At 69.6% G+C, this 334,989-nt stretch carries 308 protein-coding genes, 1 tRNA gene and 24 pseudogenes; 154 read left to right on the forward strand and 179 right to left on the reverse strand.

Annotated features, from left to right (window positions below; all coding sequences use genetic code 11):
• Positions 1 to 1,387: 1,387 nt before the first annotated feature.
• From ACFZDJ_RS27420 to ACFZDJ_RS27430, 3 genes are all read left to right on the forward strand, one after another.
• Positions 1,388 to 1,942: a hypothetical protein gene (locus tag ACFZDJ_RS27420; RefSeq protein WP_391062566.1), complete on the forward strand. Its 555-nt coding sequence runs from the start codon at positions 1,388 to 1,390 to the stop codon at positions 1,940 to 1,942.
• A gap of 42 nt (positions 1,943 to 1,984) precedes the next feature.
• On the forward strand, positions 1,985 to 4,492 hold the full coding sequence (locus ACFZDJ_RS27425; RefSeq protein WP_391062569.1) for a Helicase associated domain protein: 2,508 nt from the start codon (positions 1,985 to 1,987) through the stop codon (positions 4,490 to 4,492).
• Positions 4,493 to 4,919: 427 nt separating this feature from the next.
• Positions 4,920 to 5,186 carry a hypothetical protein gene (locus ACFZDJ_RS27430; protein WP_391062570.1) on the forward strand — a complete coding sequence of 89 codons (267 nt, stop codon included), beginning with the start codon at positions 4,920 to 4,922 and terminating at the stop codon, positions 5,184 to 5,186.
• A gap of 95 nt (positions 5,187 to 5,281) precedes the next feature.
• Here the strand turns inward: ACFZDJ_RS27430 and ACFZDJ_RS27435 are convergent, their stop codons facing one another.
• Entirely contained in the window at positions 5,282 to 5,797 is a 516-nt protein-coding gene (locus ACFZDJ_RS27435; protein ID WP_391062573.1) for a hypothetical protein, read from the reverse strand.
• Positions 5,798 to 6,139: 342 nt separating this feature from the next.
• On the opposite strand from ACFZDJ_RS27435, the gene ACFZDJ_RS27440 reads away from it, so the two are divergent.
• A complete protein-coding gene (locus tag ACFZDJ_RS27440; protein ID WP_391062575.1) occupies positions 6,140 to 6,340 on the forward strand; it encodes a hypothetical protein in 201 nt (66 codons plus the stop codon).
• Between the two features lie 56 nt (positions 6,341 to 6,396).
• Here ACFZDJ_RS27440 and ACFZDJ_RS27445 read toward each other — a convergent pair whose 3' ends face one another.
• Positions 6,397 to 7,233 carry a hypothetical protein gene (locus ACFZDJ_RS27445; protein ID WP_391062577.1) on the reverse strand — a complete coding sequence of 279 codons (837 nt, stop codon included), beginning with the start codon at positions 7,231 to 7,233 and terminating at the stop codon, positions 6,397 to 6,399.
• Between the two features lie 196 nt (positions 7,234 to 7,429).
• On the opposite strand from ACFZDJ_RS27445, the gene ACFZDJ_RS27450 reads away from it, so the two are divergent.
• The 4 genes from ACFZDJ_RS27450 to ACFZDJ_RS27465 all read left to right on the forward strand — a co-directional run bounded on the left by ACFZDJ_RS27450 (position 7,430) and on the right by ACFZDJ_RS27465 (position 13,744).
• Positions 7,430 to 9,256: an SIR2 family protein gene (locus ACFZDJ_RS27450; RefSeq protein WP_391062580.1), complete on the forward strand. Its 1,827-nt coding sequence runs from the start codon at positions 7,430 to 7,432 to the stop codon at positions 9,254 to 9,256.
• A 173-nt stretch (positions 9,257 to 9,429) separates the two neighbouring features.
• Positions 9,430 to 10,071, forward strand: a complete 642-nt coding sequence (locus tag ACFZDJ_RS27455; RefSeq protein WP_391062583.1) for a hypothetical protein — start codon at positions 9,430 to 9,432, stop codon at positions 10,069 to 10,071.
• A 12-nt stretch (positions 10,072 to 10,083) separates the two neighbouring features.
• Positions 10,084 to 11,280 carry a tyrosine-type recombinase/integrase gene (locus ACFZDJ_RS27460; RefSeq protein ID WP_391062585.1) on the forward strand — a complete coding sequence of 399 codons (1,197 nt, stop codon included), beginning with the start codon at positions 10,084 to 10,086 and terminating at the stop codon, positions 11,278 to 11,280.
• Positions 11,273 to 13,744 (forward strand): tyrosine-type recombinase/integrase, encoded by a 2,472-nt coding sequence (locus tag ACFZDJ_RS27465; RefSeq protein WP_391062588.1) that lies wholly within the window; start codon positions 11,273 to 11,275, stop codon positions 13,742 to 13,744. Before ACFZDJ_RS27460 ends, ACFZDJ_RS27465 begins: the two co-directional genes overlap by 8 nt.
• A gap of 209 nt (positions 13,745 to 13,953) precedes the next feature.
• Here the strand turns inward: ACFZDJ_RS27465 and ACFZDJ_RS27470 are convergent, their stop codons facing one another.
• Both ACFZDJ_RS27470 and ACFZDJ_RS27475 read right to left on the reverse strand, forming a co-directional pair.
• Positions 13,954 to 14,334, reverse strand: a complete 381-nt coding sequence (locus tag ACFZDJ_RS27470) for a hypothetical protein (protein ID WP_391062591.1) — start codon at positions 14,332 to 14,334, stop codon at positions 13,954 to 13,956.
• Positions 14,335 to 14,477: 143 nt separating this feature from the next.
• On the reverse strand, positions 14,478 to 15,404 hold the full coding sequence (locus ACFZDJ_RS27475) for a hypothetical protein (protein WP_391062594.1): 927 nt from the start codon (positions 15,402 to 15,404) through the stop codon (positions 14,478 to 14,480).
• Between the two features lie 812 nt (positions 15,405 to 16,216).
• Between ACFZDJ_RS27475 and ACFZDJ_RS27480 the strand changes: the two genes are divergently transcribed.
• Both ACFZDJ_RS27480 and ACFZDJ_RS27485 read left to right on the forward strand, forming a co-directional pair.
• Entirely contained in the window at positions 16,217 to 17,119 is a 903-nt protein-coding gene (locus ACFZDJ_RS27480; protein ID WP_391063347.1) for a replication-relaxation family protein, read from the forward strand.
• 463 nt (positions 17,120 to 17,582) lie between these two features.
• Complete coding sequence (locus ACFZDJ_RS27485; protein ID WP_391062596.1) at positions 17,583 to 18,356, forward strand: DeoR family transcriptional regulator; 774 nt, start codon at positions 17,583 to 17,585, stop codon at positions 18,354 to 18,356.
• Between the two features lie 44 nt (positions 18,357 to 18,400).
• Here the strand turns inward: ACFZDJ_RS27485 and ACFZDJ_RS27490 are convergent, their stop codons facing one another.
• From ACFZDJ_RS27490 to ACFZDJ_RS27505, 4 genes are all read right to left on the reverse strand, one after another.
• A complete protein-coding gene (locus ACFZDJ_RS27490) occupies positions 18,401 to 19,327 on the reverse strand; it encodes an IS5 family transposase (RefSeq protein ID WP_391063350.1) in 927 nt (308 codons plus the stop codon).
• Positions 19,328 to 19,771: 444 nt separating this feature from the next.
• Positions 19,772 to 20,716: a DUF6192 family protein gene (locus tag ACFZDJ_RS27495; protein WP_391062599.1), complete on the reverse strand. Its 945-nt coding sequence runs from the start codon at positions 20,714 to 20,716 to the stop codon at positions 19,772 to 19,774.
• Positions 20,717 to 21,031: 315 nt separating this feature from the next.
• Complete coding sequence (locus ACFZDJ_RS27500) at positions 21,032 to 21,208, reverse strand: hypothetical protein (RefSeq protein WP_391062602.1); 177 nt, start codon at positions 21,206 to 21,208, stop codon at positions 21,032 to 21,034.
• Complete coding sequence (locus ACFZDJ_RS27505) at positions 21,208 to 21,567, reverse strand: hypothetical protein (protein WP_391062605.1); 360 nt, start codon at positions 21,565 to 21,567, stop codon at positions 21,208 to 21,210. The genes ACFZDJ_RS27500 and ACFZDJ_RS27505 overlap by 1 nt, the downstream gene beginning before the upstream one ends.
• Before the next feature lie 272 nt (positions 21,568 to 21,839).
• Here ACFZDJ_RS27505 and ACFZDJ_RS27510 point away from each other — a divergent pair, with 272 nt between their 5' ends.
• The gene (locus ACFZDJ_RS27510) at positions 21,840 to 22,355 is read left to right on the forward strand and encodes a sigma-70 family RNA polymerase sigma factor (RefSeq protein ID WP_391063353.1); all 516 of its coding nucleotides are present in this window, start codon (positions 21,840 to 21,842) and stop codon (positions 22,353 to 22,355) included.
• A gap of 173 nt (positions 22,356 to 22,528) precedes the next feature.
• Positions 22,529 to 23,320: a hypothetical protein gene (locus ACFZDJ_RS27515; RefSeq protein ID WP_391062607.1), complete on the forward strand. Its 792-nt coding sequence runs from the start codon at positions 22,529 to 22,531 to the stop codon at positions 23,318 to 23,320.
• A gap of 223 nt (positions 23,321 to 23,543) precedes the next feature.
• Here the strand turns inward: ACFZDJ_RS27515 and ACFZDJ_RS27520 are convergent, their stop codons facing one another.
• The 3 genes from ACFZDJ_RS27520 to ACFZDJ_RS27530 form a co-directional block, all read right to left on the reverse strand.
• Positions 23,544 to 23,999, reverse strand: coding sequence for a zeta toxin family protein (locus tag ACFZDJ_RS27520; RefSeq protein ID WP_391062610.1), 456 nt, complete (start codon positions 23,997 to 23,999; stop codon positions 23,544 to 23,546).
• A gap of 167 nt (positions 24,000 to 24,166) precedes the next feature.
• The gene (locus ACFZDJ_RS27525; RefSeq protein ID WP_391062612.1) at positions 24,167 to 24,790 is read right to left on the reverse strand and encodes a histidine phosphatase family protein; all 624 of its coding nucleotides are present in this window, start codon (positions 24,788 to 24,790) and stop codon (positions 24,167 to 24,169) included.
• A gap of 547 nt (positions 24,791 to 25,337) precedes the next feature.
• Positions 25,338 to 25,820 carry an HIT domain-containing protein gene (locus tag ACFZDJ_RS27530; RefSeq protein WP_391062614.1) on the reverse strand — a complete coding sequence of 161 codons (483 nt, stop codon included), beginning with the start codon at positions 25,818 to 25,820 and terminating at the stop codon, positions 25,338 to 25,340.
• 205 nt (positions 25,821 to 26,025) lie between these two features.
• Between ACFZDJ_RS27530 and ACFZDJ_RS27535 the strand changes: the two genes are divergently transcribed.
• Complete coding sequence (locus ACFZDJ_RS27535; RefSeq protein ID WP_391062616.1) at positions 26,026 to 26,547, forward strand: GNAT family N-acetyltransferase; 522 nt, start codon at positions 26,026 to 26,028, stop codon at positions 26,545 to 26,547.
• Positions 26,548 to 26,749: 202 nt separating this feature from the next.
• On the opposite strand, the gene ACFZDJ_RS27540 is transcribed toward ACFZDJ_RS27535, so the two are convergent.
• Together ACFZDJ_RS27540 and ACFZDJ_RS27545 are read right to left on the reverse strand one after the other, a co-directional pair.
• Positions 26,750 to 27,400: a hypothetical protein gene (locus ACFZDJ_RS27540; RefSeq protein WP_391062618.1), complete on the reverse strand. Its 651-nt coding sequence runs from the start codon at positions 27,398 to 27,400 to the stop codon at positions 26,750 to 26,752.
• 56 nt (positions 27,401 to 27,456) lie between these two features.
• Entirely contained in the window at positions 27,457 to 29,001 is a 1,545-nt protein-coding gene (locus tag ACFZDJ_RS27545) for an ISL3 family transposase (RefSeq protein WP_391062621.1), read from the reverse strand.
• Between the two features lie 150 nt (positions 29,002 to 29,151).
• Here ACFZDJ_RS27545 and ACFZDJ_RS27550 point away from each other — a divergent pair.
• Positions 29,152 to 30,362, forward strand: a protein-coding gene (locus tag ACFZDJ_RS27550; protein WP_391062623.1) for an IS3 family transposase whose coding sequence is annotated in 2 segments (ribosomal slippage) — positions 29,152 to 29,398 and positions 29,398 to 30,362 — 1,212 coding nt in all. Because the reading frame shifts where the segments join, the coding sequence is not laid out codon by codon here.
• A gap of 466 nt (positions 30,363 to 30,828) precedes the next feature.
• On the forward strand, positions 30,829 to 31,944 hold the full coding sequence (locus ACFZDJ_RS27555; protein WP_391062626.1) for an arginase family protein: 1,116 nt from the start codon (positions 30,829 to 30,831) through the stop codon (positions 31,942 to 31,944).
• A 356-nt stretch (positions 31,945 to 32,300) separates the two neighbouring features.
• Here the strand turns inward: ACFZDJ_RS27555 and ACFZDJ_RS27560 are convergent, their stop codons facing one another.
• The gene (locus ACFZDJ_RS27560; protein WP_391062629.1) at positions 32,301 to 33,266 is read right to left on the reverse strand and encodes a WYL domain-containing protein; all 966 of its coding nucleotides are present in this window, start codon (positions 33,264 to 33,266) and stop codon (positions 32,301 to 32,303) included.
• Between the two features lie 63 nt (positions 33,267 to 33,329).
• Between ACFZDJ_RS27560 and ACFZDJ_RS27565 the strand changes: the two genes are divergently transcribed.
• From ACFZDJ_RS27565 to ACFZDJ_RS27590, 6 genes and pseudogenes are all read left to right on the forward strand, one after another.
• Positions 33,330 to 33,716, forward strand: coding sequence for a VOC family protein (locus tag ACFZDJ_RS27565; RefSeq protein WP_390941755.1), 387 nt, complete (start codon positions 33,330 to 33,332; stop codon positions 33,714 to 33,716).
• A gap of 422 nt (positions 33,717 to 34,138) precedes the next feature.
• Positions 34,139 to 35,128 (forward strand): TIGR03564 family F420-dependent LLM class oxidoreductase, encoded by a 990-nt coding sequence (locus tag ACFZDJ_RS27570; RefSeq protein WP_391062631.1) that lies wholly within the window; start codon positions 34,139 to 34,141, stop codon positions 35,126 to 35,128.
• A 96-nt stretch (positions 35,129 to 35,224) separates the two neighbouring features.
• Positions 35,225 to 36,139 (forward strand): patatin-like phospholipase family protein, encoded by a 915-nt coding sequence (locus tag ACFZDJ_RS27575; protein WP_391062635.1) that lies wholly within the window; start codon positions 35,225 to 35,227, stop codon positions 36,137 to 36,139.
• Positions 36,140 to 36,531: 392 nt separating this feature from the next.
• The gene (locus ACFZDJ_RS27580; protein ID WP_391062638.1) at positions 36,532 to 37,332 is read left to right on the forward strand and encodes a maleylpyruvate isomerase N-terminal domain-containing protein; all 801 of its coding nucleotides are present in this window, start codon (positions 36,532 to 36,534) and stop codon (positions 37,330 to 37,332) included.
• Positions 37,333 to 37,864: 532 nt separating this feature from the next.
• Complete coding sequence (locus ACFZDJ_RS27585) at positions 37,865 to 38,161, forward strand: transposase (RefSeq protein ID WP_362405013.1); 297 nt, start codon at positions 37,865 to 37,867, stop codon at positions 38,159 to 38,161.
• Positions 38,158 to 38,382, forward strand: a pseudogene (locus tag ACFZDJ_RS27590) (transposase); the annotation flags it as partial. The gene ACFZDJ_RS27585 and the pseudogene ACFZDJ_RS27590, both read left to right, overlap by 4 nt.
• On the opposite strand, the gene ACFZDJ_RS27595 reads toward ACFZDJ_RS27590, so the two are convergent.
• The 3 genes from ACFZDJ_RS27595 to ACFZDJ_RS27605 form a co-directional block, all read right to left on the reverse strand.
• Positions 38,275 to 38,496, reverse strand: a complete 222-nt coding sequence (locus ACFZDJ_RS27595; RefSeq protein WP_391063402.1) for a hypothetical protein — start codon at positions 38,494 to 38,496, stop codon at positions 38,275 to 38,277. The pseudogene ACFZDJ_RS27590 and the gene ACFZDJ_RS27595 overlap by 108 nt on opposite strands.
• A 116-nt stretch (positions 38,497 to 38,612) precedes the next feature.
• Entirely contained in the window at positions 38,613 to 39,158 is a 546-nt protein-coding gene (locus ACFZDJ_RS27600; protein WP_391062642.1) for a hypothetical protein, read from the reverse strand.
• Positions 39,159 to 39,270: 112 nt separating this feature from the next.
• A complete protein-coding gene (locus ACFZDJ_RS27605; RefSeq protein WP_391062645.1) occupies positions 39,271 to 39,777 on the reverse strand; it encodes a winged helix-turn-helix transcriptional regulator in 507 nt (168 codons plus the stop codon).
• A 108-nt stretch (positions 39,778 to 39,885) separates the two neighbouring features.
• Here ACFZDJ_RS27605 and ACFZDJ_RS27610 point away from each other — a divergent pair, with 108 nt between their 5' ends.
• On the forward strand, positions 39,886 to 40,671 hold the full coding sequence (locus tag ACFZDJ_RS27610) for an oxidoreductase (RefSeq protein ID WP_391062648.1): 786 nt from the start codon (positions 39,886 to 39,888) through the stop codon (positions 40,669 to 40,671).
• Between the two features lie 25 nt (positions 40,672 to 40,696).
• Positions 40,697 to 41,056 (forward strand): nuclear transport factor 2 family protein, encoded by a 360-nt coding sequence (locus ACFZDJ_RS27615; RefSeq protein WP_391062650.1) that lies wholly within the window; start codon positions 40,697 to 40,699, stop codon positions 41,054 to 41,056.
• A gap of 9 nt (positions 41,057 to 41,065) precedes the next feature.
• Here the strand turns inward: ACFZDJ_RS27615 and ACFZDJ_RS27620 are convergent.
• Positions 41,066 to 41,458: pseudogene (locus ACFZDJ_RS27620) on the reverse strand (transposase); the annotation flags it as partial.
• A 27-nt stretch (positions 41,459 to 41,485) separates the two neighbouring features.
• Between ACFZDJ_RS27620 and ACFZDJ_RS27625 the strand changes: the two are divergent.
• The 3 genes from ACFZDJ_RS27625 (at position 41,486) to ACFZDJ_RS27635 (ending at position 43,478) form a co-directional block, all read left to right on the forward strand.
• Complete coding sequence (locus ACFZDJ_RS27625) at positions 41,486 to 41,782, forward strand: hypothetical protein (protein ID WP_391062652.1); 297 nt, start codon at positions 41,486 to 41,488, stop codon at positions 41,780 to 41,782.
• 10 nt (positions 41,783 to 41,792) lie between these two features.
• Positions 41,793 to 42,827: an NAD-dependent epimerase/dehydratase family protein gene (locus ACFZDJ_RS27630; RefSeq protein WP_391062655.1), complete on the forward strand. Its 1,035-nt coding sequence runs from the start codon at positions 41,793 to 41,795 to the stop codon at positions 42,825 to 42,827.
• A 336-nt stretch (positions 42,828 to 43,163) separates the two neighbouring features.
• Positions 43,164 to 43,478, forward strand: a complete 315-nt coding sequence (locus ACFZDJ_RS27635; protein WP_391062656.1) for a hypothetical protein — start codon at positions 43,164 to 43,166, stop codon at positions 43,476 to 43,478.
• Here ACFZDJ_RS27635 and ACFZDJ_RS27640 read toward each other — a convergent pair.
• The 4 genes from ACFZDJ_RS27640 to ACFZDJ_RS27655 all read right to left on the reverse strand — a co-directional run bounded on the left by ACFZDJ_RS27640 (position 43,452) and on the right by ACFZDJ_RS27655 (position 48,744).
• The gene (locus ACFZDJ_RS27640; RefSeq protein WP_391063356.1) at positions 43,452 to 45,188 is read right to left on the reverse strand and encodes an Imm49 family immunity protein; all 1,737 of its coding nucleotides are present in this window, start codon (positions 45,186 to 45,188) and stop codon (positions 43,452 to 43,454) included. The genes ACFZDJ_RS27635 and ACFZDJ_RS27640 overlap by 27 nt on opposite strands.
• Positions 45,189 to 45,541: 353 nt before the next feature.
• Positions 45,542 to 46,639, reverse strand: coding sequence for an integrase core domain-containing protein (locus ACFZDJ_RS27645; RefSeq protein WP_391062659.1), 1,098 nt, complete (start codon positions 46,637 to 46,639; stop codon positions 45,542 to 45,544).
• 429 nt (positions 46,640 to 47,068) lie between these two features.
• Positions 47,069 to 47,722, reverse strand: a complete 654-nt coding sequence (locus ACFZDJ_RS27650) for a response regulator (RefSeq protein WP_390941768.1) — start codon at positions 47,720 to 47,722, stop codon at positions 47,069 to 47,071.
• On the reverse strand, positions 47,719 to 48,744 hold the full coding sequence (locus ACFZDJ_RS27655) for a histidine kinase (RefSeq protein WP_391062662.1): 1,026 nt from the start codon (positions 48,742 to 48,744) through the stop codon (positions 47,719 to 47,721). Before ACFZDJ_RS27655 ends, ACFZDJ_RS27650 begins: the two co-directional genes overlap by 4 nt.
• A 96-nt stretch (positions 48,745 to 48,840) precedes the next feature.
• On the opposite strand from ACFZDJ_RS27655, the gene ACFZDJ_RS27660 reads away from it, so the two are divergent.
• The 4 genes from ACFZDJ_RS27660 (at position 48,841) to ACFZDJ_RS27675 (ending at position 51,228) form a co-directional block, all read left to right on the forward strand.
• Positions 48,841 to 49,605, forward strand: coding sequence for an ATP-binding cassette domain-containing protein (locus ACFZDJ_RS27660; protein WP_390941772.1), 765 nt, complete (start codon positions 48,841 to 48,843; stop codon positions 49,603 to 49,605).
• Entirely contained in the window at positions 49,605 to 50,393 is a 789-nt protein-coding gene (locus ACFZDJ_RS27665; protein ID WP_391062665.1) for an ABC transporter permease, read from the forward strand. The genes ACFZDJ_RS27660 and ACFZDJ_RS27665 overlap by 1 nt, the downstream gene beginning before the upstream one ends.
• 339 nt (positions 50,394 to 50,732) lie before the next feature.
• Positions 50,733 to 51,011 carry a DUF6233 domain-containing protein gene (locus tag ACFZDJ_RS27670; RefSeq protein WP_391062667.1) on the forward strand — a complete coding sequence of 93 codons (279 nt, stop codon included), beginning with the start codon at positions 50,733 to 50,735 and terminating at the stop codon, positions 51,009 to 51,011.
• 73 nt (positions 51,012 to 51,084) lie between these two features.
• Positions 51,085 to 51,228 (forward strand): hypothetical protein, encoded by a 144-nt coding sequence (locus ACFZDJ_RS27675; RefSeq protein ID WP_391062670.1) that lies wholly within the window; start codon positions 51,085 to 51,087, stop codon positions 51,226 to 51,228.
• A 222-nt stretch (positions 51,229 to 51,450) separates the two neighbouring features.
• Here the strand turns inward: ACFZDJ_RS27675 and ACFZDJ_RS27680 are convergent, their stop codons facing one another.
• Positions 51,451 to 51,954 (reverse strand): hypothetical protein, encoded by a 504-nt coding sequence (locus tag ACFZDJ_RS27680; protein ID WP_391062672.1) that lies wholly within the window; start codon positions 51,952 to 51,954, stop codon positions 51,451 to 51,453.
• 28 nt (positions 51,955 to 51,982) lie between these two features.
• The gene (locus ACFZDJ_RS27685; protein ID WP_391062675.1) at positions 51,983 to 52,432 is read right to left on the reverse strand and encodes a NucA/NucB deoxyribonuclease domain-containing protein; all 450 of its coding nucleotides are present in this window, start codon (positions 52,430 to 52,432) and stop codon (positions 51,983 to 51,985) included.
• An 800-nt stretch (positions 52,433 to 53,232) separates the two neighbouring features.
• Between ACFZDJ_RS27685 and ACFZDJ_RS27690 the strand changes: the two genes are divergently transcribed.
• On the forward strand, positions 53,233 to 53,796 hold the full coding sequence (locus ACFZDJ_RS27690) for a dihydrofolate reductase family protein (protein WP_391062678.1): 564 nt from the start codon (positions 53,233 to 53,235) through the stop codon (positions 53,794 to 53,796).
• Here ACFZDJ_RS27690 and ACFZDJ_RS27695 read toward each other — a convergent pair.
• The 4 genes from ACFZDJ_RS27695 to ACFZDJ_RS27710 form a co-directional block, all read right to left on the reverse strand.
• Complete coding sequence (locus ACFZDJ_RS27695) at positions 53,793 to 54,116, reverse strand: hypothetical protein (RefSeq protein ID WP_391062681.1); 324 nt, start codon at positions 54,114 to 54,116, stop codon at positions 53,793 to 53,795. The two genes, ACFZDJ_RS27690 and ACFZDJ_RS27695, sit on opposite strands and share 4 nt — an antisense overlap.
• 147 nt (positions 54,117 to 54,263) lie before the next feature.
• Complete coding sequence (locus ACFZDJ_RS27700) at positions 54,264 to 54,557, reverse strand: DUF1330 domain-containing protein (RefSeq protein ID WP_168504335.1); 294 nt, start codon at positions 54,555 to 54,557, stop codon at positions 54,264 to 54,266.
• A 33-nt stretch (positions 54,558 to 54,590) separates the two neighbouring features.
• Entirely contained in the window at positions 54,591 to 56,024 is a 1,434-nt protein-coding gene (locus tag ACFZDJ_RS27705; RefSeq protein ID WP_391062684.1) for an MFS transporter, read from the reverse strand.
• Complete coding sequence (locus tag ACFZDJ_RS27710; RefSeq protein ID WP_168516743.1) at positions 56,021 to 56,383, reverse strand: MarR family winged helix-turn-helix transcriptional regulator; 363 nt, start codon at positions 56,381 to 56,383, stop codon at positions 56,021 to 56,023. Before ACFZDJ_RS27710 ends, ACFZDJ_RS27705 begins: the two co-directional genes overlap by 4 nt.
• 151 nt (positions 56,384 to 56,534) lie before the next feature.
• On the opposite strand from ACFZDJ_RS27710, the pseudogene arsM reads away from it, so the two are divergent.
• A pseudogene (gene arsM / locus ACFZDJ_RS27715) lies at positions 56,535 to 57,224 on the forward strand (arsenite methyltransferase); the annotation flags it as partial.
• A 331-nt stretch (positions 57,225 to 57,555) separates the two neighbouring features.
• Here the strand turns inward: arsM and ACFZDJ_RS27720 are convergent.
• The 5 genes and pseudogenes from ACFZDJ_RS27720 to ACFZDJ_RS27740 all read right to left on the reverse strand — a co-directional run.
• Complete coding sequence (locus ACFZDJ_RS27720; protein WP_391062686.1) at positions 57,556 to 58,716, reverse strand: oxygenase MpaB family protein; 1,161 nt, start codon at positions 58,714 to 58,716, stop codon at positions 57,556 to 57,558.
• 24 nt (positions 58,717 to 58,740) lie between these two features.
• Positions 58,741 to 59,793: a polyprenyl synthetase family protein gene (locus ACFZDJ_RS27725; protein ID WP_390940098.1), complete on the reverse strand. Its 1,053-nt coding sequence runs from the start codon at positions 59,791 to 59,793 to the stop codon at positions 58,741 to 58,743.
• Positions 59,786 to 60,070: a polyprenyl synthetase gene (locus tag ACFZDJ_RS27730; RefSeq protein ID WP_391062689.1), complete on the reverse strand. Its 285-nt coding sequence runs from the start codon at positions 60,068 to 60,070 to the stop codon at positions 59,786 to 59,788. The genes ACFZDJ_RS27725 and ACFZDJ_RS27730 overlap by 8 nt, the downstream gene beginning before the upstream one ends.
• A gap of 315 nt (positions 60,071 to 60,385) precedes the next feature.
• A pseudogene (locus ACFZDJ_RS27735) lies at positions 60,386 to 60,541 on the reverse strand (transcriptional regulator); the annotation flags it as partial.
• Positions 60,542 to 60,554: 13 nt separating this feature from the next.
• A pseudogene (locus tag ACFZDJ_RS27740) lies at positions 60,555 to 61,419 on the reverse strand (RNA-guided endonuclease InsQ/TnpB family protein); the annotation flags it as partial.
• A 6-nt stretch (positions 61,420 to 61,425) separates the two neighbouring features.
• Between ACFZDJ_RS27740 and ACFZDJ_RS27745 the strand changes: the two are divergent.
• Together ACFZDJ_RS27745 and ACFZDJ_RS27750 are read left to right on the forward strand one after the other, a co-directional pair.
• Positions 61,426 to 61,653, forward strand: a complete 228-nt coding sequence (locus ACFZDJ_RS27745) for a hypothetical protein (protein WP_391063405.1) — start codon at positions 61,426 to 61,428, stop codon at positions 61,651 to 61,653.
• The gene (locus ACFZDJ_RS27750) at positions 61,632 to 61,766 is read left to right on the forward strand and encodes a hypothetical protein (RefSeq protein WP_390940102.1); all 135 of its coding nucleotides are present in this window, start codon (positions 61,632 to 61,634) and stop codon (positions 61,764 to 61,766) included. Before ACFZDJ_RS27745 ends, ACFZDJ_RS27750 begins: the two co-directional genes overlap by 22 nt.
• A 76-nt stretch (positions 61,767 to 61,842) precedes the next feature.
• Here the strand turns inward: ACFZDJ_RS27750 and ACFZDJ_RS27755 are convergent, their stop codons facing one another.
• Together ACFZDJ_RS27755 and ACFZDJ_RS27760 are read right to left on the reverse strand one after the other, a co-directional pair.
• Complete coding sequence (locus ACFZDJ_RS27755) at positions 61,843 to 62,187, reverse strand: Imm51 family immunity protein (RefSeq protein WP_391062692.1); 345 nt, start codon at positions 62,185 to 62,187, stop codon at positions 61,843 to 61,845.
• A 91-nt stretch (positions 62,188 to 62,278) separates the two neighbouring features.
• Positions 62,279 to 65,545 (reverse strand): BTAD domain-containing putative transcriptional regulator, encoded by a 3,267-nt coding sequence (locus ACFZDJ_RS27760; RefSeq protein ID WP_391062694.1) that lies wholly within the window; start codon positions 65,543 to 65,545, stop codon positions 62,279 to 62,281.
• A gap of 226 nt (positions 65,546 to 65,771) precedes the next feature.
• Here ACFZDJ_RS27760 and ACFZDJ_RS27765 point away from each other — a divergent pair, with 226 nt between their 5' ends.
• Positions 65,772 to 66,122: a hypothetical protein gene (locus tag ACFZDJ_RS27765; protein WP_391062697.1), complete on the forward strand. Its 351-nt coding sequence runs from the start codon at positions 65,772 to 65,774 to the stop codon at positions 66,120 to 66,122.
• A 13-nt stretch (positions 66,123 to 66,135) separates the two neighbouring features.
• Positions 66,136 to 66,261: a hypothetical protein gene (locus ACFZDJ_RS27770; protein ID WP_390940110.1), complete on the forward strand. Its 126-nt coding sequence runs from the start codon at positions 66,136 to 66,138 to the stop codon at positions 66,259 to 66,261.
• A 32-nt stretch (positions 66,262 to 66,293) separates the two neighbouring features.
• On the opposite strand, the gene ACFZDJ_RS27775 is transcribed toward ACFZDJ_RS27770, so the two are convergent.
• The 4 genes and pseudogenes from ACFZDJ_RS27775 to ACFZDJ_RS27790 all read right to left on the reverse strand — a co-directional run bounded on the left by ACFZDJ_RS27775 (position 66,294) and on the right by ACFZDJ_RS27790 (position 68,514).
• On the reverse strand, positions 66,294 to 66,608 hold the full coding sequence (locus tag ACFZDJ_RS27775; protein ID WP_391063359.1) for a transposase: 315 nt from the start codon (positions 66,606 to 66,608) through the stop codon (positions 66,294 to 66,296).
• 216 nt (positions 66,609 to 66,824) lie between these two features.
• Positions 66,825 to 67,337, reverse strand: a pseudogene (locus ACFZDJ_RS27780) (transposase family protein); the annotation flags it as partial.
• 153 nt (positions 67,338 to 67,490) lie between these two features.
• Positions 67,491 to 67,841 (reverse strand): hypothetical protein, encoded by a 351-nt coding sequence (locus ACFZDJ_RS27785; protein ID WP_391063363.1) that lies wholly within the window; start codon positions 67,839 to 67,841, stop codon positions 67,491 to 67,493.
• 217 nt (positions 67,842 to 68,058) lie between these two features.
• Positions 68,059 to 68,514, reverse strand: coding sequence for a hypothetical protein (locus ACFZDJ_RS27790; protein ID WP_391062700.1), 456 nt, complete (start codon positions 68,512 to 68,514; stop codon positions 68,059 to 68,061).
• 192 nt (positions 68,515 to 68,706) lie between these two features.
• Between ACFZDJ_RS27790 and ACFZDJ_RS27795 the strand changes: the two genes are divergently transcribed.
• Entirely contained in the window at positions 68,707 to 68,868 is a 162-nt protein-coding gene (locus ACFZDJ_RS27795; protein ID WP_168504391.1) for a hypothetical protein, read from the forward strand.
• 36 nt (positions 68,869 to 68,904) lie between these two features.
• On the opposite strand, the gene ACFZDJ_RS27800 is transcribed toward ACFZDJ_RS27795, so the two are convergent.
• Positions 68,905 to 69,456, reverse strand: coding sequence for an HIT domain-containing protein (locus tag ACFZDJ_RS27800; RefSeq protein WP_391062702.1), 552 nt, complete (start codon positions 69,454 to 69,456; stop codon positions 68,905 to 68,907).
• A gap of 440 nt (positions 69,457 to 69,896) precedes the next feature.
• On the opposite strand from ACFZDJ_RS27800, the gene ACFZDJ_RS27805 reads away from it, so the two are divergent.
• A complete protein-coding gene (locus ACFZDJ_RS27805; protein ID WP_390940124.1) occupies positions 69,897 to 71,483 on the forward strand; it encodes a Na+/H+ antiporter in 1,587 nt (528 codons plus the stop codon).
• 18 nt (positions 71,484 to 71,501) lie between these two features.
• Here the strand turns inward: ACFZDJ_RS27805 and ACFZDJ_RS27810 are convergent, their stop codons facing one another.
• On the reverse strand, positions 71,502 to 71,777 hold the full coding sequence (locus tag ACFZDJ_RS27810; protein ID WP_391062705.1) for a hypothetical protein: 276 nt from the start codon (positions 71,775 to 71,777) through the stop codon (positions 71,502 to 71,504).
• A 154-nt stretch (positions 71,778 to 71,931) separates the two neighbouring features.
• Here ACFZDJ_RS27810 and ACFZDJ_RS27815 point away from each other — a divergent pair, with 154 nt between their 5' ends.
• The 3 genes from ACFZDJ_RS27815 (at position 71,932) to ACFZDJ_RS27825 (ending at position 73,386) form a co-directional block, all read left to right on the forward strand.
• Positions 71,932 to 72,120: a hypothetical protein gene (locus ACFZDJ_RS27815; RefSeq protein WP_391062708.1), complete on the forward strand. Its 189-nt coding sequence runs from the start codon at positions 71,932 to 71,934 to the stop codon at positions 72,118 to 72,120.
• 173 nt (positions 72,121 to 72,293) lie between these two features.
• Positions 72,294 to 72,683, forward strand: a complete 390-nt coding sequence (locus tag ACFZDJ_RS27820; RefSeq protein ID WP_391062710.1) for a hypothetical protein — start codon at positions 72,294 to 72,296, stop codon at positions 72,681 to 72,683.
• A gap of 298 nt (positions 72,684 to 72,981) precedes the next feature.
• A complete protein-coding gene (locus tag ACFZDJ_RS27825; RefSeq protein WP_391062713.1) occupies positions 72,982 to 73,386 on the forward strand; it encodes an SsgA family sporulation/cell division regulator in 405 nt (134 codons plus the stop codon).
• 119 nt (positions 73,387 to 73,505) lie between these two features.
• Here ACFZDJ_RS27825 and ACFZDJ_RS27830 read toward each other — a convergent pair whose 3' ends face one another.
• A complete protein-coding gene (locus ACFZDJ_RS27830) occupies positions 73,506 to 74,210 on the reverse strand; it encodes a TetR family transcriptional regulator (RefSeq protein WP_391062715.1) in 705 nt (234 codons plus the stop codon).
• A 240-nt stretch (positions 74,211 to 74,450) separates the two neighbouring features.
• Here ACFZDJ_RS27830 and ACFZDJ_RS27835 point away from each other — a divergent pair, with 240 nt between their 5' ends.
• The 3 genes from ACFZDJ_RS27835 (at position 74,451) to ACFZDJ_RS27845 (ending at position 77,588) form a co-directional block, all read left to right on the forward strand.
• A complete protein-coding gene (locus ACFZDJ_RS27835) occupies positions 74,451 to 75,656 on the forward strand; it encodes an IS256 family transposase (RefSeq protein ID WP_391062718.1) in 1,206 nt (401 codons plus the stop codon).
• A 49-nt stretch (positions 75,657 to 75,705) separates the two neighbouring features.
• Positions 75,706 to 76,266, forward strand: coding sequence for a hypothetical protein (locus tag ACFZDJ_RS27840; protein ID WP_391062721.1), 561 nt, complete (start codon positions 75,706 to 75,708; stop codon positions 76,264 to 76,266).
• Between the two features lie 557 nt (positions 76,267 to 76,823).
• Positions 76,824 to 77,588: a hypothetical protein gene (locus ACFZDJ_RS27845; RefSeq protein ID WP_391062725.1), complete on the forward strand. Its 765-nt coding sequence runs from the start codon at positions 76,824 to 76,826 to the stop codon at positions 77,586 to 77,588.
• Between the two features lie 482 nt (positions 77,589 to 78,070).
• Here ACFZDJ_RS27845 and ACFZDJ_RS27850 read toward each other — a convergent pair whose 3' ends face one another.
• The gene (locus ACFZDJ_RS27850; protein ID WP_391062728.1) at positions 78,071 to 79,369 is read right to left on the reverse strand and encodes a transposase; all 1,299 of its coding nucleotides are present in this window, start codon (positions 79,367 to 79,369) and stop codon (positions 78,071 to 78,073) included.
• A 110-nt stretch (positions 79,370 to 79,479) separates the two neighbouring features.
• Between ACFZDJ_RS27850 and ACFZDJ_RS27855 the strand changes: the two genes are divergently transcribed.
• A complete protein-coding gene (locus tag ACFZDJ_RS27855; protein WP_391062731.1) occupies positions 79,480 to 80,601 on the forward strand; it encodes an IS630 family transposase in 1,122 nt (373 codons plus the stop codon).
• Positions 80,602 to 80,644: 43 nt separating this feature from the next.
• A complete protein-coding gene (locus tag ACFZDJ_RS27860; protein ID WP_391062733.1) occupies positions 80,645 to 81,427 on the forward strand; it encodes a methyltransferase domain-containing protein in 783 nt (260 codons plus the stop codon).
• A 74-nt stretch (positions 81,428 to 81,501) separates the two neighbouring features.
• On the opposite strand, the gene ACFZDJ_RS27865 is transcribed toward ACFZDJ_RS27860, so the two are convergent.
• The gene (locus tag ACFZDJ_RS27865) at positions 81,502 to 82,536 is read right to left on the reverse strand and encodes an RNA polymerase subunit sigma-70 (RefSeq protein WP_391062736.1); all 1,035 of its coding nucleotides are present in this window, start codon (positions 82,534 to 82,536) and stop codon (positions 81,502 to 81,504) included.
• A 242-nt stretch (positions 82,537 to 82,778) separates the two neighbouring features.
• On the opposite strand from ACFZDJ_RS27865, the gene ACFZDJ_RS27870 reads away from it, so the two are divergent.
• Positions 82,779 to 84,218, forward strand: a complete 1,440-nt coding sequence (locus ACFZDJ_RS27870; protein WP_391062739.1) for a DHA2 family efflux MFS transporter permease subunit — start codon at positions 82,779 to 82,781, stop codon at positions 84,216 to 84,218.
• A gap of 515 nt (positions 84,219 to 84,733) precedes the next feature.
• Complete coding sequence (locus tag ACFZDJ_RS27875) at positions 84,734 to 85,318, forward strand: exonuclease domain-containing protein (protein WP_391062741.1); 585 nt, start codon at positions 84,734 to 84,736, stop codon at positions 85,316 to 85,318.
• A 542-nt stretch (positions 85,319 to 85,860) separates the two neighbouring features.
• Here the strand turns inward: ACFZDJ_RS27875 and ACFZDJ_RS27880 are convergent.
• The 3 genes from ACFZDJ_RS27880 to ACFZDJ_RS27890 form a co-directional block, all read right to left on the reverse strand.
• A complete protein-coding gene (locus ACFZDJ_RS27880) occupies positions 85,861 to 86,688 on the reverse strand; it encodes an SAM-dependent methyltransferase (RefSeq protein ID WP_212728154.1) in 828 nt (275 codons plus the stop codon).
• Positions 86,689 to 87,018: 330 nt separating this feature from the next.
• Entirely contained in the window at positions 87,019 to 87,855 is an 837-nt protein-coding gene (locus tag ACFZDJ_RS27885) for a hypothetical protein (protein WP_391062745.1), read from the reverse strand.
• A complete protein-coding gene (locus tag ACFZDJ_RS27890; RefSeq protein ID WP_391062748.1) occupies positions 87,836 to 88,087 on the reverse strand; it encodes a hypothetical protein in 252 nt (83 codons plus the stop codon). Before ACFZDJ_RS27890 ends, ACFZDJ_RS27885 begins: the two co-directional genes overlap by 20 nt.
• A 62-nt stretch (positions 88,088 to 88,149) precedes the next feature.
• Between ACFZDJ_RS27890 and ACFZDJ_RS27895 the strand changes: the two genes are divergently transcribed.
• Positions 88,150 to 88,350 carry a hypothetical protein gene (locus ACFZDJ_RS27895; protein ID WP_391062751.1) on the forward strand — a complete coding sequence of 67 codons (201 nt, stop codon included), beginning with the start codon at positions 88,150 to 88,152 and terminating at the stop codon, positions 88,348 to 88,350.
• A 43-nt stretch (positions 88,351 to 88,393) separates the two neighbouring features.
• Entirely contained in the window at positions 88,394 to 89,089 is a 696-nt protein-coding gene (locus tag ACFZDJ_RS27900; RefSeq protein WP_391062753.1) for a hypothetical protein, read from the forward strand.
• Between the two features lie 705 nt (positions 89,090 to 89,794).
• On the opposite strand, the gene ACFZDJ_RS27905 is transcribed toward ACFZDJ_RS27900, so the two are convergent.
• Positions 89,795 to 89,986, reverse strand: a complete 192-nt coding sequence (locus tag ACFZDJ_RS27905; protein WP_391062755.1) for a hypothetical protein — start codon at positions 89,984 to 89,986, stop codon at positions 89,795 to 89,797.
• Positions 89,987 to 90,318: 332 nt separating this feature from the next.
• On the opposite strand from ACFZDJ_RS27905, the gene ACFZDJ_RS27910 reads away from it, so the two are divergent.
• The 3 genes and pseudogenes from ACFZDJ_RS27910 (at position 90,319) to ACFZDJ_RS27920 (ending at position 95,076) form a co-directional block, all read left to right on the forward strand.
• Positions 90,319 to 92,772, forward strand: coding sequence for an Ig-like domain repeat protein (locus tag ACFZDJ_RS27910; protein WP_391062757.1), 2,454 nt, complete (start codon positions 90,319 to 90,321; stop codon positions 92,770 to 92,772).
• Between the two features lie 358 nt (positions 92,773 to 93,130).
• Positions 93,131 to 93,895 (forward strand): annotated as a pseudogene (locus ACFZDJ_RS27915) (transposase); the annotation flags it as partial.
• Positions 93,896 to 94,350: 455 nt separating this feature from the next.
• Complete coding sequence (locus tag ACFZDJ_RS27920) at positions 94,351 to 95,076, forward strand: hypothetical protein (RefSeq protein ID WP_391062759.1); 726 nt, start codon at positions 94,351 to 94,353, stop codon at positions 95,074 to 95,076.
• 693 nt (positions 95,077 to 95,769) lie between these two features.
• Here ACFZDJ_RS27920 and ACFZDJ_RS27925 read toward each other — a convergent pair.
• From ACFZDJ_RS27925 to ACFZDJ_RS27945, 5 genes are all read right to left on the reverse strand, one after another.
• Positions 95,770 to 97,410, reverse strand: a complete 1,641-nt coding sequence (locus tag ACFZDJ_RS27925; protein ID WP_391062762.1) for a dipeptide ABC transporter ATP-binding protein — start codon at positions 97,408 to 97,410, stop codon at positions 95,770 to 95,772.
• Positions 97,407 to 98,336 carry an ABC transporter permease subunit gene (locus tag ACFZDJ_RS27930; RefSeq protein ID WP_390939922.1) on the reverse strand — a complete coding sequence of 310 codons (930 nt, stop codon included), beginning with the start codon at positions 98,334 to 98,336 and terminating at the stop codon, positions 97,407 to 97,409. The genes ACFZDJ_RS27925 and ACFZDJ_RS27930 overlap by 4 nt, the downstream gene beginning before the upstream one ends.
• A complete protein-coding gene (locus ACFZDJ_RS27935) occupies positions 98,333 to 99,283 on the reverse strand; it encodes an ABC transporter permease subunit (RefSeq protein WP_390939973.1) in 951 nt (316 codons plus the stop codon). The genes ACFZDJ_RS27930 and ACFZDJ_RS27935 overlap by 4 nt, the downstream gene beginning before the upstream one ends.
• 67 nt (positions 99,284 to 99,350) lie before the next feature.
• Positions 99,351 to 100,967 carry an ABC transporter substrate-binding protein gene (locus ACFZDJ_RS27940; RefSeq protein ID WP_391062765.1) on the reverse strand — a complete coding sequence of 539 codons (1,617 nt, stop codon included), beginning with the start codon at positions 100,965 to 100,967 and terminating at the stop codon, positions 99,351 to 99,353.
• Between the two features lie 138 nt (positions 100,968 to 101,105).
• Positions 101,106 to 101,792, reverse strand: coding sequence for a response regulator transcription factor (locus ACFZDJ_RS27945; protein ID WP_099918117.1), 687 nt, complete (start codon positions 101,790 to 101,792; stop codon positions 101,106 to 101,108).
• Between the two features lie 455 nt (positions 101,793 to 102,247).
• Between ACFZDJ_RS27945 and ACFZDJ_RS27950 the strand changes: the two genes are divergently transcribed.
• The 15 genes from ACFZDJ_RS27950 (at position 102,248) to ACFZDJ_RS28020 (ending at position 117,392) form a co-directional block, all read left to right on the forward strand.
• Positions 102,248 to 103,759 (forward strand): FAD-dependent monooxygenase, encoded by a 1,512-nt coding sequence (locus ACFZDJ_RS27950; protein WP_391062768.1) that lies wholly within the window; start codon positions 102,248 to 102,250, stop codon positions 103,757 to 103,759.
• A 44-nt stretch (positions 103,760 to 103,803) separates the two neighbouring features.
• Entirely contained in the window at positions 103,804 to 104,130 is a 327-nt protein-coding gene (locus ACFZDJ_RS27955; protein ID WP_099918119.1) for a TcmI family type II polyketide cyclase, read from the forward strand.
• Positions 104,127 to 105,407, forward strand: coding sequence for a beta-ketoacyl-ACP synthase II (locus ACFZDJ_RS27960; RefSeq protein ID WP_390939928.1), 1,281 nt, complete (start codon positions 104,127 to 104,129; stop codon positions 105,405 to 105,407). Before ACFZDJ_RS27955 ends, ACFZDJ_RS27960 begins: the two co-directional genes overlap by 4 nt.
• A 56-nt stretch (positions 105,408 to 105,463) precedes the next feature.
• Entirely contained in the window at positions 105,464 to 106,684 is a 1,221-nt protein-coding gene (locus tag ACFZDJ_RS27965) for a beta-ketoacyl synthase N-terminal-like domain-containing protein (RefSeq protein WP_390939975.1), read from the forward strand.
• Positions 106,685 to 106,805: 121 nt separating this feature from the next.
• The gene (locus tag ACFZDJ_RS27970) at positions 106,806 to 107,075 is read left to right on the forward strand and encodes an acyl carrier protein (protein ID WP_168516230.1); all 270 of its coding nucleotides are present in this window, start codon (positions 106,806 to 106,808) and stop codon (positions 107,073 to 107,075) included.
• An 11-nt stretch (positions 107,076 to 107,086) separates the two neighbouring features.
• Positions 107,087 to 107,872: a 3-oxoacyl-ACP reductase FabG gene (gene fabG, locus ACFZDJ_RS27975; RefSeq protein WP_099918122.1), complete on the forward strand. Its 786-nt coding sequence runs from the start codon at positions 107,087 to 107,089 to the stop codon at positions 107,870 to 107,872.
• A gap of 43 nt (positions 107,873 to 107,915) precedes the next feature.
• On the forward strand, positions 107,916 to 108,854 hold the full coding sequence (locus tag ACFZDJ_RS27980) for an SRPBCC family protein (RefSeq protein ID WP_391062770.1): 939 nt from the start codon (positions 107,916 to 107,918) through the stop codon (positions 108,852 to 108,854).
• A 2-nt stretch (positions 108,855 to 108,856) separates the two neighbouring features.
• Positions 108,857 to 110,137, forward strand: a complete 1,281-nt coding sequence (locus tag ACFZDJ_RS27985; protein WP_391062773.1) for an FAD-dependent monooxygenase — start codon at positions 108,857 to 108,859, stop codon at positions 110,135 to 110,137.
• Positions 110,134 to 110,901, forward strand: a complete 768-nt coding sequence (locus ACFZDJ_RS27990) for an SDR family oxidoreductase (protein ID WP_391062776.1) — start codon at positions 110,134 to 110,136, stop codon at positions 110,899 to 110,901. Before ACFZDJ_RS27985 ends, ACFZDJ_RS27990 begins: the two co-directional genes overlap by 4 nt.
• Positions 110,902 to 111,037: 136 nt before the next feature.
• A complete protein-coding gene (locus ACFZDJ_RS27995) occupies positions 111,038 to 112,570 on the forward strand; it encodes a carboxyl transferase domain-containing protein (RefSeq protein WP_390939977.1) in 1,533 nt (510 codons plus the stop codon).
• A 58-nt stretch (positions 112,571 to 112,628) separates the two neighbouring features.
• The gene (locus ACFZDJ_RS28000; protein WP_390939937.1) at positions 112,629 to 113,594 is read left to right on the forward strand and encodes an LLM class flavin-dependent oxidoreductase; all 966 of its coding nucleotides are present in this window, start codon (positions 112,629 to 112,631) and stop codon (positions 113,592 to 113,594) included.
• 5 nt (positions 113,595 to 113,599) lie between these two features.
• Complete coding sequence (locus tag ACFZDJ_RS28005; RefSeq protein ID WP_391063366.1) at positions 113,600 to 114,859, forward strand: MFS transporter; 1,260 nt, start codon at positions 113,600 to 113,602, stop codon at positions 114,857 to 114,859.
• Positions 114,856 to 115,449: an NAD(P)H-dependent oxidoreductase gene (locus ACFZDJ_RS28010; RefSeq protein ID WP_391062779.1), complete on the forward strand. Its 594-nt coding sequence runs from the start codon at positions 114,856 to 114,858 to the stop codon at positions 115,447 to 115,449. The genes ACFZDJ_RS28005 and ACFZDJ_RS28010 overlap by 4 nt, the downstream gene beginning before the upstream one ends.
• A gap of 53 nt (positions 115,450 to 115,502) precedes the next feature.
• Positions 115,503 to 116,147 (forward strand): hypothetical protein, encoded by a 645-nt coding sequence (locus ACFZDJ_RS28015; protein WP_390939942.1) that lies wholly within the window; start codon positions 115,503 to 115,505, stop codon positions 116,145 to 116,147.
• Positions 116,148 to 116,210: 63 nt separating this feature from the next.
• Positions 116,211 to 117,392, forward strand: a complete 1,182-nt coding sequence (locus tag ACFZDJ_RS28020) for an acyl-CoA dehydrogenase family protein (RefSeq protein WP_168516213.1) — start codon at positions 116,211 to 116,213, stop codon at positions 117,390 to 117,392.
• 97 nt (positions 117,393 to 117,489) lie between these two features.
• Here ACFZDJ_RS28020 and ACFZDJ_RS28025 read toward each other — a convergent pair whose 3' ends face one another.
• Complete coding sequence (locus ACFZDJ_RS28025) at positions 117,490 to 118,173, reverse strand: response regulator transcription factor (protein ID WP_168516211.1); 684 nt, start codon at positions 118,171 to 118,173, stop codon at positions 117,490 to 117,492.
• A 126-nt stretch (positions 118,174 to 118,299) separates the two neighbouring features.
• The gene (locus ACFZDJ_RS28030) at positions 118,300 to 119,040 is read right to left on the reverse strand and encodes a TetR/AcrR family transcriptional regulator C-terminal domain-containing protein (RefSeq protein WP_390939945.1); all 741 of its coding nucleotides are present in this window, start codon (positions 119,038 to 119,040) and stop codon (positions 118,300 to 118,302) included.
• A gap of 172 nt (positions 119,041 to 119,212) precedes the next feature.
• Here ACFZDJ_RS28030 and ACFZDJ_RS28035 point away from each other — a divergent pair, with 172 nt between their 5' ends.
• The 3 genes from ACFZDJ_RS28035 to ACFZDJ_RS28045 all read left to right on the forward strand — a co-directional run bounded on the left by ACFZDJ_RS28035 (position 119,213) and on the right by ACFZDJ_RS28045 (position 122,421).
• Entirely contained in the window at positions 119,213 to 120,724 is a 1,512-nt protein-coding gene (locus tag ACFZDJ_RS28035; protein ID WP_391062781.1) for a DHA2 family efflux MFS transporter permease subunit, read from the forward strand.
• Positions 120,721 to 121,626 carry an SDR family NAD(P)-dependent oxidoreductase gene (locus tag ACFZDJ_RS28040; protein WP_390939949.1) on the forward strand — a complete coding sequence of 302 codons (906 nt, stop codon included), beginning with the start codon at positions 120,721 to 120,723 and terminating at the stop codon, positions 121,624 to 121,626. Before ACFZDJ_RS28035 ends, ACFZDJ_RS28040 begins: the two co-directional genes overlap by 4 nt.
• Positions 121,627 to 121,785: 159 nt before the next feature.
• Positions 121,786 to 122,421, forward strand: a complete 636-nt coding sequence (locus ACFZDJ_RS28045; RefSeq protein ID WP_391062783.1) for a hypothetical protein — start codon at positions 121,786 to 121,788, stop codon at positions 122,419 to 122,421.
• 49 nt (positions 122,422 to 122,470) lie between these two features.
• On the opposite strand, the gene ACFZDJ_RS28050 is transcribed toward ACFZDJ_RS28045, so the two are convergent.
• Positions 122,471 to 122,695 (reverse strand): acyl-CoA carboxylase epsilon subunit, encoded by a 225-nt coding sequence (locus tag ACFZDJ_RS28050; protein WP_099925054.1) that lies wholly within the window; start codon positions 122,693 to 122,695, stop codon positions 122,471 to 122,473.
• Positions 122,696 to 122,799: 104 nt separating this feature from the next.
• On the opposite strand from ACFZDJ_RS28050, the gene ACFZDJ_RS28055 reads away from it, so the two are divergent.
• Complete coding sequence (locus ACFZDJ_RS28055) at positions 122,800 to 123,192, forward strand: hypothetical protein (RefSeq protein WP_391062786.1); 393 nt, start codon at positions 122,800 to 122,802, stop codon at positions 123,190 to 123,192.
• Between the two features lie 100 nt (positions 123,193 to 123,292).
• Positions 123,293 to 123,550, forward strand: a complete 258-nt coding sequence (locus tag ACFZDJ_RS28060; protein ID WP_391062788.1) for an AAA family ATPase — start codon at positions 123,293 to 123,295, stop codon at positions 123,548 to 123,550.
• A gap of 119 nt (positions 123,551 to 123,669) precedes the next feature.
• Here the strand turns inward: ACFZDJ_RS28060 and ACFZDJ_RS28065 are convergent, their stop codons facing one another.
• The 8 genes from ACFZDJ_RS28065 to ACFZDJ_RS28100 form a co-directional block, all read right to left on the reverse strand.
• Positions 123,670 to 124,131, reverse strand: a complete 462-nt coding sequence (locus tag ACFZDJ_RS28065; RefSeq protein WP_168516191.1) for a nuclear transport factor 2 family protein — start codon at positions 124,129 to 124,131, stop codon at positions 123,670 to 123,672.
• A gap of 47 nt (positions 124,132 to 124,178) precedes the next feature.
• Positions 124,179 to 124,739: a GNAT family N-acetyltransferase gene (locus ACFZDJ_RS28070; protein WP_391062790.1), complete on the reverse strand. Its 561-nt coding sequence runs from the start codon at positions 124,737 to 124,739 to the stop codon at positions 124,179 to 124,181.
• A gap of 41 nt (positions 124,740 to 124,780) precedes the next feature.
• On the reverse strand, positions 124,781 to 125,920 hold the full coding sequence (locus tag ACFZDJ_RS28075; RefSeq protein ID WP_391062795.1) for a M24 family metallopeptidase: 1,140 nt from the start codon (positions 125,918 to 125,920) through the stop codon (positions 124,781 to 124,783).
• Positions 125,921 to 126,121: 201 nt separating this feature from the next.
• Positions 126,122 to 127,069 (reverse strand): oligopeptide/dipeptide ABC transporter ATP-binding protein, encoded by a 948-nt coding sequence (locus ACFZDJ_RS28080; protein ID WP_391062798.1) that lies wholly within the window; start codon positions 127,067 to 127,069, stop codon positions 126,122 to 126,124.
• Positions 127,066 to 127,917 carry an ABC transporter ATP-binding protein gene (locus ACFZDJ_RS28085; RefSeq protein ID WP_168516183.1) on the reverse strand — a complete coding sequence of 284 codons (852 nt, stop codon included), beginning with the start codon at positions 127,915 to 127,917 and terminating at the stop codon, positions 127,066 to 127,068. Before ACFZDJ_RS28085 ends, ACFZDJ_RS28080 begins: the two co-directional genes overlap by 4 nt.
• Positions 127,914 to 128,792: an ABC transporter permease subunit gene (locus tag ACFZDJ_RS28090; protein WP_391062801.1), complete on the reverse strand. Its 879-nt coding sequence runs from the start codon at positions 128,790 to 128,792 to the stop codon at positions 127,914 to 127,916. The genes ACFZDJ_RS28085 and ACFZDJ_RS28090 overlap by 4 nt, the downstream gene beginning before the upstream one ends.
• The gene (locus ACFZDJ_RS28095) at positions 128,789 to 129,871 is read right to left on the reverse strand and encodes an ABC transporter permease subunit (RefSeq protein WP_391062804.1); all 1,083 of its coding nucleotides are present in this window, start codon (positions 129,869 to 129,871) and stop codon (positions 128,789 to 128,791) included. The genes ACFZDJ_RS28090 and ACFZDJ_RS28095 overlap by 4 nt, the downstream gene beginning before the upstream one ends.
• On the reverse strand, positions 129,861 to 131,429 hold the full coding sequence (locus ACFZDJ_RS28100) for an ABC transporter substrate-binding protein (RefSeq protein ID WP_168516179.1): 1,569 nt from the start codon (positions 131,427 to 131,429) through the stop codon (positions 129,861 to 129,863). The genes ACFZDJ_RS28095 and ACFZDJ_RS28100 overlap by 11 nt, the downstream gene beginning before the upstream one ends.
• 243 nt (positions 131,430 to 131,672) lie before the next feature.
• Here ACFZDJ_RS28100 and ACFZDJ_RS28105 point away from each other — a divergent pair, with 243 nt between their 5' ends.
• Together ACFZDJ_RS28105 and ACFZDJ_RS28110 are read left to right on the forward strand one after the other, a co-directional pair.
• Positions 131,673 to 132,242 (forward strand): Lrp/AsnC ligand binding domain-containing protein, encoded by a 570-nt coding sequence (locus ACFZDJ_RS28105; RefSeq protein ID WP_391062808.1) that lies wholly within the window; start codon positions 131,673 to 131,675, stop codon positions 132,240 to 132,242.
• Positions 132,243 to 132,889: 647 nt separating this feature from the next.
• Positions 132,890 to 133,303: pseudogene (locus ACFZDJ_RS28110) on the forward strand (carboxylesterase family protein); the annotation flags it as partial.
• 43 nt (positions 133,304 to 133,346) lie between these two features.
• On the opposite strand, the gene ACFZDJ_RS28115 reads toward ACFZDJ_RS28110, so the two are convergent.
• The 6 genes from ACFZDJ_RS28115 to ACFZDJ_RS28140 form a co-directional block, all read right to left on the reverse strand.
• A complete protein-coding gene (locus tag ACFZDJ_RS28115; protein ID WP_391062811.1) occupies positions 133,347 to 134,606 on the reverse strand; it encodes an FAD-dependent oxidoreductase in 1,260 nt (419 codons plus the stop codon).
• Complete coding sequence (locus ACFZDJ_RS28120; RefSeq protein ID WP_391062813.1) at positions 134,603 to 136,075, reverse strand: FAD-dependent oxidoreductase; 1,473 nt, start codon at positions 136,073 to 136,075, stop codon at positions 134,603 to 134,605. Before ACFZDJ_RS28120 ends, ACFZDJ_RS28115 begins: the two co-directional genes overlap by 4 nt.
• Entirely contained in the window at positions 136,072 to 137,508 is a 1,437-nt protein-coding gene (locus ACFZDJ_RS28125) for an FGGY family carbohydrate kinase (RefSeq protein ID WP_168518489.1), read from the reverse strand. Before ACFZDJ_RS28125 ends, ACFZDJ_RS28120 begins: the two co-directional genes overlap by 4 nt.
• A 142-nt stretch (positions 137,509 to 137,650) precedes the next feature.
• Positions 137,651 to 139,258, reverse strand: a complete 1,608-nt coding sequence (locus ACFZDJ_RS28130) for an amino acid permease (RefSeq protein WP_391062816.1) — start codon at positions 139,256 to 139,258, stop codon at positions 137,651 to 137,653.
• A 267-nt stretch (positions 139,259 to 139,525) separates the two neighbouring features.
• Positions 139,526 to 140,428, reverse strand: a complete 903-nt coding sequence (locus ACFZDJ_RS28135) for an arginase family protein (protein WP_391062819.1) — start codon at positions 140,426 to 140,428, stop codon at positions 139,526 to 139,528.
• Between the two features lie 69 nt (positions 140,429 to 140,497).
• Entirely contained in the window at positions 140,498 to 141,283 is a 786-nt protein-coding gene (locus ACFZDJ_RS28140) for a DeoR family transcriptional regulator (RefSeq protein ID WP_391062822.1), read from the reverse strand.
• Positions 141,284 to 141,737: 454 nt separating this feature from the next.
• On the opposite strand from ACFZDJ_RS28140, the gene ACFZDJ_RS28145 reads away from it, so the two are divergent.
• Both ACFZDJ_RS28145 and ACFZDJ_RS28150 read left to right on the forward strand, forming a co-directional pair.
• Positions 141,738 to 143,381 (forward strand): amino acid permease, encoded by a 1,644-nt coding sequence (locus ACFZDJ_RS28145; RefSeq protein WP_391062825.1) that lies wholly within the window; start codon positions 141,738 to 141,740, stop codon positions 143,379 to 143,381.
• A gap of 145 nt (positions 143,382 to 143,526) precedes the next feature.
• Positions 143,527 to 144,696, forward strand: a complete 1,170-nt coding sequence (locus ACFZDJ_RS28150) for an aminotransferase class I/II-fold pyridoxal phosphate-dependent enzyme (protein WP_391062827.1) — start codon at positions 143,527 to 143,529, stop codon at positions 144,694 to 144,696.
• A gap of 487 nt (positions 144,697 to 145,183) precedes the next feature.
• On the opposite strand, the gene ACFZDJ_RS28155 is transcribed toward ACFZDJ_RS28150, so the two are convergent.
• The 3 genes from ACFZDJ_RS28155 to ACFZDJ_RS28165 are packed head-to-tail and all read right to left on the reverse strand — an operon-like array spanning position 145,184 to position 148,759.
• Positions 145,184 to 146,140 (reverse strand): VOC family protein, encoded by a 957-nt coding sequence (locus ACFZDJ_RS28155; protein WP_391062830.1) that lies wholly within the window; start codon positions 146,138 to 146,140, stop codon positions 145,184 to 145,186.
• A gap of 52 nt (positions 146,141 to 146,192) precedes the next feature.
• Complete coding sequence (locus ACFZDJ_RS28160) at positions 146,193 to 147,911, reverse strand: bifunctional 3-(3-hydroxy-phenyl)propionate/3-hydroxycinnamic acid hydroxylase (RefSeq protein ID WP_391062832.1); 1,719 nt, start codon at positions 147,909 to 147,911, stop codon at positions 146,193 to 146,195.
• Complete coding sequence (locus tag ACFZDJ_RS28165) at positions 147,911 to 148,759, reverse strand: fumarylacetoacetate hydrolase family protein (protein WP_391062835.1); 849 nt, start codon at positions 148,757 to 148,759, stop codon at positions 147,911 to 147,913. Before ACFZDJ_RS28165 ends, ACFZDJ_RS28160 begins: the two co-directional genes overlap by 1 nt.
• On the opposite strand from ACFZDJ_RS28165, the gene ACFZDJ_RS28170 reads away from it, so the two are divergent.
• Entirely contained in the window at positions 148,718 to 150,505 is a 1,788-nt protein-coding gene (locus ACFZDJ_RS28170) for a histidine kinase (RefSeq protein WP_391062838.1), read from the forward strand. The genes ACFZDJ_RS28165 and ACFZDJ_RS28170 overlap by 42 nt on opposite strands.
• On the forward strand, positions 150,502 to 151,173 hold the full coding sequence (locus ACFZDJ_RS28175) for a response regulator (RefSeq protein WP_391062841.1): 672 nt from the start codon (positions 150,502 to 150,504) through the stop codon (positions 151,171 to 151,173). The genes ACFZDJ_RS28170 and ACFZDJ_RS28175 overlap by 4 nt, the downstream gene beginning before the upstream one ends.
• 75 nt (positions 151,174 to 151,248) lie before the next feature.
• On the opposite strand, the gene ACFZDJ_RS28180 is transcribed toward ACFZDJ_RS28175, so the two are convergent.
• From ACFZDJ_RS28180 to ACFZDJ_RS28195, 4 genes are all read right to left on the reverse strand, one after another.
• Positions 151,249 to 152,019 (reverse strand): SDR family NAD(P)-dependent oxidoreductase, encoded by a 771-nt coding sequence (locus ACFZDJ_RS28180; protein ID WP_391062845.1) that lies wholly within the window; start codon positions 152,017 to 152,019, stop codon positions 151,249 to 151,251.
• Positions 152,016 to 153,338 carry a histidinol dehydrogenase gene (gene hisD / locus ACFZDJ_RS28185; RefSeq protein ID WP_391062848.1) on the reverse strand — a complete coding sequence of 441 codons (1,323 nt, stop codon included), beginning with the start codon at positions 153,336 to 153,338 and terminating at the stop codon, positions 152,016 to 152,018. The genes ACFZDJ_RS28180 and hisD overlap by 4 nt, the downstream gene beginning before the upstream one ends.
• Before the next feature lie 68 nt (positions 153,339 to 153,406).
• A complete protein-coding gene (locus tag ACFZDJ_RS28190; protein ID WP_168516154.1) occupies positions 153,407 to 154,285 on the reverse strand; it encodes an SMP-30/gluconolactonase/LRE family protein in 879 nt (292 codons plus the stop codon).
• Positions 154,282 to 154,722, reverse strand: a complete 441-nt coding sequence (locus ACFZDJ_RS28195) for a response regulator (protein WP_391062851.1) — start codon at positions 154,720 to 154,722, stop codon at positions 154,282 to 154,284. Before ACFZDJ_RS28195 ends, ACFZDJ_RS28190 begins: the two co-directional genes overlap by 4 nt.
• A gap of 385 nt (positions 154,723 to 155,107) precedes the next feature.
• Between ACFZDJ_RS28195 and ACFZDJ_RS28200 the strand changes: the two genes are divergently transcribed.
• Positions 155,108 to 157,540, forward strand: a complete 2,433-nt coding sequence (locus ACFZDJ_RS28200; protein WP_391062854.1) for a SpoIIE family protein phosphatase — start codon at positions 155,108 to 155,110, stop codon at positions 157,538 to 157,540.
• A 173-nt stretch (positions 157,541 to 157,713) separates the two neighbouring features.
• Here the strand turns inward: ACFZDJ_RS28200 and ACFZDJ_RS28205 are convergent, their stop codons facing one another.
• The 4 genes and pseudogenes from ACFZDJ_RS28205 to ACFZDJ_RS28220 all read right to left on the reverse strand — a co-directional run.
• Complete coding sequence (locus ACFZDJ_RS28205; RefSeq protein WP_391062857.1) at positions 157,714 to 158,775, reverse strand: ABC transporter permease; 1,062 nt, start codon at positions 158,773 to 158,775, stop codon at positions 157,714 to 157,716.
• 10 nt (positions 158,776 to 158,785) lie between these two features.
• Positions 158,786 to 160,363, reverse strand: a complete 1,578-nt coding sequence (locus ACFZDJ_RS28210) for an ATP-binding cassette domain-containing protein (RefSeq protein WP_391062860.1) — start codon at positions 160,361 to 160,363, stop codon at positions 158,786 to 158,788.
• Positions 160,363 to 161,697 (reverse strand): substrate-binding domain-containing protein, encoded by a 1,335-nt coding sequence (locus ACFZDJ_RS28215; RefSeq protein ID WP_391063370.1) that lies wholly within the window; start codon positions 161,695 to 161,697, stop codon positions 160,363 to 160,365. The genes ACFZDJ_RS28210 and ACFZDJ_RS28215 overlap by 1 nt, the downstream gene beginning before the upstream one ends.
• 195 nt (positions 161,698 to 161,892) lie before the next feature.
• Positions 161,893 to 162,081, reverse strand: a pseudogene (locus tag ACFZDJ_RS28220) (transposase); the annotation flags it as partial.
• Between ACFZDJ_RS28220 and ACFZDJ_RS28225 the strand changes: the two are divergent.
• The gene (locus tag ACFZDJ_RS28225; protein WP_391062863.1) at positions 162,066 to 162,233 is read left to right on the forward strand and encodes a hypothetical protein; all 168 of its coding nucleotides are present in this window, start codon (positions 162,066 to 162,068) and stop codon (positions 162,231 to 162,233) included. The pseudogene ACFZDJ_RS28220 and the gene ACFZDJ_RS28225 sit on opposite strands and share 16 nt — an antisense overlap.
• Before the next feature lie 285 nt (positions 162,234 to 162,518).
• Here the strand turns inward: ACFZDJ_RS28225 and ACFZDJ_RS28230 are convergent, their stop codons facing one another.
• Positions 162,519 to 162,992 carry a MarR family transcriptional regulator gene (locus tag ACFZDJ_RS28230; RefSeq protein ID WP_391062866.1) on the reverse strand — a complete coding sequence of 158 codons (474 nt, stop codon included), beginning with the start codon at positions 162,990 to 162,992 and terminating at the stop codon, positions 162,519 to 162,521.
• A 322-nt stretch (positions 162,993 to 163,314) separates the two neighbouring features.
• On the opposite strand from ACFZDJ_RS28230, the pseudogene ACFZDJ_RS28235 reads away from it, so the two are divergent.
• Positions 163,315 to 163,431, forward strand: a pseudogene (locus ACFZDJ_RS28235) (WhiB family transcriptional regulator); the annotation flags it as partial.
• 216 nt (positions 163,432 to 163,647) lie between these two features.
• Here ACFZDJ_RS28235 and ACFZDJ_RS28240 read toward each other — a convergent pair.
• From ACFZDJ_RS28240 to ACFZDJ_RS28250, 3 genes and pseudogenes are all read right to left on the reverse strand, one after another.
• The gene (locus tag ACFZDJ_RS28240; protein WP_391062869.1) at positions 163,648 to 164,181 is read right to left on the reverse strand and encodes a heme-binding protein; all 534 of its coding nucleotides are present in this window, start codon (positions 164,179 to 164,181) and stop codon (positions 163,648 to 163,650) included.
• Between the two features lie 273 nt (positions 164,182 to 164,454).
• Positions 164,455 to 164,852 (reverse strand): annotated as a pseudogene (locus tag ACFZDJ_RS28245) (transposase); the annotation flags it as partial.
• A gap of 48 nt (positions 164,853 to 164,900) precedes the next feature.
• Positions 164,901 to 165,116, reverse strand: a complete 216-nt coding sequence (locus tag ACFZDJ_RS28250) for a hypothetical protein (RefSeq protein WP_391062872.1) — start codon at positions 165,114 to 165,116, stop codon at positions 164,901 to 164,903.
• 775 nt (positions 165,117 to 165,891) lie between these two features.
• Between ACFZDJ_RS28250 and ACFZDJ_RS28255 the strand changes: the two genes are divergently transcribed.
• From ACFZDJ_RS28255 to ACFZDJ_RS28285, 7 genes are all read left to right on the forward strand, one after another.
• Positions 165,892 to 167,562 carry a hypothetical protein gene (locus ACFZDJ_RS28255; protein WP_384925809.1) on the forward strand — a complete coding sequence of 557 codons (1,671 nt, stop codon included), beginning with the start codon at positions 165,892 to 165,894 and terminating at the stop codon, positions 167,560 to 167,562.
• Complete coding sequence (locus tag ACFZDJ_RS28260) at positions 167,555 to 168,652, forward strand: Gfo/Idh/MocA family oxidoreductase (protein WP_390941155.1); 1,098 nt, start codon at positions 167,555 to 167,557, stop codon at positions 168,650 to 168,652. Before ACFZDJ_RS28255 ends, ACFZDJ_RS28260 begins: the two co-directional genes overlap by 8 nt.
• Entirely contained in the window at positions 168,649 to 169,788 is a 1,140-nt protein-coding gene (locus ACFZDJ_RS28265) for a Gfo/Idh/MocA family protein (protein WP_384925805.1), read from the forward strand. Before ACFZDJ_RS28260 ends, ACFZDJ_RS28265 begins: the two co-directional genes overlap by 4 nt.
• The gene (locus ACFZDJ_RS28270; RefSeq protein WP_391062877.1) at positions 169,785 to 171,047 is read left to right on the forward strand and encodes a radical SAM protein; all 1,263 of its coding nucleotides are present in this window, start codon (positions 169,785 to 169,787) and stop codon (positions 171,045 to 171,047) included. The genes ACFZDJ_RS28265 and ACFZDJ_RS28270 overlap by 4 nt, the downstream gene beginning before the upstream one ends.
• 85 nt (positions 171,048 to 171,132) lie before the next feature.
• The gene (locus ACFZDJ_RS28275) at positions 171,133 to 172,341 is read left to right on the forward strand and encodes an MFS transporter (RefSeq protein WP_391062880.1); all 1,209 of its coding nucleotides are present in this window, start codon (positions 171,133 to 171,135) and stop codon (positions 172,339 to 172,341) included.
• 20 nt (positions 172,342 to 172,361) lie between these two features.
• The gene (locus tag ACFZDJ_RS28280; protein ID WP_391062882.1) at positions 172,362 to 173,654 is read left to right on the forward strand and encodes a hypothetical protein; all 1,293 of its coding nucleotides are present in this window, start codon (positions 172,362 to 172,364) and stop codon (positions 173,652 to 173,654) included.
• Between the two features lie 448 nt (positions 173,655 to 174,102).
• Positions 174,103 to 174,726 carry a hypothetical protein gene (locus tag ACFZDJ_RS28285; RefSeq protein WP_391062885.1) on the forward strand — a complete coding sequence of 208 codons (624 nt, stop codon included), beginning with the start codon at positions 174,103 to 174,105 and terminating at the stop codon, positions 174,724 to 174,726.
• Between the two features lie 66 nt (positions 174,727 to 174,792).
• On the opposite strand, the gene ACFZDJ_RS28290 is transcribed toward ACFZDJ_RS28285, so the two are convergent.
• Positions 174,793 to 175,098 carry a hypothetical protein gene (locus ACFZDJ_RS28290; RefSeq protein WP_391062888.1) on the reverse strand — a complete coding sequence of 102 codons (306 nt, stop codon included), beginning with the start codon at positions 175,096 to 175,098 and terminating at the stop codon, positions 174,793 to 174,795.
• Positions 175,099 to 175,532: 434 nt separating this feature from the next.
• Positions 175,533 to 176,387 (reverse strand): helix-turn-helix domain-containing protein, encoded by an 855-nt coding sequence (locus ACFZDJ_RS28295; RefSeq protein WP_391062890.1) that lies wholly within the window; start codon positions 176,385 to 176,387, stop codon positions 175,533 to 175,535.
• 157 nt (positions 176,388 to 176,544) lie between these two features.
• Between ACFZDJ_RS28295 and ACFZDJ_RS28300 the strand changes: the two genes are divergently transcribed.
• Both ACFZDJ_RS28300 and ACFZDJ_RS28305 read left to right on the forward strand, forming a co-directional pair.
• Positions 176,545 to 177,423, forward strand: coding sequence for an alpha/beta fold hydrolase (locus tag ACFZDJ_RS28300; protein ID WP_391062892.1), 879 nt, complete (start codon positions 176,545 to 176,547; stop codon positions 177,421 to 177,423).
• Positions 177,424 to 177,588: 165 nt separating this feature from the next.
• Complete coding sequence (locus ACFZDJ_RS28305) at positions 177,589 to 177,978, forward strand: PPOX class F420-dependent oxidoreductase (RefSeq protein WP_391062893.1); 390 nt, start codon at positions 177,589 to 177,591, stop codon at positions 177,976 to 177,978.
• A 303-nt stretch (positions 177,979 to 178,281) separates the two neighbouring features.
• Here the strand turns inward: ACFZDJ_RS28305 and ACFZDJ_RS28310 are convergent, their stop codons facing one another.
• Entirely contained in the window at positions 178,282 to 178,728 is a 447-nt protein-coding gene (locus ACFZDJ_RS28310) for a thioesterase family protein (RefSeq protein WP_391062895.1), read from the reverse strand.
• A 450-nt stretch (positions 178,729 to 179,178) separates the two neighbouring features.
• Between ACFZDJ_RS28310 and thpR the strand changes: the two genes are divergently transcribed.
• Positions 179,179 to 179,775: an RNA 2',3'-cyclic phosphodiesterase gene (thpR, locus tag ACFZDJ_RS28315; protein WP_391062897.1), complete on the forward strand. Its 597-nt coding sequence runs from the start codon at positions 179,179 to 179,181 to the stop codon at positions 179,773 to 179,775.
• 104 nt (positions 179,776 to 179,879) lie between these two features.
• Here the strand turns inward: thpR and ACFZDJ_RS28320 are convergent.
• Positions 179,880 to 180,256, reverse strand: a pseudogene (locus ACFZDJ_RS28320) (transcriptional regulator); the annotation flags it as partial.
• A 300-nt stretch (positions 180,257 to 180,556) separates the two neighbouring features.
• Here ACFZDJ_RS28320 and ACFZDJ_RS28325 point away from each other — a divergent pair.
• Positions 180,557 to 181,230: pseudogene (locus ACFZDJ_RS28325) on the forward strand (transposase).
• A 127-nt stretch (positions 181,231 to 181,357) separates the two neighbouring features.
• Here the strand turns inward: ACFZDJ_RS28325 and ACFZDJ_RS28330 are convergent.
• The 3 genes and pseudogenes from ACFZDJ_RS28330 to ACFZDJ_RS28340 form a co-directional block, all read right to left on the reverse strand.
• Entirely contained in the window at positions 181,358 to 182,383 is a 1,026-nt protein-coding gene (locus ACFZDJ_RS28330) for a thaumatin family protein (protein WP_391062900.1), read from the reverse strand.
• A gap of 679 nt (positions 182,384 to 183,062) precedes the next feature.
• Positions 183,063 to 183,412 (reverse strand): annotated as a pseudogene (locus ACFZDJ_RS28335) (heterodisulfide reductase-related iron-sulfur binding cluster); the annotation flags it as partial.
• A 253-nt stretch (positions 183,413 to 183,665) separates the two neighbouring features.
• Complete coding sequence (locus ACFZDJ_RS28340) at positions 183,666 to 184,694, reverse strand: thaumatin family protein (RefSeq protein ID WP_391062903.1); 1,029 nt, start codon at positions 184,692 to 184,694, stop codon at positions 183,666 to 183,668.
• Positions 184,695 to 184,907: 213 nt separating this feature from the next.
• On the opposite strand from ACFZDJ_RS28340, the gene ACFZDJ_RS28345 reads away from it, so the two are divergent.
• From ACFZDJ_RS28345 to ACFZDJ_RS28360, 4 genes and pseudogenes are all read left to right on the forward strand, one after another.
• A complete protein-coding gene (locus ACFZDJ_RS28345; RefSeq protein WP_391062906.1) occupies positions 184,908 to 186,878 on the forward strand; it encodes a sigma-70 family RNA polymerase sigma factor in 1,971 nt (656 codons plus the stop codon).
• Between the two features lie 269 nt (positions 186,879 to 187,147).
• Positions 187,148 to 187,432: pseudogene (locus ACFZDJ_RS28350) on the forward strand (DDE-type integrase/transposase/recombinase); the annotation flags it as partial.
• Between the two features lie 37 nt (positions 187,433 to 187,469).
• Complete coding sequence (locus ACFZDJ_RS28355; RefSeq protein WP_391062909.1) at positions 187,470 to 187,781, forward strand: integrase core domain-containing protein; 312 nt, start codon at positions 187,470 to 187,472, stop codon at positions 187,779 to 187,781.
• Positions 187,782 to 188,209: 428 nt separating this feature from the next.
• Positions 188,210 to 189,610, forward strand: coding sequence for a hypothetical protein (locus ACFZDJ_RS28360; protein ID WP_391062912.1), 1,401 nt, complete (start codon positions 188,210 to 188,212; stop codon positions 189,608 to 189,610).
• Positions 189,611 to 189,714: 104 nt separating this feature from the next.
• Here ACFZDJ_RS28360 and ACFZDJ_RS28365 read toward each other — a convergent pair whose 3' ends face one another.
• The 3 genes from ACFZDJ_RS28365 to ACFZDJ_RS28375 form a co-directional block, all read right to left on the reverse strand.
• Complete coding sequence (locus tag ACFZDJ_RS28365) at positions 189,715 to 190,269, reverse strand: TetR/AcrR family transcriptional regulator (protein WP_248297517.1); 555 nt, start codon at positions 190,267 to 190,269, stop codon at positions 189,715 to 189,717.
• Positions 190,270 to 190,312: 43 nt separating this feature from the next.
• Positions 190,313 to 191,158 (reverse strand): oxidoreductase, encoded by an 846-nt coding sequence (locus ACFZDJ_RS28370; RefSeq protein WP_168516082.1) that lies wholly within the window; start codon positions 191,156 to 191,158, stop codon positions 190,313 to 190,315.
• A 220-nt stretch (positions 191,159 to 191,378) separates the two neighbouring features.
• On the reverse strand, positions 191,379 to 192,206 hold the full coding sequence (locus tag ACFZDJ_RS28375; RefSeq protein ID WP_168516080.1) for an IclR family transcriptional regulator: 828 nt from the start codon (positions 192,204 to 192,206) through the stop codon (positions 191,379 to 191,381).
• Positions 192,207 to 192,331: 125 nt separating this feature from the next.
• Here ACFZDJ_RS28375 and ACFZDJ_RS28380 point away from each other — a divergent pair, with 125 nt between their 5' ends.
• The 3 genes from ACFZDJ_RS28380 to ACFZDJ_RS28390 all read left to right on the forward strand — a co-directional run bounded on the left by ACFZDJ_RS28380 (position 192,332) and on the right by ACFZDJ_RS28390 (position 195,288).
• Complete coding sequence (locus ACFZDJ_RS28380) at positions 192,332 to 193,255, forward strand: alpha/beta fold hydrolase (RefSeq protein WP_391062917.1); 924 nt, start codon at positions 192,332 to 192,334, stop codon at positions 193,253 to 193,255.
• Positions 193,256 to 193,344: 89 nt separating this feature from the next.
• Positions 193,345 to 194,331, forward strand: coding sequence for an amidohydrolase family protein (locus ACFZDJ_RS28385; protein ID WP_391062920.1), 987 nt, complete (start codon positions 193,345 to 193,347; stop codon positions 194,329 to 194,331).
• A 108-nt stretch (positions 194,332 to 194,439) separates the two neighbouring features.
• Positions 194,440 to 195,288, forward strand: coding sequence for an SDR family oxidoreductase (locus tag ACFZDJ_RS28390; protein WP_168516075.1), 849 nt, complete (start codon positions 194,440 to 194,442; stop codon positions 195,286 to 195,288).
• 246 nt (positions 195,289 to 195,534) lie between these two features.
• Here the strand turns inward: ACFZDJ_RS28390 and ACFZDJ_RS28395 are convergent, their stop codons facing one another.
• The 12 genes from ACFZDJ_RS28395 to ACFZDJ_RS28450 form a co-directional block, all read right to left on the reverse strand.
• Positions 195,535 to 198,291: a BTAD domain-containing putative transcriptional regulator gene (locus ACFZDJ_RS28395; protein WP_391062923.1), complete on the reverse strand. Its 2,757-nt coding sequence runs from the start codon at positions 198,289 to 198,291 to the stop codon at positions 195,535 to 195,537.
• A gap of 3 nt (positions 198,292 to 198,294) precedes the next feature.
• Positions 198,295 to 199,239, reverse strand: a complete 945-nt coding sequence (locus ACFZDJ_RS28400) for a hypothetical protein (protein WP_391062927.1) — start codon at positions 199,237 to 199,239, stop codon at positions 198,295 to 198,297.
• Between the two features lie 247 nt (positions 199,240 to 199,486).
• Positions 199,487 to 201,565, reverse strand: a complete 2,079-nt coding sequence (gene tkt, locus ACFZDJ_RS28405; RefSeq protein WP_391062930.1) for a transketolase — start codon at positions 201,563 to 201,565, stop codon at positions 199,487 to 199,489.
• Positions 201,558 to 202,676: a transaldolase gene (gene tal, locus ACFZDJ_RS28410; RefSeq protein ID WP_391062933.1), complete on the reverse strand. Its 1,119-nt coding sequence runs from the start codon at positions 202,674 to 202,676 to the stop codon at positions 201,558 to 201,560. Before tal ends, tkt begins: the two co-directional genes overlap by 8 nt.
• A gap of 94 nt (positions 202,677 to 202,770) precedes the next feature.
• A complete protein-coding gene (locus tag ACFZDJ_RS28415) occupies positions 202,771 to 203,799 on the reverse strand; it encodes a substrate-binding domain-containing protein (RefSeq protein ID WP_391062935.1) in 1,029 nt (342 codons plus the stop codon).
• A gap of 30 nt (positions 203,800 to 203,829) precedes the next feature.
• On the reverse strand, positions 203,830 to 204,855 hold the full coding sequence (locus ACFZDJ_RS28420; protein ID WP_248297516.1) for an ABC transporter permease: 1,026 nt from the start codon (positions 204,853 to 204,855) through the stop codon (positions 203,830 to 203,832).
• Positions 204,852 to 206,396: an ATP-binding cassette domain-containing protein gene (locus tag ACFZDJ_RS28425; protein WP_391062939.1), complete on the reverse strand. Its 1,545-nt coding sequence runs from the start codon at positions 206,394 to 206,396 to the stop codon at positions 204,852 to 204,854. The genes ACFZDJ_RS28420 and ACFZDJ_RS28425 overlap by 4 nt, the downstream gene beginning before the upstream one ends.
• 131 nt (positions 206,397 to 206,527) lie before the next feature.
• A complete protein-coding gene (locus ACFZDJ_RS28430; RefSeq protein ID WP_391062942.1) occupies positions 206,528 to 207,631 on the reverse strand; it encodes an NAD(P)-binding domain-containing protein in 1,104 nt (367 codons plus the stop codon).
• A complete protein-coding gene (locus ACFZDJ_RS28435) occupies positions 207,628 to 208,095 on the reverse strand; it encodes an RpiB/LacA/LacB family sugar-phosphate isomerase (protein ID WP_168516061.1) in 468 nt (155 codons plus the stop codon). The genes ACFZDJ_RS28430 and ACFZDJ_RS28435 overlap by 4 nt, the downstream gene beginning before the upstream one ends.
• Positions 208,096 to 208,177: 82 nt before the next feature.
• The gene (locus ACFZDJ_RS28440) at positions 208,178 to 209,725 is read right to left on the reverse strand and encodes an FGGY family carbohydrate kinase (RefSeq protein ID WP_391062945.1); all 1,548 of its coding nucleotides are present in this window, start codon (positions 209,723 to 209,725) and stop codon (positions 208,178 to 208,180) included.
• Positions 209,726 to 209,843: 118 nt separating this feature from the next.
• Positions 209,844 to 211,571 carry a glycerol-3-phosphate dehydrogenase gene (gene glpD, locus ACFZDJ_RS28445; RefSeq protein ID WP_391062947.1) on the reverse strand — a complete coding sequence of 576 codons (1,728 nt, stop codon included), beginning with the start codon at positions 211,569 to 211,571 and terminating at the stop codon, positions 209,844 to 209,846.
• 438 nt (positions 211,572 to 212,009) lie between these two features.
• Entirely contained in the window at positions 212,010 to 212,483 is a 474-nt protein-coding gene (locus ACFZDJ_RS28450; protein ID WP_391062948.1) for an ATP-binding protein, read from the reverse strand.
• Positions 212,484 to 212,930: 447 nt separating this feature from the next.
• On the opposite strand from ACFZDJ_RS28450, the gene ACFZDJ_RS28455 reads away from it, so the two are divergent.
• The 3 genes from ACFZDJ_RS28455 (at position 212,931) to ACFZDJ_RS28465 (ending at position 216,848) form a co-directional block, all read left to right on the forward strand.
• On the forward strand, positions 212,931 to 213,662 hold the full coding sequence (locus ACFZDJ_RS28455) for an ATP-binding protein (RefSeq protein ID WP_391062950.1): 732 nt from the start codon (positions 212,931 to 212,933) through the stop codon (positions 213,660 to 213,662).
• 279 nt (positions 213,663 to 213,941) lie between these two features.
• Positions 213,942 to 216,200, forward strand: a complete 2,259-nt coding sequence (locus ACFZDJ_RS28460; RefSeq protein WP_391062952.1) for an MMPL family transporter — start codon at positions 213,942 to 213,944, stop codon at positions 216,198 to 216,200.
• 210 nt (positions 216,201 to 216,410) lie between these two features.
• Positions 216,411 to 216,848 (forward strand): hypothetical protein, encoded by a 438-nt coding sequence (locus ACFZDJ_RS28465; RefSeq protein WP_391062955.1) that lies wholly within the window; start codon positions 216,411 to 216,413, stop codon positions 216,846 to 216,848.
• Here the strand turns inward: ACFZDJ_RS28465 and ACFZDJ_RS28470 are convergent.
• Complete coding sequence (locus ACFZDJ_RS28470) at positions 216,812 to 217,504, reverse strand: WHG domain-containing protein (protein WP_391062958.1); 693 nt, start codon at positions 217,502 to 217,504, stop codon at positions 216,812 to 216,814. The genes ACFZDJ_RS28465 and ACFZDJ_RS28470 overlap by 37 nt on opposite strands.
• Positions 217,505 to 217,708: 204 nt before the next feature.
• Between ACFZDJ_RS28470 and ACFZDJ_RS28475 the strand changes: the two genes are divergently transcribed.
• Entirely contained in the window at positions 217,709 to 217,840 is a 132-nt protein-coding gene (locus ACFZDJ_RS28475; RefSeq protein WP_391062961.1) for a hypothetical protein, read from the forward strand.
• A gap of 445 nt (positions 217,841 to 218,285) precedes the next feature.
• Here ACFZDJ_RS28475 and ACFZDJ_RS28480 read toward each other — a convergent pair whose 3' ends face one another.
• A complete protein-coding gene (locus ACFZDJ_RS28480) occupies positions 218,286 to 218,801 on the reverse strand; it encodes a MarR family winged helix-turn-helix transcriptional regulator (RefSeq protein ID WP_168516047.1) in 516 nt (171 codons plus the stop codon).
• A 282-nt stretch (positions 218,802 to 219,083) separates the two neighbouring features.
• Here ACFZDJ_RS28480 and ribB point away from each other — a divergent pair, with 282 nt between their 5' ends.
• From ribB to ACFZDJ_RS28520, 8 genes are all read left to right on the forward strand, one after another.
• Complete coding sequence (gene ribB, locus ACFZDJ_RS28485; protein WP_168516045.1) at positions 219,084 to 219,737, forward strand: 3,4-dihydroxy-2-butanone-4-phosphate synthase; 654 nt, start codon at positions 219,084 to 219,086, stop codon at positions 219,735 to 219,737.
• A 17-nt stretch (positions 219,738 to 219,754) separates the two neighbouring features.
• Positions 219,755 to 220,978: a 1-acyl-sn-glycerol-3-phosphate acyltransferase gene (locus ACFZDJ_RS28490; protein WP_391062965.1), complete on the forward strand. Its 1,224-nt coding sequence runs from the start codon at positions 219,755 to 219,757 to the stop codon at positions 220,976 to 220,978.
• A gap of 7 nt (positions 220,979 to 220,985) precedes the next feature.
• Entirely contained in the window at positions 220,986 to 221,549 is a 564-nt protein-coding gene (locus ACFZDJ_RS28495) for a hypothetical protein (protein ID WP_168516041.1), read from the forward strand.
• Entirely contained in the window at positions 221,546 to 222,319 is a 774-nt protein-coding gene (locus ACFZDJ_RS28500; RefSeq protein ID WP_391062968.1) for an SDR family oxidoreductase, read from the forward strand. Before ACFZDJ_RS28495 ends, ACFZDJ_RS28500 begins: the two co-directional genes overlap by 4 nt.
• Positions 222,320 to 222,322: 3 nt before the next feature.
• Positions 222,323 to 222,742 (forward strand): hypothetical protein, encoded by a 420-nt coding sequence (locus ACFZDJ_RS28505; protein WP_391062970.1) that lies wholly within the window; start codon positions 222,323 to 222,325, stop codon positions 222,740 to 222,742.
• 97 nt (positions 222,743 to 222,839) lie between these two features.
• Complete coding sequence (locus ACFZDJ_RS28510) at positions 222,840 to 223,034, forward strand: hypothetical protein (RefSeq protein ID WP_391062972.1); 195 nt, start codon at positions 222,840 to 222,842, stop codon at positions 223,032 to 223,034.
• A 108-nt stretch (positions 223,035 to 223,142) separates the two neighbouring features.
• Positions 223,143 to 224,144, forward strand: a complete 1,002-nt coding sequence (locus tag ACFZDJ_RS28515; protein ID WP_391063373.1) for a beta-ketoacyl-ACP synthase 3 — start codon at positions 223,143 to 223,145, stop codon at positions 224,142 to 224,144.
• Positions 224,145 to 224,196: 52 nt separating this feature from the next.
• Positions 224,197 to 224,373, forward strand: a complete 177-nt coding sequence (locus ACFZDJ_RS28520) for a hypothetical protein (RefSeq protein ID WP_391062975.1) — start codon at positions 224,197 to 224,199, stop codon at positions 224,371 to 224,373.
• 106 nt (positions 224,374 to 224,479) lie between these two features.
• On the opposite strand, the gene ACFZDJ_RS28525 is transcribed toward ACFZDJ_RS28520, so the two are convergent.
• Positions 224,480 to 225,496 carry a hypothetical protein gene (locus tag ACFZDJ_RS28525; protein WP_391062978.1) on the reverse strand — a complete coding sequence of 339 codons (1,017 nt, stop codon included), beginning with the start codon at positions 225,494 to 225,496 and terminating at the stop codon, positions 224,480 to 224,482.
• Between the two features lie 411 nt (positions 225,497 to 225,907).
• Here ACFZDJ_RS28525 and ACFZDJ_RS28530 point away from each other — a divergent pair, with 411 nt between their 5' ends.
• Entirely contained in the window at positions 225,908 to 226,123 is a 216-nt protein-coding gene (locus ACFZDJ_RS28530) for a hypothetical protein (protein WP_168516031.1), read from the forward strand.
• A 559-nt stretch (positions 226,124 to 226,682) separates the two neighbouring features.
• The gene (locus ACFZDJ_RS28535) at positions 226,683 to 227,504 is read left to right on the forward strand and encodes a DeoR/GlpR family DNA-binding transcription regulator (protein ID WP_229889569.1); all 822 of its coding nucleotides are present in this window, start codon (positions 226,683 to 226,685) and stop codon (positions 227,502 to 227,504) included.
• Positions 227,505 to 227,710: 206 nt separating this feature from the next.
• Here ACFZDJ_RS28535 and ACFZDJ_RS28540 read toward each other — a convergent pair whose 3' ends face one another.
• The 3 genes and pseudogenes from ACFZDJ_RS28540 to ACFZDJ_RS28550 form a co-directional block, all read right to left on the reverse strand.
• Positions 227,711 to 228,091, reverse strand: a complete 381-nt coding sequence (locus tag ACFZDJ_RS28540) for a PPOX class F420-dependent oxidoreductase (RefSeq protein ID WP_391063376.1) — start codon at positions 228,089 to 228,091, stop codon at positions 227,711 to 227,713.
• Between the two features lie 949 nt (positions 228,092 to 229,040).
• A pseudogene (locus tag ACFZDJ_RS28545) lies at positions 229,041 to 229,720 on the reverse strand (RNA-guided endonuclease InsQ/TnpB family protein); the annotation flags it as partial.
• Between the two features lie 103 nt (positions 229,721 to 229,823).
• A complete protein-coding gene (locus ACFZDJ_RS28550; RefSeq protein WP_391062982.1) occupies positions 229,824 to 230,429 on the reverse strand; it encodes a TetR/AcrR family transcriptional regulator C-terminal ligand-binding domain-containing protein in 606 nt (201 codons plus the stop codon).
• Positions 230,430 to 230,541: 112 nt separating this feature from the next.
• Here ACFZDJ_RS28550 and ACFZDJ_RS28555 point away from each other — a divergent pair, with 112 nt between their 5' ends.
• Positions 230,542 to 231,750, forward strand: a complete 1,209-nt coding sequence (locus tag ACFZDJ_RS28555) for an alpha/beta fold hydrolase (RefSeq protein WP_391062985.1) — start codon at positions 230,542 to 230,544, stop codon at positions 231,748 to 231,750.
• A gap of 363 nt (positions 231,751 to 232,113) precedes the next feature.
• Positions 232,114 to 233,022 (forward strand): alcohol dehydrogenase catalytic domain-containing protein, encoded by a 909-nt coding sequence (locus tag ACFZDJ_RS28560; protein WP_391062988.1) that lies wholly within the window; start codon positions 232,114 to 232,116, stop codon positions 233,020 to 233,022.
• Between the two features lie 11 nt (positions 233,023 to 233,033).
• Here the strand turns inward: ACFZDJ_RS28560 and ACFZDJ_RS28565 are convergent, their stop codons facing one another.
• On the reverse strand, positions 233,034 to 233,444 hold the full coding sequence (locus tag ACFZDJ_RS28565) for a MerR family transcriptional regulator (RefSeq protein ID WP_391062990.1): 411 nt from the start codon (positions 233,442 to 233,444) through the stop codon (positions 233,034 to 233,036).
• Here ACFZDJ_RS28565 and ACFZDJ_RS28570 point away from each other — a divergent pair.
• The 3 genes and pseudogenes from ACFZDJ_RS28570 to ACFZDJ_RS28580 form a co-directional block, all read left to right on the forward strand.
• A complete protein-coding gene (locus ACFZDJ_RS28570) occupies positions 233,432 to 234,166 on the forward strand; it encodes an NAD(P)H-dependent oxidoreductase (protein WP_391062992.1) in 735 nt (244 codons plus the stop codon). The two genes, ACFZDJ_RS28565 and ACFZDJ_RS28570, sit on opposite strands and share 13 nt — an antisense overlap.
• Positions 234,167 to 234,251: 85 nt before the next feature.
• A complete protein-coding gene (locus ACFZDJ_RS28575; protein ID WP_168516023.1) occupies positions 234,252 to 235,058 on the forward strand; it encodes a S9 family peptidase in 807 nt (268 codons plus the stop codon).
• 123 nt (positions 235,059 to 235,181) lie between these two features.
• A pseudogene (locus ACFZDJ_RS28580) lies at positions 235,182 to 235,918 on the forward strand (IS200/IS605 family accessory protein TnpB-related protein); the annotation flags it as partial.
• A 563-nt stretch (positions 235,919 to 236,481) separates the two neighbouring features.
• Here ACFZDJ_RS28580 and ACFZDJ_RS28585 read toward each other — a convergent pair.
• A tRNA-Gly gene (locus ACFZDJ_RS28585) sits at positions 236,482 to 236,554 on the reverse strand.
• Positions 236,555 to 236,917: 363 nt separating this feature from the next.
• Between ACFZDJ_RS28585 and ACFZDJ_RS28590 the strand changes: the two genes are divergently transcribed.
• On the forward strand, positions 236,918 to 238,165 hold the full coding sequence (locus ACFZDJ_RS28590; protein WP_391062996.1) for an RNA-guided endonuclease TnpB family protein: 1,248 nt from the start codon (positions 236,918 to 236,920) through the stop codon (positions 238,163 to 238,165).
• Here ACFZDJ_RS28590 and ACFZDJ_RS28595 read toward each other — a convergent pair.
• The gene (locus ACFZDJ_RS28595; protein ID WP_391062999.1) at positions 238,152 to 239,669 is read right to left on the reverse strand and encodes a metallophosphoesterase; all 1,518 of its coding nucleotides are present in this window, start codon (positions 239,667 to 239,669) and stop codon (positions 238,152 to 238,154) included. The genes ACFZDJ_RS28590 and ACFZDJ_RS28595 overlap by 14 nt on opposite strands.
• 57 nt (positions 239,670 to 239,726) lie before the next feature.
• On the reverse strand, positions 239,727 to 239,996 hold the full coding sequence (locus ACFZDJ_RS28600; protein WP_391063001.1) for a hypothetical protein: 270 nt from the start codon (positions 239,994 to 239,996) through the stop codon (positions 239,727 to 239,729).
• Between the two features lie 91 nt (positions 239,997 to 240,087).
• On the opposite strand from ACFZDJ_RS28600, the gene ACFZDJ_RS28605 reads away from it, so the two are divergent.
• On the forward strand, positions 240,088 to 240,708 hold the full coding sequence (locus ACFZDJ_RS28605) for a hypothetical protein (RefSeq protein WP_391063004.1): 621 nt from the start codon (positions 240,088 to 240,090) through the stop codon (positions 240,706 to 240,708).
• Positions 240,705 to 240,959 carry a hypothetical protein gene (locus ACFZDJ_RS28610; protein WP_391063006.1) on the forward strand — a complete coding sequence of 85 codons (255 nt, stop codon included), beginning with the start codon at positions 240,705 to 240,707 and terminating at the stop codon, positions 240,957 to 240,959. The genes ACFZDJ_RS28605 and ACFZDJ_RS28610 overlap by 4 nt, the downstream gene beginning before the upstream one ends.
• A 90-nt stretch (positions 240,960 to 241,049) precedes the next feature.
• Here ACFZDJ_RS28610 and ACFZDJ_RS28615 read toward each other — a convergent pair.
• The 3 genes and pseudogenes from ACFZDJ_RS28615 to ACFZDJ_RS28625 form a co-directional block, all read right to left on the reverse strand.
• Positions 241,050 to 241,250, reverse strand: a pseudogene (locus tag ACFZDJ_RS28615) (transposase family protein); the annotation flags it as partial.
• A 16-nt stretch (positions 241,251 to 241,266) separates the two neighbouring features.
• Positions 241,267 to 241,566, reverse strand: a complete 300-nt coding sequence (locus ACFZDJ_RS28620; RefSeq protein WP_391063009.1) for a hypothetical protein — start codon at positions 241,564 to 241,566, stop codon at positions 241,267 to 241,269.
• Positions 241,567 to 241,769: 203 nt separating this feature from the next.
• Positions 241,770 to 242,651 carry an alpha/beta fold hydrolase gene (locus ACFZDJ_RS28625; RefSeq protein WP_391063012.1) on the reverse strand — a complete coding sequence of 294 codons (882 nt, stop codon included), beginning with the start codon at positions 242,649 to 242,651 and terminating at the stop codon, positions 241,770 to 241,772.
• A 367-nt stretch (positions 242,652 to 243,018) separates the two neighbouring features.
• On the opposite strand from ACFZDJ_RS28625, the pseudogene ACFZDJ_RS28630 reads away from it, so the two are divergent.
• Positions 243,019 to 243,159: pseudogene (locus ACFZDJ_RS28630) on the forward strand (IS5/IS1182 family transposase); the annotation flags it as partial.
• A gap of 5 nt (positions 243,160 to 243,164) precedes the next feature.
• Here the strand turns inward: ACFZDJ_RS28630 and ACFZDJ_RS28635 are convergent.
• Positions 243,165 to 243,302 (reverse strand): annotated as a pseudogene (locus ACFZDJ_RS28635) (transposase family protein); the annotation flags it as partial.
• Between the two features lie 708 nt (positions 243,303 to 244,010).
• Between ACFZDJ_RS28635 and ACFZDJ_RS28640 the strand changes: the two are divergent.
• A complete protein-coding gene (locus ACFZDJ_RS28640) occupies positions 244,011 to 246,128 on the forward strand; it encodes an MFS transporter (protein ID WP_391063016.1) in 2,118 nt (705 codons plus the stop codon).
• Positions 246,129 to 246,265: 137 nt separating this feature from the next.
• Here ACFZDJ_RS28640 and ACFZDJ_RS28645 read toward each other — a convergent pair whose 3' ends face one another.
• Positions 246,266 to 246,664, reverse strand: a complete 399-nt coding sequence (locus ACFZDJ_RS28645; RefSeq protein ID WP_067380163.1) for a DUF6234 family protein — start codon at positions 246,662 to 246,664, stop codon at positions 246,266 to 246,268.
• 506 nt (positions 246,665 to 247,170) lie between these two features.
• On the opposite strand from ACFZDJ_RS28645, the gene ACFZDJ_RS28650 reads away from it, so the two are divergent.
• Positions 247,171 to 247,383, forward strand: a complete 213-nt coding sequence (locus tag ACFZDJ_RS28650; protein ID WP_391063018.1) for a Tn3 family transposase — start codon at positions 247,171 to 247,173, stop codon at positions 247,381 to 247,383.
• 118 nt (positions 247,384 to 247,501) lie between these two features.
• On the opposite strand, the gene ACFZDJ_RS28655 is transcribed toward ACFZDJ_RS28650, so the two are convergent.
• The 3 genes from ACFZDJ_RS28655 to ACFZDJ_RS28665 form a co-directional block, all read right to left on the reverse strand.
• The gene (locus tag ACFZDJ_RS28655) at positions 247,502 to 248,701 is read right to left on the reverse strand and encodes an alpha/beta hydrolase family protein (protein ID WP_391063021.1); all 1,200 of its coding nucleotides are present in this window, start codon (positions 248,699 to 248,701) and stop codon (positions 247,502 to 247,504) included.
• Positions 248,702 to 248,804: 103 nt separating this feature from the next.
• Positions 248,805 to 249,143: a transcriptional regulator gene (locus tag ACFZDJ_RS28660; RefSeq protein ID WP_067380157.1), complete on the reverse strand. Its 339-nt coding sequence runs from the start codon at positions 249,141 to 249,143 to the stop codon at positions 248,805 to 248,807.
• Positions 249,140 to 249,895 carry a hypothetical protein gene (locus ACFZDJ_RS28665; RefSeq protein WP_391063024.1) on the reverse strand — a complete coding sequence of 252 codons (756 nt, stop codon included), beginning with the start codon at positions 249,893 to 249,895 and terminating at the stop codon, positions 249,140 to 249,142. The genes ACFZDJ_RS28660 and ACFZDJ_RS28665 overlap by 4 nt, the downstream gene beginning before the upstream one ends.
• 278 nt (positions 249,896 to 250,173) lie before the next feature.
• Here ACFZDJ_RS28665 and ACFZDJ_RS28670 point away from each other — a divergent pair, with 278 nt between their 5' ends.
• On the forward strand, positions 250,174 to 250,464 hold the full coding sequence (locus ACFZDJ_RS28670; RefSeq protein WP_067380150.1) for a recombinase family protein: 291 nt from the start codon (positions 250,174 to 250,176) through the stop codon (positions 250,462 to 250,464).
• 39 nt (positions 250,465 to 250,503) lie between these two features.
• On the opposite strand, the gene ACFZDJ_RS28675 is transcribed toward ACFZDJ_RS28670, so the two are convergent.
• The 4 genes from ACFZDJ_RS28675 to ACFZDJ_RS28690 all read right to left on the reverse strand — a co-directional run bounded on the left by ACFZDJ_RS28675 (position 250,504) and on the right by ACFZDJ_RS28690 (position 254,217).
• Positions 250,504 to 250,956, reverse strand: coding sequence for a MarR family winged helix-turn-helix transcriptional regulator (locus ACFZDJ_RS28675; protein WP_121413793.1), 453 nt, complete (start codon positions 250,954 to 250,956; stop codon positions 250,504 to 250,506).
• Positions 250,957 to 251,069: 113 nt separating this feature from the next.
• Positions 251,070 to 251,702 (reverse strand): UbiX family flavin prenyltransferase, encoded by a 633-nt coding sequence (locus tag ACFZDJ_RS28680; protein WP_060897432.1) that lies wholly within the window; start codon positions 251,700 to 251,702, stop codon positions 251,070 to 251,072.
• A gap of 413 nt (positions 251,703 to 252,115) precedes the next feature.
• Positions 252,116 to 253,618 (reverse strand): UbiD family decarboxylase, encoded by a 1,503-nt coding sequence (locus tag ACFZDJ_RS28685; protein ID WP_390941196.1) that lies wholly within the window; start codon positions 253,616 to 253,618, stop codon positions 252,116 to 252,118.
• The gene (locus ACFZDJ_RS28690) at positions 253,618 to 254,217 is read right to left on the reverse strand and encodes a non-oxidative hydroxyarylic acid decarboxylases subunit B (protein ID WP_268814651.1); all 600 of its coding nucleotides are present in this window, start codon (positions 254,215 to 254,217) and stop codon (positions 253,618 to 253,620) included. The genes ACFZDJ_RS28685 and ACFZDJ_RS28690 overlap by 1 nt, the downstream gene beginning before the upstream one ends.
• Before the next feature lie 114 nt (positions 254,218 to 254,331).
• Between ACFZDJ_RS28690 and ACFZDJ_RS28695 the strand changes: the two genes are divergently transcribed.
• Complete coding sequence (locus ACFZDJ_RS28695) at positions 254,332 to 254,796, forward strand: MarR family winged helix-turn-helix transcriptional regulator (RefSeq protein WP_164331854.1); 465 nt, start codon at positions 254,332 to 254,334, stop codon at positions 254,794 to 254,796.
• Between the two features lie 178 nt (positions 254,797 to 254,974).
• On the opposite strand, the gene ACFZDJ_RS28700 is transcribed toward ACFZDJ_RS28695, so the two are convergent.
• Positions 254,975 to 255,127 carry a hypothetical protein gene (locus tag ACFZDJ_RS28700; RefSeq protein ID WP_391063027.1) on the reverse strand — a complete coding sequence of 51 codons (153 nt, stop codon included), beginning with the start codon at positions 255,125 to 255,127 and terminating at the stop codon, positions 254,975 to 254,977.
• Between the two features lie 62 nt (positions 255,128 to 255,189).
• On the reverse strand, positions 255,190 to 256,368 hold the full coding sequence (locus ACFZDJ_RS28705) for an alpha-hydroxy-acid oxidizing protein (RefSeq protein ID WP_391063029.1): 1,179 nt from the start codon (positions 256,366 to 256,368) through the stop codon (positions 255,190 to 255,192).
• 211 nt (positions 256,369 to 256,579) lie between these two features.
• Between ACFZDJ_RS28705 and ACFZDJ_RS28710 the strand changes: the two genes are divergently transcribed.
• Positions 256,580 to 257,842 (forward strand): helix-turn-helix domain-containing protein, encoded by a 1,263-nt coding sequence (locus ACFZDJ_RS28710; RefSeq protein WP_390941204.1) that lies wholly within the window; start codon positions 256,580 to 256,582, stop codon positions 257,840 to 257,842.
• Positions 257,843 to 257,907: 65 nt separating this feature from the next.
• Here ACFZDJ_RS28710 and ACFZDJ_RS28715 read toward each other — a convergent pair whose 3' ends face one another.
• Positions 257,908 to 258,717, reverse strand: a complete 810-nt coding sequence (locus tag ACFZDJ_RS28715; protein ID WP_390941206.1) for an SDR family NAD(P)-dependent oxidoreductase — start codon at positions 258,715 to 258,717, stop codon at positions 257,908 to 257,910.
• A 90-nt stretch (positions 258,718 to 258,807) separates the two neighbouring features.
• Between ACFZDJ_RS28715 and ACFZDJ_RS28720 the strand changes: the two genes are divergently transcribed.
• A complete protein-coding gene (locus ACFZDJ_RS28720; protein WP_391063031.1) occupies positions 258,808 to 259,371 on the forward strand; it encodes a TetR family transcriptional regulator in 564 nt (187 codons plus the stop codon).
• 146 nt (positions 259,372 to 259,517) lie between these two features.
• On the opposite strand, the gene ACFZDJ_RS28725 is transcribed toward ACFZDJ_RS28720, so the two are convergent.
• From ACFZDJ_RS28725 to ACFZDJ_RS28735, 3 genes are read right to left on the reverse strand one after another with little or no spacing between them, the layout of a single operon-like run.
• Positions 259,518 to 260,279 (reverse strand): SDR family oxidoreductase, encoded by a 762-nt coding sequence (locus ACFZDJ_RS28725; RefSeq protein WP_391063034.1) that lies wholly within the window; start codon positions 260,277 to 260,279, stop codon positions 259,518 to 259,520.
• A 53-nt stretch (positions 260,280 to 260,332) separates the two neighbouring features.
• Positions 260,333 to 261,943 (reverse strand): benzoylformate decarboxylase, encoded by a 1,611-nt coding sequence (gene mdlC / locus ACFZDJ_RS28730; protein ID WP_391063036.1) that lies wholly within the window; start codon positions 261,941 to 261,943, stop codon positions 260,333 to 260,335.
• 38 nt (positions 261,944 to 261,981) lie between these two features.
• Complete coding sequence (locus ACFZDJ_RS28735) at positions 261,982 to 262,152, reverse strand: hypothetical protein (RefSeq protein ID WP_390941212.1); 171 nt, start codon at positions 262,150 to 262,152, stop codon at positions 261,982 to 261,984.
• Positions 262,153 to 262,425: 273 nt separating this feature from the next.
• Between ACFZDJ_RS28735 and ACFZDJ_RS28740 the strand changes: the two genes are divergently transcribed.
• Complete coding sequence (locus ACFZDJ_RS28740; RefSeq protein ID WP_391063039.1) at positions 262,426 to 263,661, forward strand: alpha/beta fold hydrolase; 1,236 nt, start codon at positions 262,426 to 262,428, stop codon at positions 263,659 to 263,661.
• Between the two features lie 292 nt (positions 263,662 to 263,953).
• Here ACFZDJ_RS28740 and ACFZDJ_RS28745 read toward each other — a convergent pair whose 3' ends face one another.
• The 3 genes from ACFZDJ_RS28745 to ACFZDJ_RS28755 all read right to left on the reverse strand — a co-directional run bounded on the left by ACFZDJ_RS28745 (position 263,954) and on the right by ACFZDJ_RS28755 (position 266,325).
• On the reverse strand, positions 263,954 to 264,463 hold the full coding sequence (locus tag ACFZDJ_RS28745; RefSeq protein WP_391063042.1) for a hypothetical protein: 510 nt from the start codon (positions 264,461 to 264,463) through the stop codon (positions 263,954 to 263,956).
• A 220-nt stretch (positions 264,464 to 264,683) separates the two neighbouring features.
• Positions 264,684 to 265,100, reverse strand: a complete 417-nt coding sequence (locus ACFZDJ_RS28750) for an SgcJ/EcaC family oxidoreductase (protein WP_391063045.1) — start codon at positions 265,098 to 265,100, stop codon at positions 264,684 to 264,686.
• A 259-nt stretch (positions 265,101 to 265,359) separates the two neighbouring features.
• Positions 265,360 to 266,325, reverse strand: coding sequence for an RNA polymerase subunit sigma-70 (locus tag ACFZDJ_RS28755; protein ID WP_391063046.1), 966 nt, complete (start codon positions 266,323 to 266,325; stop codon positions 265,360 to 265,362).
• Between ACFZDJ_RS28755 and ACFZDJ_RS28760 the strand changes: the two genes are divergently transcribed.
• Positions 266,315 to 266,752: a zinc ribbon domain-containing protein gene (locus ACFZDJ_RS28760; RefSeq protein WP_391063049.1), complete on the forward strand. Its 438-nt coding sequence runs from the start codon at positions 266,315 to 266,317 to the stop codon at positions 266,750 to 266,752. The two genes, ACFZDJ_RS28755 and ACFZDJ_RS28760, sit on opposite strands and share 11 nt — an antisense overlap.
• On the opposite strand, the gene ACFZDJ_RS28765 is transcribed toward ACFZDJ_RS28760, so the two are convergent.
• On the reverse strand, positions 266,647 to 267,255 hold the full coding sequence (locus ACFZDJ_RS28765) for a TetR family transcriptional regulator (protein WP_391063052.1): 609 nt from the start codon (positions 267,253 to 267,255) through the stop codon (positions 266,647 to 266,649). The two genes, ACFZDJ_RS28760 and ACFZDJ_RS28765, sit on opposite strands and share 106 nt — an antisense overlap.
• A gap of 111 nt (positions 267,256 to 267,366) precedes the next feature.
• Here ACFZDJ_RS28765 and ACFZDJ_RS28770 point away from each other — a divergent pair, with 111 nt between their 5' ends.
• A complete protein-coding gene (locus ACFZDJ_RS28770; protein ID WP_391063378.1) occupies positions 267,367 to 268,395 on the forward strand; it encodes a zinc-binding dehydrogenase in 1,029 nt (342 codons plus the stop codon).
• A gap of 200 nt (positions 268,396 to 268,595) precedes the next feature.
• Positions 268,596 to 269,432, forward strand: coding sequence for a TIGR03560 family F420-dependent LLM class oxidoreductase (locus ACFZDJ_RS28775; protein ID WP_391063055.1), 837 nt, complete (start codon positions 268,596 to 268,598; stop codon positions 269,430 to 269,432).
• A 94-nt stretch (positions 269,433 to 269,526) separates the two neighbouring features.
• Here ACFZDJ_RS28775 and ACFZDJ_RS28780 read toward each other — a convergent pair whose 3' ends face one another.
• The 9 genes from ACFZDJ_RS28780 to ACFZDJ_RS28820 form a co-directional block, all read right to left on the reverse strand.
• A complete protein-coding gene (locus tag ACFZDJ_RS28780; RefSeq protein WP_391063058.1) occupies positions 269,527 to 270,654 on the reverse strand; it encodes a hypothetical protein in 1,128 nt (375 codons plus the stop codon).
• A 120-nt stretch (positions 270,655 to 270,774) separates the two neighbouring features.
• A complete protein-coding gene (locus ACFZDJ_RS28785) occupies positions 270,775 to 271,137 on the reverse strand; it encodes a DUF1330 domain-containing protein (RefSeq protein WP_168515944.1) in 363 nt (120 codons plus the stop codon).
• Between the two features lie 329 nt (positions 271,138 to 271,466).
• Entirely contained in the window at positions 271,467 to 273,203 is a 1,737-nt protein-coding gene (locus ACFZDJ_RS28790; protein WP_391063381.1) for an RICIN domain-containing protein, read from the reverse strand.
• A 71-nt stretch (positions 273,204 to 273,274) separates the two neighbouring features.
• Positions 273,275 to 275,428, reverse strand: coding sequence for a beta-galactosidase (locus ACFZDJ_RS28795; RefSeq protein ID WP_391063061.1), 2,154 nt, complete (start codon positions 275,426 to 275,428; stop codon positions 273,275 to 273,277).
• A gap of 36 nt (positions 275,429 to 275,464) precedes the next feature.
• Positions 275,465 to 276,397 carry an ABC transporter permease subunit gene (locus tag ACFZDJ_RS28800; RefSeq protein ID WP_391063063.1) on the reverse strand — a complete coding sequence of 311 codons (933 nt, stop codon included), beginning with the start codon at positions 276,395 to 276,397 and terminating at the stop codon, positions 275,465 to 275,467.
• Positions 276,398 to 276,441: 44 nt separating this feature from the next.
• Positions 276,442 to 277,377 carry an ABC transporter permease subunit gene (locus ACFZDJ_RS28805; RefSeq protein ID WP_391063065.1) on the reverse strand — a complete coding sequence of 312 codons (936 nt, stop codon included), beginning with the start codon at positions 277,375 to 277,377 and terminating at the stop codon, positions 276,442 to 276,444.
• A gap of 2 nt (positions 277,378 to 277,379) precedes the next feature.
• Positions 277,380 to 278,777: an extracellular solute-binding protein gene (locus ACFZDJ_RS28810; RefSeq protein ID WP_391063068.1), complete on the reverse strand. Its 1,398-nt coding sequence runs from the start codon at positions 278,775 to 278,777 to the stop codon at positions 277,380 to 277,382.
• Between the two features lie 388 nt (positions 278,778 to 279,165).
• Complete coding sequence (locus ACFZDJ_RS28815; RefSeq protein ID WP_391063071.1) at positions 279,166 to 280,209, reverse strand: substrate-binding domain-containing protein; 1,044 nt, start codon at positions 280,207 to 280,209, stop codon at positions 279,166 to 279,168.
• A gap of 299 nt (positions 280,210 to 280,508) precedes the next feature.
• Positions 280,509 to 280,862, reverse strand: a complete 354-nt coding sequence (locus ACFZDJ_RS28820; RefSeq protein ID WP_391063074.1) for a hypothetical protein — start codon at positions 280,860 to 280,862, stop codon at positions 280,509 to 280,511.
• Between the two features lie 378 nt (positions 280,863 to 281,240).
• Between ACFZDJ_RS28820 and ACFZDJ_RS28825 the strand changes: the two genes are divergently transcribed.
• Positions 281,241 to 281,747: a hypothetical protein gene (locus ACFZDJ_RS28825; RefSeq protein ID WP_391063076.1), complete on the forward strand. Its 507-nt coding sequence runs from the start codon at positions 281,241 to 281,243 to the stop codon at positions 281,745 to 281,747.
• A 106-nt stretch (positions 281,748 to 281,853) separates the two neighbouring features.
• Here the strand turns inward: ACFZDJ_RS28825 and ACFZDJ_RS28830 are convergent, their stop codons facing one another.
• Positions 281,854 to 282,240: a hypothetical protein gene (locus ACFZDJ_RS28830; protein WP_168515926.1), complete on the reverse strand. Its 387-nt coding sequence runs from the start codon at positions 282,238 to 282,240 to the stop codon at positions 281,854 to 281,856.
• 446 nt (positions 282,241 to 282,686) lie between these two features.
• A complete protein-coding gene (locus ACFZDJ_RS28835; protein ID WP_390933047.1) occupies positions 282,687 to 283,634 on the reverse strand; it encodes a DUF5996 family protein in 948 nt (315 codons plus the stop codon).
• Positions 283,635 to 283,842: 208 nt separating this feature from the next.
• Between ACFZDJ_RS28835 and ACFZDJ_RS28840 the strand changes: the two genes are divergently transcribed.
• Together ACFZDJ_RS28840 and ACFZDJ_RS28845 are read left to right on the forward strand one after the other, a co-directional pair.
• Positions 283,843 to 284,697 carry an NmrA family NAD(P)-binding protein gene (locus ACFZDJ_RS28840; RefSeq protein ID WP_391063079.1) on the forward strand — a complete coding sequence of 285 codons (855 nt, stop codon included), beginning with the start codon at positions 283,843 to 283,845 and terminating at the stop codon, positions 284,695 to 284,697.
• 468 nt (positions 284,698 to 285,165) lie between these two features.
• The gene (locus tag ACFZDJ_RS28845) at positions 285,166 to 286,323 is read left to right on the forward strand and encodes an RNA-guided endonuclease TnpB family protein (protein WP_391063082.1); all 1,158 of its coding nucleotides are present in this window, start codon (positions 285,166 to 285,168) and stop codon (positions 286,321 to 286,323) included.
• A 199-nt stretch (positions 286,324 to 286,522) separates the two neighbouring features.
• Here ACFZDJ_RS28845 and ACFZDJ_RS28850 read toward each other — a convergent pair whose 3' ends face one another.
• From ACFZDJ_RS28850 to ACFZDJ_RS28860, 3 genes and pseudogenes are all read right to left on the reverse strand, one after another.
• A complete protein-coding gene (locus tag ACFZDJ_RS28850; protein ID WP_037652668.1) occupies positions 286,523 to 286,693 on the reverse strand; it encodes a hypothetical protein in 171 nt (56 codons plus the stop codon).
• A 161-nt stretch (positions 286,694 to 286,854) separates the two neighbouring features.
• Positions 286,855 to 287,392: pseudogene (locus ACFZDJ_RS28855) on the reverse strand (transcriptional regulator); the annotation flags it as partial.
• A 117-nt stretch (positions 287,393 to 287,509) separates the two neighbouring features.
• Positions 287,510 to 288,453, reverse strand: a pseudogene (locus ACFZDJ_RS28860) (helix-turn-helix domain-containing protein).
• A gap of 224 nt (positions 288,454 to 288,677) precedes the next feature.
• Between ACFZDJ_RS28860 and ACFZDJ_RS28865 the strand changes: the two are divergent.
• Positions 288,678 to 289,412 (forward strand): hypothetical protein, encoded by a 735-nt coding sequence (locus ACFZDJ_RS28865; protein WP_391063086.1) that lies wholly within the window; start codon positions 288,678 to 288,680, stop codon positions 289,410 to 289,412.
• A gap of 96 nt (positions 289,413 to 289,508) precedes the next feature.
• On the opposite strand, the gene ACFZDJ_RS28870 is transcribed toward ACFZDJ_RS28865, so the two are convergent.
• From ACFZDJ_RS28870 to ACFZDJ_RS28885, 4 genes are all read right to left on the reverse strand, one after another.
• Positions 289,509 to 290,432 carry an RNA polymerase sigma-70 factor gene (locus ACFZDJ_RS28870; protein WP_391063088.1) on the reverse strand — a complete coding sequence of 308 codons (924 nt, stop codon included), beginning with the start codon at positions 290,430 to 290,432 and terminating at the stop codon, positions 289,509 to 289,511.
• 83 nt (positions 290,433 to 290,515) lie between these two features.
• Positions 290,516 to 290,899 (reverse strand): DoxX family protein, encoded by a 384-nt coding sequence (locus tag ACFZDJ_RS28875; RefSeq protein ID WP_390933055.1) that lies wholly within the window; start codon positions 290,897 to 290,899, stop codon positions 290,516 to 290,518.
• 40 nt (positions 290,900 to 290,939) lie between these two features.
• The gene (locus tag ACFZDJ_RS28880; protein WP_391063091.1) at positions 290,940 to 291,413 is read right to left on the reverse strand and encodes a carboxymuconolactone decarboxylase family protein; all 474 of its coding nucleotides are present in this window, start codon (positions 291,411 to 291,413) and stop codon (positions 290,940 to 290,942) included.
• A gap of 27 nt (positions 291,414 to 291,440) precedes the next feature.
• Positions 291,441 to 291,932 (reverse strand): hypothetical protein, encoded by a 492-nt coding sequence (locus ACFZDJ_RS28885; RefSeq protein ID WP_390933056.1) that lies wholly within the window; start codon positions 291,930 to 291,932, stop codon positions 291,441 to 291,443.
• Between the two features lie 204 nt (positions 291,933 to 292,136).
• On the opposite strand from ACFZDJ_RS28885, the gene tnpB reads away from it, so the two are divergent.
• Positions 292,137 to 293,450 carry an IS607 family element RNA-guided endonuclease TnpB gene (gene tnpB / locus ACFZDJ_RS28890; RefSeq protein WP_391063093.1) on the forward strand — a complete coding sequence of 438 codons (1,314 nt, stop codon included), beginning with the start codon at positions 292,137 to 292,139 and terminating at the stop codon, positions 293,448 to 293,450.
• 185 nt (positions 293,451 to 293,635) lie between these two features.
• Positions 293,636 to 294,457, forward strand: a complete 822-nt coding sequence (locus tag ACFZDJ_RS28895) for a maleylpyruvate isomerase family mycothiol-dependent enzyme (RefSeq protein WP_391063096.1) — start codon at positions 293,636 to 293,638, stop codon at positions 294,455 to 294,457.
• A gap of 61 nt (positions 294,458 to 294,518) precedes the next feature.
• Here the strand turns inward: ACFZDJ_RS28895 and ACFZDJ_RS28900 are convergent, their stop codons facing one another.
• Both ACFZDJ_RS28900 and ACFZDJ_RS28905 read right to left on the reverse strand, forming a co-directional pair.
• Positions 294,519 to 295,055 (reverse strand): hypothetical protein, encoded by a 537-nt coding sequence (locus ACFZDJ_RS28900; protein ID WP_390933059.1) that lies wholly within the window; start codon positions 295,053 to 295,055, stop codon positions 294,519 to 294,521.
• 260 nt (positions 295,056 to 295,315) lie between these two features.
• On the reverse strand, positions 295,316 to 297,112 hold the full coding sequence (locus ACFZDJ_RS28905; RefSeq protein WP_390933108.1) for a glycoside hydrolase family 15 protein: 1,797 nt from the start codon (positions 297,110 to 297,112) through the stop codon (positions 295,316 to 295,318).
• A gap of 402 nt (positions 297,113 to 297,514) precedes the next feature.
• On the opposite strand from ACFZDJ_RS28905, the gene ACFZDJ_RS28910 reads away from it, so the two are divergent.
• The 3 genes from ACFZDJ_RS28910 to ACFZDJ_RS28920 all read left to right on the forward strand — a co-directional run bounded on the left by ACFZDJ_RS28910 (position 297,515) and on the right by ACFZDJ_RS28920 (position 299,569).
• Complete coding sequence (locus ACFZDJ_RS28910; RefSeq protein WP_391063099.1) at positions 297,515 to 297,721, forward strand: hypothetical protein; 207 nt, start codon at positions 297,515 to 297,517, stop codon at positions 297,719 to 297,721.
• A gap of 622 nt (positions 297,722 to 298,343) precedes the next feature.
• A complete protein-coding gene (locus ACFZDJ_RS28915; protein WP_390933060.1) occupies positions 298,344 to 298,820 on the forward strand; it encodes a hypothetical protein in 477 nt (158 codons plus the stop codon).
• Between the two features lie 2 nt (positions 298,821 to 298,822).
• The gene (locus tag ACFZDJ_RS28920) at positions 298,823 to 299,569 is read left to right on the forward strand and encodes a hypothetical protein (protein ID WP_391063384.1); all 747 of its coding nucleotides are present in this window, start codon (positions 298,823 to 298,825) and stop codon (positions 299,567 to 299,569) included.
• A 202-nt stretch (positions 299,570 to 299,771) separates the two neighbouring features.
• Here the strand turns inward: ACFZDJ_RS28920 and ACFZDJ_RS28925 are convergent, their stop codons facing one another.
• Positions 299,772 to 300,002 carry a response regulator transcription factor gene (locus ACFZDJ_RS28925; RefSeq protein WP_060900198.1) on the reverse strand — a complete coding sequence of 77 codons (231 nt, stop codon included), beginning with the start codon at positions 300,000 to 300,002 and terminating at the stop codon, positions 299,772 to 299,774.
• Between the two features lie 308 nt (positions 300,003 to 300,310).
• Between ACFZDJ_RS28925 and ACFZDJ_RS28930 the strand changes: the two genes are divergently transcribed.
• Positions 300,311 to 302,869, forward strand: a complete 2,559-nt coding sequence (locus ACFZDJ_RS28930; RefSeq protein WP_391063102.1) for a SpoIIE family protein phosphatase — start codon at positions 300,311 to 300,313, stop codon at positions 302,867 to 302,869.
• 109 nt (positions 302,870 to 302,978) lie between these two features.
• On the opposite strand, the gene ACFZDJ_RS28935 is transcribed toward ACFZDJ_RS28930, so the two are convergent.
• The 4 genes from ACFZDJ_RS28935 to ACFZDJ_RS28950 form a co-directional block, all read right to left on the reverse strand.
• Positions 302,979 to 304,214 carry a SpoIIE family protein phosphatase gene (locus ACFZDJ_RS28935; RefSeq protein ID WP_390933062.1) on the reverse strand — a complete coding sequence of 412 codons (1,236 nt, stop codon included), beginning with the start codon at positions 304,212 to 304,214 and terminating at the stop codon, positions 302,979 to 302,981.
• Between the two features lie 320 nt (positions 304,215 to 304,534).
• A complete protein-coding gene (locus ACFZDJ_RS28940; protein ID WP_390933063.1) occupies positions 304,535 to 305,146 on the reverse strand; it encodes a hypothetical protein in 612 nt (203 codons plus the stop codon).
• Positions 305,147 to 305,318: 172 nt separating this feature from the next.
• Positions 305,319 to 305,756 carry a DUF1153 domain-containing protein gene (locus ACFZDJ_RS28945; protein ID WP_384922385.1) on the reverse strand — a complete coding sequence of 146 codons (438 nt, stop codon included), beginning with the start codon at positions 305,754 to 305,756 and terminating at the stop codon, positions 305,319 to 305,321.
• A gap of 149 nt (positions 305,757 to 305,905) precedes the next feature.
• Entirely contained in the window at positions 305,906 to 306,502 is a 597-nt protein-coding gene (locus ACFZDJ_RS28950) for a hypothetical protein (RefSeq protein WP_390933065.1), read from the reverse strand.
• A 602-nt stretch (positions 306,503 to 307,104) separates the two neighbouring features.
• Between ACFZDJ_RS28950 and ACFZDJ_RS28955 the strand changes: the two genes are divergently transcribed.
• Positions 307,105 to 307,449 (forward strand): hypothetical protein, encoded by a 345-nt coding sequence (locus tag ACFZDJ_RS28955; protein WP_391063105.1) that lies wholly within the window; start codon positions 307,105 to 307,107, stop codon positions 307,447 to 307,449.
• 725 nt (positions 307,450 to 308,174) lie between these two features.
• On the opposite strand, the pseudogene ACFZDJ_RS28960 reads toward ACFZDJ_RS28955, so the two are convergent.
• The 3 genes and pseudogenes from ACFZDJ_RS28960 to ACFZDJ_RS28970 all read right to left on the reverse strand — a co-directional run.
• Positions 308,175 to 309,425 (reverse strand): annotated as a pseudogene (locus tag ACFZDJ_RS28960) (DUF6777 domain-containing protein); the annotation flags it as partial.
• Positions 309,426 to 309,696: 271 nt separating this feature from the next.
• Positions 309,697 to 310,704 (reverse strand): protein kinase, encoded by a 1,008-nt coding sequence (locus tag ACFZDJ_RS28965; RefSeq protein WP_391063108.1) that lies wholly within the window; start codon positions 310,702 to 310,704, stop codon positions 309,697 to 309,699.
• A 222-nt stretch (positions 310,705 to 310,926) separates the two neighbouring features.
• Positions 310,927 to 312,291, reverse strand: coding sequence for an aminotransferase class V-fold PLP-dependent enzyme (locus ACFZDJ_RS28970; protein WP_391063112.1), 1,365 nt, complete (start codon positions 312,289 to 312,291; stop codon positions 310,927 to 310,929).
• Positions 312,292 to 312,625: 334 nt separating this feature from the next.
• Here ACFZDJ_RS28970 and ACFZDJ_RS28975 point away from each other — a divergent pair, with 334 nt between their 5' ends.
• A complete protein-coding gene (locus ACFZDJ_RS28975) occupies positions 312,626 to 313,180 on the forward strand; it encodes a hypothetical protein (RefSeq protein WP_391063115.1) in 555 nt (184 codons plus the stop codon).
• Positions 313,181 to 313,459: 279 nt separating this feature from the next.
• Positions 313,460 to 313,783 (forward strand): phosphopantetheine-binding protein, encoded by a 324-nt coding sequence (locus tag ACFZDJ_RS28980; RefSeq protein ID WP_391063118.1) that lies wholly within the window; start codon positions 313,460 to 313,462, stop codon positions 313,781 to 313,783.
• 92 nt (positions 313,784 to 313,875) lie between these two features.
• Here ACFZDJ_RS28980 and ACFZDJ_RS28985 read toward each other — a convergent pair whose 3' ends face one another.
• Together ACFZDJ_RS28985 and ACFZDJ_RS28990 are read right to left on the reverse strand one after the other, a co-directional pair.
• Entirely contained in the window at positions 313,876 to 314,544 is a 669-nt protein-coding gene (locus ACFZDJ_RS28985; protein ID WP_390933072.1) for a nitroreductase family protein, read from the reverse strand.
• 450 nt (positions 314,545 to 314,994) lie between these two features.
• On the reverse strand, positions 314,995 to 315,480 hold the full coding sequence (locus tag ACFZDJ_RS28990; protein ID WP_390933073.1) for a MarR family transcriptional regulator: 486 nt from the start codon (positions 315,478 to 315,480) through the stop codon (positions 314,995 to 314,997).
• 520 nt (positions 315,481 to 316,000) lie between these two features.
• Between ACFZDJ_RS28990 and ACFZDJ_RS28995 the strand changes: the two genes are divergently transcribed.
• Positions 316,001 to 317,515 (forward strand): condensation domain-containing protein, encoded by a 1,515-nt coding sequence (locus tag ACFZDJ_RS28995; protein WP_391063121.1) that lies wholly within the window; start codon positions 316,001 to 316,003, stop codon positions 317,513 to 317,515.
• A 116-nt stretch (positions 317,516 to 317,631) separates the two neighbouring features.
• Here ACFZDJ_RS28995 and ACFZDJ_RS29000 read toward each other — a convergent pair whose 3' ends face one another.
• The 5 genes from ACFZDJ_RS29000 to ACFZDJ_RS29020 form a co-directional block, all read right to left on the reverse strand.
• On the reverse strand, positions 317,632 to 318,510 hold the full coding sequence (locus tag ACFZDJ_RS29000; RefSeq protein WP_391063124.1) for an ABC transporter substrate-binding protein: 879 nt from the start codon (positions 318,508 to 318,510) through the stop codon (positions 317,632 to 317,634).
• Positions 318,511 to 318,560: 50 nt separating this feature from the next.
• Positions 318,561 to 319,325: an SDR family oxidoreductase gene (locus tag ACFZDJ_RS29005; protein ID WP_390933076.1), complete on the reverse strand. Its 765-nt coding sequence runs from the start codon at positions 319,323 to 319,325 to the stop codon at positions 318,561 to 318,563.
• On the reverse strand, positions 319,322 to 319,951 hold the full coding sequence (locus ACFZDJ_RS29010) for a TetR family transcriptional regulator (RefSeq protein ID WP_391063127.1): 630 nt from the start codon (positions 319,949 to 319,951) through the stop codon (positions 319,322 to 319,324). The genes ACFZDJ_RS29005 and ACFZDJ_RS29010 overlap by 4 nt, the downstream gene beginning before the upstream one ends.
• Positions 319,952 to 320,125: 174 nt before the next feature.
• Positions 320,126 to 320,902 carry a hypothetical protein gene (locus tag ACFZDJ_RS29015; protein WP_391063129.1) on the reverse strand — a complete coding sequence of 259 codons (777 nt, stop codon included), beginning with the start codon at positions 320,900 to 320,902 and terminating at the stop codon, positions 320,126 to 320,128.
• Positions 320,903 to 321,150: 248 nt separating this feature from the next.
• Positions 321,151 to 321,288, reverse strand: a complete 138-nt coding sequence (locus ACFZDJ_RS29020; protein WP_159055364.1) for a hypothetical protein — start codon at positions 321,286 to 321,288, stop codon at positions 321,151 to 321,153.
• A gap of 206 nt (positions 321,289 to 321,494) precedes the next feature.
• On the opposite strand from ACFZDJ_RS29020, the gene ACFZDJ_RS29025 reads away from it, so the two are divergent.
• The gene (locus tag ACFZDJ_RS29025) at positions 321,495 to 321,956 is read left to right on the forward strand and encodes a DUF2871 domain-containing protein (protein ID WP_168518441.1); all 462 of its coding nucleotides are present in this window, start codon (positions 321,495 to 321,497) and stop codon (positions 321,954 to 321,956) included.
• 140 nt (positions 321,957 to 322,096) lie between these two features.
• Here the strand turns inward: ACFZDJ_RS29025 and ACFZDJ_RS29030 are convergent, their stop codons facing one another.
• Entirely contained in the window at positions 322,097 to 322,702 is a 606-nt protein-coding gene (locus ACFZDJ_RS29030; RefSeq protein WP_391063133.1) for a WHG domain-containing protein, read from the reverse strand.
• Positions 322,703 to 322,921: 219 nt separating this feature from the next.
• Here ACFZDJ_RS29030 and ACFZDJ_RS29035 point away from each other — a divergent pair, with 219 nt between their 5' ends.
• A complete protein-coding gene (locus tag ACFZDJ_RS29035) occupies positions 322,922 to 324,541 on the forward strand; it encodes a condensation domain-containing protein (protein WP_391063135.1) in 1,620 nt (539 codons plus the stop codon).
• Between the two features lie 566 nt (positions 324,542 to 325,107).
• Here the strand turns inward: ACFZDJ_RS29035 and ACFZDJ_RS29040 are convergent.
• Positions 325,108 to 326,292: a nucleotide disphospho-sugar-binding domain-containing protein gene (locus tag ACFZDJ_RS29040; RefSeq protein ID WP_391063138.1), complete on the reverse strand. Its 1,185-nt coding sequence runs from the start codon at positions 326,290 to 326,292 to the stop codon at positions 325,108 to 325,110.
• A 526-nt stretch (positions 326,293 to 326,818) separates the two neighbouring features.
• On the opposite strand from ACFZDJ_RS29040, the gene ACFZDJ_RS29045 reads away from it, so the two are divergent.
• Both ACFZDJ_RS29045 and ACFZDJ_RS29050 read left to right on the forward strand, forming a co-directional pair.
• Positions 326,819 to 328,219 (forward strand): NDP-hexose 2,3-dehydratase family protein, encoded by a 1,401-nt coding sequence (locus ACFZDJ_RS29045; protein ID WP_391063141.1) that lies wholly within the window; start codon positions 326,819 to 326,821, stop codon positions 328,217 to 328,219.
• A gap of 316 nt (positions 328,220 to 328,535) precedes the next feature.
• Complete coding sequence (locus tag ACFZDJ_RS29050; protein ID WP_391063144.1) at positions 328,536 to 329,564, forward strand: Gfo/Idh/MocA family oxidoreductase; 1,029 nt, start codon at positions 328,536 to 328,538, stop codon at positions 329,562 to 329,564.
• A 313-nt stretch (positions 329,565 to 329,877) separates the two neighbouring features.
• Here ACFZDJ_RS29050 and ACFZDJ_RS29055 read toward each other — a convergent pair whose 3' ends face one another.
• Entirely contained in the window at positions 329,878 to 330,300 is a 423-nt protein-coding gene (locus tag ACFZDJ_RS29055) for an ester cyclase (RefSeq protein ID WP_067383410.1), read from the reverse strand.
• A gap of 166 nt (positions 330,301 to 330,466) precedes the next feature.
• Between ACFZDJ_RS29055 and ACFZDJ_RS29060 the strand changes: the two genes are divergently transcribed.
• Complete coding sequence (locus ACFZDJ_RS29060) at positions 330,467 to 331,534, forward strand: glucose-1-phosphate thymidylyltransferase (protein ID WP_391063147.1); 1,068 nt, start codon at positions 330,467 to 330,469, stop codon at positions 331,532 to 331,534.
• A gap of 44 nt (positions 331,535 to 331,578) precedes the next feature.
• Here the strand turns inward: ACFZDJ_RS29060 and ACFZDJ_RS29065 are convergent.
• Positions 331,579 to 331,698: pseudogene (locus ACFZDJ_RS29065) on the reverse strand (RNA-guided endonuclease TnpB family protein); the annotation flags it as partial.
• A 71-nt stretch (positions 331,699 to 331,769) separates the two neighbouring features.
• On the opposite strand from ACFZDJ_RS29065, the gene rfbB reads away from it, so the two are divergent.
• Positions 331,770 to 332,762: a dTDP-glucose 4,6-dehydratase gene (gene rfbB / locus ACFZDJ_RS29070; protein WP_391063149.1), complete on the forward strand. Its 993-nt coding sequence runs from the start codon at positions 331,770 to 331,772 to the stop codon at positions 332,760 to 332,762.
• A 127-nt stretch (positions 332,763 to 332,889) separates the two neighbouring features.
• A complete protein-coding gene (locus ACFZDJ_RS29075; protein WP_143604905.1) occupies positions 332,890 to 333,363 on the forward strand; it encodes a carboxymuconolactone decarboxylase family protein in 474 nt (157 codons plus the stop codon).
• A gap of 27 nt (positions 333,364 to 333,390) precedes the next feature.
• Here ACFZDJ_RS29075 and ACFZDJ_RS29080 read toward each other — a convergent pair whose 3' ends face one another.
• Complete coding sequence (locus tag ACFZDJ_RS29080; protein WP_391063153.1) at positions 333,391 to 334,722, reverse strand: hypothetical protein; 1,332 nt, start codon at positions 334,720 to 334,722, stop codon at positions 333,391 to 333,393.
• Positions 334,723 to 334,989 lie beyond the last annotated feature (267 nt).

Raw genomic sequence — 334,989 nt, forward strand, 5'->3', positions numbered from 1 at the left:
CCCGCGGAGCGGGTACCATATCGCTTCGCGATATGCAAGCGAACACCTGTGCTGCGCACAGGTGTTGCGCTCCCGCTCCGCGTGAGCGCCCGCCGGGTCACTGCGTGACCCGGCATCAACTCGCGGGCTGCGCCCACGAGTTGGGCGCGGGGCCGCTGCGCGCCCACGCCCGGCACCGGGGCCTCCGCTGCGCTCCAGCCCCACACATAGTGGGCAATGGCGGGAAAAGCGGCAGCAGTGAGGGGGTGACGGTCCGACAGAGGTAGAGGTGAGAGGCTTGCGGCAAAGTAATGCCTCAATCTAAGTTATGGATTAACTCTGGAATGGATTGCGGGCAGCTCCGCGAAAATTCAATTGGTGGTTTCGGAACATGAAGTGCTTCCGGGTCGTGCGGTTTGCTGTCTTCCACTGGTCAATAATCTCACCTGCATTGGGTTGCTTTACGAGCGGTACGAAGATGCTAACCAGCCAAAAGTTAGTGACAGTTCCCCAGATAACTACGGCGATGACGGCCGTGGAGAAAAGAGGCTTCTTGTAATTGTGATAGAGGAAATGGATTCGGGACATGTCTTACGTTCTCCTTGATAGATGGTGAGTACATTTCGAAGAGTTCCCCCTTCGTTGAAGCTTTTGAGCAAAGAAATAACCCCCACTGCTGTGAGGGCATTGAGCAGACAGTAAATGTCAGGTGCCTAATAGCCTTACGCAGATTGCGATTCTCGTTCCTTTTGCTTTGGGTGCCATGGGTCTCTCCATCGACGATTTCGGCCTGCAGCTCGGCAATCTGTGGCTTTGTGTAATGAATTGATTACTCATTGCAACCTCCATTGGGTACAAAGGAGCCGAAGGGGCTTGTGCCCTTCGGCTTTAAGACGGAGTACTGCCGGGGTAAATGCTGATTCTGCCTCGTGGGGTCGTGGTTGATTACGCTTCGATAATACGGAGAGGAGCTCGTCCCGTCAATAGGGGTCGACGTGGGATACGACGTAGTCCACGTCTCTCCTTTACTGCCCTTCAGGGATGGACTGTACACCTCAAGACTATTTCTGGGAAGGGTGAGGGGGTCGCCCTCGATGAGACCTGTGATCTTGTTCTGCTGGTTTGTAACTGGATGCTTCCTTTATAGCAGAGGACCGCTCCGTGCGGTAATGCATCTGGTCCTGAGGTGCAACGTGAGAGGAATTCTCCGGTCGTTGGCGAGGGGAATCTGTTCGGCCGGCTCGTCGGTCGCGCGTGGACGGGTCCGTAGGCCCGGGCAAAGCCTGGGTGGGGGATCTAGTAGGTGGCCGCCTGACGCCTAGTCAGTCCTCTACCAACTATGGATAGTTGCTACATCTCTGGATAGTCAGTGGTAGTATGAGGGAAAGTTGACCTTGAGGGGATCCGAATGAAGCTGACCGTATTCCAGTTCGAGGGCACTCCCGAGGAGCTGGATGCCTCACAGGTGCTGCGGGAGCTCGCAGACCAGCACCACGGCTCAACTTCGGTTGCTGCGCAGGGAGTTCGGGACGGCGTGCTGCCGGCCTGGATCCCAGGAGTGGCCGACGAGGGACAACAACCTGTGCGGCAGCTGCTGGGCCGTAGTCCGGCTCCCGGTCTGTTCGTTCAGTTTCTTGCAGAGACGACCCGCTGGGAGAACGTCAGCGTCCACGGCATCAAGCGCAAGAACGCGCCGTCCGACGCTCCCCTGGACTACAGCCGCTATCTGCGTCTACGCAGGCAGGGGTCCCAGTTCGGCGGCTTCGCCTACGTCTACGCGGAGCACAGCGCCATCAACCTCCGGCTCAACTACACCAAGCAGCAGCTCGACGAACTGGGCGCGATCACAGCTCGTACCCTCACCACCGGGCACCGCGAGTACCGCGTCAGCGTCGACCTCAGCGACGAGACGAGCCTCGCCCATGCCCTGCAGCTGGCCAAACTCGCCTACGACGCCACCTGAACCAGTCACTCGTCAGCCTGAAAACCGAGAGGGAGAGTCGGCGTGGACCTTCGCCCGCATCAGCGAGAAGCAACGGACGCAGTAGTCCGTACTCTCGAACTTCCCGCCCGATCGTTGGTGCCCGAGCACGGGCTGCGCACCCAGGTGGTCATGGCAACGGGAGCGGGGAAGACCTTCGTCGCGGTCCGCAGCGCGATGGAACTCCATGCCGGCCGTGTGCTCGTCCTTGTTCCGTCCCTGGACCTGCTCGCCCAGACCGAGGCCGCGTGGCGCGAGGGAGGGCGCACCGGGCCGATGATCGGGGTGTCCTCACTTCGCGGGGAGGAGGCGGCCTTCCCCAACACCACGGACGTGGACATGCTGGTGGAGTGGACCCGGTACCTGGACAAGGTCACCGTGTTCGCCACGTACGCCTCGCTCGGGCTCGGCACCCTGGAGCGCGCGCACGCTCTCGGCCTTCCGGGCTGGGATCTGATCGTCGTGGACGAGGCGCACCGGACGTCGGGCCGGATCGGGAAGTCGTGGGCGGTCGTGCACGACAACACCCGGATCCCGTCGCTGCGTCGGCTGTACATGACGGCCACGCCGCGGCTGTGGCAGCTCGATGAGGACCAGGAGCAGGGCGGGGCGCCGGGTGAGCTGGTGGCCTCGATGGAGGACAATCCCAACGGGGCGTTCGGTGCCCGCTGTTACACGCTGACGCTGTCGGAGGCGATCGACCGGGGGATCTGCGCGCCGTACCAGGTGGTGTGCGTGGACGTCACAGACACGCAGTTCCAAGCCGCCGTGCTGCTCGGTGCGGAGGGGCGGTCGGACCAGGTGCGCGGGGCCCGGCTCGCCGCGCTCCAGACCGCGCTGGTCAAGGCATCGTCAGAAGAGAATTTCCGCCGCACGCTGGTGTTCCACCATGTCGTCAAGGAAGCCGAGGCGTTCGCGACCGGCCTGTCGGATGTCGCCGCGCAGCTGCACGTGGCCGACCCCGAGCTGTACCCGGCGACGGTCTGGGCGGACTGGCTGTGCGGCGAGCACAAGCCGGGCCACCGACGGCGCGTCCTCACCGAGTTCGCCGACGGGATCGCCGCGGACGGCACGGTCGTGGAGAAGGGCTACCTGGGCTCGGTGAAGGTGCTCGGCGAGGGCGTCGACACCAAGAACTGCGACTCCGTCTACTGGGCAGACGTCCGCGGCTCCATGCCCGACCTGGTCCAGGCCGTCGGCCGCACGCTGCGGATGCAGCCCGGCGAAGGCAAGATGGCATCCCTCGTGGTGCCGGTCCTGCTGGGGCCCGGAGAGACCGCGGACAACATGCTTACTTCCCGGGCGTACGGCGGCTTGGCGAAGCTGCTGGAAGCACTCAGGGCACACGACGCCCGGATCGTGGAGCAGCTGGCCGAGCCACAGGCCCCCAGCCGCTACAAGCCCGTCCAGAAGGATCTGAAGGGCAAGGAGGAGGGCGGGGCGGGTGCGGGCGGCGCTTCCGCCCCGGCCAAGGCGCTGCTGAAGTTCTCCACGCCGCGCGACCCGGCCGCGCTCGCCGCGTTCATCAACCTACGGGTCCTCAACCCGGAACACGAGCACTGGAGGCGGGGCGTGGAGGCCTCCGTCATCTACGCCCGCGAGCACGGGGACCTGAAGGTGCCGTTCACGTACCGCGTGCCGAAGGGTGAGAAAGCTCAGGCTGAGGGGTGGCCGGCCTCACTGGCCAACTTCCCGCTGGGGCAATGGGTGGCCGATGCGAGGCGGTTCTACGCCCGCGGGACGCTGGACGAGGGCCGTGTCGAGCAGCTGGAGAAGCTGGGCATGGTGTGGTCGCACTTCGACGTCGCGTGGGAGGAGGGCCTGGCTGCCGTTCGCGGGTGGGCTGCCGAGAACGGGCACCTCTTGGCGCCGCTGGACGCCACCTTCCAGGGCGCGAAGGTGGGCATCTTTCTGAAGAACGCGCGGGCCGCCGCACGGAAGGCTGCCGAGATCGAGCAGCGGCGTGCCGAGGGGCTGCCCGTGGGGTCGTCGGCCGGCGCCCTGTCGGCGGACCGGCGGGAGCAGTTGGAGGAGATCGACCCGTCGTGGTGCCCCACCTGGCCGGTGGAGTGGCAGAGGGCGTTCCACCTCACCCGGCAGCACCTGGAGCAGGGCGGCGAACTCCCCGCCGAACCGAGCGAGGTGCTGGTGCAGTCTGAGGATCTCGGGCGGTGGGTGCGCGCCCAGCGTCTGGGCTGGGACAAGCTCACCGCCGTGCAGCAGTGGATGTGTGAGCAGGTCCTCGGGATCACCCCCGCGTCCGAGGAGGAAAAGCCGAAGCCGCGCCGTACACAGGCCGACAAGTGGGCACTCAATTTCACCGCCGCCCAGCAGTTCTACGAGCGCGAGGGACACCTGCAGGTGCCCAGGAAGCACGTGGAGACCATCGTGATCGACGGTGACGGTGGCGGGGACCATGTGGAGCGGCAGATCAAGCTGGGCGCCTGGATCGGTAACCAACGTTCCCGGGCTGCGACGCTCACACCGGAGCGGGTGGAGCAGCTGTCCGCGATCGGGATGCGCTGGGCATAGAAGTCGCGCGTCACATTTCCCTGCTGGCGGCCCATAACCGATGTATGGGCAGAGGGCCGGACCAGGTGGTCCGGGCCTTCGCAATGTCTCGCGATTTTCTCCCCAGCCGGTGCTGTCCGTGCCCTGACTCCCGGCCCCAGGGGGTGAAGAAGCCGATAAGACACCGTCACCCGCAGCGGTACCAGACGTGCCGCTGCGGCCGGAAGGGAGCAGGGGCAATGCCACGGGATATCTGTGCCACGCTGATCCTGCACCTCACACAGGTACCCCACCTGGTGAGGGCGGGCCGACCGCGCGGCTTCCCCACGCGGACGACACCACCACAGGTGTCCGCCTCCCAGCCCGCTCTCATATCGCAGAGAACCGCGTGAAGATCCCTACGCCCATAACCGCCTTCGTCTCTGGCCTCGGTACCACCGCCGCCAGCATGCCCTGGCCGATCGTGGTCCTCTGTGTCCTCGCCAGCGTGGTGCCGTCCGTCCTCGGCTACCTGACCAACCAGTACCAGACGCGTCGCCAGTTCGACTTCGCGGACAAGCTTCTGGAAGCGACGAGCAGGATCCCGGCGCGGGACCGTGCCGATCTGGCCCGCCACCTCGCCCAGGTCGTCGCCCAAGGTCCCCGTGCGACCTCACTGGCTGACTCGGATGGGCCTGCCCCAACCGCACCCACCGTCCCCGGTACCCCACCATGACGGCATGGCCGCAATTGGAGTGCGCTGGGCGTAGTCCATCCCGAGGCGTATTCCTCAGCATCGGGGTGCACGCCCTGCCGGGGGAAAGACCCGGTTCAGAAAGGCGGTTCGTCCGGGTACTCCTTGGCGGGAGCGGGTGCCTGCGATGTGGCCCACGGGTCATCCGCAGGCACCGAGGGGTTGCCGCCCCACCCGCCGGAGGATGGCCGCGGCGGCGGGACAGCCGGCGCCTCCTCTGGTTCCACGCCGTCAACGGCGTCGTTCCACAAACGGCGCAAGTACTCCCGGCACGACGCCGGATCGTCCTCGTCAAAGCGGTCCTCAGGCTCCGGCCAACGTCGTCGATCAGGGTCCTGGCCACCGAGCTGGCAGAGAACGCGCAGCACTGCGTCGACCTTCGCCCACGTGCTGACCGTCTGCCCGGTGAGGAGTCGGCGAATGGTCTCCCGGCTCACCGGCACCGGACTCGCCAGACGGCCGGTTGCTTCAGCGATACTGGCGAGTGAGGGGCGCCCAGCTTCCCGGAAGTGGACATGGAGCTCGGCGACGAACGCGCGCGTGGGTCCAGGCGGCAAGGCGTCCTTGCCGGGCATCCGCAGCATCTGAGGCATCCGCCAACTCTCGCACGGCTGAACCCGGTTCGACACATGAAGACACGGCATGGCACGGCATGACGCCACAGGTGAGCTCAGTCAGGCACGTGTTGACCCATGAAAACCCGCATGAACTGACTTTGACCGCTGTCGCCACGGACGAACTTCTTTGAGCAATTCACTGTTTCTGCTGGTCAGAGCGGTTTTCCGGGTGCTTTCTTTGTTGTCGTCCACCCCACGAGACTCCAACCGTCTCAAGGGGTGAACGGCGGCGCGGCCGTCTCCGGAAACGGCGACGGCCCCCTGGTGGGCAGGGAGCCGTCTGCAGATGACCGAACATCCCCAGCGAAGGAGAAGCTCATGTCCAAGGTTGAGCGTAAGGGCAACAGCCCGGACCCGGAACCCCTCGCAACGCCGGATGGCGCGTCCTCGAAAACCCGGTGGGTCCGGCGTGCCCGGCAGCTACGGAACGAGGCGGGGCTGCATCTGCTCCGAGGCGCCGCAACCGCGGTCGGCGGCGCCGTCGTCGCGTACGGCGGCCTCTGGATCCAGTCGCGCTGACAGCGGACGGATGGACCGGAGCATGGCCAACGGCAGCCTGTGCGGTTGTCGGCCCGCTACGGGCGATCCTCAAGCCGGGCGAGCAGGCCGGCAGCCGTGGCGACTGCCGCAACTGCGTCGGCGCGGGTCCAGTTGAAGTTCTCGGTGTTGCCCGCGTCGTCGTGCGGGGCGCCGCTGAAGAGGTGGTAGGCGCTCTGGGTGAGCACCGCCCAGCGCTCCTCCTGGTCCCGGTCGTCCTTCTTCGTCTTCGACAGCGCCCGCGCGTTGACGTTCACGGTGTCGCAGGCGTCGCGTACTGCGTCGAGGGCCTGGCGGGCGAGGGTCACGGCGTGCTCGTAGCGCTGGCCCTGGATGGCGGTCTTGGCCTCGCGGATCCGTCGTGCGGCGATGGCCCGGGCCTCCACGGTGGTGATCGGGATGAGGACGTCGACGAAGGCGCCGGCATCGAGCTGGGTGAGGGCGTTGCTCCACGTCGCGTGCGGGACGCGGATGAGCTCCTGGTCATCGGCGACGGGCCAGTGCTTTGTCTCTGCCAGGGCGGTCAGGGAGAGTTCGGCGCGCAGGGTCAGGTCGTTGCCCGCCCGCGTCTTCTCCAAGCCGTGCAGTTGCCGGTCGGTCACGCTCGTCTCAAGCGTGAGGCTCGTGGCGAAGGACTTCAGTCCGATTGGCCTCGGGGTGTGGAGGACGCCGATCCAGCTCGCGGGGCCTGGCGTCTCGTGCGCCCAGAGGGTGCCGGAGACGAGGAATGGCGCGTCCACGGTGTAGTTGCCGAGTCCGGTCACCTCGAAGGTCAGGGCGAGACGGTGCGTGTCCCAGCCCGGGAAGAAGTTGACGTTGTGCTGTGCCCGGATGTTGACGCTGTAGTCGTTCGAGCCGAATGCGAAGTTGGCCATCGTTCCTCGCCTGGTTGCGCTGTTGCCTGATGATGGCAGGCCAACTGTCCCCGGCGGCAGCGGTTTTCCCCGTCGGCCGCATAGGACGACACCCTACCACCCTTTATCGTCATGACGACGATAAAGGGTGGTAGGGTGTTCCGCGAACGGGCGGTACAACGCGTTCGGAGCGTCGCCCGTGAAAGGAGTTCCTCCCATGGAAACCGACGGCACAGCGCCAGAGCCCCCCGCGCAGGCGCCTCTTTTGGTACCGCCCGGCCGCATCCTGGACGCCAAGACTGCGCTCGCCCTGAACGTCCACGCCAGCCCGGGGGTGTATGCGCTCCTGCTCGGGTCCGGGATCTCCCTGACGTCCGGCGTGAAGACCGGATGGGGCATCGTCGAAGACCTCGTCGGCCGCGTCGCTGCCATGCGGGACCCCAACGACACCGATGCCGCCGAGAAGGCGGTCACCGACCCGGTCGCCTGGTGGGCGCAGCACTACGACGACGTCCTCGGGTACTCGGGCCTTCTGGGCGCTGTGGCCCCCACGGCAGCCGCTCGCCAGGCGCAGCTCGCCCGGTACTTCCAGCCCCAGGAAGACGATGAGCCGGGCGCGAAGGGTCCCACTCCCGCCCACCACGCGATCGCCCAGCTGGTGAAGCGGGGAGGTATCCGCGTCATCCTGACCACCAACTTCGACCGGCTCACCGAGCGGGCTCTGGAAGAGGCGGGTATCTCGCCCCAGGTCATCAGCCGGCCGGGCCAGATCGCGGGGATGATGCCGCTCCCCCACGCCCCGGTGACGGTGATCAAGCTCCATGGCGACTACGCCGCTCTGGACCAGCTCAACACGGTGGACGAGCTGGAGACCTACGAGCCAGAACAACAAGAGCTGCTCAAGCGGGTCCTGGACGAGTACGGGCTGATCATCTGCGGCTGGTCCGCGGACTGGGACACGGCGCTCGTCCGCGCCCTGGAAGGCGTGCGTCCCCGCCGGTATCCGATGTTCTGGTCGTCCTTCAGCACGCTCGGAGAAGCGGCGAAGCGCCTGACCGCCCAGCGCAGCGCCGCCGTCATCGAGGGCATGACGGCGGACGAACTCTTCACCGACCTCCAGCGGCGCGTCGAGGCCCTGGACCGGATGGCGGCCCCGCCCCTCACCCGCGACATTGCCGTCACCCGCCTCAAGCGTGCCCTGCCCGACCCGGTGCGCAGGATCGAGGCCTCCGACCTCGTCCACCAGACCGTCACTGACATCCTCGACAGAACCGCAGCAGCGGCGCGTCCTCTAGGCGGCCCCGTCTTCGACGAGAGCGTGCGCGGCTACCGGGCCGACTGCGACGTCCTGCTGCACCTTCTGGCCCACGGGGTCTTCCACGACGACGGAACCCATGACGCCCTGTGGCTACGCGCAGTCGAACGGCTCACCCGCATGCGCAGCAGCTTCTCCGGCGCCTTCAACGAAGCGCTGGAGGCACTGAGGCACTACCCGGCGCTCTTGGCCACCTGGACCATGGGCGTCACCGCCGTCATCAGCCGTCGCGAAGAGTTCCTGGCGACCATCATGGCCCAGCCCACCTGGAACACCCTGTCGGGCAGGACCCGGACCCAACCGCCGGCCGTCTACCTCAACCCCGTCCGCATCCTGGCAGCCGACCTCAACTCCGTGATGCCCCCGCCGGATAGGCAGACCTGGCGATTCCCGCAGAGCACCTTCCTTCGGCAGGAAGCACGCGAGCCGCTGAAGAGCATCGAACCCGACGACGCGGCATACCAGACCGCCTGCACCCGCTTCGAGTTCCTCGCCTCCCTGATCGCCATGGACGACGACACACAGACCCGCCCCCCATGGATCGGCGAGTTCGTCAACGACGTGCACTGGAAGTACGACACCAGCATCGCCAACACGATCAAAGCCGAGCTCACACCAAACTGGCCGCTGCTCCGAGCAGGCGCGTTCGGCGGCAACGTCGAACGTGCGCAAGCGGCCTACGAACACCTCATCCAATGGCGGGCACAGAACCCGCGGCTCCGCTGGTAGAGAGCCCCGGGTCGAGCACCACAGACCACTTCAGAGCCCGCGCGCGGCACGGCTGGGGTCGGGCCGTGCGGCGACGCGGCCCTACCGCAGCGGCTGCGCCGCCCGGACCGTCTGCTGACGGCGTGGGAGTACGCCAGCAGGCGGCCGGTGTCCCAAGGGCGCAGGCTGATCCTGTGGAGTGGCCTGTAGACGTCGCGCTGGCCCGCCCCGTGACGCAGTTGCCGACGGGACCGTGGGCCTACGAGATCAAGGTCGATGGTCACCGGACCGTGCTGTGGCGGACCGAGGACAGTGTCCGGCTGCAGTCGCGGACCGGCCGCGACGTCACCGCGCTCTGGATGGATCTCGCCCTGGCCGCCATGAGCCTGCCGCCCGGCGTGATCCTGGACGGCGAGGCCGTCGTGTACGTCGCCGACGACGACGGCACCGCCCGGATCAGCTTCGGGGCGGCACAGTCTCGCGCGCTGTCCAGCCCCCGCCGCGCGAGGGAGCTCGCCGACCGGCACCCCGCGACGTACGTGGCGTTCGACGTCCTGGCCCATCCTGCGGCAGGCAACCCGGACCTGCGCCCGCGGCCGTACGTGGAGCGCCGCCAGGTCCTCCTGGACGTGCTCGCCGACGTCGGGCCGCCAATCGAGCCGGTGTGGTCGACCACCGACCTGAGCGAGGCCCTGCTCTGGTACGAGACGCTCGAAGGAACTGGTGTTGAGGGGATCGTGGCGAAGCCGCTCCGATCGGCCTATAAAGCGGGCCGGGTCTGGTGTGTTAACTGCACTAAGCGGCTCGGATCCTGGAGCGAGCTGATCGACGTCTGAAGGAAGTCCCTGTTGTTAGACCTGCGCTACGAGCTGATCGAGGGTCGGGTCGATGTGCCCCGGGTCGGTTCGGTCATCGAGCTGAAAACCATCCCCTGGCACGCCGTCGTCGACGCTGAAGGCACCGTCGTTGCTCCCGTTGTTCCTTACCTCCGTGGTTTGATGCTGGACGACAACCGCCCGGCGACCGCCAAGAGTTACGCTCACGATCTACTTCGCTGGCACCGACTGCTGTGGTTCCTGGGAATCGGCTGGGACCGGGCGACGGAAGCCGAAGCCTCTGTACTGGTCGGATGGCTCCGCATCGCCCCGAATCCGCAACGTCGCCGACGGAACCCCGCAACGCCGCAGCCAGGCTCGGTCAATTCCCGCACGGGAAAGTCCTACCTCAGGGCCGGTTACGCCCCCTCCACGATCAACCATTGCCTGACCGTGGTCAGCGGCTTCTACGCTTATCACCGGCACTACAACCGCGGCCCGTTGGTCAACCCGGTGCCGGACTCGAGGCAACAGCGCCGGGCTCTGGCTCATAGGACTCCTGACGGGGAGGTCCCGAATTTTCGTCGGGCCCGGTTGCGTCAGAGGGAGCGCCGGTCCGATCCGCGCTCGATTCCGGACGGGATGTGGGACGAATTCTTCGGCGCGCTGACCTGTGAACGGGACCGGGCTGCTGTTCTGCTCTACGTCTCCAGCGGATCGCGGGCCAGCGAACTTCTCGGTGTCACGCCGGGATACATCAACTGGCCCAAGCAGCTGATCTGGGTGGTCACGAAGGGCACGGATGATCGCGAGCCTGTACCGGTCAGTCCGCAGGCGTTGACGGTCCTGGCGGTCTATCTCGACCACATCGGGCTGCCGCCGACCGATGAGCCAGTCTTTCGCACGCGGCGGGGCGATGACCGGCCGCTGACGTACTGGGCGATGCGGCGGGTGATCCAGCGGGTGAACGACAAGCTCGGCACGAACTGGACGCTGCACGATCTGCGGCACACCGCGGCGACCCGCATGGCGAACGATCCCAACCTCACGCTCGCTCAGGTCCGCGCGATCCTGCGGCACACGGACCTGGCGACCACGGGCCGCTACCTGAGCGCAAGGGTCGAGGACCTCTTCGATGCCCTTCAGCAGCACTACAGCCGGCCTCGCGTCGAGCGGACCGTCGCCCCCGGCTACGACCCGGAGGACTTCAAGGCGGTGTTCGGTGGTTAACCGGACCACGGTCGAGATCTACACGGCCCGCAACCGGCGACCGAGGCCCCGCCAGAGCGGCCGGGAGGCCGGGCAGACCCGATTCCCGGGGGCCGTCCTCAAAGCAGCACCGGCTCCGCGCCCCGAACATCCGCCGGCGCCGTTCGGAGACCTGACGAGTGCCTCGGTCGATGATCTCTGCGCCCTGGTCGCAGAGATCTTCAACGGGGAGGCGAAATCGGTCGGGGAGAAGCGCCGCCGTGGCATCCGAAGACTCTTCGGCCACCTGGCGGCGCTGCCTGGCGAGACCTGGCAGGAGCGTTGGGAGGCCAGTGGCTTCAACGACGAGAACGCCTTGTCAGTGACCGTCCTGGCCAGGCCGGAGGTTCGCTACGACAGCTCCAACCTGATCTCCGCGTTGAAGACGGCGTTCAGCCTGAGGGTGTTCCAGCCGTCGCTGTCCGGGTTCAGAGCGAACAAGTTCTTGGACTATCCGGAACCTTTCCGCAGGCTTCAGCGCGATCCTCAGCTCGATGAGCTCTTCAGTGCGATCGACTCTCACCCGGAGTGGAACCCCGTGAACCGGCTGCGGGCGAAGTTCGACATTGTCTGCACGCTGACGACCCAGGGCATCGCTCTGGTTGACCTCACGCCGTCCGCGCTCCTGCACTACGCGACGGAGGTCAGGAGGCTGGGAGTCAATCACGGTGGCGGCAGCAGCAATGCTGGCTTCGGCGGCCTCGCAGCCTGGGAGGTGCTGCACAGCACCGGCCACTTCCCTGAGGGCACCCCGCCAACTTTGCGCATGATCATCTACAACGGGCAGAAGACCGTCGAGGAGCTCGTCGACAGTTACCCCGTCAAGAACGCCGGCGTCCGCCAGCTTTTGATCGACTACCTCACCCGGCGCCGGGCAGACACCGACTACAGCACCCTGCGAGCCCTCGCTCGCAACCTGGTCAGCCTGTTCTGGGTGAGCATCGAGAAGATCAATCCCAGTCAGGAGGACCTCGTGCTCAGCCCGCTGGTCTATGAGCAGTGGCGGACGGATCTTCAGTACTGGACGAACGACAAAACAAGGGTCCGCAAGCACTTCGAGACGATCCTGCTGGCCGTCCGCGCCTTCTACGTCGACCTGCACAGTTGGGCCATCGCCGAGCCGGAAAGGTGGGCTCAGTGGGTCGCTCCCTGTCCGGTCCTGCCGCGTGATCTGAAGGGATTCGGCGCACGGCAGCGCGAGAACAATCGGAAGATCGCCGATCGCACACGGGTCCGTCAGCCTCTGCTACCCGTGCTCGTCCAGCATGTCGAGTCACGGCACGAGCACCTCACCGCCTTACTCGAAGCCGGCCGTGGGGTCCCGCTGGGGGAGACGTTCACCCTCAACGGGTGCCGCTTCAGCCGCACCGACTCTCGCGCGGACCGGCGCCAGGCCCGGCTCCTTCAAGACCCCGGCGTCAGGGTCGTCGACCACGGCACGGGCGAGACGATCGACGTGTCCTCGGCGGAGGACACGTCCTTCTGGGAATGGGCGATCGTCGAGCTCCTGCGGCACAGCGGCATCCGGGTGGAAGAGCTGACCGAGCTGTCCCATTTCAGCGTCCGCCAGTATCAGCGGCCAAACGGAGAGGTCATCGCCCTGCTGGTGGTGGCGCCGTCGAAGAGCGACCGCGAACGCGTGATCCCGATGTCCGCCGAGCTCTTCCACGTCGTCGCGCAGGTCATCCGCCGCCAGACCCGTGGCGGGAAGCCGATTCCGCTGGTCAGCCGCTATGACCCTCACGAAAAGACGTGGTCAGAGCCCATGCCGTTCCTCCTTCAACGCAAGATCGGCACCGTCCGGGGTGTCCTGGCCGCGGGCACGGCCCTCAAGATGCTCCGCCGCACCTGCAAGAGGATCGCCGAGACGAATGACGCATTCGACGGGATGACGTTCACCCCACATGACTTCCGCCGGCTCTTCGCCACCGAGGTCGTCAACGGCGGCCTGCCCATCCACATCGGCGCCGCCCTGCTCGGACACGTCAATCTCCAGACGACCCAGGGTTACGTCGCCGTCTTCGCGGAGGATGTCGTCACGTCCTATCAGGAGTTTCTCAACCGCCGCCGGGCCCAGAGACCTGGCGATGAATACGTCGACGTCACCCCGAAGGAGTGGGCGGAGTTCGAGGAGCACTTCGACAGGCGCAAGGTCGAACTCGGGAACTGCGCCCGCCCCTACGGATCTTCCTGCCAGCACGAGCATGCCTGCATCCGATGCCCGATGCTGCAGGTCAACCCGAAGATGCTGCCGCGACTCGCGGAGATCGAGAGGGACTTGCTCCTACGCCGTAAGCGGGCCGAGGAGGAACAGTGGCTCGGCGAGATCGAGGGCATCGAGATGACCTTGACCTTCGTGCGAACCAAGCAGGCCGATGCCGTGCGACTTGCACAACGCCAACCAGTCGACCTCGGCATCCCTGCCCCCCGTCCGCGGACCAACTAGGCGGTGTCTCTCTCCGGTCACGTCTGAGGCGGGCGAAGATCGAGAAAGGCGAGGCGTTCTCATATGGATCTGTGCACACTGGCACTCATGCTGATCGACATCTGGCCGCTCAATACGCTGCGTGTGCGGTCGCCCCGTCTGGAGTTGCGGCTGCCCTCCGAAGAAGAACTCGCGGCGGGCCGCTGAGGCTGACGGCCCTGCGCCCAGGCCTAGCTGCTGCCGTCTCGCTGGGACTCGTGCCAGCGAAGTCGCTCCCGCCGAAGTCGGCGCCGTCTTCGCTCAGTCCTGATCCGCTTGCTGCACTCGGTTCCCACACCCAGGATCAGCAGCAGCGCGAGGAGAACGGCCATGACCGCCTGGGACACACAGGCCACCGGCAATGCGGCCAGAGAGCAGCCGTACCCGATGGAGGCCGAGGAAGCCGCCGCCATGCTCAGCACCAGCACGTCCCGGCCCGTCCGGTCGGGAACCGGTGCTCCCTTGGCAGCCCACTTCTCCATGGCTCCGACGAACCAGACAGCGAGCAGTCCCGCCACTTCGAGCCCTGCCAGCAGGACGGCCAGGCCGACATCGAAAACCCACTTAGCCATGCTTTCCATGTTGGGTGAGCGGGCGGACCGCACGACTGAGTACAGCTACTCAAATACGGTGGCCGGCACGCGAGATCAGGCAGCGCTCTACCTCCCGGGGCCGGACAGGGGCTGGCTACCTTGAGGTCCGAGGCGGGCATGGCTCAGTAGCCCTGGGCGATCACCTTTTCCCTCATCATTGATTCCAGCTCCGCATTCGACAGCGGGTGCAGGGTGTTGAGGAGGCGGCGCAGGCCTGGTTCGCCGAGGGACTTGCTGGTGACCTCAACCTCCGCGTCGTGGTATCGGCGGGTGAGGGTGATGTCGCGGGTGCCGCCGGGGAGGCGACGGATCATGCGCGTCTCGCCGTGCACGTCCACCGTGCAGGTCACACCCTTCCCCACCGGCTCTGGACATCGTGGTGTCTGTGTGAGCGGTGAACGCACCACAAGGCCCACGTACCCCAACTCGTATCCTTCCCGGACGGGGTGGTATTCGACGCCGAAGTAGGCGGGTCCGACCACGGCACGGGATACCCGCATTCCAGGCGGCGCAGCGCCCAGGTACAGCAGTTCTGGATGCTCATGGTAGCGCGCGATCTCCGCCACCTGCCGACCCTGCTGCGCCTGCACCGGGCCGACGAAGCCTCCGTAGGCCACACCAGCCACCAGCGCGGCGACCGCCCCAAGCCGTACCCACCGGTTCGGTACGAAGAACGCCGCGGCGACGGCGTACGGCACCCCCGTCAGCGCGACCCGTGTACTGGCGCTCCCCAGGTCGACGTCCCCGCCGTAGGCGGCCAGGCCCGCCAGGACGCCGAGCGTGCCGAGGACGAAGACCAGGGCCGCCCAGCCGAGCCGCTGGCGCACCGAGCCACACAGCGGCACCACGGCCCTCGCCGGTATGCCCGCTATGGCTAGCAGACCCACCGTCAGCGGTACGCCCAACGCGAGGACCAGCACCGCCGCCCCGGCACTGCCGCCCCAGGCCGTCACCACTAATTCGAAGCCGAGCGCCGGCATCGCAGCCGCCATCGTCACCCAGACCAGGAAGAGATGTAGGGCAGTCAGCGCCCCTCTGCCGCTTGTCATGCGCGAAGCCTGCCAGCTCGCATCCTGACGCACATGAGTTCCCCTACTCAGTGCGTCCTCTCGAGACCTGCCAGGGGGATGGGGCATGCGCGGAGCCAGATGAGAAGCGCGGCGGCGGTGCCAAGGTAGTCGTATCCACCACTGACGAGCCCCACCCAGGTCGACTTGACTTGGTGCAGAGAAGGGGCATGGCTCGGCCGGACCGGTACACGGTGCGCTGCCGCGATGCGGAGGTCAGACTGCGCGCCGCAGGCCCCGAGGCCGCCAGACGACTGCTGGTCTCGGGGCCTGCCTTTCCGTACCGAAGACCTGCTCCATCGGGCCGGTGGCGGCACCCCGCACGCTGGCACCGTGCCCGCCCCGACCTCTCCCCCACCGATGTCGCCCGTCTGACGTCGCCGCTCTGACGGCGGCGCTGCGCGGCGGTCCCGGCCGACGCGCGAGGAGCACCGGCGGCGCCCGATCCCCTCGCCCGCCGCCCGGGACCTGTCCCACCCACCCACTTCCTTGTTCTTCCTGCTGTGGGGCGTGGTCCGGGGGCGTAGAGGGGATGTCGGCCTCCCGAGCACGGCCGCACCAGCGTGGTGACCTGCGGGTTCGCGGGCGGGTGCGGGTGCGGGTGCGGGTGCGGACGGTTGTCGGCCAGGTTGTCGGAGGGGATGTGGGCCTGGTCCACGGAGGTGTTGTCGCTTCGTGACCGTGGTCGGGCCTTCGTGGTCGGGGTTCTGGTGGGAGCCGACTGCTGCTGTGACCGGTACGCGCGGCGCCGGGCAAGACGGCGCCGCACCGTACGGGAAGCGAGCAGATCCGTGATAATCGGCGTGGACGTGGGCAGCGGAGACCGGCTGGCGCTGGCCGTGCTGACGCAGTACCGGATGGCCACCACCGAGCAGATGCACCGGGTGATCGCCCCCGATGTGCGCATCGAGCAGACCCGGCGGCGGCTGGCCCGACTGCGCACCGAGGGGCTGGTCGACCGCATCACCCTGCCGCGGGCCGGACGGACCCGGGTGTGGTTCCCCACCCCCTACGGCGTGCAACTCGCCTCCGAGTGGCCCGAGATGCGCGGGCGCCGTCCCTCCAGGACCGTGTCCGATCCGACCGCCGTGCGGCTGAAGGCCGGCCACACGCTGACCGTGACCGAGACCGCGCTCGTCTTCCTCGAGGACGCCCGCCGCCGCGGCGAACTATGCCGGCCGCTGGACTGGCTGACCGAGGTCCACCATTCGATCGGGAGCGGCGAGGCCGTCATCCCCGACGCACTCCTGTACTACAAGCGCGGCCCCGCCGACGGCGACGACTGGTCGATGCTGCGGGCGTTCGTGGAGGTCGACCGGGCCACCATGGGCCCCGAACGCCTCGCCGCCAAGCTCACCGCGTACGACCGCCTTCACCGCTACGTGCCCGCGGTCCCGGGGCGCCGGCCGACCTTCCAGGAACCGGCGGTGGAGGAGTGGCGGCGGCGCTATCCGCTCTTCCCCCGCGTCCTGTTCGTCCTGGACGGCACCGGACCTGTCGGTGTCGAGAACCGGATCCGTGCCCTGCGCGCGGGGGCCGGACTGCTGGCGCCGTCCCGCTTCCCGTACGACGTCCCCATCCTCGCGGCGCCGCTGGCCGACCTGCTCCACCACGGCCCATCCGCACCCGTGTGGCGCCCCGTCCACGACCCCGATCAGCGAGTCCCCTGGACCGGGCTCGCGTCCCGGGAGACGTAGCACGCGACCAGCCGTGGTCGGGGGTGGGCGCGGCGCGGCTGGCCCCGTGGTCGGCCTCATGGTCGGGGGGGGGTGGCAGAAGTAGGCACGCGAGACGAGTGAGGCGACCGTCGGCTGGACAGACCCGACCGGACAGACATCACCCCCGACAGGTGAGAAGCTGTGTCAGAACCGATGATCTGTGACGCTCTGTAATAGATGCGGTTCTGCCGCATGCCGAAGCGAGGGGTTACAGGGCGAACACCATGAGACGGGCGGCTGCCAGAGCACTCGCTTGTGTATTACTACGAGCAGTTCTGCCGCGACGAGACGACCCGGGCCGGCGTCAGACGGGTGCGTACCGACCGCACCAGGAGCGGGCGACCAGAGTAGAGGTGACTCTGGCGTGGGAACACCTACAGTCTGCAACTGCGGCTAGAAGTCGGCAGGTTGGCGTCGCCAGCAGCGTGTAGTGTCCGGTTGCGTGCTGGCTGAACGACGACACCAACTCATCCTGCAGGCCCTACGCTCCGGCGGTGCCGCCTCCGTAACTGATCTTGCCGAGCAGCTTGATGCCAGCGCGGCAACCATCCGGCGTGACCTTCTCAAGCTGGAGGTGGACGGGCTGCTCACCCGGGTTCATGGCGGAGCCGTGATCGAAGAGGATCAGCCCTCGTTCACTGAGGCCGCCGCAGTTCGGGGGAACGAGAAAGACGTGATCGCCGCCCAAGCGGCCACAATGATCGAGGATGGCCAATCGATCATTCTCGACAGCGGAACCACCGTGCACCGGTTGGCGCTACAACTGCGCGGTCGTCGCCTCACTGTGATCACCAACAACCTCGCAGTTTATGAGGAACTCCGAGACGACGAAAACATCGACCTGATGCTTCTCGGAGGCATGGTCATCCGTGAGTCACGCATGTCGGACGGCTTCATGGCCGAGGACAACCTTCGCCACGTCCACGCCGACTGGCTCTTCATGGGTGCTTGCGGTGTCCGCCCCGGGGGCCAGGTCATGGACACCACCGTGGCCGAGGTGCCCGCCAGGCGCGCCATGATTGCGGCCAGCGACAAGGTGGTCCTCCTAGCCGACAAGAGCAAGTTTCCAGGATCCGGCATGGTGAAAATCTGCGGTCCAGAAGACCTGGATGTGCTCATCACCAACGCAATGGAAGACGACGCGACGTGCACGACCCTGCGTGAGGCCGGTGTACGGGTGATACCAACAACTCCGGCCACGGCCGACGGGACGTGACCCACTCGCAGTGCCTCCGTTTCGGTGGGCTTTCCTGCGCGGGATCAGCGCAAGGTGGTGAGGGCCAGTCGGATCGCCTGTGGCTGCGTACGGAGGCGTATGGGCTTGAGCTTGCCGGCCTCCTTCACGGGCTCGACGGGGTGGGGTGAGGTGCGCGGCGGTCGGGGAGGGCGCGTGAGGCGGCGGACCATGAGGGTGATGAAGGTCCAGGTGATGTGGGCCTCGCTGTGGGAGACGAGTCGCTCGTAGTCGCGAACGTTTCTCCGGGCTCTCGTGATCCACGAGATGGCCCGCTCAACTCGCCACCGCTTGGCGAGGACGGCGAATCCGTCCTGGTCCTTGCGGCGGGGCACCGTCTTGAGCGTGATGCCGAGGAAGGAGTGGGACCAGTCGACGAGGGTTCCGCCGTATGCGGAGTCCGCCCAGGCGACAGCGAGTTCGGGATGAGTCAGACGCAGGCGGAACAGCTGGTCACGGGCGGGGATACTGTCGTGCGGCGAGGCCTTGGTGACCATGACGGCCAGAGCCATGCCGCGCATGTCGACGGCCAGGTGCCGCTTCCTGCCATTGATCAGCTTCCCTCCGTCGAAGCCGCGGGTGTCCTGGCCCACCGTCTCTGCGCCCTTGACGGACTGGGAGTCCAGGATCACCGCGACGGTGCGGGGATTGAGGCCGTCGTGAACACGGACCATCTGGTGCAGCTCGGCATGGATGCGGGCCAGGTCCCCGCTCGCCCGCCACCTTTGAAAAAAGCCGTAGACCGTGCGCCAGGGGATCCCGAAGTCGACGGGAACGGCCCTCCACTTGCAGCCATTGTCATTGACGTACCGGATGGCGTCGACGACGTTGCGGCGCGGGTGCTTCTCCGGGCGCCCGCCCGTCGGTAACGCGCAGGCGGGGACGGGCAGCAGCGGTTCGAGGACGGCCCATTCGGCGTCCATGGTGTCGCTGGGGTAGCGCCGCTTGCGCACGGCCGGCGGCCGGGTCTCGTTGATGCTGGTCATCAGCGTTCCATGCGGGTGAGGACTTCCAGGGTGGCTTTGACTCCGCCGAGCTGGTCCAGGACCAGGCGGATCCATTCGTCGTCCGGGGCCTTCTTGGCGTGCGGGGCAATGATCCCGGTGATGAAGTTGGTGCCCGATGCAGTTCCGCCTGGAAGATCGCCCGCTCGTAGGAGATCCAGACCTCGCTCTCCTCCGACATCTGAAAACCGTCCCGTCTGCTGTAGGTCACCGGAGGAAGCCCTTCCTTGACCGCAACCTTCCGCAGGAACCTCAATCCCGCCCAGACCTGCGACGGCGTGCGCTTGGTCGCCCGGCACAGCTGCGGGAGCGTCAGCCCCGTCGGCCGCGCCTCCTGCAGAGCCTTGCGTACCGCCTGGCCGTGGACGTGGGCGGGCAGACCCGCCCCCATGGCTACTGGCCCCGCAGCAGCTGGGCGAGCTGTTCGTCCAGATCGACCTGACCGGTCGCCGCCGCGGTCTCGATCCAGTCGGCCGTCGCGCGGATCTTCTCCAGGTGGTTTTCCAACACCTTCGTCTGGGTGTCCGTGAACTCGTGCCCCCGCAGCTTCGGAACCAGCCGCGCGGCCCCGGCGATGAACCCCTGACACACGGCGATCAGGTCGTTGAACTCCATCGACTTCCGCCAGCTGTGAACGATGCGGGCCGGGTCCTCGAACGGCTCGCCCTCCTCGGCGAAGGCTTCCTCGTACTCCTCGTCGAACTCGTCGTCGAGCCCGGCCTGCTCGAACTGGGCCTCGTTCACGTTCTCCCGGGCCTCGGCATCGCGCATGGCCTTGAACGCCACCTCCGGCCGGCGCAGGAAGTCGGTGGCCACCTGCGCCGCCACCGCCTCGTCATCGCGCGCCAGTTCCCGGATCGCTTCGACCTTCTCCTGGGCCGTGACCGGGACCTGTATCTCTTCGGTCTTCCAGCCCACCACCTTCTTCGCCACCTCCGCACTCCACCGGCGCCGGCCGGTGCGCTCACTCAGCGGCGGGTTCCCGATCAGCTCGAACCGGTCCGGCGCGGAGGCCAGGATCCGGTGCACCTCGTAGGAGACCCCCGTCTGCCGGTGTTCGGCGGGCCACTGCGCGGCCACCCACCGGTGTGTGCGGACGGTATAGAAGGACAGCCCGATCTCGTCGGCGAATAACCGCAGCGACTCCTCCACACCCTGGTCACCCTCGTCGAGCGGCAGGTGACCGCCGTGCCCACGAAGTGGCTCCAGCTCCAGAGCTGCGTCTCCGAGCGCGAATTGGCAGCGGGTGTCCTCCTCCACCATGTCCAGAGACTCGGTCACCAGCTCGTCGTAACGGCTCCGCGTGACCTTCCCGACCATCTCCACCATTGGGGCCATGGCGCACCACCCGGCGCGGGCCGAAGCGTCGGCGTCCTGCGTCGGCTGCGGAACCCCGGCCCGGCGATGCCGTCCAGACTCCACCTTGCACCACCAACATCACCAGACTCTGAGCCAACATGGCTAATTCCGGCCCCTGTTGCGGCCCGCAGCACCCAGATCGACCAACCGGTACACGAGTCACAGAGCGTCACAGATCATCGGTTCTGACACAGCTTCTGATGCGTGCCATGGGTGCTGCTCCTTGTCGCAGACGAGAGAGCGCCGCGCCCGGCCGGGGAGGCGGGGCGCGGCGCTCGGGGTTGAGGGGGAGGGTTAGAGGGTGTCGGTGACCACGAGGAACTGGTCGCTCTTGAGGTCCATCACGACGTGGGCGTCGATGCCCTGGTCGCGCTGGCCGGTGGCGAACTCTTCCGCCGGCCACGAGCCGCGGGGAGCTCCGGCGGGGAACCGCTCCAGGACGGTGCGGGGCTGTGCGGTGGTCGTGTCCATCACCCGTCGCCGCCGTTCACGCGCTCGTGGATCTCAATCAGCGTGCCGATGGCGTCGGGGCAGTCTGCCGTGCCGACCCACTGCCCGCGTGCGGTGAAGACCGGGACCGTATTGGTGTCTGCGTCGAACACCACGACGTAGTCGCCGTACCTGTCGAGGACCATCTCCTGCAGGGCCCGGGCCGGTGCGGTGGCCAGCACTTCCAGGTCGTCGACGGTGAGCCGGGCGGGCTCCGCCGGGTTGTCGGGTTGGGTGAGGACGCCGGAGACGTGCAGCAGGTCACCGGTCTGGATCTCGGTGAGCAGCGCGTGCGCGATCCGGGGATTGCTGGTGGTGCAGGACCAGATCACGTCGTCCAAGGCGTCGTCTTCCCTGTCAAGTCGTCGTGTTCGATCACCGAAAGCTCCCTTAAACGCAGTGGTGTTGCACAAGGAGGAGCACGACCTCATCTGGATCGCTGGCGACTTCACCGCCCCTCGTGCAGCCCGATCCCCACATCGTCCAACGCTCCGACTGGGGACACTGGCCCACATCCGACAGCACCACCTTGTAAGAAGCAGTAGCCAGCCGGACAAGAAGAAGACATGACCCACTTAGAGGAGTGCCTGTGCCGGACTCGGAGGCGTTCAGAGTGCTGTATGCGACCCACTACGACGCTGTACTGCGATACGCGTATCGGCGCGTAGGCGCGGACGAGGCACCGGATATCGCAGCGGAGGTCTTCGCCGTCGCCTGGCGGCGGATGAATGAAATACCGCCCAAGGTCCTGCCATGGCTGTACGGAGTGGCCCGAAAAGCCGTGGCCAACCATCTGCGGTCGTCTGAGCGGGCGGGTCGTCTCTTGGTTCGGCAGGCCAGTGAGGCGTCTCGGGTGGCACTGGTCCGGGACGTGGGCGATCAAGTGGCCCAGGCGAACTCGGTCCAGCGAGCGTGGCTTCGATTGAGCGCAGAAGATCGTGAACTTCTGGCCCTGATCGGCTGGGAGAGGTTAGGAGTTGGCGAGGCGGCCCGTGTACTCGGCTGTAGCGCTGCCGTGTGCTCTGTTCGGTTGCACCGGGCTCGACGTCGCCTTGAAAACCAGCTGTTGCAAGAAGAGGCCACCGATCGGGCCCTTCTCGGAGAGACGAAACCGGAGGTCAGAACATGAGACTGACTGCGCAGATTCGAGGGACGATGGCTCCGGCTGATCCCGCGGAGAATTGCGTTGTTGACGCACAGCGTGCCAATGCGGATCTACAGCAGATTCTCTCGTCCGCCCCGTTGCCATCACAAGGGTCAGTCCGCCGTGTCGGCTTACGTCGCCGGCCGCTGAGGATCGCGGTGGCAGGCATCGCCATCGCTGCCGCGACGATCGGCACTGTGGTCTTCGGCTTCGGCCTCACGAACTCTTCGACTTCTGCCTACGCCGCCACACCACCACCGTTGCGCTATTCGCAGGCCGCGAAGGCTGCGTCGGCCGCGGTGCTTCTACAGCAGATCGAGAAGCAAGCCGCTAACGGTCGGCCCCCGAGCCCTGCACCCGCAAGCGGGAGGATTCACTGGAAGAGCTGGTCGCTGTTCACCCGCGAGGACACCGGCGGCGATGCGGAGTCGACCCTCGTGCCCCAGGACTATGTGGTGACGGTTCACGCGGACGGCACGGGCACCGAGCAGCAGACTATCCAGGGCCGGTCAGAGACTCACTCACTGGGTGGATCCAGGCTGAGCGGCGTCATTCCGGAAAAACCGAAGGATTTCAGGGCGTGGCTTCAATCCAGGTCCAACGTCTCGCTGTCCGACCCGATGGGTGCCGCTCAGGCTGCAGGTGACCTGCTACAGAGGCAGATTCTGGGGCCACAGCAGCGCGCCGCATTGCTGCAGGTCATCGGACAGCTGCCGGGCCTCACCTTCGACGGGGAGGTCGTGGACCGCGCTGGCCGACAAGGAGAAGCCTTCTCTGCAACCTCTGCAGGCAGTGGCCTGCCCACCCGCTACACCTTCATCGTAGAGGCCCGGTCGGGCCAAGTGCTGGGGTTGGAGGAGACATTGACCGAGACTGCGGGCAAGCTGAACGTTCGGATCCCCGCCGTGATCGACTACCGCACCTATCTCAGCGCCGAATCTGTCGGATGATCCTGGCGCGACACTCGCACCATCAGCTTTGCCCAATTCCCCCGGTCAAATGACATGCGGCAGAAGCAGACAGAAGTAGACCCAATGCGTTGGCACGCCGACGGCCTCTGACGGGCCGTCGGCTGCTGATACGAAAATCCCCCGTCTGTGCCGGTCAGGAGCGTTCATGTGGCTTCCACGGGTTGGAGGTTGACCTGGTAGCCGAGGCGGTTGAGCTGGCTGATCAGGCGGCGGGTGCTGCAATTCCTGCGCGGCGGCGCTCGAAGGCGGAGCCGTCTCCTCTCCTGGGAGGGGGAAGGCCATGATGACGTCTCCGTTGTCCCAGGAGATCTCGTAAGGGCTGATCTGTGTTCCGCCGTATTGGGCGATGGTCGAGTCGATCTGCTGCTGGAGTGTGCGCGGTGTCGGGGCGGACCAGGGCTCCGACCGTACGGACGTCGGCGGCCAGGAGGGCGGGGTAGTGCCGGTGCGCGGGCTTGTACAGGTCGCGGCCGACGCGCACGGCACCGCCGCGGTGGTCCAGCACCGCCTGCACGAGGTCGGCGATCCAGGTCTTTCCTGCCCCGGGCTGTCCGGCTACGACGACCACGACCGGACGGGGCTGGCGCACCGCCCGGCGCGTCGCCGACGGCAGGATGACCTGGTTCAGGACCTCGGTGTTTTCCCGCTCGGACAGCATGGCCGCAGCGTCGTCCGACCTTGCCAACGGTTCCTCCCGGTGCCTGCGCCCTGTCCGCTCTCAGATAAGTCCGGGTGGAGCGGGCCCCTGACCTGCGGTGCCCGGACTTGAGTGAGACGGGTTTCGCAAGGTCGTCTCACTCAAGTCCGGGCAAGCGGCCTTCTTCGTCAGATGTGGAGTTCGGGTGGGAAGCCGGTCCAGCGCAGTTCTGCGGGCAGGTGCCGCATGTCGTTGTGGAACAGCACGGAGGACGGCCTGCCGGGTGCGTATCGGATGGCCGTCAGGGCCGCGTTGCCGTGGTTGAGGCCCATCCAGCGCCACTCGGGCGCGTCGAGGGCGGCTCGGATCAGCCATCCGATGAGGAAGTTGTGGGTGACGACCAGTTCATGGCGGGGGCGATCGCCGTCGACCGGGCCTGTGAATTCTGCGAGTGCCTCCCGGGCCAGTGCAGGACCACGGTTGCGCTCTTCTTCGGGAACCTGAGCGAGGAAGTTGAGCATGGCGTCGGCCGAATCCGGCGGAAGCTCCTCCTTCGCAGGCAGGTAGGGGATGTAGTCGCCGGCCAGTTCCGACTGGTGCAGTGGGACGGCGTCAAGTTGTGCGCTGATCAGCTGGGCCGTCTGCTGCGCCCGGGACAGCGGCCCGTGGTAGATCGCCGAAAGCGGGGTGTTCCGGAGCCGTTCACCGAGGAGAACGGCCTGGCGCCAGCCGCTCTCCGTCAGGGTCGTCTCATCTGCTGACGCTTCACCGTGCCGGGCGAGGTAGAGGTATCGAGTGGCTGTGTCTGTCATGTCCCGGGTCTCCGTCGTCATCCGTGATCTTGTACGTCAGGGATGGACGCTGAGCTCTGTGCGCATAGTTCCGTCGCGACTGCGCTGGCCCAGTTGGCGATGAGTGCGGGGACGCGTTCGGGGTTGCCGAGCCGATACTCGATCTCCGCCGCAGACGACTTCACAGTCTTCGTGAGCCAGACGCGGCTGGTCCCGCGAATCGGTGAGACGTCAACTCAGATGCCCGGAGATCTCCGAGACTGCCCGGACATCACAGAGACAGGACACTTTGCCAGAAAATCGAACATGCGCTCTAATCGATGGTATGGACGCCAACGCTTTCCCCAGTGAACTCGTGGAGGCTCAGACCGCCTGGTACGCCACGTACCAGGAGCTCGCCGACACCTCGTCCGCGCACGGCACCGCCGCTCACCGGCGACGCCTGCAGGAGCTGTCCCGGCGTACCGCCGGACACCCGTACTGGCAGACTGCGGCCGGAACGCCGACGGCCCGGATGGCGCCGAAGGAGCTCGCCCGGGTGGCTTTGTTCACCAGCTTTGGCTCTGGCTCAAGTTCTGTGGTGCTGTCCGGATGCCAGGGCGTCCGCAAGCTCCGCGACGGGATCGCCACTGAGGTGGTGCCCGGACCGCCCGGTCGGCCAGGTCGAGATTCCGTCGTCCACCCACCGCGGAACGACGTGGAAGTGCAGGTGGGGCACTGACTGTTCCGACCCCGGGCCGCTGGCGCTCAGGATGTTCACGCCCGAGGCGTTCAGGCCGGTCCGCATCGCCATGGCGACTTGCTTGACCAGCGCCATTGTTCCGGCCAGCACGTCGGGTGAAGCGTCGAAGAGGTCCGCGTAGTGCGATGTCGGAATCACCAGGGTGTGGCCTGGCGCGAGCGGGTTCAGCGGAGCGAAGGCGCAGGCCATGGGCCTGCGAGCAACCCAGCGCCCGGTGTCTTCACGGATGAGCCGACAGAAGGTGCACCCCATGGGATCAGACCATGCCACATGCCAGACGGGACCCCCACAGAGTTTGGGCCCGGCCATGGATCTCGGTCACGGCCTGCGAGTTTCACAGAACCTGAGCCAGAGCCCCAGCTTTGACAGCACTTGTTCAGCGCTTCGGGAGGCGCTCAAGGCACGTCATGCTCGATGTTCACGAGAAGTGGCAGCACGCCGCCGCGGGCCAGGTCGGCGCCGCGCGCGGTCCCAGGCAGGAGAAAGGCATTGCCATGCCATCGCGTCGGTCGGCATGCTCACAGCTGTGATCACTGCACACGACTCCACCGATGCCACCATCGTCATGCCCGTCAGCGTGCGCGACCTACTGCCCCCAGACCTGCCCGCATGCACCTGGTCGGGCTCGGCCACCCACCTGCGCCAAGTAGAGCGAGAGTTGGCGCGCGCTGCGGCCGGCGAGGTGGACTACCTGGCTGTATGCACCGCGGTGGACCTGCCGGTGGCGATCGGCGGCATCGACTACCAGGTTCGCGAGAAAGCCGGAACCTTGTGGCAGCTCGCCGTACTCCCGGCACTCCAGTCCCGCGGCCTGGGAACGCTGCTGATCCGAGCCGCCCAACAGAGGATCAGGAACCGCGGCCTGCGCAGGGCCGAACTCGCCGTGGAGGAGGACAACCCTCGGGCCCGCGCCCTGTACGAGCGCTTGGGCTACGTCGCGTACGGCCGCGAGCCGGATGCCTGGGACGAGGAAGGACCTGACGGGTTGATCCGTCGCCACGAGACGATGTGCGTTCTCATGCGAAGGGACCTCTGAACCCCCGCCCGGTGGTAGATGCCCGAGGGGGCAGCCGGGCGGTCAGCTGCCGTCCTTCGGGCGCCAGCCAGTGCCCGAGCCCCCCGGTGCAGGCGCTGTCGAAACTCGTGAACGTTCGATTCGCACCTCGTCGCCGCCCGCTTCCCAAAACGGCGAGCAAGTGCCGTCCGTTCTCGGGCTCTGGCACAGATTTCGTGATCGGTTACGGTGCGTGTTGGCCACTGGTACCCGGCAGTGGTGCACTGATGGCCAGATCTTCGTCGAGTCTGGCTGCCAGGTCCTCGGCGAGAGTCGGAACATGGAGAGTGGCCCACTGCTTGGTCAGAGAGAGAAAGCCTTGCAGTCCCTCCTGCACGGTATGCAGGATCCGCGGTAGGTCACCCACCACGATCTCGATGGGCTGCCCGGAAGAACTTTCTTGAGCGTCTACGCTGTCCGGCCACAGCTGCACGACCTCATCGGCATGCTCAAGCCTTGGTGAAGGGTCATGGCCGAGCCACAGGGTCTCTCCGTCTGCGACGCCGAGCCACTCGCGCCAGTCCTCCAGCCCACAACAACATCCTGGCTGGACGGTGACGTTGGTACGGGTGTCGTGGACGCGCAGCCCTCCCGGTGCGATGACTTTGTCTGTCTCCAGCAGGCGGCAAATCGCCTCGCTGGCGTCCATCAAAGGGCGATCGTCGTCACCTGTCCGCGAGTTGTAGTCAGCCAGCATGGCCAGCGCGCTGCCGACTTCGAGCGGGGACATACTGCTCGACAGAGCCATGAACTGGTACGGAGGCAGGTCAGCCACCGGCCAGAAAGAGAAGTCAACGGTGTCTGGGGTTTCCAGGACGGCATTCACGATCAACACCGCGTCATTCTCGCCTGGGGCGGTTCAGCCCGCTTTGCAATTTCTCCCGGGGCTCATCACGCCAAGAGAACGCGCTTCCGGAGGAGGTTGAAGCCGGCGCGGCCGAACATCTGGCGCTTGAACATCTTGATGCGGTTGACGTGCCCTTCCACGACTCCGGAGCTCCAGGGCAGGGTGAGGCCGGCGACGACGGCGTCACGGTCGCGGTCGATGCCTGCGGCGAGGGTGTGGAGACCGGGCAGATCATCTTGGCGGACGGCATCGAGCCACTCGGGCAGCCGTTGGCCCTGTCGCTCGGTGAGGATCTGAGCGAACGAACGGACGTGTCTGGTGAGGGCTTCCAGTTCGGGGCAGTGGGCCAAGACGGCCTTCATCCGGAGCTGTTCGCCCTCGGAGAGGAACTCGGGGTGCCGGAGGATCCAGCCGGCGACCGTGCGGGGTGAGGGCGGGGGTGCGGTGACCGGGTCGGCCGAGAGGCGCTTGGTGCGGAAGTAGGCGCGAACTCGCTGGTAGCTGCCGGTGTAGCCGAGTGGCACGATCTCCTCCCATGCCTTCCAGGCGTTGGTGCAGCCCTGGTTCCAGCGGTCGTCCAGGTAGGGCCTGTACTCGTCGAGGACGGAGGGGCGGCCTTGCCACTGGCCGTGAAAGAGGTCCTCCGGGGTAGTGGCGTCGGCGAGGAGTTTGACCGTGCGGTAGGTCATGCCGAGCTGGCGTTGGATCGCGCGGCGGCTGTGGCCGGCGGCCAGCAAAGCGTGGACAGCGGCGTGGTTGGCCCGGGTTCTGTCGGCGAACCGGTGGCCCGCCGGCCACGGTGAGCCAGTAGGGTCGGCCGGTTCTTCCGGTTCCTTGACCTGCCGGGGCGGCTCGGGCGCAGTGCCACGCAGGCACTCCCGATGGTCGGCGACACACCGTTCAGCGGCTTCGCTGAGGTTGTGCCATAGGTGCCAGCGGTCCGCGACTTGCACCGCTTGAGGTGCCCCAGCGGTGGCACCTTCGGCAAAGAACGGGGCTCGGTCCCTGCAGACGACCTCGATCCCTGGCCTCTCGGCCAGCCAGGCGGCCAGGCTCGATGCCTCCCGGTCCGGCAGCAGGTCAACCGGCCGTCGCGTCTCGACGTCGACCAGCACGGTGCCGTAGTGGCGGCCCTTGCGCGTGGCGTATTCATCGACGCCGACCACCCGCGGGGTCGGTACTTCCGGTTCGGGCAGCGCTTCGATCAGTCGCAGCACGGTGCTGCGGCTGACGGTCACCCCGAACACACCAGCCATCCTGGCGCCCGCCCGACCAGCAAGGGCGAGACCGACCGCCGCCAGCGCCGAACGCAGACGCTCGGTCCACCGGCCGTACCGCCGGGTCAACCCCGGCACCTGCTCAACGAACGTCTGCCGCGAACACGAAGCGACCCGGCAGCCAAACCGGCGGACCCGCAGACACAGCACCACCCGCAGCCCTGCGCTTGGCACATCCGCCGGAAACCGCAGGTAGGAGCTATGAACGCGACTCGACCAATTCCGGCAGCCCGGACACTCCGAACCAGATGCCGTACTGCGGGCCTCGACCCGCACCGTCTCGTTTTCCATGTCCACCGCCACCACCGCCACGTCCGCGATCGACGGGAACAGGAACTCCTCCAGCCGGAGGACCACTTCTTCCACGGCCTCGAACTGTCAGTTACCCGAGATCACTGAGGCTGATCCTTTGGAGTGGACACCCTGACAATGGATCTTGATGGTCCAGGGAGGGATGTCCAGGTGGGACGCAAGTCTCCGTATCCGGAGGAGTTCAGGAAGGACGCTGTCGCGCTCTACCGCGCCGCGGCCGGGCAGCGGACGTACGCGGCGGTAGCGGCGGATCTCGGCATCACCGCAGAGTCGCTTCGGACGTGGGTGCGCAAGGACGAGGCCGGGGCCGTGCCCGAGGGCCGCGATGGCAGCGTGAACACGGCCGAGGAGCTGGCCCGGCTGCGAGCGGAGAACGCTCGGCTACTCAAGGCCGAGCAGGAGTGGCGGCTGGAGCGCGAGATCCTGCGTCGGGCTGCTGCTTATTTCGCCCGGGAGGTGAAGTGAGCCCCCACCGCTGGGACTTCATCTCCGACAACCGCGCCGACTTCGGCGTCAAGCGGATCTGCCGGGTGCTTGGGGCGTCCCGCGCCGGCTACTACCGGCACCTGGCCACCGAGCAGGTCCGCACCGAGCGCCAGGCCGAGGAGAAGCGGACCGTGAGCGAGATCCGCGCCATCCACGCCGAACACCAGGGCGCCTACGGCGCCCCGCGCGTCCATGCTGAACTGCGTGCGAGAGGGCGCAGGATCAACCGCAAGCGCGTCACCCGGCTGATGCGGATCAACCACATCGTTGGCCGTCACCTGCGGAAGAAGAAGCGGACGACGATCGCGGACAGGGCCGCGCCGCCCACGCCGGACCTGGTGATGCGCGACTTCACCGCGGACACGCTGAACACCAGGTGGTGCGGCGACATCACATACATAGCCGTCGGCGCGACGTGGCTCTACCTCGCAACGGTGATCGACATCTGCTCGAGAAAGTTGGTGGGCTGGTCGATCGCCGACCACATGCGCACCTCCCTGGTCACCGACGCGATCGAAATGGCTGTGGCCGCCCGCGGTGGCCGGGTCCACGGCGTCGTGTTCCACACCGACAGGAGCGCCCAGTACAGCGCGGCCGCCTTCGCCGAGGTCCGCCGCCGGCACGGCATCCGCCGCAGCATGGGCCGGGTCGGCTCAAGCTATGACAATGCCCTCGCCGAGTCGTTCTTCCAAGGCCTCAAGCGCGAGTTGCTCCATGGCCGCCGCTGGACCTCGAAGACACAGACCCGACTCGAGCTGTTCCGCTGGCTGTCGTACTACAACCGGCGCCGCCGGCACTCCGCACTCGGCTACCTCACACCAGCCGAGTTCGAACAGCAACTGATCACGTCACATACGCTGTCACTCGTCGCATGAAACCCCGTGTCCACTCCCGGGGATCAGCCTCATGTGACGACCTGAACCCAAGACAAGTACCACCGCTGCAGGTCAGGGGCGCTCTTCGCGTTTCTGGTCACCCATCGGACGCCCAGCCATGTGAACGCGCGGGAGCTGTCCGACGGCAGATGCTTTCCTGGGCTCGTAGGGCGGTGAGGAGGGAGAACCAGCCCACACGGCGCACCCCTTTCCCACCTCCTCGTGTGTCGTCAGCCATCGGCCACTGTCCGCCTGATTCCCGCACGACGGGGTGAACGCGTGGAGAGTGTCCGTCGGGAGCCCATGCGCCACCCCCATTACCAGTCCGAACGACTGACTGTTGCGGTCTGTCTCGCCAAGGTTCGCGGCGAATCACCGCAGGTCGGGTTGAGTGACGGCTGTGTGCGGCCGGCCCGGCGCCATCCGTACCAAAGGGCTGTCCGGACGGGATCGAAAGGAGCCGCTCATGGAGGGTGTACCGCCGGATGCCTGGAAATGGGAACTCGACCGTACGTCCGACCCGAGGCGCGAGCCCGGGCCGATCAACCTGCAGCGGTATGCGTTCGTACCGGCTTACGCCGGGATCGCCACGTTCTTCGGGCTGCCGCTATGCCTCAATCCGGACGACCTGCGTGCCGGCCACGTCGATGTGGCAGTCGTCGGGGCGCCGGTGGACATGTCCACCGGGCACCGGGGGGCGGCCTACGGGCCACGTGCGATCAGGGCCGATGAGCGGATTCTGCCCAACACTCCGCAGATACTGGTCAATCCCAGCACCCGCATCAAACCGTTCGAGGAGTTGACGGTAGTCGACTACGGCGATGCCGCCGTGGACCCGTTCAGCATCGACAACTCCATGGAACCGATCCGTGCTCTGGTCCGCGAGATCGCCGGAACGGGCGCGATCCCGATCGTGCTCGGCGGGGACCACTCGATCCTGTGGCCGGACGCCGCGGCTATGGCCGACGTGTACGGGGCGGGCAAGGTCGGCGTGATCCACTTCGATGCCCATCCGGACTGCTCCCACGACCTGTTCGGCCATCTCACCTCGCACGCCACACCGATCCGCCGGCTGATCGAGGACGAGCATGTCCCCGGGCGCAACTTCATCCAGATCGGCCTGCGCAGCGCGATCGCGCCTGACGACGAACTGTTCGACTGGATGCGCGAGCACGGACTGCGCGCGCACTTCATGGCCGAGATCGACCGACGCGGATTCGACGTGGTCCTCCAACAGGCCATCGACGAGGCGCTGGACGGGCCGGAACATCTTTTCGTGTCGCTGGACATCGACGTGCTGGACCCGGCCTTCGCGCCGGGCACCGGCACCCCGGAGCCTCCCGGCCTGACCAACCGCGAACTGCTGCCGGCCATCCGACGCATCTGTCACGAGACGCCCGTTGTGGGCATGGACATCGTCGAGGTCGCACCCCACCTCGATCCCGGCTACACCACCACCATGAACGCTCGCCGAGCCATCTTCGAGGCGCTGACCGGGATCGCAATGCGCCGCAAAGGTCTGCCCGGTCCCGACTATCTGGACCCGGAGGTCGCCGGACCGCCGCCCGGACAGCAGACATAGCCGTCGCCCTGAACGGCGAGCAACCCGATACGCTTCCTCACCTGAGGGGTGCGTCTCCCCAACCCACGTCCAGGGCCCAAGACAAGTTCATCGTCCCAGGTCAGAGACAGCCTCGCCTCTCCGGCCCTTCCCCCGAACAACTAACTAGATGATCTGCACGCAGAAAGTGCCCTCCTGCTGGTACGACTAGACAAGCCTCATCGTTGCAGCTCAGAAGGCGCTTTCGCTCGTCCGATCATGTTCCGGACGCGACCTCGGATGACACGCGCCGCCGAGCAGCAACGGCGAACAGAAAAAAGCCCCCGTAGACGCTTCCGGCGCCGGTTGAGATCGGCGCTCGCGCTCGGCGTGATCCTTTACGAGGGCAGATTGCCCCCGTTGTCCTCGAACAGTTCTCGGGTGCGGTGCAGGAGTGCCTGCCTCACGTCGTCCGGGGACAGCACTTGTAGCGGGGTGCCCAGGCTGAGCAGGTATGCGGCGAGCTCGTCGGCGTCGTTGCCGCCGATCTCGACGATGGTGCCCTCGAGGCCGTCCGGATGGTGGATGCCGACTATGGGCCGGACCAGTCGCAGTGCTGCGTCCAACGGCAACGGTAGGCGGACCCTCGCGGAAAGCGGGTAGGTGCCGCCGCCGATGCTGCGTGAGACGAGGACCGCCGGGTCGGGTGGGTCGACGAGTTCCACCACCTGCCCCGTCGGTTGTGCGTGCGCCACCCGGTCGGCCCGGAACGTCCGCCACTGGTCGCGCGCCACGTCCCGGGCGACGAAGTACCAGCGGCGCCCGGTGTGCACGAGGCGGTACGGGTCGACGTCGCGGACCGTGGCCTTTCCTTCCCGGTCTCGGTAGGACAGGCGGGTGCGCTCACTCCGGCGGCACAAGATGGCCAGTTCGAGCAGCATGCCCGGCGCGATCTGCTGCTCGTCGTGCCTGAGTGTGTACGCGAACGCGCCGTCCAGTTCGCCGAGCCGGTCCGCGATCCGCGGGGGCAGTCCCTGCCGCAGTTTCAGCAGCGCGGACAGCGATGCCTCGTCGCTGCCGAGGACGCCGCTGAATGCGGCCTCGCGGAGGGCGACGGCCACAGCGAGTGTCTCCTCGTCGTCGAGGATCAGTGGCGGCATGCGGGTACCGCTCCCCAGGCGGTAGCCGCCCCAAGGGCCGGGCTCGGACTCGACGCCGTAGCCCAGCTCCCGCAGCCTGGCGATGTCCCGGCGGACGGTGCGTTCGGTGACCTCCATCCGACCGGCCAGCTCGCCGCAGGTCCACGATGGTCGCGAGGACAGCAGCGAGACCAGTCGCAGCAGACGGGCGGAGGTACTGATCACATCTCGAAGTATCGCCCATGACCAGGACAGAACCTGTCCTGATCCCGGCCTAGTGTCGTTTCCATGAGCACCGGAACCACGTCCGCACCGGCGATCCGCTACGCGTCCGTCACGTTCGACTGCCCGGACCCCGCCGAACTGGCTCGCTTCTACGGCGAGGTCCTCGGCCTGCCCGTGCGCTTCTCCAGCGACGACTTCATCCTGCTCGGCAAGGAGGGCGAGACCGGACTGAGCTTCAACCGGTTGGCCAATTACCAGCGTCCCACCTGGCCGGACCCCGTCCAGGAAAAGCAGGCCCATCTCGAACTGGGCGTCGACGACCTGGACGCCGCCCAGGCACGATTGCTCGCCCTCGGCGCTGTCGAGGCGGCGACTCAGCCTCACCCTGATCTCTGGAGGGTCCTGCTGGACCCCGCCGGCCATCCGTTCTGCATCACCACCCTGGGCTGAGCAGGACCGGCCGACCGGTGGCCTGCCCCCCCGTGTCCGGCGGGAGCCGGTGAAGTCGCGGCAGTCCTGCCCGGCGGACAGCCGAGCGTCCGTACGGCGGGGTGCCTCGCCATGTCCACCAGGCCGTCGAACTCTGCGACGGCCGATGGGGTGCGCTGGGTTCTCAAGGCTTTCGCCCAGCGACCGGGCATTCGGAGCGAGTCCTCAGGTCTTCGGAGGCAGGCCGCCGTTCCGCTGACGACTCCGGACGGTCCGGCCGCTTTCACGGCTGACTGGGCCATTTTGATTGCGGAACTGGAGAAGGTCATGACTGCACAAAACGCTGAACCGAAGCGTGCGTTGGCTTTGGGCGGCCCGATTGACGCCGTCGTACGGATTTCCCACGAGCGGAAGACGATGGCTTCCGAGAATAAGGCAATGGTATGAGCATCGGTGTGGTCCTCGCCACCACCGCCACACGCTCCGGCAACTACGTCGACGCCGTCACGCGCCAGGCCCGCGAGGCAGCGGAGGCCGGTCTGCGGTCGGTCTGGTTCGGCCAGCCGTTCGGCTACGACGCGGCCGCCCTCGCCGGGATCGTGGGTCGTGAGGTCTCGGGCGTCGAGGTCGGCACCTCCGCGATCCCGATCTTCGGCCGCCACCCGCTTCTGGTGGCCGGTCAGGCGCAGACGTCCCAAGCCGCCACCCACGGCCGCTTCCACCTCGGGCTCGCGTTGGGAAGCAAGGCGTTCACCGAAACGGCCTTCGGTATCCCCTACGAGCGGCCGATCGCCCGGTTGCGTGAGTTCCTGACCGCGCTGCGCACCCTCCTGGAGACCGGCGGCGCCGACTTCCACGGCGAACTGCTCAGCACCGCGCCGACGCTGCCCGTCGGCCTGCCCGGGGCCGATCCGCGGGTGCCGCTCCTGATCGGCGCGATGGGGCCGCAGGCGCTGCGGGTCAGCGGGGAACTGGCCGACGGCATCCTGCCCTACCTCGCCGGGCCCAGAGCCCTCAGTGAGCGGATCGTCCCGGCTGTGACCTCGGCCGCGGCCGAAGCCGGCCGTCCCGCGCCCCGCATCGTGGCCTTCGTGGCCGGCGCGCTGACGTCGGACCCAGAGTCGGCACAGGCGGCCGCGGTCCGGCAGATGGCCTTCTACGACCGAATTCCGTCCTACCAACGGGTGATCGCCCTGGAAGGCGCGGAACGGGCCGCTGATCTGGCGGTTATCGGCGACGAGGACACCCTGGCCGCGGCGGTGCGCCGCTACTTCGACGCCGGCGCCACCGACGTGGTATTCACCCAGACCGAAATCGCGGGGGAGACGGACCGCGAGCGCACCGTGCGGTTCCTGGGCACACTCGGCCGGGACCGGCAACCTGCCGGGACACCACAGGCGGGATCTGCCGACAGCAAGGCTTTCGCCCAGTGACCGGGCAATGCCGAGCGAGTCCGCACGTCTTCGGATGCCGTCCGCCGACCCGCTGGCAACGCCGGATGACCTTCCCCCCACAACCAAACTGACCTCTTGATCGCGAAACTGGAGAATGCCATGACGACACAAAACGGTGAACCGACGCGTGCGTTGGTCCTGGGCGGCGGCGGCCTGGTGGGCATCGCCTGGCAGACGGGTTTGCTCACGGGCCTGCGTGAAGCCGGGCTCGACCTGGCCGACGCCGAGGTAATTCTCGGCACCTCGGCCGGTTCGGTCGTGGGGGCCCTGGTGGCCTCCCGCACCGACGTTACGGCCGTGCAGGCCAGAATGGCCGCCGTGGCCGAACTCGTGGGCGCCGAGCAATTGGCTGCGGGCTTCAAGAACTTCATGACCGCGGTCTGGCACGCCGATCTCGAGACCAGTCCCGTCCAGGGGCTGCACTCGATCGCCAAGGCCGCCGAAGGAACGAAGACGATCGATGAGCGGGCATACCTGGGCCTGTACGAAGCGTTTGCCGACCTGCCCTGGCCCAGCGCATACCACTGCACCGCCGTCGACGCCGAAACCGGTGAACTGGTGGTGTGGGGCCCCGAGTCCGGTGTGCCGCTGCAGAACGCGGTGGCGTCAAGTTGCGCCGTTCCGATGATCTATCCGACCGTCACCCTCAAGGGGCGCCGCTACATCGACGGCGGGATTGCCAACCACCTCAACCCGGCTGCTGCACCCCGGACCGACCGCATGATCGCCATCTCCTCCGTCCCGTTGGGCGTCGACGTGCCTGGCATACCCCCCGCGATGGGTAAAAACGCTGACCGCGAACTCGCCGCCGTCGGCGCGGACAGGTGGCTTGCCACGGTCGAGCCGCTCGGCCGCTCGGAGGAAGGCCGGGTGGTCAACGCCATGGATCCGCAGGCGGCCTCTGAGGCCTATGCCCTCGGCCTGCGCCAGGCTGAAGTAGAACTCGACCGTCTCAGCGCCGTCTGGACCGGCCAGCGCCCATCGGTCTGACACGGCCCGGCCCCCCGATGGAATCCAGGGAACGGGCGGTGGTGAGCGGCTGTTGTTGTTCCGAACTTGAGGAGTGCTGGTCGAACGGGAGTCACCTGAACTCCCGACTCGACCGGTCCTCCCCCGCCGTCGTGACCTCCGCGTCCATCACATCGAGCGGCAGCATGACCGCGCGCACCGGGTGGACGTCACGTCGCCGAGGTGCCAGGCCGCACGGCGAGGCCAGAGCACCCACAGGCACGACGCCTGGCGTACCGCCACCACCAGCGTCCTCGCAGCAGTGCGCAGCTTGTCACCCGAGCGGTGGGAGGCGAGGACGTCCGCAATGGCCAACCGGCGGCGACTGTGAAAATCGCTGTCCGATCACCGGAGCACGGTGATAGACATCCGGCGTGGAAAAGAATCTTGAGTTCCCCGACCTGTTGCGACTGATCGATGAACGGTCGACCGCCTTCCGCGCCGTGGTCGCCGCCGCGCCCGGTCTCGACGCGCAGGTGCCGACCTGCCCCGGGTGGACGCTGTTCGATCTGGTGAAGCACCTGGGTGGGGGAGACCGTTTCTGGGCCGCCATCGTCGGCGCGGGGCCTGCCGACGCTCCCCCGGCCGAGGCCGTCGCCGCGCGCGCCGCGCTGGAAGTGCCGCAGGAGCGTGAGGCCCTGCTGGCCTGGCTGGACGCGTCGACGCAGCTTCTGCTGGGCGCCCTGCGCGCGGCGGGACCGGAGAGCGGTTGCTGGACGTGGTGGCCCGCGTCGCAGTCACCGCAGACCGCCGGCGGCACCGCCCGGCACCGGGTCCAGGAGACCGCGGTGCACACCTACGACGCCCAGCTCGCCGGGGGCGCCCCGCAGCCGCTGCCGGTCGAGCTGGCACTCGACGGTGTGGAGGAGTTCCTGTTCACCGTCTGCGCAACGCCGAGTGCCTGGCCGCACAAGCCCACGGCCTTCGACTTCCACGCCGCCGAGGGCCGCTCCTGGCGCCTCACCGTCGACGGCGACGGCGCACGCACCACCCGCATCCCCGCGCCCACCGCCGCGACCGGCGAGGACTCGGACGCAGCCGGCGCCTCCGTCCACGGCACGGCCAGTGAGCTGGTCCTCTACCTGTACGACCGGATCCAGGCCGACTCCTTGCACGTTGACGGAGACGCAGGGCTGCTCGACCTGCTCCGCGCCTGGGAGCCGGAGGAGAAGTAGGACGTAGCGGGGGCGGTTGGCCGCGCCTCGAGCCGGTAGGACACGACTCTTCGCCAGGTTCGTCAGTCGCGCCACCGGGCTCAAACCCGCGAGGCGGCCTCGGGGCGTCACCAAGCCGACCGGGCGGCCACGCTGCACCGCATGTCGCCGCTCTGCCTTGAGGCATCACACGCCAGGGCCTCTTGGGGCATCCGTACGGCGCTCACGTGACCGCCACCACCATGAGCACCAGGACCATGCACGCTGTCTAAAGCGAGGCGTTGCCCGCCCGGCAGCCACGAGGTGTCACGGTCCGGCACTCGAACATCCCGGGAACCAACCGCTTCCTCGGAACGCCCTTAGCAACGGATTAGGGCCTCTTGGTAGCTCGAAGGGTGTCGAAGCCAACGTGCGGTCCAGGAGGCCCTGTTGTCGCATTTCTACGGCAACGCGGGAGTGGGGTCCACTTCGGCCACTCTCGCGTGTGACTGTCTGGCTCACAGGTTCGGGAACGCCAGAGACCACGGGGCGCGAGCGTCGGTATCCCACCGACATGTCGGACGCCGAGTGGGCGGTGGTCCGGCCACTGCTGCCGGTGCCGGGCTGGCTGCGGGGCCGGGGCGGGCAACCGGAGGCTTATTGCCACCGCGCGATGCTGGACGCGATCCGCTACCTGGTCGACAACGGCACGAAGTGGCGGGCCATGCCTGCCACTTCCCACCGTGGGACCGGGTCTACGCGTTCTTCCGGCGCTGGCGCAACCACGATCTGGTCCGCGAGTTCCACGACCGGCTCCGCCGCCTGGTCCGCGAGCGGGCCGGGCGGGACTCGGAGCCGGGCGCGGGCGTGATCGACTCGCAGTCGGTCAAAGCGGACGCGGTCGTCGGCTCTGACAGCCGCGGCTTCGACGGCGGCAAGCTGATCAACGGGCGCAAGCGGCACGTCGTGGTCGACACCCTTGGCCTACTGCTCGCGGTGATGGTCACCGCAGCGGATGTGGGCGACCGCGCCGCGGCCCAGGTCCTGCTCACCCAGGTCACTGCCGCGCACCACCTGCTGGCCCTGGTCTGGGCCGACGGCGGATACACCGGCAGCCTCGTCGAGTACTGCCTCGCGGCCCTCGCCCCCGGTCCTCGCCATCGTCAAACGCAGCGACGACATGCGCAGCTTCGTCGTGCTGCCCAAGCGGTGGATCGTCGAGCGGTTCTTCGCCCACTTGATGCGAAGTCGCCGTCTCGTGCGCGACTTCGAGCGTTCCATCGCCAGCGCGGAGGCGATGGTCTACTGGTCGATGACGATGCTCATGACCCGCCGCGTTGCCCGGCCACGTCCTTCGCGAGCGTGAATCGGCCAGGTGCCGGCTCGATCAGCCAGCCGCGCGCCGTCAGCCGCTTGGCCTTCGATCGCAGTGCCTCCACCTTTCCCGGTACGGGGTCCAGGCCGAAGCAGGCGGCCATCTCCTGGCACGTCAACGCTCCTTGACCGAGTCGGTTACGGTCGCTGAGGGCCTGCAGGATGAGCTGGTAGTCCACCGACAGCGCCGACCAGGCCAGCCCCGCGCGCCACACCGGCACCACTGTTTTCGGCTTCGCCGCCTCCGCCGGTTCGGGCCGCGCCGGTTGCACACCGGGAGCCGGCAGACCCTCGGAGGCAGCGGGGCCGACGACGGCGTCGTTGCCCGGGGCCAGTACCTCGCCAACGCGTGAGCGGGCGATGACCCACTCGTTCCACTCCCGCTCAGCCACGGCCAGCTCCGCCTGGAGGCGGTCGACCTCCTCCCGCAGATCGTCGACACAACGGCGAGCGGTGAGCTCACGCTGTTCCAGCAGTCCCACGACCGACGGCATCCTCGACCTCCACCAAAGCAACGACACGACACGTCACCACTGCCACGAGACCGCCGACCCTATGCCTGACCAGCGAGAACGCAGTCCTCAAGCCCGGAAAGACAACAACCTCTTACGCCTCCGCGGGGGTGGTCGGTCGTGTCGCATATCGGTGGCGCATGGCGTCGCTGGCTGCAGGACCTGCGGTGAAGACGTAGGTGTCGCTGTCGTCGAGCCGGCGGCCCGTCTTGGCGTCGACGACGACGGGCTCGACTTCCTCGCCGCTGTGCGCGTCGATGAGGATCATGCTGCGTTCGGCCGGTGTGAGGCGGGAGTTGCCCCACGCGGCCAGGGCGACGACCACCGGCCGCAGGGAGCGACCCAGTTCGGTGAGGACGTACTCGTGGCGTACGGGGTTGGTCTGGTAGGGCCGGCGCTCCAGCAGCCCGTCCGCGACCAGGGTCTTCAGCCGGGTGGTGAGCATGCTGGAGGAGATACCCAGGCTCTCCTGGAACTGGTCGAAGCGCGTGTAGCCGTCGAACGCGTCGTGGAGGATCAGCAGCGTCCACCACTCGCCCACGTGGTCCACCGTCGTGGACAGCGGGCACTCCCGGTCCTCCAGCCTGATCCGGCTTGCCATGGTGGCCATCCCCTCAGTTACTGCTAAAGTCGAAGTTAGTAGCTTCTATTTTAGCAGTAATGACGGGAGCGGTGCCTTCTGCGCCCGCACCCGGGAACGGAGCACACCGTGACCACATCCATCAGCGAATCCCTCGAAGGCCGACGTGCTCTGGTCACCGGCGGCACCAAGGGCACCGGAGCCGCCATCGCCCGACGTCTCGCCCAGGCCGGCGCGACCGTGCTGGTCACGGCCCGCAGTCGCCCCGACGACGTCGAGGAGAAGGCGTTCATCACCGCCGACCTGTCCACCGCCCAGGGCGCCTCTCACGTGGCCGCCGAGGTGGACGCCCGCGTGGGCGGCGTCGACATCCTGGTCAACACCCTCGGCGGGTCCGAGGCGCCGGCCGGAGGGTTCGCCGCGCTCGGCGAGGACGACTGGGCCAGGGAGCTGAACACGAACCTGCTGGCCGCCGTCCGCCTGGACCGCGCGCTCCTGCCGCGCATGATCGCCACGGGTCAGGGCGTGATCGTCCATGTCACCTCGATCCAGCGCCGCATGCCGCTGTGGAACGGAACCCTGGCCTACGCAGCCGCCAAGGCCGCCCTGACCACCTACAGCAAGGGCCTGGCCAACGAGGTCGCCCCGCACGGCGTCCGCGTCAACACCGTCTCGCCCGGCTTCGTGCAGACCTCGGCCGCCGACAACCTCGTCGCCCGGATCGCCCACGAAGCAGACATCACGCAGGAAGCAGCGCTGGGCCGGCTCATGGACTCCCTGGGCGGCATCCCGCTGGGCCGTCCCAACCGGCCCGAGGAAGTCGCCGAGCTCGTCGCCTTCCTCGTTTCCGACCGCGCATCGGCCATCGTCGGCGCCGAACACGTCATCGACGGCGGCACCACCCCCACCGTCTGAACCCGCCACCACCCCAAGGAGCGTCATGCACGACAACCAGCCCCGAACCAGCACCCCGGACACCCTGCCCGAGGTGATCACCCGCTACCTGACAGCGCACCGCGCCCACGACACCGCAACCGCAATCACGGCGTTCACCCGCGAAGCCACCGTGATCGACGACGGCAACACCTACGAGGGCACCAAGGCGATCGGGAAGTGGCTCGACCGATCGGCCACCGAATTCACCTACACCATCCACCTCACCGGCGCCCAGCAGACCGACGCAACCCGCTACATCGCCACCCACCACCTCGAGGGCGACTTCCCCGGCGGGACCATCGATCTGCGTTACCAGTTCACACTCCGCGACGGCCTCATCGAACGCCTCGTCATCGATTCCTAATGCGGTCTGTCAAGCCGCGAGGACGGTGGGCGGCGTGAGTTCGTAGCACCGTCCGTCGCGCAGAAGGGCCCAGAGGACGTTCACACGGCGTCGGGCGAGAGCGAGGACGGCCTGGGTGTGACGCTTGCCCTCGGCTCGTTTGCGATCGTAGAACCGGCGGGACTCCTCGCACGTTCGGATGCTGAACAAGGCGGAGGTGTAGAAGACGCGTTGGAGCCTGCGGTTGTATCGCTGGGGGCGCCGTAGATTGCCGCTGATCTTCCCGGAATCTCGCGGTGCTGGGGCGACGCCGCCGAAGCCGGCGAGCCGGTCGGGAGTTCCGAAGACGCTCATGTCGCCGCCGGTGGCGGCGAGGAACTCGGCACCGAGGATGATGCCCAGGCCGGGCACGCTGGTGATCACTTCGAAACCTTCGGCGCGCAGGGCGTCATGCTCGCCGGCAACATCATGGCGATCGCCGTCGGAACCAGCGGAACCCGCATCGGCCTCACCAGGGGCCGCTCGATCGCGAGCACCGCGCTCGGCACCGCCGGACTGATCGCGTTCCCCCTCTTCATGACCAACGTGTTCACCGGCTGGATGTGGAACATCGGCCTGTTCGAACGCGCCGTCATCTACCCGATCATGATCGGCCACGCCCTCCTCGGAAGCAGCGTGGCCGCCACCCAGCGCCACCACCGTGCGACGCACCCGCTGGCACCCCTTACCGCACGAGCCGAGAGCTGAGGAGAGACAGATGACACAGGTACTGGTCACCGGAGGAACCGGCTTCATCGGAAGCTGGTGCATCCAGGCCCTGCTGGATGCCGGGCACACCGTCCGCACCACGGTCCGCGACCTGCGGCGCGAACCGGCACTACGGTCCTGGCTGCACGCGGCCACACCGTTCGACGACGACCGTCTCACGGTCGTACGCGCCGACCTCGAACAGCCCGAGGGCTGGGATGCTGCCGTCGCCGGCTGCGAGTTCGTCCTGCACGTCGCCTCGCCGACGCTGCGTCATACGCCGGCGAACGACGACGACCTGGTGGTCCCGGCACGCGAGGGAGTCCTGCGGGTGCTGCGCGCCGCCCGCGACGCCGGTGTGCGCCGGGTCGTCCTGACCAGCGCCTTCGGCGCCATCGGGATCGGGCACCCCCCGCGCTCGACCCCGTTCACCGAGGAGGACTGGACGAACGTCGACAGCGACATCCCGCCCTACCAGCGCTCCAAGACACTCGCCGAACGCGCCGCCTGGCAGTTCATCCAGGACGAAGGCGGCGGTCTGGAACTGGCAGCGGTCCACCCCGTGGGGGTCCTTGGCCCCCTGCTCGGCCTGGACGACCCGCCATCCCTGCGACTGGTCCGCAGAATGCTCGAAGGACAGGTTCCCGCGTGCCCTCCCTTCGCGATGGGCTTCGTCGACGTCCGCGACGTCGCGGATCTGCACCTGCGCGCGATGACCGATCCGGCAGCCGCCGGCGAACGCTTCCTGGCCATCGCCGGGCACAGCCTGCGCGTCATCGACATAGCACGCGTCCTGCACGACCGCCTCGGTGAGCGCGCCGCGAAGGCCCCGACCCATGAACTGCCCGTGTGGCTCGCCCGCACACTGGGCCTCGTGAACCCGGAACTGCGACTGCTCAAGCACCAGCTCGGCCGGGATCTCGACGCCACAAGCACCAAGGCGGAGAAGCTCCTCGGATGGCGAGCGCGCCCCATCGACGACACCATCGAGGACACCGCCGAGAGCCTCCTCGCCCACGGCATCGGGACAAAGACCGGATCCTAGCCGACCGACGCGGCAGTCCTCCGCCGGCCGGGTGCAGCGTCGGCGTCGCGGCCGGACAGCACCTCGCACGAGCTGGAGCCTCCGGCCTCAGCCGTTCACCACAGCCCTCGCACACTCGCCCGGCCGTCCGCCCGGCGCCATCGGACACGCCGTCAGCTTAGTGCCCAAAGCCACACAAAACCGAGGATCGAAAACAGTCACTTACCTCCGGAGGCCGCTTCGTTGCCCGTACCCGGCCTCAATCCTCAGCCTGCCTGCACTTCACGGAACAGCGGCCAGAGCCAGATTCAAATATCGCCATCACCGACGCGCGCGGCCACCAGGAATGAGGACTGCATGCCCACCGACTACCCCGTGACCCTCCCGCCCGTTCCCCAGGACCCCGAGACTGCCTGGCACGCCCAGCGCGTGAGGGACACGGTTTTCGAGCGTCCGGACGAGGGGTGGCCCTGCGCCACCACCACGTTCGCGATTGACGCCTCCACCGCGACGGAGGCCGAGCTTCGCGTGCTGGAGTGGATCCACCACAGCTACGAGGACGACCTTCGCCAGGCGACGACAACCGCAGAGAGCCAGGCCGGGCGGCGGAGAGGCCAGCAGGGCCGTTCCGCCGTGGACCCGCCCCTAGAAGGGTTCGGCGGCGCGCAGTAGACCCTGCGGAAGGTAGGGGGATTCGACGCGGATGTCCCAGCCGCGGCGGCGAGCGTGGCAGGCCAGGGCGAGGACGTCGAGGTTGACGGAAGCATCCGGATCGTCGGCGCGGTCGGCGACCTGGTAGTAGTCGCGGTGGGCTTCGAGCGCGTCGGCCAGGGCCAGGTTGAAGCTCTCCTCGTCGCCTTCCACGAGCTGCGACAGCAGCACGGCCGGCGGCATGGCGAAGCCCCAGTCCTTGGCCTTCTCTGCCTGCTGCAAGGCCCGCTGCGCGGCCGGTTCGGGATCGGTGCCCTTCAGGTAGGCGTGGAGGGCTTCGCGGTACGCGGTGAAGGCGGAGCCGTCCGGGCGGGCGAAGGCAGGGCCGGTGAGGACCAGCGGGGCGAGGTCTTCGCGTGCGCCGGTGATGAGGGCGAAGGTCGTGGCCGTCTGCCAGTTGCCGGCTCCGGCTTCCTCGTCCCGCTGGGCCGGGTAGCGCAGTTTGCGGCCGTCGATGGTCACCTCAACCTCGGTGCCCGGCTCCGCCAGTGCGATGCGGAAAAGGGCCGCCCCCAACTGGGAGGCCAGCCGAAGGTTCGCAAGCTGGGCGTCCGTGACGCCGCCGGGGTTCCCCGCGCGCCACTTGAAGAGGCGCTCCTGGTCGCTCATGACGCTGCCGAGCTGCCGGACAGCGAGGGGTTTGCCGTCGACGGGGGTGAACGCCTCCCGAGCGTGTTCCTCGTAGATGGCCTCGATCTGCGGGCCCACCGTCCAGTCGAGGGCCGGCCGTTCCACCGCCAGTGGGCCTGCGGCGAGCGCGGCCACCGCGTCCGGCCGCCGGTTCCGGCCGAACCCCGCGACCCGCGAGCCTCGGCTCTCGAAGCCGGTGATCAGTGCGTGCGGGAGGTAGTCGGTGTGGACGGCAGGCGCCCAGCCCAGGATCCGGTATGCGAGCGCGGCGAGGGCCATGGGGACAAGCGGGAGAAGGGTACTCGGGGAGGCTGCGGGGCCGTGCAGGGTGGTGTGCCTGACCAGGAGGTCGGCCAGCGCGGCATCGAAGGCCTCCCGGTCTTCGGCGGCCAGGGCGCGCAGCGTGTGCAGCGCTACGCTGTCCGGCCGGTCCAGGAGGGGCTCGCCCGTCTCCCCGGCGCGGGTACGGATGCGGTCCAGGGCCGCGTCAATGGCGGCGAGCTTGACCTGCGCGCTCGGCGGGTACTCCTCGTCGTCACCGGTGTCGTCCAGGACCACGGCCATCAATCCTGTGGCGAGCTCGCCGGCGGGCGTTCCCTGCGCCTGCGCGGCGAACTTCTCCCGGGCGAAGTGGAAGGCCTCGCCGTGCCACTTGGCTTTGTCCCTGAGGACCGACAGGCAGAGCGCGTCGATCCACTCCCCGGGCGTGACGCTCTCCTCGGGGGCATCCTCACCCGGGTCGTAGCTCATGCCGAAGTTCACGTACTCCAGGAAGACTTGGAAGCTGCAGTGCGGGTGGTACGCCGCGTAGGCGACAGCGCCGGCCGCGGCCTCGGAGGCGTCCTTGAGGGCGGCCTTGGCCTCCGAGGTGTCGAGGTCAGGTGTCTCGACGGAGAGGGCGCCCAGGTAGTCGAGGAACTCGTCGGCGATCGACTGCCACTCGTAGGTGGCCATCCGGCCGGCCCGCGACATGGACCGCACCTGACCCCCGATACGGTTCGTGAAGTCCTCGCGTGCTGCCGACACGACGGACCCGCCCACCTGGTGACGCTCTATTCGCACTGCCCTGCTCCTTGATCGAATCTCTGCAGACAGCCTAGGCGCGGGATCTGACAGGCCAGCTGCTGCCGGGTACGGGGCTCTAGCCGGGCCGCGCCGAGAGATTCGTGGCGGGTGGCGGTGCGACTGCCGCGCCGCGCCGGGGGGCTCGCGGGCCCTAGGGTGGCCGGCCGCCCCGGGCCCTGCCGGAAGCCCAAGCCCGCCGCAGAGCAGACCTCCGTGTAGGCGACGGGGAAGGCCAGCCGCGCGTACGACTGTGGCCGACTTCGCCGGGGGCGGGTGCTCCCATCCCGAAGGAAAAGAGGAGTCCTTGCCGAAAACTTCGTCCGTACAGGTCACGCGGCATGTTGGTACTCGTGGAGGATGCCGCCGAGTCGGTCGCGTTTTCGTATGTCGAGGCGGGCGATCTGCCCCGGATCGGTGATCGGTGGGGGCAATGGGTGCAGTGGGCGGGCGTTGGCGATGCCCTGATGCGGTCGATGCCCGTTGTAGAACTGCTCGAACTCCCTCAGCGCGCGGAGCAGGTGGTGATGATTCCAGATCAGGGTGCGGTCCACGAGTTCGTGGCGGCAGGTCTGCACCCACCGTTCCATGATCGAGTTCATGCGCGGTATTCGCACGCCGCTGAGGACTACCTCGATGCCGGCGTTGGTGAGGATGGGGTCGAACAGTGCGGGGAACTTCCCGTCCCGGTCCCGGATCATGAACCTTGCCCGGCAGTCGGCGTCTTCGAGGTCCATGACGAGGTTCTTCGCCGCCTGGGTCACCCAGGCCGCGGTGGGATGCGCAGTGGCGCCCAGGACCCGGATTTGCCGGTTGGCGTGCTCGATCACCGCGAAGACGTACAACCGCGCCCCGGACAAGGTGACGGTCTCGAAGAAGTCACACGCCAGAAGGACGTCCGCTTGGGAGCGCAGGAAGTCCGACCAGGTGCTCGACGCCCGTTCGGGGGCCGGCGGGATGCCGGCGTCCTGGAGGATCTCCCAGACCGTGGACGCGGCTACCTTCACTCCGAGTACCAGCAGTTCGCCGTGCACGCGCCGGTACCCCCAGCTCGGGTTCTCACGGACCAGGCGCAGTACGAGGGCCCGGATGGAGCGGACGGTGCGGGGTCTGCCCCCGCGGTGGGGCCGGGATCGGGCGGCATGCCGGCGGGCGACCAGGTCACGGTGCCAACGCAGGATCGTGTCCGGCCGCACCAGCAACCGCATACGGAACAGCGCCTCCTTCGGGAGGTCATGCAGCAGCGCCGCCAGGAACGCCCGATCCCCCGGTGCGAACTGGACTCGCTGCCCGTTCAGATGCCGTTGCAGCAGGGTGATCTGATGGCGTAGAGCCAGGATCTCTACATCCTTGTCCCGGGTGCTCACCGGCAGCAGTCGCAGCATCGCGAACATGTTGGTCACGCTCAGGTAGGCGAGTTTCAACAGCACGAGCGACCATCATGCCGAGGTGATCGTCATCTCCGCCAGAGCACTGCGTCGGCCTCAGCATCCGACGGAACGAAGATCACGGCACACGGGCTCTGACCAGGGCGGATGAGGTTATCGGCAAGGGCACGGCTATCGATCAGCGCTGGACGCAGCTTCTTCTCGGCAGCTTCAAGGAGGACGGGACGGCCCCCGGAGGTCGACTCCGGCATGGAGCTGCTGCAGCACTACGAGGCGCTGTTCCTGGAGCGTGCGGGAATCGACAGGCCTTCGCCTTTTTACTACAGCCTCGGAACTGGTGAGGTGTAGGGCCTCATTTGGAATGTCCCGTTCCGTCGTGGGGACCTGCGTGTTTATGGTTTGTCTCATTTGTGGGCCAAGGCGTCGTGTCTCACGATCTTGGCTTCTCGGGGACAGTCGAGGGCTGGCGGACTAGCCGGTGAGGCCGCTGCGGTAGGCGTGGATGACGAGTTGGACGCGGTCGCGGGCGTCGAGCTTGGCCAGCAGCCGGGCGACGTGGGTCTTCACCGTGCCCGCGCCGATGTACAGCCGTTCGGCGATCTCGGCGTTGGTGAGTCCTTCGGCGACGAGCAGCAGCACTTCGCGTTCACGCGTGGTGACGCCCTCGGGCAGCCGCGGCGGTTCCTTGACGTGCGGTTGCGCCGGCCTGTTGACGTATGCCGCGATAAGCCGTTTGGTGACGCGTGGCGCGAGCAACGCCTCGCCCTGGGCGACGGTGCGGACGGCGGACAGCAGGTCAAGGGGCGGGGCGTCCTTCAGGAGGAAGCCGCTGGCCCCGGCGCGCAGTGCGCCGAAGACGTATTCGTCGAGGTCGAAGGTGGTGAGCATCAGGACACGGGCGTGGCCGGCGGCGGTGATACGACGGGTGGCTTCGATGCCGTCCATCTCGGGCATCCGCACGTCCATGAGGACGACGTCGGGCCGGTGTTCGGCGGCTGCTGCGACGGCGTCCCGGCCCGTTGCGACGCTGCCGATCGACGCGAGGTCCGGGGCGGTGTCCACGATTCCGGCCAGGCCGATGCGGATCAGCTGCTGGTCGTCGGCGACCAGGACCCGGATGGTCACGGTCGCTCCCGTGCGGCGGCAGTGGGCTGTGGCCTGTCCACGGGGATGCTGGCCCGTACCCGGAAGCCGCCAGTCGCGGCCGGCCCCGCCTGCAGGGTGCCGCCGTAGAGGGCGAGGCGCTCACGCATCCCGGGCAGCCCGCGTCCGGTGCGGCCCGGGGCCGGCCGGATGCTGCCGTCGTTGATCACCGTGAGGGTCAGCTCGCCGGGTCCGTACGCGACGGTGACGTGCGCGGTGCTCGCGTCGGCGTGCTTGACCACGTTGGTCAGCGCTTCCTGGACGATCCGGTACGCGGCTGCCTCCAGCCCTGGGGGCAGGGGCCTGGCGTGCCCGGTGACGGTGAGGTCGATCCGCAGGCCGGGGCGCCGGGTCCGTTCGGTGAGACGGTTCAGGTCGGCGAGTTTTGGGGCGGGGGCCAGGCCCGTGTCGCCTGCGTCGTGGGTGTCGTCGTGCAGCACGCCGAGCATGCGGCGCAGCTCGACGAGGGTCTGCCGGCCGGTGGTCTCGATCGCCTCCAGCGCGCTGCGCGCGTCCTGGGGACGGTCGTCGAGCACCAGGCGGCCGAAGCCTGCCTGGACGGAGATCACGCTCATCGAGTGGGCGATGCTGTCGTGCAGCTCGCGGGCGATTCGCAGCCGTTCCGCGGCCGCCTCCCGATCGGCGCGGTCGCGTTCCTGCCGCACCAGCGCGTGCAGATACCGGCGCCGCTGGCCGACCGCGAAGCCCACCGCCCAGGCGACGGCGAAGAGCAGCGCGAAGGGCACCACGGCCCCGGTGTGTTCGAACCTGGGCAGGCCGGTGGACAGCGCCATCGCCAGGGCCGCGGCCAGGGCGATTCCCGCGGTGCGGGCCGGGCGCAGGGACGTGACGCAGAAGAGCGCGAAGGCGAGCGGCAACCCGCCCCAGAAAATCGCCTGCGGATGCCACGGTGCCAGGCCGCACACCGCCAATGACAGAACAACAAGGGCCTCCGGCCAATAGGGCCGGAACGACTCCGGGGCCGCCTGCGTCTTCCGTTCCACGACCTGAGCCTATGCGTCTCCCGGTCATGCCCACATCGTCCGCGGGCCCTATGCCGTACGGCAGACCCGGGCCCGAAAGGACCTGCCCGCGGGCAGATGAAGAGTCTCGCCCGTCCCGGCATCGTCATGGACGTGATTCGATGCGAACATCTCACCAAACGCTTCGGCCGCAAGGCCGCCGTCGACGACCTCAGCTTCGAGGTCCAGCCCGCCCGCGTGACCGGCTTCCTCGGTCCCAACGGCGCGGGGAAGTCAACCACGATCCGGGCCGTCCTCGGCCTGGACACCCCGGACGCCGGCCGCACCCTGGTGGACGGCGTGCCCTACAGCCAGGCCGAACAGCCGCTGCGCCGTGTCGGCGCGCTCCTCGACGCCGGGGCCGTCCACCGGGGCCGTACGGCGCGGGCGCATCTGGCCGCGCTCGCGGCCACCAACCACATCCGGCGCGGGCGAATCGATGAGGTGCTCGCCCTCACCGGCCTCGCCGACGTCGCCCACCGCAGGATCGGCACCTACTCGCTCGGCATGAAGCAGCGCCTGGGCATCGCCGCCGCCCTGCTCGGCGACCCGCCCGTGCTCATCTTCGACGAACCCGCCAACGGCCTGGACCCGGAAGGCATCCGGTGGATCCGTAACCTCATGCGGTCGCTGGCCGCCGAAGGACGCACCGTCCTTGTCTCCAGCCACCTGATGAGCGAGATGGCCCTCACCGTCGACCACCTTCTCGTCATCGGGCGAGGACGTCTGCTCGCTGACGTCCCGATCACCGACTTCGTTCCTGCCGGCGCCTCACTGGAAGATGCCTACCTCGACCTCTCCGAATCCGCCGTGGAGTACCGGACCGAAGGGACGGAACACTGATGCCCACTGCACTGACAGGTGCCATGGCCAGCGAGGTGATCAAGCTGCGCTCCCTCCGCTCGACCTGGATCACCGCCCTCATCGCCGTGGCATTCGGCCTGGCGCTGAGCGTCATGGACGTCGCGCACACCGCCAACGCCTGGCCCCACATGATGACGGCCGACCGGGCCCAGTTCGACCCGGTGGGCGACTCACTCTCCGGCTTCGCCTTCGCCGTCCTCGCCTTCGGCGTCCTCGGCGTGCTGGGCGTCAGCAGCGAATACACCACCGGACTGATCCGCTCGACGCTGACCGCGACGCCCCGGCGCGTGCTCGCCTACACCGCCAAGACCCTCGTCATCGGCGGATTCGCCCTGCTACTGGGCGAACTGGCCGCGTTCACCAGCTTCTTCATCGGGCAGGCCGTCCTGGCCAAGCAGCACCTTGACGTCGGTCTGGGCACTCCAGGCGTGTTTCGCGCCGTGTCCTGTGCCGGGCTCTACCTGTTCGTCGTCACCGTCGTGGGCTACGGCCTCGGGGCCGTCATCCGGCACACCGCCGGAGCCATCGCCGCGCTCTTCGCCCTGGTCTATCTCGGCTACGGCGCAGCCAAGGCCGCCGAAGGCTGGTCCTATCTGCCCAGCAAGCTCATGCTGAGCAACGCTGCGGACGCCCTCGGCCAGCTCCACCCGCACCCCCTCCACCCGGAACGCACCCCCTCCCTCTCCTTCGCCCTCGTCGACCTTGCCCTCTACCTAGCACTCGCCCTCACCTGCGGAGCCTGGCGCTTCACTCGCGACGCCTCATAGTCGCTCCGCCCGATCCGCGGCAGACGTTTCCGGCCCCCACGGAAGACCATCACTCGGCGGGATCCAGAGCGTGGCACCGGCGCAGAGCAAGATCAGCACTCCGACACGTAATCGATCAAAAGAGAGTGCGTCTCATCGCTCTGTCCCTTGGGCCGGACAAAGGCCATCGTCAAATAAGAAAGGGACATGTGAAATGCGAGCCTACAAGAGGACGCATCTTTGGATGACGCAGAGTGACGGCCGCTGAGCCGTTCTGCGGCGCCTGCTGAACCGGCCCGGCTCGTTACTGAGCCGCGGGCTTGACAAAGCTGATTCCACAGAATGCGGGTGTGGTACGCCATGTGGCTGCAGCGCATCGACACCAAGATCGCCGCCCTCCAGGAGCGGAACGCCGAACAGGAACAGGGCCGGAACAACCGGCCGCAGGAGCCGGACTGGATCGTCGAACTCGGCATCGGCAACGGACGCCCGCCCATCGAAGTGCATGTCGGCGGCTGCTACGCCGCGGGCAAACGACGACGCCCCGTCCCGCGCGACGAAGCACGCCGGCTCCTCACCTCGGGCGTGCGCGCCTGCACGCACTGCAAGCCCGACGCCCAGCTCCGCATCCTCGACTGACAGTGAGGATGTGACGTGGTGACGCCGCGGGTGGGTCTGACTCGCCGACTGACTGACATCTCGACTGTCCTGTGTGGGATTTGTCGGCCCGCCGGACATCACCACGCACGCGGCCGGACGGGCGCTTGTCTGCGCCGGGAAGGTCTCCCTGACGGCCGCGCAGAAGGCCATCGTCACCGACTGGACCACGGCCCTCAGCACCCTCGGTCTCGGGTGAAGAACGGCGCGCGTGCAACTGCCCTGCGGTCCGATCCGAGGCGGCTTCTTCGGAACAGAACGGGGCAGGGCTCGGGGCCTGCGACTGCCGTTGGAGTCAGCCGTGCCTCGTCCGGAACCGCCGGCGACGGTCGTGCTGTGCCCCAGCTCATGCTGAGCTGCCCGCCTGCCCAGGTACGGGCAGGCGGGCAGCGGGCGTGTCGGTGGCGGCCGGGCGCTGGGGTCAGCGCTGGCGGACTGTGGCTCCGTAGCCGTCCGTGAGGCGGAGGGCGGCCGCTTCTTGCCGGGGTGCGGGCCAGGCCTGGATGAGGTACCACTCGGTGACTTCGTCGGGTGCGAGGTCGACGGCGGTGTCCCGGCCGCGGGCGTGGATACGCAGCCGGTAGTCGCCTGGCCCCCTGAAGGACAGCACGGGGAGTTCTTCCTCGAGGTCGGCCATCATGCCGCGGACCATCAAGCCGCCGGCCGCGGAGTGGGCCGAGATCTCCACGATCTCCTGCCAGTTGCCGTCGTCGGGTGACGGTTCGGCCTCGTGGAGCGAGACGGTGACGTCGACGTAGCCGGTGTGGATCCCCGTGCTGACGATGGTGACGCCGTCAGCGGTCCTGACGAGTCCGTTGTGAGTGCGGTCCAGGTCGAGGCCGGTGGGTCCGTCCTCGTCGCTGATGTCGAAATGGTGGTACTCGACCGGGACGTGCTGGCTGTCTCGTTCAACCTCATCGCTCATATTGCAGTCCTCTACCCGCGGTTGGCGGCTACTTGATCCAGACGCGGAACTTGTCCTTCTCAATGATGCGGTTATACCCGTAGAAGTTTTTCAGGGCCCGGCCACCGTCCTCGTTCTGCGTTGCGTTGATCAGGCGCCAGCTGAACTTCCCGCCACCGGTCGAGGCTCCCTGCCAGGTCGAGGCGAAGGGATATTCGTCGCACTGCTTGCCAGGAGGCCGGTGACGGCTGGACGGGCAGGCCTTTTTGCGATTCTGGGTGATCTTGGACTGGTTCGTCAGCCGGGGGAGGTAGCGCTTGGTGCTGTGCTTGCCGGGCAGGTTCTTCGTGTTCTGCGCGTACTCAATGTGCTTGGCCAGCTCCGGGTACGGCCCGTTCTTCGCGTACACCATCTCCGGGATGTTCGGCATGACACAGCCGATCTTGGACGTGCCGGGCAGAGCGTTGTCGCAGCGCACGGGCGGCGTGGGCAGCGTCACCGCGTTTGACGGGGCCGGCCCAGGCGGGGTGGGGGAACTTCCACGAGGCCGACGCCTGGCCTTCGCCCTTGTCGCCCTTGGGCGTGGCTCGGATGGTCGAGTCGAGGAAGAACTCGCCGACTACGTCTTTGGTCTGGCTCATCGGCTGGGACGGGAAGTCTCCGTGGTGCACCTTGCACTTGCCCGCACACGTGCCGCTGCCGCTCGCGCTGCTGCCGGTGGCGGCGCCCGAGCTGGAGACCTGCTCGAGCAGTACCTGGTACGCCCAGCGCTTGTCGTCCCGCACGCTGTAGGCGTAGGCCACGGTCAGGTAGTGCATCCGGCCGACTACTTCCCCAGTACGGGAATCATGCACGGTCAGATCAGCGGGAAAGATGCCGCAGGCCTTGAAACGGGTGACGTACCACTGGGCGCTCGCGCCGTGATCGTCACACCAGTTGGGTGTGGGCCAGGCACTGAGATTCGCCCGGAGTCCAGCGCCGGATGCCGCCGTGTTCCAAGACAGGCACGCCACCGGCTTGTCCGATTCCCCCTGTGTGGTCGAAACAGCGGGTACACACCGTCAACTAACGCATGCCCCCGCCGCGTTCATGTCATCGAAGCACAGCAGTCACACAACTTGCATATGGATATGAGGCGTGTCGGATCGAGGCAGGAGCCGCGTACAGGCGGCCGGCCGGCGTAACCAGAAGATGCAGCCCGGGGGCCGAGCACGCATGCCCAGGGGATCCCGCAAGCCGCGATGAGTCCTGCAGCGTCCGGCGGTCGTACTGTCGAACCCGTTACGAGGAGGACTTCTGATGCGCAGCGTGACCTACTCGATGAACGTCTCACTTGACGGCTACATCGTCGGGCCGGACGGCGACTTCGACTGGACGGCGCCCGACGAGGAGGTCTTTCGCTCCTGGATCGACGAGATTCGAGAGGTCGGCGTCCACCTGTTGGGACGACGGCTGTACGAGACGATGCTGTACTGGGAGACCGCCGACCAGGATCCATCGCTCGACGACTCCATGCTCGAGTGGGCCGCGATCTGGAAGCCGCTCCCCAAGGTGGTGTTCTCCACCACGCTGCCGGCGGTGCAGGGCCATGCCCGGCTGGCCTCCGGCGGCCTGGCGGAGGAGATCGAGCGGTTGCGAGCCGAGCCGGGAGAGGGCGACATCGCGATCGGCGGCGCGACTCTCGCCGCCGAAGCGGCCGCGTTGGGTCTGATCGACGAGTACCGGGCCAGGGTCTACCCGGTGCTGGTCGGCGGTGGCATTCCGTTCTTTCCCCAGCACGAGCGCCGGGTGGATCTCGAACTCGTCGAGACCCGCACCTTCAGCTCAAGAGTCGTCTACCTCCGCTACCGCGTGGCACGCTAGGCGCCCCGCTGCCGCCGGGCCGGCTTCTTCGCCGTCGCGGTCTTCTTGGCAGGCGCCTTCCCCACCGTCTTCCCGGCCGCCTTCTTCTTGGCCGTCGGCATCTCGCGGACCTCGGCCTCGCCGGCGTCCTCGCCTCGCGCAGCCTGGGCCTTGCGGACGCTCTCCTGCAGGGCGGCCATCAGGTCGACGACCTTGCCGCCCGGCTCCTCAGCCTCGGTGCTCGGCTTGGGCGGCTGCCGGCCCTCGGCCTTCGCCTCGATCACCGCTTCCAACGCCTGGCGGTACTCGTCCCGGTAGCCGGAGATGTCGTCCGTCGTCATCGAGTCGACCTCGACCGCTGACAGACGATCAAGACCGAAGACAGCCGCCCACGACCAGCACGAGCACCCACGAACCCCGCCACACAGCAGCCGCACCAGCGAAAACCAAGATGGTGGATCTTCAGTGAAGATCCGACTGGACCTCGGTCAGTCGATGCCTTCGACGATGCGGAAGTCGCGCTCGACGCCGTCGGAGAGGGCGACCAGCGCCTCCTGGTAGGCCGCACTCTCGTGCGCCGCGACGGCCTGCTCGAAGCTGTCGAACTCGATCAGGACGGTGCGCTCGGCGATTCCGGCGTCATGCGCCACGACCCGACCGCCACGGACGAAGGTCCGACCGCCCCCGGCCTCGACGGCCGGACCGGCCAGCTTGTTGTAAGCAGCCAGCTTCTCAGGGTCTGAAATGGTGCGGTAGACGCTGACCCAGTAGCCCTTGGGCATGGAACCTCCAGTGTTGGGATGAGTGCATCTGACTTACGAGTTGGTCTCGGACGAGCGTCGGCGGGCGAGAGCGAGGCTTGTCAGCGTCGTGATCGCCATGGCGCCGATGCCGACCAGCGCCGCGGTGGTGTAGGCGCTGTCGTCGGGGAAGAAGTGGCCGGGGCCGGTGCCCGCGGCGAGGATCAGGCCGCCGATGGCGCTGCCCAGGGAGTACCCGACGCTGCGGACGACGTAGTGGAAGCTCATGGCGCTCGACGTCTCGCTCTTGGGGGTGACGGCCAGAATGACGCCGGGCATCGCGGCCGAGAAGCCGCCGACGCCGAAGCCGAGCACGCCCATCGCCGCGAACAGTTCGGCCAGGTCCGACCGGGCCGCCGCGAACAGGGCGAACCCGCCGCCGACCACGACGGCGCTGCCGGCCAGGAGCAGGGGGTCGGCGATCCGCGTCCGGACCCGCGGCGTGAGCTTGCCGGCGACGAACCCCAGCACCGAGAACGGGATGAGGACCAGCCCGGCGACGAAGGTCGTCAGCCCGAAGCCGTAGCCGGCGCCGTGCGGCGTCTGCGCGTACCGGGTGATGAGCGTGAGCAGGAGGTACATGCCGATCCCGCCGACGAACATGGCGAGGTTCGCCCCGGCGACCGCCGGGTGCCGCACCGCCCGCACATCGACCAGGGGCGTCGTGCTGCGCAGCTCGATGACGGCCCAGACGCAGAGCAGCACCACCGCGACGACGGCGAGGCCCGCCGCCACGGCGAGGTGCCGGCTCCACAGATTCCGTTCGCCGGCGAGGAACAGCACCAGGAGCAGCGCAGCAGCCAGGACGACCGCGCCTGCCACGTCCACGTGGGCGGAGCGGCCTTCGGGGGCTTCGGGCATGGAGCGCCACGCGGTCAGGAGGGCGGCGGCGGTGACGACCAGGCCGAGGCCGTAGGCGGCCCGTACCCCGCCGAGCTCGGCGAGCAGTGCGGCCAGCGGGTAGCCGACGCCGGCCCCGATGATCGAGACCACCGAGATCAGGGCGATCACGGCCGCGCTGCGCTCCTCGGGGAGGTGGTCCCGGGCCACGCCCATCATCAGCGCCGTCAGCCCGAGCCCGACGCCCTGGGCCGCCCTGCCGGCCAGCAGCCACGCGAACGGCAGCGGCAGCACGGTGAGCGCGCTGCCGGCGACGACGACCGCCAGCGTGGCGAGGATCGTGGCCCGCCGGTGCGGGCCGGCTCCGAGCCGGCCCAGGACCGGCGTGGCGACGGCGCCGCTGAGCAGCGCGACGGTCAGCGTCCACTGCGCGCTGCCGAGCGAGACGTGGAACGAGGTCGCCACGCTGGTGATGAGCGGCGTCCCGAGGCTGGCGACCGCCGCCACGACCAGAGCGATGAACATCAGGGCGGGGACCAGCAGCCGCGCCTCGGAACGCGCCACCGGGAACGCCTTCACCGCGACCCCGCCGACCCGCTGCCCGGTCACTGCTTCGGCCCTTCGCGGTCCTGGCTTTCGAGCTCTGCCAGCTGCTTCAGCGCCGGAAGGGCCGCCACCAGCGCCTCGACCTCGTCGCCGGTGAGCTCGCCGATCAACCGCTCGAACGCGTGGACGCCCGCCTGGCGCCGCGTCCGGACATAGGAGGCGCCGGCCTCGGTCAGGCACACCAGCGTGACCCGCTTGTCGGACGCGTCGCCCCGCCGCTCGACCAGGCCGGACTCCTCCATCACCCGGACCAGGGTGGTCATCGCGGGCTGGGTGACGCCCTCGACCGCGGCCAGATCGGTGATGCGCCGCGGGCCGGTCCGGTCCAGGGTGGCCAGGGTGGCGGCGGACGTCAGGCTCATGTCCCGGGGCAGGCGTCTCGCGGCCCTGGTGGCCAGGCCGTAGAGGGCTGCCCCGATGGCGGCGGACGCGCCAGGAGCGGTGTCTTGACGACTCACGCTCGAAGCATAGCATTTTTATATTCATGGTTTATGGAAATGGTCGACTGGCGCAGGCGGCACCGCCTGTTGCGGACCCGAGGCCCTCGAGATCGACGACAACTTCGGCTCCACCCTGTACGCCGAAGACGAGCGCGACACCCTGCCCGCTGAGGCCCTCGCCGCCTCCCTCGGCTGCGGCAACCCGACCGCGGTGGCCGACCTCCACGAAGGCGAACGCGTCCTGGACCTCGGCTCCGGCGGCGGCATCGACGTACTGCTTTCCGCTCGCCGCGTCGGCCCCACCGGCAAGGCGTACGGGCTCGACATGACCGAGGAGATGCTCGCCCTCGCGCTCGAGAATCAGCAGAAGGCCGGCGCTACCAACGTCGAGTTCCTCAAGGGCACCATCGAGGCCATCCCGCTGCCCGCGAACACCATCGACGTCGTCATCTCCAACTGCGTCATCAACCTGTCCACCGACAAGCCCGCCGTCTTCGCCGAGATGATCCGGGTCCTCAAGCCCGGCGGCCGGATCGGAATCTCCGACGTCGTCGCCGACGACACCCTCACCCCCGATCAGCGTGCCGAGCGCGGCGACTACGTCGGCTGTATCGCCGGAGCCCTCTCCTTCGCCGAGTACCGCCAGGGCCTCGAAGCCGCCGGGTTCACCAACATCGAACTCAGCCCCATCCACGCGGTCGCCGACGGCATGCACTCCGCCATCGTCCGCGCCACGAAGCCCACCACCAGCAACAAGGCTGAGGCGAGCACGGGCAGCGACTCCTGCTGCGGCGTCACCGCCTGCTGCACTCCCGCTGAACGGCCGGGGCAGCCAGGAGACGTTGAACATCAGCCGGTGGAACCTGAACTGGTGGGGAAGTCGGCGTCGACGTCGCCCTCGACGCCTCCGGCCGGTGGCGCCACCCCGCACGCTGACATCGCACCTGCCCCCGACCTCTCCCCCGCCGACGTCCCCAAGCGCACCCCGACCCCGGAAGCGTCCGGGCCGCCCACCCCGCCCACTTCACTCCAGCCACGGGTGCGGGCATGGTTTGTCGGCGGCCGCGCCGCGGTGCCCCTGAAGGTTGTTGTCGCTACTGGCTGATGGTTGCCGGCGGCGGGGTCCAGCGGTTTTTGGGCGGGATGGTGCTGCTGACTCCGAAGTCGTTCTTGAGCTGTTCGGGGATGGCGTAGTGCATGACGCGGCCGCGGGTGAGGGAGGACAGTTCGAAGATGCTGGTCAGGTGGCCGAGTCGGTCCAGGGCCCAGCCCGCCAGGGGTGAGCGGTCCTCAATGGTTTCCAGCAGTCCCAGCAAGGTGGGGGCGGCCTTGACGACGGTGTCCCAGGTCGTGCGGGGGACTTGCAACCAGTCGGCGCAGGTGTCGCCGATCAGGTAGCGGATCAGGGCGGAGACGATCGGGTCGAAGAAGGTGCCGGGCACGACTTCTTCGTAGAGGTCGATGAGCTGGCGGGTGAGCCGGGCGCCTTCCTCACTGGGGCCCATGTGGCGGGTCATGTACAGGTCGGAGAACTCGCGGGCTGCCTGCAGGTCCTTGGGGACATGGTCCTGGTCGATGCCGAGGATGGCGCCGACCACCCGCCAGGCGTAGTAGTAGGCCTCGGCGCCTTCGTTGCTCATGTGGATGCCAAGGCGGTGCAGGGCGTCGAGGACCTGGATGGAGAACATCATCTGCCCGCCGATCATGTCCTCCTGACAGATCGGCGTGCCCAGGGTGGCGGTGTCCCAGCGGTCCTCCCGCTTGAGGTGGTGGCGGATGGAGGCATGCAGCAGCCGCACCTTCTGGGCTGCGGGGATGAAACGGCTGCCGGCTTCGAACGCGCCGGGCTGCATGAGGTAGACGGTGAACTGGCCCGTCTCAGCCATCCGTTTGGAGGGGTACTTCAGCGAGTGGGTGGCCGACAGCAGCTTGGCCACGTGGGGCAGGATGTAGCAGGCGGGCATCGAGGCGAACGACAGCGCCGTGGAGATGTGCACGTTGTTGTCTATGAAGAACAGCCGTGCTTTCTCCATCTCACCCCAGTCCACCCAGGCTGGGGGCGTGCTGGTCTCCAGGTACTCGCGGGCGACGTCGGGCAGCCCCTCGGGAAGGTCCTGCCCGACGGTGGAGACGTAGCGCATGAGCGTGTTGAACTTGCCGACCTCTCCGCGCTCGAACAGTGCCGCCACGGTCGCGTCGGCGAGTTCGTCCCCTTCGGTGCGCAGGGCGTCCATGGACGCTTGGGTGTAGGTCATAGTGCTCCTTCGGTGGGGTGGCGGTCAGTGAGTGCGGGTGGCTGAGACGGTCGCCAAGGCCGACAGCGCGCGGCGTGCTTCGGTGGTCAGATCGGCGTCGGCCAGGACGTCGTGTGCTTCACGCAGCCGGGCGTTGATCATGTCTTCGACGCGGGCGACGGCCCCGGTGCGGTGAGCGATCTCCCGGACCCGTTCCACCTGCTGCTCGCTGAGCTTCGCCTGACCGAGCAGGAGGTGCAGCTCGCCGTGTTCCGCCTTGGTGGCGGACGTGAGCGCGTGAGCCATCAAAGCGGTGGGCCGGTTCCCGGCCAGGTCATCGGCCGGATCCTTGCCGGTCTCCTCAGGATCGCCCAACAGGCCCAGCAGGTCATCGCGCAGCTGGAATGCCTCGCCCAGCGGCAGGCCGTAGTCGCTGTACGCCTGCAACAGCCGCGGCGGGGCGCCGGCGAGAAGGCCGCCGATCTGCAAAGGGTGTTCGACGGTGTATTTGGCGGTCTTATAACGGATCACCTTCACCGATGCGTCCGGGTCCGGCTCGGCTCCGGTGCGCAAGACCTCCAGGCACTCACCGGCCACCAGTTCGCGGGCCAGAACCGCCCACACAGGCCGGGCCCTGCTCAGGAAGGCGCCGGGCAGGCCGGAGGTGGTGAACAGCTGCCCGGCCATCGACATCAGCAGATCACCCACCAGCATCGCCAGGGACCGGGCGCCGGCCTTCGGCCGCGCATGACCGGTGAGCACCCCGCGCAGGGCGATGTGCCCGGTGGGTCGGCCGTGCCGGGTGCGGCTGTGGTCGATCAGGTCGTCGTGCACGACGGCGGCCGCATGGACCAGCTCGATCGCGCCGGCGGCGCGTACCAGCGCCTCGCTGTCGGGCTGGCCGGCCCCGCGCCAGCCCCAGTAGCAGAACGCCGCCCTGAGCCGCTTGCCGTGCCCGGTCGCGGCATGAAGTTGCTCTGCAACCGGCGCCAGACAGGCATCGATATCGGCCAGCGCCTGTGCTTCCACGGTAACGAATTCGCCGAGGACTTGATCAATGCGCTTCTTCAGTAAGGCGTGCTCATCCCGTTCACTCACTGCCGCTCTCCGCCTGGGTGCGAGCGGTCACGGTGCGGGCGAGGACCTCCAGGTGAGCCGGCGCCCCGGCCGCATGCCGGTCCAGGAGCAGGCGGCCACGCGCCTTGGTCTCCTCCTGGCCGTCCACCAGAAGGTCCCCGAGATCGGCGCGACGCAGCAGGCCGCTGACGCCGCCCACCGCGCTGCTCAGCCCGCAGACCGCCAGATCGGCAAGGCCGGCCACCAGGGCCACCGTGTCCTCGGTCAGGCCCAGCTTGCGGCCGTCATGGTGTGTCACAGCATGTCCCCCTGCGGCAAAGCCCGCCCCGGCTCCGGCCGGCTGGCACAGAGCAGCACGTAGCAGTGTTCGGCACAACGCGGTTCGAGTCTGGCCACCGAACACACCCCAGGCAGCCCATATGCACTATCGAGTGATCTTCTCCAAAGATCCCAACAGGCAGTAAGCGGCACCTGTTACGGGACAAGAACCTTGCAGCACTGGGGCAGGCACCAAAGGGGCCCTACAGCCGGCGCCTTTCCGCCATTGGAGAGCTGTATGCCTTCTGCGGACTGCGGCACATCGACCACCGTGACGTCCAGGCATAGCCCTACGGCCGTAGAGGTGCACGGATACGTGCTCGCGGTCCTCGGCGTCACCGGCCGTCTTGGCGGCCTTGCCTCGCTCCCGCCAGCGCCGGGCCAGCGCCTCAAGTTCGTCGCTCATCTCGGCGAGTCCGGCCGGGGTGAGGTCGAGCAGCCACTCGGAGGTCAACTACCCGGCGCTAAAGCACCGGGCTTGCACAACGGGCGTCACTGGCGGTGATGCTGCGTTTGCGTCCAGCCCCATCCGGTGCTTCCGGGGTGGGGCGGGGGCCGTTGACGGGGCCCCGCGTCGCCACAACTCCCATGCTCTGGCGCGGATGTTGCGGGAGCCGTTGCGGTCTGCGTGATCAACGAATCCGCAGTTCCGGCACGCGAACCAGGCCTGGGAGACCCGGTTCGCCCTGTCGACGTGGCCGCACTCGGCGCAGGTGCGGGAGGTGTACGCCGGATCGACGTACACCACCGGCACTCCTGCCCGGCGGGCCTTGTATCCGACGAAGCTCCCCAGCTGGGCGAACGACCAGGAGGAGTGGGTGGCCCGTTGGGGCTTGCGAAGCCGTACCCGTTCACGGATGCCCGTCAGGTCTTCCAGGGCGATCCCGCGACCGGTGCGGTGCGTTCTGCCTCGGCCACCACATGCTTCGCGATCTTGTGGTGGATGTCCCGCGCCCGCCGCGCCTCCTTGCGCCTGCGCTTCTTCAGGCGGCGCTTCGCGGACAGGGTGTTCTTCTTCTGCAGTTTGGTACGGAGCTTGCGCTCGCGGACCCGGATCCGGTTGATCTCGCGCCCTGCCATGATCTCGCCGTCGGACGTGGTGGCGATGTTCACGATGCCCAGGTCGATCCCGAGGAAGTCCGACGGCTCGGCGTTGAGCGGAGCCTCGGGCACCTCGCAGGTGGACAGCAGGAACCACATGCCGTCCCAGCACACCAAGTCGGACTCGCCCTTGCGGTACAGGGCGAGGGTGGCCAGCTGCTCCGGGGAGGCGGTGAACGCCACGTCCTCCACCCGCCCGGCAACCGTCCAGACCGACACCCGCCGCTCGGCGCCTTGGCCGTCTCCCTCCGCGACCTGCCGCCGACCTGGCACAAGGACCTGTTCACCAGCAGCCCCCACTCCCCCGCCGCCACCTGCCGGACGGTCTTGGAGCTCCCCGGACCGGAGACCGCGCCGTACGACCCGCTGGACTGGGAGGACTGCCCGGCTGCGCCGAAGCCCAGGACCAGTGCCGCTACCACCGCGGCGTCTTCGACGGCATGGAGTACCAACGCGCCCTGATCAAGACGGCCCTGACCGATAGCACGGTCATAGACCAGCTCCAGCAGCGCCACACCGAACTCGAGGCGACCACTGCCCGGACAGCGGCCGCCGATACGAGCACCTCCTCCTGAACAACCCCCGGCCCCGCCCCAGGCGGGGCCCCTGTCATTGGGCTTCACCTTTGTCGTCTACTACTCAGGGCTGGTGTCAGTAGTCAAAGGAGTCCGGATCGGCCGTGGTCAGGAAGACGCCCAGTTGCTCGGGCGATCGATACAGGTCGCGCATGAGGATGCCCAAGGCTTCAAGAACCTGGCGATTGGACGAGTACACGGCAAACATCCCGGACTCGGAATCGTGCTCTACCTGATCTGCTGCCTCGGGCAGGTGCCGGGCCACGAGGAGTCGCGCAACACCTTCCCAGGTATAGCCGTTCCCCTCCCGCCCCGAAGCCTGGATCGCCGGCATCACCTCGCTCCAGCCCGTGAGCAGAAGGCTGTAGCTGGGATCGAACTCGATGTCTTGGAGCAGAAACGGTGCCAGGTCATGGTCCATGGCGCGACGATAACCATGCTTGGTAGCACGGAGGAGGCTCGCCGACCACACGATCGCTTTCCTGCCATGGGCGAACCTTACGGGGCTTGTTCTACCGGTCGAGGTCTTTGTACTCCTCCGCCGGCACGCCAACGCTCGAGAAGATGTCCAATGCCTGCTGCCTCACCGGTCCAGCGGCAGCGTCTCTACGCTTTTGGAGGGAGCGGCTGAGGGCCATGAGAGTACGGGCTTCGCCGAGCCGGTGGCCGGTCTCACGGTGAATTGCCAGTGCCCCCTGGCCGAGCGTGACGGCTGTGGCGTACGCCGCCTCGGACTCCGCTGTCCCACACAGGACTGTCAACGCCTGGCCCTCGACCACACGGAAACCGTGCTCGCGTGCCAGGCTCAGCGCCTGCTCGGCATGGCAGCGGGCCTGGTCGTGCCGGCCCAGCTCCTTCTGTGTGAGGGAGAGTCCCAGGATGCTGTCCGCCTCGGTACGCCTGAATCTCGCCTCGCGGGCCAAGGTGAGAGCCATCCCGTCAGCCCGAAGCGACTCGTCGAAATGTGCCAGTCGCCGGTGGGCGGCGGCGATCGTGTTGAGGATGCCGGCCTTGATCCAGCGTCGTCCCGTGTCCTTGACCTTGGCAAAGGCACGCTCGGCGTCCATCAGCGCCTCGTCGTGGCGGCCGAGCTCGAGATTGATCTTCGCGACGGCGTCGAGCATCATGGCGCGGGCGTCGCGGTATCCGCCGCTCTCGTCAGCGGTCACCTCGGGGCCGAGGACGTCAAGGCCGTCGGCAAAACGGCCGAGTTCCCAGTACACCCAGCCCAGATTCTGCAGAGCCGGGCTGGTGTCGTACCAGCCGATCTCCTCCTTTCGCCTGATGACCTGTTCGAAGTGATCGGCAGCCTCGCGCAGCCGGCCCAGATCCCGGCAGGTCATACCGAGGCCGACCAACCCCAGCCCTTCAACGTGAAGATTTCCGGCTTCACGGGTGATCCGCACGGCGGTGGTGAGATGCTCGTACGCACTGTCGAGCCGCGCCATGCTCCATTCCACGAGGCCTCTGCCCTCGAGAGCCGCCGCCTCGCCCGTCGCCCAGCCGAGCTCCCGACTGATGTCCAGTACGCGTGCGTGATGTTCCATCGCCTGCCTGGCGTGCCCCCGGTCCCACTGGACCTGTCCGAGGCTGTGGTGCATGGCTGCCTGGCCGTAGAGGTCGCTTTCGGCCTCCGCCGTTTCCAGCACCGTCTGCGCGGTGGCCTGCCACGTCGCACGCGGCAGGTAGTACCAGAAGTAGCCGTACAGGGCGTCGGTCAGATGCCAGGCGACGGGGCGGGGACCATGGCGGCCGGCATGGTTGATGACGGCGAGCAGATTTGCCCGCTCGGCCTCCAGCCACTGCTCGGCTTCGGCGGCGGACGGCATGCTCGGCTGACCGTCCTCGGGGCGGAGCTCAGGGGGCAGCTCCGGGAAGAGGAAGGTTCCCGAGATGGCGCGAATGGCGTTCAGGTACCAGCTCAGGAGTCGTCGCAACGCGGCGTCGCGATCCGCTGTCGTCTCTTCCACCCGCGCACGCTCCTGCGCGTACTCGCGAAGGAGATCATGGAAACGGTATCGGCCCACCGTCGCGGGTTCGATCAGGTGGGCGGCGGCCAAGGCGCTGAGCAGGCGTCGGGTCGGCTGCAGTGGTGCGCCCAAGAGGACTGCCGCGCCTTCGGCGGTGAGCTCCGGTCCGGGGAAGAGGCCGAGCAGGCGGAACACGCGGCGCGCGGCAGGAGCCAGCTCTCGGTACGACGCGGAAAAGGCCGTCCGCAAGGGGGAGTTGTCGTCACCGCCCGGCTCCAGCGCCTCCAGCCGACTGCCCTCGGACAGTTCGGTGACCAGATCAGCCAGGCGCAGGCTTGGATCGCCCGCCATCCTGGCGGCGGCCACGCGCAGCGCCAGCGGAAGGCTGCCGCACAGCCGGATCAGTTCGTCGACCGCGAGTGGTTCGGCGGAGAGCCGGTCCGCGCCGAGTGCCTCGCTCAGCAACGCGTGGGCCTCGGCCGGCCGGAGGAGGTCCAACGGCAGGGCGTGTGCCCCGTCGCGGGCCACGAGATCGCCGAGCCGGTTGCGGCTGGTGACGACGACGCAGCAGGACGGGCTGCCCGGGAGCAGCGGGCGGACCTGCTCCGCCGAAGCCGCGTTGTCCAGCAGGACGAGCAGGCGTCGGCCGGCCAGCAGGGTCCGGTACAAGCGGCCCTGGGCCTCGTGGTTCGCGGGGATCTCCGACGCCGCGAGCCCCAGGCTCCGCAGCAGCAGCTCAAGCACCTCGCCGGGCTCGAGGGGTTGCCGGTCGTGGTCGAATCCGTGCAGGTTCACATACAGCTGGCCGTCCGGGAAGCGGTCACGCACCTGGTGCGCCCAGTGCACTGCCAGAGCCGTCTTGCCGATGCCGGCGGCGCCGCCGATGGCGGAGATGACCACGGTGCTCGTCGGCCCCCGGCCTTGGTCGGGCGGAAGCAGCGCGTGGAGCCTGGCGAGTTCGTCGGTGCGGCCGGCGAATCCTGCGGCGTCGTGCGGCAACTCGGCCGGCGAGGGCGGAGCGCTGTCGCCGGCCGGGCGAGCGGACCGTTGCGGTGACCCGGGTCGTATCGGTGCGGCCGTTGCCGGATGGTTGCGGATGAGCTCGGAGAGCGTCTGCGCGGGAGGAGCTGCCGGACGGAGGAGGTAGGCGTCGTCCTGACGCAGCACCGCTTCGTACACCCGGCGGAGCTCCTCACCGGGATCAACTCCGAGTTCGTCCCGCAGGCGTACGCGCATCTCCTGATAGGCGTTGAGCGCTTCCGCTTGACGTTCGCAGCCGTACAGGACCCGCATGCGCAGCGCCAGCAGCGACTCGTCGAACGGATCGGACGGGGCGGCAAGGTCGTCCAGGGCCTCGCCGAACCGGCCGAGCAGCACCAGGCACTCGAGACTCGTCAGCCGGAGCGTCCGACGCCGCTCCAGCAGCCGCTGCCGCTCGCTCTGCGCGAAGGGTCCCGGAAGGTTGGCCAAGGGCTCTCCGCGGAACAGCGCGAGCGCTGCGGACAACTGGTCCGTCGCGCCGGCCAGATCGCCGGACGCCTTGGTGCGCAGCGCCGCGTCGCCCCGCTCTGTCAGGTCCGCCGTATCGAGCCGGACCCCGTCGACGACGAAGCGGTACCAGCCCTTGCCGCTGCGGATCACCGACTCCGCAGGCCGGGTGCCCAACGCGTCGAGCGTCCTGCGCAGCGGGTTGACATGACTGGCCAGTACCTTGTGACCGGATGCGGGTGTCTCCGCCCCCCACACCCCGTCGAGTAGTAGTTCATGGCTCACCACAGCGTCCGGGCGCAGCAGCAACACGGCCAGCACGGCCTGTCGTTTGACAGGCCCCAGATCCAGTGGTGTTCCGCTCCGCCAGGCCCGTAACGGCCCGAGCACCTCCATCCGAAGCCGCGCAGGAGATCCGCCGTCCACCCCGAAGCCTCCGCTCCCGCACATCATCGGAATTTCATCAGCATTGCAGTGTGCCCCGCCATGGTTGCAGACGCGGCCGAGAACCACGGAGCAGCGTCGCGCAATGGACAGGGAGTCTGAGGTGACCGAAGTGGAGCTGGTGGCCGCCGCGTCGGCCGGGCTGACGGACACCGCACGTGGGGCCGTCCACGACCTTTACACCGCGCTGCGCGAGGTGGTCCGGCGGCGGTTGGCCGGAGGCAGCGGGTACTGCGTGCGTGTACTGGACGCGCACGAGGCGGACCCCGACGTGTGGCAGAGTCGGCTGGTCGAGGTGCTGACGGGCTCCGGGGTGGAGGAGGACGAGGAGATCCTCGCGGCGGCCCGCATCTTGCTCGGCGCCGAGCGCCGGGTCGGCGGGTTCACCGTCGACGCTCGCGGTGCCAACGGTGCGCACTTCGGTGGCGGTGCACGGAACAACACGTTCCATTGACGGCGCCGCGCTCATGACCGTAGGCAATGACCGGCCCCACATCGATGCCGCCGACGCCCAGGGTATGCAGATCGGCGACGGCGGCACACAGAACCAGAACAACAACTGGTTCGTGCGGCAGACGGGGGCGATCCGGTGACGAACCGGATTACTGATTTCGGCGTTTTAGGGTCAGTTCGGTCTGTCGAGAGCGAGGCCTGCCCCGGCAAGGAATCCGTCGAGGATGCTGTGCCAGTACTGCAGTGCCTTGAGTCGCCTGCGGAGCAGGGTCTCCAGCTCGCTGAGGGCGCGGGCGGCGAGGTTGGCCAGGCTCCGCTTGATATGTGCCCACATGCCCTCGACCGGGTTGAGCTCGGGTGCATGCCCGGGCAGCAGGACCACCGTCAGCCAGTCCCGCTCGGCCACGAATGACTTCATCGCCTTGGAGATGTGGGTGCTCAGCTTGCCGTTTGACCTCCCCTGCTGTGACGACGGCGCCGGTGTCAGTCCCGAGAGCTAGGTTGTGTGAACAGATAGGCGAGCATCCCAGGCACTTGCTTGCGAGGGCCGGGTTCTCAAGTGCGGAGGGGAGCCGAGGCAGTGCCATCGATCGAGCAGCGCTTGGAAGCGGTCATGGCGGTGCCTCTCGACACCCTGATCGAATCGGAACATCGATCCCGACCGTCGGGGGAGACGGTGTACTCGTGGCGTCTGCCGGAGGCCGATTGTCGGGAACTGGGCGGAGCCGGACACGAACGCGCAGCGGCCGGGCTGGTGGGCTTTCGGGCGGCGGACCTGAGTCTCGGTGCCATCGATCCGCAGTTTCACGCCCTCCGCCTGCGCGTAGGCGAACACGTCGGCCAGGGTCCGCAGCCGCACCCCGGGGCGGCCCGGGACGGCGAAGCCCCGCTCGGCGAGCAGCGGGCGGATCTCACCGATCGCTCGGGTGATGGTGGACCGTTCCAGTCCGAACAGCTCTGCGAGCGCGGCGTGGGGGAGTTGGGTGCGCAGGTGGACGAGGGCGATCAGCACCCTATCGGTGAAGACCAGGTCGTGCTTCGGTCCGGCGCCCGGCTGCTGTTTGCGCTGGCCACCGCGCCGCTCGTGCAGCGCGGACTCGCACCGCGCGGTCCACGGACCGGCCAACTCCTCGATCAAAGCGCCAAGATGGGCACGGGAGATGCCCGTGAAGGCAGAATGAGACAAGGCCGCACGGGCCCATTCCTTCGTCGTCACACACGAGGAACTCGTGCGGCCGCCTCCACGTCACGCCCGGCGCCCTCACGATCTCCGTTGATCATTGCTGGTGGGTAATGCCATGACCTGGGCGGACGGAATCAAGGGTCCTCACTTTGGGCGCCCACGGCGGTTCAGCCCAAGGGCTGGGCCTCACAGCCACCGCTTGGCTGCCTCGACGCTGTCGCCGCCGCTGGTGTTGAACGTGATCGCGGCCCCTGGTGCATGCCGCCGGACCAGGTTCACGACCTGCTCGAAGAACGTCACAAGGGGTTCAGGCTTGCGTATCCCACCCCCGATGACGACGACGTCCCAGTCTTGTTCGGAAAGTGCCGCGACCACCATGGACTCGGCTGATTCGTCCGGCGCGATCAGCGTCATGGAAGCGTCGATGGCATGTTCGCCAAAACGGGCCAGTTCCTTGTCCAGGACCGCGCGCATGGCGTCCCCGTCCATACCAGGCACTGCGTGAGGGTCGAAACCAAGAATGAGAACGGAAGGCATGCTCTGCATGACGATCAGCCCACGGTGCCGGTTCCCATTGCCCGAAGCTGCCATCCCGGTGGCAACCCCATCGGAGACCCCAGGCGCTACCCGAGTCGGCGGCGACAACACCGCGTGAGACGGCGACTTCGCTCACAACGTCGTTAGCCTCCGTGGCCGAACCCGTCATCCGGTGCAGCCACAACCCGCAATGCCACGGACGCGATCTGCTCCTGCGTCAGATGCAGCCGCCACCGCTTGATCCCGTGGTCGCACGAGGCCGTACGGACCTGCTCCGCCAGCCCGCCGACCGGCGGCACCAGAGCTGATCAGCGAGGCCGACGAACACGCGCAGCGCCGCCATCTGCGACGGAATCAGTTCCACCAGCTGCCGGTTTGCTTCCTCCCCGCCGGGCGGAGGCTCGGCCCGGGGGCGGGACTGGCCGTAGGCGAGGGTGTCATGGCCGTACGGAGTCGGGCGGGCAGCCCACCGCACGGGCCGACCCTCCAGAGCCGACAGCTCCGCGCGGTCCTCCCGGCAGGCAAGCTCCACCAGGCCCTGATTCTCCAAGGCGTTCACCTGCTGCTGGTGTGCCGGGAGGAGCTCCGTGTCCAGCGTCCAGCCGTGCCCGGCCGCCTGCCCGCGCTCGCACAGCGCCTCCAGCACCGACAGCGCCCTCTCCCAACTCCTCATCCCACTCCCCCGCCGTGTGCCCATGTCCGTACGCGTTCGCCGACCTTAGACGTCGATGCGGCGCGGCGTGCGCGGCTGGCTCGCCGGGGCGTACGTCCGGCCCGACGGCCAGGAAGTCCGGGGCCGCGCCTGGGACGCCGACACCCGCTACCGCTACGGCCTCTACCTCGCCGGGATCGAGGTCCCCGCCGGATGGGGCCAGGACTGGTTCGCCACATTGGCGATCTCGTCTGGCACGTCGAACCCCTGCACATCCAGGACTGGGCCTCGAGACTCACCGCCTTCGACGGCACCCCGCTCGCCGCCTCCCGGGCCCGTGCCATCTCAGCCGTCCGCTCCTTCTACGCCCAGTGACCGGCGCAGGCAGCAACTCCGCCTGACCGTCACCGATCAACAGGAACCCGGCGGCCTTCGGCCGCCGGGCAATGCCTTCCGCAGGGCCACAGCGCGCGCACGTCGCACGTCCCATGGTGCTTCGCACGATTGCGGGTCAGGCATGCGAAACCCGTCGTCCTCGAACCGGGGGACGACATGGACATGCACGTGGTGAAGCACCTGACCCGGGATGTAGTTGTTCTGCGTGACGGTGCTTCCGACAGCCCCATAGGCGTCCTTCACCGCAGACGTCACTCTCGCTGTGACCTCGAAGATCTCATGCAGGAGATCAACTGGGACGTCATACAAGCCGGTCACGTGAGACACCGGCAGGACAAGGGCGTGACCGGGGTTGTTCTGCCGCTGCTTGAGAGCGGGGACGACGAAGACGTTCTCCGATCGATAGGCGACCAAGTCGTCATCGATCTCGCCTCGCCCGATCCTGCAGAAGGCGCAGTCACTCACCCTCAAGACCTCCGAAGTCACTTCACGCCAGCCCTGTCCAACTGGAACGACGATTCTGGCAGGCCATGGCCCAGGTGGACATCTCGATTTCCCAGAGCCCATACACCGCGGCAGCCCGCTCCTCTGTGACCACGGACCTGGCCACTCACGCTCTTGCTCCCCACATCGTCCAGTACCAGATCAAGTAAGGCCGAAGAGCAGGTCTGGCCGTTGAAAACGACCGGGGCTACTCCTCGCCTCGCTTGATCAAGTCCTCAAGCGAGGCGGGGAACCTCGGTGAGTGTCTGACGCTGTCGAGGATCTCGGAAAACGGGGTTCCGAGTGTGATCGTTTACTTAGTGTAGCTATTTGACTACTTTGCGTCATGACTGGTCGTGAGTGTCACGACCCCCAGGCACGGAGCTGCCGTGCGCCGCCGCAACGACTGCCGCGCCCTGATGGTCGCGGCTCCATGTCAGCTGCATCACCGCCCGAGGTCGGTTACGTTGATAAAGCACCTGGTCAGAGGGGGGTAACAAGCCGTAACCCACCCGGGACACTCCATGACCGGCCTGACCGTCATCCTGCTGCTCGTGGTTCTGGCCACCGCCGTGGCGACCGGTGCCCGACGCTGGAGCTTGCCCGCCCCCTCGCTCCTCGTAGTTGCCGGTCTGGTCGTGGGGCTGATGCCCTGGGTTCCAGAGGTGCGCCTGCCGCCTCACGTGATCAACGTGCTGGTGCTGCCACCGCTGCTCTACGCCGCGGCTGGGGAAATCTCCGTCCGCGACCTGCGCACCGTGTGGCGGCCTGTGACCGGCCTGGTCTTCGGCCTGGTCCTCGCCTCGGCCATCGCCGTCGGGTACGTGGCCCACGCGATCACCCCGCTCACGGCCGCGACCGCGTTCATCCTCGGCTCTGTCCTGGCCAGCACCGACCCCGTGGCCGTGACCGCGCTTGGCCGGCGCCTGTCTCTCCCACCGCGCGTACAGGCCATGGTGCAGGCGGAAAGCCTGTTCAACGATGCCACCTCACTGGTCCTGTACAAGGTCGCCGTGGCCACCGCGGTGTCCGGCAGCGCCATCAGTGTGCCCGGGACCGTTGAGCAGTTCCTGATCCTTGCAGGCGGAGGAGGCCTCATCGGCGCGGCGGTCGCCGCAGTGGTGGCCCTGATCCGCAGACGGACCGAGGACCCCATGCTGGAGACCGTCATCGCATTGGTCACGCCGTACGCCTCTTATGTCATCGCGGAGCAATCGCACACCTCCGGCGTGACCGCCGTCATCGTGTCCGGGGTCGTCCTCGGCAGCACCGGCCACAAGCTCAGCAACGCCCCCGTCCGCCTCCAGGTCCACGCCGTCTACGACACCGTGACCTTCCTGCTGGAGAGCGTCGTCTTCGCCCTGATCGGCCTCGAGCTCCCCTCGGCCGTCCGTCATCTCGCGCGCGACGAGCACGGCTGGCCACTGTGGGTGCCGGTGATCGCCTTCACTCTGCTGGCGGTCCGCCTGCTGTGGATCTTCCCGCTGTCCGCCCTGATCCACCACCGGCACAGGGAGGTCGACAACCGCCTCTCCTGGCGCGTCCCGGCTGTCCTGTCCTGGGCGGGCACCCGAGGCGTCATGCCGCTGGCAGCCGCGCTCTCCATCCCCCTGGTCACCCACACAGGGGCGCCGCTGCCGCACCGGGCGCTCATTCTCACGCTCACCACCGGGACCATCGCGCTCACTCTGATCTTCCAGGGTTTCACCCTGGTCCCCATCGTCCGCCGCTCCGGCATCGCTCTGGAACCGGAGCGCACCGCCCGCGAGGAGGCCCGGACCCGCCGACACATTGCAAACGCCGCTCTCGAAGAGCTCAAACAGCTTGGCGATCTGGATCAGCTCGCTGATCTGGGTGCCGCCGCCGAGGCCGCCTTGAAACAGGCCCGTCGCCATCTGGAAGCGCGCATCCACCAGGTTGAAGACGCCCACTACAGCGACCCGGACGCCCGTCCTGCCGACGCCTACCGCGAGATACGCCAGACACTCATCGCCATCGAGGCGGCCGAGCTCCAGCGCCTCTACGAAGCGAACAAGATCAGCAACGCCACCCGGCGCCGGATCCAGTACGAACTCGACCTCGAAGAAGCCAGCCTCCGTGACCGCGGCTGACTGCCACTCCCGGTAACCCTAGGTCGAAGCCTGCCGGCGCAGCACCGTGTCCGGACGCACCACCAGCCGAATCCTGCACAGCACCTCCGAGGGCAGGCGGTGCAGCAACGCTGCCAGGAACGTGCCATCGCTTGGAGAGAACCGAATCCTCTCGCCACCGAGTTGGCGCTCCAGCACCGTGATCTGATGGCGCAGGGCGAGGATCTCTGTGTGCTTGCCCCGATCACTCATGGGCAGCAGGCGCAGCACGGCGAACGCATTCGCCACGGTCAGGTAAGCCAGTCGCAGCAGCACGACCGGCCATCATGCCGGGGTGATCGCCGGCCGCGCGCGAGTACCGGTCCGAGCATCCGCGCTCGAGACCCCGCGCATCCCGCACACCGACTTCCACCTGAGCGGATGAGGTTTTCGGCAAGGGCAGCGTCGGCCGCGGAAGAGCCGAGCGGTGATGTTGGACGACATCCCCGATGCGCAGGTCGCGGCGCAGGCGGAGCCTGATCCCGGCGGCTCCCAGCGCGAGCCTGGCGTCGGCGCCCCGGGTCCGGGATGCCCGTTCCTGCACAGGTCGGACCCGTCGCCCGCCGCCTCGGCCACCGTCGCCCTGCTCGTGCCATTCGCCCCCTCCGACGTGCTGTGATGAGCCTCACCGCAAACATGAGGGCCCCCTCGAGTACGCTGGGCAACGTCGAACATGAGGACCCCCTCCGGATGATCCTCACAGTTCGGCACCCGGCCGATCCGGATTCCCCGGATCACGGACAGGACGGCCGCCCGGTCAACGGAGTCGCGGCACATCACAAGGAGATGACCATGAACAAGTGGATCAAGCGCGCCTCGACCGCTGTCGCTTCTACGGCGCTGGCAGGCGGAGCCCTTCTCGGAGTCAGCGGCACGGCCTCGGCGGCGACGGCCTCGGCGCCCGGGGAGCACACGCAGACCGCGATCACCGCCTTCACCACCGGCGGCGACCGCGCGAAGGGATACCAGAGCGCTCACCACGAGGCACAGGACGGCAGCTGGGGCGCACCCCGCGGCTGGTACACGAACGACGACCGCCAGGGCCACTACGGGGAAGAGCGCTGGAACGGTAGCCACCTGTACGTCTGGGACGGGTACCGCTGGGGCGAGGCGACGACGTACCGCGTCAGCGCCGAGCGCTGGTACCTGGACCAGGTCGCGTGGTACGCGGACCAGCGCTGATGCGGCCGCAGGCCAGCACGGTCGGTTTGACCGGCCGCAACGACGTGGCTTTGGGTTGTGCCGTTGCGACTCGTCAAACCGACCGCTCGCCGAGCCGACATCGAGCGCGAGCCGGTGAAATCGCCCCCCGGCTGAACAGGGACAACACGCGGGATCCGTGTGTGCTGCTCCCGTCCACCGGCGCTACTGGTTGCGCCGGCGGTACCGCCACCCCCGCACCTCGAAGCACACAGGGAGCCATCGCAGTGCCGGGCGAGCGGGGACATGGAAGTGAGGGACAGTGAGATCGGTCAGAACCGTGGCACACGAGCTGCCCGTGCGGCTCGTCTTGTCGCACGACCTGTCGGTGTCGATACGCGCAGCACTGCAGTACGACGCGGATGATCCCTATGCCGCGCGTGCCGTCTTCCACACCCTGGACCAGAGCGGAACGGTCGAGTGGTTCCTCAGCCGCGACATGCTGGCTCAGGCTCTGAGCGAGCACACCGGGCACGGAGACGTACACATGTGGCCGACCAGTGACTCGGGACGCGATGCGGTGCGCATGGTTCTCAGTTCGCCTGCGGGATCGGCCCTGCTCGAGTTCCCCGCGCAGGGCGTGGAATCCTTCCTGCGCGAAACATGGTCCGCGGTACCGCCGGGGGCTGAATCCAGCCGGTTCGACCTGGACGCCGAACTGGCACAGCTGCTGGCGGAAAACTGAACGCCTCCCCCTGGATGGTGACGCCCCTCGTGGGACTGAGGGCCCGGATGCCGACCGCGGCACCGGGCCCGCCGCATGTCCCGCCGTATGCCCTGTTGCCCGACGTCGTCAGCCGCGGCTCATGCCTCCTCGCGGCACTCGCGGCACTCCTCTTCGGGGCACTCGAGAGTGGTGAGGGTCTGCTCGACCTGCTGGGGGGTCAGCGGGGGCTCGGGCAGCTCGTGGGCACACTCGGCGCGGAAGGCGTCGAGCAGCAGGTGCAGGTGGCGGCGCCAGGCGTTGGGGGCGACGGCACGGGTGGCCTGGATGATCCCCACTTGGGACCAGATCACGAAAGCGATGTCTTCCGGAGTGACATCGTCACGCAGGACACCCTGCTCCTGGGCGTTGCGGAAGATCTGAGCAAGCCGTTCCTTCGTGCGCTCGAACATTCCCCTGCCGAGCACATGGATCGGCAGGCGGGCCGAGACCAGGTCGTTGAAGGCGCGGTCACAGGCCTGCAGTTCACAGAGCTTTTCCAGGTAGGAGCAGAACCCCTCCCAGGCGTCGTCCATGGCTGCGGCCTCTTCGGCTGCGGCGAGCAGATCCGTGAACTTCGCGGTGAAGAGCTCTTCGACCAGGTCGAGCCGGCGCGGGAAGTGCCGGTAGACCGTGCCGATCGCGACACCCGCCTCGCGGGCAACACCCTCCAGGGAAGCGTCCAGCCCCTGCTCGGCGAAAGCCTTGCGGGCAGCGGCCACGATCGCGTCCCTGTTGCGCTGCGCGTCGCGGCGCAGCGGTTTGGCCGGCGCCTGGGGCGCGGACAGGACGTGCTGGTGACTCATGCATCCAGACTAACATGAGGGGCCCCTCGAATTAGACTGTGATCGTGCTCACGGTACGGACCGCCGCGGCCCCATCTTCCTGCTCCGGCTCAGCCGGAGCAGGAAGATGGGGTGACTGAGGAAAACCGCAGGAGCCCCTGTACCCATCACCAGACCGCACTCCCGAGGCGTCCCGGCCGGAACACCAGCATGCCGGGCCGAGTCGGCGCGCAGCAGCACCGCCGGTCGAGGCCCCATCAAATGAAGGCGAAGTTGGTGGAACGGGCCCGACGGGACGGGCTCCAGTTGGTGGGCGAGAGCGGTCTGCTCACCGGGCTGGTGAAGCTGGTCCTGGAGGGTGCGTTGGAGGCCGAGATGGCCGAGCACCTGGGCTACGAGAAAGCAGACCCGGCCGGCGCGGGGTCGGGCAACCACCGCAACGGCACCAGCCGCAAGACCGTGCTCTCCCAGGTGGGGCCGGTGACCATCGACATCCCCCGCGACCGCGCGGGATCGTTCACGCCACAGATCGTGCCCAAGCACGCCCGCCGCGTCGAGGGCTTCACCGAGACCATCGTCTCCCTGTACGCGAAGGGCCTGACCACCGGGGAGATCCAGGCCCACCTCGCGGAGGTCTACGACGTGGAGGTCTCCCGCGACCTGGTCTCCCGCGCCACTGCCCAGGTCGCCCAGGACCTGGCCGCCTGGCGCACCCGGCCGCTGGACCGCGTCTACGCGGTGCTGCTGATCGACTGCATCTACATCAAGATCCGCGACGGCGCGGTCGCGAACAAGCCGGTCTACATCGCGGTCGGCATCAACCTCGATGGGGACCGCGACGTGCTCGGGATGTGGGTCGGCACCGGCGGCGAGGGCGCCAAGCAGTGGATGACCTGGCTGACCGAACTACGCAACCGCGGCGTTGGGGCCGTCCTGATCGCCTGCTGCGACGGCCTCAAGGGGCTGCCGGAGTCGATCAACGACGTGTGGCCCCAGACCGACGTCCAGCTCTGCGTGGTCCACCTCGTGCGCACCAGCCTGCGCTACTCGGCCAAGCAGCACTGGGCCGCCATCGCCCGCCAGCTTCGCGAGGTCTACACAGCCAAGACCGCCGACGAGGCCGAGCAGCGCTTCGTCCGCTTCGAAGAGGAGTGGGGCCAGCGCTACCCGGCGGTGATCGACACCTGGCGCCACAACTGGGAACACGTGATCGTCTTCATGCGCTTCCCGGCCCCGATCCGCCGCGTCGTCTACACCACCAACATGATCGAGTCCCTCAACTCCCGCTTCCGGCAAGCAACGCGGCGACGCGGCCACTTCCCCGACGACGCGGCATTGAAGGTGCTCTACCTGGTCATCCGCAACCCGATCAAGAACCGGGCCAACGTCACCGGCAAGACACCCGCCTGGAAGCAGGCCATCAACAGCCTCGCCAGCTACTACGGCGACCGCGTCACCAACCACTGACAGGAATCATCCACACCAGACCGCACACAAAGATCCAGACACTCCCTGGTTGGTCGTCTGGCAAGCCAGCCGTGCCAGTGCGCCCGCCCCGTACACAGCCCAGCTCCACCGGCTGCGCAACCCTGCCGACCGCCGCCGGCTGGCTCGCGCTCTCGCGGTCGGACTCGTGCTGGGACTCGCGGCCGGTCTCCTGTTCGGGCTCATGTTCGATCTCGGGTTCGGCCTCACGTTCGGGCTCGCGCTCGGGCTCAGGGCCGGGCTCGCGGAGCCCGTCACCAGCGACGCTACGCCAACAGACCCTCGCCATCCGGTACGGGACGATCTCGCGGTCGGGCTCACATTCGGGCTCGCAGCCGGGCTCACATTCGGGCTCACGTTGGGGCCCCCATTCGGGCTCACATTCGGGCTCGCCGTCGGGCTGTACTTCGTTTCCGGGGCTGGCCGCCGCTACCTGGCCTTCCTTTGCTGCTCCCGGGGCCTGTTGCCCTGGCGGCTTGGCGCCTTCCTCCACTGGGCCTACGAAGCGGGCTTGCTCCGAATCTCCGGCATGGCCTACCAATTCCGCCACCGAGAACTCCAGGACTGGCTCGTCGCCCACCCCCTCCCGTAGTTCCCCACTGTCGCGCGCGCCGGTCCGACTCTCGGCTCGCACGCGGCGCAGCGCCAGGAAGCGGGTGGCCTCGGCTTCGCGGCGGCGCTGAGCGCGGGCCGCCGCCCGCCGCGACGTCACCCCGTACTACCTGGCGCAGGCCGCCTGATCATTCAGCGGACCCTCCGAGACCGCTACGAAGATCGCAAACCGTTCGTGATCTTCGAGAGGAAGACCGTCGTGCGCTTCACCCCTGCCGCCCGTACGGCTGCCGCTGGCTTGTCTGTGGGACGCCAACACCCCACACGAGGCGGATGCCGACGGACTGGCAGGACGAACCGCGGTTGCGGCGTGGTGACATCAAGTTCCCCCCCGTGACGTGATCTGTGGCGGAAGCGTAGCTGTACTGCGATGAACCGCTGAGGAGTTGGGGGGTAAACGTAAGAGCCCGCCGTGGTGGTCAGGGCCCATAGAAGCTGTGTCTCATCACGCATGCCAATTACGAAGGGGTCACCTCAGGAGGGCCCGGTGGCTGGAGCCCGGCGGGAAAACACTGGGGTAATCGTCAAGGGGGTTGAGTGCTTCAGGATCAACAGTCTCAGCAAGGACCGCAACCAGCGGATGACGGAGCATCGGATCAGACTCAAACCAACGACTCCTCCACCCAGCAGCCGCGGCGCATCGACTGGATGCAGATCAGCACTGTGATCGCGGCGCTCGCAGCCTCCGTAGGTCTGGCCTTCTCAGGCTGGACCAGCTACTACAGCGTTCGGACTGCACAGGCCCAGCTCGACCAGTCACGCGAGGACGCCGACCGGGAACTCCGTCAGCAGGCTGTACAGGTCTCGACCTGGACCCAGATCGACGGCACCAACGCGCCACGCGGAGAGCCGGGCAAGATCACTGGTTTCATAATGAACCGCTCATTGGATCCGGTCGCCCAGGTCATCATCGGCATTACCACGGAAGCCGATATCGGTACCGTCAACGAAAAGGCGCACAACTTCACGCTCGACCTGGGAGAACTGCCCCCATGCTCCAAAGTGACCATCCCAGCAGAAGTTGTGCATGCCGTAGGCATCAGAACGGAAGTCAACTACAGGATCGTTGGCGTGTCCCTCGTTGACGTCTACGGTCAGCGGTGGACCCGCCTCTCGTCTGGCCCTCTGCTACCGATCAAGGAGGCGTCAGCCAAAGACACGGATGGGTCCATCCAGTACCAGATGGCGATCAAGGCGCTATTCGGGAACATGGACGTCTCAGGCGCGAGTGGCATCCCAGGAGCGGGCAACTCTCCAGTGGATGCCCCGGAGCCTCTGAAAGACTGCGGGACAGACAAGTAGGCAACCCTTCCGCCCCCGAAAGTCACCTGCCCGTCGTACGGTGCCCGTGCGGGCAGGGACGGCGTGTCGTCACTGCCGTTCGGCTACCCGTCCATCGACACTCACCCGAACGGCAAGCGGTACGCCACCGTGCTTCAAGGCCTGACCTCCGGAAAGAGGCTGTGTAGCAGCTCCCTTAACGGGTGTGGTGTTGTCGGTGGCGGCGTCACCCGGCCCCTCGGTCGCTCCCCTCGGTGCGCTGAGCCGCGACGACCTGGGCTTCAGCGAAGCTCCCGTCGACGGTCTGGGCCATCAACCGCCTCAGCGTCGAGTCGTCGTGGGGCTTCGGGCGGCCAATCGATGAAAGCCACAAGCGGCAGAAGTTTGAAAGCCACACCCGACGCCCCTGGGTGGATGAACCATACGAAGGGCTCACCACGTCCCGCAGGACAACGTAGGGAAGGCTGAGCTTGACTCTGTCGGGGATCTTGGTGCCGCCGAGGTCAGCTGCCCAGGGTTCGCCAGGACTTCGGCCGGGGTATCTCGCGTTGATCGAGGTAGTTCTGGAAGGCAGTCGGTCGGCGGGGCGTGGGTGCTTCTTCGGTTGGTGGCAGTCCGCTGAGGCGCTCGATGTTGACGGCGATGGCTGTCAGGACGTGCTGGATGTGGGCCTTTCCCTGTCCTCGGTAGCGGCAGCGTCGCATGCCATAGCCGTGGGCGAACTCGTTAACCGTGCCCTCCACTCCGGAGCGGACCGCGTAGCGGGTCTTCCACTCGGGCGTCTGTTGCTCGGTGCGGACGCGAAATTGCAGGTCGCGGAGTTCTCGTGGGGGAAAACCCACGGTGCGGGTGCTTTCGCGGGAGGTGGTGCACTGGGTGCGCGCCGGGCAGGGCTGGCACTGGCTTTTGGTGAACCTGGCCACGATCAGCGGGGCCGCTGTGGGTGAGGAGGTCGGGTAAGGGCCGTGCCAGCCCTGGCTGACCTGGCCCTGGGGGCAGGTGACCTGCTGACGGTCGTAGTCGATGTGGAAGTCGTCCCGGGCGAAGCCCTCGTCCCGGCGGTGCTGACGGGTGAGGTTGCTCCGCAGTGGCCCGGAGACGGTGACCTGGTGTTCACGGGTGGCTTGTTCCAGGTGGGGCAGGGAGGTGTAGCCGGCGTCGACCAGGTGCTCGGCGGGCAGCAGTCCGCGGCGGGAGAGGCGGGTGTGGATGCCGGGCAGGACCTGGCTGTCGTGGGTGGTGGCCGCGGTGGTGGCCACGTCCGTGATCACGTTGGGGCCGTCGGGAGCACAGGTCTCGGTCAGGTGAGCGGCGAACCCCTTCCATCTGATGATGTGTCCGTGGCGTGCGTAGCGGGCCGAGGTGTCGTAGGGAGAGACGATCGCCCAGGACGAGGGCGGCAGCCCGGGCCCGTCTTCCGTCTCGGCGGTGCGCCAGCGCAGGTGTCCCGCGGCGTCACGGTGATAGTTCTGCACCATGATCTGGCGCAGGGCCTGGATACGAGGACCGGACGCGCGGTCTGTCCCGTGCCGGTAGAGGTGTTCCAGGAGCCGGACGGCGTCGTTTCCAGTGGCAAGGATCCTGGTCTTGGGCTTGGTGGGGTTCTTACCCAGGCGGACCGGTCGGCCGTAACGGCGCCCCCAGTCCTCATCGACCAGCTCGTCCAGCAGGTGAGGGGAGGTGCCGGCGACTTCTTCCAGTGCGGCGCGGACCGCTTCGGTGATCAGCTCCAGGCGGGTCAGGTCACGCACCGCGGCCAGGACATGGGTGGAGTCGGTGCGCTGAGTGGTGCGCTCGCGCACCAGGCCGGCCTCCTTGAGGCGAGCTAATGCTCTGACCACGTAGGTTCGCCGGGTTGGGTGTCCGAGCGGTGGGGTGAGCGGTGACGTCCGATCTGACCGCTGGGGGTGTGGTGGCTGAGCCTGTCCGTGTGCGCAGGTTGACTGACCAGGAGGGGCAGAAGCTGCAGCAGATCGTGCGCCGGGGCAGCACCAGTGCGGTGCGTTACCGGCGCGCGATGATGTTGCTGGCCTCGGCTGGCGGGAACCGGGTGCCGGTGATCGCGAAGTTGGTGCAGGCCGACGAGGACACGGTCCGGGACGTGATCCACCGGTTCAACGAGATCGGTCTGGCCTGCTTGGACCCTCGGTGGGCGGGAGGCCGTCCCCGCCTGCTCAGTCCTGACGACGAGGACTTCGTCGTCCAGACGGCCACCACCCGCCCGACCAAGCTCGGGCAGCCCTTCACCCGCTGGTCCCTCCGCAAACTCGCCGCCTACCTGCGCCGCGTACACGGCCGTGTGATCCGGATCGGCCGCGAGGCGTTACGGTGCCTGCTCGCCCGCCGTGGCGTCACCTTCCAGCGCACCAAGACCTGGAAGAAATCCCCCGACCCCGAGCGCGACGCCAAGCTCGACCGGATCGAGCACGTGCTGGAGCACTTCCCGGACCGCGTGTTCGCGTTCGACGAGTTCGGCCCGCTCGGCATCAGGCCCACCGCCGGGTCGTGCTGGGCCGAACAGGGTCGGCCCGAGCGGCATCCCGCGACCTATCACCGTACTCACGGGGTGCGCTACTTTCACGGTTGCTACTCGGTCGGCGACGACACGCTCTGGGGCGTCAACCGGCGCAAGAAGGGGGCCGCGAACACCCTGACTGCGCTGAGGTCAATCCGGGCGGCCCGCCCGGACGGCGCCCCGATCTACGTCATCCTGGACAATCTGTCCGCCCACAAGGGCGAGACCATCCGGCGCTGGGCAAAGAAGAACCGGGTCGAGCTGTGCTTCACCCCGACCTACGCGTCCTGGGCCAACCCGATCGAGGCCCACTTCGGGCCGCTGCGGCAGTTCACCATCGCTAACTCCAACCACCGCAACCACACCGCGCAGACTCGAGCCCTCCACGCCTACCTCCGCTGGCGCAATGCGAACGCCCGCCATCCCGACGTGCTGGCCGCCCAACGCCGCGAGCGCGCCCGTATCCGCAGCGAGAAGGGCATCCGCTGGGGCGGCCGAAGTCAGGCAGCCGCTGCCTAAAACTGCCCGCACTCCCCGGCGGCCACGCACTACGGTGGGATACATGTCCGAGCCCTCCGTGCGGGATTTCTACGACGATTTGGCCCACGACTACCACCTGATGTTCCGGGACTGGGACGCGAGTATGGCCTACCAGGCCGAGGTATTGGGCGGGCTCGTCCGCCAATCTCTCGGCGCGGGGCCGCACACCGTCCTGGACTGCTCGTGCGGGATCGGCACCCAGGCCATCGGGCTGGCCCTGGCCGGGCACCATGTCGTCGGCAGCGACCTGAGCCCGGTCGCCGCCGCGCGCGCCGCCGCCGAGGCGGCGGCCCGTGGCAGCCGGCTTCCGGCCACTGCGGCTGACATGCGCCAACTGCCCTTCAAGGAGACGTCATTCGACGTCGTCCTCTGCGCGGACAACTCGCTCACGCACCTACTCTCCGGGCAAGACCTCCGGACGACACTCCGCGGCATGAGACGGGTACTCCGAGACGACGGACTGTTGATGATCACTGTCCGGACCTACGACGAGGCGCGCCAGACCAGACCCACGTCGACACCTCCCCAGGTCTCGCAAGCACGCGACGGCCAAGCGATCACCTTCCAGCTGTGGCACTGGCACGAGGACGGCGAACGCTACGACCTGGAGCACTTCCAGCTCATCCCCGCAAAGACCACCTGGCAGGTCCGAGTCCGCCGGACCACCCACTGGGCGCTGACGCCCCCGCAGTTGACAGAGTTCGTGACTGAAGCCGGATTCACCAACATCGCCTGGCACAGTCCGGCCTCCAGCGGGTACTACCAGCCCGTGCTCACCGCACAGCGCGCTCCCTCAGCGCAGTAGCCCAGACATCGACTCCGCCTTGCCCAACTTTCCGTTCATCCATGGCAAACCGGTGAACGTTGCCGGTCACAGCACTAGGCGCCGGTGGCGCGTAGCGAGCGGGGCAGGCCGAAGCGAGGGAGCAGGCCGTTGTCGACGAAACGGGTCAGCGCCGAGACGCGGTGCCCGGACAGGGTGAGGACGAGCAGACCGTGGGCGTGCGCGATCGGCGTCCTCGGATCGACGAGGTAAACGCCGTACGCGGGCTGGCCGTTGGCGTGCGTGGCCACCAGCCGGAAGCGGCGGCCGTCGCGCAGCGCGACCGTCCTCAGGAAGTGACCGATGGCCTCCAGTCCCTGGTACTCGTACGGCAGCGGCGGCATCGTCAGCCACGCGTCGTCGGTGAGCAGCGCGAGGATCGCGTCGACGTCGGCGCGTTCGAAGGCGAGGGAGAAGTCGTCAACGAGCTTGCGCTCGCGGGGTGAGTACGGCAGCTCCGCCTCGGCGTGGGCGTCCGCGGGCAGCCGGGTCGCGAGCGTGGCGCGGGCCCGTTTCAACGCGCTGGTGACCGAGTCGACGCTGGTGTCGAGCATTCCGGCGACCTCGGCCGCGCGGAAGCCGAGCACGTCCCGCAGGACCAGCACCGCCCGCTGCCGGGGCGGCAGGTGCTGCAGCGCGACGAGGAACGCCAGGGAGACCGCCTCCTTGGTCTCGTAATGGGCCTCCGGTCCGGGCGCGGCGTCCGGCAGCCCGGCGAGCAGCACGTCCGGATAGGGCTCCAGCCAGCTGGGGTCACCGCGGCGGGTGGGTTCGGGCAACGGAACCTCCAAGCGGTACGTCCAGCCCTCGCCGGACCGGCGGCTGCCGTCCCGCAGCGCGTTCAGGCAGCGGTTGGTCGCGATCCGGTACAGCCAGGAGCGCAGCGACGACCGCTCCTCGAACCCGTCGAGCCCGCGCCAGGCCGCGAGCAGGGTCTCCTGCAGCAGGTCCTCGGCGTCCTGCACCGAGCCGAGGATGCGGTAGCAGTGCACCTGCAGCTCGCGCCGGTAGGGCTCGGTGAGCTCACGGAACGCCTGCCCGTCGCCCGCCCGCGCCCGCTCCAGTGTGAGCGTCGACATGGGCATCGGCATCGGCGTCTCCTCGCTCGGCATTACGTCGCCTCCCAGGCTCCGGTTCGTCGAGGGTTTGGGCAGTTCGGGTCCGTCGACAGTTATGACACCCACGGCGGCCGAAACTGGTCGCCGAATCCCGACCGTCCGCGCAATCCACAGCCGATCGCAGAATCCGCGACCGTTCGCCGCCCAGTTTCCGGACCACCCCGTGTCTTCACCACCGACAGCACGACTGCAGACACACGGCGACGGGAGCACCAGTGAACAGCAACGAGAAGTCCGTCACGGCGGCGCAGCGGTGGACGCTCGCGCTGGCGTCGGTGGGTTCGTTCATGGTCGTCCTCGACCTGCTGGTGGTGGCCACGGCGCTGACCGCGATCCAGCGCGACCTGCATGCGTCGATCGAGGACCTGGAGTGGACGATCAACGCGTACACCCTCAGTTTCGCGGCCCTGCTGATGACCGCGTCGTCGCTCGGCGACCGCTTCGGCCGCAGGCGGCTGTTCGTCGCCGGGCTCGCCCTATTCGCCGTGGCGTCGGCCGCATGCGCGCTGGCCCCCAGTACCGGCACTCTGATCGCGGCGCGCGCCGTCCAGGGCATCGGCGCGGCGACCGTCATGCCGCTCGCCCTGGCCCTGCTGAACGCCGCGTTCCCGCCCGAGCGGCGCGGCTGGGCGCTCGGCATCTACGGCAGCGTCACCGGCCTCGCTGTGCTGCTCGGCCCGGTCCTGGGCGGCGTGATCACCGAGGGACTGGCCTGGCAGTGGATTTTCTGGCTGAACGTGCCAGTCGGCCTGGTCGCGATCCCCTTCGTGCTCGCCCGGATCAAGGAGGGCTTCGGCCAGGGCACGGCGGTGGACTTCCCGGGCCTGCTGCTCTTCACCCTGGCCGCGTTCGGGCTCGTCTGGGGCCTGGTCCGGGCGGATGCGGCGGGCTGGGGCAGCGGGGAGGTGACGGGTGCGCTGGCGGGGGGAGCGGTCCTGGTCGTTGTCTTCCTGGTGTGGCAGTCCCGGGCCCGTACGCCGATGCTGCCGCTGCGGCTGTTCCGCTCCCGGGCGTTCTCGGCGGGCAATGCAGTGATGTTCCTGCTCAGCGGCTCGATGTCCGCCTCGGTGTTCTTCATCGCCCAGTATCAGCAAGTCACTCTGGACCAGGGCCCGTTGGGCGCCGGTCTGCGGCTGCTCCCGTGGGGCACCTTCGTGGTCCTGCTCGCCTCGCGCACCGGAGCACTCGCCGACCGCTGGGGCGAACGCTCTCTCGTCGTCGCCGGCCTCGCCCTGCAGACCATCGGCACGGCCTGGATCGCCCTGATCGCAGCCCCGCACCTCTCGTACGCGCCCCAGGTCGTCCCGCTGAGCCTCGCGGGCATCGGCTTCGCCCTGGCGATCCCCGCCGTCACCAAAGCGGTGGTCAGCACCAGCACACCCGCCGACATCGGCAAGGCCTCCGGCGCCTACAGCACGATGCGACAGCTCGGCGGAGCCTTCGGCGTCGCGATCACCGCCGCGGTCTTCGCCGCCACCGGTGGCTACACCTCCGCCGCGGCCTTCAGCGACGGCTTCGGAGCGGCAATGGCGGTGGCCGCCGGCCTCGGCGTCGCCGCAACGCTGGCGGGCACCTTGCTGCCGCCCCCGCGGCGACCGGCTCTGCGCGCCCCGACGGGAGCACCGGCCGAGGCAGACCGGGTGGACATCTCGTAACCGGCGGCCACCGGGGCGCCGGCGACCCCACACGGCCGGGAGGACAGTGCCTGGGCCGGCACGCCCAAGGCCCGGCACCCCGGCCAGGGTTCCCCCGGGTCCTCCCCGCGCAGGCGGGGGTGCGCCGGCCGTGAACGCCTACAGCAGCCTCCCTCCGGAGTCTTCCTCGCGCAGGCGGGGGTGAGCCGCCCTCGTACCAGCTGACGCCCGTGATGCACGGGTTGTGTGTAAGCACATTCTTGGGCTCCAGTGCACGGACCGGAAGTGGCCCCACGACGTGAGAAGTTGATCTGGCTCCACACACGGCGAGGCCATGCCAGAGAGCGTTCTGCGAGTCTTGGGTGGTTCTCGTAGTCCTTGAAGGCGAATTGTTCGTTTCCAGTGCTTCACTGCGGGCCGTCGGCGCGGTGTTCTGGTGGAATCCGACACAGGTGAGGACGGTATAGAGCGGGCCGGCGTCGGGGCAGCCCCGAAAACCAGGTGCCCCAGCCGCCGCCCCTCCCTACGCTCCCGCCATGGACAGCACCTGGACCGAGCACCTCGTCAACGTCGTGGACGTCGAGGCGACCTGCTGGGCCGGTTCCCAGCCGCCTGGCGCGGTCAGCGAGATCATCGAGATCGGACTGACCGTCATCGAACTGGACGCCGGTGAGCGCCTCGCCCGGCACCGGATCCTGGTGAGGCCCGTCCGGTCCACGGTTAGCGAGTTCTGCACGGAGCTGACCGGCCTCACCCCACACGAAGTCGATCAGGGGGTCAGCTTCGCCGAGGCGTGCGAACTGCTGGCGGCTGAGCACCGCGCAGGCACCCGACCGTGGGTCAGTTGGGGCGACTACGACCGACACCAGTTCACCCGGCAGTGCCAGGCCACACGGACGCCCTACCCCTTCGGCCGCCACCACACCAACGCCAAGGCGGTCTTCACCGAGGCGTATGGTCTGCGCAAACGCCCCGGCATGGCACAGGCCCTGGAAATCGCCGGGCGGCGGCTTGAAGGCCGTCACCACCGGGGCGAGGACGATGCCTGGAACATCGCGGCCCTCGTGCTCCACCTGTCCAAAAGGGGCGTCTGGCCAGCCACGGTCGAACACCCCGTCTGACGCACCCACCCGGACCAGCAGAACCACCCGATCGAAGTGGGGCCGAATCACCTTGCTACAGGGGCGCGAATAACCTCCCCGCATGCCCCCTCCAGCTCGCCTATGGAGCCAAAAGAAACTCCGTGCAGTGGAGCCCAAAAAAGTGCCTACAGACACACGGGTCCTCCCCGCGCAGGCGGGGGTGAGCCGCTCGGCGGGGGTGTCCTTCGACACTGAAGTCAGTCGACGTCGTCGCTCTGATCTGGGGCGACTGACTTCACGTCAAGGCGTCTGCCTTGTGGCCACCCGCCACAGGGAGGCGAGGAGTCCTCGGCTTCGCCAGGCACGATGGACCAGCCCGTCGCAACATCAATCCCACCGTTGTGGCAGACGTACTCGGCCCCGGGAAACTCGTGCAGCCACGCGGCCAGGGTCTGGGCGGTACGGTCGAGCAGGACATCAATCCGCTCACTTGCCGACGTCGATGCCGAGGAGCTTCGCCACCCCGGCGACCTGCCGGCCAAAGGCACAGCTGCCCGGCGATCGTCATCCGGGGAACACGTCTAGGCTTTCCGGGCCAGTCCGGCGGCGATGAGGTGTTCCCAGACCGTGAGCTCTCGTCTTTCGCCGCTGTTCCACGGGTTGTCGCTCTCGTCGGGACGCCACAGGGACGCGGGGACGATCCCGGGGTCGAGGATCTCCAGGCCGTCCAGCAGGGAGGCGATCTCCGCGTCGGTGCGCCACCGGCCGCGGCCGAACGTCTGCTGGAGGACCTTCTCGGCCTCCGCGGTCTCCGGGTTGTTGCCGGAGCGGAAGTGGCTGATGAAGAAGTAACTTCCGGAGGGGACGTGGTCTCGCCAGTAGCGGACGATGCCAGCCGGGTCCTCGTCATCGTTGACGTGGTGGAGGATGGCGCTGAGGATGACGGCGACGGGACGAGTGAAGTCGATGATTTCCAGGGTGTCGGGGTGAGTGTGGATGCCTTCGGGGTTGCGCACATCGACCGCGACGACGCGGGTCCGGTCGTTGTTCTCCAGCAGTGCGCGGCCGTGGACCAGCACTTGGGGGTCGATGTCGACGTAGACGACTCGGGACTCGGGGGCGTGCCGTTGCGCGACCTGGTGGACGTTGTCCGCGGTCGGCAGGCCACTGCCCAGGTCGATGAACTGCCGAATGCCGGTGGTCTTCGCGATCTCCCTGACCGCCCGGGTCAGGGCCGCGCGGTTGGCGAAGGCGATGGCCACCGAACCGGGCAGGTCGCGCTTGAACACGTCGCCGATCTCACGGTCCACGGCGTAGTTGTCCTTGCCGCCGAGCAGGTAGTCGTAGACGCGAGCGATGCTGGGCTTGGCCGGGTCGATGGAGGAGCCTTCGTACGTCATGGCGGCCATTCTTTCCCGCAACGTCGCCTGCGGACCATCGTTTTGGGATCCTCCGGCCGGTCGGGGGCGGCGCGAGGGCATGGATGCCTGGGCTCGGTGTCAAACGCCTCGATTGGATGACAGGGCGACTGGCTTCACTGTCCAAGGACACCGGCGTCGGCCGAAGAGGGTGTCGTACAGAAGTAGTCGGCAGTCGCGACCTTCGCTGTCGGCCCCATGCATGCAGGTCAGCGCCTCGTGAGACGGCCCGTGGCAAGGTACTTGAGGCGCCTCGTACGGCGCCTCGTACGGCGCCCTGTAGAGCAACCTCACTGGCCCGGGCCGCGGCTGTTCGGCGGATCAGCGTCGGCGCAGTTCCTCGGACCAGTTCCGCAGCGGGTCGGCCAGATTGAGGTTGTCGCCGCGGCTCACGGTCTGGAGCAGCTGGGCGCACACGGTCGCTTCGGCGGCGAGGCCGGCCGGGCTGCCCAGGACGGGGAAGGTCTCGCGGACGCGGGCGGCGGTGTCCGGCCGGAGCAGCGTGTAGGCGTAGAGCGTGGCGGCATCGAACCCCTCAGGCGCGCGCCCCCATCCCTCCCAGTCCAAGATCCGGAGGGGCGACGCGATGAGGTTCGCCCAGTGAACGTCAGCGTGGGCGGTGCTCAAACGGGTCACGGCGGGTGCCGGGATGCCCACGAACTCAGGGATGGCCCGGTCCATGTACTGCTGTCGTACGGCGACACGGCCGGTGTCGACGGCCGACACCTTCTCCAGCGACCCGGAGAGCTCCTTCCACCAGGAGTCCGGCAGCTGGAGGTCGTGCTGGAGGATCGGATCGTCGGACAGGACCGGCTCATCGACGCGCACCGACAGCTCCGCCCGGTAGGCGGTGCCGTCGTCGACGGCGTCGTGGACGGCCAGGAGGGCGGGCCGGTGGCCGTCGAGGTCGCCGAAGGCGTGCTGGGCATCGAGGGCGCCGTCCCACAGCTTCCCCGCGGCTTTGTCTTCCGGCGCGGACACCAGGCGCAGCCATACGGGCGCGCCCGTAGTGGTGCGGGCCGGGGCACCCAGGGTGCGCCCGGCCCAGCCCCAGAACTCCGCGCCCGGCTCCACCTGGACGTCCAGGGCCTTGGCGGTACGCGCGTGGTGGGTGCGCATGCGCTGTTCGGTGTCCGGGTCAGGGGGAGGCGAGTACACCAGTGATCTCCCGCAACTGGGCGGCGGTCAGGGAGGGTTGGGCGACGGCGTCGGCCGCCTCCTTCCAGTGTGGCGCACCAGAGGCGGCGAGAAGGACGTCCGTCACTCCTGGGCATGACGCCACCGCCAGGACGCACGCCTGTGCGGGGGTCAGGCCCGGCCGGATGAGGTCGGCGAGCTCCTGGCCGACCATGCCGGGGAGCTCACCGCCGTGCAGCGGGGCCGACGCCATCACCCGCAGCCCCGCCCCGGCGGCGGCCAGGAGCGCTCGCGACCAAGCTCGGCCTCGCCACCATGACCGTCGTCGGACAGGCCAGCCTCGCGGTGACCTGGTGGAGCGGCCCGATCGACCAGGCCGTGGGCGGCGGCGGATCCGACTCCTCGGACCCCTTCTTCCCTCGGATCGACCCGATGGTGTTCAGCGCGCGCGGTGTCGTCCCCATCGGCTATGCCGCCCTCGCTCAAACTGCAGGCCGAAGAAACGGCAATTCTTGAGGAGCAGGCTGCCGCCGCTCTGGACGAGGCGACTTCGCCCTCGGTGTCGCCATTCCTCGCCGCCCGCGACGACCTCCACCGCCGACGGGAGCATGTACTCCGCCTCATCGACCAGGCCGAAAGCACCGCAAAACTCCAGGAGGGACTTGCCAAGCGCGCTGCCGCGGTGGAGCGGCACGAGGCGCAGATCGCCCGCCTGAAGGAGGAACTCGCACAGCTCGGTGACGCCGCGTACGACCGAGACCGGATCATCACCAAAGTCAGCCGCCGGTACGGCGACCTCCTGCGAGAGTGGCGCTACCCCAAGCTCAGCCAGCCCTTCATCGAGTCCAACCTCACACCGTTCGTGCGCGGGGAGCCCTACCAGGAGGCGTCCTCTGGCGCCCGCACACTGCTGCCCCTGGCCTGGCAGCTGGCCGTCTTCGAGATCGCCGTCGAGACCGGCGCCGCGCACCCAGGCTTCCTCATGATCGACAGCCCGCAGAAGAACCTCGGCCACGGCGGCGGCACCTTTGATGCCGTGATCGCCGATGCCGTCGCGATCGACGACTTCTACCATCACCTCTCTGTCTGGCTCGCTGCCCGAGGCACCAAAGCGCAGCTCATCATCGCCGACAACAGCCCGCCGCTCCTCGCGGAAGGCGACGTGGTGGCCCGCTACAGCCGCAACGAGGACCAGCCTCCCTACGGGCTGATCGCGGACGAGACCAGCACAGAACCGGAAGAGGTCACACGGTAGAGCTCAGCCTGCGGCGCGCGATCCAGGGCCCAGCGATCCACTCCAGAACGGGGATCCTGACCTCGCACCGCAGCAAGCCGTCTCCGACCCACCCGGACCCGGCGCGCCGCGGGCTCCACGCGGCCGTGAAGTGGGCGGTGTTGCAGTCACCGGCCTCCTTGCTCCGGCCCGGCCGTCCATGGACGGGCCTGGTCGTTCTCCGCCGGGTGGGGCACCAGGGAGACGTTGAACGTCACGCTGGTGAGGCCCGAGCTGGTGGTGGAGAACGGCGTCGACGTCGCCCGCGATGCCTCCGGCCTGCTCCATCCCGCACGCCTGCACCGGCTCGCCCGGAAGCCGCTCGACTCGGACGATGCTCGGCGGGACACCGCGGTCGACGAGCGCCTGATCCGCCACGGTGGCGTACGGCCAGTGCGGCAAGGTGTGGGGCAACAGGCCTGGGAGTCCTGGCGGTTGGAGCAGCACGGGTCTCGCCTCCGCGGCGGGGTCGGACGGGTCAGGAGACGCGCAGGAGTGTGGTGGCGGTGCGGATCGCGCCGGGCCCGAACTTGGCGCGGATGCGGTCGCTGACCTCTTCGGCGACCAGCCGGGCCTCGCGGGCCCGGTCGAAGCTGATCTGCTCGGCAACCTGGTCTGCGGCGATCAGGTCGTCGCCCTTCAGCGTGATTCCGGTGAGGCGTCCTCGCTGGAGTCCTGCCGCATCGATCAGCCGTAGGCCAGCGTGCGCAGGTCGTCATCGTGTGCAGAGGCCTCCGGCAGACGGCAAGTCTTCTCCCACGCGGTGCCTCCGGCGAAGCACAGGGCCAGTGTCAGGCCGCGGGCCGCCTGGCCACGGCGGCGCAGCTGGAGGGCGAGGGTGACGACCAGGTCGAGCAGGGCCACGCGAGTGGTTCGCAAAGGCAAACGCATGGATCGGCAGTGCTGCTGACGTCTACCCGGCCGCAATCGTCGGCACCCTGGCGATCGACCCGTGCGACCGATGAGGGGACCCGCCCGTGCTACCCGGAACAGACGCGCCTGCGCTCCGCCAGGCGCCGACTGTGGCGAGACGAGCTCTTGCTGCCGCCATCTCGCTCTGTTTGACCTCAGTACCCATGGTCCTGCTGCCTTCGCGGGCGTGGGCGGACGGTGCCTCGACGGCTTCGGCGAGTCGCACCGTGCGGGGCGCGCCGTTGGACTTGCGGATTCCGGCCGGGGGGCAGCCGAGGTCGAGGCTGAGCGCCGCCCCGGTGACCGTCGTTGACGCGAGCGCGCTCGCCAGTAGCCCCAATGGCCGCGGCGAGCCGTCCATCGCGATCAACCCGGCCAACCCCGACCAGATCGTCATCACCCGCTTCCACAATATGAAGTGGGGCAGTGGCAGCAGCAGCGCCAACGCCGACCTGCTCTACTCGAAGAATGGCGGCGTGAACTGGGATAACGAGACCAGTATCCCGCCCCCCGGTCTCACCGACCAGGCGAATGGTCCGGCCGACCAGACCGTCGACTACGGCCGCGACGGCACGCTCTACGGTGCCTTCCTGACGTGCCCCAGTAATCCTTGCACCCAGAGCCGAGTGGTGGTCGGATCGACCGGCGATCCCACCAATCCGGCAGCGTGGACCTGGAACGGCACCCCGACCGCGCCCGTCAGCGGCACGAGCACGACCGCCGACCAGCCCTGGCTGCTGGTGAATCGCGACCCGTCCAACGCCAACCAGGACGACGTCTACGTCTCGTACGAGGACACCGCCGCCTCTCCGGCGGCGCAGGTTGCGGTCTCGTCTCCCGCCAAGCCGTTCAACTTCACCGCGCCCGACTCACCGGGCACGGTTGTCACGAACGATGCGACAAGCGGCGGTGTCCGCCTGGCCACCGACCCGCGGAACGGCTGGGTCTACACCCTCTTCCAGACCGGTGCCGGGACCGGCGATCCGCAGAACATCACCTTCCGGATCAACCGGTGGAAGGGTGATGGGACGGGCTGGACGCTGGGTGGCAACCCGCAAGGCATCGCCGTGGCCACGGCCGACACCCACCAGGGCAGAACGTACAAGTTCGGCGGGGTCAACGCCCTGCTCGGCGGTATCGACCACGCCGCCGTCGACCCGTCCGACGGCGATGTGTACGTGGCCTACGGCGCGGACGTCTCGGGCAACAATCAGATCAGGATCCGGCGGCTCACCGACGACGGAGCGGGCGGTCTCGCCGTCGGGGCGGAGCACAACGTATCCACCTCAACTAACGCGGCGCTCCCCTCGGTGGCGGTGCTCGCCGACGGGACCATTGGCGTCCTGTACACCACCTCCGACGGCCCCAATACCGCGGGCTTCCCCATCTTCTCCGCGCATCTCGCCCGGAGCACCGATCACGGCGTCACGTTCACCGACACCGTCCTGCAGTCGTTCTCCTCGCCGGAGACAAGCGACAGTGACGACGCCCAGCGTGTCCTCGGTGACTTCCAGCAGATGAAGGCGGTCGGCAACGTCTTCTATGGTTCCTTCTCCGGCAACGCCGGCGGGCCGAACCCGGCCACGACGCCGCCGGGAGTCGACGCGATGTTCTTCAAGACCACCCCGCAGGACTCCCAGACCTCGCTGGCGTCCTCCGCCAACCCCTCGGTGTACGGCCAGCCGGTGAGCTTCACCGCGATGGTTGCCCCCGTGCCCGACGGCGGCACGGTGAGTTTCAAGGTCGACGGCAACCCGCTCGGCAGCCCGGTGCCGGTGGACACCACGACCGGGCAGGCAATGTCGAGCAGCATCGCCACCCTGAGCCCGGGCCAGCACCACGTGGACGCCGCCTACAGCGGTAACGGCGATCTCAAGCCCAGCACCGCCACAACCTTGGTGCAGACGGTGAACCAGGCGCCGGTCACCACGACCCTGGCGTCCGCCGGCCCGTCGGCGTTCGGCCAGGCCGTCACCTTCACCGACACGGTCTGTGCCACCGGCGCGAGCACCAACCCGCCAGCGCCACCGACCGGAACGGTGGTGTTCCGCGACGGCAGCACGCTCCTGGGCACCGGAACGCTGTCGCTGGGCGGCGGCACCAACTGCAGCCGGACGCAGGTCAGCACCTCGAACCTACTGCCCGGAGCCCATACCATCACGGCCCAGTACAGCGGTGACACCAACTACCTGGCGGGCAGCCTGGAGTCCACGACCCAGACGGTGACCTGCACCCGGACCATCTCCGGATCGGTCGCGAACGCGGTGTTCGCGGGCACCGGCAGCACTTGCATCGTCAACGCCACGATCGGCGGCACCGTACACGGCGCGGCCGGTGGGGCGCTGTTCATCAGCAACTCCACGATCCGGGGCAGCGTCCTGTCCTCGGGCGGCACCCGGCTCGGCGTCTGCGGTAGCACGGTCACCGGATCGGTGAACGTCGCCAGGGCCACCGGATTCGTGGTGCTCGGGGACCCTGGTGACGACGGCTGCGCCGGAAACAGGATTACCGGCCAGCTGGCGCTGTCCGACAACCGCAGCGGTGCGGAGGTCGTCGCCAACCATGTCGGAGGCTCGGTACAGGTGCAGGGCACGACCGGTAGCGGCCCCTTCCCCGAGGACTCCCGGGCCGAAGTCGAGGGGAACACCATCGGCGGATCCCTGATCTGCTCAGGAAACGTCCCAGCGCCCACCAACGACGGGCATCCCAACTCGGTAGCCGGTGCACGGCAGGGGCAGTGCTCAACCCTGTGATCACGAGCTGAAACGATCACGACATCAGACGGGGTGCCTCGGAAGAACCCGGGGTGCCCCGCTGGTGTGTCAGGGGGAGGTACAGCGGTTGCTCGGACACGTCTGGTCGACTACGACAGTCCATTATCTGGCGACGGCCCAGGCCGATCTGGAGCAGGCGGACCGCTGGCGGTCGTCGGGAGCGCGGGCCGGGCAGCGGCTGGTCGCGGACACGGGGAGCTTGCGGTGAAGTGGAATCTGCGCTGGACGGCGGCAAGCTCGACATCTGGCGTCCGGTCGATCTGCAGGCGGCGTTCGCGAAGGTGGGGTTCACGCCATCGCTGAGCAGGGTCGCCGCCTCGTGGGACGGCACCCCGGGGTCGCCGAGGGGGTGGTCGACGACATCAGCCACGAGGGCCTGCGCATCCTGCTCCGCGAGGAAGGCGTCTCCTTTCAACGCCTGAAGACCTGGAAGACCTCCCGCGACCCGGACTACGCCATGAAGAAAGCCCGCGTCGAACACCTCTACGCAATCGCCGACGGCGAGGTCATACCCGAGGACGGCGAACCCGAAGTCATCTTCTGCATGGACGAGTTCGGGCCGCTCAACCTGATGCCCCACCCCGGACGCCTGTGGGCCGAACGCGGCGGCAGGCACAAGGACCCCGACCGCGAACCCCGCCGCAGACGGCGGGCGACCTACCACCGCTACGGCGCAGTGCGGCACCTGTTCGCCGCACTCGACCTGGCCAGGGACAAGCTCTACGGACACATCAAGCCGGTCAAGAAGCGCACCCAGTTCCCGGAGTTCTGCCGCTACCTCCGCAGCCTCTACCCGCCCAAGGTCCGCATCGCGATCGTCTGCGACAACTTCTCCCCGCACCTGACCACGAAGAAATGCCAGCGGGTCGGCACCTGGGCGACGGCGAACAACGTCGAGATCGCCTACACCCCGACCAACAGCTCCTGGCTCAACCGTATCGAGGCCCAGTTCACCGCCCTGCGCCACTTCACCCTCGACGGCACCGACCACGCCGACCACAAGCAACAGGGCAGCATGATCCGCCGCTACATCATCTGGCGAAACCACCACGCCGACGACCAGCGCCTACGCACCGTCCTCGACAGGGCGAACGTTGCCTGATGCGGCACTAGTCCCCCTGAGGATGAGCTGCGTTGCGTCACTGCTGCTGCGAGGCATGTGGCAGTGCCACATGTGTCCCCGGGTAGAGGGGTGGGCCATGGGATTCGGTACCCAGAAGCCGCAGCCCTGGGCGACGATCGCGTCACCCCGGTCGGTGAACCGGTCCCTCGCTGGCGGGTGGGGCCGAGACCTGTCGACGCCCGGACGCCGCCGAGGGGTGTGCGTCGAACGGGAGTCTCGATCGGGTGATCGCAGCTGGCCACGGGCATGAGAACAGGGCCTCTTGGTAGCTCGGGGTTGCGAAGCCAACCGAGATTCAGGAGACCCTGTTGCCGCAGGTGTAGGCGCTCGCGCCGGTGGAGTTCAACTCGGCTGCACCGACGTGTGATTGTGTCGCTCACCGGTTCGGGAATGCGGCCGATCACCCGCAACGTGTTCGGCGGTATCCCTCGGACATGACGGACGCGGAATGGGCCGTGGTCCGGCCGCTACTGCCGGTGCCGGGCTGGATGCGCGGCCAGGGAAGGCAGCCGGAGGGGCCCGACCGGCAATGGCGCAGACGAGGAGCCGGCGTCCTGATGGCGCTGGGGCTTCTCGCGTCCGCGTCGGTGCTCTTCCGCGTGGGCAGCACAGACGCCTTCAACGCGCTGGCGTACGGGGGCCGAGTCATGGGGGTCGCCTTCCTCACTGCGGCACTGGTGGAAGCAGTCGCGACCCTCGCGGTGTGCGACTACTGGGGCAAGAGGGTCCTGCGCTACTCGGGCGCGGCGATCCTGGTGGGCGTGGGCACCGTGACGGTCACGAACCTGATGTTCCTGTTCACACAGATCCAGGGCCGCTCGTACACCCCGTTCCTCTGGCTCTGGATCACCCTGGTGCTGTGGGCTGCTTGGGCGTTCTGGCTGCTGACCCGTCAGAAGGCGCGGCAAGGGGTCCCCCACCCCAAAGGTGTCGCCCTCAGTGTGGTGGTGTCCGGCGTAGCCGGAATCGCGAGCCTGGCCTATTCACAGATGTACGTCCCTTACTCGACGCCCGTAAGTGCGTGCACGCGTACAAGAGAGGCGCAGGTCCCGGTCCGGACACGCACCGCAGAACGCAGGAGGCCCCGTTGCAGCGGGGCACCTCCGCAAGGTGGCAAGGCCCACGGGTCAGGTACTGGACTTCCTTCTGCCCGACGATGACAGCTCTCGCGGGGCCGAAGGGCGTACAGCAAGAGGCAGGGCCCGGCGGAATCCGCCGGGCCCTGCTGCATGGCCTGCAATCACAAGTGGGACCGCCCACTCGCGCCGACCTGACGTCGCACCCAGATCTCTTGCACTTCGATCGGATGGTCGTCCAGCGATGGAGAAGGAGAACCGGCAGCTGCGGGCGCGGGTGAAGGAACTCGAGCTCGAGCGGGAGATCCTGCCGAGGGCCGCGAAGTATTCTGCGGCGGAGACCAGTTGGTGAGCAGCCGCTTCCAGTTCGTCGAGGATCACCGTGGCGCCTTCGGCGTCAAGCGGCTGTGCCGGATACTCGCGGTCTCGCGTTCCGGCTTCTACCGGTGGCCGGCCGGCGCATCCGCGCGGGCCGGCCGGGCGAGGGCGGATGCCGAGCTCGCCGAGCACATCAACCGGATCCATCAGGAATCGGACGGCACCTATGGGGTTCCGATCGCGCCCCAGACGGTTGCGGGTACGAGGCTGCGCGTCGAACAGCGCCAGGTACTGCCTCGACCGCTGGGCTGCGCTCACCGGGTGCGACGTCGGGACCTTCCAGGGACGGGCGACCTCGGTCATCGCCCTGGAGCTCGGTCCCGCCGCCGCAGACCCGGCCCCGATGCCGGGTTGAGAGGCCTTACTCGTACGCCGCAGCCACGCGGGGGCGCGAGTGCGTCAATGCGCGAGGCTTCCTGGTACGGCGATGAGCAGCTCCTGCGTATAGGGGTGGGCGGGCGAGCCGAAGACCTGGTCCACCGGGCCCGTCTCGACGAGCTGCCCCTTGCGCATCACGCCGACGCGGGAGGCGATCCGACGGACCACCGCCAGATCGTGGGAGATGAAGAGATAGCTGAGCCCCAGTTCGTCCTGGAGGTCCGCGAGCAGGTCCAGGATCTGCGCCTGGGACGACATGTCGAGCGCGGAGACCGGCTCGTCGCACACCACCAGGTCCGGGCCAAGCGCCAGCGCTCGGGCGATGGCGACACGCTGCCGCTGGCCGCCGGAGAGTTCGGCGGGCCGCCGGCCCCGGAGCGCGGCGGGCAGGCGCACCTGGTCGATCAGTTCCGTCGCACGCCGCGCACGGTCGGCGCGGGTGCCGATGCGGAAGGCACGCAGCGGCTCGGAGACGATCTCGGCGACCGACAGGCGCGGTGACAGCGAGGCATACGGGCTCTGGTACACGATCTGCATCCGGCGGCGCAGCCGGCGCAGTTCGCTGCCGCCGAGGCGGGTGATGTCGTGGCCGTCGAAGACCACGCGGCCAGAGGTCGGGGCCGTGAGGCGTACAAGCATGCGCGCGGTGGTCGACTTGCCCGAGCCCGACTCGCCGACCAGTGCGAGCGTCTCGCCGCGGCCGATCCGCAGGCTGACGCCGTCGACCGCGCGCGGCGCAGGGTTCCGGTCGCCCCGGCGGGTGGGGTACTCCTTGACCAGGTCGCCTGCTACGACCAGGTCGGCGGGCGGCGTGTCGTCGGTCCGTTTCGGTGGCGCCGGCCGGGAGGGGTGGGCGAGGCTGGGGGCCGCCGCCAGCAGTGCGCGGGTGTAGGGGTGGACGGGTGACTGGAGGACCCGCCGTACCGGGCCGGTCTCCACGACCTCGCCGCGTGACATGACGGCCACGCGGTCCGCGCGGTCCGCGGCGATCCCGAGGTCGTGGGTGATCAGCAGGACCGCGATGCCGCGGTCGCGGGTCAGTGCCGCAATGTGGTCGAGGATCCTGCGCTGGACGGTGACGTCCAGCGCGCTCGTGGGCTCGTCGGCGATGACGAGCCGGGGGCGTGCGGCGAGTGCGACGGCGATCAGCACCCGTTGGCGCATACCGCCGGACAGTTCGTGGGGGTACTCGCGGGCGACGCGGGCAGGGTCGGGCAGGCCCGCCTCGTCGAGCAGTTCCACGGCGCGGCGCGCGGCGGCCGGCCGGTCGGCGAGGCGGTGGACGTGCAGCGCCTCGGCCACCTGGCCGCCGATGCGCTGCACGGGGTTGAGCGAGAGCATCGGGTCCTGCGGGATCAGGCCGATCTCGCGGCCCCTGAGCCCGCGCAGGGCGCGCTCGTCAGCGCGCGCGAGGTCGACGCCGGCGAACAGGATCTCGCCCCCGTCGAGCGAGCCGCCGCGCGGCAGCAGCCCCATGACTGCCTGGGCGGAGGTGCTCTTGCCGGAGCCCGACTCGCCGACGAGCGCCACGACTTCGCCCGGCCGGACGGTCAGGTCGATTCCCCGGACGGCGGGCACCGCGCCGGCCCGGGTGCGGTAGGAGATCCTCAACTGCCGGATGTCCAAAAGCGGTTCGCCGGGAGCTGTGCCTGCGAGTGTCATCGTGTCTCCTCCGTGTCCTCGCCGTCGAGGGCGCGGGCGATGCGGTTCGCGGCGAGCACGGTGGCCGCGATGACGAGTCCGGGCAGGGTGGTCAGCCACCAGGCGGTGGCGAGGTAGTTGCGGCCGTCCGAGACGAGCGAGCCCCACTCGGGGGCGGGCGGCTGCGCGCCGTAGCCGAGGAAGGACAGCGAGGAGACCTGGAGGACGACCGCGCCGAAGTCGACGGCCGCGTAGACCAGTACCGGGCCCGCGGCGTTCGGCAGCACGTGGCGCAGCAGTACGGACGGCCACCGGGTGCCGCAGGCCCGCGCCGCCTCCACATAGGTGGACTGCCCGACCTTGAGCACTTCGGCGCGCATGATCCTGGCGAACGTCGACATGCTGGTCACCCCAACGGCGAGGGCCACCTGGACGGTGCCGAAGCCCAGCGCGGTCACCAGCGCGAGCGAGAGCAGCAGGCCGGGGATGGCGAGCAGGACGTCGGTCAGCCGCATCAGCGCGTCGTCCGTGACTCCCCCGCGGTACCCGGCGGCCAGCCCGGCCAGTGAGCCGACGACGAGACCGACGAGCACCGCGAGTACGGTCGCCTGCAAGGTGAGCAGCGAGCCGTGTACGACCCGGGCAAACAGGTCGCGTCCCAACTGGTCGGTGCCGAAGGGGTGTTCGGCGCGCGGAGTCAGGAGCTTGTCCCGCGGCGCCGCGGCCAGCGGGTCACGCGAGGTGAGCAGGCCCGGGAAGAACGCGGCGAGCAGCACCGCCGCAATCAGCAGCACGGAGAGCACCAGGCCGGGCCGCCGCAGCCAGAACCCGGCGCTGCGGCGGCCGGTCCGGGACCGCGTGCCGTCCCGGACGGGGGCTGCCGCGGCCGCCGGGACGTCCTCGCCGGGGCCGGGCGTTCCGGCGTCAGGGATGGTCAGTTCGGTCATGCCGCCACCGCCGGTCGGGGCGTCGTCGTGGTGATCCGCGGGTCGAGCAGTGGATGAATCAGGTCGACGGCGAGGGTGGTCAGCACGAACGCGACGGCGCCGAGCACGACCACGCCCTGGACGACCGGGATGTCCTGCGCCGTCACGGCGGCCGCCGTCTCGCGTCCGATCCCGGCGCGGGCGAAGACGGTCTCGACGACGACGGCCCCGCCCAGAACGTTGCCCGTCATGACGCCGATGAGGGTCAGGGACGGGAGAGAGGCGTTGCGCAGGGCGTGGCGGAACAGGATCCGCCCCCGGCCCGCGCCCTTGGCCAGCGCCGTCTGGACGTACGGCTCCGCCAGCGCGGTCCGCAGACTCCTGGCGAGGACCTGTGCGATCAGCGCGGCGCCCGGCAGGGCGAGGGTGACGGAGGGCAGGACCAGCGCGTCGAGGCCCTCGTCACCGAAGGCCGGGAAGACCCGCCATCGGAACGACAGCAGCTGGACGAGGACCAGCCCGACCCAGAAAGTGGGCGCCGACACTCCCACCGCGGGCAGTGACAGCAGCAGCCGGCCACTGCGGGTCCAGCTCGCGAGCAGGGCGAGCGCGCCGCCCAGGACCACTGCCAACAGCATGGCGGCGGCGGCCAGTTGAAGGGTCGTCGGGAGCGCCTGCGCGATCAGGTGGGTGACCGGGGTGCCGCTCTGCACGGACCGGCCGAAGTCGCCGTGCGCAGCGTGCAGCAGCCGGGTGCCGTACTGCTCGGCGAGCGGCTGGTCGAGTCCGTACTGGTGGCGCAGCGCCTCGGTCTGCTCCGGGGTGACGGTGCTCGCGTCACCGCCGCCCGCCGCCATGATGGTCGCCGGGTCGCCGGGCAGCAGGTACAGCACGCCGAAGGTCACCGTGTAGGCGGCCCACAGCACGAACACGGCCTGGAAGAGCCGCCGCAGAAGGTAGTTCCTCATCATCGCCTTCGGGATGCCGGAGCGGGACAGTGGCAGGTGGGACAGCACGGCCGGCCGGGAGAGCCGGTCAGGAGAGCCACGCGTCGTAGAACTGGACTTGGGACGAGGAGCCGAGGGTGATCCCGTGCACCCGGGAGCTGAGCGCGTAGACACTGGTCATCTCGAACACCGGTATCTGGTAGGCCTGTTCGAGCACCCTGCGCTGCGCGGTGGCGGCGTACTCGGCGCGCCTGGCCGGGTCGGCCGCGGACGCCTGCTGGTCGAGCAGCTTCTCCAGCTGGGGGTCCTGGATGCGGGAGAGGTTCAGCAGCTTGCTGGAGAAGGCGGTGCGCAGGATGTCCGGGTCGGCGCGGGTGCCGTTGCCCCAGGCGAGGTCGTAGTCGCCGCCCTTCTGGGCCTGCTGGTAGTCGGCGATGGTCAGCACTCTGAGGGTGACGCCGATGCCGACCTTCTTCAGCTGCTGCTGGACGAGTTCGAGGACGGACTGGTTGGGGCCGAAGTTGGGCGCGAGGATGATCTTGAGGTCGAGTTTCACGCCGTTCTTCGCGCGGATGCCGTCGGGGCCGGGCTTCCAGCCGGCTGCGTCCAGGATCCGCTCCGCGCCCGCGGGGTCGTGGGCGAGCAGCGCGGAGTTGTCCCGGTAGTCGTCGGTGGTGCTGGACAGGGAGCTGGTGGCCGGGCGGTAGCTGCTGCTCAGGATGGTGTCGACGACCTCTTTTCGGTCGACGGCAATCTCCAGCGCGCGACGAACCGCGATGTCGCCGGCCTGGGGCCTGGCGGCGTTGGCGCTCAGGGCGACGGGGACGCCGGGGTTCGGCCTGGACAGCAGTTTCTCGCCCTGGCTCTTCAGTCCTGCCTCGTCCTGCGGCGCGACGCCGGCGATGACGTCGACCTGACCGGATTCGAGGCTGCCGGTGCGTACGCCGGACTCGGGGACCACCTTGAAGCTGATTTTGTCCAGGTGGGCGGGCCCGGTGTGTCGCGCCAGGGCGGAGCCGCCCTTGTAGCTTGCGCGCCGGCTCAGCTCCACCGACTTTCCGGGCGTGTAGCCGTTCAGGACGAAGGGTCCGGAGCCGATCAGCGGGCCGGTGCACAGGCTCTCGGCGGCCTTCTTGAGGCTGGCGTCGGCCAGCAGGCCGAGGGTGGTGGTGGACGTGGCCTGCAGGAACTGGGCGTTGGGGTGGTCGAAGGTGACCTTGGCTGTGTGCGCGTCGACGACCTCGGTGCCCTTGTAGCTGCTGAGGTAGCCGGACCCGAAGATCGATTTGGCGCCGAGCTTCACGACGGCGTCGAGGTTCTCCTTGACGGACTGCGCGTCGATGGGCGTGCCGTCGCTGAAGGTCTCGCCGTCGCGCAGGTGGAACGTGAACGCCGTGGCGTTCTGGCCGACTTCCCAGGAGGAGGCGAGCCAGGGGACGATCTTGCCCGTCGCGGGGTCCTGGTCGGTGAGCGAGTCGACCAGCCCGCGGGCCGCGTACACCGCGTCGTTGGTGGCCGCCTGGTGCGGGTCGACGCACAGGGGGTCCGAGCCGAGCGCGAAGGTCAGGTGGCCGCCCGCGTGCAGCTTGGCGTCACCGCCCGAAGAGGACGGGGAGGAAGAAGACGTCGAGGAGCAGGCCGCCAGCGTCACCGACAGGACGACGGCGGAGGCGAGCAGAGCGGCAGGCGGGCGTGAGCCGGGCATGGAGTGGCCTTTCCGGGCGAGGGATGGTGGGGCGTTGAGCAGCCATGCGCTCGGTGCGCGGCGGGGTCGAGTCGTCGTCCGGCGGCCGGCGGCCGTCCGTGCGGGTGGTAGGAGATGTGGCGCTCAGGGGGTGTCCGCTCAGCCGTGTCCCATCCGGAACCCGATCCCGCGGAGCGTCACGATCCAGCTGGGATCGCCCAGCTTCTTGCGCAGCGCGCTGACGTGGGTGTCGATGGTGCGGCTGGCCTTGGCGCTCAGCGGCCGGCCGTCGTACTGGTAGCCCCAGACGTCGGCCATCAGCTGGGCGCGGGAGAACACGGTCTGCGGGTGCGAGGCGAGTTCGTGCAGCAGGCAGTACTCGATGCGGGTGAGGTTGATCAGCCGGCCGTTGATCCGTACCTCCCGGGTGTCCGGGTCGATGCACAGCGAGCCGATCACGATCGGCTCCGACAGCAGGCGGGCCGCCGACCGGGAACCGGAGCGCCGCAGTACGGCCTCGATGCGGGCGAGTAACTCGCGGAAACCAAAAGGCTTGGCCATGCAGTCGTCGCAGCCAGCCTGCAGGCACAGGATCCGGTCCAGGTCGGTACCGGGGTCGGTGAAAGCGATGATGGGTATGTCGCTCGCCGCCCGCAGTAATCGGCAGACCTCCAGGCCGTCAATGTCGGGCAGCGCAAGGTCGATGAGGAAGAAATCGAACTTCGGGTACCTCTCCAGCGCCTCCGCTCCGGTGCCGCACAGCGCGGTGGAAAATCCGTGGCGATGCAACTCGGCGCTCAGACTGTCGGCCCCGATGGCGCCGGAATCCGCTACCAGTACCTGCATGACTCCCAAGCCTCTGTGGCGTTCGCTCGAAATTTATCATGCAGGTTAACCGGCTCCCGTCGCACTTCAAAGGTCCGCCGGCACATTTCATGCCACTGCAAAGTCCCGGCAACCGTCCTGCATTCCAGGCCAGTTGGGAAGACCGGTATCGCGGCGAAGCGTCAAGGAACCTGTAGTTCCCTTGACGCTTTCTTAAGTCTTCCCCGGATCTCAATCCGGAATCTGAAGTAGGGCGCTCCCCCGAAATGCCAGGTTCCGTGTAGCGACTTGACATTCTCCTGACGGGCATTTTCAGATACCCTTGATTTTTTTGCTTGAATGCGACACGACCGATGACGGAAGATATCGATGTCCGGCGAAAATCCGGACCGACGTTTTCGGAACGTCACACACCGCCAAGTAACTAATTCCAGAAAGAGTCCACACGCAATTACCCCTTCAGACGGGAGAGGTGTATGAGCGGCTCGGTCATCATTACGGGAGCCGGTCCGGCCGGGCTTGCACTCGCCGGGGAACTGCGATTGGCGGGCATCGAGGTCACCGTCCTGGAGCGCCTTTCCGGCAGGACGGCGGAATCACGCGGAATCGGTCTGACCCTCCGCACCGTCGAAACGTTCGCCCAGCGCGGACTGTTGCGCCGCCTCGGCGACGTCACCACGAGCGAGCAGGGGCACTTCGGCGGTGTCCCGCTCGACCTCGGTGTCCTGGACGGGGCGTACCGGTCGGCCAAGACCGTGCCGCAGTCCGTCACCGAGACCGTCCTGGAGCAGTGGGCGCGGGAGCTGGGCGCCGACATCCAGCGGGGCCACGAGTTCCGCTCCTACCGGGAGGAGGACGCGTCCGTCGCCGTACGCGTCGGGACCCCGCAGGGCGAACGGACCCTGCGCGCGGACTACTTGGTCGGCGCGGACGGGGGCCGCAGCAGCGTCCGCAAGGCCGGCGGCTTCGACTTCCCCGGCACCGCGGCGACCACCGAACTCCTGCTCGCGGACGTCCGCGGCGTCGAGGTGACGCCACGGATGACCGGTGAGCTGCTGTCCGCCGGGATGGTGATGTCGGCGCCGCTACCCGGCGGCGTCCACCGGGTGATCGTCGGCGAGCGAGGCGCACCGCCGCGCAGGCGCAGCGGTCCGCCGGCCTTCCAGGAGGTCGCCGACACCTGGAAGCGGCTGACCGGGGACGACATCTCGCACGCGGAGCCGGTGTGGGTCAGCGCCTTCACGGACGCGGCGCGCCAGGCCGCCGAGTACCGCCGCGGCCGCGTCCTGCTCACCGGCGACGCCGCGCACATCCACCTGCCGGCCGGCGGCCAGGGCATGAACACCGGCATCCAGGACTCGGTGAACCTCGGCTGGAAGCTCGCAGCGGTCCTGCACGGCACGGCGCCGGAGTCGCTGCTGGACACCTACCACTGCGAACGGCACGCGGTAGGCAAGGAATTGCTCGCCAACACCGCGGCCCAGAGTCAGTTGATCCTCGGCGGCGCGCAGGCCCAGCCGCTCCGCGACGTACTGGCCGAGCTGGTGCGCTACGAGGACGTCACGCGCCATCTCGCGGCCAAGGTCAGCGGGCTGTCGATCAGGTACGACGTGGGACCCGGCCCGAACCCGCTGCTCGGGGTGCGCATGCCGCACCTGGGGCTGACCGTGCGGGGGCGCCGTACCAGCAGCACCGCCCTGCTCCACACCGGACGCGGCGTCCTGCTGGACCTGGCGGACAACCCGCACCTGCGCCGCCGCGCGGCGCCCTGGCGCGAACGGATCGACATCGTCACCGCCACCCACGACACCGAGGTGACCGTCCCACCCGCCCTCCATGCCACCACCGCGGTGCTGATCCGCCCCGACGGCTACGTCGCATGGGCCGGACCCGGCAGCCACCACGACCTTCCCGCGGCGCTGAGCCGCTGGTTCGGCCCCGCCCGACGCGCATTCCCCTCTCCCCGGCCGTCCCAGGCAAACCAGTGAAGCCGGGACAGCCAGGAGATCCAGGACATCCACGAAAGGCAGACATGTACAGCACCCTGATCGTCGCCCGCATGGAACCGGGCTCCGCCGAAGACGTCGCCGAGATCTTCGGCGCCTTCGACGCCACCGAGATGCCCCACCTCATGGGCACGCGCCGCCGCGAGCTGTTCTCGTACCGGGGCCTGTACTTCCACCTCCAGGACTTCGCCGGCGAGAACGGCGGCGAGCACATCCAGGCCGCCAGGACCGACCCCCGGTTCATCCGGATCAGTGAGGACCTCAAGCCGCACATCGAGGCCTACGACCCGGCCACCTGGCGCTCGCCGGCCGATGCGATGGCCCGGCGCTTCTACCACTGGAACGCCTCGTGAGCGGGCCGGGCGGCCGCCAGGTCGTCATCACCGGAGTCGGTGTCACCGCCCCCGGCGGCATCGGTGCCAAGGACTTCTGGCAGCTGCTGACCGACGGGCGCACCGCGACCCGGCGGATCTCGTTCTTCGACCCCTCGCGGTTCCGTTCCCAGATCGCCGCCGAGGCGGACTTCGACGCCGAGCTGTCCGGGCTCACCCCGCAGGAGGTCCGACGGATGGACCGCGCCGCGCAGTTCGCGGTGGTCACCGCCCGCGAGGCGGTCGCTGACAGCGGACTGGACTTCGCCGCCCTGGACCCCCACCGCATCGGTGTGACCATCGGCAGCGCGGTCGGCGCGACCACCGGACTCGACCAGGAGTACCGCGCGGTCAGCGACGGCGGCCGTCTCGACCTGGTCGACTACGAGTACGCCGTGCCCCACCTCTACAACTTTCTGGTGCCCAGCTCATTCGCGAGCGAGGTCGCCTGGGCGGTCGGCGCGGAGGGCCCGGGCACCGTCGTGTCCACCGGGTGCACCTCCGGCCTCGACGCGGTCGGCTACGCAACCGACCTGATCAGGGACGGCGTGGCCGACGTGATCGTGGCCGGGGCGAGCGACGCGCCGATCTCCCCCATCACCGTCGCCTGCTTCGACGCGATCAAGGCCACCACGGCCCGCAACGACGACCCTGAGCACGCCTCGCGGCCGTTCGATGCCAGCCGTACCGGGTTCGTCCTCGGCGAGGGCGCGGCCGTCTTCGTCCTGGAGGAGCTGGAAAGCGCGCGCCGCCGGGGCGCCCACATCTACGCCGAGGTAGCCGGCTACGCGACTCGGTCCAACGCCTTCCACATGACCGGACTGCGCCCGGACGGCGCGGAGATGGCCGAGGCGATCCGGGTGGCGCTCGACGAGGCCCGGCTGATCCCGGAGGACATCGACTACATCAACGCGCACGGCTCCGGCACCAAGCAGAACGACCGGCACGAGACCGCCGCGTTCAAGCGCAGCCTGGGCGACCACGCCTACCGGACACCGGTCAGCTCCATCAAGTCCATGGTGGGCCACTCGCTGGGGGCTATCGGGTCGATCGAGATCGCCGCGTCCGTGCTGGCGATGGAGCACGGCGTGGTGCCGCCGACGGCCAATCTGCACAACCCCGATCCGGAGTGCGACCTCGACTACGTGCCGGTGACCGCGCGCGACTGGCGGACCGACAGCGTGCTCTCGGTCGGCAGCGGCTTCGGCGGGTTCCAGAGCGCTGTGGTGCTCGCCCGGCCCGATCGGAGCGCCCGGTGAACGCGCTTGCGGTGAACGCCCGGGAGGCGAACGCGAGCCCCGCACAGGCGCCGACGGTGAACGCGTCAGCGGTCGTCACCGGCCTCGGTGTGGCCGCGCCGAACGGCCTCGGTGTGGAGGAGTACTGGGCGGCGACGCTCGAAGGTCGCAGCGGCATCCGACGCATCACCCGCTTCGACCCCTCGGACTATCCGTCGCGGCTCGCCGGTGAGATCGACGGCTTCAGCGCCGGGGAGCACCTGCCCAGCAGGCTGCTGCCGCAGACCGACCGGATGACCCAACTGGCCCTGGTGAGCGCCGACTGGTCGCTTCAGGACGCCGGGATCGACCCGGCGGAACTGCCCGCCTACGCGGCCGGCGTGATCACCGCCAGCCACTCCGGCGGCTTCGAGTTCGGCCAGAACGAACTGAAGGCGCTGTGGAGCAAGGGCGGCAAGTACGTTTCGGCGTACCAGTCGTTCGCCTGGTTCTACGCCGTCAACAGCGGGCAGATCTCCATCCGCCACGGCTTGCGCGGCCCCAGCAGCGTGGTCATCAGCGACCAGGCCGGCGGCCTCGACGCGCTCGCCCAGGCCCGCCGCCAGGTGCGCAAGGGCACATCCCTGGTGGTGGCCGGCGCGGTCGACGCGTCGATCTGCTCCTGGGGATGGGTGGCGCAGCTGGCGAGCGGCCGGCTGGCCGGCGGGGACGACGCCGAGCGCGCCTACCTGCCCTTCGACTCCGCCGCGCGCGGCCACGTGCCGGGCGAGGGCGGCGCATTGCTGGTGGTCGAGGACGCCGAGCGGGCCCGGGCGCGCGGCGCCGAGAAGGTCTACGGCGAGCTGGCCGGGCACGCGGCGACCATGGACCCCCGGCCGGGCAGCGGCCGGGCCCCGGGCATCGAACGGGCGATCGACGGTGCACTGCGGGACGCCGGGATCGGCCCCGCCGACGTGGACGTGGTCTTCGCGGACGCTGCCGCGATCCCCGAACTCGACCGCATCGAGGCCGAGGCCATCACCAAGACGTTCGGGCCGCAGGGCGTCCCGGTCACCGCGCCCAAGACCATGACCGGGCGTCTCTACTCGGGGGCCGCGCCACTGGACGTCGCGGCCGCGCTGCTGAGCATCCGCGACGGTGTCGTCCCGCCGACCATCGGCACCTCGCTCGCCGACCGGTACGACATCGACCTGGTGGCCGGCGCCCCGCGGTCCGCGCCAGTGCGCACCGTCCTGGTGCTCGCCCGCGGCCAGGGCGGCTTCAACTCCGCCCTGGTGGTGCGCGCCGCCGCCCGCTGAGAGCGCGGGCACGTCGGCTTCCGCGCGCCGTCGTCGATCCCGCGGGGCGCCACCACCCAGACCCGCCTGCTCCCGCCCCCCTTCCCCTCCTGGACACCACCCATCCACGAAAGGCCCGGACATGTCCACAAGCCCGTTCACCCTCGACGACCTGCGGCGCATCCTGCTGGAGGCCGCCGGCGTCGACGAGAGCGTCGATCTGACTGGCGACATCGTCGACACCGAGTTCCAAGCGCTCGGCTACGAGTCCCTCGCACTGCTGGAGACCGGCGGCCGGATCGAGCGCGAGTTCGGCATCTCGCTGGACGACTCCGCGCTGACCGACGCGGTCACCCCCCGGGGCCTCATTGACATCGTCAACAAGCAGCTCTCCGCTGCTCCGACCGCCTGAGGGGAAAGACCATGGCAGAGACCACCGGACGCGTCGCCCTGGTGACGGGCGCGACCAGCGGCATAGGACTCGCGGTCGCCCGGCTGCTGGCCGGCCAGGGCCACCGGGTGTTCATCGGCGCCCGCAGCGCCGACAACGTCGCGGCAACCGTCAAGGAGCTGCGCGCCGAGGGTCTGGAGGTCGAGGGCGAGGCCGTCGACGTCCGCAGCGACGACGAGGTCAGGGCGTTCGTCCAGGCCGCCGTCGCCCGCTTCGGCCCCATTGACGTCCTGGTCAACAACGCCGGCCGCAGCGGCGGCGGCGTGACCGCCGACATCGCCGACGAGCTCTGGTACGACGTGATCGAGACCAACCTGAACAGCGTTTTCCGGGTCACCCGTGAGGTGCTCAACGGCGGCGGCCTGCGGGTCAAGAGCCGCGGCCGGATCATCAACATCGCCTCCACCGCCGGGAAGCAGGGCGTGGTGCTGGGCGCCCCGTACTCGGCCTCGAAGCACGGCGTCGTCGGCTTCACCAAGGCGCTCGGCAACGAGCTGGCCCCCACCGGGATCACCGTGAACGCTGTCTGCCCCGGCTACGTCGAGACGCCCATGGCCCAGCGCGTGCGGCTGGGCTACGCGGCCGCGTACGACACCAGCGAGGAGGCGATCAAGGAGAAGTTCGAGGCCAAGATCCCGCTCGGCCGCTACTCGTCGCCCGAGGAAGTGGCCGGCCTGGTCGGCTATCTCGCCTCCGACACCGCCGCCTCCATCACCTCCCAGGCGCTCAACGTCTGCGGCGGCCTCGGCAACTTCTGACCGCCCACTTCTCCCCCCTTCCGCACCGATCGGAGCTGCGACCATGACGACCCGCGAGGTCGAACACGAAATCACCGTGCACGCGGACGCCGCCGACGTCTACCGGCTGCTCGCCGAGGTCGAGAACTGGCCCCGGCTCTTCCCGCCGTCGGTCTACGTCGACTACCTCGAACGCGATGGCAACGAAGAGCGCATCCGCGTCTGGGCCACCGCCAACGGCGAGGCGAAGAACTGGAGTTCGCGGCGCACGCTGGACCCCGAGGCGCTGCGCATCCGGTTCTGGCAGGAGGTCTCGGCGCCTCCGGTGGCCGAGATGACCGGCACCTGGATCATCGAGCGGGTCGGCGACCAGGAGTCCCGGGTGCGCCTGCTGCACTCCTACCGAGCGATCGACGACGACCCGGAGGGTCTGAGCTGGATCGACGCGGCGGTGGACCGCAACAGCCGGGCCGAACTGCCGGGCTTGAAAGCCAACTTGGAGCTGTCGGCGCAGAACGCCGAGCTGAGCCTGTCCTTCGAGGACAGCGTCCGGGTCGAGGGCGCAGCCAAGGACGTCTACGACTTCGTCAACGAGGCGCACCTGTGGACGGAGCGGCTGCCGCACGTCGCCAAGGTCGAACTGACTGAGGACACCCCGGGCCTGCAGACCCTGCGGCTGAACACCCTCACCAAGGACGGCTCGACGCACACCACGGAGTCGGTCCGGGTCTGCTTCCCGCACCACAAGATCGCCTACAAGCAGACCACTCTGCCCGCGCTCCTCGACCTGCACACCGGCTACTGGACGTTCGAGGAGGGCGCCGACGGCGTCACCACCGCCACCTCCCAGCACACCGTGGTGCTCAACGCCGAGAGCATCGCCCAAGTGCTCGGCCCGGAGGCGGGCGTCCCCGAGGCTCGCCGGTTCATCCGCGAGGCCCTCGGCGGCAACAGCCGGACCACGCTGAACCACGCCAAGGAGTACGCGGAAGCGCGGCGCTGAGCATGGCGGACTCACTGGACACCGACGTCGTCGTGATCGGGGCCGGCCCCGTCGGGCTCCTGCTCGCCGGTGAGCTGCGTCTGGGCGGCGCGCGGGTGACCGTCCTTGAGCAGCGCACCGAGCCGACCACGGAGTCCCGCGCCTCCACGCTGCACACCCGCAGCATGGAGATTCTCGCCGAGCGCGGGCTACTGGACCGGCTCGGCCCGCTGCAAAGCGGCGGCCCGGGCCACTTCGGCGGCATGCCGCTCGACCTGACCGCGGCTGCTCCCGGCCACCCCTACGCCGGCCAGTGGAAATGCCCGCAGTCGCGCCTGGAGGCCGTGCTGCAGGAGTGGGCGACCGAGTCGGGCGCGCGGGTGCTGCGTGGGCACGTGCTCACGGGCCTGCGCTCGCGCACCGACCGCGTCGAGGCCGGCTTCATCGCCCTCGGTGGGCAGCCGGCCGTCCTGAGCGCCTCGTACCTGGTCGGCTGCGACGGTGAGCGGAGCACCGTACGCCAGCTGGCCGGGTTCGAGGTGACCGGTGAGGACGGCACCCTGGAGATGCTCAGGGCGGACCTCGCGGGCATTGACGTGCCGAACCGGCGCTTCGAGCGGCATCCGCACGGGCTGGCCACTGCCTTCCGCTGGCCCGACGGCACCACCCGGGTCATGGTGCACGTCCACGGCAGCACGCCCGGACGGCGCGCCGGGGCACCCGCACTGGACGAAGTGGTCGACGCCTGGGCCCTGGTGACCGGCGAGGACATCAGCGCCGGGACCCCGGTCTGGCTCAACTCCTTCGACAACACCAGCCTCCAGGCCCGCAGCTACGTGAAGGGCCGCATCCTGCTGGCAGGCGACGCGGCCCATGTGCAGATGCCGGTCGGCGGCCAAGCGCTCAACCTCGGGCTGCAGGACGCCGCGGACCTCGGCAGCAAGCTCGCCCAACAGGTCGCCGGGCCCGACGACTTCGGCGGGCCCGAGGAGGCGGGCGGATTCACGCTGCTCGACAGCTACCACGAAGCCCGCCACCGGATCGGCGCCGCGACGATCACCAACATCCAGGCCCAGGCTCGGCTGCTGCTCGGCGGCCCGGAAGTGGACGGCCTGAGGTCGGTCTTCGGCGAACTGCTGGAGATCGGCCCGGCCCGCCGCCACCTGGCGCGCGCGATCAGCGGACTTCGGCCGCCGGAGCCGGAACTCCCGCTGTCCGGGCCGTTAGAGCCCCTGTCGGCCGAGCGCGACCGCATCTCACCCCATCCGACGTCACCCCCCAAAATCGTAGGAGAGACACCATGAGCAGGCTCGTCGGCAGGACGGCACTCGTCACCGGATCCAGCCGCGGCATCGGCCGCGCCATCGCCGTACGGCTGGCCAGGGAGGGCGCGCTGGTCGCCGTGCACTACACCGCCAACGAGGCGGCCGCCCAGGAGACCGTCGAACGCATCGAGAAAGACGGCGGCCGCGGCTTTGCGGTCCGCGCCGAGCTGGGGGTTCCCGGCGACGTTCACGAACTCTTCCTCGGCCTGGAACAGGGCCTCAAGGAGCGAACCGGCAGCACCAGCCTCGACATCCTGGTGAACAACGCGGGCGCCGCCACCTCGACCGGCATTGCCCCCGAGGACGTCACTCCCGAGGAGTTCGACCGCTTCTACGCGGTGAACGCCAAGGCGCCTTTCTTCATCGTGCAGCGCGCGCTGCCTCAGATCCCCGAGGGCGGCCGCGTCATCAACATCTCATCCGGGCTGACCCGGGTCTCCAACCCCGACCAGGTCGCGTACGCGATGACGAAAGGCGCGATCGAGCAGCTCACCCTGCACCTCGCCCGACAGCTGGCCCCGCGCGGCATCACCATCAACAGCGTCGCACCCGGCATCACCGACAACGGCAGCTCCGTCTTCGACATACCCGAGGCGGTGGAGCAGATGGCCCAGCTGTCGGCCTTCAAGCGGGTGGGCCAGGCCGGCGACGTCGCGGATGTGGTCACCTTCCTGGCCACCGACGAGGCCCGGTGGATCACCGGCGCCTTCATCGACGCCACCGGCGGCACCCTGCTGGGCTGACCCCGCCGCAGGCGACCACCGAACCGAACGCGGCAGACCGAGACGCGACTGCCGAGACGCGCGACTGACCGAACAGGACTGGAGGTGAGGTGACAGCATGCCGACGACAGAGGTCTCCGGCGGTATCGCCGAACGCATGGCACACCTCGGCGCGCTGAAGGAGCTGGTCCACCAGGGGCCGGACCCGAAGGCAACCGAACGACAGCACGCCCGCGGCAAGCTGACCGTCCGGGAGAGGATCGAACTTCTGCTGGACAAGGGCAGTTTCACGGAGATCGAGGGACTGCGACGGCACCGGGCGAGCGGATTCGGCCTGGAGGCCAAGAAGCCGCACACCGACGGTGTGGTGACCGGCTTCGGCACGGTCGACGGCCGCACGGTGTTCGTCTACGCCCACGACTTCCGGATCTTCGGGGGCGCGCTGGGCGAGGCGCACGCCGAGAAGATCCACAAGGTGATGGACCTCGCCGTCGCCGCCGGGGCACCGCTGGTCTCACTCAACGACGGCGCCGGCGCACGGATCCAGGAAGGCGTCCAGGCACTCGCCGGCTACGGCGGGATCTTCCGGCGCAACACGGCCGCCTCGGGGGTCATCCCGCAGATCAGCGTGATGCTCGGCCCGTGCGCGGGAGGCGCCGCCTACAGCCCGGCGCTCACCGATGTGGTGTTCATGGTGCGGGAGACCTCGCAGATGTTCATCACAGGACCCGAGGTGGTCAAGGCGGTCACCGGCGAGGAGATCACGCAGGACGGGCTCGGCGGCGCCGACGTGCACGCCGAGACCTCCGGGGTCGCGCATTTCGTCCACGACGACGAGGAGACCTGCCTGGCCGAGGTCCGCTATCTGCTCTCGCTGCTGCCGCCCAACAACCGTGAGCTGCCGCCCCGGACGGTCACCGCGGACCCGCCGGACCGCGAGTCCGAGGCGCTGCTCGATCTGGTTCCCGCCGAGGGCAACCGCTCCTACGACGTCCGCGGGGTGATCGAGGAGATCGTCGACGAGGGCGAGTACCTGGAGGTGCACGCCGCCTTCGCGCCCAACCTGGTCTGCGCGCTGGCCCGGCTGGAGGGCCGGGTGGTCGGTTTGGTCGCCAACCAGCCCGCGGTGACGGCCGGCGTCCTGGACATCGCGGCCAGCGAGAAGGGCGCACGCTTCGTCCAGTTCTGCGACGCCTTCAACATCCCGCTGGTCACCCTGGTCGACGTCCCCGGCTTCCTGCCCGGTGTGGACCAGGAGCACGACGGCATCATCCGGCGCGGCGCCAAGCTGCTGTACGCCTACTGCAACGCGACCGTGCCGCGAATCTCGCTGATCCTGCGCAAGGCGTACGGAGGCGCGTACATCGTCATGGACTCCCGTTCCATCGGCGCCGACCTGGCCTTCGCCTGGCCCACCAACGAGATCGCGGTGATGGGCGCCGAGGGCGCCGCGAACGTGGTCTTCCGCCGGGAGATCGCAGCGGCCGAGGACCCGGCCGCGATGCGCGCCCGGAAGATCGCCGAGTACCGGGACGAGCTGGTCCACCCGTACTACGCGGCCGAGCGCGGCCTCGTCGACGATGTCATCGACCCGCGCCTGACCAGGCCGGTGCTCTGCCGCGCCCTGGCCATGCTCACCGCCAAGGGCGCCGAGCTGCCGCACCGCAAGCACGGCAACCCGCCTCAGTGACCCCAGTGACAAGGCCCGGTGACGGGCCTCAGCGAACCCCAGTGAAAAGGATCGCGCCATGGACATCGGACTCCTCTTCGACCTGCGCAACCCCGAGCAGTGGCACCGGCCGTGGGCCGACCACTACGCACGGACCCTGGAACTGTGCGAGGAGGCCGACGAGCGCGGAGCCGGCGGCCTGTGGTTCACCGAGCACCACCTCTTCGATGACGGTTACCTGCCGCAACCGCTGACCGTCGCCGCGGCCGTCGCCGCGCGCACCCGCCGGGCCCGGATCGGGACCTCGGTCGTGCTGCCCGCCCTGCACCACCCCGTCGACATCGCGGAACAGGCCGCGCTCGTCGACCTCCTCAGCGGCGGCCGGCTCGAACTCGGCCTCGGCGCGGGCTACCGGCTGCCCGAGTACCAGCTGTTCGGAGCGGACTTCGGCCGCCGGTTCGCCGCCACCGAACAAAACATCCGCGAGATCCTGCGCCTGTGGGAGGAACGGGCCGTGACCCCCCTGCCGATCCAGGACCCGCCGCCGGTGTGGGGCGGCTTCTACGGGCCGCGCGGCGCGCGCATCGCGGGCCGGCTCGGCATCGGCCTGCTGCACATCTCGCGTCCGCTGTTCAAGCACTACCGGCAGGGCCTGGTCGAGGGCGGCCACGACCCGCGGGCGGCACGGGTCGCCGACCTGCTGCCGATCATCCTCGCCGAAGACCCGGAGAAGGCCTGGCACCGTGTGGCACCGCACCTGGCGCACCAGGTGAACTCCTACCGGCAGGGGTCGGTGGAGGGTACCGACCACAGCATCCCGCTGCTCACTGCAGAGGACCTCCGCGCCCCGGACGCAGAGGACACCCGCGGCCTGCTGGACATCCTCACGCCGCAGGAGGCGGCCGTCCGCATCGAGGAGTTGACGAAGGACCTGCCGGTCCGCCACCTCATCTTCTGGGCGAGCATCGCCGGGATGCCGCAGGACGTCGTCGAGGAGAACATCCGGCTCGTCACCGAGACGCTGCCACCGCTGCTGCGGGCGTGACCGCGATGACCGCCTCCTCCCGACCAGCCTCCCCCACGGCCGCACGGTCCGCGCCGGACACACCGTCCGCGGCGGACCCGCCGCGCTGGGACGCACGACTGTGGTCCGTCCTGTTCATCCTCTCGGCCAACATGATCCTCGACGCGATCGAGGTCTCCGTGGTGCTCGTCGCCCTGCCGTCCATCGGCGCCTCGCTCGGTCTCGGCCTGTCGACGGTGCAGTGGCTGATGAGCGGCTTCGCGCTCGGCTTCGCCGCCCTGCTCGTCGTCGGGCCGAAACTCAACGCCGCGCTGGGCCGCAGGAGGGTCTACCTCACCGCGATGCTGGTCTTCGCCGCGGCGTCCGTCGCCGGCGGACTCGCCGACACCGCTGCCCTGCTGATCGCCACCCGAGTGGTCAAGGGGGCCGCCGCGGCGCTCACCGCGCCCACCGGCCTCGCCATCATCGGCGCCACCTTCCCGGAGGGGCCGCAGCGGCGCCGGGCGGTATCCGTCTACTCCCTTTTCGGCGCGGCCGGCTTCACGGCGGGCCTGCTGCTGTCGGGCGCGCTGCTGACCGCGAGCTGGCGCTGGACGCTGCTCTTCCCCGCACCGGTCGCACTGGTGCTGCTCCTGTTCGCGCTGCGGATCGTCCCGGCCGACCGGGGCCGCGCGCCGGTCCCGCGTATTGCCCCGGCGCTGCTGCGCAACGGCCCGCTGCTGCGCTCCGCGGTGGGCGCGGCCACGCTCAACGGCACCTACCAGAGCCTACTGCTCCTGCTCACCTTCCAGACCCAGAGCCAACTCGGCTGGCCCGTCTGGCAATCGGCGCTCGCACTGCTGCCGGCCTGCGTGCCGCTCGCGGTGACCGTGCCCTTCGCCGGGTCCATGACGGCACGCTGGGGCACCAGCCGGCCGATCGCCCTCGGCGCGGCCGCGCCCCTGCTCGGTTACGCCCTCTACCTGTGGCGGCCGGACGCTCGTCCATACGCCGCCGGGATGCTGCCCGCACTGCTCCTGGTCGGCGCCGGCTTCGTGCTCTCCTTCGCCGCCCTCAACATGCAGGCCACCTCGGCCCTCCCCGCCGCCGACCGGGCGGCCGCCGTCCCGCTCTACCAGGCCGCCGTGCAGCTCGGCGCCGTACTGATGCTCCCGACCACCGCCTGGCTGCTCGGCTCGCACTACGGCCACCGGCCGGCGCTGTCGTTCATCACCGCGGTCGGCGCGATCGGCCTGCTGACCGCGCTGACCGGACTCCGAACCCCTCACAGACAGGCCGCACCATGACAGACGACCAGCTCTCGCTCGCCATCATCACCGCCAGCGTCAGGGACGGGCGGCTCGGCCCCGCCGTGGCCGACTGGTTCCTCGAACAGGTCAAAGAACGCCCCGAGTTCGCCGTGCAGAACGTCGACCTCCCCGACTACCCGCTGCCGCTCGCCCTGCCCCGGCCCGGCCGGGGGGTGCCGGTCGAGACCGCCCGGGTACGGGAGGCGCTGCGCGCCGTGCTCGCCTCGGCCGACGCCTACGTTGTGGTCACGCCCGAGTACAACCACAGCTTCCCGGCAGCGCTGAAGAACACCATCGACTGGTTCTACCAGGAGTGGGCGACCAAACCGGTCGGCTTCGTGTCGTACGGCGGCCTCAGCGGCGGCATACGTGCCGTGGAGCAGTTGCGGCAGGTCTTCGCCGAGGTGCACGCGCTGACGGTACGCGAGAACGTCGCCCTGCCCGACGCCGCGAACCGCTTCGACGCGCAGGGCCGGCTGACCGAACCCGAGCTGAACGTCGCCTCGGCCGGACTACTCCTCGACCAACTCAACTGGTGGGGACAAGCGCTGCGCACCGCGCGCAGCGAACGCCCGTATCCCCGCTGACGCCCGTATCCCCCTTCGACCCCTGCGACCAAAGCCCTGGAAAGGGAACGGCCATGCCCCAGCAGCTCACCTCCGCACCTCCGGACATCCAACGCGCCGACTCCACGTCCGTCCACGTCGCCCAGTGGTACGTCCCCGACCGTGATGCGGGCCTCGAAGCCCTGGACGAAGCCGCACGGCAGTGGCGCGCGACGCCCTGGCCGCCCGGCATCCTCTCGTTCAGCGGATACCTGAGCACCGAGCACGACACCGTGCTGACGTACGTCCAGACCTCCGACGCCCGGGCGCTCCGCGTCTTCACGACGGGACTGGGGGGCCTGGCCGGCGCCGAGACCGTCGCGTACACCCTGCACCGCGCGATCGTGCTGGACGACGGGCCGCTGGTACCGGAGAGCTTCGTGGTCGCCAGCTTCGACGTCGACGGGCCGGGCCCCCAGGAGAGCATCGTCGCCTCGATCGCCGGCGCCCTCGCCCAGGCCCCGGCCGGACAGCACCCCGGCATGATCTCGGCGAACTTCCACCTCAGCGCCGACGGCACCCGCGTACTCAACTACGCCGAGTGGACCAGCGACGAGGCGCACGTCGAGTTCCTCGCAGGCGCCACGCGGACGGCGACGCTGCGCGCCACCCACGACACCCCCGGCGTACGGCCGATCGGCTTCAAGCGCTACCACCTCCTGCACGGCCTGCGGGCCTGAGACCACCGTCCCCCGTCCAGATCCCACCCATCCAGAGCTCTCATCCATCGAGAGGAACTGACAATGCCGACCCCCGCACCGAGCCGCGAAGAGCTCGTCGAGACCGCGGCCAAACTGGTCCCGCTGCTGCGCTCCCGCGCGCTCTGGATCGACGAGAACCGCCGACTGCCCCCGGACGTCATCGAGGCAATCGAGGCGTCCGGGCTGCTCAAGATGCAGGTGCCCAACGAGTACGGCGGATACGAGTCGGACGCGCGCGCCTTCGTCGACGTGCTCGCAGAGATCGCCAAGGGCAACAGCTCCGTCGCCTTCTGCCTGTCCATCTACGCCTCGCTGACCTGGATGGTCGGCTTGTGGCCCGACGAGGCCCTCGACGAGGTGTTCGCCGAGCCGCACATCCGGGTGACCGGCACGACGGCCGCCTCGGGGACTGCGACGCGGGTCGACGGCGGCTATCTGATCAACGGGAAGTGGGGGTTCAACAGCGGCATCCTGCACGCCCATTGGAAGATCACCGCCGCGATCCCCGAAGAGGGCCCGGCGGGGCAGACCCTCCCGGTCTTCGCCCTCGTCCCGGTCTCCGAGCTCGAGATCGTCGACGACTGGCACACCAACGGCCTACAGGGCTCGGGCAGTGTGACCACGGTGGCGAAGAACCTCTTCGTGCCGGACCACCGGGTGATCGACGGCGCCGACTTCTACCAGAACGCCTCGAAGTCCCCGGTCATCGCGGCCAAGGGCGGCTACCGGGTGCCGATGCTGGTCACGGCGACGGTGATGCAGACCGGCCAGCTGATCGGCGCGGCCAAGTACGCCCTGTCGAGCTTCCTCGAGCGGCTCCCCGGGCGGCCGCTGACGTACACGAACTACCCCAGTCAACAGGAGGCGCCGGCCACCCATCTCCAGGTCGGCGAGGCGGCGCTGCTGATCGAGGACGCCGAGGCGCGGGCGCACCGGTTCGCCGATCTGCTGGCCGAGAAGATCCGGCGGGACGAGCCGTGGTCCCAGGAGGAACGGGTCTTCTCGCGGGTGCAGATCGGCTGGATCGCCAAGCAGGCCAAGCAGGCCGTGGAGATCCTGGCCTCGGCGAGCGGCGGCTCCTCGATCTTCCGGAGCGTGCCGATCACCCGCATCCAGCGGGATGTCCACGCGGCGTCCCTGCACTCCCTGATCACACCGGGCACCAACATCGAGCTGTACGGCCGGTCGTTGACCGGCCTTGAGCCCAACACGGTCTACTTGTAGGGGCGTTGGCCGCACGGCATTGACTCACGGGGACGTCCCGCCGGCGGGCTGGGCACGGGTGCGCGCACGGAGTGGGACGCCGTGCGCGCCACTGGTGTCAGCCGACGCCGATCCGGAATCCGACACCGCGGACGGTGACGATCCAGCTGCTGCGCCCCAACTTGTTGCGCAGCGAGTTCACATGGGTGTCGACGGTCCGGCTCGCTTGTGAGCCGAGGACCTGCACCATCGGGATCTCCCAGACCTCCGCCATCAGCCGCTGCCGGGTGACGACCATCTCGGAATGGCGGGCAAGGTAGTAGAGGAGGTCGAACTCCTTGCGGGTCAGCGTCACGCGGCGTTCGTGCAACTGCACTTCGCGTGAGGCCGCGTCGATCCGCAGGGGCCCGACGGAGACCGTCGTCTTCGGGGCGGGCGCCGGGCTGCGGGGCTCCCAGCGGCGCATCACCGCTTCCATGCGGGCCGCCAACTCGCGTATCTCATACGGCTTGTCGAGGCAGTCATCGGCGCCGGCCCGCAGTCCGAGAACGCGGTCGAGTTCGGTTCCGCCGCCGGTGAACGCGATCAAGGGGATGCCCGCCGTCTCGCTGAGGCTGCGGCAGACCATCAGCCCGTCGATGTCCGGCAGATCGAGGTCGAGCAGGATGAAGTCCGCCTGCTGGTGGCTCTCCAGCGCGGTCGTCCCAGAGTTGACGGTCGTGACCTCGTGTCCGTACCGCTCCAGATGACGGGTCAGCGTCATCGCTTCGTGCTTCTCCGCCTCCACCAGAAGAATGCGCACGGTGCCTCCCTTGGACTTGCACGGGCCGAGGGTGGATTCAAAGCCGCAAGCGCCATTGCTTGCCTCCCAGTCATCGGGGAACTGCCGTTGTGGGGGTGTTTGGGATGGGGACTGAGGAAGGAAGGTTCAGGAAGCGGCAGCCGACATGGCGGCGCGCGGGCGGTCGGCCTGGAAGGCGCGCAGGAAGGTGCGGACCGCCGCTTCCGCCACAGTGTCGAGTTCAGCCGCCGGGACGTGCCGGGTGCCGAGCTGGGACCGGGCCTCCATGGGTCCGGTGAGCAGGGCGAGGAACTGTTCCGCGGCCTCGACGGGATCGCAGGCGCACAGTCCGCCGGCGAGGGAGAGCCGCGCCATCCGGTCGGCCAGGGTCTGCCTGAGCCGGTCGGCGCCGCGTCCCCAGACCGCTTCGAGCAGTTCGGGGAAGCGGGTGATCTCCGCATAAAGGAGCCGACGCAGCGCCCAGGAGCGGGGGTCGCAACACTGCTGCAGCAGACCGTGCGCCACGTCCTCAAGACAGGACCGGACCGGGTCGGAGCCCTCACCGGCACCGGCCTTCCCGGTCGCGGCACGCCCGGCGCCGTCGGCCGTGAGGCGTTCCGCCACCGCGAGGTTCTCGCCCATCACCGCATTGCCGGTCGCCTCCATCGCGGCGTGGAAGAGGCTCTCCTTGTCACCGAAGTGGTTGTAGACCGTGTGCTTGGCGACACCCGCGGCCTCGGCGATCTCCTCCATACAGGCCCGGGCGTAACCCCGGTTGGCGAACACGGTGAACGCCGCGTCCAGGATCGCCTGCCGCTTGTCGATGCGCCCTCGCGGGGTCGCCCGGTCGGCCGTCGCCGTCGATGAGGATGCCGCAGTTCTAGCCATCCCCAAAGCATAACCGGCCGCACCTTTTTTTGCACGCACAAGTGCATTTCGTTGTCCAGACTGGTTGCAGTCAAACTGGACAGTCCCATAATATGCACTGGCTAGTGCAGATTGCAGATTCCCTCAATGCCACTGCCACCTGACGCCAGTCGATGCCAACGGAGAGAGAGTCATGGCGCACCCCTCGGACCAAGGTTTAGATCCCGCCCTGCGGCGGCTGATCGGCGTGATCCTGCTGGGCGGGATCATGGGGATCCTCGACGGCTCGATGGTCGCCGTCGCCGCGGACACCCTCGTCAAGGACTTCCACACCTCACTCAGCGCGGTGAGTTGGGTGTCCACCAGCTATCTACTCGCGCTGACCGTGAGCATCCCGGTGACCACCTGGGCCGTCGACCGGTTCGGCGGCCGACGCCTGTGGCTGCTCGGCCTGGTCGTCTTCCTGGCCGGCTCGATCTGCTCGGGGCTGGCCTGGAACATCGGCAGCCTGATCGTCTTCCGCGTGGTGCAGGGCCTCGGCGCCGGGCTCCTCGACCCGCTGATGCTGACCCTGCTGGCCCGCTCGGCCGGCCCGAGCCGGATCGGCCGGGTCATGGGCCTGATGGGCGTGGTCGGCTCCAGCGGCCCGGTGTTCGGCCCGGTCCTCGGCGGCCTCATCCTGCAAGGGGCGCCCTGGCGTTGGATGTTCCTGGTGAACATTCCAATCGGGCTGGCCGCCCTGGTGCTCGCACTGCGCGTCGTCCCGGACGACAAGCCGGCCGACGAGCACACCGCCGGCAAGCTCGACGTCGTGGGCCTGGCGCTGATCGGCCCCGGCGTCGCGACCGCCGTGCTGACCCTGTCGCAGTACGCCGAGCGGACCGAGTTCGCCACCTGGCAGGTGCTCGTCCCGCTCGCAGCCGCGGTCGTGCTGCTCGGCGGCTACGCCATCCACGCGCTGCGCGGGCGCCGTGCATCGCCGCTGATCGACCTGCGGCTGTTCACCTCCCGCAGTTTCTCCGCCAGCGTCACGGTCGGCGCCCTCGTCGGCCTCGCCACCTTCGCGAGCCTGTTCGCACTGCCGCTCTACTACCAGCAGGTGCGCGGACACGACACCTTCGAGTCCGCGCTGCTGCTCGCCCCACTCGGCGTGGGCTCGGCCCTCTCGATGCCACTGACCGGTCGGCTGTCCGACCGGATCGGCCCGCGAAACCTGGTGCTGGGCGGCGGGCTCGTGGCCGGGCTGAGCGCAGTGGGGTTCACCCAGCTCGCCGCGGACACCTCCCAAATCTGGTCCGGTGTCCTGGCGTTCACCATCGGACTCGGCCTCGGCAGCGTCGGCGCCCCCACCATCGCCTCGCTCTACCGGACGCTGCCCGGTCAGCTGGTACCGCAGGGCAGTACGGTGCTCTACATGCTCAACCAGCTAGGCGCCGCGATCGGCATCGCGCTGGTCGCGCTGCTGGTCCAAAGCGCCGGCAACGGGGACGCCCTCCACGGCTTCCGGGCCGCGTACTGGGGGGTGACCGGCGCGCTCGCCCTCGTCGTGCTCGCCGCCCCGTTGCTGCCGGGACGCCCGGTGCCGCCGGAGACCACCGGCGAACTGCCCGCGCAGGCAGCCGAGTCCGGCCCCGAGCCGAGCACCGCGTCGAGCCCCGCGGACAAAGCCCCCACTCCCGTCGCGGCCCAAGGAGACGGCACGTGAAGACCATCGTGATCGCCGGCGGCACCGACGGCATCGGCAAGGAGCTGGCCGCCACCCGGCTGGAAGGCGGCGACACCGTCGTCGTCATCGGGCGCAACGAGGTGAAGGGGAAGGCGTTCCTGGACGCCGCCGAGGAATCGGGCGCCCGTGAGCGGGCGTACTTCCTCCCCGCGGACCTCGGTCTGCTCGCCGAGAACCAGCGCGTCCTCGAATCGGTCCGCGCCCGCTTCCCCGTGGTCGACGCCCTGGTGTTCTGCGCCCGGTTCTACCGCAGCGAGCGCACCGAGACGGCCGAGGGGCTGGAGGAGAACTTCGCGCTGTTCTACCTCAGCCGCTACCTGTTCGGCCACGACCTCGCCGACGCGCTGGAGGGCGCCGGGCAGCCGGTGGTGGTGAACGTGGCAGGGCCCGGCGCGGGCCTTGGCCTGGTGCGCTGGGACGACCTGCAACTGGAGCGCGGCTACCACGGCGGCGCCGCGCTCGGGCAGGGCGGCAAGCTCAACGACCTGCTCGGCGTCTCCTTCGCCGAACGTTACGGGGACCGCGGCATCCGCTACGTCCTGATCCACCCCGGCGTCACGTCGACCAGCTTCGCCGGCGAGTACGACGCGGCGACGCTCAGCCAGATCGCGGCGATGCAGGCACAGGCCAAGCCGGTCTCGGCGGCCCTTCCGCCCATCCTCGCGGCCATCGACGCGCCTCCCGCACAGGCGCTCAGCGCCTTCGTGGAGGGTCGGCGGATCTCGGTGGAGAACTCCGGCTTCGACCGGAGCGCGGCCCGGCGGCTGGAGGAGGTCACGGAGCAGCTCCTGCGCGACCACCACGGGGGCCGAACCAGCGGCGGAGCCAGCGGTGGGATCGGTGGCGGACCGGCGTCATACCCGGGAATTGACTATCCCTGAAACGAAATTGATGTTCTTTCCGCAATCCTGATCCAAGGTCCCTGGGCGCGGGTCACAGCGGGTCGGAGAATGTTCCGTACCACGCTGCGGCCCGCGTCTTTCGTGGGGTCGCCCGTCCCGAGGAGCCGAAGAATGTCCGACACATCCACCTTACGGCCCGTGATCGAGAATCCTCAGAGCGACGTCGTCCTGGTCGGCACGACGCCGGTGGGCGGCCGTGTCCAGCAGGACGTCGCGGAGGCCGTCATCGGGCACTGGCAATCCCTCTCCTGGCCAGCGGAGTTGCTCTCGCTCACGGTCTACGTCAGCAGCGACGGCACCTCGGTGCTGACGTATGCGCAGTGGTCCTCACAGGAGGCGCTGGTGCGGTCGCTGAAGGAGACGGGCGGCGTTTCCGACACGGCCGTTATCACGGGGACCGAGTCCCCGGCGCCCGTGCCGTACCGGCTGTACCGCGCGGTGCGCGGCAGCGCGGTCGGCGACCCGGCGCCCGTCGCCGGGTCCTTCCCCGTGGCCTTCTTCGACGCGGAGGACCACCAGGCCGCGCGCGACTTCGTCGACGGCCTCTTCGCCGCGGAGGAGGCCGGCGAGGGGGACGAGCGCGCGTACCCCGGCGGGATATCCGCGAACATGCACATCAGCCTCGACGGCACCAGAATCCTGAGCTTCTCCGAGTGGGTCACGGAGGCCCAGGCGGTCGCCCACATCGAGGCGGTCTGGGAGCCGCTGCTCAAGGAGCTGGGCGGCACAGGCCTGCTCTACCGGCACTACCGCAGCCTCTTCCCGGCGGCCTGAGGGCACGTGCTCCGCTCAGGTCCCGGCCCAACCCGGGCGCCGATTCCGCTCAGGCCGCGACTCGTTCGTAAGCGCGCCAGACGCGGGGAGCGTCGTAGAGGAAGGCCCGCTCCGGGCGGCGCCACCGTATGGCCGGCGCCGGTTCCGCCCGGGCCGACGCGGCTGCGCCGTCGGCCGTACGTGCGAGCAGGACCGCCACGAGCGCGGCCAGTTCCTCCGGCGAGGGGTTGCCACGCTCGACACGGAGCCATCGGGGATCGTGCGACTTGGTCATCATCAGGTCCTCGTGATCGGCGGCCGTCGGCGTCGGATGTCGGGTAGTACGGGGACGCGGAGTACCCCATCCAGGATCCCGACGACCCGACCCCCGCTCAAGGCATGCCGGTTCAGGACTCCGTCAGATTCAGCAAGTCCTCCGCAAAGGTGTCCAGCGACGGCCAAGCCCACGTCAACCAGGTGGCCAGCAGGGCTCCGGCGGTGTACAGCGCCAGACCCCGGCAGTGGCTCGCGATGATGGCAATGTGCGCAGTGGGGCGGTCGACGGAAGCAGAGGGCAATCTCGAAGAGAGTGTCCGTGTCACTGTCCGCTTCACCCGGCCCGCGGAACTCGGCGCCGTTATCGCCGCGTTGGGCGAGGAACTGCTGCAGACCGTCTCAGACAGACGGGTCCGGCCCCTGATCGACAGGTCAGGCCGCGTGCCGTTGGAGCTCGGTGAGGTAGCCGGCGACCGCGTCACGGTTGCGGATCAGGACGCAGGATCGCTCGGATGAGCTGCGTCGACAGTCCGGCGTCCAGCAGTTCGCGGATCTGCAGAACGCGGCCCGGGCTGCTTCGCTGTAGTCGCGATAGTTGTTGGGCCCACGGGTCGAGGTGATCAAGCCCCCCGCCGCGCTGGCCTCCGAGGTCGACGAGCGCGGACGCACCCCCGCGGTCGTCATCGACGAGTCGCACCTCCTCGACCACCACGAGCTGGACGCGATCCGCATGCTCACCAACTACGACATGGACTCCACGACGCCGTTCGCGGTGTTGCTGATCGGGCAGCCCACGCTGCGGAAGCGGATGAAGCACGGCGTCCTGGCGGCCCTGGAGCAGCGGATCTCGATCAGCTACCGATGCCGACCATGACAAGGGAGGAGACCGCCAGCTACATCAAGCACCACCTGACGATCGCCGGACGGTCGGATCCGAAGCGAAGGAGGCAGCGGCCCGGCCACCGTATGCAGGCAACCCACCATGCGCCATGCCTACGTGCCCGCGGCACCGTGGACATCTTCGTGCAGATGGACGATCAGCCATCCGGCGTCGCTGCCGCCGCGTCGCAGGACGGCGGTGTTGCGCGCCAGTTCCGGTGTGGCGGCATGGAAGTCGACGCGCAGCCAGTAGCGGGCCACGGCCAGGTCGGCGAAGACGTCGATGACCTGGCCGTACGCCGTCAGCCCCGCCTCGGCGGTGCCGGCGGCGGCCGCGGTGCGGGCGTCGCGGACACGGTCCAGCTCGGCCTTGCCGCATACGAGTTCGGGGGTGGCGGAGTCCCAGATGGTGGCGTCGGGGTCCAGGAAGGAGTCGATGCGCTCACGGTCGCCTGCGGTGTAGGCCTGGTACGTGCCGGTGATCACCGCCCAGATGGCCGCGAGGTCGGCGGGAGTGCCGCCGGGGCGCCCGCCCACGGGTATCGGCGGGAGGGTGGGGGGCGGTGAAGCGGGCATGACGGTGTCCTTCGGTGCGTAGGCGGGTGCGGGGTGCGGCGCGAAAGTCAGGGGCTGTCGTGTGCCCAGGCCTCCATGGCTAGCGGGCGTCCCTTATTGACCACGGTGAGTGGCGGCGCGTCCGTGAGGTGGAAGCCCGCGGCGCGCGCGACCGCGATGCTGGCGCCGTTCTCGGCCTCGATGCCCAGCGTCACTCGGGGCAGGCCGACGGTGAAGTGGGCGTAGTCCGTCATGACCCTCAGGGCCCGGGACGCCAGGCGCTGACCGCGGTGGGCGGCTCCCACGGTGTAACCGAGGCTGACGGCGGGGTCGTCGGTGCTCTTGCGGATGAGGAGGACTTCGCCCAGCGGGGGGCTGCCGGCGGCGGTGATGGCCAGCCGAAGGCGCAGACCGTCGGCGCGTTCCTGGCGGGCTCTGGCCAGGTAGGCGCGGGCGGCGGCAGCGTCGAAGGGTGAGGCGAGCGGGGTCCAGTACGCGATGTCGGGGTCGTCGAACAGTTCGGCCATGGTGGGCAGGTCGTCGTCGGTCCACTCTCGCAGGACCAGGCCCTCGCCGGTCAGCCGGACCTGCGGTGGGAAGGTGAGGCGGGCGGTGTTGTCACTGGTCATCGACGGCGCCTTTCTGCCGTGTGCGGCGGCGGTGTTGGGTGTCAGGGGAGTACGACCAGGTAGCGGCCGGTGCGGTTGAGGCGATCCCCGCCGTCCTCGGTGCAGATCACGATGTCCTCTATCCGGGCCCCGTACCGGTGAGGGAGGTAAATGCCGGGCTCGACAGAGAACGCCATGCCGGGCTCCAGCGGCAGTCGGTTGCCGGACACGATGTAGGGCTCCTCGTGGCTCTCCAGGCCGATGCCGTGTCCGGTGCGGTGAATGAAGTACTCGCCGTATCCGGCGTCGGCGATGATGTCGCGGCCGACGGCGTCCAGTTGTTCTGCGGTGAGGCCTGGCCGTACCGCATCGGTCTGGGCGATCTGGGCGTGCAGTAGTACGTCATGCAGCTGGCGGAACTCCTCGGGCGGCTCCCCGACCGCGTAGACGCGGGTGGAGTCGGAGCAGTAACCGTCCTGCGTGGTGCCGCCGATGTCGACGACCACCGGGTCGCCGGGCTGGATCACCCGGTCGGACAGCTCGTGGTGCGGGCTGGCGCTGTTGGGCCCGGAGCCGACGATCACGAAGTCGACCCGGACATGACCCTCGGCGATGATCGCGTCCGCGATGTCCCGGCCGACCTCTCTTTCGGTGCGTCCGGCCCGCAGCCACTCGCCCATGCGGGCGTGCACCCGGTCGATGGCCTCCCCCGCCCGGCGCAAGGCCCCCGCCTCCTGCGGGGTCTTGCGCATCCGCAGACCGCTCAGAACGCTGCCGGCGAGTTCCTGCCGGGCGCCCGGCAAAGCGGCGTGGAAGGCGGTGGTCTTCTCCGCCCACATGTGGTTGTCAACGCCGACGCGGGCGACGGAGGACGGCAGCCGGGCCGCGATGACGGCGTAGGGGTCGTCGGTCTCGTTCCAGCCTGTGATCTCCATGTCCAGGCCGCCGGCCGGGGATGCCTGGGCAGCGGGCTCCTCCAGCGCCGGCACCAGGAGGAACGGGTAGCCGTCGACGGGCAGGACCAGGCAGGTCAGCCGCTCCAGTGGCTTGGCGTCGTAGCCGGTCAGGTAGCGCAGATCGGCGCCGGGGGAGATCAGCAGGGCGTCCAGCCCGGCGCGGGCCGCGGCCTCGCGGGCGGTGTGGAGACGGTCGGCCGGATAGAGGTCCTGGCCGGACTCTGTGGCGTGGGTCTGAATGTGCATGCGGTCTCCGTAAGGTGTCGTCCGGCCCGGAAGCGGGAGGCCGCTGACGCGGCGTGGTCGCGGCGCACCGCGGCCGGTTCGGGGCAGCCCCGGATCTCTTTTGGGGCGAGGCTTTGGCAAGGCCGGGTTGTGTGCGCCGGCCAGGCACCGGGGCATGCTGAACCTCCGCGGCCGCGGGCAGGTGGACCGTTGCGGTTCAGGTCACGCCGCGTAGAGGCGGCAGGCGACGCCGCCGGCAAGCAGCTGCGGCTCCTCGCGGTCGCAGCCGTCGAAGGCGCGGGGGCAGCGGGGGTGGAAGCGGCAGCCGCTCGGCGGGGCGGACGGGTCGGGTACGTCGCCGGGGAGTTCGGCGGGCAGCAGTCCGGCGCCGTCGGGCTGCGGGATGGCGGCCAGCAGGGCCTGGGTGTAGGGGTGCCGGGGGTTGTCCCAGACCTCGGTGGTGGGGCCGGTCTCGACGATCCGGCCGAGGTACATCACGGCGATGCGGTCGGCGATGAGCCGTACGACGGACAGGTCGTGGCTGATGAACAGCAGCCCGGCGCCGGACTCGACGGCCAGCGACCGCATCAGGGTGGCCACTTGGAGCTGGGCGGAGGCGTCGAGGGCGGAGATCGGCTCGTCGCCGACCAGCAGGCGGGGCCGGGCGGCGAGGGCGCGGGCGATGGCGATGCGCTGGCGCTGGCCGCCCGAGAACTCCTGCGGGTAGCGCTGCGCGGCGCTTTCCGGTAGTCCAACGCGGGTCAGATACTCCTCCGGGGTGCCCACCTCCCCCTTGTCGCCGCGAGCCGCCGCCGTACGGATGCCGTCGGCGATCTGCGCGCCCACCCGGCGCCGGGGGTTGAGCGATCCATACGGGTCCTGGAACACCATCTGGACAGCGGTCAGCGCGGGGTCCCGGCGGCGCACCTTCAGCGGCCGCACCGGCGTCCCGTCGAAGCTGATCCCGCCCTCCTTGGGCGCCGTGAGGCCGCAGACCGCGCGGGCCAGCGTCGACTTGCCGCAGCCCGACTCGCCGACCAGACCGACGACCTCCCCTGCGCGCACCTCCAGGCTGACCCCGGCGACCGCGCGGGTGGGCGGCGCGCCGGGACGGCGGTACTGGACGACGAGGTCGTCGACGGACAGCAGCGGCGACGGCGGCGGGGTCATGGGGCGCTCCGGAGGTCGGGGGCGGGGTCGGTCGTTGTCCGCGCGCGGGCCGCTGCCGCTCCGGGGAGCGCGTTCAGGAGCGTACGGGTGTACTCGTGCTGCGGAGCGGTGAGCACCTGGCCGCGGGGGCCGGTCTCGACAACGAGGCCGTGGCGCATCACGCTGACCTCGTCGGCGATGGCGGACATCACGCCCAGGTCGTGGGTGACCAGCAGGACGGCAAGGCCCAGGTCGTCACATAGGCCGCGCAGCAGCCGCAGCACTCCGGCCTGGACGGTGACGTCGAGGGCGGTGGTCGGCTCGTCGGCGATCAGCACCTGCGGTTCGCAGGCCAGCGCGATGGCGATGGCGATGCGTTGCCGCATCCCGCCGGAGAACTGGTGCGGGTAACGCCCCAGCGCCTCATCGGGGTTGGGGATGCGGACCTGGCCGAGGAGATCAGCGGCCCTCTCCTTCGCCGCCTTGCGATCCAGCTTCAGGTGGTGGCGGAGGTGGTCGGTGAGCTGGTGCCCGATGCTGAGCATGGGGTGCAGGCTGGTCGACGGGTCCTGGAAGACCATGCTCACTGCCCGGCCGCGCAGCTCGCCCAACTTCCTCGGCGACAGGGCCAGCAGGTCGGTGTCGTGCAGCCGGATCCGCCCTCCGGGGCGGGCGCCGGACGGCAGCAGGCCGAGGACGGCGAGGCCGGTCATGGTCTTGCCGGAACCGCTCTCCCCCGCCAGTCCGTGGATGCGGCCGGGCCGCAGGGCGAGGTCGACGCCGTGCAGGATGCGGTTGATACCGCCTGCCTCAGTGGGCAGGTCGACGGTCAGGCCGGTGATCTCCAGCGCGTTGGTGGTGCCGGTCACGCCACACGCTCCTTCTCCGCGCCGATGGTCCGGGCGGTGCCGGGGTCGAGGGCGTCCCGCAGCGCGTCGCCGAGGAAGTTGAAGGCCAGGACGACGGTGAGGATTGCCAGGCCCGGGAAGACCCCCATCCACCACTTGTCGAACTGCTGCGTACCGTCGGCGACCATCGCCCCCCACTCGGCGGTAGGCGGCTTGGCGCCGAGGCCGAGGAAGGACAGCCCGGACAGCAGCAGTGTCGCGGTCCCGATGTCGAGGGTGGCCAGCACCAGCAGCGGCCCGAGCACGTTGGGCAGGACGTCCACCCGCAGCGACCGCCAGGCGGAGAAGCCCAGCAGCCGTCCGCTGAGGACGAACTCGCGTGACCGCAGCCCCATCACCAGGCCCCGGGTGACGCGGGCGTACGAGGGCCAGGCGACGACCAGCACCGCCAGCACCGCGTTCTGCAGGCTCGCGCCCAGCGCGGCGGCCACGACCATCGCCAGGATGACGGTCGGGAAGGCGAACACCAGGTCCGCGATCCGCATCACGGTCTCGTCCACCCACCGCCCGAAGAACCCCGCGCAGGCCCCGAGGACCCCGCCGATCAGCAACGACAGGCTGACCAGCAGCAGGGCGAGCGGAATGGACACCCGGGCCCCGTACAGCACCCGGCTCAGCACGTCACGGCCCAGCTCGTCGGTGCCGAACCAGTGCCCGGCGCCGGGTGCGGCCAGCCGGGGCAGGTCCTGCGCCAGCGGGTCGTGCGGGGCGAGCAGCGGCGCGGCCAGCACGATCACCAGCCACCCGGCGCTGACCACGCCGCCGGTGACGGCGAGCGGCCTGCGCCAGGCGCGCGGCAGCCGCTTGAGGAGGCTGAAGCCCTTCCACCCGTTCACTGCACCCTCACCCTCGGGTCGATCACGCCGTACAGCACGTCCACGGCGAGGTTGACGGTCAGATACACGATCCCGACCACAAGCCCGACGCCCATCACGGCCGGCAGGTCGAGCGTGGTCGCGCTCCGGTACGCGTACGCGCCCAGGCCCGGCCAGGCGAAGATCGACTCGACGAGGACGGTGCCCGACAGCAGCGCCCCGAAGGCCAGCCCGGCGACCGTGATGACGGGCACGAGGGCCGCCCGGAGCACGTACTGGAACAGCACGGTCCGGCCGGGCAGGCCCTTGGCGTGCGCGGCCCTCACGTAGTCCTGGCCCAGCACCTCCAGAACGGCGGAGCGTGTGAACCGGGTCAGCAGCCCGACGGTGTACGCGGTCAGCACCAGCGCTGGGAGCACCAGGTGGCCGACAGCGCTCCAGAAGACCGGCCACTGCCCGGCGAGGGCGGAGTCCACCGTGTACAGGCCCGTGACATGCGGCGGAGCGCTCAGATCGGGGGCGAGGCGGCCGCTGCCCGGCGCGATGCCCAGCCGGTAGAAGAAGAGGTAGAAGGCGAGCAGCGCCAGCCAGAAGGTCGGTACCGACACCCCCAACAGGCTCACCACCCGCAGCAGTTGGTCGGTGAACCGGTCCCGGCGCAGCGCCGCGACCACCCCGAAGGCCACACCGACGACCAGCGAGACCACGATCGCCGCTCCGGCCAGCTCCAGCGTCGCCGGGACGGCGGTCGACAGGTCCGTCAGCACGGGCTGGTGGCTCTGCTGGGACTCGCCCAGATCGCCCTGGAGCAGGTTGCCGAGATACGTGACGTACTGGACCGGCAGCGGCTTGTCGAGGCCGTAGTGGTGCCGGAACTGGGCGACGATCGCCGGGTCGCCGACCGCCCGCTGGCCGAGGGCGGCCGCCGCGGGGTCGCCGGGGACGAGGTTGGTGAGGATAAACGTCACCAGCGTCACCCCAAAGGCGAGCAGCACGGCCGTCGCGGTGCGCCGGAGCAGGAACCGGGCCAGCGGGTGGCGGGCGAGGAGCCGCCCGCCACCGCTGCGCGCCTTGTCCCTGCCCTGGCCCTTACTTGGCACCCAGCGCGGCGACATCGATCGTCCACACAGGGTTGTACGCGACACCGGTCACCGTGGCGGCCGCCACCGTGTTGCGGCTGGGCTGCATCAGCGGGATGAACGGACCGCCGTCGTTCATCCGGGTCTGGATCTGCTCGTAGAGCGCCTTGCGGGCGTCGTCACCGGTGGTGGTCGCCGCCTTCTCGCCCAGCGCCGTGAGCGTGTCGTCTGCGCCGGCCTTCCAGCCGGCCCGCAGGCCGACCAGGTTGCCGGGCAGGAACGCCAGGTAGTCGCTGGGGTCCGGGTAGTCCGGGCCCCAGTACCAGAGGCCGGCCTGCTCCTTGCCATTGCGGTAGTTGTCCAGCTCGGTGGTGGTCGGTGCGGGGGCCAGCGTGACCGTGATGCCGACCTCCTTCAGCTGCGACTGCACCCGCTCCGCCAGGGTCTGCAGCGACAGTCCGTCGACGGTCAGATCACTGGGGTAGCCGAGCGTCACCGACGGCTTCTTGGTCCCGCCGGCCTTCAGGGCCGCCTTCGCCCCCGCCAGATCCCGGCTGGTCTTCTCGGACGAGGGCAGCGCCCCGAGGAAGGTCGACGGAATGATGCCGGCCGGCTGCACCGAGCCCGCCCCGGCGAGGCTGAGTAGGCTGTCGTAGTCGATTCCCTTGCGCACGGCCTCCGCGAACTTGGCGTTCGCCGTGGTACTGCTGACCTTGCTGCTCCGGTTCAACAGCAGAAAGATCACGTCCGACGACGCCCCGCTGCTCACCTTCAGACCGCCCGTCAGCCCCGTGACCTGGTCCGAGGTCAGGTCAAGGGCTATCTGGCTGTCCCCGCGCTGCACGTTGAGCTTCTGCGTCGGCGCCTGGACGTTCCGGATCACGATCTTGTCGTACGCCGGCTTCTGCGACCCGGTGTACTTCGGGTTCTTCGTCAGCACGACCTGCGTGTTGGTGTTGAAGGACGTCAGTGTGTACGGGCCGGAGCCGGCGGAGGTCGTGTTGAGGTACTTCTCCGAGCCGCCGTGCGCCTTGACCGTCTTGGCGTTCAGGATGCCGAGCGCCGGGTTGGGCAGGATGAACGGCAGTGCCGGGTTCGCCTTCTTCGACGTCAGCGTCACGGTCGAGGCGTCCGTCTTGCTCACGGTCACCCCGTCCAGCAGGAACGACGGATTGCCCTTGAGATCGATCACCCGGTTCAGTGAGTACACGACGTCATCCGCCGTGACCGCGCTCCCGTCCGAGAACTTCGCGCCCTTGCGCAGGTGCAGCGTGAGCGTCCTGCCGTCCGCCGACTGCTCGTACGACGACGCCAGTCCCGCCACTGGCCTCGTGACGTCGCTTCCCTTGAAGGTCAGCAGCGTCTCGTACAGCACCTTGTCCACGATCTGGCCGGTCGGCTCGAATTCCCGGCCTGGGTCGGCGGTCTTCAGGTTGAACGACGTGTCGACCACCAGCGTCCTGCCACCGCCCGACGAGCCGGCCGTGCTGCCGCCGCCCGAGCAGGCGCTGAGGGCAAGCGCTGCGACAGCGATGAGCGGAAGTGCCGCCGGGTACGACCCGGTGCGGGATCTGGACATGGTGCCTCCGAGAGCGGGGAGCGGGGTGCAGCAGAAGGCCAGGCGGGCATCGACGGCCGCCGAGGGAAGGCCCTGGACGTTTCACCGTTAGGGTGGGCTGAAGTTAACCAATGCATCCGGCCATTGGGATCAGTGCGAGACGAAAATCAACGGAGAGGCGCCATCGTGGGAGATCTGTCAGGTCAAGGTTCGTCCGGTGATCGCCGTTCTGGACGGATCGGCATCGGTCTTGCCCTGGATTCGGTGCATTTCAAGATCCTTGACGTCCTCCGTACACAGGGCCGTATCTCCGTCGCAGCGCTCGCCGAACGCGTCGGCGTCTCCCGCGCGAACGCCTACACTCGCTTCGAGGCCCTACGCGCCGACGGTGTGATCAGCGGCTTCAGCGCCCGGGTCGACCCCACCCGCGTCGGCCTCGACATCTGCGCCCTGGTCTTCGTCACCGTCCGCCAGGAACTGTGGAAGCAGTTCCGCGCCACCCTCGCCCAGATGCCCGAGGTGGAGTACTGCGCAATCACCACCGGCCAGCACGACGCCATGATCCAGATCCGCGTCCCCGACGTAGGTGCCGTACACCGCCTGGTCACCGACCAGTTGGCCAACATCCCTGCCGTCCGCGCCACCGAGACCGTCATCATCCTCGACGAGGTGCTCCGCCGCCCCTACGTCCTGCCACTGGCTCCCCGGACCCTCGACTTCCCTCCCGACACGGCCTCCGCCGCCCCCGGCGCGAACCAGTTCGGCATGACCCGCTTCATCCGCGCCGCCGACGGCCGCGCCGACCTCCAACGAGGCACCGACCCGGAAGACTGAGCAGTCCGGGCCGGCTTGAGTTGGGGCGCCTCCGGTCACCGACGCACTGCGCGGCGTCGTAGACCTCGCAGATCAGGGCGTGCTCGACGATGAGGCCCCGCCGGACCGGGCCGGTGGCGTGCCAGGTGGCGTCGTTGACCGGTTCGCTGACGACGAGTTCGATGCTGAAGGCCGACCCGTCCAGGCCACCACGGTCGGATCGGCGGGCCGGACTCAGAAGACGACCCAGTCTGCGCCCAGGCGTCGGGGGCGGGCCATGAGCAGCGCCATGCCGTTGGAACATCAGGTCGATTCCGGGCCTCGCCGGAGGCCGAGGGCTGCCTGGCCCGACGGCTACGAGACGGCTTGCGGCACCTCACCATCGCAGTCGTCTTGAGACTGATCCCCGGGAGCGGACACCGGGTCGCCCCCCTGCCCGACAGCCATCCAGCGTCGCACCCCGTCATCCGGGACTTCTTCACCAAGAACCCGCTGCCCGCCTCCTGACGGCCCCGGCACTCCACACACCCTCTCGGCCCCCGAGGGAGGCCCGACCCCGCACACCCTGGAGCCGCCCCTCCCCCGCCCGCCTTGCCGTCGGCATCCTCACGGCCCTCGCTCTCCTCCTCACCGCCGCCCCCGCCGTCAGCGCACCAGGCGACCCACTCGTGCTGCACACCGCCGAAGGTGCCCTGCTCGGCATCACCCGCGACGGTACCGACCAGCTCCTCGGCGTCCGCTACGCCGCCGCCTCCACCGGGCAACTGCGCTGGCACGAACCCGCTGCACCTCCCCCCTGGACCGGCACCCGCACCGCCGACCGGAAGGGAGCCAGCTGCCCCCAGCAGGGCCGCGACGGCTCCGAGGACTGCCTGTTCGTCAACGTCGTCGTCACCGTCAACTACCGTCTCGGCGCCCTCGGCTTCCTCGCCGCGCCCGCCCTCGCCCCCCGCTCACCGGCCGGGAACTACGGCCTCAGGGACCAACAGGCCGCCCTGCGCCGGGTGAAGGCCAACATCGCCCACTGGGATGGCGACACACGCGTCACCCTCGCCGGCCAGAGCGCGGGCGGCGGCTCCGTCTGCGCCCAACTGCGCGACACAGGTGTCCTCTCAGCCGGCCGGATCAGGTGCGTGCGATGCCCAGGTGCACGGGACCGCCCTCATGGTCAACGGTCGACAGCATGCTCCAAGGCACTCGGAAGACCCGCCCGGGTGAGGCCGGCCAAGGCAGCGTGCGCCGAGTGAGTTCGCGGCCGTTCTGGTGAACGGTCACCCTGGGGAGCCGGACCAGCTCATCCGACCACAGAAGCAGGCGGTGGCGGGGCGGCGCGGGTGCGCCGACGCGCAGGAGGCCCGGTGCGACCCACCGGAACGGCGCGTCGGCGATGATCGGGACCGCAGGCTGGGGTGTGCTTTCCCCGTCGAGCCATGCAAGCACCTGGTGGGCGGCGTGCCGGCCACCCAGGGCGGCGATGTCCGCGGTGTCCACGGCATGGAGCAGGTTCCCTGCGGCGAAGACCCCTGGCCGACTGGTGCGCAGCGCGGTGTCGACGAGGGGGCCGCGGGTGGCTGGGTCCATGTCGAGTCCTGCAGTTCGGGCCACTTCGTGGTCGGGGATCCAGTCGCCGGTCAGGATCAGCGTGTCGCAGGCGACGGTCCTGCGTCTGCCGGTGGCCAGGTCCTCGATCTCGACGGCCTCCAGTCTGCGTTGTCCGATAATCCGGGTGACCCGGGTACGGGTGGCGACCGGTACCCGGAGCAGGAGTCTGCCGGGGAGGTGGAAGGCGGCATACGACTCCGGCGAGGCGTGTCCGGTGGTCATGAGTACCGTTCGGCATCCGGCCTTGCGCAGGGTCAGTACCGCGGACCAACTGACCGGTTCTGCGCCCACGACGACCGCACGGTTGCCGACGCTGCGGTGTTGGAGGTGCACGAGGTTTTGGAGGTGGCCTGTGGTGTAGATGCCTGAGGGACGGGTGCCGGGGATGAATCGGGCCGGCCGCGGGCGTTCGCGGGCGCCTGTGGCGAGCACGATCGCGCGTGGCTCCACGCGGAACAGTCCCTGTGGGCTGGTGACCTCCAGGGAGCGCGTGCCGCTCCAGCCGGTGACGGTGGCACGGGTGCGGATGGTTGCGCCCGCGGCCGTGGCTTCGGCGGCGAGGTGCTGTGCGTATGTGGGGCCGGTCATGACGCGGTGCAGGTCTCGCAGACCGTATCCGGTGTGGTCACTGTGGCGGGGGATGCCGCCTGCGGCCTGCTCCCGGTCCAAGACCAGGACATCGCCGCCCAACCGTCGGGCCAGGGTGGCGGCGGCGGTCAGTCCGGCCGGGCCGGCGCCGACGATGGCGACGGTGGGGGTCAGCACGTGGCGTGCGGCGGTCATCGCGGGCTCTCCCCGGAAGCGTGGGACGGATGGAAGGTGTGCGGTGGCCGGGCCCCGGGGGTGGCGTGGTGTGCGGACGTCAGTCGCTCCACCTCGGCGCCGCAGAAGAAGCCCTGGCAGCGGCCGTTCATGGCCCTGGTCCGGCGGCGCAGGCCGTCCAGTCCTGCTGGGGGCAGGGCCGAGCTCAGTGCGTCGAGGATCTCTCCGGCCGTCACCCGCTCGCAGTGGCAGACGATGTGGCCATATGCGCTGTCTTCGGCGATCCGCTGCGCATCCTGGTAGGGCCGCTCAAATGCCTCGCCGAGGTTGGGCATTCGTGGTGGCTCGGGCAGCGCAGGCTTGGGTTCCAGCTGCAGGCCGGCGCCCTGCAGGAGTTCCCGGGCGTGCTCGCCGACGGCCATGGCCGAGGTGAGCCCGGTGGACCGGATTCCCCCGACCAGGAGGTAGCGCTCGGGTGCGGCCAGGTCGATCAGATAGTCACCGTGATCGATGGCGGCCCGCAGACCGGCATAGCTTGCGGTCACCTCCTCCTCCAGCAGCTGGGGCATCAGTGTCCGTCCCTTGCCGAGCAGGAACTCGAACCCGGCTTCGGAGGTTCCGGTTTCGGTGCGGTCCTGAAGGTCCTCGGCGGTGGGGCCGAGCATGACGTTGCCGTAGATGGTCGGGGAGACCAGGACGCCCTTGCCGCGGGAGCTGGGCACGGGCAAGACGATCCTGTCCACCAGCGGGCGTGCGAGCTTGTCGAACACGAGCAGTTCGCCGCGGCGGGGAGTCACGGTGAAACGGTCGTGCCCGAACAGGGAGTCCACACGGTCGGCGCCGAGGCCTGCGGCGTTGACGACCCAGCGGGCCCGGATGTCCCCTCTGTGGGTGTGCAGGACGGTGCCGCCGTCGCCACCGCGTGTCACACCGGTGACAGCACGGCCGAGCATCAGCTCGGCGCCGCGCGCTGCGGCCTCGGTGGCGAACGCGAGGGTGGTGGTCCAGGGGCAGATGATGGATTCGTCGGGCACGGTCAGGCCGCCCAGTGCGCCTGGGCCGAGCGCGGGCACCTGCCGGTAGACCTCGTCCGCGTCGACGACTTCACAGCGGTCGTAGGAGTTCTTGGCAGCCTTGTCCCGCAGGCCGGCCAGGGCGTCGAGCTCTTCCTGGGTCCACGCCACGAGGAGGGCACCGGTGCGCTCGACGGGGATGCCGGTTTGGGCCGCGTAGTGCGACAGGAGTTCGTAGCCGCGCCGGACGAGGCGCGATTCGAGGGTGCCCGGCGGCGCGTCGAACCCCGTGTGCAGGATCGCCGTGTTGGCCTTGCTTGTCCCATCGCCGACGTCGTCGCGTGCATCGATCAGGGCAACCGAGATCTGGTGGGCCGACAGGTCGCGGGCGATGGCGCACCCGACGACTCCGGCCCCGATCACGGCGACGTCGAACGCGCCGCTGGCGGCTTCATGATCGGTCGGAAAGCCCGTCATACGGGATTCTCATCCTCCTGAGGTAGTGCCGCCTCCACCGCGGCCCGCCACCGTGCTCGGTGGTCCTGGGCGCGGTCGGCGGACCAGTGCGGCTCGTAGCTGATCTGCGCGGTCCAGTCGGACGCCGCCTGCTCCACTGCCAGGTCCGGGTCCAGGGCGAGCCTGGCCATCGCGGCAGCCCCGAGAGCGGTGGCGTGGGGTGAGGAGTAGACGTCGACGGGGATCTGCAAGAGGTCGGCGGTTGCCTGCATCAGCGTCCGGCTGCGGGTCAGGCCGCCGTCCACGCGCAGCCTCTCCAGCGGAGTGCCCAGGTCGCCGCTCACGCAGTCCGCGAGTTCGGCGACCTGTGCGGCGATGCCCTGGAGGACGGCGAGGACAAGGTGCTCCCGGCGGGTCGACAGGGTCACGCCGGTGAATGCCGCCTTCGCGTCGGGACGCCACCACGGGGCCCCGAGTCCTGCCAGTGCGGGGACGCTGAGTACCCCTGCCGCGTCGTCCGCCGCAACGCCGTCGAGGTCCGCGGCCGTCTCGATGAAGCCGAGGTCCGCCAGCCAGCGCACGGCCGAGGCTGCCGTGTACACCTGCCCGTCCAGGCAGTATGAGGTGTGTTCCCTGATCCGCCAGGCCACCGAGGTGGCGAGGCCGGAGCGGGAGCGTGGCGCCCATCGGCCGGTGTTGGCGAGCAGGAACGCGCCGGTGCCGAAGGTGCATTTGGCCGTTCCGGGGGTCAGGCAGCCCTCGGCGAGCAGGGCGGCCTGCTGGTCAACCACGAGCCCGGCGACGGGCAGACGTGGGCCGAACGCCGTGGTGGTGCCGACGGTGTCGTCGCATGCCACGATCTGCGGCATGCGTTCACCTTCGAGGCCGAACAGGTCGGCGAGCTGCGGGTCCCAGGACACCTCGTCGAGATCCGTCAGCAGGGACCGGCTGGCGGTGGCGGCGTCGGTGACGAAGGCGCCGGTGAGGTGGTGGATCAGCCAGGTGTCCGTGGTGGTGACCACGCCTTGGGTGGTGAGGTGTCGGCGCAGCCAGGCCATTTTCGGTGCGGAGAAGTATGGGTCGAGGACGAGGCCCGTGCGCTGTGCGATCAGCTCGGCATGGTCGGAGAGTTGGGCACACAGCGACTCGGCGCGGCGGTCCTGCCAGACAAGGGCAGCCGACAGCGGTCGGCCCGTCGCAGGGTCCCAGGCCAGGACGGTCTCGCCCTGGTTGGCCAGGGCCACGGCCTGCACGGGGCGTCCGGCCTCGGAGAGGGCGCGGGTGCCTGCTGTCAGGACGGAGTCGAGCAGTTTTCCGGGGTCCTGCTCGACTCCGCCGTCAGCCAGGTAGGTGGGCCGCAGCGGGATCTCCGCTACGGCCAGCACGCCGTCGGCCGGGTCGACGACCAGGGCCTTGGTTCCCGAGGTTCCCTGGTCGATGGCGAGGACCGTCATCGAGCGCTCGCTCGGGTTGTCTGCCAACGGGCCAAGCCGGCTCCGTCGGCGGACGGCGCGTCGGTCGAGACGGTCGTCGGCCGGTCGGTGATGCCGTTCACGTGCGTGTCTCCGGTTCTGAGTCGGTGTTCTTCGGTGCCGGTCAGTGTTCTTCGGCGCCGACGGTGTCCGTGGCGAGGTCGGCCGCGGCGCCGTGCGTCTCGGTGTCTGCGGTGGTGAGGGTGCGGATCGGTCCGCGGAACGTCCTGCGGGCCGAGAACAGCCACCAGGCGCCGACGGCGAGGAGAGTTCCGCCGGTTACCAGCGGTGCGTAGTTGACGCTCTCCCAGCTGAAGCCGTCGCGGAAGGGAACGGCTGCGGGGGTGAAGGGCAGGCAGAAGACGACCGCGCAGATGCCGACCCAGACGAAGGCGACCGGGTTCATCCAGCGGTACTTGCGGCCGAGGGTCCACGGGCCCGACTCGTACGCGTCGCCGATCCGCCAGCGCAGGAAGATGGGGATCGCGTAGGCGACGTACATCCCGATCACCGAGATGGAGGTGACGGCGAGGAACGCGACACTCGTACCGGTGCCGTTGCCCTTCAGCGCGGGCAGGGTGATCAGGACGGCCAGCACCGCGACCAGCACCACGGCCCGGGTGGGGGCGCTTTGGGCGTTGAGCTTCGACCAGTGGCGGTGGCCGGGTACGGCCCCGTCACGGGAGAAGGCGTAGGTCATCCGGGACGCGCTCGTGACACAGGCCATGCCGCAGAAGAACTGTCCGATCGTGGAGATAAGGATCACGAACTTGGTCAGTCCCAGGGAGAGCGCACTGGACAGCACGGCGATCGCGGTGCCGCCGCCGCCATCGACGGCCTTGGGGTCGGTGGCGGCGAAGGTGAGGGCCAGCAACAGGACCCAGCCGATCACTGCCGAGTAGAAGATGGAGCGCCACACCCCCTTCGGGGCAGCGGTGGCGGCGTTGTGGGTCTCTTCGGAGATGTGCGCGGACGCGTCGTAGCCGACGATGGTGTACATCGGCAGCAGCATTCCCAGCGGCAGGACGTAGTACCAGTACATTCCGTCGCCGAAGCCCGACATGTTCAGGCGGTGCAGGAAGACGAAGCCGAAGTCCTGATGGCGCGTCGGAGCGAGCACCAGGACGAGGACGATGACCGCGACGCCGATGATGTGCCACCACGCCGAGATCTGGTTGAGCAGGGCGACCAGATGGGACGAGGTGATGTTGATGATCGCGTGCAGCGCCAGGATCACGACGAACAGGCCGAAGGTGTGGTTCAAGGTGGCCTGCGCGTCGCTCGTGCCGAAGTCGACGGGGACCTGGACCCCGTACATGCCCAGCAGTGCGTTGCTGAAGGCGGCGGCCGCGTAGTCCACGGAGGCGACGACCGCGATGAGGCCGACGAGGTTGAACCAGCCGGTGAACCAGCCCCAGGCCGGGCCGCCCAGTTTCGAGGCCCAGTAGTAGATGCCGCCGGCGGTGGGATAGCTGGAGGCCAACTCGGCCATGCAGAAGCCGACGACCAGGATCAGGGCGCTGACCAGCGGCCAGCCGATGGAGATCATCAGCGGTCCGCCGTTGAGCCATGCCTGGCTGAAACTGGTGAACGGTCCGGCAAGGACCGAGATGATGGAGAAGGAGATGGCGAAGTTCTGGAATCCGCTCCAGCCGCGCTTCAGGTCCTGGCTGTAGCCCAGTTCGGACAGGCGTCTGGCGTCGGGGTCGAGCTGGTCGTGCTGTGCTGTCATGGCCATTCCTCTGGCTTGCGTCCTCCTCCGAGCCAGCGGGGACAGCTGGCTCGTGGGTATTGCAGCGCATGGTCCGTGCGGGTCCAGGTGTGCGGCTGCGGGCGTGTAAGGGGGTCCCGGCGTCATGGGTACAGGGATGCCCGGCGGGGTGTGATGAGGTTTGGGCGCCGCGTGGCGCGGCGGGGGTGTCGCCCGCCGGCCGGTACAGGGCACGGTGGTTGTCCGGGGACGCCGGGCCGGGCGGGGTGATGGGGTGCGGCCTGCTGTCTACTGCTTGGCGAACTGACCCAGTGCCTTGCCGACCGTGGCAGCCAGCCCTCGGCCGCTGAGGCCACCCGGGTCCATGTCGGGGTTGTAGATGGTGATCTCGAAGCCGATCGCGCGCGGCGAGCTCATCGCGACGCGCAGCACGGTGGCGAGATCCTCCCAGGAGAAGCCGTCGGGCTGGGGGGCGTCGACGGCCCACATGATGCTCTGGTCCAGCACATCGACGTCCACATGGATCCAGTAGCCGTCCGGGCCGTCGTCGCGGGTCAGGTGGGCCACGGCCTCTTCGGCCGCGGTCTCCGTGCCGAGGACGCGCACCGCGTGGCGGTCGAGGGCCAGCATGTCGGGTGGCAGCAGCTGGCTGCGGTTGTAGTTCTGCGTCGCGCCGTCGCGGTAGCCGAAGGCGACCACGTCCTCGTCGCGCACCAGCGGGCCGCGTCCTTCGATGTCGGCGACCACGGCCGGTCCCCGACCGGTCGCGAAGGCGAGGTCGCTGGCGGAGGCGGCGCCCAGGATGGGGTTGGCCTCGGGCTGGTAGAAGTCGGTGTGTCCGTCTATGTAGAGGAGTCCGTAGCGTCCGCGCCGCCGCAGTGCGAGCATCGCGCCCAGCACGATCGAGCAGTCACCCCCGATGACGACGGGGAACTCGTCCTGGTCGATGACGCCGCCGACCGCGTCGGCCAGCGAGACCGAGTAGTCGTTGATCTCCTGCGGGTTCATGATCCCGGTGTCCGCATCGCGCGGTTCGCGCCAGGTCGGTGACTCGACCCGGCCCGCTCTGCGGGCTCCCAGTCGCCCGGCCAGTCCGGCGTTGAGCAAGGCGTCGGGCATCGCCGCGACACCCAGGTGGGTGGGAATGTGCCCGAGGACGGAAGGCGCCTCGATAATCGCGAAGTTGCGCATGGTTCTGGTTCCTCCTGGATCTGGTGGTGCGGAGTACTGCCGGACAGATCGTCCGGGGTGGGGCAGCCGTCAGCCGGTTTCGGCCACGGAGAGGGCGGGCGGGGTGAGGACTTGCACGTCGGCGTCGCGCAGGGCTTGTGCCAGGACCGCGTCCGGCATGCGGTCCGAGATCAGGCCGTCGAGGTCACGCAGAGGGCACACGGCACGCGCGGACACCACGTCGAACTTGGTCGAGTCGGCGAGGACGAAGGCGCGCGCGGAGTGCTGGATCATGAGCCGGCGGACGTCGACCTCGTCGGAGTAGTAGTCGGTGAGCCCCGCCGTGGCGTCCAGGCCCCCCGAGCCGAGGAAGGCGATGTCCGCGTACAACTCGGAGAGCGCCGCCAGGGTGTGCGGGCCGGAACAGGCCATGTCTCCGCCGCGCATGCGGCCGCCCAGGCTTATCACGTCGAGTCCGGGCCGCTCGGCCAGTTCGGCGCAGACAAGGAGAGAGTTGGTGATCACCGTCCCGGTCCAGTCGGCGGGCAGGGCGCGCGCGGCCTCCAGTGCGGTGGTCCCGACGTCGATCATCACGATCCTGCCGGGCTCGACCAAGGAAGCGGCGACCGCGCCCATGGCGCGCTTCTCCTCCAGGTGCATCGTGCGCCTGCTGCCGAAGGCGGCCTCGCTGGCACGGGGCTTGTCGGCAGGTGTGGCACCACCGTGGACTCGTGCGAGCACCCCGTCCTTCTGAAGCCGGATCAGGTCACGCCGGATGGTCTCCACCGAGACACCGAACTGTGTGGCCAGATCCTCCGTACGCACACCAGCCGTGACAGCCGCTGCGATCGCCTTGCGGCGTTCTGAGGGAAGCATCTCTCTCCATCCCGCTCCATCCCACGTCACCCCACAGAGGCGAGGATTAGTGAACGAATCTGTGGAGCAGTGTGGGGTTCCCCCTTTGCGCTGCACAACCCCTGATTCAAGATTCTTTCCCTGGCACCTACTTCCGAGCCGCGCAGGCGATAACACGCAGGCGATAAAAGGTGCATGGATGAGCAAATTGCGCACCGGTGGTCGCCGCTCCGGACTACGCGCCCCAAGGCCTTGACGACGCATCCACAACAATCCATGCTTTGCCTCACTTCTCCACGGGGCAAGGAGCTGCGCACACCGTCGTACGCCGCCCGGCCTCCACTGGTCCCTCGCCTCCGGCACACGCGTTGAAGACTCCCCGCCCATGCGCGCAGGCGCGCAGACCTGCCAGTGCCGGTCGCGCCGACCGCATCCGTGGCACCCAGGCCCAAAGCAGCAAAGGGAGCGGACCACCATGACAGCCGAACCCGCCGGAACGACCTCTGCGGCGTCGCCCGCCAAGAGCGCCGCCCCGCCGCCGACCGGACTGCGTCGTGACATCGGGCGGCTGAGCCTGCTGTTTGCCGCCGTCGGCAGCATCATCGGATCGGGTTGGCTGCTGGCACCGATGACGGCGGCGCAGATCGCCGGTCCCGCATCCCTGGTCTCCTGGGCGATCGGCGCGGGCGCCATCTTGATCCTGGCCCTGGTCTTCGCCGAGCTGGGAGCGATGCTTCCGCTCGCCGGCGGAGTGGCGCGCTATCCGCACCTGGCCCACGGCAGCCTGGTCGGCTTCGCAGCCGGCTGGCTGGCCTGGCTCGGCTTCGTCACGACCGCGCCGATCGAGGTCCTCACCGCGCTGCAGTATTCGTCGAACTATGCGCCCTGGGTGGCCCACGTCTCCGTGTCGGACCACCACGAGACGGTGGTGCTCTCCGGCGCCGGCTATGTCGTGGCGGCGCTGCTGATGCTCGTTTTCGCGGTCGTCAACGTCACCGGGGTCCGGTGGCTCGCGCGCGCGAACACCGCCGTCGTCTGGTGGAAGATCGCCATCCCGGTGCTCGCGGCGGTCGTACTGATCGCTGCTGCGTTCCACCCGGGCAACCTGCACCAATTCGGCGGCTTCTCGCCGTCCGGCGTCAAGGGAATCCTGACCGCCGTCGCCTCCGGCGGCGTCATCTTCTCCTACACCGGCTTCGAGCAGGGCGTGGTCCTCGCCGGAGAATCCCGCAATCCGGGCCGCAACGTGCCGCGCGCCGTCATCGGCTCGGTGCTCCTCGCGGTCTGTGTCTATGTGCTGCTGGAACTGGCCTTCGTCGGAGCCGTGGACCCGCACAGCCTGGAACACGGATGGGGGGCCGTGGACATCGCCGGAAACTTCGGCCCCTTCGCCGCCATAGCCAGTGGCCTGGGCTTCGGGTGGCTCGCGACACTGCTCTACATCGACTCGACAGTCTCTCCGGGCGCCGAGGGCCTGCTGTACATCGGCACCAGCGCCCGGACCACCTATGCGATGAGCCGCAACGGATATCTGCCATACCGCTTCAGCAAGGTCAACAAGGGCGGCACTCCCGCCTTCAGCATCGGCAGCGCCTTCGTGATCGGGATGATCGCTTTCCTGCCCTTCCCCAGTTGGCAGTCCCTGGTCGGCTTCATCAGCTCCTCCCTGGTCCTGATGTATGCGCTGATGCCGCTGTGCTGGGCCGCGCTGCGGCGCCAACTCCCGGACCTGCCTCGTCCCTTCCGCCTGCCGCTGGGCCAACCGCTGGCGTTCCTCGCCTTCTACGTGGCCAACCTGGTCGTCTATTGGAGCGGCTGGCAGACGAACTGGAAGCTCTTCACCGCCCTGCTCATCGGCTTCGTCCTGCTCACCGTGGTGCGGGCAGGGCAGCGCGGGCCCAGGGGGCCGCTGGACCTGCGCGCCGGCTGGTGGCTCGCCCCGTACTTCGGCGGCCTGGCGCTGCTGTCGTGGCTTGGCACCTTCGGCGGCGGCCGCGGCGTCATCACCTTCGGTCCGGACGCTGTCGCCGTGCTGGTGCTGTCCGGCGCCGTCTGGTGGGTCGCGCTCCGAAGCAGGCTGGACGACGCCGGCGTCACCGTCGACGCCGGCGAAGGATGACGGCGCCTTCGTCGTCTTCAGGAGTCCCGCCACCGTAGATGCCCTCCCCCTACCCTCTGACCACACACATACCTTGCGGTGGCCACCCCGAAGGACCATCGCTTCCCCGTCGGCTAGAGCCGGCGGCCCCCACAAAGGAGATCTGATGGATCAGCACACCGCCCGCCTGACGGTCGAGCCGCTCGAGCAGCTGCGGCTGCGCCGCAGCACGAAATGGCGCACCTACACGCCGGATGTCCTCCCGCTGGGCATCGCCGAGATGGACTTCGCGCTGGCCGAACCCGTCCACGCGGCCCTGCACGAGGCCCTTGAACACTCTGACACCGGCTATGCCGCGCCGACGCCCGATCTCGGCTGCGCCGTGGCCGCCTTCGCCGAGCGGCGATGGAGGTGGAAGATCGACCCGGCGTCGGTGACCGCGGTCACCGACGTCAGCGTCGGCATCGCCCAACTGCTGCGCGTGCTGGCCGCGCCCGGCGACGCGGTGGTCATCAGTCCTCCGGTCTACCCGCCTTTCTACGACCTGGTGAAGGAGGTCGGAGCACACGTTTACGAGGTCCCGCTCGCCCACGACCCGGCCCAGGGCTGGCGACTGGATCTCCCTGCCCTGGAGGACGCCTTCGCCAAGCGCCCGGCCGCCTACGTGCTGTGCAACCCGCACAATCCGGTCGGCCGCGCGCACCAGCCCGGCGAACTGGCCGAACTGGTGGAACTGGCGGCCCGCCACGATGTGCCGATCATCAGCGACGAGATCCATGCTCCGCTCGTTCTGCCCGGTGCGGAGTTCACCCCGTTGCTCAGCGTGCCGGGTGCCGCTGGCGTGGCGGCGTCGGTGGTCTCGGCAAGCAAGGCCTGGAACCTGGCAGGGCTCAAGTGCGCCGCCATCGTCACAGGGTCGAAGCGCATGCAAGAGGCGGTGGAGCAGTTCCCCGCGGACGCCCGCTGGCGCATCGGCCACTTCGGCGTGCTGGCCACGGTGGCCGCGTTCACAAAGGGCGAGGTGTGGCTCGACCGGCTCCTGCTCACCCTGGCCGACAACCGGTCACTGCTCGCCGACCTTGTCGCGGCACAGTTGCCGGGCATCACCTGGACCCCGCCCGAAGCCACCTACCTGGCCTGGCTGGACTGCAGCGCACTCGGCATCGGCGACGGCGCTGCGGCCCAGGAGCGGTTCCTGAAGCACGGGCGGGTCGCGGTCGAAGCCGGCCCGAAGTTCGGCGCGGCGGGCAGTAGTCACGTACGCCTGAACTTTGGCACCGGCCCCCACGTCCTCACCGAAGCCGTCGCCGGGATGGCCAAGGCGCTCGCGGTCTGACCAAGCGGTCCCGGGGGCAAAGTGCTGGGTGTGACGTCCCAGGTGGGGTGGTCCAGCAGTGATGGCGCAACCGTCTGCAGAGCGTACAGATCGTAGCCGTAGGCGAAGAAAACAAGCATGCCCGGCAGCAGGACGGTGCGTGCCCGCCAGCGTCTGCGTGGCATCGACTCGTTGGCAGCCTCAGTGCGCGTTGGCGATGGTGTCATGTCGGCCTTCGGATTCGAGCTGAGTGGGTGGCGGCCGTGGAGGCGGGCCTGGAGGCGCCGGCCGGGTGGTAGCGGGTGTGGACGCTTGTGTCGACGACGTTGAAGGGCGTACCGCAGGACACCGGAAACGGCACGGTCGAGTGTGCTGACGGCATGGCGGCGGCGCTGCAACGTTCAAGGCGTGCCTTGGTCTGCCTACGCGGAAGGCGTGGCGTCCATCAGCCCCGCCCCGGTCCGTTCGCGGGCGCCGTCAAGTCGGTGCTCGACGGCGCCCAGAGGCCTCACGGGTGGCTGGAGATCATCATGTCCGCCAGGTCTTCGGGCCTGATGAAGGACGGAGGGGGCGGAGGACCCCAATGGAAGAGGCCGCGTGCACCTTCGAGTTCCTCTGGGGTCCACAGGGCGTCTTCAGGGATGCAGTCCATGTCGCTGTGGTACTCGGCAAAGTTTCCGGCCGGGTCCTTCAGGTACCAGAAGAAGTTGCTTCCGGCGTAGTGGCGCCCCAGCCCCCACACGTGACGGCCAGGGTCCGTCTCGAGCATGCCCATCGCGCCGCGGCCGATCTCGTCGACGTCGTCGACCTGCCAGCTGGTGTGATGCAGGAAGGGCACCGGAGCTCGCTGGACCAGCAGATTGTGGTGGTCGGTGGAGCACCGCAGAAACACGCCCACGTCCTTGACTATGTCACTGACCTTGAACTCCAATCCGTTGGTGAAGAACGCGCGCGTGGTCTCGAAGTCAGTTGTGCCCAGGACGAAGTGGCCCAGGCGACGCGGCCGGACCGGATCGGAGCGCAGCAGGCTGAGGGACCGCTGGGCGAGGCGGGACGTTCGACCGGGACCGTTGTACACCGGAGCCGGTACGGGCGGTTGCACCAGGCGGGATCGTATGACGACACGGACGCTGACCCCAGTGGCCGGCTCGACTGCGACGCACTCGGTGTCCTTCCCGGTGCCGGTCGTGGTGATCTGCACCGGGAAGTCCAGGTGCTGCAGTCGGCGCGTGATGCGTGCCAGGTCGTCTGTGTCGTCGGCGGCGAACGTGGCCTCGAGCAGCCGGCGCCGGGCGCTGTGCACCAGGCGCAGCTGGTCGCCGCCGTCGGTGGTCCCGAACACAGGGCCGGGTCCAGCATTTCCCGTGGTCCGGCTTCGGACGAGGCCGAAGTCCTCGTAGAAGACGGCGGCAGCGGCGACGTCGGGCACTCCGAGAGTCAGCTGCTCGATCCTGTGCAGTGGCACGGGTTCCTCCCCTGACGGGTGGGCGGGCGGACAGGGTGGGACCAGTCGGTGCTCATGCGTGACCGCGTGACGGGGTTGCCGTGACGGGCTCCCGATGCCGGCTCGCGCCAGAGGGCTGCGCGGCTGCGGTCTGGTCGAGGAAGTCGTCGGCGAGCGCCGTCAGACCGGACATGTCGCTGCCGCCGAAGACGTAGAAGTCCGGCCGGTTGATGACGACCTCGACGCCTCGGGTACGGAAGTAGTCCGCGTAGGTTCCGTCGACATCGACGATGTCGGTATCGACGATGTCGGTGGGGCTCGACGTGCCGGAGGCGGAGGGACGCACCGTGTAGAAGTGACAGCCGAGGCGTTCCAGAGCGGCGGTGCGCTGGGGGCCGAGTGCGGTGCGCGGATCGTCGGTGATGCTGACGACGGTGAAGCCGGTGGTGGGCAGCAGGCGGTCGAACAGGTCGGTCCGGCCTGCGACCTGGACGCGTCCTTGAAGCCCGAGTTCCCCGGCGGGTGCCACGAGGCTGCCGTCGGCCGCCCGGTGCAGGATTCCGTGGATCAGCTGCGGAAAGTCCGGCATGGGCGGGCGGAAGCCGGCGCGGAACATCTCGTCGCGCTTGCGGGCCTCTTCCCGGTCGATGATGCAGGGGATCTTGCCGCTCTCCAAGGAGATGACTGTCCAGTCCCGGACGTGGGGGTCGCGCTCGGCCTGGTAGGTGTCGAGGAGTGTCTCGTCCGCCGCACCGGAAAGGACCAGGTCGAGTTTCCAGGCGAGGTTGCGGGCATCCCGCATGCCCGAGCACATGCCCTGGCCCATGAAGGGCGGCATCGTGTGAGCGGCGTCCCCGGCCAGGAAGACGCGGCCGGAACGCCAGCGACGGGCGATCCTGGCCTCGAAGGTGTAGACGAGTTGCCGGACCGGTTCGACGTCGTCCTCGGTGACGTCGAACGGGGCGAGCAGCTCCCACCCCTTGTCCGGCTGGAGGAAGTCTTCCGGGTTCTCGTCCGGTCGCAGGTGCCACTCCCACCGCCGGTGGTCCTTGCCCAGCGGCAGCACGGTGGTCGGTCGGCGTGGGTCGCAGACCTGGCCGGAGTCGAAGGCCAGCGAGAACGGGCGTTTGATGCGGGCGTCGATGACCAGCCACTTCTCGTTGAAGCCGAGATCGTCGCGGTCGACGCCCAGCATGTGGCGGGTTCGGCTGTTGGCACCGTCGCAGGCGACGACGTATCGGCCGCGGAACCGGCGGTGCTCACCCGTGAGGACGGGGCGCGGTTCGCCCGGGACCATGCGGGTGCGTTCCGCGGTCAGTTCGACGTGGTCGTCGTGCTGGACCAGGTCCACGACCTCCCAGCTCGGCATGTGCTCGACGGTCTCGGATTCAAGGAGCCGGTCGAGCAGGCTGCGCTCCAGGATGGCGGAGTTCTGCATGTAGTCCGAGTGCCAGCCGGAGATGCCATCCTCACCCCAGGGGAACTCCAGCAGGGTCTCGCCCTCGGCGTTGATCCAGGTGTAGCTCTTGGTCGCATAGGCGTCTTCGACGGTTGGGCCTTCGGCACCGAGCTGCTGGAGCATCCGCATGATCTCGTGGTCGATGTGACCGACCCGGGGAAGGCCGTACAACTCCGGCTGACGGTCGAAGACGACGGCGTCGCGGCCGAGCATCGCCCAGGTCGCACCCAGGGTCAGTCCTACAGACCCTCCGCCGATGATCAGAAGGTCGTGGATCTTGTCGCCGTCCGCTTTGACGGAGTCGTCGTCTTGGGATCGCAGGTAGGTGGGCATCAGGCACCTCCGGTGAAGGTCTGCCGGAGGTCGCCCAGGCCAGCGATGTGGCTGTGCAGTGTCTGGCCCGACCGCAGGTAGACCGGCGGGGTCCTACCCGCGCCGACTCCGGCGGGCGTACCTGTGAAGATCAGGTCGCCGGGGTGGAGGGTCACGATGGACGAGAGGTACGCGACCAGCTCCCGGACCGAGAAGATCATCTGGCTGGTGCGTCCATTCTGCAGCACCACGCCGTCGACCTCACAGCTCAGCGCCAGATCCTCGGGATCGTCGAGTTCGTCCGCGGTGACCAGGAACGGGCCGGTCGGCGAGAAGCCGGGAAAGGACTTGGCAAGGCTGAACTGCGGAGCGGGGCCCGCGTGCTGGGAGGTGCGTTCGGAGAGGTCCTGGCCCACGGTGAGGCCGGCGACGTACGACCAACTGTCGTCGGCGGAGACGTTCTGGGCCTCTCGCCCGATCACGGCGACCAGCTCCACCTCCCAGTCGACGGTGTCGGTGGGCAGCTCCACGGTGCTCACCGGCCCGGTGAGTGACGACAGGTACTTGGTGAAGATCAGTGGCGCGGCCGGGCGCACGAAGCCGGATTCACGGGCGTGCTCGTCGTAGTTGAGTCCGACAGCGAACACCTGCCGGGGGGCCGGGACAGGCGGGCCCAGGTCCTCGGGCCGGAACGGGAGCACCTCGGCGGCTTCAAGGCCGACCGTCGCGACCCAGCGGGACAGCTCGTCCCAGCGCTCGAATGCCTGCTGCGGATCGGGGCCGAAACGCCCGCCGCTGAGTCGCTCGATGTCGACCAGACCGTCACCGTGTACGAGGGACAGCCGTCCGCCGAGATTCGCCAACCGCATGGGACGCCTTTCGGAAGTGGAACACAGGAAGAGCCGGCGGGCGCAACGTCGGCGTCACACTGGCGTGACGCGAGTCTCCGGCCTGACCACTACCCGGCACATCCGACAGCTGACGCTCGGCGCACACGCGGACACGGACTTCTGGAGTGGCCGCTCAGGCAGTCTCGGACGGGACATTTGCCCTATGCGAAATGGGTGGACATGCGAGACGCTGCGCACGTGTCCCTGGAGAACATGGGTTTGGCGGTACTCGTCGAGTTGGTGGAGAGCGCAGTCGACGGAATCGCGGTGCTCAGCCCGGACGGCGAGCACTTTCAGCACGTCAACCAGGCAGGTTGCCACATTCTGGGCCGAAGGCTCGAAGAGCTCCGGGCCCTGCCGGCCGCCGACTTCCCACTCCCCATAGTCGATGAGGAACCTGGTGTGATGACCGTCGTGGCTCTCGGGGATCGGGAGATCGAATACATGCCGGCGGAAGTGCGGACGCCTCAAAAGCCCATACGGATCATCCGGTTCCGCGACGTGACCGACGCTCGGCGTCAGGAGCGGCAGCTCAAGGCATTCAGCCGGACCTCTGCGAGCATCGCGTTTGCCGAGTCGCTCACTACAGGCCTCGACTCCCTGGCGCGGGACGTCCGGCATGCGTCTGGCATGGAGGCGTGCACCTTTCTGATCATGGATGATCAGGGCGAACTGCGTCAGGTGGGCACATGCGGCGACTACCCGGGTACACCTGACTACGTAGAGCGTCTCAAGGTCTGCCGGGAACTGGGAGCTCCGTTGCTGTCCGCAGAGGTCTTCGGGACAGGCAAGCCGCTCGTGGTCGAGGGATGGAGGGAGCTCACGCTGGCCGACGAGCGCTTCGCACCGCTGCACAAGATCAGCCTGCGGCAGAACTGGCACACCATTGCGGTGCTCCCGCTCATCGTGCGCGGCACGACCGTCGGGGTTTTCAACGGCTTCTACCTCAAGGGCAGTCAGCCCTCCGACTCCGACCTGGTGTTCCTGTCGGCCATCGCCGACCAGGCGGCCGTGGCCGTCGACAACGCGCGGATGCTGGTTCAGCTCGAGGCGAAGGCCGCCCTGGACGAACGGCACCGACTGGCCCGTGACCTGCACGACTCGGTGAGCCAGGCGCTGTTCTCCATGACGTTGCGCAGCCGTGCGGTGCAGATACTGGCCGAGCAGGCCACACCTCCGATGCCGGAGGTGACGGCCGGCCTCGCCGAGCTCCGCGACCTTGTTCAAGGCGCACTGGCGGAGATGCGGGCGCTGATCTTCCAGCTCCGCCCCGAAGCGCTGCATGAAGAGGGGCTGGTCTCCGCCGTCCGGCGCCATGCCGCGGCCGTCGAGACCCGGCACCATCTCCCCGTCGTGGTGGAGATTCCTCAGCACCCTCTGCCGTTGCTGCCGGAGCAGGAGACCGATCTGTTCCGGATGGTCAGCGAGGCGATGATCAACGCTGTGAAACACGCTCAGGCACAGCAGTTGGAGGTCCACATCCGGTGCGAGGGCATGGACGGGCGGGACCTGCTGATAGAGGTGCGCGACGACGGCCAGGGCTTCGATCCGGACACACCGCATCCGGGCCACCTGGGACTGGTCTCCATGTCCGAGCGCATCATCCGGCTGGGCGGCACGTTCACGGTGTTCTCCGCCCCCGGCGGGCCGACCACCGTACGCGCAGCGATTCCTGGAGTACTGCGTTCCCCGGACGACAGGGCGAAAGAAGGAACAACGCGATGAGCGGGCAAGCGGGATCCGAGCCGATCAGAGTACTCGTCGTGGATGATCACACGGTCGTGCGGCAGGGGATGAGAGCCTTTCTGTCCCTGCAGACCGATATGGAGGTGGTCGGGGAAGCAGGCGACGCACAGGCCGCACTCGACTTTCTCGCAGCAGCCTCGGTGCATGGCGTCATGCCGAACGTGGTGCTGATGGACTTGGTGATGCCCCGGCTCGACGGGGTGTCCGGCATCCAGGCGATCAAGAAACACTACCCCGGCGTCGAGGTGGTGGCCATGACCAGCTTCAGCGAGACCGAGCGGGTCCGTGCCGCGCTGGCCGCCGGGGCATCCGGGTATCTGCTCAAGGACGCCGAGGCCGACGAGGTGGCTACCGCGATCCGGGCAGCGACCGTCGGCGAGACCCATCTGGACACGGCTGTAGCACGCAAGATAACCCGCGCGCTGACCGGAGTGTCCGAAGGCCTGTCATCCCTGAGTCAGCGGGAACGAGAGGTGCTGGTACTGGTCGCTGACGGCTACAGCAACCGGGACATCGCCGACGCCCTGACCATCAGCGAGCGTACGGCCCGCACGCATGTCAGCAGCATCCTGCTGAAGATCGGCGTGACGTCCAGGACGCAGGCGGCTCTCTGGGCGATCCGCCAGGGAATGACGTCGGCTCCGTGAGCCGGCGGCCATGCCTTCAGGGGCATGGCCGCCGGCGCGCGGAGCCGACGTCCTGTCACACCGAGATCCGGCCTCTCAGCGGGCGATCATGCCCGCCGAGAGGTCCACATCGGCACCGGTCATCCCGGGCATTTGCAGCATGGCCACCACGGCGGCGGCGACCTCGTCCTCCTCGACCATCCGGCCCAGGGCGGAACGCGACACGAAGGCCTCTTCCGCGGCAGCGGCGTCGGTGCCCGTCCGCTCGGCCTCCAAGCGGAAGTTGCGTTCCATGCGCGGCCCGCGGACAGGCCCCGGTGAGAGGCTGTTCACGGACACTCCGTGCGGGCCGGCCTCGTAGGCCAGGGTTGCTGTCAGTCCGAGGACTGCCGTCTTCGAGGCGGCGTAGGGGGTCCGGCGGGCCAGGGGACGCTTGCCTGTCACCGAGGCAATGTTGATCACGTCTCCGCGTCCGGCGGCCATCATGGGCGGCAGGAACGCGCGGCAGACAAGGAAGACGCCCCGCACGTTGACGGCGAACACGTCGTCCCAGTCCTCGGGGTCGATGTCGACCAGCGGAGCCACCGGCCCGGCCACGCCGGCGTTGTTGACGAGTGTGCAGATCACTTCGCCGTCGAGTTCCGCGCGCAGCCGTTCCACGGAGGCCGGATCGGAGGTGTCGCAGAGCGCCGTACGGGCGAAGCCTCCGCGCCCGCCGATCTCCTTCGCCACCTGGTCCAGCTTGTCCTGGGTGCGGCCCGTGAGGATCACTCGCGCCCCGGCGCCGGCCAGGGCGAGCGAGATAGCGCGCCCCAGGCCGTTGCCGGCTCCCGTCACCAAGGCCGTACGGCCGTCGAGCACGCTCATGCCGACGCGGCCCGGTAGACGTCCGGGGCCCACGGCAGGTCGGCACCCGCGTACTTCGCCGCCCGGACGTCGCCGGAGCGGGCGTGGCCCTCGAAGGACTCCACACGCGCTGCCCGTCCGCACAGTTCGCCGAGCTCGGCGCTGGAGTCGGTGTTCACGACCTCCTGGTAGGTGACCGTCTTGAGGTACTTGCCGACCCACAGGCCGCCCGTGTACCGGGCCGCGCCCCGGGTGGGCAGGGTGTGATTGGTGCCGATGACCTTGTCGCCGTACGAGACGCAGGTGCCCTCGCCCAAGAAGAGCGCCCCGTACTGACTCATCCGATCCAGCGCCTCCCGAGGCTGCCGAGTGAGGATCTGTACGTGCTCGCTGGCGAAACCGTCGGCGACGGCGTACGCCTCGTCGAGGTGGGCGACCACGATAACCTGTCCGTGGTCCCGCCAGGCGGGGCCCGCGTAGTCCTGGGTGGACATCGTGGGCAACAGGGTGCCGATGTGCTCCAGTGCCTGCCGGGCGACCTGCTCGGACGTGGTGATGAGCACGGCGGGCGAGTCCGGTCCGTGTTCCGCCTGGGAGAGCAGGTCGACCGCGACCACGAAGGGGTCGGCGTACTCGTCGGCGACCACGAGGACCTCGGTGGGGCCGGCGAACAGGTCGATGCCCACCTCGCCGAAGAGCTGGCGCTTGGCCTCGGCGACGTAGGCGTTGCCCGGGCCGGCCAGCAGGTCGACACGCCCGATGGTCTCGGTGCCGACCGCCATGGCGGCCACCGCCTGCACGCCGCCGAGGAGGTAGATCTCGTCGGCGCCCGCCAGGGACATGGCGGCGACGGTGGCGGCCGGGATTTCACCCTTGATGGGCGGGGTACAGGCCACCGTGCGTTCCACTCCGGCGACCTTCGCGGTCACGATGGTCATGTGGGCGGAGGCCACCAGCGGATACCGGCCACCGGGCACGTAGGCGCCGGCCGCGCTGACGGGGATGTTGCGCTGGCCGAGGAAGACCCCCGGCAGGGTCTCCACTTCGAAGTCGCCGATCGAGTCGCGCTGTGCCTTGGCGAACTCGCGCACGTTGCGCTGGACGGTGCGGATGTCGTCCAGCGTTGTCTCGGGCACGCCCGCCGCGATGCGGCGTATCTCGTCCTCGGTGAGCCGGAAGGAGGCGGGCGACCAGTTGTCGAACTTCTCCGAGTAAGCGCGCACCGCCTCGTCTCCCCGGGTGCGGATGTCGCTGATGACGCCCGCGACGGTCTCTCTGACCCGGTCGTCGGTGACGCGGGCAGCTCTGGGCGTGGTCGCGCCCTTGATGATCTGGGGCATGGGAACTCCTTGTCGGTGTGCGGGTGGTGTGTGCGTCGGGTGCGGGGGTGAGGAATTGGGGGCGGCGGTCAGGGCCAGCCGGCGCCGGGCGGCGCCGTGAGGGTGTGGATCAGCCCGGTGCTCACGCCGCGTGCGAGGTCGGCCATGGTGGTGTCGGCCGAGCAGAGGAAGAGCGTGCGCCGGTCGTGGCCGCCGAGCGTGCACGCCACGGCGAGTCGGCCGTCCGCGGACACGACGTCGGTCGTGGTCCCGTCGGCGCCGATGCGTCGGAACTCGCCTCGGCGCAGCAGGGCCACCCACAGGGCGCCGGTCTCGTCGAGGCAGAGGCCGTCGGGCATGTCGGGCAGCTCGGCGACGGTGCACCGTTCCACGAGATCGCCGTCGGGAGTGACGCGGAAGCGGGAGACCCGGTGGGCAGCCGTCTCGGCCACCCAGTACACGCGGCCGTTCGGGGAGACGGCCGCCCCGTTGGGAAAGACCACGTCACGGGTCACGACCCTGGTCCTGAATGCGCGCGTACGGGGATCCTCGGCCGCGAGGATCACCTGACCGGGGCGGGGATCTTCACCGGCCATGAGGTTGAAGCCGGTGTCGCCGACGAACGCCCGTCCGGTGCCGTCGACGACCATGTCGTTGAGGAGGCCGCGGGTCAGACCACTGAGGTCCGCGACCAGGGTCAAGGCCTCCCCGTCCCACGTCCACAGGCACCGGTCGAGGGCGCTGGCTATCAGCAGTCGGCCGTCGGGCAGGAAGCCCAGGCCGGCAGGACGGCCGGATACGCCGACGACCGTGTCCACGGAGCCGTCCGGGGTTATGCGTTTGACGGCATAGTCGTGCACGTCGGAGAACCACAGTGCGCCGTCCCTCCACCGGGGCGACTCCGGGTAGATGATCCGTTCGCCGAGCCGGAGCGGCGCCGGGGCGAAGCCCGGCCGGGTGCCGCTCACGCCGGGTCCGCCCGGATCTCGCCCCGCGGAACCGCCGGCACGCGGCTGCGGGCCCCGGCGACGCTGCGGGCTGCCTCCAGGACCTGGTCGGGTCCACATCCCTTGTCGACGAAGGCTGCGGCTCCTGCCTCCAGGGCCAGAGCGCCGATCCGCTCCCTGGGAGTCAGCGCCAGCACCGCCACTTCGTACCGGCATAGAGCCGTGACCACGTTCAATCCTCTCGATACGTCATCGGCGGTGGACCACAGATCCACGATGCCGATGTCTGGTGCATGACGGGTGGCCTGTTCCACGGCCTCGGCAGGATCGGCGACCGCCGCGACCAGCCGGAATCCGGCCGCTGCGGACAACAGGTCCCTCATCGCCTCACGGACGCGGACGTCATCGACGACGAGCAGCGCGGTCACACTGCCGTCGGAGATCCGGCTGGTCCTCACGGTTGCCCCTTGGACGCTTCAACTCAGCACCTCCGATAGGAGGTCGCTCCAGTCAAGTGGGGGGCAGGCCCGGGCAGATCGTCCTACTGACGGCACATGGCCCGGCTGTTGCGGACACTGCCGACCGGACATTTGTCGTGCGAGCGGCTGGATCAGATGGTCCCCGCACGGCGGCCGTCTGCGCGGCGGCGATCAGGACGCGTCCACCGGCTCCGCGGCACCCGGAGCACCAAGGAGACCGGTCATTTCGGTCACGCATGGATTCATGCGGCCGAGGAGGAGGGGATGGCGCAGGAAGCCTATGCTCTGGATAGACACAGCAGGGAGGCTTCCTACACATGCTCTGCGTGAACGGCGGAAACCCGCCGCGATGCGGCCGGCTCCCATGACATCTCAGCTCTCACCGTCCGAGTCCACGGCGCCGACGTCCCGGTCTGCTCCAGAGGCCACCCTTGTGCTCGACGCCGGCAGCAGGGTCGTCGCCTGGAGTCCGCAGGCGGAGGAACTGCTTGGCCATCGGGCCTGTGACATCCTGAACCGTCCGTTCGAGGAGTTGCTGGCCGGCTCTGCGGCAGGAATCAGTGGCGGATTGCAGCGCGCTACGGGAACAGCCTTCGGACCCTGTCCGGTGGCGCTGTGCCATCGTGACGCCAGCGTCCTGACCGGGCAGTTGTCGGCAACCGTCTTGCTGGGCGCGGACGAGGGACGTCAGTGGCTGGTCCGCCTCACCGTGGATCGCGGACGGGGCGATCCCGACTACCACGCCGCTCTGTTCGACGCACTTCTGCACCGGGCGCCGGTCGCTCTCGCCGTCTATGACGCGGATCTGCGCTGTGTACTGCAGAACAGCGAACTGCAACGCGTCTCAGGCCTGGCCGATGAGCAGCGTCTGGGCCGCACCACCAGTGAGACGCTTTCCGGCATCGAAGGCGAGGCCGTGGAACGGCGGCAGCGCGAAGTGCTGGAATCCGGGCTGCCACGCACAGATGAGGTACGGGGCATGACCCCGGCCGACCCCTCCCACGAGCATGTCTGGGCCGACTCCATGTTCCCCCTGCGCAACCACCACGGTGAGGTCTTCGCGGTGGCGCAAGCGATTCTCGACATCACGGAACGCGTTCACGCTCGTGAGCGGCTGGGGCTCGTGACGGAGGTGGGAAGTCGTCTCGGCAACACCCTGGACCTTCGTCAGACGACGTTGGACCTGGCCTGTGCCACGGTTCCTCTCTTCGCCGACATCACCTGCGTTCACCTCCTGGAGGAGGTGTTCGACGGCGGGACCCCGGCTCCCGGGCGTGTGAGCCCGCATTCCGTCCTGCGCTGTGCCGCCGTACGACCGGAGCTGCCCCGCCCGCGCCCAGGCGTCGCCGCGGTGTGCGGGTGCGGTTTCGGCCCGGTGCAGCAACGGGCGCTCAGCACCGGCGCAACCATGACGAGTGTCGGTGAGCGGGGGGCGGCCGATGAGCCGGGCGGCCACTCACACCTGTACGTACCGATCGTCACGCGAGGAATCACGCTCGGAGTGGTCACCTTTGCCCGCGGCACGACGCGGGAGCAGTTCGAGAAGGACGATTTCCTGCTGGCAGAGGAGATTGTCGCTCGCGCCGCCGTGAGCATCGACAACGCCCGCCGCTACAGCCGCGAGCGCGCCACTGCCCTCGCCTTGCAGCGCAGCCTGCTGGGGCACCCCGAGGCGGGCTCTTCCGCCGTAGACGTGGCCGCCAGCTACCGGCCGGCGGCCTGCGAACTCGGTCTGGGGGGCGACTGGTACGACGTGATCCCGCTCTCCGGAGCACGCGTGGCGCTGGTCACCGGGGACGTGGTGGGACACGATCTGCCCGCCGCGGCCATGATGGGACGGCTGCGTACCGCGGTACGGACGCTGGCGGAACTCGATCTGGAGCCCCCGGAGCTGCTCGCCCATCTCGATGACGCGGTGCGACGTATGGACGACGAGCAGAGCATGTCCCTCGACAGCGAACGGGCCTACTCGCAGGACGCGCCGACGGCCGCAGCGCAAGCGGAGGGCGCGGCGGGGTCCACCTGCCTGTACGCGGTCTACGATCCGGTCTCGCGCCGGTGTACCTTCGCCAGCGCCGGACACATGCCGCCCCTGGTCCTCTCGCCGTCCGGTACGGCGGAGTTCGCGGATCCGCCGGTCGGCCCGCCGCTGGGGCTGGGAGGCCCGCCCTTCGAGTCCGCCGAGGTGACGCTCCCGGAGGGGACCCTCCTGGTGCTGTACACCAACGGCCTGGTCCAGCAGGGCTCCGGCCGTGATCTGTCATCCGGGCTCCGGCAACTACGTCTCCTCGTCAGCCGCCCTCAGCGAGAGCGCACGCTGCAGGAGATGTGCCGGGAGACGGTTGACGCACTGGTCCCCCCCTCCCCCGTGGACGACGCCGTGCTGCTGCTCGCCCGCACCCGTGCACTGAATCCCGACGCATACGCCACGTGGGACATCAGCGAGGATCCTCAGCAGGTCTCACACATGCGTGCCATGGTCGCCGAGCAGCTGGAGCGGTGGGATCTGGACGCTTTGCAGTTTTCGACGGAGCTGGTGGTCAGCGAACTGGTCACCAACGTCCTGCGGTACGGGGCACAACCGGCGCGGCTGCGCCTCATCAAGGACCGGACCCTGATCTGCGAGGTATCCGACAGCAGCAGTACCTCTCCGCATCTGCGCCGTGCCCGGACGACGGACGAGGGGGGCCGTGGGCTGTTCCTGGTCGCCCAGCTGACCCAGGCCTGGGGGACCCGGTACTCGGGCGGCGGCAAGACCATCTGGGCTGAGCAGACCCTGGTCGCGAAGGAAGGCTGATTCGCGTTGCTGTGATTGAGCCGGGGCATGGACGGCAGGCGGGCGAACACCGGACCTGTTCGGCTCACCGGTGTTCGCCCGCTCCCTCGCCCAACAGGCGTGTTCCCCGCCCGTTCGCCTTCCTGCAGGGGGCCGCTGCGGGCGCCCCTTGTGCGGGAGCGGCCTCAGCGGAGTCATGCCTCCTGTGATGCTTTCCGGCGCCGCATGAACCGGGTGATCGCCGAGGTACGGCCCGTGGCGCCCCGCCGCACGGCCATCCCGACGGCGAGGAGCAGCGCCAGCCCGTTGAAGAGGTCCGGAATCCACACCGGGGCTCCGGCCAATTGCAGTCCCTTGACGCCTGTCGCCAGGACGTACACGGCGATGACCGTGCCCCACACGTTGTAGCGTCCGCCACGGAACTGGGTCGATCCCAGGAACGCTGCGGCGAACGCGGGCAGCAGATAGCCAGGGCCGATGCTCGGGTCCCCCGTGGCCAGACGGGAGGAGACCAGAGTGCCTGCGGCGGAGGCGACTACCCCGCAGGCGATCAGCGACAGCACGATCGTGGTGGAGGTCCGCACACCGGCCAGGCGCGCGGCCTCGATGTTCCCGCCGGTGGCGTAGACCCGTCGGCCCGCAGGGGTGCGTTCGAGGACGTACCAGACGGCCAGCGCCACGATCACCAGGAAGTAGACGGGGTAGGTGATGCCGAACAGTTGCCCCGTGGCGAGTTCCTGGTACGCGGCACCGAGATCGAGGATCTGCTGGCCGTCGGAGATCCAGGTCGTGATCGCCAGCAGCACTGAGGACATGCCCAGGGTCGCGATGAAGGAGTCTATCCGCGCGCGCACGATCAGCAGTCCTGTCGCCAGGCCGATGACGGCGCCCGCGACCAGTGTGAGCGTGACCGAGGCGGGAATGGGCAGGTGCCGGGACAGCAGCGACGCCGACAGGATCGAACCGACGGCGACCTGGGACCCGATCGCCAGGTTGAAGACACCCGCGGACAGCGGGATGACAAGGCTGACCGCGGTCAGTGCCGTGATGGCCTGGTCGTCCAGCATGGCTTTCCAGGTGTCCCAGTCGAGGAACGTGTCCGGCACCCACATCGAGAACAGCAGGAACAGCGCGGCGAAGATGTAGACGGCGCTGATGCTGCGGAAGGACAGTGCCTCGCGCAGTCGGTGGCGCGGGCGGGCGCGTTGGGGTGACGGGCGCTCGGTGAGCGTCTCGGTGTCATCAATCACGGTCATGTGGCTCATCTCAATCAAGTGGGTCGCTGGGTGCGGACGTCGCGGGCAGCCCGATGCTTTCGCTGATCAGGCGGACCTCGCTGAGCTCGTGCCGGCCTAGTTCGGCGCTCACCTTGCCCTCACGCAGGATGAGGACCCGGTCGCAGAGATCGAGGATTTCCCCTGTGTCCGTGGAGGAGACGAGGACACTTGTGCCTGCCGCCCGGGCTTCGGCGATCAGCTCGTGGATCGCTGCCTTGGCGGCGACGTCGACGCCCTGGGTGGGCTCGTCCAACAGCAGCACCGCAGGGGCCATGCGCAGCCATTTGGCCATCACGACTTTCTGCTGGTTGCCACCGGAGAACAGGCCCAGCGGCCGGTCCGGCTGCGGTGGGCGCAGCGCGACGCGATCCGTCCAGGCCCTGGTCTCTCCCCGTTCCGCGGCCCGGTTCAGGCGCCCGAGCCCGCTGCGCAGCGGGCGCAGCCAGGGAAGGGTCAGGTTCTCCGTCGCCGTCATGGTCATGACGGCGCCCTGACGCAACCGGTCGGCGGGCACGTAGGCCAGTCCGTGCCGGATGCTGCGAGCGGGGTCGCCGGCCTTCAGGGCACGTTCAGCCACGGTCACCGAACCGGCGTGCCGGTCGATGGCGCCGAACAGCGCACCCGCCACATGCTCGCGCCCTGAGCCGAGCAGCCCACAGACTCCGACGATCTCGCCTTCGTGGAGGTCGAGATCCACTCCGCGCAGGACGTCGGTGACCAGGCCACGTGCCTGCAGGGTGAGACGGCCCCGCTCGTCGGCGTGTTCCATCCGGAATTCGGCCAACTCGCTTCCCGCGATCAGGGCCACCAGCCGGTCGTGGTCGACTTCGTCCGCCGGTACGTCGGCCACAAGCTTGCCGTCCCGGAGTGCGACGACTCGGTCGGACAGCCCGAGCACCTCGTCCAGGTGATGGGAAATGAAGACAACTCCCGCGCCTTCGGCGGCCACCCTGCGCACGGCGTCGAAGAGCAGATCGGCCTCGGCCGCGCCGAGTGCCGCCGTTGGCTCGTCAAGCACCAGGACGTTGCCCGTCGGTGACCAGTCGCTCATCGCACGGGCGATGGCCACGATGGTCCGCTCGGCCGCCGCGATCGCAGCGATCGGCTCGGTGACGTCGAAGTCGCCGCCGAACCGCCGGATCATCTTCTCCGCGGCCTGACGCTCCTCGCGTGCCTTGGCCGGCCGGAAGCCCCTCCGCCCGAGCGGCCGGGCTATGTCCAAGTTCTCTATCGTCGACAGACCGGGCACCAGGCCGAGGTCTTGGTGGATGAACCGTATGTCCTGGTGCTCGATCTCGGCCCCCGGGTCGGGCGTATGGATGCCCGCCAATACCTTGACCAGCGTGGACTTTCCCGAGCCGTTCTGTCCGACGACCGACACGACCTCACCGGGATTCACCTCGAAGCCGACGCTGTCCAGGGCTTTGGTCCCGGCGAAGGACTTCGACAGTCCTTGAACGCGCAGCAGCGGTCGCACACCGTCGGGACGGTCCTTGTTCGCCCCCGAGTCGGTGGTTGCCGGTCCATCCGGCAGGGTGCGGGAGCCCTGCGAAGCGGAGTTGCCCATCAGTGTGCCCTTCTCGCCTTGGCCCACAGCTTGGAGAAGCGCTGCACGAAGTCCGGGTAGGCCGAGAAGCCCTTGCTCACGTCGGCGGGAAGGTCTTCCTTGGTGATCAGCTGCAGGGGTACCTCGCCGGCCTTCTGTGCGTCGGTGAGGGGCTGGTCGGTGGCCAGGCGCACGGCCGCGTCGAGTTGGGTGAAGGCGAGAACGCCCGCGTCCAGGCCGACCGCGGCATCGATGCCGCCGTTCTTCATGTCCTGCAGGTTGGCCGGCACGGGTGCGGAGCCGGCGATCTTCACGTCGGTGATGCCTGCGCTGCGCAGCGCAGGGGCCAGGCCGGTGGCGGTCTCCAGGCTGCTGAAGAGGGCGATGTCAGTGTCCGGATGGGCCTGGAGATCGCTCACCACGCGGCTGGGCGCGGTGGTGCCGATCGCGGACAGGGGGATGTCGGCGTAGCGGACCGTGCATCCCGGGCAGTTCTTCTTGAGCTCCTTCGTGAACGCCTCCGTCGAGACCTTTGTGAAGTCGAGTTCCGGGTTGCCGTACCAGACGATGTTCGTGTCGCCGCCTCCGGTGACGATGGCCCAGTCGGCGAGGATCGTGCCCTGCCGCTCGTAGTTGAGCGGCCCGTTGATCGGTGCGTCGATGCCCTGCTTGGGGCCTCCCATCACGCCAGCGCCGACGACGGGGATGTCCGCCTGCTTGATCTTCTTGATGCTCGTGCCGACCGAGCCGAGGTTGACGGCGGGCAGCAGCAGTGCGACCGGGTCGTCGGCGGTGATCGAGGAGAGTGCGCTCTGCACGGCGTCGGCCGAGCTGCCGCTCTTGACGGTGTCGACCGGCGCTATGCCCATGGTGCTCGTGCCCATGCCGTAGAGCTGGTCCAGCAGCGCGCAGAAGGGGGAAGCGCACTGCATGAAGGAGATACGCTGACCGGGCTTCAGTCCTCGGGCCAGCGGCTGATCAACGGGGAAGGCCGTGGGCTTGGAGTAGGTGTCGACGACCTTCTTCGCCGCAGCCAGGTCGGCGTCGCCCTTCGGCCTCTGGGAGCCGCTGGCGCCGTCGCCGTCTGCGGCGGCACAGCTCGTCACTGTCAGACAGACCGCGACGGCCATGGCCGCCAGAGCGCGAGTCTTCCAGGGGCGCGGCAACACTCTTGACGCTCGGGACGCACGAGCATCGCTGGAGATGGACATGATTGCCTCTTCTCGCCGGTGACTGCGGTCCGCGGCGGGAGCAGCCGCCGATGCTCCGAGCGATGCCCGGAGCCGCCGACCGCGTCGTCGTCCCTGCCGACGGGGTGTATCGGTCAGCTTGGGCGCACCGGCACGTCCTGACATCGTCCACTCGACGCGCCTGAAATGGCTGTTTCGGTGGCAGACCGTGGGATCCCCGGCAGGGTGCACTACGACATTGGTCGCACCAGACCTGGCGATCTTGCGTGCCGCCGCGATGCCGGACAGCACCGTACAGACGTCCTGATCTTCAGCGAAGTAGTCGGGGTCGAGCAGGGGCGGGGCGTACGCCTCATCGGCGAGGCCCTTCTTGAGGAAGCCGGTGTCATCGACGATCAGGACTGCCTCGCGGTCTCCGAGGTGTTCCACGACGTAGTCGCGCACGTCGTTCAGGACCTCGTCGGCATCCCACTCGATCCGGTTCAGCAGCCGGTGGATGCGATCGGGACCCGTGTGCCCGGCTTCTTCCGCGAGTGTCCAGCCGTCACGGCAAGCACCGTTGCAGTACCAAGTTCGGCTGCATTGCGGCGCACCGCGTCTGTCGCATCGACGGTTTCAACTCCCTCATCACCGACCGTGCTCCCAACACCGAACTGCACACCGCCCTCGCTCATGCCGGAGCGAGCCTCCTCGTCACCTGAACGCATGACACCTCAACAAGCCAGGAACGGGTCGCGCGCTCGTGCCCATGGGAGGTTCGCGGAGCGGGATCGCCCGGCGTCTCCCCGCCGCCTCGGCGGGAGACGCCAGCCACGTGCGCCGTCGGACGTGAGGACGGTGCGTAGGGTCGGGCGCGTCGCTGTACGGCAGGCTGAGGACGGCTCTGGTCCGGCCGCACGGGCTCGGGCGAGACCCTCGAACGCGACGCCCGACCGTGCACCGAATGCCCTCTTCCTCCTCAGGACCGGGATACTCGAGGTGACCGGTCAGGAGGGGTGGCCCGTTGAATCCGCCAACCGGGCGACGAGGGCGTTCAGGCCCTTGCTGAGGCCGTCGAACTCCTCATCGGACAGGCTGTCGAGGAACAACTCGCGTACGAGACCGGCGTGTCCGGGTGCGGCAGCGCGGACCCTTTCCATTCCCTCTTCCGTGAGCGAGGCCACGACCCCTCGGTCGTCGCCGGCACAGGAACGGCGGCGCACGAGTCCGGCTTTCTCCAACTGTGTGACCTGATAGGTCAGGCCACTCTTCGAGGTGAGAGCGACATCCGCCAGCGCGGTCATGCGCAGTTCGCCGTCGGGCGCGTCGGCGAGGCGGCTGAGGACCTCGTACTGCTGGTGGGAGAGTTTCGCGTCATCCTTGAGCTGTTGCTCGACCTGGCGCTCGATCAGCGTGTTCACCAGCAAGAAGTTTCTCCACGCGGTCAGCTCGCGCTCGTCCAGCCATTTCGTGTCGGTCATCGGCATCCCTTCCGTTCTCGCTACCCCGAGCCTCCCGTGGTTCCAATTTTAACCACTTGTTTGCGTGTGTGCGGTTTCCAGGTTCCGCCTGCGACGAAGCGGGCTCGGTCGCAGCGAACGCACTGGCGGGCATGCGGTGATGCGAATGGAGCCGACTTTGGCGGTCAGACTCGCTTCATGGCTGTGTGCCACATCGGGCAACCGTCCCAGTGGGGCGCGGTGCGATGGCTTTCGGGCGGGCTCGGTGCCGAGGCGTAGTGCTTGGACGTGGCGGGGAGACGCTGCAGGTGGGCGGGTGCACCGCGCAGGTCACCACGTGCAAGGCACGACCGAGCGCGAGCGCCGCGCCCTGCTGCGGCGTCGACCAACAGCCACTTGCTGGCGATGCCTGTCGGTAACGGCCCGTGCGGAGCACGAGCGCTCTCATGACACCGCCCCGAGGCGAGTTGACACCCTTACATCCCACCGCCGGCGTCCCGTCGGCTGCTTGACCGACTCAGCTGCCGGTGCGCATATGTGCCGCCAGGCTTCTGTGCGCACAGGGCGAGGGGTCACCGCCACTGCCCTGTCCGCGGAGCAGCTGCCTCCTGGTGCGCACATGCCCGTGCCGCCCGGCCGGTGGCGGTCGGGCGGCACGTGGTGGGGTGATCGGTGGTCAGTTGAGGGTCTCGAGCGCTGCGTTGGCGAAGTCGGCGTCGAGTTCGCCGGTGGGGGCGCCGGAGACACCGATGCCGCCGACGATCTTGCCGTCAACCTTGATGGGGACACCGCCGGGCAGAATGCTGAAGCCGGGAATGTAGGTGAAGCCGGGCGAGGTCTTGGCGAAGTTCTGAATGTCGGCGGTCGGAGTCTGGAAGCCGGCCGCGGCGTAGGCCTTCTCGAAGCTGACCTGGACGGTGGCGCCGGTCGCGGTGTCCGCACGCTGCTGGTTGATGACCACGCCGTCACGGTCCACGACGGTCACGGAGACCGGGTAGCCCTTCTCGAGGCCCTTCTGCATCGCGATGTCGGAGACCTTCTTGGCCACCGACAGCGGCAGGTAGGAGGCGGTGCCGAGCTTGGTGCTGGTGGTGGACTGGGAAGCAACCGCGTTCGGCGTGGCGGACGCGCTGGGCAGGGTGGTCAGCACAGCGGCGACGGCACCTGCGGTGGCAATAGCGGCGGCAACGGTGAAGCTCATACGGGGCATGACGTTCTCCCGAGTCGAGGTTGTTTGAATTGGAACTTCCTGACGGGGCAGAACACTAGCCAGGAAGTTCAAACTCAAACAACCTTGGCGGATGTGACCTGCATCACCGGTATCTCGTCGCGCCTCACGCACCTCGGCACACAGCATCGATCGCCGCAGCGGCAGCGGTGCGACCCCTCTACCAGGCCCTCGACACCCTGCTGACCTGCCGCGGTGCTGGACCGGCACCCTGCGCCAAGTGCGGCCGCCCTCGGGCCGGCACCAGCGCCAGCACTACTGGTGTCCTGAGTCAGGAATTCGTTTCAGATAGCCGGCGAGGCGTTCGAGGATCTCGTCGGCGGTCTTCGTCCAGACGCATGGCCTGGGATTGGTGTTCCAGTCGGCGGTCCAGGTCCGCATGTCCTTCTCCAGGACCTGAACACCCTTGTGGACGCCTCGCTTTGTCTGCTCTTGTTCATGAGCTCTGCGAACCAGCGTTCCACCAGGTTGAGCCAAGACGATCCGGCGGGTGTGAAGTGCAGGTGGAAGCGCGGGTGGGCGATCAGCCAGGTCTTGATGGCCTGAGTCTTGTGGGTGGCGTAGTTGTCGAGGACCAGGTGCACGTCGAGACCCGGCGGGATCTCCCGGTCCGGTTTGGCCAGGAACTTCTTGAACTCCTCGGTCCGGCGCCGTGGCCGCACAGGCACCCCCGGCTTCGGCCCGGCCGACCTGCGCGCCGCCTACACGTTGCCCGACGACGGCGGGGAGGGCCTGACCGTCGCCGTGGTCGTCGCTCGCTGGACCGCTTCGTGGCAGCCGTCGAGGCGAGCGTCCACGGCGGACCCGCACCCTCCGCCGTCGCGCAGCTCGGCGGGTTCTCCGACCAGTGGCAGGTGGCTCCCGACCAGGACGGCCTGGTGCTCCTGGCGCAGATAGCCGGAAACGGCGTCGACCACACCCTGTTCACCATGAACCTGGTCGTGGGCGCCCGCGAGGACATCGCCGCGGGACGCTGGGCGAACCTCCGGTACGAGCAGCAGTACCGAGCCGGCCGAGCGGGAGCGCCGGGCAGACCGGCGCCCCGCTTCCCGGACGCCCTTTGCCGGCCAGTCATCGGAATTTCCACTGTTCTGAGGTTTACCGCAGTAATTCGGGGCTCTCGGCGCGTCTGCGCAAGCGGGAGTACGTCAGCCGCTCGGCAGCCTTTCCGCAGGCGTAACGCGCCATGCGAAGAGGCCGCAGAGACTGGAATAGGCCAGAGGGAATTGCGAACTGGCCATTCTGTGGAATGGGGCTCTCCGTTCCCATGGGGCCGTGAAATCCGGGGCGTCCCGCATCCCGGCACCCTGAAATGTCGGAATTGTATTCATGTAGCACACACGGACCGGCCCCGACCCATGGTTGACATTGTTTACCGGGCGACATGATCATGCAGTGCGGATCAAGGCGCATGATCCAACCGGTCCGAAGCAGTGGGCATTCGGGCAGTGCGAAGTCGCTCTCGCTGCCCCGTTACGCCTGCCTGGGAGAAACCGCCAGGCATGAGAAAGGAACCTAGCAGCGCTCCGCGGTCAGCTGTGGCTTTCGGGCCATGAGGACTCGAATCCGCCCGGCGCGGTTGCGTACCGGCCCCCGGCTGAAGGCATTCATTCTTCGCCGCTATATCCGTCACCCCAACCATGACACCCGCCATGCCGGAAACCCGGACGCGAGTGACGAAGGAGTGTGCACATGACGCTTGACGCCCTAATGGGCACATCCCCCAACGGCGACAGACTGTCGCGGACCGGCGCCACCCCGCGGCTCCACGCAGTGATCAGCGGACACTGGCCGTCGGACGTGCTGCTGCGCCTGCGACTGCGGCAATGGCCGGACCCGGCCGAACCGCCTCTGGAAGGCCACGAGGTGGTCGCTCTCGACGACGGCGGCTACGCGCACACCGTGGACACCGGCACCGGTCTCGTCACGGTGCAGTTCACACCCGAGCCGGACTCCGCGCCGCACACGCTGGAACACAGCGACCCGCCCACCCCGCGCTGGCGCGCCGCTGTGCTCACGGAGGGCGGGCGGCCGGATGCTCCGCGGCCGGCCGCGGTCGCGGGGGCACTGGCCGAGGCGCTGGGGAGCGAAGGCGTCGCCTTCAGCGAGACTGAGGTGGCAACGCTGTGGGAGGCGATGCCGCTGCTGCGCCGCTACGCCACCGAGGAGAGCGCTTTCACCGACTGGGCCCTGATCTTCCGCGACCACTACGTGGAGAACAGCGTCGGCTTCCTGCTCGCCGCCGAACGCGCCGGCTTCGCACCGCGGTGGATCTACGCCCTGGACAAGGGCGACAAGACGTTACGCCGGGACCGCGTGCACGCGTGGTTCCTCTCCCGGGGCTACCGCAGCGCCACGCTCGACAACTCCGTCGTGAACGGCACCGCCACCGACGAGGAGGTGGCCCACGCCCGGGCCGTGGGCGCCGACGTCGACGCCTTCGTCCGGACGGCTCGCGCCGAAGGCAGGCGCGTGCTGATCGTCGACGACGGCGGCATCATCGCCCTCGGCGCCGCGCACGACCGGCTGGTCACCGAACAGCCAGACGCCGCACTGGAGTTGACCGTCAGTGGCCTCAAACGCATCTCGACCGCCGACGACATGCACCTGCCCGTCTTCAACATGGCGCGCTCCCAGGTCAAGACGCACCTGGCCTACAACGAGATCGCCGACTCCTGCGTCCGGCGGCTGCGCGCCATAGTGCCGGGGGAGAAGTTCGTGGGACGCCGTGTGCTCTCCCTGGGCTTCGGCACCCTCGGCGCCCGGATCGCCAGGGCACTGCGCGCCACCGGGTGCCGCGTCACCGTCGTGGACACCGACACGCTCGCCCTTGTACGCGCCGCCGAGGAGGGGTTCGACACCAGCCGCTCGGCCCATGAGGCCCTGCTCCACATCCGTCCCTTCCTGATCGTCGGCACCACCGGCGAGGACGCGCTCACCGAGGCCGACCTGGGACTGCTGGCCGACGGCGTGCTGCTGGCCGGCTTCGCCACCCGGGACTTCAGCCTGCTCAGCGAGGGCCGCGTCGCCACCACGGCGACGGACGTCCCCGGCGTGGGCGTCCGTTACGCCCTGCCCGGGAACCGTTCGGCGGTCCTCCTCGGCGACGGCCGGTCCCTGAACCTGTACACGTACGAGGGCATCCCCAACCGCGGCTACGACGCCTACCGCGCCGCCACCCTGATCGCCGCCAAGCACCTGTGCCGCTCCGCGGCGACGCTGTCGTCCGGGATCCACTTGGGGGTCGTCGACGAGGTGGTGCGGGAGGCCGGGCTCTACGACGCCTACTACGAGACGTATCTCGCCGACACCGCCGGGCCGGCCGCCGGTGGCGCCGAGGACGGGGGCGACGCGCATGAATGACCTGCCCCGCGTGTGCGTCGTCGGCTACGGAGTGGCCGGCCGACTGCACCACCGACTGCTGGAAGCCGCTGGCCTGCGCGTCTGCACCGTGGACCCGGCACTGACCGGCGTGCCCGCCGGCGCCTACACCCGCCGCCCCGTCGAGCACTGGGCCGGCGTGGCGGACGTGTCGGCCCCCGTTGACCTGTGGTCGCTCTGCACCCCCACCCAGACGCACGTCGACGCCCTGGCGGCGGTCCTGGAACGCGATCCCCGGGCCCGCGTCATCCTGGAGAAACCGGCCTGCCGGGCGCAGGACATACCCCGCCTCCTGGATCTGCTGGAGCGGCACCCGCAGGCACGGGTGGTGGTGATGAACCAGTACCGGCACGCCCACGCACTGCGCCTGCTGGACGACCTCCGGCGCCGGCACCTGCCGTCCCACCCGGTGACGGCGGTCCACGTCGCCTTCAGCAAGGACCGGCGCGCCGACATGGAGGCAGGCCGGTTCGTCGACCGCGACCACGGTGTCTTCGGCTACGAATGGCCGCACATGCTCGCGGTGTTGAGCCGGCTGTTGCCCACCGACGCCTACCGCGCCTACGTCGATGGCCCGGTCGAGGACGTGCGCGGCGTCGTCCATCACGACTACTTCGTCACGGCCGCCCGGGAGCGGGCCACGGTCGCGGACGGCGTGGAGGTGGAGCTGTACTCCTCGGTCGTCGGCGACCCGCCGGGCGAGACCGACGCCCCCGACTGGGCCGTCGGCTTCGGACACTCCACCGGCGGCCGTCGGCGACTCGCCCAACTCCAGGTCGGTGGCGCGCTGTTCACGGCCGAGATGGACCCCGTCGCCCTCCCCGACGGAGACCGGCTGCCCGCCAACACCCACCGGCTGACGGCCCAACTCCCCACCGGCCGCCAGGAGATACTGGTGAACGACTCCCCCATGGACAACGCCCTGCGCACCGCGGTCGCGCGGCTCCTCGGCGACCTGCCCCTGCCCCCGGTCGACCTGGGGCCCGTGCACCGCATCAGCGCCCTCGCCGGCCACTTCGGGCGCGGTCGGGTCACCGCCGCGGCGGTACAGCTGAGCGGAGGCGCCGCATGAGCAGGCTCCGCTTCGGCGTGGTCGGCTGCGGGGTGATCGGCGGTCTGCACGCCCGGGTGCTCAGCTCCTACCCACCGCTCGCCGCGCGGGCGCGACTTGTCGCCGTCGCCTCGTCCGCACCGGAGCGCGCTCACCGGCTGGCGGCGGAGACCGGGAGCGAGGCGACCGACGTCGACAGCCTCCTGAACCGCTCGGACATCGATGTCATCAGCGTGTGCACACCCAGCGGACTCCACGCCGAACTGGGTCAACTGGCCCTGGCCGCAGGCAAACACGTCGTCGTGGAGAAGCCCGTCGACGTGACCGCCGCGGCGGCGGACCGGCTGATCGACAGCGCACGGAAGGCCGGACGCACCCTCGCCGTCATCAGCCAGCGCCGCTTCGACCCCGCCTCACGGATGCTGCGCTCCGCCCTCGACGCGGGGGAGTTGGGCACGCTGACGTCCGGACTGGTCGAAATCCCCCTGTGGCGCGGCCAGTCGTACTACGACTCGGGCGACTGGCGCGGCAGCCGTGCCCTGGACGGCGGGGGCGCCCTGCTCAACCAGGGTGTGCACGCCGTCGACCTCATCCAGTGGCTGCTGGGCCCGGTCGTGGAGGTCACCGCGCACACCGCCCTGCGGGGCCACCGCGGCATCGAGGTCGAGGACGTCGTCACCGCGAGCCTGCGGCATGCCGGCGGCGCCCTGACCTCCCTGCTGGCGACCACCGCGGCGTACCCGGGGCGCACCACGCGCCTGGCGGTCCACGGCGACCGGGGCAGCGCCGTGATCGACAACGACGAACTCGCCTACTTCCACGCCGCCGCGCCGGGGGACGACACCTCAGCCTACGGCGCCTACGGGGTGGGCAACCAGGCGGCCGAGCGCCGCCCGGTCACCTCCGCGGAGCGGCGGGACGCCAGCGGCCTGCTCCCCTCGCCCCACGGCGACCAGCTCCTCGACTTCTGCGAGGCGGTCGCCGCCGGCCGGGCGCCCGCCGTCGACGGCGAGGAGGGCCGTAGAGCCCTGCTGACCGTCCTCGCCATGTACGAGGCGGCGCGCACTGGCACCGTCACCCGAGTGCCGCCGGCCTCAACTCCCGCCCTCGCCACGGCAGCTGCCCCATCCGCCCCCATGACCCCGGAGCCGGCATGACCACTGTCATCTTCGTCGTCGCCGACGACGAGTTCGAGCGTGACTTCCTGCAACTTCCCCTGGACGTCGCCAACGCGGCGGCCCTGCTGCGGCAGGACGGGGTCCACGTCGCGGTCTGGGACCGCCGTTTGAGTGCCGAGGCACCCCCTGTCGACGCGGACGTGGCCGTCGTCGTCACGGCGATCGCGGACCGCGCCCAGTGCTATCCGCTCGATCTGCACCCGGTGCGTACCGCCGTGGAACAGGTACGGCGCACCTGGCCGGCCGCCAAGGTCGTCGCGGTCGGCCCGCACGCCACCCAACTGCCCGACGCCACACGGCGCGAGCTGGGCGTGGACCACGTGGCGCGGGGCGAGGCGGACGCGGCGGCGGTGCACGGCGTCCGGGACCTGCTGAGCGGCAGACCCGTGCTCGGTGAACTGCCGCTGAGCGGAACGTACCTCCCGCTGGACTTCGACGAGGCACCGCTGCCCGCCTACGACCTCCTGGACCTGACCGCCTACACCGCCGAGACGTTCACCGGCGGCCGTGTAAAGCGCGGGCCCTGCGGCATGGTGCTGGGGGTGCGCGGCTGCACCTACGGCTGCACGTTCTGCCATCTGCCGTTCGGTACGCGGATGCGCCCGCAGGCCGTGGGGCGCACGCTCGCGGAGATCGACGCGATGCGCGAACGCGGCGTGGACTCGCTGTTCTTCCTCGACTACGTCTTCGGTCTGCACCCGACCTTCTACAAGGACCTGTGCACCGAACTCGCCGGCGGCGGCCTCGGCTGGAGCGGTCAGAGCCGGGCAGAGGTGGTCCTGCGGCAGGACGTCGACCTGTGGGCCGCCGCCGGATGCAACGGCATGTGGCTGGGCGCCGAGTCACCGGCCGTCGCCGAGACCGGCGTCGGCAAACGGGTCTCGGCGGAGAAGATCGACGCGGCGATCCGCAGGCTCTCGGGGGCCGGTATCACCCCCTTCGCCTTCATCCTGCTGGGTCTGCCCGGCGACCCGTCCTGCCTGAGCGGCGAAGTCGTCGACTGGGCCGCCTCGCTGCCCGGGTACTTCGGGCTCAACCAGCTCTTCCTGCGCCCCGGCACCCCGCTCTACGACGAGCTGGCGGCCGACTACAACGGCGGTACCCGGCCGACGAGTTGGGCCGAGGTGGAGGCGGTCACCCGACGCTACCGGGAGCGCTATCCGGTCAGCCTGGACGACCTGTGGGACCGGCTCGTCCGGCTGCCGAACTACATCGGCAACGCAATGGCCGCCGTATGAGCGCGGACGCCGAGTAGACCGTCACCGACGAGGGCCCGGCACACCTTGGTGTGCCGGTGCCCGAAACGGAGGAGTCCGTCCCACCGTGACCACCGATACCCAGAGCGAGGCGCGCGAGGCGGCCGCCGCCAGGCCGGCGCTGCCACGCGCGTTCTGGTGGCTGTGGACCGCCACGCTCGTCAACCGACTCGGCGGCTTCGTAGTCGTGTTCCTGTCGCTGTACGTGACGCTGGAACGCGGCTACTCGGCGTCCTTCGCCGGCTTCGTCACCACGCTCTACGGCGTCGGCGGCGCGGTCGGCGCGGTCGGCGGCGGCCTCCTCGCGGACCGGCTGGGCAGGCGAGCCACCCTGCTGGGCGCCCAGCTCCTGAGCGCCCTCACCACGGGGGCGCTGGCGTTCGCCCACGGCCGGGTGGCGCTGGCGGTCACCGCGTGCCTGATCGGCCTGGCGGGCAACGCCTCCCGGCCGGTCGTCCAGGCCGTGGTGGCGGACGTGGTCCCGGCGAAGGCCCGGGTCAGGGCGTTCTCCCTCACCTACTGGGCCGTCAACATCGGTGTCTCCGTCTCCGCCGCGCTCGCCGGGGTACTGGCGCAGCACGGCTACCTCCCGCTCTTCCTCGGCGAGGCGGCGGTGACCGTGCTGTGCGCGCTGACCGTGTACGCCGCGGTGCCCGAGACCCGGCCCGATCCGGTACGGCGGCCGAGCGCCGACCCGGTCGCGGAGGCCGGGGACCGGTCACGGCGGCGTCGGTTCCTGGCCTTCGTGGCCGTGACCTTCCTGGTCGCGCTGCTGATGCAGGAGGTCAGTACCGCGCTCCCGCTCACCATGGCGGGAGCGGGCCACACCGCGCGCGACTACGGCCTGGTCATCAGTCTCAACGCCCTGCTCGTCGTGGCGCTGCAACTCCCCGCGGGCCGGGTCATCGCCCGGTACGGCCCCGCGGGTCCGCTGGTTCTCGGCGCTCTGCTGCTGGGGGGAGGACTGGGCCTGACCGCCGGGGCCGCCTCGCTTCCGGCGTACGCCCTGACCGTGGTGGTCTGGACGGTCGGCGAGATCCTCCTGGCGCCGACCTCCATGGCCGTCGTGGCCGAACTGGTGCCCGGCCATGCGCACGGGCGCCACCAGGGCATGTACAGCTTCGTCTGGGCGGCGGCGGCGTGCGTCGCCCCAGCGGTCTCGGGCTACGCACTGGACACCGTGGGGCAGGCCGCCCTGTGGGGCGCGAGCGCGGCGCTGGGCGCGCTCGCGGCCGCGGGATATTTCCTCATTCTGCGCGGACGGCGCAGCGACTGACGAGTGGAAGGAATGACGGGATGACCGAGAGGATGACGTTCTGGGACTACTCAAGGTCGCAGACGCTCAGCCGTTTCAACGGTTCGGTGATCGACGTGCGTGAATTGGCGGAGCTGTGCGCCATCCGTAAGGAAGCGGACTCGGTCGACCTGCAATTCCCTTCGCCGGACGAGATGACGGGAATTCACCCGCTGGCACTCAAACGGCCGCGCCGGTGGGAGGCGGCGATCGCGGCAGTGATCTACGCCTGCAGCGGCCAGATCGCCGCGCGACAGGAGGTCATCAAGGCGAGAGAGCTGCTGGACCGGCTCGGCAGGCCCGAGCGGAGCGCCCTCACCGTGTCGCGCATGCTGGCACTGGTCCCCGCTATGATCGCCGGCTTCCGCTTCAGCCGGCAGGGCGAGACCTTCAACCCGGAGGCCAACCGCTACCTGGAAGGCGCGCGCTTCCTCTCGGTGCTGCTGGAGGACCGGCCGGCCCTCGACGTGGAGATTGGGCTCTGTGCCCACCGGGCGGGGGTGACCAATCCGGTTCTCCCCGAGCACGTCAGCCCGACGGGCGCCGACCGTATGGTGGCGTTCGTCGGCGCGCTGCTGGACAACTCGCTCGCGAGGAAGCGGACGGTCAACGTGTCGCAGCAGACGGCGACCGACCGGGCGGCGAGCACGGTGAATTCCCTCGTCTTCACGCATTACGCGGCCGAAGGAAGGCTGGAGCACCTTCTCCGCATTCTCGATCAGCACGCGGACGACATGAGAACGGTACTGGCGCGGCACAACACTGTTTCGCGGACGGAATTCCGGTTCACGCCGCTCGATCCCTTCAGCGACTCGGTCGAGCGCGACATGGAGAGAGTCTTCGGCCCGGACTGGTCCGGCGCGCCCGCCGACCCGCGATGGGAGAGCGGGGGGACGCTGGACGCGGCCGTCGAGGAGGCGAAGGGAAAGATGGCCCGGTTCATGCGGAACGAGCCGCTCGACCTCGACCGGCTGCTCACGCTGCACAAGAACTCCGACCACGCCAGCGAGCGCGGTGTGTCGGCGCTGCACTGGTTCGACCGGCATCAGCGGCAGTCGCTTGAGGTCCGGGCCCGCTACGACGTCGCTTTCCACCACCGGCTGGCGCTGACCACCCTGCACAAGGACGGCGTGGGCATCGGCATGGAGCGGGGCTGGGACGCGTACCAGTGGCTCGCCTGGAGCGCCGCGTACGGGTCGACCCGGACGGCGATGCCGCTGCTCTACGCCAGGAGTTCGACCGAGCCCGCGAACCACATCTCGCTGCGCACCTTCAACCTCCGGCAGTTCTGGTGACGCTCAGAGGGGGGTTAGTTATGGAGGTGCTCGCACGTCTGTGCGGCCATTCACCCCACCAGGCCGAGGAGTTCCTGGACCGGCTGGTGGCTTCACGGTCGCTGGCTGCCTGGCACTACTGCCGGGATACCAGCGAAGTCGCCTGGCGCCTGTCTCGCCAGGTCAGGGTGGGTCGCGCGGCGGTTCGGCAGTGACAGCGCAACGGTCAGCAGCTGTGTCACATGCCCCGCGTCGGCCGGCTGCTCACCCTGCAAGGGGAGAGTGAGGCATCACGCGAGAGGAACATCCGGTTGCCCTCGTGCGTACTATCTCTAAACTGCCGCATGCTGCGGCAGTTGTGTCCTGCGGGTGATCCGGTCATCTCAGACGGGACACCCACTTCCATCCGTTCGCGCACATGGCTCCTGCTTTCACCGCCGTGCCCGCGGACTGCAGAAAGGCCCATGCCATGCCCGAAAGCCAGACCCACTCCACAGAACTGACCTCCCAGTACGTCGCCCAGGTGACGGGCGACCTTGAGCGCAACACCAAGGAACAGGAACGTATCGGCCTGGAGATCGAAGCCCTGCAGGAGCAGTTGCGTGCCCTGCAGCACGACCACACCGTGCTGGTGAACATGCAGCAGGCACTCGGCAGTGCAAGTCCCGCCGCCGAGGCAACCCCGGCGGCCGCACCGTCCGTGCCTCACCAGACCTCCGCCGAGCCCAAGCAGAGCAAGCCCAAGAAGCCGACCGCCACCAGCGCGCAGAAGACGGCACCCAAGAAGCCCGCCGCCAAGGCCCCATCCGCGAAGGCACCCACGGCAGCCACCAAGCCGACCCTCGTCGAGCTGATCCGCGGCCACCTGGAGCAGGAGAGCGAGCCGCGCTCCGCTGCCGAGATCGCCGCCGCGCTCACGCAGGCCCACCCCGACCGGAGCGTGAAGACCACGGTCGTGCGCACCACCCTCGAAGGGCTGGTCGCCAAGAGCCATGCTCACCGCACCAAGCAGGGCTCGTCGGTCTTCTACACCGCCACGGCCGCCTCGGAGCCCGCTGCGGCCGAGCCGCAGCAGGAGGCAGTGGCCGGCTGAGCTTCCTCCGGCCGCTCAACCAGCCGCCACCATGCCCACCCCAGTTGACGCGCCCCGGCCGGGAGGTCAGCGCGAAGGGCGCAGCCTGCGCGCGGCGGTGCGGGACTGAGACGGTGCCGAGCAGACCAGGTAGCGGATCTTGCTGGGGTCCTGGCCCATGACTTCGGCGGCCGCGGTGCTGCTGCAGTCGAGCAGGCAGTTCAGTACCAGGGCGTCGTACTGCAGGGGTGGGCAGTCGCTGAGTGGCGGCGGGACGGGGCGCTGGGTGCGGATGTAGGCGCTCAGCAGCGTCCGTGCCCGGGCGACAGGGTTGGAATGGCTGACGATGTCGGGCCACCTGACGGCCAGTTCGCCCAGTGCGCAGCGCACCACGCGGTGCGCATCCTTCTCGGGCAGATGAGCGCGCGCGAAAAAGGCGGCTCTCGTACAACAGTCCTGCTGCAAAACTCCCCGGCTGCTCTTGATACCAGCCCAAAGTCGGCAAGTGGCACGGAGCGCGTCGAGCTCAACGACTGGCAGGGCTGGCAGTCGTAGTGCTCGTCACAGGACGGTAGTCGGCGGCGACGTCATCTGAAGGTGGGCGGGCGTCGATGAGGCATGGTCGGCTCTCAAGGACAATCCACTGGTAATCCAGCCCGACGCTTGATGAGGATGTCGGCCGGAGGAACACCTGCGGCGCACAGAGCCAGGGCAGAACAGTCGCTGGACTGCTGTGTCCCTATGCCGCGGACCACCATGACCAGTTGCTTGGTCAGGGTGACCTCCATGGCGTGATACGGGTCTGGGGCAGTCACCGAGACCGGAGCTCAAGTGTCGGAGTCGGTGGGGGTGGCGCAGGCGAGCCGGCGCAACACGTCCAGGCTGTTGCTCTCTGGCGGCGCGGTCATGACCATGAGCAGTTGCTGTTCGTCGAGGGTGCGCAGGACCTGCCAGTCGAGGGGATAGTCGCCGGTGTCGGGGTGCGTGAGGTGCTTGGTGCCGGTCGTGTCGTAGCTGGTGTGCTGTTCGGCCCACCAGGTACGGAAGTCGGCGTCGGTGAGGGAGAGTTCGCCGATGAGGGAGGAGATTCTGGGTTCGCTGTGTCCGTTGGTGGTGACGCGGACGAAGCCGACACAGATCCGGGCGAGGGGTGCCCAGTCGGTGTAGCGTCCGCGGATCTGGGGGTCGAGGAAGAGCATGCGCAGGAAGTTGCGTTCGCGGTGGGGCACGTGGGCGAAGTCTCGGAAGACGGCGGTGGCCAGCGGGTTCCAGGCCAGGATGTCGAGGTAGCGGCCAAGGACGAGGGCGGGGCTGTCGCGCAGGTTGTCCAGCAGTTGCTGAAGCTGGGGGCGCACTCGTTCAGCCCCTGTCTGCTTGCGGGGGCGCTGGTCGGTTTTGCTGGCGAGTTGGAAGAGGTAGTTGCGTTCGTCCTCGCCCAGGCGCAGGGCGTCGGCCAGGGCGTCCAGGACGACCGGGGAGGCGCCGGCGAGGCGGCCCTGTTCGAGGCGGGTGTAGTAGTCGGTGCTGATCGAGGCCAGTTGGGCGACTTCCTCGCGGCGCAGGCCCGGGACGCGGCGGGATTGCCCGGGCGTGGACAGGCCGACGTCCCCCGGGTCGAGGCGGCTGCGGTGCGCTTTGAGGAACGCGGCGAGTTCCCCGGAACGGTCCGTGCGTGGGCTCATGCCACTCATAGTCTCCCATGGACAGACCGACATGAAGGGGTAGGGCGAACCTAGGAAAGCTCCTTCCCAGGAAGACTCTTTCCCCTGGTCAGAGTGGCGTTACCACCGAATACTCATTGTCGAGCCCGAGAGAACTTCCCCTGAAAGGCAATCAGTCATGCGTCTCGACATCTCCTTCGACAGCCACGGCAACCGCCTCGCCGGCCACCTCTACCTCCCCGAGAACCGCACCGGCGCTCTCCCGGCCGTCGTCGTGGTCGGAGCCGCCTCCGGCACCAAGGAGCAGTCCCCGGCGGCCTACGGCACCCGGCTCGCCGAACTCGGCTATGCGGCCCTGGCGTTCGACCACACCAGCTATGGCGACAGCGAGGGAGTTCCCCGCTTCGACGAGGACCCGTACGCGAAGACCGAGGACATCAAGAACGCGGTGACCTTCCTCGTTGGCCGCGAGGAGGTGGACCGGGAGCGGATCGCGGCGGTCGGCGTGTGCGGCGGAGGCGGCTACGTCCCCTACGCCGCGGTCGCCGACCGGCGGATCAAGGCGGTCGCGACGGTCAGCGGCCTGCCCGACCTGCGCGCCACCATCACCAGCGGCTACGCGGGCGACTGGCGCCAGACCATGGGCGCCGCAGCCCTGGCACGCGAGGTGTACGCGCAGGGCGCGGAAGCGCAGTACGTGCCCTTCATGCCCGATGGCGATGGCGGCGAATGGGTCAACAACGGCAAGAAGTTCTACCTCAGCGACCGCAACCAGGACCCCGCCTGGAACAACAAGATGCTGCTGTGGTCGTACGACAAGATGGCCCAGTTCTCCGCCCTGGACACCATCGAACTCCTCGCGCCCACCCCTCTGCTGCTCATCGCCGGCACCAAGGCCGAGACTCTCCAGCAGAGCCAGGCCGCCTATGACGCCGCCCAGGAACCGAAGGAACTCTTCCTGATCGAGGACGGCACGCACTTCGACTTCTACGACCTCCCCGAGTTCGTCACCCCCGCTGTCACCAAGATCGACAGCTTCTTGCGCAACAACCTCTGACTCCCCCACGGCAGCCGCCGCCCACCCGCTCGCACCCCGCCCCGTCGGGGAACCGGGCCCGGACACGGCGGCGGCTGCCGGCACCGCGCCTCCCCCACTCCCGCCTCTCTCCGCACAACCGCCACCGCCACGCCTTCACCCTCAGGACCAGGAGATCGTTTCGACATGGGCGCCACCGCACTGGAAAGCCTCGGCGCGGGCAAGTACCTGCTCGTCACCAGCTACCGCAAGAACGGAAGCCCCGTCCCCACCCCCGTCTGGGTCGTACGCGACGGCGACACTCTCGGCATCTGGACCCCCGCCGACTCCTACAAGGTCAAGCGCATCCGTGCCCGCGGCGACATCCTCGTCGGCCCCTGCGACCTGCGAGGCAACCCCCTCGGCGACCAGGTCCCTGCCACCGCCGAGATCTGTGATCCCGACACCACCGCCCGCTACCGCAAGCTCATCACCCGCAAATACGGCATCGTCGGCCGCCTGACTCTCCTCAGCAGCCGCCTGCGCAACGGCACGCACGGCTCCACCGGTATCCGCATCGTCCTCGACCAGCAATGAACCCTCACGGGAAGCCGGCTGCGGCCAGGTCTCCTTCACCCGTCCGCAGGCTGTCTCCTGCTGCCGCTCCTCGGCCCGTCCGGCCGGCACCTGGCAGGAGAACCTGTGCCACACCAGCGGGGCTTGTGCGCCCCTTGCACGGTCCAACTCTTGTGGAAGCGGCCGCCGATCACCGTTTTGACCTGCGGCAGCATCCAACGCTGTCCGGCCACCCGTGCGCGGTGGCAGCAACTGGGTGACCACGTTACGGTTCCCGCCGGTCAGCGACACCGCGAGTCTGTCAGCGCAACCATCATGGGACTCTCAGGGCCGGTCGCCGATGACTTCGCAATCATCGGATCGAGCGGCCTCGAAAGTGGCCCGGAGTCCAGACGGTGGTGCGCTGATTTTCCGGGCGCGAACGTCAATCCACGCGCCAAGCGAGCGCACGACAGCGGCTTCGTCCCCATTCTCCCGGGACACCGCATGTTGGATTCGCCACCGCGCACCGTCCGCACTCAGCCCCACGACTTGGCATGACACGCTGACCTGCTCAGCGAGGAAAACCTCACGCAGGTACGTAACTTCCTCGCTGAGCAGGACAGCACCAAAGCCCTCCTTCTGCAGCGCACGAACGTCCCACCCCGACTCCGTGAGGAAGCTCAGGCGCGCAGTGCTCGCATACTCCGAATACCTCGTGCTGCGTAGATGGCCGTTTAGGTCGACGTCGTCCCAGCGGACCTCGAAAGACTTCTTAAAGATCTTGGACATGCCAGAACACTAGCCCACCGAACTCCGGGCAGTTGAGAGCCCCCCACGGAGCCACGGCCGTCCGGGCCATCCACCACGCCGAGAGCAACTGCGGTGAGGGCAGGGCGGGTTGAGAGAATCATCGTGGTCGCGGTCGGCCGGTCGGTCGGTCCAACAGGCAGATCGCGATCAGCGCGGGCGACATGCCAAGATCGCGTTCCGGGCGATCGCGGGTCGTCTCAGGAATGTCTCAGGCGTGTCGTTCGTGGACGGTCGACAGGGACGCGGTCGTGCCGAGTCAGCAGGCAGGAGACCCATGCCGTCCGCTTCCCTGGTCTGTGATCCAGCGGCTCGGGCTCGGCCTTGTCGCCGCCCGCCAGAAGCGGCTTCTTCGGCATCGCGACCGCGAGCGCCTCTCCTGCAGTACCTGGGCTGTCGCATCCACGACCCGGGTGCGGTACGAAGTCCGGTGTGAATGATCAGACTCAGCCCGCGACCTTTCGCGTGTTCATCGCCCTCGCCCCGCCCGACCATGCGAAAGAAGAACTAGCCCGGGAGCTGCGCCCTGCCTATGACACACACCCTCACATGCGGTGGAACCGCATTGAAGACTGGCACATCACCCTGGCGTTCCTGGGGGAGCTCCCGGCCGAGACAATTCCGCTCCTGCGACCGCCTCTTGCCAACCTCGCAGCGGACCACCAACCACTTTGTTTGGCACTGCGCGGCAGCGGAAGCTTCGACGACCGGGTGCTGTGGAGCGGAATCGACGGAGACCTCGATGAGCTGCACATGCTCGCCGCCAACGTGCGTACCGCCGTCAAAAACTGCGGTGTCGCCTTCGAGGATCGACCCCTGCGCCCCCATCTGACGTTGGCCCGTGCCCGCCGAGGAGATCGATCCTCGGCAGGAGAAATCGCCGAAGGGTTCGCCGGCTTCACCGGCCGCCGATGGCCTGCCGAACGTCTGCACCTGGTCGGCAGCAACGTCGGCCGTAGCCGCGGACCGATCCACTACCGCGACATCGAGGCTTGGACCTTCGGCAACGGGAACTCCACTGGATCTTGAACGAACCAACGGCGCCCCAGGGATACGTGATCACCCCGGGGCCTCCCGCAGAACTCGCGCATCAGGCGCTGGCCGATCACAGCACCGTGTTCACCGGTTCTGCCGTCGGCGGGGCCATGGCTGCCCCTGGGCGAAGGGTTCTCGGTGGCGGCCCGGCCGGCAAGGAGCTGCAGGGCGTCGTAGTCGGGGTGCCGGACGTGGCGGTGTACGCGGTGAGGGTAAGGCCAGGCTGCACGGGCAGTTCCATGGCGCCGAAGTCCAGGATGAGGACGCCGATGGCGGGGTGGCGGATGGATTTGCGGCCGGTGTGGTGCAGGCGCACGTTGTGCTTGGCCCAGGCGGTGCGGTATTCCTCGCTGCGCGTGACGAGTTCGCCGATCAGGCCGGTCAGGTCGGTGTTGTGATGAGCGCGGCCGGCTTCGGTGCGTAGCAGGGAGACGGCGGTGTTCAGGGACTCGTCCCAGTCGGGGAAGAAGTCGCGGCACACGCACCACAACAGTGCTGATTTCGAGGGGAGTTGTGACATCCGGCTGCGCAGAGGGCTACGCCACGGGAGTAAGCTGCCGCGTGGTTACAGAGCTGCGATGCAGACGGGCCGACAGGCATGCAGGAGCAGGGGCTCTGCGGTGTGTGCCCGGGGCCCGGAAGCAGGGAGGACATCAGCGGTGATGTCGACCAGCCTGGCCTCGTTGAGCGGTTTGGCCCACACGTGCTCCTAGCAGCATCCACCGGCGCATGGTGGTCGGCTCGCCACCTGCGGTCTTCGCCGGGATGTGTTCGTATGCGCGGCATCGGCTTGGGTGGGGGCGCTCATCAGGTACGTGCTCGTCTGGCCGATGGGCGTGGCCCAGTGCCGACCGCGGCCGTGATCGACTCCCAGACCGTCCGCGCCGCCGACACCGTCCCGACCGCCGGCAGCGGGTACGACGGCGGGAACAAGATCAAGGGCCGCAAGCGGCACGTCGCGGTCGACACGGCGGGCTGCTGTTGACCGTCGTGGTCACGACCGCCTCCTTGCAGGACCGCGACGGTGCGTTCCGCATCACCGCCGCGCTGTGCCAGGCGTTCTCCACGATCACCCCGGCGTGGGCCGACGCCGGGTACACAGGCCGGTTCGTCCGCGACGCGCGCAGCATCCAGGACCTGGCCGTGGCGATCGTCAAGCGCCCCGACCAGGCCAAGGGCTTTGTCCTGCTCCCCCGCCGCTGGGTCGTAGAAAGCTCCGTCGCCTGGCTGACCAGGTTCCGCCACCTCGTACGCGACTACGAGACCCTCCCAGCCACCCACGAAGCCATGATCTGGACAGCCGCCACCTGGCAGCTCAGCAACCGCCTCACCTGCTGGCCCAGTTCACAGACGCTCTCCAAGGCCCCCGTCCAGGTAGCGATGGCATGCCTCGCACGAGTCCAGGCCGGCCTCTGTCACGATGCAGGATTCATGACGGGAAGCCGGTGAAGCCGTGAACGGCCCGTTGGCCGACGCAGATCGTATCGCCGTGACATGACCGAGCTGTCAACGAACGGGGGCCTCATCGGACGTCACTCGATACCAGCCTGTCACTCTCTTCCTCGTTGAAGGCAGGTCATGTACTGGCTCCCCATGTGATGCGGTAGTCGCACTCTCCGGAACAGGTGAGCACGCTCGTCTCGTCGTCATTGACGTACGAATAGGCGAAGGGCTCCGCCTTCTTGAAGACTGCGGCAGAGTTGACGGGCCAGGACGAGGGAACGCACTGCGGCCGGGCGGCGTTGGGGCCCGTGCAGCAGGTTTGGTCCGTCTTGAAGACCAAACAGGCGCTCAGGCAGGCCACGACATGGCCGTCACGGATGCGCTGGAGCTTTGCGGGGCACGTAGCGTTGGCGTCGTGCGTGCAGCCCGCGGCCGAACATCCGTTGGCATCGATCTTGTCGTGCGAGGTGCCGCCGGAACTGTTGATCCACATCGGGAGGTTGTTGCCCTCGACCAGGCTGACGTCGTAGAAGTCCATGCCGGTCCAGGCGTTGAGGTTGAACTCGGCGAGTGTCGAGGGGAACTCGCCCCAGGTCCGCCCGCACTGGAAGTGCCCGCAGTCACCGGTCAGGCAGTGACCGTTACCGGCAGCGTCGAAGTCGCAGCCGGTGCGCGCCCACACCCGTACGTCCCAGTGGTCCGGGATCGTGAAGCTGAGGCTGCCGCCGGGCGGCAGGACCCAGCCCGTTGCCTTGACCGGGTGCACGGGGTCTGCGGCGATGGCGGGCCAGATCGTCTGGTCGAGCCGGTTGACCAGCGTCATGGTCCGTTCGCCGGGCCCGGCCGCCGGCGGCTTCTTGACGGTGGGGGACTTCGAAGCGCGGACCGTGGCGGACGGAAGGGCGTTCGGGGAAGCGGAGGGCCGCGGCGAGGCAGAGGCACTGGCGGAAGCACGGGCGGAGGCACGGGGCAGGGCGGCTCCCCCGGCACCCACCGTGCTCGGCGCGGACGGCCGGTCGGCGGAGACGGTGCCCCCTCTCGGCCCGGTGTCCGTCTGCGTGCGGGCGAACAGCACGCCTGTCATCAATGCGAGGCAGGCGAAGACGGCCACACCGGCCGCGCGTACGCCGCCGCGCGCGGTCAACGGGCGCCGTGACACGCGCCTTCGCCCTCCGGAAGCACCCGTCGGCCGACTCCGTCGGCGCCTCGACGGCGGGGAATGATCCATGTTCACTTCTCCTGTCCTGTCCGCATCCGCGCACCGCCGAGTCATGGCGGGTCGGCTGAGGCCCACATTCAGGAGACGGCGTGTGGGGTCGTGGACAACGAAAACTGGGCCGGCAGCCGGCGGAGGAGCTCGCCCGGCCCTTCCGGCCGATGACCCATGACGCACACAGCCCCGGCGGATTTTGGCCGGGGCTGAACGTGTGCGTGATCGTGAAGGGCGGTCGCCTACGCGGCGAAAGGCTCCATGAGGCTTCAGCCGAACGATCGTCCTCATGGGCTATAGGTGAGGCCCGGGGACACTGTCCCCTCCACGACCACTCCCTCTGCAACCAGAGGGACACGAGGATCATTCCCTCCCCTGTGGTGGGCCCTTCGGGTCCGGTGCGCGCCGTACGAAAGGGCGTTCGTGCCACCGCCAAACGGGTCGCGGTCCGGTGGCACCGCGACCGGAAGATCAACGTTCAGGGGGTTGGCCGGCGAGCGGCGGGACGGGACCGGGACGGTGCCGAGCACACCAGGTAGCGGATTCCGGCCGGCCTTCCTCAGCTGGGCGGGAGAGCCGAACCGTTCGAGCATCAGCAGCACCACCGGGTGCTGGACGCGTGGGCCTGGGGGAAGTAGGCGTCGACGTCGGTCACGCCCAGCATGTCGACCAGGAACTCGGTGAACTCGTGGACCCGGTCGGCCGGCGAACGGGCCTGGTCGCCGACTCGTTGCCTCGCCCCTCAGCGGCGGCGCGTGCGCCGAGCCGCGGACAGTTGTCGCGGACCATGGCCGCGCAGGAGCCCGACGGGGCCACCACGTAGTCGTAGTCGTCGAACGCCTTGGCCATGCGGCGCACCAGCGGCTCGGTCTCCCGGCGGTAGCCGGTGTTGTACTGCGGCTGGCCGCAGCAGGTCTGCTCGAAGGGGAAGTCCACCTCGACGCCGAGCCGGCCCCCTTTCTCAACGGCCTCGGCCAAGACCGCGAGGCAGTCCTGGCCGGGCTCGCTCTCCCCTACGGCAACGGCCCCACCAAGGGCGCCAACACCAAGACGAAGCTGATCGCGCGGCAGATGTACGGTCGAGCCGACTTCCCGATCCCCCGCCACCGCATCCTCTTGGCATGACCTCGCATTCCGTCACCGCCGAAAGTGCGACGGAGCCGAAAGTGCGACAAAGCCGTTTGTTGTGCACACCCCTTCACAGCGGCCTGACCGCCTTGAGGGTGCGGGGCTAGCCGGTGGTGCCGAAGGTGACGCGGTAGTAGCAGGCGCCCTTGCACGGCATCGTCGCCCCGTCGTCGAAGGCGTACGAGTAGGCGTAAGGCGCGGCCTTCTTGAAGACCTGGGTGTAGTCGACCGGCCACTTCGAGGGGACACAGTTTTCGCGGCCCGCCCACTTGTTGAGGCAGCAGTATGTGTCGCCTCCGAACGCTGCGCACGGCGGTTTGCAGCCCACGACCTGGCCGTTGGAGACGGCCTGCATTCGGCTGGGACAGTTGACCTCCGTGGTGCAGACGCCCTTGTAGCATCCCGCGGGGCTGACCGGGTCGGCGGTCGTGGTGTGGGAGATGTTGATGTACATGGGCAGGTTCGAGCCGTCGACCATGCTCACGTCGTAGAAGTCCATGCCGGCGTACGCGTTGAAGGAGAACTCACCCAGGGTGGTGGGCGGGTTGGCGCCGTTGCAGACGCTGGTGCAGTCTCCGGTCGCGCAGAACCCCGCTGCCGTGGAGGTGCATCCCGTCCGGCCCCAGATGCGTCCGCCCCAGTTGTTCGCCACGGTCAGCGACAGGCTCCGGCCCGGCGCCAGCTTGCGGCCTTCCGGGTAGACCGAGGTGTTGGTGACAACCGCCCAGACCGTCTTCTGGGTGCGGTTGACGACCGTGATCAGGCGCTTGCCCGCCGGCGCGGTCGACGGCTGCTGCGCGGACGTGCCCGCCCCGCCCCCTGCCTTGCTCCCACCCCCTGCCTTGCTCCCGCTGTGCGCCGACGCGCTCGCCGTGGCGGAAGGAGAGGGCCTGTGGCTCGGCGATGTCGACGGGGAGGGAGAGCTTCTCGGCGTCCGCAACGGGGACGCGGTGGCCGTGGGTTCTCCGGCGGCGACCTGCCGGTCCGCCGTGGGATTGCCGTTGGTCCCGGACGGTGACCAGACGCTGTAGGTGATCAGGACCGTGGCGGCCGTCGCGAGGGCGGCTGCCCCGGCGTACCACCAGCGGTGTCGCGGAGGTCTCGCGCCGTGTCGACTGCGTCCTCGTGCCATCCTTGTGCCTTCCTCGTGCTCTTCGGGTGCGTGCGCACGTATCGGTGACCGTGTCGGCGGCAGCCTGACAACACAAATTCAAACCCCCCTGCCGAACTTTCTGTTGTCCGCGTGTGCGCCGGCGGTCTCCGTTCAAGGGAGCGTCCTCACGGTCCGGACTGCGGGCCGGGGAAGCTGCCACGGCTGGACCCACACGCAGAGGAATGGACCTACATGCTCAAGATTCACCGGAGTGGACCCGGCACCGGGGTGGTGATGGCGGCGCGCGCCGGTGACCGACAGGCCCTGGATCATCTGGTGGCTCAGTGCCTACCGCTGGTCTACAACATCGTCGGCAGGGCCCTGAAGGGTCACGCCGATGTCGACGACGTCGTACAGGAGACGCTGTTGCGCATGGTGCGAGGACTGCCGGAACTGCAGGAACCCTCCGCGTTCCGGTCCTGGCTTGTAGCCATCACCATCAGGCAGGTACGGGACCGTGAACGTGTCAGGACCACGGCGCGCGCCCGTAATACGCGCCTGGAGGAGGCGGAGGCGATACCCGACCCCGCGCTGGACTTCGCGGGCCTGACCATCCTGCGTCTCGGACTGACCGAGCAGCGCCGTGAGGTTGCCGAGGCCACGCGCTGGCTGGACCCGGACGATCAGGAACTGCTGTCCCTGTGGTGGCTGGAGGAGACGGGCGAGCTGGAGCGGGCCGAACTCGCCTCCGCCCTCGGGCTGTCAGCCCGTCACGCGAGCGTGCGTGTGCAGCGTATGAAGAAGCAGATGGAGGTTTCACGTCTGGTGGTGCGCGGCCTGGGAGCCGCCCCGGGCTGCTCCGAGCTCAACGAAACCGCATCGACGTGGGATGGCACGCCAAGCCCTTTGTGGCGTAAGCGGTTCGCCCGCCACATCCGCGACTGCCCAGTCTGCGCGGGCCTGGACCGGAAGCTGGTCCCCATGGGCCGCCTGCTGAGCGGATTGCCCCTGCTCGCCCTTCCCACCAGCCTCGACCCGGCTCGCGTGCTCTCCGCTGTCACCGGAAGCGGTACGCCCCCCTCGGACCTCGGCACCCACCACGGGCTGTCGTCCAACACCGGCGGCTCCTCGGAGCCCGCGCGTGCGGCGGGAGTCGGGCGCAGCCATCGGGCGAATCGCAGACGCCCGGCGCGCCGGCCCGACCGAAGGGCGACACGTACCATCCCCAAGCCGGTCCTCGGCGGCGCGGCGGTGTCACTGGTCGCGGTGGCCGTACTGGTCGCGGCCCATCTGACGCCTGGTTCTTCTGCCCCGGCCGCGAAGACGACACTGCCCACTCCGCCCACGCCTGCTGTCACTGCGTCCCCGAGCCCTTCCCCCTCGGGTGTCCGGTCCGCCTCACCCAGCACGTCCCCGACGCGGACGGCGGCACCGACTTCCAAGCCGACGCGTACCGCCGGGGCCGCGGCCCCGGTGCAGGTCGCCTCCTCCGCCAAGAAGGGCGTAGGCGTGTGGCCCTTCAACGGAGCGAGCCAGGCGCTCGCCGCATCCGGGGCGAGCTGGTACTACACCTGGGCCACCCAGCATCCGGGCGTCACCACACCGCCGTCGGCGACCTTCGTACCCATGATCTGGGGAGCGGCCTCCGTCACCGACGCCTCCCTCGCCCAGGCCCGCGCGCACGGCCCCTACCTGCTCGGGTTCAACGAGCCCGACATGGCCCAGCAGTCGAACATGACGGTCGAGCAGGCGCTGGAGCTGTGGCCGCGGCTCATGAAGGCCGGCAAGGTCCTGGGCAGCCCGGCGGTAGCGACGGGCGCGGACGTCCCCGGCGGCTGGCTGGACCGCTTCATGTCCGGTGCTGCGGCCAGGGGGTACCAGGTCGACTTCATCACGCTCCACTGGTACGGAGGGGACTTCCGCACCCCACAGGCCGTCGATCAGCTGAGGTCGTACCTGGAGTCCGTCTACCAGCGCTACCACAAGCCGATCTGGCTCACCGAATACGCGCTGATCGACTTCTCCCACGGGACCCGCTTCCCCACTCCGGCGCAGCAGGCAGCCTTCATCACCGCATCCACCGAAGCCCTCGACTCCCTTCCCCACCTCCAGCGCTATGCGTGGTTCGGGCTCGGCGCCGACCCATCGAAGCCGAGCAGCGGCCTCTTCACGAACGGCACGACGACGACCGCAGCGGGCCGGGCCTTCCAGGCCGCGCACTGACCCGGGGCACGACGGACACCCCCCGGCCGGGGCGGCACCTCCCCGGCCGGAAGGAGGGAACGCTCTCCATCCCAGGAACGCAGACACAGCTCGTCGCAGCCCACAGATCGAAAACACGTGGCCTCAACAGCGGACGCGGGCCAGGATGCGGCGGATGGTCGTCTCACACGGCACCGGCCGAGTGCCGGTCAGCGGGCAGCAGCGGGCGCCGATGCGGTCCAAGACGGCCGGTAAGGAGTCACCGCGGCCCGCTGCACATCGAGCGGCTGATGCGCGAGAACGACCTGGAGGGCGTCATCCGCGGCCGGCGACGACGCACCACGGTGCCCGAGTCGACCGCTCCCAGGCCACCGGACCTGGTCAACCGGCTCTTCACCGCGACCCGGCCGAACCAGCTCTGGGTGACGGACCTGACCTATATCCCCACCTGGTCCGGCTGGGTCTACGTCGCATTCGTCCTCGACGTCTACTCGCGGATGATCGTGGGATGGCAGCTCGCGACCCATATGCGCACCGATCTCCCCCTGGATGCCCTGGAGATGGCGCTGTGGCGCCGGGGCATCAAGAAGGGATCGGGGCTGAACCATCACAGTGATCGCGGCAGCCCAATACGTGTCCATCCGCTACAGCGAACGGCTGATGGACGTCGGTGCCGCCGCGTCGGCGGACTCCGTCACGGACTCGTACGACAACGCGATGGCCGAGGCGCTCAACGGCACCCCCAAGGCCGAGGTGATCGAACATCAAGGTCCCTGGCGGGACGCTGGCCAGGTCGAACGCGCCGTCATGCAGTGGGTCGGCTGGTACAACACCGAACGCCTGCACTCCGCACTCGGCCACCTCCCACCCGAGGAGTTCGAAGCGGCTTACCAACGTTCCATGACCACCCCAAACGCCGCCTGAACACATACGATCGGCCGCTACGAAACTCGGGGCGGCTCACACGACAAAACGACAGTTGTGGTGTGTCATCCGGAGGCCTCAATGGGCGGGCTGGAGAAACGGGGGCTTGCAGGTGGTCAACGGCTTCCCAGGAAGGCAGGGCCGTGCCGTGCAGCATGGCGCTGATGTCGCTGGAGTTGAGTGGGTGTGACTGCGTACGGCCGCGGGCTCGGGCCGGCCGGCTGAGAGATGCAGGCCGCGGGTCAGCGCATTGCTGAGCGAACACTATGAACATAATGATCAAGAGCGTGGCCCCTCGACTGCAGCCTTCTTAGCATCACAACTCGCGGCGCAACGGTGCGCCCACGAGGACAGGAAGCCGCACCTTGGACAGGTCCAGAACGCTCGCACGCATCCCCAGATGGTTCCGATCCGGTAAGCAGCGCCGCGTGGGGCTGGCCGCCTGTCTTGCCGGGGTGGTCATCGGCGCACTCACGAGCACACCTTCCGCCCACGCGGACGCGGGCCATCCGGCATCCGTCGCATGCCCGTCAAGCCTGGCGGAAAGGGCCACGTGTTACACCGGCCAGGATGCGAACGGCGCCTACTACGCGATCGCCATCCCCAAGACATGGAACGGCTCGCTCGTCGTGCACGCCCACGGCGGTCCCGACCTCGGCGAAGGCTCCGACCCTGCCCGCAGCATCAATGATCTGGACCGCTGGTCGGTCATGGTGGACGAGGGCTACGCCTGGGCCGGCTCGTCCTATCGCCGCGGTGGTTACGGCACCCGGATGGCGGCCGCCGACACCGAGAACCTGCGCCGCCTGTTCGTCCAGGAGTTCGGCAAGCCGAAGCGAACCTACGTGCACGGCCAGTCCTGGGGCGGGAACGTCGCCGCCAAGGTCGTGGAACTCTACGGCAAGAAAGACGGCCCCTACGACGGAGCCCTGCTCACCAGCGGCGTCCTCGGCGGCGGCTCACGCGGATACGACTACCGGGTCGACCTGCGTGTGGTCTACCAGTACTACTGCCGGAACCACCCCCGTCCCAGCGAGCCTCAGTACCCGCTGTGGGAAGGGCTGCGCGCCGGCTCGACCATGACAGCCGCCGGGCTCCGCGCCCGCCTGCAGGAATGCACGGGATACGCTTCCGCCCCGCAGGATCGGACCGCGCTGCAGCAGCGCAACCTCGACGACATCCTCGCCGTCACAAAGATCCCCGAGCGCACCCTGGAGTCACATCTGCAGTTCGCGACCTTCACCTTCCGTGACATCGTGCACAACCGGCTCGGCGACCGCAATCCGTTCAGCAACCAGGGCGTGCGGTACTCCGGTTCACATGACGACAAGGCGCTCAACGCCGGCGTCGAGCGGTTCTCTGCCGACCCGACCGCTGTACGGGACCTGTCCTATGACAGCGACCTCACCGGCAAGGTCGACATCCCGGTCCTCACCCTCCACGCGATCGACGACCCAACGGCGTTCGTCGAACACGAGGCGGCCTACCGAGCCACCCTCCAAGGCGCGCACCGGGCAAAGTACTTGGTGCAGACCTTCACCAAGGAGAGCGAGCACAGCGCACTGAGCAACTCCGAGTACGCCAACTCCATCTCCACCCTGGACAGGTGGGTGCGCACCGGAAAGAAGCCGACGCCCCAGTCGATCGCGGCATCCTGCGCGCGGTTCGACCGTACATACGGCACCGGCTGCCTCTACGACCCGAGCTTCCACCCGAGCTCCTACGCCTCACGGGTCAATGCACGGTCGGGCGGACTCGTCTGGCCGGCCATGACCGCCGCCCAGGAGAAGTCCTGGAGCCTCATCGACGGCGTCGGTATCGCTCCCTGAGGTCTCCGGCTCACCACACCAGCCAGAGAGGTGGGCGATGTTCACCGCACTCGCCGACATCGGCACCGAGGGCAGGATCCGGAGGCACTGCGCACCGCCACCGCCTACGTGTCGGGGCCGATCAGTCCGTTCAGAGCCGCCATGGAAATCTCGTCGGCCTGTTCCTCGTCGAGCGGGGCGTGCCCGCTCATCAGGCGGAAGATGAGTGGGCCGAAGAGGATGTCAGTCGCCGTCTCCGCACTGACGCCGGCACGGGCCTTTCCCTGTGTGGCAAGCCGGTCCCACAGCAGGGCGATGGCTTCGCGGCGGGCTTGGAGGAAGTAGGTGCGAAAGTACGGGGCCGCTTCGGGATCGGTGGCGCACGCGGCCAGCAGCTGCCGGAAGACCTGGCCTGTGTCGCTGGCGTAGAAGGCGCTCACGCGGCGCACCTGTTCACGCAGGTCGGCGGCTGCGTCCCCGGTGTCCGGCAACGGGATCGCATCGGCCATCCGGCGGCCGAACGCCTCGGCCGCAACGGCGGTGCGGGACGGCCAATGCTTGTAGATGGTCATCTTGCTCACACCCGACCGCGCGCTGATGGCGTCGACCGTCGCCCCCGCGATTCCGCCCTCGGCGAGCAGCTCAGCGGCCGCGGCCAGGACCGCTTCTCTCGCACGCACGCTGCGGGGGTGGACCGCCGGCGCGGGCACCGCGGAGGGCGGCTCAGCCGGCAGCGACATCGTCGTGATCCGTGCTCATGGCCACCTCGCGCCACTGGTCCAACTCGCTCTGCACGAATCGGAGCTTGTCCTCCACCCGGGCCACGCAGTCTGCCCCCAGTTGCAGGCGCAGCGGGGCCTTCTCGCTGCCTCCGAGGCCGACGATGATGCGGGCCGCCTTGGCGGGGTCGCCCGGCTGGCCATGGTTGCGGTCCGTGGCGAAGGTCCGGGTGCCGCCCGCGGTGGCCTGGTAGTCGTCGATGACGTTCGTCTCGGTGTGGAGGCTGGAGCCGTCGAGGAAGTCGGTGCGGAAGAGGCCGGGTTCGACCACGGTCACCTTGATACCCAGCGGCGCGGTCTCGGCCGCGAGCGCTTCGGACAGGCCCTCCACGGCGAACTTGGTGGAGGCGTAGACGCCCCAGCCGGGAGCGCCGGTGAAACCGCCGACGGAACTTATGTTGAAGATGTGGCCCGAGCGGCGTTCGCGCATGCCCGGCAGGACAGCGCGCAGCATGTTGAGGGTGCCGAAGACATTCGTCTCGTACACCCCCCTGGCCGCCTCGTCCGAAACTTCCTCGACCGCACCGAGCAGGCCTCGGCCCGCATTGTTGACGAGGACGTCGATGCCGCCGAACCGTTGGGTCGCCGCGGCGGTGACCGCCCGCGCCTGGTCCTCGTCTGTGACATCCAGGGGCAGAGCGAGCAGCGCGTCGCCCGCGTCGGGAAAGTGAGCGCTGACCACCCGCGGATCGCGGGCGGTGGCCACGACGTCGTGCCCGGCCTCGAGGGCGGCTCGCGTGATCCGCGCGCCGAATCCGCGGGAGGCTCCAGTAACCATCCAAGTACTCATTGCCTGTGGCTTCTTTCATGCAGTGAGGAGTGGGCTTTCCCGCTCAGCCGACGGAACGACAGGTCACCGCCGAGGAGGGACGCGCCAGGCACGGACACAGCTGCCTGCGCCGAGCGACGCCACGACGCCTCTCATTTACTGTACGTACAGTACACGAAGGGGTTCGCAGCCAGCGGGGCTCCGGCAGGCTTCCACGGACCTCGGGCGACGGCTGCCCGTTTCAACCGGTGAAGGGGTGGGGTTTGTCTTCGCAAGGTGTGCTGCACAGCTCGCGTGAAATCGCCCGCGCGCAGGTACGGACGGCGGGTGTCACGATTTTGTGGTCTGCGGTCGCGCTGGGTATGACGACGGACAGGGCGGCGCAGACCGTGCCGTCGGGACCGTGGAGGGGTGCGGCTACGGAGGTTCGTGGCCACGGGGTGGTCAGTGTCACGGTGGCGAATCCGCCGCGGCGCACCTCGGCCAGGACCCGGCGCAGTTCTGCCGGTCCTTGCGTGCGCCGATCAGCCCCCTCAGCGGGGAGATTGTCCAGAACCCGGTCCTGCACGGATGGCGGTGCGCCGGCGAGCAGGACGAGGCCGACGCCTGTGGAGTGCAGTGGCATACGTCCGCCGACGCGGTACAGCACCGGGTCGGCGTCGTGGGCGGACAGCCGCTCGACCAGCAGTGCCTCGTCGCCGTCGCGTACGGCCAGAAGGACGTGCTGACGGGTGACATGGAAGAGGTCTTCCATGAACGGCATGGCGACGGCGCGCAGGCCGTGGCCGCGCGGCGCCAGCGAGGCGATCTCCAGGAGCCGCAGGCCGATGGTGTACCGGCCGTCCTCGCGGCGTTCCAGCGCGCCGGTGCCGGTCAGTTTCCTGGCCAGGCGCAGCGTGGTACTGCGTGGCATGCCGGTCAGGCGCGTCAGGTCGGCCAGGGACAGGACCCGGTGTGCGGGGTCGAAGGCGCCCAGCAGCGCGAAGGCCCTGTCGATGACCGCGTCCCCCTGCGGGGGCCTGCGGCCCCGTAGGGGGGATGGTTCGCTGGGCGAGGTCCTGTCAGGCACGTTCTTGCTCCTTTGTTCCACTCAATGGCATACCTGATGCCTCTGTATGGCACGTGCTCTTAGGTTAGGGCCATGTTCGCGGGCGGTGCCCGCGCGGCGCCGTCCCCCCCACTCAGGAGTTCTCCATGCATGTTCTGACCAGCGACGTCTCGTTGCTCAAGGGAAAAACGACCGGGGTCGCCGCACTGCCTGACGAAACAACGGACATGCCCGTGCTGGTGTTCGTGCACGGCGGGGGAGCCACCGCGAAGAGCTTCGACATTCCCGGGCACTCCCAGATCCTGCGGGCCGCGCATCACGGATTCCCTTCCTACGCGCTCAATCGTCCCGGCTACGGCGGCAACGAGACGCTCGGTTTCCCGCCCGACACCGACACGGGCGGGATGAGGGCCCACGCGGAGCGCCTCGACCTGGCTATCGCCGAATTGTGGGAACGTCACCGCGAGACCGCACCTGGTGTCGTCGTGGTCGGGTGTTCCATCGGCGCCGCCATCAGCCTGCATCTGGCCTCCCTGTGGAGTGAGCAGGACCAGCCCGGCTGGCCGCTGCTCGGTCTGGCCGCCGCGGACATCGGCCAGCTTCCGCGGGAGAACGTGGTGAACGCCTGGCGCTCCAGCGCCGTCGAAGAACGCACCGACATGACGAAGCTGCAGGCCCAGCTGACCATGCCGCCCCTGTGGGCCCTGGCCCCCTATCAGTTCGGCCTCCACGCCATGCCCGGCATTCTGGAGCCCGTGCTGCGGGCCGAGGGGATGGAGGTCGTCGGCGGCTGGGTGCGGGAGTGGCAGCGCATCGCTTCCTCGATCACCGTTCCCGTCCACTACCGCCTGGGCGAGTTCGACACCATGTGGACCGTCCGGCAGGACCTCGTCGACGAGTTCGCCGCCGCGTTGCTGACCAGTTCCCCCTACGTTGACGCAGCCCTCTTCGCCGGCTCCGCGCACGGCGTCGCGGACAGCGTCGTCGGCCACGAGTACTGCCTGCAGGTCCTCGGCTTCGCAGAGCGCTGCTCCGTCGCTGCCAGGATCCCCCAGCTTCTCGGCCGCTGAAACGGGTACCACCACCCGCCCCGTCCGCGGCACGGGACGGAGGCAGTACCTCTTCCCGCTGCGGCGCAGCACCTTGAAAGGATCGCCCCATGCCCACGCCGGCCGGTCTCCTCATCGACCTGCACGCCCATTTCGTCACGGAGCAGTATGTCGAGGCGGCCCGGTCGGCGGGGCACCATTACCCCGACGGCATGCCGCACTGGCCCCGCTGGGACGCCACCGAACACCTCCAGCTGATGGACCGCCACGGCATCCGCACCTCCGTGCTGTCGCTTTCGTCGCCCGGCGTGCACTTCGGTGACGATCAGGCCGCCCGGCTCCTGAGCCGGGCGGTCAACGAGTACGCGGCCGAGGCACGGCACCGGCATCCCGGGCGGTTCGGCCACTTCGCCTCTTTGCCCCTGCCCGACGTGGAGGGTTCCCTGAGCGAGCTCGCCCATTGCCTGGATGTCCTGGGCAGCGACGGCGTGGCCGTCACCACCAACACCGGCGGGGTGTACCTCGGTGATGCACGTTACGAACCGCTGTGGAGCGAACTCGACCGCCGCCGCGGTGTCGTCTTCGTCCACCCCACCTCTCCCCCGCACGCCGATGCCGTGGCCCTGGGACGGCCCCGGCCCATGCTGGAGTTCATCTTCGACTCCGCACGTGCCATCAGCGACCTCGTCTTCAACGGCGTCATCAGCCGCTATGCCGGCATTCAGTGGATCTTCACCCACAGTGGCGGCGCGGTCCCCCTGCTCGCCGACCGCATGGAACTGTTCCGCACCGTCTTCGGCGACACCGGCCAGGCCGACAGCACTGAGCAAACCGTCCCGGAGCAGATCAGCCGCCTGTGGTTCGACATGGCCGGCACCCCCTTCCCCCGGCAGATCCCCGCTCTGGCCGCGGGCTTCGGCTCTGATCGCATCCTGTACGGCTCCGACTACTGCTGGACCCCAGGCTTCGGCGTGAGCGCGCAGATCGCCTCCCTCGACACAGCCGAACAGCCGTCACCCGATACGTGGCACACCCTGACCACCCGCAACGCCGAACGTCTGCTGCCGCAGCTCGCGCAGAGTTCGCCGGCCCAGTAGTACGGGGGCCGGTGAACTCGCCCTCCCGGCCCTCGCGTCACCCATCCACCGCCCCAGGCGCCGCGCGCGATGTGCTCGCACCGGCGCGCACACGGAAGTCGGACCGCAATGACCCACGCCTCTCCCCTCAGCGACCACATCCCCGACGAGAACCTGCGGGGCAAACGGGTCCTGGTCACCGGCGGTACTCAAGGCCTGGGAGCGGCGATCGCCGAGCGCCTCAGCCGGGCCGGCGCGACCGTCCTGGTGACCGCCCGCACCACGCCTCCGTCCGACGCGGCGCACCCGCTCTTCGTCTCGGCCGACCTGTCCACCATCTCCGGCATCGAGACCGTTGTGGACCACGTACGCCATCACCTCGGCGGCCTGGACGTGCTCATCCACAACGTCGGCGCCAGCCTGACGCAAGGCGGCTTCGCCGATGTGGACGACCAGCAATGGACCAAGATCCTGGACATCGCGCTGATGGCCGCCGTGCGTCTGGACCGGGCTCTCGTGCCCGGCATGGTCGCGGCCGGCCACGGTGTCGTACTGCACGTCACCACCATCCAGCGTGGTATGCCGCTGACGAACGTGCGGCTGGGTGCGATGGGCGGTGACACGCCGCAGAACAGCATCGCGCTGTCTGCCGCGAAGGCCGCCCTGACCGTCTACAGCAAGGGACTCGCCTCCGAGGTCGCGCCGGCCGGAGTCCGCGTCAACTCGGTCGCCCCGGGCTTCATCCTGACGCCCGCCACCGAAGAGGCGGCCGACCGGCTCGCTCACGATGCGGGAACCGACCGGGCCACCGTGCTGCGGCAGATCGCCGACGCGCTGTACCCCGGCGGGATCCCCCTCGGCCGGCCGGTGACGACCGCGGAGGTGGCCGAGCTCGTCGCCTTCCTCAGCTCCGACCGTGCCTCTGGGATTGCCGGGGCCGAGCACGTCATCGACGGCGGTACCCTGCCCACCGTGTAGGTGCATCGGCCATGGGCCGGCAGGGCCGAGGTGACGGCGGTGCACACCGCGCCGGACAACAACCACGGCGGCATCATCCAGTGGGAGAAGCGCGACGGCTCCACCGTGGTGGTGGGCCCCGCACGCACCTCACCATCCGCAACAGCCGCCGAGAACGCCCTGCCGTCACCACCAGGCACACGCCGACAGACCGTCAGCGCGTCACAACCCGCCCGGCATCGAAGCCTGGAGCGATTCAGCCTGGTCCTAGCCGGAATGGGCGGGCACGTGCCAGACGCCGGGGCGCACCTCGATGGGGCCGCCGGACCGGAAGTCGGTGGTGAGCCAGTGGGCGAGCCGTTCGAGGAAACAGGACCAACGGCGGTCGCCTGCAGCGCGTGCGATGCCGGCGCAGGTGCTGAGTGCTTTGAGGGCGGCCGGGAGGTGGCCCTCGGCGGCCTCGGCCAGGACCAGTCCGCGCAACGCGTCGCAGGTGCTGTGCTGATGGTTCTCGGTGTGGCTGAGGGCGAGGGCCTTGGAATAGAGGTGACGGGCGGACAGAAAGTGGCCCCAGCCGTATTCGGTGTCGGCGAGGCCGATCAGGGCGAGGACCTCGCTGTGCCGGTGGGACGCCTGACGAGCGCGGCGGTAGGCCAGGTCGAAGCAGGCGGCGGCGAGGTCCGCCTGGCCTCGCTGCCAGGCCAGGCTGCCGCGGGAGCACAAGGCGATCGCCTCGGCGCGCGGGTCCCGGGCGTGCCGAGCGGCGTCCAGGGCCAGCACGCTCACCCGGGACCAGGTCTTCCAGAGGAAACCCGCCTCGCAGTAGCCGACGAGGCTCTCGGCCAGCGCGCCGGTCCAGGTCCACAGGCCCGCTTCGTGTGCCCGGCCCGTGAGGTCCGCGAGGGCGTCGCACTCCTCGCGGAACCAGAGCAGCGCCGCCGCGGCGCTGGCGAAGCCCGGCTGGTCAGGCACGATAGCGGACGGGCGGGCGGGGCGCCGGCTGGGCAGCAGGAGCCGCATGGCCCGCCAGGCATGGGCGGTGTAGGCCGCGCTGAGCCGCTCCACGGCAGCCCGGGTCCGCGTGCCGTCCGGGTCCTCGTGGGCCAGCAGTTCGGTGGCGACCGCGCCGGCGAGCCCGTTCATCCGATAGCGCACCGGTCCGTCAGGCACCGTACGGGCGTCCAGCAGTCGCGTCTGGAACAGCGTCTCCAGTGCCTTCTCGCCCCGTACGGCGTGCGGCGCGGGTTTGCCGCGGACGACGGTGCCTAATGCGGCGTCGTCACCCCACGCCGGTTTTGGGGCCGGTTCGCGAGACGGGGTGGGCTCGTCCGCAGGGTGCGGCGTCGGCTCGTCGAGCAGGGCGATCGCGGCCCATGCCTCGAAACCGCCGGACGGGGCGAGGGAGAGCAGGCCGAAGGCCCTGCGGACGTGGGACGGGAGTTCATCGGCAGCGGCCGTCAGTCGGGCGCGTATGTCGAGGTCGCCGACGGCCAGTGCATCCAGTCGGGTCGCGGGGTCCCGGAGTCGGGTGAGCAGTACGCGGGCCGGCCAGGAGGGGTGGGCTCCGAACCAGGCGGCCGCCGCGCGCAGCGCCAGGGGCAGGTGCTCACAATACGCGGCGATGGCCCCGGCCGTCTCCGGGTCCTGCCGGACGGCGTCGGCCCCCCCGCCGGCCGCACCGGACAGGAGCGCCACCGAGTCGTCCGGTGTCAGCGGCCCCAACGGCACACACACGGCGCCCTCCAGAGCGAGCGCGGGGCGCCGGGTGGTCAGCAGCAGGGTCGCATCGGTCACGGTCAGCGGGCGGACCTGCGCCTCGTGGTGGACGTCGTCCAGGACCAGCAGCACCCGGCGTCCCTCCAGCACGGTGGCCAGAAGGTCCGCCATTTCCTGCACGCCGAGCTCCGGGACGGCGTACCGTCCGGCGCGCTCGGGGGCGAATTTACGAAGCAGCAGCGCCAGGATCCGGCCGGTCGTCATGTGGCCGCCGTCGGGCGACCGGAGAGAGAGGAAGACCAGGCCGTCCGGGAAGGCACCAGCGGTGCGGTGGGCAAGTTCGGCGGCGGCGGTGGAAGTACCCACGCCGGGGCCGCCGGTGACCACGAGGATGCCGGGCCGGCGGTCGCGCAGGACAGCCTCGGCCTCGGCCAGCTCCTTGCCCCTGCCGACAAAGACCTTGGGCATACGGGGCAGGTGCCCGACGGGTGCGGTCGGTAGCGGTGCCGGGTCCGCCCCCCGCAGGACCGTGATCCCGATCGGGGCGGAGCGTGGGGTGAGGCACTCCTCGACGTGCCGGACCTCCGCCGACCGTACGATGCGCAGATGCAGCTCGCGTAGCGCCGGGCCGGGATCGGTGCCCAGTTCGTCGGCCAGCTGGGTGCACAGGGCGGCGTACCGGGCGAGGGCCTCGGATGTCTGCTGGGCACGGTAGAGGGCGACGATCAGGTGGGCGTGCAGCGACTCGCGGAGCGGGTGGGCGCGGGCCAGCGCAGTCAGCTCAGAGATGACCTGACGATGGCGGCCGAGCCAGATGTCGGCGGAGATCCGCTGTTCCTGAACGTCCAGGTGGAGCAGTTCCAGCCGGTCCACGGCGCCCCGCAGATACGTCCCTTGCGGCACGTCGGCGAGGGCCGGGCCCCTCCACAGCGCGAGGGCTCTTGTCAGTTCGCCGGCCGCCTTCTCGTATGCGCCGGCCGTGTACGAGCGGTCACCTGCGGCGCTCAGTTCCTGGAAGCAGTGCAGGTCCAGTTCACCGGCCCCCGGATCGAGCTGGTAGCCAAAGGCCCGGGTGAGGAGCGCCGTGGCACCGCCGACGGCGAGCGTCTTGCGCAGCTGGGAGACGTAGACCTGGAGGGTGCTGCGGGCGGTGCGGGGCGCTTGGGCGCCCCACAGCTCCTCGATCAGGCTGTCTGTGGACACCATGCGGCCGGCGTCCATCAGGAGGCGGGCCAGGATGGTCCGTTGCTTGGCGGCCGAGGGGACCTGCGGGTGGACCTCCAGCGGCCCCAGGAGCCGAAATCTCATCGGTCAGCAGTCCTGGGCCAGCGTGACGGTGACCGCCCCGGCCGGGCCCCCGTCTGAGCTGGACAGGACGATGCTCATCGTGGTTTCGGGGCGCCCGAGGGCATCGCGGACCACCGGGCCGGCGACCACCCGGCACCGCGCCGGCATGTCGGGGAACACCTGGGTTTCGGGGAGTTCGGCGCTCCAGCGGGTGGGTATGCAGTGGGCGGCCGAAAATCCGTGCAGTTCCGCGGCGGCGAGTACGGCGGCCTGCCGGGTGGCCTCGACGGTGATGGTGATCCGGGCCCGGGAGGTGGCCACGGGGTCGAAGGCGGTGTTGGCCGGATCGGGTGCGATGTCGGCGAGCATGACGCCGTGGGAGTCGAAGCGGGGATCGGCGAGCACCACGTTGCGCGGGTCGCAGCGGGCCACCTGGGCGGGAGCCGGCCGCCGGGAGGGCAGCCGGCGGGGCGGTTTCCCTGTGCTCTCGGGTACGGCCGCTTCCCGCAGCAGCAGGAACCCGGAGGCGTAGGGCTTGCCCTGGACCAGGAGGGTGGCGTCGCACTGCAGGGTGGCCGGTTCAGCGGGTGGAAAGGTTCCTCGTAGCCGTGACTCCATGACGGAGTGGCGCCGTTGGGTGGCGCAGCGCCAGAACTCGCCGCCCTCGACGGTCACCACGGCTCGGGCGACGGCCAGTTGACCGAGAGCGGCGAAGCATGGCACGCGGCCGGCGACCAGTTCGCAGATGCTGTGCATGGCCTCCGTGACGTAATGCAGATCGAGCGGCAGGCTGGCGCCCTCCTCGTACGGCAGTTCTGTGCACGGCAGTTGGTCGGTGAGGGTGAACCGGCAGTCGCTCGGGGAGAGTGCGCCGAACAGGAACTCCTCGGCGGCGGCGGGGATGTGCGTGATCCTCCGGAAGCGGGCGGCGGCCGGCCGTTGACGCGACAGGGCTGCGGCCGTCGTCATGGTTTGATCCTTCTCGGCGCGATGGGTCGGCAGTACGTGGGGGGTACGGCGCTGTACGCCCCATAAGATCAACCAGGCGTCCTGCCGGGCGGTGGCCGACTCGTGGATCGGGGCGCGGTACAACTGGAACCGGCGGACGGCGCCGCTCCATACGGGGAGAAGACGGCGGCCCCCCGCAGTGGGCCGGACAGCGTCTGGTCGGGGACGCTCGGCCCACGCGGGGGGACCGCGCTTGTGGGACGGGCTGTCAGCCCGCGGCGGCCAGTTGAGCTCGTGCGGCCTCGGTGACCGCTTCGGCGGTGATGCCGAACTCCGTGAGCAGAACGTCCATCGGAGCGGATTCCCCGAAGGAACGGAGCCCGACGATGGCGCCGTCCCGACCGACGTAGCGCTCCCAGCCGAAGGGAGACCCCAGCTCCACGGCGACGCGCGCGGCGACCGACGGAGGCAGCACCTCGTCCCGGTACGTGGCGGACTGGCGCTCGAACAGCTCCCAGCACGGCAGGCTCACCACGCGGGCACGGACGCCGTCGGCGGCCAGCTTGTGGAACGCCTCCAGGGCGAGGTGCACCTCGCTGCCGGTGGCGATCAGCAGCACCTCCGGGGGCTCGCCGTCGGCCGGGTCGGCGAGCACGTAACCGCCCCTGGCCAGGCCGGACGCCGGGCCGTATACCGCACGGTCCAGGGTGGGCAGGGCCTGGCGGGTGAGGGCCAGAGCAGCCGGGCGGCCGGCCTGCCCCACGATGACACGCCATGTCTCGGCTGCCTCGTTGGCGTCGCAGGGGCGGAAGACGTCCAGGCCCGGCATCGCGCGCAGTGAGGCGAGGTGCTCGATCGGCTGGTGGGTGGGCCCGTCTTCACCGACGGCGATGGAATCGTGGGTGAAGACGTGCACAACCGGCAGCTTCATGAGGGCGGAGAGCCGCAGCGCCCCGCGCGCGAAGTCGGAGAAGACCAGGAACGTCGACCAGTAGGCACGCAGCCCCGACAGGGCGAGGCCGCCCGTGACCGCGGCGGCGGTGAACTCCCGGACGCCGAAGTGGAGGTTGCGTCCCTGCGGATGGTCCGCCGCGAAGTCCCCGGCACCGTCGAAGGTCAGCGTCGTCCTGGTCGACGGGGAGAGGTCCGCCGAACCACCCAGCAGCCATGGCACGTTGCGGGCCACCGCGTTGAGCACCTGCCCGGAGGAGTCGCGGGTGGCCAGGCCCTTCGGGTCGGCGGGGAAGGTGGGGATGTCCCGCCCCCAGCCGGCGGGGAGTTCCCCGCGCCGCATCAGGCGCAGCTCCTCGGCGAGTTCCGGGTACTGCTCCGCGTACTCCTCCAGCTGCTCGTCCCAGGCGTGGCGCAGTGCTTGCCCGCGCTCGGCGATGCCGGCTGCCATGTGCGCGTATGCCTCGTCGGGCACCAGGAAGTGGGCGTCCTCGGGCCAGCCGTAGAACCGCTTGGCACCGGCGGCTTCGTCCTCGCCGAGCGGCTCGCCGTGGGCGGCGGCCGTGCCCTGCTTGGTCGGGGCGCCGTAGCCGATGCTGCTCTCGACGATGATCAGAGTGGGCTTGGTGCGCTCGGCGTGGAAGACGCCCAGCGCACGGCCGATCCGCGTCCGGTCGTTGGCGTCGGTGACGCGGGTGACCTTCCAGCCGTACGCCCGGAAGCGGGCGGCGACGTTTTCGGTGAAGGCCAGGCTCGTGCTGCCCTCGATGCTGATCCGGTTGCTGTCGTAGATCCAGCAGAGGTTGGCCAGCTTCAGATGCCCGGCGAGCGAGGCGGCTTCGGCGGCGACCCCCTCCATCAGATCGCCGTCGCCGCACAGCGCGTACGTGTCGTATCCGAACAGCTCATATCCGGAGCGGTTGTAGCGGGCCGCGAGCCAGCGGGCGGCGACGGCCATACCGACCGCGGAGGCGACACCGGTGCCCAGGGGGCCGGTGGTCGCCTCGACTCCGGTGGTCAGGCCGTGCTCGGGGTGTCCGGCGCACCGCGAGTCCAACTGCCGGAAACGCTGGAGGTCTTCGAGTGTGACGGCCGGGCGCTGGGACACCTTTCCGTCGGCGGTGACCTCCGTGACCCGGGCCAGGTGCAGCAGCGCGTACAGCAGCGCCGAGCCATGGCCACCGGAGAGGACGAAGCGGTCGCGGTTCGGCCACAGGGGGCTGGTGGGGTCGTAGCGCAGGAAGCGGTGCCACAGGGTGTGGGCGGTGGGGGCGAGCGCCATCGGGGCACCCGGGTGGCCGGAGTTCGCGGCCTGCACCGCGTCGATGGCCAGGGTGCGCAGGGTGGTGACGCACAGGTCGTCGAGGCCCTCGCCGTCGGTGAGCAGTTCAGGCATCGGGGTTCTCCTCGGCGCCGAGCACGGAGCGTATGTCGGCGGTCAGTTGTTGCCAGGAGTCCTGGAAGCGGGCGACGCCGTCGGTCTCCAGCTCCTCCGTGATCGTGTCGAGGGCGATGCCTACGGCGCCAAGCTCCTCAAGGGTGCTGCGGGACTGCTCGTACTGGCCACGCACGGTGTCGCCGCGCGGCTCGCCGTGGTCGATGACGGCGCTCAGGGTGGCGGCGGGCATGGTGTTGACGGTGTCGGGCGCGGCGAGTTCGACGACATAGCGGGTGTCGTCGTACGCGGGGTCCTTCACCCCCGTCGAGGCCCACAACGGGCGCTGCGGCTGGGCGCCGAGCGCGGCGAGCGCCTGCCAACGCTGCCCGGAGCGGACCTGCTCGTGGAGTTCGTAGGCGAGCCGTGCATTGGCGATCGCGGCCCGGCCGCGCAGTGCGCGTGTCTGCGCGGTGTCCCTCTTGTCGAGGCGTGTGTCGACGGCGGCGTCGACACGGGAGACGAAGAACGAGGCGACGGAGGCGATGCGGGAGACCTCGTGGCCCGCCTGCGCAGCGCGTTCCAGTCCGTCCAGATGTGCCTCCATCACCTGCCGGTAGCGGGCAAGTCCGAAGATCAGGGTGACGTTGACGCTGATGCCTTCGGCGAGGCAGTCGGCCACGGCGGGCAGGCCCGCGTCCGTGGCCGGGATCTTGATCAGGACGTTGGGGCGATCGACCAGCCAGTGGAGCAGCCGGGCCTCGGCCAGCGTGCCCGCGGTGTCGTGCGCAAGACCGGGAGCGACCTCGATGGAGACCATGCCGTCGACCCCGCCGGTGGCGTCGTGGATCGGACGCAGGATGTCCGCGGCGCGCCGTACGTCGGTGCAGGTGAGCAGGCGCAGGGCGTCGGCAGGGGTGGTGCCGAGCCGGGCGAGGGCGGCCAACTGGCTGTCGTAGGCGCTGCTGTCCGTGATGGCCTGGTGGAAAATCGTCGGGTTGGTGGTGACGCCGGCGATCAGGCCTTCGCCTACCTGCCGTGCCAGCTCGCCGGAGTCGAGGCGGTCTCGGCTGAGGTCGTCCAGCCAGACGGCGGTCCCCGCGTCGTTGAGCCGGCGCAGTGTGTCGTTCAAGGGTGCTCCTGTAAAAGGGGTGTCGGCATGCCCCGGGCAGGGACCGGGGAGTGGTGGGGGGAGGCCGGCTCCGGGACTGCCCCCACCGGGCGGCTCATTTCTCGTTGGCCAGGCTTCCGCTTTGCAGGTTGGCGTCGACGAGAGCGGGAAGCCGCTTGAGGAAGGCGTCCTTGCCGGTCACCACGTGGTCGAGATAGGTGGCGACGTTGGACTGGGTGATCGGCGGCATGATGTACGAGTAGTGCGTGCGGACCGTCTTCTTCTCGGTGATGCGTTGGGCCACCGCGAGACCTTCCGCGAGTTCGACCCGGCCGTGCTGCAGCGAGGAACCGATGAAGTCGCCGCTTTGGACGGCACGCAGCCCGTCCTCGATCCCGTCGATACCGACCACCGGTATCTTCTTCCCGCCGCCCTCCTTCAGCGCCTGCACCGCGCCAAGGCCCATGTCGTCGTTCTCGGAGACGAGTCCGTTGAGCTTCCCGCCGAAGCTGGACATCCAGTTCTTGACCTTGTCGACGGCCTGGTCTCGGTTCCAGTTGGCGGTGTCCTTGGCGAGCACCTTGATGCCGGGGTACTTCTTGAGCACGTTGTTGATACCGCGCGAGCGGTCCAGCTCGGGAGAGGACCCGAGGGGACCCTGCAGGATGGCGATGTTGCCCTTGCCGCCGAGCTTGTCGGCCATCATCTGCATCTCCTGCTCCCCGGCGGCGACATCGTCGGGCAGCACGGTGGCGGCCAGCGCCGAGGAGCTGGTGAGCGTCGTGTTCACGGCCACCACGGGGATGTTCTTCGCCTTGGCCTCCGCGAGCTGCGGGGCGAGCGAGTTGGCCTCGACCGGCACGATGACCAGGGCGTCCACGCCGGAGTTGACCAGCTGTTCCACCTGGGTGGCCTGGGTGCTGACATCGCCGCCGGCCGAGTTCCAGACCAGTTCGATGTTGTGGGCCTTGGCGTAGGCCTGCATGCCTTCCTTGCCCTGGGTGATGAAGGACGACATGTCATAGACGGTGACGCCGATACGGAGCTTGTGCGCCCCCGTGTCACCGGCCCCGCACGCGGCTGTCGTCACCAGCGCCATGGCGCATGCGGCGGTGCCCGCCAACCGCAGGACTCGTCTGTTCATGAGAGTTGCCTTTCTGAGGGGCAGGAGTAATCAGCGGCGTCGGCTGTTGGCCCACACGTCGACCGTGACAGCGGCGACGATGAGCACGCCCTTGATGACCTTCTGCCAGTAGGCGGGCACGACGAGGATGTCGAGACCGTTGTTGAGGGTTTGCATGAGGAAGAGACCAAGGACGGTCCCCCAGATCGTGCCGCGGCCGCCCATGAGGCTCGCGCCGCCGATGACGACCGCGGCGATCGCGTCCAGCTCGTATCCCGAGCCCAGCGTGGGCGGGCCGGACAGCACACGGGATGCCAGCATGACGCCGGACAGGCCGGCGAGCAGGCCGCTGAGGGCGTAGACGCTGAACAGCACGCGGTGTGCCTTGATGCCGGCGAGTTCGGCCGCGACCCGGTTGCCGCCGACCGCGTAGACCCGCATGCCGTACGCGGTGAAGCGCATGACCACGGCGAGGACGACGATCCCGACGATCATCACGACCACGGGCAGCTGGAGCCCGAGGATCCGGGTGCCGGCGATCTGGTTGAAGTTCGCGGGCAGGCCGTTGATGGGTGCCCCGTCGCCGATGACATAGGCCATACCCGAGGCCGCGGTGAGCATACCGAGCGTCGCCACGAACGGCGGTACGTTGAGCCAGGCGACCAGCGCCCCGTTGATCGAGCCGGCGACGAGGCCGGTGACCAGGCCGACCAGCAGGGCCGTCCACAGCCGGTCTGGATGTCCCGCGACGGTCGAGGCCGAGGCCATGGCGCTCACGGCGATCACGCTGCCCACCGACAGGTCGATGCCGCCGGTGAGGATGACGAGGGTCTGGCCGACCGCGATGAGCGCGAAGGGCGCGGCGGCGGTGGTGATCGTCTGGAAGTTGTCGAGCGTGCCGAAACGAGCGCTGCGGTAGCTGAAGTACATGACGACCAGCAGCATCACGAGGACCATCGCGTGGCTGAGCGCGAACTCCCGCAACCGCGCCGCATTGAGCCGGCGCAGTGGGGCTGCGGCTTCGGCCGCGCCGGTCGCGTGGGGCGAGTCTGTGGGCGGGGACTGTTGCGTGATCATGAAGCGTCGTCCTGGGGGTGGGGAAGGGTGGTGGAGGTGTCGTCGAGTCCGGCGGCGAGACGGAAGATGCGGCTCTGGGCGTCGGCCAAGGACAGTTCGGCGCGGTCCAGGCTGCCCGCGACGGCGCCGCCGCGGATCACGTGTACGCGGTGCGCGAGCCCGAGGATTTCGGCCATGTCCGAGGACGCCATGACCACCGCCATGCCGGAGGCGGCGAGGTCGGTGACGATGCGGTAGATCTCGCTGCGCGCACCGACGTCGACGCCGCGGGTCGGCTCGTCGAGCAGCAGCACCTTGACGTGTCCGGTCAGCCACCGGGCGAGGACGACCTTTTGCTGGTTGCCCCCGGACAGGGTGCCGACCTGCTGGCCGAGGCCCTTGCTGCGCAGGTGCACCGAGGTCATCGCCCGGTCCACGGCCGCCGTGCGTGCGCCGCTTCGCAGCCAGCCTCCGAGGCTGAAGTCGGGCAGTCGCGGGAGCGTGGCGTTGTCGAGCACACTCATCCCGAGGACGAGCCCTGCCCCCTTGCGGTCCTCGGGGACGAGGGCCATGCCCGCGCTGATCGAGGACGCAGCGTTGTGACGCCGTACCGCCGTACCGGACACCGTGATCTCACCAGCGGTGCTGGCCCGCGCACCGAACAACGCCTCGAGGAGCTCCGTGCGTCCGGCACCGACCAGACCGGCGAGACCGACGATCTCACCGGCACGGACCTGGAAGTCCACCGGCTCCGGATAGCCCGCCACGTGCAGACCGCTGACGCGCAGGGCCACTTCGTCGCCGGGGGCGGGCAGCGCCGGGAACAGGTCGTCGAGTTCGCGGCCGATCATCGCGTGGACGATCTCGTCGTCCGTGATGTCGGCACAGGGGCGGTCCTCGACGAGCGCACCGTCCCGCAGGACCACCACGCGGTCGGCGATCGCCCGGATCTCCTCCATCTTGTGGGTGGTGTAGAGCATGGCGACGCCGCGCTCGCGGAGCTTGTCGACCACGCCGTACAGCCGCTCCACCTCGTGCCCGGAGATGGCCGAGGTCGGCTCGTCCAGCAGCACCACCCGAGCGCCCCATGACGTGGTCTTGGTGATCTCGACGATCTGGCGCAGGGCCACAGTGAGCCGTCGCATCGGGGCCTGGGGGTCGATGTCGACACCGAACACCTCGAGCATCTCGCGTGCCTGAGCGGCCATCCGACGGCGGTCGAGCAGGCCGGAGCGGCGCTTGAGCTCCCGGCCGGCGAAGAGGTTCTCGTACACCGTCATGTCGAGGATCGGCGCCAGTTCCTGCGGCACGATCCCGACGCCGAGCTCACGGGCGATCCGCGCGTCCGCGAGGCGCAGCGCTTCTCCGCCCACGAGGACGTCCCCAGCGTCGGGCCTGACCTGGCCGGACACGATCTTCATCAGTGTTGATTTGCCGGCGCCGTTCTCACCGGCCAGGGCCGTCACAGTGCCGGGTTCCAGGTTCAGGGACACCCCGCGCAGGACGGGGATCCCTCCGAAGGCCTTGGCCAGGCCCCGGCATTCGAGGGCCGTATTTTTCACGGTGTCTCCCGCTGTCGGGCTGTCGTGCGTTGCGGCCGTATCGATCGATCCGGTCATCCGCGTGCCCCCTTGCTTTGGCCGGCGGCCTTGCTGCCAGCACGGGCGCCCTGGCCCTGAATGCCGGGCATGGCCTAGCGCTCCGCTGGGGAGCGCGCCGGCAGGGCGGCTCGGGCGAATGCTCCGGCCAGTTCCTCAGGACCGGCGTACGGCTCCTGACCGCTGAGCAGGTCGGCGATCTGCCGCAGCAGAGGCAGCCCGGACCAGTCGCTCAGTGCACCGAACTGGATCAGCTGGTCGACGAGTTCACGGGCGAGCAGCGCGGCGGGGACGCCCTCGACGGTCTGGCCCGCGTCCTGCATGGCCCGCAGTGCCTCGTCCGGGGCTTCGCCGGCGCCGATGCGGGTGCCGTAGACGCGGTTGCGACCGGACAGGGCGGTGACCTCGAGGTCACCGACGCCGGCGAGTCCCGTCACGGTTTCGGCACGGCCGCCGAGCAGCCCGGCCAGCTGGACCATCTCGGTGACGGCGCGGGCGAACGCCGCGGCCTGTAGGTCGTGGTAGGGCTCACCGCCGTGCTCGGCCAGTCCCTGACAGATGCCGAGCGCGATCGCGTAGACGTTCTTCAGCGCGGCGGCGATCTCGACGCCGATGAGGTCGTCGCTCTCCTCGACCGCGTAGGCCTCGGTGGCGAACAGGCCGCGGGAGCGCTCGGTGACGCCGGGCGAGCCGCACGCGTGTACGGATGCGGTGGGCCTGCGGGCGGCGACTTCATTGGCCTTGCACGGGCCGCCGATGGCGACCAGCGGCAGGTCCGGGCTGCCGTCCGGTGCGGCCTCCTGCAGCACGCTGGTCACCGCGTCGGGGAGCGTGACGATGCGGTCGTCGAGGCGGACGAAGCCCTTGGTGGTGATGGCCAGCACCTGACTGGGCCGCAGGTGCCCGGCCGCCTTGCGCAGCACGTCCACCAGGCCGTCGGAGCTGACGGACAGCACGACGTATGTGGCCCCGTCGAGGGCTTCTGCCAGCTGGCCGCTGCGGTAGGTCTTCACGCGTGGGTCGAGCGGGACCCCTGTCCGCGGGTGAGGAAGGCCCTGCGCGACGGCGTCCAGCAGTTCGTCGTCGAGCCAGGTGCCCCACAGCCGGACTTCGTGACCGTTGTCGGCGGCCGGTGCGGCGAGTGCGCTGCCCATCGCCCCCGCACCGAGGATGGTGATGGTCTCGGCGAGCCGGCTCATGCGGACTTCTCCTCGTACGTGGCGAGCTGGCGCCGCTCGACTTCGTGGATCTTGCGGACCTTGGGCAGGGAACCGCCACCGGCGAACTCGGAGGCGATCCAGTGGTCGAGGCAGATCTTGGCGTGCTCGATGCCAAGGGTGCGGGCGCCGAAACAGGCGATCTGCGCGTCATTGGACTTGCGGGCCCGCTCGGCGCTGTAGGCGTCGGCGACCAGGGCGGCGCGCACCCCGGGCACCTTGTTGGCGGTGATCGCCATGCCGATGCCCGTGCCGCACACGAGGACGGCGCGCTCGTGCTCGCCGCCGGCGACGGCCACGGCGACGCGCTCGGCGACGTCCGGGTAGTCCTCCTGCTCGCCCGAGCCGAAGTCCTTCACCTCATGTCCCAGCGCGACCAGGTGGTCGCGCAGGGCATCCTTCATCGCTGCGCCGGCGTCGTCCGAGCCGATGGCGATGGTGCTCATGTCGTTCTCCAGGAGTGGTACGGAAGGTGAGCGATGTGGCTTGTGCCGACCGCCGGTTCGGTGAACCGGCGGTGTGGTGGCCCTAGGCCTTGCCGCCGGCCGCACCGGAGGCGGCGAGCAGCGGCGGGAAGAGGTCCTTCAGCGCCGGGTACAGGCGGCGGTAGACCTGGTACAGGTCCTCGTAGCGGGAGCGTGCGATCGGGTCGGGGTCGACGGTGGCCTTGGCCCGCGCCATCCGGGCCGCCGTCTCCTCGATGTCGTCGACACCGCCGAGCCCGACGGCGGCCGCGGCGAGGACCGCCGCACCGAGTGCGGTGGTCTCGGTCTCGGCGCACACGGTGACGGGGCGTCCGGTGACGTCCGCGACGATCTGCGTCCACAGGCGGCTGCGCGAGCCGCCGCCCATCGCCAGGTACCGCTCGATGGGGATGCCGGTGTCGTCGACGACGCCGTCGGTGGTGAGCCGCAGTTCGAACGCGACGCCCTCGAGCAGGGCCCGGTACAGGTGCTGCCTGCCGTGGAAGCCGGACCAGCCGATGATCGCGCCACGGGCGTTCGGGTCCCAGTACGGGGTCTGCGCGGCGTTGAGGTACGGCAGCGCCATCAACCCGTCCGCGCCGGGCGAGACCTTGGCGGCGGCGGCCTCCATGACCTCCTCACCGGACAGTCCCAGGCCCTGGCCCAGGCCCGGCGGCGCGCCGAACTTGTCCATGAACCAGCTGATCAGATAGCTGCCGGCCGACAGCAGGGTCTCCAGGGTGTAGGTGCCGGGGACCGGGCCGCCCAGCGTGCGGTAGGCACGGGACCAGCGGTAGCTCTCCGACCAGGTGCCGGCGGCGAGGGCGGTGCCCATGTTCGCGTACATCAGTCCCGGGCGCGTGACGCCCGCGCCGAGGCCGGCGCACTGGCCGTCGCCCGCGCCCGCCACGACCGGGATGTCCGCCGGGAGGCCCAGCTCCTCGGCGATGTCACGGCTCAGTTCGCCCAGTACGGCACCGGGGGGCACGAGTTCGGGCAGCTGATCCTCCGTCAGGCCGACCGTGTCGAGCAGTTGCCGCGACCAGGTGAACGAGGCCATGTCGACCAGCCCGAGCGGGTCGGCCGAGGCCCAGCTGGTGCGCCACTCGCCGGTGAGCTTGTGGGTCAGGTAACAGGCGACATCCACCACGCGGGCGCTGCCCCGCAGGGTGTCCGGCTCGTTCTCGCGCAGCCAGAGCAGTTTGTAAAACGCCGGGGTGACGTCCGGCGGCTTCCCGGAGAGCTCATGCACGGACCGGCTGCCGTGCTCGGCGATCTGCTTGCCGGCCCGGCCGTCCAGCCACAGGATCGCCGGACGCAGCTCGTTGCCGTGCTGGTCCAGGCAGACGAAGCTCTCGCGCTGGTGGGTGATGCCGATGGCGGCGATCCGGGTGGCGTCGATCTGTGAGACCGCCTCGCGCAGCGCGCCGCGTGTGGAGTCCCACCAGTCCCGGGCGTTCTGCTCGTGCCACCCGGGGTGCGGGCGCTGCAGCGGGAACGTACGGCGCCCCTCGCTGACGGCGTGGCCCGCCTCGTCGAACACGACGGCCTTGGTCGCGGTCGTGGAGCTGTCGATACCGATGACGTACCTGCTGCCGCTGCTGTGCTCCATGTGCCCTCCTTTCCTTCTCAGTTGGGGCGGTCGGGGCGCCTGCCCTGCCGCGTCCGGCTGTCGTTGTCGTCGATGTGCGGGGGCGTCGTGCAGGCCCCGCTGGTGGTGTCCATGCCGGTCACCCCGTACGTGCAGGCTGTGGGTCGCCGAAGCCGGGTGCGCGCATCCGCGCGGCGTCGGCGCGTCGGTCGTTGGGCTGACGGCCCGCCTCCTGCTCGGCCTCAACCCGCTGCCGATACCGGTAGATTTCCTCATCGACCCTGGACTCGTCCCAGCCGAGCGGGGCAGACACCAGGCGGGCGGCCTCTTCGGCCGCCGCGAGGCCCCGGTCCTTGGTCTCCATGAAGATGTGGGTACGCCGGGTCAGGATGTCGTCGAGATGGAGCGCGCCTTCGTGTGTGGCGGCGTACACGATCTCGACACGGAGGTAACCGGGCGCGCCGCGCAGCGGCGCGCCGAGCGTGCTGTCCTCGGCGACCAGCTCGAGCACTTCGGTGACGAGCGTGCCGTAACGCTCCACAAGCCGCTGGACACCCTCGGGGGCCAGCCCATACCGCTTGGCCAGGACCGTCTTGCGCCGGACCACGCTTTGGTAGCCTTCGGCGCCGGCCAGCGGCACGTCTTTCGTGGAGGAAGCCGGAACGCTGTGGGGCAGTTCGCGCACGGCGGCGTCGACGATGTCCTCGGCCATCACGCGGTAGGTGGTGAACTTGCCTCCCGCGATGGCGACCAGGCCCGGCTGGAGACGCGCGACCACATGCTCCCGAGAGAGCTTGGCCGTCTGCTCCGCATCACCGGAGACCAGCGGACGCAGGCCCGCGTACACGCCCAGGATGTCGTCCCGGGTGAGCGGAGAGGCGAGCACAGTGTTGACGTGCTCCAGCAGATAGTCGATGTCGCCGGAGCTGACCGCGGGGTGTTCCTTGCTGTACGTCCAGTCGGTGTCCGTCGTGCCCACGATCCAGTGCTCGTCGCCCCAGGGGATGACGAACAGCACGCTCTTCTCGGTGCGCAGGATCAGGCCGGAGGACATCGCGATCCGGGAGCGCGGGACCAGCAGGTGCACTCCCTTGGACGCCCGCACCCGCAGCGAGCCGCTCCCGCCCGCCTGCTGCTGCATCTCGTCGGTCCACACGCCGGTCGCATTGACCACCGCACGGGCGCGCACGGTGCGTTCACGTCCGGTCTCCACGTCCTGGACGACAGCGCCCACCACGCGGCCCTCCTCACGTACGAACGAGGAGACCCGGGTCCGGCTGGCGCACAGAGCACCGTGGGAAGCGGCGGTACGGACCAGGGACAGGGTGAAGCGGGCGTCGTCGACCTGCGCGTCCCAGTACCGCACCGCCCCGACCAGGGCGGAAGACTTGAGCCCCGGCGCCTCGGCGAGTGCCGTGCGCTTGGTCATGTGCCGATGGGCAGGGACACCGCGCGGCAGAACGGAGGACATGCCCATCGTGTCGTACAGCAGCATCCCGGCTCCGGCGTACGGCCGCTCCCAGATCCGGCGGGTCAGCGGGTAGAGGAACGGCACAGGCCTGACCAGATGCGGGGCGATCCGCTGGAGCAGCAGGGCCCGTTCCCGCAGGGCCTCGGCGACCAGCTTGAAGTCGAGCATCTCCAGGTAACGCAGGCCGCCGTGGATGAGCTTGCTCGAACGGCTCGATGTTCCGCTGGCCCAGTCCTTCGCCTCGACCAGCGCGACCGACAGCCCGCGCGTCACCGCGTCGAGAGCGGCGCCGGCTCCGACCACACCCCCTCCGACGACCAGGACGTCGACCTCGGCGGCTGCCATCTCGTCGAGCGCGTACTCGCGCGCCGAAAGGGAAAGTGCGACCTCGCGCACGACCTCAGCTCCTCTCATTTGCATCGGAACCTGGCGTATGCGGCTCACCGTGATCCGGAGTTCTCGATGTAGTGGTGTGCAGGCTGCAATCCGCACGGCTGCGATGGACGGGGCGGCAACGTGCGCCCACGCACTCCCACCGGCGGCTGCCGTGCCTGACACAGAGGGCGATGGCCATCGTTGATCACCTTCAGAAATGTCGAGTGCGCTGTCCGAAGGGAACGCATCTCACCGTTCCCAACAGATTCCGCGCTTGTTTCCACGATTACTCTGTCTTAATCAACACGTAAAGTGTCTGTTTTAACGTATTTTTTGTTGGATCTTGAATCACTCGGGGGCGCCGGGTGTCCGGTGCCTCCACCGACTCCGCCCGCCGGTGCGCGAGGCGAAACGGGTGGCGAAGAACGGCAGACCCTCTGCCGCGCCGGCCGCCGACGGCTACCGCAGCAGCGCCCACACACACGTGCCGAAGGATGTTCGATGCACTCCGAACCGCTGCGCCAGAACGCTCACCAGCGCCAGCCCCCGGCCACCCTCGGCGATGTCATCACCAGGGCCTGAGGGGTCGAACTCCCGCCACACTCCGCTGTCGATCACCTCGACACGCACCTGCGAACCGCACCGGATCAGCCGGAGGGTGACATCGGCGGAGCCGCTGTGACAGACCGAGTTGGTGACGAATTCCGAGACGGCGAGGCGCGTCGCGTCAGACATCTCGCCATCGATGCACCACGCCGCCAGATGCGTTTCAGTGAAGGCTCTGGCCTGGGGCACCGCCGACTCCTCGGTCGGCAGCGTGCACCACGCCAGACCATTGAGGTGACCGGATTGCGCCCCGGGGTGTTCGGGCTCCGCTGCTGCCGCAGGGTGCCACCCTCGGTGCCCTTGATCGAGGGAGGTGGTGGCGGCCATCGTGATCACCTTCAGGGATGTCGAGTGTGCTGTCCGACGGGAACACATCTCACTGTTCCCAACAGGTTTCGTGCTCGTTTTCACGATGATCCTGTCTTAACCCACACGTCAAGTGTCTGTTCAAACATTTTTTCTGTTAGTTGGCTTGGAATGGGGCGTGTCGGACCTCGGCTCCCTCCCGGCCCGGCGGTGAAGCGGGGCGGGGTGCGTGCCACCGGCGTCAACCGGACGCCGGGATGCGGTCGTTCGTCGCTGGTGCCGGAGCCGGTCAGGGGCAGGGCCTGCCATCCGCGTCGGTGCTTCCCGGCAACCGGGCCAGGGCCGGGTTGCGGGGGCGTACAACCGGCCATCCGCAACATGAAGGGAAGGCTGCTCCACGCCGGTACCCGGGCAAGCTCGGCCTGTCCCGCCCGACCCGGTCGCCGGCCGAACAGGTCGGCTGGGCCGATGCCGGTCAGACGGCCCGCCCCGGCTTCCCCGGCCTGGTTCCGGAAGAAGGAACTCGCCGTCCGCGAAGAGCGCCGCTTCCGCCACGCCCTGCGGCTGTCCCGGCTGCCGCACCACATGACGGTCGAGGAGGACGACTTCTCCCACCAGCCCGAACTCGACCCGGGAAAGCCAAGGACCTGGCCGCCCTCGCGTTCGCCGGGGCCAGGGCCGACGTCGCCCCGCCGGGCCCGCCGGGAGCAGGGAAGAACACACCTTGCTGTCGCACTGACGGTCGCCGTCTGCCGGGCCGGCTGCACGATCCACTTCACGACTCTGGACGGCATGGTCCGCCGGCTCAAAGCGGCCGACTCCATCGGCCGCCCGGCCGGCAAGCTCCACACCTGCCTGCAGCCCGGCGTCCTGGTGGTGGACGAGGCCGGCCACCTCCCGCCGGAGCGGGACGAAGCGAACCTCGCCTTCCGGACGCTCTCCAAGCGCTACGAGAAGGGCTCCACCTTGTCGATGTCGAACAAAAGCCTCAGTGAGCGGGATCAAGTCTTCGGCGACGGCACATCCTCGCCACCGCCATCATCGACCGTCGCTCCCATCACCACGAGAACCCCGCGATCAACGGCACCGGCTACGGGCTCAAGAACCGCCTCACCGCCGCCGAAGGCGGCATCAGCGCCGTCAGCCGACACGGTCTCAAGCTGTGCACATCAGCCACCGGTCCACTCCCGCTGCACCTAGAGGCGATCTCCCACCACCTCTCGATCAACATGCCGGCGTTCGCAGGCGCATCGAGCCCGACTCCCGGTCGCGGCACAAGGCCGGGTGCCGCACTCGGACCACCCGGCGGCCAAGCGGACCGCACCGGCGCGAAGCGACTATAGATGTTGCATCATCGATGTTGTGTGATACATGATGGGACATCAATAGTGATTATCGATGTTCCGTCATCGCGCCTACCTCTCGCCACCTCCGGATTAGTTCGCCCCCAGGGCAACGGTTCGATCCCAGGAGCAGACCTTGAAGCAACTGATCTCTCTCTCCCTGCAACGACCCAAAACGATCATCGCCGCCTGGTTGCTGCTGCTCGTTGTGTCCGCGCCGTTCGCCCTCAAACTCGAAGGGGCCCTGAAGGCAGGCGGCTTCTCCGACCCGCGCGGCGAGTCGGTGCACGCGCAGCACACGCTTGAGCAGGCGTTCCATGAGGCCCCGAACTCCCTGCTGATCGTCCTGCACGACCGCGCCGGATCGGTGCGGAGCGCGGTCGACGAGGCCCGTCAGGCGGCGCAGCGCCCGGGCGTCACCACGATCACCGACGAGCGCGCCCACCCTGAGTGGGTGTCCAAGGACGGCCGGACCACCTTTCTCCAGGTCGGTTTCTCCGGTGACAACACCACCGTGCAGAACGTCGTGCCGACTCTGCGGGACGACGTGCGCGCCGCGGTCAGCAAAGACGTCGAGGTGGATGTCACCGGTGCTCCGGCCCTGGACTATGCGCTGAACGTTCATTCGAAGGAGGACGTCACACGGGCGGAGATGATCGCCTTCCCGGTGCTCTTCATCGTGCTGTTGCTGGTCTTCCGGTCGCTGGTCGCGATGGCGGTCCCGCTCGTCATGGCCGGCGTCACGCTGGCGCTGACCCAGGCCATCGGCTACGGCATGGCCCAAGTCACCGACGTCAACAGTCTGTTCACCAACATTGTCTCCATGGTCGGCCTGGCGGTGGCCGTGGACTACTCGCTCTTCATCGTCAAACGCTTCCGCGAGGAACTGGCCGACGGCCAAGACGTGCCGACCGCCGTGGAGCGCTCCATGCGTACGGTGGGGCATTCGGTGCTCTTCAGCGGCCTGGCGGTCGTGGTCGCCATGTCCGCACTCTTCATTCCCCGGGCCATGTCCTTCACCAGCATCGCCCTGGGCGGTGTGGCGGTGGCGGTGGTCGCCGTCACGATGGCGATGACACTGCTGCCGGCCGTGCTGCGGCTCCTGGGCCACCGCATCAACGCAGGCACCCTGCGCCGCCGCAAGAAGGCCGCCGCCGCTTCCGTCGTTCCCAAGGCCGAGGCGGGCCGGGTCTCCAAGCACCCCTTGCTGATCCTGGCGGTACTGGTGGCCGGGTTCGTCGCTCTGGCGTGGCCGGCCACACAGCTGACTCTGCGGGTACCGGTGGCGAGCGCGGACATTCTGCCCGCCGGGGACAGCGCCCGGGTCGGTATCGCACGCATCAAGCAGGACATCGGCGTGCGCGAGATGTTCCCGGTCGAGGTGGTGCTGACTGCCGACGCGAAGGATTCGTCCGCGCTGCTCACGAGCGCCACGGGCATCGCCGACTACGCCAAGAACGCCAAGGGTGCCGACACCGTACAGGGCGTCAGCACCCTGAGCCTGCCCCCCGGTTCGCTGTCACAGGCACTGGCCGACGGTACCGGGCTGGACACCGCGGGCAAGGCGGCCGTCGGACAACTGTGGACCCAGGTTGGTGACACCCTCGTCACCCGTGTCCTGGTCACGCCGGATGCCGACCCGGACAGCGCTGCAACGCACCACTTGGTCAGCGACCTGCGTTCGCATCTGACGAGCGACACCTCGCCGGGGGTGAAGGCCGAACTCGCCGGCGCCACCGCCACCGGTTCCGACTTCGACGACCTGGTCGTCGGCTCGATCCCGCTGGTCGTCCTCGCCGTAGCCCTGTTGAGCTTCCTCATCCTCTTCCTTGCCTTCCGCTCGATGGTGCTGCCCCTGCTGGCGCTGGCCTTCAACGTGCTGGTCGTCGGCGCCAGCCTCGGTTTCCTGGCTCTGGTCGCCGGCGGCGCCGACCACTCCATCAACAGCGTCACCCCGCTGATGCTCTTCGCCGTGATGTTCGGCCTGAGCATGGACTACATGGTGATCATGATCGGCCGGATGCGGGAGATGTACCTGGACGGCGCCTCGCACCGTGACGCGGTGCTCGGCGGTCTGGCCCGCACCGCCGGGCTGGTCAACGGCGCCGCGGCCATCATGGTCGCCGTCTTCGTCTCCTTCACCAGCGCCCAGATCAGCATCGTGCGGGAGTTGGGCATCAGCCTCGCCACCGCGGTGGTCCTCGACGCGGTCGTGATCCGGCGGCTGCTCATGCCGGCCACGCTGCTGCTGCTCGGCGATCGGATCTGGGGCGGCAACCGCCGGTCCGCCCCGCAGGAGGCCGGCAGCATGGTGGCCGCCGCCCCGGTGAGCGCCCCCGCGGGCACCGAACTCCCGCCCACGGGTCCGGATCTCTCAGCCCCGGCGCCGAGGTGAGCTGAGCAGCAGCACCGTCCCGTGCGAACCACGTTCCGCTGTCCGGCCCGATCCCGGGGCCCGGACAGCGGAGGGAGGCGGTCACGTCACGCCCACCCGGTTCGGCAGCGCAAGGCGGCGCACGGGCAGAAACGGCAGAACAGCACCGCCGCATGACGCTCCCGCGCACCGCGGACCTCCAGGGAATCCTCCAGAAACGAGTCGACAGCTATGAAGGCACGTGTTCCGACGCCCCTCCCGTACCAGTCCGTCACCTCCGCCCCTCCCCCGGCGAGCGGCATCTTCCGTCGGGCCGCCGCGCTGATCGCCGACCGGGGCTGGTGTCATGGATCGGGGCTGCTCTACATCGGCTCCCCGCATCGGCCGCAGGCGGCCAGCCTGGCCGGAGCACTGCTGTGGGCCGCGACGGGGCACGCGGAGATCCACGATGCGTCCTCCCGGCGGGCCCTGTCCCTGCTGCGAGGTCAGCTCGATCCGCACGGCACGGCGCTGTTCGACGATTGGGAGTTGCTGTGCGCGTGGAACGACACCCCCGCGCGCACTCGGGCCCAGACGGTCGCCTTGCTGGTATCGGCGCACAACGCCGCGGCTTCCGGCCGGGCAGCGGGGGCTCAGCCCAGCCAGGCGGCGGTCTCGCGGACCGTCTGAGCGAAGAACTCGGCCGGCTTTACGACCACGTTCGTCAGATGGCCGAAGAGTTCGAAGCTGATCAGGCCGAACAGCTGCGTCCAGCACTCCACCAGGCGCGCGGCCGCCCAGCCCGGCAGCCCGTCCGAGGCGTCCTCGGCCACCGAGGCCATGCGCCGCACCGGCCGCAAGGTGCCCTGTGACTCCGCCTCGCGGATCAGGCCGATCAGCACCCGGGCCACCCGGGCCGCCGGGGGCACCGTGGTCTGCGGAGCCTTGTAGTCGGGGACGGGGGAGCCATAGAGCAGGGCGTACTCCTGCGGGTGCGCGACCGCCCAGTCCCGCACCGCCTCCCACGTAACCTGCCAGCGTTCAGCCGGCGTGCTGCCCTGCGGTGCGCCGGCCGCCGCGCGTTCGGCGCACTCACCGAGTGCGTTGAAGCCGTCCACGATGAGTGCTGTCAGCAGGTCGTCGCGGCTGGGGAAGTAGCGATAGACGGCTGAGGAGGCCATGCCGAGTTCACGCGCCACCGCCCGCAGCGAGAGGGCCGTGGCGCCGTGGACCGCCAGCTGGCGGCGTGCCGAGCCCTTGATCTCCTGGACCAGCTCCTCGCGGGCGCGCTCCCTGGCGGTACCTATGGCGTTCATTGCGCTGCTGGGCAAGGTCCTGTCAGGCACGTTCCTGCTCCTTTGTTCCACTCAATGGCATATCTAATGCCGCTGTATGGCACATGCTTGGGTTAGGGCCATGTTCACGGGTGGTGCCCGAGCGGCGCCGTCCCCCCCGGCCCAGAAGTTCTCCATGAATGTTCGGACCAGCGACGTCTCGTTGCTCGATGGAAGAACGACCGGGTCGCCGCACTGCCCGACGAGGCGACGGACATGCTCGTGCCGGTGTTCGTGCACCACGGAAGAGCCACCGCGAAGAGCTTCGACACTCCCGGCCACGAGTACTGCCTACAGGTCCTCGGCTTCGCGGAGCGCTGCTCCGTCGCAGCCACGGCATCACTGTGAGCATGGCAGGTTCACCTTGCAGGCGGGCTTGCGGCAGCCGGACGACCGGGGGCCGGCCGCCGGGCACTGTGCACGTCACGCAGGGGGCGACAGCCAAGTCCGGTCACCGATGTCCGGGAATCGCCCCGGGGACACCGCGCACCTCGGTCGATGCGGCGGGCAGGGCCCGCACCCCGGGGCCGCGGGCAGACACACCGCCGCGGAGCCCGCCGACGGCTGCCCCTGCGGCCGCTGCGTACCGGGAGTCGGTGGCCGCCGTATCGAACGCCGTGCGCCCATGCGGTGGACCGCTGGTGGAACCGCTCCCGGTCCCGGGTACCGGCCGGGCGCGTCCCCGGGACCGGTTTCGCCGCGGGCTTCGCCCGCCACGCCCCCTCGTACCGGGAGCGGTACGGCAGGCAGCTGCGCCGCCTGCGCTGATCACTGAATGCGCCGCCGCCGCAACTCAGTCATGGAAGCGCGCCGCGAGAGCGGCGCCGCTCACGGTGCCGTCCAGGATCCGGCGCAGAGCCTGGATCATCACCTGCTTCTCGTCGGCGCCCAGCTGACCGGCCGCCGCCGCGTCCATCGCAGTGTCGATCTCCTTCAGCTTCGGCAACAGGTCCTGGCCCTGCGGGGTGAGGCCCAGGTAGACCACCCTGCGGTCCACCTGCCCCGGCGTCCGGCTGACCATCCCGCGCTTGACGAGCGTGTCCACGATCCGGCTCGGACTGTTGCTCTCGCATACGATCAGCCGCCCCACCTCGGCGAGGGTGAGCGGCTCCCGCTCCGCCAGTACGAGCATGATCTCCGACTGAGCCGGGGTCAGGTTCAGCGGCCTGAGCTGCCCGGCCATGTACCGGGAGCCCTCCCGCTGCGCCGCAAGCAGCAGGTAGCGCAGCTCCGAGTCGTCTTCGGGGCGCGCCGCAGCCGAGCCGTGCTCACCCGGTGGCGCGTGCGCAACGGTCTTTCCGGTTGGCATGGCGACACCTCATTCAGGTTGTTGGGGCCGCACAACACTCATTGCTGACGCGACATTAATACATCGATTATATCGATGATACGCCATGGATAGACGCGACCGCAGCCCGCCGGTGCGAGCAGACCGCAATCCCGCCCACATCTTGAGTTTACCTAATTGATGTTGCAGCAACGATGCCGCAACACGCATGATGGATCATCGTTTACGGGACATCGATGTTGAGGCATCGATATTGCTCCGAGACGCTCCACCCACCGCACCCTCCTGGCAAAGGAAACGCGAATGACCGTGCAGGCCCTGGACATCGAACCGTTCGTTCTCGACGAGGCCGAGGTGGCCATCGCGGCCATCTCCCGCGGCGAGATGATCATCGTCGTGGACGACGAGAACAGGGAGAACGAGGGCGACCTGATCGTCGCGGCCGAGCACGCCGACGCCGCCGCCATCAACTACATGATCACTCGCGGCCGCGGGCTGGTCTGCCTGTCCGTCACCGAGGAGCGCGCCGCAGAACTGCGGCTGTCCCCGATGGTCGAACGCAACGAGGACCCCAACGGCACCGCCTTCACCGTCAGCGTCGACGCCGGCCCCGAGCACGGCGTGACCACCGGCATCTCCGCGCCGGACCGCGCCAAGACCATCGAACTGGTGCTCAACGGCACCGCTGAGGACCTTCGCCGGCCCGGCCACATCTTCCCGCTGGTCGCCCGCCCGGGCGGCGTCCTGGAGCGCCCGGGTCACACCGAGGCTGCTGTCGACCTGGCGCGCTTCGCGGGGCTCGCCCCGGCCGGCGTCATCGTCGAGATCATCCTGGAGGACGGCGAGATGGCCCGGCTTCCCCAGCTGGTCGAGTTCGCCAAGAGCGAGGGCCTGGTCCTCACCAGCATCGAGAAGCTGCGGGAGTACGCCGCCCTTGAGAACGCGCAGGCGAAGTGAGCCGGATCGACCGGTTGATGTCCGGTGCCACGACTGCCGTCACCCGTCCGGCAGTCGTGCACCGGTACCTCGCCGGTGTCGAAGGCGGGCACCACGTGCCGACCAACGGGCCCTTCGTGCTGGTGTGCAACCACAGCAGTTTCGCCGACCACTTCGTGATCGACGCGCTGCTGGACCTCCTGCGTGACGACCCCTCTTTCTACTTCCTGACGAAGGCGGAAGCCTTCGTCCATCCGTTGCGCGGCAGATGGACAACCTCGGTGGGGGGCATACCCGTCGATCGCGATCAGCCCGGCCGGGAACTGCTCGCCTCGGTGGATCGCGTGTTTTCCGGTGGCAGCACGCTCGTGGTCTACCCCGAGGGCACCCGCGGCCCCGGGTGGCCGCTGCTCCCCTTCAAGGACGGCGCCTTCCGCTTCGCGGTACGGGCCGATGTACCGGTGATCCCCGTGGGCATGTGGGGCGTCCAGCACGTCCTGCCCAAGGGGGCCAACCGGCCCCGCCGGGCCACCGCGCGCGTCGTGTTCGGGCCGCCGCTGGCGGTCGACCCCACGCTTCCCCGGCCGCAACGGGTCGCGGCCCTCGGCAAAGCGGCCCGGGAAGCCCTGGAGTCCCTGGTCGAATCCGCCCGCAACCCCACACCGGAGCGCGACCGGCAGGCAGCACAGGAACTGGCCGACCTGGCCGAGGCGACCGTGGAGACGATGCTCAGCCGCACCGACACCCAGCCGGCCGCCCGCCGGATGCGTCAGGCCCGGCTTCTGCTCGACCTGGCGGACCTGACCGGCCCCGGCAACATCGACGCCCGCGCCACACGGGCCCGGCTCACCGGGCTCCGCATGATGGACGCCGCGCTGCCCCGGCGCCTGGCCATGATGCCGAAGCTGCGCCGCGAGGCGCAGCGCGTCGTCGACGCCGAGCCCGACCACCTGATGGCCAACTACCTGCTGGGCCGCTGGCATTTGTCAGCACCCCGGCCGCTCGGTGGCAAGCGGGAGCAGGGACTGTGGCACCTGCGGCATGTGGCCCGGATCGGAGCGCATGACACCCGCTACCCCATGGCCTACGCCGAAGCACTGATGAAGACCGGCAACGACGCCGACGCCGCGGAGCAACTGCGCGGCATCCTCGACGCCCCCGCGCCCGACGCGCGGACCGCGGACCGCAAACGCCGGGCCGCCGACCACTACACCCGACTGGCCGCCGACGGCGGCGGCCCTACCTCAACCCATGTGAGGTGAACCGCCCATGAGTTCGCCACCGGTCCTGCGGTGCGGCAACACACTGGTGGTCTTCGACGGGCCCCGCCGGCTCGTCTGGTCCGCCTCGGACCCGCGGCACTGCATCCCCGCCGGGCTCTGGCCCGCTCCTGGGCAGGCCGCCGAGGTGCTCGACCACCTCGCCGCCGGCGGCAACGTCCTGGTCCTGCTGGACCAGGAAAGGACCACCGTCCCGATGTTCGCGGACGAAGCGGCCCGCATCCCCGAGGAGCTGGCCGCCCGGTTCACGATCACCACCGACGGTGTACTCAGCGAGCTGCACCTGACCGCCCTCGACTGGCTGCCGGAGCACCTCCGCCGGCGGGGGCTGCGGTTCCTGCGGGACGCCGCCCGCCTCCTCGCGCAGCAGCACGACCTGCTTCTGCCGCCCCTGCTCGTGGAGGAGCCCGGCCCCGAACCGTCGAACCTGCGCTTCGCCCAGCTGCGCAGCGTGCGCCCGATCGACCAGGAACGCATCGCCCTGCTCAGCGACCGCCTTTTCGCCCAGGTGTCCACCGTGACTCCGCCACCCGCATCGGAGGTCTCTTCATGAACAGCGGCCTCGAACCGGTCGAAACCCCGGCCGCCCCTGCGGGCACCCTGGAGGGACGGGTCGTCGTCCTCACCGGCGCCGGGCGCGGCCTGGGCCTGCTGACCACGCGGGCCCTGCTGGAGCAGGGCGCCCAAGTGGTCGCAGGCCACCGGTCGCCCTCGGAGGAGCTGGCGCAGCTCGCCGACAAGTACGGCGACCGGCTGCGGCTCGTGGCCGGCGACGTCGCGAAGGAGGAGACCGCCGTCGCCCTCGTAGCCGCCTCCCAGCAGTTCGGGCGGCTGAACGTCCTGATCCACAACGCCGCCATCACTCGCGACCAGCCCCTGGTCCGGATGCCGGTGGAGGACTGGGAGGAGGTCCACCGGACCAACCTGCGCGGCGCCTTCCTCACCACCAAGCACGCACTGAGAAGCATGATGCGGGGCCGCTACGGGCGCATCGTTTACGTGTCCTCGATGGCCGCCACGCTCGGCAACCCCGGCCAGGCCGCCTACGCGTCCTCGAAGGCCGGGCTGCATGGCCTCGCGCTGACCGTCGCCCAGGAGTACGCCGCCTACAACGTCCGCTCGGTCGTCCTCGCTCCGGGAATCCTGGACACGGGGCTGGGTGCGACCGTGCCCCCCGACCAGCTCAGCCACATGATCCACAACTCCCTGGTGGGCCTCGGCCAGGGCCAGCAGATCGCGGACACCATCGCCTTCCTGGTCGGCCCCGCGGCCGACTTCATCAACGGCACCGTCATTCGCGCCGACGGAGGAATGAGGTACTGATCGATGACCGCTCGCAGTTCGCAGGTCGTGGTCAACGCTCCCCTGCAGGTCGTCCGGCAGATCCTGCTGGAACCCTCGGCCCTGGCCGACTGGAACCCCGCGTTCCTGTCGGTGAAGGCCCCGCAGACCGCAGCCGTCGGGCAGCGTTACCCCGTCCGGACTCGCGGCGTTCTGAAGGGATTCCTTGAGTACCGCCAAGTCACCGGCACCCTGATTGCGGCCCACTGGGAGGTGCCCGGCTTCATCGAGGACCACACCTGGGAACTGCGCCCGCACCACAATCGCACGCACGTCAGGCACCTCTTCAAGCACCGCGGCGCGCTGGCCGCGCTGCTGCGCCCGGCCTTCGCAGGCGTCGCCGAACTGCGGCTCGGCCGGCTGGCGGAGCGGGCCGAGAGCCGGGCAGCGGCCCGGGGGATGTGAGACGCAGCCCTCCGCCACCGTCCCCTCACCGCTGGGTCCGCTCTCGCCTTTCGGCGAGCCCGGGCCCCTCCTGTCCGCACCGGCCGTCACGAAGCAGGTGGTCCCCACGAATACTCCCCACGCCGTCGACCCGACGACCGCTCTCCCGCCACTGTCCGAACCCGGTGCCGCCTTCAGCGCCCCCTCCGCTCCGCCTTCGTATGCCAACAACTGGGCGCAGCCGCTGGCGCTGCACCAGGCCGACATCGTCGGTGACCCCGGCGAACTGCACATCCTCCGCGGCCTGGACTGAGTCCCCCACCGTGGTGGGGGACCTCCTCCGGCCCGGAGCTGCCGTCCGGCCCGGGCCACCGTCCGCCCTGTCCGTTCCGACCTCGGGAGACCTTCAGTGTCCGCCACCATCCCCGTGCTTCGCCCGCCTGTCGGACCGACGCATGCCCGCATCCTCGGAGTGGGTGGTTACCGGCCCTCCCGGGTGGTGCCCAACGATGAGATAGCGCAGCGGATCAACTCCAGCGACCAGTGGATACGGGAACGCTCCGGCATCGCCGAACGCCGCTGGGCCGGCCCGCACGAGACAATCGCGCACATGGGCGTCGCCGCCGCGGGCAAGGCCCTGGCCGAGGCCGGCGTCACCCCCGACAAGATCGGCTGTGTGATCGTCGCGACTTCCACCCACTTCTTCCAACTGCCCGCCGTCGCCACCGAGATCGCCCACCAGATAGGCGCCGACCAGGCCGCCGCCTTCGACCTGTCCGCCGCCTGCGCCGGCTTCACCCACGGCCTCGCCCTGGCCGGCGACATGGTCTGCGGCGGCAGCGCCGAGTACGTCCTGCTGGTCGGCACCGAGCGGATGTCCGACCTCATCGACCACGATGACCGCCATACCGCTTTCCTCTTCGGTGACGGCGCCGGAGCGGTCGTGGTCGGCCCGTCCGACACTCCCGGCCTCGGCCCGGTCGTCTGGGGCGCCGACGGCTCGCAGCGCGAGGCCATCGACCAGTCCGTGTCCTGGCTCGATCTGCGCGCTGCCCTGCCCGTGCGCTTCCCCGCGCTCACCATGCAGGGGCAGGCCGTCTACCGCTGGGCCGTCTACCAGATGGCCGAGGCCGCCCAGCGGGCGCTGGACGCGGCCGGCGTCACCGCCGACCAGCTCACCGCCTTCATCCCGCACCAGGCCAATCTCCGGATCGTCGGCGCGCTCGCCAAGACCCTCAAGCTGCCGGCCGACGTCGTGGTGGCCCAGGACGTGATCCGCAGCGGCAACACCTCGGCGGCCTCCATCCCGCTGGCCATGGAGGACCTGCTGGCGGTAGGTGAGGCCCGCAGCGGCGGTCTGGCCCTGACCATCGGCTTCGGCGCCGGCCTGTCCTACGCCGGGCAAGTCGTCCTGCTGCCGTGAGTCTCCGCGCCCCGAAGCCGGGCCGAATCCTCATGTCTCCAGCCCCTTCCGCGTGCTCGGGGAAAGGAGAATCCGCCGTGCCCACCGCAAGATCACCTCGTGGATCGTGCGGGCCCTCGGCACCCTCACCCCCGGTCAGGAGCAACGGCTCCTCGACCACCGCCTCGCCCGCCACGCCAGGGAGGTGGTGCGGCAGGGGGCGGACCGGGGCCCGCTACCGGCCTTGTGACCAGCCCGTTTCCCCGACCCTCCACCCGCACCGGACCTGCGGCTCTCACCGCGTCCGGCGCTCCACGGATTCCCATGGGACCGCGCGGGTTACACCGCCACGGCCTTCAATGCAGGCATCGGCCTTGTCCGCTCTCATCCGCCTGTCCCGCCCGCCATGTGGCGACAGCTCCAGCCGGGCCGGATGCCTCGCCGAGGGCGGACTTGGCGGTACGCACACGGCGCCGACGAAGCTCGCCGAGATCGGCGGGGCCGGCGCGGACGATCCAGCGGTAGGGGGGACAGGTTTCCTTGCGGACGGCGGTGACCCAGCCACGGCGCACCCAGCTGTAAAGGGTGCTGATGGGCATGGACAACTCGATGGCCAGGTCGGGGAGCCACCATTCATCGGTTCCGGGGGCCTCGCCAGGGACGGGGCGCGGACGGTTGCGGGTGGGGATGGACGTGGTGGGCCGGACGTCCTCCCGGAGCAAACGCTGGACGGTGGCCAGGCCGATGCCGTCCACACGGCCGGGGGCCAGGGTAAAGCCTTCCTGACCCAGGCGGCCGGTGATCTCGGGTGCACCCAGGCCCTGGTAGGCCAGTTGGCCGATGCGTTCGAGGAGGAGCTGGCGGTAGCCGGACCGCTCGACGGGAGGGGCGCTCCGGCAGGGAGTTTCGACGAGCCCGGAGTAGAGGACGGTCAGCGGGGCGCGAGCGGTCAGCGCCTCAGTGGCCTGTTGGTGACAAGGATGTTCGGCCAGGGCGGCACCCAGCGATCGGAGGGCCCCCAGCACACCGGGGTGGTTCTCCTCCTCGGCTTCGGCCAGCAGGTACCAGCGCGGGGTGGTCGCCGCCTCCCGTCGTACGTGGGAGACGAGCCGGCACGCCAGGCGCAGCGCCGGGTCCGGGGCATCCTGCGGCCAGGGCACACCGGCGGGGCCGGCCACCCCGGCAGCGCACGAACCCGGCCCGGCCGCTGCCCGCACCACGCCAGTGGCGAACAACCAGCCGTCCGGGGCGGCGAGCGCGGCGGACGGCCTGCCTGTTGCCGCTCCGGCAGGGTGCCGGCCGTGCACGGTGACGGCGCACCACAGTGCCCGGGGCGTACGCGAGCGGAGCACAGAGACCTCCAGCACGCACATGCTGCCTCCTGTTTTGCTGGTCTCGGCCGGATGGGCACCGCCGAAACCGAGCCGTGTCGGTACGGTCCGTTCCCCTGCCGCCGAAGGGTGGCGACGCTGGGTGTCACGGCCACGCTAGGAAGCCGCCCTTATGCGCCGCCTAAGCGGTCCGCCGCCCTATTGCTGTACGGCGCAACCGATTTCCAAGCGGGGCGCCGCAGGTGGTGCCACGTGACGTGGACCGTCGGCCCCGTCCCCGTCGGTTCCCGTATGCCTACGACGACGCCCGGACCCCGCAGACAGGAGCGCCCCCAGCCGGGGCTGCAGGCTGCACGCCACCGCGCACCAAAGACGCCGGATGAGCCTGTGTCTTGGCTCTCGCCGACCGTGCCGGCGAATTTTGTTCCCGTCCCACAATCGAAGGAGAGCGTGGTGCCCGAGTACCCCGAACTGCCCATCCTGCCGAGCAAGCACGAGATGCATCTGTGGTTGACCACGGCCTTCGCCGACCGCCTCGTCGTCACCCCGCGCGTCTCCGGCGCACGCCAGGAGATGGAGGAGAGCCAGCAGGCCCTCGAACCGGCCGCGCCCCCTGTCCGCCCCGGTCCCGGGCCGGCCCCGCAGCGCAGCCGATTCCCCGCCCGCTGACCCGGACCGAGGCGGAGAGAGCCGCCGGTCGCCCGCGGCCGTCTCCAAGCGGCAGCCTGCCCTGAGCTGACCGCGCCCGGTCCGGCAGACCGGCCTCCGCCCCCGGGAGATCACCCGAGAACACGCCGTCACGTTGATCGTCCACCACGGATCAACGTCCGCCGGACGCTGGCCGCTTCACCATCGCCCAAGACCGCGAGAACATCCTGCGGCCCAATAGCGTTCGGGCCCCTGCAGCACCTTGCGGCACAGGTCCGTTCCGGGGAGATGCCCTGGAAACCGTTCATCGTCCCGGCCAATTGGCCTGCGGGCACTGGAAAGCCGGGCGGTCGAGTGATCCCCGTGCCGATCAACCGCGAGGCGCACAGCCAGCGCAACACAGCCGGAGCACCGCATCACCTGGGTGAAGCAGCCGCAGGCATCCTCACCCGCTACGAGAAGACAGCCACCGTCCACCTCGCAGGCCCCTTCGTCCGGCCCGCACAATGCTCCGTAAGAAACCGCCTAGGCTGGTACCCGCAGAACAGCAGCGTGCGCGCCCTGACAGGAGGCAATACCGGTGAGTGAGAGCGACGGCACCGTGGTCACGGACGAGTCCGACGACCGGGGGGCGCTACGGCCGTCGCAGCGCCAGCAGAGAATCCTCACCCAGGTCATCAAGCAGGGCTCGGTGCGCAACGAGGAACTGGCCGAGCAGTTCGGGGTCAGCGTGATGACCATCCTGCGAGACGTCACCGCGCTGGACCGGCAGGGGCTGCTGCGCCGGACACGCGGCGGCGCGAGCGTGGAGCCGTCGGCACTCTTCGAGAGCAGCGTGATCGTACGGCTCGAGAGCCAGGCCGCGGCCAAGCGCGCCATCGCCCGGGCAGTTCTGCAGTACGTCGAGCCCGGACAGGCGATCATGCTCGACGACAGCACCACCGGTATCCACTTCGCCCGCATGCTGCGCGACGCCGGCCCAGCAACCGTGATCAGCAATTTCCTGCCCATCATCCGTGAGCTCAAGGGCGCCCCCGGCATCCGTCTCATCGGCCTCGGCGGCATGTATCACGAAGCAGGCGACGCGTTCCTCGGCGGCATGACAGTTGACGCCATCCGCGGCCTCTCCGTCGACCTCACCGTGCTCTCGACATCTGCCATCACGGCAGGCACCTGCTACCACCAGACCCAGGACACCGTGTCGTTCAAACGCGCGATGATGGATGTCGCGGCCAAACGGATTCTGTACGTCGACCACACCAAATTCGAACGCCGTGCCCTGCACGCCCTGGCCCCGCTCACCGACTTCGACCTCGTCATCGTGGACGAAGACACCCCGAAATCCGTCCTCAAAGACCTCTACGACCGCCAGGTCACCATCGAGGTCGCCAAAACCGGATGACCGCACGGCCGTTCCCGGACACACACCTGCGCACCGCCGAGCGCCCGACGCGGGGACCGAGTCGGCGTGCGACCGCGACCGGTCCGCGGGCAGCCGGAACGACGAAGTACTCGTCCACGCAACGAAATACCCTCCAGAGAGAGGGGGTTGTCGCCGAGGACCAGTACAGCAGGCCATGCCTTCTGGGTGCACATCTGCAGGTGAAGTCAGAAGGACACGACGATTCCGATCGCGGGACGTGCAGAGCAGCGAAGCATCTTTGTGGCCCAGACAGTCAGCCGTACGAGGAAGTACTTGCGGGCGAGAAGACGACGAACGCCTTCGGTGCCGGCGGTGTCCAGCAGCACCGCCTCCCCCTCGGCTCTCGGAGCGTCATCCGCGACCCGGCCTCGCGCATTGCAGACTGCGACGACGACTCGGCTGTTGTTGCGGATCCTTCTTACCTTCCAGGCGTCAGGGGTGGTAGAGACGTACAGTTTCCCGCCGTCGACCGCGTGCCAGACGGGCGTGGATACAGCTGTCCCGTCTTTGCGGTACGTCGTAAGGCTGACGTAGCGGCTGCGGCTCAGTTCGTCGAGGACGGTCATGATGGTCGCTTTCTTCCTGCGGGCAGTGAGGGGTGGCGGTTCGGACTGCTCGTCGTCCGCCAGGGTGAGAGTCGAAGCGGCAGGCAAGCTGCCGTTGCGCGTGGTCATCCCTCGGCTGGTGTCCGGCAGAAGGTTCCGTCGCATCGGTGTGCTCAGTGGCGAGGAGAGGAGCCTTGGGCGTGGTTGCCGCGGCAGCCATGCTCGGTGAAACCGAGCGTCTGGAAGCAGGACTCGTAAGCGGCGGCGGAAACGCCATGTGTTGAGTCACAGAGCGGGTCCAAGGAGCCGGGCACATCGGAGGGGTGAACCCAGGAACCGGCCGACGGCACGCCGGATGCAAGAGTGTCTCGCCGCCGTACCTGGGGCGGGCGAGTACGCGGACCGGGAACCTGCCGAACGTGGCACGCGTCACCGGGGTGGCCAGCAAGGTCCAAGCTCATAGCGCTGATCACCGAGCCGAACGACGTCCTCGCGCACGACATCCATGGGCTGCTCCTTCAAGTCCCAGGTTGCTTCCAGAGGCGCCGTCCGAGTCGAGTACCTCCGCATCACACGTCGCACCCTAGGAGTCGATGCCGTACAGCGGAATCCACAATGCCGCTGAATGGAACACGAAGGGAGGCAACGGCGGACCCCCTGCACGCCCTGGCCCCGCTCACCGGCTTCAACCGTCATCGTGGACGAACACACCCCGAAATCCATCCTCAAAGACCTCTACGACCGCCAGGTCACCATCAAGGTCGCCAAGGCCGGATGGACCGCCCGGTCGTTCCCGGACACACACCTGTGCGCAGCCGAGTGCCCGACGCGGGGACCGAGTCGGCGTGCGACCGCGATAGCACGAATGTGTGCCCCCTGATCCTGTCCTGCTCGCGGGGCCCGTTGTGCTGCTTCACCACGTCAGTGACTCCTCCCCCGGATAAATCCGGGGGGGCTTCTCCTGTCGTGGCTAGGCCACGTCGGGAAGGACCAGTCCGGCCCTGACAGCAACATTGAGTGCGCCGATGTGGTCGGCGTTGGCGGTGTGTCCGCACCGGGTGCACTCGAACTTCTCTTGCGTGGTGCGGTTCTCGCCAGACACGTGCCCGCAGGCGGGGCAGGTGCGGGAGGTGTTGCGGGGGTCCACCGGGATCAGTGCACGATCGGCGCTTTCAGCCTTATGCGTGAGGATGCCCAGGAACACCCCCCAACCCGCATCATGGATGCTCTTGTTCAGCCCGGCCTTGTGCCGTGCCCCGGGTTGGGCTGGTGCTCACCCTCGGAGGCGGTCAGGAAGTGGGCTATGCCCATGTCGACGCCGCACGCGGCCCCGGTCGCGGGGAGCGGTTCGGCGGGCGCGTCGTCACGGGCGGGAATGACGTACCACCGACGCCCCTCACGCTTGACGGACACGGTCTTGACGCTGCCTTTCACCGCCCGGTGCCGGTGCACGCGGACGTGCCCGACACCTTGCAGCCGCACGCGGCTGACGGGGTCGTGCGGGGTGGACTCCCACCGGCAGCCGTCCCCATCCTTGGGAAACTCGACCGTGCCGAACCGGTTCACCCCGCGAAAACGCGGACAGCCGGGCGTCTCACCGGACTTGACCCGACGGAAGAACGCCGCGAACGCCTTGTCGAGGCGACGAAGAACGACGACCACGAGGTGGGCATCTTCGACTTCAGGTACGGAAACTCCGAGCGGAGCACGCGGGAGAGGAAGCCGGGCGCCGCGTCGGCCGCAGCGGTCTCCCTCACGCCTTCATAGCAGCGATGATCTTGGCGGTGAGGCGTTCGACGTAGTCGTCGTCTACGGGCGTCCTGATGACGGCCAGCCGCCAGTAAGTCGGACTGACCAGGAAGTCCAGGCCGAGTTCGATATCGGCGTCAGCGGGCAGTTCCCCGCGTTCGATGGCCCGGTGAAGAATACGGGCGGCATTTTCGCGTCGAGGGGTGCGGATACCCGCCAGCAGAGCCTCGGCGAGTTCTTCGTTACGTGTCGTCTCGGCCAGCAGGTCGGGGACGATGCGGGAGGCCAACGGGTGACTCAGGGCGGCCATGGTGTCGCGGACGAACTGGGCGACGTCGTCGTGCAGGTTTCCCATGTCAGGGGCGCGTACGTACGCGAGGGCGGCCTGCGAGGCGAGCTCGGCCGTCATGGCCTGCTTCGAAGGCCAGCGGCGGTAGACGGCGGCTTTGCCGGCGCCGGCCCGTCTCGCGACGGCCTCGATGGAGAGCCTGCCGTACCCGACGGCGGCGAGCTCTTCGAAAAAGGCGATCTCCAGAGCGCGCGTCACATCTCCCTGCAGGACGGGGCCACCCGGGGGCCGCTTCGCGGCAGGTACGGATCTGGCGTTCATGCGACGACCCTACACGAGACGGAACGGTTGCGTCTCGCGTGACGCGGGAGTACCGTCCTTCTCCAGTCGAGGCGGAACGGGTCCGTCTCGACTGGTAAAGGGGATGTTTCCAATGAAGTTCCTTTTCGACAACGAGTCCTTCTCGTTCGAGACGCTGCGCGCGGCGGGGTTCGCCAACTACGGCGGCGCCGACCTGGGCGAGATCATCACCACTGCGCAGAAGATCACGGAGGGCGACGAGGCGAGCTGGCACCGGGCGTGGAAGGCGACGGCCGAGCGGGTCCAGGCCATCGGAGAGCAGGCGCTGGCCGACGGCCACCGCGTGAGCGCGCGTGAGGCGTTGCTGCGGGCGTCGAACTACTACCGCACCGCCGAGTTCTTCCTGCGCGAGAACCCCGCCACCGACCCGGAGGTCACCCTGCTGTCCTCCCGCTCGCACGACGCCTTCGCCACCGCGGCCGGGCTGTTCGACACTCCGGTCGAAGCGGTGCACATCCCCTACGAAAACACCACGCTGCCCGGCTATCTCTTCCTGGTCGACGATTCCGGCGCCCCCCGCCCGACCGTGGTGTACACCAGCGGCTACGACTCCACCCTGGAGGAGTCCTACTTCGCCATCGCCGCTGCCGCCCTGCGTCGCGGTTACAACGTGCTGGCCTTCGACGGACCCGGCCAGGGCGCCGCACTGCGCGAGCAGAAGCTGGTGTTCCGCCCCGACTGGGAAGCGGTGACGACTCCGGTCATCGACTACGCCGTGAGCCGTCCCGAGATCGCCGACGACAAGATCACTCTGTTCGGGTACAGCCTGGGCGGCTACCTCGTCGCCCGCAGCGCGGCGTTCGAGCACCGCATTGCCGCGCTCATCCTCGACGACGGCATCCATGACTTCCACGCCGCTTTCGACCGGATGCTGCCGCCCGCGCTGACCCAGTGGATCGATGAGGAACGAGACGACGTCGCGGTCCCGGTCCTGACGATGCTCACCGGCGCCAGCACCCAGGTGCGCTGGGCACTGCGCAACGGCGTCTGGGCGATGGGAGCCGAGTCCTTCGCCGACCTGGTCCGCAAGACCCGGGCGTACACCCTCAGCGGCATCACCGACAAGATCACCGCTCCCACACTGATCATGGACGCCGAGAACGACCAGTTCCTCAAGGGTCAGCCGCACGAGGTCGAAAAGGCCCTCACCAACGCCTCCGCCACCCTGGTCACGCTCACCGAGGCCGAGGGAGCCGGCGAGCACTGCCACATGGGCGCGATGGGCCGCGCCCACCAGACCATGTTCGACTGGCTCGACTCCGCCCTCCCCGCCACCGTCTGACCAGCCCACGCCCACCAGGCGGCCGGCGCCGGCACGCACCTCGGACGACACGGCTGCGCCCGCCGCCCCGGACCGACCACGCACGGCACAGCGGCGGGAAGCCCCGAAAGAAGAAGGCCATGCCCGTGACGCCCAGGCCCACCCGGCCCCGGCTCACGGCGGCACCAACCGGACGGTCGATCGCTGGTTTGACCTTGACACCGTGTCAGGGTCTAACGTCGCCAAGAAGAGAGCCGGGGTGTGGCCCACCGCCACCGGACGCTGCCAATTCCCGCGAAACGTTTCCCGGCCCCGCGCGTCCGCTCCCGCACCATCGATCCGCGGCCGACCGACCTGTAGGTGCGGCGGCCTTTGGGAGGAACTATGCGCGCTGTTGTGCTGTCCGCTTTCGGCGGTCCCGGAGAACTCTCGGTCGCGGAGGTGCCGGATCCCTCTCCTCCTGCTCCGGGGTTCCTGGTGATCCGCGCGACAGCCGCGGGAGTCAATCCGGTAGACGTACGGACACGGGAAGGGGGCCATGCCGCACGCAGCAGCGTCCCGCTGCCGATGATCCTCGGCTGGGACCTGTCCGGCATGGTGACCGCGGTCGGCGCAGGGGTCACGGCCCTGCGGCCAGGCGACTGCGTGATGGCCATGTCAGCACAACTCGCCACCGGCCGCGGCACATACGCCGAGCTGGTCACTCTGCCTGCCGAGGTCGTCGCCAAGGCGCCGGACACCATCCCCTTGTCGGAGACCGCCGGAATGCCGCTCGCCGCCCTGACCGCCGACCAGGCCCTGGAGCTCCTCGCCCTGCCGACCGGTTCGGCGGTTGTAGTGACCGGAGCGCTCGGCTCGGTGGGTGGCTTCACCGTCCAGTTGGCCCGGCTCCGCGGCCTCAAGGTCACCGCCCTGGTCCGCAGCGAGGCCGATACCAAGGCGGCCCTGGCGCTGGGTGCGGCGGAGGTCGCCGTGGGCAAGATCCCTGACCGTGCCGCGGACGGTCTTCTGGAGACCGCGGGCATCGCTGATGCGATCAGCGGCGTACGCGATGGCGGCCGAGTGGTGTCCGTGGTGCCCACTCGTACACCGGCCGGCGAGCGCGGGATCACTGTGGAGACCTCGTTCGTCCAGCAGGACGGCCGCCGGCTCGCCCAGATGGCGAAACTGGTGGACCAAGGCAAGCTCAGGGTGCGTCCCGCCGCCCGCAGGTTCGGCTTCGCAGAGGCCGCCGAGGCCCATCGGCGGCTGGCGGCCGGCGGGGTCCGCGGCAAGATCCTCCTGGTGCCGTAGACCCGCCGTGCTCAGCCCCCCGTGGGGGTCGTCCGGCGGTCCGCCGCGAGCCCTTGGAGGTACTGGGCCACCAGGCGCCTGCTCTCCCCGAGGTCGCGCAGCTTCTCATCCAGCACCCGCAATTCCTGCGTCAGGGTGTCGCGGACCCTGCCACAGGGCGTGAAAACCGATTCCGCGCCGTTCACACAGGGCAGCAGGCTCTTGATGCTGTCCAGCTTGAGGCCGGATGCGTTCAGCGCCCTGATCGCGGTAGCTGTCTGCACCTCGTTCTCGCCGTAGTCGCGGTATCCCGCCGGGGTCCGCTCCGGACGGAGCAGCCCCTCCTGCTCGTAGTAGCGCAGCATCCGCTCGCTCACCCCGGTTCTCCGGGACACCTCACCGATCCGCACCGTCTCGTTGCCTTCCTCGCTTGACCTTCGCACCGCTGTCAAACTTTACGCTCGGCAGCACGAGGGAGAGACTCCGGCCGCCGCTCGGCCGGAGTCGGGAACCGATGAGCCTCCTGCTCCGGTTCTTCGCCGTCTTGCCTGCCCAGGAGAACTGCATGCCCACGCTGAAAGTCATCATCGCCTCCACCCGCCCCGGCCGGGCCGGACTGCCCATCGGCACCTGGATCACCGAAGTCGCCCGGAAACACGCGGGGTTCGACACCGTCGAAGTGCTGGACCTTGCGGAGATCGGCCTGCCGCTGATGAACGAGCCCAACCATCCCCGCCTGCGCCAGTACCAGTTCCCGCACACGCTGGCCTGGTCGCGGCAGGTGGACTCGGCGGACGCCTTCGTGGTCGTCGCCCCGGAGTACAACTTCTCCATCAGCGCCCCGCTGAAGAACGCATTCGACTACCTGTCCGCCGAGTGGGCGTACAAGACGATGGGCCTGGTTACCTACGGCGGGATCTCGGGAGGGATGCGCGCGGGGCAGGCGATCCGGGGAATCTCCGGGGCCCTGCGGGTCACGGTGGCCACCGAAAGCGTCGCCCTGCCGATGGTGTTTCCGCAGATCAAGGATGGCGTGTTCACTCCCGCCGAGGGGAACCTACTGGCCGCGACAGCCATGCTGGACGAGCTCGTCACGTTGGACCGCGGACTGTCACCGCTTCGGGAGCCGGCCGGCTCCGGACCGTATGACCACCCGAACACCTGATCGCCCGCTCCGCGCGCCGCACCGGACCCCGGGCAGAACGGCCCCAGCGCCGGCCAGGGGCCGCACGAAAACGAAAGGCCCCCTGGTGGCCCCCACACCCACGACTCCTCCTGCCCCCGTACGTTCCGCCTACGGGCGCCATCCTCTCCAGCACGGCTTCCTCCACCGCGCCCCCGGCGCTGCCCCGCGCGGCAGCATTGTCGTCATCCACGGCGGGTTCTGGCGCAGCGGGCTCGGCAGCGGCCAACTCAGGCCACTGGCTGAGTCCCTGGCCGCCGAGGGATGGAACGCCTGGGAGATCGACTACCGCACCGTGGGCGCCGACGGCGGCTGGCCGGAGACGTTCGACGACATCCTGGCCGCGGTGGAACACCTCGCCGTGCTGAGCCGCGACCTCCGCTTCAGGCCGGGCCCCGTGGTCACTCTGGGGCACAGCGCCGGGGGCCAGCTGGCCGTCGCGGCCGCCGCGCGCCTCGTGACCGGGCACGGCGATGGCGTCCGAGTCGCCGGCGCCGTCTCCTTGGCGGGGGTCCTCGACCTGACTCAGGCGGTGAAGGACGACCTCGGCGACGGTGCGACACCCGGCTTCCTCGGAGGCAGTCCGGAGGAAGCGCCCGAGCGGTATGCCGCGGCCGATCCGTGCACCCTGGCCGAACACTCGTCATGGCCGGTATGGGTGCGGTCCGTTCACGCCGAGACGGACTCGATGGTGCCCATCGCGCAGAGCGTCCATTTCACGGACGTCGCGCGTGCGGCCGGCTGGGACGCCGACCTGATCCCAGTGGAGGGCGATCACTTCACGGTCGTGAGCGCCACCGATGCCAGTTGGAGGAAGACGCTCAACGCACTCGGCGAACTGCCCACCCAGGCTGGCTGGAAACCGGCTGGGTGATGCCCCATGACCCGCACCCTCGCGACGCCGTCTGTCATCCCCGCCGATACCCTCGCCGCCGGCGGAGGCAGACGCGGCCGGCGACATCGGCTGGTTGGTGTCGGTCGGTTCCACCGTCGCCCGGGTGTGGTCGGAGTGGACATGAACGACGACCACCTCGCCGCCTGCCGCCTGCCGCCTGCCGCCTGGCGCCTGGATGTGCACGGCAACCCGGTCGGCGAACCCCAGCGCTTCTTCTACGACCTGTCGGGCAACACGCAGCACCGGGACGCCCAGATCCGCCACGCGCTGACCAGGCTGCTGCACCACACCCGGCGCACCGGGGCGGCCGCGATCGCGATCGAGGACCTCGACTTCACCGACAGCAGGTGCCGGGAGCGGCACGGCCGCAACAAACGCTTCCGCCGCCTGCTGGCCCGCTTCCCCACCGCCAAGTTCAAGGCCCGGCTGACTTCGATGGCCGCCGAACAAGGCATCGCCCTCGTCGCGGTCGACCCTGCCTACACCAGCCGGTGGGGCGCCCAGCACTGGCAACAGCCGCTGGCCACCCCCACCCGCAAGATTTCCCGTCACGATGCGGCAGGCATCGCGATCGGGCGACGTGCCCTCGGGCATCCGATCCGGCGACGGACGGCACCGCCCCACACGACCAGAGCGATCGTGTGGGGCATCGGACCGTCCAGGCCCGACCGGACACCGGTGGGCGCGAGGAAACCCGCCCCCACGTTCCCGGACCACGCACCAGATGCGTGCCGCCCGGCAGCGGAGCGAAAGCGGGCGACCAGCGTGCCCAACACCGTTCGGGACACGCGGCTGAGCATGGGTTCTGGCACCAGGACCCACTCCCACTCAGTCCATAGGAACGGTAGACGACGAACTGGAGGAACCTCTCGGGAGACAGGTTGAGGCTGCAGGTGGCTCCAGCGGGGACCAGCCCGTGGACTTACCCGCGTCTTCGTTGCGGCCCTCCCAGCTGAGGATGAGAGTGTCATGCCCGTACAAGGTCAGGCGGACCGCCCGTCACACGGACTGCCCCTCCCCCGTCGGCAGTTCGGCCCGGCCCTCTTGCGCGGCCGGCTCCACCAGGCCCTGGTTCTCCGGGCCGTTGACGTGCTGCTGGTCCGGCGGGAGGAACTCGGTGTCCAGCCGTGCCCGGCCGGTTGATCCCGGCGCTCAGACGGGCGCGGAAGCCGGGGTCCGCGCAGGCGGCCGGGACGTGGTCGAGGGCGGTGTACAAGACGCGGCCGGTGTCCTGTTCCCGGGACCAGACCGGCGTGTGGTCGTCGCCCCGTGCCGCAACCGGAGTACGGCGGCTCGTCGGCGGCACCGTCGTCCGGCCGGTCGGGAGGTCTCCTGGCGGCACTGCGGTCCCCGGCAGTCAAAAAAGCAGCCCCGCCTCCGGGATACCGGAGGCGGGGCTGTGTGGAGCGCCGGGCAGGCCTTGCACCTGCATCTCCCCGCAGGAAGCGGGGCGTCTTTCCTTGGACCACCAACGCGAGGCTCACCGCCGGAAGTTCGGGCGGCTTGCTCAAGATCAACGATAGCGCAGTCCCAGCGTCCCGGATCACACGGCGGCGAAGGAACCGGACCGGCTGCCGTGCGCGACAGCGTCCGATTCCCCGGGTGTTCAGCGAATTCTTGCGAGGAACCCCGGGCGTTTACGCCCGGGAGGAATCGCATCCCCGTGGCTGCGGCGCGGAGCGCCGCAGTATCACTGTGTCTGTTCGGTCGCGGAGCAGCCGGATGCCTTCTCCGGCGGAGGCGGGTGGTGCGAACGCATGGCCGGTCGGTTCGCTTAATGTGATGAACGGACTCGAACGTGTGGCGTGGTCTCGCACGGGTGCCTACGATCGGTGGTCGTGAAGCTGGTCCTGCAGGTGAAACTGCTGCCGACGCCGGTGCAGGCGGCGGCGCTCGAGGCGACCCTTCACGCCTGTAACGAGGCCGCCACCTGGGTGAGTGAGACCGCCTTCGAGCGCGGGGAGTTCAAGAACTTCGCCTTGCGCAAGCAGGTCTACGGCGAGGTCAAGTCCCGCTGGGACCTGGGTGCGCAGGCCGCCCAGCACGTCATCAAGAAGACGTGCGACGCCTACACCACGTTGAAGGCGAACCTGAGCGCCGGGAACCTCGGCAGGCCCGGCGCGCGCCGTTACCGCAAGGCCGCCGAGAAGCCGATCGCCTTCCGCCCCCGGGGCGCGCAGCCCTACGACGACCGGATGCTGTCCTGGCAGATCCCGGACCGGACGGTGTCGGTCTGGACCACCAGTGGCCGGGTCAAGAACGTGGCCTTCACCGCCTCACCCGAGCAGCTGGCCACGCTGGCGCTGTACCGCAAGGGCGAGTCGGACCTGCTGCAGCGGGACGGCATGTGGTTCCTCAACGCCACCTGCGAGGTCCCTGAAGCGCCGCTCGACACCGATCCGGTGGACTTCCTCGGGATCGACCTGGGGATCGTGAACATCGCCACCACCTCCGACGGCGAGATCATGGCCGGACGCGAGCTGAACCGCACCCGGGTCCGGGCGCGCGGACTGCGCACCAAGCTGCAGAAGAAGAACACCCCGTCCGCCAAGCGGCGCCTGAGGAAACGGCGGCGCAAGGAGGCGCGGCGGGCACGGGACATCAACCACAAGATCGCGAAACATGTGGTGGCCGAGGCTGAACGCACCGGTCGCGGGATCGCCCTGGAAGACCTGACAGGGATCCGCGAGCGGGTACGGCTTCGCAAGCCCCAACGGGCCACCCACTCCTCCTGGGCCTTCCACCAGCTGGGGCTATTCATCGCATACAAGGCCCGTAAGGCGGGGGTACCGGTGGTGCACGTCGATCCGGCGTACACCTCCCGCACCTGCGCCGAGTGCGGGCACATCGACAGGGCGAACCGGGTCTCCCAGGCCTGGTTCGCGTGCCGGAACTGCGGATTCGTTGATCACACAGACCGCAACGGCTCCCGCAACATCCGTGCCAGAGCGTGGGAGTTGTGGCGACGCGGGGCCCCGTCAACGGCCCCCGCCCCACCCCGGAAACCGGGAGTGGGGCTGGACGCAAACGCAGCATCACACCCAGTGATGCCCGTTGTGCAAGCCCGGCGCTTTAGCGCCGGGTAGTTGACGTCAGCGCAATGGTGACTTCGTCCTCGACCGGCGGGTCGAGTTCCTGCGCGCGGTTCCCGGTGGCCGCGAAGCAGCGCAGCCGGACCGCCTCCGGGGTGACGTCCAGGCGCAGGAAGCACTTGAAGAACGGCGGGCTGTAGGTCGCCGAGCTCGGTGAGAAGAGCTGGGTGTAGATCTTCCGCACGGGCAGGCGGAAGCGCGAGGTGCGCTCGGGGCGGCCGCCCGCGCCCAGCAGGTTCGCGATCAGACGGGTGCGCCAGGTGACGCGGGCGGGCGGCCCCTGGGTGCGGGTCGGCGGGATGCCGAGGCGCTCGGCGACGACAGCTGTCGCCTCGGCCTCGGTGAGGGTGAACAGGCGGCGCAGGCGCAGCCGGCGTCCGTAGAGCCTGCTGTAGAAGGCGAGGGAGTCGCCGCGCAGCGGGTAGCAGCGGAACTCCTGCTCGGTGACGCCCGCGACGGAGACACGGGGGATGGTGTGGGTGGCGTGCATGAAGGCTCCGCCGCCGCCCGACACCACGTACTGGATGGTGCGGCCGTCCACCTGCACCGGGTAGCGCTGGTAGTTGTGGATGTCGCCGCCTATGGCCGCGAGGTAGCGGTGGTCCGGGTTGCGGACGAGGTCGTCGACGGTGCCGCCGCCTTCGATGGGGCAAGGGTGGTGTTCGCCGTCCACGTACAGGGGCGAGCCGGTGACGAGGATCTTGGGGAGAGGTCCCTTGGACACCTCGCGCAGCCATGCGCCCTGCTCGGCGTCGATGGTTCCCAGCAGTCCCGTGTCGATGCCTATGATCCGCACCGGCCCGGCGTCGATGGCCCAGTACGGGCCCGGCTGGACGGCCTGTTGGGCTGGTGAGGAGCGCAACTTCCGTGCCTCGGTGAGGCGTTGTCCGTCGGCCGCGGGCGGCCGGTGCCACAGCAGCGACCGCAGCCAGGCCCGTGAGAGGGGGCGCGGCGCGGGCTGCGGGGCGAGTGGCGGGGCGTCGTCGCAGAAGACGCGCATGAAGCCGCCGAGGTCTTCGTACCAGTCGTGGTTGCCGGGTATCGCGTATATGGGTGCCTGGTAGTCCTGGTACGGGCGGAAGAACTTCGTGCCGTAGTCGTCCGCCCTGCCGACGGGGTAGATCACGTCGCTGGCGATGACGGCGAATTTCGTTCCCTGACTGGCCTTCAGGAAGCCGGGGACGACGGCGTATTGGGGATCGTCCCCTTCGCCGGTGTCTCCGATGACCATGAAGGAGAACCGGTCCGGGTCGTCGCGCCGGATCACCTTGGCGGCAGACGCTCCGGCGGCCGTCCGCTGTGCCACCCAGCGGCTGCGGGTGTGGCCCGTGGGATCCCCGAACCAGGAAGCCAGTACGCCGTTGCGTGCGGCCCACAGGGTCTTCGGGTTGAGCCATGAGAGCTTTTCGACCCGGTGCGGCATGAGGTGCTTGTACTCGCCGTGTTCCAGGGTGCCCCAGCCGGCGCCTTCGGCGGTATCGCGTGAAGAGTCAGACACCGGTGAACCGTAGCAACGATCTAGGAGCGGGCGGGGAAAGGGTGTGTCGCGACGCTGTCATCCCTTCGTGCTCCAGGGGGCGTGGACGTCGAGTTCGTACATGTGCAGCGGGCCGTGGTCGTGCTCGGCAGCCTCGCTCCTGTCCGGCTTCCCGTCGTGGCCGCGACCCTGACCAGCGGGGCGGGGCGGTCGGCGGAACCGCGCCACGGCCAATGCCGACGGCGCCGGGGACCGCTGGGGCCGCATCGGTGCGTAGAGACGCAGCGCTTCGGCGACACTGCTGTCCAGCCGTCCCCACATCTCCTCCCCGCTGTTCACGTTCCGCATTTCCCAAGGCTCACGCTCGGCACTCGATGAGGTCGGTGGGGCCAGCCGCCATGCCGACGGCACGCTGAGGCGTAGCGTCCAGCCCCAGCGCATGTCGCACGGGGATCCCGAGTCCGTGGTGACCCAGGACGACTTCGACGCCCTGCAACGCCGCATCGATGCGATCACCGCCCGGGCAGCGGAAGCGGACTCGACCTGTTCCTGGGGCCTGTGGCAACTCACCAAGGACAAACACGAGTTCGGCAGCACGTACTACGGCTCCCTCAAGGACGCGAGCACCGACGCCCGGCAGGCGCAGCAGACGAAGACCGATTCGGTGGAGTACACCCCGCCCGCGAAGTGGGGCAGCCGCATCATCAAGCCCATTGCCGAGTTCCTCAGTTACCGCTCCTGGATGGGTGGTGCCGAGGCGGCACTGCACGGAGACCTCAACGGCGCGATACAGGGCGCAATCGGCGGCGCCCCCTCCGCCGCCGGCGGCGAGGCCAGCAAGCACCTCGCCAAGGGCGCCCTCCTGAGCGACGTACGCGGGAACCATCATCGCCCCACGTTCATCAACACGATCGGCAAGTTCGGAGAGAAGATATTCAGCGCGCCGGTCTCCGTGATCGCGACGGGGATCGACTTCTACTACACGCCCAACCAGCCCAGGACCCCGGGCGACACCCATGTGAACGCCCCGGCAGAACCGGGAAAGGTGAGGTACCAATGACGCACTCCGCAGGCCCGCCCACGCGCGGGCGACGCCGCCCGGACCTGCGGCACTGGCTGAGACCCCAAAGTTCACAGACGCTCGTCTTCGGCATCTGCTTTGCCGTCGGCGGGCTCGCCGGTGGGGTGCGCTCTGCGTTGGACGGCAAGGGGATCTGGACGATCCTCGGCACCTTCGCCCTGGGGATTTTCGGCTTGCTCATTGTTGTGAGCTACTTCGTCAACTACGAGGATCGGCGAGGCCGCCGCTGAGCCCCTTGGAATCAATCATCTAAAGCTTTTCCCGTAGTGATCTTCGAACTGGATGAGGCACGGCTCACCCGCCGTCGAGCGGTGCACCTGTCCGGCAAGGGTGCGGTTGTGCAGGCGGCCGATGCGGAGCATGGCGTGATGGACGTCGTCGCCTTCGAGACGGTAGTCGCGAAGGATCTTCCAGTTCTTCATGCGCGCGAAGGCGTGTTCGACGCGGGCTCGCACCTGCTTGCGCGATCGGTTGTGTTGCTCTTGTCAGATGGGGAGTTCTTCGCCTGTGCGACGGCGGTGATGATCCTGGTCGTGGTCACCGGGTGAACTGGTCGGCCTGATTCGCCGTGGGCGTGCCGCCGTTGACGAGGGTTACCCAGGCCGAGCCGTCCCAGTACTGGATCCGGTACTGCCTGATCCGCTGCCCGTCGGTGGTCCATTTCTCAAACATGGTCCGGCTGACCGACCCCGGGTCCGGCCAGGTCAAGTGCAGTGTTGCCGCTGTGACGCCGGAGTCGGTGGCCCACCGGGTCTCCTCGTTCCCGTCAATGCCCTTCGAGGGCGCCCGATCCGGCAGGTTCTGGAAGGTGTCGCCTGCGGACGCGGTGGCCAGCAACGCGAGGTTGGCGCCGTACGTGAAGGAGTCCTTGGCGGTGTAGACGGGGCTGGCGCCGGCGGGGTGGTCATGGTGACGTCGACAGTGCCGGTTCCCGCGGAGGGGGCGACGGCGGTGAGCAACAACGACGTCCCGCCCTGAACGGCGACGCCGCCACAGCTCACACCTGACCGGGCGTCGGTCTCAAAGGCAGGGACCGCCTTTCAACGCGCCCGGCGCAGGAAGTCGACGACCAGGTCCGTCGTCGCCTGCGGCTGCTCTTCCGTGATCCAGTGCCCGCAATCCGGGATGATCGCATCTTCGACGTTATCGGCGACACACCGCATCACCTCGCCGATCCCAGGGCCGAATGTAGCTTCGCCGCCGAAGGCCAAGACCGGCATCTGAAGCTTGCCCTGCGCAAGGAACGTCCTGTTGTCGGCCGCATCCTGGCTGAACGCCAGGAACTGGGCAAAGCTCGCTCGCATCGCGCCGGGTTGCGCATAGAGCACCGCATAATGCTGGCGCTTCGCTTCGTCAAACCGCTTCGGTTCCACGGAGAGTTCGTTCCAGAAGCGGTCGAGATAGATGCGCTCGCGGCCGGCGACCAGGCGCTCCATGTCGTGACCACCGAAGCCGAAGTGCCACATGGTCGGATCCTGTGTGATCTGATCCCAGGGTCCGATGCCGGGCAGCGGCGCATCGATCGCCACCCATCGGCTCACGCGCTCGGGGTGGGTGGCGGCAACTGCGAAGCCGACCATGATGCCGATGTCGTGCGTCACCAATTCGATCGTACGCACGCCCAGGGCGTCCAGGACGCCCCACACGTCCGCTGCCTGGTTCTTCTTGTCGTAGCCGCCATCAGGCTTCGACGAGAGGCCCAACCCGCGCAGGTCGGGCGCGATAACCATGTGGTCTTCGATGAGTGCGTTCGCCAGATGACCCCACATGTCGCCCGTTGTGCCGAAGCCGTGCAGCATGACGACCGCTGGCCCCTGCCCGCCGACGCGTACGTGGATCTTGGTGCCGTTGGTTTCGATCTCACGCGACTGCATGCCGACCGGGAAGGGGTGGATGCCGTCCTGATGACTGTTGTCGTTCATCGCTTTACTCCGGGTTTGAAGGGAACATGGCTCCGACGGCGAGGACGGCCGGGGGATAGAGCTGCGTTTGAGCATGGGAGCCCCGCCTGGTCGGCAGGGCTCCCTGGCTGTACGCACTCACGGTGCATCTCCTTGAGGAACTGGATCAGAAGCGGTCGTCAATCCGCGCCACAACACCGAAGCTAGCCGACCGGTCAACTAAGTTCCACCGCGTGCCGGACGCCGTTCCCACGGGGCAGACCGCTGACCTGTGATGGAAGGAAGGGGCTATCAGCAGAGAGGAAGCTGGTCGTGATTTCGTCCCGCCCGGAGCGCAAAGTGACCCTATGGGTGCCTGGAGAGAGGGCCCTGTCGATCCGTCATCCGCGCGTTGTCCGCGGCACGGGCACCGGTCGAGCGCGGCGTCGCACGACTGAAGTCGTGGCGGATCTTCCGCAGGTCCCGGTGCAACCCGAATCGCATGTCGTCAATCGCCGCGGCCGCCCTCACCCTGAAGCGGCAGCGCTGAAAGGGCTCAATGATCCTGTCTGCGGCCGCCTTGGAGATCCCGAACAAAGGGGCAAGCTGTCGCATCGTCAAGTTCGTGCGCCAGTAAGCCGTGACCAGCAGGACACGGTCCTCCAGCGACAGACTCCAGGGGCGGCCGCGCTGCCGACGGGGTAGATCACGTCGCTGGCGATGACGGCGGATTCCGTTCCCTGACCGACCTTCAGGAAGCCGGGAACGACGGCGTATTGCTCGCCGTGTTCCAGGGCGCCCCAGCCGGCGCCTTCGGCAGTATCGCGTGAAGAGCCAGACACCGGCGAACCGTAACAACGATCCCGGAACGGGCCGGGGAAAGGGCGCGTCGCGACGCTGCCGTCTCTTCGTGCTCCAGGGGGGCGAAGGCGTCGGGTTCGTACATGTGCATCGGGCCGTGCCGGGAGGTGGCGCCTGTCTGCGGCGCGGCGGTGAAGGAGTTCGGCCGGCCGGGGGCTGAGCTGTGAGGCCGTCGTCTCCTGTCCGGGAACCCGCGTGTCCGGGGACGGCTGGTCCTCCGGTTCTGACCGGGGCCGTGTCTCCCCTCCCCCGTTCACCGGCTTCGCCATGTGAGGGGCGTTGCGGTGGGGCCGTGCCGTCCGTGGTCCGCATCGGCGACGGTCGCAGAGGGCGGCGGTCGCGCCGGCCCGGTCGTCGCCGTCCGGGTCGCGGGGCTCGACGGGCTGCACTGGGACCGCCGCTCTCCGGCCGAGGCGGGAGGTCCCGATGGAGATAGACAGGCTGCCTGATAATATTTGTCAGGTGGCCTGCTCATCTCCGCCGGGATCTCCCCAGCAGGTCCGCCCCGTCACGGAAGGTCCCGGAGGAAGGAGCCGCGTCGTGCCGTCTGCCGGTGACACCCGCACTCCGGAGCGAATATCCGAGGCCGGAGCACCCCGTGGCAATCCCTTCGGTGCGCGCTTCGTGGCGCCGCTGTACCTGGGGGCCTCGCTCAACCCGGTCAACAGCTCGATCATCGCGACGGCGCTGGTCGCCATCGCCGCGGCCCTGCACATCCCCGTCGGGGACACCGCGATCCTGATCTCCAGCCTCTATCTCACCAGCGCGCTGGCCCAGCCCGCCGCCGGGCGCCTCGCCGAGGAGTTCGGGCCCCGGCGGATCTTCGTGGCCGGTATCACGCTGGTGCTCGCGGCCGGGATCGTCGGCTCGCTGGCCCACTCGCTGACGGCACTGATCGTGGCCCGGGTACTGATCGGCGCGGGCACCTCGGCGGGCTACCCGGCGGCGATGCTGCTGATCCGCCGCCGCGCCGAACAGGCCGGCCACAAGACCCCGCCGCGCGAGGTGCTCGGCGGTCTGTCGATCACCGGTGCCGCCACCGTCGCCGTCGGCCCCGCCATCGGCGGACTCCTGATCGGCTGGGCGGGCTGGCGCGCCGCCTTCTGGATCAACATCCCGGTCGCCGCCATCGCCCTGTTCCTGGCGCTGGCCGGGATCGCCCGGGACCCCGACCCGGTGCGCCTCGGCTCGCCCCGCGCTCTCGCCTCCCGCATCGACCTGCTCGGCATGCTGGGCTTCGGCGGCTCGCTCACCGCGCTGATGATCTTCCTCAACGCGCTGCCGCACCTGGACTGGCCCGCGCTCGCCGCCGCCCTGGTCCTCGCCGCCGCCCTGGCCGGCTGGGAACTGCGCGCCGCCCAGCCCTTCCTCGACGTACGACTGCTCGTCGCCAACGGCGCCCTGACCCGCACCTACCTGCGCAACGGCCTGACCCTGATGGGCACGTACGTGATCCTGTACGGGCTCACCCAGTGGCTGGAGGTGGCCCGCGGCCTGTCCGCCTACCAGGCCGGGCTGATGCTGATGCCGATGGGCGTGCTGACCGCCCTGGCCGCCCGGGTGGTGTCGCGGCGGGCGGCGGTACGGCTGCCGCTGATCGCCTGCGCGGTCCTGCTGCTCGTCGGCGCGGTGGCCACGCTGTTCGTGGGCAGCAACACCCCGATGGCGGCGGTCATCTGTGTCACCGCGGTCTTCGGCCTGACCTCCGGCGCCGGGACGGTCGCCAACCAGACCGTCCTCTACCAGGAGGCCCCCGCCGCCGCGCTGGGCACCGCTTCCGGACTGCTGCGCACCTTCGGCTACATCGGGTCCATCGCCTCGGCGGCGATCACCGGCACCGCCTTCCACCGCGGCGTGAGCGACAGCGGCCTGCACTCCATCGCGTGGGTGCTGGTCGCGATCTCCGCTCTCGTCCTCGTCCTGACCGTCCTCGACCGGCAGCTGGCCCGGGCCGACCGGCACCACACGAACCAACCCCCGGCCGGGGCCCGGAATCCGGGCCCCGCGCCCAGCACAGAACCCCCTCGCACAGAAAGCCGATCCACAGACATGACCACTGGTACGCACACCACCGCCGCCCTCGACCCGGCCCGCACCGCACTGCTGCTGATGGACTTCCAGCCCGTCGTGCTCGGCGCCGTGCCCGACCCGCAAGGCGTGCTCACCCGCGCGGGCGAGGCACTGGCCTGGGCCCGCGCCCACGGGGCGCACGTCGTCTTCGTACGCGTCGCGCTCGCGCAGGAGGACGCCGCCGCCGTGCCCGCCCACAACAAGACGTTCTCCCAGGCCGCCGCGGCCGGGTACCTCGCCGACGGCACTGCGGCGACGGCGGTGCACGAGTCCCTGAAGGCCGAGGAGGACGATCTGACCGTGCGCAAGACACGGATCAGTGCCTTCGCCAGCGACACCGACCTGCGCGCCGAACTCCGCGCCCGCAACGTGGACACCCTGGTCCTCGCCGGGCTGTCCACCAGCGGCGTGGTGCTGACCACCCTTCGGCAGGCGGCCGATGAGGACTACCGCCTGTTCCTCCTCGCCGACGCCACCGCAGACCCCGATCCGGAGGTGCACCGGGTGCTCATGGAGAAGGTCTTCCCCCACCAGGCCGAAATCATCAGCACCACGGACCTCGCCGCCCTGAGCACGGCAGCGGGGTAGCCGGCACGACGCCGGGCGGCCCTCGGTACTGGTGGGGTCTCGTATTCAACTGCCGCCAGATCTCTGCGGAGCCCAGTCTCGGCTGTCACCGTCAGTGATATCGGGCAACAGCGTGGTTCGAGCCGCGCCCGGGTGTCTCAGCAGTTGGCGCTGTAGCGGATACACCCGGGCGAGGGGGCGTGGTCGGTATCCCACTGGTGCTGTGTGGCCCCCAGTATCAGGCCGGCCAGGAGAGCCACCAGCAGGTGTGCGATCGCCGTCCAGGGGGCACGGAACAGTCCCGCGAGTACTGCCACGATGAGTACGGCGACCAACAGCACCCACACCCGATTGATGTGCGCGAGGGTTGCCGCGTCGACCTGCGCCTTGTCGCCTTGCGCCGCCCATACCTCCATGCCGAGGCCGAACATCCAGTCCAGCACCAGCCACGCGGTCTCCAGTAGGAACAGCGGTATCGCGAGGGCAACGTCCGCGCCCAGGCGTGTTCGGTGCGCCCAGGGGCGCCAGCGATTCGGCGCCGGAAGGGGATTCGTCATGGCTGCAGGGTGCCGAGCCTGGCGGTGACACGCATGAGTACGCGTACCCAATTCCGGGTCGGCGTAGAGGCAGGGGATGAGTGACTTCGTTTCGGCCGAACCCGGTCTCGGTACGAGTGGGTCTCGTATTCAACTGCCGCCGCCCCCGGGGAACCCGGCTCGCTGGTGACCTTGCGTGATCGCCAGTGGCGTATCGGCTCCATGTCCCGCCGGTCTCTTTGATGAGGCGGCTGGTGGTCTTGTCGTGGTAGCCGAGAGCGTCCGCGACAACGGGGCCGGGTAGTTCGAGGAGTTGCTGCCGGATGGCGGCGCCGCGGGCAGCAGCGGCCGGAACCCCGACCTCGTTCAAGAGCGCGGACAGATGGTCGGGGCGAAACGGCTCGCTCGCCCGGCAGCCAGGGAAGAGCCAGGGGGATGCCGGGTGGAGGACCAGCTCGGCGCCCTCGGCCTGGCGCTGAACGCCGTGGTGCTGTGGTGCTGTGGTGCTGTGGTGCTGTGGTGCTGTGGTGCTGTGGAACAGCCTCTGCCTGAACCGGGCGGGCGAGCAACTCACCGCCGACGGCTTCCCCGTCACCGGCGACCTGCTCGCCTGCCTCTCACCGCTCCAGTTCGATCACATCAACTTCCTCGGCCACTACGTGTTCTTCCGCCCGCAGGAGGCCGGCCGCAGGCCGCTGCGCGAACCCTCGACCGGCGAGGAGGACGGCGGCGAGCGGTAGGAGCGCCGATCACGCGAGGGAAGGGCTGCGCGGATGGCCGCCTTCGCGAAGGCCGCAGCCGGATGGCGACGGCATTTCCTGGCGGCCCTGGTATAACCGCGCATCGCGCGGTCACGCTTCACGGGATGAACTTCACCTCTGGGAAGGCCGTACTCGGGCCGTCGAGCAGACGCTCCCTGCGGTGGCGCAGGTGCAGGTCGAAGAACGCGAGCGGGTAGGCCTGTTGGATCCGTACCGCCCGGGCCGGATCGAGGGTGCCGATCATGTCCTGGATCTGCTGGTCGGTCATGCCGAGGATCTTGCCCGCTTGCGGGATCAGCGTCACGTTGTCGCCGTATGAGGGGTGGATGGCCCCGTCGGCCTGGATGTCGAGCCGCCAGCCGCGAAGGTGCGTCCAGAACTCGGCGACGTCCGGCATGGCGTCCCGGGTGAACACGGCGGTCATCATCATGAACGGCCGGTCCAGGTCGGCGGTGATGGTCGGCTGCATCGGGCCGTCGAGGCTGAGCCCGGCACGGACGCGCTGGTCGGCGAGCATGGTGAGCGCGGTGGCGGTGCCGCCCTTCGACCAGCCGAACGCGCCGATGCGCTTCGGGTCGAGGGCGCCGAGAAGGCCCTGGGGCAGCGGCTTGCCGTCGGCGTCGGGGTTGCGCCCGGCGGCGAGCCCCTCCACGCAGTCGAGCAGGAACCGGAGGTCGGCGGCGAAGTCCCTCGGGTACATCGGGACGTCGTCCGGGGTGAGCACCCTGCCGTCGGGGAATTCGGTGAACGTGTCGTGGGTGTGGTCGACGGTGACCACGGCGTAGCCGTGGCTGGCGAGTTCCTGGACCATGATGGTGTGGTCGCCGCGGTGGCTGCCCGAGCCGTGCGAGTACACGATGACGGGCAGGCGGTGGCCGGCATGGTGCACGGGTGCGCCCACGTGTGCGGCGGTGAGCGGGCCGAGGGCGGGGTCGAGGGGGAAGCCGGCGTCCGTGAGGAGCGCCCGCAACGCGCCCTCGGTCATCCAGGGGGCGCGCGGCAGGCCCTCCGCCCTGCGGGCGGGGTACCAGACGCCGGCCATCAACTCGCGGTGATGCCCGGGGCCGGCCACGGGATCGGGACGTGAGGTGTCGACGAGGTGGAGCGGCACCGTGCCCACGGGGTGCGGCCCGGTGGGCCTGGGCAGCGTGAGTCGAGACGAGCCGGGGGCGGTCGGAGCCGCCCACGCCTGGCGCGCTGCGCTGATCGGCACGGCGGCCCCGACCCCCGCCGCCAGCGCGGCTGCGAACATGCGACGGCGCGTCAAGTCCGTCGTGGTGACCGATGTGATGCTCACGTGTCCTCCCCAGGTTTCTTGGACGGTGTTCGGCGTGCTGTCCGGGTCCGCCGGACGTCGGCGGGAGCCGCTCACGGCTCACCACGGCTTGCAGGAGTCCAGATCAGGACTCCGGGGCTGAACTGCCTTGCTCGATCTGGTGGATGAGCCGCTTGAGCTGGGTGACCTCGTCCTGCAGGGCGCGGTCGCCGGCCGGGGTGAGGGAGAGCCAGGTGCGGGCACGTTTGCCTTCGTAGCCCTTCTCGATCTCGACCAGTCCGGCCTTCTCCAGGACGGCCAGGTGCTGGCTGAGATTTCCGGCGGTGAGTCCGAGCGCCGTGCGCAGGAAGCCGAACTCGACCCGGCGCGCCTGGTGGGCGACGGTGAGGATGCCGAGGCGGACACGCTGGTGGACCACGTCGTCCAGGCCGGTGACGGGGTGCGGGGCGGGCTGATCGGTCATGAGACGTCGCGCTGACGGGACAGCTCGGCCAGAGCGAAACCGAGCGCGCCGAGCAGGAGCAGCACACCGGGTACGCCGTAGCGAGGCACGGCGGACCAGGGCGAGGTGAACGAGATCCCCGCCCAGCCGGTGGTGAGCGGCACCAGCTCGATGGCCAGGTACACCGCGGTGAGTAGCAGCAGGGTGCGGCTGCGTTCCACCCAGGCCAGCACCAGCAGCGGCAGCCCGACGGCTGTGGCGTTCCCGGTGAGTCGGTGGAGGAACGCCGTCACCCCGGAGGCGGGGTCGAGGTGCAGGCCCCAGAAGTCGATCGGGGCGCCGGGCTGCGGCATCCCCTGACGGATGCTCCAGATCTCGGTGGCGGTCACCAGGCCGACCAGGGCGATCCCGGTGAGGATGTACGGCCGGACCGGGGTGCCGACGCCGCGGTTGCGGGAGCGGCGGATGTAGTAGAACGCCGTCGCGGCGTAGGCGAGGGCGAGGGCGATGGGCCAGTAGACCGGCGAGCCCTGCGTGACCTGCGTGACCTGGGTGCAGCCGGTGCCTGCCGCGGGGGCGGTCGCCGGGCAGGGCACGGTCTCGACCTTGAAGGTGAAGCGGCTGACCAGGATCCCGCTCAGCGTGAGCACGCCCAGCAGCAGGAGGGGAAACCAGGCGCCGCGCTGCGCGGCACGGACCCGGCGGGTCAAGTCACCAAGGCCGGCGAGGACTTCGTGGGGAGTGCCCGGAGAGGGCACCGATGCGTCTGCCATTGCATCAGCTTTGCATCACAAACCAGTTGGGGCAAGAGATCCGTGTGTACTCCAAGCTCAGGCCGGGGGAATCCGACGGTCCGAGGTCGGCCCCGCCGGCTTGCGGTGATGCCCGGGTGATGCCCGTGGGCTGCCAAGTTCTCGTTCCGGCACCTGCAGACGCGCGCCGACAGAGACACCGGCTTCAACAAGCCACCGATTCCTGAAGGCCGGCTGCCGACCTGCCTGAGCACCCCTCAGGGCCTTCACCGAGATCCGCATCGGCTACGCACGGGTGTGTGTCCACCGGCGGGCAGAAGCCCGACCGCCAGATCGACGCCCTCACCGCCGGCGACACCCTGGCGGTTCCCGCGCTCGACCGCTACGGCCGATCCCTCAAGGACCTGGTGAACACGGTCGGCGAACTGCGGCGCCGCGAGATCGGATTCTCCTCACTGCACGAGCGCCTGGACACCACCACCCCCGGCGGCCGGCCCACCGTCGCCACTCCCACCCTCTACAACCACGTCCCCGACCTGCAGGAACTCAGAGCCTCCGGGCGCGTGCCGAAGCAGTCCACTACCGGCTGACCGCTACCGCCGAAATCCGGTCCGCTCCTCCCCGCGGGCCTAGACGGTCTCGGAGTCCGCCAGGCGATTCATGATCTCGGCTGCCTTGTCGAGCGTCCGGCGCTCGGGGGCCCGAAGCGCGGACCCGATCACCTCGGCCAGCCACGCCTCACGGGCCGCCGGGATCCGCTCGGTCAGCGTCCGCCCGGCCGGAGTCGCGCTCACCAGGACCTTGCGCCCGTCGTTCGGGTCCTTCGCGGTGGTGATCAGCTCACCGGCGCGCAGCGCGGCCACGGTCTCCGCCATCGACTGCCGCCGCACGTGCTCGGCCTGCGCGAGCTCGCTCACGGTCATCGGACCGTCCGTGACGATCCGGTGCAGCGTGGTCAGATGCGACCAGTTCCACGGCAGGTCGTCGATCGGCGCCTCGGTGCGCAGCCGCGCTCGCAGCCGTGTCATCGCTCGCATCAGCTCGACGGCGGTGCCCTCTGGCGGAACCGGTTCGCTACTCACCAAGCCAGCATATTGCAGGGCGAAGACGCCCTGACCAGGGACGGGAACCGGTGGGGGCGGATCCCCGGGCAGGAATACCGGATACCCCGTCAACAGCCCGCCGGACAGGTGCGCTAGCGCGCTTGAGTGTGCTCGCGTCGCGCCGCGGTGTCGCTGCCGTCCCACTGGTAACGGTCCGTGCCGGGCAGGCCCAGGAACTGCAGGACGCGTTCGACGAACTCGTCCCGCAGCTGCGCGAGTGTCTCGGGCACGTTGTAGTACGTGGGGATCATGGGGTACACGGTGGCTCCCGCTTCCGTGACAGCGACCATGTTGCGCAGGTGGATGAGGTTCAGCGGCGCTTCCCGCAGGCACAGGACGAGTCTGCGCCGCTGCTTCAGCATCACGTCCGCGGCTCGCTCGATGAGGCTCTCGGTCTGGCCGTGAGCGATGCGTCCGAGTACGCCGGCCGCACACGGCAGGATGATCATTGCGTCGCTCGGGTAGCTGCCGCTGGTCACTGGTCCGGACATGTCGGCCGGGTCCAGGAAGCGTACTTTCGGTGACGTCGCCTCCAGGGCCTGGACCACCGAGTCCGGGTCTTCGCCGGTCCGGAATTCGAAGGCCACCAGTTTGCGCCCGTTGGCCGACACCAGAAGATCGACATGCCCGACCCGGTCGTCTCTCTGAAGTGCGGTGAGCAGGGCCTTGGCCACACCGGTGCCGCCCGCTCCCGTGACAGCAACTGTCACATTCTGCTGGGTCACGACTGTCCCTTTTCTTGACTCATCGGGTCGGCAACCGCACTGACTCGTGCCACACAAGTGATGTCTCGACGCCTGGGGTTGAAGGACCGCTGTCCGCTTCGGTCCGGCACGCACGCTGATCGGTACCCCGCCCGTGATCGCGAGATCCCCTTGCTCACTCGACCAGCGGCTTCTCGTCCTTCCTCATTCACCCGGTCGGCGTCCACCGCTCAGCGGGGTAGGGGCCCGCGCACGACGACCCACCCGGTTTTGCGTCTGGGCCCGTGGGGCCGGTCCGACGCCCGCCCCCTGACCGCCGGGCTGTGGCCGGTCAGGGGGCGGGGTCGTGCCGGTCGTGTGGCGGGCCGCCTGGTGGTGGTTGCGTCCCAGACGTCTACGGCAGCGCAGGTGCCGGCTCTACGGCACCGCAGGTGTCAGTCCGATGCGGCAGAGCCGGTGTCGCCCGCCTGCTCGGACTCGGCGGCCAGGACCTTGGCGCGCACGTCCGCCGGGAAGACGCCGTCGAAGGTGGCGGGCGGAACGCGTCCGCTTCCCACCGCCGGGAGCAGGGCGTCGTGTACGACGATGGCTCCCCAGCCGTTGTGCAGTTCCTCCTCGAGGAAGCACGGGTACCACGGCATGATCGGCCCGTGCCACTGCTCCTGGCGGAGCGACGGATGCACCCTGGTGGCCAGCGCCCACAGGAGATCCGAGTCGTTCGCCGGATCCACGTCGTCGTCGAGGACGTAGACGACCGGGGAGAGCCGGCCGACCCGGGTGCCGTTCAGTACCTCACCGATGCGGTGCACGAATCGTGCGGTGTCCATGCCCGGCAGCAGATCGCGCCAGTTCTGCGGGACCGTGATCACCGTCCAGAAGCAGGCGGCGCCGAGCGGCAGCCAGGCGGTCGTGATGGGCAGTCCCGCCTTCTGCAGGACCGCGACGACCTCTGCGGAGATGCCCGCGGCCGGTGCGACATGCGAGTCGTCGACAGGCCGTCCGGCGGCGGCCAGCGGCCAGATCGGGTCGTTGCGGTAGGTGATCGCCTCGATGCTGAAGAGCGGCTGCGGCGACGTCTCGGGCAGGGCCCAGCCGTGGAACTCCGCGAACGGGCCCTCCACGGCATCACGCGTTGCGGACAGGTACCCCTCGATGACGACCTCGGCGGAGGCCGGCACCTCCAGGTCGTTCGTCTCGCACTTCACCACGTCGACCGGCTTGCCCAGCACCGCTCCGAGATACGCTCCCTCGTCGACCTCGGTCGGAACGGTCATTCCGCCGACGATGGCAGCGCCCGGGTCGCCCCCCTGGAAAAGGGCGTAGGGCATCGGCTCGCCGATGGCCTCCCACTCACGCCAGATCATGCCGAGGTGCTGACCCGGCAGCACCAGTCCGGTCATGTGCCGGTCGTCGATCATCATGATTCGGGAAATGGACCAGTTCGTCCATCGGCCGTCCGGTGTCTTCGCGACGATGACACCCCACGTATTGACGTAGGGACCGCCGTCGCTCTGGTGAACGAACGGGATCGGGAATCGGTCGAGACGGGCTTCTTCACCCGTCAGGATGTTCTGCTTGCAGGGCGCCGAGCCGGCTGCCACACGCCGCGGCGGGAGCAGTTGCCCGGTGCCTGCCCGCCTGAGATGTTCGACCAGTTCGGCAGCGGTCGTCGTGTGCGGCAGGCCGAGGGAGAGGGAGACCCGGGCCAGCGGATGCCCGGGAACGCTCGACAGGGCGCCCGGGGCTCCGATCATGCGGAACCCCTCACCGACCCCGCTGAGGTGCTCGAAGAACGGGGCGGGCCGGCCGTTCTCGGTGGACCGCCGGGTGACGGCCGCCGCTTCCAGATTCGGATCGACCACGCGCGAGATGCGCTGGATGTCTCCCAGCGCGTCGAGCGCGGAGATATAGGACCGGAGGTCATTGATTTCGGACATCAGTCCCTTACGCCTTTCAATTCGGATGGGCGAGGCATTCCGTCCCAGCGCCGCGCCGACGGCACCTGGATATCCAGCTGGTCCAGTACTCGGACAACGACATGCTCAACGAGATCGTCGATGGTTTTCGGGCGGCTGTAGAAGGCCGGCATCGGCGGAACGATTCTCGCTCCCATACGGGAGAGCGCCAGCATGTTGTCGAGATGGATTTCGCTGAGCGGTGTCTCCCTCGGCACGAGCACCAGGGGACGCCGCTCTTTCAGCGTGACGTCGGCGGCGCGAGGGATGAGGCCATCAGCGTATCCGGTTCGAATTCCGGCGAGCGTCTTCATGCTGCACGGTGCGATAATCATTCCATCCATTCGGAATGATCCTGACGAAATCGCCGCGCCCTGATCATTCCATGAATAGGTCACGTCTGCCAGATCGGTGACTTCGCGAACCGACAGGCTGGTCTCCAGATGGATTGTCGCTTTGGCCCATTGAGACAGAACGAGATGTGTTTCCACGTCCGGCTGGTTCCGCAGCCGGCGGAGCAGTTCGACGCCGAAGACGGCGCCGGTCGCCCCGGTCATTCCCAAGATCACTCTTCGCGGCACGGGAACCACCTTCCGTACACGGTAAGTCCGTACACGGATGAATGTAGAGGATGAAGCTTTCGGTTGCAAACAGTCCGTGTACCAACTCACAGTGCACGGATGTATCCTGGGCCGGTGACGATCGGAGCTCGATACGACGGGGTGCTGGCCGACGGCATGGCCCACCAGCTGCGACGCGCCTCGCAGGCGGTGAACGCCTCGTGGCAACTGCGCAGCAGCGACCTCACGCCTGCGCAGTTCGCGGTGCTCCAAGTCCTGGATGAACGCGAAAGCCTCGACCAGAAGACCCTCGGCGCCCTCGCCGCGGTCGACCGGTCGACGCTCACTCCCCTCCTCGACCGGCTCCTGGCCCGTGACCTGATCACCAAGAGCACGGATCCCGGCAACCGCCGCCGGCAGCTGATCGCCCTGACGCCCGCCGGGCACGAACGAGCGGCCCTGGGCCGCCGGCAGGCACAGGAAACAAGCCGTTGGATCGAAGATCTGCTCGGGCCCGAACGACTGGCGACCCTCACCCTGCTCCTCAAGGAGCTGGGGGACGCGGGCCGCGACCAGCAGCCCGGCAGCAACCGCTCTTGAGCAAGCCCTCCGGGCGCCGGGCAGTCGTCTGCTTCGCCCGCCACACCGGCCGCACCTGACGATCCCGGCAGCGCGACACGCCGACCGCACAACCTCCCGTGCGGGCGCGCGCAGCGGCAACAGGGCCTCCTGGACGCCGGACGCGTCGCATCCCCGGGCTGCCGAGAGGCCCCGCTCTTCACGCATCGACCGCACCGCACTCCCCCGGCCAGGACCCCCTGTCGTGCCGGGCGCGGGCCGCCGCGGACTCCCTGAACCAGGCGCGTCCGGCGCGCGCCACCTCGTCCTGCGCCACCTCGTCCTGCGGCTCCGCGGACCCCGCCGTGCTCACTGCCGTACAGGGCCTGGCCGCTGAACTCCGGGGCTGTTCGCCGGGGTTGATGCCGCCGCACATCACAGGCGGCGTATCGCACCGTCCGCCCGGAGGTCCCCGAGGGCCGGGTAGCCGTCCACCGCCATGATCAGGTCGGCTTCGGCAAGCAGCGAGCGCAGGACGTGGACGATGCCCTGTGTGCCTCCGAGAGCCAGCCCGTATGCGTACGGGCGGCCCACGCCCACGGCGGTGGCCCCCAGCGCCAGAGCCTTGACCACGTCCGCGCCGCTGCGGACACCCGAGTCGAACAGGACCGGCAGGCCTTCCGCCGCCTCGACCACTCCCGGCAGCGCCTCCAAGGCGGGCAGTCCGCCGTTCGCCTGCCGGCCGCCGTGGTTGGAGCAGTAGATCCCGTCCACGCCGCCGTCCCTGGCGCGGCGCGCGTCTTCGGGGTGGCAGATGCCTTTGAGGACGAGCGGCAGGTCGGTGATCGACCGCAGCCAGCTGAGATCGTCCCAGGTCAGCGGATTGCCGAAGATCCGTGTCCATTCCAGTACCGCGGCCCGCGCATCCTCCTCGGGGGCTTTGGCCAGCCGGGCCCGGAAGACCGGGTCGGACGTGTAGTTGGCAAGGCAGTGGCCGCGCAGCTGCGGGAAGTTGCCGGTTGCCAGGTCGCGGGGGCGCCATCCTGTGATCCAGGTGTCCAGTGTCACCACGATGCCCTTGAAGCCTGCCGTTTCGGCCCGGCGCACCAGGCTCTCGGCCAGTTCCCGGTCGGTGGGGGTGTACAGCGAGAAGAGTCCCGGGGTTTCCCCGAACTCGGCCGCGACTTCCTCCAGCGGATCGACGCTGAGGGTGGAGGCCACCATCGGCACGCCCGTACGGGCGGCTGCGCGGGCCGTGGCCAGGTCGCCGCGGCCGTCCTGCGCGCACAGCCCGATCACCCCGACCGGCGCCATGAACAGCGGAGAAGGCAGACTCATCCCGAACAGGTTCACCGACAGGTCGCGCCGGGCCGCGCCGACCATCATCCGCGGCACCAGCCCCCATCGCAGGAACGCCGAGACGTTGGCTCGCTGGGTGGACTCGTCTCCTGCGCCACCGGCGACATACGACAGCAGCGACGGCGACAGCACCGCTTGCGCTCGCGCCTCCAGTTCCTGGAACTCCATCGGCAGGGCGGGCAGCACACCGGACAGCCCGTCGAGGTAGATCTCGTTCTGGTAGTCACCGAACTGCCCGTCGGGCTCTCGGTTCATCCGTGGGGTCACCGCCCTCGCCTCACCTGCCCCGGCCATCCAAAGCCAGTGCTTTTCATCGTGCGGTGGAGACGGGGCGGCGGCCAGGTCACAGCGGTACGGATTGGGCCGAAGGGGTTGTGGCCGACGTGCATTGACCCGCCGGACGAGTGCGGGCTGCGACGTGGTCTGCCGATGGGCGGTCGGTGATCTCGTTTTGTAGGATCGAGGCATGGCTGCGGAGTATCCCGAGGCCGCAAAGCAGCTGTCCGTGGTCGCGGAGAGCGTGGGGGCACATCTTTCGGATGTCAGCCGTGACATCGGGGAGCAGCTGCTCGCGGAGATCCCGGAGCTCCGGGGTGACGGGACCGTCGTCAAGATCCTCGAAGCGAGCGTCGCGGAGAACGTCGCCACGCTGCTGCACATTTTCGAGAACGACATACCGCTGGACAACGTCGAGGGGCCCCCGGTCGCCTCGGAGTACGCCAGGAGACTGGCCCAGCGGAACGTGCCTCTCAGTGCGCTGATCAGGTCCTACAGGATCGGGCACTGGCGTTTCCTGCAATGGTGTCTCGACGAGCTCGACCGTCAGGGCGCCGACGAGTCCCTGGCCGCCGCGACCAACTGGCGCATGCTGAACATGAGCTTCGGCTACATCGACCGGGTCACGGAGCATGTCATCGATGTCTACCAGCTCGAACGCGACCACTGGCTGCTGAGCCGGACAGCCGTGCGGGCCGCGCGCGTGCGGGACATCCTCGCCGGGAAGGACGTCGACCTCGACTGGGCGGAGTCGGCTCTGGGTTACCGCATCCGGCAGTACCACCTCGGGCTGGTGTCCTGGCTGCCCCCGCTGGCGGAGGCGGGTGCGGGGCTGGCCAGGCTCGACCGGATGACCACCGTTCTCGCCGAGGTGCTCGGCTGTGCCGCCCGGCCGCTGTTCGTCCCCCGGGACGAGGCGTTGTCCTGGGCGTGGCTGCCGTTCGGCTCGCACCACGACGTCTCCTGGGAACAGGTGTCGGACGCGATCGAGAGCACCGACCCCTCCGTGCATGTGTGCGTGGGGAACGTGGAGCCCGGCATCGGGGGATTCCGCTCCACGCACCATCAGGCACTGCGCACACAGGAGCTGGCGACGCTGGCAAGTCCCGGCACCCGGTTCACCGAGTACTCCCGGGTGGCTCCGATCGCCTTGATGTGCGCCAATGTCGAGGACATGCGCGCCTGGGTGTGGGGGGTTCTGGGTCCGCTGGCTGTCGATGACGAGAACTGCGCACGGCTGCGGGAGACCGTGCAGATCTTCCTGGACACCGGCTGCAGTTACACCGCCACGGCCGGCGCTCAGATTCTGCACAAGAACACCGTGCACTACCGCATCCGGAAGGCCGAGGAGATCATGGGACATCCCGTCCATGAACGCCGCATCGATCTGGAAGTCGCGCTGCTCGCCGTCCAGTACCTCGGCTTGACGCTCCTTCGCAGCGCCCCGGCATGAACACACCCTCTCGTCGGCCGACCGGATGGTCACCCCCGGGCGGTCCGTGAGCCGCCCCTCCAGCGTCAGTCGGTGCCGGCCGTGACCGGCTCCCAGCGGGCGTACTCGTCCATCAGCTCGGTGAAGCGGCCCCGCACCATCTCCAGGCCGGCGGTGGCCACGGCAAGGTGCAGCGGGGGCTCGTCGATGCCCGTGATGCCGGCGACGGCCGCCATGGACTTGACGAGGTCGCCCCTCACCGCCTGCTTGTCGAATTCGGCCATGGCGGCGTAGGAGGGCGCGTAGGCGGGGACGGACGTGGCGGGGAGCTTCGCATTGGTCCCGAAGCTGGTGTCGTAGCCCGCCGGCTCGACCAGGGTGACGTGGATGCCGAGCGGGCCGACCTCCTTGGCCAGTCCCTCGGTCAGGTTCTGCACGGCGCTCTTCGAGGCGCAGTACACGGCCATCGTGGGCAGGCTGACGTGGCCGCCCATGGAGCCGATGTTGATGATGTGGCCGCAGCCGCGTTCCCGCATCTGCGGGAGCACGGCCTGGATCACCTGGACGAGGCCCACCACGTTGGTTTCGAACTGGTCGCGCAGCTGGTCGGGGCTGACTTCCTCGACCGCGCCGACCTGTCCGTAGCCGGCGGCGTTGACGAGGGCGTCGATGGCGCCGAAGCGGTCGACGGCCTCCTTGACGGCCTGCTCGATGCCGGCGGCGTCGGTGACGTCGAGGCGTGTGACCAGGACATTGCCGAGGTCGGCGAAGGCCGGGTTGGCCTTGGCCGGGTCACGCATGGTGGCTACGACGTTCCAGTCGCGCGCGGCGTACTCGAAGGTGGCTGCTTCGCCCATGCCTGTCGAAGCACCTGTGATCAGAACGGTCTTGCGCATGATGCCCTCTCTCGTGGCGTGGCCCCTACGCCCGCCACTAAACAGAATCTACAAAACATGTATAGCACGCTCACTCGGTATGGTGTGTATATGGCAGCGACCCGTGGGGACACCCAACGCCGCGAGCAGGTACTCGCGGCGGCACTGACCGTTTTCGCGACGTTCGGCTATCGCAAGACGTCGATGGACTCGGTGGCTCAGGCGGCGGACATCTCCCGCCCCGGCCTGTACTTCCTCTTCTCCGGCAAGGAGGAGCTGTTCCGCGAGACCATGCGGCAGGCGCTGGACGAGGCCCTGGACGACGTCCGCACGGCGCTGGCCGCGCCCGACGCGGACCTCAACGCACGTCTGGTGACCGCGCTCGACGCCAATCTGGGCCGCTACGTCGGCACACACATCAACGAGGGCGTCGACGACCTGCTGGAGCACGGCACAGCACAGCTCCAGAGCATGTACGACGACTACCGGGCCGCCTTCCTCGACGCGCTCACCGAGGCCGTCACCATCTCCGGCCGGCCCACCGGAAGCGTCACCCCGCGGCAGATCGCCGAGGTCCTGCACGCCGCCGCCGAAGGCTGGAAGCACCGCGTCGCCGACCGTCCGGCATTCGTCGACAAGCTCACCATGGCCGTCGACGTCGCACTGCGCCCCTAGGCCCTGTCGTCACATTCCCGGGCAGACGGGAATGTGACGACAGGGCCTAGGTCCCGCAAGGCGGAGGAGGGAGCCGGCGACCGGCGACAACGCCGCAGACGCGCGTGCCGGAGACCGCGCGGCGTGACCGGCCGGACAGGCCCTGGCTAGAAGCCTCTGCGCACACCCCCGTCGATCGACAGCATCACGCCCGTGAGGTACGACGCGGCGGGCGACAGCACGAAGGCGGCGCTGCGGCCGAACTCCTCGGGGGTTCCGTAGCGGCGCAGGGGGACGCCGGCGGTCGCACGGGCGCGGGCGGCGTCGGCGTGGCCGGTGTGCGCGTCGAGTTCACGGACCCGGTCGGTCTCGATGTGGGCGGGCACGAGGCCGACGACGCGGATGCCCCGGGGGCCCAGCTCGTTCGCCAGGTTCTTCGCGTAACCGGCCAGGCCCGGCCGGAAGGCGTTGGAGAGCGCGAGGCCGGGAATCGGCTCGTACACGGAGCTGGAGAGGACGAAGCCGATGACCCCTCCCCCGTCCAGCTCCGCCGCGACGGCGCGGGACAGCCGCACCGCGCCGAGGAAGACCGACTCGAAGGCGGCCCGCCACTGGTCGTCGTCGATGATGTCCGACGTACCTGCCGGCGGGCCGCCGACGCTGATGAGCGCCCCGTCCAGCCGCTTGAAGGCATCGCGTGCCGCGCCGATGAGCCGGTCCGGGGCAGCGGGGTCGGCGTTGTCGGCCACGACACCGACTGCCTGCTCCGGGCCGCCGAGCTCCGCCCCGGCGGCGGCGGCCGACTTCTCACTGCGGCCGCTGACGACCACCCTCGCCCCGTCCGCCACCAGTTCGCGTGCCGCGGCCCTGCCCAGACCGCGGGTGCCACCGGTGACGATGTACACCCGGTCCTTCAGCCCAAGGTCCATGACCGCTGCCTCCTGTCCCGTCGTGCCGTGTCCCGTCGTGCCGAACACACGGCCTACAACATCGCCTTCTGGGGTTGCGTGGACACCACGATGACGCTGGTGGTGCCGGCGCTCAGGGCCGCCTTGAACTCCCGCTCCAGGTCCCCCGTGGTCTCCACGTCGACCGCACGGCAGCCGAAACCGCGGGCCACGGAGGCGATGTCGAGCCCGGGCAGGTCGAGGCCCGGAACGCCCGGCGTCTCCTCCAGCACCGCGAACGACTTGAGGATGGAGTACTCCTGGTTGCGCATGACCACATACACGATCGGGAGGTTGTGCTGGGCCGCCGTCCAGATGGCCTGCACGGAGTACTGGAAGGAACCGTCGCCGATCAGGCCGACCACCGGCCGGTCGACGCCCCGGTCCCGGTCGCCCAGCGCGACACCCACCGCGGCCGGGGTGCCCCAGCCGATGCCTCCGCTGGCCGTGGCGAAGAACGATCCGGTCCTGACCGTCGGAAGCCACTCGATCTGCTGCGCCATCGTGGAGGTCGACTCGTTGACGATGACCGCGTCCGGCGGCCGGACCCTGCTCAGGGCGGCGTACACCTCGGGCGGGGTGAGCGGGCTGTTCGGCGTCTGCGGCAGCTCACGGGGCCGCGCCATCGGCTCCGGAGCGGTCCGCGCAGACCCCTCGGCGACCATGTCCAGGAGCAGTCCGATCGCCGTCGCGGGATCGCCCAGGAGGCTGTCGCCCACCCGCGCCGCCGCGGCAACCGCCGGATTGCCGGTGATCTGCAGGAGCTCGGTGCCGTCGGGGAGGTAGTCGCCGGGCACGTAGGGGTAGTAGCGGAAGGCCTCCGCGCCGATCACGACCACCAGGTCATGCCCGGTAAGCCGGTCGCTGATGGTCTTCACCGACATGCCGAGCGGGCCGCGGAAGAGGGGGTGGTCCTCCGGGAAGGAGGCGCGGTCCAGCAGCGGAGCGCCGTAGACGGAAGCGCGCAGCTTCTCCGCCAGGGCCACGGCCGCGTCCCAGCCGCCGGCCCGGTCCACCTCCGGCCCGAAGACCAGCGCGGGACGACGGCTTGCGGAGATGCGGTCGGCGAACAGCCGCAGACGCTGCGCGTCGGGGACGACCCGGTCGCTGACGGTCCGCACCCGGGTGAATCCGGACAGGGGCCGCTTCCAGTCGTCCATGGGAATCGACAGGTAGACCGGTCCCGCCGGCGGCTGCAGCGCCTCCGCGTAGGCCCGCATGAAGGCCTCGGGGACGTCCTCGGCGCGGGCCGGCTCGTAGGACCATTTCACCCACGGCTTCGGCAGCATGGTGGCCTCGCGGTTGCCGAGATACGGCTCCCCGATCACGAGTTCACGGTGCTGCTGTCCCGAGGTGATGATCAGGGGCGTGTTTCCGTGGTAGGCCGCCACCAGGTTGCCCACGGCGTTTCCCACCCCGGCCGAGGAGTGCACGTTGACCAGTGCCGGGCGACGCGTGACCTGGGCGAAGGCGTCGGCCATCGCGATGACGGACGCCTCCTGCAGCGCCAGGACATAGGTGAAGTCCTCGGGGAAATCCTGCAGGAAGGTCTGCTCGGTCGAGCCGGGATTACCGAAGACCGTGGTGAGTTTCAGGGCCCGCAGCAGGTCGTAGGTCACGCTGTGGACGGTGGATTGCTCGGTCATTGTTGCCACCGACTTTCGTGCTGGAGCCGGGCGCCGGGTCAGCGGCCCTGCCAGTGGGGTGCGCGCTTCTCGGTGAGGGCTCGGGCGTCTTCCCTCGCGTCGTGGGACGCCGGAACCGAAGCGACGATCCGATCCTGCTCGACAAAGGCGTCCTCGTCGCGAAATGCGGTCCGTTCGGTGACGGCACGTTCGACGGCTGCCACGGCCAAGGAGGGCGTTGTACGCCACGAGGGCGGCGCGCTCCATGGTCCGTTTCAGGGCCGGGCCCGGTTCGGTGAGGTGGCCGACCAGGTCGAACCGCTCGGCGCGTTCGGCGGGCTGAGGATCGCCGGTGACCAGGAGTTCCGGGGCGATCTCCGCCTCCTGCGGCGGAGCGCCGTTGGCGATCGTCCGCCAGTACATCGAGCAGCAGAAACGCCCGCTCTGAGGTTGCACGTCAGAACAGTGTTGAGATGCATACATCCCCGGTAAGGAACCATTCCATGACCACCTTGCACGCCTTCCCCCTGGAGCCCACCCCGATCCATGTGTCCGACGAGGTCCTCGATGACCTGCGCGCCCGTCTCACATTGACCCGTCCGCCGCTGGACGAGGGGAATGGGGACTGGTCCTACGGCGTCCCGGACAGCTATCTCCGTGAGCTGGTCGCCTACTGGCGGGACGGCTACGACTGGCGCAAGGCCGAGGCCGCCATCAACGTCTACGAGCACTACCAGGTGAGCGTCGCCGGTGTCCCGGTGCACTTCATGGGCAAGCCCGGCCGCGGCCCTCGCCCGATCCCGTTGATCCTCACCCACGGCTGGCCGTGGACGTTCTGGCACTGGTCGAAGGTGATCGACCCGCTCGCCGACCCGGCCGCGTTCGGCGGTGACCCCGCCGACGCGTTCGACGTCATCGTGCCGTCCCTGCCCGGCTTCGGTTTCCCCGGCCCGCTCACCGGCTTTTCGGACGTCAACTTCTGGAAGGTCTCCGACCTCTGGCACACCCTGATGACCGAGACCCTGGGATACGAGAAGTACGCCGCCGGGGGCTGCGACATCGGCGGGATCGTCTCCAGTCAGCTCGGCCACAAGTACGCCGACGAGCTGTACGGCATCCACATCGGCTCCGGGCTGCCGCTCGACTTCTTCACCGGCCACCGTGCCTGGGACTTCGCCCGGAATCGGCCCCTCACCGACGACCAGCCCGCCGACGTCCGCGCCCGCATCATCGAGCTGGACCACCGCTCGGCGTCCCACCTCGCCGTGCACATGCTCGACGGCGCCACCCTGGCCCACGGGCTGAGCGACTCACCCGCCGGACTGCTCGCCTGGCTGCTGGAGCGCTGGAACGCCTGGAGCGACAACGGCGGTGACCTGGAGTCCGTCTTCACCAAGGACGACCTGCTCACCCACGCCACGATCTACTGGGTGAACAACTCCATCGCCACGTCGATGCGTTACTACGCCAACGCCAACCGCTACCCCTGGTCCCCCGCCCACGACCACACCCCGGTCGTGCAGGCCCCGGTCGGCCTCACCTTCGTCACGTACGAGAACCCGCCCGGCATCCACACCGCCAACGAGCGCGTCCGGGCGTTCAAGACCGGCCCGCAGGCCGACTGGTTCAACCACGTCAACGTCAACGCCCACGACCGCGGCGGCCACTTCATCCCCTGGGAGAACCCCGACGCCTGGGTGAGTGACCTGCGCCGCACCTTTCACGGCCGCAGGCCCTGAACGGCCCTGCGGGCCCGTCGGGTGACGGGCCAGACGGACGTTGCCCGGCGGGGGCGTGCGCGTCGGCCGACCGGCCCGCACCGCCCGCCACACCGTCTGTCTGAGCCGGCCTCCCTGCGGGACCCCGCTCGCCGCCTCCCTCCCGGGAGCCCTGTCATGCCACCGCCACGCCCGTTCCGTCAGCGGGCCTCACCATCAGCGCCGTGCTGCTCCTGCTCACCGCTCTGGCGGACAAGGCCCTCCCGTCCGCCGTGCCCCCAGTGGGACGCCGTTGCCCGCCCTCAGTCGCTGATCAGCTGCAATGCACGTACATACCGCTGGTGCTGTAGCCACCGTTGGAGAAGTTCCACGTCGGGGTCTGCCCGGAGCACGAGTGACCGCCGGCGGTGAAGTTCATGTTGCCGTAGTACAGGCGGGTGTTGGAGACGTTGGGGGCCACCTTGATGAACCCGGAGTCCCACCACCAGCTGTTGAGGTTGGGGAGAGGCGCGTTGGTGTTCGCGTTGTAGGAGGAGCTGGACTTCACGTCGATCTGGCCGCCGTGCCAATTGCCGTTGACGTAGTTGGTGTTCCAGAGGTTGACCTCGGTGTACGCAACCTCATTGCTGCTGTTGCAGTAGTTCCAGGCAAGGTAGAAGGAGCCGATCGTCTGCGAGTTGACCGTTATGGCCTGGGACGGGCCGAGAACGGAGGCGCAGGAGCCGGCTTGGGCCGTTCCGGTGCCGACAGCGGCGAACGTGAGACTGGCAGCGAGGATGGCGAGCGCAGTGGATGCCGCGCGCATTCGGGTGCTGATCTGCATGATCCCCTCCCGTGGGGGTCTGTGGGGTGACTGAGTGAGCCTCTTGCGTTGCGGGGCTCACTGAGGCGTGGCCGCGGGCCGGAGCGAGTGGCTCGGGCTGGTGGTCGTAGAGGGAACCTGGTGGTCGTAGGGGGGAAGGGGAGACTCCCCCTGGCCTGGTCGGCCCGAAAGCGCCCCTCTACCGCGGCGGTGGTCGAGGGGCGCCAGGTCGGCGGCGGCCTCAGCCCTGGTTCATGACCACCGGGGAGTTCTGGTAGGCCGCGAGCAGCCACTTGCCGTCCTGCCGGGCAAGCACCCAGCTCGCGACCACCAGGCGGTCTGCCGGCACCTCGGTTTCGCCCGGGAAGAGGATGCCGGTCTCGCTGACGACCACGGCGGCGTCGTCGTTGAGGAAACGGATGTTCAGTACCTTGTCGGTGGTGGTCGAGCCCTTCAGGAAGGTGCTGAAGCCGGCCTTCATGCTCTCGCGGATCTCTTCCCGGGACTTTCGGTAGGACCCGGGGAGAATCGCGCTGGCGTCCTCGGTGTAGTCGGCCACGAACGCATCAGCATCGCTGGCGTTCCAGGCTTCGTAGACGCCCTTGAGCACGTTGCGGATGGCGGTCTCGTCCGCTGCGCGCGTCTGGTTCGCAGTCAAGGTCTTCCTCGCTTCGTCGTACCGGTACAGGTCGCCGCGGCCTGCGGCTCACCGGGAGCCGTCTGCGCTCCGCAGATAGATACCGGCGGCCGGCCCGGAACTCATCGCGCCCGCGGAGATTCTTTTCGAGTGGCGGCTGACAGCGTCCTGACCAGCGATGATGCGTCCGGATCCGGTCGGCTTGCCGCCCCGGAGCCGGCGCAGAGGGGCCCGCCCGCGTCCCGGCATCGGCACGGGCCCGCGGCGGGCGGAGCAGCCCTCAGGATTCGCTCTCGGTGTCCAGGCCGAACGCCGCAAAGACCTCGATGTCCTGGAACACGGTGGTCCTGCTGATGCCGGCGTCAGTGACGGTGAACACCTGCAGGGTGTGCAACTCGAACGCGCCGCTGTCGCCGCGGCGATAGGCCGCGAAGCCCGGCTGGCCGTTCGCCGCAATCGGGTCGAGACGCCAGCTGCTGCCGGCCTTCGCAAAGACCCAGCCCATGAACCGGGCGTAATTGTCGCGGCCGACGAACCAGTTGAGCATCGGAGGCATCTCCATGAGGACATCGTCGGCGAGGAGCTTCTTGATTCCTTCGATGTCCGCCTTCTCGAATGCCTTCATGTAGCGCTCGACGCAGGCCCGCTGTTCCGCCTGTGAGGGCTCCGCGACACTGTCCTCCCGGACGCCTGCTTCGTTCAGGCGGGCACGCGCCCGCTGCAGCGAACTGTTGACCGAAGCGACCGACGTACCGAGCACGTCCGCGGTCTCGGCCGCCGAGAAGGCGAGCACCTCGCGCAGGATCAACGCGGCACGCTGGCGTGCCGAGAGATGCTGCAGCGCGGCGACGAACGCCAGGCGCAGGCTTCCCCGGTCGACGGCTGCGCCGACCGGGTCCCCCAGGTGCAGCAGCGCGTCGGGCATCGGCTGCAGCCAGGTGACCTCGCCGCCGTGGACGAATGACCGGAGCGGATCGCTTTCCGCGACCATCCCTGACGGCAGCGGTCTGCGGCTGCGGCTCTCCAGGGCATTCAGGCAGGCGTTGGTCGCGATCCGGTACAGCCACGTCCGCAGCGACCCGCGGGTCCGGTCGTAACGGGCCCGCGCCCGCCAAGCCCGCAGATAGGTCTCCTGCACCAGGTCTTCGGCGTCGTGAACCGAGCCGAGCATCCGGTAACAGTGGGCGAGCAGCTCCGGTCGGTATGGCTCGAGTTGGCGGTCGAAGTCCTCCGTCGTGGTCGCCACACCCAGCTCCCTCCCGCTGTGTCCCTCACCGAGGACCCTATTGAACCTCCACACCGCCGGCGTACACCTCACGCCCTGTGCCGAGTGCGGGCTCACCGACAGGGCGGACCGGGTCTCCCAGGCCTGGTTCGCGTGCCGGATCTGCGGATTCGTTGATCACGCGGACCGGAACAACTCCCGCAACATCCGGGCCCGCGCCCGGGAGTTGCGGCGACGCGGGGCCCCGTCAACGGCCCCGGCCCCACCCCGGAAGCACCCGGATGGGGCCGGACGCAAACCACACATCACCGCCGGTGATGCCCGTCGTGCAAGCCCGTCGCTTCAGCGACGGGTAGGTGGCCTACGGGCCCGAGGGCGGCGTTCTCCCTCGGTATCGCCGCTCCCTGCGCTCGTCAGGATCGCGCTCGCGACCACATCGAAGAGGTGATCGGCGCGTGGCGCGAGCGAGGGTTGGTCGCTGAGCCACGCGAGCGCCGCTACCAGCGCGAACAGATCGGTGCCGTCCATGTCGGTCCGCGCTGTGCCCGCGGCCTGGGCACGGGTGAGGAGCCGCGCGCCGGCTGCGCGCAGGGTGACGCACGAAGCGTGGAGTGCGGACTCGGTGTCCTCGATGGCGGCTGCCATCAGCACGGTCACGCCCCGGTACGCGGTTGTCCATGCGACGCAGTCGCGCAGCCACGAAACGAGAGCGTCTTCGGGCGAGCTCGATGTCTCGAGCTCGCCTGCCCTTGCCGTCAGCTCGTCGAAGCTCGTGCGGAGCAAGGCCTCGAGCAGCGCCTCGCGTGTCGGAAAGTGACGCAGCAGCGTCGCGAGCCCGACGTCGGCCCTGCGCGCGATGTCGCGCAGTGATACGTCGACGCCTTGCTCGGTGATGGCGGTGCCCGCGACGGCGAGCACGTGGTCGCGGTTCTTCCTGGCGTCGGCCCGCATCTGCCCCTCTTGACTATCCGGATCAGTGGTCCATATATTCGGATCACTGATCCAGTTATGTGGATCGCTGATCCGAATAAGCCTATCCCGCAGCGCGGCCAGGAGAAAACGATGCCGACACACACGATGAGGGCAGTCCGGCTCCATGCGCACGGCGGCCCTGAAGTCCTGCGTCACGACGAGGTGCCGGTTCCCGAGCCGGGGCCGGGCGAGGTGCTCGTTCGCGTGCACGCGGTCGGCGTCAATCCTCCGGACTGGTACCTGCGCGACGGGCTGACGACCCTGCCTCCGGAGACGAGGCCGAAGTTCAGCCTGCCCGTGATCCCGGGGACGGACGTGTCGGGCGTCGTCGAGGCCGTCGCCGCGGATGTGGACGGCCTCGACGTAGGTGATGAAGTCTTCGGCCTCCTCCGCTTCCCCAGCTTCGACGGCAGCGCATATGCCGAGTACGTGGCCGCGCCCGCGTCGGACCTCGCACGCAAGCCGGCCGGCATCGATCACGTGCACGCCGCGGGGGCGCCCATGGCCGGGCTCACCGCGTGGCAGTTCCTGATCGAGCTCGGACACGATCACCCCTCGCCCTTCCAGGCGGCGCGGCATCGCCCGACGGCACTCGACGCCGGCACGACGGTGCTCATCAACGGCGCCGCAGGCGGCGTGGGGCACTTCGCACTGCAGCTGGCGAAATGGAAGGGTGCACGGGTCATCGCGGTGGCATCGGGCGCGCATGAACCGTTCCTGCGCGCGCTCGGCGCCGACCAGTTCATCGACTACACCAAGAGCCGTCCCGAAGAACTCGTGCACGACGTCGACCTCGTTCTCGACACCGTCGGCGGCCCCGACAGCAGCCGCTTCCTGCGCACGCTCAAGCGCGGCGGCGCCCTGTTCCCCGTGTTCTTCGGCGACTTCGACGACGAAGAGACCGCGAAGCTGGGCGTCACGGTCTCGGGCACCCAGGTCCGCTCGAACGGCGCGCAGCTCGCCGAACTGGGACGCCTGCTCGACGCGGGCACGGTCCGCGTCGCGATAGACAGCACGTTCGCGCTCGCGGATGCCCGAGCGGCGCACGAACGCGCCGCCCGAGGGCACATCCAGGGCAAGATCGTGCTCACGGTCGCTCAGGAACGGGCCGATTCATAGACACGTCCGGCGTTCGTCCTCGGGGCACGTCCCCCGGCCAGGTGGCCGCGATGCTCACAGCGGCGAACCGAGCGGACCCGTTCAGCCAGCTCGGTTCGCCGCAGGAGATCGCCGAGACGGTCGCATTTCCCGATGCGGGGAGGGCGTGCCAGGCCCCGCGTCTGCGGGATGATCCGCCGGACAGGCTCTAGCGTGGCCGCATGCGCTTTGCCTTCAAGACGTCACCGCAGAATACGACTTGGGACGCCATGCTCCAGGTGTGGCAGGCTGCCGACGACATCGAAATATTCGAGTCCGGCTGGACCTCCGACCACTTCTACCCGACGCACAGCGCCGACCCGGCTGTCCCGCGCCTGGAGGGCTGGATCACGCTGACCGCGCTGGCGCAGGCGACCAGCCGGCTGCGGATGGGCACACTGGTCACCGGCATTCACTACCGGCATCCCGCGGTCCTGGCCAACATGACGGCAACCCTCGACGTCGTGTCCGGCGGCCGGCTGGAGCTCGGCATCGGGACCGGCTGGAACCAGGAGGAGTCCAGTGCCTACGGCATCGAGCTGGGCACCCCGAAGGAGCGCAGCGACCGGTTCGAAGAGGCGTGCGAGGTCATCACCCGTCTGCTCGGCCAGGAGACCACGACGTTCAAAGGCAGCTACTACGAGCTGACCGATGCCCGCTGCAACCCCAGACCCGTGCAGCAGCCGCACCCGCCGGTCTGCATCGGCGGCAGCGGCGAGAAGCGCACCCTGCGCACCGCCGCCCGCTTCGCACAGCACTGGAACTTCGACAGCGGCACGGTCGGGCAGTTCATCCACGCGCGCGACGTACTCCACCAGCACTGCGCCGACATCCGCCGGGACCCGGCGCAGATCCTGCTTTCGAGCCAGGTGCGGTTCAACGGCGATCCGGCCGCGACGGCGGCCACCGCCGCCGAGTTCGGCGAGGCCGGTGCGGAGCTTGCCATCGTCTACCTGCCCCCGCCCTACACCCCCACCGTGCTGGAACCGCTGGCAAAAGCGCTGGGTCAGCTGGCCTGAGCTCAGGAACAGTGCCGCCCTCAGCCCGGCCGAACAACTTCGCCGCCGCCAGTGGCTCAACCATCAGGCGTGTGTCAACCAGGTTCGAAGAGGCTCAGCGCAGGAGCGCCCAGACCAGCAGCCCAGGGCAGACGGCGAGGTCGGCCGCCGCTCCGAGGAGGAACAGCGGAAGGCTCATCAGCAGCCCCGCGCCGAGAGACAACGGATACGACGGTCCGTGCAGTTCGTCCTGCTCGGGGCTTTGCCCGGTGACGTACCACATGCGCCGACGAGGCAGGGGCTGCACCGCGCCGTTCGGGGCTGCGCGCCGTCGCGTCACCTGGTGGCCCTGGCCGGTGGTGTAGCCGTACTCGTGCTGCCAGCCGTTCCCCGAAGCCGACTCCTCCGGGGACACGGTCCTCGTGTAGTGCGCCGTCACCAGGCGCCCCCTACGCATCAGCACCCACAGACTGGCCGAGGTTTTCCATATGACGAAGCCGAACATGAAAGGAAGACTGCCAACCAGGGCTGCAAGGACCAGGCCGGTCAGCGCCAGCCACCACTGGCCGAGCGCGGCCGGCACTGCGAGGCAGAGGGCGAAGGCTCCCAGCGCGCCCCACAACAGGAACTGTTGGGTGGTGTACCTGTCCCGCAAACGGGGTTTGGCAGCGGAGTCGGCGTCCTGCCGGGCCACCGCCACGGCTGCGTCCACGGGCGTGGTGGGCGCAGGAGCCAGGGATGTTGAGGGTGAGCCGTCCCGGGTTGTGCCGGTTGAACGCACGGGCGGGCGGCCGGTTCGGATCGGCGGCTTTCCCTCTTCGAGGCGCACGGCATCGGCGGCGCAGACGGGCACCAACCGTGTTGTCCCGCCGTCCGGGGCCCAGGACACCTTCCGGACCGACCGCCCATGGCGCGGATCAAAGAAGCACAGCGGAAACCGCTCGGGAACCGGGACGCCGGTCAAACGGGCGTCCAGCCGGTCCAGCGCACGCTCCCCCTCGTCCAGGGCCCGCATCGCGGCCTGGGCGTCCCGGCGCGCCCTGCGGCCCGCCAACTCGTAAGCGTCCAGGGCCTCGGCGTAGTCCGCTGTCATCCCCTGGGTCACACCGGAGTTGTTCGGGCTGAAGGGATGTACCGCCAGCCGTTCGCCGAAGCGGGTGAGGTCCGCCTCGAGTCTGTCCGTCTCCTCGGTGCGCCGCCCTCGTCCGCGCCGCCCCCACCAGTCCGCCGTACTGCGCCCCATCCTGGCATTCTGCCTCTGACAGCCCCTGCCGACCATGCCTGCGGCAGACTGCCCCACTCCGAACCAGGTTGGAAAGGGCTCACCCAACCAGCGGAGACCGCCGGCTTCGGGCGCGCCTCCTCACGCCGACGATGAGGCTGCCTGTGCGGCGCGCAGTGCGGTGGCCGTTACGGCCGGGTCGTAGTCGGGGGCGACACCGTCGATCAGCAGAATGTCGCCGTCGATGTGCCGCGTGCGCAGAGGAAGCAGTTCCTGGTACGCGCAGGAGTCGTACCAGGCGCGGGCGTCGGCGAGGGAGGGGAAGGCGATGATGACGAGCGCGTCCGGCCAGGTGCCCTCGCGCACATCACGTTCCGGGGCTCCGTGGACGAGGAACCGTCCGCCGAACGGGTCCAGGGTTGCCTGGATGCGTTCGATGTAGATCAGGACGTCCTCGGGCAGATGGGTGAGCGGCCGGAGGTTGCCGATGGCGTAGGCAGGCATGCGGGCTCTCCTGTTCGTGACGGAGCGCGGAGGACGGCGGCCGCGCCGGAATTCTCGCGGCCTTGTCATGCGTCGGCCGCGCTGTACGGCAGCATTGCCGAGCCGCGCGATCCTGGTCGATTACCCGGGAGGTAAGGGGCGCCGGCTGCGGCAGGCCCAGCCGCTGCGGCTGTGCAGCGGCCGGCGCAATGAGGTGGGCCGGCTCCCCCGCGAGCCGTTACCGGACCGAGCGGGGGTTGGTCGAGTACGGCATCCGCGTGATGGTCATCTCCCCCGGAGTCCCGGATGGCCCCGGCCCGGTTGTGGTACGGGGCCCGGGATGCCGGCGGCTACTGGACGAGCTCCCAGTCCTGGGAGCCGTCCGTGGCCGCGTTCTGCAGGGTGAGCGGTGCGTTGTCGGATGCACCGGTCAGGTACAGGTTCGTGTTCCTGGCCGACTGGAGCCGGTAGAAGCCGTCGGCGGTCTTGACGAGGTTCCAGCTGCCGGTGGCGCTGTTGTCGACCCACTGGCCGATCCGCTGCCCGGCGGTCGCGTTGCCGGTCCAGATGGCCGCCGCGCGGCCGCCCGACTTGTTCAGCAGCGTCACTTTGCCGTTCGGCTCGGTCACCACGTGCCAGTACTGGGTGTCGGGGTTCGCCGCCGAGCCGGGCTCCTCCAGGACGACGTCGGGAACGTCCGCGTTGCCGATGTTCGCGTCGTTGGTCTTGTTCCCGGTGCCGATCACCTGGTCGGTCCTGCGGTTCACCAACTGGTAGTAGGCGCCGTCCGATTGGCCGAGGTCGGTCTCGGCGTAGGCGATCGTGGAGGTGCCCTGGTTGTTGAGGATCGCGATACGGCCGGTGCCCTCGACGTACTGCAGACTGCGGCTGTAACCGGCCTGCGAGGTCGTCTGGTACTCCTTCCAGACGCCGTCGCTGCGTCCGCTCTCGTTGACCCACACGTTGCCGCTGCCGGCCGCGTTGTAGACCAGGCGTCCTGCGGGCAGCCTGATGACGACCGGGCTGCCGCCCGTCGCGAGCGCGTGCGAGCCGGTGTCGACCGGCAGCGAGGTGACGCCCGTGCCGGTGGCCGAACCCCGGTAGAACTCCAGCGGGTTGTCGGCGATCACGTACCGGGTGTTGGCTCCGCCGCCCCAGTACTCGAAGGTGAGCAGCCACTTGCCGTCCGTGGTGCGGACGACGTTCGCCATGCCCGGCCGCCCGCCGCCGATCTCCGTCTTGCCGCCTCCCGTGCTCTGGGTCAGCCCTGCGATGTCGACGACGGGGGCGCTCCACTGCGCACCGCGGCCGTCCCAGGTCCGGTGGGCGAGGATCTGGCCGTGCGAGTCGGTGGCGGTGTCGTTGGCGGGGTCGAGGGCCGGGACGCCGGTGGTCGCGTTGAAGCCGGTGTAGTCGTTCTCGTCGGAGTAGTAGCAGACGAGTTGGCCCTTGTAGACCATCAGGTACGGCTCCCAGACGGGGTCCACCTGCTGGTGCGTGTTGGCCGCGGCGATGTTCTGTCCGATCGCGCCCGCGCTGCCGCCCTGCCGGCCGCCGGTCGCGACGACGTTGACGATCTTCCAGGTCGCGCCCTCGTCGGTGCTGGAGTACAGCGCGATGGCCAGGTCGCTGCGGTCGCCGTCGTTGGAGGGTGTCCAGTTGGGGTCGGCCGCCTTGTGCTCACGGTAGTACTGGTCGTCGCCCGACACGACACTCGCGAGGAGCAGTGTGCCCTGCTTGAGGTTCCCGATGTCCTGCGGAAGCGTGTAGAGGTAGGGGTTGGTCCAATTGCTGGTGTACTTCGCGTACTTGGGGTCGCTGGAGAGGTACGCGGGAGCCTTGACCTCGGACAGCGGCTGCCAGGTGGTTGCGTGGTCGTCGCTCTTGTAGACCGGGAGGGTCTGGCCGTCGGCGCTGCCCGTCGCCGGTACGACGGTGGACTTCTCGAACGACGCGACCAGGCGTCCGCTCGGCAGTTGCGCCGACTTCGGGTAGACGGCGCAGTTGCCGCGCCCTTTCAGGCACGGTTCGCTGCCGAGCTGGTAGAGGATGCCGCCCGTCGGGTTGTACGCCTGTGCGCTGGCCATGGGTATCGCCAGTATCGCGGCTGCCGCGGCGAACGTACCCAGTGCCTTTGCCGCTCTTCTTCCTTGCACGGCTACTCCTTCGGTTTCGGGGAGACGAGTACGCGTACGTCCCACGGGCCGAGGTCGAGCGCCGTGCCCGCGGGAATCGACGTGCCGTTCAGGGCGTCGGCGAGGTTCACCGGAGCGTGGACGCTCGCGGGCTCCCAGCTCCAGTTGTGGACGATGTGCACGCGGCGGCCGTCGGGCGCCGTGCCGGTGGTCGTCGTGACGGACTGCGGCAGCTCGCCCCAGCCGCTGCGGGCGGCCGGTGCCATCCAGGCGGCCAGCGACCGGGCGAGGTCGCGGCCGGGCACGGTGCCGACGTATGTGACGCGGCCTTCGCCGTGGCGGCGGGTGGTGACGGCGGGCCAGCGGCCGAAGTGCGGGTGCTCGTACGTGGCGAGGACGTCGGCGTCGGTGACGGTCAGGCCGTCGGCCCAGGCGGTCGCCGTGGCGTTCTCCGGCAGGGTCAGCGCGCTCCCGGGCACCGCCCGGACCGGGATGGCACACGTCAGGTTGCTGAACTCGTCGTACGACACGCCCGCCGCGTCGGCCAGGCGCGCCGGAGCCGTCTCGTGCCGGGCCCGGGCCTCGTGGTCGGCGTAGCCCGTGCGGGGGCCCAGGACCAGGTGGCCGCCGGCGTGGGCGTAGGCGGCGAACCAGTCGAGGGTGGTGTCGTCGGCGAGGTACAGGGCGGGGACGACGAGGACGGGGTGGCGGCGGACCGCCTCCTGGGGCGTCAGGCCCTGCCTCTGTCCACGCGGGTCATGCAGCTGGCGGGCGTGGACGATGCGGACCTGGCGTCCGGCGTCGAAGGCGCCGCGGTAGAAGGGGTCGAGGATGCGGTGGTAGGCGGCCGGGTCCGGTTCGCCGTCGGGGGTCGCGAGGGGCGGGTGCTTCTGCATCAGCCACTTGCTGGGGGTGGAGTAGACGATCGTGATGTCGCAGTCCGGCTCAAGACCTGCCACGAGGGGGCCGGCGGTCTCGAACTCCGCTCCCAGTCGGGCCAGTTCCGTGTACGTGCGGCCCGGTCGGCCGCTGTGCGGCAGGACGCCGCCCCAGTAGGTTTCCGCGCCGAAGCGCAGGGTCTGCCACTGCCAGTACTCGATCATGCGGGCCCCGCGGCCGACGAGGGCCCAGGCGGCCTGGCGCCACTGGCCGTCGTAGGCGGGGCGGTTGTCCCATGCGTAGCCGATGGAGGAGGCGTTGGTCTCGGTGACCAGGAACGGCTCCTGCCGGGAGGAGAACATCCAGTCGGCGGTCTGGTACAGCGACCAGACGCCGGTGGTCTTCCACTTCTGCTCGTGGTCGTCCGGGGTGGGGTCGGGCAGGAGCAGGCCGTCCTGCATGGCGTAGTAGGGGTTGCCGGTGGCGATGTCGAGGCGGTCGGTGAGCTCGTCGTCCTCCACGGCGGGGCGGGTGTAGGAGATGCAGGTGGTGACGAACTGCTCGGGGCGGGCGTACTCGCGGACGAGGTCGGCCTGCCAGCCGATGAACTCGGTGCACTGGCGGGCCTGGAACTCCCGCCAGGCGACGTCGTACTGCGGCTGCACGTTGCCGTCCGGGGTCCACAGGTCGGCCCAGGTGGACAGGCGGTGGGACCAGTAGACCAGGCCCCATTCGCGGTTGAGGGTCTCGATGTCGCCGTACTTGGCGCGCAGGTGGTCGGTGAAGCGCTGGAAGACGCCGTGGTTGTGGAAGAGCTCCAGGCCCGGTTCGTTGTCGACCTGGAAGCCGATGACGGCCGGGTGGCCGGCGTACCGGGCGACGGTCTTGCGGATGATCCGCTCGGCGTGGAACCGGAAGGCGGGGTGGGTGAAGTCGACCTCCTGCCGGGCACCCCAGCCGATGCGCTCGCCGGTGCGCCGCTCGCCGGTGATCTCCGGGTACTGGCGGGCCAGCCACGGCGGTACGGCGTACGTGGGGGTGCCGAGGATGACGGAGATGCCGCGTTCGTGGGCGCCGTCCAACACCGGCTGGAGCCAGTCGAGTTCGAAACGGCCGTTGTCCGGTTCCCAGGTGGACCAGACCGACTCGCCGACCCGGATGACGGTGAAGTGCGCGTCGGCCATGAGGTCGAGGTCGGTCTTGAGCTGTTCGTCGGGCCGTACGTCCGGGCCGTAGGCGGGGTGGTACTCGTGGTAGTAGGCAGCGCCGAACAGCACGCGGGCGGGCAGATCCGCCATGGACAAACCTCCGGGGAGTAGGGGGTGTTGAGGGTGCTACTGCTTGACGCCGCCGGTGGCCAGGCCGCTCTGCCAGTACCGCTGGAGCATGAGGAAGGCCAGGACGAGCGGGATGACGGAGATCAGGGAGCCGGTCACGACGAGGGCGAGCATGTCGCTGCTGGCTCCGGCGCCGCCGTTCTGCGCCTGGTCGGCCCAGCGGGAGAGTCCGACGGTGATGGGGTACAGGTCCGGGTCGTTGAGCATGATCAGCGGCAGGAAGTAGTTGTTCCAGGTGGCGACGAGGGTGAACAGCACGACGGTCACCAGGCCGGGTGCCAGCAGCCGCAGTGCGATGGTGAGGAAGATCCGGAGTTCTCCGGCGCCGTCCATGCGGGCGGCCTCGATGAGGCTGTCGGGGACGGCGTCCTCGGTGTAGATCCGCATGAGGTAGAGGCCGAAGGGGCTGATGAGGGAGGGCAGGATGACCGCCCAGGGGGTGTTGACCAGGCCCGCCTTGGCGAAGAGCAGGTAGGTGGGGATCGCCAGCGCGGTGGTCGGGATCATGATGGCGCCCAGGACGAGGTTGAAGGCCGCGCCGTGGCCGCGGAAGCGGTACTTGGCGAACCCGTATCCGGCCGCTGCCGCGAGCAGCGCGGCGCCGAGTGCGCTGGCCCCGGCGTACAGGACCGTGTTGAGCAGCCAGCGTCCGTAGACGCCGTCGTCCTGGGTGAAGGTGGCCTTGATGTTCGACAGCAGTTGCGGGGCGTGCGAGAACCACAGGCCGAAGCTGTTGAACAGGTCCTGGGTGCTCTTGGTGGAGGCGATGAGCAGCCAGAGCAGTGGCAGCAGGAAGTACGCCAGGACGGCCAGCATGGCGATGGTGAGCGGGGTGCTGCGGCGGCGGTGGGCCGGCGACGGCCGTCGTCGCGGGCGGGCCTCGGCGGGCAGCCGCTTCGCCGTCGGGGTGGCGGAGGCTGCGGGCGTCAAGGGGTGTCTCCCCTGTGCGAGCGAAGCCAAGAACTTGGGGGAGGTCATGCGGTCCTCCTGCGGTTCGCGGTGAGCAGGAAGGCGTACGACACGATCACGATGACCAGGCCGAGGATGAAGGACACCGTGGCCGCGTAGTTGGTCTGCTGGCTGATGAAGGCGACGGAGTAGGCGTAGAGGTTGGCGGTGTAGGAGCTGTCGATGACGTCCGGGGCGACCTTCATCAGCAGGTTCGGTTCGTTGAACAGCTGGAAGCTGCCGATCACCGAGAACAGCAGGGTGAGGGTCAGCGCCGGGCGCAGGGCGGGGAGTTTGATGGACCAGGCGATCCGCCAGGCGCCGGCGCCGTCCATGGCGGCCGCCTCGTACAGCTCGGCGGGGATGGTGCGCAGGGCCGCGTACAGGATGATCATGTTGTAGCCGGCGAACTCCCAGGTCACGATGTTCGCGAGGCTGCCGAGCATCCAGCTGTCGCTGAGGAAGTGCGGGGCCGGCAGGTGGAGATGGCGGCTGATCTGGGCGAAGGGGCCGAAGTCGGGGCCGTAGAGGTAGCCCCACATGAGGGTGGCGATCACGCTGGGGACGGCGTACGGGACGAAGATGGCGAGGCGGATCACGCGGGCGAGGCGGAGCAGGCCGCTGTCCAGGGCGAGCGCGAAGCACAGGGCCAGCAGCAGCATCACGGGGACCTGGATGGCGAAGAACAGGGCGACGCGGCCGATGCCCTTGAGGAGGAGGGGGTCTTTGAGGGCGGTGACGTAGTTGTCCAGGCCGACGAACGTCGAGCCGCCGATGAGCTTCTCCTGGAAGAGGCTCAGGTAGGCGGCGTAGCCGAGCGGGGCGAGGAAGAGGAGCAGGAACAGCACCATGAACGGGGTGATGAACAGGGCGCCTGCGGTGCCGTGTTGGCGGCGGGGCGGGGACTTCGTGCGGTTCGTGCGGGCGGGCGCTGCGGTGGTGGCCGCTGTGCTGGTGGCCATCGTCAGCCTCCCTTGACCGTGAAGCCCTGGCTCTTGGCGAAGGTCGTGATGCGCGACTGCCAGGACCCGAGCGCGCGGACGGTGTCCGTCTTGTCGGCGAGGGACTTGCCGACGGTCTCGGTCCAGTCCGTGGCGACCCGGTCGAGGAACGGCGGCCACTGGAAGGCGGGGTTGACCTGGGTGCTGATGTCGGCGAAGACCTGGTTGACCTTCTGGCCGCCGTAGAAGGCGGGCGTGTCCCCGAGGAAACTCGCGTCGGCGAGCAGGGTCTTGGTCGCCGGGAAGAAGAACTGTTCGGTGGCGAACATCCTGGCGCTGGCGGGGTCGCTGTTGAGGAACTGCGCGAACACCGCCGCCTGAACGGGGTTCTTGGTGGAGCGGATGACCGCGGTGGTGGAGCCGCCCCAGTTGCCCGCGCTGGGCTTGGCGGCGTCCCACTGCGGCAGCGGCGCCGCGCGCCACTTGCCCGCGGTGGCCTTGGCGGAGCCGGACAGGAAGGCCGGGCCCCAGGCGCCGGTGAGCCAGGTGGCGTACTTGCCCTTGTTGAGGGCGGCGTACCAGGAGTCGGTGAAGTCCGGCTCGACGCCGATCACGCCTTCCTTGGCGAGGGTGCCCCAGTACTGGCCGAGTTTCTTCGAGACCGTGTCGTCGACGCTGACGGTGATGTCGCTCTTGCCGGAGGTCACGTACGGTTTGGCGCCCGCCTGCCAGAGCAGGCCGTGCCAGGCGGCGACCTGGTTGGCGGCGAGGTTGGTGAGGTAGATGTCGGGGTCGGCCTTGTGGAGTTTGCGCGCGGCGGCGGCGAACTCGTCCCAGGTGGTGGGGACTTCGATGCCGTGCTGGTCGAAGATGTCCTTGCGGTAGAGCATGCCCATCGGGCCGGTGTCCTGCGGGATGGCCCAGATCTCGCCGCCGCTGCCGGAGACCTGGCCCCAGGTCCAGTCGACGAACGTGGACTTGAGCGCGGAGGCGCCGTAGGGGCGCAGGTCCAGCAGGCTGTCGGTGATGGTGAAGGTCGGGATGGCCTGGTACTCGATCTGCACCATGTCCGGGGCTCCGCTGCCCGCCTTCAGCGCGGTGCGCAGCTTGGTGTACTCCGGTGTGCCCTGACCGGCGTTGACGACCTTGACCTTGACGGCCGGGTACTTCTTCTCGAAGAGCGCGACCTCCTTGTCGATGTTCGGGACCCAGGTCCAGAACGTCAGCCGGGTCGGGGTCTTCATGGCCTTGTCGATGTCGGCCTGGCCGACCGGCTTGGCGGAGGAACCGGCGGTGGAGCCGCCGTCGCCGCCGCAGGCGGACAGCGTGGCGGCCAGCGACAGCGCGCCCGTGGCGGCGAGGAAGCCCCGACGGCTCAGGGGGGACGGGCTGGAGGAGGGGTTGGAGAAGGGTCCGGACATGGTGAACTCCCGCAGAAGGGTGTTGGGGACCGGCACACCGGGCGACGGCGTGCTGAAGCTGGATTCGGGTGGTGTCAGGCGCGGTGTGGCGTGACGGGCGGGGCCGGGAGGGCGGGCCTGTCAGGGGTCGCGCCAGGGAGGGCGCGAGAGAAAACGGCGGCCGGTGCGGGGCCTGATCGAGGCCCGGGGAGCGGCGGTGGGTACGGCTGAGGAACTGGGCCGGGCTGAGCTGGCTTGGGCTGAGCTGAGCTGGACTGAGCTGGGCTGAGCTGGGCTGAGTTGGGCGGGGCGGGGCTGGCTTGGGGCAACGCCGCAAGCGGTGGAAGCGGTGGATGGCTCTGGTGGGGGCGGACCTCCGTCGGTGAAGGGGACTCCAGTGGCCCGGGGTCTAGCGGGGCGGCGGGGGCGCCGACGAGGCGCGGACGACGAGTTCGACCGGTGGGTCGGTCATCGGCAGCGGGTGTGCCTGCGGGTTCTCGATGGCGTGTACGAGGAGCTTCAGGCCGTCCTGGGCCATGGCGTCGAACGGCTGACGCACCGTGGTCAGCGGCGGGGTCACGTAGGCGGCGACCGGGATGTCGTCGAAGCCGACCACGCTGACGTCCTGCGGCACGCGTCGGCCGGCTTCCGTCAGCGCGCGGATCAGGCCGATGGCCATGTCGTCGTTGGCGGCGAACACCGCGGTCACACCGGGGTCGGCGAGAAGTTCACGGCCGGCCGTGTAGCCGGAGGCGGCCGACCAGTCGCCCTCGACGACCGGCGGCTCGGCCCGGCCGTGCGCGGCGAGCGCCTCGCGCCATCCGTCGAGACGGTCCCGGGCCGAGTACCAGCGCTGTGGACCCGCCAGGTGGTGGACGGTGGCGTGGCCCAGCTCCAGCAGGTGCTCGGTGGCCGCCCGCGCCATCTGGCTGGAGACGATGCCGGCCGTCACTACGTGGGAGGCGGTGATGGGCGGGGGTGCGCCGAGGACGAGGACCGGCACGTCGACCCGTGCGGAGAGATCCGCGCCGTCCGCCTCGTCGATCGGCTCGGAGATGACGATGCCGTCCACGCCCTGGTCCAGGAGCGAGTCCACGGCGCCGGCGATGCCCGCCCTCTCGCCTTCCATGGTGTTGACCACACGCAGTGCGTAGCCGGTGTCCCGCACGGCACGCTCGACGCCCATGAGCAGCGAGGCCGGACCGTACAGGGCGGTGCCGAGCGTCACCACGCCGATGGACCGGGTGCGTCCGGAGGCCAGGGCGCGGGCCGCGTTGTTCGAGCGGTAGCCGAGTTCCTCGGCCGCCGCCAGGACGCGGCGGCGCACGTCCGCCGAGACGTACGGCTCGTCGTTCATGACCCGGGACACCGTCTTCTGCGACACACCCGCCAGGCGCGCCACATCCACACTGCGCGGCGCGGCTCCCGCGCCGCGCCCTGCCCCTGGTGTCATGGTGTCTCCCGATCTTCGGCAGCCGAATCCTAGTACCGGTCCGATGCATGACTGCGCTGTCATGACTGCGCAGTCATATCTACGCAACGGGGCGGGGCGCGTCAAGACTTCGCGCAACATCTCTGCCGTCCGGTCCCGCCGGAGGGGCGGCGTTGCCGCCGGGCGCCGATGCGGCCGGGCGCCGATGCGGCCGGGCGCCGATGCGGCCGGTGTCCAGCAAGGCGGTGCGGGGTACGCGGCTCCCACCACGCACCCCGCACCGCCGGGGACGACGTTCCTCAGCCCGGCCCTAGCGGCTGCTATTCATTATTGTTGTTGCCGTTGTTTCCACCGATGCTGATCGTCCTGACACTCTTGGTCACCTTGACGACCTTCTTGATCACGACGCCCTTGGAATTCTTGGTGATTTTGGTCGTTTTGACGATCGTGGTGATCTTGAGGCCCTTGAGGGTCAATTCCTTCTTGACCGTCGTACTGGTGGTGGTGGTCGTACTGTTCTTGACCAACCCCGTGATCTCGGCGGCCTGGTGGCCCTGGTGGCCTGCCGCGACCGTGGCCACGGTCGCGGTGTGCGGCGTCGCCGGGGCGGCGAAAGCGCTGGAGGGTATCAGCGCGCCTCCTGCCGCCAGGGCGGTCGAGGCGGCAAGCATCACAAGGCGCTGGGTACGGGAAGTACGGTCATGGGAATTCTCCTCCGTGAGAAATAATCAGGGTTTTCCGAACAGTCCTGACAATTCGCGGCCATTCGGCGGGGGCCCAGCTGCTGTTGAACGGGCCCGCATCTCCATTAGGCACCGGCGGACGAAAGGAGTCATGCCCTTGGAATACGTGACAGGAGAACTCGGGACTTGACGGACGACGGCAGCTCCACTGCGGGCGTACGGCACATCAGGGGGCCCGGAGCCGGGGCGGAACGGGTGCGGGCTAGCCTGGCAGTTCCGGGCTGGATCATCACCGGCACCTGACCGCCCGACGCCGGCGGAGCGCCCCGCCGCTGTCCGCCCGGGACGGACGAGAACGGAGCAGCCGACGTGAGCGACGCCCAAGCCAGCACCCAGGAGGGAGCCGCGGCACCGGCGGCCGATCTGCCCGAGCGGATACGACGGCACCGGCGCCACACGCTGGAACTGCTCACCGTCTGCGCCCTCGGTCTTGTCCCGTGGACGGTCCTGCTGGCGATGACGCTGCCGTCCGTGTACGAGGTCCGCCAGTGGCGCGTGACCTGGGTCGGATTCGACGCCCTGCTCATGGTCGCGATGGCGGCCACGGCGCTTCTCGGCTGGCTGCGGCACCGCGCTGTGATCGTGTCGGCGACCGCGACGGCGGTGCTGCTGATCTGCGACGCGTGGTTCGACGTGTCGCTCGCTTTCGGCACCTCGGGGGTGTGGCTGTCGGCGGTGCTCGCGGCGTGTGTCGAACTGCCCCTGGCCTTCTACCTCATCCGCCGGGTGACGGGGATGATCTCGCTGGCGCAGTGGCCCACCGCCAAGGCCGCCACCGCCGCCAGCAGCAGGCAGCCGGCCCGCCCGGACGCCTGAACTCGCCCCGCCCTTCCCGCGGCGGAGACGACATGATCAGGCACCACATGACCAGGCAGGCCCTGACACGTGTCCCGTCAGGGCCTGAGCTCCACCCGGTGACCCGCTAGCGATAGCAGTCCAGCACCGGATCGGTCTCGCTGTAGATCGCGGTGTCCTTCATGAATCCCAGCTGTCCGTTGTCGGCGACGGTCATCAGCCAGCGGGTCGGGTGCGGTCCGCCGACCCACGCCTGGCCGTCTTCCTTGCAGTAGAACCAGCTCGGGTTGGAGTACATGTAGCCGACGATCTTGCCGGGGTCGGGGTAGGAGTGGTTGTTGCCGATGATGCCGTAGACGGGCGCGCCCGACACGTTGTTGCAGTACCACCTGATGCCGCCGTCGTTGGTCCAGCAGCCCGCGGCCGCATCGGCGGACGGAGCCGCCACCGCGCCGAACCCGACGGCCAGCGCCGCTGTCGCCAACGCCGCGCCGATCTTCCTGTGAGCACGCATGCATTCCCCCGCGTTGTCGTGTCACCCAGCGGTGACCGGATCAAGGTGCGTCGAGGCACGGTGTGCTGCGGCCACTATGCCGAACACGGGCCGCCCAGGTCGATCACTTCGATCCTGATAGAAGCGTGCTCCCCGCGCCGGGCGCGGCCTTGGCCGTCCCCAGGGGAAACGCGCCCTGGTTGCGCGTGCGGGAGCGTGCGGTGCCGGAGGCTGGGGCGATGACAGAACCTGTTCATGGACCAGACGGACCGGGAGGACCGGATGGACCGGGAGGAGGGGCGACGTCGTTCGGTGTGGAGCGCAATCCCGCCCGGGTGGTCGCGTTCAGCGACGGCGTCATCGCCATCGCCATCCTCTGAATCTTCGCAGGGAATCCCGGCCTTCAGGCCGGGCGGGAATGCGGTCCTCGGTCCGGCGCTTCGCACGCCGCACACATGCCCGCCCCTCTACCGGTGCTGTCGCCACCGGTTCGGGTCCTCTTCCAGGGCCGCCCGGTCCCAGCCGCCGTGTTCCGCGGCAGCCTCGTAGGTCGTGTGCAGGAAGCCGGCCAGTGCCCGGTCCGGGTCGGCCGCAGTGCGCACCGCCTCGTACGGCAGAAGGAACTGGCCGAAGTCAGGGTTGTAGAACGCGCCGGCCGGGGTGACCGGGTGGCCGGCGAAACCGCCCGGCTCGGGATAGGCGTACGAGTAGAAGGCTCCCTCTTCACCGCCGCCGGGCCAGAAACCACAGCTGCTCAACTCGCGGGAGTAGCCCTCCACCATCACCCAGTCACCGCAGTTCGGGGCCCCGCCGGGATGCGGCGGCGCCGCCCGTCCCGAGAACCTCGTGCAGGCCAGGTCCATAGCGCCCCAGAAGAAGTGCACCGGGCTCACCTTGCCGGCGAAGTACGAGCGGAACTCCCCCAGCACCCGGTTGGCCTGCAGCAACTGCCGCCAGAAGAGCTGCGCGGCCCTCGGGTCGTAGGAAGTGTGCCGGTCGTCTTCATCGAAGGGGATCGCCGGGTCCACCTCGTTGGGAGACGCCTGGATCTTTGTCTCGATTCCCAGCTCGCTCAGGGCCCGCATCGTCTCGCGGTAGAAGTCGGCCACCGGCCTCGGCTCCAGGGCCACGCTGCGGTCGGCGCCGTCGCTGCTGCGGATACGCAGCTGATGGTCGAGGAAGTCGAACTCGATGTCGAAGACCCCTGAGCGGTAGGGGATCGCCGACGTGGTGAGGCCGCGCGGGCTGACATAGAAGGTGACCTGCCACCAGTGATTGACCAGGGGCGCGTGGGCCAGCCTGATCTTGCCGACGATCTGGGTCCACATGTGCAGTGTGTCCCGGGTCTCGGTCCAGTCGGCGACGCGCAGCCGCGGCCACACCGTCCGCGACGCCCCATCGGAGATCACGGCCACAGCACACTCCTCCCAGGACAGCCGACCGATACCGACCACGCTGCCCTCAGCAGAAGAATCAGGCAACCCGGCGCGCCTCACCGGCAACCGGACCGGGACGCTTGCATGCTCCACGAGCAGCCGTGCGTCCGCATCGCAAGAAGTGATCCAGCGGCTCGGTCCCACCAGCGGCGGGGCCCTTCGGGGCCGACCGGAAGGAGCTTTCCTCTTGAATGTCGACCAGTCGGTGCTGGTTCTCGGAGCGACGGGAGGACAGGGCGGTGCCGTCGTCAGCGCGTTGCTGTCCCGCGGCGCCGCCGTCCGTGGCCTGGTCCGCAACCCTCGATCCGCTTCGGCCCGGGCTCTGGCCGCCCGCAACGTCGAGGTGGTGGCCGGAGATCTCACGGACCGCGAGTCCCTGGCCTCAGCCATGCGGGGCGTAGCCGGTGTGTTCGCGATGACCACGCCCTTCGAGTCAGGACCGGCCGCCGAGATCGCACAGGGCCGGACCATCCTCGCCGCCGCCCGTCATGCCCGTGTGCCACACCTGGTCTTCAGTTCCGTGGCAGGTGCCGACCAGGACACCGGCGTGCCGCACTTCGAGACCAAGGCCGTCATCGAGCGGGAACTGGCCGCAGGCGAGGTGCCCTACACGATCCTGGGGCCCACCTACTTCTTCGACAACGCCCTCGGCGACGAGGACCGGATCCGCCAGGGAGTGCTCGATCTGCCCCTGCCGGCGGACCGTCCGCTGCAGCAACTGGCACGCCCCGATCTGGGCGAGTTCGCCGCCGCCGTCTTCGCCGCGCCCGACGCGTTCGCCGGGCAGCGCATCGAGTTGGCCGGCGACGCCCCCACGCCCGATGACATGGCGGCCGCGTTGAGCACGGCAGTCGGTGCGACCGTTCGCCACAACGAAGTGCAGCTCGACGAGATCGGCAACGACGACATGCGGGCGATGTGGGCGTTCCTGCGTGGCCCCGGCTACCGCGTCGACCTGCCGGCGCTGCACGCCGCCCATCCGGATCTGCGCTGGACGTCGTTCGCCGGCTGGGCCGAGAACACCTTCTCAACGGCACCATGACAACGGTCCTGCCGGTCCGCTGAGAGGCGGCGCCGCCGTGTGCCGAGCTCGCGGCGTCGAGCCCTCAGCGCCTCTCCGCCTCGGCCCGGGGTGATCCACGCTCTGCCCGAGGCGTGCGGCCGGGTGCGCCCGGGAAGCCCGCCGTGTTGGAGGTGCGCGGTTCCGGGCGCGCACAGCGGACCTCCCGGCCACACCGTTCTCCTGCCCCGCTCCCCCGCCGCCCGCACACCGGCGCCGGCATTTTCACCTGATTCTGGCGAAGATGCCCCGGCGTTCACGCCAGGGAGGAATCGCCTCCTGCGGCCTCGACGCGGAGCGTCGCCTCATCTGCACTTGTCGGGCGGAGTGCCCGCACGGCTGCCCGGCAGAGCCAGGCAATACGAACAACCGCCTTACAGGTCACCGGCAGTGGTGACTTCCGGTCATGGGTCGGCCACGCGTGCGGTGGTCGTACTACCGTCCGGGGTTGTGAAGCTGGTGGTGCAGGTAAAGCTGCTGCCGACGCCTGTGCAGGCGTCGGCACTGGAGGCGACCCTGCGCGCCTACAACAGGGCCGCCACGCATGCCTCCACCGTCGCCCTCAACCGAGGCGTGAGGGACCGCAACGGTCTGCAGAAGGAGGTGTACGCGGACCTGAAGACGGCCTTCGGGCTGTCCGCGCAGCCGGCGGTGCGGGCGGTGAAGAAGGTGGTCGACGCCTACGCCACCCTGCGGGCCAACCTGCACGCCGGGAATCTGGGACCCTCGACATCCCGGCGGTATCGCAAGGCGCTCAGTACACCGATCGTCTTCCGGCCGGAGGCGGCCCAGCCGTTCGACGACCGCTGCCTGTCATGGCAGCACGACGCGCGCACCGTCTCCATCTGGACCGTGGACGGGCGGATGAAGGGAATCCGCTACACCGGCCACCCCGACCAGCTCAAAACCCTGGTCCAGTACCGGCGCGGCGAGAGTGACCTCATCCAGCGGGGCGGGAAGTGGTTCCTGATCGCGACCTGCGAGATCCCCGACGCCGAGATGTTCGAGCCGGCGGACTGGATCGGGGTGGACCGCGGCATCGCCAACCTTGCGACCACGTCTGACGGGACCAACTACCAGGGCCGCCGCCTGACGCGCTACCGCAGGTGGCAGGCCCGCAAACGCGCCGAACTGCAGAAGAAGAAGACCCGTTCCGCCCGGCGGCGGCTTTCCCGCCGCAAGCGCAAGGAACAGCGCCATGCCACCCACGTGAATCATGTGATCGCCAAGGAGATCGTGTCCGTCGCGCAACGCACCGGTCGTGGGATCGCCGTCGAAGCACTCGACGGGATCCGCGAGCGGGTACGGCTACGCCGCGACCAGCGGACCACGCTCTCCTCCTGGCCGTTCCACCAGCTCGGACAGCACCTCGCCTACAAGGCCCGTCGGGCCGGGGTGCCGTTCCTGGAAGTGGATCCGGCCTACACCTCGCAGCGCTGCCCGCGCTGCGGGCACACGGAGCGGGCCAACCGGCCCACCCGGGACCGTTTCTGTTGTCGTCGGTGCGGCCTCGCTGGGCCCGCCGATGTCGTCGCCGGGGTCAACGTGCGCGACCGTGCACGCTCGGCGTGGGTATTCGTCACCATGCCCGTCCCGCCACCGGTGTAGCCAGAGGCGGGAGATGCGACCCGTGACCGTCTCGTCGTAGGGGACAGTCGGGAGCGCGACAAGGCGTGAACAACGCTGAGCCGTACAAGCTCGGCCGTTCACAGCCGAGAAGGTGGCACAAGAGTCACAAGCGTGCGGGGCGGCCCCGGACGTCAACGCCTGGGGTCGCCCCGCACGGGGGGGGTGGGACTGCCGTTCGCTACCAGCGGTACCAGCGGCCACGGCCGCCGCCGGTTCCGGCGGAACGCATGACGAAACCGAGCAGCCACACGGCCAGCACGATCACGGCCACGATCCACAGAGCCTTCAGCGCGAAACCGGCACCGAAGAGAACCAGAGCAAGCAGAAGAACGAGAAGCAGGGGAACCATAATTATCAACCTCCGAAGCAGCGAGTTCCCCGACAACACCCCGCCATGCACCCGAAGTTTATGGGTTTCTTATCCTTCGGCGCGGGAATGCGGTACCGCCCCGAATCCTTAACCCGTCCGGCAGGCGGGCCCGTGGACCTGCGGGTCAGGCCGCGAAGCCGTTCGTACTGGCCCCACTGGGAACCGAGGTCCACGACGGCCTCGTTGATCCAGGCGTCGTCGAGGGCCTTTGCCCCACCACCGCGTCGTCGAGTTCCGCACCCTCAACGTCCGTCACTGGGACCGCATCGTCGAGGCCTAGGCCGCCCTGGTGACCTGGGACTGGTTGAGCGGGTGGAACTCCACGCGGGTCCCGCGGCCTTCCCGATTGAGACGGCCGAGCAGGTAACGCGCGACATTGCGCCGGCGCACCTGCAGGTACGCGCTCTCGATGTTCCGCAGGTTCTTCCTCGAGGGACTCCGCCTGCCGTCCAGCCAGGCCTTCAGCGTCCGGTCGGTGACCGTCAGACCGGCCTCCCGGGCCGCGGCGCGGGCACGCTCCGAGCGGGTGAGGTAGTGGAGCCGGGCGAGGAGGCAGCGCCGGGCGGTGACCGGGGTGGCGACGAACCCCGCGAGCGCGTCGAATTGCCGGGCCACGGCCTCGTGGACCTTGATTCCGCGAGCGCCGAATTTGCCGAAATCGTTGTTCCTTTCCGACATTTCGTCTCCTCGCTTTCCTGGCAGCCGAACTTGACGGTGCCTCATCGTCCCGCATTTCAGGGTGAGTCAGGAATACAGGATCCGGGGGGCGGCAATGGGCTTGGGTGAATTCCGGCATTAGTGGTCCGGAATGGTTCTTCTAGGAGCCGATGACGTACGTGTCCTGATCTTCACTTCGGAAACGCCGCGTCCCTCCGGGAAGACCGCGCGCCAGTCGCCGATCACGTGGAGCTCGTCGGTGCCTATCGCACGGACGAGGGTGAGGCCCTCCTCGTACGCCTTGAACGCCTCGGTCCAGAGGTTCGCGAAGGCCTGTGAGCGGATGAGGTGCATCCAGTCGGGGCGGTACAGCTCGCGGTTGCAGTTCGACTCCCCCATCGTCGAGACGAACTTGGAGTACATCGCCTTGACGTATTCCAGGGTCACCTCGTCACCGGTGTCGATCGCCCTGTCCCTGGCGTCCTTGAGGGCGATGCGGAACTTCTCCAGGAGGTTCTCCGTCGCGCCGGAGGTGAACGACTCGTGGATCTGGGGCGGGTCGCACAGTCCGTACTTCGGGGAGGACAGGCGCAGCAGCAGGCGCAGGGTGGGTTCGGTGACCCACAGGGGGCCTGGTTCGTCCCTGCTGCCCAGGGGGTTGGGGAGCGTGTGCTCGTGCTCCCATGCGGGGCATTCGGCGGGTCCAGGTGCTGGGGGGTATCCGGCGACCTCGTGGCGGGCGGGGTGTCCGCACAGCACGCAGGGTTGCGGCGTGGTGAGTTCGCCCTGCTCTTCGTGGTGCGGGTCGGTGGGTGCCGACTCGGGGGCGGTGGTGTCGCGGGTGCTGATCTTCGCGTCGGCGCCCTTGAGGAAGTAGGCGTACTTCTCGCGGGTTTCGCCGCTGGGGTCGCGGCCGGATTCCCAGCGGGCGACCGTGGACGGGCTCACGCCGAGGGCGCGGGCCACTTCGGCGCGCGAGAGGCTGAGGGCCGCGTGCAGGGCCCGCCGTTGTCCGGCCGGCGGGAGGGGGTGGGTTCAGCGGCGGCTGCGAGCAGTTGGTCGATCGCCTCGAAGTCGTTCATGCCGCCCCCGGGCCCCGGTGCGCGATGCCGGTGTCGTCGGCCCCGGTGGCGGTGACCGTCCAGGAGCAGCCGCGGTCGGTGCGGGTCCGGAGGGTGTATGTCAGTGGCGGCAACATGTGTCCTTGTGCTGGTGTCGATGCCTACTGGCGGGGCTGGTCGGCATCGGCGCCAAGTGTGTCGGGGCCCGTTCAAAGGGGCGGGCTCCGCCGAGGACAATCGTCTCCATGAGTGACGGTACGGGTGATGCCGAGAGCCGCCTGGCGCGGATCGAGCGGCTGCTGGAGAGCGGTGAGCGTGAGGTGGCGCCCGCGTGGCGGCGGGCGACGCGGGGTGAGCCGCGCTGGGCGGTGACCGCGGTGATCCTGGTGGCGGTCGCGCTGCAGTGGATGCTGCCGCACCGGCTCGCCTTCCATCCGTACTGGGCTTTGCCGGCCCTGGAGTTGGTGCTGCTGGCCGGTCTGATCGCGGCGAATCCCCGGCGGGTCGAGCCCCGCACCCGGTGGCTGCGGTGGTGGGGGCTGGCTCTGACCGGTGTGATCAGTCTGGCCAACGGCTGGTCGGCGGTCCGGCTGGTGACGGGTCTGGTCAACGGAACCGAGGCGACGGAGGCCGGGCCGCTGCTGCTGACCGGCGGCGGTATCTGGCTGACGAACGTCATTGTGTTCGCCCTGTGGTATTGGGAGTGGGACCGCGGCGGGCCGATGGCGCGGGTCCGCGGCCAGAGTCAGTACGCCGACTTCCTCTTCGTGCAGATGCAGAGCCCGCAGACCGCGCCGCCGGACTGGGAGCCGGCGTTCCTGGACTACCTGTATCTGTCGTTCACCAACTCCACCGCCTTCAGCCCGACCGACGTGATGCCACTGTCGCGGTGGGCCAAGATGCTGATGATGCTGCAGTCCTCGGTCTCCTTGGTGACGGTGGTGCTGGTGGTCGCCCGGGCCGTCAACATCCTCAAGTGACCGGGCCGCGTGGCCGTGTGCGGGCGGGCGGGAACCGCCCTGTGGCCGCCGGCATGAGCTGCCGGCGGACGAGCCGGTCCGCGCCGCGCACCGGGGTCAGTTCATCTGTCGGCGGGCCTGCTTCACCTCGCGGTCGACGGCCCAGGCGTCGGCGACCGGTCCGAGGTGGCCGAGCTTGTCGGGGTTGATCACCGTGCGGATGGTCTGGATCTGGCCGTCGAGCACGTCGAGGGCCAGGGTGTGGAGCACCTTGCCGTCCCGGTCCCGGAAGATCGCGCCGGGCTGGCCGTTGACCTCGTGCGGCTCGAACGTCACGTCGATCCGGCTCATCAAGGGGAAGACCGTGCCCAGCACCCGGGCCACGTTCTGCGCGCCCATGACGGCCTTGGCCAGCTGCGGGGCCTTGCCGCCGCCGTCCCCGACCAGTTGCACATCGGCGGCCAGCAGATCCCGCAGCCCGTCCACATCACCGCTCTTCAGCGCGTCGAAGAACCGCGTCGCCAGCTCGTGCCGCTCCTGCCGGTCCGCTTCGAACCGCGGCCGCCCGGCCTCCATGTGCCGCCGCGCCCGCACCAGCAGCTGCCGGCATGCCGCCTCCGAACGCCCCACCGCCGCGGCGACCTCGTCGAACTCGAAGGCGAAGACCTCGCGCAGCACGAACACCGCCCGCTCCAGCGGGCTGAGCCGCTCCAGCAGCAGCAGCGCCGCCATCGACACCGAGTCGGCCAGCTCCACCGCCCGTGCCGGATCCTGGTACGGATCGCTCAGCAGCGGCTCGGGAAACCACGGACCCACGTACTCCTCCCGCCGCGCCCGTGCGGAGCGCAGCACGTCGATGGAGATCCGTGTGACCGCGGCCGACAGGAAAGCCTTGGTCGACGTGGGCCGGGTCGACGAGCCGTCAAAACGCAGCCATGTCTCCTGCACGGCGTCCTCGGCCTCGCCCACGCTGCCCAGAATCCGGTAGGCGATCGAAAACAGCAGCGGCCGCAGCTCCTCGAACTCCTCGACCTTGCTCACGCCGAACCCCCTTCTTCCCTCGAACGCCCCGTATCCGGCCGCACCCGTCGGCGCAGGCATCTTCTGGTGCACTGTGGCACTGGTCAGCCGATGAAGGACTCGGGGCCGAAGCGGCCCCATGCCACGAATGCCGCAAGCACGAGATACATCAGGTTCAGCACCACATACAGGGATTCGCCGCGCCGGCCGTGGGTGATCATCGCACCCGTCATCAGCAGGACCCAGCACACGGCGGTCACCGGCGCCAGAACCGGTGCGATGCCGACCGCAGCGGGCAGGATCAGGCCCACCGCGGCCAGGAGTTCGAGGACACCGAGGGTCTTGACGAAGCCGGCGCCGGCGCCCTCGGTCCATCCCCCGCCCTGGACCGCGGCCAGCTTCTCCCTGGGCACGAACGTCTTGCTGATGCCACCGGTCAGGGCCACCACGGCCAGCAGTCCGGCACCGATCCACAGTGCGAGGTTCACGAGGTCACACTCCTGTTGCCCGGCATCTCCCCTCCACCTCTCAATGGAACTGCCCCGCCTCGTAGTTGCCGGCCGGCTGCCGGGTGATGACGTTCAGCCGGTTCACCGCGTTCATGAAGGAGACCAGGACCACCAGGGCGGTGAGCTGCTCCTCGTCATAGTGCTTGGCGGCATGCGCCCACACCTCGTCGCCGACCCCGCCGGCCGCGTCCGCGACCCGGGTCCCCTCCTCCGCCAGCTCCAGCGCGGCACGCTCGGCCTCGGTGAAGACCGTGGCCTCCCGCCACGCCGCGACCAGGTTGAGGCGTACCGGGGTCTCGCCGGCAGCGGCGGCCTCCTTGGTGTGCATGTCGATGCAGGCGGCGCATCCGTTGATCTGGCTCACGCGCAGTGCCACCAGCTCCTGCGTCGCGGCCGGCAGCGGCGAGTCCTTGAGCGCCTTGCCCGCCGCCATGAAGTACTTGAGGGCCTTTCCGGCGGTCGGGTCGGCGAAGTAGTCCAGTCGCGCGTCCATGCTGTGCTCCTCTGAGGCCGTCCGTGGCTACATCCCCTGAGACGAGGTAGCCCGGCCTCCTGTGACATGACTCCGAGGATGGCCCGATGTGACCCGCGTCTCCCCTGCGCCGGCGCCTGTCAGCTGCCGGAGCGCTCGCCGTCCGCGGAGCTTCCGGGGACGGCCACGGCCCGGCGGCGGCGGTGTGTCGCCCCTGCGGCCGCGACCGCCACGGCAGCCAGCACCGCCGAGATCAGCACCGCGGGCCACCCCGGCCAGTCCCGACACGTCCACCACGACCGTGATGTTGCGGGCCGGTCCGGTGTTCCCGGGCACGACGGCGACCGGCAGGACGAAGGCGGCGTTCTCGGCCTTCGCGCCCTCGTCGGCGTTGTACATGACGAACGTTCCGGGGGCCTCGAACCGCAGGCCGGTCTCACCGGGCCCGTCGGCGGCGGCGGGCGCGGCGGCCGTGAGGACGAGTGCGACGAGGGCTCCCCACCACCTGCCCTTTTGCGGGCGTGCGGTCCGTATCGGCATGCGGGGCACTATGCCATCCGCCTCCGGCGTCCCCTCAACACGGCCCGGGGCGCCCGGACTTGGCGAACCCGCCTGGCAAACGGGCCCGGCGGACGGGCCTGGCGGGGGTTCTTAACGGCTGTGGGCTTCGTCATCGAATTTCAGCGTTTCTCAACTTCCGTTAATGGTCGGGGTGTTGTCGGTGGCGGCCAGTAGCCTGATCGGGTGATCGTCACGCATGCCTACCGGTTTGCACTGGACCCGACGCCTGGTCAGGTCGGCGCGCTGCTGCGGCATGCCGGTGCGGCCCGGGTGGCGTTCAACTGGGGTATCGCGCAGGTGAAAGCGAACCTCGGGCAGCGGGAGGCGGAACGGTCCTACGGCATTGCCGAGGCCGATCTGACGCCGTCGTTCGGCTGGTCGATGTATTCCATGCGCAAGGCCTGGAACGCAGCGAAGAGGGAGGTGGCGCCGTGGTGGGCGGAGTGCTCGAAGGAGGCGTACGCCACCGGGCTGGATCAGCTCGCCCGGGCCTTGAAGAACTGGTCCGATTCCAAGCGCGGCAAGCGCAAGGGCCCGCGGATGGGCTTTCCTCGCTACAAGTCGAAGCGGAAGACCACGCCGTCGGTTCGGTTCACCACCGGCACGATCCGCTTGGAAGACGACCGCAGGCATGTCACGCTCCCGGTCCTGGGAACGATCAGGGCGCATGAGTCCACACGGAAGCTGCACCGCCGGATCGCGGCCGACACGGCGGTGGTGAAGTCGGCGACCGTCCGCCGCGAGGCGGGCCGCTGGTTCGTGTCCTTCACCTGCGAAGTCGAGCGCACCGACCGTACCCCGTCCCGAGCGGATACGGTGATCGGCGTCGACCTGGGCATCAAGCACCTCGCGGTGTTCTCCGACGGCCGCCCGAGGGCCGAGAACCCCAAACACTACGGCACCGCGCGCCGCAAGCTCGGCCGCCTGTCCCGTACGGTCGCCCGCCGCCTGGGCCCTGACCGGCGCACCGGGCAGCAGCCTTCGAAGCGTTGGCAGCGCGCGGATGCGGCCCGCAACCGGGTGCACTACCGCACCGCGAACCTGCGGCGGGACGCGCTCCACAAGCTCACCACCGGCCTGGCCCGCGAGTACGGCACGATCGTGGTGGAAGACCTCAACGTCTCGGGGATGCTCAAGAACCGCAAACTCGCCCGCGTCGTGGCCGACGCCGGGTTCGGCGAGATCCGGCGTCAACTCGCCTACAAAACCCGGTGGAACGGCGGAACGCTCGAAGTGGCGGACCGCTGGTTCCCCAGCAGCAAGACGTGTTCCGGATGCCAGGCAGTGACACCCAAACTGCCTCTCCGGATACGGATGTACGTATGCGAACACTGCGGACTCGTCCTCGACCGGGATGAGAACGCGGCACTGAACCTCGCCGCGCTCGTGAAGCGGCACGTCGCCGGGAGTGGCCCGGAGACAGAAAACGGACGTGGAGCCGACCGTAAGACCCCGTCCTGCGGGGCCGGTGGCATTGAAGCGTCTACCCCGCATTGATACCTCCTGGTATTGAGTGAGACGGGGACCTTCGCCAGCAATGGGCGAATCACTGAGATTCGCAGAAACTCGGTGAACGGTCTGGTCCCGGCCGCGTGGTTCGGGGGCTTGTCGCTGCCTTTGTCACCTGGTCTTCTGTACGCCGGGTGATCCGTGACGGGGACGAGAAGTGAGGATGAGGCGGCGTGGAACCAGTGGCGGGACCGGACGTACGGGGCGCGGTGCCCGAGGGGCTCGGTGCGGCGATACGGGATACGGCCGAGGAGATCGCCGTACTGCTGCGGGCGGGCGCCGGCATGGAACGCCGGGTGCCGCAGTCGCAGTGGAGCGTCGGGGAGGCGGCCGCGCATCTGGCACTGGCCAACGAGCTGATGGCGGACATCGCGGCGGGACGTGCGCGCAGCTACGGGGACGGCACGCCGCAGAGTCTGGCCGCGGCCAACGAGCAGGCGCTCGCCGCGTTCGGTGAGCGCGGGGCCGAGCCGCTGGCCGGGATGATCGTGGAGCAGGCCGGTGCGTGTCTGAGGGCGCTGGAGGAGCGGAGCGCGGAGGGGACGGTGGTCACTCCGCTGGGCCCGATGGGACCGGATGTGCTGGGGTCGTATCTGCTCGCGCACATGCTGGGACACGGTTACGATCTCGCCCGTGCGCTGGGGCGTGCGCACATGATCGACCGGGAGCGGGTGCGGCTGACGCTGCCGTTCTTGATGACGGTGATGCCACGGGTGACCGACACGGCCCACACGGCCGGGCTGAGCGCCTGCTACGCGATCCGCCTGTGGGGCGGCGGCCGGTTCGGTGTGCGGGTGGCCGGGGGTGCGGTGTCGGTCGATGAGCGGCTGCCGGGGCGTGTGGACTGCACCATCCTCATCGAGCCGGTCATGTTTCTCCTGATGGCGCTCGGGCGCCGGGGCCAGTGGGGCGCCCTCGCTCAGGGCCGCATCCTGGTCGGGGGGCGCAAGCCCTGGCTCGCTCCGCGTTTCCCGGCTCTGTTCAAGGCGCCCTGAGCACCACGGGCCGCGGCGGCCGGACGGTGGCCGGCTGCCTGTGGTCGTACGGGCGTGGTGGTCACCTGGGCTCGGGGGCGGTGACGGCCGGGGCGGCGCCGAGGAGGCCGAGGAGGGTCTCGCGGTGGAGGTCCGCGATCGGGCCGAGGAAGTCCGGGTGGCGCAGCAGGGGGGCCGCGCGGTGGTCGCGCGGGCTGGGGATGGTCAGCCGGCGTGCGTCGCCCACGCTGTCGGGGCCGTGGTGGGTGGCGGCCAGGCAGGCGGCGGCCAGGGCGGCGAGGTCGGCGTCGGCCAGCAGGCAGGCCGCCCAGCTGACGACGGTCTCGTCGACCTGGGTGCGCCAGGCGTGGGTGGCGTCCGTCAGCGGGGGTGCGTCGGCGCCGGTGACGAAGTCCAGCCGGCCGGAGCCGCCGGGGCCGAGCAGGTCCAGCAGTTCGGCGTCCAGTGCGGTGGGGTAGCGCAGGGCGGCGGCGATGGTGGCCGCGTGCCCTGCCTGGGCTTCGGCCAGGGCCTGGTTCAGCGGGCCGGCGGCCGGGGGGAAGGCCGACAGCAGCCAGCGTGTGGAGGCGGCGATGACGGGCGAGAGAGCGGTGGGCATGGCGGACCGTCCTGTGCGTGTGCCCGCCTGTCCTGGGTGTTCCGGTGTGGGTGATCCGGTCGCGGGCACTGCGCGCCCGGGCGGGGATGTGCGTGGCGGACAACGGTACGGCGGCCTCCCGCGGAGGCGACAGGAGCTGCGTCACAGCGGGGTGCGGTGGGGCGGCGCGGCCCGGGGGCGGGTGTTGCCGCTCGCGGCGGCCGGGCCGGGCGCGGGGGCAGGCGGCGTCCTGGGCTGCTGGTGCCGGCCGGGCGTGCGTTCTAGCCGAGCGTGCGGTCGAGGTTGAAGGCGGCGCTGATCAGGGCGAGGTGGGTGAAGGCCTGGGGGAAGTTTCCGCGCTGTTCGCCGGTGTGGCCGATCTCCTCCGCGTAGAGGCCGAGGTGGTTGGCGTAGGTGAGCATCTTCTCGAAGGCGAGGCGGGCCTCGTCCAGGCGGCCCGCGCGGGTGAGTGCCTCGACGTACCAGAAGGAGCAGATCGAGAAGGTGCCTTCCTCGCCCTGGAGGCCGTCGGGGCTGGCCTGGGGGTCGTAGCGGTAGACCAGGGAGTCGGACACCAGGTCCTCGCCGAGGGCGTCGAGGGTGGCGAGCCATTTGGGGTCGGTCGGGGCGATGAACTTCGCCAGCGGCATCATCAGCAGGGAGGCGTCGAGGATGTCGCTGTCCTCGTACTGGGTGAAGGCGTGGCGCTCGGCGGACCAGCCGTGGCTCATGATCCGCCGGTAGATCGTGTCGCGGGCGGCGCCCCAGCGGACCATGTCGGCGGGCAGGCCGCGGTGCCGGGCCAGCCGCATGGCACGTTCGATCGCCACCCAGCACATGAGGCGGGAGTAGAGGAACGTCTTGCGGCCGCCGCGGGTCTCCCACACTCCCTCGTCGGGCTGGTCCCAGTGGTCGCACACCCAGTCGACGAGCTCGCTGATGCTGTCCCAGTGGGCGCTGGAGATGGGCTTGCCCCACTTGTCGTAGAGATAGAGGGAGTCGACGAGTGCCCCGTAGATGTCGAGCTGGAGCTGGTCGACGGCGGCGTTGCCGACGCGTACGGGGGCTGAGCCGCGGTAGCCCTCGAGATGGGGCAGTTCGCGTTCGGGCAGGTCACGGCATCCGTCGATGCCGTACATGATCTGCAGGGGGCCGGTGGGTCCAAACGGGCCGTCGGGGGCGCGCTGGACGTGTTCGGTGACGAAGCCCATGAAGGCTTCGGCCTCGTCGGTGAAGCCGAGTCTGAGCATCGCGTACACGCAGAACGCGGCGTCGCGGATCCACACGTAGCGGTAGTCCCAGTTGCGTTCACCGCCGATCTGTTCGGGCAGGCTGGTGGTCGGCGCGGCGACGATGGCGCCGGTGGGGGCGTAGGTGAGGAGTTTCAGGGTGAGGGCGGAGCGGTGGACCATTTCCCGCCAGCGGCCGCGGTAGCGGGACTGGGACAGCCACCGGCGCCAGTAGCGCACGGTCGCGTTGAATTCTCTTTCCGCCTCGGCGACGGCGCAGAAACGGGGTGCCACGTCGCCGCCGATCTTGTCGATGGTGAAGACGGCCGTCTCGCCCTCGTGCAGTTTGAACAGGGACCATACGTCCGGGCCGTCGACCTCGATGGGCACGGTGGAGGTCAGGGCGAGGCGCAGCGAGGCGCAGGCGAAGACCGCCTGGCCGGCCTCGGCGTGCACGGTGTGGGGTGCGGTGCCGTATTCGAAGCGGGGGGCGACGCGGGCGCGGAAGGGGAGTGCTCCGCGCACGCACACCACGCGGCGGATGAGGCGGTGGCGGTCGGCCTCGCGTGAGTCGTCGACGACGGGCATGAAGTCCTGGATCTCGCCGACTCCGTCGTCCGCGAAGAAGCGGGTGATCAGGACGTTGGTGTCGGGGAAGTAGAACTGTTTGGTGCGGGTGGGGACGTCGGGGGCCAGTTCGAAGGATCCGCCCCGTTCGGCGTCGAGGATCGAGGCGAAGACGCTGGGTGCGTCGAAGCGGGGGCAGCAGTACCAGTCGATGGTGCCGTTCGTGCCGACGAGGGCGGCGCTGCGCAGGTCGCCGATCAGGCCGTGCTCGGCGATGGGCAGGTAGCCGGGGGTGCCGGTGCCGCGGGGGCCGGCGGATGTCCGGTCACGGTCCTTCGCTCCGGCCTCAGGAGTCGCTTCAGCCACGTCAGCCTCCTTGGGCTTCGCCCGAGCCGCCCCCTGGTGTCCAGGCTAGGGCCTGTCCGGCGGATCAGGTCGGAGGGAAGTAACGGCGCCTCATAAGCGCAGGTGAGCGGGGTCTGGTGCGTGCAGCTGCAAGGCGGAGGAGGGAGTCGACGCGATGGGGGTCCCCCCTGCTCGAGCGAAGCCGAGAGCTCGGGGGAGTCGGCGACCGACGACAACGCCGCTGGGGGCACCCCCTGCTCGAAGAGCTTGGGGGAGGGCGTGCCAGACCCCGCTCACCTGCGTGATCCGCCGGACAGGCCCTAGCGAGTTGTCGCACCCGTGGGCCTGCGGAGCGGTGGGGGCGGGGGCTGCGGCGGCGCCGGTTCGACCTGGCCGGCCTCCCTGCTGTCCGCCGCCGCCCTGTGCTGCCTCGCCTTCGGCCTGCAGGAGGGCGGGAACTACCGGTGGGGTGCGGGCGGCTGGGCACTGCCCGCCGCCGGGAGCGCGCTGGGCGCCGTCTTCGTGCTGTACCGGCGCCGCCGCTGAGGCCGCGCACCGCCCATCCCCTTCGCGCTGCTGCGCGACCGCCCCCCGCACGCAGGCTCCGCCTCGCGCGGGGCGGTCAGCGGGCGGCGGGCTGGGCGGGCAGGTTGAAGACGTGGCCCGGGGAGACGATCTTCGTGATCGCCTGCGGGCCTGGCGGATCGCGGCGTCCGCGTCCGCCAGGGTCCGCTTCTCCTTCGGCATCATGGACGGCGCGGCCCGGGCGGACAGGCCGTGCGGGCAACCTGCCTGCGGGCACAGTCTTCTGACGGCCGGTCAACTGTGCCGGCCGCATGTCGGCGGCCGGCCCTGCGTCAAGTGAGGAACGAGCGGGACGGGGCCGCGGTCTCCTCCGCCGGGCGGGACGGGACTGCGGTCTCCCGCGCCGGGCGGGACGGGGCCGCAGTCTCCTCCGCCGGGCGGGACGGGCCTGCGGTCTCCCGCGCCGGGCGGGACGGGGCCGCAGTCTCCTGCGCCGGGCGGGACGGGGCCGGCCGTTGGGCCGGGGCCCGTGCAACCGCCCGCCCTCCCTTGATCGTCCCCGCCCCCGGGGAACCGTGACAGGAGGGGATCATGCGGTGCGGGATCACATACGTCTTGAGGACGAGGGCCGGGGGGAGATGACGTGAGTTTCCTGCTCTGTCTGCTGGTCGTCCTGGTCGCGGTCGTCTCCGGTGTGGTGTTCCTGGGCCGGGGACTGGCCTGTGTCTGGAGAGGCGGGCTCGCGCGCTCGCTCCGCGGTCTCGCGTATGTCGTCGCGGCGGGCGCGGCCGTGATGTACGCCTGGGGAATGCTGTACGTCGCGGGAGCGGCGCTGGAGGCGGAGGACGGCGGGGCGGACTCGTCGCCCATCCGGCCGTGCCGCACGGGCGTGCAGGAACGCGACTACTGGATCGACGACTACCACGTCTGGTGGGTGCCGGTCCGGTTCGTGTGCCATCGAAGCGACGGGACCACCTACGACCGGGAGGTCCCCGGATACGTGAACCCGGCGCTGGCCGGCCTCACGGTCAGCGCAGTGGCCCTGGCCGTATACGCCCGGTCCATGTCCGCCCGGTCCGCATCCGCCCGGTCCGTGGACGAGCGCGCGCAAAGGCCGTGAGCATGCTGGTGTTCTACGCCGTGCCGCTGGTCAGTCTCTTCCTGTGCGCGGCCGGATCGGTTGCGTACCTTCTGTGGGCGGCCCTGCGTCGTCCGTCCCGGCAGGTCCGCTGGGCCGTCATCGGCGCGGGTGTGGCGGTGCTCGGATACGCGGGTGCCGTGGCGTACGGGCTGGCCTTCACCGATCCCGTGCAGGTGTGCGGCCAGAAGACCCTCGACAACGACTTCCCGCTGGTGCGCGTGCGCGTGGACGCCTTCCCGCCCGACGTCGCCTGCTACTGGAGCGACTCGGGGGCCTATGGACCGTCGCACCCCACAGTCCTGGGCACGTGGGTCATGTGGGCGGGCACCGGGGTCCTGGCCGTGACACTCTCCGTCATCCTGATCGGGCGGAGGTCGCGGGCCTCGCGCTGGGTGCGGGCCGGTGCGATCTGGTCGCCGTTGGTGGCCGTCATGATCTGGGTGACCGGTGTCGGCCCCGCGATGGAACTCTCACGGACCGAGCTCTACGACGAGTGCCTGCACGCGAAGACAATCCCCCCGGAAACCAAGCTGATCCGGATCGACGTACGGGACATCGAAAGAACCGTCTTTCCGCCCTCCCTCACCTGCACGTACTCCGACAGCGAGGCCGACCTCCTCGTACCCGAGCGGACCGGCCTGCTGGGGTGCGGTGTCGCCTTCGTGGCGTTCGCGGGGACCGCCCTGTCCCAGGCCGCACGAGCGAGCCGGCCCAGGCCGGGCATGTGAAACGTGGCCGGGCATGGCCTTCCGGCACCGGGGCGGCGCCAAAAACGGCGCCGGCGTGCCGCTGCTGGCGCCGGCGTGCCGCTGCTGACGGGGCCGGGCCGAGGGGAGTTCGGCCCGGGCCGGTGAGCAGCGGCGGTGCGGCGCGGCGGTCACATCGCGGTCGCGGGGAGCGTGGTGGTCACGGCCTCGGGGTGTGTGGTGGTCACAGGCCCAGGGAGATGGCCAGCCGGGTGAGTTCGGCGGTGCTGTTGATGTTGAGCTTGGCCCGGATACGGCGGAGGTAGGCGTCGACGGTGTGCTTGGAGAGCCCCATGTGGCGGGCCGTCTGGAGGTAGGTGCGCCCTGCGGCGATATGCCGCAGCGTCTCCTGCTCGCGGGGGGCCAGCGCGGGGACGGGGGCTTCGGCATGCGGCGTGGCGAGTGTGAGGCTCATGGGATTTCCTCCGACGTGTCGGCTCGGTCGTCGCTGCTCACACCCTTGAAAGCAGGGGACATATGACCGAATAAGGCTTTTTGTCCGCTTTACATAAAGCGTGGCCGGGGGACTTCATGACGGTGTCCGCCGACTGTCACAGGCCTGTCACAGGCAATCCCCGCGGGTTTGCAGAGGCGCGCTCACGGACGAGGCGGCGGGCCGCGCCCGCGGTGACGGCGCCGGGTTGGTGCTCCGTGCCCCCCGGGATCATGCTTGTCAGGAGAGCCCCCGGCCGTGCAGGTTCCCGAAGGGCGAGATGAGCGGCGATGGAGCGACTTCCCACCCATCCTGGTGAGCGGCCACACGAGTCGGACGCCTCCCCCGGTCCGGCCCGCACGGCCCCTCCCACTCCCCCTCCCACGGCCACCGCCGCCGTCGACGCGCGGGGCATCGTGACGAAGTGGAGCGAAGGTGCCCGGCAACTGCTCGGCTACCCGCCTTCGGAGGTCGTGGGACAGCCCGCCGCCCGTCTGCTCGCCGACGACGCCGGCGCGGCGGCGCTGCGGGACGCGGCCGGACAGGAGCGGTGGAGCGGCACCGTGGCGCTGCGGCACCGCGACGGCCGCCGGCTGCGGCGGGAACTGCTGGCGCACCGCCGTACGGCGGACGGCCCCGTCACCGAGTGGCTCGTGGTGTCCGCCGTGACCGGCGCACCCGAAGGAGAAACGCCTGCCGGCACGCCCGGAGGAGCAGCAGCCGGGGGCGCGACGTCCGGAAGCGAAGCGCCCGGAAGCGAGTCGTCCGGAGGCGAGTCGTCCGGGAGCGGGACGCCCGGGAGCGGTCTGCTGGGGGAATGGGCGTTTCGCCAGTCGCCCTGTGTCCTGGCCGTCTTCGACGCGGACCTGCGGCTGGTGCGGGCCAACGCCGGTATGGAGCAGGTGCTGTGCCTCACCGAGGACCAGATGCGCGGGCTGCGCCTGCCGGAGATCGTGCCGCATCCGGTGAGCGACGAGGCCGAGGCGAAGATGCGCCGGGTGCTGGAGGGCGGCGGCCCGCAGCACCTGCGGGCGGGCGCCGGCCCCGCGGGCACCGGGGCGGAAGACGGCTGGTCGACCTCCCTCGTTCCGCTGAAGGACCCCGCCGGCCGGGTGCGCGCGGTGTGCCTGGCGGCGCACCAGCGGCTCCAGGAGCATCTCGCCCGGCAGCGGATGCTCCTGCTGAGCGAGGCCTCGGCCCGCATCGGCACCACCGCGGACAGCGGGCGCACCGCGCAGGAACTGGCCGACATCGCCGTCCCCCGGCTCGCGGACTTCGCCGCCGTCGATCTGCTGGACGCACCCCGGCACGGCGGCGAGCCCTCCCCCGCCGCCCCGGCCGGACCCCTCGCCATGACCCGCACCGCGGTGCGCTCGGTCCCCGAGGACGGCCCCCCCGCCGCAGCGGACACAAAGACCCGCTACCCGGCCCTGTCACCGGTGGCCCGGTGCCTGGCCCAGGGCCACGGCGCCCTGTACGACGCGGCCGAACCCGACCTCGTGCGGTGGGCGCGACAGGACCCGGAGGCCGCCCGGCTCCTCGGGAGCGGAACGCACTCGGTGCTGGTGGTGCCGATGCGGGCCCACGGCGCCACGCTCGGCGTGGCCCTCTTCGGCCGGCACCGGCGCGCGGAGCCCTTCGAGGCGGACGACCTGTGGCTGGCCGAGGAACTCACCGCCAAGGCGGCCGTCAGCATCCACACCACCCGCCGCGACAGCCGGGAGCACACCAGCACCATGACCCTGCAGCGCAGCCTGCTCCCGCAGACGCTGCCCGACCAGGGAGCCCTGGACATCGCCACCCGCTATCTGCCCGCCGGCACCCGGGCCGGCGTGGGCGGCGACTGGTTCGACGTCATCCCGCTGTCCGGTGCGCGGGTGGCCCTCGTCGTGGGCGACGTGGTCGGCCACGGCATCCGTGCCTCCGCCACCATGGGCCGGCTGCGCACCGCGGTGCGCACCCTGGCCGACGTCGACCTGCCGCCCGACGAACTGCTCACCCACCTCGACGACCTCGTCCTGCACCTGTCCGCCGACGAGGGCGGCACGGACGGCGCCGCCGAGAGTGCCGGGGGCATCGGCACCACCTGTCTGTACGCGGTCTACGACCCGGTCTCGCGCCGCTGCGCCCTCGCCCGGGCCGGCCACCCGCCGCCCGCCGCGGTCACCCCGGACGGCGCCGTCCGCTTCCTCGACGTCCCGGCCGGCCCGCCGCTGGGCCTGGGCGGCCTGCCGTTCGAGACCTTCGAGACCGAACTGCCCGAGGGCAGCCTCCTGGCCCTCTACACCGACGGTCTGCTCGCCGCCCGCGACCACGACATCGACGAGGCGCTGGACAAGATGTTCGCCGCCCTCGCCCGCCCCGCGAAGACCCTCGACACGGTCTGCGACAGGGTCCTCACCGCCATGCTGACCCACCGTCCCGACGACGACATCGCCCTGCTCGTCGCCCGCACCCGGGTCCTGCACGCCGACCGGGTCGCCGCCTGGGACCTGGCCTCCGACCCGGCCGTCGTCGCCCGGGCACGCAAACACGCCACCGAGCAGCTGACCGCCTGGGGGCTGGACGACGCCGCCTTCATCACCGAACTGACGGTCAGTGAACTGGTCACCAACGCCATCCGCTACGGCCGGCCGCCCATCCAGCTGCGGCTGATCCACGAGGACTCCACGCTGACCTGCGAGGTCTTCGACTCCAGCAGCACCGCCCCGCACATGCGGCGCGCCCGGACCTTCGACGAGGGCGGGCGGGGCCTGCTGCTGGTCGGCCAGCTCGCCCGGCGCTGGGGCACCCGGCACGCCCTCACCGGCAAGACCGTCTGGGCCGAGCAGTCCCTCTCCCCCGGCTGACCGCCACCCGCACGGGGCCGCGGCCGCCAAGGCCTGTCCGGCGGACCAGGTCGCAGGAAACGGGCAGGACCTCATCCCCGCGTCTACGGCATGATCCGCCGGACAGGCCCTAGAGGCGCACGACGACCAGGGCGACGTCGTCGCGTCCGCCGCTGCTGACACCGAGGCGGGCGAGCAGCATGTCGGCCAGGCGTTCGGGAGCAAGACGGGTGTGGCGGGTGAGGGTGTCGGTGAGCCGGCGCAGACCGACGTCGATGTCCTCCCCCCGGCGTTCGATGAGCCCGTCGGTGTAGAGCACGAGGGTGTCTCCCGGGGTGTAGGGCAGCTCGGCCTGGGGGCGGGGCACGTGGCGGGGGCGGGCGCCCAGTGGGGGGTCGGTGGCCTGGTCGAGCAGGTCGAAGGAGCCGCCAGGGTGCACCAGGACGGGCGGGAGATGGCCCGCGCTGCTGTAGCGGATGCGGTGGCCCTGGTCGTCGATGACGGCCTTGACCACGGTGGTGGCCAGCGCCCCTTCCACCGAGCGGGCATACAGGCCCAGCACCTCCAGCGCTCTGGCCGGCTCGTGCAGGGCGCGGACCGCCGCGGACAGGGCGCTGCGGAGCATGCCCATCGCTGCGGCGGCCTCCAGGCCGTGCCCGACGACGTCACCGACGGCCACGGCGAAGCCGCCGGGCAGATCGACCACGTCGTACCAGTCGCCGCACACGTTCAGGGACCCGGCGGCGGGCATGTAGCGCACCGCGATGTCCTGGTGGCCCGCCAGGTCGGGCGACTGCAGCATGGCCTCCTGCAGGGTGACGGCGATCTGGCGTTCCCGGGCGTGTGCCTTGCGCAGTTCCTCGTTCAGCTGCTGCAGTTCGCGCGCCCGCGCATACAGCTCGGCCTCCATCGCCTCCCGCTCGCCCAGCACGCTGATTCTCTGCGCGCGCCGGGGGCGGGACAGGACGAACTCGGTCACGTCCTCCACCCGGTGGATGATCCACTCCACCTGTCCGTCCGGCCCGAGCACCGGGGTGTTGATCGGCGACCACCAGCGCTCCTCGAACTCGCCCGGACGGCCGGCGACGGGGATGTCGTACTTCTGCACCGCCATGGTGTCCGGTTCCTTCGAACGCAGCACCCAGTGCAGGGAGGCGCTCAGATTCCGCACCCCGTCGGCGCCCGGGTCCGCGGGATTGTCGGGGAAGGCGTCGAACAGGTACCGCCCGACCAGTTCCGTCCGGGGGCGGCCGGTCGCCAGGAGGTAGGCCCGGTTGACGTCCACGATCACCAGGTCGCGGCCCAGCACCAGGTACGGGCTGGGGGTGGCGGCGAACAGCGCCCGGTAGTCGATCCGCTCCCTCACCACACGCGCTCCCTACCGCCCCGACGTCACGGTCCTCACCCCTCCCATGAACCCACTCGACCACGACACGGGGCCGCCCGCGCTGCGGGAACTCCCGGCCCGGACCGCCTCGTCCTCGGCACGGGCTTCCCCTACGAGGACGGGGAGGTCCTCCTGCGGGCCGTGGACCACATCGCCGACTCGGGGCTCACCCCGGAGGAAGCCACGATGATCCTCGACACCAACGCGGCGAACCTGCTCGGCCTGTCCGCGCCCTGACCCCGCGGGCGCCACCACTCCCACCGCACCGCGGGCCGGCCCCCTGCGGGGGCGGGCAGGCGTCAGCCGGCGCCGCCGGTGCCGCCGCGGCCGCCCATGCCGCCGCTCTCGCAGCCGAGCCCGAGGCAGATCCCGCCGGTGCCGCCCTTGCCGCCGCGGCCGCCGTCGCCGGTGCCCACCGCGGCTCCGCCCGTGCCGCCGGTGCCGCCGTTGGCGCTGCCGCCGCAGATCCCGGCGCAGATCCCGCCCTGGCCGCCGATGCCGCCCTCGCGGCCCGGCGCGCCGGTCGTGCCGGTGCCGCCGTTGGCGCTGCCGTTGCACAGCCCGGCGCAGATGCCGCCCTGGCCGCCATTGCTCCCGTTGACGGTCCCGTTGCAGTTGCCCGCACACACCCGGTCGCCGATCCGCACGCTGCCGTCGCCCACCTTGATGGTGCCGAACTGACCACTGCCGAACTGACCACTGGCGAACTGGCCACTGGCGCCCGGCCGGCTGCCGCCGCCCGGCTGGGCGCCGTCGGCGGGGAGCTGCCGGGCGGCGGCCACCACGGCCGTATGGCTCTGCGGCACCGGCGCGGCCATCGCGGCCGGCGCCAGCGCGCCGGCCGCCACACCGGCGGTCAGGGCGGTCGAGACCGTGAGACCGAGACGGACCTTCCAAGAACGCATACGCATGAAATTCCTCTTCCCAAAGAATTATTTTCCGTACCGCGGTTTCCGCTGTATCGAATAAACCCGGTCAAGGGCCTCGGCGTCACGGCCCGGGAATTCGGGGCTTGACAGGAACGCCCCGGCCCGCACCGGGCCGGGGCGTCGAAGGAAGTTCCTCAGGAGCCGAAGAGGGAATTCACAGACCCATCAGCGCGGCCCAGTCCCCGTCACGGAACTGCTTGTCCCAGGTGTCGAACTCCTTCTCGGAGATCTTGTACTTCTTGGCGACGTCGGCCTTCTTCGCCTGCCCGGACTCCACGGTCAGCACGATCCGTATCTTGTCCATGCCCGTGAGCTCCGACTTGGGCTTGTCAGGCAGGTCGTCGAACTTGAAGCAGCCGAACTGGCCGGGCTTGCCGGGCTCCCCCGGCTGACCGGGCTCACCGCCCTTGCCGCCTTCCCCGCCCTTCCCGCCTTCCCCGCCATGGCCGCAGTGGGACGGGTCGGCCGGGGCCATCTGGCTGGCGCCTGTGGTGACACCCGGCGCCGCCTGGGCTGCGCACGCGGTGCCGGTGGCGAGGGCCACCGAGGCCACCGCCAGGACGAGCGGACGCTGCCAGCGAGTTCTGGACATGGGGGTTCTCCGTTTTCCTTGAGCGAGGTTGTGGTTCTGCGGGCGCAGCGCCGGCCGTCCGGCTCCGCGTCCTGGTCAATGGGGGTGCGGGGGGTGAGGGGTCCGGGGGCGGAGGCCGTGCGGGCCTCCGCCCCACCAGGGCGAATCGGTCAGAAGATGCTGCCGCCGCCGGCGCCACCGCCGCCGCCCAGGCCGCCGAAGAGGACGCCGAGCCCGCCCGCGCCGCCCTTGCCTCCGTTGCCGCCCTGGAAGACACCGAAGCCACCGTTGCCGCCCTTGCCTCCGTTGCCGCCCTTGAGGATGCCGTCGCCGCCGGAGCCGCCGGAGCCGGCGCCGCCGCCGAACAGGCCGGTGCCGCCGTCGCCGCCCCTGCCTCCGTTGCCGCCGATGACACCGTCGCCGCCGCCACCACCGCCGCCGCCACCGCCGCCGGACAGGATGCCGTCGCCTCCGTTGCCGCCCTTGCCTCCGTCACCGCCGACGCCCAGGACGCTGCCGCCGCCGGAGCCGCCGGAGCCCCCGCCACCGCCGACGAAGCCGCCGCCTCCGGCACCGCCGTCACCGCCGGCACCGCCGCCGTGGACGAAGCTCACGACATGCGCGGCGGGCATCGGGGCGGCCATCGCGGCGGACGCCGGAAGGACGATGCCCCCGGTGATCACCGCGGCCGAGGCGGCGAGTGTCGCGAAGCGGAAGCCCCGGCGCTTGGAACGGACATCGCTGTGGGTGTGAAAAATACGGTTCATAGATTTTCTCCTACCGATTCAGGGGACTCTTCTGCCTTCCCCAGAAATTCGGGACGACAGCCGACGGACCGTTTTACCGGGACCGCCACACCGGGACAATTCGCGGTTTCGGTGAAAGAGAAAACCCTCTGGCGAAGATTTCCGTCCTACCGTCCTGCCTCATTCATTTTCCGGATTTCCTTTCCGGTGAGGCCCGCACTTCAAGTAGGCCCCACGGGCACCGCGCGGTCACGTTCCGAGGAGTCGTGACTTGACCCAGCGGAACGATTCGGGTAAAGCGCGTAAAAAGGATGCCGCACGGTGGTCCTGGGAGGACACCGTGCGGAGAGGGATGAGCTGGCGATTCGGACCGGTCGAAGCAGTCTGGTTGTCACCAACAAGGCTTCGACTTGTCACATGCGCTCATGTGACAAGAGTGCGCAAGGACGGACCTAGGACGGACCTAGGACGGATCCAGGACAGCAGCTCCTAGCCTCGATCTTGCACAACGACCGTAACGAGCCGTCATGCACTGGAGCGCGTCACGGGGGCTCGCACGCCTCTCGGCGGCACTGCTCGCATGGGAGACAACTCACCAAGCACGCATCCTCAGGGGGAACTACATGAATCTCGCCCGAAAGCTGGCAGCCGGAGCCATCGCGGCCGGCCTCACCACCGCTGGCGTCCTCGCTGCGACCCCGGCCAGCGCCACGGTCGTGAACTCCACGTGCAACCTGTCGTCCGTCGTCAACGTCTCTTACGGCTCGGGCGGCCACTACTGCTACGTCTGGGACGGTGGGAGCGCCAACCAAGGCTGGATGAACATCACGAATTCCCATCAGGTGTGCTCGAACAGCTATACGGGATACGTGCGGGACGCCTCGGGACGCCATTGGGACTTCTACCGAGGCGCGTGCACAAACACTTACGGGGCGAATCTGACCTTGATCGTCTTCACCGGCAACTGAGTTGAACGGTCCCGGTGCCCGTGGCCACATTACTGAGAAGCTGACGCCGAATTGACAGGGCGTCACATAGGCGCGCGTTCGACGGATCGCGGTCCGCCGGGTGCGCGCCTTTCGCTTGCACTCGGGGTTTGTATGCGCGCAGGATCGCCCGGGACGGCGTATGTGCACCAGCGCTGTTAGGACCCCTCGGGGCCGGGCGGTTGCTGCTGTTGCTGCTGTTGCTGTTGCTGTTGCTGCTGTCCTGTGTCGGCGGGCGGGGGTCCGGAATTCTGGGGCGCCGTGTTCTGGGGCGCGGAGGACAGGGGCGGAGGCGCGGAGGTCTGGGGCGCGGACGTCTTTGGCTCGGGCTTCGAGGAGGGCGGCTCGGAGGACGGGGCCTGCGGCTTCGAGGACTTCTCGGACGACGGCGGCGGCGGTGACGAGGGCTGGGAGGAGCCCGGTGAGGACGGCCCGGACGATGGAGAGGACGGCTTGCCCGACTCCGACGAGGACTTGTCCTTCGACGGTGACGACTCCTTGCCGGACTTCGACGACTCGGAGGACTTGGAGGGCTTGCCCGACTCGGACGACTTCGACGGCTTACCCGACTCCGACGACTTCGACGGCTTACCCGACTCCGAGGACTTGCCCGACTCCGACGGCTTGGACGGCTTACCCGACTCCGAGGACTTCGAGGGCTTGCCCGACTCCGAGGACTTCGAGGGCTTACCCGACTCCGAGGACTTCGAGGGCTTGCCCGACTCCGAGGGCTTGCCCGACTCCGACGACTTCGACGACTTGCCTGACTCGGAGGGCTTACCCGACTCCGACGGCTTGGACGGCTTACCCGACTCCGAGGACTTGCCCGACTCCGACGACTTGGACGGCTTACCCGACTCCGACGACTTCGACGGCTTACCCGACTCCGACGACTTCGAGGGCTTGCCCGGTCCCTGCGAGGTGTTGCCGTTCGAGGGTGTCTGTTCCCTGCCCGGCGTGGACGGCTTCGGTGACGGCGGGGGCGGGGGCGGAGCCGTCTTCGTGTCGTGCTCGCCGCGGTGGTCGCCCTGGTCCCGGGTGAACCATTCGCCCTTCTTCCGGCCCGCCACGACGAACTTCTTCACCGGGCGGGGCGCCGGCGCGACGACGACCACGTGCGAGGGCCGGTAGCCGGACCACGACTGGCCCACCGGCCTGGGGTCGGCACTCTGCTGCGCGGCCGGCGGTGTCAGCGGGTTCCCGCAGGCGCAGCGCACCCGCGGTACCCCGCGGTCGTCGACCAGGACGGCGGTGCCCGCCTGCAGCACGGCCTGATAGGTGGTGGCGGAACCGTTGCGGTAGCCGTGGTTGGTGACCCGGGTGTCCGCCCGGAGCTGTACGGGGGTGAGGGTGCGCAGATAGCCGGGGACGGCGGAGGGCTGGATGCCCAGCACCGAGGCGAAGGCCGTGTTCTTCGACGGGTCCGCCTTGAGGGCGGTGATCTGCTTCTCCACGTCGCAGCTGGCGACGTTGCGTGTCCCACCGTAGAGGCCGGGGGCGTCGCCGTTCACGCTCTGTGCCGCGTTGCCCGTGCCCGTGGAGGGCAGCGAGGGTGTCGCCGTCGGCGCGGCGCCCTCCTTCGCGGTCGACTCCGTGAACGGGTCCGCGCCCGTGCTCCCGGCGGACTGCAGGAAGACCTCGCCCCGCTGCTGGTTCGAGGTGCCGTCGGAACGGGTGAACACGAGGATCAGGGCCACCGCCGCCACGATGGCGGTGGCGACCACGGCCACCCGGGGCGCGGACTTCCACCACGGGTGGTGCGGGCCCTCGCCGCCGCCCGGGCCCCCGCCGCCGGGTCCGCCGGGCGGTCCGGGCGGTGGTCCCTGCCGCCCGCCGCCGGGTCGGGTTTCAGCGTCCGAGGGTGCGGGCCGGTCCGGCTGGGAAGGCCCCGCCAGCGGCCCCGACGGAGGACCTTTGGGGCGTTCGGACGACGGGGACGACGACGGTTCGATGCTCACGAGCTCCACTCCCGGCATCGGGGCCTGCGGCACACAGGCCAGCGGCACAGCCTCAGGAAACCCGCAACACAACCTCCTGCCGTCCGGCCCCGCGCCCGCCCCCTCGCCCTCCGCCCGTCGGTTCCTCTTCACACCATTGTGTGCGGCCGTCCCGCACACCTCGCAAGCCGACGGCCCCGCGCCCCGGCAGGAGCGGGCAGGGCCGGGCGGGGCGGGCGGCGTACGGCCGGACGGGCGTACGGCGTGCACCGACCGGGTGTACGGCCTGCGGCTATCCGGGGGTACGGCCGAAGACCGGCCGGGCCCAGCGCGGCGGATCCGGCACCGGATCGAGTGCCTGCGCGGCTTCGGCCACCGCGGGGACCACCTGGGTCGGCGCGTGCACGTCCTTGCCGACAGCGGCAGCGGCGCCTGCGCCGCTCGCGGCGGCCCGCAGTGCCGCCACGAACTCCAGGCAGGAGTCGTAACGGTCCTCGGGGGCCTTCGCCAGGGCCTTGGCCAGTACGCCGTCCAGCGCCGGCGGGATGCCCGGCCGTTGCTCGCTCACGGGCGGCGGCTGGTCGTACTGGTGCGCCCACAGCAGCGCCATGTCGTCGTCCCGCTGGAAGGGCGGGCCGCCCGCGAGGGTTTCGTAGACGACGCAGGCGAAGCCGTACAGGTCGCACCGGCCGTCCACCGGGCGGCCCGAGATCTGCTCCGGGGCCACGTAGTCGAGCGTGCCGACGAACTCGCCGACGGTCGTGAACCCGGTCAGCGACAGCGACTTCTTCGTCAGCCCGAAGTCCGTGAGGTAGACGTACTCGGGGTGATCGCTGTCCGTGCCCCGGGCCACCAGGATGTTGCCGGGCTTGACGTCCCGGTGCACCAGATCGTGTTCATGGGCGGCGTCCAGCGCCGACGCCACCTGCCCGGCGATCCGCAGCGCGGTCGCCACCGGCAGCGGACCGTCCCGGTCGAGCAGGGCCCGCAGATCCAGCCCCGAGACGTACCGCATGGCGATGTACAGGACACCGTCCGTCTCACCGGCCTCGAAGACCGGCACGATGTGCGGGTGGTCGATCGCGGCGGCCACCAGCGACTCGTGCGTGAAGCGGCGCCGGAAGGTGTCGTTGCGGGCCAGTTCCGGGGCGAGCAGTTTCAGCGCGACCGTACGGTCCAGACGCAGGTCCTTGGCGCAGTACACGACGGCCATGCCCCCGCGGCCGATCTCGCGCTCCACCCGGTAGCCCGCGATCTGCGCCCCGATCAGGCCCGAGGCCCGGCCGGAGTACAGCTCCATTCCCCCCGACGCCGCGCCCATCACGCACCGCCGCCGGAACCGACTCCCGGAGCGGGTCCCGGCGCAGCCGTGTGGACGGGCCGCTCACCCATGCCCGAATTCTATCCAGCGCTTTCTCCGGGCGCTTGATCACGGCCGGTCCGCAGGCGGGCGTCCCGGACATGCCCTTCGGATTCGGGGTCGGGGTCGGGGTCGGGTTCGGGGTCGGGGTCAGGGTCGGGGTCAGGGCGTGGGGCACAGGGTCAGGTGGCGGCGGGCGGGCGGCCGGGGCCGGGGCCCCGCGGGCGGGACCGGGGCCGGGGCAGAGGCGAGGGCCGGGGCGGGGGCGGGAGGGAGGGTGCGGGCGGGGCGGGGGCGTTGCGCACCGGCGGTCTCCTCGCGGACGGCTTCCCGCAGGGCCCGGCCGAAGCGGGCGATGTCCTGGGGGGTGGTGTCGGGGCCGAGGGACGCGCGCAGGGTGGTGGCGGCGCCGGAGCGTGGCAGGTGGAGCGGGGTTTCCTGCGCGACCGTCTTCCACAGGACGACACCGCGGGCCGCCAGCCGGCGGCGGACGAGCGCGGCGGGCAGGTCGCGGTGGCGGAAGGCGAGGATGGCGGACTGGACCCGGCCGGGGGCGATCAGTTCGGTGCCGGGGCACTCCTCGACGGCGGCGCGCAGGGCGGGCAGGAGCCCCTGCCCGGCCAGGCCGGCGGCCCCGTCGGTGGTGGCCGTGGCGGTGGTGGCCGTGGCGGTGGCGGTGGCGGCAGTGTGGTGGGCCAGGGCGGCGTTCAGGCCCGCGACGGCCGCGTTCGGCGGCAGGGGGCGGCGGGCGGCGGCGTCCTCGAACGCGGCACGCAGCCGGGGCGCCAGGAAGGCGAACCCGACGTCGTAGGGGCCGCGCAGGAACCGCCAGCCGTCCCCCGTCAGCAGCTGGCAGCCGATGCGGCCGGCATCCACGGGGAGCTGGCCGACGGAGTAGGAGGCGTCGACGGCGTACACGCACCGGTACGGGGCGAGGATCTGCCCGATCTCCTCGACCGGGTTGACGATTCCGCAGCCGGAGGGGACGTGGACGACCGAGACGAGGGCGACGTCGTCGTCGATGTGCCGGGCCATCCACTCCAGGTCCAGGTCCCCGTCCTCGCGCAGCGGGACGACCTCCACCGTGCAGCGGGTGCGGTCGCGCAGGGCGTAGAGGGTGGTCAGGCGGGCGGCGCTCTCGTAGGGGGTCGTCCAGACGCGCTCGCCGCGGCCGGGGGCGAGGCGGGAGACCAGATCGTCGAAGGCGCCGGCGGCGTCCGTGACGACGGCGGTGTCGGCGGCCGGGACGCCGAGCAGAGCGCCGAGGCGCTCGTGGACCTCGGTGCGCAGGACGTCCTCGAGGTCCTCCTCGAGCTCGTGCGGGCCGTAGCGGTCCTCGCGGCTCGCGCAGTCGGCGACGAGTGCGCGGACGGCGGCGGGCATGGTGCCCCAGCCCGCCGTGTCCAGGTGGACCGTTCGGCCCTCCTGGTCCGCGGGCTCCGTGCGGTCCGTGCGGTCCGTGTCGTACGCGTGGTCCGTGCCGTACGTGTGGTCCCTGTGGTCCGTGGATGACGGCGTCGCGTTCATTTCCGGGGCCTCCCCCCGCTGTCGCCAAATATTGCCAACTTGCTTGGCAATACATTGCCTAGCGTGAGGCCGTGATGGCAACGGGGGCTCCGGCGGCGCTCTAGCGGAGGGGCCGCGAAAGTGCTGTTCAACCCCCTCGGGTTCAGCTCCGCACAACCCCAGGAGCGGGGTGTTTGACAAACTTTGCCAGGCATCTGCGCAGGCAGTAGGGCATCTCTCGCCGGTCTCCAGCCCATCTCCAGCGAATACCGAGCAGGTCCCGAGGTAGCGTTGCCAAGCTTCTTGGCAAGAAGTTACCAACGCAGATTCGCTTCATTGCCACAGAGGAGCTGTCATGAAGAACCTCGTCGCCCGCCTCGCCGCCACCGCCGCCACCGCCGCCGTCGCCTCCGCCGTGCTCACCGCCGGCGGCATCAGCACCGCCGCGGACGGCATCGGCTGGCCCAAGACGGCGAGCACCACGACCGCCTCCTCCTCCATCGGCTGGCCGAGCACGGCCGGCACCGTCTCCGCCGCCTCCGCGGAGGGCAACATCGGCTGGCCGAAGGCCACCACCGTCTCCGTCTCCGCCACCGACGACATCGGGTGGCCGAAGGCCACCACCGCCTCCGCGGAGGGCGACATCGGCTGGCCCAAGGCCACCGCCACCACCGTCTCCGCCACCGACGACATCGGCTGGCCGAAGGCCACCACCGCCTCCGCGAACGGCGACATCGGCTGGCCCAAGGCCACCGCCACCACCGTCTCCGCCACCGACGACATCGGCTGGCCGAAGGCCACCACCGCCTCCGCGGAGGGCAACATCGGCTGGCCCAAGGCCACCGCCACCACCGTCTCCGCCACGGACGACATCGGCTGGCCGGTCGCGGGCGGCAGCGCGGCCGTCTGAGGATGCCGCCCGCCCTCGCGCGGCCGTCCCGTCCCACGCGTCCGCGGAACGCTTCCCCGCCGCCGCTGCCCGTACGACGTCCACCGGACCACCACCCACCGGACCACCCGCCGAACCCGTGAGGCCCCCGCCGGCAGCAGCACCGTGGCGGGGGCTTCGGTCATGTCCCTGGCGGGTCTGCGGCCTGAGCGGGCGTCCACGGCCACTCGAGCGGGATGCGGCACGGTGCTGCCCGGAGCACCGCTTCGCCTCTCCCGTGTCCCGGAAGGAAGTCGCCCAATGGCCCACGCACCGTGGAACGCGAAGTTCGAGGACGTCCTGCGCCAGGGCCTGCCGGGGCTCGGCAAGGACAAGGAGCCCGCCGCCGACGTTCCGATGGAGGCCTACGGGCTGGACTCCATGGCGCTCATCGGCATCGTCGGCGCGCTGGAGTCCGCGTTCCGCGTCAGCCTCGCCGGCCAGGTCGTCGTCCCGGTGCACGCCCTGACCGCCGGCCAGCTCTGGGGCATCCTCTCCGCCGCGCTGGCCCCGGCATGGGACGAGAGCCGGCCCGCCACGTCCGGCCGCCGCACGCGCGACCTGGGCCCCTGGGCCGTGGTCTGAGCGCCGACGGCATACCGGCCCCCGTATGCATATGGACCACTTATGTGCGCGTGGCGGGAAACGGCGCCTTGACCGGCCGAGGGCGGGCGGTGTCAGTGATCACCGACGAACGTGACCGTCTCGTCGAGCGGCGCCCGGCCCGTACGGGCGTAACCCGCCGTGACGTCCTCGAACCCGATCGACATGCCGCAGAAGAGGATGAGCTCGTCCGGGGGTGACAGGACCTCCGCGACGGTCTTGCGGTACTTCGCCCACGCCATCTGCGGGCAGCTGTGCAGCCCTTCGGCGCGCAGCAGCAGCATGACGGTCTGCAGATACATGCCGGCGTCGGACCATTGGGCCGGGCCCAGGCCGCGGTCGATGTAGCAGAACAGGGCGGCGGGGGCGCCGAAGCAGTCCCAGTTCGCGGAAGCGGCCCTCTGCCGCGCCTCCATGTCCTCGCGCGGAATGCCGAGTGCGCCGTAGCGCTGCTCGCCGAAGGCGGCTCGGCGTTCGCGGTACGGGGACTTCAGTGCGGGCGGGTACTGCTCGTACTCCGGCTCGTCCCAGGGATCGCCCGCGGCCAGGCGCTCGCCGGCGCGCTTCTTGAGTTCGGCCAGCGGTCCGCCGGTCAGCACGTAGGTGTGCCACGGCTGGAGGTTCGATCCGGACGGCGCCCAGGCCGCGCCGGACAGCACCCGCTCCAGCACCTCCCTCGGGACGGGCCGGTCGGTGAATCCGCGCACCGCCCGCCGGCTCGTGACCGCCTCGTAGACGTCCACGATCGCCCGCCTCCCTCCGCTCGACGCGGCACTTTCATTTCACTCAAGATAGTATCATTCAATATCATCTCGTGTTCAACTATCGCTGCATACGCATCCTCCGCCCCTGGTCCCCCACCTCGGACACCGCTCCTGGAGAACCGGGTGCCTCCTCCCAGGCCCTGCGGAAGGCATCCGCGACCGAACGGGACGAGGACGCCTCGCCGGGGAACACAGGCCTCCCGCAAGCGCGCCTTCGAGGACGCGACCGCCAAGGCCAGACAACTCGCCGAGCGCCTCGCCGCGTGACCCCCGGGCCATGGACGCCGCGTGACGTCTCAGCCCGGGACGTCACGTGGCGTTCTCGTCGCCTGCGCCCTGTCCGGCGGTGACGGCGGCGATGCGTGCAGGAGTGAAGAGCACACCGCCGGCCGGGTATGCGGCGCAAGAGCCGTACGGACGCGGGCGTGCTTACACCTCGCCGCCTGCGGGATGGGCAAACCGGGTCAGCAGATCCGTCAGCTGCTCGGGCTCGCCAGGCGCCAGGTCGGCAACCAGGCGCTCAGCCAGCGGCGCCGCCGCCACATGGGCCGCGTCGAAAAGCTCGACGCCCTCAGGCGTGATCTCCACCGCCCGCACCCGCCGGTCCTCCGGAACGTTCCTGCGTACGGCCAGCCCCCTGCGCTCCAGGTCGTCCACGACCCGCATGATTCCCGCCTTGTCCGACCCCGTCGCCGCCACCAAGTCCCGCTGCACCGTGGGCCCGCGGTCGACCAGCACGATCAGCACGGCAAAATGCCGCAGCTCGATGCCGAGCGGCCGGAGCGCCTCCTCCATCACCGCGGCCGCGCGCCAGTGCGCCCGGCGCAGCAGCAGGCCGAGAGCGAAAGGTGAGGCATCGCCGGGGCGGTCGGTCACACGTGAGGGGGTGGTTCGGTGAGGAACGTCGGCGTTCATCTGATCCCTCCGTGGATACTCCGCCCTTCAGGGGCGGAGAGGAAACGGACTCCTGCGGAGCAGGGCAGGGAAAGACGATTCGCCGCCAGGGCGGATCGCCGTTCGCGGCCAACTACCCGCAGATAGCCACTAAGCCCTCAACGGAGTACTCCGGACGGGCAGTCGGCAATGAAGCAGAAACCCTCACGGCGCGAGCCGTAAGAATCCCCCTCCTTCAGGAAGGGGAGAAGTCAAGGGGCCACATTACAGCCATAGATTCGTTCGATACGGTCTCATTTGAAACTAAATGCGGCTCCGTCTGCCGCGGCCCTGTCGCCTCACGCCGGTACGGCTCTACCGGGCCCGGTATCGGCCATCGCCCTTGGGGAACGCGGCCTCGTCGCGTCGTCGGGGCGCCGGGGCAGGGGCTCGAGTGGTGCTCCAGTGGTTCGAGACGGCCCCTCAGGATCCCATTGCCAGGATCTTGGCAAGGTTTTGCCAAGCCTTCCTTCTGTAGCCGCTGTCGAAGGAGCGAGCCGCGATGTCACTCTCCGGTCAGAAGCCGCCCGACCGCCTGGTCCCCTCCGCACGGACGGCGCTCACGGCGCTGCCGGCTCTGCCGCGGGGCGCGGGCGGCAGCGGCGACGGCGGCGCCGAGCACGCCGCGCCGCCCGCGTCCGGCGCCGAACCGCCCGGCACTCCCCTGCAGGAGATCGTCCGCGACCTGTTCGCCGAGGCGATCGGCGTGCCGCGGCGCACCGTCCACGCCGACTCCGACTTCTTCCGCCTCGGCGGGCATCCCGCGGCCGCGGCCCGGCTGCTGGCCCAAGCCCGCCGGGTGCTGGGTGCCCGCCTGGACGGCCGCGCCCTGCACGAGGCGCCCACCCCGGCCCGTTTCGCCGCGGCGGCCGGTGAGCGGCCGGCCGCCGCCACCGGGCCCGCCGGGGCGCTCGACGGGGCACTCGACGGGGAGGGCAGCGCGGTCCTGCCGCTGCGGCTGCGCGGGGCGCTGAACGCAGGGGCGCTGCAGGAGGCGCTGGGAGACGTGGGGCACCGTCACGGGGCGCTGCGCAACAGCCGGCTGGGCTCGGCCGGCACCCGGCTGCGCGCCCTGGCCGCCGGGGACCACCTGCTGGAGCTCACCCTCCCGGCCGACCTGGTCGACCTGTGGTCGCACACCCCGCTGGCCGCCGAACTCGCCCTGGCCTACCGGGCACGGGCCGCGGGCCGGGCGCCGCGCTGGGAGGGCCCGGTGCCCGAGGCGGCGCCCCGGGCGAGGGCCGGCGACCTGGCACCCACCGTGCCGCCGGGCAGCCGGCCCGCCCCGGCCGACGCCCGCGTCGGCCGCCTCGCCCTCAACTGGGACGCCGGCCTGCACCAGCGGCTGGCCCGGCTGGCCGCCACGCAGGGCGCCACCCTGTTCATGGTGGTGCACGCCGCGCTCGCGGCCCTGCTCACCCGGCTCGGCGCGGGCCCCGCCATCACCGTGGCCGCGCCGGTGCCGGCCCGTGACAGCGCCGCCCTGCGCCGGGCCGTGGGCCCCTACGGGCGGGTGCTGGCCCTGTCCGTGGACACCTCCGGCGACCCGGCCTTCACCGCGCTGCTGCGCCGGGTACGCGCCGCGGACCTCGCCGCCTACCGCGCCGGCGCCGCGGCGCTGGCCCGGCCCGGCGGCGTCGCGCTGAGCGTCCTGGCGGACAGCGGCGAGGCGTACGAGGCGGCCGGGCTCACCGTGCGGGCGGCCCCGCCCCTGCTCCCCCTGCGGGCCGCGGCCCTCGGCCTGATCCTGACCGAACGGCACACGCCGGCCGGCGCGCCCGCGGGCATCGCCGTCACCGCCGCCTACCAGTACGACGCCGTCGGCGAGACGGCCGCCGCCCACCTGACCGGGCAGCTGACCGCCCTGCTCGAGGCCGCCCTGGATGCCCCCGCCGCCGCGCTGAGCCGGCTGGGCGGCGGGGCGAGGCCGCCGCTCGCCCCGGCCAGGACCGGGGAACACGCCGCCCTCTCCCCCGCCCGCCGGCCCGCACCCGCGGCGGTGCTGGTGGCCGGGTGAGGCCGGGCGGCTCTCCGGCCTGCGATTCCGGGGCGGGCCGAGCCCGGTCCCCGGGGCACTCGAGAAGCCTTGCCGGGCATCCCATGCGCTGGGGCAGCGCCGGTGTCACCGGGCTCCTAGGGTGCGGTGGCTGCGGTGCGGTAGAACTCGGCCGCGGTGACGGTGGCGGGGACGCCGAGTTCGGTGGCGACCGCGGTGATCGCGCCGGCGCCGACGGCGGGGTCGGCCTGGCCGCCGGTGGTGAAATACGGCGCGACGAACGTCTCGTAGTGGGCCCGGACTTCGTCCGCGGTGTGCCGGCCGAGGAATGTCTGCATGTGCCGCACCGTGGTGTCGGGTTCGTCGTGGATCACCCGCAGGGCGCGCCGGTGGGCCCGTAGGACGGCCTGGACCGCGGGGTCGTCCGGGTGGATGTAGGTGGGGTCGACGGCCACGCCCACGGTGGGGATCCGGAAGTGGTCGCCGACCCAGGCCAGTACCTGCCAGCCGTGCTCGGCGGCTATCGCCTCCGGTGCCATGGTGCTGCCCACCAGGGCGGCGTCGATGCTGCCGTCGTGCAGCCGGCGCAGGTCCATGCCGTAGTCGCCGGGCGGGCGGACGACGGTGTGGATGTCGCGGTCCGGGTCGAGGCCGGCCCGGCGCAGCACGATCCGGGTGAAGCACCCGGGTGCGGTGCGGGGTGCGTGTACTGCCAGCCGCCGGCCGGCCAGGTCGGCCAGGGAGGCCAGGCCGGGGCGGGCGAGGAACCAGAACAGCGGGCGGTGGGTGTTGACCTGGAGTGCGACCCAGGGGGTGCCGTCGGTCAGCCGGGACAGCAGTGCCCGGCCGAGCCCGATGGTGGCGCCGCAGCGCAGCCGCTCCTCGTCCCAGGAGCAGCCGTCGCGCAGCGCGACGTGGACGCCCTCGTCGGCGTAGTAGCCCTGCTGGTCGGCGATGTGGGCGACCAGTTCCTCGTGCAGGCCCCGCCCGACGTAGGCGAGATCGACCGTGTACATGAACGTGTCCCTTGATCGTGTCCAGGACAGCGGGGCGTCAGTACGGGACGTCAGTACATGGACATGCCGCCGTTGACCGCGGCCGTGGTGCCGGTCATGAAGGCGTTGTCCTCGCCGGCGTAGAAGGCGACCGCCTGGGCGACGTCGTCCGGGTGTGCCAGACGGCCCAGGGGGGTGGCGGCCACCTGCCGCTGCTTGTGCTCGGTGTCGAACACGTCCGTCATGTGGGCCATGCGGGTGTCCTCCACCGGGCCGGGCGCGACGATGTTGACCGTGATGCCCTGCGGGCCCAGTTCCTGGGCGAGGTAGCGGGCGAACTGCTCCAGTGCGGCCTTGGAGGTGCCCAGCGCGATCATGTGCTCCCGGGGCCGGCGGCTGAGGCCGGTGCCGATGTAGATGATGCGTCCCCAGCCCTGTTCGGTCATGGCGGGCAGGACGGCTTTGGTGACCGCGAACGCCGCACGCATCTCGGCGTCGAGCTTGCCGCCCAGTTCTTCCCACGTCATGTCCTGGAACGACTTGACCGCATACGGGATGAGCGCGTTGTGCACGAGCACGTCGATGCCGCCCCATGCCGCCTGGACGTGCCCGACCATGTTCTCGACCGCCGCCGCCTCGCGCACGTCGGCCTGTACGGCCATGGCCTGGCCGCCCGCGGCCTCGATGCCGGCCACGATCTCCCCGGCCGCCGTGCCGCTGCGGAGGTAGTTGACCACCACGCGCATCCCCCGGGCGGCCAGAAGGCGCGCGGTGGCCGCACCGATTCCGCTGCTGGCCCCTGTCACCAAGGCCACCCTGCCGCCTGTCCCGGTCATGGGCCCACCTCCTCATCGCGGGCCGTCGGAATGACCGCCTCGAGTTGTTCATCGCCGATGCCGGGGTGTCCGGGGTGTGCCGGGCGGATCGCCCCGTAGAGCACGGTGTCGACGCCCGCCCGCAGCAGATCGGCCGCGGTCCGGTCGAGTTCGCGCGGCAGCTGCGAGGTGAGCAGCCGCTCCAGCGCGCTGCGGGTGATCTCACTCAGCAGCTCGGGCGGCGCCGACAGCAGTCCCTGCCGGTACCCGTCCCGGAACAGTTCGTCGAGCCGCCGGTAGACCACCGCGTCCACGCGCTGCTCCACGTACCGGCGCAGCACCGCATCGCCCCGCCCCGCCGCGAGCTGGGCCGCGCCGATCCGCCCGAGCTCACTGCCCGCCGCGAGCAGAAACCGCTGGACCCGCGCACCGAACGGCTGCCCCTGCGCGTCCTGGGCCGCCGCCGCCAGCGTGCGCTCCACCGCCGCGAACTGCCGGTCCAGCACCGCGGCCAGCAGGCTGCGCTTGTCCGGGAAATGACGGTAGATCGTCTTCTTGCTCATCCCGAGCTCACGGGCGAGATCGTCCATGCTCACCCGCACGGAACCCGGCGCGAAGAACAGCCGGCCGGCCGCCTCCACGATCACGTCAGCACGCTGCCCGCCACGCCCGGAAACCTGGGAAACTGATTCGGTTTCCATAGTTTCCAGGATGACTTCCCGCCTTTACGCTGTCAAAGCGCGCCTTTCAGACACGTGGGGAGCCGGCGCGCGGGGCGGCGCACACCTCATGCGAAGACCGTGTTCGTCTCGTGCCGCCCGTCAGCGCGTCGGGAGCTGGTCGTAGGTCCTGAAGGTGTAGGTCGCGTCGTACGTCATCAGATTGCCGCTCGGCGCCGGGAGCCCGAGCCGGCGGTTGAGCGGTCCGGTCATCGGCCCGCAGTCTTCAGCGGCGGGAGCGGCGAAGGTGTCGTCGTACGCCGAGAACCTGATCAGCGGCGGGTTCGTGGAGATCCACTGCGAAGGGCCCGATCGCTTCAGCCGGAAGTCGACCGGTGCACCGGCGCCGATGGTGCAGCCCTGCGGCAGCCGCGGGCTCATCAGCCTGAGTCGCAGGCTGAACTGCCCGGTGTAGAAGTCGGATCGGCCGCCGTACTCCGGCTGGATCGCCAGCCCCGGCCGCCGCGCGCGCTCACCTTGCGCCGTACCGGACACCCCGCCCAAAACGGCGGTCGGCGCACTGTGCATCGCACCCCACACCTGCCCGTTGGCGCCGTCCGGGAGCGGGCCCTCGGCGTGCGTCATGGTGATCGGAGCGAGAGCCACGGTGACCTTGCCCACCGTCAACCGCGGTGCGGCAGTGTGCACTTCGCATCTCCAGCGGGCCGGGTCGACCCCGGCGGGGAGGGCCGGGCAGTCGCTGAAATCAGCCGCGGGCCGCGCGACGGCGGCCGTGTCGGCGGGGGCAGGCGGCTCGGCGTACGCGAAGCTCGGCGTGTACGCCCCCGCAAGCCCCGTCAGGGCGACGACACCCGCGAAGGACACCGCGGCGCGGCGGGCGAGAGGGAAGCGGGGCTGACCGGCAGTGGTGTTCGGCATGGTCATCAGCCTGCTGTCCACCGCCCGCCGACCACCATCGGTGACGTCCCTGCCCCCACCCTGAGCCGACCCTGACGCCTTGTCAGGGTGCGGCCCCAAACGGAGAGCGGCCGGAATCCGCGGACGCGGAGGTCTCCACGGCGGCCGGGCAGCACCACGACTCCCCCTCCCCCGTACTCCTCACCTCACTTGATCCGGCTCTCGAGTCGCAGGGGTGTCCCTCCCGCCGGGGGCGCTGCGACGGTGTGTCATACGGCCTCTTCCGGGTCCTTGGGGGACGGCGGGGTGACGGGTCCGGGTGTGACCTGTGCGCTCGCCGCGCCCGCGGCGGCCAGGAAGAGTCCGGTGACCGCGGCGACGGCCGCGACCGTACGGGAGTGCCTCATGCGCGTGCCTTCCGTCTGCGTGGGCTGTGCGTGGACGAACTCGACGCCCCAGCCTGGCCCGGGGCGTCGCAGAGGCCCTCGAAACCTGCTCGAGAGTGGCTCGAACGATCTCCCGAATCGGGCGAAGCGTTCGTTCCGGAGTGCTTCAATGGCCCCCGGCAGAGCCTGAATTGACCAGCACTGACCGGCAGGGAGCGAGCACGGGGATGCGGAAGTCGTACTACGCGGCACACGTCTACATGATCCTGGGAGTGGTCTCCGGGCTGTATTACCGGGAGTTCACCAAAGCCAACGATTTCACCGGCGACACCCAGCTGGCGCTCATGCACACCCATCTGCTCGCGCTGGGCATGCTGGGTTTCCTCATCATCCTCGCCCTGGACAAGCAGTTCACCCTGTCCGGGACGAAACTGTTCACGTACTTCTTCTGGTTCTACAACGCGGGCATCGCGATCACCGTCGCCATGATGTTCGTCCACGGCACCGAGACCGTGCTCGGCGACCATGTGCCCGAGGCGGTGCCGCTGACCGCGGGCCTCGGGCACATCCTGCTCACGGTGGGACTCATCCTGCTGTTCGTGCTGCTCGGCAAGCGGCTGAACGAGTCCGCCGGGGCGGGCCCCGCCGAGCCGGAGCAGGAGAAGGAGACGGCCAAGAGCCCCGTCTGAGAGCCCGGTCTGAGAGAGCCCCTCTGACAGTCCGGTCCGGGAGTCCGGTCCGAGCCGGCTGCGGCCCGCACGCGTCCGGCCCGCCCTGGACCGGACGGGCCTGGCCGCTGTTCGGGGTCGGACGGACCGGTCCCGCCGGGTCAGACGGGCTGGGCCGCCGGGCCCAGCAGCGCGTCGGTCAGGGCGGCCAGCCGCTGCCGCGCCGGATCCGGGCGCAGGCGGCCCGCCCGGGTGAGGGCGGCCAGGCCGTGCCAGGCGCTCCACAGGACCTCCGCGAGCAGCCCGCCGTCGCGGCCGGCCGCGACGGGCTCGACGGCCTGTCTGATCTCGGCGAGGACGTCCGTGAGCGGCGCCGGCGTGCCGGCCGCCCCGGTGGTGTCCTCTCCGGTGTCCTCGCCCGGGTCGAGGGTGAGCATGGCCTCGTAGAGGACCGGTCCGCGCTCGGCGAAGTCGACGTAGGCGCGGGCGACCGCGCCCAGTGCCTCCTGCGGGTCACCGGCTTCCTCGCGGGCGGTGCGCAGCGCGGCGGCGAGTTCGGCGAAGCCTTCCAGGGCGACCGCGTGGACGATGGCGTCCTTGTTCTTGAAGTGCTGGTAGAGCACCGGCTGGCTGTATTCGATACGGTCCGCCAGGCGCCGTGTGGTGACGTAGTCCCATCCTTCGGACTCGGCCATCTCACGGGCTGTGGTAAGGATCAGCCGGTGGCGCTGGGCCTGCTCGCGAAGGCGTCGCTCTCGGGGCGTCATGAACCGAACTTTAGCACTTTCGGCGAAAATCCAGCTGTCAGTGATAGAGTCCCTGCCTTTGAAATCAGCTGCTGCCGTCGGGGGCGGCGGCGCCGTGCCGTGCGACGGGGACGGCGCGGTGCGGGGCGGGACGACGGTTCCGTGCGGGGCGGGTTCGAGCGGTCTTCGAGGCACGGGCGACAGGATCGGGGCACGACTGCCCACAGAGAGGGCCACCCCATGCTGACCCCGACTCCCCTGGAGGAGCTGCTCGACCTGGCCGCGGACGTCATCGGCTGCGACCGGCGCACCCTGCCGGCCGGGGCCGCGGGTTCTCCCTTCATCACGCTGGGCGGCGGCCTCGCGCAGGCCGTGCGGCTGCAGGCGCGCGCCGGCCGGCAGCTGGGCCTGGCCGTGGACCTGGCGCAGCTGCTGGGTCCCGCCCCGCTGGCGGACGTACTGGCCCGGGCCGTGCCCGTCCCGGCCGCGGCGCCCGGGCAGCCCGCAGACGCGGGCGCGGTGCGGGCGTTGCTGCCCGGGCAGCGGGCGGCGCTCGCCGCCGAGCGGGAGGCGGGTGCCGGTGCGGTGTGCCGGGTGCTCAGTGCCGAGCTGGCCGGGCCGCTCGACGCGGGCGCGCTGCGCCGTGTGCTCGCCGCTCTCGGTGCGCGGCACGAGGGCCTGCGGACCGTGTTCGCGGATGCGCCGCACGGCCCGGTGCGGCGGGTTCTCGCCGCCTGCACCCCGCCGCTGGTCACTCTGGAGGCGGCGGGAGCGGGCGGGGCCGGGGACCCGGTGGCGGCGGTGCACGGGTATCTGGCCGCGCGGGCACGGCAGTTGGTCGGCCGGCCGGGCCGGCCGCCGCTGGCCTTCGCCCTGAGCCGTCTGGACAGGGGCGCGCATCTGCTGTCGTTCGTGTACCACGACGCGGTGGCCGACAGCTGGTCGGCCGCGCTGCTGTGGCAGGAACTGCTCGCCGACTACGACCGTGCCGTGCACCGGCGCCCGCTGGTGCGGGCGGTGCGTCCCGGGCCGGACGCGGCGGGGCGCGCCGCGCAGGCCGCCCGGCCGGGCGGCCTGCGGGCGCCGGCGACGGCGCGGGCCGAGCGGCTGCGCGGCTTTCCCGCCGCCATGGACCTGGCGGAGGGTGCGCCGCGGCCCGCCGTGTTCGATGTCCGCGGCGAGCGGCTGCACGTCGGCCTCGACGTGCAGCTGCGGGACGCGGCCGACGCGACGGCCCGGCGGGCGGGTGTGCCGCACGGCACGGTGCTGCTGGCGGCGTGGGCGCTGGCCGTGGGCCGGCGCGCGGGCCTGGAGCGGCTGCTGGTGGGCTGCGAGGTGCCGCGCCACGCCACGGCGGCGCTGCTGGGCACCCTCGCGCCGTGCTCGGCGACAGTGCCGGTGGGCTGTGAACTGGAGGGCGGCGTCGACTACTTCCTGCGCGGGGTCGCCTGCGCGTTCAGCGAGGCCCTCGGCTGCGCGGACCTCGACACCGCCGAGCTGGCGCGCGAGCTCGGGGTGCGCCCGGACCGCTCCCGGCCCGTCCTGACACCGGTGACGTTCGCGGCCCGCGACGAGCTGCTGCCCGCGAGCGTGCGGGCGGGCGCCTTGAGCGCGCGCTTCCACCACGGGCACGCGGGCGCCGTCACCGCGGACGCCGCACTGACCGTGCTGCGCTGGCGCGAAGACCCGCTGCTGCGTCTGGAGTTCGCCCCCGCGGTGCTCTCCCGCACGCGGGCCGTGCGGCTGGCCGGCGAGCTGCGCACCACGCTGGCCGCGCTGACGGCGGCGTCCCCGCACACCCCGGTCGAGGACCTGCTGCCCGCCCCGGCCGGCGCGCGCGGCCTTGCCCCGCTCCCCTAGGCGGTGTCCGTACGGCGGCGGAGGCGTCCGGTGCACGCGTGCTGGGGGAACGCACGCGCGCACCGGAGCCGGTGCCCGGGCGGCCGGCGGACCGGCGCCCGGAGGGCGGGGGGCGTATCCCTCCGGGGGGTGGGCGGGATACGCACCCGAGGCGGACTCGGCCGGGCGGACCAGGGTCCCGGGGCGGGGATGGCTCCCGGGAGCGGGAGCCGTCCCCTCCCGGTGCGCGGGAGTCGGTCCTGCGGCGGAGCGGGAGTCACTCCTTCTCGGGAGTCACTCCTTCTACGGACGGGGCATCCCCCGGGGCGTAGCAGTGAGCGCCCCGGAGGCGGGGCCAGGAGTCCCGGGCACCTTGCCCCCCGGGAGCCCGGCCCGCAGGCCCCGGCCGGGGGCCGGGTCCCGCCCTGGGGACGGGACCCAGGCACCCGCAGGCCGACGCCAGGCACGCCGGGCCGGGGATCCGGCACCCGCACCGGGGGCCGGACACCCACACCGGGGGGCCGGGCAACCGCGCCGGGGGCGGACGCCCGCTGGCCGGGGGCAGGCGTCCGGGATCGCGGGCGTCGTCAGGCCGTGAACTGTGGGAGGCGGGTGGCGGTTTCGGTGGGGGCGGGCATGGAGGCGATCTCGGTGGCGACCTTGCGGGCCGCGTCGCGGTAGGTCTCGTCGCCCAGGATGCGGCGGGCCTGTGCGGTGACCGCGCCGGCCGTCAGGTCGGCGGCGTAGACCACCTCGCCCGCGCCCGCGTCACGTACGGCGGCGGCGTTGGCGGGTCCGTCGGCGCCCTGCGGGAGGATCAGCTGGGGCAGTCCGGCCGCGAGCGCGGCCAGGGTGGTGCCGGCGCCGCCGTGCTGGACGACCAGGGCCGCCCGCGTCAGTGCCTCGGGCTGGGCCACCCACGCGGCCGCCACCACCCGCTCGGGCAGTTCGCCCAGGTCGGCGACGTCCACCACCGGGCCGGTGGCCACCAGGACCGGCACCTCGAGCGGCAGCAGCCCCTCGATGACCGTGCGCAGGACGTCCACCGAGCCCAGTGCGGTGCCCAGGGTCAGGTAGACGAAGGGGCCGTCCGCGTCCCGGATGGCCACGGGCAGTTCGCCCGGCTCGCCGTAGGCGACGGGGCGCTGCTCGACGCGGGGCAGCGGGGCGGCCAGGAAGCCGCGGTCCTGCAGGGAGGGCGGGCAGATGTCGATGTAGGTGCGGGCCAGGGCCAGCAGCTGGCCGCCGGGCACGTGCACGCCCAGGTCGGCGGCGGTGGCCAGCAGTTCCTCCTGGATGCGGGCCTCCTCGGGGCCCATCGCCATCACGCCCACGCCGTGCGCGACGGCGGGCACGCCCGCCAGGTGCGCGGCGAAGGCGGCGCCGGGGTTGAGCGCCTCGTAGACGACGAGGTCGAAGCTCCCGCCGGCCAGGACGGAGGCGAGGTCGGCGGCCACCCAGCGGGGCAGCACCGAGCCGAACACCTTCACATGCAGGTCGGCCAGTACCTCGGGCGGCACATCCTGGGCGCCCAGGTCGCCGTCGCCCTCGCCGTGTTCGAGGCCGGCACTGCCGCGTACTGCTTCCATGAACGCCTCGGGAACCGAGCGGCCCGCCGCCACCGGCTCAAGGCCGGCCGCCCGCAGGGCCGGGTGCAGCTGCTCGCCGGTGGCGAAAGCGACCTCGTGGCCCGCGGCGCGCGCGGCCTTCGCCAAGGGAAGCAGGGGATACACGTGCCCGAAGTTGCCCGCGCTGGCAAAGAGGATTCTCATACCGCCCCACGGTAGGGACGCCCCCACCCTTTGTCTAGCAGTGACAGGAGACATAGCACCGGCAGAGACGGGGGTTCGAGCGGGCGTGCGGGGTGTTTCGAGGCGCTCTCCAGTCACGGCCGATCGCCCTGGCGGATCGTCGTGGCGGCGGCCTGGCCCCGGGCGCGCGGCACACGGCGAAGGAGTCACGACTGTTGACATCTCCCCCAGCTGAAGCAGGGGGATTCTTCCCTCGCGGGTTGAGCTTTCTGCTTCTCAGACAGCAGCTGCCCCCAATCAACGGCGGGGGACGTCGGTACGCCCAGCAGTCTTACGCCAGCTCCACAGACCTGACATCCCGCCAGCCCGGCGGTAGGCCCGGCCAGCTTGGCCATCACCGGCCGGGCGCGGCAACGCTACGACATCCGCAGGCAGTTGCCGGTGAACGACGATCCGCCCTGGCGGCGAATCGTCTTCCCCTGCCCTGCTCCGCAGGAGTCCGTTTCCTCCCCAGCCCGAAGGCTGGGGTATCCACGGAGGAATCCAGATGACCATCACCCAGGCGGTGCCCCCGGGCACCCTCACCCGTCCGGGGCGGCGCTTCACGCTGTCGGCCCAGACCCTGGACAGCCCGGTGACGCCCAATCCGGTCTTCCGCGAATGGTTCGCCGAACAGCGCCGCACCAACCGCTACGAGGTGCGGCGCATCCCCTTCCGCGACCTGGTCGGCTGGCGCTTTTCGGACTCCACCGGCAACCTCGTGCACGACAGCGGCCGGTTCTTCTCCGTGGAGGGCCTGCAGGTGCGCGCCGAGTGGGAGGGGCACGCCGCGTCCTGGTCGCAGCCGATCATCAACCAGCCCGAGATCGGCATCCTGGGCATCGTCGTCAAGGAGTTCGACGGCGTCCTGCACTGCCTGATGCAGGCCAAGATGGAACCCGGCAACCTCGAGACCGTCCAGCTGTCCCCCACCGTGCAGGCCACCCGCAGCAACTACACCGGCGTGCACAAGGGCGCCCGGGTGAACTACATCGAGTACTTCGCCCCGCCGCGGACCGCCTCCCGGGTGCTGTTCGACTCCCTGCAGTCCGAACAGGGCTCCTGGTTCCTGCGCAAACGCAACCGGAACATGGTGGTCGAGGCCCTCGGCCCCGTCCCCGCGCACGAGGACTTCGTCTGGCTGACCCTCGGCCAGATCCACCAGCTGCTGCGCGAGTCGAACGTGGTCAACATGGACGCCCGCACCGTGCTGTCGCTGATCCCCTCGTACGCCGACGAAGGACCCCCGCTGCACAGCATGGAGCACCTCCTCAACCGGCTCACCGAGATCAAGGCCCACCGCGAGCTCGTGCAGACCAGCATGCCGCTGGCCGCCGTGCGGAACTGGCGGCGCACCGAGGACGCCATCGCCCACGACAGCGGCCACCACTTCACCGTCATCGCCGCGTCCGTGGCCGCCGCCAACCGCGAGGTCACCCGCTGGACCCAGCCCCTGCTCGCGCCGGCCGAACAGGGCCTGTCGGCGTTCCTGGTGCGCCGCATCGGCGGCGTGCCGCACCTGCTCGCCCACGCCCGCTCCGAGGCCGGCGTCCTGGACGTGGCCGAACTCGGCCCCACCGTGCAGTGCCAGCCCGGCCGCGCCCTGACCCTGCCGCTGCCCCGCCGGCCCCGCTACCTCGACCTCGTCCTGCGCGCCGATCCCGGCACACTGCTGTACGACACCGTGCAGTCCGAGGAGGGCGGCCGCTTCCACCACGCCGGCAACCGCTACGTCCTGATGGAAGTGGGTGGCGAGTTCCCCGTCGACGTACCCGGGGACTTCCTGTGGGTGACCGCCGGCCAGCTGTCCGACCTGCTGCGGCACAGCAACTACCTCAACATCGAGGCCCGGACCCTGCTGAGCGCACTGCGCGCGGCCTGGGCCCGCGGCGGGGCGTACGCCCGTTGAACCCTCCCCCCGCTGAAGCAGGGGGATTCCTGGCTCAGGCTGCCTGCGGGTCCAGCGGACCTACGGGTCTTACACCCTCAACACCAGCCGGGTCGGAACCTGCCCGGTTTGGTACTACAAGCAAAGGAGTTGCTGTGCTGGCTTGGCTCTCGCTCAGCACGGTGTGCGCGCTTGGTTCTCGCAACGCACATCGACCACGCTACCCGATCGCGTGGACGGTCTTTCGCCCTGGAGGCGAAACCCCGTTCCCTGCCCTGCTCCGCAGGAGTCCGATTCCTTCCCGGCCTGAAGGCCGGGGCATCCTCGGAGGAACCAGGTGAACGGGCCCGAGCGCACAGGAGGAGCGGGCGGGCCGGTGCTGCGGGTCGGGGTGCTGGGCTGCGCGGACATCGCCGAGCGGCGCATGCTGCCCTCGATGGCCCGCCAGCCGCTCGTCGAGGTGACCGCGATCGCCAGCCGCAGCCTCGCGAAGGCGCGGGCGTTCACCGGCCGGTTCGGCGGCACGCCGGTGGCCGGCTACGCCGGACTGCTGGAGCGCGACGACGTGGACGCCGTCTACCTGCCGCTGCCGCCCGAACTGCACGTGGAGTGGACCCTGCGGGCCCTTCAGGCCGGCAAGCACGTGCTGTGCGAGAAGCCGTTCGCCGCCCGCCTCGCGGACGCGGACAAGGCGGTGTCCCTCGCCCGTGAGCGCGGCCTGCTGCTGATGGAGAGCTTCATGTTCCTCCACCACTCCCAGCACGCCCACGTCCAGCAGCTGCTCGACGACGGGCTGATCGGCGAACTGCGCCTGTTCGGCTCCGAGTTCGGCATCCCGCTGCGCCGCGACGCCGATGGCACCCTGCGGCGGGCCAGCACCCTGCCCGAGGTCGCCGCCTATCCGCTGCGCGCCGCCCAGCTCTTCCTCGGCCCGCACCTGCGGGTGGCCGGCGCCCAGGTGAGCCCCGCCACCGCGCACGGGCCGGCGCCCGCCGGCGGCGCCCTGCTGACCGCCGCCTGCGGGGCCACCGCCCAGCTCGCCTACGGCGTCGAACACGCCTACCGCAGCGGCTACGACCTGTGGGGCAGCCAGGGACGGCTGCGCCTGGAACGCGCCTTCAGCACCCCCGACGAGCACGTCCCCGTCCTGCACGTCGAACAGGGCGGCACCGTCCGCGAGATCCGCCTCGCCCCGGACGCCCACTTCACCAACATCGCCGGCGTCTTCGCCCGGGCCGTCCTCGACCGCGAGGACTTCACCCCGCACACCGAGGCCCTCCTCGCCCACGCCCGGCTCACCGACGCCGTCGAACAGGCCGCGACCCGCCCCGGCCCCGTACAGCCACGACCCGCCCCGCTCCCGTAGAGCCGCGACCCGCCCCGGCCCCGTAGAGACGGCACACGGACGGCCCGGCCCCGTACCAGCTCACGGACGGGCTCACGCACGGGCGGGCCCGGGGGCCCCCCCGGGGGGCCCGGGCCCCCCCCCCCCCCCCCCGGGCGGGCCCCCCCCCCCCCGGCCCCCGGGGGGGGGGGCCCCCGCCCCGCCCGCACACCCCCCCCCCCCCCCCCCCCCCCCCCCCCCCCCCCCCCCCCCCCCCCCCGCCCCCGCCCCCCCCCCCCCCCCCCCCCGCCCCCGCCCCCCCCCCCCCCCCCCCCCCGCCCGCGCCCGAGGACGGCTACCGGCCGTCCTGGCCGGCGTGGATGTCGACGCCGAGCTGGCGGAACAGCCCCGCCATGTCCAGCTGGTCCCAGTGCTCGGCCAGCAGCCCGTCCTCGACCCGCCAGAAGTCGATCGACTGGAAGTTCAGCGGCCGCCCGGTGGCCTCGACGCCGAAGAACGTGCCCTGGTGGGTGCCCGAGTACTCGAAACGCCCGGCGATGCGGTCCCCCTCCACGACCAGGTCGTGGGTGACGACCTTGACATCGGGGAACGCGGCGAAGATCTGCTCCCAGAACGCCGTGTTCGCCTCGATGCCGTCCTCCACAACGGGGTTGTGGTCGATGTGCCCGGGCGCGGTGTGCTCGCTCATGGTGCTCACGTCATGAGCGTTGATCATGTCGACGAAGCGCTGGACGAGTTCACGGTGGTTGTCTGCCATGCCTCAAGCCTTCCTGGGCTCGCGTCACCGAAGCGGGCAGGCGCAGCCGCCCGCCCCGCCGTGTCACCCGAGGATCCCCACCGCCTCTCGAGCCGCCCTGGAGGGGGCCTGTGGGCGCGGCCCATCCCCCATCCCGGCTCAAGTGCCCGCTCCTAGCCTCACCTCCATGAAGGCTCTCGTACTCTCCGGCGGGGCCGGAACCCGCCTGCGCCCCCTCACCCACACATCCGCCAAGCAGCTGGTGCCCGTGGCCAACAAGCCGGTGCTCTTCTACGGCCTGGAAGCGATCGCGGACGCGGGCATCACCGAGGTCGGGATCGTCGTCGGGGACACCGCCGACGAGATCATGCAAGCCGTCGGCGACGGCTCCAAGTTCGGCCTCACCGTCACCTACATCCCCCAGGACGCGCCGCTGGGCCTGGCCCACGCCGTCATCATCGCCCGCGACTTCCTCGCCGACGACGACTTCGTCATGTACCTGGGCGACAACTTCATCGTGGGCGGCATCTCCTCCCTCGTCGACGCCTTCCGCGCGCAGCGGCCCGCCGCCCAGATCCTGCTCACCCAGGTCCCCGACCCGCGCCAGTTCGGAGTCGCCGAATTCGGCGCGGACGGACGGGTCACAGGGCTGGAGGAGAAGCCCAAGGCCCCCAAGAGCGACCTCGCGCTGGTCGGCGTCTACCTGTTCACCCCGGCCGTGCACGAGGCCGTCCGCGCCATCACGCCCTCCTGGCGCGGCGAACTGGAGATCACCCACGCCCTGCAGTGGCTCATCGACCAGCAGCGCGACGTACGCTCCACGACGATCTCCGGCTACTGGAAGGACACCGGGAACGTCGGCGACATGCTGGAGGTCAACCGCTCCGTCCTGGAACACACCGAACCGCACATCGAGGGCGACGTCGACGACACCAGCGAGATCATCGGGCGGGTGCAGATCGACGAGGGCGCCCGGGTGAGCGGCTCGCGCATCGTGGGCCCGGCCGTCATCGGCACCGGCAGCGTGATCGCCGGCTCCTACGTCGGCCCGTTCACCTCCATCTCCCACGACTGCCGCATCACCGACAGCGAGATCGAGTTCTCCATCGTCCTGGACGGCTCCTCGGTGCGCGGCGCCCGCCGCGTGGAGGCCTCGATCATCGGACGCAACGTGGAGGTGACCCCCGCACCCCGGGTCCCCGCCGCCCACCGGCTCATCCTCGGCGACCACAGCAAGGTGCAGATCTCATCTTGACCTCTCCCCCTCGTGAACGAGGGGGATCCTCACGGCTCACGCCGTCAGGGTTCGTGCTCCGACGCCGACTGCCCGCCCGGAGTTCTCCGTTGAGGTCCTACACCAGCTCCACACGCGGACACTGCCGGCCCGGCAGCCAGAAGGTTCTTCGCCGCGTTCACGTCGCTCCTCGCCCGGCTCCGCAGGAGTCCGTTTCCTCTCCGCCCGAAAAGCGGAGTATCCACGGAGGGATCAGATGACCACCACACGCATCCTCGTCACCGGCGGAGCGGGGTTCATCGGCTCGCACTACGTACGCACCCTGCTCGGCCCGGGCGGCCCCGGCGACGTCGAGATCACCGTCCTGGACAAACTCACCTACGCCGGCAACCCCGCCAACCTCGACCCGGTCCGCTCCCACCCCGCCTTCCGCTTCGTCCACGGCGACATCTGCGACACCCGCCTCGTGGCCGAACTCGTCGCCGGCCACGAGCAGATCGTGCACTTCGCCGCCGAGTCCCACGTCGACCGCTCCATCCTCGGCGCCGCCGAGTTCATCACCACCAACGTGCTGGGCACCCAGACCCTGCTGGACGCCGCGCTGCGCCGGCCCGGCGGCCCGGCCCGCTTCCTGCACGTCTCCACCGACGAGGTCTACGGCTCCCTGGCCGAGGGCTCCTGGCCCGAGAGCGACCCGCTGCGCCCCAACTCCCCCTACGCCGCCTCCAAGGCCTCCTCCGACCTCGTCGCCCTCTCCTACCACCGCACCCACGGCCTGGACGTCCGGGTGACCCGCTGCTCCAACAACTACGGCCACCACCACTTCCCCGAGAAGGTCATCCCCCTGTTCGTCACCAACCTCCTCGACGGACACCGCGTCCCGCTGTACGGGGAGGGGCTCAACGTCCGGGACTGGCTGCACATCGACGACCACGTGCAGGGCCTGGAACTGGTGCGCACCGGCGGCCGGCCGGGCGAGGTGTACAACATCGGCGGCGGCACCGAGCTGAGCAACAAGGAACTGACCACCCTGCTGCTCGACCTCGCCGGGGCGACCTGGGACAGCGTCGAGCACGTGCCCGACCGGCTCGGCCACGACCTGCGCTACTCGGTGGACTGCACGAAGATCTCCCGCGAGCTCGGCTACCGCCCCCGCAAGGACTTCACCCAGGGCCTGGCCGAGACCTTCGCCTGGTACCGCGACCACCGCACCTGGTGGGAACCCCTGAAGCACAAGGCCGCCCTTTGAGCCGGTGAGCGCGCTCCCGGGGACGGCACCGGGCCCGGAGGAGACGCGTTCCCTGCGTTCCTGTCACATCCTGCCGGGCTGGTCCGTCAGGAAGGTGTAACCACCGGCAACGGCAAAGGAGCTCACCATGGACGCCCGCTTGAACCTCTTCGGCAACCCGGTCGCAGGCAAGGTCCTCAGGCACATCAACTCGGCAGGCAAGGCGGTCTCGGACTCGGCGCTGCCTGCCGCGACGCAGGAGCTGGTGAAGATCCGCTCCAGCCAGATCAACGGCTGCGGTTTCTGCACCGACATGCACACCAAGGATGCCGCGCACGCCGGGGAGACCGCGGTGCGCCTCCACCTGGTCGCGGCCTGGCGGGAGGCCACGGTCTTCACCGACGCCGAGCGCGCCGCCCTGGAGCTGACCGAGCAGGGCACCCGCATCGCCGACGCGGCCGGCGGGGTCACGGACGAGGCCTGGGCGAACGCCGCCAAGCACTACGACGAGGACCAGCTCGCCGCGCTGGTCTCCCTCATCGCCCTCATCAACGCCTACAACCGCGTGAACGTCCTCGTCCGGCAGCCCGCCGGCGACTACCAGCCCGGCCAGTTCGGATGACCGGGCGCCCGTTGCGGCACGGGACGGTCACGGGATGTACTCCACGGTCACCGGGGCTGTGTTGTTGTCCTGGTCCGGGTCGGCGGCGGGACCGGGCGGGACCGTGACGCTGCCGCGGGCCCCCTCGACGCGCTTGTCGATGCGCACCAGCAGGACGACGGCGTAGGGCTCGGCCCCCGGCCCGCAGGCGACGGGACCGCCCTTCGCCGGGCCCTTGCGGCAGTAGGAGTCTTCGCTCTGCAGGTCTTGCGGTGGCCGGGTGACGAGGCTGACGCCGTCGGGGAGCGTCACCCACATCGTGTCGCCCCGGTAGCCCCTCGGATACGGCACCTCGGTCCGGACCTCCTCGCCCACCCTGCCCCGGATGGTGAAGCCGACGGCCTCCACGTCGTCGACCCGCGTGGTCTCGAAGTCCAGTGCCCCGGCGGCTCCCCGGCTCCTGTACGACTCGCTCCCGGTGAACGCGCCGCCGTCCACCGGCCGAAGACGCAGCACTTCACCGGTGCCGCGCACAGCCCGCCGGGGAAGTTGTGACGGACCGTCGATATCGGCGGTGGGCCACACGCTGTAGTGCAGGCTGCCGCTCCTCGTGTCCTGGCCGGTCACGGCGATGACCGGATGGTCCGTCTCGTACGCCGTCCCCGCGGGCAGCGGGCCGGGAAAGTCGCACTGTGCCTCGGTGGCCGCTGCCGCCTTGTTGTAGCGGCAGTTGCCGTACCGGGGCAGCAGGGTGCTGCCGTCCGCCACCACCATGACGGTGATGCCACCGTCGACACCGGTGTCCCCCCGGTTGCCGAAGGCGGGTGTCAGCCGCACCTCGCCCCCGGGGCGCACTCCCGTCAGTTTCCTGTTCCGGGTGGTCAGATACGGCGAGCCGACCCTCACACGGGTGGTGTGCCGGATGGTGGGCGCGTCGGCGCTGTGCACGGTCACCACGATGGATCCGGCCGGGCCCAAGGCCGTACCGGGCTTCGGCTTCACCTGGAAGGGAAGGAAATCAGCTCCCTCGCCGTACTTGATGTCCGGCAGCGCGCAGGTCACGCGAAAGCCCGACCGGGCGCAGCCGTAGCCCTTGTTCTCCCCCCAGATGTCGGCCTTCCCCTTGAAGACGGACAGGTCGAAATCCGCCTCGACCTGCCTGGCGGCCCCCTGGCTCCCGCCGGACGGGGCCGCGGCCGCGGCCAGGCGGATCCGGTATTCGGGGGCCCAGGGGGCATGGCCGGGCGCGGTGTAGCGCGGCAGGTAGAACGTGTTCAGCACGGACCGGAACGTCAGCACGGCCCCGGGCGGCTGCGCCGGGTGACGGGTTTTCAGGGCGACGGCGCCTGCCCCGGCCGCCGCCAGTACCACTGCACACACCACGGCCGCATACCGCCGCTTCCTGTCCGCCCACCACGCCCTCATACCGCATCAGACGTACCGGACGCCGGATGGTTGTGCGAGGAGGGGAGGGCGAAGTCTCCGACGGACACGCCCGCGCCTCAGGGGCGCGGGCGTGTCACGTGCCCCGGCGGTCAGGGCTAGGGGGTCTTGGTCGGCTTGGCGGTCATGGTCGGGTGCGCCGTCTTCGTCGGCTTCGGCGTGTACTTGTGGGTCTTCGTCGGAGTCGGCTTCGGCTTCGGCGTG

It is taken from the genome of Streptomyces sp. NPDC007896, assembly GCF_042959425.1.
Taxonomy (GTDB): domain Bacteria; phylum Actinomycetota; class Actinomycetes; order Streptomycetales; family Streptomycetaceae; genus Streptomyces.

Bases quoted from the DNA above. Each gene is read 5' to 3' on its own strand.
- ACFZDJ_RS28130 (WP_391062816.1), bottom strand. From the start codon at position 139,258: ATGACAGCACAGCACGACCAGCTCGACCCCGACGCCAGACGCCTGTCC.
- ACFZDJ_RS28900 (WP_390933059.1), bottom strand. From the start codon at position 295,055: ATGCCCACCGCTCTCTCGCCCGTCATCGCCGCCTCCACACGCTGGCTG.
- ACFZDJ_RS28795 (WP_391063061.1), bottom strand. From the start codon at position 275,428: ATGGCGGATCTGCCCGCCCGCGTGCTGTTCGGCGCTGCCTACTACCAC.
- ACFZDJ_RS28610 (WP_391063006.1), top strand. From the start codon at position 240,705: ATGACGCACTCCGCAGGCCCGCCCACGCGCGGGCGACGCCGCCCGGAC.
- ACFZDJ_RS28785 (WP_168515944.1), bottom strand. From the start codon at position 271,137: ATGCCTGCCTACGCCATCGGCAACCTCCGGCCGCTCACCCATCTGCCC.
- ACFZDJ_RS28990 (WP_390933073.1), bottom strand. From the start codon at position 315,480: ATGAACGCCGACGTTCCTCACCGAACCACCCCCTCACGTGTGACCGAC.
- ACFZDJ_RS28115 (WP_391062811.1), bottom strand. From the start codon at position 134,606: ATGACCGCCGCACGCCACGTGCTGACCCCCACCGTCGCCATCGTCGGC.
- ACFZDJ_RS28000 (WP_390939937.1), top strand. From the start codon at position 112,629: ATGGACATCGGACTCCTCTTCGACCTGCGCAACCCCGAGCAGTGGCAC.
- ACFZDJ_RS28830 (WP_168515926.1), bottom strand. From the start codon at position 282,240: ATGCGTGCTCACAGGAAGATCGGCGCGGCGTTGGCGACAGCGGCGCTG.
- ACFZDJ_RS27790 (WP_391062700.1), bottom strand. From the start codon at position 68,514: ATGAGGAGTTGGGAGAGGGCGCTGTCGGTGCTGGAGGCGCTGTGCGAG.
- ACFZDJ_RS28395 (WP_391062923.1), bottom strand. From the start codon at position 198,291: ATGAGATTTCGGCTCCTGGGGCCGCTGGAGGTCCACCCGCAGGTCCCC.
- ACFZDJ_RS27695 (WP_391062681.1), bottom strand. From the start codon at position 54,116: ATGACGACGGACGACATCTCCGGCTACCGGGACGAGTACCGCCAGGCG.
- ACFZDJ_RS27835 (WP_391062718.1), top strand. From the start codon at position 74,451: ATGAAGGCGAAGTTGGTGGAACGGGCCCGACGGGACGGGCTCCAGTTG.
- ACFZDJ_RS28205 (WP_391062857.1), bottom strand. From the start codon at position 158,775: ATGACCGTGATTGATGACACCGAGACGCTCACCGAGCGCCCGTCACCC.
- ACFZDJ_RS27925 (WP_391062762.1), bottom strand. From the start codon at position 97,410: ATGACACTCGCAGGCACAGCTCCCGGCGAACCGCTTTTGGACATCCGG.
- ACFZDJ_RS28945 (WP_384922385.1), bottom strand. From the start codon at position 305,756: ATGTCCAGAACTCGCTGGCAGCGTCCGCTCGTCCTGGCGGTGGCCTCG.
- ACFZDJ_RS28850 (WP_037652668.1), bottom strand. From the start codon at position 286,693: ATGGTTCCCCTGCTTCTCGTTCTTCTGCTTGCTCTGGTTCTCTTCGGT.
- ACFZDJ_RS27770 (WP_390940110.1), top strand. From the start codon at position 66,136: ATGACCGTAGGCAATGACCGGCCCCACATCGATGCCGCCGACGCCCAG.
- ACFZDJ_RS27420 (WP_391062566.1), top strand. From the start codon at position 1,388: ATGAAGCTGACCGTATTCCAGTTCGAGGGCACTCCCGAGGAGCTGGAT.
- ACFZDJ_RS28390 (WP_168516075.1), top strand. From the start codon at position 194,440: ATGACCCACGCCTCTCCCCTCAGCGACCACATCCCCGACGAGAACCTG.
- ACFZDJ_RS28480 (WP_168516047.1), bottom strand. From the start codon at position 218,801: ATGCCAACCGGAAAGACCGTTGCGCACGCGCCACCGGGTGAGCACGGC.
- ACFZDJ_RS28665 (WP_391063024.1), bottom strand. From the start codon at position 249,895: ATGGCAGACGCATCGGTGCCCTCTCCGGGCACTCCCCACGAAGTCCTC.
- ACFZDJ_RS27630 (WP_391062655.1), top strand. From the start codon at position 41,793: ATGACACAGGTACTGGTCACCGGAGGAACCGGCTTCATCGGAAGCTGG.
- ACFZDJ_RS27555 (WP_391062626.1), top strand. From the start codon at position 30,829: ATGGAGGGTGTACCGCCGGATGCCTGGAAATGGGAACTCGACCGTACG.
- ACFZDJ_RS28885 (WP_390933056.1), bottom strand. From the start codon at position 291,932: ATGCCGATACGGACCGCACGCCCGCAAAAGGGCAGGTGGTGGGGAGCC.
- ACFZDJ_RS28645 (WP_067380163.1), bottom strand. From the start codon at position 246,664: ATGACGAATCCCCTTCCGGCGCCGAATCGCTGGCGCCCCTGGGCGCAC.
- ACFZDJ_RS27785 (WP_391063363.1), bottom strand. From the start codon at position 67,841: ATGCCTTCCGTTCTCATTCTTGGTTTCGACCCTCACGCAGTGCCTGGT.
- ACFZDJ_RS28150 (WP_391062827.1), top strand. From the start codon at position 143,527: ATGGATCAGCACACCGCCCGCCTGACGGTCGAGCCGCTCGAGCAGCTG.
- ACFZDJ_RS28240 (WP_391062869.1), bottom strand. From the start codon at position 164,181: ATGCCCCGTATGAGCTTCACCGTTGCCGCCGCTATTGCCACCGCAGGT.
- ACFZDJ_RS28810 (WP_391063068.1), bottom strand. From the start codon at position 278,777: ATGTCCGGACCCTTCTCCAACCCCTCCTCCAGCCCGTCCCCCCTGAGC.
- ACFZDJ_RS27440 (WP_391062575.1), top strand. From the start codon at position 6,140: ATGTCCAAGGTTGAGCGTAAGGGCAACAGCCCGGACCCGGAACCCCTC.
- ACFZDJ_RS28745 (WP_391063042.1), bottom strand. From the start codon at position 264,463: ATGCAGATCAGCACCCGAATGCGCGCGGCATCCACTGCGCTCGCCATC.
- ACFZDJ_RS28605 (WP_391063004.1), top strand. From the start codon at position 240,088: ATGTCGCACGGGGATCCCGAGTCCGTGGTGACCCAGGACGACTTCGAC.
- ACFZDJ_RS28260 (WP_390941155.1), top strand. From the start codon at position 167,555: ATGAATGACCTGCCCCGCGTGTGCGTCGTCGGCTACGGAGTGGCCGGC.
- ACFZDJ_RS28310 (WP_391062895.1), bottom strand. From the start codon at position 178,728: ATGTCCAAGATCTTTAAGAAGTCTTTCGAGGTCCGCTGGGACGACGTC.
- ACFZDJ_RS28705 (WP_391063029.1), bottom strand. From the start codon at position 256,368: ATGAACCGAGAGCCCGACGGGCAGTTCGGTGACTACCAGAACGAGATC.
- ACFZDJ_RS28120 (WP_391062813.1), bottom strand. From the start codon at position 136,075: ATGACGGGCTTTCCGACCGATCATGAAGCCGCCAGCGGCGCGTTCGAC.
- ACFZDJ_RS28005 (WP_391063366.1), top strand. From the start codon at position 113,600: ATGACCGCCTCCTCCCGACCAGCCTCCCCCACGGCCGCACGGTCCGCG.
- ACFZDJ_RS27860 (WP_391062733.1), top strand. From the start codon at position 80,645: ATGTCCGAGCCCTCCGTGCGGGATTTCTACGACGATTTGGCCCACGAC.
- ACFZDJ_RS28135 (WP_391062819.1), bottom strand. From the start codon at position 140,428: ATGCGCAACTTCGCGATTATCGAGGCGCCTTCCGTCCTCGGGCACATT.
- ACFZDJ_RS29030 (WP_391063133.1), bottom strand. From the start codon at position 322,702: ATGACGCCCCGAGAGCGACGCCTTCGCGAGCAGGCCCAGCGCCACCGG.
- ACFZDJ_RS27530 (WP_391062614.1), bottom strand. From the start codon at position 25,820: ATGGCCGGGCCCAAACTCTGTGGGGGTCCCGTCTGGCATGTGGCATGG.
- ACFZDJ_RS27665 (WP_391062665.1), top strand. From the start codon at position 49,605: ATGCCCACTGCACTGACAGGTGCCATGGCCAGCGAGGTGATCAAGCTG.
- ACFZDJ_RS28500 (WP_391062968.1), top strand. From the start codon at position 221,546: ATGAACAGCGGCCTCGAACCGGTCGAAACCCCGGCCGCCCCTGCGGGC.
- ACFZDJ_RS28940 (WP_390933063.1), bottom strand. From the start codon at position 305,146: ATGCGTATGCGTTCTTGGAAGGTCCGTCTCGGTCTCACGGTCTCGACC.
- ACFZDJ_RS27950 (WP_391062768.1), top strand. From the start codon at position 102,248: ATGAGCGGCTCGGTCATCATTACGGGAGCCGGTCCGGCCGGGCTTGCA.
- ACFZDJ_RS28415 (WP_391062935.1), bottom strand. From the start codon at position 203,799: ATGAACAGACGAGTCCTGCGGTTGGCGGGCACCGCCGCATGCGCCATG.
- ACFZDJ_RS27895 (WP_391062751.1), top strand. From the start codon at position 88,150: ATGACCGTCGTCGGACAGGCCAGCCTCGCGGTGACCTGGTGGAGCGGC.
- ACFZDJ_RS28400 (WP_391062927.1), bottom strand. From the start codon at position 199,239: ATGACGACGGCCGCAGCCCTGTCGCGTCAACGGCCGGCCGCCGCCCGC.
- ACFZDJ_RS28080 (WP_391062798.1), bottom strand. From the start codon at position 127,069: ATGACCCCGCCGCCGTCGCCGCTGCTGTCCGTCGACGACCTCGTCGTC.
- ACFZDJ_RS28660 (WP_067380157.1), bottom strand. From the start codon at position 249,143: ATGACCGATCAGCCCGCCCCGCACCCCGTCACCGGCCTGGACGACGTG.
- ACFZDJ_RS29025 (WP_168518441.1), top strand. From the start codon at position 321,495: ATGCGGAAGTCGTACTACGCGGCACACGTCTACATGATCCTGGGAGTG.
- ACFZDJ_RS27435 (WP_391062573.1), bottom strand. From the start codon at position 5,797: ATGCCTCAGATGCTGCGGATGCCCGGCAAGGACGCCTTGCCGCCTGGA.
- ACFZDJ_RS28770 (WP_391063378.1), top strand. From the start codon at position 267,367: ATGCCGACACACACGATGAGGGCAGTCCGGCTCCATGCGCACGGCGGC.
- ACFZDJ_RS28300 (WP_391062892.1), top strand. From the start codon at position 176,545: ATGCGTCTCGACATCTCCTTCGACAGCCACGGCAACCGCCTCGCCGGC.
- ACFZDJ_RS28435 (WP_168516061.1), bottom strand. From the start codon at position 208,095: ATGAGCACCATCGCCATCGGCTCGGACGACGCCGGCGCAGCGATGAAG.
- ACFZDJ_RS28030 (WP_390939945.1), bottom strand. From the start codon at position 119,040: ATGGCTAGAACTGCGGCATCCTCATCGACGGCGACGGCCGACCGGGCG.
- ACFZDJ_RS28965 (WP_391063108.1), bottom strand. From the start codon at position 310,704: ATGGAGCTGTACTCCGGCCGGGCCTCGGGCCTGATCGGGGCGCAGATC.
- ACFZDJ_RS28475 (WP_391062961.1), top strand. From the start codon at position 217,709: ATGCTCGTGCCGGTGTTCGTGCACCACGGAAGAGCCACCGCGAAGAGC.
- ACFZDJ_RS27820 (WP_391062710.1), top strand. From the start codon at position 72,294: ATGAACAAGTGGATCAAGCGCGCCTCGACCGCTGTCGCTTCTACGGCG.
- ACFZDJ_RS27430 (WP_391062570.1), top strand. From the start codon at position 4,920: ATGCCCTGGCCGATCGTGGTCCTCTGTGTCCTCGCCAGCGTGGTGCCG.
- ACFZDJ_RS28230 (WP_391062866.1), bottom strand. From the start codon at position 162,992: ATGACCGACACGAAATGGCTGGACGAGCGCGAGCTGACCGCGTGGAGA.
- ACFZDJ_RS27690 (WP_391062678.1), top strand. From the start codon at position 53,233: ATGCGCAGCGTGACCTACTCGATGAACGTCTCACTTGACGGCTACATC.
- ACFZDJ_RS27500 (WP_391062602.1), bottom strand. From the start codon at position 21,208: ATGGACACGACCACCGCACAGCCCCGCACCGTCCTGGAGCGGTTCCCC.
- ACFZDJ_RS28980 (WP_391063118.1), top strand. From the start codon at position 313,460: ATGGCCCACGCACCGTGGAACGCGAAGTTCGAGGACGTCCTGCGCCAG.
- ACFZDJ_RS28210 (WP_391062860.1), bottom strand. From the start codon at position 160,363: ATGGGCAACTCCGCTTCGCAGGGCTCCCGCACCCTGCCGGATGGACCG.
- ACFZDJ_RS28790 (WP_391063381.1), bottom strand. From the start codon at position 273,203: ATGGCCAGCGCACAGGCGTACAACCCGACGGGCGGCATCCTCTACCAG.
- ACFZDJ_RS28270 (WP_391062877.1), top strand. From the start codon at position 169,785: ATGACCACTGTCATCTTCGTCGTCGCCGACGACGAGTTCGAGCGTGAC.
- ACFZDJ_RS28455 (WP_391062950.1), top strand. From the start codon at position 212,931: ATGCCGGTCAGACGGCCCGCCCCGGCTTCCCCGGCCTGGTTCCGGAAG.
- ACFZDJ_RS28010 (WP_391062779.1), top strand. From the start codon at position 114,856: ATGACAGACGACCAGCTCTCGCTCGCCATCATCACCGCCAGCGTCAGG.
- ACFZDJ_RS28725 (WP_391063034.1), bottom strand. From the start codon at position 260,279: ATGGACCTTGGGCTGAAGGACCGGGTGTACATCGTCACCGGTGGCACC.
- ACFZDJ_RS28975 (WP_391063115.1), top strand. From the start codon at position 312,626: ATGAAGAACCTCGTCGCCCGCCTCGCCGCCACCGCCGCCACCGCCGCC.
- ACFZDJ_RS27525 (WP_391062612.1), bottom strand. From the start codon at position 24,790: ATGACAGACACAGCCACTCGATACCTCTACCTCGCCCGGCACGGTGAA.
- ACFZDJ_RS27600 (WP_391062642.1), bottom strand. From the start codon at position 39,158: ATGCCGTCGGTCGTGGGACTGCTGGAACAGCGTGAGCTCACCGCTCGC.
- ACFZDJ_RS28805 (WP_391063065.1), bottom strand. From the start codon at position 277,377: ATGGCCACCAGCACAGCGGCCACCACCGCAGCGCCCGCCCGCACGAAC.
- ACFZDJ_RS28815 (WP_391063071.1), bottom strand. From the start codon at position 280,209: ATGACACCAGGGGCAGGGCGCGGCGCGGGAGCCGCGCCGCGCAGTGTG.
- ACFZDJ_RS28710 (WP_390941204.1), top strand. From the start codon at position 256,580: ATGGCTGCGGAGTATCCCGAGGCCGCAAAGCAGCTGTCCGTGGTCGCG.
- ACFZDJ_RS28505 (WP_391062970.1), top strand. From the start codon at position 222,323: ATGACCGCTCGCAGTTCGCAGGTCGTGGTCAACGCTCCCCTGCAGGTC.
- ACFZDJ_RS27605 (WP_391062645.1), bottom strand. From the start codon at position 39,777: ATGGCAAGCCGGATCAGGCTGGAGGACCGGGAGTGCCCGCTGTCCACG.
- ACFZDJ_RS27720 (WP_391062686.1), bottom strand. From the start codon at position 58,716: ATGACCTACACCCAAGCGTCCATGGACGCCCTGCGCACCGAAGGGGAC.
- ACFZDJ_RS28065 (WP_168516191.1), bottom strand. From the start codon at position 124,131: ATGCCCGCTTCACCGCCCCCCACCCTCCCGCCGATACCCGTGGGCGGG.
- ACFZDJ_RS28200 (WP_391062854.1), top strand. From the start codon at position 155,108: ATGACATCTCAGCTCTCACCGTCCGAGTCCACGGCGCCGACGTCCCGG.
- ACFZDJ_RS28765 (WP_391063052.1), bottom strand. From the start codon at position 267,255: ATGCGGGCCGACGCCAGGAAGAACCGCGACCACGTGCTCGCCGTCGCG.
- ACFZDJ_RS28035 (WP_391062781.1), top strand. From the start codon at position 119,213: ATGGCGCACCCCTCGGACCAAGGTTTAGATCCCGCCCTGCGGCGGCTG.
- ACFZDJ_RS28050 (WP_099925054.1), bottom strand. From the start codon at position 122,695: ATGACCAAGTCGCACGATCCCCGATGGCTCCGTGTCGAGCGTGGCAAC.
- ACFZDJ_RS28995 (WP_391063121.1), top strand. From the start codon at position 316,001: ATGTCACTCTCCGGTCAGAAGCCGCCCGACCGCCTGGTCCCCTCCGCA.
- ACFZDJ_RS27475 (WP_391062594.1), bottom strand. From the start codon at position 15,404: ATGACAAGCGGCAGAGGGGCGCTGACTGCCCTACATCTCTTCCTGGTC.
- ACFZDJ_RS29045 (WP_391063141.1), top strand. From the start codon at position 326,819: ATGACCATCACCCAGGCGGTGCCCCCGGGCACCCTCACCCGTCCGGGG.
- ACFZDJ_RS27495 (WP_391062599.1), bottom strand. From the start codon at position 20,716: ATGGCCCCAATGGTGGAGATGGTCGGGAAGGTCACGCGGAGCCGTTAC.
- ACFZDJ_RS27880 (WP_212728154.1), bottom strand. From the start codon at position 86,688: ATGGCCGCCATGACGTACGAAGGCTCCTCCATCGACCCGGCCAAGCCC.
- ACFZDJ_RS28305 (WP_391062893.1), top strand. From the start codon at position 177,589: ATGGGCGCCACCGCACTGGAAAGCCTCGGCGCGGGCAAGTACCTGCTC.
- ACFZDJ_RS27955 (WP_099918119.1), top strand. From the start codon at position 103,804: ATGTACAGCACCCTGATCGTCGCCCGCATGGAACCGGGCTCCGCCGAA.
- ACFZDJ_RS28380 (WP_391062917.1), top strand. From the start codon at position 192,332: ATGCATGTTCTGACCAGCGACGTCTCGTTGCTCAAGGGAAAAACGACC.
- mdlC (WP_391063036.1), bottom strand. From the start codon at position 261,943: ATGACCGAGCAATCCACCGTCCACAGCGTGACCTACGACCTGCTGCGG.
- ACFZDJ_RS27935 (WP_390939973.1), bottom strand. From the start codon at position 99,283: ATGAGGAACTACCTTCTGCGGCGGCTCTTCCAGGCCGTGTTCGTGCTG.
- ribB (WP_168516045.1), top strand. From the start codon at position 219,084: ATGACCGTGCAGGCCCTGGACATCGAACCGTTCGTTCTCGACGAGGCC.
- ACFZDJ_RS27670 (WP_391062667.1), top strand. From the start codon at position 50,733: ATGTGGCTGCAGCGCATCGACACCAAGATCGCCGCCCTCCAGGAGCGG.
- ACFZDJ_RS27755 (WP_391062692.1), bottom strand. From the start codon at position 62,187: ATGGACCATGACCTGGCACCGTTTCTGCTCCAAGACATCGAGTTCGAT.
- rfbB (WP_391063149.1), top strand. From the start codon at position 331,770: ATGACCACCACACGCATCCTCGTCACCGGCGGAGCGGGGTTCATCGGC.
- ACFZDJ_RS27890 (WP_391062748.1), bottom strand. From the start codon at position 88,087: ATGGCGTCGGCCCCGCTGCACGGCGGTGAGCTCCCCGGCATGGTCGGC.
- ACFZDJ_RS28285 (WP_391062885.1), top strand. From the start codon at position 174,103: ATGCCCGAAAGCCAGACCCACTCCACAGAACTGACCTCCCAGTACGTC.
- ACFZDJ_RS28950 (WP_390933065.1), bottom strand. From the start codon at position 306,502: ATGAACCGTATTTTTCACACCCACAGCGATGTCCGTTCCAAGCGCCGG.
- ACFZDJ_RS28370 (WP_168516082.1), bottom strand. From the start codon at position 191,158: ATGAGTACTTGGATGGTTACTGGAGCCTCCCGCGGATTCGGCGCGCGG.
- ACFZDJ_RS28020 (WP_168516213.1), top strand. From the start codon at position 116,211: ATGCCGACCCCCGCACCGAGCCGCGAAGAGCTCGTCGAGACCGCGGCC.
- ACFZDJ_RS28925 (WP_060900198.1), bottom strand. From the start codon at position 300,002: ATGAGCCTCACACTCGCCACGCCGCATGCCGAAGCCCCCGTCCCCGCG.
- ACFZDJ_RS28560 (WP_391062988.1), top strand. From the start codon at position 232,114: ATGCGCGCTGTTGTGCTGTCCGCTTTCGGCGGTCCCGGAGAACTCTCG.
- ACFZDJ_RS28715 (WP_390941206.1), bottom strand. From the start codon at position 258,717: ATGCGCAAGACCGTTCTGATCACAGGTGCTTCGACAGGCATGGGCGAA.
- ACFZDJ_RS27635 (WP_391062656.1), top strand. From the start codon at position 43,164: ATGCCCACCGACTACCCCGTGACCCTCCCGCCCGTTCCCCAGGACCCC.
- ACFZDJ_RS27585 (WP_362405013.1), top strand. From the start codon at position 37,865: ATGTCGGACGCCGAGTGGGCGGTGGTCCGGCCACTGCTGCCGGTGCCG.
- ACFZDJ_RS28055 (WP_391062786.1), top strand. From the start codon at position 122,800: ATGCCGGTTCAGGACTCCGTCAGATTCAGCAAGTCCTCCGCAAAGGTG.
- ACFZDJ_RS27795 (WP_168504391.1), top strand. From the start codon at position 68,707: ATGGGGCCAGGACTGGTTCGCCACATTGGCGATCTCGTCTGGCACGTC.
- ACFZDJ_RS28140 (WP_391062822.1), bottom strand. From the start codon at position 141,283: ATGCTTCCCTCAGAACGCCGCAAGGCGATCGCAGCGGCTGTCACGGCT.
- ACFZDJ_RS28865 (WP_391063086.1), top strand. From the start codon at position 288,678: ATGAGTGACGGTACGGGTGATGCCGAGAGCCGCCTGGCGCGGATCGAG.
- ACFZDJ_RS27985 (WP_391062773.1), top strand. From the start codon at position 108,857: ATGGCGGACTCACTGGACACCGACGTCGTCGTGATCGGGGCCGGCCCC.
- ACFZDJ_RS27470 (WP_391062591.1), bottom strand. From the start codon at position 14,334: ATGGCTAAGTGGGTTTTCGATGTCGGCCTGGCCGTCCTGCTGGCAGGG.
- ACFZDJ_RS28970 (WP_391063112.1), bottom strand. From the start codon at position 312,291: ATGAACGCGACGCCGTCATCCACGGACCACAGGGACCACACGTACGGC.
- ACFZDJ_RS28160 (WP_391062832.1), bottom strand. From the start codon at position 147,911: ATGCCCACCTACCTGCGATCCCAAGACGACGACTCCGTCAAAGCGGAC.
- ACFZDJ_RS27565 (WP_390941755.1), top strand. From the start codon at position 33,330: ATGAGCACCGGAACCACGTCCGCACCGGCGATCCGCTACGCGTCCGTC.
- ACFZDJ_RS29055 (WP_067383410.1), bottom strand. From the start codon at position 330,300: ATGGCAGACAACCACCGTGAACTCGTCCAGCGCTTCGTCGACATGATC.
- ACFZDJ_RS27615 (WP_391062650.1), top strand. From the start codon at position 40,697: ATGCACGACAACCAGCCCCGAACCAGCACCCCGGACACCCTGCCCGAG.
- ACFZDJ_RS28015 (WP_390939942.1), top strand. From the start codon at position 115,503: ATGCCCCAGCAGCTCACCTCCGCACCTCCGGACATCCAACGCGCCGAC.
- ACFZDJ_RS27990 (WP_391062776.1), top strand. From the start codon at position 110,134: ATGAGCAGGCTCGTCGGCAGGACGGCACTCGTCACCGGATCCAGCCGC.
- ACFZDJ_RS28450 (WP_391062948.1), bottom strand. From the start codon at position 212,483: ATGGCCGCCACCACCTCCCTCGATCAAGGGCACCGAGGGTGGCACCCT.
- ACFZDJ_RS28265 (WP_384925805.1), top strand. From the start codon at position 168,649: ATGAGCAGGCTCCGCTTCGGCGTGGTCGGCTGCGGGGTGATCGGCGGT.
- ACFZDJ_RS28780 (WP_391063058.1), bottom strand. From the start codon at position 270,654: ATGGGGCGCAGTACGGCGGACTGGTGGGGGCGGCGCGGACGAGGGCGG.
- ACFZDJ_RS28880 (WP_391063091.1), bottom strand. From the start codon at position 291,413: ATGGACGCGCGACTGGACTACTTCGCCGACCCGACCGCCGGAAAGGCC.
- ACFZDJ_RS27445 (WP_391062577.1), bottom strand. From the start codon at position 7,233: ATGGCCAACTTCGCATTCGGCTCGAACGACTACAGCGTCAACATCCGG.
- ACFZDJ_RS28215 (WP_391063370.1), bottom strand. From the start codon at position 161,697: ATGTCAGGACGTGCCGGTGCGCCCAAGCTGACCGATACACCCCGTCGG.
- ACFZDJ_RS28430 (WP_391062942.1), bottom strand. From the start codon at position 207,631: ATGAGCCGGCTCGCCGAGACCATCACCATCCTCGGTGCGGGGGCGATG.
- ACFZDJ_RS28075 (WP_391062795.1), bottom strand. From the start codon at position 125,920: ATGCACATTCAGACCCACGCCACAGAGTCCGGCCAGGACCTCTATCCG.
- ACFZDJ_RS28280 (WP_391062882.1), top strand. From the start codon at position 172,362: ATGACCGAGAGGATGACGTTCTGGGACTACTCAAGGTCGCAGACGCTC.
- ACFZDJ_RS27750 (WP_390940102.1), top strand. From the start codon at position 61,632: ATGGAGTACCAACGCGCCCTGATCAAGACGGCCCTGACCGATAGCACG.
- ACFZDJ_RS29035 (WP_391063135.1), top strand. From the start codon at position 322,922: ATGCTGACCCCGACTCCCCTGGAGGAGCTGCTCGACCTGGCCGCGGAC.
- ACFZDJ_RS28930 (WP_391063102.1), top strand. From the start codon at position 300,311: ATGGAGCGACTTCCCACCCATCCTGGTGAGCGGCCACACGAGTCGGAC.
- ACFZDJ_RS27625 (WP_391062652.1), top strand. From the start codon at position 41,486: ATGCTCGCCGGCAACATCATGGCGATCGCCGTCGGAACCAGCGGAACC.
- ACFZDJ_RS28100 (WP_168516179.1), bottom strand. From the start codon at position 131,429: ATGTCCAGATCCCGCACCGGGTCGTACCCGGCGGCACTTCCGCTCATC.
- ACFZDJ_RS28920 (WP_391063384.1), top strand. From the start codon at position 298,823: ATGCTGGTGTTCTACGCCGTGCCGCTGGTCAGTCTCTTCCTGTGCGCG.
- fabG (WP_099918122.1), top strand. From the start codon at position 107,087: ATGGCAGAGACCACCGGACGCGTCGCCCTGGTGACGGGCGCGACCAGC.
- ACFZDJ_RS27995 (WP_390939977.1), top strand. From the start codon at position 111,038: ATGGCACACCTCGGCGCGCTGAAGGAGCTGGTCCACCAGGGGCCGGAC.
- ACFZDJ_RS29005 (WP_390933076.1), bottom strand. From the start codon at position 319,325: ATGACCGGGACAGGCGGCAGGGTGGCCTTGGTGACAGGGGCCAGCAGC.
- ACFZDJ_RS27980 (WP_391062770.1), top strand. From the start codon at position 107,916: ATGACGACCCGCGAGGTCGAACACGAAATCACCGTGCACGCGGACGCC.
- ACFZDJ_RS28525 (WP_391062978.1), bottom strand. From the start codon at position 225,496: ATGTGCGTGCTGGAGGTCTCTGTGCTCCGCTCGCGTACGCCCCGGGCA.
- ACFZDJ_RS28440 (WP_391062945.1), bottom strand. From the start codon at position 209,725: ATGGAGCACAGCAGCGGCAGCAGGTACGTCATCGGTATCGACAGCTCC.
- ACFZDJ_RS28125 (WP_168518489.1), bottom strand. From the start codon at position 137,508: ATGACGGTCCTCGCCATCGACCAGGGAACCTCGGGAACCAAGGCCCTG.
- ACFZDJ_RS28345 (WP_391062906.1), top strand. From the start codon at position 184,908: ATGCTCAAGATTCACCGGAGTGGACCCGGCACCGGGGTGGTGATGGCG.
- ACFZDJ_RS28550 (WP_391062982.1), bottom strand. From the start codon at position 230,429: ATGAACGCCAGATCCGTACCTGCCGCGAAGCGGCCCCCGGGTGGCCCC.
- ACFZDJ_RS28625 (WP_391063012.1), bottom strand. From the start codon at position 242,651: ATGAACGACAACAGTCATCAGGACGGCATCCACCCCTTCCCGGTCGGC.
- ACFZDJ_RS27865 (WP_391062736.1), bottom strand. From the start codon at position 82,536: ATGCCGATGCCCATGTCGACGCTCACACTGGAGCGGGCGCGGGCGGGC.
- ACFZDJ_RS27660 (WP_390941772.1), top strand. From the start codon at position 48,841: ATGAAGAGTCTCGCCCGTCCCGGCATCGTCATGGACGTGATTCGATGC.
- ACFZDJ_RS28540 (WP_391063376.1), bottom strand. From the start codon at position 228,091: ATGACCGTCCTCGACGAACTGAGCCGCAGCCGCTACGTCAGCCTTACG.
- ACFZDJ_RS29020 (WP_159055364.1), bottom strand. From the start codon at position 321,288: ATGAGGCACTCCCGTACGGTCGCGGCCGTCGCCGCGGTCACCGGACTC.
- ACFZDJ_RS27875 (WP_391062741.1), top strand. From the start codon at position 84,734: ATGGACAGCACCTGGACCGAGCACCTCGTCAACGTCGTGGACGTCGAG.
- ACFZDJ_RS29040 (WP_391063138.1), bottom strand. From the start codon at position 326,292: ATGAGAATCCTCTTTGCCAGCGCGGGCAACTTCGGGCACGTGTATCCC.
- ACFZDJ_RS28180 (WP_391062845.1), bottom strand. From the start codon at position 152,019: ATGAGCGTGCTCGACGGCCGTACGGCCTTGGTGACGGGAGCCGGCAAC.
- ACFZDJ_RS28495 (WP_168516041.1), top strand. From the start codon at position 220,986: ATGAGTTCGCCACCGGTCCTGCGGTGCGGCAACACACTGGTGGTCTTC.
- ACFZDJ_RS27700 (WP_168504335.1), bottom strand. From the start codon at position 54,557: ATGCCCAAGGGCTACTGGGTCAGCGTCTACCGCACCATTTCAGACCCT.
- hisD (WP_391062848.1), bottom strand. From the start codon at position 153,338: ATGCCCCAGATCATCAAGGGCGCGACCACGCCCAGAGCTGCCCGCGTC.
- ACFZDJ_RS27930 (WP_390939922.1), bottom strand. From the start codon at position 98,336: ATGACCGAACTGACCATCCCTGACGCCGGAACGCCCGGCCCCGGCGAG.
- ACFZDJ_RS27535 (WP_391062616.1), top strand. From the start codon at position 26,026: ATGCTCACAGCTGTGATCACTGCACACGACTCCACCGATGCCACCATC.
- ACFZDJ_RS27570 (WP_391062631.1), top strand. From the start codon at position 34,139: ATGAGCATCGGTGTGGTCCTCGCCACCACCGCCACACGCTCCGGCAAC.
- ACFZDJ_RS27920 (WP_391062759.1), top strand. From the start codon at position 94,351: ATGACGGACGCGGAATGGGCCGTGGTCCGGCCGCTACTGCCGGTGCCG.
- tkt (WP_391062930.1), bottom strand. From the start codon at position 201,565: ATGCCTGAACTGCTCACCGACGGCGAGGGCCTCGACGACCTGTGCGTC.
- ACFZDJ_RS29015 (WP_391063129.1), bottom strand. From the start codon at position 320,902: ATGCCGAACACCACTGCCGGTCAGCCCCGCTTCCCTCTCGCCCGCCGC.
- ACFZDJ_RS28465 (WP_391062955.1), top strand. From the start codon at position 216,411: ATGAAGGCACGTGTTCCGACGCCCCTCCCGTACCAGTCCGTCACCTCC.
- ACFZDJ_RS28420 (WP_248297516.1), bottom strand. From the start codon at position 204,855: ATGATCACGCAACAGTCCCCGCCCACAGACTCGCCCCACGCGACCGGC.
- ACFZDJ_RS28555 (WP_391062985.1), top strand. From the start codon at position 230,542: ATGAAGTTCCTTTTCGACAACGAGTCCTTCTCGTTCGAGACGCTGCGC.
- ACFZDJ_RS27970 (WP_168516230.1), top strand. From the start codon at position 106,806: ATGTCCACAAGCCCGTTCACCCTCGACGACCTGCGGCGCATCCTGCTG.
- ACFZDJ_RS27940 (WP_391062765.1), bottom strand. From the start codon at position 100,967: ATGCCCGGCTCACGCCCGCCTGCCGCTCTGCTCGCCTCCGCCGTCGTC.
- ACFZDJ_RS28385 (WP_391062920.1), top strand. From the start codon at position 193,345: ATGCCCACGCCGGCCGGTCTCCTCATCGACCTGCACGCCCATTTCGTC.
- ACFZDJ_RS28490 (WP_391062965.1), top strand. From the start codon at position 219,755: ATGTCCGGTGCCACGACTGCCGTCACCCGTCCGGCAGTCGTGCACCGG.
- ACFZDJ_RS28340 (WP_391062903.1), bottom strand. From the start codon at position 184,694: ATGGCACGAGGACGCAGTCGACACGGCGCGAGACCTCCGCGACACCGC.
- ACFZDJ_RS27680 (WP_391062672.1), bottom strand. From the start codon at position 51,954: ATGAGCGATGAGGTTGAACGAGACAGCCAGCACGTCCCGGTCGAGTAC.
- ACFZDJ_RS28775 (WP_391063055.1), top strand. From the start codon at position 268,596: ATGCGCTTTGCCTTCAAGACGTCACCGCAGAATACGACTTGGGACGCC.
- ACFZDJ_RS27710 (WP_168516743.1), bottom strand. From the start codon at position 56,383: ATGAGCCTGACGTCCGCCGCCACCCTGGCCACCCTGGACCGGACCGGC.
- ACFZDJ_RS28955 (WP_391063105.1), top strand. From the start codon at position 307,105: ATGAATCTCGCCCGAAAGCTGGCAGCCGGAGCCATCGCGGCCGGCCTC.
- ACFZDJ_RS27520 (WP_391062610.1), bottom strand. From the start codon at position 23,999: ATGCTGTCCGAGCGGGAAAACACCGAGGTCCTGAACCAGGTCATCCTG.
- ACFZDJ_RS27450 (WP_391062580.1), top strand. From the start codon at position 7,430: ATGGAAACCGACGGCACAGCGCCAGAGCCCCCCGCGCAGGCGCCTCTT.
- ACFZDJ_RS28600 (WP_391063001.1), bottom strand. From the start codon at position 239,996: ATGCGGAACGTGAACAGCGGGGAGGAGATGTGGGGACGGCTGGACAGC.
- ACFZDJ_RS28255 (WP_384925809.1), top strand. From the start codon at position 165,892: ATGACGCTTGACGCCCTAATGGGCACATCCCCCAACGGCGACAGACTG.
- ACFZDJ_RS28740 (WP_391063039.1), top strand. From the start codon at position 262,426: ATGACCACCTTGCACGCCTTCCCCCTGGAGCCCACCCCGATCCATGTG.
- ACFZDJ_RS27805 (WP_390940124.1), top strand. From the start codon at position 69,897: ATGACCGGCCTGACCGTCATCCTGCTGCTCGTGGTTCTGGCCACCGCC.
- ACFZDJ_RS28145 (WP_391062825.1), top strand. From the start codon at position 141,738: ATGACAGCCGAACCCGCCGGAACGACCTCTGCGGCGTCGCCCGCCAAG.
- ACFZDJ_RS27830 (WP_391062715.1), bottom strand. From the start codon at position 74,210: ATGAGTCACCAGCACGTCCTGTCCGCGCCCCAGGCGCCGGCCAAACCG.
- ACFZDJ_RS29075 (WP_143604905.1), top strand. From the start codon at position 332,890: ATGGACGCCCGCTTGAACCTCTTCGGCAACCCGGTCGCAGGCAAGGTC.
- ACFZDJ_RS28720 (WP_391063031.1), top strand. From the start codon at position 258,808: ATGGCAGCGACCCGTGGGGACACCCAACGCCGCGAGCAGGTACTCGCG.
- ACFZDJ_RS29000 (WP_391063124.1), bottom strand. From the start codon at position 318,510: ATGTACACGGTCGATCTCGCCTACGTCGGGCGGGGCCTGCACGAGGAA.
- ACFZDJ_RS28165 (WP_391062835.1), bottom strand. From the start codon at position 148,759: ATGCGGTTGGCGAATCTCGGCGGACGGCTGTCCCTCGTACACGGTGAC.
- ACFZDJ_RS28295 (WP_391062890.1), bottom strand. From the start codon at position 176,387: ATGAGCCCACGCACGGACCGTTCCGGGGAACTCGCCGCGTTCCTCAAA.
- ACFZDJ_RS28685 (WP_390941196.1), bottom strand. From the start codon at position 253,618: ATGTCCGAAATCAATGACCTCCGGTCCTATATCTCCGCGCTCGACGCG.
- ACFZDJ_RS29060 (WP_391063147.1), top strand. From the start codon at position 330,467: ATGAAGGCTCTCGTACTCTCCGGCGGGGCCGGAACCCGCCTGCGCCCC.
- ACFZDJ_RS27815 (WP_391062708.1), top strand. From the start codon at position 71,932: ATGTTGGACGACATCCCCGATGCGCAGGTCGCGGCGCAGGCGGAGCCT.
- ACFZDJ_RS27945 (WP_099918117.1), bottom strand. From the start codon at position 101,792: ATGCAGGTACTGGTAGCGGATTCCGGCGCCATCGGGGCCGACAGTCTG.
- ACFZDJ_RS28070 (WP_391062790.1), bottom strand. From the start codon at position 124,739: ATGACCAGTGACAACACCGCCCGCCTCACCTTCCCACCGCAGGTCCGG.
- ACFZDJ_RS28175 (WP_391062841.1), top strand. From the start codon at position 150,502: ATGAGCGGGCAAGCGGGATCCGAGCCGATCAGAGTACTCGTCGTGGAT.
- ACFZDJ_RS27800 (WP_391062702.1), bottom strand. From the start codon at position 69,456: ATGGGCTCTGGGAAATCGAGATGTCCACCTGGGCCATGGCCTGCCAGA.